This window comes from Halomonas sp. BMC6 (assembly GCF_964204995.1).
In the GTDB taxonomy this organism is placed as follows: domain Bacteria; phylum Pseudomonadota; class Gammaproteobacteria; order Pseudomonadales; family Halomonadaceae; genus Vreelandella.
Genome location: NZ_CAXNSH010000001.1, coordinates 115,343 through 569,032, shown reverse-complemented (window position 1 = coordinate 569,032; position 453,690 = coordinate 115,343). Strand labels below are relative to the sequence as shown.

Genomic DNA, 453,690 nt, shown 5'->3' with positions numbered 1-453,690 from the left:
GTAGGCTTCCCAGTCGGTGGCCATGTGGAACGTGCCGCCGGGCTTGAGGCGTGTGCGAATCAGCTCCACGAACGCAGGCTGCACGATGCGCCGCTTATGGTGCTTCTTCTTCGGCCACGGGTCGGGGAAGAACAGCTGCAGCGTGGTCAGCGAGCCTTCGGGCAGGCACTGCTCCAGTACCGCTAGGGCGTCTTCACGGTAAACGCGCAGGTTGGTCAGGCCGCGTTTATCCACTTCATCGAGCAGTTTACCAACGCCGGGGGCGTGCACCTCAATACCGATAAAATCGGTATCGGGATAAGTTTCAGCCTGCTCAATCAGCGAGTTACCCATGCCAAAGCCAATTTCCACCACGCGGGGGGCGTGGCGGCCAAACAGGGCGTCTAAATCCTGGCGACCATCGGCAATGGTCAGCCCCAGGCGCGGCCATACGTCTTCCAGGCCGCGTTGTTGGGCTTGGGTCATGCGCCCGGCGCGAATCACGTAGCTTTTAATGCCGCGGCGGTGCAGCGGCGCATCGGCACTTTCGGGGCCAGTGGTGTTGCTCTCGGGCGCGGTGTCGTTCGTATCGGTCATGGTGTCTCTGTATCAGCCGTTGATTCGGCCTGCAAAAGGCGAAGAGGGGTCGGCGCTTTGGCGGCGCGGCATGCGGCCTGCCAAGAACGCATCGCGGCCAGCCTCGACGGCGAGCTTCATGGCGTTGGCCATGCGCAGCGGGTCGCGGGCGTGGGCAATGGCGCTGTTGAGCAGCACGCCGTCGCAGCCAAGCTCCATGGCCATGGCGGCATCGGAGGCCGTGCCAATGCCTGCATCCACCAGCACCGGCACGCTGCTCTGTTCTACGATGAGGCGAACGTTATGCGGGTTTTGAATGCCGTGGCCCGAGCCAATCAATGAGCCCAGCGGCATGATGGCGCAGCAGCCCATGGCTTCCAGCTCGCGTGCCACAATCGGGTCATCGCTGGTGTACACCATCACGTCGAAACCGTCGGCCAGCAGTGTCTCGGCCGCTTTTAGCGTCTCGACCACGTTGGGGTAGAGCGTATGGTCATCGCCGAGCACTTCCAGCTTGACGAGGTTGTGGCCGTCCAGCAGTTCGCGGGCCAAGCGGCAGGTGCGCACGGCATCTTTGGCGTTGTAGCAGCCAGCGGTATTGGGCAGCAGGGTGTACTGCTTGGGCGAGATAACGTCGAGCAGGTTCGGCGCATCGGCATCTTGGCCAAGGTTGGTACGGCGCACGGCAAAGGTGACGATTTCGGCACCGCTCTGGGCAATGGCCGCACCGGTTTCGGTAAAGTCTTTGTACTTGCCGGTACCCACTAACAGGCGGGAGCTAAAATCACGTCCGGCAATGGTGAACGGTGTATCAGTCAGTTGCGTCATAGCGATTCCTTGAAAAAGCACCGGCAGCTAGCCGCCGCCAATGGCGTGGACCACTTCGATCTGGTCGCCTGCGGCCAGCGGGGTCGCGGCCAGTTGGCTCTTGGGCACAATCTGTTCGTTGATTTCGACAGCGATACGACGCCCGCCCAGGCCAAGTTGCTCGACCAAGTCGGCAGCGGTGAGGCCAGCGGTCATGGCGTAGGGTTCGCCGTTGAGCGTAAGCTGTATCGACTCATTGGGGGTAGACATAAACAGTAAGCACCCTGGTGGATGAGGCAAAACGGCCTCTATTGTAGCGGTTTCGATCCGTGCAAGGTATGCAGCGGAGTGAATATCTCAATGATTAACGGGGTGGCGATGCGCCGCCAACATGGGTGAAAAGGAGTCAGGCGTGCAGCGAATCGACAAGCTGTGGTGGTGTGTGGTGGCGCTTTTAGGAGCAACCATGGTGATGCTGGGGGCTTACGCCGCCCACGGGTTAGCGGCACGCACCAGCGCTGCGATAGTGGATATCGTGGAAACCGGCGTGCGCTACCAAGCGTGGCACACGCTGGCTATGCTGGCGGTACTGGCTTGGCGCAGCCACCGTCCGCTCCCTGGTCAGCAGGTCGTACTCGCCTTATGGGCGTTAGGTGTGCTGGCCTTTGCCGGTTCGCTCTACCTGATGGCGCTGGCCGGGTTGAGCGTAGGTATCGTGACACCGATCGGCGGGCTTCTACTGATGGCCGGTTGGCTGGCCCTGGGCGTCACGGCGCTGCTAAGCCGCTCTTAATCGACGCTAGCCCAGTAGCATGCGCAGCGGCATCCACAGGCCCATGCCGATCATCACCAGGTTTTCGGTGAGCGACACAAAGCCGAGGGGTACGTTGCTGTTGCCACCCACGCAGGCGCACTTGAGTTCGCGCTTGTCGATGTATACCGCTTTAAACACCGATACTGCGCCCACGGTGCCGACGAACAGCGCCAGCGGCGCGGCCACCCAAATCAGCGTGCCCGCCAGCATCAACAGCCCGGCGGCGGTTTCGGCGTAGGGGTAAGCGTAGCTATAGGGCACGTAGCGTTGGGCGAGCAGGTCGTAGTTGAGAAACATGGTGCTGAAGCTTTCGATGTCTTGCAGCTTCTGCAGGCCCAGCAGCACCATCGCGGTCGCTACGGCAAACTCTGGCATGCGCGCCGTGAGCAGCGTGCCCTGGGTCGCCCAGCTCATCGCCAGGCCTATCAATAGCGCGACGGCAAAAATGGCCAGCACCGGGCGGTAGGTAGTCTCATTGGCATTGGGAACGCTCATACCCAAGTGTTCGCGCACGTCTTCGTAGCCGCCAATCCGCTCGCCATCGATATATACCTGCGGCGTGGTATCGACATCTTCCTGTGCCTTGAATGCGTCGACGTCGTCACGGCTGGTGAGAGTATGGTCATCCACCGCGTAGCCTTTGCGTTTGAGCAAGTCGACGGTCTTCAAGCCGAACGGGCACATGTGCTCGGCGGTTTTCATCCGATACACCTGTGCGGTGTGGTGGGTCGTTGCTGCCATGGTTAGCCTCCTTGTCGTCTTGGGGTCAACGTCCACCCTTTAGCGTAGAACCCAGTGCCGCCCATAGGTCAAACGAGAGTGAGAGGCTGTTGTTTGGGTCTTGACCTATAGGTAGCCCCTAGGTTGTAAGCTTTGTAAAAGACGTTGTCATAGGAGAGCGATATGAAACGACATGCCACGGCGCTGCTGGTATCTGGTGCCTTGATGTTCGGCGCTGCGACTGCCCACGCTGCGCTGCCCGATGAGGCGACGCTGTATAAAAACCCGCAATGCGGCTGCTGCGATGAGTACGCGCGTCATCTTGAAGCGCTGGGCGTAGACGTCACCATTATTGATGATGTCGAGCTGGGTGATATCAAACAGCAGGCGGGCGTGCCTTACGGCATGGGCTCGTGCCACACCATCGAGATAGGCAACTACTGGATCGAAGGGCACGTGCCGATGGAGTCGGTTGAGGCACTGTTTGACCAGCAGCCTGAGGTCGATGGCATCGGCTTAGCCGGTATGCCGATTGGCACACCGGGCATGCCTGGGCCCCAGAGCGAGCCTTATCACGTGTATATGTTCAGCAATCAAGACGCCCAGCCGTTCATGACGCTGTAGGAGAAGAGGCACCATTGCGTCGCGTAAACGCTGCTGCGGGTGCTGGCTTGCCAAAGAAGTAGCCCTGATACACATGGCACCCTAAGCGCGCCAGCACCGTACACTGATCGTTGGTTTCCACGCCCTCGGCAATCACGTCTAGCCCCAGGCTCTCTGCCAGGGCGATGATGGTGGCGGCGATCGGCGTTGCCTGCATGTCCAGAGTCAAATCCCTGACGAAAGCGATGTCGATTTTGAGCGTGTCCAGCGGCAGCGATTTGAGATATGCCAGCGACGAGTAGCCGGTGCCAAAATCATCCAGCGCAAAGCGAATGCCCAGTTGCCGCAGTCGGCGCATCTTGTCGATGGTGCCTTCCGGGTCGCTCATCAGCAGCGATTCGGTCAGCTCCAGCGTCAAACGCTCAGGCGGGGCGCCGGTCGCGCGCAGCGTGGTGGTGACCTGCTCGACAAAATCGGGCTGCTGGAACTGACGCACGCTCACGTTAAGCGAGAGCTTTAAATGGCGCAGGCGTGGGTCGTGCTGCCACTCGCCGAGCAGACGGCAGCCCTCTTTTAACACCCAAGCACCCAGGGGCAAAATGAGTCCGGTTTGCTCGGCGATGGGAATAAAGCGCCCCGGTGAGATCATCCCCTGATGTGGGTGGTGCCAGCGTACCAGGGCTTCGGCACCGATGACGTCGTGGTGCGTATCTACCTGGGCTTGAAGATGCAGGCTAAGCGCACCGCTATCGATCGCCAGGCGCAGCTCACGCTCCAGCGTAATATCTTCTTCGAGTTTCTGCTCCAGCTCCGAACAGAAGCGCTTGGGCACGCCGTCTCGCTGGCGCTTGGCTTCCAACAGTGCCAGCCCGGCGCGTTTGAACAGCTGCCCGACGCTCTCAATCTCACGAGGGCAGAAAATCAGCATGCCCACGTTGATGTTGCAAGGGTAGGTGTGCCCGTGAAGCTGATAATCGGCCACCAGCGTCGCCAGTACCTGCTCGATATGCTGGTACGCCCGCCGTTCGGCGGTGGCTTGATCCGTGGCGGTGAACGTGGACAACAGCGCAAATTCATTACCATCCAAGCGGGCTGCCATCACCTCCTGTCCGGGCTGCTGCTGCAAGCGGCTGCCGAGCTGTCGTAACAGCTCGTCGCCGATATCCTGGCCCATACTGTCGTTCAGCACTTTGAAACGGTTGACGTCCAACAGCGCTAGCACCGAGTAGTGGCCCTGATGACGGCTATCCTGCAGGTGTGTCGTCAAATACTCCTGAAGTGCCAAGCGGTTTGGCAAGCCGGTGAGCATGTCATGGTAAGCCAGATAGCGAATCCGCTGCTGCGCGTTTTGCTCGTCGGTGCGGTCGCTGATCAGGGCCACGTAATCCCGATCTTTACTGTGGGCATAGTTCACGCGGCTGATGCTGAGCCATGCCGGGTACTCATCGCCATTCGTGCGCAGCGCCGTGATCATGCCGCTCCACTCCCCTTCTGCCACCAGTGCGTGGTGAATGGTGGGGGTGAGCGTCTGGCTATCTTTGGCGTAGGGCACTTGGGTGATATCGGCATCGACGAGCTGCGCGTGGGTCATGCCCGTCAGTTTCTCAAAGGCGCCGTTACACAGCCGAATGCGGGCGCTATCATCGAACAGCACCACGCCATCCTGAAGAGCGGCAATCACTTCCAGTAGACGCCGTTGCGTCATATGGCCGTGGCGCTCGCTGTCTTCCAGGCGGCGCTGGATTTTAATCGCCAGCACCGTCAGCAGCGCGGCAAAAACGGCTGCCCCGCTGATCACAAAAATAAGCCACTGGGAGCCCTCTATGTGGGCGTGCTCGGCGGCATCGCTCATGGGCACGAACCAGGCAGCCTGCATGGCCACGTAGTGCATGCCACTGACGGCGAGCGAAATACACAGCGCAGATATGAACGCGTACCGCTGATAGCGCGCTTTGCCGTTTTCAAGACGGCATAAGCGGTAAGCATAGGCACTCAAAATGCCCAGCCCAACGGCAACGACCAACGAGGCTAAAAATAGATCCAGCGCATAGTAGAGCGTGGCGGGCATACGCATGGCGGCCATGCCGCTATAGTGCATCACGCCAATCCCCAGCCCCAGGCTCGTGCCCGCGAGAGTCAGCGTGCGGTGCGAGAGCTTCTCGCGACAGAGCAGCGTCATGGCCACCAAGATACCGACGATGGCGGGCACAACGGAAAGCAGTGTTAATAGATGGCCGTGGCTAACGTGAAACGCCAGCCGGTAGGCGTGCATGCCGACGAAATGCATGCTCCAGACGCCCGCGCCCATTACGCTGGCCCCCGCGGCGAGCCAAGTGCTGCGCCAGAGCGACGACGAGGTGCTCCCGACGAGACGAATAATTTCCAAGCTGGCATAAGATGCCGCCAGAGCAACTAGCCAGGAGAGTATCACCAGGAGAACATCGTGCTTTCCTTGCAAAGCACTCAGCGCCTGCGGATCCAGTAATAGGTTGGGCAGTAACATTCATCGATCGCTGTGTGGCAGTGGCATGCACACACTACTCTATAATGTTTATTAAATGGTTTCTTTGATAATCGAATGAGCGCTTAAACGCTAAAAGCAGGCAAGCGCGTCTGGCGTATCGATATCGAACAGAGTGCCCGCGTCGTCGACGTCATGCGTATGGTAGTGGGATGGGTGGCGCTGAATCAGCGACTTAGCGCCCGTTTCGCCTCGTAAATGCGCTAGTTCCGGCCAAAAAGCCCGGCCAAACAGCACCGGGTGGCCGGGCTGCCCGCCGTAGCGCGGCCGCCAGATGGTATCGCGGGTGGCCTGCTGCTGCAGTGCCCGCAGCGTCGCGGGGTGAATACGCGGCATATCGCCTAGCAGTACCGCCACCGCCTTACTGTCGTTCAGGCGGCAATCACCGCCTAGCGCCGCCACCGCTTCGGCCAAACTGGCGCCCAACCCCAGGTGCGGTTGGCGCAGCCGAATCAGCGGCGTGCTGGCAGCCAAGCCAAGCTGAAACGCGTCGTCCTCCTCACGAATCGCGACCCGTACCTGGCTAAACGCCTGCTCGGTGCGCGCAACGGTGGTGGCCAACAGCGTTCGACCATCGGCAAGACGCTCCTGGCGCTTATCGGCCTCGCCATAGCGCCGCGAGTAGCCTGCCGCCATTATCAGGGCGACGACGTGGTTAGCGCTCATGGCGATTAAAGCTCATCCACGGCCTTACCGTGCTGCACCCGTACGATATCCGCCATGACCGCCAGGGCGATCTCTGCCGGTGTTTTACTGCCCAGCGCCAGGCCAATGGGCATATGCAGGCGCTTCACCTGCGCTTGGGTGAGCCCGCCGGAGCGTATCAGCCGCTCTGCTCGGGCGGTGGAGGTGCGTTGAGAGCCCATCACGCCAATGTAGAACGCGGGGGTACGTACGGCTTCCATCATGGCCAAGTCATCGATGCGCGGGTCATGAGTGAGCGCCACCACTGCCGTCGCCCCATGGCAAGCGCCGGAGGCGATGTGTTGGGACGGCAGCTGTGCCTTAACCAACGCGCCGGGCACGGAGAACTGCGCACAGGCGGTGGCGTCCGGGTCGCAGACGATCACCTCGAACCCGAGCGTGACGGCAAAGGCCGCACAGGGGGCGGTAATGGCGGAGATACCCGCAATAATTAACCGCCTGGCGGGGGCAACGCGCAGGTAGATGCGCTCGGATTCCCCCTGCACCTGCTCACGGTAAACTCGCGGGCCAAGCGAGGCATCCTCGTGAAAGCCAACGCGCCCGCTGGGGAGGTCGACATGGCGCACCAGCGGCTGCTGGCCGTCTAGCGTCGCCAGCAGCGTAGTAAGATGCGCTTCGGTGGCTTGGGTGGCGGGCAGGCGCTCAATCAGTACTTCTAGGATACCGCCGCAGGGCAGCGTCACGTTAGCCCCTTGAACGTCGTACGGGTCGCCATAGCGGATGACCGTCACCGGGCGCTCAAACGCCCCCTCTTTGACGCGCTGGAGAAAGTCCTCCTCTACACAGCCCCCGGACAGCGAACCAATGGCTTCTCCTGCTTCGTTCACTGCCATCCAGGAGCCCGGCTCGCGAGGAGAGGAGCCAAAGGTAGCCAGCACCGTGCAGAGCCAAAAAGAGCTGCCCTGCTGGCACCACGCCAGGGCGTTTTCAATCACCTGTCGATCCAAGTGTTGCATCAATGTCGCGTCCTTTCGTGAGTCACCCTGCCCGCTTAGCGCGGGTCGTTGCGCTAAGCGTAGCGCAGCCGCTTGGTACGCGTCAGGTCGCTGCCGCCGATTTATGTCTATGCTGAAGGGGCGAGACCGTCGATAAGCAACAGCAATGAGCAGGGAAGGCACCGATTTATGAACGCTTCAAATAGCGCTGAGCAGCGCCGCGATCAGGCACCGCAAGAAGTGCCTCGCTCAACCGTGACGCTGGTGGTGAATGGCACCCAGCACACCTTAACGCTCGATAACCGCACCACGCTGCTGGATACCCTGCGGGAACATCTAGCGCTCACCGGCTCCAAAAAAGGCTGTGACCACGGCCAGTGTGGCGCCTGCACCGTGTCGGTGAATGGCGAACGCATCAACGCGTGTCTCACCCTGGCAGTGATGCACGAAGGTGACGAGATCACCACCATCGAAGGCCTGGGCACGGTAGAGCAGCTAGACCCTATGCAGCAGGCGTTCGTGGATAACGATGCCTTTCAATGCGGCTACTGCACGCCGGGGCAGATCTGTTCGGCCAACGCCGTACTGCAGGAGATCGCCGCCAATATTCCCAGCCATGTCACGGCGGATCTCACCGCGCCTATCGAGATCACCGATGCCGAGATTCGCGAGCGGATGTCGGGCAACCTCTGCCGCTGCGGCGCTTACGCCAACATCCTCAAGGCCATTACCCAGGTTGCCAAGGAGCGCGCATGAGAGCCTTTTCCTACGAGCGGGCGGCTAGCCCCGCCGAAGCAGCGGCCCGCGCGGCCGAGGTGCCGGGCGCTAAATTCATTGCTGGCGGCACCAACCTGCTGGATTTAATGAAGCACGAGATCGAAACCCCGCTGCACCTGATCGATGTGCGCGGCACGGGGTTGAACGCCATTACGGCTACGGAAGAAGGCGGCCTGCGCGTGGGGGCGATGGTCAGCAATAGCACCCTGGCGGCCGACCCACGCGTGCGCGAAGCCTATGGCGTGTTGAGCCGGGCGCTGGTGGCGGGGGCGTCTGGCCAGCTGCGCAACAAAGCCACCACCGGCGGTAACCTGCTGCAGCGCACGCGCTGCCCCTACTTTTACGATACAGCCATGCCGTGCAATAAGCGCTCACCGGGCGCTGGCTGCGCGGCGCTGGGAAAAGGCGCGACCACTCGGCAGCTCGGCGTGATTGGTACCTCTGATGCGTGCATTGCCACGCACCCCTCCGATATGGCGGTGGCGCTACAAGCGCTGGATGCCCGCGTGGAAACCGTTACCCCCGAGGGCGAGACCCGCAGCCTGACACTAGATGCGTTCTACCAGCTGCCCGGCGATACCCCCGAGGTAGAAAACGTCCTGGCCAAGGGCGAGATGATTACCGGGGTGGTGCTGCCCGCGCCGATGGAAGGGCGCCATGCCTACTTCAAGGTGCGCGACCGCTCTTCGTACGCCTTTGCGCTGGTCTCAGTGGCGCTGATTCACGCCCCGGACGGCACGGGGCGCGTGGCGCTGGGCGGTATGGCCCCCCGGCCCTGGCGGCGCGATGCGGCGGATGCAGCGCTGCCCCAAGGCGCAGCCGCAGTGATGGCTGAGCTGCTGGACGGTGCCCGCCCGACTGAAGAGAACGCCTACAAGCTGACCCTGGCAGAGCGAACGCTCGCCGCGCTGCTGGCCGAGGAGTAACCGATGGATTTCAATCAATCGACCGACGATAACCTGTTTGACCGCGCCCGTATTGTCGGCAAGCCCCATGTGCGCATCGATGGCGCGCTCAAAGTGACCGGCCAAGCCCCCTACGCCTACGAGCGCCATGACGTAGCGGCCCACCAGCTGGTGGGCTACCCGCTATGTGCCACCATCGCCAAAGGGCGCATTATCCACATGGATGCCACGGCCGCCCGCGCCGCGCCTGGGGTGGCCGCGGTGGTCACCACTCTAGAAATAGAACCGCTGGCGCAGGCCAAAAGCAACGTGGCGCGCCTGTTTGGTGGCGATACCGTTGCCCACTACCATCAAGCCATTGCCGTGGTGGTGGCCGACACTTTAGAGCAGGCGCGAAGTGCTGCCGCGCTGATTGAAGTGCGCTACCAAGAAGAGCAAGGCGTGTTTGATTTAGACGCCGCCTGGGAGCAGCAAACACCCGACGAGCCGCTCTCTGATGTGGGCGATGTGGACGGAGCCTTTAAAAGCGCAGCGGTAACGCTGGATGAAGTCTACCGCACGGCCTCCCAAAGCCACGCGATGATGGAGCCTCATGCTTCCATCGTTGATTGGTCGGATGGCGGGAAAATGACGGTTTGGACCTCCAACCAGATGATAGCCTGGACCCGCAAAGCGCTGGCCACCACCTTTGCGATTGACCTCGAGACCATTCGTCTAGAGAGCCCCTATGTGGGCGGCGGCTTTGGCGGCAAGCTCTGGCTGCGGGCAGATACCGTGCTGGCCGCGCTCGGCTCTAGGGCGGCTGGGCGGCCGGTTAAGCTCGCGCTACCGCGCCCTCTGGTGTTCAACAACGCCACCCACCGCTCCGGCACTGTTCAGCGCCTGCGTATCGCCGCCGATGCCGAGGGCAGGATTACCGCCTTCGACCACTCAGCGTTCTCCCATACACTGCCCGGCGGCAGCGGTGAGAATCCGGTCAACCAAACCCGCGCCTTTTACGCCGGTGCAAGCCGCCGCGTGGCCCACACGGCTATCGAGATGGACCTGCCTGAGTCGGCGGATATGCGCGCCCCCGGCGAAGCCTCCGGCCTTGCCGCGTTAGAAATCGCCATGGACGAAATGGCCGAGAAACTGGGCATGGACCCGGTGGAATTCCGCATCCTCAACGATACCCAGGTCGACCCGGAAGACCCCAGCAAGCCGTTTAGCGACCGCCACTACGTAGAGTGCCTGCAAAAAGGGGCCGAGGCGTTTGGCTGGGAGGCGCGTAACCGCACCCCAGGCGGCCAGCGGGAAGGGCAGTGGCTGATCGGCCACGGCATGGCCGGGGCTTATCGCGGCGCGCCCACCATGGATTCCGGTGCCCGGGTACGCTTGCAGGCTGGGCGTTTGGTAGTGGAAACCGATATGACCGATATCGGCACCGGCTCGTACACGATTATTGCCCAAACCGCCGCGGAAGCCATGGGGTTGACGCTAGAGGACGTGGAGGTACGGCTGGGCAACAGCGACTACCCGGTCTCGTCGGGTTCCGGCGGGCAGTTCGGTGCCGCCAGCGCCACCGCCGGTGTTTACGCGGCCTGCCTGAAGCTACAAGAGGAGATTGCCCAGCGCCTTGGTATGAACTCGCCGAGGTTTGAACAGGGCCGAGTGATCGCAGGCACCACCGAGGTGGCGCTTGCGGAGGTGGCTGATGGCGAAGAGCTGGTGGCAGAAGACACCATCCACTTTGGCGACTTCAAAGACACGCTGCAAATCGGCACCTTCGCGGCGCACTTTGTTGAAGTGGCCGTACACGCCCATACCGGCGAAACCCGTGTGCGCCGTATGCTGGCGGTGTGCGACGCAGGGCGGATCCTCAACCCGGTCACGGCGCGCAGCCAAGTGATTGGGGGGATGACCATGGGCGTGGGCAGTGCCTTGATGGAGGGGCTCACCCCCGATGTGGAGCGCGGCTTTTTCGTCAACCACGACCTCGCCAGTTACGAGGTGGCGGTGCATGCGGACATTCCCGAGCAGGAGGTGATTTTTTTGGATACCACCGACGCCGCCTCGACGCCGCTTAAAGCCAAGGGCGTGGGGGAGCTGGGCATCTGTGGCGTCGCGGCGGCCGTGGCCAACGCGATCTATAACGCCACCGGCATTCGCGTACGGGACTACCCGATGACGCTGGATCGACTGATTGACCAGCTCCCCAAAGTGAGTTGAGCGCGTTAAGGCGTGAACGACGGCGCTATTTGGCAGCTTAGGTGTTATCCGGCAGCGCATAGCTAGCGGTGACATGCACCACGGGGCGCGTGTCATCGCTGGCGGAAAAGATTTGCACTTCGCCCACCGCCAAGCGTCGGCCCAGCTTGATTAGCTTGGCGTGGGCGATGATGTCGTGGTCACCGGAGGCTGCGCGTAAAAAGTGGCAGTTTAAATCGCTGGTCACGGCCATCGCTTCGGGGCCTATTTGGGCGAGTATCGCCACGTACAGCGCTACATCGGCAAAGCCCATCATGGTAGGGCCGGAAACGCGAGGGCCAGGGCGCAGGTGCTCATGGCCAATGCTTAGGCGCATGGTGGCGCGCATCTCTCCAACGCTCACTATCTTGCCCATCCGCTGGGGAAAGACCTCATCCAGGAAGTGCTCAATCTGCTCGGCGGTCATCACGGTCATTGTTGTTATTCCTCGCTATTTTTTTTATAGGCACGGGCCGGATGCTGCAGGCAGGTCTTAGATAGGTGGCTGCCCGCAGTACCACCTTGCTTTTACGTTAACGTAAGCCAGCATAAATAAAAAAGCCCCAAGGCGCGAGCCTTGGGGCTGTGGGCTATTAAGCGATAGGGCTTACTTAGCCTTGTGTACCTGACGCCATGCGTGCAGGAGCGGCTCGGTGTAGCCAGACGGCTGTACGCGGCCCTTGAACACCAGGTCAGAGGCAGCTTTGAACGCGGTAGAGCCTTCAAAGTCGGCGCTCATGGCGGTGTACGTGGGGTCGCCAGCGTTCTGCTCATCAACCACTTTCGCCATGCGCTTGAGGGTTTCCTCAACGCGGGGCGCATCGACGATGCCATGGTGCAGCCAGTTGGCAATGTGCTGGCTGGAGATACGCAGCGTGGCGCGGTCTTCCATCAGGCCGACGTTGTGAATATCCGGCACTTTCGAGCAGCCGACACCGTGTTCCACCCAGCGCACCACGTAACCCAGAATGCCCTGGCAGTTGTTATCCAGCTCTTGCTGAATCTCTTCCTCTGACCAGTTGGCGTTTTCCGCTACCGGCACGGTGAGCAGGTCGTCTAGGAAGTCCGGCTCGCCCTGGGCTTCCAGCTCGCGCTGAACATCGGCCACGTTCACCTGATGGTAGTGCAGGGCGTGCAGGGCAGCAGCGGTGGGGGAAGGTACCCACGCAGTGTTGGCACCGGCTTTCGGGTGGCCAATCTTCTGCTCCAGCATGTTGTGCATCAGGTCTGGCATGGCCCACATGCCTTTACCAATCTGGGCGCGGCCGCGCAGGCCACAGGCCAACCCAACCTGCACGTTGTTTTTCTCGTAGGCAGTGATCCACGCGGCGCTCTTCATATCGCCTTTGCGAACCATCGGGCCTGCTTCCATGGCGGTGTGCATCTCATCGCCGGTACGATCCAGGAAGCCGGTGTTGATGAAGACTACGCGCGAGGTCGCTTCGGCAATACACGCTTTGAGGTTGACCGTGGTGCGACGCTCTTCGTCCATGATGCCCATTTTCAGGGTGTCACGGCTCATGCCCAGGATGTCTTCGACGCGGCCAAACAGCTCATTGGCGAAGGCGACTTCTTTCGGGCCGTGCATCTTCGGCTTGACGATATACACCGAGCCTGCGCGGGAGTTGCGCGGCTGGTCGGCGTCTTTCTTTAGGTCGTGCAGGGCCAGCAGCGAGGTGACCACCGCGTCCAGAATGCCTTCCGGCAGTTCGTTGCCGTTTTCGTCCAGCACCGCAGGCGTGGTCATCAGGTGGCCCACGTTGCGCACGAACATCAGCGAGCGGCCCGGCAGTGTGACGGTGTTGCCGTCAGTGGTTTGCCAAGTGCGGTCGGCGTGCAGCTTACGGGTGAAGGTTTTGCCGCCTTTTTCGATGTTCTCTTCCAGGTCGCCCTTCATCAGGCCGAGCCAGTTGCTGTACACACCGACTTTATCTTCAGAATCCACCGCCGCGACGGAGTCTTCGCAGTCCATGATGGCGGTCAGCGCGGCTTCAACCACGACGTCTTTGACGTGCGCCGGATCGGTCTTGCCGATGGGGTGGTTGGCATCGACCTGGATCTCCAGGTGCAGACCGTTGTTGGCCAGCAGAATCGATTCGGGAGCGGAGGCGTCGCCGTTAAAGCCAATCAGTTTGCCAGCGTCTTTCAGACCGGTTTCACGACCGCCTTCCAGGCTGACGACCAAGTGGCCGTCGCGGATGGCGTACTTCACCGCATCCCGGTGAGAACCAGTGGCCAGCGGGGCGGCACGGTCCAGCACGCCACGGGCGTAAGCGATGACTTTTTCGCCGCGTTTCGGGTTGAAGCTGGTGCCTTTTTCCGCGTCGTCCTCTTCGGAGATGGCGTCGGTGCCATACAGCGCGTCGTACAGGCTGCCCCAGCGGGCGTTGGCCGCGTTCAGGGCGTAGCGGGCGTTGCTCACCGGTACCACCAACTGCGGGCCTGCTTGCGTGGCGACTTCGCGGTCAACATTGGCCGTGGTGGCTTTCACGCTATTCGGCGCGTCTACCAAATAGCCCGCTTCTTTCAGGAAGCTGCGGTAGGCGGGCATGTCGCTGACCGGGCCGGGGTTTTCACGGTGCCAAGCGTCCAGCTTCTCTTGCAGCGTGTCGCGCTCTTCGAGCAGCTGGCGGTTTTTCGGGGTCAAATCGTGAAACAGAGCATCGACACCGGCCCAGAAGGCGCTTTCGTCGACGCCGGTGCCTGGCAGAGCCTGCTCGTTGATGAAACGATCTAGGTCGGCTGCCACCTGTAAACGGTGACGCGTGATACGCTCGTTCATGGGGTTCTCCTGTGAAGGTGCCCGTGGTTGATTAGAGTGCCACGGTCAGGGTAAATGGTGATTTATGGAAAATACTTCCACACCTGCGCGGGCATGTAAACAGCGTAGACCCTAAAGCGGTAAAATGCTCGACCAAATGATAAGAGCGGGCGCCACCGCCGCTGTTATTTTGTGCTGTTACTCAGCCCATGGAAGTGTGGTGTTCACGGAGAGACGTTGATGCATAATTTCCAACACTTGGAAGGTCTGTTTCGGCAGGCGCAAGGTGAGACATCGCTCTCCCGTTTGACCCCGGGCGATGCGCTCACGGAAGCTGTGCATGACTACTTTCGCCACTACGGCTTAGAGGCGCTGCTCAACGACACCCGCGACGTGCACGCCGGGTTTATCGATACCGGACGGTTCGCGCTGTGGTGCCAAGTGTGGAGCCCGCCCGCACCCACCGGCACGGCCTTCGTCATCCACGGCTATTTTGATCATCTAGGCTTGTACCGCCACCTGCTTCGATGCCTGCTGGCGAAAGGCTGGCGCGTGGTGCTCTGGGATTTGCCGGGTCACGGGCTCTCCAGCGGCCCTCGGGCGGAAATCGAAGATTTCGACGATTACCAGCACTGCCTGGCACACCTCCAGGAGACGCTGCAAACTTTAGACATGGCACCAACACCGTGGCTGGGCGTGGGCCAAAGCACTGGCGCGGCGATTCTCGCCACCGATGCGCTCACCCGCCGCGACACGGCCGGCTGGGCAGGCATTGTGCTGTTGGCACCGCTGGTACGCCCCTGGCGCTGGAGCCAGGCCAGCTGGCTGCATTTAATCGCCAGCCCCTTTGTAAAAGAGCTGCCGCGCAAGTATCGCCCCAACTCCACCGACGAGCAGTTCACCGCCTTTCTACGCGACCAGGACCCGCTACAGCCAGAACGCTTAAGCGTGGCCTGGATCACCGCCATGCGCCGCTGGATGCCGCGCCTATTGGCGCTTGCGCCCAACCCGCTGCCCACGCTCATTCTGCAAGGCGAGCAGGACCTGACCGTGGACTGGGAGTGGAACCTTGCCATTCTGGCGGAAAAATTCCCCAATGCGGAGATTCACCGTCACCCGGAAGCGCGCCACCACTTGGTGAACGAAGCCGAGCCGATTCGCCAAGTGCTGTTCGAAGCGCTCGACCACTTTGTCGACAACGTGCATGAAACCCCATCAAAGGAGAAGCCATGACCACCCCCACATCCCCAAAAGTCCTGGTGTTTGCGGGTAGCGCCCGGGAAGGTTCGCTCAATAAACGCCTCGCAAAATACGCCGCCCAGCGCATCGAGGCGTTAGGCGGCAAGGCCACGTTTATCGATTTAAAAGAGTATCCCTGTCCGCTGTTCGATGAAGATATCGAAGCGCAGGGGATGCCGGAGAACGTGCTGAAACTGCGTGAGATCTTGGCGGACCACCAGGCGCTAATGATCGCTTCGCCGGAGTACAACGGCTTTATCACGCCGCTGCTGAAAAATACCCTGGACTGGCTTTCGCGCCCCTACGGGGACACGCCGGGCTTGGGGCTCTTTGCCGGTAAGTGGGCGGCGCTCGTCGCCGCTTCCCCCGGTGGCTTGGGCGGCATTCGCGCGCTACCGCTGGGCCAGCAGTTACTGGCTAACTTGAGCCTCACCGTGCTGCCCCAGCCGCTGTCGCTCCCCAAAGCAGGCAGCGCTTTTAACGACAGCGGCGCGCTGCACGACGAGGCCACAGGCCAAAAGCTGGATGCGCTGTGCCAACGCTTAGTCGATTCTCTCACGGCGACACACGCCAAATGACGAAGGGGGCTTATGCCCCCTTCAACAGCCGATCCAACTGCCGGTAGCCGATGGCTTCGATAAAGTGCGGCTGGGAGGGTTTGGGCTCGCCCTGCAGGTCGGCCAGCGTGAGGGCAACGCGTAGCACGCGGTGGTAGGCGCGGGCGGAGAGCTTGAGCTTTTCTAGCACGCCTGCCAGCCAGGCGCGCTCTTCATCATTGAGGGCGCAGGCGGCTTCCAGCGCTTTACCGCTGAGCTGGCTGTTGAGCGCGCCCCGGGTCATTTGCCGCTCCCGAGCCGCCATCACCCGCTCACGCACCGCGCTGGAGGGTTCGCCCTGAGTTTGTGCGGTGAGCTGCTCTGGTGGCAGCGCGGGCACTTCCACTTGCAGGTCAATACGATCCAACAGCGGGCCAGAGAGACGTGCTTGATAGCGCTGAATTTGGCTGGCGCTGCACTGGCAGCGCTGGCGTGGGTCGCCCAGATGCCCGCAGGGGCAAGGGTTCATCGCGGCAACGAGCTGAAATTGAGCAGGGTACCGCCGCTCATGGCTAGCGCGAGACAGATGTATTTCCCCTGTTTCCAGCGGTTGGCGTAATACTTCCAAAACGTTGCGGGAAAACTCCGGCAGCTCATCCAAAAAAAGCACGCCGTGGTGCGCTAATGAAATTTCACCCGGTTTGGGTTTTGAGCCGCCGCCGACCAGCGCGGCGGCGCTAGCACTGTGGTGGGGTTGGCGGAAGGGCCGCTGGCCCCAGTCGGCTTCCAGTGCCAAGCCACATACCGAGCGCACTGCCGCCACCTGTAGCGCATCATCCTCTGACAGCGGCGGCAAAATGCCGGGTAAGCGGCTGGCGAGCATGGTTTTGCCGGTGCCGGGTGGGCCTGCGAGCAATAGGTTATGGCCTCCTGCAGCAGCGACCTCTAACGCCCGGCGGGCCTGATGCTGGCCGCGCACGTCGGCTAAGTCCGCCATGGGGGCGGTGGATTTGACGGAGGCTGAGAGCTGGTGGGGCGGAATTTTCTCCTGGCCCAGCAAGTGAGCCACCACTTGCCAGAGAGAGTCGGCGGGCAGCACCGGTAAATCGCCTGCCAGAGCCGCTTCATCGGCGCAGGCGCGGGGCACAATCAGCGCTTTGTTGGCGCGCCGAGTGGCCAGCGCAAACGGCAATACGCCGGGTACCGCGCGCAGTTTGCCATCCAGGGCCAGTTCGCCCGCGCACTCCATACCTTCCAGCGCATCCACCGGGATTTGACCCGAGGCCGCGAGAATGCCCAGCGCAATGGGTAAATCAAAGCGGCCACCCTCTTTGGGAAGATCCGCCGGGGCGAGGTTGAGGGTGATGCGTTTGGTGTTGGGGAAATCAAAACCCGCGTTGATCAAGGCACTGCGCACCCGTTCGCGGCTCTCTTTCACGGCGGTTTCCGGCAACCCCACCAGGGTTAACCCCGGCAAACCGTTGGCTAAGTGAACCTCTACATGTACCGCCGGTGCTTCCAACCCCACGCCTGCCCGCGTGGCCACAATCGCTAGTGTCATGGCGCTCCCTCGCAACGTCTATCAATCGGCTCACTCAGTTTAATGAGCTATCTCGTTGGCTAAGCCTACTTTATGTCAGGCCTTGTGCGCTACTCAGGTGGTCAGGCTGATGGCGGGCTAGTCAGCGTGATGGGCATTCAACGCGCTGGTGAGTTCGCGGGCAAAGCGCTGAGCGGAGGGCAGTGCACCAAAGCTCCAAACTGGCGGCAGGCGCAGCAGTCGGCCGTTCTGCACGTTGGGTAAGTGCTGCCAGAGGCCGCTCCCTTCCAACTGCTCTTCCACGCCTGCGGGGAGTGGGTCAACGATGACCAGCGTGGCATCGGGGTAGCGTGCCAGCGCTTCGATACCGGCCAGTGAAAACCCCCAGGCGTTGGTGGGTTGGTCCCAGGCATTGGGCAGCTCAAGCTGCTCTAGCACGGCGTTATAGAGGCTGTTCTCGCCAAACACCCGTACATGCCGGGCATCCATAAACTGCACCATCAGCAGTGGGGGCGAGTCGTTGTGCTGGCGGCGCAGCTCGGCCATCAGCTGTTCGGTGCTCTCAATCAGCGCCTCGGCCTCGGCGTTGCGGTCGGTGAGCTCGCCCAGTTGGCGGGTGAGGCTCTGCATCTCCTGCCACGTGTCAGTGCCCGGTGAGTAGAGGGCGAAGGTACCCACCGGGGCGATTTTCTCCAGTCGGGGAATTAGCCCGGTAAACATAGGCGAGAGCAGTGTTTGTTCGGGGGGCGATTGGGCCAGCAGCTCGAAGTTGGGCTGGGTGCGCAGGCCAATATCCATCACATGCTCGGGAATGCGCGGCTCGCCCACCCAGTCGTGGTAGGCCGGTTGCTGTGCGATACCGCTGACCGGCGCGTCAATGGCGAGCAGCGTTTCGGCAATGGTCCAGTCGATGGTGGCCCACTGGGCGTGGCTGGCGGTAGACAACAGCAGGCCAGCCGCAAGCAGGCTGCGGCGAGCCAGGATAAGCAGTCGGGGGAAACAGCGCATGAGGTTAGTACCTAGCAATAAGCGCCTTATTTAAACGAGTCTGTTTATCAATTGCAAATAGAAACACCCAGGCATGCACCGGGCGCGTGCGCCTGGGTGTGGTCGCTGCTTAGAATCGGTAATGAACGCTGGCGGTGACGCCGCGTTCGGCACCGAAATAGCAGTACTCCAGTGAGTTACACGACGCCACATACTCTTTATCCAGAGCGTTGTGCACATTCAGGCGTGTTTCGACGCCATTGAGGCCTGCTTGGCTCCAGTCGTAGCCCAGCGTGGCGTCAACGAGGGTGTAGTCCGGCACGGTGGCGGTGTTGGCGCGGTCAGCGGCAATGTCAGCGTAGTGGCGCACGCCCACGCCGATATCCACACCGCTTAGCCAACCCTTCTGCACGGCATAGTGGCCCCACAGCTGTACTTGATGACGGGGGGAGTAAATGGCGTTATTGCCCTGGTTACCGTCGTCGCTCTTGGCGTAAGTAATGTCGGTAAAGCTGTAACCTGCCTGAAGTGAGAGCGCCTTGGTGAGCTGCGTTTGGGCTTCCAGTTCGATGCCTTGCGACTCAATCTCGCCTACGGCACGGTAAGGGTCGGTAGGCTGCTCTTTGGTGGCCACGTTCTCCTGGCTAATGTGGAACAGCGCTGCGCTGTACTGCTGCTGTTCGTTGGGCTGGTATTTCACGCCGGTTTCCCACTGTGCGCCCTCCATGGGAGCGAGCAGGTCGCCGTTGGCATCGACGAAGCTGGTGGGGGTAAAGGCCGTCGAGTAGCTGACGTAGGGGGCAATGCCGTTATCGAACAGGTACACCACCCCAGCGCGGCCGCTAAATTGGGTGTCACTCAACGCGCTGGTAGCGCCGCTGTCGCGATTGGTGTTGTCGATATTTACCCAGTCAAAGCGCCCGCCTAGCGTCACGCGCCAGTTATTGACGGTGATCTGATCCTGAAGGTAGACGCCGGTTTGCTCCAGCTCGTGGTTCTCCCGGATGGGCGCGTAGAACGCCAGCGGCTCGCTGCCGTAAACCGGGTTGAAGGCATCCAACGAGGGGAACGCGCCGGAAGGCCAGGCAACCTCGTTCTCGCGTTGCTGGTAATCCGCTCCCAGCAGCAGGGTGTGCTCCATGAAGCCGTTGGTCAGGCGGGCTTCTAACTGATTATCCACCGTTAAGGCCTGAAGCGATTCCTCGCTGCCGGAGTAGTAGCGGGCCAGTGCGTTTGAGGTCGGCGATGCCCAGCCAAAGCCGTACACCTGATTCAGCGTGACGTCTGAATTGAGATAGCGCAGCAGTTGGCGGGCGGATACGCGGTCGTTAAAGCGGTGCTCAAGGGTATAGCCGAGCATGCGCTGGGTGCGCTTATAGGCGTCGTAATCGGCTTCGCCATCGAAGAAGTTATTGCTTATTTGGCGACCATTGCGAGCGATCACCGCGCCTTCATAAGGCACGCCGGAGTGGTAGCCGCCTTCTGGCTCATCCTGAAGATACGCTTCGACGGTCAGGCTGGTGGCGTCGGTCATGTCCCAGGTCAGCCGTGGCGCAATGGCGTAGCGCTCCTCTTCGGCTGGGCCAAACTGGGTATCGGCGGCGCTGGCGATGCCGGTGAGGCGAAACGCAACGCGCTGCTCTTCCCCCAGCGGGCCAGTGAGATCAAACGCAGCGCTGCGCTGATCATTATTACCGACCCTAACGCGCAGCTCGCCGCCCGGCTCGAATTCAGGACGTTTGCTGTTGAGGGCCACCACGCCGCCCGGTGAGGCGCGGCCATACAGCACGGATGCAGGGCCGCGCACCACTTCGATGCTGTCTAAAAACCAGGGGTCGATGCGCATGCTGCTATGGGAGTTGGCGTCGCCCATCACCTTCAAGCCATCTAAAAAAGTGTTGCTCAAGCTGCCATCGGAGAAGCCTCTTAAGACCAAGTAATCAAAACGGTTGGAAGCTCCTATTTGATTGCTGTACACGCCGGGGGTGTAGTCGGTGGCGCGCTGTACGGTACTGACGCCGCGTTGCGACATCTGCGTTTCGGTGATGGTCGAAATACTCTGTGGGGTTTCGATAAAGGGCGTGGCCACTTTGGTGGCTGCCTGCTGGGCAGTCACGGTGACGGTGGCTAAGTCAGTGTTTGGCTGTGCCGCCGCAGGCGTTGCCAACGCAACGAGCAGCGCGCTGCTCAAAGGCGCCCATAAGAAGGAGCGATGGGTAGAGGCCATAAGTGATCCTGGGAGGAAGTGGAATCAGTATTATTAAGCAATGATAATTATTGCTTTTTATGGCGTCGTAAAGGTATGCGCCGTGCCAAGCCTGCTATGCGCGCTGACATGTTTGTACACGCGAAAGGAACTCAAGCGCGGGCTATACGCTGGAGCGATTCCACTCGTGAGGGGAAAAACCGAAGTGGCGTTTGAAGGCGCTGGAGAAGTTGCTGGCATGCCGATACCCACAGTGATGGGCCGCTTGTTGCACGCTCTCACCTCGCTGCAGTGCCTCGTACCCCTGCTGTAATCGCACTTGGCGAATATAGTCGAACAGCGTGCAGCCGTAGCAGGCGCGAAACTTCTGGCGCAGGCTGCTGGGGCTCATAGCGGCTTCTTTGGCTAATGCGGTGAGGCTATAAGGCTCGGCGGGATGCTGAGCAATGCGCGAGTGCAGTGCCGTGAGGCAATGACGATCACGGGTAGAAAGGCGGTTATGCTCGGGCAGCGTTGTCGGGCGTTCGGGCAAACCTAATCCAATCAGTTGCAGTGCTAACCCCTGCCAAACGAGCGCCTGTCGCCAGAGCGAGGGCGGTTGCTCGCTAATGGTGCAAAGCGTTTCGCAGAGGGCCTTGGGGAGCTTCCAGCAATTTAAACATGAAGCATCAGGCGGGGTGGGTAGGCCTAAGGGTGCAGTGGTCAGAACCGCAATATTCACAGTACGAAGGCGTTTTTGAATAGGCTGATGCACCGTGAGTGGGTGTCGGGCATCAAAGTGGCTGCATACGCCATCTCCTGCAGAGAGCTGCATCTGCTGCTTGCCCATTTGGAGATGAATGGTGCCTTCCAAGATAACGCTCAAGAACCATGGCACGCTTTGGTAAGACGTGGAGGTATAGCTACGCTCTACCTGCAAATCAGAAAGCGTTAAGTGAATCCCGTGGCGCAGGCTAACGTCATGTACATGACCAGTGGCGACCGGCTGGCGCGGAGAAGTAGGGCCTTCAATGCGGTAGTGAATGCCGAAGCGCTGGCCAAGCTGGGCCAACGAAAAGGGGGTGATTTCAGGCGTTGCTAAGCGTTCCTGCTGAGGCATTGGGGCAGTCGCTATCGTGGGTGGAGCGTAGTGCCTGCGCCGTATTGGTGCTTAACGGCACGCGTGAGGCTGCAGATAAGCGCACGATAGCACTATCACTAGGGTTGTCAATGATAGTGATTCTTGTTCACTGGTATAAGATTTTGAATTAAGTGCAGGGGAGAGTGTGGGAGAGAGGTAGGGGCAAGAAGTGGGGCAGCCGAACCTGCCCCATGCCGTGCAAAACGGCGTACTTACTCAGCGCCGTCAGCGGTTGGCTTAGTTGTGCTGGAAGGTTGCACAGGGGCGGGCGGTACTTCAGCTTCTACAGGCGTGGCGGCGGCGGTGCTAGAGGCTTCTACCGCTGCTTCCAGGCTGGCCACTTGACGCTCTAGGGCTTCTACCCGGGAGCGGGTGCGCTGCAGCACATCCATCAAAATATCGAAATCTTCCCGCGATACCAGCTCCAGGCGATCGAACGCGCCGCGTACCACCTGCTGGACACCTTTCTGAATATCTTCCGGGGCTTGCGAGGCATTCTGCAAACGGTCGCCGATCTGCTGGGCTAAGCGGCTAATGCGGTCTTGGGGCGCCATGGCTCTCTCCTTAAACGATCACGCATAAATGTGAACTGCTTGTGAGTAAGGATACGCAACCCGCCGTGGATTCGCATGTGCCGTTTGTTAATTAAGCGCAATGGATAGTGAGCAGATGGGGAGCGGACAAATGCATCGAAATGGAGCGGCTAGCTTTTTTGAATGCTCATTAATGGTGCAAGGCCCGAGGGGAGGAGAGTGAGCAAGGCCATAAAGCTACCGTCAGTTGCTTATATGAATAGATTAAGTGTCTGAAATATAAAAATAAAAAAGTGGGTGGCACGGTATGCGCATTAGCAGGGCAAGCACTAAATTCGGGCGGCCATGCCGCTTTCCACCGAGTGGGACTGATCCAGCAGGGGAGATCCGGGATGAAACTCATCACCGCTATCATCAAGCCATTCAAGCTTGACGACGTTCGTGAAGCACTCGCCGACAACGGCGTTCAGGGGATTACGGTCACTGAAGTAAAGGGCTTTGGCCGCCAGAAAGGGCATACCGAACTCTACCGCGGCGCGGAATACGTGGTCGATTTTCTGCCCAAGGTGAAAGTGGAAGTCGCCGTGGACGATGCGCGCCTGGAAAGCGTGCTGGACGCCATCTGCAACGCAGCGAATAGCGGCAAGATCGGCGATGGCAAAGTGTTCGTCACGCCGTTGGAAGATGTGATCCGTATTCGTACTGGTGAGCGCGGTGCCGACGCCGTTTAAGCGTCGCCCATCGATCTGCTGATGACGTATAACTTCGCTTAGTATAACGGGGAACACCTCATGAATGAGTTAGCTGATTTGAGCTATGCGCTCGATACGTTTTACTTCTTGATCTGCGGCGTGCTGGTCATGTGGATGGCCGCTGGCTTCGCCATGCTGGAAGCGGGCTTGGTTCGCTCCAAGAATACCGCCGAAATCCTGACGAAAAACATCGCGCTGTTCGCGATTGCCTGCACCATGTACCTGCTGGTGGGCTACTACATCATGTACTCCAGCAGCGCAGGCGGCTTCCTGCCGAACCTGGGCTTCTTGATCGGCACTGAAAACAGCGCCGATGCGGTGCTGGCCGGTGGCGACGATGCGCCTTACTACTCCATGCGCTCTGACTTCTTCTTCCAGGTGGTGTTTGTGGCCACCGCCATGTCGATTGTTTCAGGTGCGGTTGCTGAGCGTATGAAGCTGTGGGCGTTCCTGGCCTTTGCCGTGGTGATGACGGCATTCATCTACCCGGTGTCTGGCTACTGGACCTGGGGCGGCGGCTGGCTGTCTGAAGTCGGCTACTCCGACTACGCCGGTTCCGGCATCGTGCACCTGGCCGGTGCGGCTGCAGCGCTCGCCGGTGTGCTGGTACTGGGCCCGCGTAAAGGCAAGTACGGTAAAGATGGCTCTATCCATGCGATTCCCGGTGCCAACATGCCGCTGGCAACGCTGGGTACCTTCATCCTGTGGATGGGCTGGTTCGGTTTCAACGGCGGCTCCGAGCTGAAAATGTCCGATATCGGTTCAGCCAACAACGTTGCACAGGTGTTCGTGAACACCAACGCAGCGGCTGCCGGTGGCGTGATTGCCGCGCTGGTGCTAGCCAAGCTGTGGTTCCGTAAAGCGGATCTCACCATGGCCCTGAACGGTGCGCTGGCTGGCCTGGTCGCCATCACCGCTGACCCGCTCTCTCCGTCAGCACTGGGCGCTGCCATGATTGGTGCGGTGGGCGGCCTGATTGTGGTGGGCGCTATCGTGACCCTCGACAAGCTGAAGCTGGATGACCCGGTCGGTGCGATCTCCGTACACGGTGTGGTTGGTATATGGGGTGTGCTGGCAGTGCCGCTCACCAACGGTGACGCCTCTTTCGGTGCACAGCTAATCGGTATCGTGGGCATCTTTGGCTGGGTCTTCATCGCAAGCTTAGTGGTGTGGCTGGTGCTGAAAGCGGTCATGGGTATCCGCGTTAGCGAAGAAGAAGAGTATGAAGGCGTCGATATCGCTGAGTGCGGTTTGGAAGCCTACCCCGAGTTTAGCGTCAAGAAATAAGCTTGCGCTAATCATGTGAGCTGGCGTGCTCCTTGTGGCCTCCCCGAGTGGGAGGCCTTTTTGTCGTTGAGGGATACGCGTTACGCCGCTGGTTATGAGCTAGGTACGTACGGGTTTTTTATTCTCCGCCCTGGGCGGTGTATGCTTAACCCACTGGGTAACGGGCTTGGCTATGCGAGCGCCCCGCCAACCTTGATGGGTTATGACAACCGTTCAATAACGCTGTTTTGATACAGTGGGCCACCAAGCTAGAGGATGTCGCAATGAAATTGATCTCAGCCATTATCAAGCCGTTCAAGCTTGATGACGTACGCGAATCGCTCTCTGATATCGGCGTGCAGGGCATTACGGTAACGGAAGTGAAAGGCTTTGGCCGTCAGAAAGGCCACACGGAACTCTACCGTGGTGCGGAGTACGTGGTGGATTTCCTGCCCAAGGTGAAGCTGGAAGTCGCCGTTGACGACGATATGGCCGAGCAGGTGATCGACGCGATTACCCAGGTCGCCAATACCGGTAAGATCGGTGACGGTAAAATCTTTGTGATGCCCCTTGAGCAGGTCATCCGTATCCGTACTGGTGAAACCGGTAAAGACGCGGTTTAACGGTGAAGCGTCAGTAGTGAAGGGTAAGGCGTGAACAGTGAGTTGCGCTGAATAGACAAAGCCCCTGTGGATAGCATCCACAGGGGCTTTGTGCATAAGGCGACGATGACACGGGCTACGATTTTCTATTCACCATTCACCATTCAAACAGCACTTACTTCTCAACGAACGCACGCTCGATGACGTAGTCGCCCGGCTCGCCCATGCGCGGGGAAATATTCAGGCCCAGTTCGTCCAATAGCGCGCTGGTGTCGTCCAGCATCGCCGGGCTGCCGCAGATCATCGCGCGGTCTTGGCGCGGGTCAATCGGCGGTAGGCCAGTGTCTTCAAAAAGCTTGCCGCTGCGAATGTGGTCGGTCAGGCGGCCCATGGTGTGAAACTCTTCACGGGTCACCGTGGGGTAGTACACCAGTTTTTCGGCGACTTCTTCGCCCAGGTACTCGTGGGCGGGCAGCTCTTTGGTGATGAAGTCGGCGTAGGCCAGCTCGGAGACTTCACGCACGCCGTGGATCAGCACTACTTTTTCGAAGCGCTCGTAAACTTCCGGGTCTTGAATCAGGCTCATAAACGGCGCCAAGCCGGTACCGGTCGAGAGCATATACAGGTTGCGGCCCGGCAGCAGGTCGTCGCACACCAGCGTGCCAGTCGGCTTGCGGCTGACCATGATTTGGTCGCCTACTTTCAGGTGCTGTAGGCGCGAGGTGAGCGGGCCATCGGGCACTTTGATGCTGAAGAATTCCAGGTGGTCTTCGTAGTTGGGGCTGGCGATGGAGTACGCGCGCATCAGCGGCTTGCCGTCCACTTCGAGACCGATCATGACGAATTGGCCGTTTTTGAAGCGCAGGCTGCGCTCGCGGGTGGTGCGGAAGCTGAACAGGGTATCGTTCCAGTGGTGAACGCTTAGCACTTCTTCCAGGGCAAACTTGCTCATGCTCACTCCTCCAGAGGCGGCGCGGTCTAAGCCTTGCTCGCCATATTCCAAAAAAGAATAAAAAATAGCTCTATAGGTTGCTCTCAATTCTAAATAAGGGTGGTATATCTGTTAAGCAAATTATCTTGATAACGCTTATCTTTAAAATCGATATAGCCCTTCGCCGATCACTCGACAGATAGGTTTTGGTCATGCACTACACCCTGCGTCAGCTAGAAGTCTTCGTAGCCGTTGCTCAGCACGAGAGCGTTTCCCACGCGGCGCGCGCGCTGGCCATGTCGCAATCGGCTACCAGCACGGCGCTGGCCGAGCTGGAGCGCCAGTTCGACTGCCAACTGCTTGATCGCATCGGGAAACGGCTGAAACTCAACGCGCTCGGCTTCCAGCTACTGCCCAAGGCGGTGGCCCTGCTCGACCGCGCCGAGGAGGTCGAAGAGCTGCTGCGGGGTCAGCAGGGCGTGGGCGCATTGGACGTAGGGGCAACGCTCACCATCGGTAACTATCTCGCCACGCTGCTGATCAGCGATTTTATGCAGCGCTATCCCGGCAGCCGGGTGCGGCTGGCGGTGCGCAATACGCGGCATATCATCGAGGGCGTGCGCCAGCACTCGCTCGATTTAGGGCTGATTGAGGGGCAGTGCGATGACGACATGATCATCAGTCAGCCCTGGGTCGAGGATGAGCTGTGCGTGTTCTGCTCGCCGCGCCACCCGCTGGCAGGGCGGGAGCACCTGGAGCTGGATCAGCTGCTGCGGGAGGATTGGATTATGCGCGAGGAGGGCTCCGGTACGCGTATGACGCTGGAGCATGCCGCCCGCCACCGCCGCAGCCGGTTCAATACGCTATTGGAACTGGAACATACCGAGGGCATTAAACGCGCGGTGGAGTCGGGCTTGGGCATTGGCTGCGTTTCGCGGCTGGCGCTGCGCGATGCCTTCCGGCGCGGCAGCTTGGTGCCGCTGCCTACGCCGGAGTTGGATCTAAAGCGCCAGTTCACCTTTATCTGGCATCGCCACAAGTACCTGACCACCGGCGTTCGGGAGTTTTTAAGGCTCTGCCGCGAAATGACCGCCGGGGCCAAGCGCAGTGACGATATCCCGCTGCCACCGATTCCCTAGCGGTTACACCTTGGCCTTTTCAGGGCTTGGCAGCGCCTGAGCCTGATGCTGCGACGCCTCTAGCGTAAAGCCACCCACTAGCGCGGCCAGCCTGTCCGCTTGGTCTTTAAGCTGCTCGGCCGCGGTGGTGGACTCTTGCACCAGGGCGGCGTTTTGCTGGGTCATCTGATCCAGGTCGGTCACCGCGACGCTGACTTGGTTAATGCCGTCGTTCTGCTCACCGGCTGCCGTACTGATATCGCCCAGCATTTGGGTGACGCGCGTCACGCTATCGGCCAGCTCGTGCATGGCGGCTTCGGCGTCGCGTACCATTTGCGTGCCGCTTTCGACCTTATCGGCAGACGCATCGATGCGCTGGCGGATATCCTTAGCGGCGTCGCTGCTGCGCGAGGCCAGCTTGCGCACTTCATCGGCCACCACGGCAAAGCCGCGCCCGTGCTCGCCAGCCCGCGCTGCCTCTACTGAGGCGTTGAGCGCCAGCAGGTTGGTTTGAAAGGCAATGCCGTCGATCACGCTGACGATGCTCTGAATTTCTGCCGAGGTCGCTCGGATGTCATCCATGGTCGAGACCACCTGCACAAACGCCTTGTCGGTACGGGAAGCCAGCTGCGAGGCGGTGTTGGACAGCCCGCTGGCCTCTTGGGAGGCGTGGGTGGTGTGGCTGACGGTGCTGCTGATCTCTTCCATCGCTGCCGAGGTTTCTTGCAGGCTGGCAGCGGCTTGCTCGGTACGCCGTGACAGGTCATGGCCGCCTTGGGTGATCTCGTTGGCTGCGTGGTTCACGGCCTCGCTGCTGCGCCGTACGTCCAGCAGAATTGCCTGAATTTTTTCGGCAAAGGCGTTGAACTGCTCGGCCACGGCGGCGCTCTCATCGCGGCCATGCACAGGCAGGCGCTGAGTGAGATCGCCGTTTCCAGAGGCGATCTCTTCCATTCTGTTCGCTAAGCGTTTGAGCGGACTCGCAATACGCCCACCAATCCACCACAGGGCAGCGATGCCGATGGCCGCCAGCAGCAGCCCCACCAGCGTCATCCCTAGGGTGTTTTGCTGGCGCTGATCGCTCAAAACGTTCTGCAGCGCGTTGAGTTCGGCGAGCACGACGGACTCGGGCAGCTGTAGCACTAGTACCCACGGCTGCTCCGTATCGCCAATGGTCAGTGGCTGATAGCGCTGAAACATGCCGTTGGCCATGCTGCTGTAGAGGCTGCCTTGTGATGTGGCTTCGGCAATGCCGTCAAGCGCCGTGTCGCTCAGCGCGTTGCTGGCAGGCAGGCCCAGGGCCTCTTCGCCATTGGTGTCCGCCACCAAGCCGCCGCGCCCGGCGACCAGCGCCATACGGCCTGCGCCGTCATACAGCGCGGCGTTGGCGTCGCGCAGCAGCGTTTGAATGAAGTTCAGCGAGAGGTCGACCCCGGCCACACCGCGAAATTCGCCGTTCACCAAAATCGGTGCGTTGAACGAGGTGACCAGCTGCGTTTCGCCGTCGTAATCGTAGGCGGCGGGGTCGATCACACAGGGGGCGAGCGTTTCGCGTGGGCAGAGGTAGTACTCCCCCTCACGCACGCCGCTGGCGAGGCGGGTTTCGCTCTCCATAGTGTCGCCTAGTGGTAAGACCTCGAGCGAGCCATCCCCAGTGCGGTACCACCAGGGCATGAAGCGGCCACTGCCATCGTGGCCGTAGCGCTCGTCGCCAGCAAAGCGGGCGTCGTCTCCAAAGGCGTTGGGCTCCCAGCCGATGAACGCATCCAGCAGCGCCGGGTTGTCGGCAACCGTCTGCCGTACCAAGTTGGAAAGCTGACGGCGGCTCAGGTAGAGCGCACGCTGACCTTCGGCATCTTCCACGCCCATGAGGGCGTTGGTGGTGGCGAGCTGGCTGGCCAGGGTCATGGCCTTGTCCAGCTCGCGCTGAATCCGTTCACCCTCTGCTTCGGCAATGGCATCGAGCCGCGCGTCCAGTGCGCTTTGCATGAGCGTCTGGGTATGCTCTTCAACGGTTTGTTGGGTGCGGGCGGCCGCGATCAGGTTATACACCACTAGCGCGGCAACGACGGCAAGCAGGCAAGGGCCTGCCAACGCCAAAACGAGAGAGCGAAGGGAACGAAAGTGCATAGAGGAGCGGTCCTGTTTCAGCAAGAGGCGAAAGAGCGTATCGAGTGCCATCCTTGAACCAGTAGAACAAAGATTCATGGCTAACGCGTGACATGGCCACCACCGCAGGCAAGAGGGCGGAGGCGGCCAGGGAGGCGCTGCCGGTTAGAAACTCTCCAACGTGCGCGGTAAACGGTCCTGTGGCGCCTGTAGCGCGGGCGATGCCGTGTGAGAGAGTTTGAAGCTGCTGATCGTCCCGGTCAGGTGATCCGCCTGCTCTTTCAACTGCTCGGCGGCGGTGGTGGACTCTTCGACCATCGCAGCGTTTTCTTGGGTCATCCGGTCCAGTTCTGCCACCGCAATATTGACCTGCTTGATACCGTCGCTCTGTTCGCTCGTCGCGGCGTTGATCTCTTCTAGAACATCGGTCACGCGGGTGATGTGCTCGACGATATCCTGCATGGTACTCCCCGCGTTACGCACCAACGAGGTGCCGTTATTCACCTTGGCTTGCGAGTCCTCGATCAGTTTCTGGATATCGTTGGCCGCGTCGCTGCTACGGCCAGCCAGTTTGCGTACTTCCTCTGCCACGACGGCAAAGCCACGGCCGTGTTCACCCGCGCGGGCAGCCTCGACCGAGGCGTTCAGTGCCAGCAGATTGGTTTGAAAAGCGATGCTGTTCATCAACGTGACGATATCGCCAATCTTGTTGGAAGCGTCGGAGATGTCTTCCATGGTGGTGACCACGTTCGATACCACCTGACCGCCCTCTTTCGCGACTTCGGTGGCCGCGTGGGAGAGCTTGTTGGCTTCCTGGGCTGAGGCCGCCGTGTGCTGTACGGTGCTGGTGATCTCTTCGACCGAGGCCGAGGTTTGCTGCAGGCTCGAGGCGGCGTTATCCGTACGGCGCGAGAGATCCTGGCCACCCATGGCAATCTCGTTAGCGGCGTGGTGCACCGATTCGCTGCTGGTGCGCACGTCGATCAAGACGTCTTCCATTTTGCCTACGAAGCGATTGAAGGCGCTGGCAATTTGAGCCACTTCGTCGGTGCCCTCCTCGGGAAGGCGCTGGGTCAAGTCGCCTTCGCCCGAGGCGATGTTATCCATCGCATTGCAGACGCCCAGCAGGCGACGCAGCAGCAGCGACAGCAATATGCCAAAGACCACGGCGGTAATGGCCGCGACGATCAGCAGGGTCACGATGGACGTGGTGGCAATGGCGCGCAGGCCTGCGGTGGCCTCTGCTTCGTCTAACGCGACGACCAACTGCCAACCGCTGTTGCCGCCTACAGCACTGCCCATTAGCAGTTTATCGCTGCCTTGCAGAGCTAGCGGCTGTGGGGAGTCTGCCTGCACGATGCGAGTGAGGTCCGAAGGCGTGAGCGCATCGCTTAATACACTTGAAGGCTCCAGCGTCAGCGACTCATCCGGATGGGCAACCAGCGTGCCATCGTTGGTGGTTAGAAAGCCAAAGCTAGACGGTGTGGGGGAAATGCTGGCAACAATATCGATAACGTCAGCAATCGTAATATCGGCCCCAACCACAGCGGCTAGTTCGCCGTTTTGATAGAAGGGGCGGGCGAAGGTAACGATCAGGCCGCCCGTTTGAGCATCGACATACGGGGCGGTGATGATAGTGTCTTGCGCGTTCACCGCGCCTTGATACCAGGGACGCTGGCGTGGGTCATAATCACTAGGGGGTTGCCAGCCGTCTGAGAAAATTCCCTCTGATGTGGACGGGTAAGCAATGTAAGCGGTCATAAAGTCGCCAGAATCGGCTAATTGTCGCAAGGCTTGTAGCGGCTCTTCGCTACCTGCAGTGTGTTCCATGCTGGCTAACATCGTGTAGCGCGCATTGAACCACTCATCGATAGCCTGTGTGTTTCCATTCACAACAGCGCTTAGGTTGCGATTAACCTGCTCACTATTGTGATGCTTTACAGTCGTGTAACTAGCAATGCCATTCACCGTTAAAGCCAACACAATAGCGATAAGGGCCGCTAGCAAGATACGTAAACGTAGGGAAGAAAACATAGTCGCTCTCGGGATCATCAGGGTTCATGATGGGTATCGGCGAGAGCGACTACGCCTTTAGTAAAAAGCAGGAAAAAAGTTAGTAAGCGCTAACTGTAGTGTTAACGAAGATCGCTGACCGCGTTCTGAATATCAGCCATGGACGCTTTGCTGAGGTCTTTTGAAAGCGTGTGCGTGACCAGCTTCTGCGTGGGGTTGTCGAGCTTCTCTTTGAGCAGCCCCAAGAACTTGGGAGGCGCGACCATGATCAGCTTGTCCATGCTGTTGTCCACCCGCGCAGTGTAGAGTCGCTGGGCGACTTCTTTGGCAAACAGCTCGTTTTCATGTTGGGAGGCCGCGCCCTCCTCGCCGGATGAGCGCGATGACGTTGACGTAGACTCATGAACATCGGCACCGCGGCGGTCCGTGATTAAGTCGCCTTCATGCAGCCTGCCTGCGGCGTGTACCAAGCTCTCCTGCTCGGCGAGGTGAAGTGCATCACGGGTGAAGATACGTGCCCGAGCGGCGTCGGCTACCACGATATAGGTGGTCATTGTCATACGTCCTCCATGTCATTGATTACCCTTTAACCATGGCAACCGTTCCGTGTTTGGTCAAACACGGTTTTCATAGAGAAAAGAGCATGGATATAGACGACTCACGTCATCATTGGCGAAACCGCTATCTGCTGATGCGCCACGGCCATAGCCAGGCTAACGCACAAGGCACCATCATCAGCTCCCCCGAGCGAGGGCTGTTGGCGTATGGGCTGTCGCCGCAGGGCGAGCAGCAGCTGGCAGATACCGTCGCACGGTGGCACTGGCCGATACCCACACAGGTCGTGCATTCGGACTTTTTACGCACCACGCACACCGCCGCCCGAGTGGCCGCCGCGTTTGGGTTGGAGATGCAAAAAGAGGAGCGCTTGAGGGAGCGCCACTTTGGCGAACTGGATGGCCAGGCGGATAGCCACTACCCGGAGGTGTGGGCCTTTGATGCCAAGAGTGCCGAACACACCCCGTGGCAGGTGGAGCCGGTCAAGCGTGTCGCGGCGCGCATGGTTGCTGCGCTGGAAGCGTTGGAGCAACGCTTTGAGGGTGAAACGGTGCTGGTGGTCAGCCACGGCGACCCCCTGCAAATTCTGCTCACGGCGCTGGCGGGCAAGCCGCTGACGCAGCATCGGGAGCAGCCTGCGCTACTGCCTGCCAGCATTACGCTCGTGGGTGGTTAAGCGCCCGCTTTGGGAGGAATCCAGGCGATCATATCGACTTCGACATCCGCGCCGCCCGCAAGCCCGGTCACGCCAATGCAGGTGCGGGTGGGCAGCGGTTGTTGGAAGTAGCTGGCGTAGACCTGATTCACTTCATCGAAGTGGCCCATATTGGTGATGAAGACCCGCGACTGCACCACGTACTCGAAGCTACTGCCGACCTCTTCCAGCACGATGGCCAGATTCTGCATCACCCGGTGGGTTTGCTCGGTAAACGTGCCCAGCAGCATCTCGTTGGTTTCCGGCACCGTGGGCATTTGGCCGGTGATGAAGACTAGGTCGCCCACCCGGCAGGCGTGTGAGAACGGGGCAATGGGCTGCGGTGCGCGGTCAATGAAGAGCTTTTCCATGATGACTCACTTGTTGTGATGTTGTGGCGTAGAGGGTCCATGAAAATGGGCCTCATAGGAGGCCCACGTTCAGCACACCGTGGCACTGGAGATAGGATTAGTGCCCCAGAATCTGGCTTAAGAAGAGCTGGGTACGCTCGGACTGCGGGTTATTGAAGAACGGTTCCGGCGCGTTCTCTTCGATGATTTGCCCTTGGTCCATGAAGATGACGCGGTCGGCCACAGTCTTGGCGAAGCCCATCTCGTGGGTAACGCACAGCATGGTCATACCCTCTTCGGCCAGCTCGATCATGACGTCAAGTACTTCCTTGATCATTTCCGGGTCGAGGGCCGAGGTCGGTTCGTCAAACAGCATGACGTCCGGGTGCATGCACAGCGAGCGGGCAATGGCGACCCGCTGCTGCTGACCACCGGAGAGTTGGCCAGGATACTTCTTGGCCTGCTCGGCAATGCGCACACGCTCCAGGTACTGCATGGCCATGGCTTCGGCCTCTTTGCGGGGCTTCTTCTGCACCCACATCGGTGCGATACAGCAGTTCTCCAGCACCGTGAGGTGAGGGAACAGGTTGAAGTGCTGGAACACCATGCCGACGCTGCGGCGAATCTGCTCGATGCGTTTGACGTCCTGAGTGAGCGGTACGCCGCCTACCACGATCTCGCCTTTCTGATGCTCTTCAAGATGATTAATGCAGCGGATCATGGTGGATTTGCCGGAGCCTGAAGGCCCGCAAATAACAATCCGTTCGCCGCGTTTTACTTCCAGGTAGATATCGCGCAGCACGTGGAAATCGCCGTACCACTTGTTCACGCCGCGCATTTCAACCATCAGGTCAGAAGTACTGGTACCAGGGTTGTTGGTGGCTGCTTGAGTCATGTCACTATCCTGCTAAAAATCGTTAATGAAAGCGGCGTTAGCGCTTGTGGCCGGTATGCAGCTTGCGTTCTAGGTACTGGCTGTAGCGCGACATGCTGAAACAGAAGATCCAGAACATGAAGGCGGCAAACACGTAGCCTTCCAACGAGAAGCCGAGCCAGCGTGAGTCGGCCAGTGCCGCTTGCACGATCCCCAAAAGATCGAAAAGCCCGATGATCATGACCAGAGTGGTGTCTTTGAACAGCGAAATGAAGGTGTTCACGATACCTGGGATCATCATCTTCAGCGCCTGGGGAAGAATGATCAGCCCCATGCGCTTCCAGTAGGTCATGCCGAGGGCAGCCGCCGCCTCCTCTTGGCCCTTGGGAATGGCTTGCAACCCACCGCGGATGACCTCGGCCATGTAGGCGCTTTGGAACAGCGTCAAACCGATCAGCGCCCGCACCAGGCGGTCTACGTTCATCTCGGAAGGCAGGAACAGCGGCAGCATTACCGAGGCCATGAACAGCACGGTGATCAGCGGCACTCCTCGCCAGAACTCGATAAACACCACGCAGAAACTTTTGACGATCGGCATGTTGGAGCGTCGCCCCAAGGCCAGCACAATACCGATCGGCAGCGCGCCTACCATGCCCACCGTGGCCAGCAGCAGTGTCAGCATCAGGCCACCCCAGCGGTGCGTCGGCACCTGGGGAAGGTCGAAGTAGCCGCCGTAGAGCAGTATGAACGACAACACCGGGAAAACGATCAGCGCAAAAATGGCCACCCAGCGTTTGAAAGGCAGTTTGGGAATCGCCAGCCAGCCGATCAGGGTAAAGAACATGGCGAACACGATATTGGCGCGCCAGATCTCTTCGCTGGGGTAGAGGCCATAGATGAACTGGGTCAAACGGGCGTTGATAAAGACCCAGCAGGCCCCTTCCCGTGAGCAGTCGTCGCGGGTGGTGCCGACCCAGTCGGCGTTAATGAACGCCCACTGCACGGTGGGTACCACCAGCAGATAGAGAATGTAGAGGCCAATCAACGTGAAGATCGTATTGATCGGGCCGTTGAACAAGTTGGTGCGCAGCCAAGCAATGGCGCCTACGGAGCTGCTGGGCGCCGGTCGCTGCTCGATCATGGTTTGATTATGAATCATGTGTGGCTCCTCGCCTCAGCCTAGCGTTCAACCAGCGCCACACGGGCGTTGAACCAGTTCATGAACATGGACACCAGCAGGCTGATCGTCAGGTAGACCGCCATGGTCATGGCAATGACCTCGATGGCTTGGCCTGTCTGGTTCAGCGTGGTCCCTGCAAACACCGATACGAGGTCCGGGTAGCCAATGGCCGTAGCCAGCGACGAGTTTTTGATCAGGTTCAAATATTGGCTGGTGAGCGGGGGAATGATGACCCGTAGCGCCTGAGGAATGACCACCAGTCGCAGCACTAGGTTACGCGGCAGGCTTAGGGCTTGAGCCGCTTCGGTTTGGCCATGAGAAATGGCCTGAATGCCGGAGCGCACGATCTCGGCAATGAACGACGCCGTGTAGATCGATAGCGCAAACCATAGCGCCAGGAACTCGGGAATCACCGTGATGCCGCCGCGGAAGTTAAAGCCGCGCAGCTCGGGCATTTCCCAGGTGATAGGCACGCCAGTGACGAACATGACCAAGAGCGGCAGGCCAAAAATCAACGCAAAGGAGATCCAGTACGCGGGAATGCGCTGCCCCGTGGCCTCCTGACGGCGCTTCGCCCAAATCACCAGCGCGATACTGGCCGCGATGGCGACCACGAAGGTGACAGGAATCAGCCCAAAGCCTGATTCGAACAGCGGCTCAGGCAGGTAAAGCCCGCGCACGTTAAGGAACACGGCTTCGCCAAACGCCAGGCTTTCCCTCGCGCTGGGGAGCGCCCGCAGCACGGCAAAGTACCAAAAGAAGATCTGCAGCAGCAGCGGGATATTACGAAACGTTTCGATATACGCCGCCGCCAGTTTGGCGATCAGCCAGTTGGGCGATAAACGGGCGATACCGACAATGAAGCCAATAAGGGTGGCGGCAATCACGCCTAGCCCGCCCACCAGCAGCGTATTCAATAGGCCAACGAAAAAGGTGCGGCCATAGGTGCTTTGGGAGGAGTAGTCGATCAGACTCTGTACGATCCCAAAGCCGGCGGTATTACTCAGGAAGCCAAAGCCTGTGGTGATACCCCGAGAGGAGAGGTTGTCTTGCACGTTGCCGACGATATAGAACAAAAAGGCGATGACAGCGGCGATGAGCAGACATTGGAAGATGAGCGCACGTTTGGCGCGGTCTCGCCAGAACGGTGGCTTTTGGCCAACGGGGCGAGCGTTAGGTCTTACGGACATGGGTGGCGTCTCCGCGATACGGAAGGTCAATCAAATGGCCCGCCAGGACCCAAAGGGGTGGCGGGCCGGGGTCAAGCGAGACGCTTAGCGAATCGGCGGTGCGTACTGGAAGCCGCCTTGGTTCCACAGGGCGTTGACACCGCGTTCGATTTCCAGCGGTGAACCCATACCTACGTTGCGCTCGAAGCTTTCACCGTAGTTACCCACTTGGCTCAGGATGTTGTAAGCCCAGTCGGCTTCGAGACCCATGCCTTCACCGTAGTTACCGTCCTGGCCGAGCAGACGCGCCACGTCCGGGTTCTCGGAGCTGAGCATCTCTTCAGCGTTTTCGCTGGTGACGCCGTACTCTTCACCGTTGATCATAGCGAACAGCGACCACTTCACGATGTTGAACCACAGATCGTCACCCTGACGCACGACCGGACCCAGCGGCTCTTTCGAGATGACATCCGGCAGAATCATGGCGCCCGCCGGGTCGTCGAGCTGAATACGCAGTGCCGCCAGCTGAGAAGTGTCAGATGTCAGAACGTCACAGCGGCCTGCCTGGAAGCCACCGACGGTTTGCTCAGAGGTATCGAAAACGATCGGGTCGAACTCCATGCCGTTGGCACGGAAGTAGTCCGCTAGGTTCAGCTCGGTGGTGGTACCGGATTGGATACAGATCGCTGCGCCATCCAGCTCGGCCGCGCTGGTAATACCGAGGTCGCGAGACACCATGAAGCCCTGGCCGTCGTAGAAGTTAACGCCGGTGAAGTTCAGGCCCAGGGTAGTGTCACGGGTGGTGGTCCAAGTGGTGTTACGAGAAAGAATATCCACTTCGCCAGACTGCAGCGCGGTGAAACGCTCGACGGCGTTCAACGAGATGTAGTTGACGGCATCCGCGTCGCCCAGTACTGCAGCGGCGACGGCGCGACAGACGTCAACGTCCAGGCCCTGCCAGTTGCCGTTATCGTCCGGGGCGGAAAAACCTGGTAAGCCGTCGCTCACGCCACACTGAACGGCACCACGCTCGCGGGTATCTTCCAGCGTATCGGCTTGGGCGGTGGCAACGCCCGCAAGAGTGATCGCGCCTGCAGAGGCCAGAAGTACCAGGTGTTTCTTATTGATCATGTTGTGTTCCCCTTCCTCGATTTTAGTGTCGTTATGCATGGTGATGCATCACTAAAAGCTAGCAAGGAAGGTGCCAAAAAAGATATGTCGGCAAATTCAGCGCTTTTCAACGTAAAATCAGCGAATTTAACGAAGGTCTTGGTGCAAAAAAGTGCGCCAGCGGCTACGCATTGCGCCTTTTTGGTGCGCAGCCGCTGGCGAGTGACCGAGCGCGCTAGCGAATGGGCGGCGCGTACTGAATCCCACCATCCTTCCACAGGGCATTCAGACCACGGGCAATGTTGAAATCAGAGTCCGCGCCCACGTTGCGGTCATAGATGTCCGCGTAGTTACCGACCTGTTTGACGATTTGGTAAGCCCAATCTGATTGTAGGCCCATGGCTTCGCCAAAGTCGCCATCTTGCCCAAGCAGGCGCATCACATCTGGATTGTCTGAGTTTAGTTGTTCATCCACATTAGCTTGGCTAACGCCCAGCTCTTCGGCGTTCAGCATGGCAAACAGCGACCACTTCACGATGTTGAACCACTGGTCATCCCCTTGGCGCACGGCGGGGCCTAGCGGCTCTTTGGAGATAATTTCGGGCAATACTACGGCCATATTGGGGTCGGCCAGTTGAATGCGCTGGGCATAGAGCTGCGAGGCATCCGAGCTCAATACGTCGCAGCGGCCGGCTTCGAAGCCCGCAATCGACTGCTCGGGTGAATCGAACACCACCGCATCGTAGGTCATGTCGTTGATACGGAAGTAGTCGGAAAGATTGAGTTCACTGGTAGTGCCTGACTGGGTGCATACCGCTGCCCCATCCAGCTCTTTGGCGCTCTGTACGCCGAGGTCGCTGGCCACCATAAACGCCTGGCCGTCGTAATAGCTGACACCAGTGAAGTTCATCCCCAGCGTGGTGTCGCGGCTAGAGGTCCAGGTAGTGGTGCGGGAGAGTACGTCCACCTCGCCAGACTGCAGCGCGGCAAAGCGCTCCACCGAGTCTAACGGCACGAAATTTACCTTGCTAGCATCGCCCAGCGCAGCGGCGGCAATAGCGCGACACACGTCGGTGTCCAGGCCGCGGTATTGGTCATTATCGTCTAACGATGAAAAGCCGGGCTGGGCCGCATTAACACCGCAGCGCACGCTGTCGCGCTCTTGAATGGCCTCAAGGGTATCGGCCATGGCCGTGGCAGGTACCCAGAGAGCGGGTGCTAATAGAGTGATTCCCAATCCTAACCAACGCGTGGTGTTCATTTGTTATTCCTTAACGTCGAGCGCAGCAACACTTGCGCATAAAAAAGGCCGGGCAGAGCCCGGCCTGATGCATAACGTCACCGCAAACTTATGCGAACGCTTTACGCATAAAGGGCGGCAGCGCCAGGGCACCCCGGTGGGCATCTACTGTGTAGTACTGTAGCGGCATTTCGTGGCTGGCGGCAGCCTCTTCACGGAAGCTTTCAACGTTGGTGCTTTTGCCTGCCAGCGTCACGCTCCACCAGCCGGAAGGGTACACCGGCTGGGGGAAGGGCAGGGTGGCCACGCTATCAAAGCCAGCTTCGCGCATGTCGTTACGCAGCTCGCGGATAATCGAGCCGCTGTGATACAGCGGTGACTCACTCTGCTGAACCATGACGCCGCCGCTTTTCAGAATGCGGTGGCAGCGCTTTAAGAAGTCGGTTTTGAACAAGCCTTCTGCAGGGCCTACCGGGTCAGTGGAGTCGATGATCAGCACGTCGATGCTCTCGTCGGCGGCGTCATCTACCCATTTCACGCCGTCAGCAAACAGCAGCTCGGCGCGGGGGTCGCCGTTGGCTTCCACCAGCGACGGGAAAAAGCGCTCGGAGGCTTTGGTCACTTCTTCATCGATGTCGATCTGAGTGACTTTTTCAACGCCCGGGTGGCGCAGCACTTCTTTCAGCGTGCCGCAGTCGCCGCCGCCAATGATCACCACCCGCTTGGGGTCTGGGTGGGTGAACAGCGCCGGGTGAGCAATCATCTCGTGGTAGAGGAAGTTGTCGCGATCGGTCAGCATCACGCAGCCATCCAGCACCATCAGGTTGCCGTAAGTTTCGGTGGCGTACACTTCCAGGTGCTGGTAAGGGCTCTGCACATCAAGCAGTTTTTCGGTGATTTTCAGCGAGAAAGCGCTGCCGTGGCTATCAAAGACTTCGGTAAACCACTGGTCGTCGCGTAAGTCGCTCATTGCTTGGCTCCTGGGCACTGGTCGTTCGTTTGGGTCGGAATGCCCTGATGGTACTGCGGGCTTAAGTCGTGCAGCGCCTCCATGAAGGCGGTGACGTGGTCGGGATTGGTGAACTGGCTGATGCCGTGGCCCAAGTTGAACACGTGGCCCGGGCCGTTGCCGTAACTCTCCAGCACGCGGGCCACTTCGGCGCGAATGGCCGAAGGGCGAGCAAACAGCACGTTGGGGTCTAAATTACCCTGCAGGGCAACTTTATGGCCTACGCGGGCGCGGGCGTCGGAAAGCTCGGTCGACCAATCGATACCCAGCGCGTCGGCACCGGCGCAGGCGATATGCTCAAGCCACTGGCCGCCGTTTTTGGTGAACAGAATCACCGGTACGCGGCGACCGTCGTGTTCGCGGATCAGCCCGGAAACGATCTGCTCCATATAGCGCAGCGAGAACTCTAGGTAAGCAGGCGTGGAGAGTGCGCCGCCCCAGGTATCGAAAATCTGTACCGCCTGAGCACCGGCCCGAATCTGCGCGTTCAGGTAGTCAGTGACCGACTGCGCCAGCGTGTCCAGCAGCTGGTGCATGGTGTCCGGCGTGTCGTACAGCATGGTTTTTAGGTGGCGGAAATCCTTGCTGGAACCGCCTTCGACCATGTACGTCGCCAGCGTCCAGGGGCTGCCGGAGAAGCCGATCAGCGGCATGCGGCCGTTCAGCTCGCGGCGGATGGTCGAGACCGCCCGCATCACGTAGTCCAGGTCGCGTTCGGCGTTTGGCACCGTCAGCGCGGCGACTTCTTCCGGCGTGCGGACGGTTTTTCTGAATTTGGGGCCTTCGCCGGTTTCGAAGTAGAGGCCCAGCCCCATGGCATCGGGGATGGTCAAAATATCCGAAAACAGAATCGCGGCGTCGAGCGGGTAGCGCTCCAGGGGCTGCAGGGTCACTTCGCAAGCCAGGTCATGATTGCGGCACAGGTCCATAAAGCTGCCTGCGTCGGCGCGGCTGGCGCGGTACTCCGGCAGGTAGCGGCCTGCTTGGCGCATCATCCACACCGGAGTGCGGTCAACGGGCTGGCGAGCCAGCGCGCGAAGAAAACGGTCGTTTTGCAAAGGTGTGGTGGTCATAAACACTTGCTCTTGAGAAATTTGCCCGCATTGTAAGGGAGTCATCGTACCTGAAGATAGGAATTGTACGTGAAGATCGCCGGGGGTGGCGGCGTAAGCCGTGGCAAAAATCGTCGCACCCCGCTAAGACCGTGAGGCCAGCGTGGCTTCCTGGTAAACTGTTCGTCCACTTCGCCAACACTGGTATGGTTAACTGGTTTGGTTAATCAGCGAGGAACCCTGTGACCATTCGCTTCATTGCTGCCTCTCGGCTGCCCACTCCCTGGGCCACATTCACCATGCATGGCTTCGAAGACGACGCCACGGGTAAAGACCATATCGCCTTGACGTTGGGGGATGTGAGCGGCGGCGAGCCGGTGCTAGGGCGCGTGCACTCCGAGTGTTTGACCGGCGATGCGCTATTCTCGATGCGCTGCGACTGCGGCTACCAGCTGCAAGAAGCGCTGAAGCGCATTGCGGAAGAGGGGCGCGGCGTGCTGCTCTATTTACGCCAGGAAGGGCGTGGCATTGGCCTGCTCAACAAAATCCGCGCCTATCATCTGCAAGACCAGGGGGCCGATACCGTCGAAGCCAACGAGCAGCTCGGCTTTGGTGCTGATATGCGCCGCTACGACCTCTGCGTACCCATGCTCAACCAGCTGGGCATCACGGCGCTCAAGCTGATGACCAATAACCCTCGCAAGGTCGATGCGCTGACCCGCGACGGCGTGAACGTGGTCGAGCGGCTGCCGATCACCACCGGTTTAAACCCTCATAACGAGCAGTACCTCTCCACCAAAGCGGGCAAACTCGGCCACATGATGGCGCTGGATGATTTCACCCAGGCCAGCGATGTGGATATCGAGCGTAAGGGGTAGGTAGGTTACGCCGGAGAACCATTTTTAACTTAAATTTCTCGATAAAGGCGTTAACGTCGCCGAACGCCTGTAAAAAAGCTTTTTCTTAACTTTGGTTGCCGTATGTCTGAGCTATGGTGATACATGGCAGGACGCTATGCGCACCGATGTAAGGAGAAGCAGCCATGAAAGCACTTTGCTGGCACGGCAAGAACGATGTCCGTTACGACACCGTGCCCGACCCCACGATCGAACACCCCCGCGACGCCATTATCAACGTCAGTAGCTGCGCTATTTGCGGCTCTGATCTGCACCTTTACGACCACTATATGCCCGGTATGACCTGTGGCGATGTCCTTGGCCATGAGTTTATGGGCGAAGTGATGGAGGTGGGCAGCGAGACGCACAACCTCAAGGTAGGCGACCGGGTAGTGGTGCCCTTCACCATTTTTTGCGGCGAATGCGAGCAGTGTCAGCGTGGCAACTACTCGGTTTGCGAGCGCTCCAACCGTAATAAATCGCTGGCAGATAAAGTCTTTGGCCATGGCGGCGCCGGGCTGTTTGGCTACTCCCAACTGACGGGCGGCTATGCGGGGGGCCAGGCCGAGTTTGTGCGCGTGCCTTTTGCCGACACCACGCATATTAAAGTGCCCGATACGCTCACCGATGAGCAGGTGCTGTTTCTGGGGGATATTTTCCCCACTGGCTGGCAGGCCGCCGTGCAGTGTGACATTCAACCTACCGATACCGTCGTGATCTGGGGCGCAGGTCCGGTTGGCCAGTTCTGCGTGCGTAGCGCGGTGCTGCTGGGCGCCAAACAGGTCGTGGTGATCGATAACGTACCCGAACGGCTCTCGATGGCCGCAGCAGGTGGCGCGATCACCATTAACTTTGCCCACGAAAGCGTGTTGGGCAGGCTGCAGGAGCTAACCCACGGTAAAGGGCCGGAGAAGTGTATCGATGCAGTGGGGCTCGAAGCCCACGCCACGCGCTCGTTGGACTCGGTGTATGACCGGGTAAAACAGGCCATGTGGCTGGAAACCGATCGTGCCCACGTGCTGCGAGAAATGATCTATGTCTGCCGCCCGGCGGGTATTTTGTCGATTCCTGGGGTGTATGGCGGGCTGGTCGATAAAATTCCGATGGGAGCGCTGATGAACAAAGGGCTCACCGTGCGCACCGGGCAAACCCACGTCAACCGCTGGACGGATGATCTGCTGCGGCGCATCGACGAAGGCCAGATCGACCCTTCGTTTGTGATTACCCACTCGGTGGATTTAGCTCATGGGCCCGAGATGTATCAAACCTTTCGGGATAAACAGGATGGCTGCGTCAAAGTCATACTGAAGCCGTGATACTGCACAGGGAGGAGAGTATGACAACATCGATGAAGCACCATTCTCACGCGTCAAAACGCTCGATGTCACCAGCGGATAAGTTAGCCAGAGGCTTGGGTTGGCTAAGCTTGGGGATGGGGTTGTATCAGCTAGTGGCCCCGCGTCGGCTGGGCCGAGCGCTGGGGATGCCTCACCGTGCCAACAGCATTCGCGCTTGCGGGGCACGGGAGATTGCCAGCGGTATCGGCGCGCTGTCGGATAACCCGACGAATGCAATTTGGAGTCGAGTTGGCGGAGATGTGCTGGATTTTGCCGCGCTCACCTTTGCGTTAAAGCGCCACCCATCGCACAAAGAGAAGCTCTATTTAGCACTCACTGCGGTGGGCGTGCTGACGGTAGTGGATGTTAGCTGCGCCAAAGCGTTGAGTCAGCGCCATGCCTACCAGGGCGGCGCCACGCCCGATTACCGCCAGCGCAGCGGCTTCCCTAACGGGCTAGAAAGCGCCTGGGGAGCCGCTCGTACCGAAGGTAGCAACGCTTCAGGGCCGCCCCAACGCCCTTCGCCTACCACGGTGTAATCAGGTGGCTTGCGCCGCCGCCTGCTCTTTTTCGGCGGCACGGGCAAGCGCTGGGCGGTTCGCGTGACGGGCGCGGTAAGCCACCAGGGGCTCCGGCAGGCGATGTTTCATGCTGGCCGCCCAGGTCAGCGTATGGGTGAGGAAAAGATCTGCCAGGGTGAAGGTGTCGCCGACCAGCGTTTCCTGGCCGCGATAGCGGCGCTCCAGTGCGAGCAGCGCCCGCTGGAATTCCCAAGCGGCGGTGGGGAGTACCGACGGCACGCGTTTGTCTTGAGGCAGGGCGAATTTGTGCTTGGCCTGTAGCCACAGCGGCTGCTCGATCTCGGTGACGATGAAGCTGAGCCACTGGTCGACCTGGGCGCGCTCGGCCACGCTTTGTGGCAGCAGGCTGCCATCGCCATACTGCTCGGCGAGATAGCGGCAGATAGGCGCAGACTCGAACAGCATGAGTTCGCCATCTTCCAGCACCGGCACTTTGCCATCCGGGTGGCGAGCAAGATGCTCGGTACTTTGCCCCTCGCCTTTATCCAGCGCCACGTGGTGGCACTGGTACTCTAGGCCCAGCTCTGCAAGCGTCCAAGCAGCGCGTAGCGAGCGGGAATTGGGAAAGCTGTATAGCGTGATCATTCGGCGGCTCCAGGCAGTACCGTGAAGCTTTCACTGTAGCACTCCCTGGAAGCCTGTCACGGGCTACTGGCCGCGTGCTGCCCTGATACGCTCGTAGGCGTTGCCGATTTCGCTGGTACGGGCTTGGGCCACCTCTCGCATGCTCTCAGGTAGCCCTTTACCGGCCAGTTTGTCCGGGTGGTTTTGGCTCATCAGGCGGCGGTAGGCTTTTTTGATCTCAGCATCGCTGGCATCTTCCGATACCCCTAGCACGCGGTAAGCGTCTTTCAACGCCTCTTCGCTGGCCCCTTGAGAGTTCGCGGCAGCGCCGTGGAGCATCGCTTCGATTTGCTGCACTTCGGCATCGCTGCAGCCAACGCCGCGGGCAACGCGCAGAATCATCTCGTGCTCGGCAGGGTGCAGCACGCCATCGGCGGCAATCGCACTCAATTGAACCTGTAAAAAGACTTGGCGCAGTACCGGCTGGCGCTGGGTGAGGCGGTTGACCTTGGCCAGTTCGGCTTCCAGGTCGAAGTCATCGGCGCGGCCACGCTCGAAGGCAGCGCGCGCCTTGGCGCGGTGCTCGCCCTGCAGGCGCATTTGATCGAAGAGCTTTTCGGCAACGCCAAGCTCTCCCTCGGTGACCTTGCCGTCGGCCTGGCAGAGGCAGCCCATGACCGAGAAGATCGACTCCAAAAAGCCTTCTTGAATTTGAACGCGGGCAGCGTTCAAGCGACGGCTGATGCGCCGACCCAGCCACCAGCCAAGGCCGCCACCTACGAGTAAACCAATGGGGCCACCGACGGCAAGGCCAATCAAACCAAACACAATAATTAGAAATAACATAAACGTCCCAATAGGTTAAAAACGCGTGGGCCACACGCAAAGGTTACGGCAGCCGGGCGCGAATGGCGCGCTCGATGCCTTCAGCGTCCAGGCCGCAGTCGCGCAATAGCTCGGCGGGGGTGCCGTGTTCCACAAAGGCGTCCGGCAAGCCTAAGTTCAGCACTTCCACCTGAACGCCTTCGGCGTTGAGCAGCTCGTTCACCGCGCTACCCGCACCGCCCGCGATCACGTTCTCTTCCAGGGTGACCAGCAGTTCATGTTCGTCTGCGGCGTGGAGCACGGCGTCGCGATCCAGCGGTTTCACTGAGCGCATGTTGATATGAGTGGCGTTGAGCTTTTCCGCCACTTCGGCGGCGGCGCTATTGACGCTGCCAAACGCCAGCAGCGCAATGCGCACACCGTCGCTGGTGCTCTCGCGGCGCACCTGGGCTTCGCCGATGGTCAGCGGCTCCAGATGCTCTGGAATCACCGCGCCGGGGCCGGTGCCACGGGGGTAGCGCACGGCAGCCGGGCCAGGATGGTGGTAAGCGGCGCTGAGCATGGCGCGGCATTCGGCTTCATCGGCAGGCGCCAGAATCACCATTCCTGGTACACAGCGCAGGAATGAAAGATCCATACTGCCGTGATGGGTGGGGCCGTCTTCACCCACAAGGCCTGCCCGGTCGATAGCAAACGTCACGTCGAGATCTTGCACCGCCACGTCGTGAATCAGCTGGTCGTAGCCGCGCTGGAGGAAAGTGGAGTAGATCGCCACCACCGGCTTCATGCCTTCGCAGGCCATGCCAGCGGCCAGGGTGACCGCGTGCTGCTCGGCGATGGCGACGTCGAAGTAGCGCTCGGGATAGGTTTGCGAGAAGCGAATCAGATCCGAGCCTTCCCCCATGGCGGGGGTAATGCCCATGAGGCGTGAGTCGGCGGCGGCCATGTCGCATAGCCAGTCGCCAAATACGTTGCAGTATTTTTTCTTCGCAGCGCTTTTGGGGGCCGTTGCTTGCTTCACCAGCGGAGCGCTGACCGTCGTGGTGGTTTTTTCCAGCTTAGTAATCGCGTGGTAGCCAATCTGGTCGGCTTCGGCGGGTAGGAAGCCTTTCCCTTTGACCGTTTTGATATGCAGGAACTGCGGGCCTTTCTGGTCGCGCAGGTTACGCAGCGTTTGGGTCAGCGCCTCGAGGTCGTGGCCGTCGATGGGGCCAACGTAGTGAAAGCCCATCTCCTCGAACAGCGTGGCGGGGCTGACCATGCCCTTCATGTGCTCTTCGGTGCGTTTGGCAAGTTCCAGCGCGCCGGGCAGATGGGAGAGTACTTTTTTACCCTCTTCGCGCATTTTGAGGTAAGGCTTGCTGGAGAGCACCCGGGCGAGGTACGTGGCAATTCCGCCGACGTTTTCTGAAATCGACATTTCGTTGTCGTTCAGTATCACCAGCATGTTGGCGTTGACGTGGCCGGCGTGGGCCAAGGCTTCGAACGCCATCCCAGCGGTGAGCGCGCCGTCGCCAATGATGGCGCAGACCTTACGCGGGTCGTTCTGCGCCTGAGCGGCCAGGGCCATGCCCAGGGCGGCAGAAATCGAGGTGCTGGAGTGGCCCACGCCAAAGGTGTCGTATTCGGACTCAGCCCGGCGGGGAAATGCCGCCAGGCCGCCGTGCTGGCGGATGCTCAGCATGGCATCGCGACGCCCAGTGAGGATTTTATGCGGGTAGGCTTGATGGCCCACGTCCCACACCAAGCGGTCTTTCGGCGTGTGGAAGGCGTGGTGCAGTGCGACGCTGAGCTCGACAACGCCCAAGCCTGCGCCAAAGTGGCCGCCAGTGACGCCCACGCTGTAGAGCAAGTAGGCGCGCAGCTCATCCGCTAGCTGGGCGAGCTGTTTGGCGTTCATGGCCCGCAGCGCGGCGGGATGATCAAAAGAGTCGAGCAGTGGCGTCGCCGGGCGCTCGCGGGGTATCTCGTCGAACAGCTTCATAGGCATGTGTTAGTGGTCGCGCTCGATCATATAGTGGGCAAGATCGGCCAGAGGTGCGGCCTGCTCGCCTAGCGGGGCGAGGGCGGCAATGGCCTCGTCAATAAGCGTGTTCGCTTTGCGCTGCGCCCCCGAAAGCCCTAGCAAACTTGGGTAAGTTGGCTTGGCACGGGCGGCGTCAGCGCCGGAAATTTTGCCCAGCGTGGCGGTGTCACCCGTCACATCCAGGATGTCGTCATGAATTTGGAAGGCTAGACCAATGGCGCGGGCGTAGCGAATCAGCGCGGCCAGACGCGGGTCGTCCTCTTCCACCGCGACCAGGCCGCCCAAACGCACGGCCGCCACGATCAGCGCGCCGGTTTTATGGGCGTGCATGTGCGCCATGGCGTCGGCATCCGGATGGCCGCCCACGGCGGCTAAATCCAGCGCCTGGCCAGCCACCATGCCGTCGCGGCCAGAGGCGACCGCCAGCGTGGTGACTAGCTGGCCCAAGCGAGGATAAGGGCGCCTGGCCAGCACTTCGAACGCCAGCGCCTGCAGGGCGTCGCCCGCCAAAATGGCGGTGGCCTCGTCGAAAGCTTTGTGCACCGTGGGTTGGCCGCGCCGCAGGTCGTCGTCGTCCATGGCGGGTAGGTCGTCGTGAATCAGCGAGTAGGCGTGAATCAGCTCGATGGCCGCCGCGGGAGCATCTAGGTCTTCGTCACTCGCCCCGAGGGCTTGGCCCGCTAAATAGACCAGCAGTGGGCGCAGGCGTTTGCCGCCTACCAAAAGCCCGTGGCGCATGGCCGCTTCCAAACGCTCATCGACCGCTGGGCGAGCATCGAACAGCGCGGCCAGCGTGGCATCCACACGCGTGCTGCTGGCTTGGCGCAGCGTGGTCAGTCGAGAGGCGTGAGCGGTTACCATGGCGGCGTCTCCTCGCTGTCGTCGCCAGCCTCCTGGGTGCCTGCGAACGGGGCAACGTTTGGTTTGCCGTCGGCATCTTCGCTCAGCGCGCGCACGGTCAGTTCGGCGCTGTCGAGGCGCTGCTGGGCGTCGCGGGTGAGCCGCACGCCCTGCTCGAAGGCGGTCAGCGCGTCTTCCAATGAGAGTTCGCCGGACTCCAGGCGTTCCACAATGGTTTCGAGCTGGGCAACCGTTGCGGCAAAATCTTGTGGGGGTGTGGTGTCGCTCATCGGGCAGTGCCTACCGTTTTCCGGGCGCCCTAGTGTCCGCCAGGGCGACGAGTGTGGCTGCGGATGCTGTCAAATAAACGCACAGTATACACCGAGGCGAGGGGGTGGCGTCTGCCCTCGCTATCGGTTGATTCGTCGACTTGCGCTTCGTTCATCTTGAAAGCGCACACTTTTCATCGTGGCAAGCCACCGGGAGCGCAAGCGGCTGTGCTACCATACGGGCCTCCCGTGAACCGATACACGGCGCATGCCGCCGACCATAGAGGTTGATTCAGCCATGGCCAAAACGTCCCTGGAAAAGAGCAAGATCAAGATCCTGCTACTCGAGGGCGTCCACCAAAGCGCGGTGGACAATTTTCACAACGCCGGTTACGAGAACATCGAGCATCTGCCGACCTCGCTGGATGAAGAGGCGCTGATCGAGAAGATTCGCGATGTTCACTTTATCGGTATTCGCTCCCGCACGCAGCTGACCGAGCGCGTGTTCGAGGCGGCCGAGAAGCTGGTGAGTGTTGGCTGTTTCTGTATCGGTACTAACCAGGTCGATCTGGATGCGGCGCTCAAGCGCGGTATCGCGGTCTTCAACGCGCCCTACTCCAACACCCGCTCGGTGGCCGAGCTGGTGCTGGCAGAGGCGATCATGCTGCTGCGTGGTATTCCCGAAAAGAACGCCCGCGCCCACCAGGGTGGCTGGCTGAAGTCGGCGAAGAACTCCCACGAAGCGCGCGGTAAAACCCTCGGTATCGTGGGTTACGGCAGCATCGGCGCACAGCTCTCCGTCTTGGCGGAATCGCTCGGCTTCAACGTGATTTACTACGATGTGATCACCAAGTTGGGCATGGGCAACGCTAGCCAGGTCGGCAGTTTGGAAGAGCTGCTCGGTCGCTCTGACGTGGTCAGCCTGCACGTGCCGGATCTGGCCTCTACCCGCTGGATGATCGGCGCGAAAGAGATTGCGGCCATGAAAGATGGAGCGATTTTGATCAACGCTGCCCGGGGCAGCGTGGTAGAAATCGAGCCGCTGGCCGAAGCGATCAAAGCGGGTAAACTCAATGGGGCGGCCATCGACGTCTTCCCGGTCGAGCCGAAAGGCAACGACGAAGAGTTCCAAAGCCCGCTGCGCGGCCTGGATAACGTGATTCTGACGCCGCATATCGGTGGTTCTACCCTGGAAGCCCAGGAGAACATCGGTATCGAGGTCTCCGAAAAACTGATCACGTACTCGGACAACGGCACCACGGTCACCTCGGTCAACTTCCCCGAAGTGGCGCTGCCCGCGCATCCGGACAAACACCGTTTGCTGCACATTCACGACAACGTGCCCGGCGTGCTTTCTCAGATCAACCGCGTGCTGTCAGAAAACGGCATCAACATTTCGGGCCAGTATCTGCAGACCAACGATAAGGTCGGCTACGTGGTGATCGATGTCGACAAGGCTTACGGCCCGCAGGCGCTGGAAGCGCTGAAGCAAGTAGAGCACACGCTGAAGATTCGCGTGCTCTACTCGGCGCAGAATAGCTAAGCAAATAGCTAGCCAGCGCTTGTTACCAAAACGGCCCCAACGGGGCCGTTTTGCGTTATATCACTTGCTAGTTAGGTGCTGTTAGGCCAAATCAAACAGCAGCACTTCGCTGGCGTCGTGGCTAGTCAGCTCAACGTGCTCGTCCGGCGTAAAAGCGGCGGCATCGCCGGTGGTGAGTCGCTCGCCGTTCACGTCGACGGCCCCTCTCACCACGTGCAGCCATGCGTAGCGTGAGGGCGGGGGCGTGACGTGGTCTCCGGCGCTCAGCAGGCTGGCATACAGATTGACATCCTGATTCACGCTCACCGAGCCATCGCGACCATCTGGGGAGAGCACCAAGCGCCACTGGCCCAGCCGCTCGGCGGTGGGGAAGTGCTTCTGCTCGTAGCTGGGCTGAATGCCACGCTGGGCGGTTTCGATCCAGATTTGCAGAAAGTGCAGGCCGTTCTCTTTGGAGTGGTTGAACTCGCTGTGCAGTACGCCCGTGCCTGCCGACATGCGCTGCACATCGCCGGGGCGCATCACTTCGCCATTGCCCATGTTGTCCTTGTGCTCCATCTCGCCATCGAGCACGTAGGAGATGATCTCCATATCCCGGTGGGGGTGGGCGCCAAAGCCGTGGCCGGGGGCCACACGGTCTTCGTTGATCACCCGCAGCGCGCGGAAGCCCATGTGGTTGGGATCCATGTAATTGGCGAACGAAAACGTGTGGTAAGAGCGCAGCCAGCCGTGGTCTGCGTAGCCCCGCTCGTTGGAACGACGAATCTTCATGAAAAGCACCTCATCACTGAGTTAAGTTGCCGCCTACTATACGACCGAGTGCGCGTGACGTGGGGTGAAGCTTTCTCAATGATGTCGTCGAAATAATCGACGATTGGCGCCCCTTTGATCTGCGTCAAACACGCCGAGATGCACCCACGGCGCGCTTTTTGTTATCATGCGCGCCTTTATTGACCCGGTCCGCCCTTTGCGAGGGCGACTACCAGGAGCACTCCATGACCCCGACCCCAACACCGCCCATCGTGGTGGCGGCGCTGTACAAATTTGTCACCCTGAACGATTTCGAAGCGCTGCGCGAGCCGCTGCGCCAAACCATGCTGGATAACGGCGTGAAAGGCACGCTGCTGCTGGCCAAAGAGGGCATCAACGGCACCGTGGCCGGTAGCCGCGAAGGTATCGACGCGCTGCTGGCTTGGCTCACCGCCGACCCGCGTTTGGCCGATATCGACCACAAAGAGTCATTTTGCGACGAGCCGCCGTTCTACCGCACCAAGGTCAAACTGAAAAAAGAGATCGTCACCCTCGGCGTGCCGGGCATCGACCCCAACGACACCGTGGGCACCTACGTAGAGCCAGAGGACTGGAACGACGTCATCTCCGATCCCGAAGTGCTGGTGATTGATACTCGCAACGACTACGAAGTGGCGATTGGCAGCTTCGAAGGCGCGGTGGACCCGAAAACCACCACCTTCCGCGAGTTTCCGGAGTACGTGCGCGAGCACTACAATCCGGAGCAGCATAAAAAGGTCGCCATGTTCTGTACCGGCGGTATCCGCTGCGAGAAAGCCTCCAGCTTCATGCTGAAAGAGGGCTTCGAAGAGGTGTACCACCTGAAAGGCGGCGTGCTGAACTACCTGGAAAAGGTACCGGAAGAGAAGTCGCTGTGGCGCGGCGAATGCTTCGTGTTCGATAACCGAGTCACCGTGCGCCACGACCTTACCGAAGGCGAGCACGAGCAGTGCCACGCCTGTCGGATGCCGATCTCCCAGGAAGATATGCAGTCGTCGGCCTATGAGCCGGGCATTAGCTGCCCCCACTGCATCGACTCGCTGCCTGAGAAAACCCGCGCCGCCGCCCGTGAGCGTCAGCGTCAGATCGAGCTGGCCAAGGCGCGCGGCGAACCCCACCCGCTGGGTTACAACCCTCGCCAGGACGCCCGCGAGAAGGCGTAATCCAAAGGTGGCCTTCCGCCGAGCGGGAGGCCACCTTTGGTCGTAGCGCGCCCTCGGCGGCCCAAGCAAGCGCTAGACTGGGTAGCAACGTCTGCTCAGGAGCCTGCCATGTCGTCCCCTCATGCGTCCCCTTCCCACGACTGCCTGCTGCGCACCGCGCAGGGGGGCGTCGTGACGCTTACTCTCAATCAGCCCGAGCGCTTCAATGCGCTGTCGGAAACGATGTTGGAAGCGCTGCAAGCTGCGTTGGATGACATTATCCAAGATGAGCACGTGCGCTGCGTGGTTTTGGCAGCCAACGGTAAAGCCTTCTGCGCAGGCCACGACTTAAAGCAGATGCGCGCGAACCCGGATAAAGCCTACTACCAAGCGCTGTTCGCGCGCTGCGGCAAGGTGATGCAAAGCCTCGTCCATTTTCCCGTGCCGGTGATTGCCAAGGTGCAGGGCATTGCCACCGCTGCGGGCTGCCAGCTCGTCGCTAGCTGCGATTTGGCCGTGGCCGCCAGCAGCGCCCGCTTTGCGGTCTCTGGTATTAACGTGGGCCTGTTTTGCTCGACCCCGGCCGTGGCGCTTTCGCGCAACGTGCCCCGAAAGCGGGCCATGGAGATGCTGTTGACCGGCGAGTTTATCAGCGCAGACACCGCCGCCGAGTGGGGGCTGATCAATCGTGTCGCCGCAGAAGGCGAGCTTGATGCCGAGGTTGAAGCGCTCACCGCGAGCCTCTGCGCGAAAAGCGCGGTGGCCGTGCGTACCGGCAAAGCCATGTTTGCCCGTCAGTTGGCGATGCCACTGGATGAGGCCTACGTCTTTGCCGGCGACACCATGGCGTGCAACATGCTGGCCGACGACGTGGCCGAAGGGATCGATGCGTTTATCGAGAAACGCCCGCCCCAGTGGCAACACCGCTAGCCATCCAATGGTGGAATTTGTTTCCGTAAACGCGACAGCGCCCGCGCAGCGCGTTATCCTGCTGGCTTTTTACGTCATTCAGCGCCGTCAGGAGAGTGTCAGGTGAGTGAAGCCAAGCGCAGGTCAGTCGGACGTCCGGCAGGAGCCACCAAAGCCAGCGGTGGGCATAGCCAATCGTTAGTACGCGGCCTCACGCTACTCGAGTATTTGTCCGCCAGCCCCTTGGGTCTTGCGCTCTCGGAACTGGCGGAGATGGCCGACCTTGCCCCTTCCACCACCCACCGCCTGCTGCAGGCGCTGCAAAGCCAGGGCTTTGTCACCCAGGAGAGCGAGCAGGGCCTGTGGCGCATCGACGTCAAAACCTTCCGCATTGGTAACAGCTTTTTAGAAGCTCGCGACGTGGTGGCCAAAAGCCGCCCGTTTTTACGTCGTTTAACCGCAGAAACCGGCGAAACGGCGAACCTGGGTATCCGCGATGGCGCCACGGCGGTCTTCCTGGCGCAAAACGAATCCCCGCAGATGATGCGTATGATTACGCGGCTGGGCTCCCGTGCGCCGCTGCACGCCTCCGGCGTGGGCAAGGCGCTGCTGGCGTGGATGAGCGAGGAGGAGCGCAGCGCGCTGTTAGAAGGCGGCTACGAGCTGGCCCGTGTCACTGAAAATACCCTCTATCAAACGGAGGCGCTCCAGGCGGAAATGGCCGCCATTCGCGCCCAAGGCTTTGCCTGCGACCGGGAAGAGCATGCCATTGGCCTGCACTGCGTGGCGGCCTGTATTTTCGATGAGCATGCCACACCGTTGGCGGCCATCTCCGTCTCGGGCCCTATGGCGCGCATTCCCGAAGAGCGCCTGCTGGTGCTGGGGGCGCTGGTGCGTCAAATCGCGGCGGAGATCACCCAGCAGCTCGGTGGTCAACTGCCCCGTTAAACGTTAGAGGGCGCGTGACGTGTTTAGCCTGTTTTGGGTGGCGCTGGCCAGCGCCACGCTGCTGCCCGGCGGCTCGGAAGTATGGTTAGCGCGGCTTTGGTGCATGGGCGAACCTGCCGTTGGTGTGTGGCTTGTCGCCACTGCGGGCAATACGCTGGGCAGTTTGATCAACGTGGCGCTGGGTCGTTACGCTCGCCACTATCAACATCGGCGCTGGTTTCCAGTGTCGCCTCAAGGGCTTGCCCGCGCTGAGCGCTGGTATCACCGCTTTGGCGAAGCGAGCCTGCTGCTCTCCTGGGTGCCCGTGATTGGCGACCCGCTCACCGTGTTGGCGGGCGTCATGCGTCTTTCCTGGTGGCGGGCACTGCTCTGGATCGTGCTGGCCAAAGGGGCGCGCTACGGCCTGCTGATCGTCATGGCGCAGCAGTGGCTGGCACCCCATTGTCAATGACGGGGTCGGGTTTCATTGGCGCGCAAAAAACGGGCGCGTTAACGTCTCTGGCATAGAGGCATGTTACCCTAGCCCCTTCAATCAAAGCGTTATACAACGCTGGCATTCTTAGCGGATGCACTATCCTGTGTTTAACATTAATAGGCTGAAACTTAACGAGTGCAGGATGGCAAATACTCACCCAAAGGGAGGTTATGGTGTGACGTCACTACGTTTACTACCCTGGCTAGGCGTCTGGATGCTGACGCTATTCGCCATGCTGGCCGGGCCAGCCATGGCGCAAACCACGCTAGGCGCCGAGAGCGACGCGCCTGCCGCTGAAGAGCAACCCTCTTATGCGGCGCTGGCCGACCTGCTGGAAGACGAGCAGGCCCGCCAGGAGCTGATCGAACTGCTACGCAATCAAGCCTCCGAGCTGCCCGCCGGTGTGGCGGCCGAGCTGTCGCCAGAAGCGGCCGCAGCAGGGGGCAATGTGGCGCCTGAAGACGTGTCGCTGCCCCGCCAGTTGGCGGAACTGACCAGCCGCGTGGTGGGCGATGTCGGTGGGCAGATCGAGCAAGCCGTGGCCATCGTCGGCAACATGTTCTCCGGCCAGGGTACGGGCAGCAGCTTCGATATGGCGGCGTTCATCAGTGCCGCGATCAATCTAGGCATCGTGATCGTGGCGACCTTCGCCATTTTCATGGTGTTTCGCCGCCTGGCAAAGTCGCTGTTTACCAAGATCAGCGCTTGGTCGCAGCAGGGCACTGGCCTGACCCCGGTACTGCGTTTGGTGCTCTGCGTGGCGATTGCCGCCGTGCTGGACGTGCTGCTGGTAGCGCTGGCGTACGTAGGCGGTAACCTGATTGCGACCTTTGCGGTGGGGGAAACCGGTGAGCTCTCTACCCGTGCCTCACTCTTCTTGAACGCTTTCCTGATCATCGAGCTGCTGAAGGCTGGTGTGCGGATGCTGTTCTCCTCGCGCTACGAAGGCCTCCGCCTGCTGCCGATTTCCGCCAAAGAGGCATCCTACTGGAATCGCTGGCTGGCGCGTCTAATCGGCATGGTGGGGTATGGCTTGATGGTCGTCGTGCCGCTGGTCAACTTCTATATCGCGGCCTCTCTGGGGCAGGCGGTCGGCACGCTGATCATGCTGCTGGCGTTCATCTATGCGGTGGGCGTGGTGCTCAAAAACCGCGTGCGTCTGCGCGATAACCTGAATCAAATGGGCGCTCGCTCGACGCTGACGGCCAGCCGCGTGTCGCTGCAGCTCTTTGCCCGGACATGGCATTTGTTCGCGCTGATCTATTTCCTGATGGTGTTCGTGCTGACCCTGACCCGTCCTGGCGATGCGCTGCCCTTCGTCCTCTTCGCGACGTTGAAGACGCTCGGCGCCGTGGTCGTGGGCCTGCTGCTGTCTGCGTTCCTGACACAGACCATTGGTCGTCGTATTCAACTCTCTGATGACCTGCGCCGTAAGCTGCCGCTGCTGGAAGTCCGGTTGAACAGCTACGTGCCCAACGCGTTGCGCGTGCTGCGCACGGTGATCGTCGTTGCGGTGATCATGGTGGTGCTGGATGCCTGGGGGGCCTTTGACCTCGCCGCCTGGTACGCCTCCGAGCGCGGTGCCAACCTGGTGGGTAACCTGATCAGCGTGGCGGTCATTCTGGTGGTGTCGCTGGGCGTATGGCTGGGTCTGGCGAGCCTGATCGAGCACAAGCTCAACCCGGAAACCGGGCATGGCGAACCCTCTGCCCGTGCCAAAACGCTGCTAAGCCTGTTCCGTAATGCGCTGGCGATCGCTATGGTGACCATCACCGGCATGATCGTGCTCTCGGAAATCGGCATTAACATCGGGCCGCTGATTGCCGGTGCTGGTGTGCTGGGTCTGGCGATTGGTTTTGGTGCGCAGAAGCTGGTGCAGGATGTGATCACCGGGGTGTTCATTCAGGTCGAGAACGCCATGAATACCGGCGACGTGGTGACCGTGGGTGGCATTACCGGCACGGCGGAGCGTCTGAGCATTCGTTCGGTGGGGATTCGCGACCTATCCGGTACGTACCATATCGTACCGTTCTCCAGCGTCGATACCGTCTCCAACTACATGCGTGAGTACGGCAACCATGTGGGCGAATACGGCATTGGCTATAACGAGAGCATCGACGAAGCCATCGAGCAGCTCCAGCTTGCCTTCGAAGATCTCAAGGCCAGCGACGAGCATGGCAACAAGCTGTTGGCCGACCTGACCGTGGCCGGTGTGACGGCCCTGGCGGATAGCTCGGTGAACATCCGCGTGGTGATCAAAACCACGCCGGGCGACCAGTGGGCCGTCGGCCGTGCTTACAACCGCTTGGTCAAGCTGCGCTTCGATGCGGCGGGCATCGAAATTCCGTTCCCGCATACCACGCTCTACTTTGGTGAAACCAAAGGTGGCAAGACACCGCCTGCCAACGTGCGCATTCTGGAAGCAAAAGCCGAACGGAAGCGTACCGACACGGCACCGTTGTCAGAGCGTAGCGAAGACGCGTTACAGCATGAGCCGGAGCACCATAAGCCGGACCATGACGATGTCGACGAAACCTAAGCGTTGAGATCGTGACGTGCATGAGGCCGCCTTCGGGCGGCCTCATTGCGTTGGGTCAGCGCTGGCCAGGGTAGTTCTCGGAGTGACGACCTTCCAGGTTGATCGACTCGCCGCCATCCACGAAGAGGATCTGCCCTGCGACGAACGCGTTATCCAGCAAGTAATGCAAAGCTTGTACAAGATGGGCCGGGTCACCCTGGTGATCCACAGGAATACCCTCGATACGCCACTGAATGTAGTCGCTCGTGCGTTGTGAGGCCGGTAACACCACACCCGGCGCAATACCGTTGATTCGTAGGCGTGGCGCAAACTCCAGCGCGGCCATTCGGGTCATGTCGGCCAGACTTTTCTTGGAAAGCAGGTACGCCGCATACGGGTACTGGTGGTAGGCCACTTTGTTGTCGATGATGTTGATCACCTGACCGTGTTCTACCGCATCGGCAAAATGGCGTGTGAGGAGCAGTGGGGTGAACATGTTGACCCGAAACTGGGTCTCCAGCATGGCCAGCTCGGTCTGTGCGATGGGGGCAGGTTCGTAGGCCGAGGCGCTATTTAGCAGCACGTTCAAGCCGGGAAAACGTGTTTTCGCCTGTTGAATCAGCGTTTCCAGCGAGTCGCTCAGAAAGTTGCAGGGAAGTATCTCGCATGCCCTTCCTTTGCCACGAATCACCGTGGCGACTTCTTCGGCCTCCCCTCGGGAGCTGTTGACATGCAGGGCGATATCGAAGCCCTTGTCGGCCAATGCTTCCGCAAAATGGCGGCCAAGGCGTGTGGCGCCGCCGGTAACAAGTGCCGCAGATGTTGGCATGACGAATCCCTCGCTGTGTTGTGAATGACGCGCGTTGATACCCCAGACTTTCTGCGTGAGCGCAGCGTTTGTCAATAACTTGTACAGAGCTTGAACAAAATGGCCAACGGTCTACTCTGTGGAAGCGCGGTTCGATGCTGTGCATCAGCGCTTTACATCAGCCCGTCGAACCATGACGGCGCGGTGAACGTCGCGGCTGTTGGAAAGCATCTTGTCAGCGTCTTTGTCTCGTTACTCCATCATCGGCTTTTATCTGGGATGTCGCTATGCCAACAACGTCGTCACATGCAACACCTAGCACCCGGTACCACGAGTGCGTGATTTCAGTGGGGTCCAATATTGAACCAGAGCACCACTTCGCCCAGGCGCTAGAGATATTGAGCAGTGAATGCGAACTGGTGGCTCGCTCCGAAGCCGTCCGCACGGCACCGGTCGGCTTTCAGCAGCAGCCCGATTTTCTCAATGCCGCGCTGGTGGTGCGCACCACGCTAGAGCGTGATGCCTTCAAAGCCTATTTGAAAGAGGTCGAGCACCGCCTGGGGCGAGTGCGTGGGCCGATCAAATCCGGGCCGCGAACCATGGACTTGGATATCGTGGCCTGGGACGGTGACGTCGTGGACGACGGCTACTTCCAGCATGATTACGTGCGTGGTCCAGTCGATGACGTGCTGGCGGCCAGCGGGCGCTCGCTCAGCGCAAGCCCGGCTTCGTAACTCTGTACGCGCATGCGCGATATTATTGAGGTATAGGCCTCACGCTTCGTGGTTATCGGTCGATAATGATGCTAACCACGCATGTCGCGCTCATTTCGAGGTCACGCCCGTGATCAGCCTTGCGACTAATATCACGTCGCTACTGGTGATGAACCATCTACGCAGTAGCCAGCAGGCGATGCAGACCTCCATGGAGCGTCTGTCGTCGGGGCTGCGTATTAATAGCGCCAAGGATGACCCGGCAGGTCAGGCGATTGCCAATCGCATGGGCGCACAACTTCGCGGGATGAACCAGGCGATTCGCAATACCAACGACGGCATTTCGATGGTGCAAACCGCCGAAGGCGCGTTGGACCTGATCAACGATAGCCTGCAGCGCATCCGCGAACTCAGCGTGCAGGCGCTCAACGGCACCAATTCATCAGCGGATCGGGCGTCTATCCAGTTAGAAATCGACCAACGGTTGGAAGAGATCGATCGCATTGCCGAGCAGAGCAACTTTAACGGCATTCGGCTGATCGAGAGCGATAAAACGCTCAATATTCAGGTAGGGGCCAACGCCGGGGATGTGATTGGCGTGCGCTTTTCTCCCATGGGGCGTCAGGCGCTGGGGTTGGATAATTTCAGCGTATTAGATAATGGCTCGGCCACGCCCAAACCGATGGATGTCGTGGATGAGGCCATGAAGCAGGTGGACCGCCAGCGCAGCTATTTAGGCGCGGTGCAGAACCGCTTCGAGAGCGTAATTGACGGGCTCAACACCAACATCATTAACACCTCCGCCGCACAGTCGCGTATTCAAGATGCCGACTACGCGCAAGAAATTTCCAACCTTATTCGTGCCCAACTGCTTCAGCAGGTGGGTATTGCCATGCTGACCCGGGTGAACCAACAGCCGCAGATGATTCTGCGGCTGCTGGAAGGGCTGTAGTTAGAAGCCGCCCATCACCGTTAGTCGATGATGCCCTGTTCCCGCGCCATGGCGTAGGCCGCCTGTGGGCCGTTCCATAGTGAAGGCAGCAGAATCAGCGACACCGGGATCGCGGTGATTACGATGAACTGCTGCAGCGCGCTAATTTGGCCTGCGCCCATGTACAACAGCACGGCTGCCATCAGTGCCATGGCGATTCCCCAGAAAGCGCGCATGTAAGGGCTGGGGTCATCATGGCCTGCGCCGACGACGGCGATCGCGTAGCTCATGGAGTCGCCGGTGGTGGCCACGAAAATCGTGGTGAGCAGCAGAATCGCCAGCGCCATCCAGGTGCCACCGGGCAGCGCTTGCGCCACCGTGAGGGTCGCGACGTCGAACTGGAAGTTATTGAGCGCTTCGGTCAGATCGATCACACCCGTCAACTGGTAGTAAATGCCGGAACCGCCCAGTAGCGTAAACCACACGGTGGTGGCAATCGGAGCGAGTACGGCCACCGCCAGAATCATTTCACGAATGCTGCGGCCCCGTGAAATGCGCGCCACGAAAATCGCCATCAGCGGTGCATAGCCAATAAACCAAGCGAAGAAGAACACCGTCCACCACTGCATCCACCACGCCGGGGCGGTTTCTGCGGTCATGGTGGCCATGGTGAAAAACTCGCTGACATACGCGCCCATGCTGGAAACGTAGGTGTTCACCAAAAACAGCGTGGGGCCAAACACCACAATGATGGCGCCAATGGCTAAGGCCAGCAGCACGTTGAAGCGGCTCAGCAGTTGGATGCCTTTATGCACCCCGCTCATGGAAGAGAGCACATAGATGGCCCCTAACACGGCCAGGATGATGAGCTGGCCCGTGTAGCCTTCCGGCAGGCCAAACAGCTCATGCAGGCCAAAACTCACCTGCGTGGCCAAAAAGCCGATAGGGCCTACCGTGCCCGCCACTAAGGCAATCACGCAGCAGGCATCCACTAAGCTGCCCAGCGGGCCACGCATCAGGCGTTCCCCAAAAATCGGGTAGAGCAGCGTGCGCGGCTGCAGCGGTTGGCCTTTCACGTAGTGGGCGTGGGCCAGTACCACGGCGGTGAGCGATCCCAGCACTGCCCAAGCCATAAAGCCCCAGTGCATGAACGACTGCGCCAGCGCGCCGGAGACCGCTTCAGCGGTGCCCGCCTCGGTATCAAAGGCGGGTGGGGTGACCACGAAGTGGTACACCGGCTCGCCCGCGGCAAAAAACACCCCGCCACCGGCTAACAGCGTACACAGAATGATCGAGAGCCACTTAAAGGTGCTCATTTCTGGTGCATCGAGATTGCCGATTTTGGCTTTCGCTGCCGGCGTTAACGCCACGCCAATCGCAATGAAAAACGTCAGTAGAAGCAGCAGCTGAAAATAGCTACCCAGCACCAGCGCCGTCCAGGCAAAGCCTGCGCTGATAGAGCTGGCGACCCGGTCGATGTCGTAAAACGAGAGCCCGAGGAACGCCACGATGAAGCCGATGCTGAGCACCAGCACAATAGGATCACCGAGGGAAAACCGCGAGGGCCCCTCGGTATGTTGGGGAGGTTGGTTCATGTCGAACACCTATGAATGGGAGTTGGCAGGAAAGAGCGGGGAACGCGTTAGCTTAACAAACCAAAGCGTGAGCCGACTTAACGGCGCAAGAGCGCTAAGCGAGACGCTAGTCGTCTAGACCCGTTTTCAGAACAAAAAAAAGCGCCATTCAATGAATGGCGCGAGGACAGGAAACTGAACACAGTATACCGTCGGATTAGACCAAAGTCTAACGATCTGGCGAGAAATGTTTGAAAATGGTGCACGCTGCGGATTGATCGCACCATGTTGGACGTTTGATGCGTGTTATCTGCTAATGGAAGGCGTATAACGTCATGAATAAATTGTAAAAAACAAAAAATGGCAACATTGCTGCAACGGTCAGGGCAATCATTGTATACAAGGTGCCTTACGCTATGACACAACGCCCCGGCTTTGCCACACCCACTTTTCTCTCTAGCGTGCTCGGCGGCGCGGCACTGTCGCTACTGCCGATGAGCGCACTGGCAGACATGACGCCCATCCGTTTCCAGCTCGACTGGCGTTTCGAAGGCCCCGCCGCCCCCTTCTTGATGGCGGCTGAAAAAGGCTACTTCGCTGAAGAGGGCTTGGACGTGCAGATTGATTCCGGCAGCGGCTCGGCGGGGGCGGTGAACCGGGTCGCCTCTGGGGCGTATGAGATGGGCTTTGGCGACCTGAACGCGCTGGTCGAATTCCTGGCGGAAAACCCTGAAGGTCCTGGTATTCAGGGCGTGTATATCGTCTATGACGGCACGCCTGCCGCGGTATTTGCCCGTAAGGAGAGCGGGATCGAAAGCCCCGCCGACCTAGCGGGCAAAACCATTGCCGCCCCGGCCTTCGATACCGGCTACCGCGCGTGGGGCATCTTCGCCGCTGCCAACGGCCTGGAAGCCGATGCGGTGGAGTGGCAGAACGTCGACCCTACGCTGCGTGAGACGCTGCTGACCCGTGGCGACGTGGATGCCATCACCGGGTTCTACTTCACCAGCCTGCTGAACCTGGAAGAGCGCGGGATGAGTGAAGATGACCTGACCATCATGCCGTTCCCGGATTATGGCGTGCCGCTCTACGGCAACGCGATTTTGGCTAGCGAAGCCTTCGCGGAAGCCAATCCCGAAGCGGTTCAGGGATTCTTACGCGCCTTTAACCGCGCACTGGGTGAGACGCTGGACGACCCGGAAGCCGCCATCGAGTACGTAAAAAACCGCGATGGCTTGATTGATGTGGAGATGGAAACCCGCCGTTTGAAGCTGGCGCTGGAGAGCGTGGTGGATACCCCCGATGCCCGCGAGTTTGGCGTGGGCGGCGTGGATGACGAGCGGTTAATGCAGGCGATTCAACTGGTGGCGGATGCCTATGAACTGCCCACGCTGCCGTCGCCCGACCAAGTGTTTGATTCCCGCTACCTACCGCCGGTAGAAGAGCGCATGCTGCTGCCGGAGGCCGAGTAATGTCGGCAGCGTTTGTCCGCTTTGATGACGTAAGCCTGGCCTACGACGGCACCGGCAATGCCATTGAGGATATTAATCTCGATATCCACGAAGGCGAGTTTGTCGCCTTCGTGGGGCCTTCCGGGTGCGGTAAATCCACCTTTATGAAGCTGTGCACTGGGCTGCACGCGCCGACCCAGGGCAGCGTGCGCGTGGATGATGCACCTGTGACCGGACCGCTAAAAATCTCCGGTATGGCGTTTCAGAACGCCAACCTGCTGCCCTGGCGCACCACCCTGGATAACGTGCTGCTGCCGCTGGAAATCGTCGAGCCCTACCGGAAGCAGTTCCGCCAGCGCCGGGAGGAGTTTGTGGGCTGGGCGCGGGATTTGCTTGCCACGGTGGGCTTGGCCGAGCACGAAGATAAATACCCCTGGCAGCTCTCGGGTGGTATGCAGCAGCGGGCCTCGATTTGCCGCGCACTGATTCATCGGCCGCGCCTGCTAATGTTGGATGAGCCCTTTGGCGCGCTGGATGCCTTCACCCGCGAAGAGCTTTGGTGCGTGCTGCGGGATTTATGGGAAGCCCAGCGGTTTACCGTGGTGCTGGTAACCCACGACCTGCGTGAAGCCGCGTTCCTGGCCGATACGGTCTACGTGATGAGCCGCCGCCCTGGTCGTGTGATCGAGCGCCGCGCCATTGAGCTGCCCCGGCCTCGGGCGCTGGAAACCACCTATGAAAAGCCTTTTATCGATCTGGTGCAGGAACTACGCGCCCAGATTGGCGAAGTGCGCAGTACCTAACGGACATGAATATGACCCATAACAGCAAGCTGATTGAACGGCTAGCGCCCTGGATCGCCGTGGCTGTCCTGGTGGTCGTGTGGGAAGCCTCGGTGAGGCTCTTCAACGTACCCAGCTTTATCTTCCCAAGCGCGTTAGACACCCTACAGGCGCTGGTGACGTATTCAGGGCCGATTGCCATGCACTCCTGGCAAACGTTTTGGACCACGCTGATTGGTTTTGGCTTGGGCGTCGTGGTGGGGCTAGTGCTGGGCTTTATCGTCGGCTCGTCGCGCTTTCTCTATAACGCCTGCTACCCGCTATTAGTGGGGTTTAACGCCATCCCGAAAGTGGCCTTTGTGCCCATTCTAGTGGTCTGGTTTGGGATCGGCTCAGTGCCCGCCATCCTCACCGCGTTTTTGATCTGCTTTTTCCCCATCGTGGTGAATGTGGCCACGGGGCTAGCGACGCTGGAGCCCGAGATGGAGGACGTGCTGCGCGTGTTGGGTGCGCGGCGTATCGATGTGCTGCTCAAGGTAGGCCTGCCTCGCTCGCTGCCGTACTTTTTTGCCTCGCTCAAAATTGCCATCACCCTGGCATTCGTAGGCACCGTGGTATCGGAAACCGTGGCCTCCAATCAAGGCATTGGCTACCTGATGATGAGCGCAGGCTCACAGATGCGTATGGGCTTGGTATTCGCCGGGTTACTGGTGATTAGCGCCATGGCCATGGTGATGTATGAGCTGTTCGCTTTGTTGGAAAAACGCATGACCGGGTGGGCCCACCGGGGGCAACACCGCTAGCGTCCACCGCGCTTACCAGCTATACAGCAGCGAGGCGCTGGTGGTGGTGTCGGTGCGCTCGGTGGCGTCTTCCGGGGGCTGGGAGTTGTGCTTCACTTCATAAGAGAGGCGCAGCGACAGCTTGGCATTGAGCCGAGCAGTCAACGCCGTCAGCGAGCGGGCAGTGGTATTTTCATCCGTGTACTCCACCGACATCTCTTGGGAAATATCCGCGTACTCGGAAAACCGGTAGCGATAGTCCAGAGCGGTATAGGCCACGGGCAGCTGCTGATTGTCTTCGTCTCGCAGGCGATCATTGCGATACCCCGGCCCCGCTTCCAATGAGAGCGTATGTTGCTTATTTTCCAGCAGCTGCCGCCCATAGCCGCCAATCACTGAGAGCTGCTGGTCGTAACCGGCAAAGCGGTCTTTCTCCCAGCGGGCAAAGCCGAAGAGATAGTGTGGCCCGCTAAAATCATAGCGCTCCCGACCGGCCAATAAGTACTGCTCCGCGCTGGTTTCACCCTCCTTGCTGACGTTGCGCACCTCCCCCCGTAGCGAATGAGTCAATTGCCCCGTGAGCCAAGTCAGGCGCGTTTTGCCGATCAGGGTTTGGCTATCGGTGTTGCCTGACAGGTGGGTAAAGCCCAGCTCCGCGTCGCCGCTGAACACGGGCGTGTCCTCTTTAGGTGGTGGTGGGGCATAGAACGGATAGGCCATGGCCCCCGTGGACCACAATGCCGTACCGCTGAAAACCAGAGAACGTAATAGGTGTCGCACGACACTCCTCCTTGAGCGTAGGATCGGTAAGGGGCTGTTATCAAAGCACAGCGAGGTGGCAGCGCAACGACTAACGACCATTAGGCGCTGCGTGCCATAATGACGCGGTCGCGCAGAGTGAGTTCCGTTATGACCGCCCCTCGCCCTAGAACACTGGCCGAATTACAGCGCTGGCGCCGTACCCGTGCCAAGCGCCGCTGGTATAAGCGCAGCTTCCGCCTGCAAGTCATGCTGCTGGTGGGGCTACTGCTGGCGGGCATGCTGCTGGCCCAGGGCACCTATCTCAACCATCGCAAAGCCGAGATCATCACTCACCAAATGGGCGAGCGGGCGCTGGCCGTGGCCAAAACCGTGGCCGGGATGCCGCAGATTGTAAACGCTTTTACCACTGCTGACCCCTCTGCCATCATTCAGCCGCTAGCCGAGCGAGTGCGCCAGGAAACCGGCGCACGCTACGTGGTGGTGGGCAATGCCCAATCGATCCGCTACTCCCACCCCGTGCCCGAGCGCATTGGTCAGCCCATGGTGGGCGGCGATAATGACCAAGCGCTGATCTATGGACAGTCCTATGTCTCTGAAGCCACCGGCACGCTGGGCACCGCCATGCGCGGTAAAACGCCGGTATGGGACGAGGAGGGCAACATCATTGGGGTGGTCTCGGTGGGCTTTATGCTCGACCGCGTCGATATGGATGTGGCCCGCTACACCAGCCTCGGCTGGGCGCTGGTGGCGCTCATGATTGTGCTGGGGTTTGCGGGCGCTTACTGGCTATCGCAGCACCTTAAAAAGATCATCCTAGGCTTAGAGCCTTACGAAATTGCCCGCTTGGCAATGGAGAAAGAGGCCATTCTGCAGTCGATTCACGAAGGCATTCTCGCCGTGAATCGCGATGGTCATATCACCTTGGTGAACCAGCAGGCACGGCGCTTTTTAGAGCTGCCGGATGAGCACGTGCTGCTGGGGCAGCCGATCCGCGAGGTGGTGCCCAATTCGCGGCTGCTGGAAGTCTTGAAGCATGGCGAGCAGGAGTTTGACCAGGAGATGTGGCTAGGAGATCACCCGGTGGTGGTCAACCGGGTGCCGATTCTCCATGAAGGCGAGATAGAGGGCGCCGTGGCCACCTTCCGTAGCCGCCGGGAAATTATCGACCTCTCCCAGGCGCTCACCCAGGCCAGCCGCGATGTGGATATGCTGCGCGCCCAGGCCCACGAGTTCTCCAACAAGCTCTACACCATCTCCGGGCTGTTGCAGCTCCAGCGCATCGACGAAGCGCTGGCGCTGATTCATCAGGAAACCGAGCGCGCCCAGGCGCAAATGAGCTTTTTGATGCGCCACGTAGCGGATGCAGTCCTGAGCGGCACGCTGCTGGGCAAACTCACCCGCGCCCGCGAGCTGGGCGTTGCCCTGGAGATCGACGAGCAGAGCTCGCTCTCCTGCCCACTGACGCCTACCGGCCAAGAGGTGATGATGAGCGTGGTGGGCAACCTGCTGGATAACGCCTGCCACGCCGCGCTCAACGGCCCCCACGGTGACCAGCCCCAGGTGCGGCTGTTTTTCACCGACCTCGGCGAGCAGCTGCTTATCGAAGTAGAAGATAACGGCGCTGGGGTGCCCGCCGAGCATGCCGAATCGATTTTTGCCGACGGGTTTTCCACCAAAACCGGCAAGCATCGGGGGATTGGGCTCGCCCTGGTGGATAGGCTTTGCCGCCAGCACGGGGGCGCGATAACGCTGGAAGAGAGCGAGCTGGGGGGCGCGTGTTTTACGGCCGTGCTGGATCGCTCACTATGCGCCGATCCCGCCACTCAGCCCCCGACCTCATAACGAGTGAAGAGCACACGACGATAATAAGAGGACACCGCATGTCTGCGACGCAATACGGCATTTTGGTCGTCGAAGACGATTTTCGCATCGCCGATATCCACCGCGCCTTTATCGAGCAGAGCGAGGGCTTTTACGTGGTGGGCATGGCACGCAACGGCAGCGAAGCCAAAGCGCTGATGGCTCTGCACGCTGCAGAGATTCAACTGATTTTGCTGGATGCCTACCTGCCGGATGTTGAAGGACTTGAGCTCCTGTGGGCCATTCGCCGCGACTACGTGCATGTGGATATCGTGATGGTCACCGCTGCCAAAGAGGTGGAGACCATTAGTGAGGCGCTGCGTGGCGGGGTGTTTGACTATCTGATCAAACCCATAGAAGCGGCCCGCATGAATCAGATGCTGACCCGCTTTCGCCGCGAGCGTGAAGCGCTGGCGAACCGCGCTGAAATGAGCCAAGACGAGTTGGATCATGTGCTGGCAAGAGTGACGCCTAGCGAGCCCGCACGCACGGGTAGCCGTACGCTGCCCAAGGGCATCGACCGCTTGACGCTTCGCCGGGTCGTGGATGCGCTGGCCGCCGAATCCGAGTCGCTTACCGCGATGCAGGTGGCTCGCACCATGGGCGCCAGCCGCTCGACCGCACGACGCTACCTGGAGTTTTTGGTGGCGGAACAAGCGTTGAGCGCTGAACTCGGGTATGGCGATGTGGGCCGCCCCGAGCGGCGTTATCGGTTGTTGAGCGCCGCCAAAGGGTGGTTGGAAACGTTGTGAGCGCCGCTGTGTGAACAAAATGAACAAAACGCACAAAAAGAACAATTTGTCGTTAATGGTCACAAGCTTGTCGATGGGGATGGCACTCCTCTAACGTTCACGGCGTAACCACACAAAGCTGATCTCCGCGCGCGAAGCGTGATGCAGATTAGCCGTGCTTTTGGTTCATGACTCGGCGCACACAACAAGCCGCGCCCACCAAAACACCGTATGAATAATAACGCCTGAACAATAATGTGGAGAACGCCAATGACTACGCTTTCCTTGAAGCGCATCGCCGTGCTTGCCCTGCCGATGGCTGCCCTGGCCATGACGACCTCTGCCCAAGCGCAAGAGTGGACCCCAAGCCGTTCTATCGAATTTGTTGCCCCGGCGAACCCCGGTGGCGGCTGGGATACGCTGGTGCGCACCATGTCCCGCGTGATTCAACAAGAGTCCTTGGCGGATGAAAGTTTTGCGGCCATCAACGTACCCGGCGGCGGCGGTGCGGTAGCGTGGGCCCAGGTCGCCCGTGATAGCGGCAACCCCCATAAACTGTTTGCCACTAGCCCGCCGATGATCCTGGTACCGCTGGCAGGCGCTTCGCGCTACGACCACACCGATTTCACGCCGATTGCGCGGATCAACACCGACTACTCCATCATCCTGGTCGCTGCAGATTCTGAGTACCAAAACCTGGAAGACCTGTTCGAAGCGCTCAAAGCCAACCCCGGCCTGAGTGTGGGCGGCGGCAGTGCGCCGGGCTCTATGGACCATATCTCGGTGGCGGGCTTGGCCTCGGCGGCGGGAATGGAAGCCTCTGCGGTGAACTACATTCCGTTCTCCGGTGGCGGCGATGCCATGACCAACCTGATGGGTGGCCATATCGAAGCGGTGATCGGCGGAGCCGGTGAAGCCGTGGGCCAACTGGGCGAAGGCAGCCAGCTGCGCGCATTGGGCGTCTCTTCCGAAGAGCGTCTGGGCGGCGGCTTGGCCGACGTGCCGACCTATAAAGAGCAGGGCTTCGATTACACCTTCGATATTTGGCGCGGTGTGATGGGCGCCCCGGACATGCCGGAAGAAGCGGTCGAGTACTACGAGACTTTGTTCGCTGAAATGCTCGAAACCGACGCATGGCGCGAAGCCAGCGACCAGTTGGGCTGGATCGATGCCTACCAGGATAGCGACGCGTTCGGCACCTTCCTGGATGAGCAGCAAGAGCAGTTCAGCAGCGTGCTGACCGACCTGGGCCTGCTGCGCCAGTAAGCGCCAGCGCCCGTTAGAGATACGCCGGCGGCTCTGCGCCGCCGGATGCTTCTATCTGTTACCGCGAGGGCTAACGCAACTGCGTTGGCATCTTCGGAGAAATTCCAATGACTCGATTAAATGTTAACCAGTGGCTAGCGCTCGTACTGGCACTGGTAGCGGCTGCTTATCTGGCCATGGCCTGGCAAATTCCAACGTTTCCTCTGCCGCGTCCGGTGGATTCAGACCTCTTCCCCAAAGTGCTGGGTGTATCGCTGCTGCTACTGGCCGCGCTGCTGTTTTTTGAGAAGCCGAGCGCCATTGCTGGGGCTGATGAAATCGACCATGAGGCCACTAACGGGCCGCTGCTGTTCACTCCCTGGGCGCGTGTCATCGTGACCGCGCTGGCCATTGCCGCCTATGCGTTCCTGCTGGTGCCGCTGGGTTTCGTACTGGCCTCCACGCTACTAAGTGTGGGTTTAACCGCCTATTACGGCTATCGCCGCCATGGCGTCAACCTAGCGGTATCGCTGGGTGTGGTACTGGCCCTTTACCTGACCATGACGCGGGTAATGGATGTTTACCTACCCACCGGCGTACTGCCGTTCTAAGCATGGCGTGCGGATGCACCTATAGCGGGTTTTAACGAGAGACACTCCCATGGATGCCTTAAACAATCTGATGTACGGCTTTGGCATCGCGCTTGAGCCAATCAATATCGCCTACGTATTCGCCGGTGTGTTTGCGGGTACTATTATCGGCATGCTGCCCGGCCTGGGGCCGATCAGCGCGCTGGCCCTGATGATTCCAATCACCTTTGCCATGGAGCCCTCCTCTGGGTTGATTCTGATGGCCGGGGTCTATTACGGCGCTATCTTCGGCGGATCGACGTCGTCCATTCTGCTCAACGCCCCCGGCGTGGCGGGCACGGTAGCGACCTCCTTCGATGGTTACCCGATGGCCAAGCAGGGCATGGCGGGTAAGGCGCTGGCCATTGCCGCCTACGCCTCCTTCATTGGCGGTACGGTCTCGGTGGTCTTTTTGATGCTGGTGGCCCCGCTGCTCTCCAAGGTGGCGGTGAGCTTTGGCCCCGCAGAGTACTTTGCACTGATGGTACTGGGCCTGACGGCGGTGGTGTCGTTGTCAGATAAGTCGCTGGTGAAAGGCCTGATTGCGGCGGTTATTGGCGTGATGATCTCGATTGTGGGGATCGACACGCAAACCGGCACCGAACGCTTTACCTTCAACTCGATTCAACTGCTCGACGGCATCGACTTCCTGGTGGTGGCGCTGGGTATCTTCGCCTTGGCGGAAGTGTTCTACATGCTGCTGCGTGGTGGCGGTGGTAAAGAGGTGCCGCGCAACGTGATTGGCTCGCTGAAGCTGAGCCGCGGTGAAGTGAAGAAAATTGCGGGCCCCATTAGCCGCAGTTCCGTACTGGGCTTCTTTACCGGCGTACTGCCGGGGGCGGGCGCCACCATTGGCTCCTTTCTGGGCTACAGCATGGAGAAGCGCCTGGCGAAAGATGGCGACACCTTTGGTCAGGGCAACATCAAGGGCGTAGCCGCTCCGGAAGCGGCCAACAACGCCGCCTGTACCGGCTCTTTCGTGCCGTTGTTAACTCTGGGTGTGCCGGGCTCTGGTACCACGGCGGTCCTGTTGGGCGCGCTGCTGGTGATGGGTGTGACGCCTGGCCCGATGATGTTGGAGCAGCGTCCGGATGTGTTTTGGGGCGTGATTGCCAGTATGTACATCGGCAACATCTTCCTGCTGGTACTGAACCTGCCGCTGATCCCGCTGATCGCTAAAATCCTCGACCTGCCGCGCCCGCTGCTGCTGTCGATGATTCTGATCTTCTGCATGATCGGCGTTTACGGCATGAGCTTCAGCGTCTTCGACCTGCTGCTGCTGCTGGGCTTTGGTCTGCTGGGCTTGGGCATGCGCCTGTTTGGCTTCCCCACCGCGCCGCTGATCCTTGCGCTGATTCTCGGTAACATCATGGAAGAGTCCATGCGCCGGGCGCTGCAGATCTCCGGTGGCGACTGGACTACCTTTATCGACAAGCCGATTTCGCTGTCGCTCCTGGTCATCGCCGTGCTGTCGCTTGGCCTGCCGCTGCTCAAAAAACGTCGCACGAAAGCCGCTGCTGCTGTGAACTAACACTATTGGCGGACCCCGAAAGCGCCCTCGCGTCTGCGAGGGCGCTTTTTTTATGGTGCACCTTCGCCCGTGGTGCAAAGCGTCGTGGTGGTGCATAACAATCGTGCATGGGCGCCGCCGCGTTGCGTCATCTTGGTGCTAAGTGGTCTGAGCGGTATTTTTTGTACACAGCTAAGTGTTTGATTGTATTTTTAATCGTGGCCTTTGTTCCACATTGGCGCACCCCTTGCAGTGTGTATAGCGACGTGTGAATACGAGTTGTAACTCGCGACCCACGAGTGGACGCACCAAGTGCCCCGTCGCCTCAATAACGACAACGCTTGGTCGCGGTACCCCAAACACGAGCCCCAACCATAAGGGGCGCAAGGAGGTTCAAGTGACCACACTGCAGCGCAAGACACACCCACGCACCCTTAGCCGTTTCGCCACTGCCCTGATCACCGCCGCTGTGATGGGCACCAGCGCGCAAGCGGTGGCCCAAGACGACGACCCGATCAAAGTCGGTATTTTGCACTCGCTCTCTGGCACCATGGCTATCAGTGAATCCACCCTGAAAGACACCGTGGAAATGCTTATTGAGCAGCAGAACGAAGCCGGTGGCTTGCTGGGCCGTCAGCTAGAAGCCGTGGTGGTCGACCCCGCGTCTAACTGGCCGCTGTTTGCCGAGCGCGCCCGCGAGCTGCTGGCCCAGGAAGAAGTGGATGTGATCTTCGGCAACTGGACCTCCGTTTCCCGTAAAGCGGTGCTGCCGGTGGTAGAAGAGCTCAACGGCCTGCTGTTCTACCCGGTGCAGTACGAAGGCGAAGAGTCCTCTGAGAACGTTTTCTACACCGGTGCCGCGCCCAACCAGCAGGCCATCCCTGCCGTTGAGTATTTGATCAACGAAGTCGGTATCGAACGTTTTGCGCTGATCGGCACCGACTACGTCTACCCGCGCACCACCAACCGCATCTTGGAAGCGTTCCTGAAAGATGAGCACGGTGTGGCGGAAGAAGACATCATGGTCAACTACACGCCGTTTGGTCACTCGGACTGGCAGAACATCGTCTCCGAAATCCGCCGCTTTGGTGAAGAGGGCAAGCCTACTGCCGTGATCTCCACCATTAACGGCGACGCCAACGTGCCGTTCTACCGCGAGCTGGCTAACCAGGGCATTGATGCCGCCGACATTCCGGTCATCGCCTTCTCGGTGGGTGAGCAGGAGCTTTCCGGTATCGACACCGCGCCGCTGGTGGGCCACCTAGCCGCCTGGAACTATTTCATGAGCGTTGATACCGACGCCAACTACGACTTTATCGACGCCTGGATTGAGCACACTGGTGACGAGATGTCGGTGACCAACGACCCCATGGAAGCTCACTACATTGGCTTCAACATGTGGGCCGAAGCCGTGCGTAAAGCGGGCACCACCGATGTGGATACGGTGAAAGACGCGATTATCGGCGTGACCGTACCGAACCTCTCCGGCGGTTACGCGGCGATGATGCCTAACCATCACATCACCAAGCCGGTGCTGATTGGTGAAGTTCAGGATAACGGCCAGTTCGATATCGTCTGGCAAACGCCCTCTACCGTGGCCGGTGATGCGTGGTCGGATTACCTGCCGGGCTCCCGTGACCTGATCTCTGATTGGCGCAAGCCCATGGAGTGCGGCAACTTTAACGTTGTGAACGGTTCCTGTGGTGGCAGCACCGCAGCAGAAGAAGCCGAAGCAGCGCTCGCCGAGTAACTTCCGTCCCCTACTGCGCCAGCGCAATGGCGCAGTAGGGGAGCACGCTATCTCCCCCATTTGATCACCAAAGGAAGAACCCCATGAGGCGTTTCCTTTCCTTGGGGCTGCTGTGCTTGATGCTACTCGGCACCGCCGTGTCGGCGCAGGCACAAAGCAGCTCCTCGACCCCCGATGACCAAGCCGCACTCGCGCTTTTGACCGCGCTGGATGTGGACTCCTACCGCGATAAAGGCGAAGCCATTACCACTATTTTGCAAAGCGACGACGAGCGCGCCCGCGACTGGTTGCAGGCGCTGCTGGATGGCCGCCTACAGCGCACCGACGATGGCCGCTTCGTGCTGGTGCTCGAGAACCGTGGCCGTGACTGGCCGGTGGCGGATGCGCTGACCAACGAGCCGCTGGGCGAAATGTCCCGCCGCGACCTGGACCGCATCGGTATCAACAACGCGCTGCGTAACCAGCTGCGCAGCGCCATTGCCGTGGTGGACCTCTACTCGCCTAACGTCGAGCGCCGCCGCACTTCCGCCGACCGCTTGCTGGGCGAAGTGGACGGCGAGCTGGCCGAGACGCTGGAACCGGTGATTGCCGACGCGGAAGATGAGTACGTTCGCACGCGCTTGGCCCAGGCGGTGGCGATTTATCGCGCCGAGCAGGGCGAGATGGCGGGTGTCGAGGCGCTCACCGGCAGCCTTCACCCGCGTGCTCGCGTGGCGTTAGGCCGTGCCGCGAACAGCGACGACCCCATGGTTGCCGAGGCAGCAGCGACGGCGCTGGCAGGCATTGAGCAGCAGCTCAAGATTAACCGGGGCCTGGAGACGCTCTATTTCGGCTTGAGCCTGGGCTCGGTGCTGGTGCTGGCAGCGATTGGCCTGGCGATTACCTTTGGCGTGATGGGCGTGATCAACATGGCCCATGGTGAGCTGATGATGTTAGGCGCCTACACCACCTGGATGATGCAGCAGCTGCTGCCGGGCCAGCCCGGGCTGGCCCTGATTCTGTCTATCCCCGCAGGCTTTATGGTGGCTGCGTTGGTGGGCATTGCCATTGAGCGGGGTGTGATCCAGTTCCTCAAAGGCCGCCCGCTGGAAACCCTATTAGCGACCTTCGGTATCAGCCTGATTCTGCAGCAGTTGGTGCGCACGGTGATTTCTCCGCTCAACCGCACCGTGGTGACGCCGGAGTGGATGAGCGGCTCGCTGGTCATCAACGACGCGCTTTCGCTCACCCTCAACCGTATGTACGTGCTTGGCTTTGCGCTGGTGGTGTTTGCCGCGCTGATGCTGATTATGCGCCGCACCCGCTTAGGGCTAGAAGTGCGTGCCGTGACCCAAAACCGCGCCATGGCGCGCTCCATGGGCATCCGCGCCACCCGCGTGGATATCATGACCTTTGCGCTGGGTTCCGGCGTGGCGGGCTTGGCGGGCGTGGCGCTCTCCCAGCTCACCAACGTAGGCCCCAACCTGGGCCAGAACTACATCATCGACTCGTTCATGGTGGTGGTGTTCGGCGGCGTGGGTAACCTGTGGGGCACGCTGGTGGCAGGGCTCTCGCTGGGGGTGATCAACCAGGTGCTGGAACCCTGGGCGGGCGCGGTGCTGGCCAAGATTATCGTGCTGGTCTTCATCATTCTGTTTATTCAAAAACGCCCGCGTGGACTCTTCCCGCAGAAGGGCCGGGCTGCGGAGGGCTAACCCATGATGACGCAAGCAACATCCAGCCAGTTTTGGTTGACGCGCCCGTTCGGTGAGCGGGCCACTCAGACCTTCCTCGGCGTGCTGTTTGCCGCGCTGCTGCTGGTCACCGTGCTGCATCTGGCGGTGCCCCAGGGGCACCCGCTGCATGTGAACGCTTACACCGTCAACCTGTTCGGTAAGTACCTGAGCTACGCGCTGCTCGCGGTCGCGGTAGATTTAGTATGGGGCTACCTGGGCATCTTGAGCCTGGGCCATGGGGCGTTTTTTGCCATTGGCGGCTACGCCATGGGAATGTACCTGATGCGCCAAATCGGTGACCGTGGCACCTATGGCCACCCGGTACTGCCGGACTTTATGGTGTTTCTGAACTGGGACAGCCTGCCCTGGTACTGGCACGGTTTCGATATGGCCTGGTTCGCCTTTGCCATGGTGCTACTGGCACCGGGGCTGCTGGCGCTGGTGTTCGGCTTTTTAGCCTTCCGCTCACGGGTGACGGGGGTGTATCTCTCGATTATTACCCAGGCGCTCACGTTTGCCTTGATGCTGGCCTTCTTCCGTAACGAGATGGGTTTTGGTGGCAATAACGGCCTGACCGACTTCCGCGAGCTGCTGGGCTTTAACCTGCGTAGCGATGCCACGCGCTTGGGGCTGTTTATTGCCACCGGCGTAGCGCTGGCGCTGGGCTATATCCTCTGCCGGGCAATCGTCACCAGCAAACTGGGCCGGGTATGTGTGGCCACGCGGGACGCCGAAGCGCGCACGCGCTTTATTGGCTACCGCGTCGAGCGCTTCCAGCTGTTTGTGTTTGTGGTCTCGGCCATGCTGGCGGGCCTTGCCGGGGCGCTCTATGTGCCGCAAGTGGGCATTATTAACCCCAGCGAATTCTCGCCGCTGTTCTCGATTGAAATTGTATTGTGGGTCGCGCTGGGCGGCCGGGCCACGCTGTACGGCGCGGTAATCGGCGCGATTTTGGTCAACTACGCCAAAACTATCTTCACCGGCATTATGCCCGACGCCTGGCTATTCGCTCTGGGCGCGCTTTTCGTGCTGGTCACGGTGCTACTGCCGAAAGGTGTAGCGGGGCTGTTAAACCACCTCAAGCGCCGCAAAGAGGATGATCACCCACCCAAGGAGGCCACCGCATGAGCCTATTACAATCGCTAAAAGCGCGGGATCGGGTGTTTGATTTTATGGCCACCGAGGCCTCGCCGGTCGACGTGCGCCACGGGCCGATTCTGTATATGGAAGATGTCACCGTCAGCTTTGATGGCTTCAAGGCGATCAACAACCTGAACCTGACCATCGACGACGGCGAGCTGCGCTGCATTATCGGCCCTAACGGGGCCGGTAAAACCACCATGATGGATATCATCACCGGCAAAACCCGCCCCACCGAAGGCAGCGTGTGGTTCGGCAGCCGCCATAACCTGCTGCAGATGAACGAGCCGGAAATCGCCAGCCTCGGCATTGGCCGCAAGTTCCAGAAGCCCACGGTGTTCGAAGCGCTCAGCGTATTCGAGAATCTGGAATTGGCGATGGCTGCCGACAAGCGCATCTTCCCCACGCTAACCGCCCGCATGACCGGGGAGATTAAAGACCGCATTGACGACGTGCTGGAAACCATCGGCCTGACTGCGCTGCGCTTTCAGCCCGCCGGGATTCTCTCCCACGGCCAAAAACAGTGGCTGGAGATTGGCATGCTGCTGATGCAGCGCCCGCGCCTGCTGCTGGTAGATGAACCAGTGGCAGGGATGACCGAGCAGGAGATGGAGCGCACCGCCGAGCTGCTCACCGGCCTTGCTGGCAAGCAGTCGGTGGTGGTGGTAGAGCACGACATGGGCTTTGTACGCTCGATTGCGCGCAAAGTAACCGTGCTGCACCAGGGCAGCGTGCTGGCCGAAGGCAGCATGGATCAGGTCTCCAACGACCCCAAAGTGGTCGAGGTGTATCTAGGGTCGGATGAAGAGGAGAGCGCCTGATGTTAGCCATTGAAAAGCTCAACCAGTTCTACGGTGAGAGCCATACGCTGTGGGACTTAGACCTAGACGTGCCCGCCGGGCAGTGCACCTGCGTGATGGGCCGCAACGGGGTGGGTAAAACCACCCTGATGAAAGCCATCATGGGAGAAGTCGCGGTGAAAAGCGGCCAGCTGCGCTACCAGGGCGATGGCAGTGAGATCGAACTCACCAAAAAAGCCGTGGAAGCGCGCTCGCGCATGGGCATCGGCTTTGTGCCCCAGGGGCGGCAGATCTTCCCGCTGCTCACGGTGGAGGAGAATTTGCGCACTGGGCTTGCCGCCCGGGGCGACGGGCTGAAAAAAATCCCGGAGCGTATCTACGAGCTGTTTCCGGTGCTCAAAGAGATGAAGCACCGCCGGGGCGGCGACTTATCCGGCGGGCAACAGCAGCAGCTCGCCATCGGCCGCGCGCTGGTGATCGAACCTAAGCTGCTGATTCTTGATGAACCCGGCGAGGGCATTCAGCCCAATATCGTCGCCCAAATCGGCCAGGTGATTCGCCAACTGATCAAAGAGGATGGTTTAACGGTGCTGCTGGTCGAGCAAAAGCTACCCTTCGCCCGCAAATACGCCGACCGCTTCGTGATCATGGATCGCGGCCGCCCAGTCGCCAAAGGCGAGATCAGTGAACTCTCTAATGAGCTGATTAAGCAGCATTTGACGGTTTAAGTTATCCACACCCGGTTTACAGCCGTGGATCGGGTGGTGGTTGCCGCTGTCACTGAGTAATATCGCGTTAAGCGCTAGGTTTTGGCGATGTTACCCACGGAGAACACTATGTTGATGCGCCGTTTTACGCTGTTAACCGCACTGCTTTTGCTGAGCACGCCGCTGATGGCGGCTCATCATGGCAGCGACCACTCGGATGCCATGGAAGGCCACTCCTCTATTGAAGTGGCGCAACCCTGGACCCGTGCAACGCCGCCGGGGGCCGGAGCGGGCAGTGGCTTTGTCACCCTCACCAATCATGGCGATGGCGATGGCGATGACATGCTGCTGGGGGCGACCAGCCCGCTCACCGAGCGTGTCGAGATTCATATTATGGAGATGGACGGCGATGTGATGCGCATGGCACCTCTGCCCGGTGGCATCGAGCTACCGGCGGGCGAGAGCGTGACGCTAGCGCCGGGCGGTTTACACTTGATGTTGATGGAACTGGGCTCACCCATCGTGGAGGGTGAGCCCGTCCCTTTGACGCTGAAATTCCAGCACGCCGAGCCGATGGAGATCGAACTTCAGGTGCTGCCAGTGGGTGCCTCTCCGGAAGGGAGCCACCATGAAGGTAGTCACCATGAAGGTGCCCATGATCATGGGCACGCGGCGCACTAAGTCGGCCTACCGCCCTGTTCGCCTTGGCGAGCGGGGCGGCGTTCCTGAAGTGGCCGCACGATCAGCCAGTCGATGATCAGCATGACGATCAAAGACGCCCCAACGAGCGGAAACAGCACGCCGCCAATGACGAGAAGGGCGATCAGCCCACGAAACACGGGTTTATCGGTGGGCAAGGGCGGCACGCCCATGGCCCCTGATGGGCGACGCTTCCACCACATCACGCCTGCGGCCACGCACATCACGATGATGGCGATGCATACCGCCAGCAGGAAAAGCTGATTGATAAGCCCAAACTCCTGCCCCAAGTGAACGTTAATCCCAAACTCCAGCCAGCGGCCTAGCGGGCCATAGTCGGCGTAGCTCATATCGAGCAGCGGCTCACCGCTATATTGATCAAGGTGAATCACCCGCTGCTGGGTTAAGTCATCGGGATAAATCGAACCGGTATACACCCCGGCAGCCGTGTTGGGCAGATTGACCGTGTAGCCCTGCTGTAGGCCCAGCGCATCTAACCGAGCTACGGCGTTGTTCAACCCAATGCGCGGGGCAGGCACGGCAGGCTGTATGGATTCAGGCACGCGCGCCTGCTCCAGCGACCAGCTGGTGCTGCCTTGGTCGCTTAAATAGGCGTTGGACATCGGTACGTCCACCCGAACGCCAGCCGGGTAGCCAAAGTTATTGCCGTTGGCCCACTCGTTTACCTGTGCGCCCCAAACGCCCGACCACGGCATGCCGGTAAGGGCCAAAAACACAATGAACCCACCAATAAAGATACCCAGCACCGCGTGCAGGTCGCGCCAGAACACTCGGCTTTTGGGTTTGCCACGCACGCTCACCACGCCGCCCCTACCGTTGCGCGGCCACCAGAGATAAATGCCGGTGGCGACCAACAAAATCGACCAGCCCGCAGCAATCTCAATCAGCTTGCGCGGGGTTTGCCCGAAGAACTTGAAGCTATGCAGGTAGCGAACGGTCCACATCACCGTTCCCCGGTCATCCAGAGCGCCCAGCACTTCCGCCGTATAGGGATTGACGTACACGGCCAGCCGTTCGCCAGTTAGTGAGTTAACGGTTACTTCCGCTGAGCTTCCCGGGGTGGCGGGCGAGGTGTATTTCACCGCCGTGCCGGGGTAATCCCGCAGCGCCGAACTCACGAGTGAGGCGGCAGGCTGTGTGGCTTGCTGAACTTCCACGCGCTTGAGATCTGAATGAATGAGCGCATCCAGCTCGTCATCGAATAAATACAGCGCCCCGGTCAGCGAGAGCGCGATTAAAAAAGGCAGGACTAATAGGCCTGCATAAAAATGCCAGCGCCAAACGGCGCGATACAGATCAAGCGACGCTTTGCGCGTTGTCTGTGTGGAACTCATTGTCGTCATGCACACGCTCCAAGCGCTCAAAGCACCGTGTTGTCCGCACGTAGCGGCGCTAACACGGCGTTCAAGACGCGATATTTATTTGCCAGCCAAGCCCGTTTTTAGCTGGCCAGTTAGGTAAACCCTTTGAGTTAAATGACCTTTAACGTGGGCGGAGCGCGAGGATAGGCGTGGGGGTAGGCTTGTACCGCAGCAGCGCGCTGGGCAAAGGCCTCTGGCAGCGGCGTACGTGTGATAAAGGCCACACTGCCAATGGCGGGTAAATGATGGGGAGCGGTAGGCGTTTTTTGCCATATACCGCAATAGTCACACGGGTGATACCAGTGATGCAGCGGGTCATCGTGATGAGATGACGGACCCGCCGATGTGCCATGCGACGCGGCATCATATCCGTGTGCATGTTCTGAAGAGTGGTCTAACGCCTGCCATTGAGACTGCAATTGCGAGAACAGCGGCCCAGCAAAGAGCAGGTAGATCGCCACGAACGCTAAATAGAGCGCTGTGCGATACCAAAAAGAGTTGGCTGAGCGGAAAGATCGCATCTCAAACTACGCTTTGTGAGCTGCCTGAATGACGGCTAAGCAGTTTACAGCGTCATACCGATGCAAAGTACCCGATGCCTGCGATTAACGCTGTGGTGTATTGCCGCGAAAGAGGGTGCTGCATCCGCACTTATTTGGTGCGTTTGAAGGTATTTTTGCTCGTTTATGGTGCTTTTTGCCCTGATTGAACAGCATAAAGAGAGCCGCTTCAGGCTATAAAAGCGTTTTGGCGCTGCCTGAATCGCACTTTCACCATTTTGGCGCACTCCTTGCATTTGTAAGGTAATGATTTATCCACAAGGAAGCGACAGCGCCCCATGATGTTGAGCGAACTCGCCCCACCCGCTGCTGGTTCCGGTCACCGCTTTGATGCCGAGCGCCGTTGGGCCGCCTCGCTGGCTCTGCGTTTTGCCAACCGCGATGGCGTGACTCGGTTAGTGCAAGCGCGTCACCAAGGGCCGTTACGGGTACAGCGCCCCTTCTACCCAGAAGGCCGCCAGGAAGCGTGCCACGTTTACGTATTGCACCCGCCTGGCGGGCTCGTGAGCGGTGATGCGCTGACCATCCGTGCTCATATCGAGCGCGAAGCCCATGCGCTGCTCACCACACCCGCCGCCAATAAGCTCTACAAAGCCGACAGCCAAGGCGTGGCCTGGACACAGCACACCGAGCTGACGGTAGAGGAGGGCGGCACCTTAGAGTGGCTGCCCCAGGAAACCATCGCGTTTAATGGTTCAAAGGGCACTCAACGCACCCATATTGCGCTGCAGGGCAATGCTCGCTGCCTAGGCTGGGAAGTGATGGCACTCGGCCGCCCGGCCAGTGATCTGCCCTATGTCACGGGGCGCATCGAACAGCACTTTCGCTTAACCCTGGATGGCAAGCCGCTATGGCTTGAACGCCAGCCGCTGGACCCCGCACACCCACGCTTTGCGGGCCGCTGGGGGCAGGGCGGCGCCACGGTGCAGGCCACGCTCTGGGCGGTGGGTATTGACGATGCCGCTGCGGCTATTGAAGCACTGCGCGAAGCGCTGCCGGATAACCCCCGCTGGGCGGTAACCGTGCGCCACGGCGTACTGCTGATGCGCTATCTAGGCACTTCTCGTAACGAAGCCTGGGCGCTGTGTGAGCAGGCCTGGCACCTGCTACGGCCGCGCTGGATCGAGCGCGAAGCGCATACGCCGCGCATTTGGCTAACTTAATTGGCAACACGCTGATAACGCTGGAGACACTCCATGGAACTGACCCCACGAGACAAAGACAAGCTGATGCTGTTTACCGCCGCCCAGCTTGCCGAGCGCCGCAAAGCGCGTGGTTTAAAACTGAACTACCCCGAAGCGGTAGCGCTGATCAGCTTTGAGATTATGGAAGGCGCGCGAGATGGCCGCAGCGTGGCGGATTTAATGAGCTACGGCCGCGAAATCCTCACCCGAGACGACGTGATGGAAGGCGTGGCGGAGATGGTCGATGAAGTACAGGTGGAAGCCACCTTCCCAGATGGCACCAAGCTGGTCACCGTTCACACGCCGATCAACTAATCATCCACCGTTAGGAGAGCGCCATGATTCCAGGACAGTATCAGTTACAAGAGGGTGATATCGAGCTGTGCGCGGGTCGCGAGCGTATCACCGTGGAGGTGGCCAACACCGGCGACCGGCCCATTCAGCTTGGCTCCCACTACCACTTTGCTGAAGCCAACCCCGCGCTGGTGTTTGACCGCGATAAAACCCGTGGCTACCGCCTGGACGTCGCCGCCGGCACCGCCATCCGCTTCGAACCCGGCCAAACCCGCGAAGTCACGCTGATTCCGTTTGTCGGCAAGCGGGAAATCTATGGCTTCCGTGGCGATGTGATGGGGCCGCTCGATTAGCCAACGGATTAATAAAGAACAACCGACGGTAGGGCGGGCATCGGCTGGGTGACTGTCTGCGCCATGGATGGCGCAGTCAAGCGTACAAGGACGTATTCACAGCGTGTCACACAGACGATGGCCGCCCAGCACTGGACTCAACGCTTGAGGCAGAGGCAAATATGAAACCGGTAAACAAGATCAGTCGGCAAGCCTACGCCGATATGTACGGCCCCACCGTAGGCGACCGCGTGCGCCTGGGTGACACCGAGCTATGGATCCAAGTCGAAAAAGACGCCACCCACTACGGTGAAGAAGTAAAGTTCGGCGGCGGCAAAGTTATCCGCGATGGCATGGGCCAAAGTCAGCGCCAGGACGCCTCGGTGATGGACACCGTGATCACCAACGCGCTGATTTTAGACTGGTGGGGCATCGTCAAAGCCGATGTAGGGCTGCAAAACGGCCGCATCGCCGCCATCGGCAAAGCAGGCAACCCCGATACCCAGCCTGATGTGGAAATCGTGATTGGCCCCGGCACCGAAGTGATTGCGGGCGAAGGCAAAATCCTCACCGCAGGCGGCATCGACGCCCACATCCACTTCATCTGCCCCCAGCAGGTGGAAGAAGCGCTGATGAGCGGTGTTACCACCATGCTGGGCGGCGGCACCGGCCCCGCTACCGGTTCCAACGCCACCACCTGCACCCCCGGCGAGTGGCACATTGGCAAAATGCTTCAAGCGGTAGATGACCTGCCCATGAACATCGGCCTGCTCGGCAAAGGCAACGCCAGCCTGCCGGAAGGGCTCGAAGCGCAGTTGGAAGCCGGTGCCATGGGCCTCAAGCTGCATGAAGACTGGGGCACCACCCCCGCCTCGATTGATACCTGCTTAAGCGTGGCGGAAAAGTACGATGTGCAGATCGCCATTCACACCGATACGCTTAACGAATCCGGCTTCGTGGAAGACACCCTAGCGGCGTTTAAAGAGCGCGGCATTCACACCTACCACACCGAAGGCGCAGGCGGTGGCCACGCCCCGGATATCCTCACTGCCTGCTCCAAAGAGTACGTGCTGCCGTCCTCCACCAACCCCACGCGGCCCTACACGGTGAACACCATCGATGAGCATCTCGACATGCTCATGGTCTGCCACCATCTGGACCCCAATATCCCCGAAGATGTCGCCTTTGCGGATTCACGCATTCGCCGCGAAACCATCGCCGCCGAGGATATCCTCCACGACCTGGGCGTGATCTCGATGATCGCCTCCGACTCCCAGGCCATGGGCCGCGTGGGTGAAGTGGTCTGCCGCACCTGGCAAACCGCCCATAAGATGAAAGTGCAGCGCGGCCTGTTGCCGGAAGATGAAGCGTTAGGGGCCGACAACCTGCGCGCCAAGCGCTATATCGCCAAATACACCATCAACCCCGCCATTACCCACGGCATTGCCCATGAAGTCGGCTCGATTGAAGTCGGTAAGCTGGCGGATTTGGTGCTGTGGAAGCCTGCTTTCTTTGGCGTCAAACCCGCGCTGATTCTGAAAGGCGGCATGATTGCCGGTGCGCCGATGGGCGACCCCAACGCCTCCATCCCCACGCCGCAGCCTGTGCATTACCGCCCCATGTTCGGCACCTTTGGCCGCGCCGCCAGCCAGACCCGGCTCAACTTTGTCAGCCAAGCGGCGATTGACGCAGGCATCAAAGAGCGCCTTGGCTTACAAAGCACGCTTTCCGCCTGTAAAAACGTGCGCGGCGTGCGTAAAAAAGATATGAAGCTCAACGACGCCTGCCCAGAACTCACCGTCGACCCGCAAACCTACGAAGTGCGCTGCGACGGCGAACTGCTCACCTGCGAACCCGCGACCGAGCTACCGCTGGCGCAGCGGTATCACTTGTTTTGAATGTAGGGTATACCCCACGTGACATGAGAGCCGGGAGCAGCCCGTAGAGAGGGTCTTTTGCCATGGATGGCAAAAGTAGCGTACAGGGGTGTATTCACAGCGCCCTCTCGTAGGGCTGCTCCCGGCGAGCCTCAAAGGCTATACCAGGACGATATCGATGCTGAAACTGATTGAACGCCTCGGCCCCATAGATGAGGGCACCGCCAGCGACACGCTGACACTGCCCTTTGAGCTACGCATTCGCGGCCGCTTAAAAGCTGAGAGCGACAGCGGCCAGCCTCTTGGGCTGTTTCTGGATCGCGGCCCCGTGCTGCGCGATGGCGAAGGCCTGAAAGCCGAAAACGGCGAGATCGTGCGCATTTGCGCCGCGATCGAACCCGTGGTGACCGCGCGAGTGAGTACTGGCTTACCGCTGGCACGGCTTGCTTACCACCTCGGCAACCGCCATGTGCAGCTGGCGCTGGGTGAAGACGAGCAGGGCGGCTGGGTACGCTTCCCACCCGACCATGTCCTCGAAGAGCTGGCCGAGCTGCTGGGTGCCACGCTTGAGCACCATAACGCCACCTTCGACCCCGAGCCGGGCGCTTACAACCAAGTGGGCGGTGGGCATTCGCACAGCCATTCTCACGGTCATGGCCACGCTCATTCCCACGACCACGACCACGACCACGACCACGACCACGACCACGACCACGCGCATGAGCACCACCATGCCCACTGAACAGCCCTCAGACCTCGCCCTGCTAGGTCTGATGCAGCTCGTCAGCCCCGCGCTGCCCATTGGTGCCTTCGCCTTTTCCCAAGGGCTGGAGAGCGCTTTTGAACTGGGCTGGGTGAGTGATGAGTCAAGCCTGTCTCATTGGCTATCCGGCGTGCTGGAAGATGGCATAAGCTGCTGTGAGCTGCCGCTGATTGAGCGGCTATATCGCGCTTTCGAGCACCAAGATGGCACTGCGGTGGCCGAGTGGGACGACTGGCTGGCCGCCACCCGTGAAACTGCGGAATTGGCCGCTGAAGACAGCCGCCTGGGCGCCTCGCTGAAGCGGCTACTGGGCAGTCTCGACCTATTACCAAAAAATGCAGGGCTGCCTAGTGAAGACTCACTCACGCCCTTGCTACCGGTGCAGGCTGGCTATGTGACCCTGTTTGCCTGGGCGGCTTACCAGCGCGGCATCCCCGTGCGCCAAGCGCAGCTCGGCTTTGGCTGGGCGTGGCTGGAAAACCAGCTCGCGGTAGCCTGTAAAGCGCTGCCGCTGGGCCACACCGCTGCCCAGCGCATTATCGAGCAGTTACGTGGCGAGCTGGTGAATGCCGTCGAGAAGGCCCAGCGGCTAAACGATGACGAGCTTGGCCCCGCGCTGCCCGGCGTGGCGCTGGCCAGCGCCCTACACGAAACCCAATATTCCCGCTTGTTTAGAAGCTAACGAGCGTTGTTATTTAGGAGAAAACCATGACTCACTGTTTACGCGTTGGCGTAGGTGGCCCGGTCGGTTCAGGTAAAACCGCCCTGCTCAAGCAGCTCTGTACCGCGCTGCGGGACCACTATGATATCGCCGTCGTCACCAACGATATCTATACCCGTGAAGATGCCGACTTCCTGCTTAAGCACGATGCGCTGCCAGCGGATCGCATCTTGGGTGTTGAAACCGGCGGCTGCCCGCACACAGCGATTCGGGAAGATGCCTCCATGAACCTAGCGGCGATTGACGAGCTACACGCCCGTCATCCCAAGCTGGAACTGGTGCTGGTCGAGTCTGGCGGCGATAACCTTTCCGCCACGTTTAGCCCCGAGCTTTCTGATCTGACGCTCTACGTGATCGACGTGTCGGCAGGCGACAAAATTCCCCGCAAAGGCGGGCCTGGTATCACCAAATCGGACCTGCTGATTATCAACAAAATCGACATTGCCGAGCAGGTCCACGCCTCACTGGAGGTGATGGAGCGCGACTCGAAAAAGATGCGCGGTGAGCGGCCCTTCGTCTTCACCAACCTCTACGATGGCGTGGGGCTTGAAGAGATCATTCGCTTTATTCTCGATAAAGGCATGTTGGACGAGCGTCGCCCGCAGGCGGCCACCGCATAGCCCCCGGCGGTTTCTGCGCATAAAAAAGCTGCCCAGCCCCGGTAGATCCGGCGCTGGGCAGCGTTGTTTTGTGGTTGGCGTCGTGCCAAAACGGGCCGTCCCTGGCCACCACATCGCTACAGTGAACTGATAAGCGGCTGAAAACCTTAACGTATGTTATGAAAATCGCGTTCGTGCCTTAATTTGCTGCTTATAAAGAAGAAAATCGCGGAAGAGGGTTAAAGTTGAAGTACGTTAAGTCGATAATAAACACATAAAAATCCAATAATATAACCATGACTTAACCGGAAGATACACAATGGCAAGCCTCTCCGAGACGAAGCAACAACGTGGCCTCAGCCTTCAAACGAAGGTGCTGATGCTGATTCTGATTCCACTGTTATTGGTGACCCTGGTCTTAGTGGCCTACAAAGCCTACGACCGGATAGGAGATACCAACGATACGCTTGCCGAGCAGCGTGAGATGCTGATCGAAGAGCGCCGCAACTCCGTACGCGATATCGTTCAGATGGCGACGACCGCCATCGCGCCTATTTATGATCGGGCGGGTGCCAATGACGCCGATGCCAAGGCGCAAGCAGCGGAAATGTTGCGGGCCATGCGCTTTGAGGGCAATAACTACATTTTCGTGTACGAGTATGACGGTACCAATATCGTCTTGCCGCACTCGCCTGATCGTCAGGGCACCAACCTCATCGATCTGCAGACGCCCGACGGCGACTATCTGATCCGCGACATGATTCAAATTGCCCAGGATGGCGGCGGCTTTTACGAGTATCCCTGGGAGTATCCCGGTACCGACGAGCCACAGCCCAAGCACTCCTATGTGGACCGCTTAGAGAAATGGGGCTGGATGCTGGGCGCTGGCGTTTACGTCACGGATGTCGATGAGGCGCTGGCGGAGCTGGAAGCGGCGGCCAATGCCGACCTGCGGGACGCGATCGTGTTTGCGACCCTGCTTGCAGCGATCCTGTTCGTCGTGGTTGCGCTGGTGACGTTTGGCGTGGTGCGCCGTATCGTCGGCCCGATCAAGCGCACGGCCGATGCCATGGGCGACATTGCTCAAGGCCGTGGCGACCTGACCCGCCGTCTCTCGGTCGAGAGCAACGATGAAGTGGGCAACTTGGCTGTGCAGTTCAACGCCTTTGTCAGCCGCATGCAGGATACTCTGCGCGACGTACGCCGCAGCACGGTCAGCGTTTATCACTCCGCTGGTGAAATCTCGCGTAGCTCCGAGGAGCTGTCTACTCGCACCGAGCAGGCGGCGGCCAATCTGCAAGAGACATCGGCCTCCATGGAGGAGATTACCTCCACCGTGAACCACAGTGCCGACAATGCTCAGCAGGCCAACAAGCTGGTGCAGTCCACCGCCGAAGTGGCCCACCAGGGCGAAGAGGCCATGGGGCAGGTGGAAAGCACCATGCGCGATATCAACGATTCCGCCACCCGCATCAGTGAAATCATTACGATGATTGATGCGATTGCTTTCCAAACCAATATTCTGGCGCTGAATGCATCGGTCGAAGCCGCCCGCGCGGGCGAGCATGGCCGTGGGTTTGCGGTCGTGGCGCAGGAAGTTCGCACGCTGGCGAGCCGTTCCAGCAACGCGTCGAAAGAGATCCGCGCGCTGATCGATGCGTCCGTGCAGCATACCCACACCGGCGCGGAGCTGGTACGCAATGCGGGCGCCACCATGCGTGAAATCGTGGAAAGCGTATCGAAGGTCACCGATGTGATCGGTGAAATCAGCGCCGGCGCCAAGGAGCAGAGCAGCGGTATTGGGCAGATCAACACCGCCGTGGCCGAAATGGACACCATGACGCAGCAGAACGCGGCCATGGTGCAAGAGTCCACCACCGCCGCAGCGGATATGCGCCGTCATGCCGAGCATCTGAACGAGCTGATCAACTCGTTTGTGCTTGGCGAGGATGGCCCGCAAACGTCATCGCGCTCATCGGCCAGCGCCGCACGGCAAGCCTTGCCTGCCAGCAGCGCCAAGCCCCAGCCAGAGCTCAAACGCCCGACGCTCTCCTCCAAACCAGCGCCTGCCAAAGGCAGCGAAGAGGACTGGGAAGAGTTTTAAGCATGACGTTGGCGCAGGTGGTTGATGACACCACCTTGCGCTATCAGCTCTCGTTGGCGAGGGCTGAGACCATGATGCAGACGTAGCTCGCCTTTACCGGGGATATGCGCTTTTAGCGTATCCCCACTTTCTAGCTGTGAATATAACTCCTCAATGACCAAGTGATCCCCTTCCTTTAGCTGTGCGCGATCCTCTGCGTGTGTAAACGTTAACGGTAGCGCACCAAAGCAGATTAAATTTTGCCAGTGGATACGCGCAAAACTGTCAGCCACGACGACCTGTAAACCTAGATAACGCGGTACTAGCGCGGCATTCTCACGGCTAGACCCCTGTCCATAGTTGGCGCCACCGACAATGGCGTGTCCGCCTTGGGTACGTGTTTGCTCGGCGCGTTCGGCGTAGTGGGGATCAACGGCCTCGAAGGTAAACGGTGCAGATGCATACACACTGCTCCAGTAGGGCAGCACCCGTTGCCCAGCGGGCATGATGTCGTCGGTGGAGATATTGTCGCCTGTGACCAACAGCACGGGGATGTCGAGACGGTTAGGCAGTGAGTTGAGCTCTGGCAGTGCGGGCGTGTTGTTGGTTTTTTGCAGTGCTTTCAAACGTGCTTCTTCGAGGGGCAGCGGAGCCTTGAACATGCCCCTATCTACTTTGATGTGGGCCGGTTCGTGAATACGCGGGTAAGGCATCTCTAGGGTTCGCGGGTCGGTGATCACACCTTTCATGGCTGAGGCTGCCGCCGTTTCCGGGCTACATAGGAACACGCTATCTTCCCGTGTGCCTGAGCGTCCTGGAAAGTTGCGTGGAACGGTACGGAGGCTATTCAATCCCACGGCGGGAGCTTGGCCCATACCAATACAGCCGTTACAGCCCGCTTGGTGCAAACGGGCACCGCTGGCCACCAAGTCAGCGAGATAACCCTGCTCGATCAGCGAGGCCAACACTTGGCGTGAAGAGGGGTTGATGTCCAGTGAAACCCCATCGGCCACCTGCTTGCCCCGCACTATCTCGGCCACCACGGCAAAGTCACGAAACCCCGGGTTGCCTGACGAACCGATGTACGCCTGATGCAGCGGCTGGCCCGCTGCTTCCCGAACAGTGACGACGTTATCGGGGCTGGAAGGCAGCGCAATCATGGGCTCTAGCTTGCTGAGATCGAGCGTTTCGTGCAGGTCGTAGTGGCAGCCGGGCTCGGCGGCCAGCGCGACCCAGTCGGCTTCCCGACCCCGGGAGGCCAGAAAGCGCCGGGTCTCGTCGTCACTGGGGAAGACCGTGGCCGTTGCCCCCATTTCAGTGCCCATGTTGGCGAGCACATGGCGGTCCATGGCAGAAAGGTGCTTTAGCCCCGGCCCGTAATACTCAATCATGGTGTTTTTGCCACCTGCCACGCCGTGGCGGCGCAAAAGTTCCAGCACAACATCTTTCGCTGAGACCCAGTCAGGCAGTTGCCCTTCGAGCTTAATGCCCCAGATTTTTGGCATGGTGATATACAGCGGCTCGCCCGCCATCGCCATCGCCACTTCAATACCGCCTGCGCCAATCGCCAGCATGCCGAGCGCGCCTGCTGCTGTGGTGTGACTATCGCAACCCACAATGGATTGACCGGGCACGCCAAAGTTTTCCATATGCACCGGGTGGCTAATACCGTTGCCGGGGCCGGAGTACCACACCCCAAAGCGCTCGCAGGCGCTTTTTAAAAACAGGTAGGTTTCGGCATTTAGGTTATCGGCCTGTACAAGGCCATGGTCGATGTACTGCACGCTGGGCTCGGTGTGTACCCGGTCAAGCCCCATGGCTTCTAGCTCTAACATCACCAGCGTCCCTAACACGTCTTGCAGCAGGGCTTGGTTAATGCGCAAGGCGATTTCACTGCCAGGGGTTAGCTCGCCGCTGACCAAATGGCGCTGAATTAACTGCTGGGCAAGGTTTAACGGTGGAACAGGGGAAGAGTTAGTCATTGTTAATCACCAGATTATCGTTGTTATGGATCACACGGTTATGCAGGGATGCGGGAAACACGTTTTTAGGGAAGGGCGTAACAGCGGTCCGCGCTGCCCGCTTTCACTACTTGGCCGGGCGTCTCATGGCCGATGAGATCTGGCAGAGTGGCAGAAATGTCCAGCAGCGCGGGCAGGTTTACGCCGGTGGCAACGTCCATTTGTTCGAACATATGCACTAAGTCTTCAGTGCACACATTGCCCGTGGCACCGGGGGCAAACGGGCAGCCGCCTAAGCCACCTAGCGAAGCATCAAACCGCGTAATGCCCGCTTGCCACGCCGCTAGGGCATTTGCCAAGCCCATGCCTCGGGTATTGTGGAAATGCAGCGTAAACGGCACGCCAGGAAAGCGTTCCAGCACTTGGCGGCACAGTGCCGCTACCTGGGCGGGGTTCGCCACGCCGGTGGTATCGCACAGCGTGATGCCTTCTACCCCCAGCGCCAGCTGCTGCTCAATAAGAGTGAACACGCGCGCCTCTGGCACCTGTCCTTCAAACGGGCAGCCAAAGGCGGTGGAGAGTGAGGCATTGATGAAGACACCGCTACCGCGCACCGCCTGAATAATGGCGGCAAACTGTGTCAGCGACTCCTCCGGCGTCATACGCAGATTCGCGCGGCCGTGGGCGTTGCTGGCCGACATCACCAGATTGATCTCATCAACGCCGCAGGCCAGCGCCCGCTCGGCACCTTTTAGGTTGGGTACCAGCACTGTGACGTCCACACCTTCGCGGCGCTGGATGGTACTCACCACATCGGCGGCGTCGCGCAGGTTGGGAATGGCTTTGGGAGAGACAAATGAGGTCGCTTCGATACGGGCAATGCCGGTGGTCGTTAACGCATCGATCAGCGCGATTTTCTGCTCGGTGGGGATAAAGCGCTCCTCGCTCTGAAAGCCATCGCGTGGTGCTACTTCGTTAATTTGTAACGTCGTCATGGGGTTCTCCACTTAAATAATGCCTGCCTGACGCAGCTTGTCCCGCGTAGCGGCATCAATGCCCAGCTCCTCAAGCACGTCATCGGTGTGCGCGCCCAGCTTTGGCCCGCCTTGCCCCAGCCTGCCGGGGGTGGCGCTCAGTTTGGGCAGCACGCCCGGCACCTTGAGCGGGCGACCATCGGCGCGGGTAACGGTTTGAATCATCTCGCGGGCGAGGTAGTGGGGGTCATTGGCAATATCGGCGGCGGTGTAGGGGTAACCTGCCGGTACGCGGGCATCATCTAAAGCGCTAAGAATATCGTCCCGGTGGCGAGTTTGGGTCCAGGCCTCTATAGCAGCGTCGATCTCACTGGCGTGTTGGCTGCGGCCATCGTTGTGGGCCATGGCGGGGTGGTTGGCTAAATCCTCCCGGCCAATCACGCCCATGAGGCGCTTGAAGATGCTGTCGCCGTTACCGGCAATCAGCACGTACTCGCCTTCGCGGGTGCGGTAAGCGTTAGAGGGCGTGATACCTGGCAGCGCGCTGCCGCTGGGTTCGCGCACGTGGCCGGTAGCATCAAACTCCGGAAGTAGGCTCTCCATCATGGCGAACACGGATTCATACAGGGCGACATCAATCTCTTGCCCTAAGCCGCTGCGCTGGCGCTCTTGCAGGGCCAGTAGCGTGCCAATCACCGCGTAGAGTGCCGAGAGCGAATCGCCAATGCTGACCCCTACGCGCACTGAAGGCTCGCCCGCGTGGCCAGTTAAATAGCGCAGTCCACCCATGGCTTCACCAATCACCCCAAACCCTGGTTTGTTGCGATAAGGGCCGGTTTGGCCAAAGCCTGACACGTGCACCATGATCAGCTTGGGGTTAATCGCCGCCAGCGCCTCATAGCCCAGCCCCCAGTTTTCCAGAGTGCCAGGGCGGAAATTTTCGACCACCACATCGGCTTCGGCGGCCAAGCGGCGCACCACGTCTTGGCCCTCCTGGCTGCGAAGATCAAGTGTCACCGAGCGTTTCGTGCGACTTTGCACATGCCACCACAGCGACGTGCCCTCTTCGAGAATACGCCACTTGCGAAGCGGGTCACCGGTGCCGGGTGGCTCCACTTTAATCACGTCGGCTCCAAATTCGCCCAGTAGTTTGGTGGCAAACGGACCTGCAATGAGCTGGCCAAGCTCTACGACTTTAAGTCCATCGAGGGGAAGCTGGCGGGTGGTCATAATAAACGCTCCTGGTAACGCTTAGCAGCCAAGCGCGTGCTGGCGTAGCGAGTCTTGATGTCTTGTTGTCGTTTAAGCATCTGTGAGCCTGCTGTGCATCACAATTAGGCAATCAGGAACCAGGCGTTCGCCAGCGACGAACCCTACAACCGGCGACCTAGGCGGCCCATCCAATAACAACGTGGTAAACGTGATGCTGCGATTTGATTTTGTAACGCTGAGACTGTTTGTGGCGATTGCCGATGAGGGGCGTTTAACCGCCGCTGCCGAGCGTGAGCATTTGGCGCTGGCAGCGGTGAGCAAGCGGGTGAGCGATTTAGAAACACTGGTGGGCACCGAGCTTTTGTATCGGCGGCCGCGCGGCGTAGAGCTAACCCCGGCGGGCCGCGCTTTTTTGCACCATGCCCGGCGCATTCTGGAAGACGTGGCGCGGCTACAGGCGGAGCTCAGCGAGTATGGCGAAGGGGTGCGCGGGCATGTGCGAATTCACTCCAATACCTCGGCCATTATTGCGTTTTTGCCCCAGGATTTAAGCGCCTTTGCCATCGAGTACCCGCAAATCAAAATCGATTTGCAGGAGCGCACCAGCAGCGAAGCGATCACCGCTGTGCGCGATGGCGTGGCAGATATCGGCATCTTTGCCAGCCACGTTGCCGCCGATGATTTAGAAGTACGCCCCTACCGGCGCGACCAGTTGGTATTGGTCACGCCGCAAGATCACCCGCTGGCAGCGCATGACAAGCTCTATTTGCATCAGGCGGCCGAGTACGACTTTGTCGGTTTACAGCAGGATGCCTCGCTGCAATCACTGCTCCATGAGCAGGCAAGCCAAGCGGGCCGGACCCTGCGTATGCGCATTCAAGTGCGTAGTTTCGACGCCATTTGCCGCATGATTCATTACGGTATGGGCATCGGTGTGCTGCCCCAGCGCACGCTGTACCGCGACCTTAACGACCTAAAACTACGCATGATTCCGCTCGCTGATGAGTGGGCCACTCGTGAACTGGTGATTGGGATGCGCCACTACGCGGCACTGCCCGTGGTGGCCCGCCACTTGGTCGACCACTTGCTAACCCCCTCAGGCCCAACAGGAGAGACCCCATGACAACAGGCATCGCCCACGAAATAAAAGCGCTCACCTTTGATGTGTTTGGCACGGTAGTAGACTGGCGCAGCAGCGTGATTCGCGAAGGCGAACAGCTGAACCAGGCTAGAGGGCTGTGCGTCGACTGGGCACGGTTTGCCGACGAGTGGCGGGCAGGCTATGCCCCAGCGATGAACCGCGTGCGCCAGGGGGAGCTGCCCTGGACCAGGCTGGATGACTTGCACCGGATGACCCTTGATCGGCTGCTGATTGCCTTTGATATTGCCGACCAGCTAGATGAGGATGAAACAGCGCACCTGAACCGCGTGTGGCACCGCTTAACGCCCTGGTCAGACAGTGTGGAAGGTCTATTGCAGCTAAAACAGCGCTTTATATTGGCCACGCTCTCCAACGGTAACGTCTCGCTGCTAGTGAACATGGCGCGCCATGCCGGGCTGCCCTGGGACTGCGTGCTCTCCTCTGAGCTTGCTGGGCACTACAAGCGCGACCCGGAGGTGTACCACATGGCGGCCAATCTCCTCGACCTAAACCCCTCGCAAATCCTGATGGTGGCCGCTCATCAAGATGATTTACAGGCTGCCCACCGGGAAGGCATGCGCACCGCCTTCGTGAAGCGCCCGCTGGAATTTGGGCCATCTTCTCCACCGGACTTAAGCGTCGATCCCTGCTTTGATCTCGTCGCAGACGACTTCCTCGACTTGGCGCGGCAGCTCTCATGAAACTCGACCCGACCTCTCTCAAGCTGTTCGTGAAAGTGGCTGAGCTGGGTACTATTACCGGGGCAGCCGACGCCTCTTTTATGGCCACATCGGCCGTGAGTAAACGCCTCAGCGAGCTGGAGGCATATTTCAATACGCCGTTGCTGAAGCGCAATAATCGAGGCATCGAACTGACGCCTGCGGGGAGTGCGCTGCTGAATCTCTCTCGAGGTGTGCTGCACAATTTAGAAGATCTCGACCTGCAAATGCGCGACTACGCCAGCGGCCAGCGGGGCATTGTGCGGGTGTTTGCCAATATGTCGGCGATTACCCAATACCTACCCCAGGAGATGCGCGCTTTTTTTGAGCTGCACCCGGATATCGGTGTGCAGCTTGAAGAGAAGGTCAGCCCGATCATTACCCGCGAAGTGATGAACAATAACGCCGACATCGGCGTGTGCGCGCAGATGCTGCACGGCTATGACCTGATCGAGTTCCCGTACCACGTGGATGACCTAGTGTTGGTGGTGCCACAGCAGCACCCGCTGGCCCAACGGGAGAAGGTGCTTTTCCGCGAGTGTTTGGACTATCCCCATGTAGGATTGCACACCGCCAGCGCGATTAACTTAGAGATTATGCGGGCGGCCAGCATGGCCAACAAAACCCTGCGGATTCGTATTCAGGTGACCAGCTACGATGCCCTGTGCTTGATGGTCCAGGCAGGGCTGGGCGTGGGGGTGCTGCCCCGTGGGGCAATTCGTCAGTACGTGGATGGGCTCAACGTGAATGTGCTGTCGATACAAGACGACTGGGCGCGGCGCAAACTGAGTATTTATGTCAGAGATTTAGACCGGCTTTCCATGGCGGCAAGGGTGCTGGTGGAGCATTTTATTCAGGCCGCCAGCGGCGCTTCTTCACCGCCTTAAAGGGAAATCGACGGCGCTGCTTTCGCGGTTGGAGAAGGCAGGTTCATCAATGACCAATATACAGCTCTCCGGTTTGGCGTTATCACTTTAGAGACCGCTAAGCGAACTCCCCTTGCTTACTCGGTTATCGGGAGAGGTGCAGGTAAGGCCTCCCACAGCACACAACATCACAACATGCTTCCCGACGCTTTGAGGACATAACAATGATGACGCTAAAACTACGCCACGTACTTCCTGCTTCTTTGTTGGCCGTCAGCGCATTGACCGCTGCCACGTCCGCCCACGCCCAAACCGCACTCAACTTGGGCTCCGTACCCACCGGCACCGGCTGGTTTTTCGGTATTTCTGAAGGGGCACGCGTGATTAGCGCCAATACGCCCTACGAGATTACCGTGCGCGAAACGGGCGGCACCCGCGAAAACGCCATCCGCCTCAATAACGGCGAACTCGATCTAGCCTTCACCGAAGCCTTGGTGGGCTACGAGCTGTATAACGGCGAGGGTCGTTTTGCCGACATGGCCAACCCAGACGTGCGCTTGGTGTATTGGATTGCTCCCTCCACCATGCACTGGGCGGTACGTCAGGATAGCGATATTGAGACCTTCGAAGACCTAAACGGTGAACGCTTCAACCCCAGCAGCATCGGCGGTGGCGGCGAGTACATTACAGAGCAAGTGTTTGGTATTTTGGGTATCGAGCCCGACTTCCAGCGCATGCGAGTCAACGATGCCGCTGAGGGTGTGACCGATGGCCGCTTGGTCGGCTTCAGCTATAACGGCGTACCGCCTATTCCTCTGTTTACCGAAGTGCACTCTTCACGGCCCTTGCAATTGCTATCGCTGACGGACGATCAGGTGGAGACCGTCACTGCCGAATTACCGTTCCTCTCTCCCACCATCATTCCTGCCGATACTTACACCGGTATGAGCGAAGCACAGTCGCTAGGCATCTATATGGGGGTGGCAACCACCACGGATCTCGATGCCGATACCGTGTACGAGTTGACGAAAGCCTACTGGGAAAACCATGACCAAGTGGCCGCCTCCTTCAAACCTGCGGGCAGTGTCGACCCGCAAACCGTGGTCGATACCGCTACCTTCCCGCTGCATGCTGGCGCACTGCGCTACTACCAGGAATTAGGGCTGGAGATCCCCGCCGACATTATTCCGCCTGAAGCGCAGTAACCTGACCGTGCGCTCCGCCGACGCGTTCGGCGGGGCAATTTGCTATTAGCCTGACGCGCTGCCTAGCCTCCCCTTTGTTCGGCGGCGCGGGAGTTCCCTCATGGAAACCGCAAAAGAGTCAGTTGTTGAAAAATACCAGGAGGATGCAGGCAAGCGGCAGCTTACCGGCTTCTGGTTTATGGTGGCCCGCACAGCGGCGGTGGCGATGGCTATTTTCCATCTTTATACCGCTGTGACGGGACCGGTGAACACACAAAACGCGGTGCACCTGCTATTTGCGCTGCCGTTGATCTTCCTGGCGTATCATTGCCGTGTACGGGATACCCACCGTATTCCGTGGTTCGATATCGTTCCCATCCTGTTGAGCGTCGTCATAAGTGGATATTACGTTTATCACTTTGACCGCATCATTTACCAACTGGGGTATTTGATGCCCACCACACTGGATCTCGTGTTCGGTGTGAGCGCGATTTTATTATTGCTAGAGGCCTGCCGACGGGCCATTGGCTTGGCGTTTCCCATCCTAGTGCTCATTGCCTTGGCTTATGCTGCCTTTGGGCAGCATTTACCCGGTGTATGGGGGCACGGCGGTTTCCGTTGGGATGACCTGGTCGCCACGTTCTATTTAGGGCCGACTGGCATTTTTGGCAGCCTCATGCGAACCTCATCGACCGTCATTGTGGTGTTCATCATGTTTGGTGCGCTGCTGGTGACCACGGGTGGTGGCGACACGTTCATGCGTCTCTCTAACGCCGCTACGGGGGGGATGGCGGGGGGGCCTGCAAAAGCCGCCACGCTGTGTAGCGCCATGTTTGGCAGTATCAGTGGCAGCACGGCTGCGAACGTTGCCACCACCGGCGTGTTTACCATTCCTTTAATGAAGAAAAATGGATATAGCCCGCGATTTGCGGCGGCGACAGAGGCTTCTGCTTCGACCGGTGGGCAAATTCTGCCGCCGATCATGGGGGCTGCGGCGTTTGTGATGGCTGACGTCATCTCCACAAGTTATCTAGATATCATCAGTGCTGCGCTGATTCCTGCGCTGCTGTTTTACCTCGCCATTTGGATGAGCGTTCATTTCGAAGCGAAGCGCCTGGGGTTGAACCCGATCCCGAAAGACCAGCGCCCGACGCTGCGTGAAGGGCTCTTCAATGTCGAAACCCTGCTGCTACCGCTGGTGGTGCTGATCACCATGCTCGTGCTGCGCTACACGCCGACCACGGCAGCCGTAGCGGCGTATTTTACCGCGATGGTGCTGTACCTGGTGTCACCGCGTAGCCAAGGTACGCTCTGGGAGCGGGTGAAATCACTACCCGCCGCGCTGGAAGCAGGGGCAATGACCGCCGCGATGATTGCGGTCATCATTGGCAGCGTGGCGATCATTGCCGCGGTGATCAGCTTGACCGGCTTGGGGCTCAAAGTCTCCTCACTCATTGTCATGGTGAGCGGCGGCGATGTGCTGGTGACGCTACTGTTGGCGATGGTGGTGGCGATTATTCTGGGAATGGGCTTACCGACCGTGGCGGCGTATATGCTGGCGGCATCGGTGGTCGCAGCAGCCTTTATCGAGGCGGGTCTGCCGAGTCTTTCTGCTCACCTGTTTATTCTTTACTTTGCGATCCTTTCGGGGGTAACGCCTCCGGTGGCACTGGCGGCCTATATCGGCGGCGCGATTGCGGGCTCCCACTGGTTCCGTACCGCACTGACAGCGACGAAAATTTCCTTGGGCGGCTTCCTGATTCCGTTTATGTTTGTCTATCATCCGCCGCTGCTCGGGCAGGGCACCACGCTGGAAATCGCCATGGCGGTGGCTTCTGGCGTGCTGGGTATCATTGCTTTGGCGGCCTCTACGATAGGCTACTTTGCTCGCCCCTGCTCCTGGGTGGAGCGCGGACTGCTGCTGTTTGCCGCGTTGATGTTGATTAACGGCCAAGCCATTACAGACGTGGTGGGCATCGCCGTGATCGTCGGGATCTTCGCCTGGCAGCGGTATTTCAGCCACGCTGCTAAAGGGGAGCGCCCTTTAGCGCGCTCACCGAGCAAGGAGCCGCTTTGATGCATATTGTCATCCCCGATGATTACCAGGACTGCGTGCGTGAACTCGATGCCTTCGCCAAGCTGGCGGGGCACCACGTCACGATTTACACCGACACCGTGAGCGATGAAGACGAGTTGGTTGAACGCTTCAAAGACGCCGATGCGCTGGTGCTGATTCGTGAGCGCACGCCGATTACCGCGTCGTTGCTGGTGCGGCTGCCCAAGCTCAAGCTGATCAGCCAAACCGGTGGCGGCGCGGCGCATGTGGACATGGCCGCCTGCCGCGAGCACGGCGTGGTGGTACTGGCAGGCACTGGCTCGCCCTATGCGGCGGCCGAGCTGACCTGGGGGCTGGTGCTCTCTGCCATGCGGCGCATTCCTGAAGAGGTGGAAAACCTCAAGGCAGGCCGCTGGCAGCGCACCCTGGGCACCGGTCTGAAAGGGCGCACGCTGGGCGTATTTGGCTATGGAAAAATAGGCCAGTTAGTGGCCCGCTACGGCCAAGCGTTTGAAATGAACGTACTGGTATGGGGCCGCGAAGGCACCCGCCAGCGGGCCGCAGCGGCAGGGCTAGAGGTCGCGGTTTCGCAAGAGGAGTTTTTCGAACGCAGTGACGTGCTGAGCCTGCACCTGCGCTTAAACCCGGAAACCCGCGGCATCGTCACAGCGGCGAATTTGGCCAGCATGAAGCCCACGGCGGTGCTGGTGAATACCAGCCGCGCGCCGTTAGTGGAGGCGGGCGCGTTAGAGGCTGCGCTAAAAGCCGGGCGGCCCGGCATGGCCGCTGTGGACGTATTCGATGAAGAGCCAGTGATCGAACATACACTGCTGGCGCTGCCCAACTTCCTGGCCACGCCGCACCTGGGCTACGTGGAGAAAGACAGCTACGAGCTCTACTTTGGCGATGCGTTCGATAACGTGCTGGCGTTTGATGCCGGCACGCCAGGGCGTAACTTGGCCGAGGAGAGCTAAGTCATGACGTCAAACAGTGATGCTTCAGCAGAGCGCTCTTTGCAGAGCAAGCGGGATGCGCTCAACCCCGATGGGTTAGCCACCCGCCGCGAAGTGTTAGGGGATGAGTACGTCGACGCCGCGTTGGCTCAAGCCGATGAGTTTGGCTGGCCGATGCAGGAGCTAGTGACGCAGCAGTGTTGGAACGATATCTGGAACCGTCCTGGCCTAGAGCGGCACACCCGCAGCCTGATTAACATTGCCATGCTGGTGGCCTTGAACAGACCCCACGAACTCAAAGTACACGTACGTGGTGCGCTGAATAACGGCTGTAGCGAAGAGCAAATCCGCGAGGTGCTGTTGCAGTGCGTGCCCTATTGCGGCTTCCCTGCCGCGATAGATGGGCTACGCACGGCCCGCGAGGTGATTAACGCGGCGCCTCAGCCCGACCAGCCCAGCAGTATGGGCACGTAAACCACCAGTAGCAGCACGCCAATCAGCCCTAGTAGGTAAGGGATAATGGCGCGGGTAATCCGCTCTAGCGGCAGTTGGGTAACGGACGACGCCACGTACAAGTTGATGGCGACGGGTGGGGTAATCATGCCAATCGATAGCCCCACCACAATGATCAGCCCGAAGTGGATCGGGTCGATGCCCAACTGCAGCACCAGCGGCAGCAGCACCGGGGTCAGAATGATCAAGGCGCTGGCCGTTTCGATAAACACCCCGGTCAGCAGGATCACCGCCACCACCAGCAGCATAATCACGTAGGGGTTGGTGGAGAGCGACAGTACCGCCTGGGCAATCGCGCCGGGCACCTGCCAGCTTGAGAGCGTCCAGCTCAGCACCGCCGACATAGCAATCACCAGCATAATCACCGCCGTGGTCATCGCCGAGCGAATCAGCAGCTTATACACTTGGGGCAGGGTTAGGTCCCGATACACAAACAGCGACACCAGCAGCGCGTAGTTCACCGCCACCACGGCGGCTTCCGACGGCGTGAAAATCCCCGAGAAGATCCCCCCCAGAATAATCACCGGCGTCATCAGCCCCCAGCTGGCCGCTTTTAACGTGCGCCAAATAGTGGCCAACGAGAGCGGCGTACCTTTCGGGTACTTGCGTTTATACGCCTGGGTAATTGCAATGGCCATGAGTGCTATACCCATCGCCAGCCCCGGCAAAAAGCCGTTCAAGAACAGCGACGACACCGACTGCTGGGCAATGACCGCGTAGATAATCATCGGCACCGACGGGGGAATCACCACGCCAATGGTACCACTAGCGGCAATTAAGCTAGCCGCTGAGGCGGGGTCGTAGCCTTTGCGCTTAAGCTCCGGCACTAGGCTTGAACCCACCGCCGCCGTGGTGGCCGCGCCGGAGCCGGAAATAGCCGCAAAGAACATGCCCGCCATGACCGACACCACCGACAGCCCGCCGCGCATAAAGCCCACCAGGGAATCGGCAAAGCTCACCAGCCGCTCGCTTACTTTGCCCTGGGCCATTAAATCCCCGGCCAGGATAAACATCGGAATAGCCACCAAGGCAAAGGAGTTAATGCCCTGGAACATCTGCTGGGTGACCACCATCAGCGGCACGCCGGATTGATACAGCGCGTACAGCGAGCTGGCCCCAATCGCGAAGGCAATCGGCACGCCCAGCAGCATAAACAGAAAGAACAGCCCAAAGAGTACCAGCGTCATAGCGGCTCCTCCTGGTCGGCGGCGGTGGGTTCACCGTTCACCAGTACCTCGATCATATCCACCAGGGCGTACCACGCCATGATGCCCGCCGCGAGCGGAATCACTGCGTACACATAGGTCATCGAGAGTCGCAGCGAGGCGGATTTCTGGAAGCTCTGTACCTGCATATAGCGGTAGCCAATCACCACCAGCGTGATCATAAAGGCCACCACAATCGCCAGCGCCGCAAGCCTGGCCAGCTTACGCAGCGGCAGCGGTAGGGCATCCACCGCAAAAGTAACCGCGATATGCCGCCCGCGCTGAAACGCCAGCGTGCCCGCTAAAAAGGTGATCCACACCAGCAGAAACCGCGCGACCTCTTCGGTCCAGCCTACGGCGCTGAACAGCACCCGCGAGACGATCTGTAGCGTGATTACGCCAATTAAAGCCGCCATGCCCGCAAACACCACGGGCTGGATGATGGCATCCAGCCCGCGTTCAATGCGTTGCAGCAGCGTCAAAAGAGGCTGTGCAAACGACATCACTGTTGCAGCGCCTCCTGGATACGCGGCAGGTAATCACCGAACTGCTCGCCGTACTTCTCGTATACCGGCGCAACGGCGGCTTGGAAGGCTTCCATATCGGGGGTGTCGTTAATTTCCATACCCGCTTCGCGCAGTGCTGCCAGCTGCTCGGCTTCCATATCCGCGTTCACCTGGCGCTCATGCTCGGCGGCTTCCTGGGCGGCTTCTTCCAATACCGCTTGGGCGGCTTCGGGGAGCTGGTTCCAGGCGGGCATACCCATCACAAAAATCGCCGGCGCATAGGTGTGGCGAGAGAGCGTCATATAGTTCTGGGTTTCATCCAGCTTGAACGAGTGAATCACGTTCACCGGGTTTTCCTGGCCGTCGATGGTGCCCTGCTGCATGGCGGTGAGCGCTTCGGTCCACGCCATCGGAATCGCGTTGGCACCCAGCTCGCGGAAGGTATCGGTGTACACCGGATTTTCCATCACGCGAATGCGCAGGCCATCCAGATCTTCTGGGGAGTTCACCGCCCGCTCGCTGTTGGTCAGGTTACGGAAACCGCGTTCGGCGTATGCCAAGCCTTTCAGGTTCACGTCCGCCAGCTTATCTAACAGCTCCTGGCCGATGGGGCCATCCAGCACGCTATAAGCGGCTTCCGGAGAGGGGAACAGGAACGGCAGTTCAAACACCGCCATCTCTTCCACAAAGTTGGCCACCGGCCCGTTGGTAATCACGCCCATATCCACGGTGCCGATCTGCATGCCTTCCAGCAGCGTGCGCTCATCGCCCAGCGAGGCGTTGGGGAAGATCTCGATATTCACCTTGCCATCGGTGCGCTCTTCCACCAGCTCTTCAAACTTGGTGGCGGCAATATGGAAGCCATCCTGCTCGTTGACCACGTGGGCCAAACGCAGCGTGACCGGGTCCATATCCGAAAAATCGTTGGCATTCGCGGCGCTAACCAGCGTCAGTGAGATGCCCAGTGCCAGCGTACTACGTGCAAATGTTTTCATTTATTATATTCCCAATCGAACCAAGGGTGGTTAAGAGGTGCAAAAGTGCCCCCAGAGCATGCACCACCGCAGGGAAAACGGTCAATCACAAGGCGGCCTAAAACCGCCCCGCCGCTAGACACAGCCCGCCCACACGGGTACGATACGCACCCAAAGCGCCCGTAGCTCAGTTGGATAGAGTGTCGGCCTCCGAAGCCGAAGGTCGCAGGTTCAATTCCTGCCGGGCGCGCCAGAATTTCTTAAAAAGCCCACGATGTTGATCGTGGGCTTTTTGGTTTTTGAGCGTTCGTCTTAGTAATAGGCATTCAGTAACTTCAATAATGAAATATATTTCATCTTCCCCGATCCCGTAAAAGGCACGACTTCAAGCTAGCTACGTTTCAGCGATAATGTTTAATGGGATCCCTCATGGGAACGCTCAAACTCACGTTCCCAGCGTGCCATGAAAGCACGGCGACGTTGAGGATCGACGAAGGCAAGCACCGAAGCATTAAGCGGTATGGGGTAGAGGCGGTCGCCGACTTGGTCGCGGAGTCGCTGTGCCGTATAGGGGCCTATGATGTCGGAGCGGACGCTGAACAGTGGGGTTTGCGCTGCGAGTACACGTTGACCATCTCGACTGAGCAGAAAGTTCATGAAGGCTTGCGCCGCTCGAGGATGGGGCGCATCACGGTGGATGAAGCCGGTTCGCATCACGACCAGGGCGTAATCCTGGGGAACCTGGACGACCACCTCGGGATGTTCTTGGGCCCACACCATGGCATAGGAGCCCAGCAGGTTATAGCCCAGCCAGTAGCGTTCTTCCGATAACCCCTCAAGCATCTTTCGGGTATTGGGTTCGAGGTTCGTATCGTTCGCGCCTAGTGCGGTGACCAGATCCCAAAATCGGTCGGTATAGCGGGCATCTTGCTGAAAGAGCGTGTAGCCGATCCCGCTTTCTGACGGCGAATAGGTGGTGACCCTGCCTTGCAACGTATCGCTTTGGGTATCCAGTAGACGCTGTAAATCCGCATGGGTTTGTGGCGGCAGCATATGGCGCGCTAAATCGAGCCGGTAGGCCATGACGATCGGCTCGAAGGTAAACCCAAACACCTCATTACGCCATTTCGCCCATTCGGGCCATTCGTTGGCCAGCTCGGAGTCCAATCGTTGGGCGTAGCCTTGATTGATGCGGTTCATCTGCCAAGGCATGGCGGAGCTGATCACCACATCGGGCGGCGGGTCGGCCGCCACGACTAAGCGATCCACTTCCAAAGTGCTCCGGTCACGGTAGCTCAACTCGATGCCCGGGTGGGCCTGCTCGAAAGCGGCCAGCAGCGGTGCGACTATCTGGCGGTCCAAGGCGGCTTCGACCACGAGTGGCGTGGCGGCCTGACTGGGTATGGACGCAAGCGAGCCCCACGCCAGTAGGGCCAGTACCCATACGCGCTGCATTACACTTGCTCCTCTGCCTTTTGAAAGTGCACTTCGATGCGTAGTCCGTGGGGGAGGCGCTCTTTGATCTTGAGCGTGGCCGCGTGACGTTGAACAATGTTATCCACAATGGCAAGGCCCAGCCCTGAGCCGTGAGTATCTTGACGCCCGCCGCGTTCGAAAGGCTGCAGTAATCGGTGCCGCACCTCCTGCGCGACTCCAGGGCCATTATCGTCGATGTACAGCACGAGCCAATCGCCGTTGGCGTAAAGGCCTAGCGTTATTTCGCTACCCGGTGGCGTATAGCGCAGCGCATTATCGATGAGATTACCCAACAGCTCGCGCAGTGCCCAGGCTTGCCCCTGCACGATCATTGGCTCACGGGGCAGCTCGGCGAGCCCCAAATCATGCCGAACGGCCATTTCGCGCTGGGCCCACTCGAGCACACTGTCGCGGAGTAGTGCGCAGAGGTTGATCGGTTGGAACTCGTCTGCCTCTTCCATGTGGCGAAGCCGCGCAAGGCTAAGCAATTGACCGGCTAATCGGCTTGTACGCTTTGCGCCGTCATGCACGTCAGAAAGTGCGCGATACCATACGTCGGGATCACGACTTTGCAACGCCAGTTCGCTGGTACTTTGCAGACCCGCCAGCGGCGTTTTGAGCTGATGACTAGCGTCGGCTGTAAAGCGTAGTAAGTTTTCGCGGCTTTTGCGCTGTCGGCTAAACAGGGTATCCAGTGCTTCGACCATCTCGCGCAACTCTTCTGGCACTTTAATATTGAGGGGGCGCATATCGTCGGCTTGGCGCATCCTCAAGCGATGACGCAACTGCCGCATCGGTTTTAATGCCACCCGCATCGCCAGCAGCATTAAGATAGCGGCCAGCAGTACCATCGCGACGAATCGAAGGATCGCGCGCTCGAAGAGTTCGTGGGTCAAGACGCGTCGCCCTTCAGTCGTATGACCGACCCATATCTGTACCGGGTCTTGAATGTCCCAACCAGCCGAGTCGTACTCACGCCCATGCAGCCGCCACCGCGTGCCAGCCTGCGTCGTATTCCGCCAGATCGGGGCGGTTGCCGCCGCGGCTTGATCGGCCTTGGGAATGACGATGTCGAGGTTATCTGAAATACGTCGACCGTCGTGATCGAGCACGGTGTAAAAGACCCGCTCTTGATGGGAGGTGGCGAGTATCTGCAGCGCGGCGAGGGGAATCCGGACGATAGGAACGCGGCCTTCCCATTGAACCGCGTCGGCTACTGTTAGCGCGGCCGCGGCAAGCTGGCTATCGTAAGCGCGTTCGGCGGCGCGCTGTGAAGAGCGATAAGCTTCCATCAGCAGTAACGTACCCAGCCCGGTCACCATCACCAATAGCCAGACAGCCAAATGTGCCTTTAACGTGCCAGCCACTTGGGTCACGTTAACGTTTCCTCAAGCCGATAACCCAGACCACGAAACGTGCGGATATGTAAACTGCTGCCCTGAAGACGCTTGCGTAACCGGCTAACGTATACCTCAAGTGCATTAGAGCCGACATCACCAAAACTGAATACCCGGCTTTCTAGCATTTCGCGTGGGGCGATACTGCCAGCGTGCAGCAAAAGACCTTCTAGTAAGCGTCGTTCGCGTCGGGGTAATTCAAGCATCACCCCATTGAGCGTCGCCGTTCCCGCCATTGGATCAAGGCACAAAGGGCCTAATATTAGCCGATTATCGCTACGCTGTTGGCTGCGGCGTAGCAATGCGCGTACGCGGGCCTCAAGCTCCGCTACCGAAAACGGCTTGGCAAGATAGTCATCTGCGCCTAAATCCAACCCTTTGACACGATCTTCAATGCTGTCTCGTGCCGTCAGGATCAGGATGGGCGTTCTATCACCCCGTTCACGCAACTCACCCAACAGCTCAAGACCGTTGCCATCAGGCATGCCGAGGTCGAGCAATAGCAAATCGAAATGGTCATTGCGTAGCGCCGTGCGTGCGTCCTTGAGCTTGGAAAAGACGTCGACGCTATTACCCAGCGGCGTTAGCGCATTATCCAGCGAGCGGGCGATCATCGGGTCGTCTTCGACGATGATTAGACGCATATGACTAAAGTCTCAAAAGATGATCAGGTAAATGACAGGTTGATGAAAGGTTGTCTGCCTAACATGGCGAGGGTCGTTCCAGTATGACCGGGTTCAGGCTTTCCTGCTCCCGCATACAATAAAACAACAGGAGTTCGTCATGAAGCTCAACTCAACCTTACGTTACGCCTCTGGCCTCGCTTTGATGAGTAGTGCCTTGTGGGTAGGGCAAGTACAAGCGCAAGCCATTCCTGACTCCACCGAGTGCATCGCACCCGCTAAACCTGGCGGTGGCTACGACTTGACGTGTCGCCTAGCGACTAACGGCCTTCAAGAGACGGCATTAGTCAGTCGGCCCATGATGGTGAGCTACATGCCAGGCGGTATCGGCGCAGTGGCTTATAACCATGTCAACGGCGTGCGTACGGATGACCCCGGCCTTATCGTGGCGGCCAGCACCGGTGCTGCGGTGAACCTTGCGCTGGGCAAGTTTGGCGAGTACGACGCTGATGAGGTTCGCTGGCTAGGGGCTTTGGGGGTGGATTATGGCGCGATTGTCGTCAGTGCCGATGCGCCTTGGCAGAGCCTGGGCGAGCTAATGACGGACCTGAAAGAGAATCCGAACGAAATCGCTTTCGGTGCCGGTGGCACCGTCGGCAGCCAGGACTGGATGAAGGCGGCCCTGATTGCGAAATCGGGTGACATGTCACCCAGAGACCTCCGTTACGTGGCCTTCGAAGGCGGTGGTGAAGCATTGGCGGCCCTGTTAGGCAACCACATACAGGTATTCACCGGCGACCTGTCCGAACTGAGATCACAGCTCGAAGGCGGGACCATCCGCGTTTTGGCAGCGCTTTCCGAAGAGCGCATGGATGGCCCTTACGCAGAAATTCCGACCGCGGCCGAACAGGGCTACGACGTGGAGTGGCCGATCTGGCGGGGATACTACATGGGGCCGGAAGTCAGTGATGAAGCGTACCAGGCGTGGGTCGAACGCATGCAGCAATTGGCGGAGGACCCCGTCTTCGCCGAACTACGTGAAGCGCGAGGCTTGTTCCCCATGGCGCGGTTCGGTGACGACTTCGATCGGTACGTACAAGAGCAAGTTGCCGAGTTTAAAGGTTTAGCCGAAGAGGTAGGTCTGACCCAATGAAAATCGCCGCCGACCGAATGCTGGGTATTGCGCTCATCGGTCTGGCGGCGTTCATCGCCGTCCAGGCCATGCAGCTAAAAACCACCTTTAGCTACGAACCCGTGGGCCCCAAGGCCTTCCCGATAGTACTCGCCATCGTGTTGGCGCTGCTTTCATTGGTCATGGTCTTTAGACCGGGCCCGAATGGTGAATGGCCTCATAAGGCGCTGGCCCTTCGGCTACTACTGGTCCTGGCGTTGCTGTTGGCCTATGCCGTGCTATTCACACAACTGGGATTCATCGTCTCATCGCTACTGACAGTCACCGCGCTGGCAAGGCTATTTGGTGCCTCCTGGGTGAAAGCACTGATGACCGGCGCTCTCATGTCGGTAGTCGGTTATTTTCTGTTTACCACTGCCCTCGGGATCAGCTTGCCCTCTGGCTACTGGTTCGCCTCCTTTCTTTAAAGGGTTGCTACGATGTTCGATTTCCTTATCGACGGGTTTGGTGTTGCGCTAACCCCGCTCAATCTAGGCTTGGCGTTGCTGGGTGCGCTGCTAGGCACGCTGTTTGGCGCGTTGCCAGGCATTGGCCCCATCAACGGCATTGCGATTCTCATGCCGCTTGCCTATACGCTAGGGTTGCCCGCTGAGTCGTCGCTCATTTTGTTGGCCGCGGTCTACACCGGCGCCGAATATGGTGGCCGCATGTCGAGCATTTTGCTCAATGTCCCGGGCGACGCCGGAGCGGTCATGACGACCTTGGATGGCTACCCATTGGCGCAGCGAGGTCTTGCAGGCCCTGCGCTTGGGCTATCAGCCGTGAGCTCCTTCATTGGTGCGACCATTGCGATTCTAGGTTTGACGCTATTTGCGCCGCTGCTTGCCAAGGTGGCAGTGCTGTTCGGCCCGGCAGAGTTTTTTGCCCTCATGGTGTTCGCGTTTTCGTCCATGTCGGTGATGATGGGTAAAGACCCCATCAAAACGGCGATTGGCGCCGTCCTCGGGATTTTGATTGGTACTGTCGGCATTGACTCGGGCAGCGGTGTATTGCGTTACACCTTCGGCATGCCCGAGCTTTACGACGGGATTGATTTCGTCGTAATGATCATCGGTTTATTTGCCATTAGTGAAATTCTGTTGATGCTGGAGCATGCCCAGCGTCAAGATAACGACGGGGAGCTACCGGTTCTCGGGCGTGTCTTCGTGCGCCTCAAGGAGGTGTTGTTCTGTAAGGGGGCCATCATCCGCTCGGGACTGATCGGTTTTATCATCGGAGTGCTGCCGGGGACAGGTGCTTCTGTTGCTGGGGCCGTCTCTTACACGACTGAAAAGCGACTCTCCGATAAGGACAATACCTTTGGCACGGGTGATATGCGCGGGTTAGCTGCGCCGGAGTCGGCCAACAATGCAGCGGCGGTGGGCTCTTTTGTACCCATGCTCACCTTAGGTATTCCAGGCTCGGGTACGACGGCAGTACTGCTGGGTGCCTTAATGCTCTATAACATCACGCCTGGCCCAATGATGTTCACCGAGCGCCCTGAGGTTGCCGGTGGTCTTATCGCTTCCCTGTACATTGGCAATATCGTTTTGTTGATGCTCAACTTGCCGCTGGCTGGTGTCTTTGCTCGCGTCCTGACTATTCCTCGTTGGGTGCTGGTGCCCGCCATTGCGATCCTGGCATTCGTGGGCGTTTATCAACTTCACTCCGATCTGTTTGCTATTTACTTGATGCTGGTCATTGGCGTATTTGGCTATTTATTGCGCAAACTGGGCTTCTCTTTAGCACCCGTCATCCTTGGTTATGTATTGGGTGGCTTGATGGAGCAGAACCTGCGTCGCGCACTCTCCATCAGTGGGGGGGATGTAGGCATCCTCTGGCAGTCGGGAATCTCATTGGGGTTGTGGGTGGCGGCGGTACTGCTTTTGGTACTTCCCTGGTGGATACCCAAGCTGCTGGCAACCCGTCAACCTAGTACCCACTAACGACATTGCTTGTTCGACAATATCACCCTTCTCGCCCTGGGCCGTGTCACGGCGCCAGGGCGCTTGTCGTTGTAAACAAATAAGATGACAAACGATGCAACCACGATACTTGGAACGATGTAGACGTTTTCTACCCACACTAACCCTTGGATTGGCCGGCGGTGGGCTGGCTTATTGGTGTCAATTACCGCTTCCCTGGCTGTTGGGTGCCATGGTCGCTACTACGGTAGCCGCGTTAGCGGGTGTGCCGTTGCAGTCGCCAGGCAAAGGTCGCCAGGGGGTGCTGGTCGTCATAGGGGTCATGCTCGGTTCTGCGTTCACTGCTGACATGACCGGAGAGGTGGCCGCGTGGGGCATCAGTCTGGTGATCATGCTGGCAGCGACGGCCGTCATGATGATCTTCTCAGTATGGTTCTCGCGGAGGATAGCGGGGCACTCCTGGGAAACGGCGCTTTATGCAGGTGTGCCTGGTGGCGTGTCTGCCGTGACCGGGATGGCACTCTCGTCGGGCGCAGATTTGAGAATCATTGGCATAACCCACGCCGTGCGTATTTTGGTCCTGCTAGTGGCTATTCCACCTGTTTTACAGTTTATCGGTCATATCGACATCAGTAACGCCTCGGTTGCCGCTTCGCAGTGGCTTTGGATGCCGGCTTTTTCTGACATCGTGTGGCTGTTGCTGGCGGGCGTCATCGGTGTGTGGTTGGGCAAACGTCTTCATCTACCGAGTCCCCTGCTGTTTGGTCCGGCGCTCGTCTCCGCCGCACTACACTTCTCAGGCATCACGCATGCTGCTGTTCCCCCTTTGGTCATTGCGTTTGCACAGGCTGTCATCGGTATTTCGGTAGGGGTGCGTTTTGCGGGTGCCCCGGTTAGCGAGGTAGGCGTTGCGATGCTTATGGCGTTCATTCAGGCTCTGGTGTTATTGATGCTGGCAATTTTCGCTGCCTGGGCAGGGCATTGGCTGACTGGTTACTCTGCGGCGGCGGCACTGCTCGCTTATATGCCGGGTGGTGCCCCCGAACTCAGCTTGGTTGCATTAACTCTCGGTATCGAGCCTGCCTTTGTAACCACTCACCATCTCCTGCGCATCACGCTGCTGGTACTGTTACTGCCTTTACTGCTGCGCCGTTTGGTGTCTAATGCTTAGTGCTTGGAAGTACTAAGAGCAGACAGTGCCTTCTGTGATGTTATAGGCGTCTATCTCTATCACGCTAAGCGACTTGGTGGGCAGGAACGAGTGCTTAAACCGGCGAGTTTGTTGCTTTCAAAGCAACGGTGGCCAGGCATCGCGTGGGGGCGGTTGACGTGCTGCGTTGAGAAGCGCAGACTGGCTCTCGTTGGTTAGCAAGTTGCACGTTGTCAGCTGTATCGAAGCATTTAGCGTTTGAGCCTGGTGAAAGTTTCTTGTTGTACCCAATGTAACTCGGGTATTTCCCGGCATTTATTTCGCTAAATCGAGGATTTCGATCATGGCAACTGGTACCGTAAAGTGGTTTAACGACGCAAAAGGCTTCGGCTTTATCTCTCCTGAAGCGGGCGGCGACGATCTGTTTGCTCACTTCTCCGAAATTAAGGCTGATGGCTTTAAATCCCTGCAAGATGGTCAAAAGGTGGCTTTTGATGTCACGCAAGGGCAAAAAGGCCTTCAGGCATCGAACATTCAAGTGATGGATTAATCACATAGATTGAATGTTAGCAGCCGGCTTAGCCGGTCAGCTTTAAAAACCCCGCTTATAGCGGGGTTTTTTGCGTTTGCGGTACCGACGATGACCGCCAAGGCTTACCTTCACAGGTAGGGTAGTGGTGGCAGTTTGCTAGGCAGCCTCGGCAGGGTAGGCGGTTCGCAGCGGGCGGCGCAGTAGAAGGCGTCGGGGTGGTCATGGTCATCGGTCTCTCGTATGAGTGTTGCTATGCGTCGCCAGTCAGACATCTGTATCAGTAAAAACCCTGATCGACGTTGGTGGTAGAAGAGGATGAAGGAGGTGCGGCCTAGTCGGTATAAGCTTAGCGCTAAACGAGAACGAGGGTATAAATATTCTAAAATTCCGCTAACGTATTGATTTTCAAGGTAATAGCGATAATATCAAGAGGGTTTTATATTGCTTTTTAATATAAGTATTTTGTTTATTAGATGATTTTTATCGTTTTTCTTGTCGAAGAATATACATAGTAACCACAATTGACCTCTTGGGGTCTAAGTAAAATAATAATACTTATAACGTATAAAAAATAGGACCAAAGTATGCCTTTCGTCCTTCCCCGTGTTCTCAATCAAAAAGAATATTCTCTGAGCGTCCATTGGCGTTAAGCCAATGAGTGCCTCTGCTTAAAAAACATGTCTCTTCAAAGCGCAGGCGCGCTTGTCTATTGCCATAAACCTATGAAAGGGATCAGGGTGATGAGAAACATACGTATCCAGCACAGTTTAACGGCTGCCATGACACTATTGATTATTATGGTAATAGTCATTAGCGCGCTTGCGATTAACGCCTCGCGTAATAGTTTGAGTGACATTAATCAAATGGCTGAATTGAGTGCTGATCAAGTCAATTCGGCCAACCGTATGGAAGTCAACCTCATGGAGATGCGACTACGGCTGTCGCGCTTCGTGGATTACAGCACTGAGGGAAACCCTGAGGCCGCCACGGCGCTCGAACAAACCCGCGAGAGCCTGGAGCGGGCCGAGCAGCGGTTTGACGAGCTGACGGCCTACGAGATTACCGAAGCGCAGCGTCGCTATCCTTACTTCACGGACGTCGTGGAAAGTTTCAATGAACTGGTGACTACCTCGCTTAAAAATGCCGTGGCTGCTGGCAACGTCGCGCAACTGGCAGAAGAAGAGCGTCGCTTGGAAGCAGGCGCGGGTGCCATGACCGAAGCCACCCGTGCGTTTGCCCGTTTTGCAGAGCAGTTAGCCGAAGAGATGCAGAGTGAGGCTTCCACCGCGAGTCAACACATCATCTGGACCGTCGTTGCGGTGTTAGTGCTGTCTCTGCTGCTGTTCGTGGGGCTGCAGGTGGGCTTGCGTCGTTTGATCGTTTCACCGCTACGTCGCGCCGTGACGATCTGTGAGCATATTTCTCAGGGTGACCTGACCAGCACGATTCATGACGAAGGTAATAACGAAGTAGGTCAGCTGTATCGCGCCATGAGTGCCATGCAGACCAAGCTCACCGATATGATGGTGACGCTGACACACACCAGCCAAATGGTGGCGAACAGCGCCCGCGAAATTGCCAGCGGTAGCGAAGATTTGGCTTCGCGTACCGAAGAACAGGCCAGCGCTCTCCAGGAAACCGCTTCCAGCATGGAGCAGATGTCCTCCACCGTTACCCATAACAACCAGACGGCTAGCTCGGCCAGCGAGCTCACCATGACGGCCTCACAGCGGGCAAGCCACGCCCGTGAAGAGGTGCTGCAAACCACGGCCCTCATGAGCGAAATGGAGCAACACTCCAAGCACGTGCAGGACATCATTCAAGTCATCGAAGGCATTGCCTTTCAAACCAATATTCTGGCGCTGAATGCTTCAGTAGAGGCGGCCCGCGCGGGCGAGCATGGCCGTGGGTTCGCGGTCGTGGCAGGCGAGGTGCGCAAGCTGGCCACCAAGACCTCGGAGTCGTCTGGGCAAATTCGCGGCATCATCGATGATATCGCCACGCGTATCAAAGAGGGCGCACAGCAATCTGCGCAGAGCGGCGAGGGAATCGAGAGCACCGTGGCCGCCGTGAAGCAGGTCAATGACCTTATGAAAGAGATCGCGCTGGCGGTGAATGAACAAGAAAGCGGCATTAATCAGGTCAGTACCGCCATTACCCAGATGGACTCTGCCACCCAGCAGAACGTATCGCTGGTGGAAGAGACCAGCACATCGGCGGCATCGTTACAGGAGGAAGCCGATCGGCTAGCGGCGTTGATCGCCACCTTCAAGCTCAGCACGACCGCGACTCAGCCGCGCCAGCAAGCGATGGCTCCTGCGGTTGCGTCAACGTCTGCACCGTCATCGGTACCCGCTGCTCGCCGGGCTGCGGCCACGGATGATTGGGAAACGTTCTAACACCCCAGACGCCGACATGACCTCTACGACGGCATGGCCGTCGTAGAGGCGTGGCGTATGGCTCGCCGTTCATTGCTGTCTGTTGTGAATGCCTTTTGTGATTTAGCGCCGTGGATACGTTTGTGAAAATACCGTTCTTGGCCAGTACCAAGGAAAAATCTCTCACCTTTCGCACGCAGGCGGTGTCGTTGTACGCGAAGGCGCGCTATCACTCGCTGTTTACCTATCACCCAGATGGGATTTGCGAGCTGGACCGTGATGGCCGCATCGTACACAGCAATTTGGCGGCATCCCGCATCACCGGGAAAGCGGCGGACGAGTTGGCGGGGATGGCGTATCGTCGGCTGCTGCATCCAGAGTCCTTCGCGGTCGCGCAAGCGGCCTTTGAAGCCACGCTAAACGGCGAGCATCAGTATTACCAAGCGCTTTGCGTGGGTTGCCAAGAACCCGTGCAGCTCGACATTAGCCACGTGCCCATCATCGCGGACGACCAGTTGATAGGGGTGTACGCGATCTTTCGCGACATTACCCAGCGCAAAAAAGATGAGAGCGAGCTGCGCCTGCTCAAGCGTGGGATTGAGGCAAGCCCTAACGGGGTGGTGATGGCCGATGCGACGCAGCCGCACTTGCCACTGGTGTACGTAAATAGCGCGTTTACCGAGATTACCGACTATACCGCTGACGAGGCGCTGGGGCGCAATTGCCGGTTTTTACAAGGCGAGGATACCAATAGAGAGGCCATCGAGACGATGCGGCGTGGCATCGCGCAGCATCAGGACGTTCAGGTGCTGCTACGTAACTACCGCCGGGATGGCAGCCTGTTTTGGAACCAGCTATCGGTCAGCCCGGTGTTCGACGAGCACGGCCTGTGCACACACTTCATCGGTATCCAGCAAGACATTACCCAGCAGCGCGATCAAGAAGCGCGGCTGGCCTATCAAGCCTCCCACGACCCGTTGACCGGGCTGCCGAACCTTGGGGCGCTACAGGCACGCTTGGAGAACGGTTTTCAGCAGTGCCTCCAGCAGGCGCAGTCGATGGCGGTCCTGCATCTCGACCTCGACGATTTCAAACCGGTGAACGATGCCTTAGGGCACGGGATGGGAGATCTGCTGCTGAAAACGGTCGCGCAGCGCTTGCTGGATACCGTGCCAGCCGGAGCCCACGTGGCCCGCTTGTCCAGCGATGAGTTCGTCGTGCTAGTGGCTCCTTTCCAAAACGAGCACGACGTCATTGCGCTCGCGGGGCGGCTATTGACGGTCATTGCGCAGCCTTTCACGCTCTATCAGCACTGCTTGCACATCAGCGCCAGTATCGGCATTGCGTCGAACAAAGGTAGCGTGACGAAACCCCACGACCTGTTGCACCACGCCAGCCTTGCCATGGAAGACGCCAAACGTCAGGGGCGCAATACCTGGCAGTGGTACTGCGGTGACTCCATCGACAATATCGCCGAGCACGTCACCATTCGCCGTGAGCTACAGGAGGCGATACAACAGCAGCAGTTCGAAGCGCACTACCAGCCCATCGTCGATGCGAACAGCGGCTGTGTGCGCAGCGTAGAGACGTTGATTCGCTGGCACCATCCCACCAAGGGGCTAGTCTCGCCTGCGCTGTTCATGCCCATCGCCGAGCAAACCGGGCAGATCATCGCCATCGGCCGTTGGGTGTTGGAGCGTGCCTGCCACGATATTGCACAGCTGAATGCCACGCGAGAAACGCCGCTGGCCGTGGCGGTGAATATCTCCCCCATGCAGTTTCGCCGCAGCGGCTTTATGGACGAGATCAAAGCCGCCCTGGCTAACAGCGGTCTGCCGCCCGCCTTGCTGGAGCTGGAAGTGACCGAGGGGACGCTGATGTCGAATACCGAACAGGCGGTGGCGCTGTTGAACGATGTCCGCGACTTGGGCATCAGCGTGGCGTTGGATGACTTTGGAACGGGCTTCTCCAGTTTGAGCTACCTGCGTGATTTGCCGATCAGCAAAGTCAAGCTCGACCGGCTGTTCGTCAGTGGAATTGCCCAAAATGCTAAGAATGCCGCGATCGTTCAGGGGGTGGTCACTATGGCGCATCACCTGGAGCTGGCCGTGGTCGCCGAAGGCATCGAAACCAAAGAGGAGCAGCGCGACCTTCAGCAGCGCCAGTGCAACTTGCTGCAAGGGTACTACTTCTCCAAGCCGGTGCCGTTTGATGTATTGACCCAGCTACCGCCGGTGCTCAACCCGCCCTCACAACCCTAACGATTGCGCCAGTGCGCTGCTAAATGATATCGGCAGTGCGATATGACCTCCTAATAACAGTAATGAGAGCCCGCGTTTGCGACAGGCTCCAAGACAGGAAATACGCCAGTGTCACTGCGCCGCTTAACTACTCGCTTGCTGTTGGCCGTGAGCGTTCCGCTTATTCTAGTAACGGCCATGCTGTTGCCCGTGCTCCATGTGCACATGGAGACACGTGTCGAGAGCCTTCATACCGAGGCGCGAGCCGTGTTGAAGGCAGGCCAGGAAGCGTTGACGCGCGACATCAATGAAAGTCTGAACTCCGTGCTGGCCATTGCGGAAATGCCCGCGCTGCGGCACTACCTTGCCACACACAATGCGCCGCCACTGCTCGAACCGGGCTATCCGCCAGGCGATCTGACCCAGCTCTCCCGTTTTCTGGATACCATCATCAGCCACCACCCGCGCTATACCAAACTGGTGCTGATCGACAATCAGGGCCATGAGGTGTTGCGCGCGCCACAGAGCGTGGCGCCCGGTGCCCATGTCAGCGGCCGCCGTCACCAGGAGATGGATTACTTTCAAGAAGCCAGCCAACTGCTGCCTAGAGATCTGTATCTCACCCCTCTCGGGCGAGACCTTCACTACGAACTGCTCGATGGCGAGATCATCCCCGTCGTGAACGTCTCGACCCCGGTGTTTGACGCGGCTGGGCGCCGTCAAGGAGTGGTGCTGCTCAGTCTCAACTGGCGGTATCTCACCAGCGGCCTGCAGCAGGCGATGCGGTTGGGGCACGAAGGTCATAGTCTTCTGGTGAATGCCCAGGGACAGTGGCTATTAAACAAAGCAGCGCTGCCCCAGGGGACGGCGCACTTTGGCGAGACGCTGGCGACATTGGCGCCCGACTACTGGCAGGCGATGGCACAACGCAGCGAAGGGTTCGTCAATGCGGATCGACAACTGCTCTATTTTCAGACAGAAGATATTCGCACCCAGCGCTATCGTAGCTTGGCAGGCAATATCTATAGCGAGCATGCGTACTACCCCTGGAAACTGGGGGTGCTGCTGCCCACCCCCTCTTGGACGTCGCTGATCGACGAAGAGACGACCGTGCTGTGGTTCTTACTGTTGATCTACGCGGTGGCGGTGGCGTTTGGCATGCTGTGGGCCATCAGCAGCCAGCGGCAGCGAACGCTGCGCCGGGCGGCTCAGCGGCACGCCATTGAAGTGAGCGATTTGTACGAAAACGCCCCCTGCGGCTACCACTCGTTGGATGATGCTGGGCGCGTGGTCAAGATGAATCGCACCGAGCTGGCCTGGCTAGGTTACTCGGCCGATGAGGTTCTACAGCGCATGGCGTATCGTGAGCTCATCACACCCGAGACACGACCGGCATTCGATAAAGCGTTTCAAGACGTGCTGGAGCATCAGTCCGGTAGTGCAGAGTGCAGCCTGCTGACCCGCAGCGGTGAACAGCGCCATGTGATGATTCAAGCCTCTGCCTATCGTCGTGGTGGGCGGTTCGTGCACTCCCGGGCGACCGTGTTCGATCTGACCGAGCGTAAAAAGCTGGAAGAGAAGCTGCGCGAACAGGCCATGACCGACCCGCTCACCGGGGTGTTCAACCGTCGCTATCTTCAGGCCCAGGCAGCCATTGAGATCGCCCGTTCGCGTCGCCAGGACTATGCCATTGCGCTAGTGACGATTGATCTCGACCATTTCAAGCACATCAACGATGAGTATGGGCACGATGCCGGTGACGACGTACTGCAGGCGTTTACCCGCATCGTTTCCCGGTTACTGCGTCAAGAGGATCTGCTGTGCCGCGTGGGGGGCGAGGAGTTTGCCATCTTGCTGCCCACGACGCCGCTCTCTCAGGCCGTACAGGTGGCGGAACGTATTCGGCACACCGTGCAAATCACGCCCTTCTCCGTGCATGAAGGAGCGCTCGAGCGAACGCTATGGCTCACCGCCTCGCTAGGAGTAACGTCGGTATCGGTCGAGGAAACCTCGCTCAAAACCGCGCTAAAGCGTGCCGATGTGGGGCTTTACCGAGCCAAAGAGTCGGGGCGCAATCGGGTCGAGGTCAACGATGACTGAGCGCGAGCGTTGAAAGTAGGCTGGTGTGCGAATAGTTCCCTGATGAAATAAAGCCTACACCGTCTTATGTTCCACTAAACTGCTCTTAACTTAAGTCTAAATCTCGGCGTGTCTTCGCTCATGCTTTAAACTCTAAGCGTATTTAAGGGCTGATCAGTCAGCCGTGTTTTTAACGTCGACTCAGGGTTTTTATGTAGAGAATGACCTGATCCAATGTCGATAACGGTTAACCCAGCCAACTTACGCTCATGAACAATAAAAGCGGGCCAAGATATTCACTTTAGCAAGTACAGGGAGCGTTCTAACCGGCAGGGCGCGCCGCAAGATAGTCAGGTTTTGGGAGAAGTGCGCAATGAGTTCGCACAGCAGTGCTGGGGCAACGATTAGGGGCGTCGTCGTCAATGAAAGCGGCTTTATACGAGAAGGGCTGTGCCGTGTCCTCGAGCGTTTCCCACAGGTCGATGTCGTGGCCAGCGTGCCCTGCCCGCATCTGTTGGATGCCATTACGGCGGCATTACCGGTCGATGTGGCCCTGATCGATGCCCAGTTTCCCAGTCAAACCAGCGTCGAGGTCATCAAGCGGCTGCGTAACGTTGGTTTGGATACGCGGGTGGTGATCATTTCCGTCAACCCAAGCGTTGACGAGGTCAAGCGCGTCTTTCAGTCAGGGGCTCACGGTTTTTTGCTGCGGGAGGCGGGCGTTGACGAGCTGGAAGTCGCCCTTCACGCTGCGGCTAAGGAGGAGATGTTTTTGTATCCTACCATTTTGAAGCGGCTGTTTGGTCGCCCAGATGTCGGCACGCTGTCGCATAGAACCAGCGATCGGCAAACGCTCCACAAACCCTTGATGCGCTCCACGACATGCTTGAAAAAGCGCTGCGCCTGGGCATCCTGGAATCGGAACGATAATCAGGGTTTTTGCTTATACTGCTTTGCAGGTCAGTGAGTTAACGTGCGGGTCAAATAAGCTTAGTGAGTTGCTTGTGGCGGGTTTTCCTTACGTTTGTGTGACGAGGTGTGCCGACGTTCGACCGGTACCAAGATAACAATGGACCCGTGCTTGCGAGGGGGGTTCCACAGCAGGTTTTTACCTTGTCAAGGTTTTGGCATATTCCATGAAACGTTCAGATAATACGACTCGGATATTACTGGCCGATGAGCATCGGCTTGTGCGTTCCGCGATCAGTTCCTTGATTGAAACCTTCGACAAGATGACCGTGGTGGCAGAGGTCGGGTCTGAGCAACAATTGATAAGCGAAGTCGCCAACCAAGACATGGACGTGGCGCTCATCGACGCAGCCGTTGTGTCCTTGAAAGGGGTTGAACTGCTGGCACAGCTCACATCGCTGTGTCCCACGCTGCGCATCGTTATTCTCTCCAGCTACTCCAGCGATAGCTACATACACCGTCTTTTCGAAGCGGGCATATGCGGCCTCCTGCATAAGAACGCCGACGTGGCGGCGTTAGAGGCCGCCATTCAAAAGGCTGCCCGGGGCGAGCAGTTCATGCTGACGGCCATGGAGCCTGAGCATTTCGTTAGTGTGGCGTCATGGCTGGGCGTGAAGGCGCCCCATGACAACCCGCTCACCGCGCGCCAGTGTGAGGTGCTGCAGCTGGTGGCCCAAGGGTTTCGCAGCAAAGCGATTGCCGACCAGCTCAATGTCAGCATTAAAACCATCGAAGCACATCGCGCCGACATCATGCGTCGCCTGGGCGTCCGTCACATGGCGGGCCTGGTGCACGAAGCCATTCGTTTGGGATTACTGGCGTCTCCTCACGATACCGGTGAGTCCGTCTAGGCGCGGGCAGTCACGTTTTCATGTAGGCCCTGCAGAAACGCCTGATGCCTGCTATGGTCAACGGCTGTTTCCTGCTGCCGAGTCCTCCCCATGAGTCACTCTTCTCGTCCGCGTGTTCTTCTTCGGCTGCTGCATTTTCTTCGCCCCTATCGCCTGCGCGTAGCGCTGGCGGGGGGCGCGCTATTGGTCGCGTCTGGCAGCGTGCTGTTGCTGGGCCATGGCCTGAGACGCGTCATCGATCAAGGCTTTCTCGCGGCCGATGCCCATGCGCTTGCCACGACGTTGGGGGTCCTGCTTGGCATCGTGGCGCTATTGGCGGCCGCCTCGGCGCTGCGTTACTACCAAGTCACTTGGATTGGGGAGCGATTAGCGGCGGATCTACGCCAGCGGGTGTTCGAGCATCTGCTCTCATTGGAGCCCAGCTTTTTCGAAAGCGCGAGCGACGGACGCGCCGCCGGAGAGATCGCCTCGCGCCTGACGGCGGATACCAGTGTGCTGCAGAGCCTGTTTGGTTCGTCGATCTCCTTGGCGTTGCGCAATGGCGTCATGCTGGTTGGTGCCGTGGTGCTCATGTTGCTGACCCAGCCCTGGCTCTCTGCGCTGGTGCTGGTGGGCATTCCCGCGACGCTGCTGCCCATCGTGTGGTATGGGCGGCGGGTGCGACGGCTCTCGCGCACCAGCCAGAACCACGTGGCGGAAGTAGGCCGCTACGCCGAAGAGGCGCTCAGCGGCTTGCCGACCGTGCAAGCGTTCACTCAGGAAGCCGGTGAGCGCCACCGCTACGGCCAGCGGGTCGAACAGGCGTTTGGCAGCGCCGTGGCGCGTACCCGCCAGCGGGCATGGCTGACCGGTGTGGCCATGCTGGTGGTATTCAGTGCCGTGGGGGTGATGCTGTGGCAGGGTGGTCTTGCGGTGCTGGAAGGCAGTATGAGCCCCGGTGAACTCTCCGCGTTCATCTTCTACGCCGTGCTAGCCGCTGGCGCGGTTGCGACGCTGGCCGAAGTGGCGGGCGATGTGCAGCGCGCCGCTGGCGCTGCCGAGCGTCTGCTTGAGCTGCTCGAGACGCCACCTACCATTCAGTCACCGGCGCAGCCGGTCACGCTGGCTCAGCCACTTCGAGGAGCGCTGACGCTTGCGCAGGTGCGCTTCACGTATCCTGGACGCTCTACGCCCGCGCTGGACGCGATCGATCTTCATATTCGACCTGGTGAGCGGGTCGCGGTGGTGGGCCCCTCCGGTGCGGGTAAAAGCACGTTGCTGGCACTGCTACTGCGCTTTTACGATCCTGATCAGGGGCACGTCATGCTGGATGGCGTGGATATTCGCACCTTGGCGCTGTCCGAGCTACGCGGTGCGCTGGGCTTGGTCGCTCAGTCGCCGGTACTGTTCAGTGGCACCGTGGCGGAGAACCTGCGCTACGGCTGCCCAGAAGCCACTGAAGCGCAGCTTCGCCTGGCCGCCCAAGACGCCAACGCGCTCGCGTTCATTGAGGCGCTGCCGCAAGGGTTCGATACGCCGCTGGGGCCGGGCGGGGTGCAGCTCTCGGGCGGTCAGCGTCAGCGGTTGGCCATTGCCCGTGCGCTGCTGAAAAACCCAGCGGTGCTGCTGTTGGATGAAGCCACCAGCGCGCTGGATGCAGAGAGCGAGCGATTGGTGCAGCGCGCGTTAGACCGGCTGATGCAGGGGCGAACCAGCATCGTGATTGCGCACCGTTTGGCAACGGTGGTGCATGCAGACCGTTTACTGGTCGTTCAAGAGGGGCGGCTGGTGGCGTCCGGCACGCACGCCTCGCTCATGGAGCGCAGTGATCTCTATCGTCACCTCGCAGCGCTGCAGTTCGGACAACACACATGAGCGACACGCGACTGGCCATCATGACAGGCCAGCGGCCACGCACGGTACCTGATAGGGCAGTTGGATAGGGTAAGGAGAGGCGAGAAAATGCCATCAAGATATCGTCAACGAGGTGTTTGGCTGGGGCTGTGCTTAGGCCTACTGGGGTTGCTCGTCATTGGTAGTATGTGGACAAGCGGCGCGGCGGCGCTGCCGCATGTGCTGGCAGCGCTGACCGTTTTGATTCCGCTCACCCTGTTTGGCGTCGTGCTGAAAAGTCCTTGGCCGGCCGTCGGGGCACTGGCGCTGCTACTGGTCATTGACCTGACCCTACGCTGAGCGCTTCCGCAAGGTGAGCGGCGAAACGCCTACGCCTTTTTGGAGGCCGCGAGGGTGTAAAGGAACTCCAATCCCAGCGTGGCTGCCGCCAGCGAAGTAATATCGCCGTGGTCGTAGGCCGGGTTCACTTCTACTAGGTCCATACCCACCAGTTCCATCCCCACCATGCCGCGCATCACTTTCAGCATCAGGTCGGTGGACATGCCGCCGCATACCGGCGTGCCGGTGCCCGGTGCGAAGGCGGGGTCCAGGCCATCAATATCCAGCGTGACATACGCGGGGTGGTGACCCACTCGCGCACGAATCCGCTCCAGCACCGCCGCCGGGCCGTGGTCGTTCACCCAATCGGCATCCAGTACTTCGTAGGGATGGTTGCTCCGGTCATAGCTGGTGCGAATACCGATTTGCAGCGAATGCTCCGGCACGACCAAGCCTTCCTGTAAGGCATGGTGGAAAATGGTGCCGTGGTCAAAGCGCGTGCCTTGCTCATAGGTATCGGTATGGGCATCGAAATGAATCAGTGCCAACGGGCCGTGCTCACGGGCGTGAGCGCGTAGCAGCGGTAGGCTGATGTAGTGGTCACCGCCCAGCGTCAGCATCTTCTTACCCGCTTTCAGCCAGCGCATGGCGTGGGTTTCCAGGTTATCCACCAGGCTTTCAGGCTCGCCATAGGCGTAATCCAGGTTGCCGGCATCACACACCCGTAGGCGATCTTCCAGAGCAAAATCCCACGGCCAGCGCTTGCCTTCCCAAATCAGGTTGGCGGTGCTTTGGCGAATCGCGTTCGGCCCCATCCGCGTGCCAGAACGGCCAGAGCACGCCAAGTCGAACGGCACGCCGCTGACCACGACGTCGGCATCGGTGGCGTTGGGGTCGGTGGCTTTGGGCACGCCCATAAACGTGGAGATAACGTCACCAAACAGGCTGGGCATGATCTGTGATGGGGTCACCTAGCGTGTGCTCCTATGGTTGACCGGCAAACGGGCGTTGAGTGGAAAGCGAGCGGATGGCTCGACGCAGCGCGACGATAAGGAATTTTTCGCGATGAATGAAATGAATGTTTAGAATGAAATCATTCATTGTATGAATAGTGAGGCGCTATGCGGTCGCTCCGCCACTTTGATCTGAATTTGCTGCTGGTCTTCGAGATGCTCATGCGTGAGCGACACGTCACTCGCGCTGCCGAAAAGCTTCACTTGAGCCAGCCAGCGCTCAGTCATTCGCTCAAACGCCTGCGTGACGCGCTAGACGACCCGCTATTGGTACGCACCGAGCAGGGCCTGCAGCCCACGCCCCGCGCCATGGCGCTGCTCCCCGTAGTGCAACAGGCATTGACGTCGTTACAGGCGGGGTTGGCACCGCCAGCCACCTTTGCCCCCGCGACCAGCACTCGGCACTTTACCCTGGCGACCACCGACTACTTCGAAGAGGTCATGTACCCGGCGTTTCTGAGCCAACTGTTGAGCTATGCCCCCGGGATTAGTTTTTCCATCGAGCTGATTACTCCCGACGTCCTGAGCGACGCGTTAGAACAGCGCCAAGTAGACATGGTAGTAGGGCTGGATCGCCAGTCATCGCTCCCTAGCGGCGTGGTGCAAACGCCCTGGATGCACGAAGAGCTGGTGTGTCTGGCGGCCCAGCACAATCCGCATGTGGGGGAAGCGCTGGAACTTGAGGCATTTGCCCGCCAGCTCCACGTAGAACTCGCCGATATCAGCGGTCTGCTGCCCAGCCGTATCGAGAGCTGTCTCGCCCAGCACGGATTGAGCCGCCGGGTGATCTCGAAAAACCTCAACTACATCGCCGCCGCACGGGTCGTGGCGCTGACCGACGCGATCATTACCTTACCTCGCCAAATGGCCGAGCGCTTCGTTGCCATGCTGCCCGTACGCATGGTGGCCCCACCGGGTGAACTTCCCGAATTGACCATGACGCTGATCCAGCACAGCCTCTACGCCAATGCGCCTGCCAACGTATGGCTGTACGAAGAACTCACCGCCTTTGCCAACACCGTGCGCCGTTAAAGCACTCCCTTTTCCAGATCAACGTGTTGTAGATAAACAACGCAGTTGAAGCAAAGGTTGAATGGTCACTGGCAGGCTCGGCGTTAGATCCTAAACTGCTAGCTGGCGCGTTGTTTGGCGCCGCAGTGAATGAACAGCGCTCAACGACGCTAGCGATGACACGCTGGCGGTGAGGGGGCGGCGCTGTTGGCGGGACAAACCAAGGGAGAAAGCGTGTGAAAATAGGCGCACCAAAAGAGAGTGCCCGGGGAGAAGCGCGGGTCGCGCTGACCCCCGAGAGCGCAAAGCATCTTCAAAAGCTGGGCCATGAGTGCCTCATCGAAACGGGGGCGGGCTTGGCCGCCGGGTTCAATGACGACACCTATCGCGATGCTGGCGTCACCGTGATCGAGAGCGCCGACGCGCTGTGGCGCGACGCTGAGGTGGTCATCAAAGTTCGCGAGCCCTCTGATGAAGAGGCCAAGCGGCTGCGCGAAGGCCAAACGCTGATTGCCTTCTTCTGGCCAGCCCAAAACGAAGCGCTGCTGGAAACCTGCAAAGCCCAGGGTGCCACCGTCATCGCGATGGACATGGTGCCGCGTATTTCTCGGGCGCAGAAGATGGATGCGCTTTCCTCCATGGCCAACATTGCGGGCTACCGCGCAGTGATCGAGGCGGGAAATAACTTCGGCCGTTTCTTTACCGGCCAAGTGACCGCCGCAGGCAAAGTACCGCCTGCCAAGGTATTGGTGATCGGTGCTGGGGTGGCAGGTTTGGCGGCGATTGGCACTGCGACCAGCTTAGGGGCAGTAGTGCGCGCTTTTGACGTGCGCCCTGAGGTTTCTGAGCAGATCGAATCCATGGGCGCCGAGTTCCTGTTCCTCGATTTCGAGGATAGCCAGGACGGCTCCGAGAGCGGTGGCTACGCGGCCCCTTCGAGCCCTGAGTTCCGCGAAAAGCAGCTCGCGTGCTTCCGTGAACAGGCTCCGGACGTGGATATCGTGATTACCACGGCACTGATTCCCGGCAAGCCCGCGCCCAAGCTCTGGCTGGAAGACATGGTCGCCGCCATGAAACCCGGTTCGGTGATCGTAGATTTGGCCGCCGAGAAGGGCGGTAACTGCGACCTGACGCAGCCCGACGAGCGCGTGGTGAGCGATAACGGCGTGGTGGTGATTGGCTACACCGACTTCCCCTCGCGCATGGCGACGCAAGCGTCACTGCTTTACGCCACCAATATTCGCCACATGCTCACCGACCTTACCCCTGAGAAAGACGGCGTGATCCATCACAACATGGATGACGATGTGATTCGCGGCGCGACGGTGACGCACCAAGGGGAAGTCACCTTCCCACCGCCGCCGCCGAAGGTGAAAGCCATTGGCGCGGCCAAGCCGAAGAAAAAAGAGAAAGAGCCCACGCCCGAAGAGAAGAAAGCCGCCGAACTGGCCACCTTCAAGGCGCAAACCAAGCGCCAGGTCACCATGCTGGCCGTAGGGGGCGCGCTCATGCTGTTGTTGGGACTTGTGGCGCCTGCTTCGTTCATGCAGCACTTTATCGTCTTCGTATTGGCCTGCTTCATTGGCTTCCAGGTGATTTGGAAAGTGAGCCATTCACTGCACACCCCGCTGATGGCGGTAACCAACGCCATTTCCGGCATCATTATTCTGGGAGCGATACTACAAATTGGCTCGGGCAGCGCGGTGGTGAGCGTGCTGGCGGGTATTTCCGTACTGATCGCGTCTATCAATATCGTGGGTGGCTTCCTGGTGACACGCCGGATGCTGGCCATGTTCCAAAAATCCTAAGCGGCGGAGAGACGATATGTTAGAGCAAGGATTCGTATCTGCCGCGGCGATTGCGGCAAGCGTGCTGTTTATTCTGTCGCTGGGCGGGCTGAGTAATCAGGAAAAGGCCAAGCGAGCCGTGTGGTACGGCATCGTCGGGATGGGGTTGGCGGTGTTTTTCACCTCCTTCGGCCCCGGTATTGGCGCCTACTGGTGGCTGATTCCCATGATGCTGATTGGCGCAGGCATCGGGGCCTACGTGGCGGGCAAGGTCGAAATGACTGAAATGCCTCAGCTCGTGGCCGCGCTGCACAGCTTTGTGGGCCTAGCGGCGGTATTCGTTGCCTGGAGCGCGGACCTAGAGCGTCGCCGGGTGATGGCAGCTCGTGCCGCTGAGGCATCGCTGGACCAGTTCTCCGCCTTTGCGGCGCTGGTGGCGACCAAAGCCCCCGATGAGCTGATGTTCCTGCAAATCGAGGTGGTGCTAGGCATCTTTATCGGCGCGGTGACGTTCACCGGCTCGGTGATAGCCTTCGGCAAGCTCGCTGGCAAAGTGGATGGCAAGCCAAAGCAGTTGCCCGGCGGCCACATGCTGAATGCCGGTGCGGCTGTGCTTTCGCTGCTGCTGGCGATTATGTACCTCAACGGCGCAGGCTTCTGGACGCTGCTGGTGATTGCGGCGCTGGCGTTCTTTATCGGTTACCACCTGATCATGGGCATCGGCGGGGCGGACATGCCGGTAGTGGTCTCGATGCTGAACAGCTACTCCGGCTGGGCGGCGGCGGCGATTGGTTTCACGCTCTCCAACGACCTACTGATCGTGACCGGGGCGCTGGTGGGCTCCTCCGGGGCGATTCTCTCTTACATCATGTGTAAGGCGATGAACCGCAACTTCGTCAGCGTGATTTTGGGAGGCTTTGGAGGCTCCCAAGGGCCTGCTGCCGAGATCGAAGGCGAGCAGGTGTCCATCGATGCCAACGGCGTTGCCACGGCGCTCAACGATGCCGACAGCATCATCATCGTGCCGGGTTACGGCATGGCGGTGGCGCAAGCGCAAACGGCGGTCAGCGATCTCGTGCGTAAGCTGCGCGCGGCTGGCAAAACCGTACGCTTCGGCATTCACCCGGTGGCCGGGCGCTTACCAGGACATATGAACGTGCTGCTGGCAGAAGCCAAGGTGCCCTACGATATCGTGCTGGAGATGGATGAGATTAACGACGACTTCGCCACGACCGACGTGGTTATCGTTATCGGTTCCAACGACATCGTGAACCCTGCGGCCGAAGAGGACCCCAACAGCCCCATCGCGGGGATGCCGGTGCTCAAAGTGTGGGAAGCGAAGCAGGTGTTCGTCAGTAAGCGTGGTCAGGGTACCGGCTACTCGGGTATCGAGAATCCGCTGTTCTTCAAAGAGAACACGCGCATGTTCTACGGCGATGCCCGCGATAGTCTGAATGCGCTGCTACCGCTGGTGGAGTAAGTCCGTGTCGCAGTAGACTGCTAAGGAACGGGACGCGTGGCGCCCGTTCCTTACTGATTGGGAATAGCTATTAGCGTGTTGGTTAAATGCAAATTGTGACTATTGCGAAGGTGCTTTAAAACTGTGACACGTGAATAACGCATTCCTGCGCTAGCGACGGTGGGCGTCGGTACCTCATCTAGCGTGAAGATGCACAGCATTTGTTCCCTTGGTATCACCAAGGCTAAGAGCAATAAGGGAGAGAGCAATGAGCGGTAAATGTCCTGTCATGCATGGTGGTAACACCTCGACCGGTACGTCCAACAAGGATTGGTGGCCGGAAGGGTTGAACCTGGATATTTTGCATCAGCAAGATCGCAAATCAGACCCGATGGACCCGGATTTCAACTACCGTGATGAAGTTCGTAAGCTCGATTTCGACGCGCTGAAAAAAGACGTTCACGCGCTGATGACCGATAGCCAAGAGTGGTGGCCCGCTGACTGGGGGCACTATGGCGGTTTGATGATCCGTATGGCTTGGCACTCTGCTGGCACCTACCGTATTGCTGATGGCCGTGGGGGCGGTGGTACCGGTGCGCAGCGCTTTGCACCGCTCAACTCCTGGCCGGACAACGTCAGCCTGGATAAAGCACGTCGCTTGCTGTGGCCGATCAAGAAGAAGTACGGCAACAAAATCAGCTGGGCTGATCTGATGATTTTGGCCGGTACCGTGGCGTATGAGTCCATGGGCCTGCCCTCTTACGGCTTCTCCTTCGGTCGCGCCGATATTTGGGAGCCCGAGAAAGACATTTACTGGGGCAACGAAAAAGAGTGGCTCGCGCCCTCTGACGAGCGCTACGACGACGTCAACAAACCCGAAACCATGGAAAACCCGCTGGCCGCCGTCCAGATGGGGCTCATCTATGTAAACCCGGAAGGCGTCAACGGTCAGCCGGACCCGCTGAAAACCGCACAGCAGGTGCGTGAAACCTTCGCCCGTATGGCGATGAACGACGAAGAGACGGCGGCTCTGACCGCTGGTGGCCACACCGTCGGTAAGTGTCACGGTAACGGTGATGCCTCTGCGTTGGCCGCTGAGCCAGAAGCCTCTGACGTTGAAAACCAGGGCTTTGGCTGGGGCAACCCCAACATGCAGGGCAAGGCGAGCAACGCCGTGACCTCGGGCATTGAAGGGGCATGGACCACCAACCCTACGAAGTTCGACATGGGCTACTTCGACCTGCTGTTCGGCTACGAGTGGGAACTGAGAAAGAGTCCTGCCGGTGCCCATCAGTGGGAGCCGATCAACATTAAGGAAGAAGACAAGCCGGTCGACGCCAGCGACCCCTCGATTCGCCACAACCCGATCATGACTGATGCGGATATGGCGATGAAGATGGATCCGACCTATCGCGCCATCTGCGAAAAATTCATGGCCGATCCGGAGTACTTCAAGAAGACTTTCGCGAAAGCTTGGTTCAAGCTGACGCACCGTGACCTGGGCCCGAAATCACGTTACATCGGCCCGGAAGTGCCGGCAGAAGACCTGATTTGGCAAGACCCGATTCCGGCAGGTAACACCGACTACTGCGAAGAAGTGGTCAAACAGAAAATCGCGGAAAGCGGTCTCAGCATCAGCGACATGGTCGCCACCGCTTGGGACAGCGCCCGTACCTATCGTGGCTCCGACATGCGCGGTGGTGCCAACGGTGCCCGGATCCGTCTGGCTCCGCAGAATACATGGCAGGGCAACGAGCCGGAGCGTTTGGCGAAAGTGCTGAGCGTCTACGAGCAGATCTCGGCAGACACCGGCGCTAGCGTGGCCGACGTGATCGTACTGGCCGGTAGCGTCGGTATCGAGAAAGCCGCGAAAGCAGCAGGTTACGAAGTACGCGTGCCCTTCCTGAAAGGCCGTGGCGATGCGACCGCCGAGATGACCGACGCAGACTCCTTCGCACCGCTGGAGCCGCTGGCCGATGGTTTCCGCAACTGGCAGAAGAAAGAGTACGTGGTGAAGCCGGAAGAGATGCTGTTGGATCGTGCGCAGCTGATGGGCTTGACCGGCCCGGAAATGACCGTGCTGCTGGGCGGTATGCGCGTATTGGGCACCAACTATGGTGGCACCAAACACGGCGTTTTCACCGACCGCGAAGGCCAGTTGACCAACGACTTCTTCGTGAACCTGACCGATATGGGGAACACTTGGAAGCCAGTGGGTAGCAACGCCTACGAGATCCGTGATCGCAAGACCGGTGCCGTGAAATGGACTGCCTCGCGGGTGGATCTGGTGTTTGGTTCCAACTCGCTGCTTCGCTCATACGCAGAAGTGTATGCCCAGGACGATAACGGTGAGAAGTTCGTCAAAGACTTCGTCGCCGCCTGGACCAAAGTGATGAACGCTGACCGTTTCGACGTCGCGTCGTAAGTCAGCAACGGTTCGTCGTACTATCTAAGGCACCCCTAGTGGGTGCCTTTTTTGTATGCGTGTCTGGGCATCGCTGGTTCGTCAGCTTTGCTACAGTAGCGCGTGCTTTTCCACCGACGTAACAATACGAGATCGACGATGAAACGCAGTAAATGGATATGGCTCGTATGGGCCGTTGTCTTGTTGAGCTATTTAGTGCCTTACACGCTGTTGAGCGACGTGTCGCGGTGGTACGGCAGCTTTTTGTTCTGGACCGTGGCCGGACTGGTCATCATTGCGCTGAACGTGTTCATCACCTTAGATTTTAAGGAACATGGCGATGACTGAGTCGCTCATTGGGTGGTCCATCGCTATCTATGTGGTCGTCGCGATTGGCATCGCTATGTTGTCGCGCCAACGCTCGGCGAAAGGCGGCTCAGACAGCATGTCGGGGTACTTTTTGGGTAACCGCCAAATGAACGGCTTGGTCTCGGCGCTGAGCTACAGTGCCACAACGTATAGCGCCTTCATGATGGTGGGCTTGGCTGGCCTGACCTATGCGGGTGGCGTGGGCGCGCTCGGTTTTGAAATCATCTACTTTGCCGGTGTCTCACTGGTGGCGGTTTTCGGCCCTAAATTCTGGGCGGTCGGCAAGAAGTTCGGCTACGTGACGCCCAGCGAGATGCTGGGGCATCGTTACCATAGCAAGCCGGTGGCCATGGCCGTGTCGATAGCGAGCTGTATCTTCCTGATTCCTTATTCTGCCGTCCAGCTCGCCGGGGTGGGTTATCTGCTTCAGGGGATGACGGATGGCACCATCACGTTTACCACTGGGGTCGTGCTGGCCACGGTGATCGCCATTTTCTTCTCCTATATCGCGGGGATTCGTTCGGTCATGTGGACCGACTCGCTCCAGGCCATCATGATGATCGTGGCGTCCACGTTGGTCGCGCTCTTGGTGATCCAACACCTGGGCGGTTTTGGCGTACTCTTCGATACGTTGGCAACGGAGCACCCTCAGTCCCTGACGGTACCCGGCCCAGGGCTATTCAGCTTTGTGACCTTCCTAGGGCTCACCATTCCCTGGTTCTTCTTTAGCCTGTCGAATCCACAGGTCAGTCAGCGTCTTTTTATGCCCTCGTCGCTGCGCTCGATGCGCCACATGCTGATTGGCTTTTTGGTGTTCGGGTTTATTTACACTCTGGTCTCCGTGCTGTGGGGCTTCTCGGCGTTGGCTGCTTTCCCTAGCCTAGAGCGCGCCGATTTAGCCACGCCCACGCTACTGGCCTCCGAGTTCGTGCCGCCCGTATTAGGTGTGATAGTGATGATCGGCATCATGGCGGCGGCCGTTTCCACCATCGACTCGATCATGCTGACCCTGGCATCCATGGTCTCCCGCGACGTCTATGCCAACCTCAAACCCAGCGTTAGTGAAAAGCGTCAACTGCTGGTGGGTAAGTGTGTGGTGCCAGTGATTGCACTGATAGCGCTGGCGTTCGCCGAGCTACAGCTCGATCTGATTGCGGTGCTGTCGGTGGCCGCCTCGTCGGGCTTGGTGGCTATGGTGCCTGCGCTGATCGGTGCTTTCTATTGGAAGCGCGGCACGGCTGCCGGTGCACTGACCAGCGTGGTGGGTACCAGCGCCTTTGTACTGCTGATGTATGCCACCGGCAATTCACTACTGGGTCTGCCTGCCGGTGTATGGGGCATTGTGGTCGCGAGTGTGCTGTTTGTTGGCGTTAGTCTTGTGACCAAGCCTCATCAAGCCTCTACCGATGCTTTCTTTGCCGCCATCGCGGAAGAGTTGGGTACACAGCGTCGCACTGCCAATGACCCGGCGAAGAAGCAAGCGGCTCATTAGGCACTCCTAGCGATAAAAGCCCCTGATGAGGGGCTTTTTAGCCTTACTGCCACTTCAATAACTGCGCTCTGTAGGCCGCCTGCGCCTGCGTCGCACTGATGGGCTGCAAACGCACCTTGGTGCCCGGCAAGCACTGGGCGAGGCGGGCGCAGGCCATGGGCGTCAAAGCACCCAGGCGCGGGTAGCCACCGATGGTTTGGCGATCGTTCATCAGAATGATCGGCTGGCCATCGGGAGGAATCTGCACGGCCCCTAACGGAATCCCCTCAGAGACGATGCCGCCCAGGCGGCTGTTCAGCGCTTTGCCGGTCAGTCGAATGCCCATGCGGTCAGCGCGTTGGTCCACGGTCCAGGGCTGGTTGAAGGCATCGAACAGGCTGCGCCCGGCAAAGTGCGCGGCTTGGGAGCCCAGCACCATGTCCAGCACGGTTTCTTCTGAGTCGGGCAGGGGAAGCAGGGTGCCTTGGGGTAACTGTCGCGGCGTGGCGCTGCTGCCTTTCCAGGTGAGCTGATCGCCGGTTTTAAGCGGTTTGCCATCTTCGTGCAGGCCGCCGATGTGCTCTCTTGCCGTGCAGGCTTGGCTGCCCAGCACTGTTGGCGCATCAAGCCCGCCAGGAAAGGCAAGGTACGCGCGCAGGCCTTTTCGCGGCTGACGAAAGACCAGCGTTTGGCCCGCTTGCATCATAAAGCTGTCGTTGGGCGTCAGCGGTTGGCCCTCCAGCGTGGCGGCAAGGTCGGCTCCGGTGAGGGCAAGGCGCACGTCGCTATTGGCCACCAGCGTCAGGTTGCCGCCCATGACGATTTCCAGCGCGGCGCTCTCCAGCGGGTTGCCCAGCAGCCAGTTGGCCCAGCGGAAGGCGATCCAGTCGGCGGCACCGCCTTGAGTCACGCCTAAGTGGCCGACGCCGAAGCGGCCCGCGTCTTGGATCAGCGCCAGCGGACCGGCTTGCTTGACGGTCAACATGGGTTGGCTCATGACCGCTCCTCCAGCGGGGTCGTATCGCCCCCAGCCGCTTCAAATTCTGATTGGGATATCGCCTTAAAGCGCACTTTATCGCCCGGTCGCAGCAGCGGCTCGCCACGTTTGGCGTGCTCGAAAAGCGGCACGGCTGTTCTGCCAAGAATGTTCCAGCCACCCGGCGAAAGCAGGGGGTAAATCGCGGTTTGCCGGTCGGCAATGCCTACGCTTCCTGCCGCCACGCGGCGGCGGGGCGTTTTCAAACGCGGCGTGGCAATGGCTTCATCCACCAGGCCCATAAAGCCGTAGCCAGGGGCAAAGCCCAGTGCAAACACGCAGTAGTCGTGACTGCAGTGGCGCTCAATCAGCGCCTCGACGCTGAGGCCGGCGCGCTGGGCAACGATGGGCAGTTCCGGGCCAACGCGCTCGTCGTACCATACGGGGATTTCGTGGAGCTGGCCCTGTTGGGCATCGGCGGGCGTTAAATTGCGCAGCGCACTGCGCGCGAGCGTCGAGGCTTGGGCAAAGGTGAGCTTTTGGCAGTCGTAGTGCACCAGCAGGGTGGTGTACGACGGAATGAGATCAATCAGCGCGTGATCGAAGGCGCGCCGTAGCGCCTCGTCGGCGGCCATGATCCACGCCATATTGCTTTCATCAATGGCATCGAACAGACGCACCGTCAGGGCGTCCATCGCTGCCGTTTCTAAGCGCAGTTTCACGCGGACTCCAGCGCCGTAAAGGCCTCACGAATGGCGCGCACGGCGGCCACGGATTCGGGGTTATCGCCATGCACGCAGAGCGTGTCGCAGGGCAACTGCAAGGCGCTGCCATCCCGGGCGGTGAGGGGTTCCCCTTTCGCAAGCGCGACGGCTTGGGCGACGATGGTGGCTTGGTCGTGGTGCACGGCCCCCGGCAGGCGGCGAGAGGCTAAGTGCCCAGTGGCCTCATACGCGCGGTCTGCGAAGGTTTCAAACCACAGCGTCACGCCCATTTTTTCCGCTAACTGACGATGCGGCGCTGGGTTGGCGGTGGCCATCACCATGAGCGGCAGGCGGGCATCGAATGCCTTCACGGCGCGCATGGCACCTTCCAGCAATGCCAGATTGGCAGCCATGTCGTTGTACATCGCCCCGTGGGGTTTGACGTAGCTCAGCGCGGTGCCTTCCGCTTGGCAAATGCCCGCTAGTGCGCCGATTTGGTAGAGCATCATGTCTTCCACTTCGGCAGGCGAGCAGGCCATGGAGCGGCGGCCAAAGCCCATTAAATCCGGGTAGCCAGGGTGCGCACCAATTTTTACGCCGTGCTGAACGGCAAGCTTTACTGTCTTGCGCATCACGTGGGGGTCGGATGCGTGGTAACCGCAGGCAATGTTGGCACAGTCAACGTAGGGCATGACATCGGCGTCCAAACCAATCGACCAGTTGCCGAAACTTTCGCCCATATCGCAGTTAAGCAGCGGAATCGCCATAACGTCTCCTGCAGGATTGCGTGTTGTTAGTAATTGATATCGCAATTAATTAGCTAAATGAGGAAACCATTTGCTAATCATGATGACTCGTTAGTCAGTATGTTTATGGTTGTGTTAACGCAAAAATAATATATGGAGCCTGTGTCTCAAGTGCCAATCGTTTTTAGCGATATTAAGTATCGGTGGTTCCTATCATGCTGTTATTTAGTAGAAAAATAGTTGACGCTAGGGCGTGATACGATTATCAACTAAAGAAAGCGACTCAAAAAAGATTACAAAAGAGACGCCCTGATCCGCCGTATGTCGCGCGTTTGCGACACTTATAACAATGGTTAGGGAAGGGTGATTTCCGAGGAGTACCACATGCGGTTGCCAGCCCCGCGACAGCTTGCCCGTGCCCAGCACGGCAGGTTGCACACACATTTGCATAGCGACGCTTCACCAGGGTTACCCGCGGTGGGCGGCGTGGTGAAAGCGCCTGATGCGGTGCTTTCCATGAATGCGCTTTTGATAGGCTGGTGAAGACGATGCTGGATTTTAAGGAACTCGACGCCTTCGTATGGGCCGTCAGGCTTGGCTCGTTTCGTAAAGCGGCGGTGCGCTTACACATCACGCAACCCTCCGTCTCCGAGCGTATCTCACGGCTAGAGAGCACGGTGGGCGAGCTGCTGTTAGAGCGCTCGGCGCGGCCTATTCAGCCCACGATGCGCGGTCGAGAGTTCTTTCTCCACGCCGAGCGTATGCTGGCTCAGCGCGATGAAGCCTTGAAGCTGTTCGACAGCGAAGAGGATTTCTCGGCACCGTTGCGGCTCGGCACGATCGAGACGATTGCCCATAGCTGGTTTCCTCGCTTCATGCAGCGCCTCACCGAGCGCTACCCCAAGCTGATCATCGAACTGACCGTCGACTACTCTCCCGCGCTTAACGAGCGGTTGATGAGCAACGAGCTGGATATTCTCTTGGCCATGAACGGCTACCTGCCCCCCGAGCAGATCGACCAAGAGACGCTAAGCCCCTACGAAATGGGCATGTTCGTCTCGCCACGCCATGCCCAAATGCTGAGCGCACGCCCCCACGCGTGGTGCACCACGCTGCCGTTCATCTCCTTTGGCAAGCTGGCGCGCCCTTACGAAGAGCTGGTGAGCTATCTCGCCGCGCAAGGGGTGCCGCAGCCGCGTATTCATAGCGTCAGTACGCTGATGACCATTGTGCGTTTGACCACCGAAGGCCTAGGGATTGGCGCGCTACCGGTCGCTACCGTGTTGGATGAGTGGCGACGTGGCGAGCTCTACCGCTTGGCCCTCCCCGCGCCGTTACCCGCCATGCACTATGATGTGATTTGGCGTAGCGCCAATCATCCGCGCTTCTGCCGCGGCGTTGGGCGCTTAGCGCAGGAGTGCGCGCTGGCGTATGCCGCCGAAAAGCATACCGAGATCACGAACACGTGTTTTACCGGACGCTGGGTCACACCTAGCGCTCCTTCCTCCACCCCCGTGCAGCACCTCCATCAATATGAATAAGAGGACTTTTCCTATGCGTACCCGCTTGGCTACCCCCCTGCTTCTTGCCACGGCTTGCAGCCTTGCCGCCGCCGCGACCGCTCAGGCCGCTGAATGGACCATGGCGACGCCCTACGGCGATGCCAGCTTCCATACCCAAAACACCAAGCAGTTCGCGGAAGACGTGGCAGAAGCCACGGATGGCGAGCTCACCATTACCGTCCATAGCGGCGGTTCACTGGTGTCCCACGGGGAGATCAAACCGTCGGTGCGTCGCGGCACCATCGATGCCGGTGAGGTGTTCCTGTCGATCCTTTCCAACGACGACCCGATTTTCGAAGTCGATACGCTGCCCGGTGTGGCCGGTAGCTACGACGATGCTTACGCGCTGTGGGAAGCCACCAAGCCAATGATCACCGAGCTGTTCGCCTATGAAGGGCTGATTCCGCTCTACGCCGTCGCCTGGCCTGCGCAGGGTATTTATACCGCCGAGCCGCTGACGGATCCGGCCCAGTTCGAAGGGCTGCGCGTGCGTGCGCCGAACATCAACACCCAGCGCTTCGTCGATAACCTGGGCGGCAGCCCCACCGAAACTGAAGAGTCCGATATTCCCACGGCCTTCAGCACGGGCCGTGTGGACGCCATGATTACCTCCAGCTCTACCGGTAACTCGATGGCCGCGTGGGATTACGTGACCGATTACACCGATGCCAACCTGTGGCTGCCGAAGAACATCGTCTTCATCAGCCAGCGCAGCTTTGACCGCTTAGACGAAGCGACTCAAGACGCGCTGATGGAAGCAGCGGCGCGTGCCGAAGAGCGCGGTTGGCAGATGAGCCGTGAGAACAACGAGGAAAGCCTGGCGGCGCTACAAGAGAATGGCATTAGCGTATCGACGCCCAATGCTGACGTAGCGGCTGCACTGCAGGCGGCCGGTGACGAGCTATTCGCCGATTGGCAGTCTCGTGCAGACGATGAAGCCAAAGCGGCACTGGAAACCTACCGCTCGCAGCGTGGCAACTAAAGCCTCGTTGCTTCGGTAACGCCTGGGGCAGCTCGCGGGCTGCCCCTTCCCCTACGCGCTCTGTGAGACTGCGAACATGACGTTTAAATTCGACAAACTCTATCGCCTGGGTGCCTGGGGCGCAGCAGCGTGCATGGTGGCCATTTGTGCGCTGATCGCGCTCCAAGTCACTTTCCGTTTAGTGGATGCCCTACTGGTGCTGGTGGGCGTTAACCGACTCGGTATCAGTATTACGGGGGTGTCGGAAATGGCCTCCTATTTATTGGTGGGCGCCACGTTTCTGGGGCTGGCTTACACCTTTGTTCATCATGCCCATATCCGAGTGACCTTACTGATTTCACGTCTGCCGTCAGCCGTGCGCGTGTGGTTTGAGGTCTTCGGACTGTTGATCGCGTTGGTCATCAGCGTTTTGCTGGCCTACGGCCTGATCGGTTTGGCGAGGGAAAGCCTGCAGTACAACGATGTGTCATCGGGCTTTATGTCGATTCCTCTATGGATTCCCCAGGTGGTGCTCGCCGTTGGGGTAGGGCTTTTGGCCTTGGCGCTATTAGAAGCACTATGGATGGCTGGGCGCATTGCCATACGCGACCCGGCAAGCTTTCGGGAAGCCATGTCCATCGACGATAACGACGCGCATTAAGCAGCGACTCGGGAGAGACCCTCGTGCTACTACTAAGTTTAGCGACTATGTTGACCCTGGTGCTGCTGTTGGGCAGCGGGGTGTGGATTGCCTTTGCCTTGATAGGCACCGCATGGATTGCGCTGCAGTTTTTCAGCCCGTTTGACCCCGGCCCCATTCTGGCCTCCGATTTTTGGGGGGCAAGCTACGGCTGGGATTTGACGGCGCTGCCGATGTTTATCTGGATGGGCGAGATTCTGTTTCGCTCGGGGTTGGCGGACAACATGTTCCGTGGACTGTCCCCCTGGTTGAATCGCCTGCCGGGCCGTTTGCTGCATACCAATATCATTGGTAGCGGGATGTTTGCAGCGGTGTGCGGCTCATCGGCAGCAACGTGTGCCACGGTGGGCAAAATGACCCTGCCAGAGCTTGAGCGTCGTGGCTACGACAGCAATATGGCGATTGGTACGCTGGCCAGTGCGTCCACGCTGGGTCTGCTGATTCCGCCCTCGATCGTGCTGATCGTTTACGGTGTGGTCACGGAGCAGTCGATCTCGCGGCTCTTTATGGCGGGCATTGGTCCCGGCTTAATGATCTTGGCGCTGTTCATGGCGTATTTGGTGCTGTGGGCGCTGCTCAAAGGCAACCGTGCTGGCCTGACCGGTGCCGATGAATCCGATATGAGCTTCGCCGAAAAGCTGCGCAATACCTGGGCGCTGGTGCCTATTTTGCTGCTGATCGGCGGCATCATCGTCTCGATTTACGGCGGATTGGCCTCGCCGACGGAAGCGGCTGCGGTGGGCGTGGTGCTGTCGATGATCATTGCCCGGTTCAATGGCCACTTCAATCGAGGGATTTTTACCGACTCGCTGTTTGCGGCGGTGCGTACGGCGTGCATGATCGCCTTCATCATTGCCGGTGCGTCGTTCCTCACTTCGGCCATGGGCTTTACTCAGGTTCCCATGAAGCTGGCGCAGGCGATTGGTGAGATGGGGCTCTCGCCTACGATGCTGCTCATTGCGCTGACGCTGCTGCTGCTCATCATGGGCTGCTTTTTGGACGGTATTTCGCTGATCCTGCTGGTGACGGCGATTATCATGCCGGTCATCAGCGCTGCGGGCTTCGATCTGATCTGGTTCGGCATTTACCTGGTGATCGTGGTCGAGATGTCGCAAATCACGCCGCCGGTTGGCTTTAACCTGTTCGTCATCCAAGGGTTGACCGGTAAGGATATTTTGACCATCACCAAAGCGACGCTGCCGTTCTTTTTGCTGATGCTGCTGGCCATTGCGCTCATGCATCTCTTCCCCAGCATCGCACTCTACCTGCCCTATGCCATGACGAGCTGACGGCCAGGGTTAGTGACCATACACCGACACCCCGCCCCGGCCAGAGCGTTTGATGAAGTACATGCTCTGGTCGGCGGCATCGATCAGTTCTCGCTCGTTGCCAAAGCCGCCGTCGGTCAGGCAAGCCACGCCAATCGACACGGAGACGTAAAGCGCCTCTTGCTCGATCCGTGCCATGGGGCGCTCCTGCAAGCGTCGAGTAATGCGTTCGGCAAAACGTCTCGCGCCCTCGGCATCCTCGTCCGGCAGAATCACCAGAAACTCTTCGCCCCCGTAGCGGCCCGCCAGGTCGCCCACGCGAATCAGCGAAGCGAGCATTTTGCCAAAACGGGTGAGCACTTCATCGCCCGCCTGATGGCCGAAGCGATCGTTGAGCACTTTGAAGTGGTCCAGGTCGATGAACACCACCGACATGGTGCGTTTGGTCGATAGGCAGAGGTGAAAGCGCGCGCGTAGCTGCTCCTCCAGCCAAGCGCGATTGGCCAGTTGGGTCAGCGGGTCGATCCGGCTGCGCTGCTCTAGCATGGCGTAATCGTTGAGCAGCGTTTTGCGTGCTTTTTGCTGGGCGTCCAAGCGAGCGCTAAGCATCAATGTGTGCTCGAAGAGCAGCTGCTGAGCCTCCTGCAGTAGCGCTACGCTGTCGACCGGGACGGGCTGACTCAGTCCGAGGGTGTCCATCAAGGGGGGAAGGGACTGCTCCAGGTGTGCCAGCAGCCCAGACATGGCCCACTCGCTCGCAGGCGCTAACGCCTGGAGCTGGCGTATCACGCCCGCTAATGCTTGAGCGGGATTGGCCGATAACCAAGCATCGGCCACCGAGCCGGAGACCCGTAGGCAGAGCGCAGCGTTATCCTCGGTATCGAGCCCGTCGTGGCTGCCGTGGATCGCCTGCACTAACGCGTCATGGGCGCCCCATTTTGCCAGCAACCAAGCGCCCACCAGAGCGTGGTCGCAGCCGAAATAGCGCCTTTCCACCTGAAGGGTATGTAGGTGGGAGGTGTGCTCGGTGCCATACAGCAGGTCAGCGTCGGTGGGGTAGGCGGTTTGCAGGGCCAACATGCCAATGTCTTGCAATAGCGCCGAGGTAAACACGCTCCCGGACTGGTGGGGGCAGAGCTGCTGCGCGAGGTAGCTCGCGGCGACGGCCGCCGTGACGGCGCGCTGCCAAAAGTGCTGGCGACTGCGGGCGGTGTGGCCATGTTCAAACAGGCAAAAGCTCAGTACCGTGGCCAGGGTGACATCCAGCCCCAGGCGCTGGGTCGCCTCGAAACAGGTATGAGGCGGCTGAGCCGCGCGCAGGTAGTGCACGCTATTGGCCACGCTCATGACCCGGGCCGTCAGGGCAGGGTCGTGTTCGATGGCGCGGGCGTAATCGCTCAAAGTGGCGTCGCCACTGCGCGAGATGTCTAGCACCTTGAGCGCTACGGCGGGTAGGGTCGGTAGTCGCTTGCATTGCAGCAAGGCGCTGCTGAGAAAGCTGGGAAGCTGGTTAGCCAGCGAGGTGTAGAGTGTTTCGCTGACGGCGGTAGGCCCCGTCATAGTGTCTCCTCAAATGCCGTGCAGCGAAGCGGGCAGTCAACTGAATAGCGATAGATGTTTTTATCATAATGCCAAGGCCACCGATACGCTTGGGCATTTTCGACATCTTCCATAAGGTAGCTGTTTATGGTGCAAACGTCGCCGTGCTTTGTTAAAACAGTGGCAAAGCTTAGCTGCTCTATAACGACATAAGCGAGTGCAACGATGCACACAAGGAAAGAAGCAGCAGAGATTTTTCGCCAGTTGGCAGAAGGGGTCGGACTCAGTGGTCAGCCCTGTTTCTTTGCTACCCTGGTGGAACAGCTTGCTCATCTACTGGCCGTCGACCATGCGCTGGTGGCGGTCGTCACTGATGCCAATATAGCGGAAACCCTGGCCGTTTGGTCAAGAGGGGGCTTGCAAGCCAATCTCTCCTATCCGCTGGCGGGCACCCCTTGTGAAACCGTGGTAGGTCGTGAGCCCTGTCTGTACGCCTGCGATGTGCAGTCCCGCTTTCCAGAAGACGATCTCCTGAGCCAGCTCGGTGCCGATAGCTACATGGGCTTGCCGCTGTTTGGACCCGATGGCTCGGCCATTGGCCTACTGGCCGTGCTCAACAATCGTGCCATGGCATTCGATGGGTTAGAGAACGAAATTCTGCGTATTGCCGCCGCACAAGCGGGTGCCGAGCTGGGTCGTCGGCAGGCAGAAGCCGCGCTGCGCAAAAGCGAGGCCGCCGCCAAAGAGAGCGAGCGGCGGCTGAACACCCTGCTCAATCACTTGCCCGGCATGGCCTACCGCTGCCTGAATGACCACGACTGGACCATGCAGTTAGTGAGTCAAGGTGCCGAAGCGCTGACCGGTTATCGGCCGGAGGAGTTGGAACACAGCCGAGTGACGAGTTTTGCCAGTCTCGTGCACAAGGAGGATCAAGAGCGGCTGTTCCAGGAGGTGCAGGCGGCGATTCGCCAGCGCCGCCCTTATCGGGTGACGTTTCGTATCCGGCATCGCGACGGCAGCGAGCGCTGGATGTGGGAACAGGGGCAGGCCATTTTCTCCGACGAAGGGGACGTGCTCTGTTTGGAAGGCTTCATTACCGACGTGACCGACCAGCAAGAGGCGCAGCGAGTGCAGCAGGCGGTCGTACAAGTCGCCTCGACCGTGACCTCCCGGGTAGGCGATGACTACTTTCAGCAGCTGATCGCCACGCTGACCACGCTATTGGAAGCCGATGCAGGGTTCATTGCCCTACTGGATCAGCCCGTACCGCCGCCCCAGGGAGCGTCACCCCACCCCAATAATGTGCTACCCGCCACCACGGGTCATACCGTGAGCTTGGTCGTCGCCGGTCAGCCTCGCAAGAATCACACCTTTTTGCTGCGCGATACGCCGGTCGAACGCGTCGTACTCGAACAAGAGAGTGTCGTCCATCATGGCCAGCGCTTCACCTTGCCGGGCGCTACGCTGAGCGCACAAGCCTGGATTGGTCGACGGCTGGATAACGCAAAAGGCGAAGCCATTGGGGCGATGATGGTGTTTTACCAAGCGCCGTTAACCACCAATGCCTTTGCTACGTCGGTGCTACAGATTCTCTCCACGGGAGCGGCAGCGGAGCTAGAGCGACGCCGTGACCATCGCCATATGCATCAGCTGGCCTACACCGATAGCACGACCGGTTTGCCCAACCGGGTGCAGTTCATGGAGTATCTGCGCGACATGGGCCAGCTTGCCCATGAGCAGACGTCGCCGCTGGCGCTGCTGCTGTTGGATTTGCGCCGCTTCAAAGAGATCAACGACCTGCACGGCCATCACATTGGTGATCAGTTATTGGCCACCGTGGCGGGACGTTTGCGTCACCTGGACCTGCCGAACGTGCACTGCGCGCGACTGTCGGGGGACGAGTTCGCGCTGCTGTTGCCTCACATCGATCGCGCGAGCGTGGATGACGTGGTCAAACAGCTGTGCAGCTTGGTCAAGCGGCCGATTCGTTTGGATCATCGTGTCTTCAATTTGGACGTGAGCATTGGCTTTGCGCGCTACCCTGGCGATGTTGCCAAGGCCAGCGAGCTGTTCAATGCGGCTAGCATCGCGCTACACCACGCCAAAAAGCGCGACACCAACATCTCTCCTTATACGCAAACCATGCGTCATACCCTGGAGCGCCGCCAATGGATGACCGAGCGGCTGCACGTGGCGATCTTGGAGCGGCGGCTGGAACTCTACTTCCAGCCTCAGGTGGATTTACACACTCAAGCGTTGACCGGGGCAGAGGCGCTGTGCCGCTGGCACGATCCCGAATGGGGCTGGGTAAGCCCGGGCGAGTTCATCCCCCTGGCAGAGGAGCGCGGGCTGATTCGTTTACTCGGCGACTGGGTGCTGGAAGAGGCCGCTCGCCAGCTGAGCGAGTGGCAGGCGGCGGGTACACCGCTCCCTGGACGGCTATCGATCAACATCTCCGCGCAGCAGTTTGCCGACCCGCGCTTGACCACCCATATTGCCACGCTCACCTCCAGCGTCTCGCCCAGTGCGATTGCCATCGAGCTGACCGAAAGTGACTTCATGCGCGACCCCGATCAGGCGGTCATCATCACCCAGGCCATGCGCCAAGCAGGCTATGCGCTGTTCATCGACGATTTTGGCACCGGCTACTCTTCGCTCTCTTACCTGCGTCGTTTCGCAGCCGATGCGCTCAAAATCGACATCTCGTTCGTGCGCGATATGTTGGATAACCACCACGATCGCGCCATCGTGCAAACGATCATCGCCATGGCCAACACGCTGGATATGAAAACCCTCGCCGAAGGCGTCGAGAGTGCCGCCCAGGCAGCGCTACTGGCCGAGATGGGGTGCAATCAGGCGCAAGGTTACTGGTTTGGCAAACCGCTGTCGGCCGACAGTTTTGCCCGTACCTGGCTGAGCCGTTAGGCGCGCGTTCGTCATCTTACTGTCATCATGCTTGGCATACCCTACGCGCGCCAAACCGCGACGATAGGAGTTTCCCATGCGCCTGGCCCTGTTTGACCTTGATGACACCCTCCTGGATGGAGACTGCAGCGACCGCTGGAATTTATGGATGATTGAGCAAGGGTGGATCAGCGACGCGGAGCGCTTCATGGCGCGTGCGGAGCAGATGCAGCAGGCCTATCACGCGGGCAAGCTCAAGTTGGAAGAGTACCTCGCCATGACGTTGGCTCCCTTGAAAGGGCGGCGAGTGTCCGACGTCGAAAAAGAGGTGGAGCGCTTTGTCGCCACCCATCTACAGCCGCGTATTTTTGATCAGGCGTGGCGCTGCCTAGAAAGCCATCGAAAGGCGGGCGATATCCTGGTGCTGATCTCTGCCTCATCCCACCATTTGGTGGCCCCCATTGCGGCGGCGTTGGGCATCGAGCACGTGCTCGCGGTGGAGCTGGAAGTCGCCACTTCGGAGGAGGGGCGTGTGTATACCGGCGCTAGCCAAGGCGTGCTCTCGTACCGAGGCGGCAAGGTGATCCGCTTTCAGCAGTGGCTAGCAGAACACGCCATCACCCCAAGCCATACCACCTTCTACTCCGACTCCCGCAATGACCTGCCGCTGCTGCAGTACGTGGATTGCGCCGTAGCGGTCAACCCCGACCCGGTATTGGTCGAGGTAGCTAGCGTAGAAGGGTGGCGACGCTTAGACTGGCGGGCATCCGCACTTGCCCAAGTTGCTAAGGCAATTTAAGCGCATGGCGAGAGTTGCCAGTCGCGCCATAACATCTCTTTGAAGGGCTCTGCTGGCAGAGCCCGTTAGACGACCAGGCTATGAGGCTGGACAGGGAGCGCCGACGTGCAGGGCTGCCGCAGACATGGCAGGAACGCTCAACGTCAGTTGACCATCCTCTACCACGATACACTGTCCCTCAGCCGTCACGTTTTGATAGCGGCCATCTGCCATATCGGTTTGAAAAGTGTGGGTGAGCGCTTGCGGCTCCCGGTTAATCGCAATAAAGCCCTGGGCTTCGCGGCTGAAGGCGATTTGATGATGGCCATTATCCCACCAGTGGGTGACCTCTGAGCCGTCGGCTTGTTGGCGAAACGCGACCATATTGGCAATCTCGGGCCAGCGGTGTTCGCATACCCAGGCTTCCCCACATTGGGCCTCGCCCTGCTGGTAGACGGCGACTTGTGGCGGGCCCTGGTCGCTGTCGGAAAAGGCGTAGCTCGACATGACTTTCGGGTATCCATACGGCCATGCCAGCATGAACACGTTGGCTAAGCGATAAAGCGCATCATCTCGATGCGTCAGAATATTGCTGCCGCCCGCCCCGTGGCCACGCTGATTATCATGGTTATCGGTAAATACGACGGCTTGATCGCTCGGCAGCAGGGCAGGTGATTCGCCAAACTGCTGAAGGTTGGCCAGGGCTCGATTGTTGAAAATATCACCAAGAGACGCGCCGTAGCGAAACTCAGTGATATCCGCCGTACCTTGATACTCCGTGGCACTGATCGCCTCGCCGCCTAGGTCGATGACTTCCTGAAAGGCGTAAAGCGGCGCATCTACCTGCGCCAGAATAGCCGCAATATCGCTGGGGGCCATATGCTTGGCTGCATCGACCCGAATACCTCTCACACCCAGTGCTGCCAAGGTATCCAAGTAATCCGCAATATGGCTCTGCACGGTGGGGTCGCTCGTGTTCAGATCGGGTAGGCCGACTAGCTGACATTGCCGAACGCGCTCAGCATTTTGCGTATAGTCGCTCTGTTCGATGCTGCAGGGTTCGTGGAAGTCATCGCGCTGATAATGGGGATAGTTCAGTGCTTCATTGTCATAAGACGAGCCTGCAATGCCCTGGCCCTTGCCGTGGGCCACATGGTTAATCACCGCATCCGCGTACACATCGACCCCCGCTGCATTGCAGCGCTGCACCATATCAGCAAAGGCGTCGCTGGAGCCGCTGCGGCTTTCCAGCTGATAGCTGACCGGCTGGTAGCGAGTCCACCAAGCATCCCCCTGAATGTGCTCTTGTGGGGGCGAGACCTGTACGGCTTTAAATCCTTTTGGTCCTAGCCAATTTTCGCACTCCTGGGCAACATCTTCCCACTGCCATTCAAATAAGTGCACGAACGTATCAGCGCTAGCAGGTTGCGCGGAAAGCCCTATGCTCAGTGCCGCGCTGGCAGCCAGGGCAACGGAGTATTTCGCAAACATGAGATCACCTTTGTTGTCATTGTGGCGAATAACATGACGGTATACAAAGTGACTCAAACCCTCCTTACGAGAGCGCCGAGGGGCGTAGACAAGAGGAGGAGGGCGCCTGCTTGTCCGCACCATCGGCCCCGGTGACTAACGCACGGCTTGCCATACCAAATTAAGGCCCACCAGGAACATGGCCAGAATGACCAGGCGGTAAAACAGCTTTTCATTGACGCGACTCTGTAGCCAAAGACCGTTACGTACCCCGATCCACGCCACGGGTACCAGCAGCAGCGAGGCCCAGGCACTGGTCATGTTGACTTCGCCTAGCCACATATACGGGCCGAGTTTGATGGTGTTCACCACGGCGTAGGTCACTGTGCAGGTAGCAATGAAGGTCTCTTTGGCGAGCTTGCGCGGCATCAGGTACATGTTCATCGGCGGTGCGCCCGCATGGGCAATGAAGCTGGTAAAACCGCACACGCTTGCGGCGGGCAGCGCCCAGTAGGTGGAGATGGGTTTTTTCGCCACGGGTTTGAGCAGCATATAGGCCGCAAACACGACCGATAGAACACCCAGCACCAGCCGCACGCCCTGCTCGCTCAGGCTGCCAAACAGCAGCGTTCCCACCGTCACGCCAATGAACAGCCCCGGCACAAAGCGCCATACCTCCGCGCGATCATGCTTGCCCCACCACGCTTTGACGGCAAAGACGTCCATCACCAGCAGTAACGGCAGCAGCAGCCCAGCTGCCTGGGTGGGGCTAATCGCCACTGCCATCAGCGGCACTGAGAGCGTGCCAAAGCCACCCGCAAAGCCCCCCTTGGAGACTCCGGTGAGATACACCGAAAAAACGATCAACAGCCAGGCGATAAGGGAGTAATCCGGGAGCATGGAGGCCTCAAAGGGTGATGAAAATAGGATGATTGAAAACAGCTGTCACAAAAAAGCCCCGCAGAAGCGGGGCAACACAGGATAGCATTAGATAAATGTTAGCGGGCAAAGCACTAGCGCATCATGTGTTCATCAACCACTCGTGATCGGGATCGTTATGAAACTTCCAGACGCGCTTGGGGCCCGCCATGACATTCAGATAGTAGAGCGAGTAGCCATGGGAAGCGCCCACCGGATGGTAGCCTTTAGGCACCAGCACGCAGCAGCCGTTTTCCACCGCCATGGTTTCATCAAGGCTGCGGTCATCGGTGTAAACGCGCTGGAAGGCGAACCCTTGTTCAGGGTTAATGCGGTGGTAGTAGGTCTCTTCCAGCAGCGACTCGTGGGGTAAGTTATCCACATCGTGTTTGTGCGGCGGGTAACTCGACCAGTTGCCTGCGGGTGTGAATACTTCGACCACCAGCAGGCTATCGGCGGGTTCGGTTTCCGGCAGGATGTCGTGTACATGGCGGGTGTTGGTGCCCTGGCCGCGGGTGCTCTGCTTGATGTTTCCAGGCGTAATGAGCCGTGGGGCATGGTTACCATGCCCAGGGGCGGCGCACACCGCTAGCTCTAAGTCCGTTGTCGCTTCCACCGCGTAGCTAACCCCATTGGGCAGGTAAACCGCGTAGGGCGGGATTTGCTCAAAGATATCCATGCGCTCGCCGATATCTTCAAAGCGGTGCTCGCCGCTGGTCACCGTGGCACGCCCAGTGAGCAACACCAGGCACACTTCCTGGTAATCGCTGCTGGCCTCCAGGCACTGACCTTTGGCGAGTTTATGCACCCGGAAGCCAACGTGCGTCCAGCCAGCCGATGTTGGGGTAACGTCGATCACGATGCCTTGGGCATCTGGGGCGGTGGGGCGTACTAGTAGAGAAGCCATACGTTGCTCCTTTATTTATCAAGGTTGGCATCAGCCTGAAGCAGGATTTTGCGGCCTTCGCGCAGCGAGCGCTCCGCTGCATCGGCTAATCGCAAGGCTTCCAAGCCATCCTGGGCGCCTGCTAGAGGAGCACGCTTTTCGCGCCAAGCATCGACAAAGTCACCAATCTCTAACCGATAAGCCTCGGCATAGCGCTCCAAGAAAAACCACTTGGGTTTCTCCTCCACTTGCCCCGCCTCGCCGGTAAAGCGTAACCGTGTATCGCTCTCGTTTTGGGCTTGCAGCATGCCTTGGCTGCCGAAGGCTTCGATACGCTGATCGTAGCCGTAGTTGGCGCGTCGTGAGTTGCTGATTTGGCAAAGCTTTCCGCTGGTCGTGGTAAGGGTCACCATGGCGGTATCCACATCCCCCGCTTCGCCGATCGCTGGGTCGATGATGCTACTGCCGACGGCAAAGACGCTTTCGATGGGTTCATCGAGTAGCCAGCGTGCCATGTCCAGATCGTGGATCATCATGTCCCGAAACAGGCCGCCGGATTCGGCCACGTACTCGGCAGGCGGGGGAGAGGGGTCGCGGCTAATGATGGTCAGCGTTTCCAACGCGCCAATACGGCCTTCGGTAATCGCTTTTTTCAGTGCCGAAAACTGAGGGTCGTGGCGGCGGTTAAAGCCTAGCGCACAGGTCACTGGATGCTCACTGAGTACCTGCAGAGCGTCTCGCGTGCGGGCTAAATCCAGGGCGATGGGTTTTTCGCACAGAATTGCCTTGCCCGCGCGTGCGGCACGCTCCAGATACTCCGCATGGGTGGGCGTGCTTGAAGCAATCAGTACGGCGTCAATGGCGTCGTCCGCGAAGATTTCATCCATAGAGACCGCTCGGCTGGCGTAATGCTCGGCCAACGCTTCTGCGGCAGGCTGATGAAAATCGGCCACGGCGGCCAGGGTGACGTTTGGGTGCGAGTGAATGGCCTGGGCATGCACCTTGCCGATGCGACCTGCGCCGATGAGTGCGATTTTCATAAGCTCTCCTGTTTTGTTTTTACTGTTGGCTTGCTTTTGGTGTTTAGGCCTTATGTTGTTTGTCCTGGCCCTTTTCTTTGTCGCGTGTTTTGTCTTGCCGCACCCCCAGGGCAATTGCCAAGGTCTGGGTCAAGCAGAGCGACGCGGTCAAGCTACGAAAACTTTTTACTTCGGCTTCGCTGACCACGAAGACGACATCCGCGAAACGGGCCAGCGGGCTCAGGTTCGAATCGGTGATCACCACAATGGGGAGGCCGCGCTGATGGGCGTCTTCGCAGGCTTTCTGGCTCTCTTCGGCGTAGGGGGAGAAGCTAATCGTCAATAGGGCGTCGTGTGGGCCCATGGCGCGTAGCTGCTCGCCGTACATACCCCCTAACCCACTGACCAGTAAAGCGGGCTTCTCAACATGCGCCAAGGCATAGGTCATATAACTGGCGACCATGAAACTTCGCCGGGCGCCCATCACATGAATTGCGCGGGCCTGCTCAAAAATATCCAGCGCCTTCTCCAGGCTCTCTGGATTGATGCGGCTGGGAAGCTGCTCTAAAACGGCGCGATTGGCATCGGCGAACTCCCACAATAGCTGGGTGCTATCTGGGGTTTCTCCGGTAGCGCTGCGCACCGCGCGAATGCGCTCGGTGTAGTTGGGCAACTCATCGACCAGGCGGCTGCGAAACAGCTGCTGCATTTCAGAAAAGCCCTTAAAGCCCAGGCTATTGGCCAAGCGAATCAAGGTGGAGGGTGTGACATCCGCCTGCTCGGCAATTTTAGCGACGGTCGCTAAAGCAACTTCTTGAGGGTGATCGAGCATAAAACGCGCGGTTTGCTGCAAACGTTTGCTTAAAGTGGCGTACTCGGCGGTGATCAGCGTTTCCAGCTCACGGTAGCTTTGTGGTGGCTGCGGCATACGAATTCCTTAGCGTTAACTCATGTACCCCTCATTCACTCAGGCGCGACGGGCCGAGCAAAATGGCTGGTTGTCATGCAGTCTAGTTGATTGGAATAAATGTTCCATTTATACCAAAGTATAGAATAAATAATTTGCAAGGGTTTGTATTTGGAACCTATATTCCATTGCGTCAAGGCATCGAATGCCACCTCCCTACCAACAACGATAACGTTAAGAGGAATGACTCATGGCACGTCTATCTCAATGGCTACTCGCGTCTGCTGCGGCGACGGCATTAGTAACCGGTGCTGCTCAGGCACAAGAACAGGAAAGCAGTCGTTTCGTGATGGTGACGCATGGCGTCCCCTCTGACCCCTTTTGGTCAGTGGTGAAAAACGGCGCTGAAGCGGCGGCTGAAACCGTTGGGGCGAGTTTGGAGTATCGCGCACCCTCCACATTCGATATGGCCCAAATGCAACAGCTCGTTCAGGCGGCGGTAGCCTCTAACCCCGACGGTTTGATTCTCTCCTTCACCGATGAAAATGCGCTGGGTAGCGTGGTTCAGAATGCCGTCGATAACGGCATTCCGGTCATTACCATCAACTCGGGTGGTGATGTGGCCAGGGATTATGGTGCCCGTTTGCACGTGGGACAGAGCGAGTACGAAGCGGGCCGGCAGGCTGCTGAGCGAATGCAGGAAATGGGCGTTGAGAAAGGTGTCTGCGTCAACCATGAGCAAGGCAATCAAGGGTTGGATCAACGTTGTGACGGCTTTGTAGACGGTTTCGATGGCAACGCCGAACAGCTAGCCACCACTTATGACCCCACGGCGATTCGCAATGCCATCGTGGCCTATCTCAACCAGAACAGTGACGTGCGGGGTATTTTAACGCTGGGTGCTCTGACGGCAGACCCCATGATTCGTGCCCTGCGAGAGCAGGGGGCCACCGAGATGTTCACGCTTGGCACCTTCGACCTTTCCCCCGGCATTTTGGAAGCTTTGAATGCGGGAGAGCTCGATTTTGCGATCGACCAGCAGCAGTACCTGCAAGGCTACTTGCCCGTCATGTTCCTAGGTCAGTTCGTCAAGAATGGTCTGCTGCCTGCGGGAGACGTTGCCACTGGCCCAGGATTTGTCACTCAGGAAAACGCCGCTCAGGTGATTGAGCTGAGTAGCCAGGGTATCCGTTGATAACGAGCTAATCGGAAAGGGCTCGGCGGTGCCGGGCCTTGGGAGTCGATCGCCATGAGTTCCACTGAAACGAAACAATCGGTTGCACCAGCCGCGGCGGATCAAGATGAACGTATCCAGCGCGTCTCTTTTTGGAAGAAGGCCCTCAATCGCCCAGAGCTGGGGGCGTTAGCCGGTGCGGTATTGGTGCTTGCTTTCTTCATCGTGGCCTCTAGTGGCACGGGAATGTTTACCCCCGCAGGCATCATCAATTTTCTCGAAGTGTCGGCCCAGCTAGGCATTATCGCCACGGCGGCTGCGCTGCTAATGATTGGAGGGGAGTTCGATCTCTCGATTGGGTCGATGATCGGCTTGGCCGGCATCCTGATCGCCATACCCGCCGTCGAGTATGGCTGGCCACTGTGGGCGGCCATCTTGCTAGCGTTTTCATGTGCCGCTTTCGTGGGATGGATCAATGGTAATCTGGTGAACCGCACGGGGTTGCCTTCGTTCATCGTCACGCTGGGATTTCTCTTCATTCTGCGTGGCTTGGCGATCGGTATCAGTCGCTTACTGACAGGGCGTACTCAGGTGGGGGGCGTTAAGGATCATATCCCCGGTGATTGGTTCGCGGCGCTCTTCTCGGGCGAAGTCGCGACGGGGCTCTTTAGTTGGATGGCGGCCAATGGCTGGATCGCCACCAACTTTGCGGGCAACCCTGTCGTCTCAGGCATTCCGGTCTCCATCGTCTGGTGGTTCGGTTTAACCGCTGTAGCCACTTGGGTGCTGCTCTGTACGCCTTACGGTAACTGGATATTCGCCAGTGGCGGCGATGCCAATGCGGCGCGCAACTCGGGGGTGCCCGTCCATCGCGTCAAAATCTCACTATTCATGTTCACCGCGTTCTCCGCCACCATTTTCGCCTGCATTCAGGTCATGGATACCGGCTCGGCGGATACCATTCGCGGCTTGTTGAAAGAGCTAGAGGCCATCATCGCCGTGGTCATTGGCGGCGCTTTGCTGACTGGCGGCTATGGATCTGCCATTGGCGCGGCGCTGGGCGCACTGATCTTCGGCATGGTGCAAATGGGCATTTTTTACACCGGTGTCAATACTGACTGGTTCCAGGTCTTCCTGGGCGTGATGTTGCTGGTGGCGGTGCTTTTCAACAATTACATGCGCAAAAAGGCGATGGAGGCCAAATAAGATGACCACTCGTACGCCCATGATCGAAATGCGCAGTGTCAGCAAACACTTCGGCAGTGTGATCGCTTTGAGCGATATCTCGATGCAGGTCTATTCCGGTGAGGTAATGTGCCTTTTGGGGGACAACGGCGCTGGCAAGTCGACGCTGATCAAAACCCTCTCCGGTGTTCACCAGCCTACCCACGGCGAGATGCTGCTGGATGGCAAGCCCGCCCGTTTCAAGTCTCCGGCTTATGCACTCGACGCCGGTATCGCCACCGTTTTTCAGGATTTGGCGATGGTGCCATTAATGTCGATTACCCGTAATTTCTTCATGGGCCGTGAACCAACGGTAGGTTGGGGGCCCTTGAAGCGTATCGATTGGAAATATGCCGATCGGATCGCCAAGGAAGAAATGGCCAAAATCGGTATTGACGTACGCGACCCAAGCCAGCCGGTGGGCACGCTTTCCGGTGGCGAACGCCAGTGTGTGGCCATTGCCCGAGCCGTCTACTTTGGCGCCAAAGTGCTGATTTTGGATGAGCCAACATCCGCCCTTGGGGTCAAGCAGGCCTCCGTGGTGCTGCGCTACATCGCCAAAGCGCGCGCCGACGGCTTGGCGGTTATCTTCATTACCCACAACGTCCACCACGCTTATCCCGTGGCGGATGCCTTCACCCTACTGTCACGCGGCGGCAGTTTGGGCTCCTTCCGCAAAGAAGATATCACCCGCGAAGAGGTACTCAACATGATGGCGGGGGGCGCCGAGCTTGAGAGTCTGGACGCGGAGCTTGCGGAATTCCAGCGAGAAGATAGCGCCAAGAAGACCAGCGTGGCCGGTCAAGTTGCTCATGAGGAGGCACCCCGTGCTGGGCAGCCTTCACCACGTATTGCTGGCGGTTACTAATCCGTTACGGCCATTCACGTATATCGCGATGACCCCATACCACGGGGAGTAACGTGGGGAGACGTTTATGCTGGACAACACTATGCAACACCGACCGCTTGATCTTATTTGTCTAGGCCGCGTGGCGGTTGACCTCTACGCCGAACAGCTTGGCAGTCGTTTGGAGGACGTAGCGAGCTTTGCCAAGTACTTGGGGGGGAGCTCGGGCAATATGGCCTACGGCACTGCACGGCTTGGGCTGACGTCTGCCATGCTTTCGCGGGTGGGCAACGAACAGATGGGCAACTTCGTGCGCGAAGAGCTGGAGCGGGTGGGCGTGGATACCAGCGCGCTACAAACCGACCCAGAGCGCCATACCGGCTTGGTGCTGCTGGCGTTAAAAGACCGCGAGAGCTTCCCGCTGCTGTTTTACCGCCGCGACTGTGCCGATATGGCGATCGATGCCGAGGCCATCGACCCTGAATTCATTGCCCGGGCCAAAGCGTTGGCGATTACCGGTACGCATCTGTCTACCGATACCACTCGCAGGGCCTGCCGCAAAGCACTAGACGCCGCCGCCCATTATGGTGTGAAGCGAGTGCTGGATATCGACTACCGTCCCGTGCTGTGGGGGCTGACCAATCCCGGCGACGGTGAAACCCGCTTTATCGCCGATGACACCGTCACCACCGACCTGCAGCATTGGCTGCCGGATTTCGACCTGATCGTGGGCACCGAAGAGGAGTTCCACATTGCTGGAGGCAGTACGGACACCTTGGCGGCCCTGCGCGCGGTGCGCGACGTGAGCGACGCCACCCTGGTATGCAAGCTGGGGCCCATGGGGTGCGTGGTGTTTGAAGGCGCGATACCTGAGCGCATCGACGACGGCATTTTGGTCAAGGGCGTACAGGTCGAGGTGCTCAACGTGCTGGGTGCCGGTGATGCCTTTATGAGCGGACTTCTGCGGGGCTGGCTGCGAGGCGAATCTTGGCAAACCAGCGCTGCCTATGCCAACGCCTGCGGTGCGCTGGTGGTCTCTCGCCACGGCTGCGCGCCCGCCATGCCCACCGAGGCCGAGTTATTCGATTATCTAACTAGGCGTGATGAGGTGCCCCGTCCGGATATCGATCAACGACTGAATCATCTGCACCGCGTTACTACCCGAGTGCCAACCCAGTGGCCCGAAGTACTGGGACTGGCCTTTGACCATCGCCGCCAGCTCACCGATATGGCCCGCACCGAGCATGCGGATAGCGCGCGACTCCCCGCGCTGAAAAAACTCTTAGTCACCGCCGCCGAGCAGGGAGCCAAGCGAGGCGGTGTTTCCACGCCTGCGATTCTGGTCGACGATGTGTTGGGCCAGGACGCACTCAATCACGCCAGCGGCAAAGGCTGGTGGATCGGTCGCCCGGTGGAGCTCCCCGGCTCACGTCCGCTGCGTTTCCAGCATGGCGATGACTTGGGTGCCTGCCTGCGACACTGGCCGCGGGAACACATCATCAAATGTCTGGTGTTCTACCATCCAGACGATGAGATTGCCCTGCGCCTGGAGCAAGAAGAACGTTTGCGCCAGCTCTATCAGGCGGCATGCGCTTATGGGCTTGAGCTGTTGGTTGAGGTCATTCCTCCCGCCGATATGCCCAGCGATGACACCACGCTGCCGCGCAGCCTGCAGCGGCTCTACAACCTGGGCATTCGCCCCGATTGGTGGAAGCTTCCCGCCATGTCAGATGCGGCGTGGCAGGCGGTGAGCGAGACGATTGAGCGTGAGGATGCTCATTGCCGTGGGGTCGTACTGCTTGGTCTAGATGCTCCCATGGCCGACATGAAACGAGGCTTTGAAGCGGCAGCCAATCATGCTTGCTGTAAAGGCTTCACCGTTGGGCGCACTCTATTTTCCAGTGCTAGCCGCGATTGGCTTGCGGGACGTATCGACGACGATAGCTTGATAGAGAGGGTCGCCCAGAACTATGCCGAACTGATAAAGGCGTGGCGGCAATTAAAGCAGGCGCGACCGCAAACCCTGGCTCACACAGAGGAGGTGTAAGATGGGCACCATTCGACTCACCATGGCCCAGGCGCTGGTCAAGTATCTCTCCGCTCAGCGTATTGAGATAAATGGCCAGGAAGTGGCGCTGTTTGAAGGCGTATTTGCTATTTTTGGCCATGGCAATGTGGCGGGAATGGGTGAAGCGCTCTACCACGTGCAAGACACGCTGCCCACCTTCCGCGCCCATAACGAACAGTCCATGGCCCACGCTGCGATTGCCTTTGCCAAAGCTAATGGCCGTCAGCGCTTAATGGCGGCGACCAGTTCCATTGGCCCAGGGGCGACTAATATGGTCACCGCTGCGGCGCTCGCTCACGCCAACCGTTTGCCGATCTTGCTGCTGCCGGGGGACACCTTTGCCACCCGCGAACCGGATCCGGTACTGCAGCAGGTGGAACATTTCGGTGATCCGACCATTACCGTCAATGACTGTTTTCGCCCGGTATCGCGCTACTTCGACCGTATTAATCGCCCCGAGCAGTTGCTGACCAGCCTGCCCCAGGCGATTGCCACCCTGCTTGATCCCGAGCACTGTGGCCCCGCGACCCTGGCACTGCCCCAGGATGTGCAAACCTTTGCCTACGATTACCCAGAGGCCTTTTTTGCCCCCAAGGTACATCGCATTCGCCGCTCGCCGCCGGATGCTGTCGAGCTTCGCCAAGCCATCGCCGCACTGCAACAGGCTAAACGCCCGCTGATCATTGCCGGTGGCGGCGTGCATTATGCCGCCGCCTGCGACGCCTTGGCCGAGTTTGCCAAAATACGGGGCATCCCGGTGGCTGAAACCCAGGCGGGAAAAGGCGCACTGGCGGATAGCCATCCTTGCGCGGTGGGTGCCATTGGGGTGACCGGCAGCGCAGCCGCTAACCAGTTAGCGGAGCAGGCGGATGTCATTCTGGCAGTAGGGACGCGGCTGCAGGACTTTACCACCGGCTCCCGGGCGCTGTTTGACGGCAGCGAAAAAACGCTTATCGCCCTCAACGTTGGCCGTTTCGACAGCCTCAAGCATCAAGCGCTGCCGCTTAGCTGCGACGCCTTGATCGGGCTTGGCCAACTCAATGCGGCGCTGGGCGAGTGGCGCGGCGGCGATGAATGGCGCGAACGAATCGGAACACTCAAGCGCGAATGGGCCGAAATCGTACGCAAAGTGACCGCCGACCAAGGGTTGGTGCTGCCCACTGATGCTCAAGTGATCGGTGCAGTCAATCGCCAGGCTAGCAACGATACCACCGTGGTATGCGCCGCCGGTGGCTTGCCCGGCGAGCTGCATAAGCTCTGGCAATGTTCGGGCCCCGGCAGCTACCACGTCGAGTACGGTTTCTCCTGCATGGGCTATGAAATAGCAGGCGGGCTGGGCGTCAAGATGGCCAAGCCAGAACGGGAAGTAGTGGTGATGGTGGGTGATGGCAGCTACCTGATGCACAATTCAGAGCTGGCGACCTCGGTGATGCTGGGCCACAAGCTGATCGTCGTGGTGTTGGATAACCGCGGCTATGGCTGTATCAACCGCTTACAGCACGCCACCGGCGGTGCCGGATTCAACAACCTGCTGCAGGATTGCCGCACTATCGAGGCGGGCGCCCCCAAAACCGACTTTGCCGCCCACGCCAAAGCTCTGGGCTGTGAGGGTGAGTCAGTGAGCGGCATTGCCGAGCTGGAGCAAGCGCTGGTGCGCGCCCGCAGCGCCACCACGACGTACGTGATCGCTCTGGACACCGACCCGTTACCCAGCACCGAGGAAGGCGGGGCTTGGTGGGACGTCGCCGTGCCCGAGGTCTCCGAGCGTGAGCAGGTCAATGACGCCTATCAGGGTTATCGCGAGGCCAAGCAGCGCCAAGCCCGCTAATCGAATGCCATACAGCAGAGAGTCGGCGATAGGGTAAAGCGCTCTAACGCCGAGAATGCTCAAACACTCATAAGGAATGTTCTATGCCAACGGTGACTTTAGGCATCAATCCCCTCACCTGGACGAACGACGACTTGCCCAGTTTGGGCGGCGCAACACCGCTGGAAACTTGCTTGCAAGAGGGCCGCGAAGCAGGCTTTAGCGGCTTTGAATTAGGTAATAAATTTCCCCGAACGCCCGACGCCTTGAATCAGGTGCTTACCGCCCACGACTTGGCGCTTGTGTCTGGCTGGTACTCCGCACGCTTGCTGGAGCGCACGCCTGAAGAGGAGATTGACGCCATTCAGGATCATATGAACCTGCTCAAAGAGTGCGGCGCGAAGGTGATGGTGCTGTGTGAAGTCACCCACTGTGTGCATGGCGATCAGGAGCGCCCGCTCTCACAGCGTCCGCATCTATCCGAGCAAGAGTGGCAGCGCCTGCTGAGTGGTTTAGAGGTGGTGGGCGACTACCTGACATCCCAGGGCATTCAGTTGGTGTATCACCACCACCTGGGCACGGTGATCGAAAGCCAGACCGACGTTGAACGCTTAATGGACAACACCGGCGAAGGCGTAGGGCTGCTGCTTGATTTTGGTCATTTGCGCGGGGCTGGCGGCGATCCGCTTGCCATTGCCAAACGCTATAGCCAGCGGATTCATCATGTGCACTGCAAAGACCTGCGCTTCCCAGTGCTGGATGCGGTACGCAACCGCGATAAAAGCTTTTTAAACGGCGTGCTAGACGGCCTGTTTACGGTGCCAGGGGATGGCGATGTGGATTTCCTGCCTGCCTTAACCCACCTGTGCGAACAGGGCTACCAGGGCTGGTTAGTGGTTGAAGCCGAACAAGACCCGGAAGTCGCCCACCCGCTGACTTACGCCCGCCTGGGTTATCGCAACCTACGTCAACTTGCCGAGCAGGCAGGCTTCGACATTGCCAGCTAAACAGCGCCAGCGCCGCCTTTTAATCAGGAGCCTATATGCAAACGTTATCCCACTATCTTAATGGTCAGCTCTCCGCCGGTCAGAGCCAGCGCACTTCCCCGGTTTATAACCCGTCCACCGGTGAGCAGAGCGCCCAGGTGGCGCTGGCCACCGCTGACGAAACCAGCGAAGCGGTGCGCATCGCCGACGAGGCCTTTGTCGCCTGGTCAAAAACCTCGCCGCTGAAGCGCTCGCGCATCCTGTTTAAGTTTAAAGCGCTGGTCGAGGAACACACCGATGAGCTGGCGCGAATGATTTCCAGTGAACACGGCAAGGTGTTCTCTGACGCCAAAGGTGAAGTGACCCGGGGCTTGGAAGTGGTCGAGTTTGCTTGCGGCATTCCCCACTTGCAGAAGGGCGAGCACTCCATGAACGTCGGCACCGGCGTGGATAGCTACTCGATGATGCAGCCGCTGGGTGTATGCGCCGGTATCTCGCCGTTCAACTTCCCTGCCATGGTACCCATGTGGATGTTCCCCATCGCCCTGGCCTGCGGCAACACCTTCGTTATGAAGCCTTCTGAAAAAGACCCCTCCACACCCCTGCGCCTAGCCGAGCTGCTTAAAGAAGCGGGTCTGCCAGATGGCGTCTTCAATGTCGTCAATGGCGATAAAGAAGCGGTGGATGTACTGCTTACTGATGAGCGTGTTCAGGCAGTGAGCTTTGTGGGTTCCACGCCCATCGCCGAGTACATCTATGCTACCGCATCAGCCCATGGCAAGCGCGTTCAGGCCCTGGGCGGTGCCAAAAACCATATGGTGATCATGCCCGATGCGGATCTCGATCAAGCTGTGGGTGCCCTGATGGGCGCGGCCTATGGCTCGGCAGGCGAGCGCTGCATGGCGATTTCGGTAGCCGTACCCGTGGGCGAAGAGACCGCCAATCGTTTGCGCGAAAAACTGGTGGCCGAACTGGATAAGCTGACGGTTGGGCCAGGGCTGGTCGATGGCCCAGATAACGATATGGGGCCGCTGATCACCCGCGAGCACCGCGATAAAGTGGCGGGCTATATCCAGTCCGGGGTGGATGAGGGCGCAGAACTCGTAGTCGATGGTCGCCAAACAACGATTGATGGCGCGGGCGATGGCTACTTTATCGGCGGCACGCTGTTCGATCATGTAACGCCAGACATGCGAATTCACTCTGAAGAAATATTCGGCCCGGTGCTGGCGATTGCTCGCGTGGCTAGCTTCGACGAAGCGGTCAGCATGATCAATGCCCATGAATACGGCAATGGCACGGCAATCTTTACCCGCGATGGCGATGCCGCACGTCAGTATTGCGAGCAAATCCAGGTCGGCATGGTCGGCGTTAATGTACCGATCCCGGTACCCATGGCGTTCCACAGCTTCGGCGGTTGGAAGCGCTCGCTGTTTGGCCCGCTGCATATGCACGGTCCGGACGGTGTGCGTTTTTACACCCGCATGAAGACCATCACCCAGCGCTGGCCTTGCGGCATTCGTGAAGAGACCAACCATTTCACCATGCCGACCATGTAAACAGGCTACGGGGCATGACACCAACCAACGCCGGGCTCAGCTCGGCGTTATTGTTTTATAACAACAGGGATAATCACAATGAAAACCCTCAAGATTGGCCTCATCGGTACCGGTTTTATGGGCAAAGCCCACGCCATTGCCTTTAACGCAGCGCCCAGCGTTTTTGAGCTGCCCGCCAAACCTGTTTGCGAACTGCTGGCGGACGTTAATCTTACCATTGCGGAGAACCGAGCACTTGCCTGGGGATTTGCTCGCGCCACCGACGATTGGCGCGCTTTGGTAGAAGATAGTGCGGTGGACGTAGTGGATATTTGCGCGCCCAACTTCCTACATAAAGAGATGGCCCTGGCCGCCATTGCCGCTGGCAAGCATGTTTATGCTGAAAAGCCGCTGGCGCTGAGCACGGCAGACGCTGACGAGATGGTCGCCGCGGCTGAAAAGGCGGGTGTCAAAACCTTGGTGGGCTTTAACTATATTCGCAATTCCGCCACCCAGCTTGCCCGCCAGATTGTCGCCAGCGGTGAAATTGGTGAGCTGATTCATTTTCGTGGGCGGCACAACGAGGATTATCTGCTTGACCCGCAAAAGCCCCACGATTGGCATACACAGCGTGCGACCGCAGGCACCGGTGCGTTAGGCGATGTTGGCTCACATATTCTCAACATGGCTGAGTTTTTAACTGGGCAGCGCATTAAAGAGGTATGCGGACAACTGCAGACCGTTATCCCAATGCGACCGAAGGCTGACGGGAGTGGAATGGCCGCAGTTGAAAATGACGATCACGCTCAGGCCATGCTGCGGTTTGACCAGGGGTTAATTGGCAATATCGAAACTTCACGGGTGGCGGCTGGCCGTAAAATGGGCTTGGCCTACACACTCACGGGCACCAAAGGCGCCATTGTGTTTGACCAGGAGCGCATGAGCGAACTGCAGCTATATCGTCATGTTGATGCTAACGGTAGGCGCGGGTTCACCACTCTGTTAGCAGGCCCAGAACATCCCGATTATGCTGCTTTCAGCCCTGCGGCCGGACACGGCTTGGGCTATAACGATCAGAAAATTATTGAGGTGCGCGACCTGGTCGAAGGCATTATCAATGATCGCCCCCTTTACCCCGACTTTCGTGAAGCAGCACGCGTTAACCGATTGATTGATGCCATCGAAAGGTCAGATCAGTCGGGGCAGTGGGTGATGATATAGCCGTTGCTACGGCACATAGCGCTTGGGCCTTCACATTAAGGCCCAAACGCCTTTCCATCGCGTTGATCACAAAATAATCAGCGTCGCCAGCCCTAAGAACGAGAGAAAGCCCACCACGTCGGTGACCGTGGTGAGGATGACCGCGCCGGAGAGGGCGGGGTCGATTTGTAAGCGTTTCAGTACCAAAGGAATGAGAACGCCGGAAAGGTTGGCGAGGCTCATGTTGATGAAGATCGCCAACGTAATCACCAGGGTGATGAGCGGGTCGCTAAACCACAGGTAGGAAATGCCGCCTACTACCAGGGCCCAGACCAAGCCATTACTCATGCCGACCCACATCTCTTTGTTGTAGAGCCACTGCTTGTTGTTACCGGCAATTTGCCCCAATGCCAAGCCGCGGATGACCACTGTGAGCGTTTGGCTGCCTGCAATCCCGCCCATGCTGGCGACTACCGGCATCAGGATGGCGAGGGCGACGATTTGATCCAGCACCGCTTCGAACTGCCCAATCACAAAGGCGGCTAAGAACGCGGTTAATAGGTTGATACCAAGCCAAATGCCACGGCTCTTGGCGCTGCGCAGAATCGGGGTGAACACCTCTTCTTCGTCGCTGACGCCGGACATGTGCTTCAACGTCATGTCGGCATCGTCTTGGGTAATTTCCAGTACGTCGGCGGCGTTCAGCTGGCCTACCAGTAGCCCGTCGCTGTTACACACCGGCACGAAGGGCAGCTCCTTGGAGCGCAGCAGGGCGGCGGCGTCGCTTACTTTCATCTGGTCATTCAGCGTGTAAGGCGCATCGTCCATAAACTCGTCGACGGTGCTCTCCTGAGGCTGCTTGACCAAGTCGATCAGTGTCAGGGTGCCCAGCAGACGCTTGTCTTTGTCGGTGATCATGACCTGCTGGGAATCGTCGTCCAACAGGTGGTGAATGCGGATATAGCGCTGTACCGCTTCCAGTGATACCCCCTGTTTTACATTGACCGTTTCGGGGTCCATGTAACGGCCGACCATGTCCTCTTCGTAGGTATAGAGGTTCTCGACCTGGGCGCGAATTTCCTGATCTAGGCTGGCGTAGACGGTGGTTTTGATCTCTTCGTCGGCGACATCGAGAACTTCCGCGACTTCTTGCGCGTCCAGCCCCTTGACGATCTGTTCAACATCGCTGGCGCTTAGGTCTTCGATGTAATCGGCGCGAATGTCCTCGTCGACCTCGGCGAGCACCTCGCCAAGCAGCGTCTCTGGAATGTACTCCCACAGCAGGTCACGCGTTTTGGCAGGAAAAGACTCAAGGGTGCGCGCAATCGCTAAGATATCGAGCTCGTTGAATAGCTCGTTCAGGGCAGCCGTATCTTCCTCGTCGAGCAACTTTTGAAGATAGAGCAACTGCTCCTCGGTATTGGTGTACTTCTCTTCATCGCGCATAGAGTCCATCCTTTGATCATTAATTTTTGACACAACTACTTGAAAGCGCTTGATGGCTCGTTATGAATCTTATCGACAGGCGGGGTTGAAAGCCATGAAGGCTTTTTTACCATCATGGCGAGTCATGCCGCATCGCGGAGGTAAGACCGAGACGTGTTAATGCCGAGTTGCAAAGGCCACGCGGACGCCATGCTCAAGCCGCTGCTGGGCGGAGACTGGTGGGGTCGGGTTGCCAATCATCTCATCGGCGGCATCGGCCCAGGTGAGGATGCCGTGGGTAAAGCCCAGCGGTGCCAGCGCGCGGCTGACCCACTGAGTGCCGCTGAACCGTTTCGTTTCGCCCTGTGGGTTGACCAGTACGCTGACCGACGCGCCCCTATGCAGGCGCACGATGTACCAGCCCATATCGATGCCATGCAGCTCGACGTCAGGCAGCGGTGCGGTCAGTTGGGAAAGCTCTTCCAGGGTCAAACGAGGGGGAAGTGGTGAAGACATAGCGGCACCTCATTGGCTCAACTGTGTTTATGTAGAGTCTAATGAGTGTGATGGATTTGTATAGCTTTGTTGCGTGTTGGTGGGTAAGGGTCAACCGTTTGCGCACGGATCGTCATATAACGGTCGTGAATGCGTCATGGTTAATTCATCTTTGCCTAATAGTCTCCTCCCAAACGCAGACGTCCGTTCTGACCAGCGATGACGAGGAGAGCACCATGAGCAAGGAAATCGAAGATCACCGCCTGTTTAACCACAGCCATAACCAGCCGTTTGCCGAGGTGTTGGCTCAGCACGTCTCTCGGCGCGACGTAATGCGAGGCGGCCTGGGGTTGGCGGCAGCGTCCATGTTGGGGTTTGGCGGGGCTGCGCAGGCGCTCGCAGGCGAGCAGGCGAAAACGCCGCTCACACTGGCCTTTGAGGCCGTACGCGGTTCCCGCACCGATGCCGTGGTCGTGCCGGAGGGCTACGTAGCCCAGGTGTTAGTGCCCTGGGGTACGCCGCTGCAGGCAGGCCAGGAGTGGCAGGCCGACCAGCCCATGACACCCGAGCGTCAGGCGATGAGTGTGGGCATGCACCACGACGGCATGGCTGGTTTCGCCCTGGATGCGGATAACGCCTCGCGCCGTTTTGTGCTGGCGCTGAACAACGAGTACATCGATCAAGACGCGCTGTGGGCACCCCAAGGTGGGCCGACCAATGCCGAAGCGGGCGCGCGCCCCGCAGACGAATCACGCACCGAAATCAATGCCCACGGCGTCACGCTGGTTGAAGTTGAGAAAGACGCTAACGGCCAGTGGTCTCACGTTGCCAATTCGCCCTATAACCGCCGCTTCACCAGCGCCACGGTGATGGATCTAGCGGGCCCCGTGGCGGGTAGCGACTACGTAAAAACCCAGTTCTCCCCTGACGGCACGCAAACCCGCGGCACCAACAACAACTGCGGTAACGGCGTGACTCCCTGGGGCACCTATATCGCCTGTGAAGAGAACTGGCCCGATATCTTCGTCAACCGTGGCGAGCGCTTCCAGGATGATGCGCGCATCGGTATTCCTACGGATAAAAGCCGCTATGGCTGGGATACCTCGGCAGGCGACGCCACCGAGCAAAACGGTGAGTTTGCGCGCTTTGACATCACTCCACGCGGTGAGCGTGCCGAAGATGACTACCGCAACGAGGCACGTACCTTCGGCTACCAAGTAGAAGTCGACCCCTACAGCGGTGCTCGCGCGGTGAAGCGTACGGCGCTGGGACGTTTTCGTCATGAAGGGTGCTGGCTGGGCAAATTAGAAGCGGGCAAGCCCATCGTTTACTATTCAGGCCACGATGCCCGTAACGAGTATGTCTACAAGTACGTCTCTGATGCCGCCTGGGATCCCGCCGATGCCAACCGCCCCGGCGCTGATTACGACCGCCTCGCCATCGGCAATAAATACATGGATAACGGTACGCTCTACGTGGCGCGCTTCCATGCCGATGGCAGCGGCGAGTGGCTGCCACTCACACCAAGCGCCAAGACCCAGGATGGCCGCACGCTGGCCGCCGCACTTGGCCTAGCCGAGAACGATTTGGCAGGCATCATCATCAACACCTGCGATGCCGCCGACCTGCTGGGCGCCACGCCGATGGACCGTCCCGAGTGGGCCACGGTAGACCCGGCCTCGGGTGAGGTGTATCTCACGTTGACGAACAACACCCAGCGCAGTGACGAGGGCAGCGATGCCACCTTCACTAATGACGGCAGCGAGCTTAGCCAGCCTGGTGTCGGGTTCGCTACCGCCCCGGCGAACGCCGCGAACCCCCGCGCCAATAACGAGGCCGGGCACGTGATTCGCTGGCGGGAGAGCCGCTTGCCCAACGCCTTCACCTGGGAAGTATTTGTGTTCGGCGCAGCAGCCGACGACGCCGATAACCACTCCGGGCTAAACGAGATGAACCAGTTCGCCAGCCCCGATGGCCTGTGGTTCGATGAACGTGAAGATGGCCAAGGCATTCTCTGGATTCAGACCGACAACGGCTATGAAGGCGTTACCGAGCACACCAACGACCAGCTACTGGCCGTGGTGCCCCAAGGATTAGAGGATATTCGCGGTACGGGTCCGGTGATCAACAGCAGCAACCAGCAGCAGCTCAAACGCTTTGCGGTGGGGCCGAACGGCTGTGAAGTCACCGGCATCTTTGCCACGCCGGATAAAACTGCACTGTTTATCAACATCCAGCACCCCGGCAACTGGCCAGCGGATGGCAGTGCCCTAGTGCAAGACGCCACTGCGGCGGCGAGTGGGCAAGTACGCCCGCGTGCCGCCACCGTGGTGATTCAGAAGCGCGATGGTGGGCCGGTGGGGGTGTGAACCACGAACACGCGATCAACGGTTTAAACCATGCTCCAAGCCCCGCGAAGGCGGGGCTTTTTAATGCGCATCAGCGCCGCCCATACGCTGCCAAAAAAACATCGACGGCGCTGGTGATTTGCCGCTGAATTTCCTCCTCGGTGGGCGTGGGGCGCACGCCCATGCGCACCTCTTTGATCAACATACCCTGCCACATGCTGCAGAGCTGGTCGGCGGCGCGTGCCGGGTCGGGTAGGCTCAGGTGGCCAGCGCTGGCCAATCCTTCCAGTTTTTCGCGCAGCCACTGGCTGATGGCCCAAGGGCCCGCGTCGAAAAAGGCCCTCAGCAGCTTGGGGTGCTGCTCGCCCTGGTGGCTCATGACTCGCTCTACCGCCAGAACGTGGGGTTCCAGCAAAAAACGCAGCATGCAGACCCCTACCTCGATCAGTGACTGGCGCACGGCGTCGTGGGTATCGGGAAGTTGGGCCAGCCCTTGACGGATCGTCGCGGTTTCGCGGCGGATGACGCTGCCAAACAGTGTCTCTTTCGTCGCGAAATGCCCGTACACCGTCACTTTCGACACGCCGGCTTCCCGCGCGACGGCTTCCATGGTGACGGCCTCCAAACCGTTGCGAAAAAAGAGGCAGGCCGCAGCGTCCAGCATCGCATCGCGTTTTGCCATGTCTTTGGGGCGGCCTGCGCTGCGTTTTTGGTCAGGCGACGTTGGTCGAGCGTCTGTCATGCAAGAAATCCATGCCCATACGTAAATAGTTATTGAACGGTAATGTACACATATTATAGTGAACGCTATCGTTCAAGAATAAACCATTTCGAGGCCAACATGGGTACGTTGAAGACTTCTTGGGGGTACCGCCTTCGCGGTGCGCTGGCGGCGTTGCTAATGATCGGTGTGACGCTGATCGTGGTGGCGCTGGTGTCCAGTCAGCGTAGTAGCGCTCAGCAGGCGCGTCAGGAGGGCGCGGATAACGCCCTGCTCCAGGTCGTGGCGCAGCCGCTGGCGCAGGCTGACACGCTGACGCGAGAAGTGCGTTTAACCGGCCGAGTGGTGGCGCGCCAGTCGGTATCGTTGGCCTTCGAACCGGCCGGGCGAGTGGAGACTCTGCAGGCCGACCGAGGCGATGCAGTTGAGCAGGGCGAAGTGTTGGCCACCCTCGATACCCGCCGGCTAGAGAGCCGCCTAGCCGAAGTGGCAGCACGCAGCGAAGAGGCCCGCGCGAGCCTCGCTCTGGCCCAGCGTCAGGAAGAGCGCGAAGCGCAGTTGAACCAGAGCAACTTTGCGAGCCGTACGGCGTTGGATCAGGCCCGCACCGACCGGTTGACCCTGCAAGCGCGACTCTCTGCGTTGGCCGCCGAGCGCGATAGCCTTACGGCCGATCTAGAAGACAGCACGCTCAAAGCGCCGTTTGCGGGCCGAGTGGTCGAGCGCTACATCGATGTAGGAAGCCTCGTGACGAGCGGCACGGCGGCGTTCGATGTCATCGATACGCGCCAGTTGGAGGCGCACCTTGGCTTGCCCGCGCGGCTGGCGGCGACGTTTGCCGTCGGGGAGGCCGTGATGCTGCAGGTGAACGACCAAACGATCGAGGGCAGCGTGCGTGCCCGGTTGCCCCAAGTGGATGGCGACAGCCGTACACAAACCTTGGTCGTGGCGATGACGGGCGACCATGCTGCCGTGCCTGGCGATTTGGCCGAGTTGAGCTACTCGATGACCGAACCCGCGAGCGGTTATTGGGTACCGCTAGCGGCGCTGCGTGCTGCCGACCGGGGTCTGTGGAACGTATTGATTGCCGAGCCAGACGAGGACGACCGCTACCGCGTTGCGCAAGCTAGCGTCGAGCTACTGCACACCGAAGGGGATGACGCCTTCGTGCGCGGCACCTTGGCCCCGGGTATGCGTTTGATTCGCAGTGGCACTCACCGCATTACGCCTGGGCAGCAGGTCACGCTGAGCGAGGACGTGGCCCATGCGCATTGAGTGGTTGTTCAATCGCCGCCTGCTGGCCCTCTCGCTGGGCCTGCTCATCGCCGCCGGGCTGTCGGCTGTCCAAACGCTGCCGCGCGCAGAAGATCCCTACCTCATCGCGCGCAATGCCACGGTACTGGCGCCGTACCCAGGCGCCACCCCAGAGCAGATCGAAGCGCTGGTGGCCAGGCCGATCGAGCAAGAACTGCGCACCATTTCCGAGATCAGCGTGCTGGAATCCACGTCTCGCCAAGGCATCGCGCTGCTGAGTCTCGAACTGGGTGACGACGTCACCAACGTGGCGCCGGTATGGAGCCGCGTGCGCGATAAGCTGGGCGATGTGGCACCGTCGTTGCCGGAAGGGGTAGACACTCCAGAGTTGTTGGATGATCGCGGCTACGCCTTCAGCCTCGTGGCCGCGCTGCGTTGGACGCTGGATACGCCGCCCAACCCACAGCTCATGGAGCGTTACGCCGAACGCTTGGAAGATGCGTTTCGGCAGGTGGCCGGCACCGAATATACCCACCGCTTTGGCGTAGCCGGCGAGCAGGTCGAGGTGATGGTCGATCCGTTGGAGCTCAATGCCCTCGGACTTTCCGTGGGCCAACTGGCTGCCGCCATCGACGCCAGCGATGGGCGACGCACCGCTGGCGAGGTGGTCACCCAAGGGTACCGTCTCACGGTGGGGCTGAGCGGGGAATTCGACGCGCTGGATCGCCTGCGGGAGATCAACGTGACGACTCGGCAGGGGCAAAGCGTCAAATTGGGCGAAATTGCCGAACTGCACCGCGGTGTACAAGACCCACCCAGCGCCGTGGCGCTGCTCAACGGTGAGCGAGCGGTGTTCGTGGGCGCGCGCATGGCGCCTGGTCAGCGGATCGATCTCTGGGTGGCACGGGCGCAGGAGCGACTCGCGGCCTTCGCCGATGAGCTGCCGGTGGGGCTCGCCGTCGAGGAAGTGTTCGAGCAGGCCAGCTACACCAATCAGCGGTTGAGCGACGTGGCGCTTAGCTTGCTGATGGGGTTAGTCCTGGTGGTGGGTATTCTGTTTCTGACTATGGGGTGGCGTTCGGCGCTCACCGTGGGGTTGGCCATTCCCGCCACCGCCCTGCTGACGTTGGCGCTGTTCCGGCCGTTGGGCATGGAAATCCACCAGATGAGTATTATCGGCATCATCGTCGCGCTGGGTCTGATGGTGGACAACGCGATCGTGATGACCAACGCCCTGCGGGAGCGCTTTCTGCAGGGGGATTCCGCGCTGGTCGCGACTCGGGATGCGCTGCGCCATTTGGCGGTGCCGCTGCTTGCCAGCACGCTGACGACTGTGCTGGCCTTCATGCCCATCGTGCTCATGCCGGGCCCGGCGGGCGAGTTCGTCGGGCCGCTCGCCATGGCGGTGATGGTGGCCCTGGTCAGCTCCTACCTGATCTCCCTGTTTCTGGTGCCCGCGCTATCGCCCATGTTGCTGGCCAAAGTGGCGGCCAAACCGCCCGCCCCGCGGGATAATGCGCTCAAGCGTGCCTTCCGAGGTACGGTGCGCAGCGCACTGCGCCACCCAGTGGCCGCCATGGTGATCACGCTCTGCGTGCCGGTGGGGGGCATGGCGCTGATGCCCACGCTGGACGTGGCGTTCTTCCCGCCCGCCGACCGCGATCAGTTCCACGTGGAAGTACGCCTGCCTCCTGCCAGCAGCATGGCGCAAACGGAATCGCTGGCCCACGACGTCGAGCGTATGGTGCGCGAGCTGCCGGGCGTGGTGCGTGTGTCTGCGTTCGTCGGTGAAAGCGCGCCGATGATGTATTACAACGTGCTAACGAACGAGGACAACAACCCGGCGTTTTTACACCTCATCGTCGATACGGCATCGCTGGACGTCACTCGCCAGCAAGTGCCCCAACTGCAGCAAGCGCTTGACCAACGCTTTCCCCAAGCCCAGAGCGTCGTGCGCAAGTACGAGCAGGGGCCGCCGTTCCAAGCCCCTATCGAACTCCGGGTGTACGGTGACGATCTCGACATACTCTCTTCTCTGGGGTTAGAGCTGGCGGGCCTGATGCACCAGCTTCCCCAGGTGACCCACGTGCGTGCCGGGATGCAACAGGACCTGCCACGCCTGATGCTGGAGATCGACCAAACGGCGCTGAGCGATGCCGGGCTGTCGCCCCAGACCCTAGCCGAGCAGGTGGGGGCCGCACTCTCTGGTCAGCCTGCAGGTGTTTTACTGGAAGATACCCAGCAGTTGCCGGTACGCGTGCGCTATGCCGATGCGTGGCGCACCGATGCCGAGCAGCTGGCTGCCTTGCGCCTGGTCAGCGACCAGGTCAGCGAGGGGTTACCGCTGGCCGCCGTGGCCGAGAGCTATCTGGCGCCGTCGTGGAGCGTCATTACCCGCCGTAACGCCGAGCGCGTGCAGCTCGTGCAGGGCTATTTGGTGGCCGATGCGCTGCCGGCCGTCTCCATGGCGCAGCTCGATGCCAAGCTGCAAGCAGCCATCGATGCGGGTGAGATACGCCTGCCTCCCGGTTATCGGATCGAGACCGGTGGGGAAGCCGCCGAGCGTGACGAAGCGGTTAGCCAACTGCTCGCCTCGGTCGTGCTGCTAGTGATTGCCATGGTGGCCACGGTCGTACTGGCCTTTAATTCCTTCCGCCGCGCCGCCATTGTGTTCATTGCCGGTGCCCAGGCGATGGGCATGGGGATCGTAGCACTGCTGCTGAGCGGCCACGCCTTCGGCTTCGTGATCATCGTCGGCATCATGGGGTTGGTGGGGGTGGCGATCAACGCAACGATCATCATCATTGCCGCGTTCGATGATGATCCTGCGGCTCGGCAAGGCGATAGGGAAGCCATGCTGGCGGTCATTAGCGGGCCGACCAGTCGGCACATCGTCTCGACCACCATCACGACCTTTGCCGGGCTCATTCCACTCATGGTGGCCGCCGGTGGGCTTTGGCCACCTTTCGCGCAAACCGTGGGCTTTGGACTACTCTTGGCCACACTGGTGTCGTTTTTCTTCACGCCAGCGCTTTACCGGCTGTGGGTCGCTAGGGCCGAGTAACGGTCAGCCCTTTTCGCTTATTCATAACGTGGACTATATTGCTATTTAGTAAACGAGCGTATCCTTTGTGTAATGGCGACGTGGTCGGCGCAGAAAGGGTACGTATTGTCGAGAGACATATCGCGCTTGGATCACGGCTCGTTTCTGGGACGAAACGGCCCAGGCGCCGACTTTCATTGGATGAACTATGGTAGAAACCCCGCAAAATCAAACGCAAGGAGCGCCGCTGTCCATCAGCGAACCCAGCAGTCAGGCCGTCGCGGTACTCGGCGGACGGCCTAACGGCCAGGGCATTCGGATACTGGACGTCAGCGAGGAGTACGTGCAGTTTTGGGGAGGAGATCGCGACCACTGGTTGGGCGCGTCGCCTAAAATCGTCCATCAAGAGGCGGCGAACGAGCAGCTCTTGACCCAGCTCCACCACGCCTTGTCGGGTGGCAAGCTGGGCCTGGGATGCTCTCTCTCCGGCTTGGACCACGCTGAGGAAGCGCTGCTCTCCAAGGCGCCGCGGCCGCTCATCGAGTGGCGTGTCACCGCCATGTCGATGCCCGGCTATGCCGATAACGTGTTGGTATTGGTGCAGCGCGACATCACCCAACGGGTGGAAAAAGAGGCCGAGCTCAAGCGTCTCGCCACCACCGATATGCTGACTGGGTTGATGAATCGCGCCCGGTTCGATTACCTGTTAAAACACGAGCTAGGGCGCTTGAACCGCTATGTGCGGCCTTTCTCGCTCATCATGCTCGATATCGACTACTTCAAGGCGATCAACGACAGCCAAGGCCACGATGTGGGCGACCAGGTCCTGCGCGCCTTGGCGGCACTGCTGGAAGACAATCTGCGTAGTGCGGACTACTGCGCCCGCTGGGGAGGGGAGGAATTCATCATTCTGGCCCCGGAAACGTCCCTTGAGCAGGCCGCCAGGCTTGCCGAGAAAATTCGTCAATGTATCGGAAGCGCTGCCTTTCCAGGCGCCGAGCGCGTGACCGTCAGTTTAGGCGTCGCAGAAGCGGCTGCGAACGACACGCCCAAAAGCATGATGAAACGGGTCGATAACGCGCTCTACCAAGCGAAAGAGAGCGGGCGAGACCGCGTCGCGTGTTAGCAATATGGCATGTTAGAAAAAAAGGGGCCCAGCGGCCCCTTTGGTCGTTTTGAGCGATGGCTCTGCCTAGTGCGTCGCGATTAGCGAGGTGGCGGTGGAGTGATCTACGGCGTCGGCGAGCATTTCAGCGGTAATCGCAGATAGCGTCCAGCCCAGGTGGCCGTGGCCCGTGTTGTAGAAAACGGTCGGCAATTTGCCAGGGCCGACTTTAGGCAGCATGTTCGGCAGCATCGGGCGCAGGCCCGCCCAAGGCACCACTCGTTGAGTACTCACGCTGGGGAAGCACTGCTCTACCCAGCGCACCAGCGGCTGAATCCGGTCGTTACGAATGTCGCGGTTTGCGCCATTAAACTCAGCGGTACCGGCCACGCGGAAACGGTCGTTCCCCAGACGGCTGGTCACCAGCTTGGTCTCGTCATCCAGCAAGCTCACCGTCGGTGCGGCCTGCTGTGAGGCCTCGTCGTCCAGCTGTACGGTGATGGAGTAGCCTTTGACCGGGTAGATGTTCACGCGGTCGCCTAGCTTGGCGGCGATGGCACGACTGCCGACCCCGGCACATACCACCACGCTATCAAAGCTTTGGCGTACCTCCTCACCGTCGACGGAAGCGCTGACCCAGGCACTGTTCTCATCCGCACCCAGGTCGGTCACCTGGTGGCCGTAGTTCAGCCGCACGCCGCGTTTGGCCGCGGCCTTTGCGAGGCCGTTGGTGTATTTGTGAATATCCCCGGTAGCGTCGCTTTCGGTGAAGAAACCGCCGTAGTAGCTACCCGCGAGCGTGGGTTCGATGGCGCGCATTTCTTCTGGTGTGACCGCCCGACGCTCGAGCCCGCCTTGGTGCAGAAGCTGTGAGACCTTAGCGGCATGCTCGTAGCCCGCTTTATCGCGGTAGATATGCAGAATGCCTTTTTGTTTCACGTCGAAATCGATCTGCTCGTCTCGCGCCCACTGAAACAGATGTTCCCTGGCGGCAATGGCGAGGCGCGTTGTTTCGGTGGTGTTGTCGGCATAGCGGGGAATGGCGGCGATAAATTCCGCAAACCAGCTCAGCTTGTGCCAGGTGGGGCGAGGGTTGACGAGCAGCGGGGCGTCGTTCTTCAGCATCCAGCGCAGGCCTTTGATGACCGTAGGCCAGTGGTTCCATACCTCAGCGTTTGAAGCGGAAAGCTGGCCACCGTTGGCAAACGAGGTTTCCATCGCGGCGTAGCGATGCTTTTCAAACACAGTGACGTTAAAGCCGCGTTTTACGAGGGCGTAGGCGCTGGTAATACCGGTAATACCACCGCCAATAATTGCAATGCGTTGCATGAGTCTCTCCACAGATTGTATGAGCGTCGGGCGATACCCCCAGCAAACATGTTTGCTAGGCGTACCCCTTCCGTCATGGAACCTGAGAGATTCACGCCGATGATGTGGCGCTTGCTCCTTCGGTGGGCTGAGTGACGCCGTCATCAACCGCTCTTCGGAACGTATTGGTAAAAACGTTAGCCGTTGCGGTCCGTTGGCCTGAGAGTTTCCGGGGTCGTTGCTCCTTCGGCGCTGGTGTCGTGCACCAGTCTCTCCCGCAACTGCGTACTTAACGTTGTAACGCGGCGGTGCTAAAAAGGGAATAGGCGAAAGGTGGAAGCCGCTCAATCGCGTGGCTTTGCCAGGCTGCGTGTTTTCACACACAATGCTTGCTATCTGCAACGAACTATCTGCAACGAACTATCTTCAACGAGCTATTTTCGAGCGATTACCTTCGATCAATCATCTTCAAGCAATGGACAACGCGCATGCAGGCAAACGGATTTTTTGAGGGCATCGGCGAGGCGATAGGCGATGCCATTCGCGTGGTGGTGGAGTTTTTGGTGGGGCTCTTCACCAACTTTTTCGGTGCTTTTGACGACTTTATCGGCGGTCTGACGCGTTCGCTGGGGATCAACGACTCGTTCTTGAGTCTCGCGATACTGCTCATCGGCCTGCTGGTGCTGTGGGGTGGGCTGCGTGCGTTTTTGCGTGGCTCCATTATTGGCGGCATTTTCCGCACGCTGATTGGGCTGTTTATCCTGTCGTGGCTGATGATGTAGTACTAAGACGATAGGGAAAATAAAGCGTTTCCCTCGTGCGTAGTTGGAATCCGTAAAAGGGGTCCTGAGCCTCATTCATGTCACTATGACGCATCGTCATTTGCTTCTTTGGTGCATTTTGTCATCATCTGCACTCTTTTTGTGCAAAGGCGAGTGCGATGAAAACGTATCTTGGCAAGATGCGCGGAGAACGAACCCCGCGCCCCCGGGTGGGCTGGCAGGATGCCTGCTGGTCGTGGCTGGGTGCCTTTACTGGCATGGCGCTGATTTGCTGGCTAAGCGCCGAGTGGCTCTCCCAGCAGCTGTTGATCGTGGGCTCGTTCGGGGCAACCTCGGTGCTGATTTACGCCGCCCCGGAAAGCCCCTTTGCCCAGCCAAGCCATGTGCTGTTTGGCAGCGTGCTCTCTGCCTGTGTGGGCGTGGGCTGCTATCAACTGCTGGGGGCCACGCCGCTGTCGATGGCGTTGGCGGTGTCGCTCTCCATTTTGGTTATGCAGCTCACCCATACCGTTCATCCGCCAGGGGCTGCCGCTGCGCTGATTGCCGTGGCAGGCGGTGCCAGCGTGCATCAGTTGGGCTGGTGGTATCCGCTGATCCCTATTGGCGCAGGCTGCATCGTCATGCTAATGGTGGCGATTCTGGTCAATAACCTGGCGCGCCACCGCCGCTATCCGCGCTACTGGTAGCGCTGTAGCTGCGCTTCCAGGGCAAAAATATGCGCATCCTCGGTGCCCAACTCGCGCAGCGCTTGGGCGAGGTTCAGCAAGTAAGCGCTGTTGGGGCCGCTGGGGCCATGGGCCTGGGCAATTTGCTGGGCGATATCGGCCAGCGGGGCATCGCCTAAAAATGCAGGGTTGTCTTCGCTTGCCAGATAAATCAGCCCCTCGCTAGGCGCTTGGTCGGCGTCAGGGTTACCCGCTTCATCCAAAAACGTCAGCGTGACTTTTTCCCGCAGGTAGCCGTTTTTCTCCCGCACATCCAACGGTGCGAGCACCTCTGGGGTGATGCGGTAGGCCATGCCATGACATACCGCGCCTTCGGCACGAATCAGCGTCGCCACTCGCCCCGGCGCTTCCGGCGTGCCGCGGTGGTCGTGGGAGCCCTGCCAGAAGCGCCGCGCCCAGCCGGTAATCGCCGCAGGCCGGCGCTCTAAATAGTCAAAATCGGCCTTCCAAATCAGCGAACCGTAGCCAAAAAGCCAGATATCCGCATGGCCGTCGAAGAAGTTTCTTTGCTGGTTTAACGTCGTGGTATCAAGCAACATAAGCGATCTATATTTGTGACCAAAGTGGCTGCACGCGCATGGCGTTAACGGTGGTTCATCATCCGGGTTATACGATTGATTTACCAGCCAATCACCCCTTCCCTATGGAAAAGTTTCGGGTGCTTCGGCAGCTATTGGGCGAGCAGACGTTGGCCTGCCCCATTGAGTGGCACACGCCCCAACCGGCCACCCTCGAAAGCCTGCAACGCGTGCATACACCAGAGTACGTGAAGGCATTTTTGCACGGCCAGCTCGATCGTGCCGCTCAGCGACGTAGTGGATTCGTGTGGTCGCAAGCCTTGGTGGAGCGAGTGCGGCTGGAAACCGGCGGCACGCTGCTCACCCTGGAAGCGGCCCTAGCCACCGGGCTTGCCTGCAATTCGGCGGGCGGCACGCACCACGCCCATGCAGATGCCGCTAGCGGCTACTGTTTGATTAACGATTTAGCCGTGGCCGCCGCCCACGCACTGGCGCAGGGCTGGGTAGAGCGGGTGCTGATTGTGGATTGCGACGTGCATCAAGGCGATGGCACCGCGCGGCTCTTTGCCAACGAGCCCGGCGTGTTTACCTTTTCCATGCACGCGGCGCGTAACTTCCCCGCCCGCAAAGCAAAAAGCGACCTGGATATCGACCTGCCCAACGGCATGGAGGATGCGGCTTATCTGGCCGAACTCGCGTCTTGGCTGCCTGGGGTACTCGCCGCTTACCAGCCAGACGTAGTGCTCTATGACGCGGGCGTGGATGTGCATCACGATGACCGTCTGGGCTACTTATCGCTCAGCAGCGATGGGCTCTATGCCCGAGATCACTATGTGCTGAACCTCTGCCGTGAGTCTGACATTCCCGTGGCGGCGGTCATCGGCGGCGGCTACGACCGCGATATTACCGCCCTCGCTACACGCCACGCCCAGTTGCACCGGGCCGCTGCGGAAGTGCTGTCGGCTCATTAACGCTTTGATTGAAAAGGACGAACGCGATGCGCGCTATTTTTCTTGTCGATAACGGCTCCCTGCGCCCCCAGGCGACCCATAATCTGCGCCGGGTGGCGGCCGCGTTGAGCGAGACGCTAGGGGAGGCTGTTCAGGCGGCCTCGCTGCTGCACTCCAATAAAATCCCCGCTGAAGAGGTCGATGGCATTCCCGCCATTACGTTAGGCCCCGCCGCCGAACGCAGCGCCGAGGCAGGCGCCACCGAGATTATCGTGCTGCCGTTTTTCTTCGGCCCCAGTAAAGCGCTAACGGGGTACTTGCCGGAGCGAATGGCCGCGCTACAGGCCCGTTTTCCTAACGTGTCGGTGCGGGTTGCTCAGCCACTGGTAGATGAACTTGGGAGTAACGATCTGCGCTTGGCACAGCTGTTGGCCAATAACGTACGTGCGCAGTTGCCTGAACAAGGCGCTGCCAAGGTCGCGCTGGTGGACCACGGCAGCCCCATTCCCGACGTTACCGCCGTGCGTAACCGCCTGGCTGGGCAATTGAGCGTGCTGCTGGGCGACGACGTGCGCTGCGTGGCGGCGGCTTCCATGGAGCGACGTGACGGCGACGAGTACCGCTTTAACGAGCCGCTATTGGAGCACCTGCTGGATACGCCTGAATTCAGCAGCGGAAACGTGGTGCTGGCGATGCTGTTTCTCTCCCCAGGCCGTCATGCCGGTGAGGGTGGCGATATCGCCGAGATCTGCGCCGCCGCCGAACAGCGCCACAGTGGGTTGACGGTGACGACCACCGCGCTGGTCGGCGAGCACCAGGGGATCGTTGGGATTTTACACTCACGCCTGCGCCAAGCGCTTGACGGAGAACGCTTTCTGCTTGAAATGCCTGCGCAGTAGTCAAGTGCCCGGTTAAGGGAAGCGCGCAAGGGGAGATGTAACGTTGCCCAAAGGCGCGTAGAATCGCGAGCTTTTGCAAGCGTGCTCGTTTCTCCAACAGCGCTTCCTCGTTAACCAGGGCCTCTATCTTGATCGCAACCGCCAACATCACCATGCAGTTTGGGGCCAAGCCCCTGTTCGAAAATGTTTCCGTCAAATTTAATAACGGCAATCGCTACGGTTTGATTGGCGCGAATGGTTGCGGTAAGTCCACCTTCATGAAAATTCTCGGTGGCGAGTTGGAGCCCTCGTCTGGCCAAGTGATGCTGGATAGCAGTACCCGGCTGGGTAAGCTGCGCCAGGACCAGTTTGCCTACGAAAACGAACGGGTCATCGACACCGTCATCATGGGCAACGCCGAGCTGTGGCAAGTGGCCGCCGAGCGCGAGCGCATTTACTCGCTGCCTGAAATGAGCGAAGAAGACGGTATGGCCGTAGCGGATTTAGAAGTGCGCTACGCCGAGCTGGATGGCTACACCGCCGAGTCCCGCGCGGGCGAGCTGCTGCTGGGCCTGGGCATTCCTATCGAACAGCACACCGGCCCCATGAGTGAAGTCGCGCCTGGCTGGAAGCTGCGCGTGCTGCTGGCCCAGGCGCTGTTCTCCGACCCGGACGTGCTGCTGCTGGACGAACCTACCAACCACCTGGATATCAATACTATCCGCTGGCTGGAAGAGATTCTAAAAGCGCGCAGCAGCACCATGGTGATCATTTCCCACGATCGTCACTTCCTGAACAGTGTGTGTACCCACATGGCGGATCTGGATTACGGCGAAATCACCCTGTTCCCCGGCAACTACGATGACTACATGACGGCGGCCACTGCGGCCCGTGAACGTCAGCATGCGGACAACGCCAAGAAGAAGGCGCAAATTGCCGAGCTGCAGCAGTTCGTCAGCCGCTTCTCGGCCAACGCCTCCAAAGCGAAGCAGGCCACCTCGCGGGCGCGCCAGATCGACAAGATCAAACTGGAAGACATCAAACCCTCTAGCCGGGTGAGCCCGTTTATCCGCTTTGATCAAAACAAGAAGATCCACCGTAACGCGGTGAACGTGGAGGCGATTACCAAAGGCTACGACGGCGAGCCGCTGTTCAAGCGTTTCTCCATGACCGTGGAAGCAGGTGAGCGCATTGCCATCATCGGCCCTAACGGCATTGGCAAAACCACCCTGCTGAAAACGCTGGCGGGGGATCTTCGCCCAGATGCCGGTGAAGTGAAGTGGACCGATGCCGCCGAGCTTGGCGTATTCGCCCAAGACCACGCCGATGACTTTGCCAATGACGCCACGCTGTTCGAGTGGATGGGCCAGTGGACCAAAGGCGGTGAGCAAGTGGTACGCGGCGCGTTGGGCCGCATGCTGTTCTCCAGCGACGACATCAATAAATCGGTGAAGGTGATCTCGGGCGGCGAGCAGGGGCGGATGCTGTTCGGTAAGCTAACGCTCACCAACCCCAACGTGCTGCTGATGGACGAGCCCACCAACCACCTGGATATGGAGTCCATCGAGGCGCTCAACCTGGCGTTGGAGAACTACCCCGGCACGCTGCTGTTCGTTAGCCACGACCGGGAGTTCGTCTCCAGCCTCGCCACGCGCATCATTGATATGCAGCCGGATGGCATCGTCGATTTCAGCGGCAGCTACGACGACTACCTGCGCAGCCAGGGCGTGGTGTAGCGCTTAACCAATGATTTGAGCGTAGGTGGCCTCGGTGGCTGGCTCTCGGTCGGCATCCAGCATGTCGCCGCTGAAAGTCTCGTTCATCTCTTTGGCGAGTTCCACATACACGTGCATCTGCTGATTGCGGCGTTTGTGCAGCGGCGGCTTCACCAGCAGGCTAACCCCCCGAATGGGCTCGTGGGTTTCCCCGCGCAGCAGGTCGGGCATTTCCCCAGGCGGGAAGGCGTTGGCCACGGTAATCGGGTTAGATGCCTGCTGGCCGTCGATCAAAAACACCTTCTTGATGGCGTCGTAATGGGCGCCCTTGCCACGCAGCCACTCGGTCAATCGCTCATCGGTGGTGACATCCGGCTGGTTGAAAATGACGAACAGCGAGTGCTGTTTGACCTTCCCCGTGCGCTTGGCGGGAGCGGGCGGCGGCTCTTCCGCTGGCGGCGGCGTAGGCGCGGCGACCGGTGCCTCTGCTGCTTCGGCCTTGGCCTTGGCGCGACGTCGTTTGGGCACTACGACGTAAGCGAAAATCACTACGGCCAGCACCCCTAACAGCAGCGAGGCAAAGGCCAGTAGAACGGGCAGTGACGTTGTATCCATGGGGTAACACCCTTTTGTTAGTTAACCCTTAGGCGCTATTTAATCGCAAAATGGTGGCGTTGAGTGCCAGCGCGAGAGCGACCCACAGCCAGTAAGGCACCATTAGCCACGCGGCGAGGCTATTCACCTGGGCAAACAGGCCAATGGCCAGCGTAATCAGCCCCAACAGCAGCACGATATCCACCAGCGCGGCGGCCATCTGTTTGCGCCCAAAAAACAGCCATGACCACGCCGCATTGGCCAACAGCTGCACGCCATACACAGCAAGGCCCGCGCTACGCAGTGGCGAGTCGTCCGCCATATAAATCCGCCAAGCCGCAATCGCCATCAAGAGATAGAGAATCCCCCAGGCGATGGGGAACGCGAGATCGGGCGGCGTCCAGCGAGGTTTGCGCAGCGCCCGGTACCAACCATCGGGACGAAAGCGTGCGCCCGTGGCGGCAGCGGCACCCACCAGTAGCAATGAGACCAGCAGCGCCAACAGCGAAGCGAGCATAAACCACCTGTTCGTGAGTAAAGAAACGCGCGTTAAAACGAGAGAATCAATAGCCTAGCAGCGTTTTAAAACACGTAGGCATAAAAAAAGCACCACCTAAGTGATGCTTTTCGTCCATAAGGGTTCCCCCAAAAGGGGAAACCCAGCCCTGCGCATCGCGAAGAGGCTTAGCTCATGCGGTCATAGCCGTTATCCATGAACGGATAATCGGTGTAGCCCTTCTCATCGCCGCCATAGAACGTTTCATGATTCGGCTCGGTGAGCGGGGCGTTCACGCGGAAGCGCTCCGGAAGATCCGGGTTGGCAATGTAGGGGCGGCCAAAGGCCACGGCATCGGCAGTATGTTCGCTGATGCGTGCTTCAGCGCGCTCGGCGTCGTAGTTGCCGCAGTAGATCAGGCTGCCGCTAAAGCGTTCGCGCATCTGCTCACGGAAACCGGCAGGGAAGGTGATGTCGCCGCCCGCCCAGTTCGGCTCGTTGAGGTGCAGGTAGGCGAGGCCGCGCTTGGAGAGCTGCTCTGCCATGTAGAACGCCATCGCTTCCGGCTCGTCGTCGGTCAAGCCGAACAGCTCGATGAACGGCGTCATACGAATGCCGACACGCTCAGCACCAAACACTTCCACGACCGCATCGACCACTTCCAGCGGGAAGCGGGCACGGTTTTCCAGCGAACCTCCGTACTGGTCGGTGCGCTTATTGGTGCCGGTGGCCAGGAACTGGTTCAACAGGTAAGCGTTGGCAGCATGGACTTCGACCATATCGAACCCGGCGCGCTTGGCACGGATGGCCGCTTGGCGGTAATCATCCACGATGCCAGGAATCTCGTCGGTTTCCAGCGCACGTGGCGTGCTGGTGGGGTGCTGACCAGCGGTGCCGTCTTCGAATTCAACAAAGCACTGAGCGCCTTCACCTTTCAGCGCGCTAGGGGCTACCGGCTGCTGGCCGTTCGGCTGCACCATCTCATGGGAAACGCGACCTACGTGCCACAGCTGCAGGGCCATGCGGCCACCTTTGGCGTGAACGGCATTCACGACGCCTTTCCAACCTGCTTCCTGCTCGTCGGTCCAGATGCCGGGCGTGTACACATAGCCACGGGCAGTGGGAGAGATGTTAGTGGCTTCGCTGATGATCAGGCCCGCACCGGCGCGCTGGCCGTAATAGGCTTCCTGCATTTTGCCCGGCACGCTATCCGGCGTGCGCGAACGGGTCAGCGGCGCCATGATGACGCGGTTAGGAATGGTCAAGCTACCTAGCGTGGTGGGGGTAAACAGCGTCTCGTAAGCCATCAAGCAAGCTCCTTTTGAAATGCTTCAATGAAATAGTACGCCAAACAATAGACCAGTTTACTAGCTAATGCCACCCAGATGCCCTCTGACCTATCGTATAGTAGGTAACTTTGATAGAGGCGTCTAAATAGAAAGCCTCTCTGGTATCCTTACAGATTATTTGTCAGGAACTTCTCGACAGCATGTTAAAAAACGCATCGCAGCGACGTCCTTATCAGGTGGCGGAAACCATAAAGTGCTGGATTGTGGACAGGCAGTTAAAGCCAGGGGATCGGCTTCCGAGCGAGTCTGAGTTAATGGACACGTTACAGGTATCGAAAGGCACGGTACGTGAGAGTACGCGAGTACTCGAGGCTCAGGGTCTTGTCGAAACTCGCACGGGTCCTGGCGGAGGTGCTTTTGTGCGCGAAATGAGCGATGCGAAAGCGATATCCCTGCTGAGTAATTATTTGTTTTTTAAAGATATTTCCATCAAGGATATTTATCAAATTCGACTGGCATTAGAGCCTGAACTGGCTGCCTCGTTGGCAGGAAAAGTAAGTACTGACGATATGGCGCGTTTGCGTGAAAGCCTGCATAGCTATTCAGGTCCGGCAAACGATAGCGAGACGGAGCGCCAGCAACACCTCGATTCGCTGCATTTTCACTTGATGCTTGCTGAGTTGGCAGGCGGCAATCAGTTGCTGACCTTTATCATTCGTTTCACGATTCAAGTGCTCTCGGATCTGACGATATATCATCGACTGTATGAGCCAGCCACCTATGACTTTGGCCAAGTGGGATGTCGCTATCATGCGCAAATACTGGATGCAATCGAGCTAGGGGATGCGGAAAGCGCCTATAGCATCATGCGCGAGCATATGCTGGATGCCCAGCGGGTAATGAATCAACAGGAGGCCCAGGTACGCCGAGGCTTTTTACCTGAGCCACTGAAGTAAACGCGGTCAATGCGCTATGGTGTTCCCAGCTGTTGTAAAAACGCCATGACCACTCTCGTTGCCGCTTCACCATCTTCGACGGTAATCGCTTCGTCGGGATGGTGGCTTAGCCCATCCTTGCAGCGCACAAACAACATTCCGATATCCGTTAATGCCTGCATGGCCAAGCCATCGTGCCCAGCACCACTGAATAGTCGCTCTGCAGGCTGGCCAACATCGGCACAGGCCTTTTCTAGGGCAGTCATGATCCAATCGGCACACGCAACGGCATCGGCGCTGTACGTGCTTTCCATCTCTAGCAATAGCCCTCGGCGAGTCGCCACTTCTTCCATAGCGGAGTAGACAGCGTCGCGACCTTGTTGCCGGATATTGCGCTCAGGTGAGCGTAGCTCAACAGTGAAAGTGACCTGGGCAGGAATGACATTGACGGCATTTGGGTGGACATCTAGCTTGCCCACCACGCCGACCAACTGGTCGGTGCTCTGCAGCACGCTATCGACGGCCAAAACCATCTCTGCCGCGCCAACGAGTGCATCATGTCGTATGGGCATCGGTGTGGTGCCTGCGTGTCCGGCCTTGCCGCGCAGCGTGACACGGTGGCGTTCAATGCCGGTCAATGCCGTGACAATGCCCACCGCATGATGCCGTTGCTCAAGAATAGGCCCCTGTTCGATATGGACCTCTAAAAACCCCAGCGTGTTGGCAGGGTCGCGGGCGATTGCGGGGATCTCACCTGGCTGGCAGCCGAAGGCGGTCAAGGCCTCTTCAAGTGACACACCCTGTTCATCCCGAACGGCAAGCTGATCGGGCGTTACGTTACCCGCTAGCGCTTTACTGCCAACCAATGTGGTAGGAAATCGCACTCCCTCTTCGTCACCAAACGCGATAACCTCGATGCCAAAGGGGAGTGTCACTCCTTCGCGCTGAAGCGCTTCCAGTGCCAGAATGGGCAGCGCAACGCCCAGCATCCCGTCGTACTTGCCTCCTTCGATCACCGAATCCTGATGAGATCCCATGATGAGGGTTTTTTCTCCTGCCCGTGCCTTGGAGCAGCGCCCCACGAGGTTTCCAGCAGCGTCCAGTTGTGGTGCAAGTCCGGCTTGCTCCATCCAGCCGCTGATGAGTGGCAGTACATCTCTGTGCTCCTGAGAGCAAAACAGTCGGGTAACACCGGCGCCGGGAGCCGAGCAGCGAGCGGCTTCATCAAGGCGCTTGATTAATACTTGTCCCAACTCATCTTGGGCAAATGGAGCATTCACAGCGGCTTTGGTCATAAACTCTCCGTTAGGCGATGGGGGCCAACAACCCAGCAGCGTGGAAGCGCGTCTAGCGTAGCGGCAGCTGGCGCCAAAAGGCTTGGAAATCGTCGCTCATGAACTGGCCAGCTAGCAGCCTTAGGGCTGCTACAACGTCTTCCGACCAGTCAACGCGTAAATCAATGGGAGCTTGCTGGAACGACTCGATACGCAGTGCAGCCGAGCGGGTGCCACGCTTATCGCCACCCGTATCCAGCGCGGCATCGAGAGCGTCAATGAGGTTCGCCAGCAAGTGCTGGTCGTGATGGTTTGGGTAGCGGGGCGCTTCGCTTCGTTTAATGGCAGCGCCGCTGTTGGTGGTGCTAACGCTTAGAAACCGCTCGGCCAAAACCTTCACGACATCGCGGCTTTGCAGCATGTTGCCGACCGCAGCGACGCCGGGAAAGCAAACGGCCTCCACTTCAGCGATGTTCTCGCTTCCGGAATGTACCGATGAGCGGCCATGGGCATCCATCACCAAGCATTGGCGTAGCGCGGCGTCGCTATCTTGGCTGACTGCTACGTCAAGGGCCTGCTTAGCGGTGGCGCCATCGCGCAGTGCGTCAAGCACACGAGCCGAGTACCAGGGGTTGGTAAATCGCCCTTGGGTGACGCACGCGCCAATGCCGCGCCAGCAGTGATGCACATAGCCGCCTACCGCCACTCCACCGGTGGCAGTGATGGTGGCGACAGTGCCTGTGGCCGGGTGGCAGTGAACCAGTGAAAGCGTCATGGTGTTAATGCGGGCTTAATAGCCCACCAAGTGACCAATCACCAGCCCAATCCAGGACAAGACATAGACCAGCACCATAAAGGGCAGAATGGCCTTGAGCCACTGGGCATAGGAGACGCGACCAAGTGCCAGCATGGCCAGCGTACCGCCTGAGGTTGGTACAATCAGGTTGGTCAAACCGTCGCCCACCTGGAACGCTGTGATCATGAGTTGGCGACTCATGCCGACAAGGTCTGCCACGGGAATAAGAATCGGCATGGTCACCAATGCCTGGCCGGAGCCAGAAGGAATGAACAGGTTGATGATACCCTGCACCACACTGGCCATGATGGCAGAGAATATCGACGGTATACCGTCAATCAGCGCGCTCAGAGAATTGACGATGGTGTCGATAATGACGGCCTGTTCAAGGATGACCTGAATAGAGGCCGCTACCCCAATCACCAGCGCGCCGGCGGTGACGCTGGCAGCACCTTCCATCATCTGTTTGACGATGCCGTTTGCCGATAGGCCGTTCAAAGCACCAATGACGATCGCCAGCAGTAGAAAGGTGCCTGCGATCTCGTTGATGTACCAGCCGCGGGTAAAGACACCGATCAACATGGCGATTAGCCCGCCTACAAATACCACCATGGTCAGAATATTGCGCTTGGTCAGGCGATATTCACTTAATGGCTTACTCAATGACTCGGCGTTGTCGGGCTCTTCAAACTCCATTTTGACGACGCGCTTGCAGATATACAGCGAGAGCAAGGCCAGTGATGAAAGTACCAGCAGCGTGCGCAGCCAGGCGCCGGAGAAGGTCGGTAGCTCGGCGATACCTTGGGCAACGCCCACGGTGTAAGGGTTGATAGGCGAAAGAGCAAAGCCGATCCCGATGCCGCCGACGGCCATGGCGGTGCCCACCAAACTCGAACAGCCGATGGCACTAGCGATGAGCACTGCAATTGGCACCAGCGCGATATTGTTTTCAAACCCCACCGCCACGCCAAAAAAGCCGTAGATAAAGGTGCCAACGACGATGATCATATTGCGTCGGGCAACGCCAACGCGGTTAACCGCCACGCCTATCGCGTTTTCCAGCGCGCCGGTCTTTTGCAGAATGTGAAACAGCCCCCCGGCGATAAAGACGATAAACAGGTATTGCGAGGCGGCAATAAGGCCTTCAGGAATCGCCACGAAAATATTGAACAGAGGAATATTGGCGACATCTTCCAGGTAGGCAAATGAGCCTGGTACGACGACCGTGCGGCCATCTTGAATCACTCTTTCAAATTCACCCGCAGGAATAATAAAGGTCAGAAAATACGTCGCGACCAGGATGAGAAAGATGAGCACCATGGGGTCGGGAACCGCCTGATACCATTTTTTAGGCGAGCCAGAGGCTGCCGCGTTTTGTTGTTCAGCCATGAGGATACCCTTGCTTGTGATGTGTCTCAGCGTGGACGCTCGTTGGCGTCTTACACTGAATTTATCATGATAAATAGAAGGGTCAAGCAAGGCCTTTAACGATACTGATCTCTAAACCGCCCCAATCCTCTGGGTACTGAACGGGATTTAGAAAAACACTAGTGCCGCTGCCAAGGCCAGCGACGCTTAACCGGCGTATCGATTTGGCTAATGGCGCTGGTGAGCGGCAGCATGATCGCGCTGAGTTGGCGGTGGCAGACGGCGCTGCTGAGTACGCCGGGGCACTGTTTGAGCAGCAGGTCGCACTGTTGGGAGGCGATGAATAGCTGCTCCACGACCGCAGGCGCGAACAGCGGCTTGGCCTGCTGGCAGCAGCGGGTCAGCTCGCGTGAGAGCATGGAGAGCATGCTGGTGTCTAGCCAGCAGGGCAGCGGGTCTTCCAGCCGTCCGGCAATCGAGTGCTGAATGGCTTCAAACGATGTGCGTAAAAACAGCAGGGTTTGACGAAGCTGGCGCTGTTCACTGGTCATGTGACGTCCCTTTACCTCAACGGCCCTTTCTCTAACAAAGTGCTGGCTAAAAAGAGAGTGTTTCTCATTTGCATCTTTCGGAGAAGATAGCCTTACTCAATCGCGGTGTCAATTACAGGCTATGAACGAATGAGGAGTGGCGGTACCGTCCACGCCTAGCGGCTGAGCAGGTACACCCCCTGCAGGAAGTAAAACACCCCAATGCCGGTCACGATCCAGCGGGTCCAGGTGCGGAAATTGGCGTCGGTCAGGCGGTGCAGAATCCGTGTGCCGGTTTGCGTGCCCAGCATGGCAAACGGGGCGGCCAGTAGCACGATGCTCCACTCACCCACGCTGAGCGCAAGGGCGGCACCTAAGTAGAAGAGGATTTTGATGGAGTGGGCGACCACTTGAATCATGGCCTTGGTAGCGACGACTTGGCGACGGTCCATCTGCGAGCGCACAAAGAAGATATCGATCAGTGGGCCGGATACCCCGGCGGCAATCGTGAGGCCACCTGAGGCGATGCCGCAGCAAAACGCGTGGCTGGCGCGATGAGCATCAAGCTGGAACCAGTGCTTGGGCGTCCAGACCAAGATGGGCAGCAGCCCGATCAATAAAGAAACAGTGGCCGCATTGGGCGAGTAGTTAAACAGCAACAGAAGCCCTGCCGCGCTGAGTACGCCCAGCGCCATCAGTGCCACAATGCGCCAAACAATAAAGCGCCGCGAAAGCCACGCCCGAGAGGCATTAGACGTTAACTGAATCACCCCATGCACGGCCATGGCAGTACTGGCGGGGAATATCACCAGCAGGAACCACAGCAACACCAGCCCGCCCGCCATACCAAATACGCCGGAGAGCATGGAAGTGAAAAACACCACGCCGACAAAGGCGAATCCCATTAACAGTGTCATGAAAGACGCCCTCAGCTACGACAGAATGGCCACACCTGATAGAACTTGCGGCACTGGAACTCTGCCTGGCAGCTGTTGAGCTGGGCCTGGTAGCGGTTGGAAAGGCTCGCCACTTGGCGGCCTGCGTTGAGCACCTGGGGTTTACTGCGATAAGTGCCTCGCTGATAGCCGCCTGCACCCTCGTGGTAGGCGTAATATAGGTGCTCAGGATTGTTGAGCGAAATGCCCGTTTGAGCGCGAGTGCGGGCGTTGTACCAGCCAATGAAATCGGTGGCGTGTTTCATATGCGTGCGCCGGGCAAATAGGCTGCCCGCTTGGTCTTCGTACTCACCCCATACCGGGTCTTGAGCTTGGGCGTAGCCTTTGGCGGAAGAGGGGCGCGGGCCGGGAATAAAGCCAAGGTAGTATTTGCGGTCTGGGCGCACGTGGCTGCGAAACGAGGACTCCCGCTGAATAAACGCCATTTGAGTCGCGATGGGCGTTCCCCACTTCTCTTCAGACTCTTGCGCGTAGTCGTACCAGCTAGGCTGTTCGCGGAAAATCTCGCAGATATTGGTCTGATCCTCCGGCGGGCTGGGTGCAAAGGTGGCGCACCCAGAGAGCAGCAGTAGGGCAGCGACGGCCAGCCACCCGCGTAGCTGGGCGGTGGAAGAGGAGGCAGCGGAAGAGAGCGTAGAGACCCAAAAGCTATCAACAGGGCGATGCATAGGACGGTCCTTGTGGATAAGTCGTGTTACTCACGTTTTGTGTAGTGTACTGGCGTATAAAGCGCGTTGGCCGCTTAGCGCAGCAGCGGCTCCAAGCAGCGGCGCAGGCGCTGAGCCTCGCGTACCAACGTTTCCCCAGAGAGCATGCCCACCCCCATCACCAAGCCCACGCGGGGGTCTGATGAAGCACACACCGGGCTTAACGGCCGCACGATTAAGTGCTCTTTCAGCAACGATTGCGCGATGGCCACATCGTTAATGCCCGGCTCGAACTCCACGCACAGGCTGATGGCACTGCTGGGAGCCGACACCGAGCGCACCTGGGGCAGCGAGCGCAGCTGGTCGTGCAGCACCTGCTGGCGGCCTAAATAGTCCCGCTGAATGCGCCGACACCAGGCATCCAAATCACCATCAAAAATAAACTGGGCCAGTACGGCTTGGTCCAGCATACGGCCCTCGCGAAACAGCTCGCTGCGCAGGCGGTTCATGGGCCCTGCCAAATGCCGCGGCACCACCAAGTAGCCCAGCCGCAGGCCGGGAAACATCATCTTAGAGAAAGAGCCTACCAGCAAATGGCGCTCAGAGTGGGCATCAAACAGCAGGTTGGGGTGGTCGTCGCGGTTAAATTCATAGTCATCTTCCACCACGTAGGTGGGCGATAACGCCTCACACAGCCGCTGTTTATGCTCGGCGCTGGTCGGCACGCTGAGCGGATAGTGGTGCGAGCCGGTGAGGTAAGCCAGCGCCACGGGGCCGGGAGTGGCGGGCAAGGCATGACCCGCTTCCGGCCGCCACGGCAGCATGTCGATGTTAAGCCCGGCGGCGGTAAACACGTTGCGCGCACCCCAGTAGCAGGGCGACTCCATAGCCACCGTATCGCCCACATCCGCCAGGGCGACGGCACACAGCTCGATGCCGTTGTGGGTGCCATCGGTAATGATGATCTGCTCGGTATCGCAATGGATATCCCGCCAGCGGGCCAGGAAATCACGAATCGCCCGTTTCAGCGGGCCGTAGCCGCCGGTGGAGTAGGAGAGCAGCAGCGCATTTTGCGGCACCGTCACGCTGGCGTAGAGCTGACGCCACTTGCGCATGGGGAATTGAGCGATATCCGGAATGCCGGGCACGAAGGCCCCGCTCTGAATCATGCTGGCCCCAGGGCCTTGCAGCACCCGCTGGGCGCGCTGTGATAGCTGCACATTGGCAGGGGCATCGGGTGGGAGCGTTACCGGCTTGCAGGTCCAGGTGCCTTGGCCGTGGGCGGTGGTCAGCAACTGTTCTTCCAACAGCGTGCCAATCGCCAGGGCCAGGGTTTGGCGCGCCACCTGAATGGCATCCGCCAACACCCGATGAGAAGGTAAACGCAGCCCGCTGGGCCACTGCTGCGTAATGGCTTGGCGCAGCGCCTGCTCAATGCGCACCTGCTTACTCAGCCGCTCCGGTTGGAGTGCATAAAGTTGCATAAATTGGTGCAAGACCTGCTGGCGATCCATATCAACGCCCCCTTTCCCGCGTGAAGCCCGCTGCTGTCAGGCGTTTAGACGAAAGCATTATGTCAGCTATGCACTTATTTGGTGCGTTGAAAAAGTGGTCTAGTCGAACGCCAAAGTGGTGCATTCGCGTTCTGACCGCCGCCTGCTAGCGTGTAACTATTCCGTCACTGGAATCAGGATACTGCGCCACAGAGCGCCAACGACAACATCCAATAACCTGCAGGATACTGTGCGATGACCACTCCCTCTTCTGAACAGGATAAGCTCGTCCGGGTACTGGCCCGCGGCGACGTATTAGCCCTCGCCTTCGGCGCGATGATTGGCTGGGGCTGGATTGTATTAACCGGCACTGCGATTCAATCCGCTGGCAGCGTAGGCGCTATTTTAGCGTTTATCGTCGGCGGTTTAGCGATCATCATGGTGGGCCTGACCTACGCCGAGCTGGCCTCCGCCATGCCCAAAGTAGGCGGCGAGCATGTCTACAGCTACCGCGCCCTGGGTCACTTACCCTCTTTCTTATGCACCTGGGCGATTATTTTAGGCTATTTAAGCGTGGTGGCCTTTGAAGCCGTGGCGCTGCCCACCGTCATTGAGCACCTAGCGCCGAACTATGCGGTTGGCCACTTATGGACCATCGCGGGCTGGGAAGTAAAAGCGACGTGGGTGGCCGTCGGTGTTGGCGGCTCGCTCGCCATGATGATTATCAACTACTTCGGTGTGACCACCGCCGCGCTAATCCAGAAAGTCGTGACCGGTATGATTTTGCTGGTTGGCGTGCTGTTTGTCACGGGCGCGCTGTTCGAAGGCGAAACCATCAACATGATGCCGCTGTTCACCCAGGCCGATACCGGCGTGGTGGCGGGCATTGTCGCGGTGCTGGTCATGGTGCCGTTCCTGTTCGTGGGCTTTGACGTCATTCCCCAAGCCGCCGAAGAGATTAACCTGCCTTACAAAGCCATCGGCAAAGTGCTGATGATGTCGGTCATTCTGGCAGTGGTGTGGTACGCGCTGATTATTCTGGCCACCAGCCTTGCCCTGAATAGCACCGAGCTGGCGGCAAGTTCCCTGAGCGTGCCGGATGCCATGGGCAGCCTGTTCAACGCCCCCTGGGCCAGCAACTTAATGATACTGGCCGGTATTGCGGGCATCATCACCAGCTGGAACGCCTTCTACATCGGCGGTTCGCGGGCCATTTACGCCCTGGCCCGTGCGGGCATGCTGCCTGCGCCGTTTGCCAAGCTGCACCCGCGCTATAAAACGCCCACTAACGCCATCTTCCTGATGGGCTTACTCTCCTGTATCGCCCCGTTCTTCGGCCGCCCCGCGCTGGTGTGGATCGTCAACGCCGGTGGCCTGGGCATCGTGATTGCCTACCTGTTTGTGGCCATCTCCTTTGTGGTGCTTCGGGTTCGTGAGCCGGATATGCCGCGTCCGTTCCGCATTCGCCACGGCAAGCTGTGCGGCACCTTGGCGGTTGTGCTCTCCTTCGGTATGGCCTGCCTTTACCTGCCCGGTAGCCCGGCGGCACTGAGCGGCGCTGAGTGGAGCATTTTCGCGGGCTGGTCGCTGCTAGGGGTGGGGCTGTACATCCACGCCCTGCGCACCTACGGCCGCGCCTACAGCGACCAACACATGATGGCTGACCTGTAAGCCGTTCCAACACTTTAAAAGAGCACGCTATGAGCTTTATAGAACAGTGGTTGCACGATGCCGTACCGGCCCTGGTGGGTGGGCAGTGGCGCAAAGGCCAGCAGACCTTTGCCGTCGATAACCCCGCCACCGGCGAAACCATTGCCCACGTGGCGGATTTAAGCGCCGACGACACACGCGACGCCGTGGCTGCCGCTTACGAAGCCGGTGCCGCGTGGCGCGCCACCCCGGTGAAACAGCGCTCCGCGCTGCTGCGCCGCTGGTTTGAGCTGATCAATGAGCACGCCGACGACCTAGCCCGCCTGATGACCCTAGAGCAGGGCAAGCCGCTGGCGGAAGCCAAAGGCGAAGTGACCTACGGCGCATCGTTCATCGAGTTTTTTGCTGAAGAAGCCAAGCGCATGGCGGGGGAAACCCTGCCCAGCCACGGTGCGGACAAGCGCCTGCTGGTACTGCGCGAGCCGGTGGGCGTGGTGGCCGCGATTACCCCGTGGAACTTCCCGCTAGCAATGATTACACGCAAGTGCGCCCCGGCCCTGGCCGCTGGCTGCACCGTGGTGATTAAACCCGCCGAAGCCACGCCGCTGACTGCGCTGGCTGCCGCCTATTTAGCGCTGGAAGCGGGCCTGCCCGCAGGCACCATCAACGTGGTTACTGCTTCCAAACCCGCCGCCGTGGGCGAGGTACTCACTACCGACCCTCGGGTGCGCAAGGTGTCGTTTACCGGTTCTACCCCGGTGGGCAAACACCTGCTGGCTCAGTGTGCCAGCACGGTGAAGAAAACCGCCATGGAGCTGGGCGGCAACGCGCCGTTCATCGTGTTTGACGACGCCGATGTGGACGCCGCCGTGAACGGAGCCATCGCCTCCAAGTTCCGCAACGCCGGGCAAACCTGCGTGTGCACCAACCGCTTCCTGGTACAGGACGGCATTTACGATGCCTTCGTCGCGAAGCTCACCGAGCGTGTGAACGCGCTCAACGTGGGTGACGGCTTGGCAGAAGGCAGCATCATCGGCCCGCTGATCAACCAAGCCGCCGTGGATAAAGTGCAGCGCCACGTCGACGACGCGGTGAACAAAGGTGCGCGCCTGCTGTGCGGCGGCCAGCCCCACGCGGCGGGCGAGCGCTTCTTCACCCCCACGGTGTTGGCGGATGTGACTACTGAAATGGCCGTCGCCGACGAAGAGACCTTCGGCCCGGTCGCGCCGGTGTTCCGCTTCCAACGCGATGAAGAAGCCATCGCTATGGCCAACGACACCCCGTTTGGCTTGGCCGCCTACTTCTACGCCACGGATTACCGCCGCATCTGGCGCACCATGGAGCAGTTGGAGTACGGCATGGTAGGCGTGAACGAAGGCTTGATCTCTACCGAGCTTGCGCCGTTTGGCGGTGTGAAAGAGTCCGGGCTGGGCCGCGAAGGTTCCCACCACGGGTTGGATGAATTTACTGAACTGAAATACGTCTGCGTTGGCGGTTTATAAAGAGAACGATGATGACTAACCAAGAATTGAACGACCTGAAAAACCGCTTCGTGGCCAACGGTGCCGCCACGCCGACGACCCAGTTTGCCGAGCGCGCTGAAAACGCCGAACTGTGGGACGCCGACGGCAAACGCTGGATCGACTTCGCGGGCGGCATTGGCGTGCTCAACCTGGGCCACCGCCACCCGAAAATCGTCGCGGCGGTCGAAGCGCAGCTCAAGAAAGTCATGCACACCAGCGCGGCGGTCATCTCCTACGCGCCCTACGTGCAGCTGTGCCAAAAGCTCTGCGAACTCACTCCGGTACGCGGCCCCGAGCGCAAAGCGATGCTGGTGAACACCGGTGCCGAAGCGCTGGAAAACGCCGTGAAGATCGCCCGCGCCGCCACTGGCCGCACCGGCATCATCACGTTCGACGGTGCCTTCCACGGCCGCACCATGATGACCCTGGCGATGACCGGCAAGGTGCTGCCCTACAAGAACGACTTCGGCCCGATGCCGGGCGACGTGTTCCGCGCACCGTTCCCCAACCCGCTGCACGGCATCAGCGAAGAAGCCTCGCTGAACGCCATTCGCACGCTGTTCAAAACCGATATCGCCCCGCACCGCACGGCGGCCATCGTGATCGAGCCGGTCCAGGGCGAAGGCGGCTTCTACATCGCCTCCCCGGATTACCTAAAAGCGCTGCGCGCCCTGTGCGACGAGCACGGCATTCTGCTGATCGCCGACGAAGTGCAGTCTGGCTTTGCCCGTACCGGCAAGCTGTTTGCGCTGGAACACAGCGGTATCGAAGCGGACATTCTCACCAACGCCAAGAGCCTCGCCAACGGCATGCCGCTTTCTGCTGTAGTCGGCACCGCTAAGGTGATGGACGCCTCCGGCCCCAACTCCCTAGGCGGCACCTACAGCGGCAACCCGCTCTCCTGCGCAGCGGCCCTGGCGGTAATCGAGGCCATCGAAGAAGAGAACATCCTGGCCCGCAGCGAGCAGATGGGCAAGATGCTGGCCGAGCGTTTCGCGGTATGGGAGGAGCGCTTCCCCGCCGTCGCCCACGGCCGCCAGCTCGGCGCCATGGCCGCGTTCGAACTGCTCAACGGTGAAGGCAAGCCCGACCCGCAAATGACCGCCGCGCTCTGCGCCAAAGCCCGCGAGAAAGGCCTGATCCTGCTTTCGTGTGGCTTCTACGGCAACAGCATCCGCATTCTGGTGCCGCTGACGGTTTCTTCTGCGGTGTTGGAGGAGGGCTTAAGCATTATCGAGCAGTCCCTGGAAGCGCTTAGCTAATAGCGTTGAGGCAGGACTAAGCCCGCCCATCGTCAGGTAGCGCATGCTGTTGGCGGTGGGCGGGTTTTTTTATAGGTGTTGAAAGCCTGATGCTGAGATTGACAGTCGCTCTCAGTGGCTTGTGCTAAGCTGGGTTTGGTAGGTTGTTTGAGAAAATAGCAAGACAGATACCTCCTAACATGGAGGTACTGGTAAATGCAGCAGAAGCGCGTGTTTTGGATATGCAACCTGTAAATAATTAGAAAAAATTATAGATTTGGAAGCGTCTTGCAGGCTGCATTTTTGGGGAATCATATCGGCGCGTTCATCCAGTCATAAGACTCGCTGTCCAATACCTGTTAGCTGATAGAGGTATACCATGAATCGAAAACCTCCAGTAGATGTAAAAAGAAAACTTAGAGAGGAAGTTGGATTTGGTTGCCCAGTTCCAGATTGCGGGCTGCCTTATCTTGAATGGCATCACTTTGATCCGCCATGGCATATAGAGAATCATCACGATCCATGCGGGATGATTGCGTTATGCAGAGAACACCATATTCAGGCAGATAATGGTGCATTTACAAAAGCGCAGCTCCATGATTTTAAGAAAAATGGAAAAGAGAATTGGTCACAGGTGTGCGGCAAGTTCAATTGGATGCGAAATCGTCTGCTTGCCGTTGTTGGTAGCAACTTCTACTACGAGACACCAGTAATTTTTGAGTTCAAGGAGCAACCTATAATTTGGTTTGAGAGAGATGAAAACGACTACTTGCTTCTTAATCTTCATATGCTCTCTACAAGTGGAGAAGCTAGGGCTTTCATAAAAAACAATGAATGGTTTAATGTTGGTGGCGAAGAGGATATTGACTGCCCACCATCTGCTAAAAAAGTGAAGATAAGCTATCCGAATGGAGATTTGGTTTCCGTTGAGTTTTTTGAATTAAACACAATTGAAGAAGCCCAGAAACGTTATCCTGAAGCCCGGGTTTCCGGGTGGCCCATTGAGTTGCCTGTTACAGCAGTAGAAGTAACGAACATAGTTGCGAATTCAGGGCTCGAGTTTAATGCAAAAGAAACAAGATTTGGCATGGGTAACGTCATTAAAAATAGCTTTGCATCGAACTGCAGAGTCGGAATATCAATCAGCTAACCTTTAGCGCAAGCGAACCGTTTTTTTCTGGAGCGGTTACGCCACGAGATCGGCTGTTTGCATGAAGTTACTTGGGAAATGGGAGCTAAGTGCATGGCTTATGCCGATTATGTGCCGAAAAAAGTTTGGGATGAAAGGTATGAGTGGTTGCGCCAAGTGGAGGAAGAGAGCCAGCACCCATTGGCCTCGTATCTCCTAAGTTCACAAGGTGTCTTTATCGCATATGATATTGAAGCGGCTTTTTGTGCTGGCGCTTGGGTTTCTGTAATTATTTTGGCACATGCTGCCATAGACGCAACAATGCGAGATACGGAGGCTTTGGACTATCGTTCTAACTCGAAAGTTATATTTGATGATGATCCTGATTTAGAGTGGCTTAGGAAGACCAGAAACGCACTGGTGCATGTTTCCGAGAGGGGGCAGTCTAAGTTTCTGCCAGAAGGTGACATGGACAATGTTGCTGAATATCACGATTCGCTAAGAGAAGCAGCAGAGAAATCAATTCGGCTATTGTTTAAGGCCATTTATGCAAATCCAGGCACATAACCAAAAGTAACCGCTACCTATCCCCCTCCCCGCCTTCATCAAACAACGAAAGCTGCTGACGATTGTCGGGTTGTGCTTTTTTAGTGTGCTGTTTTGAAGGCCGCCGCTGACTCGCCAGCTTATCCACAATCGCTTGGCTGGCATCTCTAGCCTCCGGCGTGCGACGCAGTTCATAAAGCAGCTTCTTCCAGTGGCGCGCTTCGGCTTCGAAATCGTTGGGGGTGGGGTAGTCGATGCCGGGCTGAAAGCCGAAGCGTTTCTGCAGGCTTTCCGGCAGTGCCCAGGGTTTGGCGCGCCATTCCTGAGGCAGGGGCGAAAGCTCGGGCACCCAGCGGGCGATGAATTCGCCGGTGGGGTCGTTATCTTCTGCTTGCTTGATGGGGTTGTAGACCCGCATGGCATTGGTGCCCGTGGCGCCTGCTTGCATCTGCACTTGGGGGTAGTGAATGCCGGGTTCGAAGTCGGTGAACAGCCGTGCCAAATGCAATGCAGGTTCGTACCAGTGCAGCCCAAGGCCAAAGGTGGCGTGGGAGAGCAGCATGGCGCGCATGCGGAAGTTGATCCAACCGGTGGCGGTCAGGCTGCGCATGCAGGCATCCACCAGCGGCACGCCGGTTTGGCCGCGCTTCCAGGCGATCAGGTGCGGGTGTTCTGGGTCGCGCTCCCGCAGGCCGCGCAGCGCCGGGTGTAGGGTTTGATGCTCGATGCTGGGTTCGCTTTCCAGCTTTTGAATAAAGTGGCAGTGCCAGTAGAGCCGTGAGGTAAAGGCGCGCAGCGAGCGAGCCCAGGCGGTGTCGTCGGCGTGTTTTTGCCGCTGGCGGCGCAAGGATTGCACCACTTCGCGCATGGAGAGCGTGCCCCAGGCCAAGTGCGGGGAGAGCCGCGAACCAAACTCCCAGGCCAGTAACGGTTTAGAGAGCGAGCCGCGATAGCGCCGCCCGCGCTGGGTAATAAAACTCAGCCACAGCGCACGCCCTTCACTGCGCCCGCCGCGCTGACGTTGGGGGCAGGGCGTGGTATCGAACCCCAAGGTGAGCGAGGGCAGTTGCGTTACGTCCACGTGATGAAACGCTTCCCAACCGGGAGCTGCCACCGCTGTTGGCGGGGCGGGGTAGGTGGGGGCGGCCATCAGCGCTTCCCAGTGGCTTTCCCAGCGGGATTGATGCCCCGTGCGGCTGCTCAGCCCGCGAATCACGCCCTGCTGGCGGGCTTCTTGCCAGGGCAATTGGTGGGCGTGGCACCATGCCTGAACGCGCTGGTCGCGCTCAAAACTCCAGGCATTGCCGGTCTCTTGGTGGGAGTGCAGCACCAGTTCGCCGTAGTGGGCTTTGAGCGCGGCTAGGCACTCCACTATATCGCCCTGCCACAGGCAGAGCGGCAAGCCCAGCGTGTTGAGCGCTTGGGCAAGGTCAACCAGTGAATCAGCGGCAAACTGCCAGTGGCGTAGGGCGCTGTCGGGTGCTTGCCACTGCCCAGGCTCGATGGCAAATAGCGGCAGCACCGGGCCCGCCGCTGCGGCGTTGGCCAGCGGTGCGTGATCGTGAATACGTAAATCGCGTTTGAACCAAACGACCTGAAGGGGTGCCTGAGCCATTAGCCGTAACGCCTGTTCGTCACTTATCTATTCGTGATGCAGTGATGACGTTACCATCAAGCGATTGTTTGCGTAACCAACTGAGTCACACCCGCCCCACAGGAGAACCACTATGTATATCGCCATGAACCGTTTTCGGATTGCCCCAGGCCGCGAAGAGGATTTTCTAGAGGTATGGCGCAACCGCGATTCCCACCTGGACGAAGTGCCGGGCTTCAAGCAGTTCCAAATGCTGCAGGGCGAAAGCCAGGAAGACCACACCGTGTTTATCTCCCACAGCGTGTGGGAGTCCGAAGAGGCCTTCCGCGCCTGGACGAAGTCAGACGCCTTCCGCAAGGCCCACGCCAACGCCAAAGCGCCGGAAGGTATCTACCTTGGCCCGCCTAAGTTTGAGGGGTTTGAGGTGGTGTTGTAGGCGGAGTTAACGGCGGCAAATAGCGTTCAAGTAACTGGGCCGCATGCAGTACCTTGAGGTCTTGATATTTACCCGCCACTAAGTGCAAACCTACCGGCAGCCCCTGGTTGTCTAACCCGCAGGGAAGGGAGGCCGCGGGCTGTTGGGTCAGGTTGAAGGGATAACTGAACGGCGTCCAATCCATCCAATCTCGATAGTGTTTGCCCGGTGGTACGTTGTGGCCCGCTGCAAAGGGCGCAATGGGCATCGTAGGCGTTACTAGCAAATCATAGCGTTCATGAAAGGCGGCCATGTGAGCGGTCAATTCGCTGCGCTCACGCCGAGCGGCGAGGTAGGCGGAAAGCGATACATCTTGCCCGCGTCGTGCAATCTCCAGAAAGCCAGGATCAAGCGCTGCTTGCTGCTGTTCGTTCAGTTTTTCGAGTGCCTGCGTGGCCCCCGCAAACCAGAGTGTATTAAACGTTTTAAGCGGATCGCTAAAGCCTGGGTCAATGCGTTCTACGGTGGCCCCCAATGCTTCTAAATAAGCGATGGCTTCCTCAACTCGCTGGGCAATATCTGGCGCTACCTCTACATAGCCAAGATTGGCGCTAAAAGCGATGCGCCAGCCACTGAGGCTCGCTGGGGGCGGCGTGAGCCAGTCTGGCCCGGTGGGGTTCCCAACGTAACCATCCCGAGCATCGGGCTGGGCCATGACGCTGAGCATGAGGGCGCTATCACGTGCAGTGCGCGTCATAGGCCCTAAATGAGACAGCGTACTCATGGTGCTGGCAGGCCACTGAGGCACCCAGCCGAAAGTGGGTTTAATACCAAACGTGCCGGTAAAGCTGCACGGAATACGGATGGAGCCGCCCGCGTCGCTGCCTTGATGAAGTAGGCCCAGGTTAAGCGCCGCGGCTGCCCCCGCGCCGCCGGATGACCCTCCTGGCGTTAGCTCAGTGTTCCAAGGGTTGCGGGTAATGCCGTGCAGCGGGTTATCGGTGACGCCTTTCCAACCAAATTCAGGCGAGGTGGTTTTACCGACCACAATGGCCCCGGCATTGCGTAGGTGACGGCTAATGGGCGCATCTACCTCCCAGGGGCCATCCTGAGTCGTGGTGGTGGAACCCAGCCGTGTAGGTAGGCCTTTGGTAAGGGTTAAATCTTTGATCGTCACTGGAACCCCGTCTAGCGGGCCGCAGGGGGTGCCTGCTTGCCAGCGTCGAGCGGATTCTGCCGCTAAACGGCGTGCCTCTTCCCCGTTAATACAGGTGAAGGCATTCACCTTGGGGTTATCTCGCTCAATACGCGTTAAGCAGTCCTCCACCAGCGTTTCTGGCGAAAGCGAGCCCTCGCTGAAACGTGCCAATGCATCAGTTGCCGTCAGGGTTTCAAAGGTATCCGCCATGATTACTCCCCGCTTTTCACACCGGCCGCATTGAGCATGGCGTGCAGTAAAACGTTACAGCCTGCGTGGACGTGCTCGGGGGTGGCGCTTTCAATCTCGTTATGGCTAATGCCATCTTTGCAGGGAATAAAAATCATGGCAGCGGGGGCGGCACGGCCAACAAACATCGCATCGTGCCCGGCTCCGCTGATGATATCCATGTGTGACAGCTGCAGCTTTTCAGCGGCTTGTCGCACGCTATCCACACATGCTTTATTGAAATGCTCTGGCGCAAAATCTGCGGTGGGGGTGAGCTCGTATTCCAGCCCGTGACGTTGGCAAATGTCTTCAACGGCGGTAGCCACCGCTTGGCCCATAGCGATTAGGGCGTCGGGTTCCCAGTGGCGCATATCCAGGGTCATTTTGACTTGGCCGGGAATGACATTGCGCGAACCTGGGTGTAGCGTCATACAGCCTACCGTGCCGCGCCCGTGGGGTTGGTGCTCATGGGCAATTCGGTTGAGCGCTTGAGTAACTTCTGCGGCCCCCATCATGGCATCCCGACGAAGATTCATTGGGGTGGGGCCTGCATGGGCTTCAAGCCCTGTGAGGGTTAAGTCGAACCACTTCTGCCCAAGCCCACCGATGACAACGCCAATAGTGGTGTCGGTATCTTCGAGAATAGGGCCTTGCTCGATGTGTGGCTCAAAATAGGCTTTGATCTCGCTGGGGGAGACCTCATCACTACCGCGATAGTGAATCGCGTCTAAGGCATCGCTGACCGTGACACCATCGGCGTCGGTGCGCGCCATCATGGCGTCAAACGCCAGCTCACCAGTGAATACCCCGGAGCCCATCATACAAGGGGGAAATCGGCAGCCTTCTTCGTTGGTCCACGCGACCACTTCAATCGGCGATTGCGTGGTGATGTTGTGCTGGTTTAGGGTGCGAATCACTTCAAGGCCAGACATGACACCAAAGCAGCCGTCGTATTTACCGCCGGTGGGTTGGGTATCTAAGTGACTGCCGGCCATAACTGTTTTGGCGCTGGGGTCGCTGCCTTCCCGGCGGGCAAAAATGTTGCCGATATTATCAATGCGAATCGTACAGCCTTCAGCACGACACCACTGAATAAACAGGTCGCGGCCTTGGCGCTCTAAGTCGGTCAGTGCCTGGCGGTTCACGCCGCCCTTAGGCGTGGCCCCTAGCTTGGCCATCTCCATGAGCGACGCCCACAGGCGGTCGCTGTCAGTGAGTAGGTTGGACTCTTTGATGGGGGTAACGTAGGTATTCATCTCACTCTCCTCGCAAAGTTAACCGGATGTGTTTTCCGTTAGTAAGTCGTGCAGCTTGGAACGGTGATTCTGATGATTGGGTGAGTCGTTGCTGACCAGCATCTGTACTGCCATTTCTGCTTCCAGTGCGCTCATGTGATGTTCAGCATCGGCCATGTGCTCGGCCATGATCTGTCGCACACGCGGGGCATCTTCAGCGCGGTAGGCATCCACTAGCTGCCGGTGGTAATCCTGGTTGGCGTGGTCGAATTGCTTTCGCTCCGGGACGTACGCTTTTTTGATCACCACCAAATCGCGCAGCATGTCGTTTAAGAACTGGCACATAAACGCGAGCAACGGATTCGGGCAGGCACGGGCCAGCAACTGGTGAAACTCCAGCTCTAGAAAACGTTGGTGTCGATGATCCTCTTCATGACTCGCACAGCAGGCGCAGGCCGACATATTGGCTTCCAACTGTTGGAAGTCCTGTTCGTTGAGCTTACCCACCACGGAGGCCGCCAGTTCTACTTCCAGCAGTCTGCGTAACTGGTACACCTGCTTGCCATCCAATTGTTGGAAGTGCAGGAAGTTACGCAGCATTCGGCTGGCGGGCTCCATGCTGGGCTGATTAATGACCGCGCCTCCTTTAGGCCCAGTTTTTAACGTGATGAGCCCCTCAACCTCTAAGATCTTGAGCGCTTCGCGCACGGTGCCCTTAGCGCTACCGTAAAGCTCCATCAGCGCTTTTTCGTTGGGCAGCCGGTCGCCTTCTCCCAGTGACTCTGCGGCTATCCAGCGCTTGATGTCGTCGCTAATCAGCTCGGCAAGCTTGGGTCTGCGCGGCAAGGTTGAAACAGGGGCTTGAGTCATCAACCCACTCCTTATTGGTGGTTAGCGCTATTGGTGATTTCTTGTGTATAGGCGGGTAAGCGCTCTGGGTGGTACTCGGCATCATAGTCATAGCGTGCTTGAGTAAAGCGTTCCACGACCGCTGTGTCGCGTCGATGCAGCGCGTGGCTGAGCCCAACAAACAGCGCAGCATTCAGCAATAAACCCCAGAAACCCGCATGGTAGCCAAACGGTGCGCTGAGCGGGCCAAAGGTCATGAGGAGCACGCAGGCAACGCCCGCCCACAAACCCGCCAGTGCAGCGGTGGGGTGCGCTTTTTTCCAGGTGATGGCCCCTATGGTGGGAATGATCAACTGCGCGGTGCCCGCCAGTGCCGCAATACCAATCGTGACCAGTACGCCAGGTACGGTAAGCGCCATGATATAAGCGGCCAATGAGAAGCCCACCAGCGATAAACGACCGATATACACAATGCGCGCTTGGCTTGCGTCACGATTTACATAGCGTTTGTAAATATCCATCGTCACCACGGTAGACACCGCGTGGATCTGCGAATTAGCGGTAGACATAGCGGCTGAAGCACCGGCTGCCATGATCAGTGAAGCGAGTAGGTAAGGCGCATACTCCATCAGCATAATGGGCAGGATCTGGTCCGGGTTCTCTACGTTGGGTTCAAGCAGCACGCCTGAATAGCCAGACAGCACCGAGCCTACATAGGCAAAGGCCGCCAACCCCAGCAAGAACGGCATCAAGTTAAACAGCTTGCCGTGTTTCACCGAGTACATACGCAGCCAGATTTGCGGGCCCATAAAGGCACCAATGGCGGTAATGGCAAATAGCGAGAACCACATGGGGTAGCCCATCGTGCCGTTAGGCCCAGGCATGGTGAGATGGTCAGGAGAGGTTTGCTGAAGCTGACTAAATAGCGCTGTTGGGCCACCTACTTGGCTGGAAATGTAGTAACCGGCATACAGCATGCCGAAGAATAGCAGCGCACCGTAAATAACGTCGGTCCAGGCGATAGCGCGGATACCGCCAATCCATACGTAGATGATAATAATGAAGTAAAACAGCAGGGCGGCGAGCCAGAAAGGAATTAATCCGCCCGAGGCGACCTCGATTAAATAAGCGCCGCCAGTGAGCTGGATCTGCAGATAAGGTACGGTAAAAATCAGCGTAATAGCGGCAACGGTAATGCGTAGTGCCTCGCTATTATAAAAATCACCAATTAAATCTGAAGGTGTTAAATAATTGAATCGTTTACCTAAAAACCAAACCCGTTTGCCTATCCAGTAATACATAAAGCCAAATAGGAGATTCCAGGCTAACGCCGTCAGAAATACCGGCCCGTTGGTATAAAACGTGGCATTAGAGCCGAGGAACGCAAACGCACTCCACCAGGTTGCCGCGACGGTGAAGAAGACCGCGATACTCCCCATGGCACGGCCTTGAACAAAAAAGTCCTCGCTAGTTTCTTGCGATTGACGAGCGGATAAAACCCCCACCATCAAGGGGATTATCATAAAAGCTGCAATAATTAATAAGCTACCGGTCATGGTGAACCCCTTTTTTTACAGCTGTTTAGTTGCGTGGACAGAGGATGGTTCGGGGCTGCCCCAATTGGTGAAATAAGCCACCAAAAACAGTGCCGTTAATGCAAACCACCAGAACAAGTTCCACACCAGCAGAAAAGGGAGTCCCATCACCATGGGTTCTATGCGGTTAGCCAGCATAATGAGGGGGCTTTCCAGCATAAAAAAGCTGAAGAGCATGCCGCCATAAATAGACAGCTTTAAGGGTGTTAAGTATTTCATAGCAAGTTAGCCCTTTGTTTATATTGAAATTGTGAGCAATGTTCATAGTGCACGCAGGCAACAACAGCGCTGTTTGGCGCATTGTCTGTGCGGGTGCTACTTAGGCGTGTTCCACTGATTTGTTGTATTTATTCGTATAAATATAAGAATTAGGCGCTTTGAATCGCTACGTCAAGGTGAGTAGGCAACGTTTGGCGCTGTATTGCGTATGGATTCTCTAACGTGAACTCAAGAAAAGCATAATTTTATAAACGTAGTGGGTGGCGCATGCTGTGGGCATGTCTCAAAGCGACGGAGCTGGACACTATGTTTGGTTTAAAAAGTAAAACAACCGCACAGTCAGCGGAAAAAACGGCTGAGCAGTCTGCATCAGGCACCGCCCTCAACCAGCACTTCTGGATGCCGTTCAGCGCGAACCGCGATTTCCGCGCGAATCCGCGCATGATTGCGGGGGCGGAAGGGCGTTATTACATCGATGACCAGGGGCACAAGCTGTTTGATTCGCTCTCTGGCCTATGGACCTGCGGGGCAGGCCATAACCGTGAAGAGATCCAAAAAGCCGTGGCGGCGCAGCTCGGTACGCTGGATTTTGCCCCCGGTTTTCAGATTGCCCACCCGTTGGCGTTCAAGCTGGCGGAAAAGGTCGCGAGCTTAACGCCTGCCGGGCTGGATCACGTGTTTTTCACCAACTCCGGTTCTGAAGCCGCCGATACCTCGGTCAAGATGGCCAAGGCCTACTGGCGGTTAAAAGGTAAGCCGGAAAAAACCCGCATGATCGGCCGCGCCAAGGGCTACCACGGCGTGAATATTGGTGGCACCAGCCTGGGCGGTATTGGCGGTAACCGTAAGCACTACGGCCAGTTGATGGACGTGACGCACCTGCCCCACACCCTGCAGGCGGGCCATGCGTACACCCGTGGCCAAGCGGAAACCGGCGCAGAGCTGGCCGATGCGCTGCTGGATCAAATCGCCCTTCACGATGCCTCTACCATTGCAGCGGTGATTGTGGAGCCGATGTCGGGTTCGGCGGGTGTGATTGTGCCGCCAAAAGGCTATTTGGATCGGCTGCGGGAGATCTGCACCGCCCACGATATTCTGCTGATTTTTGATGAAGTCATTACCGCCTTTGGCCGCAGTGGGGCGACCACCGGGGCCGAAGCGTTTGGCGTCACGCCGGATATCATGAACGTGGCTAAACAGATCACCAATGGCGCGATCCCCATGGGCGCAGTGATCGCCTCTGGTGAGATTTTCGACACCTTTATGCATGCAGGCGGTGCCCAACACGCTATTGAATTCCCCCACGGCTACACCTACAGCGCCCACCCCGTGGCCTGCGCGGCGGGGCTGGCGGCGCTGGAGATGATGGAGCGTGAAAACTTCCCCGCTCAGGTGAATGCCATCGCTCCGGTATTCGAGCAAAAGCTGCACGCCTTAAAAGGCCACAACCACATTGTCGATATTCGCAACTACGGTTTGGCCGGTGCTCTTCAGTTAGCGCCGCGCAACGGCGACCCCACCATTCGCCCCCGCGATGCGCATATGGCGCTGTGGGAAGCAGGCTTTTACGTGCGCTACGGTGGCGACACCCTGCAGTTCGGCCCTCCCTTTGGCACCACGGAAGCCGAGCTTGAGCGTTTGTTCGATGCCGTTGCGACCACCCTGGATTCACTGGCGTAACCCTGGCCAACCCTGTTTTGGAGTTTCATGATGAGTGTTGTTTCCCACCTGATTAACGGTGAGCTAGTGGAAAGCCAGCGCACGCTGGACGTCACCAACCCTTCTACGGGAAAAGTGATCCGCCACGTGGCGGATGCCAGCGCGGCGGATGTGGAGCGTGCCATTGCCGCAGCCCAGGCTGCTTTTCCTACCTGGCGCGATACGCCGCCCGCCAAGCGCGCCCAGGTGATGTACCGCTTTAAGCAGCTGCTGGAAGAGCACGCGGACCGCCTCGTGCAACTAGTCAGCGAAGAGCATGGCAAAACGGTCGAAGACGCCATGGGCGAGCTGAAGCGTGGCATTGAGAATGTCGAGTACGCCTGCGGCGTGCCGGAGCTGTTAAAAGGCGAGTACTCCCACAACGTGGGGCCAGGCATTGATGCCTGGTCTAACTTCCAGCCGCTGGGCGTGGTCGCGGGCATTACCCCGTTTAACTTCCCCGCCATGGTGCCGCTGTGGATGTACCCGATGGCGATTGCCTGCGGTAACACCTTCATTCTTAAGCCTTCCGAAAAAGACCCATCAGCGGCTATGGCCGTGGCCGAACTGCTGCAAGAAGCGGGGCTGCCCAAAGGCGTGATGAACGTGATTCACGGCGGTCGCGAAGCGGTAGAAACACTCTTGGATGCCAAAGCCGTGAAAGCCATTTCGTTTGTGGGTTCCACGCCCGTGGCGGAAGCGATTTATTCCCGAGGTTCGGCAGCGGGCAAGCGCGTTCAGGCCCTGGGCGGGGCTAAGAACCACGCGGTGATTCTGCCAGATGCCGACCTAGAAAACGCCGCCAACACGCTGATGGGCGCTGCCTACGGCAGCTGCGGCGAGCGCTGCATGGCGATCTCGGTAGCGGTGTGCGTGGGCGATGAAACCGCCGACCGGTTAGTGGAAACCATGCTGCCCAAAATCGCTAAGCTGAAGGTGGGGCCGGGTACCGATAAAGTCCTGGATATGGGCCCGCTGGTCACCGCAGAGCATCGCGATAAAGTGCTTGGCTTTATTGAAGATGGTGTGAATGCTGGCGCTTCGCTGGTAGCGGATGGCCGTGGCCTGACCGTGGCTGGCCATGAGGAGGGCTACTTTGTGGGTGGCTGCCTGTTCGATAACGTCACCGCTGAGATGCGCATTTACCAGGAAGAGATCTTTGGGCCAGTGCTCTGCGTAGTGCGGGTCGGCAGCCTGGACGATGCCATGCAGCTGATTAACGACCACGAATACGGCAACGGCACCTGCCTGTTTACCCGCGATGGCGAAGCCGCCCGCCGCTTCACCGACGGTATCGAAGTGGGCATGGTGGGGGTGAACGTACCGCTGCCTGTGCCGGTGGCCTACCACAGCTTTGGTGGCTGGAAGCGCTCGCTGTTTGGCGACCTTCACGCCTACGGCCCAGACTCGGTTCGCTTCTACACGCGCCGCAAGGCGGTTTCCCAGCGCTGGCCTTCCGTCAGCGAAGCCACACGGGCGGAGTTCTCGTTTCCTACTAACCAGCGTTGACGCGATGCGCTAACTGCGCCATCTTCACTGCACCACCGCCTGCATCATTGCTGGGCGGTGGTGTATTTTTTGGTGCGTATTATGAGCGGTCAGGGTTGCAAAGGGATACCAGCGTGGCGAGAACACAGGACGAAATTCGGCAAACGAACGTCAAAAAGATCCTTCAGGCGGCGGAGCAGCTGTTTGCCGAGAAAGGCTACGCCGGGGCCTCCATGGGCGATATTGCCCAGTTAGCCGACCTGCCAAAGTCCAACGTGCACTACTATTTCGCCACTAAGAAAGTACTCTATCAAGAGGTATTGCTGGCGCTATTAGAGTTATGGAAGCAGGACGCGCTCTGTTTCGAGCTGTACGACGACCCTCGAGTGGTGCTCTCCACCTACATACGCGCCAAGATGAACCACTCCCGCAACCGCGCCCACGGCTCCAAAGTGTGGGCCGCCGAAGTGATGCAAGGTGCCCCGATGCTCAAAGAGCGCCTGCGCGATAACCTCTATGAATGGGCCAAACTGAAAGAGTCGAAAATCCGCGAATGGGTCGATTCCGGGCAAATCAACCCCGTCGAACCTTCCTACCTGCTCTATATGATCTGGGCCTCTACCCAGCACTACGCCGACTTCGACTACCAAATTTCACTGCTGAACGACGACAAACCGCTGGACGACCTACAGTTTGAAAAAGCCGTGCAGTCGGTGACCTCGGTGATTTTAAGAGGCATTGGGCTGACGGCTTAGTGGGCGCTAGTGTCCTAAGCATTTAATCGCGGCGCTGCGTTGTTAATGCTCTCTTATCTTGGTGCTTTGGTTTCCAAAACGTTTGTTTTCCCTCCTGGTAGGCCTGTTCACGGGTGAGGCCAATATCTTTCAGTAAGTGGTCATCTAGCGTGAGCAGTTGCCGACGGCTGCGGCGGCGCTGCTGGTAGTGGCTTAGCTGGTAACGAAGCTGAGTGAGGCTGAAGCGTGGCATGGCGGCTCTCCGAACGGTGGGGTGCCTGTTTAGGTTACGCAGCCTGTTGGTGGCAATACAGATATAGGTTTTTTTATTTTCACGATACAGATGGGCGTGTTATACCTCTGTATGGAGAAACGAGATGCCTTCTGTATGGCAGATGAACCGAGCGGGGTGGGCGTGATGACGCGTTATGAAGAGGTGGCGGCAACGTTGCGGGAGCGGATCGAGCATGGGATTTATCGCGTGGGCGACCGGCTACCTTCCATTCGCGCGGTCTGCCAAGAGCTGAACGTCAGTATCTCAACGGCGCAAGAAGCGTATCGCCAATTGATGGACGCCGCACTGATTGAGTCGCGGCCAAAGTCGGGCTACTTCGTGCTGCCGTGTCGTATTCCCTCCGTGCTGCCTTCTGTCTCGCGACCAGCCCAGTGCCCGCTGGATGTCTCCCAGTGGGACCAAGTGCTAGAGCTGGTAGCTACCCAGCGAGACGACAAACGGCTGCTGCTTGGGCGCGGTGTGCCCAATCTTGAGGTGGCGTCGTTAAAGCCATTGTCGAAAATCCTCGCCGGGCTGCACCGTAGTAACGATCTGCACGGCTTTAATTACGACAAACTCAGCGGCAGCCCTGAACTGCGCCAACAGGTGGCGCGTTTGGCGGTGGCGTCTGGTTGCCTGCTGCATCCGGATGATGTGTTGATTACCACCGGCTGCCAGGAGGCACTCTCCATTGCGCTGCGTACGCTTACCCAGCCTGGCGATGTGGTGGCGGTAGATTCGCCCAGTTTCTACGGCACCATGCAGATACTGAAAGCCAACGGTTTAAAGGCGCTGGAGATTCCCACCGACCCGCAAACCGGCATCAGCCTGGAAGCGTTAGAGCTGGCGCTAGAGCAGTGGCCTATTCGCGCTATTCAGGTAACGCCCACCTATAACAACCCCTTGGGCTACACCATGCCGGAAGCGCGCAAGCGGGCGCTCTATCAGCTTGCCCAACGGTTTGATGTGGCCATTATTGAAGATGATATTTATGGGGATTTGGCCTACACCCAACCCAGGCCGCTCACGATTAAATCCTTTGATACCGACGGGCGCGTGCTGCTATGTAGCGGTTTCTCGAAAACCTTAGGGCCGGGCCTGCGCGTGGGCTGGCTGGCACCTGGCTGCTACCGAGAAAAGGCGCTGCATATGAAGTACGTCTCCACCGGCGCTTCTGCCACGTTGCTGCAATTGGCCGTGGCGGAGTTTGTCGCCAAGGGCCATTTTGAGCGTCATCTACGCACTGTTTCCCGCCAGTATCAACGCCAGCGGGATGTGATGATTAGCTGGGTGCAGCGCTACTTTCCGAAAGGGTCAGGCATTAGCTACCCGCAAGGGGGCTTTTTACTCTGGGTAGAGCTACCGGCGGATGTCGACTGCGTGCGCCTTAACGAGCGCTTAGCGCAACACGCCATCCATGTGGCGCCGGGGGCGCTGTTCTCTGCATCGGGTAAGTTTCGCCAGTGCTTGCGGTTGAACTACGCGTTTACCTTAACGCCTGCGATGGAGAAAGCGGTGCGCACGGTAGGCGAGTTAGCGAGTGATATGCTCAGCGAGGTACGCGAGTCCTCACTGGCGATGAAGTAAGAGCAACGAGGTGTTCATTCAAGAAGGCCGCTGAAACGCTGCGCGCGCCTGTTCAACGCGTTCGCGCGTGACGCAGTTCAACGAGTGATCATTGATCAGCCCGATGGCCTGCATAAACGCAAACGCGGTCGTCGGGCCAAAAAACTTCCATCCGCGCTTTTTAAGATCTTTTGCTAGCGCGATAGATTCTGGCGATGTGGTTTGGGTTTGTGGGGCAGGCAGAGAAGCGCTGTCCGGTTCATAGCGCCAGAAAAACGCCGCTAAAGAGCCTTCTTGAACCACCATTTCCTGCGCACAGCGCGCGTTATTGATGGTGGCTTCGATCTTACCGCGATGACGAATAATGCCCGCATCTTGCAGTAAGCGCTGCACATCCTCTTCGTTAAAACCGGCGACTTTATGGAAATCGAAGTGGTGGAAAGCCGCGCGGAAATTCTCACGCTTGTTCAAAATCGTTCGCCAGCTCAAGCCTGATTGAAAACTCTCCAAGCAGAGCTTTTCAAACAGCCGCTGGTCATCGGCAACGGGAAAGCCCCACTCGTGGTCGTGGTAGGGCAGAAACTCCGCTGCTCCGCCACACCACTGGCAGCGTGGGTGGCCATCGGGGGCGATAAAGTTGGAGGCCATTTAACGTACCATCTGCCCGCCGAACCACTCTTGAGCCGTGCGCCAAAAGCACATGCCAGCGAAGTAAAGTGAGGTCACGCCTAAGCCCCACAGTGCCCAGGCGGCATGATCAGAGTTTGAGAGGATTAACGAGGTTGCGCACACGCACCAAAGCAGCGTCACAGCGATATTGAGCGGCATAAATAGGCGCACTCGAAACGGGTGCAAAAACTTCATTTTCGTCACGGTCAGCATCGCCAGGACGAGGATCGCCGCAAACGTGACGAAGGGAGGTAAATCAAGAATATAAAAATAGGCCGCGGCAATATTCCAGGCGGCAGGAAAGCCCACGAAGTAATTATCCTGGCTTTTCATATCGACGTTACAGAAACAAAACATCGATGACAGTAGAATGATAAAGACCGATAGCAGCCCTAAATAGGGCGGCAATTCAATGAAGTAGTAAATAAACAGCGCAGGAATAAACGCCCAGGTGAGGTAATCAATCACCATATCCAGCGTCGATCCATCGAAGTGGGGCAGGATGGTCTTCACTTCATATTTGCGTGCCAAGGTGCCATCAATACCGTCGATCATCATCGCCGCCCCCAGCCAGAGCAGGCAGGCCACCGGGTTATTGTCGACCAGCGCCAGGAGCGCCATCGTGCCAAGCAGCACGCCGCTGGCGGTAAAGATATGGACACTCCAAGCTTTATATATCGAAGCGCGGGATTCGGTATGCGAAGAGAGCGATTGGACCACGGTAACCCCAGTGGGAACGCGTCGTCCCCTTGCTGTTAGATGGATTAATAAGCGTTCAAAAGACGATACACTACTATAAGAAAACCGTCAGGAAATACGCAGCGTATACGCTAAGTGCCTTTTCACTCCATTGCCACGGTGAGTTAGTACACCCACTAGGGAGATAACGCATGACCCACGTTCGCTCTGCCACGATTCATGATCTCGATGCTTTAACCGAGCTGTTAGATGGCTATCGGCAGTTTTATCAACAGCCAAGTGATACTCCAGCAGCGCGTGATTTTTTGCGCCAGCGCTTTGGGCAGGCGGACTCCCGAATTTTGGTGAGCGAAGGCGTTGATGGCGCAATAACAGGCTTCGTTCAGCTCTACCCTGGCGTCTCCACCGTGGGTTTAAATTCACGCTGGACGCTAAACGACCTCTTTGTGCTGCCAGAGTGCCGTGAGAAAGGAACGGGCCGAGCGCTGATGGAAGCCGCCACCCAGCTTGCCCGTGAACATGGCGTCGCGCGTTTGGTATTGATGACGCAGGTCGAAAATGAGCGCGCCCAGCGCTTATATGAATCGCTGGGCTGGCAGCGCAATACGGCGTTTTACGGCTATTTACTCGATATTGAGTAAGACACGTGAGCTAGACATCTATCTCACCTGAACCCGTAGGATTTAGGGGGTGCTCTCCACTAACAATCCCCGCATTAACGTTTCGACCATACCCTCGTACTCGTCTGCCAATGAAAATTGCAGCGGGTCTTGTAGCCAGTCAAAACAAATGCCGATTAAGAAGCCATGAAAGTGAAGTCGGGCACTGGCAGGGCTAAGTCCCCGGCGTAGCTGGCCATTAAGTTTCGCCTGCTCGAACAGCTGCTCGACGCGCGCTTTTGAGTACTCTGACAGCTGAGTGATCATACTGATACGCGGGTGATCATCCTCTAGCTTTTCGCAGCGGTGTAGCACGATGGTCGCGGCGCGTTGCAAGGGCAGGTTATAGCAAATAGCGCTGAGCGCGCTGTGAGCAATGGCTTGCAAGCAGTGTGTGGGGGCGTGGCCTAAACGGCGCGCTGCCTCATCAACAATTTCATCGAGCGGCACACGAACCCGCTCTAGCAGGGCATTGAATACTGCCGCTTTATCTTCAAAATGCCAGTAAATAGCACCGCGGGTTACGCCAGCTGCTGCCGCAATGTGGGCTAGCGTGGTGCGCGACACGCCTTGAGCGAGAAACTGGATTTCTGCGGCATCTAGAATCGCCTCGCGGGTGCGTTCAGCCTCGGCTTTGCGGCGTGACATAGCAGCTCCTAAGAAAAATGACCATATTTGACATGACTGAATGGCAAAGTCGTCAGTAGGCGATTAGTATACACGTTCACTGACATTTATGAATGTCAGTGAAACCCTTATGATTGCGTAATGACAATACCGCCGAGGAGTCTGCTGTGCGTAACCCTGTGATTCGATTGCTTCCAGCGCTGCTGGCCTTGCTGCTGGCAGCAGGTAATGCTTATGCCGGCCAGAATGAACCGCCTCCTCGGCCGGTGAAACTGATGACACTAGAGGCGTCAGGTGCCTCGCTGCAGCGCCAATTCCCTGCGCGGGTTGAAGCCACCACGCGTAGCAACCTCTCGTTTCGCATGGCAGGCGAGCTGTTAGAACTTAACGTGAGCCCAGGCCAGCGGGTAACAGAAGGCACCTTAATCGCGCGTATTGATGATCGGGCGATGCGTAGTGAATTAGATAGCGCCCGTTCGCGGTTAGATTTGGCGCAGGCAACTCACGAACGCATGCGTTATACCCTCGAGCGTGGGGCAATCAGCCAGGCGCGGTTTGATGAATCAGAAGCGGAGCTGCGTGCTGCTCGGGCGACCTTTGAGCAGGCTGAAGAGCAGCTGGAAAATACCCAACTGCGCGCCCCTTATGATGGTGTCATTGCCCAGGTGCCGGTCGATAACCGGCAGATTGTTCAGGTGCAGGAGACCGTGGCGGTGATTCAGCAGCCAGGGCAGCTTGATGTGATCTTCCATCTACCCCAGCAGATTGTTCAGCAAATACCGCGCAATGACGAGGTGACACCGTTTGAAACGGCGATGGCCTTTGAGGTGCGGTTTGGCAATAGTGAAAAACCTTACTTGGCGCAGCTAGCGTCTTATACCACCCAGGCCAGCGCGCAAAGCCTTGCTTATGAGGTAACGCTTCGGCTGCCGCAACCCGACGACATCACGCTGCTGGATGGCATGAGCGCCACCGTGCGGCTTGATTTAGGCCAACTGTTACCAGCGTCCGAAAGTCTCGTTTGGCATTTGCCGCCTGATGCCATTGGCTACCTTGGTGAGAATCCAGAACAGGCCGTGGTGTGGCGTTTTCAGGCGCCTGATCGTTTAGAGGCAGTGCCGGTCGAAGTGGGGCGTTTAACCTCTAAGGGGCTAGAAGTAAGCGGTGAGCTGGCCGCGAATGATCGCGTGGTGGCAGCGGGTGCCCATCGTGTCAGCGCGGATATGCGCGTCACGCCATGGGAAAAGGAACAGGGGCTATAAGATGGTTGACTACTTCTTACGCCACCGGGCCGCGAGCTATTTAATGACCGTGGTACTGCTTATTGGTGGATCGCTCGCATTCACCGGCATGGGGCAGCTGGAGTTCCCCGAATTTACTATTCGTAATGCGCTGGTCACGACCCAATATCCTGGTGCCACGCCCGAAGAGGTGGAGCAGGAAGTCACCTCGACGCTGGAAGAAGCCATTCAAGAAATGCCCGCCATTAAACGCATCAGCTCGGTAAGTTCTGATGGGTTTTCGCAAATCACCGTTGAGCTGCAAAGCACGGTGCAAAACGAAGAGCTACAACAGCTGTGGGATTCATTGCGCCGTAAAGTGGGGGATGCTCAGGCGGCCTTGCCGCCAGGGGCGAGCCGGTCACGGGTTAACGATGATTTTGGCGATGTGTTCGGGCTGATGATTAACCTCACGGGCGACGGCTACGCCATGCCGGACCTAAAAGGCCATGCCGAGTTTCTAAAGCGTGAGCTTGCGCTGGTAGATGGCGTTGAAAAGGTATCCCTGGCGGGGGTAAGGGAAGAGCGCATTTTTATAGAAGTGGACCGAGAACAGCTGCGTGCGCTAAACATCCCGTTAAGTTCTCTTCAGCAACTGCTGGATACGCAAAATGCCGTAGCGGACTCGGGTCACTTGAAACAGGGAGGTCAGCGTTTCCGAATAACGCCGTCGGGTAGTTCCGCCAATATTGATGATTTGCGTGCGCTAATCGTCAGTGAAGGTAATGGCGAGCTGGTCAGGCTGAGCGATATTGCGGAGATTTCTCGTGGCTTAACCGAGCAACCCCAGCAGCTTTACCGCGATATGGGGCGGCCTGCCATCTCGCTCGGTATCTCGTTTGAAAGCGGCGTTAACGTTGTTGAGGTAGGTGCCCGCCTTGATCAACGGCTAGAGGAGTTAGACGCGCGTACCCCCTTAGGTATGGAACTCAATGTGGTCTATGACCAGCCGAGCGTGGTGGATGAGGCGGTATCCGGCTTCCTCGTTAGCCTAATTCAGGCGGTGGCCATTGTGATTGTGGTGCTCATGCTGTTTATGGGCTGGCGCAGCGGCCTGCTGATGGGCTTTATTCTGCTGATTACGATTATTGGCACTTTTATGCTGATGCGCATCCACGGCTTGCAGCTGGAGAAAATCTCGCTGGGAGCGCTGATTATCGCGCTGGGCATGCTGGTCGATAACGCCATTGTGGTGACGGAAGGCATGCTGGTGGGCCTGAAACGTGGCCAAAGCATACGAGAGTCGGCACATCAGGTGGTTCGGCAAAACGCATGGCCACTGTTGGCCGCTACGCTGATTGCGGTGGCTGCCTTTGCACCGATTGGGCTATCGCCGGATACCACCGGTGAATTTATCGGCTCGCTGTTCTATGTGTTGCTCTATTCGCTGCTGCTGAGCTGGCTGACGGCCCTGACGCTCACGCCGTTCTATTTCAAACTGCTGTTTCGCAATGTGGCTCCAAGCAGCACGGATGAAGATCCTTACAAAGGTGCGGTGTATCGCCTGTTTAGCCGTGTGATTGTGGCCGGTATCCGGCTGCGTTGGCTAACGCTTGGCCTGGTGATGGCCATACTGGCGGGCGCCGTGTTTGGCTTCGGGTCAGTCAAAAATGCCTTTTTTCCGGCCTCGAATACGCCCATTTTCTTTGTCGATTATCGCACGCCGGAAGGCACCGATATCCTGGAAACCCAGCGGCGGGTAGCAGAGTTAGAAGAGGTGGTGATGGAGATGGAAGGCGTTCACCACCTCACCACGGTTGTCGGCGGTGGTGCCCAGCGCTTTACCTTGACCTATGCGCCGGAAGACCGCTTTGCCAGCTACTCACAGCTAATTGTCGAGACCCATGATAAAGCGACGCAGCAAGCGCGCATGGCGGATGTCGAAGCCGTGCTGGAGCGCGATCATAGCGATATCGACTATAAAATTGCCCCGCTGGAAGTGGGGCCCGCGCCCAAAGCCAAGATTGAAGCCAGGCTTTATGGCAGCGACCCTGCCGTGTTGCGCCAGCTTGGTGATCAAGTTGAGGCCCTGTTTAGCGATACGTCCAATATGGTCAGCGTGCGCACCAACTGGCGTAACCGCGTTCAGGCTGTGGTGCCTATTTTTGCCGAAGATACCGCGCGACGGCTGGGCGTTACGCGTGAGAATTTAGCGGCAACGCTGGCGCTGAGTACCAGTGGTAGCCAAGTGGGTCTCTATCGTGACGGCAGCGACCTGATTCCGATTGTTGCCAGAGCGATACCGGAGCAGCGCAACGATATCGACAACCTAGGATCGTTGAACGTATGGAGCGCTGAACAGGGGCGTTACATTACGGCGGATCAAGTGATGCGCGATGTAACGACCCAGGTCGCTGATCCGCTGATAATGCGCCGCGACCGCGAGCGTATGCTGGCGGTATATGGCGAGCCTGACCCGCTCAGCGGGGTGACGGCAGCAAGCGTATTGGCCCAAGTGCGGCCTCAGGTAGAGGCGCTGGAATTACCACCCGGTTACCGGCTGGAGTGGGGCGGTGAATTTGAGACCGCCGGTGAGGCGCAGAGCGGCCTGTTTTCGTCGCTGCCGCTTGGCTTGGTGATGATGTTTATTATTACGGTGGTGCTGTTTAACAACTTCCGTCAGCCGCTGGCGATCTGGTTTTTGGTACCGCTGACTATCGTCGGGGTCGTTGCGGCTCTTCTCGTAACGGGAATGCCTTTCTCGTTTATGGCGCTGCTGGGTACGTTGAGCTTGATCGGGATGGTGATTAAGAATGCCATCGTTCTGGTAGAAGAGATCAATGTGCAGCTGCCGCTGCACAAAGATCGCTATCACGCCGTGGTGCGCGCTGCCATTAGCCGTGTTCGGCCCGTATCCATGGCCGCCCTGACGACCATGCTAGGGCTGATTCCACTGATCAGTGATGCCTTCTTTGCCAGCATGGCGGTCGCGCTGATAGGTGGGCTTGGGGTGGCCACACTGCTCACCCTTATCGTGCTGCCGGTGATTTACTGCGTGCTTTATCAGATCAAGATTCATGAGGATTAAGGCAGTCTTTGCCGATCATGAGTGACACTATTTGAAGGCATAATGACAGCCGCCCTCACTAAAGAGGGCGGTGCCATATCGAGCATTGGATGGGGGAGAACGGTTTACGAGGCAACGCGGAAGGGATTGCGTGGGTCGTTGTCCCAAGCGAGGAACGGTTTGCCGGTCTCTTGCGGCACCATGGTGATGCAGTTCTCTACCGGGCAGGTGATCTGGCAGAGGTTACAGCCAACGCACTCCTCTTCAATGACCTCATAGCGGCGGGCGCCGTCCTGCTCGGTAAGCTTGGCAATCGACTGGTGGGAGGTATCTTCGCAGGCGATATAGCAGCGGCCACACTCAATACACAAATCCTGATCGATGTGGGCGATGGTCTTGAAGTTGATGTCCAGATGCTTCCAGTCGGTGGTGTGTGGCACCGCCTTGCGGGAAAACGCCTCGATGGAGTCGTAGCCTTTTTCCGCCATCCAGCGGGAGAGGCCGTCTTTCATCTCCTCTACAATCCTAAAACCGTTGAGCATGGCAGCGGTGCACACCTGCACGCTGCCTGCGCCCAGGGCGATAAATTCCGCCGCATCCCGCCAGGTGGAAATCCCGCCGATGCCTGAAATAGGTAGCGTAGGTGTGGCTGGGTCACGGGCAATTTCTGCCACCATGTTCAGGGCGATGGGTTTGACGGCGCTGCCGCAGTAGCCGCCGTGGGTGCTCTGATGGCCTACGGTGGGTTTGGCGACCATGTTGTCCAGGTCGATACTGGTGATTGAGTTGATGGTGTTGATTAGCGAGACCGCATCCGCGCCGCCACGTAGCGCCGCCTGGGCACCCACGCGAATATCGGTAATGTTGGGGGTGAGTTTGACGATCACCGGCTTGGAGTAGTGCTTCTTACACCAGTAGGTGACTTTCTCGATCAGGTCGGGGTTTTGGCCCACCGCCGCGCCCATGCCGCGTTCCGGCATGCCGTGAGGGCAGCCCAGGTTGAGCTCAATGCCATCTGCACCGGTGGCTTCTACCAGTGGCAAAATATATGCCCAGGCTTCCTCGTTGCAAGGCACCATGATGGAGACGATTAGTGCACGGTCGGGCCAATCCTTCTTCACCTGGGTGATCTCTTTAAGGTTGATCTCCAGCGAGCGGTCGGTAATCAGCTCGATATTGTTAAAGCCGATGACTTCGCGGTTCTTGCCGTAGTGGGCGGAGTAGCGGGAGGAGACGTTGACCGCCGCAGGCTCTTCGCCGAGGGTTTTCCACACTACGCCGCCCCAGCCCGCTTCATAGGCGCGCACGACGTTGTAGGCTTTGTCGGTGGGCGGGGCAGAGGCCAGCCAGAACGGGTTCGGAGCTTTGATACCGGCAAAATTCACCGACAGATCAACGCCATTGACGACGCTGTCGCCACTGTTTTTTTTGCCTGGAAAAGAGAGCGTGTTGAAAGGCGTCGTGTTCATGCGGCCTCCTGCTGGGCGGCGAGCGCTTGATGAATGGCGTGGGCCGCCAGTTTGCCGTGCTGCACGGCTTGTACGGTGAGATCCTGGCCGGATTTCAAACAGTCGCCCCCGGCGTAAACGTTGGGCAGAGAGGTTTGGAGCATCTCATTGACGTGAATGCGCTCGCCGTCGCGGGCAAGCTCCGCGGCAGTGGCGTCGTGTAGGCTTTCGCCAGCGAAGCCTTGGCCGATGGCGGTGAAAACGGCATCCGCCGGAATCTCAAAGGATTCGCCGGTGGGTGTTAATCGCCCCTCTTGATCGCGGGTGTTAGCAAAGCGCATGCCTGCCACCTGCCCTTGCTCATTCAGCAGAATCTCGTCCGGCTGCGCCCAGGTGATCATGCGCACGCCGTTGGCCTTGGCGATCTCCTGTTCGTGGTCGGTGGCGGACATCGCCTCAACGCCACGGCGATACACCAGCGTGACCTCGGCAGCGCCCAGTCGCGCCATTTGCGTGGCCATATCGATCGCGGTATTGCCTGCGCCAATCACGATGCAGCGCTTGGCCAGGGCCAGGCTGCCCAGATCATCGGTCTGGCGCAGGGTTTTGATGTAGTCCACCGCAGGCATCAGGCCCGGTGCATCCTCGCCGGTTAGCCCCAGCGTACGGCTGGCCCCCAGCCCCAAACCCAGGAATACGCTGTCGTACTGCTGGCGCAGGATGTCGAGAGTAAGGTTGTCGCCCAGGCGCTGGCCGTACTGAAGGTCGATGCCGCCGACTTCCAGTAAGAACTCGACTTCTTTACGGGCAAAGTCATCGGTCATTTTGTAGCGGGCGATACCGTACTCGTTAAGCCCGCCGGGCTTTTGTTCGGCCTCAAAAATCGTCACCTGATGGCCCAGCATTGCCAAGCGATGCGCGCAGGAGAGTCCCGCAGGCCCGGCACCCACCACGGCGATGTGTCGGCCAGTGCTGGCGGCGCGCTTAAAGGGGTGGCTCTCAAACTGCATATGATCGGTGGCGTGGCGCTGGAGCAGGCCAATCAGCACCGGCTGGCATTCCGCGTCGTGGTTACGCACGCAGCTACGCTCGCAGAGAATTTCGGTGGGGCATACGCGGGCACAGCTGCCGCCAAGGATATTGGCTTCCAGAATGGTTTCCGCTGCGCCATTAATGTTGTTTTCACTGATTTGGCGGATGAAGCTCGGTATATCAATATCCGACGGGCAAGCCTCGACGCAGGGCGCGTCGAAGCAGTAGAGGCAGCGCTGGCTTTCAATGATGGCTTGGCGTGGCGTCAGCGGCGGGTGAAGGTCGCTGAAATTATGCGCCAACGTCGCTGGGTCATAGGTGTCGACCTCTTTTGCGCTGGGCAGATGATCAAGTGAATGGGTCACGGTCGTTTCTCCATTGCTCTGTTCTTCGTAGGGGCCGGGATTAGCGAGTTACCGCCACGGGTGCATTCAGCTCGGCGCGTTTTGCGAGCAGCTCGAACACGCCGGGGTAGGCGGGGCGTTCTAAGTAGCGCCCTGCGCCGCGTTCGGCATGTAGCTCGCCATCACGCCATGTCCACTTGCCCTGGCTAATGGTGTGACGAGCAATGCCGAGCACCGTTTTGCCCTCGAAGATGTTGAAGTCGACGTTCTGATGGTGAGTTTTCGCGGAGATCGTGCGCGTACCGTTCGGGTCCCACACCACGATGTCAGCATCGGAGCCCACTTGGATCGCCCCCTTGCGCGGATAGAGGTTGAAGATTTTGGCGGTGTTGGTGGAGGTGACCGCGACAAACTCTTGGGGCGATAGCTTGCCGGTATTCACGCCTTCGTCCCACAGCACGGCCAAGCGGTCTTCCACGCCTGCGGTGCCGTTGGGGATCTTGGTGAAGTCATCTTTACCAGCAGCCTTTTGCTCTTCGCAGAAGCAGCAGTGGTCGGTGGCGGTGGTTTGCAGGTTGCCGGATTGAAGGCCGTGCCACAGCGCTTCCTGATGGCCTTTAGGGCGGAAGGGCGGGCTCATGACGTGGGCGGCGGCAGTTGCCCAGTCCGGGTTTTGATAAACGCTGTCGTCGATTACCAGTTGGCCCGCTAAGCACTCGCCAAATACCGGGTGGCCCTGCTGGCGGGCGTAGGCGATTTCGTCCACCGCGTCCTTGGTGGAAACGTGCACCAAATAAACCGGTGCACCGAGGGTGCTGGCAATACGAATCGCCCGGCTGGCGGCTTCGCCTTCCACCTGAGGCGGTCGGGAAAGCGGATGCGCTTCTGGCCCGGTCATCCCCTGGGCGAGCAGCTTTTGCTGCATGTGGTAGACCAGCTCGCCGTTTTCCGCGTGTACCGTGGGGATCGCCCCAAGCTCTAAACACCGCGAGAAACTCTCCACCAGGATATCGTCGGTGGCCATGATCGCGCCCTTGTAGGCCATAAAGTGCTTGAAGCTGTTAACGCCGTGCTCCCGCACCAGCGTCCCCATCTCTTCTTTGACGCTCTCGTCCCACCAAGTAATCGCCACGTGGAAGGCGAAATCGGTGGCGGCTTTTTCTGCCCAGCCTTGCCAGGTGTTAAACGCTTCCAGCAACGACTGGCCGGGGCTCGGTATCACAAAGTCGATAATGGTCGTGGTACCCCCTGCCATGGCCGCGGCGGTGCCGGTGTAGAAATCTTCGCTGGCCACCGCGCCCATAAACGGCATCTGCATATGGGTGTGGGGGTCGATACCGCCGGGCATCACCAATTGGTGGCTGGCATCGACAATCTCGCAGCCTTCCGGCACGTCTAAATCGGTGCCAATGGCGTGGATTTTTCCATCGACGCAGAGCACGTCAGCGTGGTAGGTGTCGGCGTGGGTGACGACGGTGCCGCCCTTGATCAATAAACTCATGGTTCACTCCTGGGATAATTGACTGAGGGGCTTATTCGCCGTCGGTTAAGCGGGTGTAGGTTTCCGGGCGGCGGTCACGGAAGAACTGCCAGTTGTTGCGCACCTCGCGCACCATGTCTAAGTCGATCTCGTGTACCAGCAGCTCGTCTTCGGTTTCGCTGGCCTGGGCTTCGATCTTGCCGCGTGGGTTGACGATGTAGCTGGAGCCGTAAAAGTCGCCGATATTCCAAGGCGCTTCGCTGCCTACGCGGTTGATGGCAGCGATGAAGCAGCCGTTAGCGGCAGCCGAGGCGGGTTGTTCAAGCTCCCATAAATATTGAGATAGCCCGGCCACAGTCGCGGAGGGGTTAAAGATGACTTCGGCACCGTTAAGGGCCAGTGCTCGCCAGCCTTCAGGGAAGTGGCGGTCGTAGCAGATGTACACGCCGATCTTGCCGTAGGCGGTATCGAACACCGGCCAGTTGGATTGGCCCGGCTTAAAGAAGAATTTTTCCCAAAAGCCAGCCACTTGGGGAATGTGTGTTTTGTGGTATTTGCCCAGATAGCTACCGTCAGCGTCGAATACCGCTGCCGTGTTGTAGTAAACGCCGGTCTCAGTCTCTTCATAGATAGGGACGATGATCACCATGCGGTGTTCGGCGGCGAGCTTCTGCATCATCTGGCAGGTGGGGCCTTCCGGCACCCGCTCGGCAGCGGCGTACCATTTGCTGTCCTGGCTGGGGCAAAAGTAGGGTTGATTAAACACTTCCTGGAAGCACAGCACCTGCACGCCTTGTTCAGCGGCTTGTTTTATCAGCGGCAGATGCGCTTCGTTCATCGCGTCTCGAATAGCGGCGGGTTCCAGGTCGGTACTGGTTTTTAGGCCCATTTGAATCAGGCCGATTTTCATCTTTTGCATACAAAGCCCTCTCGTGTCATACGCGCTCACCGCATTGGCTAGCGCATCACGGCAAGTTAAAAACACTAATCGCTAATATTTATGAGTGTGATGACGGTCACTTGGCGTGTGGTGACACCGGCATAAAGCCGAGTGTTTATTGTTTTTTTAAAAGTTGTCATATTTGACAGCTTTTTGAACATAGACCTTTGTGTGGTCACTTTTCAAGATTTTTTTATCTAATGATGAGTGTGCTTTCAAGTTATTGATTTTATATGTTTTTGTTTTTTGTTAAGCCTGTTTTTCCTGATTTGGTGAATGCATGCACATGTTTGGTGATTTTTTTATACTTTTAAAAATCAATGGTTTGATATTTTTTTATAGGGTTTTAAACGATTTTTTTGTATCTTTTTGGTGCGTTATTTTTTTAACCAACTAAGGTTTTTAGTGGTCTTACGTCGCATTCAAAAAAACACAACAACAAGTGAGAGTGCGGTGACTGCCTATCTGTCGATTAAGTCAGCTTTTTGCTCAATAAGTTAACTGTCATGCGGTGTGTTTAGGCATGTTTATTGCTGCAACAAAAGCTGAAGCCGTGAATGCGGTCGGCAATGTCGCTGCTGAGGAGAATAAAATGACAGGCTCAAGAACCCAGATGGTAGACAGAGAGGGGCTGATTGAACTCCACGTTGAGGACGATGTTCGTTCGAGTCCTCGTTTCAATGAAGATATTGCGCCTACTCAGGCAAGTGAGCGCACGTGGAGCAAGTGGAACATTGCAGCGCTGTGGGTAGGAATGTCGATTTGTGTACCCACCTATACGCTGGGCGGGGTGTTAACCGCTTATTTTGGCTTAAGCGTGGGGGAGGCGCTCTTTGCCATCTTGCTAGCCAACGTGATCGTACTGATTCCACTGACGCTGAATGCTTTTCCCGGTACTAAGTTCGGTATTCCTTTTCCGGTGGTATTGCGCTCATCCTTCGGTATTTTGGGCTCGAATGTGCCGTGCCTAGTACGTGCGCTGGTGGGCTGCGGCTGGTTCGGTATTCAAACCATGTTTGGCGGCTTGGCCATTCACCTGCTGTTGTCGGAGCTGATTCCCGCCTGGGCAGCCCTAGGGGGCGTGGGGGAAGTGATTGGCTTTTTTGTTTTCGGCGCTATGAACCTCTATGTAGTGATCCGGGGCGCGGAGTCGATTAAGTGGCTGGAGACGCTGGCGGCTCCTTTGCTCTTAGCCGTGGGTATTGGGCTTATGATGTGGGCATGGCCGAATATGTCGATGACCGAGCTATTGGCACAGCCGCCGTCGCGCCCTGAAGGGGCCTCGGTGTACGGCTATTTTTTTGCAGGTTTAACGGCCATGGTGGGATTTTGGGCCACGCTATCTCTGAACATTCCCGATTTTAGCCGCTTTGCCAAAAGCCAAAAAGATCAAATTGTAGGGCAAATTATTGGCCTGCCGCTCACGATGTTTTTCTTTGCTGCGTTGGGGGTGGTGCTTACCGCTGCGTCGGAAAATCTCGTAGGGCAAACGGTTGCCGACCCCGTACGTTTGATTGGCTACATCGATAGCCCCTTCTGGGTCATCATGGCCATGCTGCTGATTATCATCGCGACTATTTCCACCAACACTGCTTCCAATATCGTGTCGCCAACGAATGACTTCCAAAATATTGCGCCGAAGTTGATTAACCAAACGCGTGGCGTGCTCATGACCGGTGCGGTCGGTGTGCTGCTGATGGGTTATGACTTGTTGCAAAAAGCCGGCGTCATCGCCCCCGGCGTTTCCCTTGAACAAATGTACTCCAACTGGCTATTAGGCTACTCCAGCCTGTTGGGTCCTATCGCTGGCATTATGGCGGTGGATTACTTCCTGATTAAAAAGCAGCGTTTGGATGTGCCGAGCCTGTATATGGACCACCATGCTTATCCCGCCGTCAATATGGCCGGTTTTATCGCCTTTGGGGTTCCGGTTGCGTTAACGCTGCTTTCGCTGCTAACCGGCACCATGAACTGGTTTTATGACTACGGCTGGTTTACGGGCTCCGCGTTGGGAGCAGTCGTCTATTACCTCGCCAGCCAAGCGCTCGCGACGTCGCCCCAGGCAGGGCCTGTGCCTCTGGCGGCAAGTGAGATCGTTAAGTAGGCCGTCATCCTATTAACGGCTGACCCACACCGTAACGCCCGGCGCTCCGCCGGGCGTTACGCTTTATGGCTCGCGCTGTTTAATAAACCCCAAAAATGCATCCACCACGCGATTCGGTCGACGGTCGTGGCGGGTGACTAATACAAAGGGAATACGGTAGTGCTGAGCGGCCGCGTGCAGGGCGCGCATCTTGCCTGCTGCCACCCACTGCTCGGCAACATGCTCGGGTAGAAAACCGATAAATCTGCCGGTGAGGATGAGAAACGCCGCGCCCTCTCGGTCGGACGCAGAGGCCTGTAGGCTGAGTGCTTCGTGGGCCTGGCGTGCGGTGTCTGGAAGCGGGTAGCGCGGCCGAATGGCCGGGTGGCTTGCGATTTGGGGCAGGCTCAACGCTTCATCAGGCAGGCTGAACAGCGGATGTTCGGCGGAGCAGTATAAGTAAGAGGGTTCGTCGTACAACAGCCGCGTTTCGAGACTGGTCGGCAGGTTCACTGCGGGCACCACGCCCACATGCAGGTGGCCATCCATCACGCCGCGAATCACCGCGTCCGATGGCTCCATATGAATATGGACCGTTACCTCGTGATGAGGGGCGGTGAGTGCTGCCAGCGCATGGGTCACATCCATGGCGGGTAGCGTGACGAGGTTATCGGTAATACCGATATTCAATTCGCCTTTGATGGTGTGATGCAGCGCGTTGACATCGCTTTTAAACGTCTCGAGCGCCGTAAGCAGCGTAAGCCCCGCCTGGTAAATCTCTTTGCCTTCTTCTGTCAGGCTAAAACCACCACGCCCTCGCTGACATAATGAGAAGCCGAGCCTGCTCTCCAGGTCGCTCATGTGTTGGCTAATGGCTGAGCGGCTAATGCCGAGCGTGGTCTCCGCTGCGGTAAAACCACCGCACTCCACCACCGTTTTAAAAATACGCACTAAGCGTATTTCGTAGTCGCTCATTTGGCCTAACGATGCCATAACTGCCTCTTCTTGATAAAAAGGGCGCTTATTGCGGTATCAAATTTGCTAAAAATTGATATACATCAAAAAAGCGACGCGCCACTATTTAGTAATGCCATCTTGAAGTCGCGGTGGTGTATCTTTCGCTGTTCTTTTTTATACTGTATCAGGTGCGCCTGCGGGATGCCTGAATAAGGTCTATGTGTAATGTTTCCTTCTCGCAGTGACTCAACGGCCCGCGATGTGCCCGTGTTACCCAGGTATCGACGTTTGCAGCGTCGCGCCATAGCCCTCTTCCTGGTAGCGCTGTGCGTGATGGTGTCGCTGTTCGGCTGGCTGCTGACCGGCCAGTACCAGCAGGAGATCCGTGCAGCAGAAGCGCGGGCAACGGCTCGCTCCAATGTGATGACCGAATGGGCGAAAGGGATCTTTGGCCAGAGCGGTCAAGCGCTCTTTACCTTGGCTCAGCATGTCGAGACCCGAGGGTTCGAGAGTGCTGAAGGGATGGCCGATATCCAGCGCTCCGTCGAAGCCTTGACCCGCTACATGCCGCTGATTAACGAGCTGGGCATTCTCAACGCTCAGGGGCGTGTTTGGATCAGCAGCAGTGATAATCGCCATGCCGGTATCGATATCAGCCATACTGCCTTTTTTCGCTCGTTTCAGCAGGGGGAGCAGCGCGAACTCGTGACCCCGCTCTACTGGTCGGAGGAGGACGCGCAGTTTTATCTTTATCACGCCCGCCGGATCAGCGGTGAGAACGACCGCTTCGAAGGCATTGTGGTCGCGCGCTTGGTACCGCAAACCCTTATGGACGCCCTCCAGCAAATGCGCGTTTACGATGGCGAAAGCATGAGCTTGGTAGATGGCACCTTGAAACTGATTGCCCGTCATCCGGCGCCTGCGAAGCCCGCCGTGGTGGGAACGCAGATAAACGATCCGGCCACTCAGCAGTGGCTGACCACCCAGCAAGCCTCCCAAACCTTTACCGCCCGCTCGCCGCTGGACGGGCGCGAGCGCCTGTTCCATATGCAGCGGGTGGGCCGTTATCCCGTGCTAGTGGTGGTCGGGGTCGATGTGCAGCGCCAGCTGGCCGGATGGCGTCAGCGTGGCCTGGTATTGACGGTGGTAATGGCCGTCATGGTGCTACTGGGCGCTTGGGGTGGGCGCCACTACTTGAACCGGCTGGGGCTGTCGTATCGGCTGCAATCCCGAGAAGCGCGTCTGGACGCGTTGATTAACTCGCTGCAGGATTTGATTTTCGTCTTTGATGGCAAGGGGCGGTTTCGCTTTATCCATGCCATCGAGAAAGACAAACTGCTGTTGGGAAGCCAGCAAGCGCTGGGTCGTCACTACCAAGAAGTGCTGCCTGCCGCATTGGCCGCGACGTTCGACACCGTGTTTCATCAAGTCCAGCGCTCGGGCCAAGTGGCGACGTTCGAGTACCCGCTGATGCTCGGCCAACAGCAGCGCTATTTTCACGCGACGGTGAGCCCGTTAGCTAGCAATACTCATCACGTTGAAGGAGTCCTATCCGTGACCCGCGATATTACCGAGGCGAAGCAAGCCGAAGTCGAGCTGCAAATTGCTGCTGCTGCCTTTCAGGCGCACTTGGGCATTATGGTGACCGACGCGCGGGGTAATATTTTGAAAGTGAACGATACCTTCAAGCGCATTACCGGTTACAGCGATGAGGAAGTGGTGGGTAAAAACCCGCGCATGTTTAGTTCGGGCCATCACAACGCCGCGTTTTATCGTCGGTTATGGCGTAGCGTATTGGCCACGGGGAACTGGGAAGGGGAGATCTGGAATCAGCGCAAGAACGGCGAGCTGTTTCCCGAGTGGCTGACCATCAGCGCGGTGTACGGTGCGACGGGTGAACTGACCCACTATGTGGCCACCATGAGCGATATCAGCGAGCGTAAGGCCGCCGAGCAGGAGATTCACCAGCTCGCGTTCTACGACCCGCTCACCGGTTTTGCCAACCGGCGGCTGTTCATGGACCGTGTGGGCACGGCGCTCAAAGAGCTGAATCGCCACCAACGCTGCGGTGCGCTCCTGCTGATCGATATCGATAACTTCAACCATGTGAACGATACTCTGGGACACCATGCGGGCGACCAGCTGCTGCAGTGTGTGGCGCGTCGATTCGGCCAGATGCTACGCGACACCGATACCCTGGCCCGGCTGGGCAGCGATGAGTTTGCCGTGTTGATCGAAGGTGTGGATGGCAGCCCTCGTCAGACTCAAACGCTGGCGGAACACATTGCCCGGAAGCTATTGGCAGCACTGGATGAACCCGTGGCCATTGGCGAAGAGAGCGCCGTGGTGACCGCCAGTGTGGGCATTACCATCGTCTCGGATAGCCAGCGTAGTGCCGATGACTACCTGCAACAGGTGGATATGGCACTTTCTCAGGCCAAGATGAGCGGTCGTCACGCGCTGCGCTTCTTCGATCCCTCCATGCAGGCATCGCTGCTGGCCAAAGTGAAGCTGGAAGCGGAGCTGCGCCAGGCGCTGGAGAACGACCAGTGGCGGCTCCACTATCAGCCTCAGGTAGATCGTCACGGCACGTTGACGGGTGTGGAAGCGCTGCTGCGGTGGCAGCACCCCGAGCGCGGCATGGTCTCTCCGGGTGAGTTTATTCCGCTCCTGGAGAGCACCGGGCTCATCAACGACGTGGGCGAATGGGTATTGGAAGAGGCCTGCCAGCAGCTTGCCCGCTGGGCACCTTCCCCGCTGCTCAGCCAGCTAACGATCTCGGTCAATATCAGCCCGCTGCAGTTTCGTGAAGCGGACTTTCTGGCCCGTCTTGAGCAGGTGTTTCAGCGCACCCAAGCGCCGCTGGCCCAGCTCAAGCTCGAAGTCACCGAGTCGCTGTTCGTGGAAGCCCGCGACGATGCTCGGGATAAGATGCTCAGCTTGAAAGCGCTGGGCGTGCGCTTCTCATTGGATGACTTCGGCACCGGCTACTCGTCGCTGGCGTACTTGGCGCAGCTGCCGCTGGATCAGCTGAAAATTGACCAGTCCTTCGTGCAGCAGGTGCTCGAGAGCAAGGCCAACGCTGCTATCGTAGAGAGTACCATTGCCCTCGCGAAAAGCTTGAACCTGGATATCATTGCCGAAGGCGTCGAAGCGCCGGCCCAGCAGGCGTGGCTGATGGCCCACGGCTGCCACGCCTTTCAGGGCTATCTGTTTGGCCGTCCGGCCCCGGTCGGCGAGATCGAGGCGATGGTGTCATCGCATTCCCGCTCGTGAACGGGCCAGCTGCGCGTGCAGTGACGCGATAAGTGGCTGATGCTCGATGGCGTCGGGGGTAATGATCTCGAGCCGTGAGTCCTGCCGCCAGGCGCTGCTCGTCACGCTGAGCGCGCCGTCTGCGCGGTTGAGCCGCTTCCAGCCGTCGGTGGTGTGGAACACCCCTTTCACTCGCGCCGTAGCGGGTAGCTCGCCAACACAATGGGCGAGATGGTCGAGGTCGAATCGCTCGGTAGGATGCCAACGCAGGCCCGTACTGGTGTAACCCAAGGCGCTGGCGGTGTGTTGCTCCGGCTCGCCGGGAGGCGGCGGAAAATCAAAAAAAGCGCCTTCCAGACTAGGCGCTGCGGCCAGGGCTCGGTGCGCTTCAGGCATCTCGGGTTGGTCGTGTTGACGCGCTTTGCCGCTGCCCAATAGCAGTGCCACGGGGAGCCCGCCCTGATCGACCGTATGCACCCACTTTGGGGTTGGCCATAGCGCGCCGACAAATTGCTGCGCTCGTTGATGCTGCGCCGTACTTGCCTGGTCGCCCATGGTGATGGCGATGGCATCGGCCATGTGGAGCTGGTCCTGAAACGTGTCGTGCTCGCGCACGCGGGCGTCATCCAATCGGCGTGGGTCGAGCGTGGCGATGATATCCTGCACCGCCACCACGTCTTGAAACGCCTCACCGCGCAATAAATCTAATAACCCCGCCGGATGGCCAAGGCCCGATGGCTCGATAATCACCCGGTCGGGCTTGCTGCGCGCCAATAAATTGACCAGCGCCGCCTGAAGCACGAACGCAAGCTGGCAGCATAAGCAGCCGCCGGGCAGGCCTTTCACCACCACGTCATCGCGGGTATCGAACATGGCCTGATCAATGCCGATCTGGCCAAACTCATTGACCAGAATGGCCCATTTCTCATCCACAGGCTTTTGCTCGATCAGGCTGTGGATAAGCGTGGTTTTGCCGCTACCTAAAAAGCCGGTGACGATGTGAACGGGAACGCGTGAAGCGGCTGCCAACGGTCAACCTCCGGTCATGTTCATAAAGCGCACCACCTGCACGTCGCCATCGGTGGTGAAGTGGTGGCGTTCGGGCTTAAGCGGCAGCGCATTGATAATGGCGGTTTTGAGCGCCTGCATATCGCCAGGATGGCGGCGCAATACGGCGCGCAGGTCCACCGAGTGTTCATTCCCTAGGCAGAGCAGCAGGCGACCTTCCACGGTGACCCGCACGCGGTTGCAGCTATCGCAGAAGTTGTGGCTGTGGGGCGAGATAAAGCCCACCCGACTGTCGCTGTCGGCCATTTTGAAGTAGCGCGACGGCCCTGGTGTGCTCTCCGTCGTGGGCGTCAGCGGGTAGCGTGTTTCGATCAATGCCTGAACGTCGTCGCTGGAGTAGAAGGTCTCTGCTCGGGAGTGGTCGGACACATCGCCCAGGGGCATCTCCTCGATAAAGCTGATATCGAGGCCCTCCTGGCGGGCAAAGGTGACCAAGTCGAGCACTTCGTCTTCGTTACGCCCTTTCAAGATCACCGCGTTCAGCTTGATGCGCTTGAAGCCCGCTTCTTTGGCGGCGTGGATACCGTCGATCACTTTGGCTAAGTCGCCGGTGCGCGTCAGCTGCTTAAAGCGCTCGGGGTCGAGGGAGTCCAGGCTAATGTTGAGCCTACGTAGGCCGCCTTCGTACAGCCGCTTGGCGTGCTTGCGCAGGCTAGCGCCGTTGGTGGTCATGGTGAAGTCGTCCAGCCCCGGCAGTGCGCCGATCTCGTCCACGAGCTGCTCGATGCCTTTACGCACCAGCGGCTCACCGCCGGTCAGGCGGATCTTCTCGACGCCAAGCTCGGTGAAGGCGCGCGCCACCATGGCGAGCTCTTCCAGCGTGAGTACCTGCGCACGGGGGATAAACGTCATCTCCTCGCTCATGCAGTACACGCAGCGGAAGTCGCAGCGGTCCGTTACGGAGATGCGCACGTAGCGTACCCGGCGGCCAAAATCGTCAATCAGTTGTTCGGTCATTGCCAGCTCGTTATCGGTTGAATGCAGACCGCCTCGCCTGGCTGTGCGTCTGCCTGGTCATCGCCAAGTTCGATCAAACAGTTGGCCATCACCATGGAAGTCAAAATACCCGAGCCCTGGGCACCGGTGCTGCGTACATGCAGCACTCCCTGGTCATCGCATGTGTAAATGCCGCGCAGAAAATCAGTGCGATTCAGGCGGCTTTTTAGCGGCGTTTGGGCAATCGCTGTCAGCCGTGTTGGCGCAGCCGGGACCTGGCCTTGCAGCCGTTGCAACAGTGGCACCACAAACTGGCTAAAGGTCACCATGACGGCCACCGGGTTGCCGGGCAGACCCACGAACGGCGTGCGCGACTCGCCCAACTGGCCGCAGGCCATCGGGCGGCCAGGGCGCAGCGCCACCCGCCAAAAGGCCAGCCGCCCGAGAGCTTCCAGCGCGTCGCGAGTGTAATCCGCGTGGCCCACAGACACGCCGCCGCTGGTAATGACTAAGTCACACTGCGCCGCTGCTTCCGCAAGCGCTTGCTCAATAGCGCGCGGGTCGTCGGGTAGAATGCCTAGATCCACTACCTCAACCCCTTGCTCGCTCAGCATGCCCATCAGGGTAAAGCGGTTGGTGTCGTAGATCCCAGCGCTGGGGAGCGGCTCTCCCGGCGGGGTGACTTCGTTGCCGGTAGAAAAAATCGCAACCTTAGGGCGCCGGTATACGTCGACCTCGGCATAGCCCAGGGACGCCACCAGCCCCATGCTGGCTGCATCCAAGCGTGTTCCCGCCGTCAATGCAACGGCCCCTTGGGCAATATCTTCCCCGGCTTGGCGTACGTGCTGCCCAACACTGACCCGCTCTGGCGCATCGATAGTGACGCTGTCGTCACCTTCAATGAGCTGCTCACGCATAATCACCGTATCGGTGCCGCTGGGCAGCGGCGCGCCGGTGGTGATGCGAACGCACTGGCCTAAAGGCACCTCACCCTCAAACGCTTGCCCGGCGAAGGCATCGCCCGCCACGGGCCAGTGGGTTTGAAAGGGCGGCTGCTTTGGCCAGGCCAGGGCAACACCATCCATCGCCGCGTTGGTATTCTGTGGCACGTTAATGGGCGCGGTGATATTGGTCGCCAGTCGGCGTCCGTAGGCGTTGCCGAGGGTGACACGCTCGACCGCAACCGGTGTTTCGACCAGCGTCATCAGCGCATCGCGAGCGGCATCGACGCTGAGCATTTGCTCGCCCAGTTCAAAACACGACAGGCTCATGGCGTCTCCTGGGAAGGCGTTGTCAGTGCCAGCTCCAAGCGGGCTTTCTCCTCTTCGGTATTGAGGTTGGCGAACGCTTCAGGGCAGTCAGACATATCCACCCGGCACCAGGCGTGGCGCGCGTACCAGCGATCGATTTTACGCTCGCCTGCTGCCAGGGTGGCCGCTAAATCGTCAGCCAGCGACGTACGTAGCAGCGCGACGACGGGGTGCAGGCGCTCGCCATCAAACGCCACGGCGATATCGTGCTCGACACCCTCCTGGGTAATACCTGCGACCATGCGCGCCACCAAATCGTGGGGCAGCGCAGGGGAATCGCAGGGTGCGACCAGCAGCCACGGCGTTCGAGCGGCGCGCAGGCCGCTGTAAATACCCATCAGCGGGCCTTTGAAGCCACCTTCGGCATCCTCGATAACGCGGTCGGCAAACAGCGCATACGCATCGCCATTGCGGTTGGCATTGATCACCAGCTCATGCACCTGGCCATCGAAGCGCTTAACGGTATGCGCCACTAGCGGGAGGCCTGCAAAGGGCTCCAGGCCCTTATCTCGCCCGCCCATACGGCGGCCTTCACCGCCCGCGAGAATCATGCCAGTCAGATCGTGCTTGGCGATCATACGCCTGCCTCCTTGGACGAGCGTGCGCTCGGCGGCTTGGGGGGAATCGCGTCCAGTGTTAAGCGGCCAGCGGCGTTAATGGCTTGGAAGCCTTTCCCTTTAGCGCGGGCAATCAGCATTACGCCGAAACGCTCGGCCAGCTCTACGCCTTTTTGGGTGACGCCTGAGCGCGATACCAGCACGCTAATGCCCATTTGCGCGACTTTCAGCACCATTTCCGATGTTAACCGGCCCGTGGTATAGAAAATATCGGCACTGTGGCTGTCGGCTTGGTTGAGCCACTGACGCCCCGCTAGCGTGTCTACGGCGTTGTGGCGGCCTACGTCTTCGACGAAATCCAGCACCTGCGACTGATGACACAGCGCGCAGCCGTGTACCGCGCCCGCGCTGCGGTAGGTCTCGTTGTAGGTGTTCAAATTGGTCAGTAATTCATAAAGTGTTGATTGCGCCAGCGGTGTTTTAGGCAGCGCAGTGAGCGAGGTTTGTTCCAACAGTTTACCAAACACGGTGCCCTGCCCGCAGCCGGTGGTGACCGTACGCGTGCTTAGACGTGCCTCTAGATCCTCGGGCAGGTGGCGAGTCACGATCACCGCTGCTTCTACTTCCCAGTCCACCTGGACGGCGGTCAAATCCTCGGCACTCTTCAATAGCCCCTGATTGCGCAGGTACCCCACCACCAGCGCTTCGGGATCGTCGCCCAGCGTCATCAGAGTGACGATTTCGCGCTTATTGAGGTACACCGTAAGCGCACGCTCGGCGGCAATGGCCTGAGGGCGGGTGTCGCCGTAGGCATCCATGACATCGATGGTGGTCGTGGCCGGTAAGCGGGCTCGGCTTAGCTGAAGGGCGGGCATCCGCAATCCTCACTGATACCAAAACGCGGCGTGGCTGACGCACACACGGCGCACAAGATCATAATAGTTGAGTAAAATAGTCTGAGTTGACGATGATGGCGCTCAAAAGGCTTACTTGTCTACCCATTCAAGGTCTAAGGTGGTGAAACCCATGAGTGATAATCTGCGCGCGCTGAGCGTTACCTTAGTGGCGGAGCCCAAGCAGGTGCGAAGTTTCACGCTGACCCAGTGGCGCATTGCCGAGCTCGTGCCCGGGGATCAAGGGGAGTGCGTACTCCACTTGCAGCTCTACATGACCGAGCGAGCGGCTTACCGTTTCAATCTCACCTCGCCAACGCCACGCCTGTTCGTCCGTGCCGGGTTTACCGGGCAGCCCCCGAAGCCCGATGCCATCACCGCCAGCCAGGATGTGGCGGCGGGCTGGCTGGATGGCGAGCAGCAAGTGCTGGAGGCACCGATGCCGATGGCGATTCAAGTGTGGATAGAGCATTATCTCGCGCGTCATGGCGAAGCGCCGGTGGAAACCCGCAAGAAAAAACGCAAAGGGGCCGGGCGCGGCAAAGAGACCCCGACCAAGGAGCAGCCACAGTGAGCCGTTTAGAGCGCTGGTCGCGTAAAAAGCGCGGCATCGAGCAGAACGATCCCGAGCCGGCGAGCACCGAACCCACGGAAGGTGCCGCGCCGCCGTTGGAAGCACAGGCGCTCGCTGCAGAGGCAGACGACGACGCCACGCCCGCGGTGGAGCAAGCGGCCGACGCGCCACCGCCCCCCGGCAGCCTGGACCACACGCTGCCCGACCCGGACACCCTGCCTGCAGGCAGTGATTTCAGCGCCTTTATGGTGCCCGGAGTGAGCGCCGCTCTTCGACGTCGCGCCCTGCGCAGGCTCTGGGCTACCGGTAACTACAACGTGCGCGACGGTCTGGATGATTACGACGCCGACTACACCCAGCAATTGAAGCCCATGGCAAGCGAGCTGGCGGGCAAGCTGCGGCGCTGGGCCAATAAAGCAGAAGAGACCCTCGATAAGCTGGACGAGGCCGCGCAAAACGACGCAGAACGCGCGAGCTATGACGAGGATGAGAAGGGGGCTGGACAGGGGAGCGCTTGCACAAGTGATGACAGTTTTGTACAAAGTGCCTCACTAGACGACCAGTCTGATTATTCTGATCACGCTCAGGGAGAGCGTCAAAAAGATGGTTAGCCTTTTGAATCAGTAGGTTATGGCAAGCCTGGCGGGCTTGCGTTGACAGCGATACGACCAATGGAAGTGGCATAAATGCTGTTTGCGCCATACGCTGATACCAGAAGCTATGTCGATATAACGCCGAAAGTCATCTGCCAGATGACAAAATCTAAACGCCCATAATAACAAAAACGACCTCTTGACCGTGAGAATGCATGAACCAACGAATCCAACTGGCGTCGATCGACGACCAGCGCAACGCCGCCGCTCGTGAAGCGGTGCGTCGGCGTATCTCATGGCCGGTGAATTTAACGCCTGCCAACGTCACCTACCACAGCCGCGGGCACGTGCTGCTGTTCGGCCGTGCGTCGTCCGTCAGCCAGGCGGCGCGTGCGCTGCAGGGGCGCGGTTTAGCGTCTCTTACGCTGCTCACGACGGATGTGGACGTTGACCTTCCTGCCACCAGCGAGCCGATCACCACGCAAGTGCTGAGCACGCACCAGCAGGCACAGCTCCGTGTTGCAGGGCATTTGGGCGGTTTTCGTGCCACTCTGGCCCAAGACGATGGCGATGCGCTCAATTTGGCGCAAGCATTGATCGAACGCGACGTGTTCGACATCGTGCTGGACCTTACCGACGGCGCATTGACGGTTGCCGCGTGGGAGTTGCCGCCGCCGGGCTACCTGCGCCTCGCGTGGGAGCGCCAGGAAGCCGAGCGTGCCGACGTGCTGGAGAACGTGACCGAGCTGATCGGCGAGTTCGACAAGCCCCGCTATTTCCAGGTCAATACCGATCTTTGTGCCCACTCTTCCAGTGGTAACGTCGGCTGCACCCGCTGCCTCGACGTCTGCCCGGCGGATGCGATTTCTAGCATCCAAGGCCGCATCGAGTCGCGCATCGAGATCGACCCGTTTCTGTGCCAAGGCGTGGGGAGCTGTACCAGCGCCTGCCCGACCGGTGCCATCGAGTTTCGCCTACCGGAAACCCGCCGTCAGCAGGATACGTTAGCCACTTGGCTCGCCGCTTACCGGGACGCCGGTGGCGAGGTGCCGGTGCTGCGCTTCATTACCCATGACTCCCTAGACGCCGAGCGCACTTCAGGCATTACCACGCCCGGCCACATCATCGATGCGCCCCTGGAAGATCTGGGTGCGGCGGGCCACGATCAGTGGCTAACAGCGCTTGCCAGCGGTGCCTCCGAAGTGCGCATTCAGCTTCACGACGACATGCCGAATCGGCTCAGCGCGTTTTTAGAACAGCAGATCGCCCAGGCGCACGCGCTACTCAGCGCACTGGGCCACGACAAGGCGCGTATCAAGCTGCTGTCCGTTGGGGCCGAGAGCGAGCGCGATGCGCTGCCAAGCCTCACCCCGCTCACCGAGTCGCCGTTGAGCTTCAATGAGCCTAACAAGCGCGCCCGCCTGAACGTGGTACTGGCGCGATTGGCCGAGCTGGGGGCGCCCAGCGGTGACCGTCACGCCATGCCACCAGGCGCGGCGTACGGCGGCATCAACGTTGATAGCGCTGCCTGTACGCTCTGCCACGCCTGTGTCAGCAACTGCCCCACGCCAGCGCTGAAATCGGGGGGTAACGCGCCTGCGTTAAGTTTCCTGGAAGCCGATTGCGTACAGTGCGGCCTTTGCGAACAGGCCTGCCCCGAGGATGCCATCACGCTGGCCCCGGGCTTCCTCGCCGCACCGGCCCGTGAAACGCGGCATATTTGCCATGAAGAGGCAGCGTTCGAGTGCATTGGCTGCGGCAAGCCGTTCGCCACGGCCAGCACCGTGGCTACCATCAAAGCCAAGCTGGCCAACCACCCTTACTTTGCCGGGGATGCCATGGCGCGTTTGGAAATGTGCGAAGACTGCCGGGTAAAAGACGTCTGGAAAACCATGGCTCGTGATCCTAACGCGCAACTAAAGGTGTAATGCAATGAGCGATGCAATGCCGACATTGAGCGAAACCGATGCGCTGCGTATGGATATCTACCAGCTGCTCGCCAGTCTGCTGCGCCAAGCGCCGGACAGCGAGCTGCTGACGTGGTTGGCAAGCCTGGACAGCGAGCAAGATGGCAGCCGGATTGCCGAGTGCTGGGCGGCGCTGTCGCTGGCCGCGGGCGAGAGCAGTGTCGATAGTCTCAAGCGAGCGCATTTTCGCCACCTCGTGGGCGTGATTCAGGGCGACGTGGTGCCCTACGCCTCCTGGTACCGCAATGGCGAATTGATGGAAGCCGCGCTGGTCGCGCTGCGCCAAGACCTCCGGGCATTGGGTTTCGAGCGTAGCGAGCATACCCGGGATCCAGAAGACCACCTGGTGGCGATGTGCGAAGTGATGGCCATGCTCATCGCGGCACAAAATGGCGAGCAGTTTACTTTTTTCCAACGGCATCTTGCCCCTTGGGCCAGCCGCTGTTGGGAGGACCTTGCCAAGGTAGACACCGCTTTCTATGCAGCGCTGGGGCAGTTGGGTAGCGCTTTCATGGAGAGCGAACAGGCACGTTTGAGCGATCAAGCGGCCTATCAACCGGTGCGCATAGTGGAGCCTGCTTCCTATGACGCCGGTGCAGCGCGCAAAGCCACACCGTGACGTGACCGTGCGCAGCGGTAAGCGAACAACAGGGCCTACGGGCCACGCATAAAAAAGGGCATGAAAGAGGAGAACCCCATGCACCAGTCACATAACCCTGAGCGCCGCCGGTTTATGAAAACCGTTGGTTTAGGCACCGCCGCTGCGGGCGCAGCCGTTGCGGTAGGCCACGTCACGCTGGCACAGGCGGATGATAAAAGCCCGGTTGAGCGCGACAAGCAGGCGGTGAACTACCGCGAGACCGACCATATTCGTGCTTATTACGCGTCGCTGCGTGACTGACGGCGAACTGCCAGGAGATTTGCCATGCGTCTAACTCGCAAAACCAACACCCCCGCTACCACTGGGTTGGGTATTTCCCGCCGTCAGTTCTTGAAGCGCACGGGCGTGGCTACCGGTGGTGTGGCTGCGGCAGGCTTCATGGGCGCGCCGATGATGCAGCGCACCGAAGCGGCCGACAAAACCCCGGTGCTCGACTCCCCGGTGGAAACCAAGCGCACCATTTGTTCCCACTGCTCGGTGGGCTGCGGTGTGTATGCCGAGGTGCAAGAGGGTATCTGGACCAAGCAAGAGCCCGCTTTCGACCACCCGATCAACCGTGGTGCTCACTGCGCCAAGGGCGCGTCGCTTCGTCAGCATGGCCACTCCACTCGCCGCCTGAAATACCCGATGAAACTGGTCGCGGGTGAATGGCAGCGCATGAGCTGGGACGATGCAGTCAACGAGATCGGCGACAAGCTGCTCGAGCTGCGCGACGCCCACGGCCCCGACAGCGTTTACTGGCTGGGCTCGGCGAAGTTCAACAACGAGCAGGCGTACCTGATGCGCAAGCTCGCTTCCATGTGGGGCACCAACAACACCGATCACCAGGCGCGTATTTGCCACTCCACCACCGTGGCGGGCGTTGCGAATACCTGGGGTTACGGAGCGATGACCAACTCGCTCAACGATATGCATAACAGCAAATCGATGCTCTTCATTGGCTCCAACCCCAGTGAAGCGCACCCGGTGGCCATGCAGCACATTTTGATCGCCAAAGAGCGCAACAACTGCGACATCATCGTCGCGGACCCGCGCTTTACGCGTACGGCGGCGAAAGCCAACAAGTACGTGCGCATTCGCCCCGGTTCTGACGTGGCCTACATCTGGGGCTTGCTGTGGCACATCTTCGAAAACGGCTGGGAAGATAGCGAGTACATCAACCAGCGCGTGTACGGCATGGACGACGTGCGGGCCGAAGTCGCCCAGTTCCCGCCCAGCGTCGTCGAAGACATTACCGGCGTGCCCGAAGCAGAGATGTTCGACGTGGCCAAGCGCCTGGCCGACAATCGTCCTGGCTGCGTGGTGTGGTGTATGGGCGGTACCCAGCACACCACCGGTAACAACAACACCCGCGCCTACTGCATTCTGGAACTGGCGTTGGGTAACATCGGTAAATCCGGTGGCGGTGCCAACATTCTGCGTGGCCACGACAACGTACAGGGTGCCACCGACTTGGGGCTAGGCTGTGACTCCCTCCCGGGTTACTACGGCTTAGCAGAAGGCGCTTGGCAGCACTGGGCCAAAGTGTGGGACGTGGATTACGAGTGGCTAAAAGGCCGCTTCGACGACACCGAGTACGCTGACGGCAAACCCATGTACTCCAGCGGTATTACCGTCTCCCGTTGGGTAGATGGCGTGCTGGAAGAGGACGAAAACATCTCCCAGCGCACCGCGTTGAAAGCGATGTTCTACTGGGGCCACGCGGTCAACTCGCAAACCCGCGGCGTCGAAATGCAAAAGGCGATGCAGAAGCTGGAGATGATGGTCATCGTCGACCCGTATCCCACCGTGGCCGCCGTCATGCACGACCGCACCGATGGCGTGTACCTGCTGCCTGCCGCCACGCAGTTCGAGACCTCGGGTAGCGTCACCGCCACCAACCGCTCGATCCAGTGGCGCGATCAGGTCATCGAACCGCTGTTCGAATCGAAGCCCGACCACGAAATCATGACCCTGTTCGCCAACAAGCTTGGCTTTGGCAACGAGTTCGTGAAGAACTTCGCAATGGACGGCAACCGTCCGGTGATCGAAGACGTACTGCGTGAAATCAACAGCGGCATGTGGACCGTTGGCTACACCGGTCAAAGCCCGGAGCGCTTGAAAGAGCACCAGCAAAACTGGCACACCTTCAGCTTTGAAAACCTGCGTGCCCAAGGCGGCCCCGCCGATGGCGACTACTACGGTCTGCCGTGGCCCTGCTGGGGAACGCCGGAGTTCAAACACCCTGGCTCGCCCAACCTCTATGATACCAGCATTCCGGTCATGGAAGGCGGCATGGGCTTCCGCGCCCGCTTCGGTATCGAGCGCGATGGTGTGAACCTGCTGGCGGAAGGCTCCGCTCCTGTGGGTGGCGATATCGATGACGGTTACCCCGAGTTCACCGACCAGCTGCTCAAAGACTTGGGCTGGTGGGACGATCTCACCGCTGAAGAGAAAGCGGCGGCCGAAGGCCAGAACTGGAAGACCGACTTCTCCGGCGGTATCCAGCGCGTGGCCATCGAGCACGGCTGCGCGCCGTACGGTAACGCCAAAGCCCGCGCCGTGGTGTGGACCTTCCCGGATGCGGTGCCGAAGCACCGCGAACCGCTCTACACCACCCGTCGTGACCTGGTTGAACGCTACCCCACGTGGGACGACTTTGACTCCATCATGCGTCTTCCCACGATGTACAAAACCATCCAGGACCGTGATAACAGCGCGGACTACCCGATCATTCTGACCTCGGGTCGCTTGGTCGAGTACGAAGGCGGCGGTGAAGAGACGCGCTCTATGTCGTGGCTGGCTGAGCTGCAGCAGGAGATGTTCGTCGAGATCAACCCGGCCGATGCCAACGACATTGGTATCCGCGACGGCGACCAAGTATGGGTCGAAGGCGCCGAAGGCGGTCGGGTCAAGGTGAAAGCGCTGGTCACGCCCCGCGTGGATCGTAAAGTGGCGTTCATGCCGTTCCACTTCGGCGGTGTGTTCCAGGGCGAAAGCCTGCACGACCGCTACCCGGAAGGCACCGTTCCTTACGTGATTGGTGAAGCGGCCAACACCGCCACCACCTACGGCTACGACCCGGTGACACTGATGCAAGAGACCAAGTGCACCATCTGCCGTATCGAACGCGCCAGCTAACACGACCTGACCTGACAGCATGCCGGTGCGGCCACGCCCGCACCGGCAAGAGGAGAACACCATGGCTCAAATGAAATTTATGTGTGACGCCGAGCGCTGCATCGAGTGCAACGGCTGCGTCACCGCCTGTAAGAACGCCAACGACGTCGAGTGGGGCATCCAGCGCCGCCGCGTAGTGACCCTGAACGACGGCGAAGCGGATGAAATGTCCATTTCCGTCGCCTGCATGCACTGTGACGACGCCCCGTGTATGGCGGTGTGTCCCACCGACTGCTTCTACAAAACCGACGACGGCATCGTGCTGCACGATAAAGACCTGTGTATCGGTTGTGGCTACTGCCTGTACGCCTGCCCCTTCGGCGCGCCGCAGTTCCCGCAACAGGATGCCTTCGGCGAGCGCGGCAAGATGGACAAGTGCACCTTCTGTGCCGGTGGCCCCGCCGAAACCAAGGAAGAGGAGTACCAGAAGTACGGCTCCAACCGCATCGCGGAAGGCAAACTGCCGCTGTGTGCTGAAATGTGCTCTACCAAAGCGCTACTGGCCGGTGATGCGCAGGATGTGGCCGATATCTTCCGCCAGCGCGTGGTACACCGTGGCCATAAAGATGGTGCGTGGTCGAACAATCCTCAGGCTAGCACTGACAACCTTGCCTATGATGCTGCCCGCAAAGGGTAAGGAGGCGTGTCATGACAACGTTGACCATGACAAAGGTGCCCTCACGGGCACCTAGCGGCACCGCTAGCTGGCTACAGCGTGGCTGGCGTCTATGCCTAATGCTGGTGCTGTTGGTTGCGAGTTTGGGGGTCACCCACATGGCCGTGGCGCAAGCCGACCCGGATCGCGAAATGACCACCGCCGCCCCCGGCATCACGGCGGATCAGTGGCGCCAAGTACGCAGTGGCGAGACGGGACCGAACTACCGTGACTCCCGGCACGAGAGTAACTACAACCTGATCAACGCCAGCGGCGAAACGTGGCGGATACTGCGCAATCGCTGGGTATCGCCGTTTGGCTTGATCGCCATCGGCGGCATGGCCGCGATGATTGCGCTGTTTTACTTCATCGTTGGCCGTAAATACCTGGAAGAGCCGCGCACGGGCCGCAAGCTCTTGCGCTGGTCGCTGCTAATGCGCGCGCTGCACTGGACCGTGGCGACGCTGTTCATCACGCTGGCGCTGACCGGGCTGAACCTGCTGCTGGGCAAGTTCGTGTTCCGTACGCTGTTCGGCGATGCCGTCTGGGGCTGGATGGTCGCGGCGTCCAAGGTGTTACACAACTACTTGGGGCCGATTTTTGGCGTGCTGCTGGTCATCATGCTGATTAGCCTGATCAAAGAGAACATTCCCAAAAAGCACGACTGGGTATGGTTCAAGAAAGGCGGCGGTATGATCGGCAAAGGCCACGTCGATGCGGGCTTCTGCAACGGTGGTGAAAAAGCCTGGTACTGGCTGCTGGCATCGGTAGGCATTTTGGTGGTGGCGAGTGGCTTCGTGCTCGACTTCCCCAACTTCGACCAGGGCCGCGACACCATGCAGTGGGCCAACATCATCCACGCCGTGGGCGCGCTCGGCCTGACCGCCGTTTCGCTGGGTCACATCTACATCGGCACGCTGGGCACGGAAGGCGCGCTGGAAGGCATGACCACCGGCTACGTGGATGAAACCTGGGCCAAAGAGCATCACAATCTGTGGTACGAAGAGGTCAAGGATCAAACCATCAGCGAAGAGGAGCTGGCGGCGCGTAAAGCGGGCGACAGCGGCACCCCTTCGCCCGCCAAGCCAAGCTGAGTCACGCCATCGAGATAGGTGAACGTGAACGCCCTTCGACACCGCCTTCGGGCGGTGTCTTTTGTTATGCTGCACTTCAACGAATTGGGAAAGAGGAATCACCATGGCGACATTTGACGAACTGGATGCCACCACTCGTACCGAGCTGGAAGCCGCTGCCTTTCGGCGCTTGCTCAAGCATCTGGACGACAATAAAGACGTGCAGAACATCGACCTGATGATTCTGGCGGACTTCTGTCGGAACTGCCTCTCGAAGTGGCTGGTGACCGCCGCCGATGAGCGCGGCACCGCGCTCGATCTGGATGCCGCCCGCGAGTACGTCTACGGCATGCCCTACAGCGAGTGGAAAGCCCATCACCAGGGCGAGGCGACACCGGAACAGCTGGCCGCCCTCGACGCGCGCCAAGCCAAGAAAAAGGCCAACGCCTCCTCCAACGATCACAAGGAGTAGCGCCATGGATGCTATGGAAGCGCTGAACATTGCGGTGCTGACCGTCTCCGATACGCGCACGGAAGAGACCGACCGCTCGGGCCAGTCGCTGGTGCAGCGGCTAACCGAGGCGGGCCACCGTTTGGCGGATAAGCGCATCGTACCGGATGACGTGTACCAAATCCGTGCGGTGGTCGCTCAGTGGATTGCCGACCCCAGCGTGCAGGTGGTGCTGACCACGGGCGGCACAGGGTTTACCGGGCGCGACTCCACTCCCGAAGCGGTCGCCGTGCTGCTGGACAAGCGTATCGAAGGCTTTGGCGAGCGCTTTCGCCAGCTCAGCGGCAATGAGATCGGTAGCTCCACGATTCAGAGCCGCGCGTTGGGCGGCTTCGCGAATGCCACGGTGGTGTTCTGCCTGCCAGGCTCTACCGGTGCGTGCCGTACCGGTTGGGATGGCATTCTTGCCGAACAGCTCGATAGCCGCCATAAGCCCTGCAACTTTGCCAACCTGGTGATTCCCGGTCGGGGGCAGCATGGCTGATCTGCAGCCGATTGAAACGGCGCTGGAAGCGCTGCTGGCCGACGTGACGCCGCTCGATGCCGAACGGGTCGCGTTGAGCGACGCCGCTGGCCGCGTGCTGGCCGAACCGGTCACGGCTACGCTGGACGTGCCGCCGTTCGATAACAGCGCAATGGATGGCTATGCGCTGCGTGCTATGGATGCGGGTAAGCGGCTGCCGGTGAGCCAGCGCATTGCCGCGGGCAGTACGGCACGGCCATTGGCGGCGGGCACCTGCGCGCGGATCTTTACCGGCGGGCAGATCCCCCCTGGTGCTGACTGCGTGGTGATGCAGGAGCGGGTGACTGAAGAGAACGGCGAGGCGCTCATTCCCGCGGACGTACCGGAAGGAGACAACGTTCGCTTGCAGGGCCGCGACGTGCGTCAAGGCGATGTGCTGCTCACTGCAGGCGAGCGCCTGGAGGCCGCCGCGCTGGGACATTTAGCGGGGCAGGGCATCACCGAGGTCAACGTACGCTGTCGCCCCCGGGTGGCGCTACTCTCTACCGGCGATGAGATCGTCGACCCCGGCACGCCGTTACAACCGGGCCAGCTGTACAACTCCAACCGGCCCATGCTCAAGCGGCTGCTGGAGACGTTCGGCGCCGAGGTAGTGCAGTTGGTGAGCGTGCCCGATGACTACGCCCAGACCGTGGCGCTGTTGAACCACGCCGCTGCCGAGGCCGATGTGGTGGTGAGCACTGGCGGTGTCAGCGTCGGGGAGGAGGACCACGTCAAAGCGGCGCTGGCGTCGCTTGGACAGCTCGATATGTGGAAGCTGGCGATTCGTCCTGGCAAGCCATTAGCGCTAGGCCGCTTGCCCCGCGACGATGGCAGCCAAGCGCGGTTTGTGGGGCTACCGGGTAATCCGGTGTCAGGCTTCGTGGGCGCGTGGCTGTTTCTACGCCCGCTGATGGGGGCGCTACTGGACTGCCCTGCGCTGGCGGAGCTTCCGTGCCTAACGGCCACCGCGACCTTTGCCACCGAGACCGGCCCGCGCCAGCACTACATGCGGGTAGCGCTGCGCTTTACGCCCGAGGGTATCGAGGCCGATGCCTTTGATGATCAAAACTCAGCGGTGCTCTCTTCCTGCATTGCGGCCGATGCGCTGGCGGTGATTGATCCCAATCGCCAGCTGGAAAAAGGCAGCCCGGTGCGTTGCCTATGGCTCGCCCACTGAACCTGAGGTGGCGGGTAGCCTGAGTTGCGCACCGTTCAGAAGGAGCGTGAGCGACTGCGCGACGACAGCGATGCCGCACAGCGCCGGATGCCGAACACGTGCGGCCAAGAGAGGCGGCAATGGGTGGAGGGCCGCACTGGGCAAGGGCAAAAGTACGCTATCGCTTGGAAGACCCAACTGCCAGGGGCCCTGCCGATCCACCAGCGTGAGCCAGCGGGTCGGCTGGCCGGGCGAGTCACATAGCAGCGTCTCGAACGCCGCATGGCGCGCTAAGGAGAGGGTGCTGTCGATACGTCTGACATGGCGGGCTTCCAGCGCCCATCGGTAGCCACAGGCGTCGAAGCACACGCAGGTCACGCTACCCACGGTTAGCCAAGCCCTTGCTGATACGCTTGGAACAGCGCATCAGGGTCCAGTAACGCCGTGGCGGGCTGCCCATCGCTGGGCTGCCACAGCGCGCTCACGTAGGGGCGCAGCGTGCTCGCCAGGGTGTCGGGAGGTGTCTTCAAGGCGCTCACGGGCAGCTCGCACACATCCTCCAACTGGTCGATGCGCACGGCGCTGCGGATGCCCGCGCCCTTCACGATGAGCAGCATGCCGTCGGCTGGGGTCGTGGGAAGCCCCAGCAGCGGCTGTAGCGTAATCAGCGACTCGATCTGGCCTCGCAGGTGAATCACGCCCTCCGTGGAGTCCGGTAGGCCAGGGACGAAATAGACCGGCGTATCCCCTTTGAGAATTTCACTCACCGCATGGCCGGGCAGCGCAAACGGCTGGCCGGAGAGCTGGAACAGCACCACCTGCTGGCTGGGTTCGTTTACATCGACGATGGCCGTATCGTCGCTGTGCTCGCTGAACGCCTGGGCAAACGTGTCGCCGGCCTCAGGATCAGGCTGTCGGGAATCCGTCATCGTCCTGCTCCGTACTGGTGATCACCTGGTTGCGCCCCTGGTGCTTGGCGCGGTAGAGCGCTTGGTCGGCGCTTAAGCGCAGCGACTCGGTGGAGGGGTGAGTCGGGAAGCTGCTAACGCCAGCGCTGAACGTGCAGCGAAAGCGCGCGCCGCCTGCATGAAAATCCACCTGGGCGAAGTCGTGGCGCAGAGCATCGATCAGCTCGCTGGCGCGCGCGTCGCTGACCCCTTTGAGCAGCACCACGAACTCTTCGCCGCCGTAACGGCCAATGATATCCGACATGCGTAGGCGGGTTTTCAACAGTCTCGCCAGGGTGATGATGACCTGGTCGCCAGCGAGGTGGCCGTGAGTATCGTTCACTGCTTTGAAGTGGTCGATATCGATCATGGCCATGGCATGCTGGGTGTTGTCCCGGTGGGCCTGGGCCAGCGCTTTGCTGATGAGGTCGGTGGTGGTGCTGTGGTTATACAGCCCGGTCATGCTGTCACGGGTCATCAGCGAGCGCAGCAGGCGCAGCCGCTCGGCGCGCAGCTTTACGGCAGAGACCAGCTCGTCAGGCACCACGGGTTTGGTGATGAACGCTTCGACACCCGCCGTCATGGCAGAGAGCTGCTTCTGGCTGTCGGTTTCGCTCGAGAGATAGATGATCGGCAGACCCACGTGCTCGGGCTGTTGGCGAATGATGTTCGCCAGCTCCTCGCCCGAACAGACGGGCATATAGACATCCACCAGCAGCAGGTCTGGGCTAAAGCGCTCCAGGGCATTCAGCGCATCGGCGGGGTGGTTGACCTGCTGCACGGCCATGCCCGCCTGTTCCAGCAACAGGGCATGATACGCCGCTACCTCGGGCTCATCGTCCACGATCAAGATACGCAGCGGCTCGTCGTCGATGGGAGTGGTCAGCTCATCCACTGCCAGCATGAGATCCAGCGGTTTCACCGGCTTCGTAAAGTAGCCGTTGCAGCCCGCCCGCACGGCGCTCAGCCGAGAGTGAAAATCGCCATGGGCAGAAAGCACGATCGAGGGCAGGCGCTCGCCGGTGAGCTTGTTGAGACTGGCGAGCGTTTCGGTGCCTGCGGTATGCCCCTGGGGGAACTGCACGTCCATGATGATGGCATCGGGACGCCGGGTGATCACCGCATTAAAAAAGGCGTCCGTATCTTCGAAATGCACCACCTCGTGGCCGAAGCAGCGCAGGTGGTGCAGCAGTTGGCCCACCTGATCCGGCTCGTCGTCGCACAGGTAGATCAGCCGTTGGCGCTTGCTGCGGGTTTGTACTGGCTTGGGCGAGAACTCGACGCTATTCATCGCCGCCAGCGCCCGCTGCTGCCCCGGCAGCGACTGCAGCCGCTGCTGCTCTTCGGCGAGCTGGACAAATACGCGTTCGACCACGTCGCCTGCGGGAGGCTGCTCATGGAGGGCGGTCTCGCCCTGGTCGGCCAGTAGCGCAATCCGCTCGAAGCCCAATGAACGTCCCGTTCCCTTCAAGCTGTGGAAAAACCGATGCAGTTCTGGCCCCAGGCGCGCGTGCGCTTCGGAAGACGCTTGGCTCTGTTGCCACTGGTCGACCGTGTGCTGTAAGCGCGCGGGTAACTGGTCGATGAAACGTTGGCGCAGTTGATTGAGTTTGTCGTGCAACGAAGGAGCAGAGGGGGACATCAGGCTACCTGTGCGGGTGGGCGAGCGGTGCATGGCGTAGGTAACGGCATGGCTACTCACCCAGCGCGTGGGCGACAGCGTGCTCGAGCGAAGTGTCCAGCGCTGCATCTTTCTGCAGGCAAGCGCTAAGACCCGGTGTTTGACGCAGCGACTCATCTGGCGTATCGCCCGTGAGCAGGATGAACGGCAGCATGACCCCCTGCTCACGCAGCATGTGTAACAGCTCGATACCGTTGATCAGCGGCATGTGCATATCGCTGACGATCATCGCGATATCGTCATGGGCATCCAACTGGCTGGTAGCCTCCATAGCGTCGTTGGCGAGTAGGACATCGTGGCCCTGAAACTCTAGCAGTGCCCCGGTCATCTCCCCCGCTAGGGGGTCGTCGTCTACGACCAATATTCGCATGGTAATCCTCTTGGCGGGAGACTTAGCCCAGCAGGGCTTTGAGCGTCTCCACTAAGTTGTTTTGATCGAAGCTGCCTTTCACGATGTAGGCATCGGCGCCGACTTCCATTCCCCGCTGACGGTCGCTCTCTTTTTCGCGGGAAGTGATGATGATAATCGGCTTGTGACGATAAAGATCATTTTCGCGCAGTCTGGCGGTCAGCGCAAAGCCATCCATCACGGGCATCTCGACGTCGGTGAGCACGGCGTCGAAGGGCTCGGCCAGGGCTTTGTTCAACCCATCGCGGCCGTTTTCCGCCAAGGTGACGTGATAGCCCCACGCTTCTAGCACGTCCTTCTCGATTTCTCGGGTATTCAGAGAGTCGTCCACGATCAGCACGCGGTGAGGGGTATCGTTCGGCGCTTCGCTACGCGTCACGGCAGGCGAGTGGCGCTTGGCGCGCTCTAGCAGCGCCGGAACGTGCAGTAGACTGACCAGCGCATTACGCCCCTGGGACACCATGCCCGATACCAAAGGCAGGTAGCGCAGGTGGTCGGGCAGCGGTTTGATCACCATGTCACGCTCGTCGACCAGTGAGTCGACGATGAGCGCCAGTTTCTGCTGGCGCTGATGCACGACCAGCAGCAGGAACTTGGTGGGCAGCGCTGCGGGGACGGGCAGCCCTAGCAGCTCCGCGAGGGGCACCACGGGAACGAACTCATTGCGCAAGATCAGCGTGGGCTGGCCTGCCGCATCGATGAACTGCTCCGGCGAACACTCGACCAGCTCGGCGACTTGGGGCGCGGTGACGCCGAGCGTTACGTTGCCGACCTGGACGAGCAGCACCCGCATCATCGCCAGCGAGAGCGGCAGGCGAAGCGTAAACCGTGTGCCCTTGCCGTGCTCGCTGGCGAGCTGCAGATCGCCGCTCAGCTCATCCATCATGGTCCGCTTCACCACATCCATGCCCACGCCGCGCCCCGAAAAATCGGTAATCATGGGCTTGGTCGAAAAGCCGGGCAGAAAGATCAGTTCGAGCGTCTCTTGATCGCTCAAGACGGCCAGCTGCTCCTCGGTGAGCAGCTGCTTGGCGATGGCCTTTTGGCGAACCGCTGCCAGGGAAATGCCGGCGCCGTCGTCGCGCATTTCGACCACCACCCAGTTACCATCTTGCCACGCTGCCAGTTCGAGCTGCCCTCTGGGCGGCTTGCCGGCGGCTTGGCGCTGTTCCGGCGTCTCCAAGCCGTGATCCAGCGCGTTACGCAGCAGGTGGATCAGCGGGTCGGACAGGCGATCGATCAGTTGGCGGTCCAGCTCGATTTCACTGCCCCGCACCCGGCAATCCACGCGCTTCCCCAGCGACTGGGCAAGTTCCCTGGCCATTTGCGCCAGCGGGTCGAACACCACGCCAAGGGGCAGCATACGCATTTGCAGGGCGCGCTCATGCAGGTCGCTCATCAGCGCATCGTGGCTTAGCACGCTGTCTTTCAATTCGCGGTTGAAGGCATGGACGGCGCTGCGCTGATCGCTGGGCAGGGTGGCTTCCAGCGCCTGGGCTTGTTCGACCAAGGTGTGGAGGTGGTGATGCCCCGAGAGCACCTCGCCCATCAAGCGGATCACGTCGTCCAAACGATCCAGGCGTACACGTACCGTGTCGCTGAGCGCCAGTGTCGTACTGCCTATGGGAGAGGGCTGCGGCAGGGTGTCCGGAGGTGCTGACGGCGGCGGTACAGGCGGGGCAGCCGCTGCCGATGCTTGGAGCGGTGATGCGGGGTCTGCTGCCCCTTGGGCGGCGGCTTCCAGCGCTTGGCAGAGCGTGGGGTCGGCCTCGGCGAGGGTCTCGGGAGCGGCCCCCTGGGCGAGCTGGGCCACGTAGTCGGCCAGCGCATCGATGGCTTGATTCAACAGGCTGATACTGTCGGGGCCGGGCGCTTGGCTACCGTCGCGAAACGCGCTCAAAAGCTCTTCTGCGCTGTGCGCCACTGCGGTGATAGGAGCCAGCTTGAGCATACGGGACGAGCCTTTGAGCGTATGCGCGGAGCGAAACAGCTCGTTGATACGCTCTTTATCGGCGGCTCCCTGCTCCAAGGCGCTGACCCCCTCGCGTAAGCGGGGTAGGTGGTCAGCGGCCTCTTCGACGAACCGCTGGATGAAGCGTCGAATATCCAGCGCCATTACCCCACTCCCTGTGTGGCGGTGTGTTCAGATAGGTAGCGTTTTGCCAAGAAGCAGGCATCGCCGGGCGGTAGGGGCGGTGCAATGACGGTCAGCCCACCGCTGGCCAGGGGCGATGCTTCGAGCAGCCGCACTACGGCGGCGTAACCGCGCTGCCGCTGTGTCGGATGGTCGGGTAGCTCCCCCTGGCGCAGCAGCTCGGCTTGGTAGAAATGGGCCGGCCAGCACTCGGGGGCGACGTACAGCGCGCGCTTGAAGTAGTCGAACGCTCGCTGGGGCTGCTGCTGCCAGCGGGCAACGAGACCCGCTAACAGCAGCGCATCCACGTTCCAAGGGTCGTCAGCCAGCAGCGGTGCCAGCAAGGCATCGGCCTCGCTGAAGCGGTTCTGGTTCAGCGCATCGTGAGCGTGCTGTAGCTCGGCTTGGGCCGCCGTGGGCGCCGATGACGAGGGTGGCGTCTGGCGTGGTGGTTCTTGGGCGGGTAGTGCTGTAGGGGCGTCAGGCTCGTTGACCACGGAGATATGATTCGTCAGCGGTATGGTCGGTGCGCCACTGTCTTCCTCAGACGCGGGCGTATCGGCTTGAAAGTAGAAGACGCCCTGCTCCTCTTTGAGGGAGAGCACGCCCAGGTCGTTACCCAGGGTTTCGGTAACGCCGCACAGCAGAATGCCGTTAGGTGTCAGCAACCGTTTGAGCTTGCGCTGGATGGTGCGGCGCGTGGCTTCGTCGAAGTAGATCGAGACGTTGCGAAACAGGATGACATCGAACGGGCCGCCAATGGCTCGTTCATCCGGCGCCAACAGATTCAGCGAGCGAAACGCCACCCACTGGCGCAGCGAGGCACTCAGTTGAAAGCTGCGCCCCACCGGCGTGAAAAATCGCGCTTTCAGCGAGGGGTGAAGCGCACGAAACGCCATACCGGCGTAGAGACCCGCCTGCGCTTTGGTCAGCACTTGGTGGTCGACGTCGCCCCCGATAATGCCGAACAGCGCTTGGGCGCGATCACCGTAGCGCTCCTGTAACGCCATGGCGACGCTGTAGGGTTCTTCCCCCGAGGAGCAGCCCGCGCTGAGCAGGCGCAGCGGGCCGCCTTGCTCGGCGAGCCGACGGGGCAGGTACGTATCGACCAGCCATTGAATCGTTTCCGGTTCGCGGAAAAAGTACGTTTCGTTGACCGTTAGCTGACTGACAAAGCGGTCGAACAGATCGTTGTCTTGACGCAGATGCGCCAGCAGCACGTCGCTGTTTTGGGTGCCTAGCTCGACCTGCAAGGCGTCGATGGCGCGGGTCAGGCGCGCCTCGGCGAGACCTTCCAAGTGCAGCCCGCAGCGCTGATGAACCCACTGTTTGAACGGATCAAGGGCGCTCATTGCGGCTCCCGCCAAGGCGATGGGGTAAAGCGGACTTCCCGCAGCAGGCGCGCTGGCAGCTCGTCTAGCCCCAGCACGTGCTGCACCACGCCAGCGTTGACGGCTTCTTGGTTCATGCCGTAGATCACCGAGCTGGCTTCGTCCTGTGCCAGGGTCGTGCCGCCCGCGAGGAGGATGGCTCTTAGGCCGCTGACGCCATCGCGCCCCATGCCCGTTAAGATCACACCGATGCTGTCGGCGCCATAAACGCTGGCCACGCTGTGCAGCATGGCATCGCAGCTGGGGTGGTAGAGCGTCTGGGCGGGGCTGGGGGTGAGCTGCAAGCGATGCTGGCCTGTGACGCTGAGCTGGCTTTCGGGGGGGCAGAGGTAAATATGGCCGGGGCACAGCCGCTCGCCGCTTTGCGCCACGCTCACCGGCAGCGCGCAAAGCGATCCAAGCCAGGTGGCCATACCGTCGATGAACCCGGGGCTGATGTGCTGGGCAATCACTATGGGAGAGGGAAATCCTTTGGGCAGCTTGCTCAAGAGGCGGGCCAGCGCCTGGGGGCCACCGGTGGAGCAGGCAATGGCCACCACCCGCTGAAAACCGCGGGAGGCGACCGGGCAAGGGCCGGGAGCGGGCAGCCTGACCGGCGTGGGGATTCGTGCGGCCGATGCGCGACGCCGCAGTCGGGTAATCACCGACACGCCTGACAACAACCGCACCCGCGACAGCAGCCGCTGCGCGTCCTCCTCGTCGAGGCCGGGCTTGGGCAGGACTTCCAGGGCGCCGACCTCCAGCGCCTGATACGCCGTCTGGGCGTCTGCGCTGTCACTGATCACGACGATGGGCACCCCTTTGGTGTGCATGATCTCCTCGATGGCGCTGAGCCCGTCCATCACCGGCATGGTCAAATCCATAGTGATGAGCTGCGGACTCAGCCGCCGCGCCAGCTCGACGGCTTCTTGGCCGTTGGCGGCTTCACCGACGATCTCGATATCGCCATCACGGGTGAGGATGTCGCGCAACACCTCGCGCGCCAACTGACTGTCATCCGCTATCACGACCCGAATTGGACTCATGGGGACGTCCTCAGGAGGGGCGTTGCTGATGGGGCGGGGCAGTGCCGTGCTCTTCGAGAGTAAACTCCTGAACGAGCGCATTCAGCTCTGCAGACATCTGTACCATGTCTTGGCTGATCTCCGTGATGCTGCGCACGGAGTGGGCATTACGGGCACTGGCTGTGTCGATATCCCGCAGGGCGATCACCACCTGGTTGCTGGCCGTTTTTTGCTGCTGTGTGGAGAGCGAAATTTGCTGGGCAGCGCTGCTGGTTTGGCTCGCGGCTTTGAGCAGCGCTTCCAAATCTTGAGCGGTGCTGATACTGGCCTCGACCCCCTGCTCGATGGAGGTCGCGCCCTTTTCAGAGGCCACCACCAAGCGGTTGATCGCTTGCTGAATATCGTCGGTGTGCCCCTCGATCTCCTGGGTGGAGTCGGTCACGCTGTCGGCCAAACGGCGGATCTCGTTGGCGACCACGGAGAAACGGCGGCCGGACTCTCCCGCGCTGGAGGCTTCCAGGGCGGCATTGAAGGCGATCAGCTTGGTTTGGGCGGCCAGCGTGTTGATCAGCTCCATCACCTTGCTGATCTGCTTGGACTTCGCCCCTAGGGTCATGATCTCAGCAAGACTCTGCTCGCTGTCGCTGCGGATATCCTGCATTTTGGCCTGCAGTAACTGCATGGCGGTGCTGCCTTTACGGCTGCGCTCTAGGGTTTGGTTCGCTACGTCCACCACGGATTGGGAGTGATCGGCAATTTGTGTGGACGACGTGGAGAGCTCTTCCATGGTGGACGTGATTTCTGCGACAGAAGAGGCCATCTCTTCCACCGCGGCGGCCATCGTCTGGTTGGCTTCATGATGAATGTCGCCCCCCTGAATGCCGGATAGCCCGGCCGTCTGTGCTAAACGGTCGGCTACTTGGGTCAGCGCCAACGCGTTGGATGACACGGCCGCAATTGCGCGGGAGAGGCGCTCCAGCAGTTGGTTGGTTTGGTCGGCCAAGTCGCCAAGCTCGGCGCGGTCGTCCGTTTCTACCCGGCGGGAGAGGTCCAGACTATGGGTGATCTCTTTTAGCTGGCGTTGAAAACGGTTGAGCGGTCGAATCAGGCTCCCCGTTAGGGGGTAGAGCAGCGCCAGTCCGGCCACCAGCAGCAGCAAGCCAAGCTCGATCGAACTCAAAAAGCGCTGGCGAATGCTGGTGGTGTACTCCTCTTTGGAGACCTCCACCATGAGATAACGCTGTAATTCCGGCAGCCAGCGGGTCGTGACGTAATAGTGATCGCCATCGCGCTCGATGTCGGTCACGTGAAGCTCGTTATCCTGGCGCAGCAGGGTATCGGTTTCTTGGGCTTGCAGTTCCGAGATATTGGTTTCGTTGCTGGTAATCAAGAACGCCCCTTCGGCACTCAAGATCGACGCTCGACCCGTCTCGCCCAAACGGTAGTCACGAATGAGCTGCGCCATGCGCGATAGGTCGAGCCCCGCGCCCGCCACGACACTGGGGCGCCCGTTGGCGGCGGTGCCACTGCTGCGGAAGTTAAGGAATACGAAGGCTTCTTCGGGAGAGAAGGTATCACTGTCTAAATTCAGATTGTAAGACGCGCGGCTGTCGGTGAACTGATAGTACCAGTCGTCGTCTCCGCCAGGAGATTGGAGCGGACGCTGCAGGAACTCGCCGTCACGGTACTGGAAGTAGACGCCGCGCCCTTGGGTTTGCGCGGCGATGAAGAGCAGCTCGGTATCCAACTGGTCCATGAGGCGCGACAGGTAGCGCTCGATGTCTGGCTGCTGTGCCTCGGGTAGCCCGTCGGCGACCCACTGTTCGATGAAATAGCTGTTGGCCAAACTCTCAGACACCGCGAGCGCCGGACTCAAGCGGAGGTTGATACGCGTGGCTAATCCTTCCACCTGGGCAGGCAGTTCGACGTTCAGCAGGTTATCCAGACGGGCTTGGCTGTGCGTACGCGCCTGCAAATAGAGAGCCAGAAACATGGCAATGGCCAGCACCGTGCCAAACGAGATAAACAAACGTAGCCGTAATGGCAGGGTTTTCCAGCGCGCTGTCATTATCGCGATTGCTCCAAGTGGGACGAAGACGCTCATGAAAAGGCAGAGGGCCACGGCGCGTTTCATGGGTAGATCATTAGCAGGGTCACGCCATGCCCGTCAGGCATGATAACAACGATTTCAGCGGCTTTTGGGAGGAGTGTCTACTATTTACACCAACGGTTTGCCTATGTAGGTGATTTATTTATACAAAGATTATCCATTGCGTTTGACGTAGGTTAAAATTTTGACAAAAGTGATACATGAACGTAGCCTGTTAATCAAATGGAACGATGATTTGCTAAGGAAGCAACATGTTGTCACTCACCCCACCTACCCTGCTGGCCGTCTTGCGGAGCATGTTGCCGCGCAATAGCCGCCACCAAAGCGGTATGTTGCCCGCCGCTGGGACGCCAGAACGCGAACGCTTGGTGCTCGCGGTCAAACGCTGTTTCGGCTTGACCGATACAGATCTTCTGTCGGCCTCTTCCATCACATTGGAGGAGTGGGCCGATGCGCTTAGCGAGCGTGGCGACATTTCCCACCTACGCCTGTTCGATAGTGCCACTGGCGGGGCGTTTAGCCATCAATTGCAGCGCCAGCACCTATACAGCGCAGCATCGTTACGGCAAGAGGCCGAAGCGCTCAGGACGCTGTTGGCCCACGAAAGCCAAGCCAGCCGCAGCGTGGTGAGCTGGCTATCTATGCAAACGGCGGCGGGGTTCATGCTAGGGGCGCTGCTGCCACAGCAGGCGGGTTGGTCGTCGCGTTCGCTGTTCGATCACGCCAACGCGCTATGGGAACTCAACGCGGGCGATATCATGGTCACCAGCGCCGATCGGTGGGGCCAGTTGGCGCAGCGGCTTCCTTCGCTGCCCATGAACATCACGGCGGTGTCGACCTCTGCATTGGACAAACACACCTACCGTTCCCTGCTGGCGAAAGGGGTTGCGCATATCATCGAACTCCACTGTCAGCCCGGGTTGGGTGTGCTGGCCGCGCGTCGTTCACGTCAGGCGCCGTTCGAGCTGCTGGCCCACTGGCACCCCACCGAGAGCGATGACTACCTGTTGCGAATGATACAAGGTGGTATGCCCGACGAGGTGCAGCTGGCCGAACCTCTGCGCTGGGTAGGCGCGCGTCACTTTTTACCCGTCATCGGCGAAGAGGGTTGGGTGGCGGAGGAGAGTGGCTCGTTGGGCGTATCGCCCGCTTGGCAAGTGCCTATCCAAGGCGATCGCCCGGGCGCCAGCGCCGCCTGAACCGTCCATCGCTAAAGAATGGCGTGGGGAATGAAGCATGACGTATCTTTGGTGATACGCCCCACGTCTTCTCGAATGCCCATGCCACAGGCGCGATCGCCCACTACCCAACTGCCAATCAGCGCGTGCTTGTCGCCAAAGCGCGGCAGCGGGTGATACGCCTGGCGTATCCACGGGTTATCAGTGTAAGGTCCGCCCACGCTCTCTTGCTGGCCGCTGGGCGTTATCAAACTAATATTGCTCCCTTCCCGTGAGAAAAACGGCTTGCGCACCCAGCCTGCCTCCAGCGGCGAGTGACTATCTTTTTCAAAATACGCCGGTAGCAGATTCGGGTGCCCTTCAAACTCTTCCCACAGCAGCGGCAGAATCCCTTTATTGGAGAGCACGGCTTTCCAGGGCGGTTCGAACCAGTGGGTGTTGAGTTGCGTGACCGCCTCGCCAAATGCTTCTACCGCCATCTCTTCCCACGGATAGAGCTTGAACAGCGCGGTAATTGGCTGCTCGTTCAAATCGACAAAGTGCTCGGCTCCTGGGGCCACGCCAATGTCTTCGATGTAGATAAACGGCGCCTGTAAGCCTGCTTGTAGGGCGATATCCTGCAAGTAGCTGACGGTGGCGCGCTCCTCGTCGCTGCCTTTGACACAGGAGAAGTAGAGGGTGCGGTTTTCCAAGCGGTCGCCCAGATGCGCCATAGCATTAAGCAGGCGCTCTTGAATCGAGTTGTACTGGTCGGCATGGCGGGGCAAGATGCCTTGCTCGATCGCCTGCTCCAGCCACACCCACTGGAAAAAGCCCGCTTCATAGAGTGAAGTGGGCGTGTCGTAATTGAGCTCTAAAAGCTTCGCGGGACCGTTGCCTGAATAGGCAAAGTCCATGCGCCCATACAGCGGCGGCTGCCCGCTACGCCAGGAGTGGTGGATGATGTCCCACATATGCTCGGGAATCGCGAGGCGCTGCATTAAAGCATTGGAGTGGCAGACCTTATCAACCAGCGCCATACACATTTCGTGCAGGGCTTCGGTGGGCGCTTCAATCTCTTGCTCTACCTGTTCCAGGGTAAACTGGTAGTAGGCGTCCTCTTTCCAGTAAGGCTCGCCATCGATGGTGTGGAAATGAAACCCCAGCTCTTTGGCCAGGGTTTTCCACTGCGGGCGTTCAGAAACGTTGATGCGCAGCATAGTGGCTCCCAAGGGGGTGGCTAAGAGCCCCAAGAGGCCGAGCGGGTGCCCAGGCCGCGCCGCGTCGTGGCTTGGCGGTTTTCCACCACCGAGCTACGCAGGGCCTCGTTACGCTGATTGACCCGCTGGGAAGCTTGGCTGGCAGCGGCATTCCAGTTGCCCTGGTTTTGGCGGTTGCGGTAGACCGGCTCTTGATACACGCGCTCAAACGAGCGCCCTCGGCTGGTATTCGCCAGCATGTTACCGACCATATAGCCCATCATGGCAGGCATGAACCAGCTGCCGCCGCCCGCAGCCTGGGTCTGCTCGTCGGTGGGGGCAGCGCAGGCGCCTTCGCCGTGTTCGGCTTCGCAGGCTTCTAGGGTGTCGAAGCGCGGCACGGACTCTAGAGAGGCCTCGTAAGCGTCTTCGCAGGCGCTGCGGGTGTACACGTTGGCGGCTACGCACTCTTCGACGCCTTGATAGCTTTTGGGCTCGTCGAAGCGTACATCGGTCAGGTGCTCGTCCTCTGCGGGCTGGGTGCAGGCGGTCAAACCGAAGGCGCTCGCTCCCATCATCGCCAAAGAGAGGCGCGCGCTGCGCTTACGGCGGGGCAGGTGGGTAGGTTGGGTCTGCTTTTCCATGAGAGCGCTCCGTTACCAGGTCATTGAGGCCGCGTTGATCAAGCCCACGGCAATCGAGATGCTGCCCACCAGCGTGCCGTAGGCCTGGTGGCCTTCGGTGATGTGCTGAGACAAACTCTCGCCCTGGCGGCGCAGGAACAGTTTCAGGCCAAAGAACGTTGCGATCTGCACGCCGAAGGCCACCACGCCCCACAGAATGAAGTCGATATAGCTAATGGAGTGGGCCATGGCGCTGTAGAGCGGGAGGGTGAAACCCAGGATAGAGCCGCCGTAAGCGGTGGCGGCCGCCGCATTGCCCGCTCGAATCAGTGCCCACTCGTGGTGTGGAGTTAGGCGGCTATAGCAGTACATAAAGGCCACCAGCAGCGCGAGCGCGCCGAGCAGGTAGGCAAAGAAAGACGGTAATCCCTGTAAATAGTGCAACATGGCAGTGTCATCCTTGTGTTCAATGACGGTGGGTCAGTCAACGTGGGCATTGTGACATAGCTTCGCCTGGGATCGGCAATCGTCTTTTGGCTTTCGTTGCGCGATGGATTTGGTAGTAAAAAAACCTATTGTTTGCCTTTTGTTACGACTAAAGGCTAATAGATGAAACGTGTCACCTGCTTAGAATCCCGCGATGCTTGGTATTTTTACCTAAATTCACCGTGTCGTATCGCTTGATACCGCTCTTCGTGCCCGTGTTGGGCACCGCTTCAGACGCGACCGCATCGAAGGACTTTCCCCCATGCATGCCCTAACCCTGGCATCGTTTCTGTTCTTTACGGGCCTGGTGGCCTTTGTCACCTGGCGCATCACGCGACGTGATGACCACCGTAGCACCAGCGGCTATTTTCTGGCAGGCCGCACGCTGACCTTTCCGCTGATCGCGGCGTCCATGCTGATGACCAACCTCTCCACCGAGCAGATGGTGGGGCTAAACGGGTCCGCGTTTACCGATGGTTTGAGCGTCATGGCGTGGGAAGTGATCGCCGTGATTGCCCTGGTGGCGCTGGCGCTATTTTTCCTGCCGCGCTTTCTGAAAAGCGGCATTGCCACGCTGCCGCAGCTGCTGGCGATCCGTTTTGATACAGGCACTCAGCTGATTGCCAACGTTATCTTCCTGATTGCTTACGCGGTGGTGTTACTGCCGATCATCCTCTACTCCGGTGCCATCGGCCTTCAGGGCATGCTGGACTTACAGGGCCTGACCGGCATTGAATCCAACACTGCGCTGCTCTGGGCAACGGTATGGGCGGTGGGCCTGATTGGTGCGGTCTACGCGCTGTTTGGCGGCCTGCGTACGGTGGCGGTATCGGATACCCTCAACGGGGTAGGCCTGCTGATTGGCGGCTTCGTGATCGTTTACTTTGGCCTACAGGCGGTGAGCGGTGGCACCGGTGTGATGGAGGGCTGGAATATCCTGAAAGAGAGCGACCCCAGCAAATTCAACTCCATGGGCGGCCCGGAACAGCAGGTACCGTTCTCGACCATCTTTACCGGCGTGCTACTGCTTCACCTCTTTTACTGGACCACCAACCAGCAAATCATCCAGCGCACCTTTGCCGCCAAGAACCTGGCTGAAGGCCAGAAGGGCGTCTTGCTCACAGGGTTTCTAAAGCTGCTGGGGCCGCTGTACCTGGTGCTGCCCGGCATCATCGCCTACCACCTGTATGCCGACCAGGGCATCCGCGCGGACGAGGCATATGGCCACCTGGTATTCAACGTACTTCCGCCTTACCTGACCGGCTTCTTTGCGGCGGTGATGGTCGGGGCGATTCTCTCCTCGTTTAACTCCGCGCTGAACAGCACCACGACGATCTTCAGCCTGGGGATCTACAAAGGCGTGCTGAAAAAGGACGCCACGGAAGAGCAGGTGGTGAAATCCGGCAAGGTGTTTGGCTGGATCATGGCGATTACCACCATGATTATTGCGCCGCTGCTGGCGGGCCAGGACAGCCTGTTCGGCTACCTGCAGAAGATGAACGCGATCTACTTCATACCGATTCTTGCCGTGGTGTTGGTGGGCCTGCTGACAAAACGCGTACCGCCCATGGCCGCGAAAGTAGCGCTGGTCGGCGGCTGTTTGCTGATTGCGGCGGGCTACTTCGTGCCGCCGTTCAACAAGCTGCCCATGGTGATGCACGAGTTCCACTTCGTCGCTGCCGTATTCGTGCTGCTGGTGGCGGTCATGCTGGTGATCGGTAAGCTGCGCCCCCGCGCAACGGACTGGGTGCAGGAAGACTCCGGCGATGTCGATCTCACCCCGTGGAAAGGTGCGGTGCCTACCGGTATCGTGCTGGTGATTCTGGTGGTGATTATGTACGCCTCCTTTGCAGGCGGCTAGGCTCTGTCTGAAAACTGGCTACGCTCGACCATACGGCGTTAAAAATCGGCTCAAAGTACTCATTTACAACATGTAAACTCCGTCTTTTCGCCGATTTTTGCCTTGTCTGGTCTTCGCTCGCCGACTTTTCCGGCAGAGCCTAATCACGCCAGCGTTTAAAAGCAGCATTCGAGAAAAAACACCCACGCCCCGTTTTGCGGGGCGTGGGTGTTTTGGGTGGGGCATTTTTAACGAATTGGCTAAGCGGCGTGGTAGGTGGTGTCGAAGCGTTTGCGCAGCTCGTTCTTTTGCACTTTGCCCATGGTGTTGCGCGGCAGTGAGTCGACAAAAAATACCCGCTTCGGCTGTTTGTATTTAGCCAGCCGCCCCGCTAAATGAGTCAGAATGGCGGCTTCATCCACCTGCTCCCCTGGCTGGGGTACCACTACAGCAGTGACGCCTTCGCCGAAGTCGGGGTGGGGCAGGCCAATCACGGCAGACTCCGCCACCTGGGGCAGCTCATCGATCACCTGCTCGACCTCTTTGGGGTAGACGTTATACCCGCCGGAAATCACCAGATCTTTATCCCGACCGACGATATGCACGTAGCCTTGCTCATCCACCATGGCGAGATCGCCGGTGATGAAAAAACCATCCTCCAGCAGCTCTTCACGGGTCTTTTCCGGCATGCGCCAGTAACCAATGAAGACGTTGGGGCCGCGAATTTGCAGCATGCCAATCTCGCCCTGCGGCACTTCTTCACCGGTGTCCCGGTTGGTAATGCGCATCTCGACGCCCGGCAGCGGCATGCCCACGGTGCCCGCTCGGCGTGCGCCGGTGTAGGGGTTGGAGATGTTCATATTGGTTTCGGTCATGCCATAGCGCTCAAGAATGGCGTGGCCGGTTTTGGCCTCGAAGGCTTCGTGGGTTTCTGCGGTGAGCGGTGCCGAGCCCGAGACGAACAGCCGCATATGGGCGGTGACCTCGGGGGTCAGGCGCGGGTCTTGAACCAGTCGGGTATAGAACGTCGGTACGCCCATCATCACGCTGCCGTTGGGCAGCTCATCGAAAATCACATCGGCATCGAATTTAGGCAGAAAACACATGCTGGCGCCTGCCATCAGCGTGACGTTGCACGCCACGAACAGCCCGTGGGTATGAAAAATAGGCAGCGCGTGGATCAGCCGATCTTCAGCGCTAAAGTGCCAAGACGAGACCAGCGTTTCCGCGTTAGAGGCGAGATTGCGATGGGTCAGCATCGCGCCTTTTGAGCGGCCTGTCGTGCCCGAAGTGTATAGAATCGCCGCTAAATCTCGCTCGCCCAGCGTGACGATGTCGTTTCTGGGGTCACTTTGCTGCGCTTTCTCCATCAGGCTGCCATCGGCATCGGTGCCTAAGGTTTCGACCGCCGGGCAGCCGGTATCGCGGGCAATGGCGCGGGCGGTGTCGATGTCTGAAGGCCTGCACACGAACAGCGCGGGCTCGGCGTCTTTCAAGAAATAGCGGATCTCATCGCCGGTGTAGCCGGTATTGAGCGGTAAATAGACGCCGCCGATACGCAGGCAGGCGAGGTAGAGCAAAATGGCTTCCGGACTTTTATCGACCTGCACCGCCACGCGGTCGCCTACGTTCACGCCTAGCGCGGTCAGTGCCCCGGCAAGCTGGGCGCTTTCATTAAGCGCATCTTGGTAGCTGTAGTGGCGGCCCTCGCGGGTGGTGATAAAGGGGGCGTTGCCACGCTCGCGCATGCGCGCGGCAAAGGTATCAAATAAGTTGTGATTCATTTGGTGGTCTCTCCCTTGGCCAGCTTGCGGGCGCGGCGAGCCAGGTCGCGCACCTCGCTTGAACAGGCAACGGTGGCCTTTGCGGTATAGTTTTCGTGATTGCGTTCGATATCGTCGAGCACGTAGAGGTAGTTCACCATCAGCCCAGCCGCTTGCTTCATCCCTTTGGCAGACACATCCCCCAGCCAGTTGATGCGATGCAGCTCGGCACCGTTGCCCAAGTGGAAGCGGGCCACCGGGTTCAGCGGTAGGCCATGGCGGTTCTTCTGATCGACCAAATAGTGGGCAGCGAGCGGGCGAATGGCGGTTTTGAGGCGCTCTTCGCGGGCTTTATCCTGCTGCCAGTTGGGCGTTGCTAGCGCGTCGAGCGCCTCACGGATGCTATCGGGCCACTGGGCTTCCTGCTGCTGTTCGGCAAGCCACTGGGCGAAGCCGGGCACCGGCGAGAGGGTAACGAAGTACTTGAGCTGGGGCAGTTCCTGGCTGAGCTCCTGCACTACCTGCTTGATGAGGAAGTTGCCAAATGAAATGCCGCGCAGCCCGGTTTGGCAGTTGCTGATACCGAAGAAGGCGGCGGTATCGGCATCATCGGGGTCCGCCAAGCCATCCTCAACGCCTGCCAAAATGGGTTGAATACGGCTGGGTAGCCCTTTGTGGAGTGCGACCTCCACAAAAATCAGCGGTTCGTCGCCAATCGCGGGGTGAAAAAACGCGAAACAGCGGCGGTCTCGGGCATCCAAGCGCCGCCGCAGGTCGTTCCAGTCCTGAATTTCATGCACCGCTTCATAGCGGATGATTTTTTCCAGGATAGAAGCAGGCGTATTCCAGTCGATCCGCTTGAGCATCAAAAAGCCGCGATTGAACCAGGAGCCAAACAGGTGTGCAAAGTCATCATCGATGGGCGCTAAGTTAGGCTCCTCGCGCAGCAGCTGCAGCAGATCTTCACGCATTTTGACGAGGTCGTAAGTACCGTCGGTGGCGAGGTTCAAGCGCCTAAACAGCTCCTGGCGACGCGGCTCACAGGCTTCAAACAGCGCCTGCAGCGTGTGGTTGTCGCGGGCCCGTTGATAGGCCTGGTAGGCGCTATCAATCTGCTGGGGCTCAGCGGCAAAGTCGTCGGCTAGGCGCTTAAAAAACTGGCGCTTTTCCCCTTCCGACAGCCGCTGGTAAATCGCCAGTGCGCGGCTGGCCAGCGCAATGCTGGAGGCTTCGCCGTCACTGGCCAGCAGCGCTTGGCAGGCTTTGACCAGCTGATGATGGTCGGGCGTCAGCGTTTCCGGGTGTTTACGCCGTAACAGCGCGTCCCGCTGGGTGATGCTGTTAAACATCTCTTGGAGAAAGGTCATGTTCATGATGCGTCCCCCTTTAACCCATGATCAGGTTCGGTAGCCATAGCGCAATCCCCGGAAACAGGCAGAGCAGCAGAATGCCCAGCACCATGCACAGCGCATAGGGCAAGCTGCCCATCAGAATATCCCGCAGTGAGATATCGGGGGCGATGCCTTTGATGATGAACAGGTTAAGCCCCACCGGCGGCGTGATCAGGCCGATTTCCAAGTTGATGGTCAAAATGACCGCGAACCAGTAGGGGTCGAAGTCCGCCGCCAAAATGATCGGCAGCAGAATCGGCGCGGTCATCACGATGACCGCCACGGGGGGTAGGAAGAACCCTGCCACTAACAAGAACAGGTTGATAATGCCCATCAGCACCCAGCGATTGACTTCTAAATCGGCAATGGCAGCGGCCACGGTTTGGGTGATGAACATTGACGAAAGTGCGTAGGCGAACACTTCAGCAGTAGCAATGACCAGCATGATCATCACGCTTTCCCGCAGCGAGTCGCGCATGATCAGCTTGATGGGGCCAAGCTGCCACATGCGGTAAATCACAATCGCCAGCGCCAAGCAGAGAAATGCCCCCACGCCTGCGGCTTCCGACGGAGTCGCCACGCCGCCGTAAAGGGCAAATAGAATACCCGCGACCACACCCAAGAAGGGCAGCACCCGCACCAGCGCCTTCATGTTGCTATCGACGTTCTGCTTGATGTTCTCCTTCAGCTTTTCAGCAGAGGCCGTCAGCGGGTTGTTGTAACCCCCGGCCATCTTGCAGGCGATCATGGTCCAGATCATAAACAGGCCCGCGAGCATAAAGCCCGGCACCACCCCAGCAATAAACAGCCGGCCAATTGAGGTTTCGGTGGAGATACCGTAGATAATCATGGTGACCGAGGGGGGAATCAAAATCCCCAGCGTGCCGCCCGCCGCGATACAGCCTGCCGCCACGCCATCTGGGTAGCCACGGGTGCGCATTTCAGGAATGCCCATTTTGCCGATGGCGGCGCAGGTGGCCGGGGAGGAACCCGAGAGCGCAGCGAAAATAGAGCAGGCGCCGATATTAGAGACCGCGAGACCCCCGGGCAGGCGGCCCATCCACAGGTCTAGCGAGCGGTAAAGATCGCGCCCGGTTGGGGAGGAGGCCACTGCCGCGCCCATCAAAATAAACATCGGGATGGCCACAAAGCCAAACTCCGCGATGCGATCAAAAAACGTTTCGCCAAAGTAGGTAAGTTCCGGCAGGCCCCGGTCGTACAGCAGCGCCAGCAGTGACACACCGCCGAGTGCGAACGCAATCGGGGTACCAATCGCCATCAGCACGATTAAACCAATGGCCACGATAATGCCAAGCGTAATGGGATCCATGATTAGCCCTCCCCGCGCATAATTTCAGCCACGTACTGCAGCGAGAGCAGCGTGGCCCCCACGGCCATGGGCAGAATGGCGGGCCAGAGCGGTGGGTTCCACACCGAGCCAGTGGTCCATTCGCCGTGCAGCGCTTCAAAGACGTATACCCAAGAGGCGTAGGCCAGCGCCGCGCAAAAGAGCAGGCCAAACAGCGATGCCACCAAGTACATGGCTTTTTTGGCCAGGCCACCGAGAGCATCTGGCACGATGGTGATCGCCACATGGCCACCGGTCATCAGTACGTAGGGGCTGCCCATCAGCATGGCCCCGGTCACGGAGAAAATCGTGAATTCGGTCTGCCAGCTTGTGCTCATGCCCAAGGCGTAGCGGATAAAGACCATTTGGCAGATCACCAGAACGCCTGCCACAAACATGGCGCAGGCGAGGTATGCCGACGCGCGCGACAGCGTATCCATCAAGCGGATATAGCCGCCAATAACCCCGCTGCGTACGGCAGGGGGGTGAGTGGTTGAAGTTGCCATAGTTCCCTCGTCAAGCTCAGCAAGCAGCGGACAAACGTGGCCACTCAGTGAGTGGCCAGCACGGTCAGTGGAGGCGCGCCTTACTCGACGGCAAGCGCCGCGTCGATGATGGCCTGACCGTTGGGAACGTTATCGGCAAAGTTTTTGTAGGAGGTTTCGCGGGCAATCTCAAGCCAGGCGTTGTAGTCATCCTCGCTCATACTGACCACCTCGACGCCGTTCTCCTCGTACACGTCGACCATCTGCTGGTCGATGGCGGCCGCTTCTTCCGCGAAATAGACCTCGGCGGCCTCACCGGCTTCCATGAGCGCGGCTTGCTGCTCTTCGGTCAAGCCTTGCCACACCTGCTCAGAGATCAGGATGGGCTCGTACATAAACCAGAGGGCGTAATCGCCGGGTTCCGTCAAGCACTCCACCTGTTCGTAGAGGCGGAAGGAGATGAACGACATAGAAGAGGTGTTGGCGGCTTCCAGCACGCCGGTTTGCATGGCGGTGTAGACCTCTGACGAGGGCATGGAGGAGATCGACGCACCGGCCGCTTCCAGCATCTCTTCAAACGCAGGGCCAGCGGCGCGGATGTTCTGCCCATTCACCGTTTCTGGGGAGGTAATGCACTGCTCGCTAGAGGCGAAACCACCCGATAGCCAAGCATCCGCTAGCACGCGTGCCCCGCCTTCGATGATGACGTCTTTAATCATCGTCATGTACTCGGAGTCGTTCAGCCGCTGGGCGTGGGCCTGGTTACGCACCAAGCCCGGCATCAGCGTGGCCGAAAATTCCGGGTGGCGACCGCTGGCATAATCCAGCGGCAGCGAGGTGATATCCAGGCGGCCGCGGGCGATGGCGCCCCACTGCTCACGAGCCTTGAATAGCGACTGGCCTGGGTAAACTTCGATGGTCAAGCCGACATCCGCATCGGCGACGTGGCGTGCCATCATCTGCACCATTTCATCGCGAATATCGCCTTGGCCCCCTGGGAACTGGTGCGAAGCGCGTAGGACGGTGTCCGCATTGGCGTGGGAGGCTGCAATAGCGAGGCCCAGGGCCGCAGCGGTGGGCAGTAAGAAGCGTTTCATATGGCGTCTCCAACAGTTGTTGTTGTGTGTTTGGATTAGCGTTGTGTGTTTATCAGGCGAGCTGATATATATTTCAATAGCGGTTATGTATGCTAATGTCAAATTTATGCCATATTTATGTCATAGCCTGCGGCGTTACCGAAGGAGGTCAGTCATGGCGGATACGAAGCGTTCCAACGCACAGCGGCTAAGGGATTCTTTAGAGGATGACATCATCAACGGGCGGCGCGCCCCCGGCGAGCGGCTAGACCCGGAAGCCCTTGGCCAAGAGTTCAATGTATCGCGCACCCCAGTGCGTGAGGCGTTTCAACAATTGGTGGCCAGCGGGCTGGTCACGGTCTCGCCGAAGAAAGGCACGTTCGTTGCGAAGGTGGGTATCGATCAGTTAATCGAAATGTTTGAAGTGATGGCAGAGCTTGAAGGCATGTGTGGCCGTTTGGCCGCGCGGCGCATCAGCGAGCCAGAGCTGGCGGCGCTCAAGGCCGCACACAAGCGCTGCGAAGCCGCCGCTCTGGCGGGCGATACCGATGAGTACTACTACGAGAACGAAGCGTTCCATGACTGTATCTACACCGCCAGCCACAACACGTTTTTAGCCAGCGAAGCCCGCCAGCTCAAGCAGCGCTTAAAACCTTACCGCCGCTTACAGCTGCAGGTCCGCCAGCGCATGCACAACTCGCTCCATGAGCACCAAACGATCGTCGACGCCATCGAGCAGGGCGACGCCGCCCAGGCCCAACAGGCGCTCTGCGACCACGTGTTGATTCAAGGCGAGCGCTTTAGCGACTTCGTTGCCAGCGTGCGCCGTATGGAAGCGCCGATGGAGAGAACGGGCTAGTGTGAGCGTTAATCACAGCGGCTAAGCGATATCTGCTGGCGATCACGATCCAGATAAGTAAGGGACAGCGTATTATCGCTTTCCAGGATGAGCTGAAGACGCTCTTCGCTGGTCATTCCCTCCCCTTGGCAGCTGAGTGTTGCTTGCCAAGTATGTGGTTCATCGCTCTCCTCCAATGCCATATCGCAACGGTTTTCACGTCCCTCAAACCTTCCTTGCGCTAACGTGATGGGGGCACCTTCTTGCCCCTCTTGGCACCATGTGGGCTCTGCCGCCCAACGCCCATACAGCATGTCTTGCGAGATGGATGTTTCATTGGAGCCGCTACTTGCATCGCTACTTGTATCAGTACTGGCGTCGTTTCCACAGGCAGCTAACAGCACAAGCGTAGGTGCCCACATTAGTCGGTGTAAGCGCATGCAACATACTCCTTATGTTTTGGTTCATCCGTGAAATGTGTATTCGCGCAAAGACTTTATCGCTGAGTGGCAACAAGCGCTATATACGGCTTTAAAAATCCCCCGGTGCGCACTGTAGGCAGGTCAGCCCGAGTGCGCGCCACTGGGCGACGACGGCGTCGCGGTCGTCCAGCACAAGCCAGGGGGCGAAGCCGTCGCTGTGCATTTGGTTCAGTAGCGCTGATTTCACCTCTTCGTCATCCACATGGTCATCGCCTTCCGGGCGTAAGTACATGGCATCGAAAGGAATATCATGGCGGGTGAGCCATGCCTGGGTGTGCTCCCGGTGGCTGTCTGGACGGCCGCTGCAGATGACGATCTGCTGGCCTTGGGCTTTTAGCAGTTTGACCAGTCGGGCGACGGGCTCAATCACCGGCGCGTTCGCCATATGGGCAAAGAAAGGATCCCACTGTTTGGCGGGGCCAAGTACCCACTCGTGGACATCGGCAGGGTGAAACTCGGCCAGCGTGCCGTCGACATCAACAATGACTGCGTTCATAGACGTTTCCTAATGCGTTAACAGAAGTGAAGAGAGCGGGCGCGCCGCTGATGGGGCGTTTAGCGAAGGCTGCGTAATGAACCGTTCGCCCAGCAGGGCACGCCAAGCGGCCTCAGCATTGGCATGGAGCGGCGTAAACAGCGGTGCCACTTGGGTGGCCTGGAGCTGGTTGGCCAGGGCCACCAAGTGCGAGGCGCGCAAATGAACGTTCCAGCGCTGCCAAAGCACCTCGCCAGCGGCGAGCTGTTGGCGACGCTGTGGCGTTAAGTAGCCAGTGTGGAGCAGGCGGTGATGCGGCCAGTCGGCAGGGTTATCGCCACGGTCGCTGACCAGCCAAAGCGCCGGGTCGCGGGCATTAGGGCGTTTTAAAAGCGCTTGGATAGCCTCGTCTAACCCTTCACGGCGAAGGTCATTAGGCAACGCGAGTAGGGCGGCCAGGTTATCGCGAATGACCGGGTCAATCGCCAAGGGCAGGTGGCGTTGGTCCGCCTCTTCCGCCAGCCATAGCGCCATTTCCAGGGCGCGCCCTGTTTCTGGTACCGGCAGCACCAACGGGTGGTCTAACGCTTTGCCAATGGCGTGGATGCACTGCGCTTGGGGCTGGTCGTAGCGGCCGTAGGAGGCATCCAGCAGCGCCGTGTGTGCGGGTGGGGGCGCATCAAACGGAAACAGGCGCGACTCAAAACAGGCATCGCCGCTGTAAAAAATACCGCCTGCAACGTCGAGATGCAGCCAGACACCGCCTAGCGAATGGCCCGCTTGCCCGGTGGTCACCGTTATCCCTCCGACGTTAATACGACCCCGGTAGGGCAGTGGCTGCCACGCCCGTTGTGGGGGCAGCGCCTTGGCGACTAACGGCGTGCAGTAAAGCGGAATCTGCGCGGGCAGTTCCGCAACGCCGCCAATGTGGTCCACGTGGTCATGGCTGATCAATACGGCGTCCACGTCCAGCTCACTTGACCAGGTAATCGGCTCGCCGGGGTGCAGTGCGCCTCCGGCATCCAGCAGCAGGCGTTTGCCTTGCGCTTCCACCACGATAGCCGCTGGCCCTTTGCCGCCCAGCCCACTGAGGATCTGAATCGTGGCGCTCATTGGTCAGGCTCCAGGCACCAGCCTTCCAACAAGCGCACCGCGACGTGCTGGCCCTCGTTGAGTGCGGTGTGATGATAGGCCAGCAGCGCTTCTCCCGTGGATAAGCGCAGGTGTAGCTCATAGCGTTCACCGCGAAAGGTGAGCCGCTCCACGCGTCCGGTTAAGTCGTGAGAGTTAGGCGATTGTGCGGACGACAGTGCAGGGGAGTGTGCCTCAATACGGATATGTTCAGGACGTACCAAAACGGGCTGAGTGCGGGCCTCGAGCGGCGCGGCCAAGCCTTGCATCAGCGCTGATTCACTTAGTCGCTGGCCCGGTGCGCCGCCTGCGACCTTTAGTTGGCTACCTTGGCCGATAAACCGTGCGACCCATTCGCTACGCGGCTCTCGGTAGAGCGTTTCAGGCGTTGCCCACTGTACCAGCGCGCCGTCACGCATCACCGCAATGCGATCCGCCATCGCCATGGCTTCGCTTTGATCATGGGTCACGTACACCATGGTGGCTTGGGTGCGGCGGTGGAAGTCGACAAAGCTGTGCTCCATAGAGGCGCGCAGGTTGCGGTCCAGGTTGGCGAGCGGCTCATCGAGCAGCACCACGTCTGGGTCGGTGACTAGGCAGCGCGCTAACGCTACCCGCTGGCGCTGGCCACCGCTGAGTTCCTGTGGAGCGCGCTGGGCGTAGGGGGTAAGCGCAACCTGCTCCAGCGCGTGGGCGACTCGGCGCTGATACTCGCTGCCCTGAACGCGGCGCAGTTTCAGCGGGTAGCCCACGTTATCGGCCACGCTCATGTGCGGCCAGAGGGCGTACGACTGAAATACCATCGCCATGTTGCGCTGTTCAGGGGGCACATGGTGCTGGTCGCTGGCGAGTAGCGTGCCGTTGAGCGTGAGGGTGCCGCTGCTGATCTGCTCAAACCCCGCCAACATGCGCAGCATGGTGGTTTTGCCGCAGCCGCTGGGACCGAGTAGGGCCACAAACTCGCCGGGGGCAATCTCCAGTGACAGATCATCAACCGCCCGGTGATCGCCAAACTGTTTAGTCACACGATGAATAGCTAGCCCTGCCACGGCACGACTCCTTTAGGTAGACGCGGGGCTAGCAGGCTGAGCGATAGCATCAGCGAGGCGACCATGATCACTACCAGCACGGAAACTGCTGATGCCAGCACGCTCTCACCGCCCTCGTCCAAGTTGAAAATCAGTACGCCCAGGGTTTCATTCCCGGCGCTCCAGAGCAGCGCGGAGACGGTCAGTTCATTCACTGCCAGCAAAAATACCAGCAGCCCGCCAGCAAACAGCGAGGGCGCAATCAGCGGTAAAAGAATGGTGATGAGCCGACGCCAGGGGCCTGCGCCCGCCAGCTGAGCGGCTTCTTCCAGTGAGGGATCTAGCTGGGCCAAGCTGGCACTTACGGGTTTCAGGCAGACCACCAAAAAGCGCGCCAGATAGGCCACAAAGATCAATCCGAGCGTGCCGTAAAGCGCTAGGTTGATGAGCGGTAACGGGCGGACAAACAGTAAAATACAGGCAATCGCCAGTACTACGCCGGGCAGCGCGTACGGCAGCTCAATGGCGCTAAGGGTGAGCTGCTGCAGACGCGGTGGAAGGCGCTGTAGGCGGTAAGCGAGCGGCAGGCTGCATAGCATCAGTACCAGCGCGGCACCGCCCGCCAGCCAAAGACTGTTACGCACTGCCCGCCAAGTGGCTCCTTGACGGCCAATCACTTCGTGATAGGCATTGAGCGTGATGGACTCAACGCTCAGTGGCACGCCCATGGCAGGTACCAAGGAGCTCACCACCAGCGCGGCCAGCGGCGCGACCAGAATCACCAGCAGGACGCCGACCAGCAAAGCCGTCACGAGGGGGCGATAGCGGCCTAGCGAAAAATCGTGGGCGCGGCCGCTATGGCCGCCTAACCCAAACCGGCTGCGGTTCATCCAACGCTGCTGCAAGGCCACGCCTGCCAGCGCCAGGATGCCGATCAACAGAGAAAGCGCCGCCATCTCTGCCAGTACGCCGGTGCCAAAGCTGGCCATGCGCTGGTAAATCAGCGTGGGCAGCACGTAATAACCGGCGGGAATTCCCAGCATCGCGGGAATACCAAAGTTACCCAGGCTAGAGATAAACGCCATGGCGGCCCCGGCAATCAGGCCGTGGCGGGTGATGGGTAAGACAATATGGCCCCACACCTGAGTTTGGCGCGCGCCGCTGATGCGTGCGGCTTCAATCAATTCACGTGGCAGGGACAGCAGAGACGTGCGTAGCGCCAAAAAGACTAGGGGCGCACTCTGAATGCCCAGCAGCAGCGCAATACCCTCTGCGGAGTAGAGCGGCTGCGGGCTGCCTAGTGGCGGGGCCATGCCGATGCTTTTTAACAAGGGGCTGGCGGGGCCAAACAGCTGTAGCCAGCTCAGAGCGGTGACTTGGGGCGGGATCATCATGGGCAGCATAAAGCAGAACACTAGCCACGCTTTGCCGCGAATGTCCGTCAATGTGATCACAAACGCGAACAGGCTACCCAGCACCAGCGCAATCAGCATACCGAGGCCCGAGGTATACACACTGTGCCACAGCGCACGCCACGTGCTGGCAGCGTTGAGCACCTTCCACAGCGGCGCTTGGCTACCCTGGCCAAGGTCGCTCAATGCCTCGATGAGTAGTCGCAAACTGGGCGCGAGGCTGAGCAGTACGATGAGTAGGGTGATCAGGCTAAGCAGCCAGCGATGCTGGCTGCCAAGGTTGAGCGAAGGGGTCATGGTTAGCCGCCGAACAGATCGCTAAAGCGCTGCTTGAGCGTCTCTTCCTGTTCGAGCGCCTGCTCAATATCCACCGGCATGAGGTTGATCGTGCTGCGCTCAGGGAAGCCTTCTGGCGGCGTCACATCCGGGTGAGCAGGCAGGTAGCCCTGCTGGCTCACCAATTCTTGCCCCGGTTGGGAGAGCACGAAGTCGACAAATTTCTGAGCGGCGTCTAGGTTCTCAGCCTCTTGCATAATGGCAACGGGCTCGGTGACGGCGCTCACGCCCTCTTCAGGGAACACAAACGCCACGGGCGAGCCTTTCGCGGCTTCGCGGATGGGCAGAAAATCCACCACGATGCCGTAGGGCTTGGTGCCTGCGGCCACCGCATTGAACACGCCGCCGTTACCGCCCTGTGCTTCCGTGCGGTTGGCCTGTAGTGCCTCGTAGTACTCAAGCCCTAATGCCGGGTTTTCACCGATGGCTGCCATATGAATTAGCGCCGCGCCGGAGTACAACGGGCTAGGCATGGTGACGAGGCCTGCGTACTCAGGGCCGGTCAGATCTTCCCAACGTTGGGGCTGCTGCTCGGCGCCGGTGTTGTAAACGATACCGGTGGTGATGAGCTTGGTGCCGTAGAAGTAGCCTTCTGGGTCGTAAAGCGCTTCGTCGTAGGCATCGCGCTCAGGGCTAAGGTAGGGCTGCAGATGGCCCTCTTGTTTCAGCGAGGTCATGGTCATGCTATCGGCAATCAGCAGCACGTCAGGGTTGCTGACACCGGCAGCCAGCTCCGAACGCAAGCGTGTCATCAGGCGGGTGGTGCCATCGCGCACCCACTCCACTTCAATCTCTGGGTAGGCGGCTTGGAACGCATCGACCGTTTGCTGGGCATCGCTATTGGGCTGGCTGGTGTAGAGCACCAGCTTGTCATCAGCGAGCAACGACGTGGAGAGGGCAATGCTTGCGAGAGTCACGGCGGAACACAACGAGCGCTTCAACATCGGGAAAACCTCCAGTAGGTGAACAGCCACCACACTACTGTCATCGGCTTACAACATCGTGACACTACACTTTCGTTTGATAGCGGTTGGCTTTCGCTGACGGGAAAGTTTTTTTCGTTTTTCCAGCAAGTACGATAAAGAGAAAGGTAGATACAGCATGAACGTGACAGAAAGGCGGCGTGCCGTGTTGGCGCGCGTGCGGGGAGAGGGGCGGCAAACGCTGGTAGCACTTGCCTATCACTTTGGCGTCTCCGTGCAAACCCTGCGGGGGGATATTCGCGTCTTGGCTGAACAGGGGCTGATTCTGCGCCGCCACGGCGAGGTGATGCCCTTTCCCGACCAAGAGAATGTGGGCTACGATCAGCGCCAAATCGTCAATCAGGAAGGCAAACGACATATTGCGCGGCAGGCGGCGTCGTTGATTTCCAATCACCAGTCGCTCTTTTTGGGGACGGGGACGACGGTAGAGCAGCTAGCCGACGCGCTGCGGGACAAGCAGGGGCTGCAGATTATGACCAATAACCTGCACGCTTTGATTAAGTTATGCGCGCTGGAGTGTGAGCTGGTGGTGGCCGGAGGCCGCGTACGTCGCCGTGATCAAGATGTGATTGGTGGCGACGCTTGGCGCTTTTTTCAGCGTTATCGAGTGGATATTGGCATTGTCTCTGTGGGCGGTATGGATAGCCACGGCCAGCTCTACGACTACAACGACGACGAAGTCATGGCCCGCGAGGCGCTGCTGGCCCACGCGGCGTACCGAATTCTAGTGCTGGATAAGACCAAGTTCGACCTACCGCTGCGCTGCGCCGCCGGTTCGCTGGCAGACTATCACGCGGTGATTACCGACAGCCCGCTGCCCGATCGTTTAAGAAGCCCGTTAGCTGCCCAAGGCGTGCGCTTTATGAGCGGAGGTTAGGCATCGTGCTGCTCATCTGGCAGCCGCTTGAAATAGATGTAGCGGTGCAGGCGGATGGCTGGGCGCATCAGCAGTTGTAGGCTGCCAATCACAAATAGCCAGACGCCGATGGTTTTGACGGTGCCGTCATAAAAGAAGCAGACGCTGCCAATGGCAAACCACAGTCCCAGCATGAAATCGTTGAGAATACTGAGCACTTCGTAGCGGCGGTGAATCACCAGCTCCTCATGCCCCATGGTGAAGGTCAGGTCGTGATGAGAGGCGGTGGTGGGACGCGTCATAGGGTCTCCGTTACGGGTCAGGTGAAAGAAATAGCGCGAAGAAAGCGTTGATCGTTCTGACGGTTGTGTGTCACAAAGAGGCTAGCCTAACCGCGTTAAGCGCAGTAAGCGTTTACCTACTCGTCAGTGCGCGTTTCGTCTCTTCGTCACGTTGTTCCGTCAGGATAGTCGAGAGACGCCGGGACTCAACGAGGTATGCATGACCAGTGACTCCTTTCACAACGCCATTGAGCGTGAGCTGGTGCGGCCCAGCTGGCAACTGCGTTTTGCCGATGAGTTAGAGGCGCGCTTCGAGAGCGACACCCAGCCCCAACGAAACCGCAACATGGTGGCGGCGGGTCTGATCGCCGCGCTGATTTACAGTCTGTTCCTCATCAATGACTATAGCTTTCGGCCTAATGAATTTTGGCTCTCTGTGCTAATAAGAGGGTTGGTGGTCATTCCCTTTGGTTTACCCATCTTGTGGGCCATTTACAAAGGCGTCTCAGGGGGCGCACGGGAAACCCTAATGGCGAGCACCGTTGTGGTGGCCATGGTGGCCTCTTGCGTGATCTTTATATCCTCTCGGTCGCCATACTCCTATTTGGATATTTTCTCGTTCGGCCTGATTTTGGTCGTTGGCAATGTGCTTTACTCCCTGCGCTTTCAGTATGCGTTGGTGTCGTCACTTCTGAGCGTCGCCATCATGGTGTACTTCGTTGCGGGGTATGAGCCGATGCCGGTCGAGGTCAAACGGCTCGCGATTTTTACACTATGTGCCAAAGCGATCTTCACACTGATCGCCAACTATCGGTTAGAAGCCAGCGAACGCAAGGCCTACCTGCTGTTGCTGCGCGAAACCCATCGAGCCGGACACGCGCTGCGCAGTAACGCGGAGCTGTCCAAACTGTCGTTAACGGACCCACTGACGGAGTTAGCCAATCGCCGCCAGTTCGATACCCTGTTTAACCTCTATTGGCAGCAGGCCGTGGAAGCGCGCGCCACGGTGGGCCTGATGGTCATCGATATCGACTGTTTCAAAGCCTATAACGACCACTACGGCCATTTGCAGGGCGATCACTGCCTCAAGCAAGTCGCCAGCGCGCTGCGTGTCCACGCGGACAACGCCTGCGTCGTGGCGCGCTTCGGCGGAGAGGAGTTTGTAGTGTTAAGCATGGGGCAGTCACATCAGACGGTGCTGGCCCAAGCCGAGCAGTTACGTCACGCGGTGGAGGCGCTGCAGTTGCCCCACCATGGCGGTGCAGTGCCTGCCAACGTCACCATTAGCGTAGGAGGCGCGGTGCTGCAGCCAACAGAGGATGTGAGCGCTTCGCAGCTATTCAGAGCCGCCGATCAGGCGCTTTACGAGGCCAAGCGCCAAGGGCGAAACCGGGTGGTGATGATCAACTCGCGGGATGCACTGAGCGGCGATGGCTTAGGTAGATCAATACAATAGCCAACAGCAAGAGCGCCATCGCCACGTAGCGCGAACTATCCAACGCACGTTCGGCGTTATTGAGCCAGCCAAAGTGATCAATTAATAAGCTCATCAACAGCTGGCCGGAAATCACCGAGACCGTCGCTGCCGCCGTACCAACACGGGGCACTGCAAATACAATCGCGAGCATATATACCACGCCAAACAGCGCACCAGTCAGCTGCCACTTGGGCACGCTAAACAGAGTCGCGCCGTGGGACGGCTCAAAAAACAGCACCAGTAAAAAGGTCAGCACGGCACCCACGGCAAAGGTCAGCCAAGCGCTTTCCAGTACGCCGGTATGCGCGCCTAAGCGGCCATTGATCGATGATTGAGCGGCCAAGACCGCGCCGCCTGCTAGCAGTAGGGCAAATACGATGGGTAAAAGCATGGTGTCTCTCCTGTTACATCAACCAAAGCGCGGCAAGGATCATGGCAAGAGCCCCTAAACGGTAGCCATCCACTTGGCGGCGTTCGCTACCGAGCCAGCCAAAATGGTCAATGGCTAAGCTGGCCGCTACCTGGCCGCACAAAATGCCGACCATGGTCATGCCAACGCCCACTAGCGGCGTCGCCAAGGTCAAGACGATGACGTAGACCGGCCCCAGCACGCCGCCGGTCAACAGCCAGCGCGGCTGCTTGAACAGCGCGCCCAACTGGCGCTTGGGCGAAAACAGCAGCGCCAGTGACAGCAGCAGCGCACCCACCATAAAAATGGAGAGCGTGGCGGAAAGGTGACCTACCTGCTCGCCAAGCGGCCCCAACAGCCCCGCTTCAACGGATAACCCCATACCGGCGATCAGTACGCCCAGCAGAATCAGTGCGTGTTGCATGTGTTGCTCCCCTCTTATGAAGAGTCAGCACTCTAAAGAGGAAGCCTTATTGCTACAATGCGCTAAAAAGGCAAAGGACTATTGCACTTTGGACAACTCGGTTCGACTCCTAGCGCTGCGCCTGTTTGTGCGCGTGGCCGCCAGCGGCAGCTTTTCGGAAGCGGCGCGTTACTACGGGCTGCCTACCTCTTCGGCCTCTCGACACATCGCTAGCCTGGAGCGGGCGCTGGGGCAACGCTTGCTCTATCGCCATACCCGTGCGGTCAAGCTCACCGAGGCAGGGGAGCGCTATTTTCACGAAGTGCGCGATGCGCTGATGCGGTTGGAGCTAGCCACTGAGCAGGTGATGGGCGGCGCGCAGCATCCTCAAGGCGTGCTGCGCATCAACGCGCCCGTGGCCTTCGGGCGACGCCATATCGCCCCGCACTTGGCGCGGTTTCAGCAGCAATACCCGGACATTCAGGTGGATTTAACGCTGGAAGATCGTTTTATCGATCCGGTGCAAGAGGGGGCTGATGTAGTGATTCGCGTGGGGACGCTCGCGGATTCAAGCTTGGTGGCCCGCAGCATCGCCCGGCAGCGTTTTATCGTCTGCGCGTCGCCGGATTATCTGGCAACACACGGCGCGCCTGCGTCGCCAGAGGAACTCAGCCAGCATAATTGCCTGCTGTATAAAGGCAGCAAGGGAACGCAGCTATGGTACTTCCAGGAACGCCACGCACCACGGGCGGTGCGTTACGCGCTATCGGGCAATTTGGTCGCGAACAATGCCGAAAGCCTGGTGGAAGCGGCGATGGCAGGTCAGGGCGTGGTGATGTTTCCCTCGTGGCTACTCTTCGAGCCACTGCGCCAGCAAACGTTAGTGCCGTTACTGACGCAATGGGAAGCGTCTGAGGATGGCTATCTGGACAACATCTACGCTATTTATCCTGAAAACCGCCTGCGCTCATCGAAGGTGTCGGTATTCATGGCCTATCTAGAGAGCACGATTGGCGATGTTCCCTACTGGGATGGCGCTTGAGATGGATCGCAGCGGGTGGCAAAAGCCACCCGCTGCGTAGGGTTACACCGCTTTCGCTCTGGGGAAGGCGCGCGCTTTTTCAGCCACGGGGAGTCGGTACACATTGTTGGCGGGTTGAGGAAGCGCGGGTGTCGGAGCCATCGCATTCGTGACCGGCATAAAGGCATGGGCACTGTGCGCCAGGTGATTGACCTCGCGAGAGAGAACGTCGACGGCGTTCAGATACGCGTCCATGCTGGCCGCACTCTCTTGGGTGCCCCGGTCAATCTGCGAAATGGCCTGACTGATCTGCGCGATGCCCTCGCTCTGCTCCCGAGCGGCCGCACGAATCTCTTCCATCAAGTCGTTCACGTTATGGCTGGCTTGGCGAATGCGCCCCATGGCATCGCCTGCTGAACCGGCTTTATGCTGTCCGGCTTCAATACGCTGGCGAGCGGTCTCGATCAGCGTTTGTACTTGATGGGCGGCCTCAGCAGATTGGCGTGCCAAGCGGCGCACCTCTTCAGCGACCACCGCAAAGCCTCGACCATGCTCACCGGCTCGGGCCGCTTCTACGGAAGCATTCAGCGCCAAGATGTTGGTTTGGAAGGCAATGTTATCGATCGTTTTGACAATGCCCGCCATGTCTTGAGAAGTCGCGGTGATGCCCTCCATCGCATCGGCCAGTTCACGCATAATCGCCACCGCGTTGTCGACTTCGCTGACGTTCCCCACCGAGGCCTGGCTGGCAAGCTGGGCGTTATCTGAACTTTGGCGCACGGTAGAGGCGATTTGCTCCGCGCTGGCGGCGGTTTGCTGCACGGCAGATGCTTGCTGGTCGACTCGGTTGCCCATGGCTTGGTTATGGCGGGAAAGCTCTTCCACCGAGGGCATGACTTGCGCGATGCGCTGATCCAGGTCGCCAATCAGCGCGTCCAGCGAGCGGCGCATGAAGTTCATGGTTGCCAGCGTGTTATCCATGGCGGCATTGCCCACGGTGGGCACCTGCGCATTCAAGTCACCGGCGGCGATTTGCAGTGCGAAGTCGTTGGCTTTGTGCAGGAAACGACGCAGTCGGCGCGCCTGACGCCACTGGTAGACGCTGAGCAGTAAGCCCGTGGCAAGTATCATTGCGAGCAGCGGGGCGAGCACACCGCTTGTGACCTGGCTGCCCAGCCACCAGGCGCTAGCCAGCATTAACGCGCCAGTGGCCGCCAAGGTAAACAGCACGCCAGCGACGTTGGCGAGCCGAGGGGCCCACCAAGTGGCGCTGACCAGCCGTTTGAGCGGGTTGCGGGCCATGACTTCGCCATGCTTGACCGTAAAGCGCCCCTGGTTTTCACGGATATCGCGGTAGATATGCTCGGCGTTGTCGACTTCTGCCTGGGAGGGTTTGACGCGGATCGATACAAAGCCGGTCACTTGGTTATTTTCCCGAATGGGCACCACGTTCGCCCTTACCCAATAATGGTCGCCGTTTTTTCGACGGTTTTTGACCAATCCGCTCCAGTACTGGCCCGCTTTTAAGTCGCTCCACATATCGGCAAAGACGGGCGCGGGCATGTCCGGGTGGCGCACCATATTGTGGGGTGAACCCACCAGTTCTTCATACTCGAAGCCGCTGATCTCGACAAAGCGATGGTTCGCGTAGGCGATGTAGCTGCTGTTATCGGTTTTAGAAATCAGCACATCATCTTCGCGCAGCGGGTGTTCCACCTGGGTCACTGGGCCGTTGTTTTTCATGATGGAGTACCTGATTGGGTTAGTCAGGTATTTACTATAAAACTCATACCAAAGTTGTCCACGGGACTTTTTTCTGTTTAACATTTCTTTGCAACTGCCGCCGTGGTTGACCGTTCTTCCGGTCACGAATTGACAACGTTGCCGGGGTATGACAAACACACATCCATTTTGTGTGAGGAATCATCGGTGGCAAACGAGCAGACTTATCAAGCGTTAGAAGTGGATACCCTTGGCCAGCGGCTAGGCGGTGTGGAGGCCGTCGCCAGCCGAGTGGGCGGCAACCCCGCCGAGTGGCACATCCGTGAAGTGGGCGATGGCAACCTCAACTTGGTATTCATCGTGACGGGCAGCATTGGCAGCGTGGTGGTCAAGCAGGCGCTGCCCTATGTGCGCATGGTGGGCGAGAGCTGGCCGCTGCCGCTCTATCGCGCCCATTTCGAATATTACGCCTTAGTGCGTCAAGCCAAGCGCGCGCCGGGCGTGGCCCCCGAGGTGTACTACTTCGATAAGCCCCAGGCATTGATCGTGATGGAGTATCTGCATCCCCATGTGATTTTGCGGCGCAAGCTGATCAGCGGCGAACGCGTGGCGGAGCTGGGCACTACTCTGGGTGAGTTCTGTGCGCGCACGGCGTTTCGCGGCTCTGAACTCTCCATGGCAAGCCCGGATAAGAAAGCCGATGTCGGGCTGTTCTCTGGCAACGTGGCGATTCCGGCGATCACCGAATCGCTGGTGTTTACCGACCCCTACTACGGCGCGGAGATGAACCGCCACACGCCCGAGCTATCTCCCGTGGTGGACGAGCTGCGCCGCAACGCGCGCCTGAAAGCCAAGGTGCAGCGGCTGCTGATGAAGTTCACCGCCAACACCGAGACCATGCTGCACGGCGATTTGCACTCCGGCTCCATCATGGCCACCGACACCAGCGTGCGCGTCATCGACCCTGAATTTTCCCAGTACGGCCCCATGGCGTTCGACTTGGGCATGGCGGTAGCCAACTTCTTCATGGCCTACTTTAGCCAGCCCGCCCACCGTAAAGAAGGTGACCTGGAGGAGTATCAAGCGTGGATTTTAGAAGTGATCACCGATTGCTTTACCCGTTTCGATGAGGAGTTTCGCCACCTCTGGCAAACCGAGCGCACCGGCATTCTGTTCCCTAGAGCGTTGTTTGAAGAGCAGGGCAACAGCGCCGACGACGCCTGCGACGCGCTGCTGGAAGAAATCCGTGAAGATGCGCTGGCCTACTGCGGCATCGAAATGCACCGCCGCGTACTATCGCTGGCCCACAACGCTGACTTCGAAGAGATCGAAGACACCGCCCTGCGCGCCAAGCTGGAAGCACGCAACGTGCTGATGGGCCAAGCGCTAATCATGGAGCCGCAAGCTTACTGTGATCTCAAGGCGCTGGTAGAGCTGGCCAAAACGTTCAATCAGAAAGCGGTGTTGTAGGAAGAAGTTATTAACGACAGAACGGCGATGTGAGAAGGCCGGGACAGACCGTAGCGGGGGTCTTTCGCCATGGATGGCGAAAGTAGCGCCCATGGATGGGTTCACAGCGCCCCCGCGTAGGTGTGTACCGGCCTGGGATCAGTCTTTTTTATTCAAAGCTGATCCAAACGATCAAACTTCCCGGCGATGTCGCTTTCGGTCCAGTGGGGCACCCAGCCTTCTACGTTATCGAAGAAGCGCAGCGCGGTGAATTCCGGTTCCGGGCCCATATCGAACCAGTGCGGGGTATTGGCAGGCACGCTGATCAGGTCATTACGGGTGCAGAGCACCTGATACACCTTGTCGTCGATGTGCAGGCAGAACAGCCCCTGGCCCTTCACGAAAAAGCGCACTTCGTCTTCATGGTGGCGGTGCTCGTTTAAGAACTTCTGACGCATCGCTTCTTTGTCCGGGTGGGTGGGCACCATGTGCAGCACGTCGACGGTTTGGTAGCCGCCCTTGGCTTTGACCCGGTCGATGTCCTCCTGATAGAGCGCCAGAATCTCCTCCTGGGTGGCATCGTCGGCAATCTCGCCCGGCGCTGACCAGCGCTCAAATAGAACGCCTACCCGGTTCAGCTCAGCGGCAATTTGTTCGCCGTCCGTGGTGTCCAGCAGCGCATCATTAGGATGTTGATCGGCAAAGACTTTCAGTTGGGACATAAAGACGCTCCTAAGAGGTAAGGGGTAAACGTAGCCGTTAAAAGGCAATGTCGGCAAAGCTGTCGACACAGGTGTGTACAGTGCCTGCCTGAGTACCTTCGCGCACGAGCTGTAAGGTTTGCATACCCGCCTGCTTGGCCGCATCCAGCTCTTCGACCACATCCGACAGGAACAGTATCGACTCTGCAGGTAGATCGAGCGCCTCGACAATGCGCTGATAGGCCACGGCCTCGCGCTTATGGCCAATGTGCGTGTCGAAGTAGCCGCTGAACAGCGGGTTCAAATCACCCTCGTCACTGTAGCCAAACAGCAGCTTCTGCGCCTGCACCGAGCCTGACGAGTACACATACAGCGCCACGCCTGCGGCCTGCCACTGGCGCAGCGCTGGAGCAACATCCGCGTATAAATGGCCGGTGAAGTCGCCGCGCTGGTAGCCGTCGGCCCACACCATGCCCTGCAGGGCTTTGAGTGGCGTCACTTTCTGGTCGGTGTCGATCCAATGCAACAGCGTAGCAATGACCGCTTCCAGCGTGGCGTCGGCGTCCTGCATGTTATGGCGCACGGCGTCGATCTGCTCGGCCACCGCGGGTGCATCTGCGTTTTCGCGCAGAAAGTCAGGCAGCTTGGCGTAGGCGTAGGGGAACAGCACTTTGTGAACGAAGTTGATATCGGTGGTGGTACCTTCGATATCGGTCACGATGGCGCGAACAGTTGATTGACTCATTGGGTCCACCGGCTCTCTTCCAGTACACAGGCAAGTAAGAATTCGATTGCTTCCAGGTGACGACGGCAACTGGCAATGCTGTCGCCCACGGCGTAAATACCGTGGCCCGCGACCAGAAAGCCCCAGGGCATCGGCCAGCCCTGGCGAACGTGCTCGGCTAACTCCTCCATATCCTGGGAGTTGGGCACCACCGGCAAAAGAATCGTCGCATCATGCGTCACATTACCCGCCAACGCTTTTTGCATTTCGAAGCCGCTCAGCTCAACACCTTCGGGAAAGCGCCGCGATAGCACGGTGCTGGCGACGGTATGGGTGTGCAGCACGCAGTGAATGCTTGGGTCTAGCCGGTACAGCGCGGCGTGTAGGTCACTTTCGGCGCTGGGTTTGCCGTTGCCTTCCAGCACGCTGCCTTCCAGGTCGCACAGCAGCAGGTCATCCGCCTGGATACGGGTTTTATTCCGCCCGGAGGCGGTGACTAAATAGCCCGCCTCGGTACGCGCGGAAAAGTTGCCGCCAGTGGCGGGCGTCCAGCCTTGCTGCGCCGCCCAGGAGATGGCGTCCAGCAGTTCGGTGTGTAAGGTGTTCATCGGGTCAGCATCGCCTCGTCTAGTGGCGGCCATTCTATATGATAAGCTTCGCGCCTGATAAGCCGTGCCGCTGTTCTGCTTGCCCCATTATCAAGGAGCCCCTCATGGTCAATTTACAGTCACGCAGTTTACGGGTGTATGCCGACTCGCTTGAGTATTTGGACCAAACCCGGCTACCCCAAGCCGAAGAGTGGGTGCGCTGCGACTCCCCCGACGCATGGCAGCACGCGGTTAAACATCTCGCTATTCGCGGCGCGCCGCTGATTGGTTTGAGCGCTGCTTTCGTGCTGGCCCAGTACGCCGCTCGCCATCCCGAATCCGAGTGGCAAGCCGTCAGCGACCGCTTACGGGCGACGCGCCCCACGGCGGTGAACCTGATGTACTGCCTGGACGCCATGGAAGCCTGTTTTGCCCAGGGCGCTGACGCCCTGGCCGAACGAGCCAAAGCGCTGTTTGAAGAGGACCGCGCGCTGTGCCAACGCATGGCCGAGCGGGGCGCTGACTTGCTGGCATCCGGCGACCGCGTGCTGACCCACTGCAACACCGGTGCGCTGGCCACGGCCGGTGTGGGCACCGCGATTGGCGCGTTGGCCATCGCCAAACAGCGCGGCATCGACCTGCATGTCTACGTGGATGAAACCCGTCCGCTACTCCAGGGCGGCCGCTTGACTGCATGGGAAATGGCCGATTTGGGCATTCCTTACCAGCTAATCACCGACAGCATGGCGGCCAGCTTAATGGCAGCGGGCAAGGTGGATAAGGTGATGGTCGGCGCGGACCGCATCTGCGCCAACGGTGACTTTGCCAACAAAGTGGGCACCTACATGCTGGCGGTGGCGGCACACTACCATCAGGTGCCGTTCTACGTGGTCGCCCCTTACACCACGGTCGACTCCGCCTGCGCGACCGGCGCGGCGATTCCCATCGAACAGCGCGATGGCGCGGAGGTGCGCGGAGCCGCAGGCGCGTTTGGCGAGGTGGTGTGGGCACCGAGCGATGCCCCGGTGTGGAACCCAGCCTTCGACGTGACGCCCGCCAAGCTAGTCACCGCCTGGATTCTGGATACCGGCGTGTTTGACTCAGCGGCGATTGCACGGGGCGAGCATCTGCGGGGATGGCGCTAGGCTTTTACGAAAACTGCCTACGCTCGCCGACTTTTCGTAAAAAGCCTAACCCTTAGCAGCCATGGACGCCCGCACGCAGTGCAGAACCGGGTAATCAATACGGCCTTCCAGCGCTTCGAACACCACTTTCAGCCCCTGGCCGGGAAACTGCTCAAAAGCCGCGCGAATCTGCGCCAGGGTCGCTGGGTCCAGGTTGACCACCTCTTCCAGGTCCAGCTCGCCGCCTTGAATGGCATCGCTCAAATGGCGGTACACGGTATTGGCGGCCAGCCCGCGCTGCTCGGCGACCTGTTCCGGCGTTAGCCCTTGGCGCAGTAGCGCGGCAGATTCAAGAGCGCTGCTGCCTACAGGGGCGCTAGCGGCAGGTTCATCAGGATGCGCCAGAACCACCGCTAGAAAGCCTTCGCCATAATCCTCCAGCTTGCGTGCGCCAATGCCCGAGATGGTGCCCAGCGCCTGCAGTGTCTGCGGTTTTTGCGCTACCAGCTCGGCCAGGGTGGCGTCGTTGAAAATCACGTAGGCGGGTACGCCCTGGGCGTCGGCAAGCGCCTTGCGATGCTGGCGCAGTGCTTCCCACAAGGCGCCGTGGCCCTTGACGGCAGACGCCCCTTTGGCACCGCGCCGCGCGGGCTTGCTGGGTTTGCGCAGGGTGAGACTCTGCTCGCCGCGCAATATGGGCTTGGCGTTGGCGGTGAGCTTGATGCCGCCATGGCCCTCCATATCCACGCTTAAAAAACCGCTGGCGATCAGCTGGCGGAACAGCGCTTTCCACTCGCTGGCGGTGAGCTCTTTGCCAATGCCGAACGTACTCAAACTGTCATGACCGAAGCGGCTGATACGCTCGTTGCGTTTGCCCAGCAGTACATCCACCAAATACGTGACGCCGAAGCGCTGTTCGGTGCGGTAGACACACGACAGCGCCTTCTGAGCAGCCACCGTGGCCTCCCAGGTGTCAGGCGGAGTGAGGCAGTTATCGCAGTTGCCGCAGGGTTCGTCTAGCGAATCGCCGAAGTAGTGGAGCAGCGCCTGGCGGCGGCAGCTAATGATCTCGCAAAGCCCCAACATGGCGTCGAGCTTCTGCTGCTCGATGCGCTTTTGCTGGTCGGCGGCACCGGAGTCCTGCTGCATCTGGCGCAGAGTGATTATGTCCTGAAGCCCGTAGGCCATCCAGGCGTCGGCGGGCAGCCCATCGCGTCCGGCGCGGCCGGTCTCCTGATAGTAGGCTTCGATGCTTTTGGGTAGGTTGAGGTGCGCCACAAAGCGCACGTCCGGTTTGTCGATGCCCATGCCAAAAGCGATGGTGGCGACGATCACCACGCCGTCTTCGCGCAGAAAGCGGGCTTGGTGCTGCTGGCGCTGCCCGGCGGGCAGCCCGGCGTGGTAGGGCAGCGCGGTCAACCCCTGGCGTGCCAGCCAAGCGGCGGTCTCCTCTACTTTGCGCCGTGAGAGGCAGTAGACGATGCCCGCCTCGCCGTCGTGATGCTCACGGATGAAACTCAGCAGCTGCTCTTTGGCATTGCCCTGATTTTCAGCGATATGGTAACGAATGTTGGGTCGGTCAAAGCCGTTGTTGTAGAGCGCGGCGTCCTGAAGCTGCAGGTGCTCCATGATGTCGTGCCGGGTAGGCACATCGGCGGTGGCGGTGAGCGCGATGCGTGGTACGTCAGGAAATCGCTGGTGCAGGTGGGAGAGCTGGCGATATTCGGGGCGGAAATCGTGGCCCCACTGGGAAACGCAGTGAGCTTCATCGATGGCGAACAGCGCAATGTGGGTCTGCTCCAGCAGCATCTGCATGCGCGCCGTGGCCAGCCGCTCGGGCGCGACGTAGAGAAGATCCAGCTCGCCCGCCCGTAGGCGGTTCTCCACATCCATCGCCTCATGCATCTCGAGGCTGGAGTTTAGGTAGGCGGCGCGCACCCCGTTCTGAATCAGCGCGGCCACCTGATCCTGCATCAACGCAATGAGCGGCGAGACCACAATCGCGGTGCCTTCACGTAGCAGCGCAGGGATCTGATAGCACAGCGATTTACCGCCGCCGGTGGGCATCAGCACCAACGCATCGCCTCCGGCCATCACATGCTCAATGATGGCCTGCTGCGGGCCACGAAAGTGGTCGTAGCCAAAGACCTCCTGCAGTACCTTGAGGGCTGCCGAGTCGCCGTGCATCGCTGCTCTCCTTGTCGTGTGCGTGAAGGAGAATTGTCGCACGAAAACTCACGTGAGTTTGGCTAGCGAAGGCCTGTAATCGTCATGACCAACTCAATGTTGGAACGAACCCACCCTTGGCGGTCGGGGAATGCGTCGATCAGTGGCGGAAAGCGCAAAGGCCAACAGCGTATCTTGGCGGGCTCCCTGCGCATCAAAGAGCTGAGCAAGCGCAGGTGCCCACGTAAGCTTGCACGTTTGGTTGTCGATAGGCTGATGACCGTTCAAACGAACGCGCACCACATGAGGTCCAACGGCCACATGCGCCATCGTATCGTCGTCCTCCCAACGCTCGGTGCGGAGCACTTTAGCGGGCATGCCCGTTGCCGATACTGGGTGTAATTCAATAGCGCCGGGGCGCAAGCCTAGATACCCACCGGCTGCCTCTTTGGGCGCGACGGGAAGGGAGGAGGTTTCACCCTCAATCACCGCGCCGTGTTCGCCCTCTATCAGAGGTAGAAAGTTCATGGCCATACTGCTGGTAGCGTTAGCAGTATCTACGCTGTCAGTCTGGTCGCTAAGTGTGCCTTCCTGCACGATGTTTCCCTGCTGCATCAAGATGACATGATCTCTCATGCTCAAGGCCTCTGTCTGGTCGTGAGTGGCGTTCGTCGACGCCTTTTAGCGTCGTGTAATGGGATCATGTGATGGCGATGTTGCGGTTGAATGACGCTTATGTGGCAGGCGGGTGACGTGTGGGAGCGTTAATGGGTGATTTTAATGTCATAACGCTGTAACCGCCGCACCACGCTGGACTGGCTGATACCCAGCCGTTTGGCGATGGCATAGGTGCTGGGCAGCGTGTGACACAACGTTTGTAGCGCGTCCCGCTCTAACCGCTCTAGGTACTCTTTCAAGCTTTCGCCTGAGGCGAGCGGTGCCGCCAAAGGTGAGGCAGATACATTCGCCAAGCTGTGGGTATGCTGTTCGCTATAGGCTTGCGTTGCAGGCACTTCGATTTGATCCGTTGGGCTTGAAAGCCAAGCTCTCTCCAGCCAGTTTTCCAGCTCCCTAACATTACCCGGCCAGTCGCTGCCCATGAGCGTCGACCATACTTGATTACCGAGGATTTTCTGCCGCCCATAGCGCTGGTTCAGCCGTTGTAGGCACGCTTCCACTAGGTCGGGAATATCCTCACGTCGTTCGCGCAAAGGTGGCAGGGTGACGGGAATGACGTTGAGGCGGTAATAAAGATCCAGGCGGAAAAGCCCCGCTTCCACCTGCTTGCCCAAATCCTGATTGGTCGCGACCACCAAGCGGAAATCGACCCGACGAGAGCGCGTATCCCCAAGGCGGGTCAGGCTGCCATCCTGAATGACCTTGAGCAGCTTGGTTTGCATTAACAGCGGCAGCTCGCCGATTTCATCCAGAAATAGCGTGCCCCCTTCGGCCTGCTCTAACAGCCCTGCTTTGCCTTGTCGGGCTGCACCGCTGAAGGCGCCGGGCTGATAGCCAAACATTTCGGACTCAAACAGATTTTCCGGGATTGCCGCGCAGTTCACTTCAATAAAGGGGCCGTCGCAGCGCTGGCTCCAGCGGTGAAGCTGCTTGGCAAACGCGGTCTTGCCGACGCCGGATTCGCCGAGCATCAGGACGTTGGCATCCGACGGCGCAACACGCTTGAGCAGTAGGGCAATTTCGCGCATCACATGGCTTCTGACCTGTAGGTTATCCAGCGCGTCATCCAGCGCTTGCTCTTCTGCATCAGGCGCGGCTTGGCTGCGCTTTAAGTGTTCGCTAAAGCGTTTTTGCAGCAGGGCATACTCGTCCTGCAGAAGCTGCAAGTCGGTGAGGTCTCTCGAGCGGCTGATAATGCGCTCTAGCGTGCCGTTGACGAACACCGGGTAGGCTTCTGCTATAACGCGGCGGCCTGTGCCGGTGATTTGCATTAGCTGAGCGGGCTGGCGGGTGCGCATCACTTCTACGGTAATGGAGGGCTTTAAAACGCCGGCCGCCTGCAGTTGCTGAACACTGCTTGAAAGAAGCTCTTCTCGCGATACGCCGTACACCGCCTCAGCACCGGGGCTAATATCCAAGATCTGTCCATCGCCACTGACAATGAAGAAGTGGTCGTTGGCGGTTTCTATGATGGTTTGCAGTACACGCCTGTCGATTTCGCTCATACGTCCTCCTTATCTACCGCAGCCGCTTTTATATCGTTGGATGAACGGAGTGATGCAAAAGTGACTCAGTGATTCACTATTGCATCATTTCATTGGTTGATTGATTCATTTTTGCATCGATAAGCCGGTAAACCTACCTATTTATCAGCGCAGGTGACTTGGCATGGTCTGTGCAGTACCTGTGTATGAGCGGTATGAGCTAGATAAATCAGCCGTCAGGCTGGCCACAATAAATCCAAGGAGAAAATGATGTCGGACTTTAATCAGCCGCTGGGCGGCAACACCATGCCGCGCTTTGCGGGGCCTGCCACCATGATGCGCCTGCCCACGCAAGAGAGTGCCGAAGGGCTGGATGCGGCGTTTATCGGTATACCCATGGATATCGGTACGTCGAATCGCCCGGGTACGCGCCTAGGGCCACGGCAGATTCGCGATGAGTCGCGCATGTTGCGCCCTTACAACATGGCGACAGGCGCTGCGCCGTTCGAGCGTCTTCAGGTAGCCGATATTGGCGATGTGCCCATCAATACCTTTCACCTGCCGAAAAGCGTCGACATCATCACTGCCTTCTATGACGACGTGCTCAAGCACGACTGCATTCCGTTAACCCTGGGCGGCGAGCATACGCTGACGCTACCCATTCTGCGTGCCATGGCGAAAAAGCATGGTCCGGTGGGGTTGATTCATATCGATGCCCACGCGGATGTGAACGAGCACATGTTTGGCGAACCCATTGCGCACGGCACGCCGTTCCGCCGTGCCCAGGAGGAAGGGTTACTCGCCCATAACAAGGTCGTGCAAATTGGCCTGCGCGGGACCGGTTATGCCCCTGAAGATTTCGACTGGTGCCGCGAGCAGGGCTTCCGTGTGGTGCAGGCTGAGGAGTGCTGGCACCGCTCGCTGGCGCCATTGATGGCGGAAGTGCGCGAACAAATGGGCGATATCCCCGTGTATATCAGCTTTGATATCGATGGCTTAGACCCCTCCGTTGCCCCCGGTACCGGCACCGTGGAAATGGGCGGCCTAACCTCTGCCCAAGGCTTGGAAATTGTGCGGGGCACCGCTGGCTTGAACATCGTCGGTGGTGACTTAGTAGAGGTATCACCGCCTTATGACCCCAGCGGTAATACGGCGCTGATGGGGGCCACGCTGCTGTATGAAATGCTCTGCGTACTGCCGGGCGTTAAGCATAACGCCTAAACCTAGCACACACGTGTTCATAAAAAGCGCCGACCTAACAAGGCGCAGATGACAAAACATAAGAAGGGGAGCCGCGCTTCCCTTCAGGACGCCGCCAGCCCACCTCCAATAATCACATCCAATAGGTGAACCGTATGTCTTATTCTCAAGCGAAGTCGGAAGAACCCACTTCGTCCTCATTGATCCCCCGAGCACATCTTCTAAAGTTTTTGCTGCCTTCGCTGATGGGCGTACTGCTTTTTCTAGTGCCGTTTCAAGTCGGTGATTCGATCAATATCGGCATGGGGTTAATGGCCGATGGCCTGCAGTCGCTTTTGGGAGCTGCACTGCCCGCGATTGCACTATGTGTGCTGTGTCTATCCGTCATCGTGACGCTCTATGTGAAGCTCGCAAAGCCTAGCTGGGCACAGCAAGGCCACTTTAAAGAGATGTTCGACGTGGGGGCTATTTGGGTAGCGCTGCGGATACTCGGTGCGATCTTCGTCATCATGACGTTTTTCCAGTTCGGCCCCGAAGTTGTCACAGCGTCTTACACGGGCGGAGTGATGCTTAATGATCTGGCACCCGTGCTACTGACGTTCTTTTTCTTTGCCGCGCTGCTACTGCCTTTTCTGGTCGAGTTCGGCTTTATGGAGTTTATTGGCACCATGGTGCGTAAGCCGTTCCGGGTCATCTTTAACCTGCCGGGGCGCAGCGCGATTGATGCCACTGCGTCATGGATGGGCTCCGGTACGGTAGGCGTTTTGATTACCGCACAGCAGTACGAGCAGGGCTACTATAACGGCCGCGAGGCTTCGGTGATCGCGACCAACTTCTCCGTTGCTTCCATCGCTTTCAGCTTGCTGGTAACAAACTTTGTCGAGATCAACCACCTCTTCGTACAGTTTTATTTCACGGTAGTGGTTTCTGGGTTGATGGCAGCTGTCATCGTCTCGCGGATTCCGCCGCTGTCGCGTAAATCCGATGACTATTACGAGCCGGTCGGCTGCCAGTTAAGCGAAGAGCGCACCGAAAACGTGGGCCTGTTCCGCTACAGCCTGCTGCAAGCAACCCGCCGCGCGGCGGGCGCACCAGGACCAAAAGAGCTGGCCCGGTTGGCGCTGCTTAACGTTATCGATATCTTCCTGACGCTGCTGCCGCTGGTGTTTGCGATTGGCACCGTAGCGCTGATTTTGGCCGAGTTCACGCCGCTGTTTACCTGGCTCTCTTACCCCATGGTGCCGGTGCTGGAGCTGCTGCGAATTCCTGAAGCCCAGGCGGCCGCCCCTGCGACACTCGTCGGTTTTGCCGACATGTTCTTGCCAGCGGTGCTGGCCACCAACATTGAAAGCGAGCTGACCCGCTTCGTGATTGCCTGCCTCTCCATGACGCAGCTGGTCTATATGTCGGAGATTGGTGCGCTGCTGCTCAAGTCGAAGATTCCCATCAAGTTCTGGGAGCTGGCCGTGGTATTCCTGCTGCGTACCGCGATTACGCTGCCGATCATCGCCTTTATGGCCCACACGTTTTTCTTCTAAGGGGCCTGGTATGAACGAGTCAACGACAATGACCTGCGCCGACCTGTTGATCCACCTGCTGCGCGATACTTACGGCGTGCGCGCGCTGTTCGGCATTCCCGGTGTGCACACGGTGGAGCTGTACCGTGGCCTGGAAGGCTGTGAGATAGCGCACATCACTCCGCGCCATGAGCAGGGGGCGGGGTTTATGGCCGATGGCTATGCCCGTGCCAGCGGTCAGCCGGGGGTGTGTTTAATTATCACCGGGCCGGGGATGACCAATATTGCCACCGCCATGGGCCAAGCCCTGGCGGACTCCATTCCCATGCTGGTGATCTCCAGCGTTAATCGCCGCGATACCTTGGGCTTAGGCCAGGGGCGGTTGCACGAACTGCCCAGCCAGCAGCAGATGATCAGCGGCGTGGCGCGGTTTAGCCACACGTTGCTGGATGCCAGCACGCTACCCGAGGTGTTGGCCCGTGCCTTTGCAGTTTTCAACGGCGCGCGCCCAGGCCCGGTGCATATTGAAATACCCATTGATCTGTTCAATGCGCCCGTCAGTGTTCCGACTAGCTGGCAAGCGCCCACGCTGTACCGCGCGGCTCCCGACCCGGAAGGGCTGGCCGAGGCGGCTCGGCTACTCACGGCGGCGAAGCAGCCTCTGGTGCTGTTGGGCGGTGGCTGTGTCTCAGCGCCAGACGCCGCACGAGCACTGGTAGAGCAGTTGGATGCGCCTACGGTGACAACCATCAACGCCAAGGGGCTGCTGGGTCGTGATCACCCGCTGGACTTAGGCGCCAATGCCGCACTGCCCGCCGTGAGGGAGCTAGCCGCTAAGGCGGATGTGATTCTGGCAGTAGGAACCGAGTTGGGCGAAACCGACTATGACGTCGTTTTTGACGACGGTTTTCACCTCAACGGTACGCTGATTCGTATTGATCTGGACCCTGAGCAGCTGGTGCGCAATCAGCGCACCACGCTTGGTTTGGTGGGCGATGCCGGGCGCAGTTTGGAGCTTCTGCTAACGCATTTTTCTGAGCCGCTGAAGCGTCAGGGCGGCGAACAGACCACCACTGCTCTGAACGCTTTAGATTTGGCCAACGATCCCGCGTTTAGCGATTTCGTTCCGTTCTATAAAACGCTGGCCGACCACTTACCTGACGCCATTCTAGTGGGCGACTCCACCGCCCCGGTATACGCCGGAAACCACCTCGTCAGCCAGCCTGCGCCTCGCCGCTATTTCAATGCATCCACCGGTTACGGCACCTTGGGTTATGGGCTGCCTGCGGCATTAGGGGCGCAGCTAGCCCGGCCAGATCTACTCGTAGTAGCGCTGGTGGGAGACGGCGGGGTGATGTTTACGCTCTCGGAACTCGCCACCGCCGTGGAAGCCCGCCTGCCCGTGGTCATCGTGCTATGGCATAACGCGGGCTACGAAGAGATCCGCCGCTATATGGATGCCAACGGCGTGGCGCGATTGGGGGTCGATATTCAAGCACCCAACTTCCTGACTCTGGCTGAAGGCTTTGGCTGCCCCGGCATGTTGGTAGAGAGCCCCGCTGAGCTTTCCCAGGCACTCGCCAACCGCGTTCCCACCGGGCCGCTACTGATCGAAATTGACGCCGCTGCTTGGCAAAAGAGCTTGCTCTAAACAGGAGATAACAATGAAAACTAAACGTGTTTTTGGTCAAGATACGCTGTCGGCTGACGATGTGGAGCACAGCTTGGGCTTGCCCGGTACTTTTGCGCTTTGGCTAGGTGCGAATGTCGTGGTCACCACCATATTGACCGGTATGTTCTTAGTGCCGGATCTCACCTTTCAGCACGCGATGTGGCTGATTTTGATAGGCTCAGCGATCGGTATTATTCCGCTAGTGCTAATCGGTGTCATGGGGCAGCAAACCGGTATGACCACCATGGTGCTAGCGCGAGGTACGTTTGGTCGCAAGGGCGCTAACTTCCCCGCCTGGGTAAATTTATTAGCCCTGATTGCTTGGAGTTGGATTCAGGCGCTGCTAGCGGGTATGAGTCTTGATTATGCCGTCGAGAGCCTGACGGGCTACTCCAACGTAGCGCTCTTTACGGTTATTTGTGAGACTCTGGTCGTCCTGATTGCTCTACGCGGTCATTTAGGGATCGAGAAAGTTGAGAAGATAGCGGCGCTACTGATGTTGGGGTTATCCGCCGTGGTGCTCTTCGCGCTCAATCGGCATTACGACCTGCCTAGCATTACCCAGTTGGAACCCGAGGGAGTATTGGGTGGCGGCGTGGTGTTCGATATTGTCGTCGCTACAGCCTTCTCGTGGATTCCCTTGGCGGCCGATTACAACCGCCATTGCCGTTCGCTCAAAGCCGCCGTTGTGGGCACTTGGGGCGGCTATGTGGTCGCTACACTTATTGCCATGGGTTTAGGCGCTACCGTATCAGCGCTGTCGATCAGTATTGGTAGAGAACCCACCTATGACCCGACGGCTCTGCTCAGCGGTTTTGGTTTTGGCTTACCGGCTGCATTGGTTATTTTCTTTTCAGTGCTCACCACCAACGTTATGTGTGTCTACAGCGCGACGCTTTCATTTATGAGCGTGCGCCCTACCGTGCCGTTTTGGAAACCAGCGCTAATCATTGGTGTGGTTTCGGTCATCGGTGCGCTCATTCCGGGCATCCTTGATCAATTCCAGACCTTTCTATTAATTATCGGCAGTGTCTTTATTCCCGCCTTTTCACTCATGATCGTCGATTACTACCTATTGGGCCGGGAGCGCTATACACCGTCACAGCTCATCCAAGCTGAGCATAACCTGCCAGCCTTTAACTGGCTGGCACTGGGAAGTTATGGCGTAGGCGCATTGCTGGCCTATTACTGGAACTGGGTGGCTCCTCTCTCGTTTGGTGCATCGCTGCCCGTGTTCGTCATCACTGGCGCGCTCTATTTTGTGGTGAGTAAATCGGTGGTTGGAAAGCGGGTGGCTGTATGAATCTGCAACGTATCAGCGAAAAGCAGTGGTATCGAACTACCGCCAAGGCAAACGGCATCACTCTAATCGATGAACCGTGGATCAAACCGTTTTATCGCTGCAACATCTGGCATGTTCAGGGCAGTCAGCGCGGTATGGTCGTCGATTTTGGTCTGGGCGCGGTGCCGCTGCGTAAACAGGTGGCGCTGTTGAGTGAGCGGGATCTTCTAGCAGTCGCTAGTCATACCCATTTCGATCATATCGGTGCGGCTCATGAATTTGGTTGCTGTCATGTTCATGCGTCAGAAGCGAATATTCTTACCTCACCTGATAACACGCGAACACTAGCGGATCAGTTTCTTAGTGACGATATGTTCGAGGCGCTTCCTCCCCAGCCCTATTCCCATGATCGCTACCGTATTAAGGCACCTCAAATGGTTGCCCCGTTAGAAGATCGCGAGATATTGGATTTGGGTAACCGGCAGTGGGAGGTGATTCATACACCGGGTCACTCACCTGGTGGTATCGCGCTGTGGGAAGCGAACACCCAAACGCTCATTTCGGGTGATCTCGTCTATGACGGCCCGCTCATTGAAGATCTATGGCACAGCGACCTCGCCGACTATGCCGCTAGTATGCGTCGGCTACGCCAGTTGCCGGTTCGTACTGTTCATGGGGGGCATTTTCCCAGCTTTAGCGGCCAGCACTTACGCCAACTCATTGATGATTGGCTTCGCCAACACGAGCTTTAAGGAGCTTTGATCGTGTCTACGACATCTAAAACGGAGCAAGCCTCTCTGCTAGATAAGCAGTTCATCAACAACCAGTGGGTTGCATCGAAGGGCACCCAATTGCTCGACGTGATGAACCCTTACCGCGAAGAGCGTATTGCTCAGGTCACCGCGGGAGATGCGGCAGACGTAGATGCTGCCGTCAACGCCGCCCAACAGGCACAGCCTAAGTGGCAGGCGTTGGGAGGGACCGCACGTGCCAACTACCTCGATGGATTTGCTGATGCACTTGAGTCTCGCCGAGAGGCATTGATCACACTGTCGGCCACCAATAACGGTAAGCCACTGGTGGAAGCAGGTATTGACCTAGACGATGCAATTGCCTGCTACCGCTACTACGCCAAGCAGGCCCAAGCGCTGGATGCCCGGCAAGGGGAGCGGGTCAGTGTCGACATGGAAGGCGTTGAAGCGCGGACGTATCATGACCCGGTTGGGGTAGTGGGGCTGATTGCGCCATGGAACTTCCCTTTAGTGACCAGTGCTTGGAAGCTGGCACCTGCCCTAGCGGCGGGCTGCACTGCGGTATTTAAACCTTCAGAAGTGACGCCGCTGCCTGAACAAGTGCTGGCGGAGATCGCGCTGGAAATCGGCTTGCCTGCAGGCGTGCTAAATCTGCTCAATGGTGACGGCGAGGGCATCGGTGCGCCGCTGACTAACCACCCTGGCGTGGATAAAATCTCCTTTACTGGCAGTAACCGCGTTGGCGAAGCGGTGATGCAGGCTGCCAGCGCCCGTACTGCGAGTGTGTCGCTGGAGCTGGGCGGTAAATCACCCATTTTAGTGATGGAAGATGCGGACCCTGCCCAAGCCGCTGATTGGGTAATGGCGGGTATTTACTTCAACGCCGGTCAGATCTGCTCTGCTACCTCGCGTCTGTTGGTTCACGAAGACATAGCTGAAGCACTCTACGCTGCGCTTGCTGAGCGGATGGATGCGCTGACGCTAGGCGACCCGCTAGCTGAAAGCACCGATTTAGGGCCACTGACCAGCGCCAAGCAGCGCGATGCAGTACAGCGCTACATGGATATTGCCGAACAGGAAGGGCTCACGGTAGTACGCGATGGGAAGCACCGCACGCTGCCCGCTCAAGGCTACTTCCTAGCGCCCACGCTTTACCGCGATGTGCCGATAGAGAGCCGTTTGTGGAAAGAAGAGATCTTCGGACCCGTACTTTGTGGTCGTAGCGTCGCAAGCGAAGCCGAAGCGATTCAGCTTGCCAATGACAGTGATTATGGCCTTGCCGCCACGGTGATCAGCGGCGACCCGGAGCGGGCCAAGCGCATTGGCCGTCAGTTGAAGGCAGGCAGCATTTGGTACAACAGCGAGCAGCTCGTGCTACCCGAAACTGCCTGGGGTGGCTTCAAGCGCAGCGGTATCGGGCGTGAGCTTGGTCCTTGGGGGCTGAGTGCGTACTTGGAAGTGAAGCATGTGGTTGGCGCTGAGTAGCCTGCGTTAACTAAGTAGAGTGGCCGCCAGTAGCGGCCACTCTACTTATGACAGATAAGTACCCGTTTTACCCATCCGCATTAATCTTCTCAACAATCTCCGCCAACGCGCTCTCCGCCTGATCATTATCAACTTGGCAGGTGCCCGCATTTAGGTGGCCGCCGCCACCGTAGCTTAAGCACAGCTCGCCTACGTTGGTGTCACTGGAGCGGTTGAGGATCGATTTACCAATCGCCAGCACGGTGTTCTGCTGCTTGAGCCCCCACATCACGTGAATTGAGATATTGCAGTCGGGGTACATGGCGTAGATCACGAAGCGGTTGGTGGCGTAGATGGTCTCTTCGTTGCGTAGATCCAGTACTACCACATTGCCGTGCACAGTTGCGCAGCGCTCAATTTGCTCCTTTGCTAACTGCTCATGCTCACGGTAAAGCGTGGTGCGCTCGTGCACATCGTCAAGGGCGAGGATTTCATCGATGGTGTGCTCGCGGCAGTAATCGATCAGCTTCATCATCAACTGATAGTTGGAGATGCGGAAGTCGCGGAAGCGGCCAAGGCCCGTGCGGGCGTCCATGATGAAGTTGAGCAGTACCCAGCCCTGCGGGTTGAGAATTTCGTCTTTGTTGAATTGGGCAGAGTCGCCTTTATCGACGGCTTCCATCATATCGTCCCAGCGTGCGGGGAAGGCCTCGTGGCCGCCGTAGTACTCCCACACCACGCGGGCAGCGGAAGGGGCGTCTGCATTAATGATGTGGTTGTCGGCACGCTCAACGTTGCGCACGGTCTCGCTGAGATGGTGGTCGAACGCTAGGTGGCAGCCGGGCACGTAGGGCAGGTTGGTGGTGATGTCGTTGGCATCAATAGCAATCTTGCCATCCTGCATGTCCTTCGGGTGAACGAAGGTGATGTCGTCAATAAGGCCTAAGTGCTTGAGCAGGGCACCGCATACCAAACCATCAAAATCGCTGCGGGTAACTAAACGAAACGTGGATGCTTGTTGCGTAGGCATTTGTTTTCTCGTAACGGTGAACGGTGATGAAAAGATACCAGCAGTTATGTTGGGTTAAAATAAGCCTTTCTAGCCTTGCAACCTATCTCACCAACGCTTTCGCCTTATGTACCTATTTATTATGCCAAGTTAGCCGCGGTGCGGGGTGGCATGAATCGCTGGGGCTCATGTGCCAAACGTAAACAAGATTTTGCTAATTAAAAATCGCTATTCACCTTGTCTCAGTTAATGAATTTTTTATTAAGTGGTTGAAAAATGGTGTTTATATTTATTTTTGGCATGCCCTGGTATGGCGTCTGCAGTAGTTGGGTAAGAGCGAAAGGTTAGGATGACTCGCCGCTCTTATCGATCGTGAATCTATCGTGAAGACATAACGTTGTTAAATGTTTAACGCTGAATTGAACGAAAGAGTTGCCATTAGGAGGCACGACCATGAAAAAGGAAGCTCTCAAGAAGTTAGGTATCCTGGGTGTATCATTTGGTCTGGTAGCGAGCCCGCTCGCGTTTGCGATGGAAGAGCCCGAAGAGCAGCCCGCAACGCCGCAAGAAGAGACCATGCAGGATGATCAAGGCACCTACAACTCCTACGACACCGAGCAGGAGCAGGGGTCGACTACTGAAGGCGTGACTACCGAGTACGAAGAGGAAGAGCAAGAATTTACTTACGAAGAGGAGGAGGAAGAGCAAGAACAGTGGGAAACGGAAAAGGATGACACATCCGGCCAGTAAACCCATTTTAGCGAAAGGAAGTCCTTCCCCTCACGCTCACGGATGAGCAGCACAGTGCCCCGCCCATTGCGGGGCACTGTTGTGTTGGATGAGTGGCAACGTTTAATAAAGCGCAATAGCACACTAGGTGAATAGGCTATGGTAAAAGCAATGTTTCCCTAAAACGAACACCCTACAAGGACGTTGCTAACGTGTTTACCTGGCAAGAAGTGCCATGCCTGCCTCGTGCGGAAGGGCGTATAGATGCGATTGATCTCGCCCGTGGTATAGCGATTGGGCTGATGATTCTCAGCCATACGGTGAGTGGGCTGATTGGAATACGCAACGTGCCCGATTGGGGCATGGTGCCCGTCCACTTTCTCACTAAGTTCTCTTCTTCCCTGTTCATTCTGGTCTTCGGAATTGCGCTAGCCGTGGCCTTTTTAGCGTCTACCCAAACAGAGGCGTGGCCAAAACGGCGGCTAAAACTATGGGTGCGCGCGGTTGAAGTGTGGTTTTGGTACAAGGCGTTGACGGTCGTCGAGATGCTGCCGTATTACGCCCCAGGCGATATTGTTGATGCGCTGCTTTATCAGCGCTTTGCGATTTGGGTAGAAATCCTCGGTTTTTACGCCATCGCCCTGCTGTGGGTGCCGCTGGTACTTCCATTATGGGCACGTACACCGCTGTGGGGGCGGTGTGCGCTTATTGTTGGCTTAACCGCGCTCTCCGCTTGGCTGCAGGGGCTGAGCTTTGGCGGTAACGACACCTTAAAAGCCCTGCTGGTGGACCATGAAGACCATTACACCTGGGGCCAGCTCAGCCGCGCGCCGTTGATCTTGGCGGGCCTGCTGATCGGTGAAGCCTTGCTGCGCTGCTATTTTGATACGGCGTTGCGGCGAAAGTTGGTGCTGGCACTGGTGGGCATGGGGGCTGTCATGGTCGCCGCGTTCTATGGATTAGCCTTTGCCGAAGGCAATGTTTCCGCTGCGATGCTGGCGGTAGCCAATAACGATGGCAAGCACCCGCCCGGGCTGAAATTCACGCTGTACAGTGTGGGCGGTGCGCTGGTTATTTTAGGCGCTGCACTCGCTGGTGGAGCTACGGCATCCAAGGCGCTACGGCCATTAACCATGGTGGGTAGCGACGCGCTCAACGCGTTTATTTTCCACATTGTGATGATTTTTTTGGTGCTGCGTTTTCTGCTGGGAGGCGAAGGCATGTACACCTATTCACAGGCGCTTGGCGTGGGTGGGCTGTTAATTCTTGGGGCCGCGCTGTGGATTTGGCTAACGCGCTGGATCGCCCGTTACAAATAACCCGCCACCAGCCGCGGTAGGAGGTAAAGTTGCGACATCTTCAACGCTGGCTAGCCGCAGCGCTGCTGTGCGCTTTATTGCCAGCCAGCACCGCCATTTTGGCAAGTACGAACTGGTACTACGAGGTCGATAAACAGAGCCTTTGGCAAGGCGATGTAGATGCGCGAATAAGCGCCATTGAAGAGGTGTTTGGCGGCGCGCTAGGTGTTTACGTTCAGAACCTCGCAACAGGCGAGACGTACTCCTGGCAGGCAGACGACCCCTGGTATTTGGCCTCGCTGATTAAAGTGCCCGTAGCGGCTCAGGTGCTGGCTGAACGCCAAGCTGGCTCCCTCTCTCTGGATGAGCGCCTTACATTGGCACGCAGCGACTTTGTCGATGGCGCCGGGCCGGTCAACTGGCACGACCCCGGCACGCCAATCTCGGTTCGTTATTTGCTGGAGCAGATGCTCACCGTCAGCGATAACACCGCCACGGATATGCTGATTGACCGTGTTGGCTTGGACGCCGTGAATGCCCGCGCCCGCCGCATGGTCGCTGCCAGCAACGGCCAGCCGGAGGACCTTGGCCCCATCAGCAAGCTGGTGGAAGTGCGCCAGGGTGTATATGGCCAGTTACATCCCGAGGCTCGCCAGCTGGGCGGGTTAGATTTTATCGCCCTGCGCCAACACCGTGTGAACCAGCGCCCGGCCGCCTTAGCGCGCACATTGGGCATGGGTGAAGGGAGCTTCGAACAGCCCGACTACGACCACGCTTTTGATGCCTACGAAGCCACCGGTGAAAACGTGGGCACGCTGCGCGCCTATGGCGACCTGCTGGCCAGCCTGCATCACGGTGGTATGGAGGATGTGAATGCCGAACAGCGCCAAACGCTGCTGGCGATCATGCAGCGAACTAAATCTGGCGAGCGGCGCTTGAAACAAGGCATGGGCAGCGAGTTCACCTTTGCGCACAAAACAGGCACGCAGCACCGGCGAAGCTGCGATGCCGGTATTGCATCGCGTGCCTCTCAAGCAGGTGACGCCGCCAATGGCCCCTGGGTCATCGTGGCGTGTACCCGTGGACCGCTCTCGGTTCAGGCCCATGAGCGTGCCCTGGCGAGTGTGGGCGAAGCGCTGCGTTATAGCGGTGCCTTGGGTCACGACTAGCAGCGAGCGTGATAAACTGGCCTACCGCATTGGGTTTTTTTATTGAGGAGTTCGTTATGGCACGTGCCAGCGCCCGTCATATTTTGGTAAGCAGTGAAGAGCAGTGCAACGCACTGAAACAAGAGATCGAAAACGGCCGCGATTTCGCGGACGTAGCCAAGCAGCACTCCAGCTGCCCTTCTGGCCGCCAGGGCGGCGACCTGGGCAGCTTTGGCCCTGGCCAAATGGTGCCGGAATTCGACAAAGTCGTCTTCAGCGGTGAGCTCAACAAGGTTCACGGGCCGGTACAGACTCAGTTTGGCTATCACTTGCTCGAAATCACCAGCCGCACTTAATACCTTTTAAAGGCCGTCATGCACCGCGGCAGCCATGTCGCGGTGCCATTGGCATCGCGCTGCGCTGGCCCGCGATGTAAGGAGCACGCCTTGAACGACCCCATCATTACCATCGATGGCCTGAATAAAACCTACGAAGGTGGCTTTCAGGCGCTCACCCGCGTGGATTTAACCATCCAGCGCGGCGAAATTTTTGCACTGCTCGGCCCGAACGGGGCGGGTAAAACTACCTTGATCAGCTTGGTATGTGGCTTGGTCAATCCCAGCGAAGGCCATGTCATTGTCGACGGCTTCGACAGCGTGCGCGATTACCGCCAAGCCCGCGAGCGGATTGGCCTTGTGCCGCAAGAACTCACCAATGAAGCGTTCGAAACGGTCTGGAACACGGTGAGCTTTAGCCGTGGCCTGTTTGGCAAGTCCCCCCACCCCGCCCATATCGAAAAAGTGCTCAAGTCGCTCTCGCTGTGGGATAAACGCCACAATCGCCTGATGACCCTCTCCGGCGGCATGAAGCGGCGGGTGCTGATTGCCAAGGCGCTCTCCCACGAGCCACGCATTCTGTTTTTGGATGAGCCGACCGCCGGGGTGGACGTCGAGCTGCGGCGGGATATGTGGAACGTGGTGCGCGGGCTGCGGGACGATGGGGTGACGATCATTCTCACCACCCACTACATCGAAGAAGCCGAAGAGATGGCCGACCGCATAGGCGTCATCAATCGCGGCGAGATCGTGCTGGTGGAAGAGAAAGCCGCGCTAATGAAAAAGCTGGGCAGCAAGCAGCTCACCCTGCAGCTACACAGCCCGTTAACGGAGTTGCCGCCTGCGCTGGCGCAGGAAGAACTCAGCTTGGCCGCCGACGGCTATGAGCTGGTCTACACCTACGATGGCCGCCAGGAAGAGGAGGGGCGAGGGATCTCTACCCTGTTAACGCAGCTAGAGCAGGCGGGGATCAGCTTTAAAGATCTACACACCCGGCAGAGCTCGCTGGAAGATATCTTCGTGGACCTGGTGAAGGAGCGCTCATGAACCTCTATCCCGTTCGTGCGATTTACATGGCGGAAATGGCCCGCACTCGCCGCACGCTGCTACAGAGCGTGGTCTCGCCGGTGATCTCTACCTCGCTCTACTTTGTGGTGTTTGGCGCGGCGATTGGCTCGCGGATTACCGAAATTGGCGGGGTGAGCTACGGTGCGTTTATCGTTCCTGGTTTGATTATGCTGATGCTGCTGACCCAGAGCGTCTCGAACGCCTCGTTTGGCATCTTTTTTCCCAAGTTCTCCGGCAGCATCTATGAGATTTTGTCGGCGCCGATCTCCTATTTAGAGATTGTCGTGGGCTACGTAGGCGCGGCGGCCTCGAAATCGATACTGCTGGGGCTGATCATTCTCGGTACGTCCAGCTTCTTTGTGCCGCTTGAGATCGCCCACCCGTTCTGGATGCTGACGTTTTTGGTACTGACTGCCGTCACCTTCAGCCTGTTGGGCTTTATCATCGGCATCTGGGCGGATGGCTTCGACAAGCTGCAGCTGGTACCGCTGCTGGTGATTACCCCACTCACGTTCTTGGGCGGCAGCTTCTACTCCATCGATATGCTGCCTCCGTTTTGGCAGAGCGTGACCTTGGCGAATCCGGTGGTGTATCTCGTTAGCGGTTTCCGTTGGAGCTTCTACGGCATTAGCGATGTCAGCTTAGGCGCTAGCGTGGCGATGATTTTGCTGTTTTTGGCGGCAAGCCTTGCCACCATTGCCTGGATTTTCCGCACCGGTTACCGCTTAAAGCCCTGATGCTGAAGTGACCTCTTCGACGTTTTTATAAAGGTAATGCCTGTTTATGCCGCTACTGCAAAGTACTGTCTACCGCCTTGAGCCATCCCTCGACGGCGAGCGCTTAAGTGTGACGGCCCCGCCTGCCGAGGCCGCCGCCAGTGACGACACGGTGATGGCCAGCCTAGTGAATGCGCTAAACGACACCTACAACACCAAAGCGAAGGGCTGGGGGCGCTTTGCCGAGCAGGGCGAGCAGGCCGGGCCGCTGGTGGCGTGGCTCACGGCGTATCAAGCCGACGAGCAAACTTTTGCCCAACTGGCGAACGCGATGGCCGAGCGACTGGCCCAAACGCTGCAGGGGCAGCTCTCCGTTGGCGGTTACTTGGTCATTGCCCATCTACAACAGGGCGATACGGAAACGCTGCTGATGGCCCTCATTCACCAACGGGAAGGTATCGGCTTTAACGACGCGCACCAAGCGGTGCCTGCCGCCCAACTGAACACGAGCCAACTCACCCTGGCAGCCCGCATCAACCTGACCCAGTGGCAGAGCGGTGCGGAAAGCACGCAGTACGTCTCGTTTCTAAAAGATCGGGGCGGTAAAAAGCTCGCCGAGGGCGTAGCGGCGCTGCTGGGCATGGAGGAGGGCATTGATGCGCCCGCCGAAACCCGCACGCTGCTGAAAGCCTTTAGCGACTACGTCGAAAAAGAGGACCTGGACGACGACGCCAGCCGGGAAAAAACCGATACTCTGGTTGATTACGCCAACGAGCAGCTGCGCCGTGGCGAACCTATGACGCTGGAAGAGCTCTCCGGGCTCGTGGATGAGAAACAGCCCAAGGCGTTTTATGACCATATTCGCAACGCCGACTACGGCCTCTCGCCGGAAATTCCGCCGGACAAACGTACTATCAGCCAGTTTCGCCGCTTCACCGGGCGCTCTGGAGGCGTCTCGATCAGCTTTGATTCACATCTGCTGGGTTCCAGCATTGAGTATGACGAAACCCAGGATCGGCTGATCATCAAGCAAGTGCCCAAACAGCTCAAAGAGCAGCTTGCCAAGCGGAAAGAGTAAACGGTGAGGCCTAGGGCGGCACTCTTAAGGTGTCGTGTAGTCCTAGGTTAGCCACTGAGATGAGGAGACCGCCGTGCTGGATGCCATTCACTCTTTCTTCCAACAGGTGCTTTCCGCGCCTGAACAACGTGATAACCAAACGCTCACCCTAGAGCTGGCGTCGGCAGCGCTGCTGTGTGAAGTGATGCGCGCCGATTACGACAACAGTGATGAAGAGCGCGCGGCGCTGAAGCACATGCTGATGGCGCGCTATCGGCTCAACGAGCAGGATGTCAGCGAGTTAATGGCGCTGGCAGAGGCGGAGGTCGATGACGCGGTGGATCACTATCAGTTCGTCAGCCTGATCAAACAGCACTACGGCTACGAACAGCGCTTGGAGCTGGTCAATTTAATGTGGCAGCTGGCCTGGGCCGACGGCTCGCTCGACCCTCTTGAAGAGCATCGGATTCGTCGGCTGGCTGATCTGCTGTATGTCAGCCATAGCGACTTTATTCGCAGCAAGCTTAACCAGTCACCGGAAGAACCCTCTTTCCATCACGATACCCACGGCAAAGGAGCGCCGAAACGCCCATGAGTAACACGCAGGATGCGACGAACTTAACCGAGCTGATCCACACCATGGAGCAGATGGAGCGGGAAAAAGAGCAGGTCAGCGTGGACGACGTGGTGCATGCGGTGGGGCGGCGCTCGTTTGGGCCGCTGCTGCTGTTGGCAGGCTTGATTACGCTGGCGCCGATTATTGGCGATATTCCCGGTATGCCAACGCTGATGGCTGCTCTGGTGCTACTGACGTCAGTGCAGCTCTTGATTGGCCGAGAAACGTTCTGGCTGCCTGGCTGGTTGCTGAACCGCTCCCTCTCCCGGCATAAGTTCGATAAAGCGCTACGCTACATGAAAAAGCCCGCTAAGTGGGTAGATAGCTTGTTGGGTGTGCGCTTGGCTTGGATGACCGGCTACATCGGCATCCGTGTCACCGCCTTCATTTGTCTGCTGGTCGCCTTGGCCATGCCGCCCATGGAGTTCATTCCTTTTAGCGCTAACGGTGCCGGGCTTGCGCTCACGCTGTTTGGATTGGGGCTGGTGGCTAGAGATGGCCTCATGCTGGCGCTAGGGTTCTTGCTGACCGGTGTGACCTTCACGGTAGTAGTGATGAACCTCGTCTAATGCTTTACTAGGCACTCTCGCGATTGGTCTAAAAGCAAGAAGGAGCTATGTGCCTACGATGAGTAACTCGCCCCATTTACCACCTCCACCCAAGCCTCCTCACCAGCAGTCGGCGTGGGAGCGGCGGATTGAAACCGCGCTGTGGAACTCGCGCTTTTTGGTCATGCTAGCGGTGGTGCCAAGCCTATTAGGCTCGCTGATGCTGTTTATCGTGGGCACGCTGGATATCTTCAAAGTGGTGGGCGATGTGCTGCACTACTACTTGGTGGATGACACCCGCAACATTCACGACACCTTGGTGCCCGATATTATTATTGCGGTGGATATCTATCTGATCGCCATCGTACTGCTGATTTTCGGGCTTGGCGTGTATCGGCTGTTCGTTTCGCGTATCGACCAAGCTGAGGTGCGTTACCCCGCACACCCCTTCAACGTTGCCTCGCTGGATCAGTTGAAAGACAAAATCGCCCGTGTGGTGATTCTGGCCGTGATTATCGAGTTTTTCCGAGCCGTCGTGGATATTCGATTCGCGACACCCTTGGATGCGATCTACCTGGCACTCTCCGTTCTGGCGCTGGCCGCCGCGCTCTACTTGATGAGTTTGGCGCATAAAGGAGAGTAGTCATTAACAAATAGTTATTAACAAGTAGTGATTGACAGGAGCAGTGGCGTACGTCGTTAATCCTCTTCCAATAAGCCAGTCACCAGCGCGTTGAGCTGCTGCTGAAACTGGCCACCGGGCGATGGCGGGGTTGGGTCTGAGGTAATCACCACCGTCATCTCCCGCTCGGGAATCACATATAGCGCCTGCCCGCCGTATCCTCTTCCGTAAGCGACGTGTTCATCCGCTAACGTCGTGATAAACCAGCCAAAGCCGTAGCCATCCCCTGTCCAGGGTGATTGGCCTCTGGACGTCCATGAATCTTCTACCCAGCCTTCAGGCAGCACGCGCTGGCCATTGGCCACGCCGTCGTTGCGGTACAGCTCCCCAATCGCAATGAGCGCGCGAGGGGAAAGTTGCATATCGTTACCGCCAAAGTAGATCCCTTGAGGGTCCTGCGGCCACGGGGGAATCGCAATACCGAGCGGTTCGCCTAACAAGCGCTGGGCAAGCGCGAGGGTGCTTTCACCGCTGGCCTGAGTGAGTGCTGCTGACAGCAAATGGCTGGTGCCGGTGGAGTAGAGCATGCGCCCGCCGGGGCGGTCGACGAACGGGCGAGTGAGTGCATCGTTTACCCAATGGGCGCTGGCCACCCAAGCGCCATAGTTGCTGCCCGAAGTACGCTCTAATCCCGCTTGTTGCGCCAGTAAATGCGCTACTGTGATGTCGTTCACTTGTGGGGCAGCAGCGCTGGGCACACTATCTAGTAGCGCCACCAGCGGCTGGTCAACGGACTCAATGACGCCCGCCTTGATCGCCGCCCCGGTGATGGCGGCTAACACCGTTTTAGACAGCGATTTGACGTTGGCAGGTGCTGCAACGCCTGGGCCCCCTTGGTGATGTTCATGAATGATGTTGCCGTCATGAGCGACCACCACGGTGTGTAGGCGATCGAGTGCCCGAGCTTGCTGTTCGAGTGCTTGCAGTGAATTGGGAGAGGGCATTTGGGCGACCACGTGGGTGGTTGTCACAGCACTCAGCACGCATGTCAGCGCAAGAGCAATGGTTTTCATGGCAGCACCTAAGAAAGGAAAAGTAAGGTTCTGAAAACCGTGATGAAGCAAGGTTCCCGCAAAGAGGCAATCATGGCGATTACGCAAATCGTTAAAAAGCCTGCTACGCTAAAAGCGCCTATTGAAGGGAAGCAACCCTTTGATTTCCATGAAACGCTAAAGCAAGGAGTGCCGTTATGCGTAACATTATCTATATCATCGGCCTGATCGTTGTTGTTCTGTTTATTCTTTCGCTGTTAGGCCTGCGTTAAGTTGCACCATGAATGACACGCATTGCGTGATGCGATATTAGCGCTTCAAAACGCCCGCTCCCCCAGCGGGCGTTTTTTTATACGTGCTTCACTCCCACGTTAGGCGCAATCTGCTGCCCCCTGGCCAAACATGTCGAACATCAGTTCGCGGCCTAACGTGGTTAGGACGAAGCGGCCATACTCGTTAAATGTAGCTGCATCACTCTCTTCTAATACTCGCTGGCAAAGCGACCAGCGTGAATGCTGATGGCTCAATGACGCCAACTCTTGACGCGATAAACCACGCTGCGCCAGGGTAAGGGTTTCAAGCACGTGTCCACTCTCGTACATCAATTCCGCCACGCTAGACAAACAATGGCGCAGGCTGCGTTGTACGTGGAAGGAAGCAGTAGAGGCGGGGGATAACGTTTCGGCGGGCATAGGGGAATGCTCCTACAGTCACAGCAAAATGGGTGTGCTGCAATGCATTATAAAGCAGGAGCGGGCGTTAGACCAAGGTCTATATTCGACTTGAAGGCAATGGGCCTTTAATTCAAACTTATAGTAAATGGGGAGCAAAGACTGGCTGTCAACATATTGTAGCGTTGTGCTCGTATGATATAGACAAGTACTGACTAATAGGCAATGTGATTGTCTGAGCTGGAAATGTATTTTTTTGTAGCGGCTTCTTACGTATAGATACGTAATAAAAGCGCAGAATGCTCAAGTTTTGGCTTCAATTGCCGATAATTTCAACTATGTTACAAAAATGTACTGCGCATTGCTTCATTAGAGTGAGTCATTACGAGTAATTCGCGTAGTTAAACCATTCAAAAAGGCGCATACGCATGGCAACTATTTCAGCATTAGGCGTTGGTTCTGGGCTGGAGCTCACTGGGTTGTTGGATCAGCTTGAGGCGGCAGAACGCGGTAAACTGCAGCCCATACAGCAGCAGATTCGTACGCAAGAGACCAAGATATCAGGCTACGGTCAGTTTCAGAGTGCATTATCACAGTTTCAAGACGCTGCTAATGCGCTAAATGATCGAGACACATTCGACAGCCTGTCTTCTGATGTTCAAGGAAGCGGAGTGTTAGTAGCTGCAGATGCCTCTGCTAGCCCTGGACGTTATGATATAGAAGTCACCCAGTTGGCCACGGTCGCTAACCTGGCTTCTCAGCGGGTACCAGACCCAACGTCTGCACTGAGTGCAGAAAGCTTTACCGCGACGCTCAGCTTTTCAGGCCGCGATGATGTCAATATTGACCTGGAGGCTAATAGCACGCTGGAGGATGTGCGTGATGCTATTAACGCACGCACAGACGCAGGCGTTTCTGCCTCCATCATATTTGACGGTACTGACTATCGCTTAGCGATTAGCTCAAACGAAACGGGCTCAGCGGCTTCCATTACTGAGTTTAGTGTTGACGGTATCTTGGAGGGGGAGATAGCGAACGCTGGACAAGATGCGATGTTTAATGTCAACGGTATACCCATTACCAGTGCCAGTAACCAAGTTGAAGATGCAATTGAGGGTGTTACTCTCAGCTTACAAGAGGGAGGTGGTGCCACAAGCACCGTCACTATTCAGCGGGATGAAGAAAGCATTCGTGAAGCGGTGATAAACTTTGTAGATGCTTACAATGAGCTAAAGTCGACCATTGGCTCATTAACGGCCTTCGACACCGCGAGCGGAACGTCGGGTGCTTTGAATGGTGAATCGACGGTGCGAAGTGTGGAAAATACGCTGCGTAGCGTGCTTTCAGCAGGCAATGAGTCGGGTGAGCTATCTACGTTAGCCGATTTAGGAATTTCCCTGACTCGCACAGGAACGCTAAGCATCGACGACGAGAAGCTAAATGATGTGATTGCGAATGATCAAGGCGCGATGGCGCAGTTTTTTGCAGGGGTGGAAGAACAGCCAGGGCTTGGCGGTAACATTAATAGCACCATTGAGCAGATGTTAGATACGAATGGCATTATTACGACGGCAGTAAGCAGCGCGGAAAACCGCATCGAAAGCCTAAATGATCGTTTTTTGCGTGTAGAAGCATCTATTGATGGGACGATTTCACGCTACAGAACCCAGTTTGGGCAGCTAGACACTATGATTTCTCAAATGAACCAAATGTCCGACTACCTCTCGCAACAATTCAATATGTTGAACGCCCAAACGCAAGGGTAGCGCAATGCGGATGATGCTGATGCGTTTTGGGCGATAAAAAGCTAAAGGTAGGGTGCCCTCAGCCGATATACTAAATCATCACGTTGTTTGGTTTAGCCTTATTTGCTGAGGAAGCACCCAGTTATGGCGACGATAACCTCCCTGGGCGTAGGCTCAGGTCTTGATCTGAACGGGTTGGTGGAGCAGCTCCGCACAGCGGAACAGCAAAAACTTATTCCCATTACCCAGCAGAGAAATGCACAGCAAACTAAGATCTCTGCGTTTGGCCGATTAGAGTCTGCGCTAGGGCGTTTTCAAGACGCGGTAGCTGCTCTTAATGATGCAAAGCGCTTTTCTAGCCAAAAAAGCACATCCAGTTCTACCAATATCAGTGTCACGACTGCCGCTAATGCCACGTCTGGCCGCTACGACGTTAGTGTGACTCAGTTGGCAAAAGCGGGAAGTGTTGCAACCGCTGGCGTAGCCAAAGATGCTGTGCTGACAACAGAGACTGCACAGCTGATACTCAACTTTGGTGCTGTTTACCAAGATGGCGTGCTACAGCCGAATGCTGAGCCCCTCAGTACTTATACACTGGATATTGCTGCGGGTAGCACGCTGGAAAGCGTTCGCGATCAAATCAATGCAGATCAGAATGCCGGCGTAAGTGCTTCAATCGTTAACGATGGCACTGACTTCCGGCTGGCGCTCATCAGTAAAGAGACGGGAGCAAATGCCTCTATTACGGGGTTTTCTGGCGTTCCTGGGTTATCTGTTGATACCTCGACTTATCGAGCGGGAGCAAACGCCGCTCTGCAAGTGAACGGTATTGCGATTACCAGTGCGTCAAACCGAGTGGAAGGGGCCATCCAAGGTGTCAGTTTGGAGCTGAATGCCACAGGTGAGAGCTCGGTCACTATTGAGCGCGATAACGACGCGCTTAAAGAAGCGATTCAAGGCTTTGTGAGTGGCTATAACGAGCTTAAGTCCACGCTGGGCAGGCTCACGCTCTCTACGGGTGACCGAGAGACAGCAGGAGACCTAGTCGGTGACAGTACAGTGCGTAGCATCGAAAACCGGTTGCGCCGAGATTTGGTCACCGGAGTGGAAGGCAGTGATCTGGGCGTGCTTTCACAGCTAGGTATCGCGCTTGATCGCACCGGGCGACTAGCAATAGATGAAGCAAAAATCGATGCGCTAATTGCCAACGACCCCCAAGCGCTGCAGGCTTTTTTTGCTGGAGCGACCGCCCAAGAGGGGTTGGCAGGACGCATAACAAACACCGTGGACGACATGCTGGGCACTAGAGGGCCTATTAAAAACGCCATTGAAGGCGCAGAGAATCGTATAGATTCATTGAATGATCGATTCACGCGCACAGAAGCCATCATTGAGCGCACCATTGGCCGGTACCGTACCCAGTTTGCGCAGTTAGATGTGATGGTCAACCAAATGACGCAGATGAGCGCCTACCTAAGCCAGCAGTTTGATGCACTCTCAGCCCAGTCGGGTAGCCGCCGCTAATCTGTTACTAATACTTACAATTTTTTTTGCTAAAAGATCTAAAGAAAATAGGCATGTGGCCGTTAATCAATATACCGGCGCACGAAACGCCGCCAAGCAGGCCGCATGGCCAACCCTACGTCGAGGAGTAAGAACATGTCAGTCATCAATACCAACATCACTGCCCTGATTGGCCAGAACAACCTGAACAAGGCACAGTCTGCCCAACAGACATCTATGGAGCGTTTGTCTTCTGGTCTTCGCATTAACAGTGCCAAGGATGATGCGGCCGGTCAGGCCATCGCCAACCGCATGACTGCTCAAATTACTGGTCTGGCACAAGCGCAGCGCAATGCCAATGACGGTATTTCACTGGCGCAGACTGCTGAAGGAGCTTTGAACAGCATCAATGACAACCTGCAACGTATGCGTGAGCTTTCTGTTCAGGCAGCTAACGGCACAAACTCTGCAACCGACCTGACTTCAATCCAAGAAGAAATTACGGCGCGTTCCCAAGAAATTCAGCGTGTTGCTGAATCTACCAAATTCAACGGTACGTCACTACTTGATGGCACCGTAACTGATCCTATTAGTATTCAAGTTGGTACTGGTACTGATGCTTTCGACAAGCTTGAACTTACACTGACTGATGCTACAGCTGCTACTCTCGGTGTTGACGCGCTGGATGTTACTGCTGCTGGTGGTGCTGATGCAGCTTTGACTGCGCTTGATACCGCTATTGCAAATATTGACACTGCACGTAGCGGTCTAGGTTCCTTCCAAAACCGTTTAGGATCAGCGCTGGATAACATTTCTTCTACTTCAATTAATCTATCTGACGCTCGGTCGCGTATCGAAGACGCTGACTATGCAGTAGAAGTATCCAACATGACTCGTGCCAACATCCTGCAGCAGGCAGGTACTTCTGTACTGGCTCAGGCTAACCAGACGCCTCAGTCTGTACTGTCTCTGCTGGGTTAATCTGGCGCTTAGCCTTTAAGGCAAGCACAGATACCATCGACGGGGCCGAAAGGCTCCGTTTTTATTTGTCATTCCTATAGTCCTGTAATTTTATGTCCAGATTATCCCCTCTAGCCGCCTTTGGCTTTTGTTCTGCACTGCTAGGCACTGTCTATTTTGTCTACTTTTTCCATGTGATCGGTAGGCCCGATTTGGTGATGAGCTTTCTTTCGAATGATATCAATGCATTTTATATTTTCTTTGCACTCCTATTGGCAGGTTTTTTAGCAACCGGCTTGCAGCTTATGCCCTCTGTATTGGTGGGCTTCGCTTTTGGAGTGGCCAGATGGAATGGGATTGAAGCAAAGAAAGCAGCAAGATTTAGTTTTTTGTTGCTGGCGTGTGGCGTTGTGTTGGTGCCACTGATAGGTGTGGTGGGGTTTTGGTTTGAAAACACTGCTTTTTATACACGGGCGATATTGTTCGCTTTTTTTATTGCGATATTGTTGTGGAGTTTGATTTTTTTCTATAAAAACCGGAACGCTTATAACGGCCATGAAAGCTTCTTTGTGAGGATGCTTTTCTCCTCATGCGCTATGGTAGGTGTTGGGTTGGGCAGTATACTGTTTTTTACTGCCATTATGCTGAATATACTCAGATATGGTGCAGCGGGCGATGAGTGGTTTGACTATTTTTTTGTGCTTTTGATAGGGGCTTCTATTTTGCTTGCCTCGACTTTTCCTGGGATGGTATGGATCTCGTTAGTTGAAGAGGATGTGAAAAAGAAGGTTAAATTCAGCGTTTCTATTGCGTTTTCTGTGCTTTTTACAATCTTAATGATGGCGCCAGATCTACCCAAAGTGGTTGTCTTCAATGCAGGGAAAATAGTAGGCCTTCACTCTAATGATGCCCGCTATTATGCCTTGAATGGGGGGGAGGAGGAGATTGCTCGCCACCGCTTGATTTGGCCTAAAGGAGCTGTTGATGAGGACGGTATGATGGCGGGGAAACAACTGTTCAGCCTCGGAGGTAATCAATTAATCTGCCCATCACATATAGCGCTCACCGTTGAAGAAATGTTGGATAGAGAGAGTGGTTTAGGAGCGGATTGCAAGATGTTTAGCAGTGCTCAGCTTGAGAAAGGCGAACTTATATTGAAGAGCTCTGACGGCTAAAGGGTCTTCAGTCATAAGGTGTAAATGTGAGCTGATATTTGCTATCTATTATTCGTTGTCAAAAGTAGATTTTTTGAGCTGGCCTAGAGCTTACGTTCGTGGCCAGTGTTTTATTTAATTTTTTGCTGCGAGGGGTAAGATGCTAGAAGTAGTGGTTACAGCCGTGGTGGCAATTTTTTCAGCCGCATGCGGCTGGTTGTTAAGTCATAGGTGGAACGCTAAGGCTTACCGTCTCGCCGTCGATAATGAGCGAGCGCAATGGAATGCCAGCGTTGAGCAGTGGGCTTGTCGTGTGATAGATGTGATGGTTCACCTTCATTATACATTTGATAAATTTGAACACGTTAAAGCAATTGAAGAGTCGCGCACATTGGCCATAGAACTCTCAATATTGGTAGATCAAGGTAGGCTTTATTTCCCAAATGTGATGCGTGACCAGCATGGTGTTGAAAAACAAGTATCACGTCAGGGGTATCGAAGCGCGTTGCTTGATCCTTTGGTCGCTGCCGTTAAGATAGCAGAAGGGACAAAGCCAAGCTTTGATGCGCTGGGCCTTAAAGAAAAATATGGCACTAATTAGTACTCTAAAACATTAAAGCTGTACCAAAATGCTTTTTTGTCGTTGATTGAGAGTGTACTTTTAGTCAAAAAGACACACGAGAGTTTGATAGAGCGACTTTATGAGACGGGTGATCAGGTCAATGCGAAAAAATTGAAACGTTTGCTTTCGCCAGAAAGTGGTAACGGCCCCATTCCACCTGGGGAAAGATATTGGTTGGGGCAGGATGCCTGCATACCTGACGAGAGCGTGATCTTTGAAAGGGAATAGTTAGTACTTGGGTATATGTGCCTAATGTTATCGATCTGCTCTTTATCAGGAGAGACTTGTATGATGACCACAATACGATCAAGGCTTGCTGCAGCCCTTTCCTTGGTGTGGTAGTGCCATTTTTGAGCAGGTATTTCATCGCTGGCTAAACCTAACTTAAAGCGTCTCCACGTCAAACGCGACAATCTGCCGTTGAACGCTTGAAAACTCGACGCCCACCAGGTGGATCGGCTTGCCGCTGGCGCGGTGTTTGTCGGCGTAGCCTTTGGCTTTGATCTGCTCTAGCGCTTTACCTTCGGGTAGCTGCTCGACCACTTTGAATTCAAACAGGTAGATATGACCGTTAAAGTCGACGCTCATATCCACTTTGCCATGGTGGCTAGCATCTTCCACCGTCACCTTCACACCCAACGCGGTGAAATGGCTGTAAAACACGCTGGCATAGTGGCCCTCATACTGGGCAATAGGATTGTTGCGATACCAGTCGTGGGGTAAACCGGCATACAGTGCTTTGAGGTGGATGCCTAGGCCCGCGAGATCATGAACCTGTAGTAGGCGGAACAGCGTTAGTCGTTCCCGGGGTGGTTCTTGAAGGCCTAGTAGTGGCAAAAGCGCTTGGTTAAGGCTGGTTTCTACTTCGCGGTTTGGGTAACCCAGTGTGTAAAGGCGGTAGCCTGTCATGGGTTCTTCGGTGGCGTGTACCGTTAGGTAACCCGTTTGGAATAGCAGCGCTTCTGTGGCGATATGGTCAACATCGAAGCGCCCCAGTAGCTCTGCTTCCGTCTGTAGTTGGCTGAGCGTGGGCGTAAACACTCCGCGTTGCGTCAGTACATTGACCAGGAAAGTAGGAGTAGCGCTCTCAAACCAGTAGGGGCTAAAAATACGCTTTTGTAGTAATAGCAGTACGTCAAAGGGGTTGTATACGCTGGGCACATCCTGCCCACCCCACCGGTAGCCGTTGTACCAGCGGCGGATCTCGTCACGCTCAAGGCCGGGAAGCTCAGGGGCAAATACGGTATCAATATCGCGGTCGGTATAGCCGCAAATATCCGCATATGGGGCATCTAGCGTAATGTCGTTGAGGTTATTTAACCCTGAAAACAGGCTGACCTTGCTGAACTTGGAAACGCCGGTAAGCAACACGAAATGCAAATGGGGGTCAGCATCTTTCAGCACGCTATAGAGATTTTTAAGCCCTTCACGCAGTTCGCGGGCTAATGCGGGGTTAAGTAAATTATCTAAAATAGGTTTGTCGTATTCGTCAATGAGTACGACAACGCGTTGGCCATGAGCATGCCGCGCACTTTCCAGCAAACTGGCAAAATCGTCAGCAACTCTTGTAGGAGCAGGGGTGTCAATATTCAGCTTGTTTCGCTGCTGCTGCAGTTGGTAACGAATGTTGACGTCTAGATCTTCACGGCTATTCGCTACCCCGCTCCCAAAGCTTAAGCGTACCACGGGGTAATGCTGCTGCCAGTCCCACTTATCGTGAATATATAGGCCTTCAAACAGTGCCTTGCGGCCTTCAAACAGGCAGCCTAACGTATCCAGCAAGAGGCTTTTGCCAAACCGGCGCGGGCGAGAGAGGAAGTAGTATTTATTTTGGTTGGCCAGCTTCTCAATGAACGGTGTTTTATCGACATAGTAGTAGCCGCCTTCGCGAATATCGGAAAAGGTCTGAATCCCTATGGGCAGTTTACGGCGATGAGTAGCTGGCATGCTGGCCTCCAAGGCTGAACCGATCAAGCACTGGGCAGTTTAGCACGTCCCTTATAGGCCATCGCGATGTGCGGTGACACCAAGCCGAGTGCTTACATCAGCCCTTTGCTCAACTTGGTGGTGCCATTTTTGAGCAGGTGGTCGTAAAAGCAGGCGGCTTCATGTGATTCTCTCTGCCTGCCCATCACTTTCCTGCTAAATTCTCACTTGGGCATCGGGCCCGATGGCGGAGAGACAAGGATGGGCAAGGTTCACTTTATTGGCGGCGAGAAGGGCGGTGTCGGCAAGTCGATGACGGCGCGGGTGTTGGCGCAGTACTACATCGATCACGAGCGGCCATTTTTAGGCTTTGATTGCGACGCTTCCCACGGCACGTTTTCACGATTTTATCAGGAGTACGCCTCTTCGGTAGTGGTGGGCGATGACGATAGCCTTGATGGCATGCTATCGGCCGTAGAAGAGGCGCCAGACCGGGATTTGATTATCGACTTGGCCGCACAGTCCGCCCAGCCCATCAATCGCTGGATTGAGGAAACCGATGTGTTTGGGCTGCTCGAGGAGCTGGGCATGCAGGTCGTGTGGTGGCACGTGATGGATGATGGTGCTGACTCTGTGACGCTACTGTCTCAGGTGCTAACCCGTTACGCGTCGCAGCCGGTGGATGTCGTGGTCGTTCAGAACCTTGGGCGTGGCGAAAGCTTTGAGCGCTTTACGCAGTCAGAGGCGTATCAGCAGGCCCGTGTGCAAGGGACTACTCTCATAGAGCTGCCTCGTTTGCATGCCAAGCTCACCCAAAAAATCGATTTCAATGACAGCAGTTTCTGGGCGGTGGCCAACGACCGGCGCATGATGAACATCGCCGAACGCCAGAGGATGAAAGTGTGGTTGCGTCACGCCTATGCACAGTTGGATCAGGTCCCGGGGCTTGACCGCTAAATGATGGTATAGAAACGACGCTGGGCTAGTTCCAAAAAATAATAAGCAGGCGGTTTATTATTTCTTTTTTGCTGGTATCTTGTCGGCATTGCGCTGGTGATGACGGAGTCAAAGCCAGCGCCATCCGTATAAGCTGTGGGTTGTATGACCCAATGAGGAAATCCGTATGGCAAATTTGAACCGTTTGAAGAAGATCGCCGCTGCTCTCGCCTTAGGCGTGGCAGGGGTAGTCTCCGTGGCTGCCCAGGCCGACACACTGCGGGTGGGCATGTCCGGTGGCTACTTCCCGTTTACTTATGTCGAGCAGGATGAGCTGAAAGGCTTCGAAGTCGATGTGATGAATGCGGTAGGGGAGATCACCGGCGACGAGATTGAGTTCGTGACCGCGAGCTTCTCGGGCTTGGCAGGTATGTTGGAATCTGGCCGCATTGATACCATTGCCAACCAAATCACTATTACCGATGAGCGCAAAGCCAAATATGCCTTTACCGCGCCTTATGTGTACGACGGTGCCCAAGTGGTCGTGCGTGAAGGTAACGACACCATCAACGGCGTTGAGGATTTGTCCGGCAAAAGCGTGGCAGTGAACTTAGGGTCTAACTACGAGCAGCTGCTGCGTGAGCAGCCGAATGCCGACGAGATCGATATCCGCACTTACGAATCCAACGTCGAGCAGGATGTGGCGCTGGGCCGTGTCGATGCGTTCGTGATGGACCGGGTGAGCGCTAGCCAAGTGATCAGCGAGCGCGGTTTGCCGCTGGCGTTGGCGGGGCAGCCGTTTACCACTATCGAAAACGCGCTACCGTTCCGTGACGATGAAGAGGGACGAGCGCTGCGCGACCGTGTCGACGCCGCGCTTGAGGAACTGCGCGACAACGGCACCTTGGGTGAAATATCTCAGAAGTGGTTCGATACTGACATCACGCAGCCATAAGTACGGCTAACCTCTGATGATGGCGGCCGTGGCATTGCCACGGCCGTTTTGCTTATAAGCGATACGACGATGCTAAACGTGGAGTATATGTGGGGCCTGTTGCCGGTCCTGCTCAGTTATTTACCGCTGACGCTGCAGATGGCGAGCATCGCCATGGTGTTTGCGCTGATCATTGCCTGCTTGTTAGCGGTCGTGCGGGTATCGAAAATCCCCGTCTTGAACGGCACGGCGCTACTGTTTATCTCGTTTTTTCGCGGTACGCCGCTGCTGGTGCAGCTGTTTCTGTTTTACTACGGTCTGCCGCAATTGATTGATGCGCTGATTTCCATCAATGGCGTCACCGCGGCGGTACTGGGCCTGACGCTGCACTTTTCGGCGTATATGGCGGAATCCATTCGTGCGGCAATTGTCGGTATCGACCGTAGCCAAACCGAAGCGGCGCTCTCGATTGGTATGACCCAGTCGCAGCTGATGCGGCGGATTATCCTGCCCCAGGCCACCCGCGTAGCCACGCCCACGCTGATGAACTACTTCATCGATATGATCAAGGCGACCTCGCTGGCTTTCACGCTGGGCGTGACGGAGTTGATGGGCGCGACCCAAAAAGAGGCATCGGGCAGCTTTTTATACTTAGAAGCTTTCTTGCTGGTGGCGATTATCTATTGGGTGGTGGTGGAAGCGCTCTCTTGGGGCCAGCGCCGCTTAGAAACGTATCTGAATAAGGCGTACCAGCGATGATCACGCTTGAATCCGTCAGTAAGCAGTTTGGTCAGCAGCCGGTCTTTACCAATGTCGATTTACACCTTGAGCAGGGCGAAATCATCGTCATTATCGGCCCATCGGGCACCGGTAAGTCCACCTTGCTGCGCTGTATCAATTTTCTAGAGCGCCCAGAGGCAGGGTGTATCACCGTCGGTGATTTGCGTGTCGATGCGCGTAAAGCCAGCCGGGCGGATATTTTGGCGCTGCGCCGCCGCACTGCCTTTGTGTTTCAGAACTACGGCCTGTTCGCCAACAAAACGGCGCTTGAGAACATTAGCGAAGGCATGATTGTGGTGGATAAGCTGCCCAAGGCGCAGGCCCATGCCCGAGCAAGGGAGATTCTGGAGCGCATTGGCTTGGCGGATAAAGCGGATGCCTACCCCGCATCGCTTTCCGGCGGCCAGCAGCAGCGGGTAGGCATTGGTCGTGCCATGGCGGCGAATGCCGATGTCATTTTGTTTGATGAGCCGACCTCGTCACTTGACCCTCAGTGGGTGGAAGAAGTGCTTGGCCTCATGAAACAGTTGGCTGCCGAGCAGCAAACCATGATTGTGGTCACCCACGAGATGCAGTTTGCTAGAGACGTTGCCGACCGAGTGGTGTTTATGGATGAAGGCCAGATTGTCGAGCAGGCGCCTCCCGAGCAGCTGTTCACGAACCCGCAGGATGAGCGCACTCGGCGCTTTTTGCGCAAGATTTTGGCGCCCACTGGGCAGGCATTGCCTTAGCGGCGAGCTTGAAAAGGATTGACAGCGGCTAGTAAGCCCGCTCTACGCGTGATAGACTACGCCATCCTCTCAGACAAGACCCGTGAGCGGGCAGCCATAAGACTGCTCGTTACACTATTTGGCAGAGTTAGAAACGCTGCTGAATCAATTGGTTGTTAAGGAAATGTCGTGACTTGGCAATGCCAGCCGACAAACACATAGTAAATTCGTTGCCGTTTTTAGGCAGCCCTTATTCTCCAAGGAGATACCTGTGGCGAACAGCAAGCAAGCACGCAAGCGCGCCCGCCAGGCCGAGACTCGTCGCGTCCTGAAAGCCAGCCAGCGCAGCATGGTCCGCACCTACATCAAGCGTGTGATCAAAGCGATCAACACTGGCGACCATGGCAAAGCGATGGAAGAGTTCAAGGCAATGCAGCCGGTCGTTGACCGTATTGCTGATAAAGACGTTCTTTCTAAGAAGAAAGCTGCACGTCTGAAAAGCCGCTTGAACAAGCGCATTAAGGCTCTGGCGGCGTAAGCCGGCAGGCGCCATAAAAAAACCGGCTGCGGCCGGTTTTTTTGTGCCTGAACGTCGCCTACCGGGCGATATGTGCATCTCTATTTAGCCTGTAGGGAATAACCTGATGAGCGCCGATACACCACAGCATGCCAATATGCCGCCGCCGCGCCGCGGGCTCATGCGTTCGGGGTTGGTGGTCAGCGCGATGACCATGCTCTCCCGGGTGATGGGGTTGGTGCGCGATGTGGTCGTGGCAACGTTTCTGGGCGCGGGCAACGGCTCAGACGCCTTTTTCGTGGCGTTTAAAATTCCCAATTTTCTGCGCCGTTTATTTGCAGAAGGGGCGTTTAACCAGGCATTTGTGCCGGTGCTCTCGGAGTACTCCACCCAGCGCACCAAGCAGGAAATCCGTGAGCTGCTAAATGCGGTGGCGGGGAGCTTAACCGCGCTGCTGGCGTTAATCACCGCGTTGGCGATGCTGGGCGCACCCTGGCTGGTATGGCTGTTTGCTCCTGGATTTGGCCGCGACCCTGAAAAGCTGGCGCTGACCGCTGATATGCTGCGGCTCACCTTTCCCTACCTGCTGCTGATTTCGTTAACCGCCTTCTCCGGCAGCGTTCTAAACACTTGGAACCGCTTTGCAGTGCCCGCATTTACCCCGGTGCTGCTGAATATTTCGCTGATCGGCGCGGCGCTGTTGTTAATGCCGCTCATGGAAGAGCCTGCCATGGCGCTGGCCTGGGGCGTGCTGATTGCCGGGGCCGCTCAGCTCGCCTTCCAAGTACCGTTTTTGATGCGCTTGGGGCTGCTGCCGACGCCGTGGCCTAACTTCGCCCACGATGGCGTGAAGCGCATTTTGAAGCTGATGGTGCCAGCTTTGTTTGGGGTCTCGGTATCGCAGATCAACCTGCTGTTGGATACGGTGCTGGCATCGCTGTTGGCCGCGGGCAGCGTCTCATGGCTTTACTACTCTGACCGTTTGGTAGAGCTGCCGCTTGGCGTGTTTGGCGTGGCGATTGGCACCATTATTCTGCCTGCGCTTTCCAAACGTCATGCGGAGCAGTCCACCGAGCACTTTTCCGCCATGTTGGATTGGGCGATTCGTGTGGTGCTGCTGTTGGGCGTGCCCGCAGCCCTAGCGCTGGCGGTACTGGCGGAGCCGTTTTTGATTACCCTGTTCCACTACGGGGCGATGACCGATAACGATATTCAGATGGCGGCCATGAGCCTGCGCGCCTATGCCTTCGGGCTGGTGGCCTTTATGCTGATTAAGGTGCTAGCGCCTGGTTTCTTCGCCCGTCAGGACACCAAAACACCGGTGAAGGTAGGCATTATCGCCATGGTCGCGAACATGGTATTCAACCTACTGCTGATTTGGCCGTTGGCCCACGCGGGCTTGGCGTTGGCCACTGCGCTATCTGCATTTTTAAACGCGGGGCTGCTGGGGTATCTGCTTTATCGACAGCAGGTGCTGGTGTTTCAGCCGGGTTGGGGGCGTTACGCGGTGCAGTTAGTCGGCGGCAGCGTGCTGATGAGCGTGGCGCTTATGTTAGTCTCACCTGATTGGCAGGTGTGGTTAGAGTTTGGGCTATGGCAGCGCGTTCGCTGGGTAGCCGGGCTAGTAGTGCTCGGAAGCGGGCTCTACTTTATCTGGTTAACGGCGCTTGGCCTGCGGCTTCGCCACTTTAAAATGAACGGCTAGGCAAGGGGCAGGCGCGTGAGCGCTATTATCTTCTTCTGCACCAGAGCAGCGCGTTCGTTATAATCAAACGCTTTGAAAACGGCTAGCGGCCTTAAAACGGAAAACGCTTTTAAAACAAGCTTTTAAAAAAGAGGTGCCATGCACGTCATTCGAGGTCTGCACAATCTGACAGCATCCCATCGTGGCTGCGTGGCGACCATTGGTAATTTCGATGGCGTGCATCGCGGCCATCAGGCGATTCTACAGCAGTGCCGCGAGCACGCTGCGCGCCTGAACGTACCGCTGACCGTGGTGGTGTTCGAGCCTCAGCCCCGCGAGTTTTTTGCCGGAGACCAGGCGCCGCCGCGCTTAACGCGCCTGCGGGAAAAAGTGCGCCTGCTGCGCGACCACGGTGCCGAGCAAGTGCTTTGCCTGCCGTTCAACGATGCCTTGCGCAGCCTCACCGGGCGGGAGTTTATCGATCAGGTACTGATTGATGGGCTGGGCGTTAAGCATCTAGTGGTGGGCGACGACTTCCGCTTTGGCTGTGATCGCCGTGGCGACTTCAGTTTGTTAGAAGCCGTGGGGCGCACTCATGGCTTTGGCGTAGAGCATACTCGCACCTTCAAAGTCGATGACGAGCGGGTATCAAGCACTCGAGTGCGTACGCTGCTGGCCAGCGGTAACTTTGAAGTGGCCGCCCGCCTGTTGGGCAGGCCTTATTCGCTGCATGGCCGCGTGGTGCGCGACCAGCAGTTGGGTCGCACCATTGGCGTACCAACCGCGAACCTACCGCTATTGCCCCAGCCGCTGACGCTACGGGGGGTGTTTGCGGTGGTGGCCGAATTGGCGAATGGCGAGCGCCACCCCGCCGTAGCGAACGTCGGGTTTCGGCCTACGGTGGGGTCTAAACGCCCTACGCTGGAAGTGCACCTGCTGGATTTTTCTGGCGATCTGTATGGCCAGCGGCTGACGGTTTATCCCTGCACACGGCTGCGGGGAGAAGTGAAGTTTGTCGATTTTGACGCGCTAAAAGCACAGATTCACCAGGACCAAGCCAAGGCGCGCCGCTACTTTGCGACCGCCGACGCTGATCTAACAACCTCTCTTCCGCTGGCCTCGGCCCCGCTTGGGCGTGAGACCGCTTCTTCTGATTTCACTTCGGCGGATGACGCCGCCGATACTAACGACGGCTGACCGGACTATGGACTATAAGCACACGCTAAACCTGCCAGAAACCGACTTCCCCATGCGCGGCATGCTGCCGAAGCAGGAGCCTGGGCGTGTTTCCCAGTGGCAGGATATGAACCTATACCAGCGCCTGCGCGAAGCCCGTGCGGGTGCGCCGCTGTTTGTACTGCACGATGGCCCTCCCTACGCCAACGGCAGTATCCATATCGGTCACGCCGTTAATAAAATTCTTAAAGATATTATCGTTAAGTCCAAAAACCTGGCGGGCTTTGATGCGCCCTACGTGCCGGGTTGGGACTGCCACGGCCTGCCCATTGAGCATAAGGTCGAAACCACCCACGGCAAGCACCTTCCGGCGGATAAAGCCCGTGAGCTGTGCCGTGAGTACGCCGGTGCCCAAATCGAAACCCAACTGGTGGACTTTGTGCGCCTGGGCATCATCGGTGACTGGGATCACCCGTACCGCTCCATGGATTACGCCAACGAAGCGGGCGAGATCCGCGCGCTGGCGGATATGGTCGATGCGGGCTACGTCTTTAAAGGCCTGAAGCCGGTGAACTGGTGTTTCGACTGTGGCTCGGCGCTGGCCGAGGCGGAAGTCGAGTACGCCGATAAAAAATCCGATGCCATCGACGTTGCCTTCCCCGTGGAAGACGCCGACAAGCTGGCGGCAGCGTTTGGCTTAAGCGAGCTGTCAAAGCCCGCCGCCGTGGTGATCTGGACCACCACGCCGTGGACCATTCCTGCCAACCAGGCGCTGAACGTTCACCCGGACTTTACCTACGCGCTGGTGGATACCGGCGAGCGCCTACTGCTGTTGGCCGAAGAGCTGGTCGAGAGCTGCTTAGAGCGCTTTGGTTTACAAGGTGAGGTGGTCGCGACGACCCAAGGTAAAAACCTTGACCTGATCAATTTCCGCCACCCGTTCTACGACCGCCTCTCGCCGGTTTATCTGGCGGATTACGTGGAGTCTGAGGTGGGCAGTACCGGTATCGTTCACTCTGCTCCGTCTTACGGTATGGATGACTTTGTTACCTGCCGCGAGCACGGCATGAGCTTTGACGACATGCTGAACCCGGTGCAGGGCAACGGCGTTTACGTGGATGACCTGCCGTTCTTCGGCGGCCAGATGATCTGGAAAGCCAACCCGAACATCATCGAGAAGCTGCGTGACGTCAACGCGCTGATGGCACATACGCCTATTAAGCACAGCTACATGCACTGCTGGCGCCACAAAACGCCGGTGATCTACCGCGCAACGGCCCAGTGGTTCGTCGGTATGGATATTCAGGGTAAAGATGGCAAAACCCTGCGCGAGCGGGCGTTAGCCGGTATCGAAGCGACGGAATTCACTCCTGCCTGGGGGCAAGCGCGCCTGCACAGCATGATTGCTAACCGCCCGGACTGGTGTATCTCTCGCCAGCGTAACTGGGGCGTGCCGATTCCGTTCTTCCTGCATAAGCAAACCGGTGAGCTTCACCCCAACACCGTGTCGCTGATGGAAGAAGCCGCCAAGCGCGTGGAACAAGAGGGCATTGAGGCATGGTTCAAGCTCGAACCTTCCGAGCTGCTTGGTGCGGAAGCCGCTGACTACGAAAAAGTCACCGACACGCTGGACGTGTGGTTCGACTCAGGCACTACCCACCGCCACGTGCTGCGCGGCTCTCACCCCCACGGTCATGAAAGCGGCCCGCGCGCTGACTTGTACCTGGAAGGTTCTGATCAGCACCGCGGCTGGTTCCACTCATCGCTGCTCACCGGCGCGGCGATTGATGGCCATGCCCCGTATCGCCAACTGCTGACCCACGGCTTCACGGTGGATGCTCAGGGCCGCAAGATGTCCAAGTCCATCGGTAACGTGGTCGCACCGCAAAGCGTGATGGATAAGCTGGGCGCCGATATCCTGCGCCTGTGGGTAGCGTCTACCGACTACTCCGGTGAAATGGCCGTCTCGGATGAAATCCTCAAGCGCACTGCGGATGTGTACCGTCGTATCCGCAACACCGCGCGCTTCCTGCTTTCCAACCTGAACGGCTTTGATCCCAAGCGGGACCAAGTGGCGTTTGGCGATATGCTGGCGCTGGATCAGTGGGTCGTGGATCGCGCCGCACAGCTTCAAGGCCGCATCGAGACCGCCTACGAGGAGTACCGTTTCCTGGATGTGTACCAGCAGGTACACGGCTTCTGCGCGCGGGAATTGGGCGGCTTCTACCTGGACGTGATCAAGGATCGTCAGTACACCACCCAAACCGACTCGCTGGCCCGCCGCAGCGCGCAAACCGCGCTTTATCACGTAGTCGAAGCACTGAGCCGCTGGGTGGCGCCAATTCTGTCGTTCACCGCCGAGGAGATCTTTGAACATATCCCCGGCGAGCGGGGCGATAGCGTGCTGCTGGAAACCTACTATACCGGGCTTTCCACACTGGAAGAGGGCGCTGATATGGGCCGCGCGTTCTGGGAACAGGTGCTGGAAGTGAAGCATTCGGTGAACAAATGTCTGGAAGACGCCCGTAACGCCAAAGTGATCAAGGGTAGCCTCGCGGCAGAAGTGACGCTGTTCGTCAATGACGAGCTGCACGCGACGCTAGCGAAGCTCGGTGACGAGTTGCGCTTTGTGATGCTCACCAGTGAAGTGCACCTAGCGCCGCTGGCGGATGCCGCCAATGCCGAAAGCACCGAGCTTGAAGGCTTGAAGGTTGCGGTGAGCGCCAGTGGGCATGCCAAGTGCGAGCGCTGCTGGCACCACCGGGCGGACGTGGGCAGCGTTGCCGAGCACCCCGACCTGTGCGGCCGCTGTGTGAGCAACTTACCCGAAGGCAGCGGTGAGATTCGTTACTATGCCTAACTCTTCTCCTGCTTCTAAAGCACCTCAGTGGCCGCCCATGCGGCGGCCACTGCGCTGGTTATGGCTAGCCGTCGCCGTCATCGTGCTAGATCTCGCCACAAAATACTTGGCAAGCCACTATTTAAGTTATGCACAGCCGGTTGAGGTGTTGCCGTTTTTCAACCTCACGCTGCTGCACAACACCGGCGCGGCGTTTAGCTTTTTAGCCGAGCACCCCGGCTGGCAGCGCTGGTTTTTTGCTGCGATTGCCATTGGTGCCAGCATTGGCCTCACCGTTTGGTTATCTCGGGTACGTGCGGATGAGAAGCTGCTCGCTATCGCCTTGCCGCTGATTATCGGTGGGGCGCTGGGTAACCTATACGACCGCTTGATTCATGGCTATGTGGTGGATTTTCTCTCCTTCCATGCGGCGGGCTGGTACTACCCCGCCTTTAACGTGGCGGATATCGGCATTACCCTGGGGGCCGTGGGCTTAATTTGGGAGTCGATTATGGGTGAGCGGCGGCGTAAGAAAGCTGCGCAGTCATCATCTTCTTAGTATCAATGAGCGAGGCACCATGGATTACCTAATTGATGAGGGTATGGAAATTACCCTGCACTTCACGCTGAAGTTGGAAGATGGCACGGTCGTCGACTCCACTAAAGAGAAGGCGCCGGCCACGTTTCAGTATGGCGACGGTAACCTGCCGCCGGGGTTTGAGCATCCGATCAAAGGCATGGCAGCTGGCCAGAGCGGGACGTTTCATATCACCCCAGAGCACGCCTTTGGTCAGCACAACCCGCAGAATATTCAGACATTGAAGCGGGCCGACTTTGGTGATGAAGCGCCTGAAATCGGTATGGTGATGTCGTTTGCTGATAAAGCAGGAACGGAATTGCCGGGCGTGGTCAAAACCATTGACGGTGACCGCGTAGAAGTTGACTTCAACCATCCGCTGGCAGGGCGTACATTGACGTTTGAGGTTGAAGTGCTCAACGTCACGCCGATCACCACACACTAATTTCCTGAGCGATGCAGGTTGCATCAAGGCGCTTTTATGCAGTCATCAGAGTCATCTCAGCCCGTGCAGATCAAGCTAGCCAACCCGCGCGGGTTTTGTGCGGGGGTCGACCGCGCGATCGATATCGTCAACCGCGCGCTGGATGTCTTCGGCCCGCCGATTTACGTTCGCCATGAAGTGGTGCACAACCGTTTTGTAGTAGAAACCCTGCGCGAACGCGGCGCGGTCTTCGTGGAAGAGCTCCACGAAGTGCCCGACGATGTGATCGTCATCTTCTCTGCCCACGGCGTTTCCCGTGCGGTGCAGCAAGATGCCGAGCAGCGTGGCCTGAAAGTGTTCGATGCCACCTGCCCGCTGGTCACCAAAGTGCATATGGAAGTGCTTCGCTACGCAAAGCGTGGGCAAGAGTGCATTCTGATTGGCCACGAAGGCCACCCAGAAGTAGAAGGCACCATGGGGCGCTACGACACCTCCCACGGCGGCAAGATTTATTTGGTGGAAGATGAGCAGGACGTTGCCAATCTGGTCGTCAATGATCCCTCGGCGTTGGCGTTCGTCACCCAAACCACGCTCTCCATGGATGACACCGCCAAAGTGATCGACGCGTTGCGAGAGAAATTCCCTGAGATTCAGGGGCCACGCAAAGACGATATTTGCTACGCCACTCAAAACCGCCAGGATGCGGTGCGTGAATTGGCAGCAGATAGCGACTTGGTGCTGGTGGTCGGTAGCCCCAACAGCTCGAACTCTAACCGTCTACGTGAGCTTTCGGAACGGATGGGCACCCCCGCGTACTTGATCGATAACGCCGAGCAAATCGAGCCTTCGTGGTTGGAAGGCGTGAAACGCATTGGCGTCACCGCTGGCGCGAGCGCCCCCGAGGTGCTGGTAAAAGGCGTCATCGACCAACTGCAAGCGCTGGGTGCCGAAGCGCCGGTCGAACTGCAAGGACGTGAAGAGACGATTACGTTCTCGATGCCGAAAGAGCTTCGCGAGCGGGTGATCGTCAGCGAGTAATGCAAACCTTGTCGGTTTAAGACATACTCAAAGTATGAGTAAACCGATATGGGAGCATCGCTCAGTGACTTATGGTTTTGATCGCCGTGCGGGTGACGTCAGTAAGCACCAGCGCGGTTTTACCCTCATCGAATTACTGATTGCATTAGTCATTATTGGGCTCATCGCAACCATTGCTTACCCCAGTTACACTCGTTACGTCGAACGCTCTGTTCGCTCTGATGGTCAGACAGCGCTTCTTCAAGCAGCTTCAGAGATGGAGCGCTGCTACTCCCGTGAGTATAGCTACGAAGAATGCGAGCTAGAGATGACTGTTTCCCCAAGCGGTCATTACGACATTTCATTCACCAGTGGTCGTCAAAGCGATGGCGGCTATTTATTGACGGCTGCTACCCAGCGTGCAGACGGCTGTGAAGGAGATCTTACTCTAAGTGCGAAAGGTGAGCGTGCTCCTGAGGCGTGCTGGTAATGAAGCGGCAGCAAGGGTTCTCACTTATTGAGGTATTAATAGCATTAGTCGTGCTTGCCTTTGGCTTGATGGGGGTAGCTGCTATGCAGTTGAAATCTCTTCAAAGTGCTACTGAAGGGTACCAGCGCTCCGTTGCTGTGGTGGCAGCGGTCGATGCACAAGAGAGAGTTTGGAATTTATTAGCCAACTATCCTAACTGTGAGAACATCGATGCAGATGCGGTGAGAGCCCTTGAGAGTGACTGGATTGATCATTGGTCTGAAGATGCAAGTGTTAACCCATTACGAGATGCCAACTGGGACAATAGTAGTGTAACGCTTTCTGATAGTTGTGAGTTTACGATTGTCATTTCCCTAAAGAGTATGTCTAGCAATGGCGAAGATGAGTATCGCTATCGTTTTACGCTCCCTAATACGGGAGTAGCCTCATGACCGCTCGTAGACAGGTGGGGGCGGGCCTAGTGGAGTTAATGGTCGCTATGGCCATTGGTACAGTGATTGCGCTAGGTGCAGGACAGCTTTTTTTGTCGACGTTTTCTACATTCAGTGCTGTCGATGAGCTAAGCCGAAAGCAAGAGGTGGTAGTTTTTTTGTCACAAATCTTGGCAGAGGAACTAAGAGATAGCGGTGATACTGGTCGCTATACACTTTCGTGTTCTCTATCAGGGGCGCAATGTCGTTGCACAATTAGTGACACTGAGGAAGAGAATCAACCGGTTATCGATTTTGATAAAGCCTTTGAAGAAGGTTATTCGATTAGCGATGCTGAGTGCAGTGAAGATCAAGAGCCTCTCGCCTCGGTGGCCCAACATAGCATCTATCAATATGTTGTGAATGTTCCTTTAATGGCTGGCGGAGCGTTGCTAACGTTTCATGTTACTGATCGTGATGTTGTCACGGCCAACAACCCATTGAGCGAGTGAAGTAGCAATGAAGAAACAGCAACAAGGCGCCGCACTCTTTGTTGTCATGGTCTTATTATCTGCCTCAATGGTCGTGGGTATGACCGCTATGCAGTCCTCACTGGTCGATGAGCGATTGGCAGGGAATTTTCGCTCTTCCGTTCAAGCGCAAATGACCGCTGAAAATACCTTGTCGTCGTTAGTGAACCCTGTCAATACCACAAATCGCAACGATTTTTTAGGGCAGTTAGTGGCCAATCCGCAGCTGCTTGAAGAGACGGGGGGAAAGCTAACGGGGGATGCCATTGCTCAGCTACTCCAAGCCGGTACGTTAGACGAATTTATTGAGGATCTGCTGCCTGCCAATTTTGATGAACTGGAGGAGGAAGACCAGCGCCAAATAAAAGAAGCGTTACTGGCGAATCTTGAGCTGCAATTTGAAGTGAATACTGAGGAGCAAACGGTCACGATCACCTCCTGGGATCGCGGGTTACGTAATAGTGCTGCGCGTGATTCGGCTATTATATACAGTTATTCTCGTAGGGAAACGGATAGCGCTTCATGGCGTCAGTATCAAAGGGGGTTCATTGCGTGTGAAGGTATGCGAGTTGGAGGAATGCGGGGAGGTGGAAGTGCTGAATTTAATAGTTTTAACTCTCAGGTAGAGGGCGGCATTAATCAAAAGACAGGAAATGCTTACTTATCTACAAGAGAAGAGGGAGCAGATGTTTTTCTTACAGGTAATGGCAGAATTAATGGGAAAGTCTATTCTACTGGAGACCTGGTTTTTTCAAGCTCGTCTATAGTTAGTGGTGATGCATATATTAACGGCCTTGCAGATTTTAGTGGCAACTATAATGCTTTGGTAAATGGTGATGTGGTTGCAGAAGCAGCTGTAGGAAATAGAAGAAAAGTTAGAGATCATGTGGGCGGAGAGCTGCTCTTAAGAAGTGGGGGGGCTGGCCTAGAAGAGCTAGAGGCCACAGCCTCTTGTGACGAGCAAGGTGTAGTCGGCTTGTACGAAAAATACTTAAATGAAACAGGTGTTTCATCTTCCGGTGATATTTCAATTACTGATTGGAATATTTCTGAGGCTACGGTTTTAAGTTCAGAGGGACTTTATGATCCGCATCCTGAGCACTCTGGTGATTATGTGGAGGTTGAGGGCTTAAACGGTGAAAGTGTTGTGCGTGTTGATAACTTCAAACTTGCTGGAAGTAGGGTTTTTCAGGTGGGAACCAAAGAAAGCCCAGCTAATATAGTAATGCTGGTAGAGCAAGATTTTGAGATCTCAGGCGGTTCTAAATTTATAATTGAAGATGGAAGTAGCCTAACAGTTATTGTAAAGGGTAAGTTTTTATTAAAAGGCGGAAGAAAAATAGAGGTTGAAGGAAATGGTCTTGTCGTTGATGATGAGAAAGAGCCTAGGGCGGCTTTTTCACTGGTCTCGCTTTATGATGACTCGTTAAATGAAGAGGGTGAAAATGCTGGTGTCTATGTTAGTGGAGAGTCTACTTACTATGGGGAGATCTTAGCGCCATACTCGCATGTAAACTTTGTGGGGTCGAGTCATCTTTATGGTTCTGTATATTCACGAAAACTTTCTGTAGAGGGTAATAATAAGTTTTATCATGATGAGGCATTGGGAGTGTTTGGCGTTGGTTTGAAAGAGGATGCATGGTGTTCGTTTGATGATTTATCCCCTTTAACCATCGCAAGCCCTGTCGACCGCTTGTCTCTTCCAAATTCTCAAGCAGAGTTTAACGGTAAAGGCAGTGTTCCTGATATTACGGTAACCCAAGGCGATCTTGAAAGGTTCTCCAGCGCTAACGCCGCCAACGATAATATCCAGGGGGGTATTCCTGATGGCTTGTTTAGCCGGGGTGAGAGTGCTGAAAAATTCCATGCGTTTATCGAAATGATCCGTACACGAAGTGATACCGTTCAAGTGCAGGGCGGAAGTGTTAGAAATAATACATCTTTTGGAAGTAAAGGCAACGAGCAGATCACTTTTGTAAATGGTACCATCAATGCAAATAATATATCCGGTGCGGGTGTGTTAGTGGTTAAAGGTAATTATGATGCTGGGGGGAACCCTGAATTTGATGGTTTGATTATTGTGTTGGGTAACTATTCACAAAAGGGCGGCGGAGGAAGAGACTTAAATGGGGCTTTGCTAGTCGCGCCTTATAATGCCAGTAACCTAACATTTGCTTCCGCAAATATTGAGTTTAGCGGCGGTGGAAGCAACGATTTTAACTATGATGAAGCGGCGCTGCGTACTGCCTTTAATCTCCTGAATGACGAAGAACAGGCCAGTTGGGGGAGCTGTAATGCCCCGCCAGCGTCTGGTAACGGGGAGTTGACCTGGTCTCTAAGCGGTTGGCGTTGAAGCTGTTAGCCACTCGTCTGGTGAAACGTTATGATAGGGCTATTTGTCCGAGAGCTAAAATATCATGAGCCAGACAGCCAAAACCCGTGTGCTGACCGGGATTACCACGACCGGAACGCCGCACCTTGGTAACTACGTGGGCGCCATCAAGCCCGCTATCGAAGCAAGCCAAGATTCGAATGTGCAGTCGTTCTACTTTCTTGCTGACTACCACGCGCTGATCAAGTGCCAAGACCCCAAGCGTGTGCAAGCTTCTCGTTTGGAGATCGCGGCAACGTGGCTGGCACTTGGCCTGGATACCGACAATGCCATCTTCTACCGTCAGTCGGATATTCATGAGATCCCCGAGCTGATGTGGATGCTCTCCTGCGTATGCGCAAAAGGGTTGATGAATCGGGCTCACGCTTATAAAGCCGCCGTCGCCGAGAATGAAGAAGCCGGCGACCAGGATCCCGATAAAGGCATCACCATGGGGCTGTTTGGCTACCCGGTGCTGATGGCTGCCGACATACTGATGTTCAACGCCAATAAAGTACCCGTGGGTCGTGATCAGATTCAGCATATCGAAATGGCACGGGACATCGCTGGCCGCTTCAATCATCTGTTCAAAGGCCAGTACTTCACACCGCCTGAAGCGGTGGTGAGTGAAAAGGGCGAAGTGCTCAAAGGCTTGGATGGCCGCAAGATGTCCAAGAGCTATAACAACACGATTCCGCTGTTTGTAAGCGACAAAAAGCTGCAAAAGCTAGTGAGAAAAATTAAAACCAACTCGCTCGAGCCAGGGGAACCGAAAGATCCCGACACCTGTACGCTGTTTCAAATTTTCTCAGCGTTCGCGATCGACTCAGAAGCGGCGGCCATGCGTCAGCAATACGCTGAAGGCATCGGTTGGGGCGAGGCGAAGGATCGCGTATTTGAATATCTTAATGCCCATCTGAGTGCTCCTCGTGAACGCTATAACGCGCTGATGGAAGACCCCGGCCATATCGAAGCCGTGCTCCAGAAAGGAGCCGAACGTGCCAGAGAGGAGGCAGCGACCACCATGGACCGTTTACGCTCTGCGGTAGGTCTGGGGCGGTTTGTGTAATATTCGTTAAAAGCATAAGAACTGCTAAATAAAGCATTTTCAGCATTCTACATCCGACGTTAGGCTTATAACTATTGTCCAAATTAGCCAAGCGCCTCGCTATTGCAGGCGCTTTTGGCGTGACTAATAGGTGAACTATGGCAACAACCTCAACGGTGGCACCGATCAACTATCGTGTGCCTCTTCTAGCGACGGCGGCCATTGTGCTGAGTTCGCTCATCATTGGCGTGCTGTTCAGCGCCAACATCGGCTTGCTGATGATCGTGGGCGGCTTGCTGGGCATGGTGCTTTATCATGCGGCGTTTGGCTTTACGGCGGCGTGGCGGGTCTTTATCACCGAACGCCGTGGGCGCGGGCTGCGGGCGCAAATGGTGATGCTGGCGATTGCGGTGGTGCTGTTCTTCCCGGCGCTAGGGGCGGGCAGTTTGTTTGGTACTGAAGTGCGCGGTTTCGTTTCTCCCATCGGTATTTCTGTGCTGGTGGGCGCGTTTATCTTCGGAGTAGGCATGCAGCTAGGCGGTGGCTGTGCGTCGGGTACGCTGTTTACGGCGGGCGGCGGCAATGCTCGCATGCTGATTACGCTGGTGTTCTTTATTGTGGGTTCGGTCATTGGCACCGCACACTTTACTTGGTGGCAAAGCCTGCCTGCTTTCCAGCCGGTATCGCTGGTCAATGTGGCGGGTGTGGGAGGAGGCATTGGCATTAGCTTGTTGCTGTTTGCCGCGATTGCTGCGTTTACGGTGATTATGGAGAAGCGCCGCCATGGCCATTTAGAGCAGGCTCCGATGGTGGATAAACCGGGCACCGAGCGCTGGTTGTCGGGCCCATGGCCGCTGGTAGCCGGTGCGGTGGCGTTGGCGCTGCTGAACTTTGCCACGCTGGCATTGGCAGGCCGCCCGTGGGGAATCACCTCGGCGTTTGCGCTGTGGGGTGCCAAAAGCTTTGAACTGGTAGGTGGCGATGTGAGCCAGTGGGGCTACTGGCAAGCGCCTGGCAACGCCGCCGCGCTGGAAGCCAGCGTATGGAGCGATATTACTACGGTGATGAACGTCGGCATTATGCTTGGCGCCCTGGCCGCCGCGAGCTTGGCAGGACGTTTTGCACCTAACTTTCGCATTCCATTGAAATCGGTATTGGCAGCGGTGATCGGTGGCATCATGCTAGGTTATGGCGCCCGCTTGGCCTTTGGTTGTAACATCGGCGCTTACTTTAGCGGTATTGCCTCTGGCAGCCTGCACGGCTGGGTGTGGATGGTGGCGGCGTTCGCTGGCAACATGGCGGGCGTTAAGCTGCGGCCGTTCTTCTTTGATGGGGAAGCGGGGCGTCGACCCGTTGCCAAAAGCTGTTAGAAGACTCACGTTAGTGGCTTCCAGAAAACGTCTCGGCAATGCCGAGGCGTTTTTTTTATGCCCTTTATTTATGTCTCTTCCACCTTTGTCGTACTAGCATGTTACATTACGCTCAAACGCCGCCAACGCCCAGCGTTGCTGCATTGCAACAGCAATTGACATAAAAAGAGAGTGCCTATGTCTACGATGAGTAAACGCCCTTTATACATTCCTTACGCCGGTCCTTCTTTGCTTGAAATGCCGCTATTGAACAAAGGCAGCGCGTTTACTCAAGAGGAGCGGCTGGCGTTTAACTTGATAGGGTTACTACCCCAAAAAGTCGAAACCATCGAAGACCAGCTAGAGCGGGTGTACCGTCAGTACCAGCAGTGCCACAGCGATCTCGAGCGCCATATTCATCTACGCGCCATTCAAGACGATAACGAAACGCTCTATTTTCGCCTCGTCTCTGAGCACCTAGAGGAAATGCTGCCGATCATCTATACGCCTACGGTTGGGCAGGCGTGCCAGGAGTTCTCCAACATTTATCGCAACCACCGGGGGCTGTTCATTAGCTACCCGGATCGCGAGCACATGGACGACATCCTGCGCAGTGCTACCAAAGATAACGTCAAAGTGATCGTCGTCACCGATGGCGAGCGTATTTTGGGCCTGGGGGATCAGGGCATTGGTGGCATGGGCATTCCGATTGGGAAGCTCGCGCTTTATACGGCCTGTGGCGGTATCAGTCCAGCCTATACGCTGCCCATCATGATCGATGTAGGCACCAATAATCAGGCGTTGCTGGACGATCCGATGTACATGGGCTGGCGTCATGAGCGGGTGAGCCAGGAGGAGTACGATGCCTTCATGGCGGAGTTCATTTGTGCCGTGAAACGTCGCTGGCCAAACGTGCTGCTACAGTTCGAGGACTTTGCTCAGGCCAATGCCGTGCCGCTGTTGGAGCGCTACCGTAACGAGCTGTGCTGTTTCAACGATGACGTGCAAGGGACGGCCTCGGTTGTGGTGGGCACGCTCATGGCCGCTTGCCAAGCCCGCGAGGAGACGATTGCCCAACAGCGTGTGGTGTTCGTCGGGGGCGGTTCTGCTGGGTGTGGTATTGCCGAGCAGGTTGTCGTTGCGATGGAGGCCGAGGGGCTGACCGAAGCGGAAGCGCGTGCGCGCATCTTCATCGTCGACCGTGAAGGTCTAATGACCACGGATCAAGCGTGGCAACGTGACTTTCAGCGCCGTTTGGCCCATGACCCTGCCTTGGTTGCTGAGTGGAATGGCCAAGGGTTGGAAGAGACCATCGCGCAGATCAAACCCACGATTCTGATTGGCGTGTGCGGCCAACGCGGTATCTTTACCGAGCAAGTCGTTCGCACCATGCATGCAGGCTGCGAGCACCCGGTGATCATGCCGCTCTCCAACCCGACCTCGCAGGCTGAAGCGGTGCCAGAGGACGTGATTCGCTGGACCGATGGCCAAGCGTTGGTGGCTACCGGTAGCCCGTTCGCACCGGTGGTGTACAACGGCCGTACCTACCCGATTGCCCAGTGCAACAACGCCTATATCTTCCCCGGTATTGGGCTGGGTGTGATTGCGGCAAATGCCAACCGCGTCACCGATGAGATGCTGATGAGTGCCTCTCGGGCGCTGGCGCGTGAAGCGCCGCTGGTGAAAGAGGGCAAAGGTGCGCTCTTGCCGCCACTGTCGCGAATTCGTGATATCAGCAAATCGATTGCTTTTGAGGTGGCAGCGCAAGCGCAGCAAAACGGCGTTGCGTTGAAAACCAGCGGCACCGTGCTGCGTGAGCGTATCGAGTCTGCCTGCTGGTCGCCTGAATACCGTTTCTACCGTCGTCGCGCTTTCTAAGAGCGCGTCACGCAGGCAAAAAAAGCCCCCACCGAGGTGGGGGCGATGCAAGCATTGGTAGGTCGTACCTTTAGGCTGCGCCGATCATCTTGCGCAGCACGTAGTGAAGGATACCACCGTGGCGGTAGTACGCCAGCTCATTGACGGTATCAATTCGGCACTTGGCATCAACGGTACGTTCGCCGTCGCTATTTTTGATCACGACTTGCACGGTACCGCCAGGGCTCAAATCGCTCAAACCGGCAATCGAGATCTCTTCATCCCCAGTTAACCCCAGACTTTCACGACTTTCGCCTTCCGGAAATTGCAGCGGTACCACGCCCATTCCGATCAGGTTAGAACGGTGGATGCGCTCGAAGGATTCGGCAATCACCGCGCGTACGCCTAGCAAGCGCGTGCCTTTGGCGGCCCAGTCCCGCGAGGAGCCGGTGCCATACTCTTTACCCGCAATCACCACCAGCGGCGTGCCTTCCTCTTTGTATTTCATGGCGGCATCGTAGATGGCCATCTGCTCGCCGCTCGGTACGTGGCGTGTTTCGCCGCCAACCACGCCGTCGAGCATTTCGTTTTTGATGCGTACGTTGGCGAAGGTGCCACGCATCATCACTTCATGATTGCCTCGGCGCGAACCGTAAGAGTTGAAGTCGACCGGCTTCACGCCGTGCTCTTGCAGGTAGCGACCAGCAGGGCTATCGGGTTTGATGGAGCCCGCAGGCGAGATGTGGTCGGTAGTGACAGAGTCGCCGAGCATTGCCAGGACGCGCGCATTTTTCACGTCCTCGATGGCGTCTGGCTCCCGCTGCATGCCTTCAAAGAAGGGCGGGTGTTGAATATAGGTCGACTCCGGCCACTCGTAAACTTTGCCCTCTGGCACTTTGATGGCTTTCCACGTCTCATCGCCTTCGAAGACGGCTCCGTACTCCTTACGGAACATCTCGGTATTCACCTTCTCGACGGCGCTGGCGATATCTGCCTGCGAAGGCCAGATGTCTTTCAGGTACACCGGATTGCCGTCGCTGTCCTGGCCGAGCGGGTCGGTGGTCAAGTTGCACTGCACGTTACCCGCCAGTGCATAGGCAACGACCAAGGGCGGTGATGCCAACCAGTTGGTTTTGACCAGCGGGTGCACACGGCCCTCAAAGTTACGGTTGCCCGACAGCACCGATGCCACGGTAAGGTCGCCATTATTGATGGCTTTTTCGATCTCTTCCGGCAAGGGGCCAGAGTTACCGATACAGGTGGTGCAGCCGTAGCCTACGAGGTTGAAGCCCAGTGCATCCAGGTCATCATCGAGATTGGCCGCGGCGAGATAGTCAGTGACGACTTTGGAGCCAGGCGCCAGCGATGTTTTCACCCAGGGCTTGGTGCTCAAGCCTTTCTCACGGGCGTTACGCGCCAGCAAACCAGCTGCCATCATTACGCTGGGGTTCGAGGTGTTGGTGCACGATGTAATCGCTGCGATCACCACCGCGCCGGGATCGAGACTGAAGTCCTGCTCACCCATCGTGACGGTTTGGCTGTCACTGTGTTTGAAGTCATGCTCGTAGCTGCGGTCGATGCCGACGGCGGTTTGGCCGCCTTCGGAGGCCAGCTTGCCCTTTTCGGTGCTGGGCAGCGCTTTACCATCCTCTTCCATGACTTTGCTAAAGGCGCTGGCCATGTCTTTGAGGGCCACACGATCTTGCGGGCGTTTGGGGCCTGCCAGGCTGGCTTCTACATCGTTCATGTCCAGGCTGAGCGTGTCCGTGAAGATGGGCTCGTCACCCGGCTCGCGCCACAGGCCTTGGGCCTTGCTGTACGCTTCGACCAGCGCGATCTGGCTATCTTCACGGCCAGTCAGGCGCAGATAGTTGAGCGTTTCGTCATCCACAGGGAAGAAGCCGCAGGTGGCGCCGTATTCTGGGGCCATGTTGGCGATGGTGGCACGATCCGCCAGGGGCAGGTCTTTCAGTCCGTCGCCATAAAATTCGACGAACTTGCCGACCACGCCTTTCTTACGCAGCATTTCGGTCACAGTAAGCACGAGGTCGGTGGCGGTAATGCCTTCCCGCAGCTTGCCGGTGAGTTTGAAACCAATCACTTCGGGAATCAGCATGGAGACCGGTTGGCCCAGCATGGCGGCTTCTGCTTCGATGCCGCCCACGCCCCAGCCCAGCACACCCAAGCCGTTGATCATGGTGGTATGAGAGTCAGTACCTACCAGGGTATCGGGGTAGGCAACGGTGTTGCCATCTTCCTCTTTGGTCCATACCGTGCGGCCCAGGTACTCCAGGTTTACCTGGTGACAGATACCGGTGCCGGGCGGCACGACGCTGAAGTTGTCGAACGCTTTCTGGCCCCAGCGCAGGAACTCGTAACGCTCGCCGTTGCGCTGCATTTCGATATCGACGTTTTCTTGGAACGCCGCTGGGTTGCCAAACTTATCGACCATGACCGAGTGGTCGATCACCAAGTCCACTGGAGAAAGGGGGTTGATGCGGGCGGGGTCTTCGCCCAGCTTTTCTACCGCCGCGCGCATGGAGGCGAGATCCACGACGCCGGGCACACCGGTAAAGTCCTGCATCAACACGCGAGCAGGGCGGTAGCCAATTTCACGGCTGGATTTGCCCTCTTGTTGCCAGTCGACCAGCGCCTGCATGTCTGCTTGCTCGACGCTCTCATCGTCTGCAAAGCGCAGCTGGTTTTCGAGCAGGACTTTGAGTGTTTTGGGCAGCCGGTCAATGTTGCCTAGCGTCTCAGCCGCCTTGGGCAGGCTGTAGTAGTGATACTCTTGGCTTCCTGCCGTTAAGGTATGAAGCGTATTGGGTATCTTGCTCATTCCATTCTCCTCTGATTGCTTGGCGTTGCGCGACGGTCACTGCTTGTCTGGGTATGGCGGTCTCATCGTAGGATGTAACAGTATGGCTTATTAATAACACATGGGTGTATTACCCTCGCCTTTCAAGCCATCTTCGCCTAATAGCATAGGCTAACCCTTGTAATAGCTTGTACTTGACGCCATTTCAGGCAGACTCTCTTGCAACGTTATCTGCTCAATTGTGACTAAGGTGGTGTCATGGAAACGCGTCATGAACGTTTGATTATTCTTGGGTCCGGCCCGGCTGGCTATACGGCTGCCGTGTATGCCGCTCGGGCCAACCTCAACCCCCTGCTCATTACCGGTATGCAGGCTGGTGGCCAATTGACCACCACGACCGACGTGGATAACTGGCCGGGCGATGCCGAAGGCGTCCAGGGTCCTGAGCTAATGGAGCGCATGAAGCAGCACGCCGAGCGTTTCAATACCGAGGTGCTGTTCGATCATATCAATGAAGTCAGCTTAGCGGAAAAGCCCTATACCCTGAAAGGCGACAGCGGCACCTATACCTGTGACGCGCTGATCATCGCCACCGGTGCCAGCGCGCGCTACTTGGGGCTACCCACCGAACAGCAGTTCATGGGCCAGGGCGTGTCGGCCTGTGCGACTTGCGATGGGTTTTTCTACCGTAACCAAGAGGTCGTGGTCGTTGGCGGGGGTAACACCGCAGTGGAAGAGGCGCTCTACTTGTCTAACATCGCGTCCAAGGTCACGCTGGTTCATCGTCGTGATACTTTGCGCGCGGAAAAAATCCTGCAGGACAAGCTCTTCGAGAAAGCCGAGGCGGGTAAAATTGCCCTGGAGTGGTTCTACGAAGTCGAGGAAGTGCTGGGGGATAACACCGGCGTGACCGGCGTGCGTGTGAAGTCTACCCAGGATGGCAGCACGAAAGAGATACACGCGCCGGGGCTGTTCATTGCCATTGGCCATAGCCCCAATACGGGCATCTTCGAAGGGCAGTTGGAGATGAACGGTGGCTATATCAAAGTGCAATCGGGCAGTGAAGGCAATGCCACGGCCACGAGCGTGCCGGGCGTGTTTGCCTGCGGCGACGTGATGGATCATATCTACCGCCAAGCGATCACCTCGGCAGGCAGCGGCTGTATGGCAGCGCTGGATGCCGAGCGTTACCTGGACGGTATTGCCTGATCCCTCATCTCTTTGAGAAAAGGAGATCCTATCAGTTCGTACAGCTGATGGGATCTTCTCCTACTCTCGAACGCCCCAATCGACTGACCACCAGTGTCTTTCCTGTTAGTGACGTTTCGTCACTGCTGGGACAAACAGTGTAGGTGCTGTTAAACCCTCCCGCATGGCCTACTGAGTTGTACTTTATTCTTGATTGGCCATTTTTAGTGACGCGAGTGCCTTTTGTGGGTGCGAAAATGCGCACGATGTCTGCATCACTGATGTTGGTTGTTTGATCTCCTTTGACTACAACGACGGAGTTGTTCCAATCATTCGTGCAGGCCTCCCGACTATCATTGGTGGGGCAAACGGTGATATCACTTTGTTGAGTAATGGCTGTATTTCTTGCCAGGGTGAGAATGGCTTGCAGCCGATTAATCTCACTGGTGACTGCTGAGCGCTCTCCTAATGCTTGGAAGCTCGGTAGCCCCCAGGCCGCCAATATACCCATCAAGGCGAGTGCCACGAGCAGCTCAAGCAGCGTAAAGCCCTTAATATTGCGCTTAGCAGTGTAGTGAGGCTGTGCCATAGTCTCTCTCAATAGCTTGACCTGTGGAAACGCATCCCTATGCTCATTTTCCTCATACCGCCAAGGCGCTGGTACTCTATTAGCGACTCTATTAGCAATAGTGGGCAATATTTGTGAGCAATTTTTTAATTATAGGCGGTGGTGTCATCGGCATGATGACCGCCCTGCAACTGGCGGATGCTGGTCAGAATATCACGCTGATAGAGCGTGGGACATGCGGAAAAGAGGCGTCCTGGGCCGGTGGCGGAATCGTTTCGCCGCTCTACCCATGGCGCTATGGCGAACCCGTGTCTCAGCTTTCGCGCTGGTCCGAAGGGGTATACCCCACGCTGGCCCTGCGCCTGTTGGAAGAGACCGGCATTGACCCGGAGTACCGCCAAAAGGGCTTGCTCTACTTGAACGTGGACGATGACGAGGCGGCCTTGCATTGGGCCCGACAGCTAGGCAAGCCGCTGGAACGAGTCGATGCCGAATTCGTTCGCCATAAAGAGCCTGAAGCTGCCGCTCCGCAGGGCAGTGCGCTCTGGATGCCCACCCTCGGCAGCGTGCGTAATCCGCGCTTGGGCCAAGCGCTACGCGCGCGCCTGGCCGCCATGCCCAACGTGACGCTGATGGAGCACTGCAGCGTACAAGGCATGATTCAGCGCCAAGGCCGTGTGGTGGGCGTCGCAACGAGTCGTGGAGAGCAGTGGGCAGAGCAGTTCATTGTCTGTGGTGGGGCCTGGACGGCCCAGCTATTGGAGGAGGTGAACGTGCGCCTACCGGTTCGGCCAGTCAAAGGTCAGATGATCGCTTATCAAGCGCCGCCAGGGCTGGTTCAGCGTGTGGTACTCAAAGATGGCCGCTACGTGATTCCACGCAGCGATGGGCTACTGCTTGTGGGGTCGACGTTGGAAGAGGCGGGCTTCGATACGACCACCGATGAAGAGGCGTTGGCATCGCTCAAGCGCAGTGCGGAGAACATAATCCCCGCGTTAGCCAACTACCCCGTCGCGCACCATTGGGCGGGATTGCGTCCCGGTTCACCGGCGGGCATTCCGTTCATCGGCGCGCTGCCCGACCATCCGAACGTGTTCGTCAATGCCGGGCACTACCGTAATGGATTGGTGCTGGCGCCCGCGTCGACCCATCTTCTGGTCGATCTAGTGCTAGGGCGCAAGCCGCTGATGGACCCGACGCCTTATCGGCTAACGGCCGAGCGTTTAGCGTGACGATTAACGTTGGCTGTCTTCCTGCTCCTGCAGGAAACGATCACGGTGGGCGCTACAGCAGAACCACTGCTCTGCGTCGCGCAGCGCCTCGCTCTCCGGTACGTGAACATCACACCAGCGGCAGCGCACCATTCGGCCACCCTCATGGCGTGATGGCGTTTGTTGCTGGTGAGCCAGCTTACGTTGGCGGTACATACCGTAAAGCTTCAGGCCTGCGTAAAACAGCGCGGCGAAAATAATCAGCCGAATGATCAATAGGTTCATCCTCAATGGCTCCCCATGTGGGAAAGGGCGGTGACATCGCATTCGTGGCCGCTTGGCCTTTGCCACTGGGCACGCCTTGCGGGACAATGCAGCAACGAGGTAGATGCCACCGTATTCCGAAGATTCTCAAGAGATTTTGACGCCCATGCAAGACTTAACGCTGGTAATGGCCCAACTCGACCCTCTGGTAGGAGATATTCCCGGCAATGCCGCGCGTGCCATTGAAGCGGTGCGTGAAGCGAGGATCGAGCATGGGGCGGATATTGTTGTCTTCCCTGAGCTTTTTTTATCCGGTTACCCGCCGGAAGATCTGCTGCTGCGCCCTTCCATGGAAACTCGTCTGCGGGAAGCGCGGGCAAAAATGGCGGAAAAGATCTCCCGCGATGTGCTGGTGATCATCGGCTATCCCGGCGTCCGTGAAGGCAAGTGCTACAACTTGGCGGGGGTGCTGTACAACGGCCAATGGGAAGCGGAATACGCCAAGCAAGCGCTGCCCAACTACCAAGTGTTTGATGAGCAGCGCTACTTCACCCCGGGCACCGAACCGCTGGTATACGAGCACAAAGGAGCCAAGCTGGGCCTGCTGATTTGCGAAGACCTGTGGGAAGGCGCGCCGGTGAAGGCCGCTCGCGAGGCGGGTGCTGAAGTGCTGATCAGTTTGAACGCGTCACCCTATCATCAGGACAAGCCCGCCGAGCGTCTGCGTCTGTTGGAACGGCGCGCCCAAGACGTGCAGCGTCCTATCGTTTACGTTAATACCATTGGCGGTCAGGACGAGCTGGTGTTCGACGGGGGATCGAGCTGTGTCGATGCCAGTGGCCAACTCAAGGTGCTGGCGCCCTACTGGCAGGCAGGGCTGATGCCCATTCAGTTGCTACAAACCAGCGCGGATGCCTGGGAGCCTCAAGCCGGGGAGATTGAGCCCGACGTTGAGCCGGAAGAGAGTCTCTACTGTGCGCTGGTGACCGGCCTACGTGACTACGTCAACAAGAGCGGTTTCAAAGGCGTGGTGCTGGGACTGTCTGGCGGCATCGATTCCGCGCTCTCGCTGGCCATTGCAGTGGATGCGCTAGGGCCGCAGCGGGTGCAAGCCGTCATGATGCCTTACCACTACACGGCGGATATCTCCAAACAGGATGCCGCCGAGCAGGCGAACCTGCTGGGCGTGCACTATGACGTCTTGCCCATCGAGCCGATGGTGGAAGCGTTCATGGGGACCCTAGCTGAGAGCTTTGCCGGTACCGAGCGCGACACGACCGAGGAGAACCTGCAATCGCGCTGCCGTGGTGTGCTGCTCATGGCGATTTCCAACAAGAAAGGGCTGATGGTATTGACCACGGGTAACAAGAGCGAAATGGCCGTGGGATACGCCACGTTGTATGGCGATATGGTAGGCGGCTACAACGCCATCAAGGATGTGTATAAAACCTGGGTATACCGCTTGGCCCGCTGGCGCAATACGCAGTCTCCGGCGATTCCCGAGCGGGTGATTGAGCGTGCGCCTAGTGCGGAACTCGCCCCTGACCAGCAGGATTGCGACTCACTCCCTGACTACGATGTACTGGATGCCATTCTGGTTCGCTACATTGAGGGAGATATGAGCGCCGAGGCGATTATTGCCGCCGGCTTTGAGGGAGAGGATGTCTACAAGGTCGTTAAGCTGGTGGATCGCTGTGAATACAAGCGTCGCCAGGCGCCGGTGGGCGTGCGGGTCACGCCCCGTGGTTTCGGGCGTGACCGTCGCTACCCCATCGTGAACGGCTGGCAGCCTGGGGACTAAGGGCTCAAGCGCGCACTGGCTTAAGTCAGTACCGGAGGAGGGGCCAGACAGTGTTTGGCCATCTCTTCCGCGGCTACTGGCTTGCAGAAGTAGTAACCCTGGTAAGCGTGGCACTGGTGTTCGTTCAAGTAGCGCCAGTGCTCCATGGTTTCTACCCCCTCGGCAATCACGTTCAGTCCCAGCGAATGCCCCATGGCAATGATCGTTTCGACGATGGCCATGTCATCTTCGTCCTGATGAAGATCACGCACGAAGGATTGATCGATTTTGATCTGATCCAACGGCAGGCGCTTCAGATACTGTAGCGATGAGTATCCAGTGCCAAAATCGTCCATCGCGAAACTGATCCCCAGCGCCTTCAGCTGATGCATACGGGCGATCGTATCTTCTACTTTGCCAATCACGGTACTCTCAGTTAGCTCGAGCTTCAGCTTGTGCGGCGAAGCGCCGCTAAGTTCCAGGGCGTTGGCCACCTCTTCAACAAAGTTCGGCTGTTGGAACTGTTTGGCGCTGACGTTAACGGCCAGGACCAAGTCCTTGGTGTGTGCCGCCGTTTCCCACATGACGAGCTGTTCGCAGGCAGCGTGCAGTACCCAGGTGCCAATAGGCACGATGAGTCCAGTCTCCTCGGCCAGCGGAATGAAGGTGCCTGGCGAGACGAAACCTCGGGTAGCGTGCTGCCAACGGATGAGCGCTTCCGCGCCGATGGCTCGCCCTTGGCTGTCCACCTGCATTTGATACACCAGTACGAACTCTTCCCGCTCGATGGCGAGACGCAGATCCCGCTCGAGCTCGGTGCGCGTTTCCAGCTGTGCTTGCACCGCCGGGTCATAAAAGCGGATCGTATTTTGACCATCGCGCTTGGCGAGGTGAACCGCTGAGTTGGCGTACTGGAAAAGCTGGTCGACGCTATCATCGACACCTTTGAACAAGACGAGCCCCTGGCTGACATTGAGATACTGGTAATGCCCATCCAAGCAGTAAGACTGGGTCAGCGCGTGATTGATCTGCTGCGCCAAGAACTCGGCTTTCTCAGCGGCCTTCAGCTTGTCGGCATCCAAACCGTCTACGATCAGCACGAATTCATCGCCGCTCAGGCGGCCGATGGTGCAGCCCTGTTGCTCCAACGTTTTTAGCCGCGAGGCCATCTGCTTGAGCAGGTCGTCGCCCGCCCGATGGCCGATGCCGTCGTTGATGTGCTTGAATTCGTCCACATCCACGTACACCAGCGCCCCGTAGGTATTGGTTTGGCTATTGGTTTCCAACGAGTGCTGCAAGTGCTCTTTCATCAACCGCCAGTTAGGTAGATCGGTGAGCGTATCGTAGTACGCTAGTTGATGGACCTGGCGCTCTGCTTCGCGACGCTGCTGTTCGGTATCGCGAAAAGAGAGCAGCGAAAGCGCAATGCGCTGAAGCGGGCCGCTGTGCTGTTTGCTTAGGCGTTCGACGGCCTGCATGTCGGGCAGGGCTTGGTGGTTGTCGGATAGGGCTAGAATCGCGTCGCCCACCGTGACGAGCCGCTGATTGATGCGCCACGCGGCCAAAAAGGCGGCACTGATCAGCAGGGCAAAGAGTCCCAGACCTAGCCATAGCGTGGAGTTGCGCGATTGGATGAGGTCGGTGTACGACTCCCGGTGACGGTCGCTGGCACGCTGGGTCAGCGCCTCGAAAATCTGCTGAGAAAAGAGGCTGAAGGTCGAGAAGTGGCGCTGGGCTTCTTGTAGGTAATACCCTGGGTCTCCCTGGTTCAGGGTGGCCGCTTCGTTCGCCATGCTGACAAACCGGCGATATTCACGAAAGGCGCGCTGTAAGGTGTCGGCGCTCTCCTGACTCAGGTCGAAAATCAGTGGCGAGGCGGCCAACTGATCGATGCTGTCACCAATGCGCGATAGCTCTTGGTTAATCAGGCCGTATTCGGAGTAACGCTGCATGGCGCCCAGATCGGTCGCTTCCGCGCGGCTAAACACTTCACTCATGCGTTGATGAAGATCGCCTAGTTGACGATCAAACGTCGCCATCTGCACAAGGGTATCCAGGTCGTTGGACTGAAGCTGATAGCTCTGCAGCGACTGCTCTTTGATCGTATAGGTGGCTAGCCCCAATAGCAGTGCCACGGGAAGTACGACCATCAGAATGGGGAGCAAAAACACCATGAACAGGCTTTGCGAAGGTTTCATAGTAACCTCAAGGGAAAGCAGTGGACCGTGGCGCATCACGCCACGGCCTCTCTAAATAATTAACGGCAGGTCAGGCGTTTTATTTAGAAGCTTTCCCACTCAGGTTCCGCAGAAGCGCTGGAGTTGGCTGCAGGCAGCGCCGGCGCTTTCTGGGGCGCGGGGGAGGACGGTGGGGTGGCTTGGCTCACGCGACGTGGTGTGCTCGACGCCGTCGACGGCAGTTTGAATGCGCCCATGGCATGCAGCAGCTGGTGGGCATTTTGACGCAAGTTGTTGGCGGCAGTCGCACTTTCGTGTACCAACGATGCGTTTTGTTGCGTGACCTGATCCATTTCGGTGACCGCTTGGCCCACTTCCTGAACGCCAGCGCTCTGTTCGGCGCTGGCATTGCTGATCTCTTGCATGATGGTGGTCACACGCTGGATGGCTTCGACGATCTCTTCGGTGGATTTGCTGGCTTCTTCCGCCCGCTCGTTACCATGGTTGACGCGCTCGAGATTGCTGCTGATGAGGTTGTTGATTTCCCGCGCAGCATCGGCACTGCGCTGGGCCAGCTTACGCACCTCTTCGGCAACGACGGCAAACCCGCGGCCATGCTCGCCTGCTCGGGCTGCCTCGACCGAGGCGTTCAAGGCCAAGATGTTGGTTTGGAAGGCGATCGAATCAATGGTCGAAATGATGCCAGCGATCTCTTGAGAGCTTTTATTGAGATCGTTCATGGTGGCGACGACCTGATGCACCGCTTCACCGCCCCGGGTGGCCGTTGTCGAAGCGCTGGCGGCTTCTTGGCTGGCCTGTTCGGAGTTATCGGCGTTCTGCTTCACCGTGCTGTTGAGCTCCTCCATGGCGGAGGCCGTTTCGGCCAGGGCGCTGGCCTGCTCCTCAGTGCGAGAGGCAAGATCGTTGTTGCCTTCCGCAATCTGCTCGCTGTTGGAGGCGACGGCCTCCGCCGAGGCGCGCACTTGCGCCACGATGTCTTGGAGGTGCTTCGCCATCTCGACCTGCGACGCCATGATGCTGCGGGTATCGCCTTTCTTAAGCCGTCCTTTGGTGGCGAGTTCGCCACGACCGATGGCTTGAGCAAAGGCTTTCACCTCAAAGGGTTCGGCACCCAGTTCCCGCAATAGCTGACGCGACAGGAAGACGGCAATCAGGCCACCGATCAGTAGGGCAAAGAGCGTTAAGCCAAGCATCTGTAGCTGAAAACCCGAAGCCGTGGCACGGGCATCGGCGGTGGTCACGTTGTTGATCTGTTCTTGCAGGTCGATGAACTGATTGATGCGGTTGAGCCATTCCGTGTAGGCAGGGCCTGCCTGCTCTAACAGAATGGCTTGGGCTTGCTGATTGTTACCCGTCTCTCGAGCGGCCAAGACTTGCGCCGTCAAGCGCTTCGTCGCATCGGCTTGCTCACCGATGTTCGCCAGCATTCGCTGCTCGTCTGCCGAGGCCGTCGAGGTTTGATTGACCTGTGCCATTCCGGCCATGGCGGCTTGGTAGGCCTCCTCGAGTTGGCGCATCTCGGCCTGCAGTTCTGTCAACATGCCATCACCTGCAGTGATGACGATGTCACGCAAGACGATGGCGCGATCATGAACACTGCCTCGCATATCGACGGCGTAACCTTGTTTTTCGCCGTGAACATCGTTGATCTGGGTTAAGCCACGGTCAATTTGGTTGACTTGAAGGATGCCTGCCACGGTGAGCAGCACCAGTAATGCCAGAAGGATAGAAAATCCGACGGCGAGTCGGGTGCTTATTTTCGTACCCGAAAGTCGTTTCATCAGGGAGGTCATGCAAGGGGCTCCTTAGGCGCCGTGAAGGCGCTTTATTATGTTCGGCAAAGGGGATAATAGTGCTGGCAGCATAATTTGTACAACATCTGTATGACTATTTATGTTTTTCGAATTGATTAAGTTTTTGTTAATTAAGTTTTAATTAGGTAAGAATAAAAAAACCACGCCGAAGCGTGGTTTTATTAGTGCGCAAATTGTACAGCCAAATCGTGGCAGCCGCTAGCGGCATGATTCAACGCTCAATCGCTGTTGCCATGCTTTGGTGTGAAGCGACCACCTTGTAGTTGCTCGTGATCCGGTGCGTTTTCCCGCAGCACAGCGAGGACTTCACTGGCACGGTCATCCATGCCCAGCCCCTGGTAGCCTTCGACCATCGTCGCCAGCGCATCGCGAGTCGCGTTGGATTCCGGATAGTTCTCGATCACCCAGCGACCCCGCTCGACGGCGGCCAGGAAGGCGCCGCGACGCAGGTAGTAATCGGCTACGTGCAACTCATGGCGCGCCAAGAGCTCGCGCAGGTAGACGATGCGCTGCTGGGCATCCGGGGCGTACTGGCTCTGCGGGAAGCGCTGAATCAGTTCGCGGAAGTCGTTGTAAGCATCGCGCGATGCCCCTAGATCACGCTTGGAGATGTCGATCAGGCGCAGGCGCTCGAGGCTGAAACGTCCCGCCTGCCAGGCAGAAAGTCCGCGCAGGTAGTAAGCGTAATCCACCTGGGGATGATCCGGATGTAAGCGGATGAAGCGGCTAGCGGCAGCGCGCGCCTCTTCCCAGTTGCTGTTTTCGTAATAGGCATAAATCAGTTCGAGCTGGGCCTGCTCAGCGTGAGGACCGAACGGGTAGCGGGTATCCAGCGCTTCAAGGCGCTCGATAGCAATCGGAAAACGGTTGCTATCGAGCGCGGTGCGTGCCAGCTCGTACAGCTCGCGCTCCTGGACACCCGCAAACTCGTCTTCCTCTTCCGGGGTCGTGTCGTTGCTGGCGCAGCCTGCGAGAAGGGCAAGGCTCAAGGCTAGGGCGCCAAAGCGGTGGGCAGCGGAAAAAACGCGCATCATCATCCTCGTTGCAAACAAGCCTCAATCACCGAAAAGCGACGATGGCCATAAGTAGAAATGGTAGAATAGGTCGCAGTGAGCCCACTATAAAACACCTAGACGCAAAACGCAGGCTTAGCGACACGTCGCAACGGCAAGTTGTACATCTTGGGTGGTTTGTTTGGGCGGTTAGCGTCTTAGAGAGGTTATTCATGTCTCGTATTGTTGAAGCCACGCAGCGGGTGCCCGCCACGTTAGCTGGCGCACGTTTGGACCAAGCGGCAGCGGAGTTGTTCAGTGATTACTCCCGCGAGCGTTTGAAAGCGTGGATCAACGCCGGTGAGCTCACCGTCGATGGTGCCAAGGTCAAGCCGAAAGCCAAACTGCACGGCCATGAAGTGCTGACGCTCAATGCGACCATCGAAGAGGACACGCGTTTCGAGCCCCAGGACATTGCGCTGGACATCGTCTACGAAGACGATGACGTCATCGTCATCAACAAGGCAGCGGGCATGGTCGTGCATCCGGCGGCGGGCAACCCGGATGGCACTTTGCTCAATGCGCTACTGCATCATCACCCCACACTGGCGGAAGTGCCCCGTGCGGGCATCGTCCACCGCCTGGATAAAGACACCACTGGCCTGATGATGGTCGCCAAAACCTTGCCCGCCCAAACCGTGCTGGTGGAGCAGCTTCAGGCGCGTACCGTGTCGCGTCAGTACGACGCCATCGTGATCGGTAAGCCCGTGGCGGGGAGCACCATCGATGCGCCGATTGGCAGGCACCCTAAAGACCGTAAGCGTCAGGCAGTGACGGCTTCCGGCAAGCCAGCCGTGACGCATTACCGCGTGGTCGAGCGCTTTCGTGCCCACACCCACGTGCGCTGCCAGCTAGAAACCGGCCGTACCCACCAAATCCGTGTGCATATGGCCCATGCCCGCTATCCGCTGATTGGCGACCCGCTCTACAGTGGCCGTGCCAAGCTTCCGCCGGGGGCAGCCGGGCCGTTGAAAGAGATTTTGCGCGAGTTTCCTCGCCAAGCGCTGCATGCTCGCAAGTTGAGCTTCGTACACCCCGTCAGTGGCGAAACCCTCACTTTTCAAGCCGATCTGCCCGATGATCTACTAATGTTGTTGGACTACCTGCGCGAAGATAGCGAGACCATGCGATGAGCGATGCCATAGACCTGCGCCCGACGCTACTGCTACCGGACTGGCCCGCGCCCGCCAACGTGCGGGCCTTTGTGACCACGCGTGAAACGGGGCCGAGCCAGAACGACTTCGCGGCCTTCAATCCGGCTGCTCACGTGGGCGATAACGCCGACCATGTGGCGCTGTGTCGACGATTGCTTCAAAAAGAGATTGGCGATGACCGCCCGCTGCTGTGGCTTAACCAAACCCACGGTGCGCGGGTGCAGCAGGAGTACCAAAACGATGCACCCGACGCCGATGCAGCGCTTGCCAACAGCCGCGAGTACGCTTGTGTCGTGCTCACCGCCGACTGTTTGCCAGTGCTGTTTTGTAATCGCCAAGGAACGCAGGTAGCGGTGGCCCACGCGGGTTGGCGCGGGCTGGCAGGCGGCGTGCTGGAAGCCACGGTAGCTGCCATGAACTGCGATCCCGACGATGTTCTGGTGTGGTTAGGCCCTGCGATCTCCAATGCCCAGTTCGAGGTAGGGCCAGAAGTGTACGGCGCTTTCGTCGCAATACACCCAGATACGGCCGACGCGTTCGACCACAGCCCGTACCGGCTTGGGCACTATATGGCCGATTTGTATCGGCTCGCGCGCTTTCGCCTGGAAGCTTTGGGCATTCATCATATTAGCGGCGGGCACTTCTGCACCGCCTGCGAGTCGCGCTTCTACTCCTATCGCCGTGATAACGGCAATACCGGCCGCATGGCAAGCGTGATCTGGATCAACTAATCGCCACTTGAAATGCGTGGATATGACGCCATTTAACTTGTCAAGCTAATCGTCTTTAGCACGTTCAACGACAGGTTATTGGGAAACGCCGTGGGTCCAAACGCACGGCACTCCCCAGGAGGCACGTTATGCGATTCGATAAATTCACTGCCAAATTACAGGCCGCCATTGCCGAGGCGCAGTCTCTCGCCGTGGGCCAAGGCCATAACCAGCTCGATCCCGCGCACCTGCTGCTGGCACTGATCGATACCAAAGAAACCGGCATCAAAGCGCTGATCGAGAAAGCCGACGGCAGCAGTTCACGCCTGCGCGACGGTTTGCAGCGTCAAATGGACGATTTGCCCAAAGTCGGCCAGTTCGATGGCGACGTTCAGCCCTCTCGTGATTTCGTCAAGCTGATCAATCTCACCGACCGTGAAGCCCAGAAGCGCGGCGATCAATTCATCGCCTCGGAACTCGTGCTGCTGGCCGCGTTGGAAATGAACAGCGCCATCACCAAACTGATGAAAGAGGCGGGATTAAGCCGTAAAGGCCTAGAGGCGTCCATTGACAACCTGCGCGGCGGTGCCAAGGTCGACGACCCCAATGCGGAAGAGCAGCGTGAAGCGCTCAATAAGTACACGCTGGACCTGACCCAGCGCGCGCTAGATGGCAAGCTCGACCCAGTGATTGGCCGCGACGACGAAATTCGCCGCACGATCCAAGTGCTACAGCGTCGCACCAAAAATAACCCGGTACTGATTGGCGAGCCCGGCGTGGGTAAGACCGCCATTGTCGAAGGCTTGGCTCAGCGTATCGTCAATGGCGAGGTGCCCGAAGGTCTGAAAGAGAAGCGTGTGCTCTCATTGGATATGGGCGCGCTGCTCGCCGGGGCCAAGTTTCGCGGCGAGTTCGAAGAGCGCCTGAAAGCCGTGCTGAAAGAGCTCTCCCAAGAAGAGGGGCGAGTGATTCTGTTCATTGACGAGCTGCATACCATGGTGGGGGCTGGGAAAGCCGAAGGCGCGATGGATGCGGGCAATATGCTCAAACCGGCGCTGGCGCGAGGCGAGCTGCACTGCGTAGGTGCCACCACGCTGGATGAGTACCGCAAGTACATCGAAAAAGACGCCGCGTTAGAGCGCCGTTTCCAGAAAGTGCTGGTGGACGAGCCTACCGAGGCCGATACCATCGCCATTCTGCGCGGCCTGAAAGAGCGCTATGAGGTCCACCACGGCGTCGATATTACCGACTCGGCAATCATTGCTGCCGCCAAGCTCTCTACGCGCTATATCACCGACCGTCAGCTGCCGGACAAAGCCATCGATCTGATCGATGAAGCCGCCTCGCGGATTCGCATGGAGCTGGACTCCAAGCCTGAAGAGATGGATCGTCTCGACCGTCGCCTCATTCAGCTCAAAATGGAGCGTGAAGCGCTTAAGAAAGAGACCGACGAAGCCACCAAGAAACGCTTAGAAGCACTCAATCAGCAGATTCATGAGCTGGAGCGTGAATACGCTGATTTGGATGAGATTTGGAAGGCGGAAAAGGCCAGTATCCAAGGTGCGGCTCAGTTTAAGGCGGAGCTTGAGCAAGCGCGTATCGACCTTGAGCAAGCGCGCCGCCAGGGCGATTTAGGTCGTATGTCGGAAATCCAGTACGGCAAAATTCCCGCGCTGGAGAAGAAGATCAGCGAAGCGGGCGAAGGTGAAGCAGACACCGCCAGCCATCAGCTGCTGCGCTCCAACGTCACGGAAGAAGAGATTGCGGAAGTGGTTTCTCGCTGGACAGGCATTCCTGTCTCTAAAATGCTGGAAGGCGAGCGGGACAAGCTGCTGCGCATGGAAGACGCCCTGCACGAGCGCGTCATTGGTCAAAACGAGGCGGTCGAGGCCGTCGCCAACGCGGTGCGCCGCTCTCGGGCGGGCCTTGCCGACCCCAACCGTCCCAACGGTTCGTTCCTATTCCTCGGCCCGACCGGGGTGGGGAAAACCGAGCTGTGTAAGTCGCTGGCCAATTTCCTGTTCGATACGGAAGAGGCCATGGTACGCATTGATATGTCGGAGTTTATGGAGAAGCACTCCGTGGCCCGCTTGATTGGCGCACCTCCCGGCTATGTCGGTTACGAAGAAGGTGGCTACTTGACCGAAGCCGTGCGCCGCAAGCCCTACTCGGTGCTGCTGCTGGATGAGGTGGAAAAAGCGCACCCGGATGTGTTCAACATTCTGCTGCAAGTGCTGGAAGATGGCCGCTTAACCGATGGTCAGGGTCGTACCGTCGACTTCCGTAACACCGTGATTGTGATGACCTCCAACATGGGCTCAGACATCATTCAACGCATGGGCGGGGATGATAACGACTACGAGCTGATGAAAAACGCGGTGATGGAGGTTGTGGGTAACCACTTCCGCCCTGAGTTGATCAACCGGATCGATGAAGTGGTCGTGTTCCACGCCCTCGGCCAAGAGCAGATTCAGGCCATTGCTGGCATTCAGTTGGAGCGCTTGAAGGCACGGCTTGCGGAACACGATCTGCGCCTGGAGTTGAGCGACGATGCCATGGCGCAGCTCGCGGTGGTGGGCTTCGATCCGGTCTTTGGGGCACGGCCGCTCAAGCGCGCTATCCAAAGCCGCGTCGAAAACCCGCTGGCGCAGAATCTGCTGGCAGGTAAGTACCTTCCCGGTACGACCATTCACATCAGCGCGGAAGAGGGTAAGCTGGTGTTTCACTAATCATGCCGTCTCGTAGAGCCGGACTTGGCGCAATACCGTGCGGGGATTGCGCAATGATATAGGGCAAATGCCCCGTCAGCGCCGCTGTCGGGGCATTTTTTTGTGCTGACTGCGACCTTTGTTGCGTTTGGCTGGATCGGAGGTTGACAGGCTAAGGGTGCTAATGGAATCTTGTGGGTTCCTGATTTGCGGGCGCGGAACCAACGGGCAACCCCTCATCCCCGCGCGAAGGGTAGGCTCACGCCTCTACCCGCCGAAGGACTTCCGGGCTTGGGCTAACCGCCTGACCTGGCCAACGCCCCGACACGGTAAACCGCCGTGTAAGGGAGACGCTCTTTATGGTCGACATAGATGAGCGTTCCCGATGAGAGTGCAGGCCCTAACCGGGCCATATTGCCAGGGTTTGGCATCAGGTGCCGGCATGGGCCGGCAGCGGCATACCGCCGCACTCGACCCCGCAGGATGTCCTGCGGATCGCACTCGAGACCTCCAGGGGAGAAACACAGTGGAACTGCTTTCCGGCGCAGACATGATCGCCCGCTTCTTGCAAGATGAGGGCGTCGAATACATTTATGGTTATCCCGGTGGTGCGGCGCTGCATATTTACGACGCGCTGTTCCGCCAAGACAAAGTGAAGCACATTCTCGTGCGGCACGAACAGGCAGCCACCCACGCTGCCGACGGCTATGCCCGTGCCTCCGGCAAGCCCGGCGTGGTACTGGTGACGTCTGGGCCCGGTGCCACCAATGCGGTGACCGGTATTGCGACCGCCTACATGGACTCCATTCCCATGGTCGTGCTATGCGGCCAGGTCATGAGCCACTTGATTGGTGACGACGCTTTCCAGGAAACCGATATCGTCGGCGTGACGCGCCCCATCGTGAAGCACAGTTTCTCGATTCGTCACCCGTCCGAGATTCCTGAAGTATTGAAAAAAGCCTTCTATCTGGCATCGACCGGTCGTCCTGGCCCGGTGGTGGTGGATATTCCTAAGGACATGACGGCCCCCACCGAGCGCTATGAGTACGTGTACCCGAAAAAGGTCAAACTGCGCTCGTACAATCCGGTTACCCGTGGCCATACCGGGCAGATCAAAAAAGCCGTCGAAATGATGCTGAAGGCCAAGCGCCCAGTGTTCTATACCGGCGGTGGCGTGGTGACCGGCAAAGCAAGCGAAGGCTTGACCGATTTGGTGAAGCAGCTTGGTTTCCCGATTACCACTACGCTGATGGGCATTGGTGCGTACCCACAAAGCGACCGCCAGTGTCTGGGGTGGCTGGGCATGCACGGCTCGTATGAATCCAACATGGCCATGCACCATGCTGACTTGATCATTGCCATTGGCGCGCGCTTCGACGACCGAGTGACCAATAACACGTCGAAGTTCTGCCCAACAGCGAAAATCATTCATGTCGATGTCGACCCAAGCTCGGTATCCAAGACCGTACGTGCTGATGTGCCGATCGTAGGGCCAGCCGCCAGCGTCATCAACGAGATGATTAGCCTGGTGCAGGGGAACGCCATCGCGCACCCCGACGCGCTGACCGAGTGGTGGCAGAAGATCGACGGCTGGCGCGCCGAGCGTGAAGGAAAGCTCTACGAGCCTTCCAAGCCCGGCGAAGTGCTGAAACCGCAAGAAGTCATCGAAGCGCTGTGCCGAGTGACCCGTGGCGAAGCGTACGTCACCACGGACGTGGGGCAGCACCAGATGTTTGCGGCGCAGTACTACAAGTTCGACAAGCCGAATCGTCTGATCACGTCAGGCGGGCTAGGCACCATGGGCTTTGGCTTCCCTGCTGCCATGGGCATCAAGCAAAACTTCCCGGACGACGATGTGGTGTGTGTCACCGGTGAAGGTAGCTTCCAGATGATGATGCAAGAACTCTCCACCTGTAAGCAGTACGGCGTGGGCGTCAAGATCGTCAACCTGAACAACGCATCGCTCGGCATGGTGCGCCAGTGGCAGGATTTGAACTACAAATCTCGCCATGCGCACTCCTATATGGAGTCGCTGCCCGACTTCCATATGCTGATCGAAGCGTACGGGTTCACCGCGATCACCGTGACGACGCTAGACGAGTTGGAACCGGCGCTGGAGCGTGCGTTTGCCAACAAGCATGAGTTGGTCTTCCTGGACGTGAAGGTCGACCCCCATGAACACGTCTATCCGATGCAGGTACCGCTGGGTGCTATGCGTGACATGCTGCTGTCTAAAACGGAGCGTACCTGATGCGTCATATCATCTCGATTCTGATGGAAAACGAACCGGGTGCGCTGTCACGTGTGGTCGGGCTCTTCTCCCAGCGTAACTTCAACATCGAAACGCTGAACGTGGCACCGACGGAAGACCCGTCGCTGTCCCGCTTAACGGTCACTACGGTGGGCGACGACCGGGTGATTGAACAGATTACCAAGCACCTCAACAAGCTAATTGATGTGGTCAAGCTGGTGGATCTCACTGAAGGTAACCACATCGAGCGTGAATTGATGCTGGTGAAAGTGAAAGCGCTTGGCGCTGCTCGCGACGAAGTAAAGCGCACGGTGGATATCTTCCGCGCGCAGATCGTCGACGTGACGCCAAGCCTCTACACCGTGCAGATTACCGGCGACGCGTCGAAGTTGGATGCTTTCCTACAGGCCATGGCGCCGGTGGGCATTCTCGAAGTGGCGCGTACCGGAGTATCCGGTATTGCCCGTGGTGATAAGGTGCTGTCGCTGTAGCCTTCGCCGAGTCGCTGGAAGGTGTCGACGAAAAACCGCCCCTTGCTGGGCGGTTTTTTTGTGCGTGCCTCGTCATGGATGGTCAGCACATCAACGCGGAGTCACTGCCGCCCAAAACGCGTCGATCATCGGGTTTTTGAGCCGTCGGTTCAGCACGCAGAGGCCAACGTCGTAGTGGGGCAGCTCAGGCTTGACGTTGAGTACCTGCACGCGCTCTGCCAGCGGGCTATTGTCCAGCACGATCTTGGGAACCACGCCCACGCCAAACCCCAGCCCCACCATGCTCACAATGGCTTCATGCCCAGCGACCTGGGCATAAATACGCGGTGCAATGCCCATGGCTTTAAACCACGTATTGGCATACTCCCTGGAAAGACCCGCTTCCGACAAAATCATTGGCACGTGCTGCCATTGCTCGGCGGTGGAGCTTTCCGGCTTCTGCGGTAGCCACGTATGCGGTTCGGTCGGTGCAATGAACAGCAGTGGCGAGCGGGTCAGGGACTTGAAGGCCAGCGCGCTAGGTGGCATACGCGGCCGCGGCGTGATGGCCATGTCATCAGCACCTTCCAGTACCCGCGACATCGCATCGGCAGGGTCGCCAGTATGCAGCTTGAGCTCGATGCCAGGGTGACGGGTACGTACATCGCTGAGCAATTCATACAGAAAGCTGTAGCTCGCCGTGACGGAGCAGTAAATGCTGATTTCGCCGCTGAGCTGCGCCGTGGTGGCGGCCAAGGTGCGTTTTTGAGTTTCCCACTGCTCCAGGGTCTCTTTGGCATAGCATTGGAACGTGGTGCCTTGAGGGGTGAGCGTCACGTGGCGGTTGTCCCGTTCAAACAGGCGCGTGCCTAGCTCGCTCTCAACCTGTTGAATAGAGCGGCTCAGCGTCGATGGGCTGATATGACAAAGCTCGCTGGCGCGGCCAAAGTGCAGCGTATCGGCCAGGGTGACGACGTGTTTGAGTAGACGAAAATCCATAAAGGCCGACATCCTAAGCGTGATTTCATAATATGAAATAGTATGTTGCAAACATAGCGTTTTACGCAATGGGTGCGCTGTCGTAGAGTGACCCCAACGCCGAATCCTAGTGCTGCAAAAGACGGCACGGGTGGCCATCAACGCTGACCTATACGCAAAAAAAGTTTTGGTTTCATCGACTTCTGGAGTTTCGCCATGCACGTTTATTACGATAAAGATTGCGACCTGTCCCTTATTCAGGCTAAGAAAGTCACCATCGTTGGTTACGGCTCGCAGGGCCATGCACACGCTAACAACCTGAAAGAGTCGGGCGTCGACGTGACCGTTGCCCTGCGCAAAGGCTCCTCTTCTGCAGCGAAAGCAGAAGCGGCTGGCTTGAAAGTGGCGAGCGTGCCGGAAGCGTGCAAGACCGCTGACGTGGTCATGATCCTGGCGCCGGACGAAAACCAAAAAGCCATCTACGAGCAGGAAGTCGAGCCGAACCTGAAAGAGGGCGCGACGCTGGCGTTCGCCCACGGCTTCAACATTCACTACAACCAGATCGAGCCGCGTAAAGATCTCGACGTGATCATGATCGCGCCGAAAGCGCCGGGCCACACCGTTCGTTCCGAATTCGTCAAAGGCGGCGGTATTCCGGACCTGATCGCGATTCACCAAGATGCGTCTGGCAGTGCGAAAGAGCTGGCGCTCTCCTACGCAGCCGGTGTTGGCGGTGGCCGCAGCGGTATTATCGAAACCACCTTCAAAGACGAAACCGAAACCGATCTGTTCGGCGAGCAAGCGGTCCTGTGTGGCGGCGCCGTCGAGCTGGTAAAAGCGGGCTTCGAAACGCTGACGGAAGCCGGTTACGCCCCGGAAATGGCTTACTTTGAGTGTCTGCACGAGCTCAAACTGATCGTCGATCTGATGTACGAAGGCGGCATTGCCAACATGAACTACTCCATCTCTAACAACGCAGAGTATGGCGAGTACGTAACGGGGCCTGAAGTGATCAACGACCAGTCTCGTGCGGCGATGCGTAACGCACTGAAGCGTATCCAGACCGGTGAATACGCCAAGATGTTCATTCAGGAAGGTAACACCAACTACCCGTCCATGACGGCACGCCGTCGCCTGAACGCGGAACACGAAATCGAGCAGGTAGGTGCCAAACTGCGCGGTATGATGCCGTGGATTGCTGCCAACCAGCTAGTCGACAAGTCCAAAAACTAATCGACGCATCGAGTTACCTACGCCCCGACGCGCTGCTTCGGGGCGTTTTTCGTTGTCTATGGCAATTGGCTGGTCGCCTGGGCGTCACCGTGTAGAATGAAAAGAGATCACTTTTCGTGTGACTTCACTTTAAATGGATGACACTTATGACCCAGGATGCTCGCGATCAAGAGCACGGCAACACGCAGCCTTCCGAGACGTCGGCCAGCGGTGACTCCCCACAACCCGCAACGACAAAGGACGATACCGTCGGTAATGAAGATCTCGCCGCGGCGTTCCTGCGGGAAACCGAGGTCGTGGAAGAGGCCGTCGAAGACGGTAAGAAGATTCGCCGTAAAGGGATCTATCTACTGCCCAATCTGTTCACGACCTCCGCGCTTTTCTCCGGTTTTTTTGCCGTCGTCGCCGGTATCAACGGTGAGTTCACCTCGGCGGCCGTGGCCATTTTCATTGCTATGGTGCTGGATGGTCTGGATGGCCGTGTGGCGCGCATGACCAACACCCAAAGCGAGTTCGGCGCTGAGTACGACAGTCTTGCCGATATGATCTCGTTCGGGATGGCACCGGCATTGGTCGCCTTTACCTGGATTCTCCAAGATATTGGCAAAACAGGCTGGGTGGTGGCGTTCCTTTACGTTGCCTGTGCTGCGCTGCGCTTGGCACGCTTCAACGTGCAAATTGGTAGCGTCGATAAAAAATGGTTTATCGGTTTGCCTAGCCCTTCTGCAGCGGCGCTGGTAGCTGCTAGCGTGTGGACGTTTCACAGTTTCGATGCCGATGCGTTTGGCTTCAAACTGCTGATGCTCGTCGTCGTCGGTGCGGCCGGTATTTTGATGGTGAGTAACATCCGCTACTACAGCTTCAAGGACCTTGATTTCAAAAAGCCGGTGCCTTTCGTAGTGCTGTTGGCCGTCGTGCTGGGCTTTGTGATGATCTCCGTCGAGCCGTCGGTCATGCTGTTGCTGCTGTTTGCAGCTTATGTGTGTTCAGGCCCTATCTTGGCCGTCATGCGCAAAGCCAAACCCAAGCGCTAAACTTTTTGAAAACTTTTTCACATTAGCCCTTGCCAACCCGGCTTCGAATCCGTAAAGTACGCATCCGCTGCCGGGGACGCCAAGCGTTACCAGCGGTGAATGAGGTTGAAAACCTCTGGTTTGTCAGGAAGTTAGCATCGTCTCGTTATTGATTGGATCGCTCGCTTTACTCGCTGAAAACAGCGGTTGACAAACACCACGGAATGCGTAGAATACGCCTTCCTCGCTAAGGCAACACGGTTCAGGTCATCGAGCCGGCACAGCGAAACAGCTCTTTAACAATTTGATCAGGTAATTCATGTGGGCGCTTGCCGATGAGGGTGAATCATCACCTATTATCAAGGCAAGCGACTCGTCAAACAGGCTTCGGCCTAATGAATGAATTCGTTTGACCCTTGAGCCAAGTTTGGTTCGCTTCTGTGACCTCGGTCACAGGCAAGAACCGCATTGATCTTAAACTGAAGAGTTTGATCATGGCTCAGATTGAACGCTGGCGGCAGGCCTAACACATGCAAGTCGAGCGGTAACAGATCCAGCTTGCTGGATGCTGACGAGCGGCGGACGGGTGAGTAATGCATAGGAATCTGCCCGATAGTGGGGGATAACCTGGGGAAACCCAGGCTAATACCGCATACGTCCTACGGGAGAAAGGGGGCTTCGGCTCCCGCTATCGGATGAGCCTATGTCGGATTAGCTAGTTGGTGAGGTAAAGGCTCACCAAGGCAACGATCCGTAGCTGGTCTGAGAGGATGATCAGCCACATCGGGACTGAGACACGGCCCGAACTCCTACGGGAGGCAGCAGTGGGGAATATTGGACAATGGGGGCAACCCTGATCCAGCCATGCCGCGTGTGTGAAGAAGGCCCTCGGGTTGTAAAGCACTTTCAGCGAGGAAGAACGCCTAGCGGTTAATACCCGCTAGGAAAGACATCACTCGCAGAAGAAGCACCGGCTAACTCCGTGCCAGCAGCCGCGGTAATACGGAGGGTGCAAGCGTTAATCGGAATTACTGGGCGTAAAGCGCGCGTAGGTGGCTTGATAAGCCGGTTGTGAAAGCCCCGGGCTCAACCTGGGAACGGCATCCGGAACTGTCAAGCTAGAGTGCAGGAGAGGAAGGTAGAATTCCCGGTGTAGCGGTGAAATGCGTAGAGATCGGGAGGAATACCAGTGGCGAAGGCGGCCTTCTGGACTGACACTGACACTGAGGTGCGAAAGCGTGGGTAGCAAACAGGATTAGATACCCTGGTAGTCCACGCCGTAAACGATGTCGACCAGCCGTTGGGTGCCTAGCGCACTTTGTGGCGAAGTTAACGCGATAAGTCGACCGCCTGGGGAGTACGGCCGCAAGGTTAAAACTCAAATGAATTGACGGGGGCCCGCACAAGCGGTGGAGCATGTGGTTTAATTCGATGCAACGCGAAGAACCTTACCTACTCTTGACATCCTGCGAATTCGGTAGAGATACCTTAGTGCCTTCGGGAACGCAGAGACAGGTGCTGCATGGCTGTCGTCAGCTCGTGTTGTGAAATGTTGGGTTAAGTCCCGTAACGAGCGCAACCCTTGTCCTTATTTGCCAGCGCGTAATGGCGGGAACTCTAAGGAGACTGCCGGTGACAAACCGGAGGAAGGTGGGGACGACGTCAAGTCATCATGGCCCTTACGAGTAGGGCTACACACGTGCTACAATGGTCGGTACAAAGGGTTGCGAGCTCGCGAGAGTCAGCCAATCCCGAAAAGCCGATCTCAGTCCGGATCGGAGTCTGCAACTCGACTCCGTGAAGTCGGAATCGCTAGTAATCGTAGATCAGAATGCTACGGTGAATACGTTCCCGGGCCTTGTACACACCGCCCGTCACACCATGGGAGTGGACTGCACCAGAAGTGGTTAGCCTAACGCAAGAGGGCGATCACCACGGTGTGGTTCATGACTGGGGTGAAGTCGTAACAAGGTAGCCGTAGGGGAACCTGCGGCTGGATCACCTCCTTAAACGATGTCTTCCCCTCGCGGTAAGCGCTCACAATGAATTACCTGATCAGAATGCTGTTGTTACGCAGTGATAAGCGCTGTTTTCACGTTAAAAAAAGAAAAGGTCTTTCTTTTCCTTTTAAAGTGAAAAAAGCATCCGCTTATCACTGCGCATAGCAGTCGCTCTTTAACAATGTATATCATGCTGACATGAACGTTTATTGAAATGTTCATACGTAATTGTTAAGTGATACGTCTCAAGCGTATCCGGCAATCGTTGTCATTGCGAGATACCAGACCCCTTCGGGTTATAGGGTCAAGCAATGAAGCGCACACGGTGGATGCCTAGGCAGCCAGAGGCGATGAAAGACGTGGTAGCCTGCGATAAGGTTCGGTGAGGTGGCAAACGACCTGTGACCCGGACATCTCTGAATGGGGAAACCCACTCAGCATCAGCTGAGTATCCTACGCTGAATACATAGGTGTAGGAGGCGAACCAGGGGAACTGAAACATCTAAGTACCCTGAGGAAAAGAAATCAACCGAGATTCCCCTAGTAGCGGCGAGCGAACGGGGACCAGCCCTTAAGCATGTGACTGATTAGGCGAATACGCTGGGAAGCGTGGCCATAGTGGGTGATAGCCCCGTAGCCGAAAATCTGATCATGTGAAATCGAGTAGGTCGGGGCACGAGAAACCTTGACTGAAGACGGGGGGACCATCCTCCAAGGCTAAATACTCCTGGCTGACCGATAGTGAACCAGTACCGTGAGGGAAAGGCGAAAAGAACCCCGGAGAGGGGAGTGAAATAGATCCTGAAACCGTGTGCGTACAAGCAGTAGGAGCGGACTCGTTCCGTGACTGCGTACCTTTTGTATAATGGGTCAGCGACTTATATTCAGTGGCGAGGTTAACCGTATAGGGGAGCCGTAGGGAAACCGAGTCTTAACTGGGCGACACAGTCGCTGGATATAGACCCGAAACCGAGCGATCTATCCATGAGCAGGGTGAAGATTGAGTAACATCAATTGGAGGCCCGAACCAGGATCTGTTGAAAAAGATTTGGATGACTTGTGGATCGGAGTGAAAGGCTAATCAAGCTCGGAGATAGCTGGTTCTCCTCGAAAGCTATTTAGGTAGCGCCTCACGTATCACCGCCGGGGGTAGAGCACTGTTTCGGCTAGGGGGTCATCCCGACTTACCAACCCGAGGCAAACTCCGAATACCGGTGAGTGCGAGCGTGGGAGACACACGGCGGGTGCTAACGTCCGTCGTGAAAAGGGAAACAACCCAGACCGTCAGCTAAGGTCCCCAAATCCTGGTTAAGTGGGAAACGATGTGGGAAGGCTCAGACAGCTAGGAGGTTGGCTTAGAAGCAGCCATCCTTTAAAGAAAGCGTAATAGCTCACTAGTCGAGTCGGCCTGCGCGGAAGATGTAACGGGGCTAAACCAGGTACCGAAGCTACGGGTTCATCCTCTGGATGAGCGGTAGAGGAGCGTCGTGTAAGCCAATGAAGGTGTGTTGAGAAGCATGCTGGAGGTATCACGAGTGCGAATGCTGACATGAGTAACGATAAAGGGAGTGAAAAACTCCCTCGCCGGAAGACCAAGGGTTTCTGTTCGACGCTAATCGGAGCAGAGTGAGTCGGCCCCTAAGGCGAGGCCGAAAGGCGTAGTCGATGGGAAACGGGTCAATATTCCCGTACCGGACATGATTGCGATGGGGGGACGGAGAAGGCTAGGTGAGCCAGGCGTTGGTTGTCCTGGTGAAAGTGAGTAGGCTGGTGTCTTAGGTAAATCCGGGACGCTAAGGCCGAGACACGAAACGAACGGACCACGGTCCGGAAGTCATTGATGCCACGCTTCCAGGAAAAGCCTCTAAGCTTCAGATCATGTGCGACCGTACCCCAAACCGACACAGGTGGTCAGGGTGAGAATCCCAAGGCGCTTGAGAGAACTCGGGTGAAGGAACTAGGCAAAATGGTGCCGTAACTTCGGGAGAAGGCACGCCGGCGTAGGGTAATGGGACTTGCTCCCCGAGCCCGAACCGGTCGAAGATACCAGGTGGCTGCAACTGTTTAGTAAAAACACAGCACTCTGCTAACGCGCAAGCGGACGTATAGGGTGTGACGCCTGCCCGGTGCCGGAAGGTTAAGTGATGGTGTTAGGCCTCGGCCGAAGCTCTTGATCGAAGCCCCGGTAAACGGCGGCCGTAACTATAACGGTCCTAAGGTAGCGAAATTCCTTGTCGGGTAAGTTCCGACCTGCACGAATGGCGTAATGATGGCCACGCTGTCTCCACCCGAGACTCAGTGAAATTGAAATCGCCGTGAAGATGCGGTGTACCCGCGGCTAGACGGAAAGACCCCGTGAACCTTTACTATAGCTTCACACTGGACGCTGATGTTGCCTGTGTAGGATAGCTGGGAGGCTTTGAAACCCGGACGCCAGTTCGGGTGGAGCCAACCTTGAAATACCAGCCTGGCATCATTGGCGTTCTCACTCAGGTCCGTTATCCGGATCGAGGACAGTGTGTGGTGGGTAGTTTGACTGGGGCGGTCTCCTCCCAAAGCGTAACGGAGGAGCACGAAGGTACCCTCAGCACGGTCGGACATCGTGCAATGAGTGCAAGAGCATAAGGGTGCTTGACTGCGAGACAGACACGTCGAGCAGGTGCGAAAGCAGGTTCTAGTGATCCGGTGGTTCTGTATGGAAGGGCCATCGCTCAACGGATAAAAGGTACTCCGGGGATAACAGGCTGATACCGCCCAAGAGTTCACATCGACGGCGGTGTTTGGCACCTCGATGTCGGCTCATCACATCCTGGGGCTGAAGTCGGTCCCAAGGGTATGGCTGTTCGCCATTTAAAGTGGTACGCGAGCTGGGTTTAGAACGTCGTGAGACAGTTCGGTCCCTATCTGCCGTGGGCGTTGGATGTTTGAGAAGAGCTGCTCCTAGTACGAGAGGACCGGAGTGGACGACCCTCTGGTGTTCCGGTTGTCACGCCAGTGGCATTGCCGGGTAGCTATGGTCGGACGGGATAACCGCTGAAAGCATCTAAGCGGGAAGCCCCCTTCAAGATGAGACATCCCTGAGACCTAGAGTCTCCTAAAGGGCCCAGCGAGACCAGCTGGTTGATAGGCACGGTGTGGAAGCGCTGCAAGGCGTTGAGCTAACGTGTACTAATGGCCCGTGAGGCTTGACCCTATAACACCCAAGGGGTCTGGTCGCGATGATAACGATCGAGTGGATTGCCACTCAGAGAACCGGATACGCATCCGCCAGCCAAGGCGCTGACGGACAAGAGACGATCACACAATACTCAGCATGATATGCATTACCTGTTACGCCTGACGACCATAGCACGCGTGAACCACCTGATCCCTTGCCGAACTCAGAAGTGAAACCGCTTAGCGCCGATGGTAGTGTGGGGTCTCCCCATGCGAGAGTAGGTCATCGTCAGGCACTTATATCACAAAGAACCCAGCCAAACGGCTGGGTTTTTTGTTGCGCGCTCGAAAACGCACCATGACCAGCCCCGGGCACCCTGTGCTCGGGGCTTTTGGGTTGTGTGAATGCCGCGTCAAACAGAAAATGTGCACCGCTCAATAAAAACCCAGCCACTTGGCTGGGTTTTTGCGTTCAAGCACTCAGTGCTCCAGTAGTATGGTGAGCTATTAACCGCAAAGAGCTTCAAGCGCTTCGATAAAGCTATCCATCTCGTCATCGGTGCCGATAGAGATGCGCAGGAAGTTGTTGAGTAGCTCGGTATTGAAGTGGCGTACCAAAATACCTCGCTCACGAAGCCCTGCAAACAGCTGCGCTCCGGCAACATCGGGGTGTTGGGCCAGCAGGAAGTTAGCCTTAGAGGGGAGTACTTCGAACCCAAGGGCTTCCAAGCGCTGACGTGTGCGCTCCCGGGTGGTGATTACGTTGTTTCGGCAGGCGTCGAAGTGTTGGGTATCCTTTAGTGCTTCGATACCTACGATGCTGGCCAGACTGTCGACCGGGTAGGAGTTGAACGAGTCCTTCACTCGCTGTAAGCCCTCGATCAGCTCTGGCGAGCCAATTGCGTAGCCCAGGCGAAGCCCGGCCAAGCTGCGTGACTTTGAAAACGTACCGGTGACCAGCAGGTTGGGATAACGCTCGACCAGTGCCACCGCGCTCTCTGCGCCAAAATCGACGTAAGCTTCGTCGACCAGCACCACGCGATCCGTCACGCGTTTCAGCAGCGCTTCGATATTGGCGAGGGGGTGGGCGTGCCCGGTCGGTGCATTAGGGTTAGCAAAAATCACTCCGGCACGCTCGGAGGCGCTTGCCAAAGCTTCTAAGTCGACTTCCCACTGGTCGTTGAGGGCGTGCTTACGCAACGCCACGCCGTACAGATTGGCATAAACCGGGTAGAAGCTGTAAGTGATCGACGGCACATCCAGCGGAGCGCCTTGGCAGAAAAAAGCCTGAAAAGCGAAGGCCAACACCTCGTCGGAGCCATTCCCGACGAAGGTTTCCGCTACGCTGACGCCATACGTCTCTGCCAACGTTTCTCGCAACGCCAGCGAGGTGGGATCAGGGTAAAGGCGCAGATGATCGGTGGCATAATGGCGCAGCGCATCACTTACCCCGGGAGCGGGCGGGTAAGGGTTTTCGTTGGTGTTGAGTTTGATAACGCGTTCGCGGGGCTGTTCACCCGGCACGTAAGGCGTCAGTTCCCTAACGGCAGGGCTCCAATATTGGCTCATGAGCGTAACCTGATTATCCTAACGGTAATCGCACCATGGTCGCCTGATGGCCGCAAGAGCGCAAGCATTCCCATGAGCTAGACGATAACTGTTTGCGTAGGGGTGGGCGTCGCACCTTGTAGCGGTTATGCTGTCATAAGCGCGCGAAAGAAATGTATGTCCAACACGATAAGGAGACACCCAATGCAATTCAGGAGTTTGCTAGCCGGTTCGGCTATGTTGGCACTGTTGGCGGGCTGTGCAGCTGGACCAACGGATCAGCGCGAAGATGCAGGTATGACCGCATCACAGGCTAACTATCAAGGCACACTGCCTTGCCGTAACTGTGACGGCATTGACCTGGATGTCACGTTGGTAGGCGAAGAGATGAGTGCTCCAGAAGAGCGTACGTTCACCCTGGATGCCACCTACCGTAATCACCCCCAGACACCGCCGGACGAGAACTATGCCGGTAACTGGGAAGTGTTGACCGGTACGCCCTCTGACCCCGATGCGACGGTCTACGAGCTGACGCCGAACGGCGACGGCCAAATCTACTACTTCCAGCGTATCGATGAGCGTACCTTGGAGCTGATCGACCCTGAGCGCCGCCGTTTCGAAAATGGCGAGATGCTGCAGCTACAGCGTCAGTAAGACCTTACGCGACGCTCGAAGGCGGCCACTGGCCGCCTTTTGCATTTCTGAGCACTCTTCTAGCCTTTAGTACGTGACGCAAGAGAAGGAGCAAACAGGCAGTGGCAAAAGCGAAAAGTGCCTTTGTCTGCACCGAATGCGGTGCAGAGTACCGTAAATGGCAGGGCCAGTGTACGAGCTGCCAAGAGTGGAATACGCTGACGGAGGTCAAGCTGACAAGCGCCCGGCCGGGTAGCGGCACCTCGACGGCAGGAAGAGCCGGTTACGCAGGCGACCTTTCCCGAGACGTGGTGGATCTTAGCAATGTCGATTTAAGCGAAGTTCCCAGGCTGACCTCCACCTTTGCTGAGTTCGACCGAGTACTAGGCGGTGGTTTGGTGCCTGGGTCTGCGGTACTTCTGGGCGGCAACCCAGGGGCTGGTAAGTCGACACTGCTGCTGCAAACCGCCTGTAAGCTTGCCCAGCAGCGGCGTATTCTCTACGTCACGGGGGAGGAATCGCTTTCCCAGGTGGCCATGCGGGCCCACCGCCTGCAGCTACCCACCAACGGCCTGAAGATGCTAGCGGAAACCAGCGTAGAGACGATCCTCGCGGTGGCCGAGCGGGAGAAACCGGAAATACTGGTGATTGATTCCATCCAAACCATGCATTTGGAGGATATCAGCTCTGCCCCTGGTGGCGTTGCCCAGGTACGCGAATCTGCCGCCGCGCTCACCCGCTTTGCCAAGCAGACCAATACCGTGCTGCTACTGGTGGGCCACGTCACCAAAGACGGCACGTTGGCGGGCCCCAAAGTATTAGAGCATATGATTGATGCTTCTCTGCTGCTGGAAGGCGGCGCCGACTCCCGCTTTCGCACCCTGCGCGGCCAGAAAAACCGCTTCGGCGCGGTTAACGAACTGGGCGTGTTCGCCATGCTGGAGCAGGGGCTGAAAGAGGTAAAAAACCCCAGCGCGATCTTCCTTTCGCGCCAAGAGGAGCAAGCGCCGGGCAGCCTCGTCATGGTGGTGTGGGAGGGTACGCGCCCCATTCTCGTAGAGGTCCAGGCGCTGGTGGATGAATCAGCGCTGGGCAACCCGCGCCGCGTGGCCGTGGGGGTCGATCAGAACCGCTTAGCGATGCTGCTTGCCGTCTTGAACCGTCACGGTGGGCTGTTTACCGGTGACCAGGATGTGTTCCTCAATGTCGTGGGCGGTGTCAAAGTGCTGGAGACCAGTGCTGATCTTGCCGTGCTCTTGGCGGTCGTGTCGAGTCTGCAAAACCGCGCTTTACCGAAAGAGCTCGTGGTGTTTGGGGAAGTGGGTTTATCCGGCGAGATTCGCCCGGTACCCAGCGGCCAAGAGCGGATTGCGGAAGCGGCCAAACACGGTTTTCTTCGCGCCATCGTACCGCGTGCCAACGCTCCCAAGCAGGCACCCAAAGGCATGGAAGTGATACCCGTGGACAAATTGAGCGATGCGCTAGAAGCGCTGTAACTTCGGCTATGCTTATCTAAAAAGGAGAGGGATGATGAGTTCGATTCGATTGACCCAATATAGCCACGGAGCGGGCTGCGGCTGCAAGATCGCCCCGGATATTCTCGATGGCATTCTCGCCAAAGCCGGACCGGCAGCCGGGCACCAGCGGCTGATCGTGGGCAATCAAGGCCGTGAAGATGCCGCCGTCTATGACTTGGGCGATGGTCGCGGCATGATTGCGACCACCGACTTCTTCATGCCCATCGTCGACGACCCCTTTGATTTTGGCCGCATCGCCGCGACCAATGCCATTAGCGATGTGTACGCCATGGGAGGCACGCCGGTCATGGCGCTCGGCATTTTGGGCTGGCCGCTGGATAAACTTGGCCCAGAAATCGCCGGTGATGTGGTAGCGGGTGCCCAAGCCGTCTGCCGCGAGCTGGGTATTGCCTTGGCCGGCGGTCACTCCATCGATGCCCCAGAGCCGATGTTTGGCTTAGCCGTGAACGGGTTAGTGGATCTCGGGCATTTGAAGCTCAACAGCCAAGCCAAGCCCGGCGATCTGCTGTTTCTCACCAAGCCGCTTGGTGTCGGGATGCTCACTACGGCCGAAAAGCGCGGCTTGCTGGACGCCGGGCACCATGGTCTCGCCCGGGAAACCATGCTCAAACCCAACGCCATCGGGGTTGCACTCGCGAAAGTGAAGGGCGTCAACGCCATGACGGATGTTACCGGCTTTGGTTTGGCCGGGCATCTCACCGAAATGTGCAGCGCCAGCGGCGTGATGGCCGAGATTGACTTCCGCCGTTTGCCAAGGCTCGCCGAAGCGGAGGGTTATCGTCGCCAAGGGGCCGTGCCCGGCGGCACCGTACGCAATCGCGACGCCCTGGGTAGCGCGTTGCCCGTCATGGATGAAGCCCACTGGCAGTGGCTGTGCGACCCGCAAACGTCGGGCGGCCTGTTGATCAGTGTCGACCCTGCCTGGGAAGATGACGTGGAACGCATTGGCCGTGAACATGGGCTGACGCTGGAGCCGTTCGGCACCCTGAAAGCGCCCCAGGGTGACGCTAAAATCGAGGTGGTTGGATGACCTTGCCGACCACGCCGGCTTCTCTTGAGATCATTGCGGCCAACACGCCGCTGATCGATGTCCGCGCCCCGGTCGAGTTTGCCCAAGGCAGTTTACCAGGAGCGGTCAATTTGCCGTTGATGGTGGATGAAGAGCGTCATCAGGTCGGCATTGCCTACAAGCAGCAGGGCCAGCAGGCGGCCATCGCGTTAGGTGAACGGTTGGTCAGCGGGGACGTGAAGCAAGCCCGTGTCTCGGCTTGGCAGAGCTACTTGGCTCAGCACCCAAATGCGATTATTTACTGCTTTCGTGGCGGTCTGCGCTCGCAAATCGCTCAGCGGTGGCTGGCCGACGCTGGGCTGCACCGCCCGCGTATCGAAGGGGGGTGGAAGGCGTTGCGCCAACGGCTCTGCCAGCGCATCGATGATGCCGCCCACCAACCCATACTCGTGATCGCTGGGCTTACCGGCTGCGCTAAGACGACGCTGATTAACCAACTGCCCAACGGCATTGATTTGGAAGCCTGCGCGAATCATAAAGGCTCCGCGTTTGGGCGGCAGCCTGACGAGCCCACGACGCAAATCGACTTCGAGCACGCGCTGGCCCAGCGCTTGATTGGGCAGCCGGGTAAGCTTGTGTTGGAAGATGAGTCCCGACAGATTGGCAATGCCAATCTCCCACTCGATTTTTGGCACGCCCTGCAGCGGGCCCCGCGTATTCGCATCGAAATGCCGCTCGATTGGCGGCTAGACCAACTGCGTCGCGACTATATCGAAGCGCTGGAGCAAGGTTATACCGCGCGTTTTGGCCCAGAAGAGGGATGGCAGCGTATGCAGCGTCAGTTGGCAAGCGCGTTAGAGCGGCTGGCCAAGCGCCTGGGCAATGCCCGGCTACAGCGTTTGCAGCGTATGCAGGCCATGGCTTTCCGTGCCCATGCCGCCGGGGATATCCAAGCCCATGAGGCGTGGCTCGCCCCGCTGCTGACCGAGTATTATGACCCGCTTTACCGCTACCATCTAGAGAAGCAGCAGGGCAGTCGACCAGCGGAACTGCACGTTGGCGATTGGGAAAGCTGTCTTGCTGCCGCTAAACAGTGGAGTGCTTAGCGGCCGCCGAAGGTGGGGATTAAGCGCGTTTGAGCCACTGGGTCATGACGCGATCCAACAGCGGTGCCAAGCGCTGAAAACGCGTGGGATCTTCTAGAATCTGCTCATCGGTTTGCACAAAGCGCCCCGTGGCGGGGCTTTTGGCTGTGGGCCGACCGGAGGCGTTGAGCAGCAGCGCGAGACTCGCTTGAGTCGTCTCGATGTGGCATAGCAGGCCCACCACGCGGCCTGCGTCCCAGCTAAACCCTTGCAGCGGGGACGCGGCACTGCCGCCTAATGGTAGCGCGCCGTCGGGTAGGCTAAATACCAGGCGGTGCCACATAAAGGCCTCAAACTGCTCGGGCAGGTCGAAGGTGCTTTCCGGGGCTAGAGTGACGGTATGCCAGCCGGTTTCGGGGTAGGTGCCAGGGGCGACGACCGCCTCAAGCGCTTCCGCGATCCATAACGCTCCGAGGCCAATGCCCAGAATAGGTTTTTGACCGTCCAAGTAGCGATTGATTAGTTTGCGCTCCGCTTTATGCCAAGCGGGAGGGGCACTAAACAGGGCATCCGAGCCATCTAGCACGATGAGCGCATCGCTCTCCCCTGGGCGGGGCGTGAGTTCCCCCGCGTAAAGATGAAAAACGGTGTAACTATGGCCCATACTCTCAAGCCAGTCGGTCAGACGGGCGGGGCCATGGTCAGGGCCGTGCTGTAGCAGATGAATATGCATGGTAATCTCCTCGCCGGCCGAGCACATCAAGCGTTGCGGGGGTCGCCCGCCGCGTGGGTGCGACGATAACGCATCGTGTTCGATTCACCAACTCAGTTTCGCCAACTCAGTTTCATCCACTTACTTTCACCAACAGAGTGACTCAGGACATCAGCATGGTGGCTAAACCCCAAGGATTCTATCAGCGGCTGCAACTGCTGCCGCTGCCCGCCCAACAAGCATTCATGGCAGCGCTGTGTGAGCGTCTACTGCCGAATTACGCCCTGTACGAGCAAACCAGTGGCCATGGCGATGGGCATACCCTGCGCACCGTGCTGAACCTGGTATGGGAGCGCCTTAGCGTACCCAACGCCAGCATCGATTTTGCCCGCCAAGCGGAAAAGCTGGCCGAATGCGAACCGCCAGAGGGTGATGAGAGTTTCGGCGCACGTCGGGCGCTGGATGCGGTGGTGTCCATCTCTGCGCTACTCGATACGCTGCAAGGCGAATCCCCCGAAGCGGTGCTGGATGTCAGCCGCACCTCGCGGGCTGGCGTGCGGGCGTTCATCGAACTCACCGAAGGGGAAGTGGATGCTCAAGCATTGGCATTGATCATTCGCGACCATCCGCTGATGGAAGACGAAAACGACTTCCAAGACGCGGTGCTGGAAGCGGTCAGCGGTCCGATCAATAAAACGACGCTCAAAGAGATTCGCACGCTTGGGCGCAATAACGGCATCAGCAATTTGGGGCTAACACTGGATGAGGAAGCCGGGGCAGAGTAACCGCCCCAGCCTAAGTGCCGCGCGGCTTATAAACGCATGTCGATGCCGCGCTCGGCCATGTAGCGTTTTGCTTCTGGAATGGTGTACTCGCCAAAGTGGAAGATACTCGCGGCCAATACCGCATCGGCACCGCCTTTGAGCACGCCATCGACCAAGTGATCTAAGTTGCCGACGCCGCCGGAAGCAATCACCGGCACGCTGACCGCTTCAGAAATAGCGTGGGTAACGCCCAAGTCAAAACCAATCTTGGTGCCGTCGCGATCCATGCTGGTGAGTAGCAGCTCGCCTGCGCCAAACTCGACCATTTTCTTGGCCCACTCCACCGCATCCAGACCGGTGGGGCGGCGGCCGCCGTGGGTGAAAATCTCCCAGCGGTCGGGCTCGCCTTCCTTAGACACTTTTTTGGCGTCAATCGCCACCACAATGCACTGGCTGCCAAAACGCTCGGCGGCTTCACGCACGAACTCAGGGTTCGTCACTGCCGCGGTGTTGATCGAGACCTTGTCCGCCCCGGCATTCAGCATGGTGCGGATATCGTCGCAGGTACGGATGCCGCCGCCCACGGTCAAAGGAATGAACACCTCACCCGCAATGCGCTCGACCATATCCACCGTGGTGGCGCGGTCTTCGTGGCTGGCGGTGATATCGAGAAAGGTGATCTCGTCGGCACCCTGCTGGTTGTAGCGCTGAGCGATCTCTACCGGGTCGCCCGCGTCACGTATACCCACGAAGTTGACACCTTTCACCACACGCCCGGCGTCTACGTCCAGGCAGGGGATAATCCGCTTGGCTAGGCTCATGCGTGACCTCCGCTGAGTTGGTCGCTCAAACGCTGGGCTTCAGCCACGTCCAGGCTGCCTTCATAAATGGCACGGCCGGTAATGGCACCCAGAATACCGCTGTCGGCGACGTCGCACAGTGCACGAATGTCGTCCAAATTAGTGACGCCACCAGAAGCGATCACCGGCAGGCCACCTTCACGAGCCAGTTCGGCGGTGGCGTCCACGTTGACCCCCTGCATCATGCCATCGCGGGCAATATCGGTGTACACAATGCTGGAAACACCATCGTTAGCGAAGCGCTTGGCAAGCTCGGTAGCTTTGACGGTGGAGACTTCTGCCCAGCCGTCGGTGGCGACGTAACCATCTTTGGCATCCAGGCCAACAATAATATGGCCGGGGAAGGCGCGGCACATCTCACTCACAAACTCAGGCTCTTTGACCGCTTTGGTGCCGATGATCACGTAGGAAACACCAGCGCTCAAATAGTGTTCAATGGTCTCTGCCGAGCGGATGCCGCCGCCAATTTGGATCGGCAGGTTAGGGTAAGCGCGGGCAATGGCGGTGACCGCCTCACCGTTCACCGGCTTGCCTTCAAAGGCACCGTTCAAATCCACTAGGTGCAAACGGCGCGCGCCGGCTTCTACCCAGCGCGCGGCCATGGCGACCGGGTCGTCGCCGTAGGAGGTCGCATCGTCCATGCGGCCCTGCTTCAAGCGCACACACTGGCCGTCCTTGAGATCAATCGCGGGAATTACCAACATAGTGAAACCTCTCAGGGCGTCCAGGTGACAAAATTTTCCAGCAGGCGCAGGCCCGCACGGGAGCTTTTTTCCGGGTGGAACTGCACGGCAAAGGTGGCGTCGCGGCCAATCGCTACGTGAGCACTCACACTGCCGTACTGGGTGGTGCCAAACACATGGGCGTCGTCGTTGGCATTCACGTAATAGCTGTGCACGAAATAGAAGTGCTCATTATTATCGATGCCTGACCAGAGCGGGTGGTCGTGGTGTTGATTCACTAGGTTCCAACCCATATGCGGTACTTTCAGGCGCTGCTCTTGGGCATCGCGCATATTGGCCGGAAAGCGGTCAACGCTGCCTTGGAAAAAGCCCAAGCAGTCCACGCCGCCATTCTCTTCGCTGCGCTCCATTAGCATCTGCTGGCCCACACAAATGCCCAGTAGCGGTTTAGCTTGGCGGGTCAAAATATCGTCCACCAGCTCGCGCAGTTCAGTACGCTCAAGTTCGCCTACGCAGTCACGAATCGCGCCCTGGCCGGGCAGTACTAGGCGGGTAGCGCCCAGAATACGCCGTGGGTCGCGAGTGATAATCACATTCTCATGGGTGACGTGCTCAAGCGCCTTAGCCACAGAGTGTAGGTTGCCCATTCCATAATCGATTACCGCAATGGTCATGAAGCGCTCCTTAAGGTCGTGGGCGATAGATTCGTAGGCGAGAGGCGTGCCACTGCGCCGCTAATCGCAACGATCGGCATTATAAGCTGCCTTTGGTAGAGGGCATTTGCCCAGCCATGCGCGGGTCTTCCGCCACGGCCATGCGCAGTGCGCGGCCAAAGGCTTTGAAAATGGTTTCGGCCTGATGGTGAGCATTAAAGCCTTTCACGTTGTCGATATGCAGCGTCACGCGAGCGTGATTCACGAAGCCTTGGAAGAACTCCCAGAATAGCTGCGTGTCCATACGGCCGATGGTATCGCGGGTGAACTCGACGTTCATATACAGGCCGGGTCGACCCGAAAAATCGATCACCACGCGAGACAGTGCTTCATCCAGCGGTACGTAGGCATGGCCGTAGCGGTAGATGCCGCGCTTATCGCCAATGGCCTCGTTGAATGCCTGGCCCAGGGTGATGCCCAAGTCTTCGACGGTGTGGTGATCATCGATATGCAGGTCGCCTTTAGCATGAATATCGAGGTCTACCATTCCATGCCGAGCCACCTGATCCAGCATGTGGTCGAGAAACGGAACGCCAGTGTCGCAGTTCAAGCGGCCTTCGCCGTCAAGGTTGACGCTGACCGTAATCTGCGTTTCGTTGGTGTCACGGCTTACCGTGGCAATACGCGCTGACATGTTGCATCTCCTGCGCCGTGGCGCACTCTGAGGAATAATCGGCGGGCGGCAACTGCGGCCAAAACAACCATTATAGAGAATCGGCGCCCCCATCCGCTACAATGCGGGGAATGTCGCCGCCGTTTGCGGCGCAAACATAGCAGCCTAGCTGCGTTGGCAACGAGGATTTCACCATGCCGGTGACACTGCAATATGTCGACCAGGCCCGTTGGGAAGCAGACGAGCAGGTGCGCATCGACCTGGTGCGCATCTATGAAGATGCGCCACAAGAGCGCATGCCCACCCCCACGGTTTTACCTTTTATCGAACAGCATTTGAGCGGGCCGCACTTTTTTGCCTGCGCGCATTTCAATGACCGCCTGTTAGGCGCAGTGGCCGTGCAAGCAGCCGACGACCGGGCGTGGTGGCTCTCCGAGCTATGCGTGCGTAAAACCACTCGCCGTCGCGGTGTGGGGTCACGTCTAATGGCGTTATTGGGTGAACAGGCCAAGCAAGAAGGCCGCGTGCTGCGCATTGCCACGACGACACTGCCACTAGCGGATCGTGTGTTGCTATCGAAACTCGGGTATCGGCCCATGGCCGATGAGTCCTCTGAGCCGGATTTACCGGCGACCAGTGAGTTTGTTGAGCTAGACCCACAAGGGAAAGGGTAAATGAAACAGCTATTACGCATTTTGCTGGCGGCAGTGGGCATTCTCGCCATTGTGGGCGTGGCCGCCGTGGTGTACGTCACCACCTTTTTGGATCCCGAAGATTTCAAGCCACGCTTGACCGCCGTGGTCGAAGAGCAAACCGGCCTGAATCTTGCCCTGGAAGGCCCTATCACGTGGTCGTTCTACCCGCGCATCGGCGTGAGCGTCGAACAGGCCCGTGCCTGGCTGCCCGAGCAGTCCCAAGACGATACCGCGTTTGCCGCCATCAATCGTGCGGAAGTGAGCGTCGCGTTCGCGCCGCTGCTACGCGGCGAAATTGCCGTGGATGGTCTGACACTGGATGGCATGCGCCTGAACCTTGAAAGAAATGCCGACGGGGCTGGCAATTGGCAGCCGCTGTTGGAGCGTCTTTCCGAGCACAACAACGAATCTGCCGAGACCGTTTTGGCTCCGGCCAGTGCAGGCCCGAATGCCGATGCGGGCAGCTTGTCCGTGGTGCTTAGCATTGCCAGTGTCGAAGTCAAAGACGCCGACATTCGCTACCGTGACGAGCAGAATCAAGCGCTCTGGCGGGTACAGCCGCTGAATATTTCCGGCACCAATGTCAACCCGGTACGCTCTTTCCCGCTCAAAGCGATGTTTACGGTGACCAAACACGACCGCTTGGATGCCGAAATGTTGGAGCGCGCGCCGGATCTGTCCAGCGAGGTCAATCTGGAGACACGCCTGCGTCTGGGCCTGGAAGATGAGCAAATCATTTTTGAGAACACCCAGCTCACCACGCACACTCGCCAAGGCGGTGCCAGCGAGCCGCAGCAACTCAGCTTGAAAGCGGCTGAAGTCGTCGCCCGTTTGGCGGATCAACAGCTCAGCGTGACGGAAGGTGTACTGGAAGCCGGGCTGCGCCACCCTGAAAATTGGCAGGGTAGCCTCGCGCTGGCGCTGGCGTTCGGGCTGGAGACCGACTTTGCCGCTCAAACCGCCCAGTTGAAAGATGTGCAGCTCACCGGGCCGGATGGCCTGCGTGTGAGCGGCCATCTGAACGTCGAACAACTGCTCGATGCTCCCCAGTACAGTGGGCAACTCACCGCTGCCCCGTTTACGCTTCGGCCCTGGATGGCACGCACAGGCGTCACACTCAACACGGCTAGCGAAGCGGCACTCAGTGACGTGGCACTCACCAGCCCCGTCGAGGGCAGCCTGGCGCGCATTGCGCTGCCGCGCCTCTCGCTGGTGGTCGATGACAGTACCTTTACCGGGGATATTAGCGCTGCACTGGATGGGACGCAGCTCACCTTCAACCTAGAAGGCGATACGCTGAACCTGGATCACTACCTGCCTGGCCCGGCCACCGCCCAGCAGGCTAGCCGTGGCCTCCTGCGTAAAGCCTTTGCCCAAAGTGACGAAGCGCTGCTGCCGCAAGCTTGGTTGAGCACGCTGACGCTGCAGGGCGATTTGAGCGTCGACCAACTGCTGCTCGCCGGGTTGACCTTTGACGATACCCAGCTTGCGTTGCGCGGCGAGAATGGACGTCACCGCCTCACGGCATTCGAGTCCCGTTTCTATGAAGGAGAACTGAGTGCCACCGGCCAACTGGACGCCACAGGGAGCGTGCTCGAGTGGCAGCTTGCGCCTAACGTAAGCAACGTACAGGTGGCACCGCTGATCGAAACTTTCAGTGAAGAGGAAGCCCCACTGCGCGGTCGCTTCAACTTGGAGGGTGCACTGACGACCCAAGGCAACCGCCGCGACGTGCTGGTCAGCAATCTCAACGGCGAGCTGAACGCCCGCCTAAACGACGGGGCGATTTTGCGCACCAACGTCTCCCGTGAGATGTGTGAACTGGTGGCGCAGCTAGAAGGTCAGCAGGTAGATCGCGAATGGCATCCCGATACTCGCTTCGAGCGTTTCGACGCGACGTTTCAAGTACGCAACGGCGTCGTCGAGAGTGACGACCTGCTGATTACCCTGCCGGGGATCGACGTTCAGGGGGAGGGCGATTTCAACCTCAACAGCCTTAACTTCACCACCCAAGCCAACGCCCGCTTGGTGGATACCGCCGATGCCGCTTGCCAGATCAACCCACGGCTTCAGCAGCTACCACTGCCGGTACGCTGTGAAGGCCATGTAGGCGATGACAAAACCCAGTGGTGCCGTTTCGACCGCACCGCCTTTGAAACATCGGTGGTCGATCTGCTGCGTAACGAAGCCGGGAGCCGTGTAGAAGAAGAGCTAGAAGAGCGGATTGATGAATCCATCGACCGTATTGATGAGCGCTTAGGCGAAGGCGCAGGCCAAGAGCTGCGTGACGGTATTCGTCGCCTGTTTAACTAATCAAAGACTGCTTAACGCCTAACCGCGTTAACACAACACGCACCGCACGCGCCGGCCTCACCGCCGGCGCTGTCGTTCATAGCGAGTGTTTTAAGGAATTACGATGGCCGATATGCCCACGCCGTGCCTACCGGCGCAAGAGTTTCAACAGCGGCTGCTTACCTGGTTCGACAAGCATGGCCGCCACGACCTGCCCTGGCAGTCGCCCCGCAGCGCCTATCGCGTGTGGGTGTCTGAAATCATGCTGCAGCAAACCCAAGTGGCTACAGTGATTCCCTACTTCGAGCGCTTTATGGCCCGCTTCCCCACGCTGGAAGCCCTGGCCACCGCGCCCCAGGATGACGTGCTGCACCACTGGACGGGCCTTGGCTACTACGCTCGTGCTCGCAACCTGCACAAAGCGGCTCAGCTCGCCATGGACGCGTATGGCGGCGCGCTACCCACCGATAGCGTCGAAACGCTGATGGCGCTACCCGGTATTGGCCGCTCCACCGCTGGCGCCATCATCGCCCAAAGCACCGGGCAGCAGGCGGCAATTCTAGATGGCAACGTCAAACGCTCGCTCACCCGCCTGCACGCGGTGGCAGGCTGGCCGGGCAAGCCTGCAGTAGAACGCTCGCTGTGGGCGCTGGCCGACTACTTTACGCCCACCACGCGGCTGGCGGATTACACCCAAGCGGTGATGGATTTCGGCGCGACACTGTGTAAGCGCAGCAAACCCGACTGCCTGATCTGCCCGTTCAATGACGTATGCCGCGCCTACGCCCAAGGCGAGCCGCAGCGCTACCCGGAATCCAAACCCAAAAAAGCCACCCCCACCCGCGACACCATCATGCTGTTGCTGCGCGACCCCCAAGGTCGCGTGTGGCTAGAGCAGCGCCCACCTAGCGGACTGTGGGGCGGTTTATGGAGCCTGCCGCAGTTTGAGCGGCACAGTGAACTCAACGACTGGCTAGAAGACAACACCGAAGCCCCCGAGCGCCACGCTGCGCTGCCCAGCTTCACCCACACCTTCAGCCACTTTAAGCTGATGATTACGCCGCAACCTGTTACCTGCGAACGAATCAGCGGCGTTCGCGAAAGCGGCGTATGGTATGACGTTAATCATCCGCCTGCGTTAGGCTTAGCGGCACCGGTCAAATCGCTGTTAAGCCAGTTGGCACCATTTACCCTAGACCCGACCCCTGGGCCTTAGCCGTTAAGCACACGCTGGCCTTCACAGACACACGCCATAGGAGCACACCATGAGCAACACGGTTTTCTGCCGCAAGTACCAACAAGAGCTACCCGCGCTGCCGTTCCCGCCACTGCCGGGCAAGCAGGGCCAAGAAATTCAGGCCACGGTATCGAAACAAGCCTGGGAAGAGTGGCAGGCACTACAAACCCGCCTAATCAACGAGAAGCATCTCAACATGTTAGAGCCAGAAGCACGCGCGTATCTGATGGACCAGATGCAGCGCTTCCTCGATAACGAAACCACCGACCAAGCCGAAGGATACGTGCCGCCCAGCCAGGCATAAACCTAGAAACGCAGCGCAAAGCCACGAATGGCGTGGCCTTTGCCGCTTTTGGTTCAACACCGGATGTGCCCTAAGCACGTGACTAGAAAGAAAGTTTCACAAAGGTGTTGACGAAAAGAGGAGCTTTTGGTTTAATACGCACCGTTGGCAAGGGCCAGATAGCTCAGTTGGTAGAGCAGGGGATTGAAAATCCCCGTGTCGGCGGTTCGATTCCGTCTCTGGCCACCACAACGTTGGGGTATCGCCAAGTGGTAAGGCACCGGTTTTTGGTATCGGCATTCCCAGGTTCGAATCCTGGTACCCCAGCCATTGCCAACAAGATTTCTTGTTGATTGGCTAGTCTAACGGCAACCCAATCAAGTTCTCAAGAAAATGCGAAGCGCCGACATAGCTCAGTTGGTAGAGCAACTGACTTGTAATCAGTAGGTCCCGGGTTCGACTCCTGGTGTCGGCACCACTTAAGTGGTTGATAAGCAAAGCATTTGAGACAATGATGAAGCCGCCTTTCGAGGCGGCTTTTTCGTATGTGTCCATAAAGTGTCCAACGGTTGGACACTTTTACCCGGTAGCTTTCATCCCTGCATGGCGAGGGGATTGAGCTTGGCCGCTTCCTCCAGGTGATCCGGTGCAAAGTGTGCATAGCGCATGGTCATGGTGATCGACTGATGACCGAGTATTTGCTGCAGCACCAGGATGTTTCCCCCGTTCATCATAAAGTGACTCGTGCACATGTGACGTAGTACGTGGGTTAACTGTCCTTCCGGTAGTTCTATCTTGAGTTTCTTTATGCCTCTATCCCCCTCAGACAGCGAGCAAGGCGTGTGGGGTCTGCACAAAATAAAATATAGGGAGCTATAGAAAGCTATGACAAGCGCGGCTTGTAATAAAGAGTGATTACGAATCCCACTTCACCAGCCACGTCTCAACGGGTAGCGAGCACGCGTCTTAACTCGACTATTACGAAGTTCCAGAGCCGTTTGATGTTGATTTCTGTACGGCACAGCAATGCGTGGGAAGGCGGGAGCATTTGCGGATAGGGAAGCCGCAGGGCGAGACGATACCGCAGGCACGGAAATAATTGTGAGGTTGTTGGTATTCACCGTTTCAGAGTTGCCGCCCGCACAGGGGGAGTCCTGAAAGGTGGTGTGGCCGTTGTCGACGCATTTATAAATTTCAGCGTGGGCCGCCAATGGCATCAGTACCAACAGAGCAATCAGCGCGGGTGTTTTCATCGTCCATGAACCCTAAGAAAATATCGGTAACGGAATGTTATCAAGAATAGTTAGGTGTAGGTATCCCGTTATGACAATAAACGCCTGGAAGTGATTGCGCTTATCAACCTCTATCAAGTTGCCAAGCGATATTCAAAGTAGCGGCGTTCAAGACACTTTCTTGCCTTACTTAATGCCTACTAATAAAGATGCACAGCCTTCAGCACCGCCAGCGGTTCTCCAAGGGCGTTAGTTAACTCAAGGAGGCTGCCGTTAATGTTCCAACGCCTGGTTTGCTTAAGGGCAATTAACATGGCCTGCTCGCTGCGCATTTGTGCAGTAGGGCAAGCCATTTTCGTGGTGGCGATGGGATGGAAGGTGAGCTGCTGGCCGGTGTGTTGGTAGCGTCCGCTGAGCGTGTTGCAGCCGGTGGAACCTGCCAAGCGGGTGCGTTCCACGTGCAGCACTATATGCGCTTCGCGAACGTTATCTGCGGCCACCTCGGGCTCGTCGTTTACGGTCAGTAGCTTCCAGTAGGTATTGATGAGCGATTCATCTGGGGCGGTATGTGCGTACTGGGCTACGTGGCGTTGGCAGCCGCCTAGCCATAGGCAGAGGGTAACGGTAATCGCGAGAGAGATACGCATGGCGGTAGCCTTTTACTCTGGGTGGTGATGTTTTAAAGAAGTGTGTTGGCAATAGATGGAGTTAGTCAATTATTTTATCTTTCGTTATCCAATCACCAATGAAAAGTTATTTGATACATATCTGATTACGCCGTTATAAAGATTAAAGATGCTTCTTTGTGTTTCTGTTGGCTTGATAAGAGAGTGAGGTTGGCTAATCTCAAGTTACTCGAGTGACACACCGAGTACGAGTAAATGAGTTGGTTTTGCCGAATTCATGAAAAGGAGATTTATCATGGCGAATAACCGCAACGATAATGGAATGAGTCGCGAAGAGGCAGGACAAAAGGGTGGTGAAACGACCGCCAAAACCCACGATAAAGAGTTTTATCAAGATATCGGTCAAAAAGGCGGGGAAGCCACTGCTGAAAGCCATGGCAAAGAGTTTTACGAGGATATTGGCCAGAAAGGCGGTGAAAACAGCGGTGGTAACTTTGCCAACGACCCCAAGCGTGCCTCGGAAGCCGGTAAGAAAGGCGGCGAAAACAGTCACAGTGGCGGTGGTAACAACCGCTAACGCGCGCACCCGACACTGTTTTGTCTTTACACGTTCAAGTGTGCCTTGCGTCGTTTAGACGGAAGGCACAAGGAGACAAGGATGAATCGTCCGGTGAACGATAAGAACTTCGATATGGTGAGCACGCTATATCATGCCTCTCAAGGTGTTCAGCTAAGCCAGCAGTTTTCTCAAGATGCGAAAGAGAAGTCGGATCAAGATGCGCAAGCGTTCTTTGATCGCGTCGCTCAGCATTACGAGGACATTGCCGATGAAGCACGGAAGCTGTTAAAGCAAACGCTTTAAATGCGTTGCCAGGGAGTGCGCTCCCTGGCAATTAATGAAGGAGAGTCGCGCTATGTTCCACCACTCTGGAAAGCTACAGTATCCCGTGAAGGTCGATACACCCAACCCTGAATTTGCCATGTTGCTGCAGCAGGCCATTGGCGGCATCGAAGGTGAAATCCGTGTAGCCATGCAGTACTTCTTCCAGGCGATGGGCGCCCGCGGAGATGATCGTATTCGCGATATGCTGATGTCCACCGCCACCGAAGAGCTATCCCACATTGAAATGCTGGGCCACGCAGTGGCGCTTAATCTAGAAGGCGCACCGGTCTCCTACCAAGAGGCCACGGCCAAAGACCCGGTCATGAATGCCATTCTGGGCGGTGCTAACCCGCGCCACCTGCTCTCATCAGGCCTTTCAGCCATGCCGGTAAACTCAAACGGCGTGCCGTTTGATATGAGCCACGTGTACGCCACGGGCAATATTGCCGCCGACATGCTGGCCAACGCCACGGCCGAAGCCGGTGGCCGCGTATTGGCATCGCGCCTGTACAACTGGACCGATGATCACGGTATGAAGGATTTTCTCTCCTTCTTGATTGCTCGCGATACGTACCATCAGCAGCAGTGGTTGGCGGTGATCGAAGAGCTGGGCGGCTTCGAGAAGCAGCTGCCGATTCCCAACGCTACGCCGGAAGATAACGAGGCGATGCAGCACTCTTACTACTACCTCAACACGCTGTTGGATAAAGAGGCGCCGAAAGGCCGCTGGTCGGAAGGCATATCGCTGGATGGTCGCAGCCAGTACAGCGTGCGCAATCAGCCTGCGCCCGAAGGCCAAGAGCCGAGCCTGGGCAGTGCCAAAGAGAAGTCGGGGGCGCAGAAAGAGCAGATCGACCCCAACAAGTAAGAGCGATTTACCCACGCCGTGAATGAACAAGGAGAGCGCACGATGGAAGCCAAGTATTTGGAAGATTGGTTACGCGATGCTCATGCGATGGAAAAGCAGGCGGAAGAGATGTTGAAAGCGCAGGCGAAACGAATCGAGCACTACCCGACGCTGCGCGCCCGCATTGATCAGCATCTTCATGAGACCGAGCATCAGGCTGAAAAGCTGGAGCGGTTGATGAATGAGCTGGGGATCGACACCTCTGCCGTCAAAGACATGGGCGGTAAGCTGACGGCCTTTGGCCAGTCGCTGGGTGGCATGATGGCAGGCGATGAGGTGGTCAAGGGCGGTATTGCGAGCTATGCCTTCGAATGCTTTGAGATTGCCAACTACAAGGCGCTGATTGCGGCGGCCGAGCAGGCCAATCAGCCAGAGGTGGTGCGTGTGTGCCGTGAGATTCTGCAAGAGGAGCAGGCCATGGCGGACTGGTTGGATCAGCATCTGGACGATACTACCCGCACCTTCCTGGCACGCGCGGACGACAACGACGTGCAGGCCAAGAAGTAACCACGAGCGTCGCTATACGGAGCGCGTCACCTAGCCACGCCCTTTTCCCCGGTAGCCCTGACCGGGGTTTTTTGCGCCCATTAAACACCGCCCCTGACGTATCGCAACGTGGGGCGGTGATGGTGCGTGTAGCCCTCGGGCTGGCGGGGATGATTACAGATGATCGCGAGGAATCTTCGACGACCAGTTCTTGGAAAAGACCCGGTAGGCGTTTTCGTAGGCGTCTAGCTGGGCGTGGACCAGAAAGTGACACGCGGTGCAGGTCAGCACCGTGCGGGTATACACTTCAGTGTCCCAACGGCCGCGCTTGAAGTGGCTCTCGGTGAGCGTCTCGCCACGGGCGGAGGTGAAGTCATCGGTCACGGTGCTGTAGTACTCCCGTGCGCTGCGGTGAATCTCGGTGCCCGTATCGTCGATGCGAAAGCATCCTTGGTCGTTGATGACTTCTAGCGTAGAGCGTTTGGTGGCCAAGTCGCGGTGCAACAACCAGTTATGCTGGCTGGGCGCAAGCGTGGTGATGGACAGCGGTTTGGCCGCTTGGGGTGGTTCAAAGGTAACGGTGTTGTCATCATCGGTGGCGGTGCGCACGGGTAGGTGGAGCGTGCAGTCGTCCAGGGTGAGATCGACCTGGGCGGGCGCGGGCGACAGCCACGCCAATGGCCAGTAGGACGTCGAGATCGACAGGCGAAGCTGATGCCCCTTGGGAAAGCGTTGGGCAATGCCGTTCATGGAGATCTGCACTGTGTACTGTTGGCCTGGCACTAGGTCGCTGGGGTACTCATCGCTCTCTCGATGGGTGAGGTTGAGTAGCCCGTAGGTGACACGGGTGGCTTTTCCATCCGGCGCTACGTCAGAAAGGCGCACCGCTAGCATCGCCTGAGGTTGATCGCAGGAAACCGTTAGCGACAGTGTCGCCACGCCGAAGATGTCCAGCGCTTCCTCTAGGGGGGCGCTGCTGAATACCAGCGAGCCGCCATCCTCTTCACGCTGGTCGCCGGGAAGGTCGGGCGTCGCAGCATAAGAGCACCATTTGCCCGCCGACATGCCCACGCTGATGGGCGATTGCAGGCCGAGGGTGGGCGGCGCGGTATGACGGGAGCGTGGCTCGAGGGTCAAGCGGTTGGGCTGAAGGTAGTAGCGCTGCGTTTGAATCCGTGGCGAAGGCCACTGAGCTTCACTCAGCCAGCGCCCTGGCCGGTCGGCGTAGCTGTTATCCGGTGGGACGCTATCCTGCTGCCAGACGCGCAGCATCGGCTCCTCCATGATGCCGTTCTCCTTACCTTTCAGCCAGTAATCCCACCAGCGCAGCGCCTCCTGTAAAAAACCGATGGCCGGGCCGGGAATCCCTTGGTGGGGATATTTATGCCCCCAAGGGCCAATCAGCCCTTTTCGCGGTACCGCCAGATGCTCCATCAAGCGCAACACGGTATTGGTGAACCCATCGGCCCAACCGCCGATGGCATACACGGGGCACTGAATCGCCCCGTAGTGTTCGCCCACCGAGCTAGTGGACCAGTAGGCATCGCGGCGCTGGTGACGCAGCCACTGGTCGATCCATAGTCCACTGTGCTCCATACGGTCGAACCACATCTCCCGCCAGCGCTCCCCTACGATCTCTGGATCGGGAGGAAGCGCATTGAACGCGAACATCACGGTCGCCTCGGACAGGTTGTCTCCCAAAAGGCAGCCGCCCATGTAGTGCATGTTGTCGGCATAGAGGTCGTCGCTCGAGCACAGGCTGATGATCGCCTTGAGGGCAGGAGGCTGTTTGGCCGCCACTTGCAGGCTATTAAAGCCGCCCCAGGAAATCCCCATCATACCGACGTGGCCATCGCACCAGGGCTGCTCGGCCAGCCAAGCGATGGCATCCACGGCATCCTGCTGCTCTTGTTGGGTATACTCGTCGGTGAGCACACCGTCGGAATCGCCGCTGCCGCGCATATCCACCCGCACACACACATAGCCGTGGCCTGCTAGGTAGGGGTGGTTGCTGGCATCACGGCCCCGTGTTACGTCGCGCTTACGATAAGGAATGTACTCCATGATGGCGGGGAACGGCGTGGCGTCAGGGGTGACGGGGAGCCACATCCTGGCCGCTAGCTGTTGTCCATCGCGCATGGGGATGAACAGATTTTCGATCTCACGGATGGGGTAGGGGAAATCGTCAACGATCTCCATGTTGGTCTCCTTACGCATCGATGGGCTCGATGTCGAAGTTGAGAACATCGAGGCAGTACTGGTAGTTCTGCTCGATCTCCTCGTGGGTGTTGCCGGTGATGTAGAGTGTGCCTAGGCGATAGCAGAAACTATCTTGGTGCATCAGGTGGCTGAGCTGCTGGCCAGGTTCGACATCGATCACGACATCGGTATGTGGCAAGCGCGCCTTGAGCGCGGCGATCTCTGCCTGGCTGGGAATGCGTTTGACCACGCCATCGCGGTGGGCAAAGGGGATGAAGCACTTGGCAGCAATGGGCGCGACCCCCTGACGGTTGAGCAGCGATGGCCGCTGACCCAGGGCAATATCCACGGCGATTTCATGATTCGACATGCCATCGACCAAGACGAAAATCTCACTATGAGATTGCGAAATGCGCGTATTGACTTCGATGAGCCAGAGCTTTTCTCGCGCCTCGTCCCACATGAATTCCACGTTGAAACAGCCGTTGTTGTAGCCAATATGGGCCAGGAAGGTTTTGGCGGTTTCCACCATTTTGTGGTGAACGTGCTCAGGCAGGTTGCTGGGATACTCCAGGCGATCAAAGAGGGCAATGGAGTTCTCGGCTTTAGGTTGGGAAATAATGCCGTGAATATTAAATTCGCCATTAAACACCGAGCCTTCCGGGGCGCCTTGCACGCCGCTAATGATCTCTTCGGCGATACACGCATTGCCATCTAAGTGAATAATCTCCTCGGGCACGTCTATATAAGCAAGTGCTTCATTAAAGGCATCGCCAAGTTGATGGATGCCCGCGCGTATTTCCTTAATGGCCTGTTCGAAGTGTAAGGACGACTCAATCTTGAACCCTAAATGAGAAGAGAACGCCTTCACTGGTTTCAGCCAAAATGGATAATCGAGCGTTACCTGGGAGAGTGGGTCCTCCGCAAAAGGGTCGATGCCGCAAAACTTGGGGACCACGTCGGGCACGACCTTTTGCTGCTCTAAACGGCTCCAATACTTATGTTCGCATTTTAAAACGCTGGTGATTGAGGGGGAGGGGAGGTGGTGCTGCTGACAGAGAATCGGCACGATGACGCTCGTGGGAAAGTCCCACTGTGCAATGATCGCATCGACGGTGCCGGGGTAAGCGGTGAGTTGTTCGTTGGCTAGTGACAGCAGATGATTAAAAGAGACGTTATCTGACTCTACGGCAGTGCTGACGTCTAGTAATCCATGTATCTCCAAGTCCTTGCGCTCTCTCAGTGTTTGCATGGCGCGTGTTTGCTTATCTTCTAAAGCAATGACGAAAACGTTGCGTTTCATGTGCGACTCCCTGAATGGTTGAGTGGGCTATCGATCCCTATAACCCCAGACTGGAGCCTATGAAAGACGTTTTTTACTTTCCAGTATTTAGGTGTTTAAAGTGGCGATAATTAATGTATATCACGAGAATACTTGATAAGATTCACCCATGAATGTGTCTCTAGGTTTTTTTGTTCTTTATTTTGTTATGGTCGATAGTTGATATAAGTTTAGCGTCAAGCGGCCGACGAGAATGAGGTGTCGATAGTTTAACAAATGTTAATAATCAATGTTTTGTTGGCTTTTATGGTGGCGTGCTATAGAAACTGTCTTGTTTAGTTATTTGCATTTGTCTATATTTCTGTCGCGTTATCTTCCTTTCTATATATCAGTATTATAACTGGTTCCTGGTGAGTATAGCGTTTGTCTAACTACAAAGGAGTGTAGAGATGAATAAGATTACTGCAGAAGAGTATAAGCAAGTGGAAGATGGAAATCGCAAAGGTTTACACGGCATCGACGGTGATGACAGCTCTTGTATAGATATTGTCGGTGTCTTGAATCTATATGGTGAATTAGGGGTCGAGGCTCGGGAGTCGTTGGCCCATATCAAGCACAAACCGGTGGAGCTGCGGCGCAATCAAAAGGTGTTTTCGCTCTGCGAAGGGCGCGCTGACATCTTTGTCGTGAAAGAGGGATGGTTGAGCCTGTCTCACGCCACCAGTACCCGCGGTCAAGACATCTGCAATGTCTTCATGCCAGGTGATATTATCGGCATGCGAGAGAGCTTTTTCGAAAGTCACGATATCGTGATCGTTTCATTGACGCACTGCAAACTCGAAAAAGTATCGGTGGATGATTTGCACGACCTGTTTAAACACCATGAGGAAATACGAAATGCGATTACGTCGTATGTCATGGTGAACGATAATATTACTATCGAGCGGTTAAGAAGTTGTACGCATCATCGGTCGGAAGAGCGCGTGGCACACTTTCTTCTTGAAGTGTATGCGCGCTTTGACTTTAAAGGTCTGCTAACCAGTAATGTGTTTTCGTTCCCGGTAACGCAAGATGTCGTAGGAGAGTTATTAGGAATGACGAGTGTGCATGTCAGCCGTTGTATGACTGCGTTAGAGCAGAAAAAGCTGATACGCAAAACACGCAATAGTGTGAAGTTGTTAAAGCCTGAAGAGATGGTGCGCAATACCGGATTTGATCGGGATTTTATTTACGGGCATTTGTGCCTTGGTTAGCACACTGTAGAGTTAAAATAACCAGAGTGGCGCTTGAAAAGGCTATTCTGGTTTTTTTAGGTCGACTGTTTGATGGCGGCTGCCAAGATAGGTGTATTTAGTAAGTGTTAAAGTTATAAGAAATAGCGATAATTTATAAGCGTATTTTGCAGCAGCGACTGGGCGCATTGTAAGATGCCCACGAATAAATGTCATAACCCACGTTATGAAAGGAGACATCCTAGGTTGCAATCGCAGAGGGGTTGGCTACCCTATCTACTGCGCTGTGTTTCTAAATGAGACACGTTTTAACTGAAGTTTAATCATACAAGGAGTGGATTAGATGACAGTCAGCAATACACCGCTAAAGAACGTAACCGCCCACAAACAGTACAGCGAGATGGCCGATGTGCCCACGGCGGGCAATGCCAAGGTGGCGGATGCCTATCCCACACGCCTTGCCCAAGCGCCTGAATCACTCACCCAGCCCCGCCAGGATGGTGTCGTAAAAGGGCGTACGTTGCCGGGGCCATTGAGTCAAGCTCAGCTCGACGAGTTCGAACGCAACGGGTATCTGTTCATCCCCAATCTGATCGAGGGCGAGGAGCTGGAAGCGCTGCGCCAGGAGATGAACGCGCTGTTGAGTAACGACGCCTACCGGGACAAGGCGTTCAGCATCACCGAGCCCGAAAGCCATGAAATTCGCTCGCTGTTTGCCGTGCATCAGCTCTCTGAACGCTTGGGGGCATTGGCCAGCGACGAACGCGTGGCCGGCGCGGCCCGGCAGATCATCGGCGACGATCCCTACGTGCATCAGTCGCGTATCAACTACAAGCCGGGCTTTGCCGGTAAAGGCTTCAACTGGCACTCGGACTTCGAGACGTGGCACGCCGAAGACGGCATGCCGAACATGCACGCCGTCAGCGCTTCGCTGATCTTGACCGACAATCACGAGTTCAATGGCCCGCTAATGCTGATCCCTGGCTCGCATATGGAATTCGTGCCCTGCCTGGGAGAAACCCCGGAGGATAACCATAAGCACTCGTTGAAAGCCCAGGAGGTGGGCGTTCCTAGCCCGGAAGCGTTGACCCATCTGGTCGACAAGTACGGGATCGAGGCCCCGAAGGGCAAGGCGGGCGGGCTGCTACTGTTCGACTGCAACACGTTGCATGCCTCCAACGCGAACCTGTCGCCAGACCCGCGCAGCAACGTGTTCTTTGTGTTCAACCGGCCCGATAACCGCTGCGTCGCGCCGTTTGCCGCGCCGAAACAGCGTCCCTCGTTCTTGGCGCATGGCCCCGAGGAGCGCGGGTACCCCGAGGCTTAAGCGTCTCAAACGTCGACGCCGAGTGGAAATGCGCGGATGACACTGTGGAACATGGGCATGGCTGGGGTAGACTAATGCGCCTGTCGTTGCGAATGCGGCACGCATAATGAGAAGGAGAAGACCCGCCATGCGTTTTGTTCCACAGTTTACCGATGGTCAGGAGTTTCCCCACGCGCTGGGCAAGGTCGTCTGTGTCGGCCGCAACTATGCCGACCATGCCAAAGAGTTGGATAACCCGGTTCCCAGCGAGCCGCTGCTGTTCATCAAACCCGGCACTAGCGTCGTGGATTTAACCAAGCCGCTCGACCCGCCGTTTTCGCGGGGAGATGTGCATTACGAAGTCGAGCTGGCGCTGCTGGTGGGGGAGCGTCTGACCCACGCCACGCAGGATGAAGCCGAGCGTGCCATCGCCGGTATTGGCTTGGCAATGGATCTCACCCTGCGCGATGTGCAAACCAAGCTAAAAGAGAAAGGTCACCCTTGGGAAATTGCCAAGGCCTTTGATGGCGCTTGCCCGCTGTCGCCTTTTTTGCCGCTGAGCCGCGTGCCTAACTGGAACGCGCTGGCTTTCACCTTGGAAATCGACGGTGAAGAGCGTCAGCACGGCGAAGGGGCGGACATGATTTTTGCCATTCCCACGCTGGTGGCGGAGATGAGTCGTCACTTTACCCTGGAGCCGGGCGACGTGATTTTGACCGGAACGCCAGCCGGCGTTGGCGAGCTGCCCCGTGGGGCCTCGCTGCGTTTGACACTCACTGGCGGCCTGGAGATCGTCACCAGCGTCGTCGAGTAAGGCAGCTGAGCTGCTCGCTAGTGACGCAAAAGCCACCGAGATACTCGGTGGCTTTTTTTATCGCCGGACGTGCCGGTGGGGTTACTCCAGGTAGGTGTAGCCCTCGAGGCCCTCGGTCAGGCTGGCGGCAAAGTGCGCCTGCTCTTCAGGGGAGAAGCCGCTGGTGACCAACTGCTCGGTGAGTTTCTGTTTCAACACGCGGGCGTCGAAGTTCACGTACGCCAGCACGTTAGCTACCGTGTCCCCCGCCTGCGGGTTAGAGAGCACCCACTCGCCGTCCGCGCCGAGCGCCGCATCGACGGAATCGGTGTCGCCGAACAAGTTGTGCAGGTCACCCAGGATCTCTTGGTACGCCCCCACCAGGAAGAAGCCCAGCCAGCGCTCGTCCTCGTTGGCCCACTCGGGCAGCGGTAGGGTGCTTTCCACCCCTTGGCCATCCACGTAGCTATCGATCCGGCCATCGGAGTCGCAGGTGATGTCTTGAATCACCGCGCGACGGGTCGGCGCTTTGTCCAGCCCGGTGAGCGGGAGCACCGGGAAAATCTGTTCGATGCCCCACACGTCCGGCACCGACTGGAACAGCGAGAAGTTGACGAACAGCTTATCCGCCAGCTTTTCGGCCAACTCGTCCATGATTTCCCGGTGGGCGCGGTTGCGGGTATCCAACTGACCACGCAGGCGCGTGCAGGCGGCCATGTAGAGCCGCTCGCCCTCGGCGCGGGCATTGATGTTGCTCAGCCCCAGAACGAAACGGTCGTGTAACTCGCTGACCGCTTGCAACAGGTCGTGCCACGCCTCGACCAGCACTCGGGGTTCTTGGGTATCGGCCAACTGCTCGAACACCCGCCACAGCTCTTCTACCTGCGGGTCTTCTTCTTGGGGCGCGCGCTTGGGGGGCGTATCGTTGACACGCTCTTCACCAATCACGTTGGTGATCAGCACCGCGTGGTGAGCGGTCAGCGAGCGGCCGGATTCGCTGATCAGGTGCGGCTGGGGCAGGTCGGCTTCTTGGCAGAGCTGGGAGAAGGCGCTGACGACGTTGCGGGCGTACTCCTGCATGGAGTAGTTGGCCGAACAGTAGCTGCGCGAGCGAGTGCCTTCGTAGTCGATGCCCAAGCCGCCACCTACGTCGACGGTGTCGATGGGCGCGCCCAGGCTCATCAGATTTTGATAGAAGCGCGCGCACTCCCGCAGGCCGCGCTGAATGTCGCGGATATTGGCGATTTGCGACCCCAGGTGGAAGTGCACCAGCTGCAGGCTGGCCAGGGCATCTTCGGCGCGCAGGGTGTCGACCACTTCCAAAATCTGGCTAGCGGTGAGACCGAATTTCGACTTCTCACCGCCGGTGTTCTGCCACTTCCCTTTACCCACCGAGGCCAGCCGTGCCCGCAGGCCAATGCGCGGCGTCACGTCCAGCTCGCGGGCCTCTTCGAGAATCAGCGCCAGCTCGGAGAGTTTCTCCACCACCAGATACACTTTGTGGCCGAGCTTCTCGCCCAGAAGTGCTAGGCGCACGTACTCGCGATCTTTATAGCCATTGCACACGATCAGTGACGAGCCGCCATCCGACAGCGCCAGCACCGCCAGCAGCTCCGGCTTGCTACCGGCTTCCAGGCCGACGCGGCCATTACCGCGCTCGGAGGTCGCCAGAATCTCTTCCACGACGCGGCGCTGCTGGTTCACTTTGATGGGGTAAACGGCGGTATAGCCGCCCTGATAGTCCACGTCCTGCATGGCGGCATCGAAGGCACCGCAGAGCTGCTCGACGCGGTCGTGGAGAATATCGCTAAAGCGCACCAGTACCGGCAAGCGCAACCCGGCAGTTTGCAGCTGGCGAACCAGCGCGCTGATAGGCAGCGCCGGGCCTTCTGCATCGCTGCCTAGCGGACGCACCAGGGCTTGGCCGTGGTCGTCGACGTCAAAGTAGCCGCTGCCCCACTGGTCCATGTTCCAAGTGCGGCGGGCACGTACGGCGGGGCTGCTGGTCGTTGCCATGTCACTCATGAAGATGCCTCTGGAATGGGAAGTGCGCCCCACGCGATGCGTGCCTTGAGAATCACGCGGAAGCGTTCGGGGTCATGGGGGGTTAAGTCGTGGGCCGGCGGGTCGACATACACCACCAAAAGCCGCGACAGCCAGTAACGCAGTGCCGTCATCCGCAGCATGGTCGGCCAAAGGGTGCGCTCGGTCTCGGTGAGCGGACGACGCGCCTGGTAGGCGCTCAAGATCGCATGGTAGCGCTCGGCATTCAGCGAGCCATCCTCGTTGGAGGCCCAGTCGTTGATCACGATGGCGAGATCGAACAGCAGGTCGCCGGTGCAGCCGTTGTAAAAATCGATGATGCCGCCGAGGCTGTCGCCTTCGTACAGCGTGTTGTCACGGAACAGGTCGCCGTGCAGCGCCCCCTGGGGCAGCGCGCCATGCTGGTTGAAGGCGCTTTCGTAGTCGTCCACTTCGTTTTTCATCAGCGTTTGATCATCCGGGCTGATGTAAGTGAGCACTTTGTGGTGGACCGCCCGAAGCCAGTGCAGGTCGCGGGGATTGGGGCGGTGTCCAGGGAAGCGTTGCGACACCTTATGCAGCCGCCCCAGCGTCGTGCCCAGCGCTTGGCACTGAGCTAGATTGGGCGCGCTGGGGTGTTTGCCCGGTAGGCGCGGGAACAGCAGGGCGGGCTTGCCCGCCAAACTGTGCAGGGCAACGCCTTCACGGTCGTGAATGGTGCCCGGCACCGGCAGGCGGTGCTCGTCTAGGTAGTCGAGCAGTTCCACGAAAAACGGCAGCTCTTCGTGCTCGCCCTGTTCGAACAGGGTCAGCACCAGCTCGCGGCGGTCGGTGGTCACGAAAAACGTCGAATTCTCCGTACCGCCTGCCACACCCTGAAGCGCGACAAAGCTGCCAACATCAAATTTTTCCAAAAACGCGGCGACCTGTGCGTCGCTAAGCGGGGTGAATACTGCCATGAGGATCTCGCCCAGGTTGCTAAGCCCATTATTGTAGCGGCTTGCCGCGCGAGTTGGCAGCGTTGTGTGGCGATGCGCCTCGTGTTTTACGGCTCTTTTCTGCAGCCCCGGCGCTGAACGCGTATCATAGAGAACAGACATCCTTACCGTTTTGCTGACTATGGAATTTGGTTATGGCCCGTGCCCCAATCGTGCTCGTCGATGGCTCTTCGTACCTCTACCGCGCGTTTCATGCGCTGCCGCCGCTAACGACCTCTAACGGTCAGCCGACCGGGGCCGTGAAGGGCGTACTGAACATGCTCAAACGGCTGATGAAAGACTACCCCGATAGCCCCATGGCGGTGGTGTTCGACGCGCCGGGTAAAACCTTCCGCGATGAGCTGTACAGCGACTACAAGGCCCATCGTCCGCCCATGCCAGACGACCTGCGCAGCCAAATCAAACCGCTGCACGCCTGTGTCAAAGCCCTCGGCCTGCCGCTGCTATGCATCGAAGGGGTCGAAGCGGATGACGTGATTGGCACGTTGGCGCACCACGCCACTCAGGCTGGCCGTGACGCGGTGATCTCCACCGGCGATAAAGACATGGCCCAACTGGTGAACGGCCACATCACGCTGGTCAACACCATGAAAGAGGAAACCCTCGATGAAGCGGGCGTGGAGGAGAAGTTTGGCCTGCCGCCGGCGTTGATCATCGACTTTCTCGCGCTGATGGGCGACAAGGTGGATAACATCCCCGGCGTGCCGGGGGTGGGCGAAAAAACCGCCATCGGTCTGCTGCAAGGTATGGGCGGCGGTTTGGACACGATTTATGGCGATTTAGAACGCGTGACCACCCTTGGTTTTCGTGGCGCGAAAACGCTACCCAAAAAACTGGAAGAGCACCGGGAGCAGGCGTTTCTCTCTTATCAGCTGGCCACCATCAAAACCGACTGCGACCTGCCGGTGGGATTGGATGATTTGGACATTGCCCACCCAGACCGCGAAGCGCTGGTCGAGCTGTACAAAGAGATGGAGTTCAAGCAGTGGCTCGCCGAGCTGCTGGAAGGTAACGACGAAGGCGTGGACGATGTAGCAGGCGGCGAGCCCGTCTCGGAAGCAGCCGACAGCGCGACGGAGACGGCGCCGACCGAGCGCCATGATCATGTGATTACCGAGCAGGCCGAGCTGGAGGCGTGGCTCGCACGGCTCAACGAGGCCGAACGCTTCTGCTTCGATCTGGAAACCACCAGCCTGAACTATATGGATGCCGATATCGTCGGCGTTGGGATTGCCCTAGAGGCAGGCGAGGCCGCCTATATTCCGTTGGCTCATGATTATCTGGACGCCCCGACCCAGCTGGACCGCCATACGGTTCTTCAGGCGTTGAAGCCGCTACTGGAAGACCCCACCAAGACCAAGATTGGCCAGAACCTAAAGTACGATATCTCCGTGCTCGCCAACGTGGACATTCATGTCGTGGGGCCGCTTGCGGACACCATGCTGGCCTCCTACGTGCTCAACTCCACCGCCACGCGTCACGACATGGATTCGCTGGCGTTGAAGTACCTGGGCGAGAAAACCATTTCCTTCGAAGAGATCGCAGGCAAAGGAACCAAGCAGCTCACCTTCAACCAGATCGCCCTGGAGCAGGCGGCGCCTTACGCCTGCGAGGATGTGGACATCACCCTGCGTCTGCAAGATACCCTGCGCCCGCAGGTCGAACGGGAAGGGCGGTTGGCCGAGGTGCTCGACCGCCTTGAGCTGCCGCTGATCAACGTGCTGTCACGCATCGAGCGCAACGGCGTCGCCCTCGATGCCGAGCGCCTTCACGAACAGAGTCAGCAGCTCGAACAGCGTATCCGTGAGTTAGAGAGCAACGCTTTCGAACTGGCGGGCCGCGAGTTCAACCTGGGCTCGCCCAAGCAGTTAGGGCAAATTCTGTTCGACGAGCAGAAAATCCCGGTCATCAAGAAAACTCCGAAAGGCGCGCCGTCGACAGCGGAAGCGGTACTCGAAGAGCTGGCGCTGGACTACCCGCTGCCTAAAGTCATCATGCAGCACCGTGGGCTAGCCAAGCTGAAATCCACCTACACCGATAAGCTGCCACGCCTGCTTAACAAGACGACTGGGCGGGTTCACACCAGCTACCATCAGGCGGTCACGGCGACCGGGCGGCTGTCGTCGTCGGATCCCAATCTGCAGAACATTCCCATCCGCACCGAGGAGGGGCGCAAGATTCGCCAGGCGTTCGTGGCGCGCCCTGGCTACCGCATCGTCGCGGCGGACTACTCGCAGATCGAGCTGCGCATCATGGCGCATCTATCGGAGGACAAAGGACTGCTGGAGGCGTTTGCCGAAGGGCGCGATATTCACACCGCGACGGCGGCGGAAGTCTTTGGCACCTCGCTGGACAAGGTCTCTGCCGACCAGCGCCGCAGTGCGAAAGCCATCAACTTTGGCTTGATCTACGGCATGAGCGCCTGGGGGCTTTCCCGCCAGCTGCACATCGACCGCAACCAGGCGCAGACCTACATTGATCGCTACTTCGACCGCTACCCCGGGGTGGCTCGCTACATGGACCGTATTCGTACCCAGGCGGCGGAGGATGGCTTTGTCGAAACCGTGATGGGGCGGCGGCTCTACCTGCCGGAGATCCACTCGCAAAACCGCAACCGCCGACAAGGCGCCGAGCGTACGGCCATCAATGCGCCCATGCAGGGCACGGCGGCGGATATCATCAAGCAGGCCATGATCGATGTAGATGCGTGGCTAGCGGAGGAGGAGTTCGACGCGCTGATGGTCATGCAGGTGCATGATGAATTGGTGTTCGAAGTGGCCGAGGCCCAGGTGGATAGTTTTATCGAGCAGGTGCAGACACGCATGCAGGCGGCGGCATCGCTCAACGTCCCGCTGATCGTAGAAGCGCAAAGCGGCGCGAATTGGGATGAGGCTCACTAACGAACGAGAGAGCACTCGCCCATAACACACAACCCCCACAGCGGTCGCTGCGGGGGTTGTGTTTAGGGCGTTACTTAAGCACCGGCTTCAAAAGCGTGTGCCCAAGCCGCGCTTAACGCCAGCTAACGCGGTCGAAGATACGTACCGCTTCCGGGTTGTTCTCACCCAGAATGCTGATGTTGATGTCGTCTTTGGCGAAATCGCCCCAAGACTCCAGCACCGGGTTTTTCTTCACGCCTTCGACCACCGGGAACTCGTAGTTGCGCTCGGCCAGCACTTCTTGCGCTTGGTCAGAGGCCAGGAACTCCAGGAAGCGAATGCCGTTTTCCGGGTTTTGCGCGTTGGCGACCAAGCCAGCACCGCCGACGTTCACGTGGGTACCGCGGTCATCCTGGTTGGGGAAGATCACGCCCACTTTACGCGCGGCTTCACGCTCGGCGGCATCGTCAGAGTGCAGCAGACGCACGTAGTAGTAGTGGTTACCGACCGCGAGGTTACACTCACCGCTAGCAACGCCCAGAATCTGGTCGGTGTCACCGCCTTCCGGGTCGCGAGCCATGTTGTTCACGACGCCCTGGGCCCACTCTTGCGCGCCCTCTTCACCGTGGTGCTCGATCATCGACGCCAGCAGGGACTGGTTGTAGATGTTGTTGGAAGAGCGGATGCACACTTGGCCTTCGAACTGCGGATCGGCCAGGTCTTCGTAGGTGGCGATCTGACTCGGGTCGAAGTTTTCGCGGTTGTAGTAGATCACACGGGCGCGCTGGCTAAAGCCAAACCACATGCCTTCCGGGTGACGCATGGACTCCGGCAGGCGCTCGTTGAGCACGTCAGAGTCTACGCTTTGAAAAATGCCGTCTTGCTCCGCGCGCCACAGGTTGCCTGCATCCACGGTCAGCATGACGTCGGCAGGGCTCGCGACGCCTTCACGCTGCATACGCTCCATCAGCTGGTTGGCGTCGCCTTCCAGTACGTTCACTTCAATACCCGTCTCGTCGGTGAACGCTTGGTAGAGAATCTCGTCAGAGTCGTAGTGACGAGCAGAGTAGATGTTGACTTCGTTAGCGAGTGCGCTGGTGGCAAACGCGGAACCGGCCATGATGGCGGCAACGGAAGCCGAAAGACGTGCCTTTTTCATAAAAAATACCCTGAATGTTTATGATAATAAGTTGCATTAGCGCCGTAGCGTATTGAAACGCCTTGGTCGGAACGCGTCAAGTGAAATGATAATGACACGCATCTATTTTGTAACGCGGCGCATTGCCGGGCAAACGTGCATCTCTTGCCAATAGAAAATAGAATGCAAATACCTTTCAACCGTGTTTGCAACGGCTGCGTCCCTGCGTACTCGTTGTGAACAAACCATGGGTGAACGAATGACGGCAACAGTCTCCCTTTCTGACGTGGCCGCTCCCGCATCGGCGCTGTCGCTGCGCGGTGTGCAACACACATTTGCAGCCAATCACGTCGTCAAAGGCATCGACCTCGACATTGCCCAGGGCGAGGTGGTCTGCCTGCTTGGCCCGTCTGGCTGTGGTAAAACCACGCTACTGCGCATCGCCGCAGGGCTCGAAGTGGTTCAAGAGGGCACCGTCAGCTTAGAAGGGCAGGCCATCGCAGCCCCGGGCAAGCGTCATGTGCCGCCGGAGAAGCGCAATGTCGGGCTGGCGTTTCAAGACTCTGCCCTTTTTCCGCACTTGAGCGTGCTGGAAAACGTCACCTTTGGTTTGAAACATCTGCCCTCTGGTCAGCGCCGCGCCCGGGCACTGGAGCTATTAGCGCAGCTGGGCATGGCCGATTACGCCGAGACCTATCCTCACATGCTCTCGGGCGGCCAGCAGCAGCGGGTGGCGCTCGCCCGCGCCCTGGCGCCTACCCCCAAACTGATGCTGCTGGATGAGCCCTTCTCTAGCCTGGATGCCCGTCTACGTGACCGGATTCGTGACGATACGCTGCACGTGCTGAAAAAGCTGGGGTCTGCGACGCTGCTGGTCACCCACGACCCTGAAGAGGCGATGTTCATGGCTGACCGCATTGCCTTGATGCGCGATGGTAAGATCGTCCAAACGGGCACGCCGCGGGAGCTTTACTGCGCGCCGGTCGATCCATTCGTCGTGACCTTTTTTGGGGAGGTAAACGAGTTGGACGGCGTGGTTCAGGAAGGTGTGGTACACACCCCGGTAGGAGACGTGGATGCGAGCTGGCTGCCCGAAGGCAGCGCCGCGCAGGTGATGATTCGCCCGGAGGCGCTGCGCATCAAAGAGCGCGACCTGCCGGCCGATGCCCATAGCCACAGCCACGTGGTGATGGCGAAACTGCTTGGCCGCACGAGCTTGATACACCTCTGCGCCCATGGCGTGGATGGCCAGGAGGCACACCTCCACGCCCGTGTGCCGGGTGTCTTCCTCCCCCAGGAGGGTCAGCCGATCGATATCGATCTCGACCACTCCCAGGTGTTCATCTTCCCGCGTTAAGCGCCTGGTGTTGTAAGGCGTCTACTTACTCGGCTTGGCTGCCTGGGCGCGCCCGGCGCATCGCCAAGCTGAGTAGAATTACCGGCAAAATACCCACTACCACGATGGTCAACGAGGCCGTGGAGGCCTCCGCCAGACGTTCATCGGATGCCAGGCTATGGGCGCGCACCGCCAGGGTATCGAAGTTGAACGGGCGAAGGATGATCGTGGCGGGCAGCTCCTTCATTACGTCCACGAAGACCAGAATGCCGGCAGCCAATAGGCTGCTGCGCATCAGTGGCGTATGAATGCGCCGCAGCGTCCCCCCAGCGGTTTGCCCCAGCGTGCGTGAGGCGGCGTCCATGCTCGGGGTGACCTTCCCCAGGCTTGCCTCGACCGCGTTGAACGACACCGCCAAAAAACGCACCACGTAAGCGTAAATCAGGATGAATGCCGTGCCGCTGAAGACCAGCCCGATGATGATGTCGTAATGAGTATGCAGCCAGGTATTGAGCGCGTTATCCAGCCAGGCGAATGGAATCAAAATGCCCACGGCCACCACCGACCCCGGAATGGCGTACCCCATCGCCGCGATGCGGGTAAACAGCCGTGCACTGGGGGAGTCGTGTAGCCGCACGCCGTAACTCAGCAGCACCGCTAGCCCCACGGCAATCAGCGCTGCTACCGTCGCGAGGCTCAGGCTGTTCATGGCAAAGCCGATGAAGCGCGTCCCAAACAGGCTGTCGCCGGTGGTGATCGCCATCTCCAACAGAATGCCGCTGGGCAGTAAAAAGCCAACAGTAATGGGCAGCAGGCAAGCCAGCGTCGCCCCGGCGGCGTGCCAGCCGTGCAACCGATATTCGGGTAACTGCTGATAGCGGTTGGTGGTGTGGAAGTAGCGACGCTTACCTCGCGACCAGCGCTCCAGCAGCACAAAGGCAATCACAAAAGTAAGCAAGCAGGCGGCCAGCTGGGCCGCGGCAATCGGCTCGCCCAAGCCAAACCACGTGCGGTAAATACCGGTGGTAAATGTGTCCACACCAAAGAACTGGACCGCGCCGAACTCATTGAGGGTTTCCATCAACACCAACGAGACGCCGCCCACCAGCGCCGGGCGCGCCAGCGGCAGCGCCACACTGCTGAATAGCCGCCAGGGCCCGCGTCCTAGTGTGCGCCCGACATCCAGTACGCACACCGACTGCTCTAAAAACGACGCCCGGGCCAGCAGGTAGACATACGGGTAGAGCACGAAGGTGATCAGCGTAGCGGCACCGCCCAGCGAACGCACGTTGGGGAAGTAGTAATCGCCCACCTGCCAGTCGAACCACTCCCGCAGCAGGCTTTGTAGCGGCCCGGCCACTTGCAGAAAGTCGGTATAGGCGTAGGCGATCACGTACGTCGGCACGGCCAGCGGCAGCAAAAGCGCCCACTCGAACAGGCGCTTACCAGGAAAGCGACACATGACGACCAGCCAGGCGGTGCCGGTGCCGATCACGAGCGTCCCTAGCCCTACCCACAGCGCTAACCAGAAGGTGTTGGAGAGGTAGCGGGGTAGGACCGTGCTGGCCAAATGCTGCCAAACACCCTCGGTGGGCATCACGATATGCGCCAATACGACCAAGATGGGGAGCGCCACGATCAGCGCGATCAAGAACAGCGCAACGGACCACGGGCTGAGCGACAGCGTAAAGCGTGAAGCGAAACCTGACAGCAGAGCCGAGGGTGAGCGGCGAGCAGGCGTAGACACGTCGTGGACTCCTTGGACGAGAGGCAGCGTGGCTCGTCAATGCGAAAAAATAGCGGCTGCAAATAGTATCACCTGGGCTAGAAGGGTGCAGCCAGCATTCCTACAGGCAAAAAAAATCCCTCCGCGGTGCGGAGGGATGCGTAGCGTCCGAGGATGACGCGATCAGTAACCGACCATCAGGCTTGGCAGCCCGGTGATCAGGCCAGGGAAGATCGACATCAAAATACACGCCAAGATGATGATGATCACGAAGGGCACCACCGCTTTGTAGAGATCGACGATCTCGACGCCAGGCGGCGCCACGCCTTTCAGGTAGAACAGCGCATAGCCGAACGGTGGGGTCAGGAAGGAGGTTTGCAGGACCACGGCCACCATCACCACGAACCACAGCACGTCCACGCCCATCTGAGAGATGATGGGGAGCATGATCGGGAAGCTCAGCAGCACGATACCGGTCCAATCCAGGAACATGCCCAAAATGAAGACCAGGAACAGCATCAGCAGCAGCGCGCCAAAGGTGCCTCCCGGCATGGCCAGCACGAAGTCGCTGATCACCGTCATGCCGCCACCAATCGAGAACACGCCGGTAAACGCCGTGGCGCCTACCAGGACCAGCATCACCATAGTGGTGGTTTTGCCCGCTTCGATCAGCGTGTTGTAGCAGGTCGAGAGCTTGCGGTCACCGAAGATCAGGAACAGCAGGAAAGCGATGAACACACCAATCGCCGAGGCTTCGGTCGCGGTGGCGATCCCGGTGAACAGGGCGCCGAGTACGCCCAGAATCAGCGACATCGGCGGTACGACGTATTTACCCAGCATGATCAGCAGCTCTCTGGTGCTGACCTCGGCGCGCTCCTCTTTCGGCACTTTGGGGCCATAGCTGGGTTTCAGCCAGCAAATCAGCACCACGTAGAGCGCGTACATCACCCCCAAGAGCAGCCCAGGAATCAGCGCCCCGGCAAACAGCGCGCCCACTGACACCGGCGAGTAGCTGGCCATCAAGATCAGCATGATGCTGGGCGGAATCAGAATGCCCAGACAGCCGCTCGCCATGATCACGCCCGCGCTGAGCTCTTTGTTGTAGCCATACTTGAGCATCGGCACCAGCGCGATCATCCCCATGACCGCAATGGACGCCCCAACGATGCCGGTAGTGGCCGCCAGTAGTACCGACACCACCACCACGGTCAGCGCCAGGCCGCCGCGCACGTTGGCCAACAGCAGACGCATGGCGTCGAACATCTTCTCCGTCACGCCGGAGTCGTTGAGAAAGCGTGCCATCAAAATGAACAGCGGAATAGCGACCAGCACATAGTTGTCCATGGCGTTGCCATAGACGTTGTTGATAATGATGCCGAGAGTGTTGATACCGGGGCCTAGATACGCGCCGATGACCGCCATACCGCCTAGCACAAAGGCGAGCGGATGGCCCATAAACAGCCCCACCAGCAGTCCGCCAAACATCACTAGCGTTAGTAGTTCTGCACTCATGCGGACTTCTCCTCACGCAGTTGCATGATGGCGCGTAGGACGATGGCAATCGCCTGCAGCAAAATCAGCGCGGCGGCCACGACGATCACCCCTTTCACCGGGTAAACGGGAATCGAGACCATGCCGTAAGTCGTTTCACCACGGCTGAAGGAGCGCTCGAAGAAGCGCCAGCCGTAGGTCAGCAGCAGCCAAATGAACGGCACGAAAAAGACCAGGTAGCCAATGAGATCCAATACGGCCTGTTTCTTGCGGGATAGCAGCCGTTTCACCACGTCGACTTCCACGTGGGCATGATGGCGCAGCCCGTAGGCGGCCATGAGCATGAAGTGGGCGCCAAACAGCATTTTCGTCACATCGAACGCCCAGTCGCTGGGGCGGCCAAAGAAAAAGCGCGACACGATGTCGTAAAGCACGATAAGGGTAATGATGGCAATTAACGGCGCAATGATGCGGCCAAACAGCTCGTTAATCGCATCGATCGCCTTGGCAATCGCATTCATGGAAGATCTCCGCAACTGAGCTAAGGCCGCCCCGACAAGGGGAGGGGCGGCCGTGTTACGCTTTTATAGTGAGTGCCTTACAGGCAGGCTTCGATCTCTTCCAGTGAGGGCAGGTTGTCCATGGTACGGCTCATGTTGAACGGGGCCGTCACATCACGCCATGCGGCGTACTCTTGCAGGTAGGTGATCATGGAGTGGTAGACCTTGGCGTGGTCTGGGTTTTCACAGGCACCGCGTACGATGACCTCGTTGGTGATCTCTTGGATACGCGCCAGGTCCTCTTCCGAGAACTGATTGATGGTCACGCCCGCGTCGATGAATTTCTGGGTCGCTTCGGTGGACTCGCGCTCAGACCAGGAGAGTGACCACGCCATGGTGGCTTCGGCAGCGATACGCAGTTTGGCCTGGGTCTCTTCGGAGAGTGCGTCCCACGCGTCTTTGTTGATCATGACGCCGAACACGCTCGCCGACTGGTGCCAGCCGGGGGTGGCCCAGTAGTCGGCGACTTCGGCAAAACCTGCATTGAAGTCAACGCCAGGGGTGGAGAACTCACCTGCGTCGATCACCCCACGCTCGATGGCTTGGTACACTTCGCCACCGGCCAGCGTGACCTGGGAGCCGCCCAGCTCTTCGAGCACGCGGCCCTGGTCACGGCCGGAAAGACGCAGACGCTTGCCTTCCAGGTCGGCGATGCTCTCGATGGGCGTGCGGCCCATGAAACCCGATTCGTTGTTGGTGATGCCGTAGGGCAGGTACACCATGTTGTACTGGCCGTAGATCTCCTGGTAGAGCTCGAAGCCACCCCACTGTTGGATCCAGTTCAGATAATCGACACCGTTGAACAAACTGGTGGTGGTGGCTAGCGGCGAAAACGCCGGATTCAGGCCCGCCCAGTAGCCGGGCCAGTCGCCTGCGGCTTGAATGGCACCGGTTTCGGTCGCATCGAAGACCTCGGTACCAGGCATCAAGGTGCCGCCTGCGCGGAAATTGATTTGGACTTCATCGCCCGCCAGTTGATTGACCAGCTCGGCCCAATGCTGATCGATCTTGATCAGGTCGAGGTTCTCCGGCCACGTGGTGGTCATGGTCCACTGCTCCTGCGCTTGAGCGGTAGACGTGAGGGCGGCGAAGGCGACGCCAGCGGCAAGGCTGGTGAGTGCGAATTTTGTGGTCTTTTTCATTGTATGTTTCCTGGTACTTTGGCGGTTAGCGTTATTAGTGTTGGAGACCTGAAAGCAGGAAAGTACAGCGAGCAGGCTGACGTTTACGTAAAGTAAAACAACGCTGCGCTGCATCGCTAAGCTAGCACACTCCACCCGCTGCAACGCAATATCAGTAAATCAAGGAAGTTAACGCGGCGGCCATCGCAGAGAAAATGTGAAAAAAGCCGTTAAAACATTGCTTTAAAAGGTACTTCTACGCTCTTTACTCTGTCTTGAAGGGTGAGAAAACGTTGAAAAGCCCGGGTTTGTTCAACCAAAGTTGTAAGAGAATTCTTGCCTAAGGAGCCGCTATGGGCGGGTCACGCCACGCCGACCCCACCTCACCCCGCAAACACGTCGACAGGGAGGCTGCCACGCTCGTTTGTCATGCCCGCCGTTTAAAGCAGCGGGGCTGGCGCGGGCTGGTGTGGTTAAGCGGTGCACCAGCGCAGGCCCGTCAGCAGGCACTGGCGCTGTGGCAGGCCGCCGACTGGCAGGCACCCCTTTGGGTGGGCGATGCCCAACAGTCCCCCGTCGCTACCAGTTTACCTAGCCGTAAAGCGCGTACCCGGCTGGGTGTCGAGCACCAGCTAGTGATCCTCGATGCCAGTGGCCACGAAGGGCTAGACCCCGATGCGCTGGGTGCGCTGGCGGGGACGGTGAGCGCAGGCGGCTTACTGGTACTCGTCACGCCATCGTCATGGGGCTGCCAGCCCGATCCCAACTACGCTCGCTTTGCCGATTACCCCTGGCCTTGGGAGCACCTCAGTGCCCACTACCTCACGCGTATGGCCCGCTTGCTGGGGGCGTCGACCGAGGTAGTGCGCTGGCCGGTGGGAGGAGCGCTGCGATTGCCGACCTTGGCCAAACGGCCGAGCGCCCCTGAGTCCTGTGAAGACACCGACTGTCTTACTGCGGACCAAGCTTTGGCGGTGAGCGCGCTGGTCAAGCTCAAGCGCCGTCGACCGCTGGTGGTGACCGCCGACCGGGGGCGGGGCAAGAGCGCTGCCCTGGGCATTGCCTGCGCACGGCTACTGCAACAAAGCGACGGTGGCGAGTGGCTGCTCACCGCGCCTCGGCTGAGCGCCGTGGAGAGCGTCTTTAGCCGTGTGGCGGCGCTGTGCCCGGCGCTACAGCGCCACGGCCCTGCCGAGGTGTCGCTTGCCAACGGCAGTCGGCTGCGCTTTTTGCCGCCGGATGTACTGACAGAACAGATCGAGCAGGGCGCGCTAGGGGGCAGCGGCAGTACGCTGCTGGTGGATGAAGCTGCCGCCATTCCAGCGTCGTTGCTGGCCCGCTGGCTGGCGGCTTTTCCGCGTATTGCCTTTGCCACCACGGTGCATGGCTATGAAGGCTCTGGGCGCGGTTTTGCCCTGCGTTTTCGCGACGTGCTGGATCGCCAAGCGCCCCAGTGGCGAGAGCTAACGCTGCAAACGCCAATACGCTGGTCCGTCGGGGACCCGCTGGAGTCGCTCATCCAACGGTTGCTCTTGTTGAATGCGCCGCTACCTAACGCACTCCCCTCACAAGACGAGTTGCCACATAGCATCGTGCTCAGCCAAGCGCAGCTCGCCGCGCAGGACGCACGATTAGAAAAGCTGTTTGGCCTGCTGGTGCAGTCCCACTACCGCACCACGCCGAGCGATTTACGCCAGCTACTGGATGGCCCCGGCACGGGACTACGCATGATACTCCGCCGTGACGGGGAAGACCCGCAAGCCGTCCTGGTCACCCGCGAAGAGGGGGGATTCGGGGCCGAGCTTGCCGACCAAGTGGCCAGGGGTGAGCGCAGGCCCCAGGGGCATTTGCTGGCGCAGTCGCTCGCAGCCCATGGCGGCAGTCGCGAGGCATTGACCGCCCGCTGGCGACGGGTGGCGCGTATTGCCACGCACCCCCAACGTCGCCGAGAAGGACTAGGAAGGCAGCTCCTAGAAGAGGATATCGATAGCGCCACCCAGCAAGGGGTGTCCCTGTATGGCGCCACCTTCGGGGCGGAAGCGTCGCTGCTGCGCTTCTGGCGGGCGCTAGGGTTCGTGCCAGTGCGCTTAGGTATGACCCGCGAAGCGGCGACCGGCGAATACGCCGTGATGGTCGCCAGGGCGCTCAACCCGGAGGGGCACGCGGTGCTGGACACCTTGAGGAGCGGCTTTGCCGCCTCGCTGCCTAGCCTGCTGGCCTTCGAGCTGGCCGCATTGCCTGCATCGGTCGTGGCGCTGCTGCTCGCTGCACTGCCCGCTCAGCCGCTCGGCACGGCCGAGCGCCAAGCCATTCATGACGTGGCTTATGCCCGTCGCGACCCCGCTCTGGCCCGACCCGCGCTACAGGCGCTGGCGAGAGAAGCCAGCCGTCAGCCGCTGGGCGAGGCGCAGCAGGCACACCAGCAGCTCGCCGCTTGGGCCTACCAAAATCAACCACTGGCCAAGGCGCAGAACGACGCCGTGCAGCGCTTGCGCGATGTAGCCCGACAGGTGATCGCCGCGTGCGCGCTTTTCCCCAGTGAGCCAGAGCGGTAAAGTAAGTCGGTTATCGATAATGAAGAGTTTCCATGAACGCACATCTAGCAGCGCTCGAGCCACGCCTTGTATGGCAGCACTTTCGTACTCTGTGTAACACGCCGCGCCCCTCCGGTCATGAGGCCGCGTTGGTCGCTACCTTGGAAGCCTGGGCGGAGGCGCAAGGGCTTGCCCACGACCAGGATGCCTTCGGCAACCTGCGTATCCGCAAGCCTGCCACCCCTGGCTGTGAAGGCGCGCCGGGAATCGTGCTGCAAGGGCACCTGGATATGGTGGCCCAGGCCAATGCGGGGCATGAGCACGACTTTACCCGTGACCCCATTCGCACCGTGGTCAAAGAGGGATGGCTTCACGCTGAAGGCACTACTCTAGGAGCGGATAATGGCATGGGCGTGGCGGCCATTTTGGCCGTGCTGGAAGACCCCGAGCTGACCCATGGCCCGCTGGAAGCGCTGTTCACCCTGGAGGAAGAGACCTCCATGGGCGGTGCGCTGAATCTTGCCGAAAACTGGTTGGAAGGCTCGCTGCTGCTGAATTTGGATAGCGAAGACCGCGGCGAGGTGTATATCGGCTGTGCGGGCGGCGCGGATGTGGTGGTCGATGCGCAGCTGCCCAGCGCCGCGCTGCGAGACGATGAGCAGCTGCTTTCCCTCTCGCTCACCGGCCTGAAAGGCGGCCACTCGGGCATGGATATCCATCAGCCGTTGGGGAACGCTAACCGCCTGCTGGTCCGCGTACTGTGGGCGCTGGAGGCGTACGATGCCCGCCTGGTGAGCTACCAGGGCGGCACGCTGCGTAACGCTATTCCCCGCGAAGCCTTTGCCCAGGTGGCACTGCCCGCCGACGACATGGACGCCGCTCTGGCAACTGTCGAGAAGTTGGCCGCTACTCTCAAAGCCGAGCTAGGCAGTGGCGACAGCGGCTTGGTATTGACCGCCGCCCGTGCCGAACAGGCCGACGCTGAGCCGCTGACCCTGGACGCTAGCGCCATGCTGCTGGCCGCGCTTCATGCCGCCCCCTGCGGCGTAGAGCGTATGAGCGCAGACGTGCCCGGCGTGGTCGAAACCTCCAATAACCTGGGCGTGTTAAGCGTCGAGCAGGGGCGCTTCCACCTCTGCGCCCTGGTGCGTTCGTTGCACGATAGCGCCGCCCAGGCAATGGCCGGGCGCTTTCAGGCGCTGTTTGGGCTAATGGGTGCACGGGTGAAAGTCGAGAACGGCTACCCCGGCTGGGCACCCAACCCGGATAGCCCGCTGCTGGCCACTTTCAAGGCGCGCCATGCGGCGCTGATGGGCCACGCACCCGAGGTGAAAGTGATTCACGCAGGCCTTGAGTGCGGCATTTTAGGCAGCAAATACCCCCACCTGGATATGATTTCCTTTGGCCCGCTGATTCGCGGCGCGCATTCACCGGATGAGCGAGTGGAAATCGCGTCCGTGGCGGAGTTTTGGGCCATGCTGCGCGATCTGGTGGAAACGCTGGCGAAGTAGCGCCGCGCTCAATCAGCAAAAACGCAATAAAAACGGCACCGCAAAGGTGCCGTTTTATAGGTATCTACAGTCCCAGACTTCATCGAGGCTATTGAACTCGCTTATTTTCCCAAATAGGCGTTAAGCATCCACACGGTTTTTTCCTGCTCGCGGATGTAGTCGCCCGCCTGGGCGGCGGTGCCTTCGTCGTCGGCGTCAGACGCCAGTGCCAGCAATTCGCGCTGCAGTTCGATCAGCGTTTGATAGCCGGTGAGCACACCCTGCACGCAGGTTTTACCGTCGTGAACGTCTTTGTCTTCCTGAATGCGCGACAGCTTGGCGTAATCACTGTACGCATGAACCGGCTTGTGGCCCAGGGTCAGAATACGCTCTGCGACTTCGTCCACTTTGGTGAGCAGGTCGGTGTAGAACTCTTCGAATTTGGCGTGCAGTTCGAAGAAGTCATTGCCTTTCACGTTCCAGTGATAGCCACGCACGTTCATGTAAAAAATCTGGTAGTTGGCCAGCAGGTGGTTGAGTTTCTCGGCCAGCTGGCTGGCACTGCCTTCGTGTAGGCCAATGCTGTTCATATCGTCCATTGTGTGCTCCTCCATGGTTGGAGCCGCGCTGAAAAAGTACGGCCATCAAATCGTTTGATGTAGCTTAGAGCGCTGTGGTGGCGCTGCAAAACAGGTTTTTTGCATCGCAGCCATAGTGCCCTACCATTAGAGCGGTGAGCTGGCGACGGCTGGCTCATCGCTGATGAATAAACAGATGTAGGCGCAGGCGCGTCATTTCAAGGGGCTTGTCTTCAAGGCTCGTTCCAAGGCCCACGCAAAGGCGCGCTCAGCGGCTTGCAAGCCACAGGCGTGCGATGCTTTCGCAGCGGTCTGCCAGAAGCTCTGCCGTGCGGGGTAGCGCCTGTTCTAATGTCATAAGGCCATCGGCCAGCGCAAAGGCGGCGGTGACGCCCTCTTCCTTGCAGGCTTGCCAGCCGTCGCCCAGGCTACCCGCGAGTACAATCACCGGCTTGCCCTGGCGTTTAGCGGCGCGGGAGACGCCAATCGGCGTTTTGCCCGCCAAGCTCTGGCCATCTAAGCGGCCCTCGCCGGTAATCACTACATCTGCATCGTTCAGTAATTGGGCAAAATTCGCCTGCTGCATGATCATTTCAATGCCCGCCGTTAGCGTCGCGTTCAAAAAGCAGTGCGCCGCAAACCCCATGCCGCCTGCTGCCCCTGCTCCCGGCAGTGCTCTGTCATCTTTGCCGAGCGCTTTGGCTGTTAGGTCAGCAAAGTGGCCGAGCGCGCGATCTAGCGTTGCCACATCGGCGTCTGTCGCGCCCTTTTGTGGGCCGAAGACGGCACTGGCACCGCGTTCGCCTAGCAGTGGGTTATCCACATCCACGGCGGCCTCTACGCGTAAGTCGGCCAAGCGCGGGTCTAACGTCGAAAGATCCAGGGTCGCAAGCTGCTGGAGTGCGCCGCCGCCTGGGGACAGTGGCTGGCCCTGGGCATCCAGTAGCGTGGCGCCCAGCGCCTGGAGCATACCGGCACCGGCGTCGTTGGTGGCGCTACCACCGAGCAGCAGCAGGGCATGGGTGGCGCCTGCATCTAGGGCAGCGAGAAACAGCTCGCCCACGCCGAAGGTGGTGGTATGCAGGGCGTTGCGCTCTGCGCGGGTCAGGTGCTGCAGGCCGCTGGCTTCTGCCAGCTCGATAAAAGCGGTACGCTGCTCGCTTAGCCAGCCCCAGGCGGCTTGGCGTGGCCGCCCAAGGGCGTCTTGCACCGTGAGCGTACGGCGCTCGGCATGGGTAGCGGCAATTAAGGCGTCCAGGCTGCCTTCGCCGCCATCCGCCAGGGGGCAGAGCTGTGTGATGGCGTTGGGCGCTGCCCGTTGAATACCTTGTGCCATGGCCTTGGCGGCCTCTTCGGCACTCAGGGCATCCTTAAAACTATCAGGACAAAGCAGTACATTCATCGCACAACCTCCTTAAAACGTTGTCTCAGCGTGTTGTCGTTCTTTTTAATGTCTGTTGGCGAGCTTAGCGCGCTGCTTGGTGACACACCAGCCATGACGGTAGCGAGAGGATTTTTCATGAAGGCCATACCCCTTAGCATTACCTGCCTGTTGGCACTGGCGGGTTGTCAGACGCTTCCTGACCGGCTGCCCCAAGCGGAGCCTGCGCCAGCGGCGGCTTGCTACTTCCCCACCGGCCAGTCTTCGCCAGATGAAACGCTGAGCGTTTTGACGGAAAGCATCGACGTGCTGGAAGCCTGGGGATTTTCGTTAGAGACCACTGATACGGAGCTTGGGCTAGTGAGTGCCTCCCGAGAGCGCGAGCTGATCGGCTACTACGACCGCTATGACTACGACTATGGCTACGGCAGCGGCTTCCGCCTGTTTGGCGGGTTTGGTATTGGTCGCAGTGTAGGGATTGGCGTGGGAGGCGCCTTCGGCCCAGGTTTTGGCCAGCAGCCCGTTGAAGTAGAGCGGGTATCGCTGCTTGCCCGCGATGGCCATCTGCGCATCTCACGGGACATTCGCCGCTTTGATCACCTGGGCGACCTGCGAGAGTCCTATAGTGCCAGTAACGATGACTTCTGTGGCCGTTTCCAGAAAGCTTTTTCGTCATCCGTCACACCGCAGGGGGCATCATGACACCATTCCGCCATACCTCATGGGTAGCGCTCACGCTGTGCGCCGCGTTATGGCTGGCAGGCTGTGCCACCACGCAACCCCTTGAACCGCGCGAGCTGCGCTATAGCGCGCCAATGGAGCACACCTTCCGCGAGGCGGTGGCACTGATGATGGAGCAGGGCTATGTGATACGCCACGCTGACTTGACCTTAGGGCGCGCCGAGGCAAGCCTGGCACGCTGGCCCGGATATCGGATTCAGCTTCAAGTAAGCGAAGCTCAAGGGGGAAGTCTGGTCAGCGTGTCAGCACTGCGCGGTAGCCAGCCGATACCGCCTTATGTGCTAGATCCCTGGCTCGTGGAGTTACAGCGCAAATTAGGAGAATTGCCGTGATGAATGCATGGTCACCTGCCACGCTGCGTCGTACCGGCCAAGCGCTGCTGGTGGGCAGCCTGTTGATCAGTTCGATGGCACAGGCCCACCCTCACGGCTGGATCGACATGAGCGTGCGTGTCATTACCAACGATGACGGTGCTGTCACCGGGCTTCATCAAACATGGCGGATGGACCCCTTCTATAGCCTGGTAGTGATGGAGGAGTTGCAGCAGGTGCCAGGCGCTAGCCTGGAGCAGGGGCTGGATCAGTTGGGCAGTGAGATTCGCGATAACTTGACTCCTCAGCACTACTTTACCGAGGTGCGGGTCGGCGACGAGCCGCAGACGTTTGGCGAGGTCACCGAGTACACCGCGATGGAGCGGGACGGCCGTTTGACGTTTATGTTCATTCTGCCGCTGGCCACGCCTCAACCCCTCAGCGGGCAGGTGCTGGAGTATCAAGTCTTCGACCCCACGTACTACATCGAGATGGTACACGAGGAGGAGGGCGACGAGCCCTCTCCACAAGCGCTGATTCTCAACGGCGAACCCGACTGCGCGCTCAGCGTACTACCCGCCGACCCCGACCCTGAGTTGGTCATGCAGGCAGCGCTGCTGGATACGGACGAAGAGGGCGAACCAGGGTTAGGCCGTCACTTTGCGGAAACGGGCCGCGTGGATTGTCGCTAGCCGCCCGTCGGTCGAGTCGTGTATAAAGTGTTACTTTATATCTTTTCTGGAGGTGGCATGCCGTTAACGCGACGACAACTCACCATCGGCGCTGTGGCGCTCATGGGCGTGGCGCTGCTGGTGTGGGCCATGCAGGTGAATTTACAGGGGGTGAGCCTGCAGCTATTGACGTGGCAGCGAGAGCTACACCGCAGTTTGACTCTGGCGATTACCGAGCTGTCACGAACGCCCACCACCGCCACATGGATCACGCTGCTCGGCGTCAGTTTTGCGTACGGCGTGTTTCATGCCGCAGGGCCGGGACACGGTAAAGCAGTATTGGCCACCTATTTGGCGTCTCATGGCGGTGCGACTCGCCGGGCGCTAGGGCTCTCGTTTGCTGCCTCGCTACTACAGGGCGTGACGGCCATTGCGATGGTGGCGGTATTGGTACACGGATTAGGCTGGGTGACGCGTCAAGCCATGGGCAGCGTGGCTTGGGTGGAGCAGGCCAGCTTTCTGCTGGTAGCGCTATTAGGGGCTTGGCTCTGCTGGCGGGCGGTGAAACAGCTGCGCCATGCCTATGCCGTTCAGAGTGAGCCGGTCATGGAGCACGTACATGCGCATGATCACAGCCACGACCACAGCCACTGCTGTGGCGGTGCCCATCATATTGAACCCGCGCAGGCGCTGGATTGGCGTACGGCCTTGATGACCGTCGGGGCGATTGGTATGCGCCCCTGCAGCGGAGCGATTTTGATGCTAGGTGCCGCAAGCCTTTTAGGCCAATTTTACGTGGGGGTCGCATCGGTGGTAGCGATGTCGCTGGGCACGGGCATTACCGTGTCGATACTGGCCCTGGCAAGTATTGTGGCCCGAGGGTGGGCCACCAAGCGGCTACAAAAGCAGAGCCAGCAGCGGGTCGAAAAAGCCGCTGGCTGGGCGGCGCTCACCGGTGGGGCGGTGATTGTTGCGCTGGGGGTTTCCTTGGCGCTGGCCGGTGCGGCACAGCCCGCCAGCGGCCCGTTACTCAACGAGCCGCCAGCACGAGGATCGCTTTTGGGCGGTTGAGCTTAAAGCGACAGCCCCTCAATGTGCGCTAGCAGCTGTTCCCGGCGCTCCCCCTGCTGGGCGAGCTCATAAGGCGTGGGAGCGCCATTGCCCCACACCGGCGCGGGCCAGCTAGCGTCATCGGTATAGCGCACCACTAAATGGATATGTAGCTGGCTGACCACGTTGCCCAACGTGGCGATATTGAGCTTATCGCCTTGAAAACCCTCTTTCATGGCCGCGCCCAGTTGAGTGGCTTCCTGCCAAAGCTGGGCTTGCTCTGCTTGGCTCAGCTCGAACACTTCGCTGACCGAGGGCACTCTGGGCACGAGCACGACCCAAGGATAGCGGGCATCGTTCATCAACAGCGCGCGGCAGAGCGGAAGATCCGCTAAGGGTAAGGTATCTGCTTCTAAGCGTGGGTCGAGTTCAAAGGTTGCCAAGCGGAGTGCTCCTGAGCCAAACGGGTTGGCGAGTATCATAGCAGGCAGCGGATAACTCAGGGAAAACAGGCGAAATTATTAAAATCTGTTACGCTAAAAACACTCCCAGGCGGTAAGGCTACCGCCGGAGCTTCCCGATGTTGAATGACTTGTTAAGGAGAACACGATGAAAAAACTACTGGCGACGAGCTTTATTCTGCTCATCACTGCGGGTGCTCTAGCGGGCTGCAACACCATTGCAGGCGCAGGACAAGACGTTGAAGAGGGCGGTCAAGCCGTTCAGGACGCCGCAAGTTAAGGTTCGATCTAACAGCTTGTTGTGCAACGTGCGGGCTAGGCAGCAATGTCTGGCCCGCACTGCGTATGAAGACAGCGAAACAAGTGATCAGACAAACGTCATCGAGGGAGAGCGATCATGATGCCCGTCAATCGTAGGATGACCACCCCGCCACGCCATCTAAAACGCGTGGGCAGCGTGCTGGCCGTGTTACTGCTCGCCGGATGTAGCAGCACACCCAGTGAAACCGCCGCGCCGAAGCCGCCGACGGTCGATCCCACCGCGCCGACCAACCAAACATGCGATGCCAGCGCCGTGCAGTACGCCATTGGTGCGCCCTTTGATGAGGCCAACGTGGCGACGCTCGAAGAGCAGAGCGGCGCCCGTCAGGTGCGTGTGCTGCGCCCCGGCAGCGCCGCGACCATGGACTACCGCGACGATCGGCTTAATATTCATTTAGAAAGCAACGACATGATCGAGGCGCTGCGCTGCGGCTAACGCAAAATCAGCCATACGCAGGCGGCGGTGAGTACACCCATGGTGATGTTAAACCCGCGCCATGCTCGATCGCTTTTGATCCACTGCCCGATGGCGCTGCCAAACGCGGCCCACAGGGCAATGCAGGGCAGCGCCACCAGCTCCGCAAACCCGGCCAGCACCAAGGCATTAATGACCGGCTGGCCGCTTTCCGGTAGAAAGCCCGCCATGAGCGCCAGCCCCATCACCCACGCTTTTGGGTTAGCGAATTGGAACATGGCCGCCTGCCAAAACGTCAGCGGCACCCCGTGCTGGCTACCGTGTAAATTGGGCGGCGGTGCGGTGGCGATTTTCCAAGCAAGGTAGAGCAAATAAGCACTCCCTATCCAGCGCAGCGTGGTTTGCACCACAGGGAAGCGTTCGAACAGCACGCCTAGCCCCAGGGCAATGCTGGCAAACAGTAAGAAACAGCCTCCTAAAATTCCCCACATATGCGGCATCGTACGTCGAAAGCCAAAGTTGGCCCCAGAAGCGGTAAGCATGATGTTGTTGGGCCCCGGAGTGAGCGTCATCGACATCATGTAGAGCGCTGCTGGGCCAAGGATTAGCCATTCACTGTTCATTTTTTTGTATCCATACAATTTTGATGATTGAGTTGTTAATGGGCGTTTTTGTTAGCATAATGGGGCTAATTTTTACGTCAAAGGTTTTATTGTCACCATGACAATTTGGGTGCCTTCCATTGAACACATGAGCGGCCCACGCTATCGGGCGATTGCCCAGGCGATAGGCGATGCCATTACCAGCGGTGAATTAGCGCCAGATGACAAGCTGCCGCCTCAGCGACGATTGGCGGATGCGTTAGGCGTCACCGTGGGCACCGTCACCCGTGGCTACGCTGAAGCAGAGCAACGCGGCTGGGTGAGCGCTCGGGTAGGCAGCGGCACCTACGTGAAACAGCGCGGACCAGCCCGTGTGTTTGGCGGTCAGCCCGCCACGCAAGCCGATGACGACACGATTGATTTAAGCCTCAGCCTACCGCCGCCCCACCCCCTGCGAGAGCAGGCGATGAGCACGGCACTGAGTGCTCTCAGCGCCTCTGTGGAGGTGCTCAGACGCAGCGTTGCTTACTCAAGCTCCCAGGGTAGCGACCACCACCGCGCCGCTCTCTCTCAGTGGCTCACACGATTAGGCATGCCCCTGAACGCGGAGGAACTGCTGATTACTCAAGGCGGGCAGCACGGCATTAGCCTAACGCTCGGCACACTTTTGCGCCCGGGGGAGCTGGTCGCTGCGGATGCGCTGACGTACCCAGGAGCCATCAGTGCCGCCCAGCAGGCGCATCTCAAGGTGGTCGCCATCCCCTTTGATCAAGATGGGATGTGCATGGAGGCGCTGGAAGCACAGTGCGCTCGCCAGCCGCCCCGCTTGATTTACCTCACTCCCGATCAAAACAACCCCACCGGCCTCTGCTTGAGCGAAGCGCGCCGGGGGCAGCTCGTGGCGATAGCAAGGCGCTACGATATATGGCTGCTGGAGGATGGCGTGCAGTACCTACCCGTTGAACAGCGCGGCACGCCGCTGTATCAGCTCGCGCCAGAGCGCACGCTGTTTGTGTTTAGCACGGCGAAAGTGCTGGCAGGCGGGCTGCGTATGGGCGTGCTGCGCGCGCCGCCTGCGCTGTTGGAGCGGCTGGCGGCGGCATTGAGGGCGCAAAGTTGGATGGTGCCACCGCTGATGGTGGATGTGGTCTGCCACTGGGTGAGCCAGCCCTCCGCACACGAGCTGCTGGCGTGGCAAACCCATGAGCTGGCGGCGCGGCAGCAGATCGTGACGGATCATCTGGCGGGCTATTCGCTGAGCCGCCAGCCAAACGGCAGCAACGTATGGCTAACGCTGCCCGATGGTGTACGGGCGCTAGAGCTGTGCGAACGGCTCCATCAGCAGGGCGTTAAAGTGACCAGCGCGGAACCCTTCTGCGTGGGCAGCGCCCCCGCCCCCCAGGCGGTCCGGATTTGCATCGGTGCCGCCGCCGACCAAACGGCGCTCAAGCGTGCGCTTGCGATCCTTCGAGCGAGCCTTGAGCAGCCGCCCTTGGCAACCGCAACGGTCTAGTTAGTCGTAGCGGTCTTTCCAGCCTTGGTGGCGTACCTGCTCTTTAAGCATTTCGAGCACATCGTAAAGCACCTGCTCGGTCACTTTTGCGCTGGAGTCGTCGACGGTTAGCCAGCTGTCAAAGCCATTTTCAGCCGTGCGCTCAACGAGCTGGCGGAAGGCGGGGGAATGCATGCCCTGGGCCATTTCATCCACCAAACGCTGGGCCACGTTGCTAATGGATGCCTGCATCGCACTGGACGCGGTCTGCCCCATGGGTAAGCGGTGCAGCCGTCGAATTTCCGGGCTCTCCCGCAGCGTGCGGCTCACCAGATCATCAATGGCCGCCATAATGGCGGTGCGATTTTGCTGATAGGCTCGGCCTGCCGTGGCCTCTAAGCGCTCGGCAATTTCATGGATGAGCTGGGTTTTACGCGGCATGATCACCCGCTCGATGACGCGCTCGGTGAGCGAGTCGCTGGCAACGATCTGCTCCTGAACATTGCCCAGCAGGCGTAGCGCAATACGGTCAGAGAGTTCTTCCAGCAGAATATCGTAGTACTTGGCAAAAAACCGATAGACCGACCAGCGCGTCACGTCGATCAAGCGCAGCCGATGTAGCCGGTGCAGGAGCGAGATGACGCGAAACACGCGCAGCAGGCGGAACCCGCTGAGCGGAATACAGCCCAGCACGTCGTACCAGTGCACGAAGGGGTAGAAGAACCAGCGGTGATAGCGCCGCTCGGCAATCGCCACGGCCCAGCCCAGCAGCACATCGACAATAAAGAAGCTAACAAAGACCAGATCGATGGCGATAAAGCGGCTATGGATCGCCGTATCGTAAAAACGGTGAAAACCGGGCGCGATAGCGGCAATCGCCTGGTTAATCGGCCCAATCAGAAACAGCGAGTCAAACAGCAGCAGGCTAAGGTTAATAATAACGGCGGCAAGGATCAGAAAATCCCAGCCGATGTGCGCATACTCAACGGCCTTGGGCAGGTGGGGATAGCGCTGCCTGATGGGCATGATGACTCCTTGTCGTCGCGGGTAGAGCAGCGCTTAGCGCTGCTGGTGATGCTGCTGGGTCAGCTCCTCTTCACGCTCTGCCTGTTTGCGTAGCTTCTTGCGCAGCGCGGCTTTTTCGAAGCGCAGCTTCTGCAGCGGGGTCTCCAGCGGCAGGGGTGGCACCCGGGCGGGTTTGCCGTCGGCGTCCACGGCCACCATGGTGAGGTAACAGCTATTGGTATGGCGAATCAGCTTCTGGCGAATATCCTCGGCCACTACCTTGATACCAATCTCCATGGAGGAGCGACCCACGTGATTCACGCTGGCGAGAAACGTCACCAGCTCGCCTACATGGATTGGCTGTTTGAACAGTACCTGATCCACCGAGAGCGTCACCACGTAGTGGCCGGAGTAGCGGCTGGCGCAGGCGTAGGCGACTTCATCGAGCTTTTTAAGAATAGCACCGCCGTGCACTTTTCCGCTGAAGTTCGCCATGTCCGGCGTCATCAAGACCGTCATGGAGAGCTCGTGCTGGCCCGGTAAGGCGCTGTGTTCAAGGCTCTGGTCTGGGGCGTTGGGTACAGCAGAGGCGTCGGACATAAAGGCCACCTTACGATTAAAAATGCCCGCCCCCAGGCGATACCAAAGGGGCGGGCGTTGACGTCGTGCTTAGCCGCTTAGAACCAGACCAAGCCCACGGAAATGATAATACCGGTAATGAACAGCTGGATCAGGCAGAAGCCCATGATGTCCTTCGCTTTCAAGCCTGCAATCGCCAGTACTGGCAGTGCCCAGAAAGGTTGCAGCAGGTTAGTCCAGGCGTCTCCCCAGGCCACCGCCATGGCCACGCGGGCAATGTCGGCCCCCAGCGCTTCTGCGGCAGGCAGCATGACCGGCGCTTGTACCGCCCACTGACCACCGCCGGAAGGCACGAACAGGTTCACGATACCGGCGCTAATGAACGACCAGAACGGCAGCGAGTTCGCGGTTGCAAACGAGACCAGCCATTCGGACATGCTCTGTGCAAGGCCCGACTGCACCATGATCGCCATGATGCCCGCATAAAAGGGGAACTGAATCACGATACCCGCGCCGCCTTTAATGGCCTCGTTCAGGCTAGTGAGCAGGTTGCGGGGCGTGCGATGCAGCACGATCGCCAGGAACAGGAACATGAAATTCACCACGTTCAGGTTCAGGCCGCCGCCGCGCAGAATGAAGTGGTCGAGCAGGAACAGTAGGCCCGGCACGCCCACCAGCAGCGCCAGCGGCATGCTGTTTTCGAGCTTTTCGGCAGGTCGCGTGATACGGACTACGGGCTCTGGCTCGTCGTCGAGCAGTTTGGGGTCGACGTAGACGCTGTCTTTCTCATCGGGCAGCATCATGCGGTTAACCAGCGGCACGGCGATGAATAAGCAGATGACGATGGCCAGGTTGAAGAAGGCGAAAATGGTCGAGCCTGTGCCAATCACGCCGATCTGGTCCGCAGAGAAGTGGCCTTCGGTGGCAATCGTCAGCGGCACCGAACCGGCCAAACCGCCGTGCCACACCACGAAGCCCGAGTAGGCGCTGGCCACCAGCAGGCGGTAATCAACCTTGATCACACGCGCCAGCTCTTTGGCGAACAGCGCGCCGACCACCAGGCCAAAGCCCCAGTTGATCCAGCTAGCCGCCAGTGACACCAGCGTGACGAGAATGATCGCGCCGCCGGGTGATTTCGCGGTACCGGCAATTTTTTGCAGAATGCGTTTTACCGGTGGCGAGCTTGCCAGCATAAAGCCGGTGACCAGCACGAGCAGCATCTGCATCGAGAAGGTCAGCAAGCCCCAGAAGCCGTCACCCCACATACGCAGCACGGCCAAGGGCGTTTGACGCTCTACCGCAATGGCGGCGATGGCGGCAATGAGGGTTAGCAAGAGGACGAAGATATACGGGTCTGGCAAATAACGCTCGACCAGCTTAACCGCTGGTTTTGATATGAGTTTTAGCATGGAGTGCTCACTTTATTCGTTATTAGGAAGTGCGCGGCTAATATACGGCGGTGCGGCACAATTTTCATCCCTCAACGGCCAATGCGCAGGGCGCTTAGCATTGTCGCATCACACTACGGTAGCGCAGTTAGCTAGCCCTGCCCGTTGTGGCGTTCAACGCTGCTGATCAAAGGTGAGACACGCGGGGGGGCGCACGCCAGCGGGTCAGCCGGTAGCGGCGGTAGTAACCAATGAGCACGGCCGAGCGAGTCAGGGTGAAGAGCGTAAACGCCAGCCAGAGGCCGTGATTGCCCAGTCCCTGGCAGAACCACCAAGTAGGTAGGTAAACGGCGAGGCCTGCAAAAATGCTGTTGCGCATTTCCCTCACCGCCGTAGTGCCGATAAACACGCCGTCGAATAGATAGCTCCAGACGGCGATGAGCGGCATGACCACCATCCACGGTAGATAGATGGCAGCGGTGGCGCGTACGTCATCGAGTCCGGTGAGCAGGGCAATGAGCTGATTACCCCCCACTGCAAACAGCAGTGCCGCCGCGGCAGAGGTCCAGAACGAGAAGTGCGCCGTGGCACGCACCGTAGCGGCAAACTCCCGCCAGTCGCGGCGGCCGTAAGCGCGCCCTACTAGCGATTCTGCGGCGTGGGCAAAGCCATCCAAGGCGTAGCTGGTGAGCATGATGAACTGCAGCAGCACGGCATTGGCGGCAAGCACGGTATCGCCCTGGCGGGCACCTTGCGCCGTAAAAAATGCCATGGCAAACAGCAGCCCCAGGGTACGCACGAACAGGTTGGCGTTGACGTTGAACAGTGCCGAGTACGCCTTCAGTGCCAGCAGCCGCTGGCGCTGAAAGCGGCCTTCCAAATGCCCCAGCTGGCGCAGCACCAAATAGCCGCCAAACGCCAGCGCGCTGTAGTCCGCAAACACGCTGGCCAGCGCGACGCCGTTGCTGGTCATCCCTAGACCGACGACGAACCACAGATCGAGCAGGATGTTCACGCTGTTGGTCAGCAGCAGAATCATCAGCGTGACGCGGGAGTTCTGCTGCCCTAAGAACCACCCCAGAATGGCGTAGTTGGCCAGTACGACAGGGGCCGACCAGAGGCGAATCTCGGCATACTCGCGGGCCAGCGGCGTGGCCTCGGCGCTGCCATCCAGTAACCACAGGCCAAGAGAGATCAGCGGCGAGCCAAACACGATCAATAGGGTGCCGATGACGAGCGCCATGATGAGCGACTGGCCGAGCAGGTTGCGAACATCGCTCGACGCCTCACGCCCAATGGCCTGGGCCACCAGCCCGGTGGTGCCCATGCGCAAAAAGCCAAAGCCCCAATAAAGGAAGCTGAATAGGGTGGCACCGAGGGTAACGCCGGCTAAATAGCGGGAATCGGGCAAGTGCCCGACCACGGCCGTGTCCACCAGCCCCAGCAGAGGCACGGTGATGTTGGAGAGTATGATGGGCCAAGCGAGGATCCAAATACGCATTCAGAGTGACCTTCGCTTGCAGACGTTCAGGCGCATCTTGAGTGGGAGAGTTAAGCGGCAGTAATGATGCGGTACTTCTCCATCAACTGCTCTTGGGTCTCGGGGCGCTCTGGGTCGAGGGGAATACAGTCCACCGGGCACACCTGCTGGCACTGAGGCTCGTCGAAGTGGCCGACACACTCGGTGCACAAATTGGGATTGATCACGTAAATCTCCTCACCAGGAGAGATCGCGTCATTAGGGCATTCCGGTTCGCAGACGTCGCAGTTAATGCATTCGTCGGTGATCATCAGGGCCATGGGCATACCTCACGAATGGCGTATCACTCGGGCAATCAGATACCCGAGTGTTTTACTCAACAATATCGATAGCTAGGTAGTGTAGTGCTTACGCAGCGCCTCTGCGACCTGCGGATGCACCAGCGGCGAAATATCGCCGCCCAGCTTGGCGATTTCCCGCACGATGGTCGAGGAGATATAAGAGTTTTCCACCGCCGGGGTGAGAAACACGCTCTCGAGCTCCGGGTTTTGAGCACGATTCATGTTGGCCAGCTGCAGCTCGTACTCGAAATCGGAGACCGCACGCAGGCCGCGCAGAATGATGGTTGCGCCCTGTTCGTGCATCATGGTGGTGAGCAGCGTCGAGAAACCAATGACGCTGACATTGGGCAGCGATGCGCACACCGACTCCGCCAGCGCAATGCGCGTCTCTAAATCCAGGCTGGGGCGTTTGCCAGGGCTGGCCGCCACGGCAATCACCACTTTGTCGAACATGCGCGCGCCGCGCTCGATCAGGTCGTAATGACCGTTGGTGATCGGATCGAACGTCCCTGGGTAGACGGCGATATTTTCGCGGCGGGTGGTCATGTCGGCGTCTCCTCGTCCAGCGAACCAAACGGGTTGTCGGCGGCCAGTGACACCGCCTGATCGTAGCCGGGAATGTGGATGCGGTCTGCGTGTATCTCAAGCTCTGGGCCTTCCAGCACCGCTTCGCCAAACTGATAGCGAGGTGCATAGTGTCCCCGGTCGGCGTCGGCAAGATAAGCCGTGGCGTTGGCGCGGACGGCTTCGCGGCGGCCTTTCCAGGCATCGATGGCCGCACGGCCGTGGCGCTTGACCAGCAGGCGCTCGGTGACGTCGGGCGAGAGCACGACACCCGTGGCGTTATTGCCGCCAAAGCCTTTGGCGTTGATAAAGGCGGCATCGGCAGTAAACGCTTGCGGCGTCGTGAAAAAGCGCAGCCGCTCGGCATACACGTCATCGGCCACTGCATCCAACGTCGGGATGCCCGGCAGCAAGCCGTGGGCAAAGCTGCCCAGGGCGCTGGCCATCTGGTCGCCCGCCGCAGAGCCTTGCGAGTGGCCGATGAACGCTTTGATCGCCACCACCGGCCACTGCTCGATGCCGTTCGCACGGGCGATTTCATCGAACACGTGGGATTCGGTGGTGCGGTTTTTCGGCGTGCTGGTGCCGTGGGCATGAAGGAAAGTGCGCTCTTTCAGCGCGGTCTCCCCCAGCATGTCTTTGACCAGCGCGGCCGCTTTGCCCAGAGTGATGTAGTTGCCGATGCCGGGCGCAGAGATAGAGCGCTTGTAGCCGTCAGCGTTGACGAAGACCTCGGGCACCGCACCCAGAATGTCGGCGCCTAGCGTGAGGGCGAGGCTGTCGTCCATCAGCAGCAGGAACTGGCTCGCTTCGGCCATGGTGAACCCGCAATTGCGGGCAAACGGGCGGCAGGCGCGCTGGTAATCAGCATCGGTGAGCAGCTCCAAGGCATCCAGCGCTTTCAGGCTGGCGTCATCGGCCAGCGCGCCCATGGCGCGGAAACCTTCGATGATCTCCGGTGTGATTGGCGCATCGGCCGTGCCCACCATGACCACTCGGCGGCGGCCAGCGCGGATATCCTCGATGCCCAGACGCAGGTTGTAGAGGAAGCTCGCGCACGCACCCAGCGCTGCACCGGTGCCGCCTACGCTGCCGAGGACATAGGCATTGAGAAAGTCTGCGGGCATTTGCCCATAGCCGAGTGGCATCTGCTTGGAGGTGGCGCGCTGGCCGGTCACCAAGCTTTTCAGCAAGCCGCCCCACCCCTGGTCATCGAGCTGGCCAATGGAGTTGCCCGCATAGACGGCAATGTGATCGGGGTTGAGCTGCTGGCGTAGGGTTTCCCAAGAGAGGCCGCTGGCACCCAGGCAGTCGCTGGCACCGAAGACCGCCATCGAGAGTCCGCGCGGATGGTGGACGCTGCGGTACAGGCTGGCGGGGTCGAAGCCGCTGGGCAGCTGGGCCGCGGCCCGGACCTTGGGTTCCTGTGCATCAGGCAGCAGCACGTCGAAAGCACCGGCAGGAAGGGTGACTTCGACCTGCCGCGCGTCGATCTCACGCACCTGCCACCCGTCGGGTAGCTGTTCCGGCAGTTGGCGGCGGCGCAGCGTCACGCGCAGCGGCTCGGCCAGGGCCAAGTCGGCTCGTCGGTTCGCGGGTAGGCCGGGGGCGAGAAAGCGCGGGTCTTCGTTGCGGCGAATCAGCGTGTGGTTAAGCACCTGATCACGCAGCCGTTGGGCCGGGGCGTCAATGGGCTGCCCTGCGCTGTCGTGCCATCCGTTGTCGGAGTGCTCGGCAAGGCGCATGAGTGCCGCCAAGCCTTCCAGGGTTTGGCGCTGCTGGTCGGCGGGTAGAGCATCAAGCACGGTGCGGCGGAAGGCCTGATGGCCCGAGGTTCTGCCGGCGGGATTGATGCCGCCCATGCCGACAATCACCGGTAAGTGTGACAAGCCGGGTTCCTCGTGGTGCGGTGGTTTTTAATAACAGTTATTGTCGGACCAGGCCGAAAACGGTGACCGATCCGAGCTTAATAGTGAGCTGAACAAATGGCTCGGGCGTGATCATAGCACCGGGCGTACAACGGCGTCATGCCGAGCGCGCGGGAGACTGATAGAATCACGCTTTTTTTAACCCAGGGGATGGCATGCAGCACACTTCACGGCCAGTGACGTCCAATCAACCCGGTCCGCATCACGATGTGGCGCGCCGAGTCGCGCGCGCCCTCGCGCATCCGCTGCGCAAACCCATTGCCGACCACACGCGTCGTGCGTTCGAGCAGGCCGATGCGTGGCGGCAACAGCACACGGCACCCTTGATTCTCGACGCTGGCTGCGGGGTCGGGTTATCGACCCGGCGACTCGCCATACAGTTCCCAGAACATCGTGTGATTGGCGTTGATCGCAGCGAAGATCGGCTGGGACGCGAGCACGGCGAGCCGCCGGACAATGCGCTGCTGGTGCGTGCCGATTTGGTCGATTTTTGGCGTCTGGCCCTGGAAGCCGGCTGGGCGCCCGAGCGTCACTATTTGCTGTACCCCAACCCGTATCCCAAGTCGGCCCACTTGAAAATGCGCTGGCATGGCCATCCGGTTTTCCCCACACTGTTAGCTTTGGGCGGGCGGCTGGAGCTGCGCTCGAACTGGCAGCTCTATGTGGAAGAGTTTGCCCAGGCCGTCGAAGTCGTCACCGGTCAGACGGCCAGCGTCACCTCCCTGCAACCTAACGGTGATTATCTCACCCCGTTTGAAGCCAAATATGACCAAAGTGGCCAAACGCTCTGGCGTTTGTGCATCGACTTGGAGCGCCCATGACGTTTGTGTATCTGATTCTAGCGATTGTGGCGGAAGTGATCGCCACCAGTGCGCTAAAAGCCTCGGCGGGGTTTACCCGGCCGCTGCCAAGTCTCTTGGTGGTGGGGGGCTATGCCGTTGCGTTCTATTTATTGAGCCTGGTGCTGCGCACCCTGCCGGTAGGGGTGACCTACGCCATTTGGGCAGGGTTGGGTATCGTGCTGGTCACGCTGGTAGGCATCGTGGTGTTTGGCGAAAAGCCCGACCTGCCCGCCGTGCTGGGCATTACCCTGATCGTGGCGGGCGTGGTGACGCTACAGGTCTTTTCCAAAATGAATGTGCATTGAGGTAGCTCAACGTGACGTGTTTACTCCATTTTTCCGCACGCTGGCTGCGTAACGGTGTCGTCGCAGGGCTCACGACCGCGGCACTCTGCGCCAGTTCTGCGCTTTGGGCCGACTTCACCCGATTGAGCCAGCTCGAGGCAAAAGGGTTTTCGATCAGTGCCGAAGCGCGCCTTCTGGATGCCGATAGCGGCAGCAACCCGTTGCTGGGCAGCCTGAACCCTGAGCGTCAGCTCTCGCCCGCCTCGGTCACCAAAGCGTACATGTCGGCGGCCTTGCTGAATCGCTTTGGCCCCCAGCACCGCTTCACTAGCCAACTCGTCAGTACCGGCGCGGTGCAGGATGGCGTGCTGAGGGGCGATCTCGTTTTCGAAGGTGGCGGTGACCCAGGTCTGACCACCGAAGATCTATGGCGGCTCGTTCAACGCTTGCGGCTGGCGGGCGTTGACCGCGTTGACGGCGCGCTGGTGGTTAGCCAGTGGCGCTTCGGGCCGGTGGAGTGCATCACCACGGACCGCTGCAATGCCCGCACCCGGGTGACCAATGCCTACAGCGCGCCGCTCACCTCGGCAGGCGTCAACTTTGGCACTTGGTGTGTCAATGTCGCGCCGGCCGCCCAGCCAGGGGCACCTGCCCGGGTAGGCCTGTGCGACAGCCAAGACCCGCTGATCGTGATCGATAATCAGGTCGTCACGCGTCCGGCCAATAGCGGTACCGAGATCAGCGCAGAGCGGCTAACCGACGAGCGCGGTGATGTCATGCGATTGACGGGGCAGATTTCTACCAACGCAGTGGCGCGGGATGTCTACCGTGGTGCGGGGGATGCCGCAGAGAAGACGGCTCAGGTACTGCTCAGTATGCTCAACCAGTCGGGCGTCAGCGTTCGTGATCCGTGGCGCGTCAGCGCCAGCCAGCCGCCGAGCAACGCCCAGCGTCTGGCCGCCGTGGATAGCCAGCCGCTACAAGAGCTGCTGTTGCGCACCATGAACTACTCCAACAACTACATGGCCGACGTGCTGGCGCTGAACTTGGTGGAAACGCCCCAGGCGCAGCTGCGTCAGGCAGGGCAGGCCATCGAAACCTACGTCCAGCGCCTGCCTGGGCATGGCCCAATCACGCTACACAGCGGCAGCGGGCTCACCACCGATAACCGCACCTCGGCCCACGGTGTCAACGTCATGCTGGAGGACATGTTCCGTCAAAGCGCGCTGTTCCCCAGTTTCGTAGCCTCTTTTCAATCGCCCGCCAATGGGGTGATGCGCTTTATTCGTCGCGGTTCATCCACGTTCCAACATAACGTCATGCTGAAAACCGGCACGCTCAACCAGCCGTTTGCCGTGCGCGCTGCGGCAGGCTATTTCCGTACGGCCCAAGGGCGCTGGGGCGTGTTCAGCGTGCTGGTGAACGGGAGCGGCAGCACACCTTATCTCAGCTGGCCCGAGGTGCTCGACCCGCTGTCGTTAGATCTAGATGCAATGATATTGGCCAATTAATGAAACGCTTAGCTGAGGCACAACGGGCATGAAGCCAAGTCACACGGGGTTAACCCATTTACTGCACTCCACACGCTACTCCTGGAAGGGGCTAAAAGCGGCGTTTCGCAACGAATCTGCCTTTCGCCAGGAGCTGGCGATTACCGCCGTGCTGCTGCCGTTCGCCTGGTGGATTGGCGAAGGCCCGGTCAGCTGGCTGCTGCTGGTCGGCAGCCTGTTTCTCGTGCTGATCGTCGAGCTGCTCAATAGCGCCATCGAAAACGTGGTCGATCGTATCGGTACCGAGCACCACGAACTGTCGGGACGCGCCAAGGACATCGGCTCGGCCGCCGTGATGCTCTCGCTGATGATGGCGGGGCTGACCTGGGGGCTGTTAGGCTGGGAAAAATGGATGGGCTAATCGGCCCAGAATGTCGTTAATAATCATAACAACCGCTTGGCAAAGAGGTGCTCATGCAGACCCACGATGCGTTATTTCCCACGGCCACGCTTCCTAAAGCACTCGCACCTGCCGCCGCTGGAGCACACCAACGCCTGAGCGAGGCGTTGAGCCAAGCGGACAACATCGCCTCGATGACCAAGCAGCCGCTACCCTCCAGCAGTTGGGAGTCGCTCTCTCCGGCCCGCCGGGAAGCGCTCGCCCGAGTGGTGACGATTTCCACCTTTGCTCTCGATACGCTGGCGCGCTTTCCCCTCTGGCTGGCCGAGCTGGACGCTGCCGGAGAGTTGGATAGCGCCCCCAGTAAGGAAGCGCTGACTCAGTGGTTGGATGATGCCCTGGAGAGCGCCGAGGACGAAGAGGCGCTGCACCGTATCCTGCGCCGTTTTCGCCGCGCGCGCATGCTGGGCATTGTTTGGCGCGACCTAAACCGCCCCGACGGTGCCACCATGTGGGACACCGCTCGGTCGGTCTCTTGGCTGGCGGAAGTGTGCACCGACGCGGCGCTTGGCTGGCTGGAGCGTTTTTATGCCCCCCGCTGGGGCACGCCTGCGGCTCGACGACAGGGTGAGTCTCAACGGCTGGTGGTGCTGGGAATGGGTAAGTTGGGCGCCGGGGAGCTCAACCTCTCCTCGGACATCGATCTGATTTTTGCCTTCCCTGAAAAGGGCGAGACCGAAGGCGGTCGTAAGCCACTCGAGCATCAAGAGTACTTCACCAAGCTTGGTCAGCGTTTGATCGCTGCCCTGGATGCCATGACGGCGGATGGCTTCGTGTTCCGCGTGGATATGCGCCTGCGGCCGCTGGGCGACGGTGGCCCACTGGTGGGCAGCTTCTCGATGCTCTCCAGCTACTATCAAGACCAAGGCCGAGAGTGGGAGCGCTACGCAATGCTCAAAGCGCGGCCCATTGCTGGGGACCTCGACGCCGGGCATGAGTTGCTGGCGAGCCTGCGGCCGTTCGTGTATCGCCGCTACCTGGATTTCGGGGCCATCGAATCGCTGCGCGAGCTGAAGGCAATGATCAACCGGGAAGTGAAGCGTAAAGGCATGCAGAGCAATATCAAGCTGGGGCCGGGAGGCATTCGCGAGGTGGAGTTCGTGGTGCAGGCGTTTCAGCTGATTCGCGGCGGCCGTGATACCGAGCTGCAGGTCACCTCGCTGCAAACAGCGCTCAAGCGCTTACCCGACCTTGGGCTGCTGCCCCCAGCCGTGGTAGACGAGCTGCTGCCGGATTACGCCTTCCTGCGCGATCTGGAACACGCCCTTCAGGCGTTGGAAGATCGCCAAACTCAGATGCTGCCCAACGACGATGAGGACCGCGAGCGCGTCGCTTTCGCCATGGGGCACGAGGATTGGCCCGGGCTTATCGCCCAGCTAGATGAGGTCCGCGAGCGGGTGCGTCAGCACTTCGACGCGGTGATCGCGGATCCTGAAGAAGAGGCCGATGAAGAGCAAAGCGACGCCAGCCTCCACCAGTGGCGGCTTTTGTGGCGCGGTGAGCTTGAAGAGGATGAGGCTCAGGCCCTTCTCAGCGAAGCGGGCTTTAACGAATCGGAAAAAGCGCTCAAGCGCGTGCAGAGCCTCTCCAGCTCCCGGGCCGTGCAAAGCATGCAGCGCATTGGCTTTGAGCGTTTGGATGCGCTCATGCCGCTCCTGCTGAGTGCCGTTGCCGAGAGCGAGACCCCGGACACCGCGCTGACGCGGGTGCAGCCGCTGATCGAGGCCGTGTTGCGCCGTACCGCGTACCTGGCGCTGCTGCGGGAAAACCCTCAAGCGCTGGAGCATCTCATGCGACTCTGCTCGGCGAGCCCTTGGATTGCCGAGCAGCTAGCACGCTACCCGATCCTGCTGGACGAGTTATTGACCCCCGATACGCTCTACACGCCCGCAGACAAGGCGCGTTTGGCCGATGAGCTGCGCCAAACGCTCAACCGCATACCCGAAGAGGACGAGGAAGCACAGCTAGAGGCGCTGCGGGTTTTCAAGCACGCCCAAATGCTCCACGTGGCGGCCTCCGATATTGCCGGTACGCGCCACCTGATGAAAGTAAGCGATTACTTAACCTACATCGCCGAAGTGATCTTGGATGCGGTGCTGGCCATGGCGTGGAAACACGTAACGCGCAAGCACGGCGCTCCCGCCGGGTGTCATCACCAAGAGCCGGCGTTCTTGGTGATTGGTTACGGCAAGCTGGGCGGCATCGAGTTGGGCTATGGCTCCGATCTGGATCTGGTGTTCCTGCACGATAACGACGGCAAAGGCAGTACCGACGGTCCACGTCCTCTGGATACACCGGTGTTTTTCACCCGCCTGGGCCAGCGCATCATCCACTTGCTCACCGCCGTGACCCCCGCAGGCAGCCTGTACGAAGTGGACATGCGCCTGCGACCCTCAGGAAATGCGGGGCTGCTGGTTACTTCCCTCGATGCCTTCGCCGACTACCAGCACCAAAACGCCTGGACCTGGGAGCATCAGGCACTGGTGCGCGCGCGCGTGGTGGCAGGCAACGAGTCGCTGGCCAAAAAGTTCGATGCCCTGCGTGGCGAGATTTTACGCCGTCAGCGTGACCCAGCATCGCTGCGTGATGACGTGGTCAGCATGCGCCACAAAATGCGTGACCACCTGGGTACCAAAGGACAGGTGGAGAGTGGCCCCGACGCGACCTTTAACTTGAAACACGACGCCGGTGGCATGGTGGATATCGAGTTTCTGTGTCAGTACGCCGTGCTGGCGCTTTCCCACCAAACGCCAGCGCTGATCACCTATAGCGACAATATTCGCATTCTGGAGACCCTGGCGGAGAGTGGGCACATCACCCAGGAGGAGGCCGAGCAACTTCGCGACGCGTATTTGGCCTACCGTAGCCGAACGCATCGCGCGGCGTTGACGGGAGACAAGGCGTTGGGGCAAGTCAGCGAGTTTGCAGAACATCGTCAGGTGGTGACCAGGTTGTGGCAGCGTTTTCTGGAGCCCTGATTGGCGCGCCAGGCATTTTTCAGTAGCATCGGTAAAAAGCTAGCCTGATAACGACCTCCCCAGGGCGGCGACTCCAATAAGAACAAGGACGAACCTATGTGCACTCACCCGTCTGCACGGCCTCAGAATGAGGCGTCTTACCAATGATCGGTCACATTCTAGCCACGCTGCTGCCGGTATTTTTGATTGCCGGCAGCGGTGCCGCCTATGGACGTTTCCGCACGCCCGATATACGCAGTCTGAACACCCTCAATATGGAGCTGTTCGTTCCTCTGCTGGTATTTGCGGTACTGGCCGACCGCCAAGCGCCGCTGGCGGAGTACGCGTGGCTCGCCAGCGCGGCCGCGCTGGTGGTGCTGGGGTCAGGGGTCGTGCTATGGCCCGTGGTGAAGTGGCTGGGGTTGGACAAAAAGGTCTTCTTGCCACCGATGATGTTCAATAACTCCGGCAACATGGGGGTGCCGCTGCTGGTGCTGGCCTTTGGGCCGGAAGCGCTGCCAGCGGCGGTGGTGGTCTTCATCGTGGAGATGCTGCTGCACTTTTCGGTGGGGCTTTACATGCTCGACCCGCGCACGTCGCTGTGGCGAATGTTGAAGATGCCTATCGTCGCGGCCAGCGTGGCGGGGCTTTTGGTCAATGTTGGGGGCGTGCCGCTGCCGGGCTGGCTGCTGGAAGCCATGCATATGCTGGGGGGCGTGTGTATTCCGCTCATGCTGTTTGCCCTGGGCGTGCGCCTGCTGGAGATCGACTTTAGTGATTGGCGGACGGGCTTGTTGGGAGCCGTGCTTTGCCCACTCTCCGGGCTCATCGTGGCGCTCCCGCTCATGTGGCTGATGCCGCTGACGCCGCTGCAGACGGCCACGCTGCTCGTGTTTGCCGCACTGCCGCCAGCCGTATTGAATTACTTGGTCGCGGAGCAGTACCAGCTGGCACCGCACAAGGTGGCGTCGCTGGTGTTGATTGGCAACTTAGGCAGCCTGATCGTCATGCCGCTAACGTTGGCCGCGGCATTTGCCTGGATCCAGCCGCCCCCGTAGCGGCAGCTGGCGGTGTTTTGGGCGACACACTAGTGGCGAGATGAGCGGCGAGGCTCCTCTTTAACTTCGTAGCTCCCTTCGAGCGCATCCTGCTGCCCGGTGGGCCGTTCACTTGCATAGCCGCCGCCAATGTCTTGCGCCTGATCGGCGCGCATCTGCTCCATGCGTTTTTTCATCTTATGGCGAACAAACGGCATCATCGCCCAGCCAACGAGTAGGAAAAACAGGCCAAGTACGACGCCAACGATCATCAGCGCGCCAAACGCAAGCCACGTCAGCAGCAGTTTGAGACTGCCCATGAGACCGTTGGGCTGTGTCTGAGCAGCGCGGGCGCGCCACTGGTGGGCAGCCTGCCAAGCGGCATTACGTTGTTCGCGATTCATCTGTGGCATGAAAGCCTCCGTCGTTCGTTTGCTTTCTTTGGAACCTCGCACCACGAGCAAGTTCACTGTTTCTTCGGTCTTCTATTCAAAGGGCCGTCATAAGAATCAATTAGGATTGACTAATTTGCTGACTTAATGACTTAACATGCGATCGTTAGCATTGAATGTTAAGGTTTAAACGAGTGCACTAACATTATGCGTCATGTTGTTATGAGCTAATGTTTTATGAGCTGCTATCGATGAGCGTTAATAAGCGATGACTTTTATGAACGTATGTTGTTCATTAACCAGGGTGGTGCTATGACAAACCATGGAGGTAAGTCGGTGTTTATCGCATCGGCTGTGATTATTTTCGGTTTAGTGGTGGTGGGGGCCTCTTTTCCAGAAGCGTTTGGTAACGCAGCGGAGTCGGCGCTGACATCCATCACCGAACTGTTTGGCTGGTTTTATCTTTTTTCAGTGTTTGGCTTTGTCGTTTTTCTGATTGGCCTGGCACTGAGTAAATACGGCAAAGTGCGCCTGGGCCCACAGGACAGTACGCCGAGCTACGGGTTCTTCTCCTGGATCAGCATGCTGCTGGCGGCAGGTTTTGGGGTAGGCTTGGTGTTTTACGGCATGGCGGAACCCATGACGCACTACCTCAATCCGCCTTACGGAGATGTGCCCGGCGAGAGCGAAGCGGCTGCTCGCTACGCCATCCAGTACAGCTACTTCAACTGGGGGATTCACCAGTGGGCAGCGTTCTCTGTCGTCGGGCTGATCATTGCGTACTTTCAGTTCCGTAAAGGGCAGGCGGGTCTGGTGTCGTCAGTGTTGTCGTCGGTCACGGCCAAGCATCCTCGTATTCGTCCTTATGCGTCTTGGTTGGATGTCTTTGCCGTAGTGGCCACCGTCATGGGAGTGGCGACGTCGCTGGGGCTTGGCGTCTTACAAATGAACGGCGGTCTCAACGCGGTCTTTGGCCTGCCGGAGAACGGGTTTTGGCAGTTCGTCATTCTCTTCGTGATGTTTTGTGCGTACATGGCGTCAACCTGGTCAGGACTCGATAAAGGCATTAAACGGCTCTCCAACCTGAACATGGCGCTGTGTATTGGCCTGATGCTTTACGTACTGTTCACTGGCCCGACCATTGCTATTCTCGAGACCATCACGCTCGGGATCGGTGACTATCTTCAGAACTTCATTGGCATGAGCCTGCGAATTTCGCCCTACAGCGACAATCAGTGGGCCAGTAGCTGGACCATCTTCTATTGGGCATGGGTCATTGCTTGGTCGCCTTTCGTTGGCACCTTCGTTGCGCGGGTTTCCCGTGGCCGTACCATCAAAGAGTACGTCTTCGGGGTGCTGTTCGTGCCGCCGCTCTTGGCGTGCCTGTGGATCGGCGTATTTGGCGGTGCCGCGCTCAACCTGGAAATGAGCGGTGCCGATGTCGGCTTGGCGGCCGCGACCGAGGCCAACATCACCGTTGCCCTGTTCGAGATGTTCGATCTCATGCCGTTCTCCGGGGTGCTGTCCGTCGTGGCCATGCTGCTGATTTTCATCTTCTTGGTGACGTCAGCCGACTCCGCTTCGTATATTGTGGCGCAGATGACCGACAACGGCTCCATCAATCCGCCGCTCTACAAGCGGGTAGTGTGGGGGGTACTTATTGCGGCGATCTGTCTGACGCTCATCGTGGCTGGGGGGCTGTCTGGATTGCAGTCGGCCGCCGTGCTCTCAGCGCTACCGTTTACCTTCATTCTGTATATGATGGTCATCGTGCTGGTGCGCGAACTGCGCGCAGACCGCAAAGCCATGCTGACCCAGCTCTACCGTCGCCACGGTGAAACCCCGGTAGGGGCCGATGCGTTTGAAGCCGAGCAGCTTGGTGAAGAGGAGCGGCTGCGCCGTGCGCCCAGCGTGGTCAACCGGCGCATCAATAGTTAAACAACGGCTTCAATAGAGGAAGCACCCATGGAAACAGCGTGCTAATGGCTCGACAGGGACGTCACGGGGCAACGCGAAGGCAGCCCAAAGGGGTTGCCTTCGACCGCTGGCTAGATCGCATCGTCACCATCGCGGTGGTCACTGCCATGGTAGTAGGGATCTCAGCGGTGATTGCCCACTGGCTGTTGTGACGACGTGCCCATGGAGAGCAAAAAAACGCCCGGCTACGCCGGGCGTTCGTGTATCTCGACACGGTTACGCCCGCGCCGTTTGGCCAGATAGAGCTGCTGGTCGGCAAGACCGAGTAGGTCGTCGGTGCTGAGCGGCTGCTCGGGCGTCATGGTGGCCACGCCCATGCTGGCCGTCAGGTGGGAGTGGGTGCTGGAGTAGGCGTGAGGAATGGCAAGAGAGAGAACCGCCTGGCGCAGACAGTTGGCGACGCACTTTGCCTCGCCGCTGGCTTTGCCAGGCAGCACACAAATGAACTCTTCGCCGCCGTAGCGTGCCAGCAGGTCGCGGCTGGGGTCGATGCATTGGTTCAGCGCCGTTGCCACCGCCCGCAACGTATCGTCGCCCATGGCGTGGCCGTAGTGGTCGTTAAACTCTTTGAAATTGTCGATATCGATGAAGATCACCGAGAGCGGCCGTTTGGCGCGGTGTGCCCACTGCCACTGCTGAGCAATGAACATATCGAAGTGGCGACGGTTGGCCACCCCCGTCAATCCGTCGTACTGGGAGAGCTGGTGAAGATGGTCGCGCTGCTCCAGCCCTGACTGAAAGGCATTGAGTAGGTGGTCCAAGCTCTCGACCAAATGGCCCAACTCGTCGTCATGGTGGCCTTTTAGCGTGGGTTTGGGCCACTGGCCTGGGCGCGCCGGGTCGGTTTGGGTGATGGCGGCATGTACCTTCAACAGCGGGCGCGTGATGAAAATATGAAATAGCGCAATGACCAAGCTGCTCAGTAAAAAGGCTTCCAGCACGCTCCTACCGACGACGGTGTAGCCCCGCGCTAAAAATTCCTGGGTGAGGTAGGTGGCATCCAGGGTCAACGAGATATGGCCGACCGTCGCTTCGGGCATGTCGCTGCCCATGTAGTAGCGCAGCGGCATCTCATGGTCGACGATATCGCCAAACAGCCGCTGGCCGAGCAAGCTGGTGGTCGTGGGTTGAGAGGGGTAGAACTCCGCCAGCGCCCGGCCAAAATCGTCGCGAATCGCCACTTGAGCGATGTCGCTATTGCTGAACAAGCCAAAGGCGATTTGATGCGCTAAATCGGGATTGAGCTGAAAGGCTGCCTCGGCCGCCGCGCCGTTGACGATGGCCAGTTGTTGCAGGGTGCGCTTTTGCACGTCTTCGCGCATGCTGCTGGCGTGCCCAAGCAGCTCGATGCTTCCAGATACCAAACTGATCATTATAGCGATCATCAGCGTCAGCAGTGCCTGCTTGAGCGTCAAGCGACCGCTGGCGAGAGAGGGCTTGGCGACACTCAAGGCAGAGGCTCCATACGGGGGGTGGGGGGTGTGTCTAAGTGGCGCTGCAGTTGCTCGATCACGCTGCGCTCGACGCTAGGGTGGCAGGCGAGGTAGAGCGGCGCGTAATAGAAGGTGAACAAGTGTTCGATGGCGATGTTTGCTTCTTCCGCCAGCTGTTCAGCGGTGGCCCGTCCGGTGACGATGACATCCACGAGCCCGGCGCCCAGCCGAGCCATGTTCTCCCGTTCGGTGGGCGCGCGCAGCACGTCGACCCCTTGGCTGGCGACGTAATCACCAACGGCATCTTCGCGAAAGCTGCCGACGCGCCACTCGTGTAAGTGGGTAAGCGCGGCTAGGTCCAGTTGACGCTCCACCAAGCCGAAAGCCGACCACTCGTTGATCACCAGCGGCCCTACCCAATGAAATAGCGGTTCCCGGGCGGGAGTGCGGGTGGTGGAGTAGACGCAGTGATACTCCCTCAACCTTGCTTCGGTGTAGGCGCGTGCCCAGGGTAGCAGGCGAAAGCGAGCCTCGATCCCGGCGCTCTCCAACGCATGGCGTAGCTGCCGGGTGGCGGTGCCATCGACCTCGCCTTGGGCATTTTGAAAATTAAACGGCGGGTACTCTTCGGTATTGATCGTGAGAAACGGGAGTTGCGCGCGGCTGGCGTGGCTCATGCCCATCAGCAGCGCGCCAAACGCAATGACCAGCCAGTAGGGCTTGGCGGGAAAGATCGATCGATTAACCATCGCTACCTGCCTGTGTGGCCAGCGAGAGCGACGTGACGCGCTCGAAGGCCTGCTGCAACTGAGCAACGAGACGCGGGTCCGTCTCAGGGTTCAGCGCAAAGTATAGGTAAGATTCGCTCAGCGTGTAGAGCGGCACCACGATCTCTGCAGGGTAGCCGGCTTGTTCGGCAATCCACTGGGCGACATCGGTACTGTACGCCCACAAATCGACGCGCTCATGAAGCAACATATGCAGCGCGCTGCGATTATCCATGGCCGGTCGCACCAGCGCGTCTGGGTAGCCCGCTTCGATCAGTGCCTGGGCACCAATGTCTTCGCGAATGACCGCCACGCTCAGCCCCTGTTCGACGGCATCGTCCACCGAGGTCACGCGAATGTTCGCTCCCTGGCGTGCAAGCAGTACCACATGGTCCTGGGCAATGGGGCCTACCCAGTGAAAGCGCGACTCTCGGCTCGGCGTACGAGTGGTGGAAAACAGCACCGTATTTGGCCGCTGCAAGGCGAGTTCGTAGCCGCGTACCCAGGGGTAATAGCGTATCTCCCTCTTATCCAGGGAGGTGCCCATTTGGGCCAGCATGGCCTGAAGTAGCTCGACGGAGGTGCCCGCGATGCGGTCACCGTCTAAATAGTTGTAAGGCGGGTACTCTTCGGTGATAAACGTCAGAGATGACAGCGATGCCGTTGAGTCGTCAGCCAAAACACGGTCGGCAAACAGAGTGGCGGTGACCCCAGCACACCCTAACAGCAGCGAAAGGGTGGCGAGTAAACGCTTTTTTATAACGTTGCCATGCGCCATCTAACTGCGTCCCTGTTATTAAATGAATCTAGCAAAGTTAGAGTAACTTTGTGTGTCTGTCACCTCTAATCTGTTAACGACCTTGATAGCGGTGCGATACTGCTAACTGATACTCTTATGACTCTTTTTAAGAGAGCGCTGATATGCCGTCCGCACCCGCCATGCCTAATGCCACTACCTATGCTACCCGGCGCGAAATTTTCGGCTGGGCCATGTTTGACTTTGCTAATCAGGCCTACACGCTGCTCATTATTACCGTGGTGTTTGGCGAACTATTTACCACGGTCATCGTGGGGGATCGTAATGATGGTTATCGACTCGCCAACTTTTTGTGGAGTCTTGCCCTCGCCATCAGTTATTTGATGGTGGTGATCAGTGCGCCACTATGCGGCGCTATCATGGATTACCGTGCTGAAAAGAAACGCTTTCTGCTATTTAGCTATATGGCAACGGTGGCGACGACGGCGATGCTCTATTTTGTCGAGCCGGGTTACGTGGTGTTGGGGCTCTTGTTGATCGTGCTCTCCAACTACGCTTACTCCATGGGGGAGTCGTTTATCGCAGCCTTCTTACCCGAATTGGGGCCGCCGGATGCGCTAGGCAAAATTTCCGGCTTTGGCTGGGCGTTGGGTTATATCGGTGGTTTGGTGGCGGCTGGGTTTACCCTCGTCGTGTTGGGTGAGGCCACGGCCGAGAACTACGAGCGCATTCGCTGGGTGGGGCCGTTTGCGGCGGGCTTCTTCTTGGTGGCCGCCATTCCCACGTTCTTATGGCTTAAAGAGCGCGGCGTGCCCAAACCCCACGGTGTCTCCTATCGTCACATTGCCCAGCAGCGGTTATGGGGCACGTTCCAAGAGCTCCGTTACTTCAAAGATTTAAGTATCTTTTTAGTCTCTCTGCTGTTCTCCATGGCGGGGGTCTACATCATTATCGCCTTTGCCTTTATCTATGGCGCGCAAGTGATCGGGTGGGATGAGAGCGTGCGCAACATCATGTTCATCATCGTACAAATCACGGCAGCGGCTGGGGCCATCGGGTTTGGCTTTCTGCAGGATAAACTCGGGGCCAAGCACACCTACCAAATAACCCTGGCTCTGTGGGTGGCCGCGATCGTGGCCATCTGGGCGACTCCCGCATTGACCGCATGGCTCAATCAGCAGTGGGGGTGGCAGTGGCAAGCACAGCACGTGTTCTTGATCGTAGGCTGTTTGGCCGGGTTGAGTTTGGGGTCCAGCCAGTCGGCGAGCCGTGCGCTGGTGGGGGTCTTCTCGCCGTTGGAAAAGTCGGCGGAATTTTTCGGTTTCTGGGGGCTGGCGAACAAACTCGCCGGGGTGTTAGGGATCGTCATGCTCGGCGTATTGCAAACGCTGATCGGCCTGCAAGCGTCTATTCTTTTATGTGTGGGGCTGTTCATAACGGCCATGCTGATTTGCGTAGGCGTCAACGAGCACCGTGGCCGTGAGGCAGCGGTGGCCTGGAAAAGCGCCTGATGCGTCGAGGTGAGCGATGGTGACACACCGGCCACAGCGCGGCGGCATCGTGATGATGCTGCTATTTTGGGTACTGCTCATGGCAGTGGGCACTTGGTGGATTCAAGACGGCCTGGAGCAGATGTGGCAGCCGAATGTGCACCTGATGAACACCGCCCCGGATAACGCCCCGGTGACGCTCAAACGAAACCGAGCGGGGCATTTTGAAGCACCAGGTCGCATCAACGGAGAGCCCGTCACGTTTTTGCTGGATACCGGGGCCACCTACGTGGCGGTGCCTGCCGAGCTGGCCAAGCGTCTGGGCTTGGCGCCTGGACGGCGCGCTTGGTTCAACACGGCCAATGGTCGCGTGGAGGGCAACCTGACCCAGCTAGACGAAGTGGCGTTGGGTGGCATACGTATGCGCAATGTGCAGGGTTCCATCAGCCCTGGTATGGAGCGCGACACGGTCCTATTGGGCATGAGCTTTTTGAATCAGTTAGCCATCGAAATACGCGGGGGAGAGATGGTGCTCAAGCTGCCAGAACCTTAGTGTCCGTTTGTGTTTAGCCCACGCATGTGCTTAGCTGAAGGCTCATGGACGTTAACACGCAAGGAGAGACACATGGGTATCGAAGTCGGCGGTTTATTAGGTTTGATCTGGCTCGTCATTGTCGTATGGGCCATCGTAAAAGTCGCCAAGAGTTCGGCCGGTGGGCTGGCCAAACTGCTTTGGATTATCGCGCTGCTGGTATTTCCCCTCGTTGGGCTGATTGCTTGGTTCTTGTTTGGCCCGAAAGGGTAGCGAACGTCATGGCAGTATGCGTATAAAAAAGGCAGGCCCTAGTGGCCTGCCTTTTTCTATATAGACCGCGGTGAACAGCGGCTAATCATCCATTGCGCCATTGGCATCGCTAGGCGGTGCCTTGTAGTGCCCGGGGATCTTTAGCTTCTCTCCGTTGGGCAGGTCACGTACTTGCGTGGGTACATAGACACGTTTAATGACACTTTTGGCTTTGCCATCTCCCATGGGGATCTCCTCCTGCCAGATTGTCGACAGTTTGCCACTTCACATTAGCGCCTGATGTTTGAAGAATCAAGCTGGCGCAGGGCGCCCAGAAAGGTAAGCCCGGCGAACGTTGATCAAGGGGCAGGCGTTAGCGAGGTTTTAAGGTATCCTGGGAGCTATCACAACCTGCTTTTGCAACGGGTGAGCGGGTGATAATACAAACTGCCTAAGCGGAGTGAAGAAAAAGGATGGTAGATCACTTGGAACAGCAATTTCAAGCACTTGGGGCACAGGATTCGGTCACCCCCGACTACCCCGACCAGGACCACGTGCTGATCATCGAAGACGATCAGCGCTTGGCGGAGCTCACCCGCGACTACCTGGAGGCGAATGGCTTTCAAGTCACTTTGGAAGCGGATGGGGCCAAGGGGGTCGATCGCATTTTAACGCTGCAGCCCGATCTGGTGATCTTGGATCTCATGCTGCCGGGGGAAGATGGCTTGGCGATTTGCCGCCGCGTGCGACCCAATTTTGCGGGGCCTATCATGATGCTGACCGCCCGCACGGACGATCTCGATCAAGTGCTGGGGCTGGAAATGGGGGCAGACGACTACGTGCCCAAGCCCGTACAGCCGCGTGTGCTGTTGGCGCGTATGCGCGCGCTGCTGCGGCGTGCCGATGGCCCCGCCCCTGATGGTGAGATGCGCCTGAAGTTCGAAAACCTGGAAATCGACAACGCCACCCGTGAAGCGTGGCTCTCCGGCGAGCGTATCGATCTCACCAGCGCCGAGTTCGATCTGCTGTGGCTGTTGGCGCGTAACGCAGGGCGCGTGTTGACCCGCGAGGAGATCTTCAGCGACCTACGCGGCATCAAGTACGACGGTCAGGACCGCTCCATCGACGTGCGCGTTTCGCGTATACGACCCAAGATCGGCGATGATCCCAATCAGCCGCACCGCATCAAAACCGTGCGCAGCAAAGGTTATCTGTTCGTCAAGGACAGCTAAGAGAGGTTGTCGCATGCGGCGAGTGCTTGGTCACGGCACGTTTTTGCGCTTCTACCTGCTGCTGGGGTTGGCGCTCTGCGTTGTGTTTTTCATCGCGCTGGGCGGGCGCTCCTTCATCGAGCAGGTGCGCCGTGAAGATTATCGGGAGCAGCTCGCCGCGCTGCCCATGTCCTTGATGACCCAACAGCTTGCCGACGTGCCCATGGAGGAGCGTGAAGTCCTGCTTGGGGAGTTTTCGGAGCAGTTGGGCATGCAACTGGCGCTACGCAGTCTCAGCGAGGCACCGCTTGGCTATTTCGAGCGAGCGCGCATCGAGCGGGGAACGGTGTTGGTGTCAGAAGACCCGTGGCAACTGCGCCAGCGCCTGCCGACGTCCAGCAGCGGTGAGCAGTGGATGCTGGAGGCCACGTTTGGGTCCTGGAGCGAGCGTCAGTGGCAGGGCAGCATGGTGCTGTTGGGCGAATGGCTGGCCGAGATGCCCGCCGAGGAGCGGCTCACGGCGCTCACACGGCTGCGTCCTGGCAGCTGGCCGCTGAGTCTGCTCAATGCGTTGCCCGACGACCTGACCACCGAACAGCAGTTTCAACTCACCCTGGGCGGGGTGATTACCCGCCTCGTGTCGGACAAACTCTCCATTACCTTACTGTATCAGTTACCGAACGACGCCGACGACGCGGAGCAGTGGCTTCAAGCAGGCCCGATTTCCCGAGGAGACACGCTGCCACTGAACTTGCACTTGCCACTGCTGGTGGCGTTGATGGTCGTGCTTAGCCTGATTGTTTACCTGATCATGCGCAGCATCGAATCGCGCATGGCACGTTTGGAGCTAGCCGCCACGCGCATCGCCAGCGGGCGCTTGGAAACCCGTGTCAAAGTGGAGAGCGGGGACTTTCTAGGCCGCTTGGGAATGGCCTTCAACGGCATGGCGAACCAGGTGCAGAGCTTGTTACGTGGCCAGCAGGAGATGATTCGCGCGGTGTCTCACGAATTGCGCACCCCGGTGGCACGTATTCGCTTTGCCGTGCAGATGGTCGAAGACATGACCGACCAGCCCGCCATTCAGCGCCAGCTACAGGGCATCGATGCCGATATCGCCGAGCTGGATGAGCTGGTGGACGAAATTTTGACTTACGCCCGCTTGGGTGGCGAGACGGTCAACGGTGCCGAGCTCGAAATGGCCCTGGTCGACTGTCGGGCCATGGCCGAGCGAGTGATCGACACGCTGGCGCCGCTACACAGCGGCCAGCAGCTGACCCTCGTGCCGGGGCCTGATATCGAGCTGCTGGCCGAACCTCGCTATCTACAGCGCGCGCTACAGAACCTGGTGGGCAATGCGTGTCGCTATGGCAAATCTCAGGTGGTGATTCGCCTGTGGGATGAGCCGCACCTGGTACGTATCGATGTGGAAGACGACGGGCCGGGGATTCCTTTCGAAGCGCGGGCCGATATCTTCAAACCCTTTGCGCGGCTGGATGATAGCCGTGCCCGCAGCTCCGGCGGCTATGGTCTGGGCCTTTCGATCGTACAGAAAATCATGGCTGGCCACGGCGGTAGCGTCACCGTGGACAGCAGCCCTGCCTTGGGCGGCGCGCGCTTTACGCTGCTGATTCCTCGTCGCGACTCGCCGGTTTAATCCCCGAAAGCACTGCGAAAGAGGTCTCTTTCGCAGTGCGCAAAAAGTCCTGCATCCATGGCGCGTCGGCGCTCTCTTCCCTTATGGCCGCATAGAGCGTGCTCCAAATGCCCTGGTCGCCGAGCTTCACGGCGCTGACGTAGTCGCGCTCCAAATATTCGGTGAGCGCCCAGTTGGGGAGCGCACACACACCGCGGCCACTGGCGACCAGCTGCATCATCATGATGGTGAGTTCTGCCGTGCGGATCTCTTTGGGGCGCACGTTGGCCGGGGCCAGAAATTGCGTGAACACGTCTAGCCGCGACTGCTCCACCGGGTAAGTAATGAGCGTTTCATCGGCCAGGGCGTCCGGGGTGATATAGGGCTGCCCTGCGAAGCGGTGCTGGCGGGCAACGGCAAGCAGGCCCTCGTAGCGAAACAGCGGCACGTAATGCACCCCTTCCAGCGGTTGCGGGTCGGCGGTAATGACCAGATCCAACTGCTCTCGGGAAAGCGCAGGCAGCGGGTCGAAGTGGTGCCCGCTGGGAATATCGATCTCTACTTCCGGCCAGTGGTCGCGAAAGTAATCCACCGTGGGCATGAGCCACTGAAAGCAGCTATGGCACTCGATGGCCATGTGGAGCCGCCCCTGCTCGGTGCCCGCCAATCGAGCCAGGTCCCGCTCGGCTTTACGGACTTCCGGCAGAATCTCATCGGCCAGTGCCAGCAGCCGTAACCCTGCCCGCGTGAACTCCACTGGCCGGGTTTTGCGCACGAAGAGCGCGCTATCCACACGGCTTTCCAGATCTTTCAATTGGTGCGAAAGAGCCGACTGCGTCAAATGCACCCGCTCGGCGGCTTCCACGAGCGAGCCGGTTTCGCGCAGGGCCAGCAGGGTGCGCAGATGGCGTAATTCAATCATTGTGAGTATTTTTCATGTTTGGTATTAAAATCTTTAGTTTGATTCACGTTGATGCGGCGCTCAAACTGTGTGAAATCATTCACGTTGGAAGGATTCATCATGACAGTTTCTCATATTCTCGGCTATCCTCGCATCGGCGCACAGCGCGAACTGAAAAAAGTCACGGAAGCCTACTGGAAGGGCGACGTCAGCCGTGACGAGCTGGAAGCCGCCGGTCAAGCGCTGCGACTGGCCCACTGGCAAACCCAGCAGGCTGCGGGCTTGGACATGGTCAGCGTGGGTGATTTCGCTTTTTACGATCAGGTGCTGAACGTTTCCGTGATGCTGGGAGCGGTACCCAAGCGCTTTAACGCCCAAGACGAGGTCAATGCAGGCCGTGTCGATCTGGACACCGCCTTTCGCATGGCCCGTGGCCGCGCGCCAAGCGGTACCCCGGCGGCCGCCTGCGAGATGACTAAATATTTTGATACCAATTACCACTACCTCGTGCCGGAGCTTCATCAAGGGCAGACATTTACCTTAGCCTCCACGCGGCTGTTTGACGAGGTAGATGAAGCGCTTAAAGCGGGCTTTACGCCCAAAGTGACGCTGACCGGGCCGCTGACGTGGCTTTGGCTGGGTAAGACCAAGGGCAGTGATTTTAACCGTCTCGAATTGCTCGATAGCGTATTGGATGTGTATAGCGAGGCGCTGTCTCGCCTGGCGACTCAGGGCATTGAGTGGGTGCAGCTAGACGAGCCTGCGCTGGTACAGGATTTACCGCTGGCCTGGCAGCAGGCCTACGAGCGTGCTTACCATCGCCTGCAGTCCGCTCCGCTGAAGCTGCTGGTCGCTACCTACTTCGGCGCGCTGGGCGACAATCTTTCGCTCACCACGCGGCTACCGGTAGAGGGTCTGCACATCGATGCCGTGCGTGCCCCCGAACAGGTGGAGAGCGTGATCGATCGGTTAAGCCCGCATCAGGTGCTCTCGGTAGGTTTAGTGGATGGCCGAAATATCTGGCGGGCCGATTTGGCGGCACTTCGTGAGCGCTTACTGCCGCTGAAAGTGCGACTGGGACAGCGGCTGTGGCTCGCGCCTAGCTGCTCGCTGCTTCACGTGCCGGTCGATCTGCGTCAAGAGACCGAGCTGGACGCCGAGCTGGTGACTTGGCTGGCCTTTGCTCGCCAGAAGCTGGATGAAGTGGTCACGCTGGCGCGACTGATTGATAACCGCGCCACGCCGGAAGACGAGCAGCGTTTGAGCGAAGCAACCCGCGCCTTGGACGCGCGCCGGGAATCGACGCGTATCCACCAACCCGCTGTGAGCGAGCGTTTGGCCGCCGTCACGTCACAAGACAGCCAGCGTCAGTCGCCCTATGCACAGCGTGTGCAGGCCCAGCGCAGGCTGCTGGCACTGCCGCTGTTTCCCACCACCACGATTGGCTCGTTCCCGCAGACGGATGCCATTCGTGCCGCTCGTCGGGCGTTCAAAGCGGGGGAACTCAGTCAGACGGACTACGAAGCGCGGATGCGCGAAGAGATCGCCTATGCGGTGGAACGCCAGGAAGCGCTTGGCTTGGACGTACCGGTGCACGGCGAAGCCGAACGGAACGACATGGTGGAGTACTTTGGCGAGCAGCTCGACGGTTTTGCGTTTACCCGCTTTGGCTGGGTGCAGAGCTACGGCTCCCGCTGTGTGAAGCCACCGATCATCTTTGGCGACGTGACGCGCCCTGCACCGATGACCGTGCGCTGGAGCGAGTACGCCCAATCGCTGACCGAAAAGCCGATGAAAGGCATGCTCACCGGGCCGGTGACGATCTTGCAGTGGTCGTTCGTGCGTGACGACCAGCCCCGCGCCACCACCTGCCGTCAGATCGCCTTGGCGCTGCGCGACGAAGTGTGTGACCTGGAAAAAGCGGGTATCCATGTCATTCAAATCGATGAGCCCGCGCTGCGGGAAGGGCTGCCGTTGCGCCAGAGCGAGTGGCAGCGCTATTTGGATTGGGCCGTCGAGAGCTTCCAACTGAGTGCCGCAGGGGTAGCCGACAGCACCCAGATTCATACCCATATGTGCTATTCGGAGTTCAACGACATCATTGGCGCCATTGCCGCGCTGGATGCCGATGTGATCACCATCGAGACGTCGCGTTCGGATATGCAGCTGTTGGATGCGTTTCAGGACTTCGCTTACCCCAACGAGATCGGGCCGGGTGTCTACGATATCCACACCCCGAATATTCCCGAGGTGGAGTGGATGGTGGCACTGATGGAGAAAGCGCTGGAGAAAATCCCGGCCGAACGTCTATGGGTCAACCCGGACTGCGGATTGAAAACCCGTGGCTGGGCCGAGGTAGAGCCAGCCCTCGCGAATATGGTGGAGGCCGCTGAGCAGCTGCGCCAGCGTTACGCTTAAGCCAAGCGTGTTACTCGGCTTTTATTACCCCGCTGCTAAGTGCAGCGGGGTTTTTGCATTAGCTCTTCGAGGCGTAGGCGTACAGCAGCGTTTCCTGAGCACTGATCGCGTCACCGCTGCCGGGGTCCTGCAGCTGGTAGCTGCCGTCGCTCTGCAAGAGCCAGCTCTGGCAGTTATCCACCAGGTAGGTCTCTAGATCTTTACGTACCCGAGTGGCGAGCTTCTTATCCAGCAGCGGGAAGCACGTCTCGACCCGGTGGAACATATTGCGCGACATGAAATCGGCGCTGGAGCACCAGATTTCCGGCTTGCCGTCGTTATGGAAGTGGAATACCCGGGTGTGCTCAAGGAAGCGGCCAATGATCGAGCGTACGCGAATGTTGTCGGATACACCGGGAATGCCCGGCTTCAGGCAGCACATGCCGCGAATGATCAGATCGCACTCCACGCCCGCTTGAGAGGCGCGGTATAGCGCTTTGATCAACTTGGGTTCTGTCAGCGAGTTGCACTTGATGATGATATGGCCGCGTTTCCCCTTACGTGCCACCTGCGCTTCCCGATCGATCATCTCGACTAAGCGCTCGTGCAGCGTGAAGGGCGCATGCAGCAGCGTATCGATCTTGCGCGCCCTGCCCATGCCCGAGAGCTGCTGAAAGACTTTATGCACATCGGCGCATAGCGCTGTGTTGGCAGTCAGCAGGCTGTAGTCGGTGTAGAGCTTGGCAGTTTTGGAGTGGTAGTTGCCGGTGCCCAGGTGCGCGTAGTGGCGCAGCTCACCCTTCTCACGACGCACGATATGCAGCATCTTGGCGTGGGTCTTATACGCCATGATGCCGTAAATCACGATCGCGCCTGCTTCTTGCAAACGTGATGCTAGCTGCAGGTTATCCGCCTCGTCGAAGCGCGCCCGCAGCTCGATCACTACGGTGACTTCTTTGCCCTGGCTGGCGGCATCCACCAGCGCGGTGACGATGGGCGAGTCCGAGCCGGTGCGGTAGAGCGTCTGCTTGATGGCCAGCACGTCGGGGTCACGGGCGGCTTCCCGCAGTAAGTCTTCGATAGGCGAGAAGGATTGGAAGGGGTGGTGAAGCAGAATGTCGCTTTTCGCGATGGCGCTAAACAGGCTGCTGCCTTTCAGCGCTTTGGGCACGCTGGGAGTGAACGGGCGGTAGAGCAGCTCGGGGCGGTCGACGTCGCCCAGCACGGCCATCATGCGGGTCAGGTTCACGGGCCCCTGTACGCGATAAAGATCACCGCTCTCCAGATCGAACTGACGCAGCAGGAAGTTGGTCAGGTCGTCGGGGCAGTTGTCGGCGACTTCCAAACGCACGCCGCTACCGTAGCGACGGGCCAACAGCTCGCCGCGTAGGGCGGAGGCCAGGTCGGACACTTCTTCCGGGTCGACGGTCATGTCCGCGTTGCGGGTCAGGCGGAACTGATAGCAGCCCCGCACGCGCATGCCGGGGAAAAGCTCTTCGGCGTGGGCATGAATCATCGACGACAGGAAAACGTATTCGGAGAAGCCCTCGGCGCACAGCTCTTTCGGCAGCGCCATCAGGCGTGGCAGTGAGCGGGGGGCGGGTAGAATCGCCATCCCCCCTGCGCGGCCAAAGGCATCTTTCCCCTCGAGCTCGACGATGAAGTTGAGGCTCTTGTTGACCAGCCGTGGGAACGGGTGGGAGGGGTCGAGGCCGATGGGGCTGATGACCGGCATGATTTCGTTGTCGAAGAAATCACGCACCCAGGTTTTTTGCGCGTCGGTCCACTGGTCACGACGGCGAAAACGCAGCCCCTGAGCTTCCAGCGCAGGTAGCAGCGTATCGTTGAGAATCTCGTACTGGCGGGCAATTTGCTGGTGCGCGATCTCGGAAATCTCGGCCAGCACGGCTTTGGGTAAGCGGCCATCGGCGGCAGTGGTGTCGTCACCCAGGGCCATTTGATGCTTGAGCCCGGCGACGCGAATTTCGAAGAACTCATCCATGTTGGAGGAGAAGATCAGAAGAAACATCAGCCGGTTCAGCAGCGGATGCGCGTCGTCTAGCGCCTGCTCCAAAACACGGATATTGAACTGTAAATGGGAGAGCTCACGGTTGAAGTAGAGCTGAGGGTCATCCAGGTCGGCTTCGGTGTGCGACTCTTTGGCTTGGACCCCGGTTGGCGTGCGGTTGATGCGCAGTGGCGCGATATCGACGTCGCTGCTCGACGTCTCACTGGGCTGTAACGTCGACGATAGTGTCGACGTGGAATCTGTTGCGTTGTCGTCCATGGTTGCCCCCCGCAGTAGTGGTTTTTACCCATCATAGCTTCATAACGATAATTAAATCAGTATGCAGGGGGAAGATGACAAACTGGTGTCACCGATTTGTCATCTTAATGGCATAAGCGACGTTCAGCGCTGAAGAAGGCGCGCTGCTTCCAGGGCAAAATAGGTCAAAATGCCGTCGGCTCCCGCCCGCTTGAAACACATCAACGACTCCAAAATCACCGGTTCTGCCTCTAACCAGCCGTTGTCGAATGCCGCCCGATGCATGGCATACTCGCCGCTCACCTGATAGGCAAAGGTGGGCACCTGTAGCTCGCTTTTGACCCGACGCACCACGTCCAGATAGGGCATGCCCGGCTTGACCATCACCATGTCCGCCCCTTCGGCGATGTCCATCGCCACTTCGTGCAGCGCTTCGTCACCGTTGGCCGGGTCCATCTGGTACGTGCGCTTATCCGCTTTGCCCAGGTTGGCCGCCGAACCGACCGCGTCGCGGAAGGGACCGTAGTACTTGGAGGCGTACTTGGCGCTGTAAGCCATGATGCGCACGTTGTGCAGATGCTCCTGCTCCAGCACTTGGCGAATGGCCCCAATGCGGCCATCCATCATATCGGAAGGCGCGACCACGTCGGCACCCGCCTCAGCGTGGGAGAGCGCCTGTTTGAGCAGAGTGTCGACGGTGCGATCGTTTTGGACGTACCCCTGCTCATCGAGAATGCCGTCCTGCCCGTGGCTGGTATAAGGATCGAGGGCCACATCGGTAATGATCCCCAGCTCGGGCAGCGCTTGTTTGAGCGCACGCACGCTGCGCTGTACGAGGCCACTGGCGTTGTACGCCTCTTCGGCCAGCTCGCTTTTCTGCTCAGGGCCAATCACCGGGAATAGCGCCAGCGCGGGGATGCCCAGGGCATACGCTTCGCGGGCCTGCTCGATCAGCAGGTCGATCGACAGACGCTCGACACCGGGCATCGAAGCGACTGCTTCACGCTGATTTTCACCTTCCAGAACAAATACCGGCAGGATGAGATCGTTGGGCGTCAGCGTCGACTCTTGCATCAGGCGGCGCGAAAAATCGTCCCTGCGCATGCGGCGCATTCGGGTGGCGGGGAAGTGGCGTGGGGTTGAGGTAGTCAACGGCTCTCTCCAAGCAATCGCAATGTGGGTGCCCCGTTCAGGGCTTGGTGTGAGTATATCAGTCATGCCATGCAGCGAAAGCCGCCTTGTGGCAGCGATGGAGACTGACTAAAGTGAGCCATTCAGCCACATGGATGGCTTGGATAAGGAGAGAGGTATGACGAAGCAGGTAGCGGTCGTATTAGCGGGGTGTGGCGTCTTTGATGGTTCGGAGATCTACGAGACTACCTTGACGCTGTTGCGCTTGGATCAGTTGGGCATCGGTTATCGCTGCTTTGCCCCGGACGTGGCGCAGCACCATGTGATCAATCACCTGGACCAATCGCCGGTGGAGGGGGAAACCCGCAACGTACTGCAGGAGTCCGCGCGTTTGGCCCGTGGCGATATCAGCCCGATTACCGAGCTGGAGGCCGACGACTTCGATGCGGTCATCGTGCCGGGGGGATTCGGAGTGGCCAAAAACCTCTCTGATTTCGCCCTGCAGAGCGACAACATGCAGGTATTGGAGAGCGTGAAAGAGGCGCTCGCCGGATTCAAAGAGGATGCCAAGCCCATCGGTTTGATGTGTATTGCCCCGGTGATGGTACCGCGCCTGCTGGGCGATGGCATTGCGGTCACCATTGGCCATGATCCGGGCGTGGCGGGTGCGATCAGCGCCATGGGCGGCCTGCACCGTAGCTGTGGCGTGGAAGATATCGTCGTGGATCACGAGCACCGTGTGGTCACGACCCCGGCGTACATGCTCGCCACGCGTATCAGCGAAGCCGCGACGGGGATTTTCAAGCTGGTGGATCGTATCGATGACATGATGGGGTGATGGTCACGCGGACGCGTGCGCGGGGCCACTCGTAGGGAAAAAGCCTCTGTCATCGTGGGATGACAGAGGCTTTTTAGTGGCTCGTCGCAAGGGCGATGACGCTTACTCGTCGGTGTCGGCCTCTGCGCGGCGTTTACGTACCAAGCGGCCAAACAGCAAGCCGACTTCGTAAAGCAAGTACATGGGAATGGCCAGCAGGCTCTGTGAGATAACATCCGGCGGTGTCAGCAGCATCCCGATCACGAAGCACCCCAGGATGATGTAGGGGCGTTTCTTGGAAAGGCTTTCGACGGTGGTCGCACCGGACAAGATCAGCAGAAAGGTCGCGATGGGAATTTCGAACGCCACCCCAAACGCAAAGAACAGCTTCAACACGAAGTTGAGATACTGGTTGATGTCGGTCATCACCGCGACGTTTTCCGGGCCGGTTTGGGTGAAGAACTCAAACAGCAGCGGAAATACCACGTAGTAAGCGAAGGCCGCACCGGCATAAAACAGCGCCACGCTGGAGACCAAAATGGGGATGGCCAGCATTTTCTCGTTGTCGTACAGCCCCGGTGCGACGAACGCCCAGGCCTGATGCAGCACGAACGGGATGGCAATGAAGACCGCCACTACCAGCGTCAGCTTGAAGGGCGCCAAGAAGGGCGAGGCCACTTCGGTGGCGATCATCTGCGAGCCTGCCGGCAGCAGCGACATCAGCGGGTCGGCCACGAAGCTGTAGATGTCGTTCGCAAACGCGTACAGCCCGAGAAATACCACCAGGATCACCACGATGGCCTTCATCAAGCGCGAACGCAGTTCGATCAGGTGCTCAATGAGGGGCGCTTGGCTTTGGTCGTTATGCGGCTCCTGGGAATCGCCAGACATACTCATTGGTGGTTGCTATCCTTTTGATGATCGGCCTGGTCAGTGGCTGGGGCGTCTTCCCGCACCGTTTTCAGAGCGTCGTCTAGACGAGCGCTGGCGCTGGCCACGCGCTGCTCGGTGGCTTGCTGGTTGGCCGTCGTCTCGCGGTGTGGCTCGGCAATGCTTTCGACGTCCTGCTTGGCTTTCTTCAGGCTGTCGTCGAGTTTTTTCTGCTGCTCGTTCAGCTTCTGCCGCAGCTCTTCCGCTTCCAGTTGGGCGCTGATCTCACGCTGCATGCCGGATACCGTACGCTTGATCTTGCCGATCCATAGCCCCGTGGTGCGTGCCGCTTTAGGCAGCCGCTCAGGGCCGAGCACCAGCAGCGCCACGATGCCAATGAGCATGAGTTCAAGAAAGCCGATATCCAGCATGGGTTATTTGCGCTCTTCGTTGCGGTCGGCAGCAGCGCGTTTCTCTTCGGCCTGCACGTCGTAGGTGTTGCCCGCTTCTTCGTGGCTCACCTTGGCGTGAGGCTGATCGGCGTCCTTCTTGTCGCCCTCTTTCTCCTCTTCGTGCATGGCTTTCTTGAAGCCTTTGACGGCACCGCCTAGGTCGGTGCCCACGTTACGCAGTTTTTTGGTGCCGAAAATCAGGATGATAATGCCCAGAACAATCAGCAACTGCCAAATACTGATACCACCTAACATATGCATTTCCTCATCGGAGCAGGGTTAACGTTGTGATCGGGACGCTTTCTCGTCGTGGCCAGAAATACCGAACCGCCGAGCGAGTTCATCAAGTACCCGCTGATGGTCGAGATCTAGGTGCGACAGCATGACAAGGCTATGAAACCACAGGTCGGCCGTTTCGGCGATCAACGCTTCACGGGCCTCGTCACTGCCGTGCTCGGCATCTTTGGCCGCCAGCAGCGTTTCTGTGGCTTCTTCACCCACTTTTTCGAGTATCTTGTTCAAGCCCTTATGATGCAAGGAGGCAACATAAGAATCTTCTGGATTAGCATGGCGCCGCTGCTTTAAAACGTCAGCAAGGGCATCTAAAACGGGTGCGTGGGTAACGTCGGTCATGGTGTTCTCTTTATCAATCGGCGGCGTCGTTTCGTCAAGTGATTGCATCGTATCAGTGCCAGAGCAGCAGTATTAAGCCGGCACCGGCAGCCGCGAGTATCGGCCAATCCTGAGTGGCAGCCCAACTACTGAGTGGCTGCCAAGCCAGCGCAATAGCGACTAGGGCCAAGCCAATGCGCAGCCGATGCTGGCGTTTACCTTGCTGACTCATTTGGCGGCGCATCTGGCTGATCGCCGTCACCTGCTGATGGCGCTGACGATGCTCATGCTCCATGCGGCTAAGTGCCTGATGCGCCAATACGGGCAGTTCAGGCAGCTGATGAGAAAGCTCCGGTGCTTGGCGCTTGAGCGATTCCCACAGCCCGCCAATGCCTGCCCGCTCTTTCATCCACTTCTCTAAATAGGGCTTGGCGGTGCTCCAAAGGTCCAGGTCGGGGTAGAGCTGGCGGCCCAAACCCTCGATATTGAGCAGCGTCTTTTGCAGCAGCACCAGTTGGGGCTGCACTTCCATATTGAAGCGCCGAGCGGTCTGGAACAGCCCGAGCAGTACCTGCCCAAACGAGATGTCTTTGAGCGGCTTCTCTAGAATGGGCTCGCATACCGTGCGAATGGCGGCGGCAAACTCGTTGGCGCGGGTGTTTTCACCGACCCATCCCGACTCGATGTGCAGCGCGGCGACTTCGTAGTAATCCTGGTGAAAGAAAGCCAGCAGATTGCGCGCCAGGTAGTCCTGATCTTCCCGGGTGAGGCTGCCGACGATGCCGCAGTCGATAGCGATATATTGTGGATCGTCCGGGTCGTCACAGTTTACGAAGATGTTGCCGGGGTGCATGTCAGCATGGAAGAAATTATCGCGGAACACCTGGGTGAAGAAAATTTCCACCCCGCGTTCGGCGAGCTTTTTCAAGTTCGTGCCACGGGCAATGAGCGTCTCCAGATCGGCGACCGGCACGCCGCGAATGCGCTCCTGTACCATGACGTGGCGGCGGGTGTAGGGCCAGTAAATGGTCGGCACGAACAGCAGCGGTGAGTCTTTGAAATTGCGCTTGAGCTGGGAGGTATTGGCGGCCTCTTTGTAGAGATCCAACTCGTCGAACAGCGTCGCCTCGTAATCGCGGATCACCTCGACCGGGCGTAAGCGCCGGGCTTCGGGCACTTTGGCCAGCAGCTTGGCCACCTGGTACATCAAGCCCATGTCTTGACGCATGATACGGTCGATGCCGGGACGGATGATTTTGACCACCACGTCTTCGCCGCTGTGCAGCGTGGCGGCGTGGACTTGGGCAATCGAGGCCGACGCCAAGGGGACACGATCAAAGGCGGCAAACGCCTCCGGCAGCGTCATTTCGAGCTCTTTTTCCACCCGCGCAGCGGCCAGCTCGCCAGGGAAGGGCGGCACTTGGTCTTGCAAGCGCTTTAGCTCGTCGGCGATGTTTTCCGGCAGCAGGTCACGGCGGGTCGAGAGCATTTGGCCGAACTTGATGAAGATCGGCCCCAGCGCCTCCAGCGCCAAACGCAAACGCTCGCCACGGCTGCGCTGCCCAACGGGCACCAGTTGAAGCGGTGATAGCTTCAGTAGTAGGCGCATCCAGAGCGGCAGGCGCTCGGCAGGAATCAAGGTGTCCAAGCGATGCCGCGTGACGACCCAGACGATTTTAAACAGCCGCAGGCTCATCCGCGCTGCTCCTTAGGCGTTGATGGTTCCGCTGGCTGCGTAAGTCGCTTATGGAGACGGTTAAGCCGCGCTTCCAGGCGGTCGGTGGCGATCTCTAGCTCGGTCAGGTGGTCGCGCAGCACGTCGCGCTGCTGGCGGCCGGGCAGCAGGCGCGCTTCCTCGAACACGTACTCCGAGACATCCTGCAGCAGCTCGTCTTTGGCACGCAGCCCCCAGCGGGCCGCACGTCGAATACCTTCCGCCAGGGAGTGAGCAGGCATATCGCCCAGCCAGCGCGCCAGTTCGCCCTCCCAGTCGATATCCAGATCGAACAGCAGATCGCGGGTCGCTTCCAGCAGATGGAGTCGGCCGCGTACGGCCAATTTGCCGTCGAACATCAGCCGCTCGATGGAAGCGCCGCTCAGCCATTCGGAGAGCGTCTCGGGGGTGAGTTCCACGACGGCATCGACGTCGGTCTCTTCCACTTCGTCGCCGTGCTGCAGGTCAATGCCTGATGCGTGGTAGCAGAGCAGCAGCGCGAGCTGGGGCTTCTCCAAACGGACCAGCAAGCGGCTACCTGCCAGCGACGCCAAACGGTTTGGCGCCGCCGGGTCGCGGGCGAGCAGGGCATTGATCGTGCGTTCACATCCGGCCAGCAACAGGGTCGGGGTGACTAGCATGCCGACCTCGTGTTCCAAGGGATCATCGCTGTTTGCTGCTGTGTCATAGTTTGATGCCGCGGTGGAGGGCCACGATACCGCCGGTCAGGTTGGTGTACTCCACCCGTTCCAGGCCTGCGTTCTCCATCATGCCCTTCAGCGTCTCTTGATCCGGGTGCATACGAATCGACTCGGCCAAATAGCGGTAGCTCTCGCCATCACCGGCGACCAGCTCACCCATTTTGGGCAGCAGGCGGAAGGAGTACTCGTCATAGGCTTTGGAGAGCAGCGGGTTGTTGGGTTTCGAGAACTCCAGCACCAGCAGGCGTCCGCCGGGCTTCAGTACCCGCGCCATGGAGCGCAGCGCGGCATCTTTATCGGTGACGTTACGCAGGCCAAAGGCAATAGTGATGCAGTCGAAGCTGTTATCCGGGAAGGGCAGGCACTCGGCGTTGGCCTGCACGTACTCGACGTTGCCGCCCACGCCGTTATCCATCAGCTTGTCGCGGCCGACCTTGAGCATGGAGGCGTTGATATCGGCCAGCACCACTTTGCCACGCGGGCCTACCAAGCGGGAAAACTTGAGGGTGAGGTCGCCAGTGCCGCCCGCAATGTCGAGCACTTGGTGCCCTGGGCGGACACCAGCACGTTCGATGGTGAGTCGCTTCCAGACCCGGTGGATGCCCATGGACATCAGGTCGTTCATCACGTCGTAACGAGCGGCCACCGAATGGAAGACGTCGGCCACGCGGGAGGCTTTCTCGTCGACCGGCACTTCTTGGTAGCCAAAATGGGTAGTGCGCTTTTCCGTGGGGCTCATGGGGCTTTAGCTCCCGAATTCGAGGCGGTAGTTGTCGACCGTTAGGTCATCGCAATCAATGGTTGGCAACATTGTAGCCTTCTCGACCCCAATTTGTCTGCGCCTCGCCTGGGGCAGCGCGTCACAGCTGCTTGAATTGAATGCCTGCAGGCTCGCGAGAGGCCCCTGCCGCCTCCAAGCGCTCGAGATAGTTCTGCCAATAAGCGTCTTGGTGGGTGGCGAGGTCGAAAAGATAGTTCCAGCTATACAGGCCGCTATCGTGGCCGTCGTCGAAGTGCAGTTTGAGGGCGTAGTTACCGGCTTGGGTAATGTTCTGTAAGCCAACATCTTTTTTACCCACTTGCAGCACGGCCGTATCACCGCCGTGGCCGCGCACTTCGGCGGAGGGGGAGTAAACCCTCAAAAGTTCGACGGGAAGCCGGTACGTCTCGCCGCTGGCATAGCCAAGTTCCAGCTCACGCGCCTGCTTATGATAGTGAACCCGGGTGGGCGTCGGGGCGTTCATGGGGGGCACCTCATAACGATCAATCGCAAAAGCAGCCTGCCCGCCAATGCGAGCAGGCTGCCGGTGGCTCTACCGAAAGCGGCGCTTACAAAATGTAGCGCGACAGGTCCTCGTCGACCGCCAGCTCGCCTAGCTGAGCATTGACGTAGTCGGCGTCAATGACCAAGGGGCTGTCCATATCTCCCCCTTTGAACGACGCCTCTTCCAGCAAGCGCTCCATGACCGTGTGCAGACGACGAGCGCCGATGTTCTCGGTTCCTTCGTTCACCTGCCAGGAAATCTCGGCAATGCGTTCGATGCCGTCCGGGGTGAACTCGACGTCGAGCCCTTCTGTGGCCAGCAGTGCTTGATACTGCTTGGTGAGCGAAGCAGAAGGCTCGGTGAGGATCCGCTTGAAGTCGCCCGGTGTGAGCGCATCCAGCTCGACGCGAATGGGCAGACGACCCTGCAGTTCCGGAATGAGGTCGGAAGGCCGCGACAGGTGGAAAGCACCGGAAGCAATGAACAGAATGTGGTCGGTTTTGACCATGCCGTATTTGGTCGACACCGTCGAGCCTTCGATCAGCGGCAGCAGGTCGCGCTGCACGCCCTCGCGGGAGACTTCGCCACCGCTGGATTGGCCACTGCCCTTGGCGACCTTGTCGATCTCGTCCAGGAACACGATGCCGTGCTGCTCGACGGCTTCCACGGCGCGGGCTTTGATCTCTTCTTCGTTGACCAGCTTGCCGGCCTCTTCGTCACGCAGTAGCACCAGCGCCTCTTTGACGGTCACGCGGCGCTGCTCGCGCTTCTGCTGGCCCATGTTGGAGAACAGGCTCTGCAGTTGGCTGGTCATCTCTTCCATGCCCGGCGGGGTCATGATATCGATGCCCTGGCCCTGGGAAGAGATTTCGATATCGATCTCTTTATCGTCGAGCTGGCCTTCGCGCAGCTTTTTGCGGAAGGTCTGGCGGGTGCCGCTATCTTCACGGGGCTTATCTTCCTGGCCCCGGGGCGGCGGCAGCAGCGCATCGAGCACGCGGTCTTCGGCGGCGTCTTCGGCGCGGTGGCCCACTTCCTCTTTGGCATGCTCGCGAACCATCTTGATCGCCGCTTCCATCAGATCGCGAATGATCGACTCGACGTCGCGGCCTACGTAGCCCACTTCGGTGAACTTGGTGGCCTCTACCTTGATGAACGGCGCGCGGGCGAGCTTCGCCAAGCGTCGGGCAATTTCGGTTTTACCTACGCCAGTGGGGCCAATCATCAGAATGTTTTTCGGCGTGACTTCGGGGCGCAGCTCGTCGTCGAGCTGCATGCGGCGCCAGCGATTGCGCAGGGCAATGGCCACGGCGCGCTTGGCATCCTGCTGGCCAATGATGTATTGGTCCAGCGCATGAACGATTTCGCGGGGTGTCATCTGGGTCATAAAGGGGCCTCAACGTTCGTTGATGTTCAGCTCTTCGAGCGTCACGTGGTGATTGGTGAATACGCAGATGTCACCAGCGATGGCGAGGGATTTTTCGGTAATTTCGCGAGCGGACAGCTCGGTGTTCTCGAGCAGCGCTCGGGCGCTGGCCTGGGCAAAGTTGCCGCCAGAGCCAATGGCGATGATGCCGCGCTCCGGCTCGACCACGTCACCGTTACCGGTAATGATCAATGAGGCGCTGTGGTCGGCGACGGCCAACAGCGCTTCCAAACGGCGCAGCGCGCGGTCGGTGCGCCAATCTTTGGCGAGTTCGACGGCGGCTTTGGTCAAATGGCCTTGATACTTTTCGAGCTGCGCTTCGAAACGCTCGAACAGGGTAAACGCATCGGCGGTGCCACCGGCGAAACCGGCCAACACCTTGCCGCGATACAGGCGGCGTACTTTGCTGGCATTGCCTTTCATGACGGTGTTGCCGAGGGAAACTTGTCCATCGCCCGCTAGGGCAACTTGATTACCGCGGCGAACGGAAACAATCGTGGTCATGGAGATAACTCCTTGGGGGAGACGCGCTCCCGATGACTGATCGGCCGCAGCGAGCGGCCGTATAAAAAGCGATTCCCAACAAAATGCGGGCGGCTGATAAAAAATCAACCGCCCGCAAACGAAAGCCATCCGATAAAAGGTGGCGGCAGGCGTGTCACGCCGTGGGGATTAATTCTGTAGCTGGATCAGCAGCGGCTCGATGCCTTGGGTACTCATCAGGTCCTGGGCGCGATTGAGCTCGCGGGTGTCGTCGTAAGGGCCAACCTGAACCCGGTGCCAAGTGTCGCCGTTGGCCTGTACCTCGCTGATCTGCGCCAGCAGGCTCAGGTTGCGCAGGCGGCTGCGCAGCTGCTCGGCATCGCTCAGCTCGCGAAACGAGGCTGCTTGCAGCATGTAGCGGTTCGAAGCACTGGCCGGGGCCTGCTGAACGGCGGCTGCCTGATCACTGGGGCGCGTGTTGGCGGCAATGACCTGGGCAATGGGGTCGTCCGCCGCGCTGTCTGAGGCGCTAGCTGTACTCTCTGACGAGTCCGTCGTGGCCCTATCGCGCTCGGTGTCCTCGTCACTGGCTGCCAAGGTGGGCGGTGTGACGTTGGAAGGCACAGCCCCACCTGGAGCGATGACTTCGGTTTCGGGTAGCAGCGTGTAGAACTCGAAGGTGGGCATCGCCTGTTCGGCAGGCGTTTCGGTTTGCCGCGCGGCGCTGCGTTCGTCACTACCGGCCGGCTTGGGCAGCACCGTGGCCTGGGGTGTCTCGCTTTGCTCCTGCCAGGGAGCCGTGCCGTGCTGGTGCTGAGCGAGGAAGAAACCAGCGGCCACCCCGGCAATCCCCCATAGCCAGCCGGGTATGCGCAGCCCGCCGCCGGAGCGGCGGGGCGATTTGCGCTGCGTGGTGGCTCCGCGGCGGGCGGGCTTATTACGCGGGCTGGCCATGAATTACATCTCCTCTGGGGCGCTGACACCCATCAGATCAAGGCCGTTGCGCAGCACTTGGCGCACTGCCAAGCCCAGCGCCAAGCGAGTATTGCGCAGGGTGTCGTCATCGACCATCACTTTGACCGCGTTGTAGCAGGTGTGGAAGTCACCGGCCAAGTCCAGCAGGTACTGGGCGACTTGTTGCGGCTCGCGGTTCTTGGCGGCGTGTTCGACTACCTCCGGATAGCGGGCCAACCGGTTCAGCACCGCTTTCTCCTGATCGCTATCGAGCAGTGCCAAGTGGGCCGTGGCGATGCTGTGATCGAAGGGTTGGCCTGCCTCTTCGGCTTTGCGCAACATGCTGCACACCCGCGCGTGGGCATACTGAATGTAATACACCGGGTTGTCGTTGGACTGCGACCGGGCGAGGTCGATATCAAAGGTCAACTGAGAGTCCGCGCGCCGTGCCGCCAGGAAGAAGCGCGTGGCGTCACGGCCCACTTCGTCGATCAGGTCGCGCACGGTGACGTAGCTGCCTGCGCGCTTGGAGAGCTTCACTTCGACCCCAGAACGGGTGACCATCACCATCTGGTGCAGCACGTAGTCGGGCCAGCCTGTCGGGATGCCCACTTCTAGCGCTTGCAGCCCCGCCCGCACCCGCGTCACGGTGGAGTGGTGATCGGCGCCCTGCTCGTTGATCACGGTGGTGAAGCCGCGCTGCCACTTGTCGAGGTGGTACGCCACGTCGGGTAGGAAGTAGGTGTAGCCCCCTTCGCGCTTGCGCATCACACGGTCTTTGTCATCGCCGAAGTCGGTGGTGCGCAGCCACATGGCACCGTCTTCTTCATAGGTGTGGCCATTGGCGACCAGTTTTTCGACGGTGGCCTCGACCTTGCCGTCCTCGTAGAGCGAGGACTCCAGGAAGTAAACGTCAAACTCGACGCCAAAGGCTTTGAGGTCTAGATCCTGCTCGCGGCGCAGCCAAGCCACGGCGAAGGCCTGAATGGCGTCCAGGTCGTCTGCATCGGCTTTGGCGGTCACTTCCCGATCATCGGCGGTGACGGTTTTACCTGCCATGTAGTCGTTGGCGACATCGATGATGTATTCGCCGCGGTAGCCATCCTCCGGCCAGCTAGCATCGTCGGGGCCGAGGTGTTTGGCGCGGGCTTGAACGGAGAGCGCCAGGTTTTTGATCTGCGCGCCCGCGTCGTTGTAGTAGAACTCGCGGGTAACGTCGTAGCCGGTGGCTTCCAGCAGGCGGCAGAGACAGTCGCCAATCGCCGCGCCGCGGCCGTGACCAACGTGGAGCGGGCCGGTGGGGTTGGCGGAAACGAACTCCACCTGCACTTTTTCACCCTTACCGATTAGGCTGCGGCCGAAGGCATCGCCGCTATCCAGCACTTGGGCGACGATTTGCGCGGCGGCGTCGGCGGCAGCAAAGAAGTTGATGAACCCTGGGCCGGCAATCTCGGTTTTTTGAATGGCGTCGCTGGCGGGCAGGGCAGCGACGAGGGTATCGGCCAGCTCACGGGGCTTCATGCCGGAGGGCTTGGCCAGCATCAGTGCGAGGTTGGTGGCGTAGTCGCCATGGGCCTTGTCTTTGGTGGGATCCACCTTGATGGCGGGCGTTAAATCGTTGGGCAGCACGCCTTGGTGCTTGAGCGCGTCAACCGCGCCTTCGAGCAGAGAAATAATCGTATCTTTCATGTAAATATCCGGATGTCGTCGGTGGCGGCGTGTGCAGTCGCCCAGAGAATGCAGCGGCAAAGCGGCCATTATCGGCAATTGGCGCGCAGTTTCAAAGCCGTATTCCCTTCGGCGCGCCAGCGTTGTGCGCCCCCTGGCGGTCAGGCCAGGGTTTGTGGGTCGATATCCATCGACCAGCGCACTTTGCGCGCCTCGCGGTTGGCTTCTAGCCACTGCACCAGCCAGTTAGCGGCGGCGTGGCGGTGGCTACGTTTGTCAGCGGTGATCATGACGTGAATGTGGTAGCGGTTTTGGCGACGCTCCATGGGGGCGGGCACGGGCCCCAGGCAGCGCACGGGCAGCTGGGCGTCCTTCAACCACTGGCGCAGCGCCTGGGCGGCGTGTTGAGCCAGCGCGAGCGCCGCCTGCTCCTGTGGGCTTTCTACGCGTAGCAGCGCCATAAAGCAAAACGGCGGCAGCTTGGCGATGCGGCGCTCTTCCAGCAGGTTGCGGGCCAGTGCGCCGTAGCCATGTTCGGCCAGCTGGCCTAGATGTGGGTCATCCGGGTGGAGGGTTTGCACCAGCACACGGCCAGGGTGGGCGGCGCGGCCTGCGCGCCCCGCCACTTGCTCCAATAGCTGTGCGCTGTGCTCTAGGGCGCGGAAGTCCGCCGCGTAGAGGCCGCCATCGGCGTTGACCACCACCACCAAGGTGACGTGGGGCAGGTGGTGGCCTTTGGCGAGCATTTGAGTGCCCACCAGCAGGCAGGGTTCGCCGCGATGAATCTCTTTGAGCACCTGCTCGAAGCTCTCTTTTTTGCGCGTGCTGTCGCGGTCGATACGGTGAACGGTGGTGTTAGGGAACAGCCCTTGTAGCGTCTCCTCGGTGCGCTCCGTGCCGCTACCCAGCGCACGCAAATCGCCGCTGCCGCACTCTGGGCAGGCATCGGGCAGCGCTCGGCGGCTATCGCAGTGGTGGCAGGCCAGCAGCGGCGGCTGGCGGTGTAGCGTCATACGCGCATCGCACTGGCCGCACTCGGCCATCCAGCCGCAGCTATGACAAGCCAGACTCGGCGCAAAGCCGCGCCGGTTGATGAATACCAGCGCCTGCTTGCCCGCCGCAAGCGTGCTTTTGATGGCTTTGATGGCCCCCGGCAGCAGCCCACCTTGGCGGCGCTGATGACGCAGGTCGATCAGCTCTAACTTAGCGGGCGGGTGACGGCTAGGCCGCTGGGTCAGCCGCAGGTGGCGGTAAGCGCCCGTAAGCGCCTGCTGCAGGCTTTCAAACGAAGGCGTCGCGCTGCCCAGCAGCAGGGGAATGCCGTGATAGTGCGCTCTGGCAACGGCAAGGTCCCGCGCGTGGTAGCGCAGCCCGTCGTGCTGTTTGTACGAGCCGTCGTGCTCCTCGTCGACGATGATTGCCCCAGGGTTCGCCAGCGGGGTGAAAATAGCCGAGCGGGTGCCGATGATCACCAGCGCACGGCCGTTGGCGGCGGCTTCCCAGACATCCAAGCGCTCTGGGTCGGTAAGCCCGGAGTGCAGCGCCACCACCGGTACGCGAAAGCGGCTTTTGAACCGCGCGAGCGTTTGTGGCGTGAGGCCAATTTCGGGCACGAGCACCAGGGACTGCTTTCCTTTGGCAGCGAGCGCTTCGATGAGCTGTAAGTAAATCTCGGTCTTACCGCTGCCGGTCACGCCTTCCAATAAACAGGGGTGGTAGCCGTCGAGTTTTTCATGCAGCACGGCGAGCGCAGCGGCCTGTTCACGGTTGAGCGGCAGCGACGGCGAGGCGAGTAAGCTTCCGCCGGTGGGTTGAGCGGCAGTCAGGGTGATCTCTTGAGGCTCGGTAAAGCCCTTCTTTTGCAGCGCTAATAGCTGGTCCCGAGTGAAGCCATGGGCGCTCACGGCGCGGCCTGGAAGTCCGTGGGGGTGCTGGCGAAGAAGCGCATAAAGCGCTGCCTGTTTAGGCGCGCGCGCCAGGGCCGTTTCATCGTTGGGGAGAGGAAGCCACAGGGTTTGGGTGCGCCCTGCCATCGGGTGACCCTGACGCAGCCTGGCGGGCATGGCGTGCTGCAGGGTATCGCCCAGGCTGTGCTGGTAGTAACGCGCCGCAAAGTGGCACAGCCACTGCCAGTCGCTGGGCAGGGGGGCGTCATCCAACGCCTCGCTAATAGCGCGTAGCTGCGCGCGGGGGAGCTCGCTGCCGGTGGCGAGGGAGACCACCACGCCCACCACCTCTCGGCGGCCAAACGGAACACGCACCCGGAGCCCCGGCTGCCAGCCACAGGCGGGCGCGCGCGGGGCCGGTAGATAGTCAAACAGGCGGCGCAGCGGCGATGGCAGCGCCACTTTCACTACCTGAAAAGCGCCTTGAGGCTGCCCCTGGGTAGGGGGCGTTGAAGAAACAGGATCGGACAATTGGCCTCCGGCGATTAGTTTGCTAGAATGCGCGGCCGCTCTGAATCTATCGGATGGAGCGGTTAACCGGTTAGCAGTTTTTTCAAACCCGTATGCGGTGCCTGGCAATGGATCAGGTGGCGGCATATAGCTCATGAGGCTCAAGATGAAACAAGGTATCCACCCGAATTACAACACGGTCACCGCCAACTGTTCTTGCGGTGCAAGCTTCCAGGTCGGTTCTACTTCTGGTCAGGACTTCTCTCTGGACGTGTGCTCCAACTGCCACCCGTTCTACACCGGTAAGCAGAAGCAAGCGACCACTGGTGGCCGCGTAGAGCGCTTCAACAAGCGTTTCGGCGCTGCTATCAAGCGCGGCTAATCCTAACGGATTCAGCCTATCGCAGGCACGTCTCGTGCTCTGTGCAAAAGCCCACGCCACGGCGTGGGCTTTTTGTCCCTAAAAGGCTACGCTTTTGGTTAGCCTCGTCGGCCGCTCTCTCCCGCTGCCAATAGCGGACGCATCGATCTCTCCTCGCTGACCAAGCAATCTCTCTTTGTTTCTTGTTAGCTTTTCCACAGGGCGATTGCGCCCAGTGGGTGTGGATAACTCTCTTGTTGTTCTATTGGAATTTATTTCCAAAAATACTGCACTGCATCAATAAGGAAACCTTTATAGCTGATAGCGTGAAGTATAAGTTGCAGCAAATAACGTAGAAAAGTTTCGAAATGGAGGGGAAAGTGGCTAAAACGGTCGTTTCGTAGGTAAGTTTACTACGTGCTTGAGGCGCCTAGGGTTTTTCTATATTCTGATACGACTTTTCTACTTTAGGCTGATGAGACCTTGACCATGACGGATGCAAACAAGCAGGCAGCTTTGGATTATCACGCTAAACCGATCCCCGGTAAGCTTTCCGTGGAGTTGACCAAGCCCACTGCTACCGCTCGGGACTTGGCACTGGCGTATAGCCCAGGCGTTGCCGAGCCGGTTCGCGAAATCGCTCGCGAAGCGGAAAATGCGTACCGTTATACCGGCAAAGGTAATCTGGTCGCGGTCATTTCGGACGGCAGTGCGATTCTGGGCTTGGGCAATCTTGGCCCGCTGGCCAGCAAGCCGGTCATGGAAGGCAAAGGCGTGCTGTTCAAGTGTTTTGCGGGCATTAACTCCGTTGATATCGAAGTAGACGCCGAAAGCCCTCAAGCGTTTATCGACACCGTTGCCCGCATTGCCGATACCTGGGGCGGCATTAACCTGGAAGACATCAAAGCGCCCGAGTGTTTCGAGATCGAAAAAGCCTTGGTCGAGCGCTGTAGTATCCCCGTCTTCCACGATGATCAGCACGGCACGGCAATTGTGACCGCTGCGGGCATGCTCAACGCGCTGGATATCGCGGTCAAGCGCATCGAAGACGTGAAAATCGTCTGCATGGGCGCAGGCGCGGCGGCGATTGCCTGCATGCGTCTGCTGATCTCCTGCGGTGCCAAGAAAGAGAACCTGGTCATGCTGGATCGTCGCGGCGTGATTCACACTGACCGTGACGGTATCAACGAGTACAAGGCGGAGTTTGCCCGCGATACCGACATGCGCACGTTGGACGATGCCATCGACGGGGCAGACGTGTTTATCGGCCTTTCTGGCCCGGGCCTGCTCTCTGCGGAGCAGGTGAAGAAAATGGCCGCTGACCCGGTGATTTTCGCCTGCACCAACCCCGACCCGGAAATTCACCCGGACGTAGCCCGCGAAGCGCGCCCAGATGTGATCATGGCTACTGGCCGTTCGGACTTCCCGAACCAGGTGAACAACGTGCTGGGCTTCCCGTTCATCTTCCG

405 protein-coding genes, 4 tRNA genes, 3 rRNA genes, 1 pseudogene and 2 riboswitches (2 of these 415 only partly in view) are annotated in these 453,690 nt (G+C 58.7%); of the genes and pseudogenes, 229 read left to right on the top strand and 184 right to left on the bottom strand.

Annotation, left to right across the window (positions count from 1 at the left end; all coding sequences use genetic code 11):
- The 3 genes in view from trmB to thiS are tightly spaced (at most 27 nt apart) and all read right to left on the bottom strand, a layout consistent with a single transcriptional unit that may run on beyond the window.
- On the bottom strand, positions 1 to 576 hold the 5' portion of the coding sequence (gene trmB, locus AB6K10_RS02600; protein ID WP_339117943.1) for a tRNA (guanosine(46)-N7)-methyltransferase TrmB. Its footprint begins 174 nt before the window's first position; the window shows 576 of its 750 coding nt (coding positions 1-576); it begins with the start codon at positions 574 to 576; its stop codon lies beyond the left edge, outside the window.
- Between the two features lie 12 nt (positions 577 to 588).
- Positions 589 to 1,383, bottom strand: coding sequence for a thiazole synthase (locus tag AB6K10_RS02595; RefSeq protein WP_044629869.1), 795 nt, complete (start codon positions 1,381 to 1,383; stop codon positions 589 to 591).
- A 27-nt stretch (positions 1,384 to 1,410) separates the two neighbouring features.
- The gene (thiS, locus tag AB6K10_RS02590; RefSeq protein ID WP_153843523.1) at positions 1,411 to 1,632 is read right to left on the bottom strand and encodes a sulfur carrier protein ThiS; all 222 of its coding nucleotides are present in this window, start codon (positions 1,630 to 1,632) and stop codon (positions 1,411 to 1,413) included.
- A 142-nt stretch (positions 1,633 to 1,774) separates the two neighbouring features.
- Between thiS and AB6K10_RS02585 the strand changes: the two genes are divergently transcribed.
- Positions 1,775 to 2,155, top strand: a complete 381-nt coding sequence (locus AB6K10_RS02585) for a DUF423 domain-containing protein (protein ID WP_339117942.1) — start codon at positions 1,775 to 1,777, stop codon at positions 2,153 to 2,155.
- Positions 2,156 to 2,161: 6 nt separating this feature from the next.
- On the opposite strand, the gene AB6K10_RS02580 is transcribed toward AB6K10_RS02585, so the two are convergent.
- Complete coding sequence (locus AB6K10_RS02580; protein WP_339117941.1) at positions 2,162 to 2,917, bottom strand: MauE/DoxX family redox-associated membrane protein; 756 nt, start codon at positions 2,915 to 2,917, stop codon at positions 2,162 to 2,164.
- Positions 2,918 to 3,079: 162 nt separating this feature from the next.
- Here AB6K10_RS02580 and AB6K10_RS02575 point away from each other — a divergent pair, with 162 nt between their 5' ends.
- Positions 3,080 to 3,520: a DUF411 domain-containing protein gene (locus AB6K10_RS02575; RefSeq protein ID WP_339117940.1), complete on the top strand. Its 441-nt coding sequence runs from the start codon at positions 3,080 to 3,082 to the stop codon at positions 3,518 to 3,520.
- Here AB6K10_RS02575 and AB6K10_RS02570 read toward each other — a convergent pair.
- From AB6K10_RS02570 to AB6K10_RS02560, 3 genes are all read right to left on the bottom strand, one after another.
- Complete coding sequence (locus AB6K10_RS02570; RefSeq protein ID WP_339117939.1) at positions 3,507 to 6,002, bottom strand: EAL domain-containing protein; 2,496 nt, start codon at positions 6,000 to 6,002, stop codon at positions 3,507 to 3,509. The two genes, AB6K10_RS02575 and AB6K10_RS02570, sit on opposite strands and share 14 nt — an antisense overlap.
- Before the next feature lie 90 nt (positions 6,003 to 6,092).
- Positions 6,093 to 6,686 carry a nucleotidyltransferase family protein gene (locus tag AB6K10_RS02565; protein WP_339117938.1) on the bottom strand — a complete coding sequence of 198 codons (594 nt, stop codon included), beginning with the start codon at positions 6,684 to 6,686 and terminating at the stop codon, positions 6,093 to 6,095.
- Between the two features lie 5 nt (positions 6,687 to 6,691).
- Positions 6,692 to 7,681: an XdhC family protein gene (locus AB6K10_RS02560; RefSeq protein ID WP_339117937.1), complete on the bottom strand. Its 990-nt coding sequence runs from the start codon at positions 7,679 to 7,681 to the stop codon at positions 6,692 to 6,694.
- 168 nt (positions 7,682 to 7,849) lie between these two features.
- Between AB6K10_RS02560 and AB6K10_RS02555 the strand changes: the two genes are divergently transcribed.
- Genes AB6K10_RS02555 through paoC form a run of 3 tightly spaced genes read left to right on the top strand, consistent with a single transcriptional unit; the run spans position 7,850 to position 11,550 of the window.
- A complete protein-coding gene (locus tag AB6K10_RS02555) occupies positions 7,850 to 8,416 on the top strand; it encodes a 2Fe-2S iron-sulfur cluster-binding protein (RefSeq protein WP_159343518.1) in 567 nt (188 codons plus the stop codon).
- Positions 8,413 to 9,363, top strand: coding sequence for a xanthine dehydrogenase family protein subunit M (locus AB6K10_RS02550; protein ID WP_339117936.1), 951 nt, complete (start codon positions 8,413 to 8,415; stop codon positions 9,361 to 9,363). The genes AB6K10_RS02555 and AB6K10_RS02550 overlap by 4 nt, the downstream gene beginning before the upstream one ends.
- 3 nt (positions 9,364 to 9,366) lie before the next feature.
- Positions 9,367 to 11,550, top strand: a complete 2,184-nt coding sequence (gene paoC, locus AB6K10_RS02545) for an aldehyde oxidoreductase molybdenum-binding subunit PaoC (RefSeq protein ID WP_339117935.1) — start codon at positions 9,367 to 9,369, stop codon at positions 11,548 to 11,550.
- Between the two features lie 37 nt (positions 11,551 to 11,587).
- On the opposite strand, the gene AB6K10_RS02540 is transcribed toward paoC, so the two are convergent.
- The gene (locus AB6K10_RS02540; protein WP_159343515.1) at positions 11,588 to 12,004 is read right to left on the bottom strand and encodes a PaaI family thioesterase; all 417 of its coding nucleotides are present in this window, start codon (positions 12,002 to 12,004) and stop codon (positions 11,588 to 11,590) included.
- A 171-nt stretch (positions 12,005 to 12,175) separates the two neighbouring features.
- Positions 12,176 to 14,350 carry a malate synthase G gene (locus tag AB6K10_RS02535; protein WP_339117934.1) on the bottom strand — a complete coding sequence of 725 codons (2,175 nt, stop codon included), beginning with the start codon at positions 14,348 to 14,350 and terminating at the stop codon, positions 12,176 to 12,178.
- Positions 14,351 to 14,569: 219 nt separating this feature from the next.
- On the opposite strand from AB6K10_RS02535, the gene AB6K10_RS02530 reads away from it, so the two are divergent.
- Together AB6K10_RS02530 and AB6K10_RS02525 are read left to right on the top strand one after the other, a co-directional pair.
- Complete coding sequence (locus tag AB6K10_RS02530) at positions 14,570 to 15,562, top strand: alpha/beta hydrolase (RefSeq protein WP_339117933.1); 993 nt, start codon at positions 14,570 to 14,572, stop codon at positions 15,560 to 15,562.
- A complete protein-coding gene (locus AB6K10_RS02525) occupies positions 15,559 to 16,146 on the top strand; it encodes an NAD(P)H-dependent oxidoreductase (protein WP_339117932.1) in 588 nt (195 codons plus the stop codon). Before AB6K10_RS02530 ends, AB6K10_RS02525 begins: the two co-directional genes overlap by 4 nt.
- 10 nt (positions 16,147 to 16,156) lie before the next feature.
- Here the strand turns inward: AB6K10_RS02525 and AB6K10_RS02520 are convergent, their stop codons facing one another.
- From AB6K10_RS02520 to AB6K10_RS02500, 5 genes are all read right to left on the bottom strand, one after another.
- Positions 16,157 to 17,665 carry a YifB family Mg chelatase-like AAA ATPase gene (locus AB6K10_RS02520; protein WP_159343511.1) on the bottom strand — a complete coding sequence of 503 codons (1,509 nt, stop codon included), beginning with the start codon at positions 17,663 to 17,665 and terminating at the stop codon, positions 16,157 to 16,159.
- A gap of 117 nt (positions 17,666 to 17,782) precedes the next feature.
- Complete coding sequence (locus tag AB6K10_RS02515) at positions 17,783 to 18,652, bottom strand: ABC transporter substrate-binding protein (RefSeq protein WP_339117931.1); 870 nt, start codon at positions 18,650 to 18,652, stop codon at positions 17,783 to 17,785.
- 109 nt (positions 18,653 to 18,761) lie between these two features.
- On the bottom strand, positions 18,762 to 20,858 hold the full coding sequence (locus AB6K10_RS02510; RefSeq protein ID WP_339117930.1) for a TonB-dependent siderophore receptor: 2,097 nt from the start codon (positions 20,856 to 20,858) through the stop codon (positions 18,762 to 18,764).
- Between the two features lie 142 nt (positions 20,859 to 21,000).
- Positions 21,001 to 21,936, bottom strand: a complete 936-nt coding sequence (locus AB6K10_RS02505; protein WP_339117929.1) for an AraC family transcriptional regulator — start codon at positions 21,934 to 21,936, stop codon at positions 21,001 to 21,003.
- A 233-nt stretch (positions 21,937 to 22,169) separates the two neighbouring features.
- Positions 22,170 to 22,511, bottom strand: coding sequence for an accessory factor UbiK family protein (locus tag AB6K10_RS02500; RefSeq protein WP_339117928.1), 342 nt, complete (start codon positions 22,509 to 22,511; stop codon positions 22,170 to 22,172).
- Between the two features lie 371 nt (positions 22,512 to 22,882).
- Here AB6K10_RS02500 and AB6K10_RS02495 point away from each other — a divergent pair, with 371 nt between their 5' ends.
- The 3 genes from AB6K10_RS02495 (at position 22,883) to glnK (ending at position 25,131) form a co-directional block, all read left to right on the top strand.
- Complete coding sequence (locus AB6K10_RS02495; protein WP_058579766.1) at positions 22,883 to 23,221, top strand: P-II family nitrogen regulator; 339 nt, start codon at positions 22,883 to 22,885, stop codon at positions 23,219 to 23,221.
- A 60-nt stretch (positions 23,222 to 23,281) separates the two neighbouring features.
- Complete coding sequence (locus AB6K10_RS02490; RefSeq protein ID WP_159343506.1) at positions 23,282 to 24,529, top strand: ammonium transporter; 1,248 nt, start codon at positions 23,282 to 23,284, stop codon at positions 24,527 to 24,529.
- A 263-nt stretch (positions 24,530 to 24,792) separates the two neighbouring features.
- Entirely contained in the window at positions 24,793 to 25,131 is a 339-nt protein-coding gene (gene glnK, locus AB6K10_RS02485) for a P-II family nitrogen regulator (RefSeq protein WP_009098335.1), read from the top strand.
- Positions 25,132 to 25,285: 154 nt separating this feature from the next.
- Here glnK and AB6K10_RS02480 read toward each other — a convergent pair whose 3' ends face one another.
- Complete coding sequence (locus AB6K10_RS02480; protein ID WP_253505102.1) at positions 25,286 to 26,062, bottom strand: ferredoxin--NADP reductase; 777 nt, start codon at positions 26,060 to 26,062, stop codon at positions 25,286 to 25,288.
- Between the two features lie 191 nt (positions 26,063 to 26,253).
- Here AB6K10_RS02480 and AB6K10_RS02475 point away from each other — a divergent pair, with 191 nt between their 5' ends.
- The gene (locus AB6K10_RS02475; RefSeq protein ID WP_044629892.1) at positions 26,254 to 27,180 is read left to right on the top strand and encodes a LysR family transcriptional regulator; all 927 of its coding nucleotides are present in this window, start codon (positions 26,254 to 26,256) and stop codon (positions 27,178 to 27,180) included.
- 3 nt (positions 27,181 to 27,183) lie between these two features.
- Here AB6K10_RS02475 and AB6K10_RS02470 read toward each other — a convergent pair whose 3' ends face one another.
- The 3 genes from AB6K10_RS02470 to AB6K10_RS02460 form a co-directional block, all read right to left on the bottom strand.
- Positions 27,184 to 29,289: a methyl-accepting chemotaxis protein gene (locus tag AB6K10_RS02470; protein WP_285263760.1), complete on the bottom strand. Its 2,106-nt coding sequence runs from the start codon at positions 29,287 to 29,289 to the stop codon at positions 27,184 to 27,186.
- Between the two features lie 144 nt (positions 29,290 to 29,433).
- Complete coding sequence (locus AB6K10_RS02465) at positions 29,434 to 31,302, bottom strand: methyl-accepting chemotaxis protein (RefSeq protein WP_339117927.1); 1,869 nt, start codon at positions 31,300 to 31,302, stop codon at positions 29,434 to 29,436.
- A 101-nt stretch (positions 31,303 to 31,403) separates the two neighbouring features.
- Entirely contained in the window at positions 31,404 to 31,835 is a 432-nt protein-coding gene (locus AB6K10_RS02460; RefSeq protein ID WP_044629926.1) for a host attachment protein, read from the bottom strand.
- Positions 31,836 to 31,924: 89 nt separating this feature from the next.
- Between AB6K10_RS02460 and AB6K10_RS02455 the strand changes: the two genes are divergently transcribed.
- On the top strand, positions 31,925 to 32,512 hold the full coding sequence (locus tag AB6K10_RS02455; RefSeq protein ID WP_339117926.1) for a histidine phosphatase family protein: 588 nt from the start codon (positions 31,925 to 31,927) through the stop codon (positions 32,510 to 32,512).
- On the opposite strand, the gene AB6K10_RS02450 is transcribed toward AB6K10_RS02455, so the two are convergent.
- The 8 genes from AB6K10_RS02450 to hemE all read right to left on the bottom strand — a co-directional run bounded on the left by AB6K10_RS02450 (position 32,509) and on the right by hemE (position 40,535).
- Positions 32,509 to 32,901, bottom strand: a complete 393-nt coding sequence (locus AB6K10_RS02450) for a RidA family protein (RefSeq protein WP_083023016.1) — start codon at positions 32,899 to 32,901, stop codon at positions 32,509 to 32,511. The two genes, AB6K10_RS02455 and AB6K10_RS02450, sit on opposite strands and share 4 nt — an antisense overlap.
- 97 nt (positions 32,902 to 32,998) lie before the next feature.
- Entirely contained in the window at positions 32,999 to 33,727 is a 729-nt protein-coding gene (locus AB6K10_RS02445; RefSeq protein ID WP_139526244.1) for an amino acid ABC transporter ATP-binding protein, read from the bottom strand.
- 85 nt (positions 33,728 to 33,812) lie between these two features.
- Positions 33,813 to 34,913: an amino acid ABC transporter permease gene (locus AB6K10_RS02440; protein WP_253018558.1), complete on the bottom strand. Its 1,101-nt coding sequence runs from the start codon at positions 34,911 to 34,913 to the stop codon at positions 33,813 to 33,815.
- A 20-nt stretch (positions 34,914 to 34,933) separates the two neighbouring features.
- Entirely contained in the window at positions 34,934 to 36,124 is a 1,191-nt protein-coding gene (locus AB6K10_RS02435) for an amino acid ABC transporter permease (protein WP_339117925.1), read from the bottom strand.
- Positions 36,125 to 36,208: 84 nt separating this feature from the next.
- A complete protein-coding gene (locus AB6K10_RS02430) occupies positions 36,209 to 37,234 on the bottom strand; it encodes an amino acid ABC transporter substrate-binding protein (RefSeq protein ID WP_159343499.1) in 1,026 nt (341 codons plus the stop codon).
- 214 nt (positions 37,235 to 37,448) lie between these two features.
- Complete coding sequence (locus AB6K10_RS02425; RefSeq protein WP_339117924.1) at positions 37,449 to 38,474, bottom strand: amino acid ABC transporter substrate-binding protein; 1,026 nt, start codon at positions 38,472 to 38,474, stop codon at positions 37,449 to 37,451.
- An 88-nt stretch (positions 38,475 to 38,562) separates the two neighbouring features.
- On the bottom strand, positions 38,563 to 39,423 hold the full coding sequence (gene speE / locus AB6K10_RS02420; RefSeq protein WP_159343497.1) for a polyamine aminopropyltransferase: 861 nt from the start codon (positions 39,421 to 39,423) through the stop codon (positions 38,563 to 38,565).
- Positions 39,420 to 40,535: a uroporphyrinogen decarboxylase gene (gene hemE, locus AB6K10_RS02415; protein ID WP_339117923.1), complete on the bottom strand. Its 1,116-nt coding sequence runs from the start codon at positions 40,533 to 40,535 to the stop codon at positions 39,420 to 39,422. Before hemE ends, speE begins: the two co-directional genes overlap by 4 nt.
- A 221-nt stretch (positions 40,536 to 40,756) precedes the next feature.
- Between hemE and ribA the strand changes: the two genes are divergently transcribed.
- From ribA to AB6K10_RS02400, 3 genes are all read left to right on the top strand, one after another.
- Complete coding sequence (gene ribA / locus AB6K10_RS02410) at positions 40,757 to 41,392, top strand: GTP cyclohydrolase II (protein WP_253018552.1); 636 nt, start codon at positions 40,757 to 40,759, stop codon at positions 41,390 to 41,392.
- A 164-nt stretch (positions 41,393 to 41,556) separates the two neighbouring features.
- On the top strand, positions 41,557 to 42,726 hold the full coding sequence (locus tag AB6K10_RS02405) for a zinc-dependent alcohol dehydrogenase (RefSeq protein WP_253018550.1): 1,170 nt from the start codon (positions 41,557 to 41,559) through the stop codon (positions 42,724 to 42,726).
- Between the two features lie 20 nt (positions 42,727 to 42,746).
- Positions 42,747 to 43,286, top strand: a complete 540-nt coding sequence (locus tag AB6K10_RS02400) for a hypothetical protein (protein WP_339117922.1) — start codon at positions 42,747 to 42,749, stop codon at positions 43,284 to 43,286.
- Here AB6K10_RS02400 and AB6K10_RS02395 read toward each other — a convergent pair whose 3' ends face one another.
- The 5 genes from AB6K10_RS02395 to xseB all read right to left on the bottom strand — a co-directional run bounded on the left by AB6K10_RS02395 (position 43,287) and on the right by xseB (position 47,873).
- Positions 43,287 to 43,913, bottom strand: a complete 627-nt coding sequence (locus tag AB6K10_RS02395) for a glutathione S-transferase family protein (protein WP_339117921.1) — start codon at positions 43,911 to 43,913, stop codon at positions 43,287 to 43,289.
- 63 nt (positions 43,914 to 43,976) lie between these two features.
- Positions 43,977 to 44,738, bottom strand: a complete 762-nt coding sequence (gene djlA, locus AB6K10_RS02390; protein ID WP_159343492.1) for a co-chaperone DjlA — start codon at positions 44,736 to 44,738, stop codon at positions 43,977 to 43,979.
- Positions 44,739 to 44,781: 43 nt separating this feature from the next.
- The gene (dxs, locus tag AB6K10_RS02385; protein WP_339117920.1) at positions 44,782 to 46,707 is read right to left on the bottom strand and encodes a 1-deoxy-D-xylulose-5-phosphate synthase; all 1,926 of its coding nucleotides are present in this window, start codon (positions 46,705 to 46,707) and stop codon (positions 44,782 to 44,784) included.
- 3 nt (positions 46,708 to 46,710) lie between these two features.
- Positions 46,711 to 47,604, bottom strand: coding sequence for a (2E,6E)-farnesyl diphosphate synthase (ispA, locus tag AB6K10_RS02380; protein WP_305947317.1), 894 nt, complete (start codon positions 47,602 to 47,604; stop codon positions 46,711 to 46,713).
- Positions 47,598 to 47,873 carry an exodeoxyribonuclease VII small subunit gene (xseB, locus tag AB6K10_RS02375; protein ID WP_159343489.1) on the bottom strand — a complete coding sequence of 92 codons (276 nt, stop codon included), beginning with the start codon at positions 47,871 to 47,873 and terminating at the stop codon, positions 47,598 to 47,600. The genes ispA and xseB overlap by 7 nt, the downstream gene beginning before the upstream one ends.
- 277 nt (positions 47,874 to 48,150) lie before the next feature.
- On the opposite strand from xseB, the gene serA reads away from it, so the two are divergent.
- Entirely contained in the window at positions 48,151 to 49,395 is a 1,245-nt protein-coding gene (serA, locus tag AB6K10_RS02370; protein WP_159343488.1) for a phosphoglycerate dehydrogenase, read from the top strand.
- An 81-nt stretch (positions 49,396 to 49,476) separates the two neighbouring features.
- Here the strand turns inward: serA and AB6K10_RS02365 are convergent, their stop codons facing one another.
- On the bottom strand, positions 49,477 to 50,166 hold the full coding sequence (locus AB6K10_RS02365; protein ID WP_339117919.1) for a pirin family protein: 690 nt from the start codon (positions 50,164 to 50,166) through the stop codon (positions 49,477 to 49,479).
- Positions 50,167 to 50,390: 224 nt separating this feature from the next.
- Between AB6K10_RS02365 and AB6K10_RS02360 the strand changes: the two genes are divergently transcribed.
- The 5 genes from AB6K10_RS02360 (at position 50,391) to ybiO (ending at position 56,197) form a co-directional block, all read left to right on the top strand.
- Positions 50,391 to 51,347, top strand: a complete 957-nt coding sequence (locus AB6K10_RS02360; RefSeq protein WP_159343486.1) for a rhodanese-related sulfurtransferase — start codon at positions 50,391 to 50,393, stop codon at positions 51,345 to 51,347.
- Positions 51,348 to 51,455: 108 nt separating this feature from the next.
- Complete coding sequence (locus AB6K10_RS02355; RefSeq protein ID WP_159343485.1) at positions 51,456 to 52,256, top strand: enoyl-CoA hydratase; 801 nt, start codon at positions 51,456 to 51,458, stop codon at positions 52,254 to 52,256.
- Between the two features lie 102 nt (positions 52,257 to 52,358).
- Complete coding sequence (locus AB6K10_RS02350; protein WP_159343484.1) at positions 52,359 to 53,183, top strand: IclR family transcriptional regulator C-terminal domain-containing protein; 825 nt, start codon at positions 52,359 to 52,361, stop codon at positions 53,181 to 53,183.
- A 19-nt stretch (positions 53,184 to 53,202) separates the two neighbouring features.
- The gene (locus tag AB6K10_RS02345; protein ID WP_159343483.1) at positions 53,203 to 53,634 is read left to right on the top strand and encodes a YqaA family protein; all 432 of its coding nucleotides are present in this window, start codon (positions 53,203 to 53,205) and stop codon (positions 53,632 to 53,634) included.
- A gap of 199 nt (positions 53,635 to 53,833) precedes the next feature.
- Positions 53,834 to 56,197, top strand: coding sequence for a mechanosensitive channel protein (gene ybiO / locus AB6K10_RS02340; RefSeq protein ID WP_159343482.1), 2,364 nt, complete (start codon positions 53,834 to 53,836; stop codon positions 56,195 to 56,197).
- 55 nt (positions 56,198 to 56,252) lie between these two features.
- Here the strand turns inward: ybiO and AB6K10_RS02335 are convergent, their stop codons facing one another.
- Entirely contained in the window at positions 56,253 to 57,005 is a 753-nt protein-coding gene (locus AB6K10_RS02335) for an SDR family oxidoreductase (protein ID WP_339117918.1), read from the bottom strand.
- 266 nt (positions 57,006 to 57,271) lie between these two features.
- Here AB6K10_RS02335 and folK point away from each other — a divergent pair, with 266 nt between their 5' ends.
- Positions 57,272 to 57,718 carry a 2-amino-4-hydroxy-6-hydroxymethyldihydropteridine diphosphokinase gene (folK, locus tag AB6K10_RS02330; protein ID WP_339117917.1) on the top strand — a complete coding sequence of 149 codons (447 nt, stop codon included), beginning with the start codon at positions 57,272 to 57,274 and terminating at the stop codon, positions 57,716 to 57,718.
- Between the two features lie 109 nt (positions 57,719 to 57,827).
- Complete coding sequence (locus AB6K10_RS02325; RefSeq protein ID WP_339117916.1) at positions 57,828 to 58,649, top strand: flagellin; 822 nt, start codon at positions 57,828 to 57,830, stop codon at positions 58,647 to 58,649.
- A 20-nt stretch (positions 58,650 to 58,669) separates the two neighbouring features.
- Here the strand turns inward: AB6K10_RS02325 and AB6K10_RS02320 are convergent, their stop codons facing one another.
- Positions 58,670 to 60,223 (bottom strand): BCCT family transporter, encoded by a 1,554-nt coding sequence (locus AB6K10_RS02320; RefSeq protein ID WP_305947322.1) that lies wholly within the window; start codon positions 60,221 to 60,223, stop codon positions 58,670 to 58,672.
- Positions 60,224 to 60,618: 395 nt separating this feature from the next.
- On the opposite strand from AB6K10_RS02320, the gene AB6K10_RS02315 reads away from it, so the two are divergent.
- The 3 genes from AB6K10_RS02315 to AB6K10_RS02305 are packed head-to-tail and all read left to right on the top strand — an operon-like array spanning position 60,619 to position 63,238.
- Positions 60,619 to 61,674 (top strand): ABC transporter substrate-binding protein, encoded by a 1,056-nt coding sequence (locus tag AB6K10_RS02315; RefSeq protein WP_339117915.1) that lies wholly within the window; start codon positions 60,619 to 60,621, stop codon positions 61,672 to 61,674.
- Positions 61,674 to 62,456, top strand: coding sequence for an ABC transporter ATP-binding protein (locus tag AB6K10_RS02310; RefSeq protein WP_305947324.1), 783 nt, complete (start codon positions 61,674 to 61,676; stop codon positions 62,454 to 62,456). Before AB6K10_RS02315 ends, AB6K10_RS02310 begins: the two co-directional genes overlap by 1 nt.
- An 11-nt stretch (positions 62,457 to 62,467) precedes the next feature.
- Positions 62,468 to 63,238, top strand: coding sequence for an ABC transporter permease (locus AB6K10_RS02305; RefSeq protein ID WP_159343475.1), 771 nt, complete (start codon positions 62,468 to 62,470; stop codon positions 63,236 to 63,238).
- A 12-nt stretch (positions 63,239 to 63,250) separates the two neighbouring features.
- On the opposite strand, the gene AB6K10_RS02300 is transcribed toward AB6K10_RS02305, so the two are convergent.
- On the bottom strand, positions 63,251 to 63,937 hold the full coding sequence (locus AB6K10_RS02300) for a DUF481 domain-containing protein (protein WP_339119589.1): 687 nt from the start codon (positions 63,935 to 63,937) through the stop codon (positions 63,251 to 63,253).
- Between the two features lie 189 nt (positions 63,938 to 64,126).
- Here AB6K10_RS02300 and AB6K10_RS02295 point away from each other — a divergent pair, with 189 nt between their 5' ends.
- From AB6K10_RS02295 to AB6K10_RS02245, 11 genes are all read left to right on the top strand, one after another.
- Positions 64,127 to 65,821 carry a sensor histidine kinase gene (locus AB6K10_RS02295; protein WP_339117914.1) on the top strand — a complete coding sequence of 565 codons (1,695 nt, stop codon included), beginning with the start codon at positions 64,127 to 64,129 and terminating at the stop codon, positions 65,819 to 65,821.
- A gap of 38 nt (positions 65,822 to 65,859) precedes the next feature.
- Positions 65,860 to 66,591: a response regulator gene (locus tag AB6K10_RS02290; RefSeq protein ID WP_253018529.1), complete on the top strand. Its 732-nt coding sequence runs from the start codon at positions 65,860 to 65,862 to the stop codon at positions 66,589 to 66,591.
- Positions 66,592 to 66,840: 249 nt separating this feature from the next.
- Complete coding sequence (locus tag AB6K10_RS02285; RefSeq protein ID WP_339117913.1) at positions 66,841 to 67,836, top strand: tripartite tricarboxylate transporter substrate binding protein; 996 nt, start codon at positions 66,841 to 66,843, stop codon at positions 67,834 to 67,836.
- 107 nt (positions 67,837 to 67,943) lie between these two features.
- Positions 67,944 to 68,426: a tripartite tricarboxylate transporter TctB family protein gene (locus tag AB6K10_RS02280; protein WP_159343471.1), complete on the top strand. Its 483-nt coding sequence runs from the start codon at positions 67,944 to 67,946 to the stop codon at positions 68,424 to 68,426.
- Between the two features lie 49 nt (positions 68,427 to 68,475).
- Positions 68,476 to 69,975, top strand: coding sequence for a tripartite tricarboxylate transporter permease (locus AB6K10_RS02275; protein ID WP_253018525.1), 1,500 nt, complete (start codon positions 68,476 to 68,478; stop codon positions 69,973 to 69,975).
- A gap of 376 nt (positions 69,976 to 70,351) precedes the next feature.
- The gene (gene urtA, locus AB6K10_RS02270; RefSeq protein ID WP_339117912.1) at positions 70,352 to 71,704 is read left to right on the top strand and encodes an urea ABC transporter substrate-binding protein; all 1,353 of its coding nucleotides are present in this window, start codon (positions 70,352 to 70,354) and stop codon (positions 71,702 to 71,704) included.
- Between the two features lie 83 nt (positions 71,705 to 71,787).
- Entirely contained in the window at positions 71,788 to 73,398 is a 1,611-nt protein-coding gene (gene urtB, locus AB6K10_RS02265) for an urea ABC transporter permease subunit UrtB (RefSeq protein WP_339117911.1), read from the top strand.
- A 3-nt stretch (positions 73,399 to 73,401) separates the two neighbouring features.
- Complete coding sequence (gene urtC, locus AB6K10_RS02260) at positions 73,402 to 74,547, top strand: urea ABC transporter permease subunit UrtC (protein WP_339117910.1); 1,146 nt, start codon at positions 73,402 to 73,404, stop codon at positions 74,545 to 74,547.
- On the top strand, positions 74,544 to 75,380 hold the full coding sequence (urtD, locus tag AB6K10_RS02255) for an urea ABC transporter ATP-binding protein UrtD (RefSeq protein WP_159343467.1): 837 nt from the start codon (positions 74,544 to 74,546) through the stop codon (positions 75,378 to 75,380). Before urtC ends, urtD begins: the two co-directional genes overlap by 4 nt.
- The gene (urtE, locus tag AB6K10_RS02250; RefSeq protein WP_188639728.1) at positions 75,380 to 76,087 is read left to right on the top strand and encodes an urea ABC transporter ATP-binding subunit UrtE; all 708 of its coding nucleotides are present in this window, start codon (positions 75,380 to 75,382) and stop codon (positions 76,085 to 76,087) included. The genes urtD and urtE overlap by 1 nt, the downstream gene beginning before the upstream one ends.
- Before the next feature lie 108 nt (positions 76,088 to 76,195).
- Positions 76,196 to 76,747, top strand: a complete 552-nt coding sequence (locus AB6K10_RS02245; protein WP_339117909.1) for a copper chaperone PCu(A)C — start codon at positions 76,196 to 76,198, stop codon at positions 76,745 to 76,747.
- Here the strand turns inward: AB6K10_RS02245 and AB6K10_RS02240 are convergent.
- Together AB6K10_RS02240 and AB6K10_RS02235 are read right to left on the bottom strand one after the other, a co-directional pair.
- Positions 76,744 to 78,129: a PepSY domain-containing protein gene (locus AB6K10_RS02240; RefSeq protein WP_339117908.1), complete on the bottom strand. Its 1,386-nt coding sequence runs from the start codon at positions 78,127 to 78,129 to the stop codon at positions 76,744 to 76,746. The genes AB6K10_RS02245 and AB6K10_RS02240 overlap by 4 nt on opposite strands.
- Before the next feature lie 128 nt (positions 78,130 to 78,257).
- Positions 78,258 to 78,668 (bottom strand): DUF2946 domain-containing protein, encoded by a 411-nt coding sequence (locus AB6K10_RS02235; protein ID WP_339117907.1) that lies wholly within the window; start codon positions 78,666 to 78,668, stop codon positions 78,258 to 78,260.
- Positions 78,669 to 78,985: 317 nt separating this feature from the next.
- Here AB6K10_RS02235 and AB6K10_RS02230 point away from each other — a divergent pair, with 317 nt between their 5' ends.
- The 8 genes from AB6K10_RS02230 (at position 78,986) to AB6K10_RS02195 (ending at position 86,581) form a co-directional block, all read left to right on the top strand.
- Positions 78,986 to 79,870: an urease accessory protein UreD gene (locus tag AB6K10_RS02230; RefSeq protein ID WP_339117906.1), complete on the top strand. Its 885-nt coding sequence runs from the start codon at positions 78,986 to 78,988 to the stop codon at positions 79,868 to 79,870.
- Between the two features lie 33 nt (positions 79,871 to 79,903).
- Positions 79,904 to 80,206 (top strand): urease subunit gamma, encoded by a 303-nt coding sequence (gene ureA / locus AB6K10_RS02225; RefSeq protein WP_016915359.1) that lies wholly within the window; start codon positions 79,904 to 79,906, stop codon positions 80,204 to 80,206.
- Between the two features lie 23 nt (positions 80,207 to 80,229).
- Positions 80,230 to 80,538 (top strand): urease subunit beta, encoded by a 309-nt coding sequence (locus AB6K10_RS02220; RefSeq protein ID WP_089674735.1) that lies wholly within the window; start codon positions 80,230 to 80,232, stop codon positions 80,536 to 80,538.
- Between the two features lie 161 nt (positions 80,539 to 80,699).
- Complete coding sequence (ureC, locus tag AB6K10_RS02215; protein WP_213262662.1) at positions 80,700 to 82,415, top strand: urease subunit alpha; 1,716 nt, start codon at positions 80,700 to 80,702, stop codon at positions 82,413 to 82,415.
- Between the two features lie 157 nt (positions 82,416 to 82,572).
- Positions 82,573 to 83,136: an urease accessory protein UreE gene (gene ureE / locus AB6K10_RS02210; protein ID WP_339117905.1), complete on the top strand. Its 564-nt coding sequence runs from the start codon at positions 82,573 to 82,575 to the stop codon at positions 83,134 to 83,136.
- Positions 83,126 to 83,839 carry an urease accessory protein UreF gene (locus AB6K10_RS02205; RefSeq protein ID WP_339117904.1) on the top strand — a complete coding sequence of 238 codons (714 nt, stop codon included), beginning with the start codon at positions 83,126 to 83,128 and terminating at the stop codon, positions 83,837 to 83,839. Before ureE ends, AB6K10_RS02205 begins: the two co-directional genes overlap by 11 nt.
- A gap of 26 nt (positions 83,840 to 83,865) precedes the next feature.
- Positions 83,866 to 84,498 carry an urease accessory protein UreG gene (ureG, locus tag AB6K10_RS02200; RefSeq protein WP_159343460.1) on the top strand — a complete coding sequence of 211 codons (633 nt, stop codon included), beginning with the start codon at positions 83,866 to 83,868 and terminating at the stop codon, positions 84,496 to 84,498.
- Between the two features lie 298 nt (positions 84,499 to 84,796).
- Entirely contained in the window at positions 84,797 to 86,581 is a 1,785-nt protein-coding gene (locus AB6K10_RS02195) for a methyl-accepting chemotaxis protein (protein ID WP_339117903.1), read from the top strand.
- On the opposite strand, the gene AB6K10_RS02190 is transcribed toward AB6K10_RS02195, so the two are convergent.
- The 3 genes from AB6K10_RS02190 to AB6K10_RS02180 all read right to left on the bottom strand — a co-directional run bounded on the left by AB6K10_RS02190 (position 86,578) and on the right by AB6K10_RS02180 (position 90,725).
- Complete coding sequence (locus AB6K10_RS02190; protein WP_339117902.1) at positions 86,578 to 88,542, bottom strand: aconitate hydratase; 1,965 nt, start codon at positions 88,540 to 88,542, stop codon at positions 86,578 to 86,580. The genes AB6K10_RS02195 and AB6K10_RS02190 overlap by 4 nt on opposite strands.
- Positions 88,543 to 88,607: 65 nt before the next feature.
- Entirely contained in the window at positions 88,608 to 89,516 is a 909-nt protein-coding gene (locus AB6K10_RS02185) for a hydroxymethylglutaryl-CoA lyase (protein WP_339117901.1), read from the bottom strand.
- Between the two features lie 12 nt (positions 89,517 to 89,528).
- Positions 89,529 to 90,725, bottom strand: a complete 1,197-nt coding sequence (locus AB6K10_RS02180; protein ID WP_159343456.1) for a CaiB/BaiF CoA-transferase family protein — start codon at positions 90,723 to 90,725, stop codon at positions 89,529 to 89,531.
- Between the two features lie 193 nt (positions 90,726 to 90,918).
- On the opposite strand from AB6K10_RS02180, the gene AB6K10_RS02175 reads away from it, so the two are divergent.
- The 7 genes from AB6K10_RS02175 to AB6K10_RS02145 all read left to right on the top strand — a co-directional run bounded on the left by AB6K10_RS02175 (position 90,919) and on the right by AB6K10_RS02145 (position 98,100).
- Positions 90,919 to 91,830: a LysR family transcriptional regulator gene (locus AB6K10_RS02175; protein ID WP_339117900.1), complete on the top strand. Its 912-nt coding sequence runs from the start codon at positions 90,919 to 90,921 to the stop codon at positions 91,828 to 91,830.
- The gene (locus tag AB6K10_RS02170) at positions 91,827 to 92,549 is read left to right on the top strand and encodes a haloacid dehalogenase type II (protein WP_339117899.1); all 723 of its coding nucleotides are present in this window, start codon (positions 91,827 to 91,829) and stop codon (positions 92,547 to 92,549) included. Before AB6K10_RS02175 ends, AB6K10_RS02170 begins: the two co-directional genes overlap by 4 nt.
- Positions 92,546 to 93,454 carry a LysR family transcriptional regulator gene (locus AB6K10_RS02165; protein ID WP_159343453.1) on the top strand — a complete coding sequence of 303 codons (909 nt, stop codon included), beginning with the start codon at positions 92,546 to 92,548 and terminating at the stop codon, positions 93,452 to 93,454. Before AB6K10_RS02170 ends, AB6K10_RS02165 begins: the two co-directional genes overlap by 4 nt.
- A gap of 203 nt (positions 93,455 to 93,657) precedes the next feature.
- Complete coding sequence (locus AB6K10_RS02160; RefSeq protein WP_159343452.1) at positions 93,658 to 94,638, top strand: TAXI family TRAP transporter solute-binding subunit; 981 nt, start codon at positions 93,658 to 93,660, stop codon at positions 94,636 to 94,638.
- Positions 94,639 to 94,738: 100 nt separating this feature from the next.
- Complete coding sequence (locus tag AB6K10_RS02155; protein WP_339117898.1) at positions 94,739 to 96,694, top strand: TRAP transporter fused permease subunit; 1,956 nt, start codon at positions 94,739 to 94,741, stop codon at positions 96,692 to 96,694.
- Positions 96,694 to 97,647 carry a D-2-hydroxyacid dehydrogenase family protein gene (locus tag AB6K10_RS02150; protein WP_339117897.1) on the top strand — a complete coding sequence of 318 codons (954 nt, stop codon included), beginning with the start codon at positions 96,694 to 96,696 and terminating at the stop codon, positions 97,645 to 97,647. Before AB6K10_RS02155 ends, AB6K10_RS02150 begins: the two co-directional genes overlap by 1 nt.
- Before the next feature lie 3 nt (positions 97,648 to 97,650).
- Positions 97,651 to 98,100 carry a carboxymuconolactone decarboxylase family protein gene (locus AB6K10_RS02145; RefSeq protein WP_253018490.1) on the top strand — a complete coding sequence of 150 codons (450 nt, stop codon included), beginning with the start codon at positions 97,651 to 97,653 and terminating at the stop codon, positions 98,098 to 98,100.
- Here the strand turns inward: AB6K10_RS02145 and AB6K10_RS02140 are convergent.
- From AB6K10_RS02140 to AB6K10_RS02130, 3 genes are read right to left on the bottom strand one after another with little or no spacing between them, the layout of a single operon-like run.
- Positions 98,067 to 99,326 carry a TRAP transporter large permease gene (locus AB6K10_RS02140; protein WP_253018488.1) on the bottom strand — a complete coding sequence of 420 codons (1,260 nt, stop codon included), beginning with the start codon at positions 99,324 to 99,326 and terminating at the stop codon, positions 98,067 to 98,069. The genes AB6K10_RS02145 and AB6K10_RS02140 overlap by 34 nt on opposite strands.
- Positions 99,323 to 99,847, bottom strand: a complete 525-nt coding sequence (locus AB6K10_RS02135; RefSeq protein ID WP_159343850.1) for a TRAP transporter small permease — start codon at positions 99,845 to 99,847, stop codon at positions 99,323 to 99,325. Before AB6K10_RS02135 ends, AB6K10_RS02140 begins: the two co-directional genes overlap by 4 nt.
- Positions 99,847 to 100,845, bottom strand: coding sequence for a TRAP transporter substrate-binding protein (locus tag AB6K10_RS02130; RefSeq protein ID WP_339117896.1), 999 nt, complete (start codon positions 100,843 to 100,845; stop codon positions 99,847 to 99,849). Before AB6K10_RS02130 ends, AB6K10_RS02135 begins: the two co-directional genes overlap by 1 nt.
- A gap of 155 nt (positions 100,846 to 101,000) precedes the next feature.
- Between AB6K10_RS02130 and AB6K10_RS02125 the strand changes: the two genes are divergently transcribed.
- Positions 101,001 to 101,077, top strand: a tRNA-Arg gene (locus AB6K10_RS02125).
- Between the two features lie 161 nt (positions 101,078 to 101,238).
- Here AB6K10_RS02125 and AB6K10_RS02120 read toward each other — a convergent pair.
- Genes AB6K10_RS02120 through AB6K10_RS02110 form a run of 3 tightly spaced genes read right to left on the bottom strand, consistent with a single transcriptional unit; the run spans position 101,239 to position 104,341 of the window.
- On the bottom strand, positions 101,239 to 102,279 hold the full coding sequence (locus tag AB6K10_RS02120; protein ID WP_339117895.1) for an ABC transporter substrate-binding protein: 1,041 nt from the start codon (positions 102,277 to 102,279) through the stop codon (positions 101,239 to 101,241).
- Complete coding sequence (locus tag AB6K10_RS02115; RefSeq protein WP_339117894.1) at positions 102,279 to 103,676, bottom strand: sensor histidine kinase N-terminal domain-containing protein; 1,398 nt, start codon at positions 103,674 to 103,676, stop codon at positions 102,279 to 102,281. Before AB6K10_RS02115 ends, AB6K10_RS02120 begins: the two co-directional genes overlap by 1 nt.
- Positions 103,673 to 104,341 (bottom strand): response regulator, encoded by a 669-nt coding sequence (locus AB6K10_RS02110; RefSeq protein ID WP_159343406.1) that lies wholly within the window; start codon positions 104,339 to 104,341, stop codon positions 103,673 to 103,675. The genes AB6K10_RS02115 and AB6K10_RS02110 overlap by 4 nt, the downstream gene beginning before the upstream one ends.
- Positions 104,342 to 104,480: 139 nt before the next feature.
- Here AB6K10_RS02110 and AB6K10_RS02105 point away from each other — a divergent pair, with 139 nt between their 5' ends.
- The 12 genes from AB6K10_RS02105 (at position 104,481) to AB6K10_RS02050 (ending at position 119,787) form a co-directional block, all read left to right on the top strand.
- Positions 104,481 to 105,473, top strand: a complete 993-nt coding sequence (locus tag AB6K10_RS02105) for a tripartite tricarboxylate transporter substrate-binding protein (protein WP_339117893.1) — start codon at positions 104,481 to 104,483, stop codon at positions 105,471 to 105,473.
- Positions 105,470 to 105,919 carry a tripartite tricarboxylate transporter TctB family protein gene (locus AB6K10_RS02100; RefSeq protein ID WP_159343404.1) on the top strand — a complete coding sequence of 150 codons (450 nt, stop codon included), beginning with the start codon at positions 105,470 to 105,472 and terminating at the stop codon, positions 105,917 to 105,919. Before AB6K10_RS02105 ends, AB6K10_RS02100 begins: the two co-directional genes overlap by 4 nt.
- A 12-nt stretch (positions 105,920 to 105,931) precedes the next feature.
- A complete protein-coding gene (locus AB6K10_RS02095; RefSeq protein WP_305948036.1) occupies positions 105,932 to 107,437 on the top strand; it encodes a tripartite tricarboxylate transporter permease in 1,506 nt (501 codons plus the stop codon).
- Between the two features lie 94 nt (positions 107,438 to 107,531).
- Complete coding sequence (locus AB6K10_RS02090; RefSeq protein WP_339117892.1) at positions 107,532 to 108,587, top strand: AbrB family transcriptional regulator; 1,056 nt, start codon at positions 107,532 to 107,534, stop codon at positions 108,585 to 108,587.
- Between the two features lie 322 nt (positions 108,588 to 108,909).
- Positions 108,910 to 109,116 carry a cold-shock protein gene (locus AB6K10_RS02085; RefSeq protein ID WP_159343401.1) on the top strand — a complete coding sequence of 69 codons (207 nt, stop codon included), beginning with the start codon at positions 108,910 to 108,912 and terminating at the stop codon, positions 109,114 to 109,116.
- A gap of 659 nt (positions 109,117 to 109,775) precedes the next feature.
- Positions 109,776 to 111,497, top strand: a complete 1,722-nt coding sequence (locus AB6K10_RS02080; RefSeq protein ID WP_339117891.1) for a methyl-accepting chemotaxis protein — start codon at positions 109,776 to 109,778, stop codon at positions 111,495 to 111,497.
- A 122-nt stretch (positions 111,498 to 111,619) separates the two neighbouring features.
- Positions 111,620 to 113,737 carry an EAL domain-containing protein gene (locus AB6K10_RS02075; protein ID WP_339117890.1) on the top strand — a complete coding sequence of 706 codons (2,118 nt, stop codon included), beginning with the start codon at positions 111,620 to 111,622 and terminating at the stop codon, positions 113,735 to 113,737.
- 108 nt (positions 113,738 to 113,845) lie between these two features.
- On the top strand, positions 113,846 to 115,816 hold the full coding sequence (locus tag AB6K10_RS02070; RefSeq protein ID WP_305948032.1) for a diguanylate cyclase: 1,971 nt from the start codon (positions 113,846 to 113,848) through the stop codon (positions 115,814 to 115,816).
- A gap of 352 nt (positions 115,817 to 116,168) precedes the next feature.
- On the top strand, positions 116,169 to 116,762 hold the full coding sequence (locus AB6K10_RS02065; RefSeq protein ID WP_305948031.1) for a response regulator transcription factor: 594 nt from the start codon (positions 116,169 to 116,171) through the stop codon (positions 116,760 to 116,762).
- 169 nt (positions 116,763 to 116,931) lie between these two features.
- Positions 116,932 to 117,615, top strand: a complete 684-nt coding sequence (locus AB6K10_RS02060; RefSeq protein ID WP_305948030.1) for a response regulator transcription factor — start codon at positions 116,932 to 116,934, stop codon at positions 117,613 to 117,615.
- 90 nt (positions 117,616 to 117,705) lie between these two features.
- Positions 117,706 to 119,469: an ABC transporter transmembrane domain-containing protein gene (locus tag AB6K10_RS02055; protein ID WP_339117889.1), complete on the top strand. Its 1,764-nt coding sequence runs from the start codon at positions 117,706 to 117,708 to the stop codon at positions 119,467 to 119,469.
- An 87-nt stretch (positions 119,470 to 119,556) separates the two neighbouring features.
- Entirely contained in the window at positions 119,557 to 119,787 is a 231-nt protein-coding gene (locus AB6K10_RS02050) for a hypothetical protein (protein ID WP_159343394.1), read from the top strand.
- Between the two features lie 29 nt (positions 119,788 to 119,816).
- Here AB6K10_RS02050 and speB (AB6K10_RS02045) read toward each other — a convergent pair whose 3' ends face one another.
- Positions 119,817 to 120,719, bottom strand: coding sequence for an agmatinase (speB, locus tag AB6K10_RS02045; RefSeq protein ID WP_159343847.1), 903 nt, complete (start codon positions 120,717 to 120,719; stop codon positions 119,817 to 119,819).
- 168 nt (positions 120,720 to 120,887) lie between these two features.
- Here speB (AB6K10_RS02045) and AB6K10_RS02040 point away from each other — a divergent pair, with 168 nt between their 5' ends.
- The 6 genes from AB6K10_RS02040 (at position 120,888) to AB6K10_RS02015 (ending at position 129,301) form a co-directional block, all read left to right on the top strand.
- Positions 120,888 to 121,811 (top strand): LysR family transcriptional regulator, encoded by a 924-nt coding sequence (locus AB6K10_RS02040; protein WP_339117888.1) that lies wholly within the window; start codon positions 120,888 to 120,890, stop codon positions 121,809 to 121,811.
- A gap of 215 nt (positions 121,812 to 122,026) precedes the next feature.
- Positions 122,027 to 123,598, top strand: a complete 1,572-nt coding sequence (locus AB6K10_RS02035) for a Re/Si-specific NAD(P)(+) transhydrogenase subunit alpha (protein ID WP_285263705.1) — start codon at positions 122,027 to 122,029, stop codon at positions 123,596 to 123,598.
- Between the two features lie 16 nt (positions 123,599 to 123,614).
- Positions 123,615 to 125,057, top strand: coding sequence for an NAD(P)(+) transhydrogenase (Re/Si-specific) subunit beta (locus AB6K10_RS02030; protein WP_339117887.1), 1,443 nt, complete (start codon positions 123,615 to 123,617; stop codon positions 125,055 to 125,057).
- Positions 125,058 to 125,304: 247 nt separating this feature from the next.
- Positions 125,305 to 127,461: a catalase/peroxidase HPI gene (gene katG, locus AB6K10_RS02025; protein WP_339117886.1), complete on the top strand. Its 2,157-nt coding sequence runs from the start codon at positions 125,305 to 125,307 to the stop codon at positions 127,459 to 127,461.
- Between the two features lie 138 nt (positions 127,462 to 127,599).
- On the top strand, positions 127,600 to 127,788 hold the full coding sequence (locus AB6K10_RS02020; RefSeq protein ID WP_339117885.1) for a hypothetical protein: 189 nt from the start codon (positions 127,600 to 127,602) through the stop codon (positions 127,786 to 127,788).
- Positions 127,781 to 129,301: a sodium:solute symporter family protein gene (locus AB6K10_RS02015; protein WP_339117884.1), complete on the top strand. Its 1,521-nt coding sequence runs from the start codon at positions 127,781 to 127,783 to the stop codon at positions 129,299 to 129,301. The genes AB6K10_RS02020 and AB6K10_RS02015 overlap by 8 nt, the downstream gene beginning before the upstream one ends.
- Positions 129,302 to 129,344: 43 nt before the next feature.
- On the opposite strand, the gene AB6K10_RS02010 is transcribed toward AB6K10_RS02015, so the two are convergent.
- The 3 genes from AB6K10_RS02010 to AB6K10_RS02000 are packed head-to-tail and all read right to left on the bottom strand — an operon-like array spanning position 129,345 to position 131,727.
- Positions 129,345 to 130,277, bottom strand: coding sequence for a biotin-dependent carboxyltransferase family protein (locus tag AB6K10_RS02010; protein WP_339117883.1), 933 nt, complete (start codon positions 130,275 to 130,277; stop codon positions 129,345 to 129,347).
- Positions 130,274 to 130,978 carry a 5-oxoprolinase subunit PxpB gene (pxpB, locus tag AB6K10_RS02005; protein WP_339117882.1) on the bottom strand — a complete coding sequence of 235 codons (705 nt, stop codon included), beginning with the start codon at positions 130,976 to 130,978 and terminating at the stop codon, positions 130,274 to 130,276. Before pxpB ends, AB6K10_RS02010 begins: the two co-directional genes overlap by 4 nt.
- Positions 130,975 to 131,727 (bottom strand): 5-oxoprolinase subunit PxpA, encoded by a 753-nt coding sequence (locus AB6K10_RS02000; RefSeq protein ID WP_339117881.1) that lies wholly within the window; start codon positions 131,725 to 131,727, stop codon positions 130,975 to 130,977. Before AB6K10_RS02000 ends, pxpB begins: the two co-directional genes overlap by 4 nt.
- Before the next feature lie 363 nt (positions 131,728 to 132,090).
- On the opposite strand from AB6K10_RS02000, the gene AB6K10_RS01995 reads away from it, so the two are divergent.
- From AB6K10_RS01995 to AB6K10_RS01975, 5 genes are all read left to right on the top strand, one after another.
- On the top strand, positions 132,091 to 132,249 hold the full coding sequence (locus AB6K10_RS01995; protein ID WP_253018445.1) for a hypothetical protein: 159 nt from the start codon (positions 132,091 to 132,093) through the stop codon (positions 132,247 to 132,249).
- A gap of 5 nt (positions 132,250 to 132,254) precedes the next feature.
- The gene (locus tag AB6K10_RS01990; RefSeq protein ID WP_285263698.1) at positions 132,255 to 133,247 is read left to right on the top strand and encodes a LysR family transcriptional regulator; all 993 of its coding nucleotides are present in this window, start codon (positions 132,255 to 132,257) and stop codon (positions 133,245 to 133,247) included.
- A 13-nt stretch (positions 133,248 to 133,260) separates the two neighbouring features.
- Positions 133,261 to 134,250: a TRAP transporter substrate-binding protein gene (locus tag AB6K10_RS01985; protein WP_253018441.1), complete on the top strand. Its 990-nt coding sequence runs from the start codon at positions 133,261 to 133,263 to the stop codon at positions 134,248 to 134,250.
- A gap of 76 nt (positions 134,251 to 134,326) precedes the next feature.
- Entirely contained in the window at positions 134,327 to 134,890 is a 564-nt protein-coding gene (locus AB6K10_RS01980) for a TRAP transporter small permease (protein WP_305947682.1), read from the top strand.
- Between the two features lie 23 nt (positions 134,891 to 134,913).
- A complete protein-coding gene (locus AB6K10_RS01975) occupies positions 134,914 to 136,218 on the top strand; it encodes a TRAP transporter large permease (protein WP_305947683.1) in 1,305 nt (434 codons plus the stop codon).
- 9 nt (positions 136,219 to 136,227) lie between these two features.
- On the opposite strand, the gene AB6K10_RS01970 is transcribed toward AB6K10_RS01975, so the two are convergent.
- The gene (locus tag AB6K10_RS01970) at positions 136,228 to 137,757 is read right to left on the bottom strand and encodes a diguanylate cyclase (RefSeq protein ID WP_339117880.1); all 1,530 of its coding nucleotides are present in this window, start codon (positions 137,755 to 137,757) and stop codon (positions 136,228 to 136,230) included.
- A 204-nt stretch (positions 137,758 to 137,961) separates the two neighbouring features.
- Here AB6K10_RS01970 and AB6K10_RS01965 point away from each other — a divergent pair, with 204 nt between their 5' ends.
- Together AB6K10_RS01965 and AB6K10_RS01960 are read left to right on the top strand one after the other, a co-directional pair.
- Positions 137,962 to 140,661, top strand: coding sequence for an EAL domain-containing protein (locus AB6K10_RS01965; RefSeq protein ID WP_339117879.1), 2,700 nt, complete (start codon positions 137,962 to 137,964; stop codon positions 140,659 to 140,661).
- A gap of 76 nt (positions 140,662 to 140,737) precedes the next feature.
- Complete coding sequence (locus AB6K10_RS01960; protein WP_339117878.1) at positions 140,738 to 141,439, top strand: HAD-IB family hydrolase; 702 nt, start codon at positions 140,738 to 140,740, stop codon at positions 141,437 to 141,439.
- A gap of 78 nt (positions 141,440 to 141,517) precedes the next feature.
- On the opposite strand, the gene AB6K10_RS01955 is transcribed toward AB6K10_RS01960, so the two are convergent.
- The 5 genes from AB6K10_RS01955 to AB6K10_RS01935 all read right to left on the bottom strand — a co-directional run bounded on the left by AB6K10_RS01955 (position 141,518) and on the right by AB6K10_RS01935 (position 146,639).
- The gene (locus AB6K10_RS01955; protein ID WP_339117877.1) at positions 141,518 to 142,909 is read right to left on the bottom strand and encodes an alpha-amylase family protein; all 1,392 of its coding nucleotides are present in this window, start codon (positions 142,907 to 142,909) and stop codon (positions 141,518 to 141,520) included.
- Positions 142,910 to 143,044: 135 nt separating this feature from the next.
- Positions 143,045 to 143,788: a sulfite exporter TauE/SafE family protein gene (locus tag AB6K10_RS01950; protein WP_339117876.1), complete on the bottom strand. Its 744-nt coding sequence runs from the start codon at positions 143,786 to 143,788 to the stop codon at positions 143,045 to 143,047.
- Between the two features lie 121 nt (positions 143,789 to 143,909).
- The gene (gene iolB / locus AB6K10_RS01945) at positions 143,910 to 144,713 is read right to left on the bottom strand and encodes a 5-deoxy-glucuronate isomerase (RefSeq protein WP_339117875.1); all 804 of its coding nucleotides are present in this window, start codon (positions 144,711 to 144,713) and stop codon (positions 143,910 to 143,912) included.
- An 11-nt stretch (positions 144,714 to 144,724) separates the two neighbouring features.
- The gene (gene iolG / locus AB6K10_RS01940; protein ID WP_339117874.1) at positions 144,725 to 145,732 is read right to left on the bottom strand and encodes an inositol 2-dehydrogenase; all 1,008 of its coding nucleotides are present in this window, start codon (positions 145,730 to 145,732) and stop codon (positions 144,725 to 144,727) included.
- A 43-nt stretch (positions 145,733 to 145,775) separates the two neighbouring features.
- Positions 145,776 to 146,639, bottom strand: coding sequence for a MurR/RpiR family transcriptional regulator (locus AB6K10_RS01935; RefSeq protein ID WP_285263689.1), 864 nt, complete (start codon positions 146,637 to 146,639; stop codon positions 145,776 to 145,778).
- 229 nt (positions 146,640 to 146,868) lie between these two features.
- Between AB6K10_RS01935 and AB6K10_RS01930 the strand changes: the two genes are divergently transcribed.
- The 8 genes from AB6K10_RS01930 (at position 146,869) to AB6K10_RS01895 (ending at position 157,483) form a co-directional block, all read left to right on the top strand.
- A complete protein-coding gene (locus AB6K10_RS01930; protein WP_285263688.1) occupies positions 146,869 to 147,813 on the top strand; it encodes a sugar ABC transporter substrate-binding protein in 945 nt (314 codons plus the stop codon).
- A 54-nt stretch (positions 147,814 to 147,867) separates the two neighbouring features.
- Positions 147,868 to 148,998, top strand: coding sequence for an ABC transporter permease (locus tag AB6K10_RS01925; protein WP_285263687.1), 1,131 nt, complete (start codon positions 147,868 to 147,870; stop codon positions 148,996 to 148,998).
- 1 nt (position 148,999) lies between these two features.
- A complete protein-coding gene (locus AB6K10_RS01920; RefSeq protein ID WP_285263686.1) occupies positions 149,000 to 149,884 on the top strand; it encodes an ATP-binding cassette domain-containing protein in 885 nt (294 codons plus the stop codon).
- A 67-nt stretch (positions 149,885 to 149,951) separates the two neighbouring features.
- Positions 149,952 to 151,910, top strand: coding sequence for a 5-dehydro-2-deoxygluconokinase (gene iolC, locus AB6K10_RS01915; protein WP_285263685.1), 1,959 nt, complete (start codon positions 149,952 to 149,954; stop codon positions 151,908 to 151,910).
- A 1-nt stretch (position 151,911) separates the two neighbouring features.
- Positions 151,912 to 153,759 carry a 3D-(3,5/4)-trihydroxycyclohexane-1,2-dione acylhydrolase (decyclizing) gene (iolD, locus tag AB6K10_RS01910; protein WP_285263684.1) on the top strand — a complete coding sequence of 616 codons (1,848 nt, stop codon included), beginning with the start codon at positions 151,912 to 151,914 and terminating at the stop codon, positions 153,757 to 153,759.
- An 83-nt stretch (positions 153,760 to 153,842) separates the two neighbouring features.
- Positions 153,843 to 154,745 (top strand): myo-inosose-2 dehydratase, encoded by a 903-nt coding sequence (gene iolE / locus AB6K10_RS01905; protein ID WP_285263683.1) that lies wholly within the window; start codon positions 153,843 to 153,845, stop codon positions 154,743 to 154,745.
- Positions 154,746 to 154,780: 35 nt separating this feature from the next.
- On the top strand, positions 154,781 to 156,283 hold the full coding sequence (locus tag AB6K10_RS01900; protein WP_339117873.1) for a CoA-acylating methylmalonate-semialdehyde dehydrogenase: 1,503 nt from the start codon (positions 154,781 to 154,783) through the stop codon (positions 156,281 to 156,283).
- 78 nt (positions 156,284 to 156,361) lie between these two features.
- The gene (locus AB6K10_RS01895; protein WP_285263681.1) at positions 156,362 to 157,483 is read left to right on the top strand and encodes a Gfo/Idh/MocA family protein; all 1,122 of its coding nucleotides are present in this window, start codon (positions 156,362 to 156,364) and stop codon (positions 157,481 to 157,483) included.
- Between the two features lie 66 nt (positions 157,484 to 157,549).
- Here the strand turns inward: AB6K10_RS01895 and mgtE are convergent, their stop codons facing one another.
- A complete protein-coding gene (gene mgtE, locus AB6K10_RS01890; protein WP_159343372.1) occupies positions 157,550 to 158,908 on the bottom strand; it encodes a magnesium transporter in 1,359 nt (452 codons plus the stop codon).
- Between the two features lie 156 nt (positions 158,909 to 159,064).
- On the bottom strand, positions 159,065 to 159,403 hold the full coding sequence (locus AB6K10_RS01885) for a DUF6482 family protein (protein WP_339117872.1): 339 nt from the start codon (positions 159,401 to 159,403) through the stop codon (positions 159,065 to 159,067).
- 215 nt (positions 159,404 to 159,618) lie between these two features.
- Here AB6K10_RS01885 and AB6K10_RS01880 point away from each other — a divergent pair, with 215 nt between their 5' ends.
- Positions 159,619 to 161,751: a PhoX family phosphatase gene (locus tag AB6K10_RS01880; protein ID WP_339117871.1), complete on the top strand. Its 2,133-nt coding sequence runs from the start codon at positions 159,619 to 159,621 to the stop codon at positions 161,749 to 161,751.
- Positions 161,752 to 161,821: 70 nt separating this feature from the next.
- On the opposite strand, the gene AB6K10_RS01875 is transcribed toward AB6K10_RS01880, so the two are convergent.
- Entirely contained in the window at positions 161,822 to 162,472 is a 651-nt protein-coding gene (locus AB6K10_RS01875) for a TetR/AcrR family transcriptional regulator (RefSeq protein ID WP_159343369.1), read from the bottom strand.
- A gap of 99 nt (positions 162,473 to 162,571) precedes the next feature.
- On the opposite strand from AB6K10_RS01875, the gene AB6K10_RS01870 reads away from it, so the two are divergent.
- The 3 genes from AB6K10_RS01870 (at position 162,572) to AB6K10_RS01860 (ending at position 167,874) form a co-directional block, all read left to right on the top strand.
- Positions 162,572 to 163,726, top strand: coding sequence for an efflux RND transporter periplasmic adaptor subunit (locus tag AB6K10_RS01870; protein WP_339117870.1), 1,155 nt, complete (start codon positions 162,572 to 162,574; stop codon positions 163,724 to 163,726).
- Positions 163,716 to 166,769: an efflux RND transporter permease subunit gene (locus tag AB6K10_RS01865; RefSeq protein WP_339117869.1), complete on the top strand. Its 3,054-nt coding sequence runs from the start codon at positions 163,716 to 163,718 to the stop codon at positions 166,767 to 166,769. The genes AB6K10_RS01870 and AB6K10_RS01865 overlap by 11 nt, the downstream gene beginning before the upstream one ends.
- A gap of 187 nt (positions 166,770 to 166,956) precedes the next feature.
- Entirely contained in the window at positions 166,957 to 167,874 is a 918-nt protein-coding gene (locus AB6K10_RS01860; protein WP_285263676.1) for a sensor domain-containing diguanylate cyclase, read from the top strand.
- A 66-nt stretch (positions 167,875 to 167,940) separates the two neighbouring features.
- Here the strand turns inward: AB6K10_RS01860 and AB6K10_RS01855 are convergent, their stop codons facing one another.
- On the bottom strand, positions 167,941 to 169,182 hold the full coding sequence (locus tag AB6K10_RS01855) for a D-amino acid dehydrogenase (protein WP_339117868.1): 1,242 nt from the start codon (positions 169,180 to 169,182) through the stop codon (positions 167,941 to 167,943).
- Positions 169,183 to 169,242: 60 nt separating this feature from the next.
- A riboswitch (glycine riboswitch) is annotated at positions 169,243 to 169,350 on the bottom strand.
- 8 nt (positions 169,351 to 169,358) lie between these two features.
- Positions 169,359 to 169,449, bottom strand: a riboswitch (glycine riboswitch).
- Between the two features lie 200 nt (positions 169,450 to 169,649).
- Here AB6K10_RS01855 and AB6K10_RS01850 point away from each other — a divergent pair.
- Complete coding sequence (locus AB6K10_RS01850; protein ID WP_044630200.1) at positions 169,650 to 169,943, top strand: hypothetical protein; 294 nt, start codon at positions 169,650 to 169,652, stop codon at positions 169,941 to 169,943.
- 158 nt (positions 169,944 to 170,101) lie between these two features.
- Positions 170,102 to 170,629 carry an HPP family protein gene (locus AB6K10_RS01845; RefSeq protein WP_253018415.1) on the top strand — a complete coding sequence of 176 codons (528 nt, stop codon included), beginning with the start codon at positions 170,102 to 170,104 and terminating at the stop codon, positions 170,627 to 170,629.
- Here AB6K10_RS01845 and AB6K10_RS01840 read toward each other — a convergent pair.
- Positions 170,620 to 171,207 (bottom strand): gamma-glutamylcyclotransferase, encoded by a 588-nt coding sequence (locus AB6K10_RS01840; RefSeq protein ID WP_062374154.1) that lies wholly within the window; start codon positions 171,205 to 171,207, stop codon positions 170,620 to 170,622. The genes AB6K10_RS01845 and AB6K10_RS01840 overlap by 10 nt on opposite strands.
- 38 nt (positions 171,208 to 171,245) lie before the next feature.
- On the opposite strand from AB6K10_RS01840, the gene AB6K10_RS01835 reads away from it, so the two are divergent.
- The 3 genes from AB6K10_RS01835 to AB6K10_RS01825 all read left to right on the top strand — a co-directional run bounded on the left by AB6K10_RS01835 (position 171,246) and on the right by AB6K10_RS01825 (position 174,750).
- Positions 171,246 to 172,157: a histone deacetylase gene (locus AB6K10_RS01835; protein WP_339117867.1), complete on the top strand. Its 912-nt coding sequence runs from the start codon at positions 171,246 to 171,248 to the stop codon at positions 172,155 to 172,157.
- Between the two features lie 26 nt (positions 172,158 to 172,183).
- Positions 172,184 to 173,035 carry a CbiX/SirB N-terminal domain-containing protein gene (locus tag AB6K10_RS01830; RefSeq protein WP_339117866.1) on the top strand — a complete coding sequence of 284 codons (852 nt, stop codon included), beginning with the start codon at positions 172,184 to 172,186 and terminating at the stop codon, positions 173,033 to 173,035.
- 128 nt (positions 173,036 to 173,163) lie between these two features.
- Entirely contained in the window at positions 173,164 to 174,750 is a 1,587-nt protein-coding gene (locus AB6K10_RS01825; protein ID WP_339117865.1) for an ABC-F family ATPase, read from the top strand.
- 3 nt (positions 174,751 to 174,753) lie between these two features.
- Here AB6K10_RS01825 and AB6K10_RS01820 read toward each other — a convergent pair whose 3' ends face one another.
- The 3 genes from AB6K10_RS01820 to AB6K10_RS01810 all read right to left on the bottom strand — a co-directional run bounded on the left by AB6K10_RS01820 (position 174,754) and on the right by AB6K10_RS01810 (position 177,126).
- Positions 174,754 to 175,344 (bottom strand): cell division protein ZipA C-terminal FtsZ-binding domain-containing protein, encoded by a 591-nt coding sequence (locus AB6K10_RS01820; protein WP_159343360.1) that lies wholly within the window; start codon positions 175,342 to 175,344, stop codon positions 174,754 to 174,756.
- 28 nt (positions 175,345 to 175,372) lie between these two features.
- Complete coding sequence (locus AB6K10_RS01815) at positions 175,373 to 175,840, bottom strand: TspO/MBR family protein (protein ID WP_159343359.1); 468 nt, start codon at positions 175,838 to 175,840, stop codon at positions 175,373 to 175,375.
- 167 nt (positions 175,841 to 176,007) lie between these two features.
- The gene (locus AB6K10_RS01810; protein ID WP_339117864.1) at positions 176,008 to 177,126 is read right to left on the bottom strand and encodes an alkene reductase; all 1,119 of its coding nucleotides are present in this window, start codon (positions 177,124 to 177,126) and stop codon (positions 176,008 to 176,010) included.
- A 182-nt stretch (positions 177,127 to 177,308) separates the two neighbouring features.
- On the opposite strand from AB6K10_RS01810, the gene AB6K10_RS01805 reads away from it, so the two are divergent.
- Positions 177,309 to 178,064: a FadR/GntR family transcriptional regulator gene (locus tag AB6K10_RS01805; RefSeq protein ID WP_339117863.1), complete on the top strand. Its 756-nt coding sequence runs from the start codon at positions 177,309 to 177,311 to the stop codon at positions 178,062 to 178,064.
- Positions 178,065 to 178,078: 14 nt separating this feature from the next.
- On the opposite strand, the gene AB6K10_RS01800 is transcribed toward AB6K10_RS01805, so the two are convergent.
- The 7 genes from AB6K10_RS01800 to AB6K10_RS01770 all read right to left on the bottom strand — a co-directional run bounded on the left by AB6K10_RS01800 (position 178,079) and on the right by AB6K10_RS01770 (position 185,128).
- Positions 178,079 to 179,338 carry an allantoate amidohydrolase gene (locus tag AB6K10_RS01800; RefSeq protein WP_339117862.1) on the bottom strand — a complete coding sequence of 420 codons (1,260 nt, stop codon included), beginning with the start codon at positions 179,336 to 179,338 and terminating at the stop codon, positions 178,079 to 178,081.
- Positions 179,339 to 179,390: 52 nt separating this feature from the next.
- Entirely contained in the window at positions 179,391 to 180,092 is a 702-nt protein-coding gene (locus AB6K10_RS01795; RefSeq protein ID WP_339117861.1) for a DUF1028 domain-containing protein, read from the bottom strand.
- 15 nt (positions 180,093 to 180,107) lie between these two features.
- Positions 180,108 to 181,502 carry a TIGR00366 family protein gene (locus tag AB6K10_RS01790; protein WP_339117860.1) on the bottom strand — a complete coding sequence of 465 codons (1,395 nt, stop codon included), beginning with the start codon at positions 181,500 to 181,502 and terminating at the stop codon, positions 180,108 to 180,110.
- A gap of 158 nt (positions 181,503 to 181,660) precedes the next feature.
- Complete coding sequence (locus AB6K10_RS01785) at positions 181,661 to 182,032, bottom strand: hypothetical protein (protein WP_054641732.1); 372 nt, start codon at positions 182,030 to 182,032, stop codon at positions 181,661 to 181,663.
- A gap of 155 nt (positions 182,033 to 182,187) precedes the next feature.
- Positions 182,188 to 182,928, bottom strand: a complete 741-nt coding sequence (locus AB6K10_RS01780) for a sulfite exporter TauE/SafE family protein (protein WP_339117859.1) — start codon at positions 182,926 to 182,928, stop codon at positions 182,188 to 182,190.
- 11 nt (positions 182,929 to 182,939) lie between these two features.
- A complete protein-coding gene (locus tag AB6K10_RS01775; protein ID WP_339117858.1) occupies positions 182,940 to 183,635 on the bottom strand; it encodes a lysozyme-like domain containing protein in 696 nt (231 codons plus the stop codon).
- Between the two features lie 74 nt (positions 183,636 to 183,709).
- Positions 183,710 to 185,128, bottom strand: coding sequence for a PLP-dependent aminotransferase family protein (locus tag AB6K10_RS01770; protein WP_339117857.1), 1,419 nt, complete (start codon positions 185,126 to 185,128; stop codon positions 183,710 to 183,712).
- Positions 185,129 to 185,362: 234 nt separating this feature from the next.
- Here AB6K10_RS01770 and AB6K10_RS01765 point away from each other — a divergent pair, with 234 nt between their 5' ends.
- From AB6K10_RS01765 to AB6K10_RS01745, 5 genes are all read left to right on the top strand, one after another.
- Positions 185,363 to 186,778, top strand: coding sequence for an APC family permease (locus AB6K10_RS01765; RefSeq protein WP_339117856.1), 1,416 nt, complete (start codon positions 185,363 to 185,365; stop codon positions 186,776 to 186,778).
- A gap of 29 nt (positions 186,779 to 186,807) precedes the next feature.
- Positions 186,808 to 188,259, top strand: coding sequence for an NAD-dependent succinate-semialdehyde dehydrogenase (locus tag AB6K10_RS01760; protein WP_339117855.1), 1,452 nt, complete (start codon positions 186,808 to 186,810; stop codon positions 188,257 to 188,259).
- Between the two features lie 11 nt (positions 188,260 to 188,270).
- Positions 188,271 to 189,542, top strand: a complete 1,272-nt coding sequence (gene gabT, locus AB6K10_RS01755) for a 4-aminobutyrate--2-oxoglutarate transaminase (protein ID WP_339119588.1) — start codon at positions 188,271 to 188,273, stop codon at positions 189,540 to 189,542.
- A gap of 358 nt (positions 189,543 to 189,900) precedes the next feature.
- The gene (locus tag AB6K10_RS01750; RefSeq protein ID WP_339117854.1) at positions 189,901 to 190,671 is read left to right on the top strand and encodes an HNH endonuclease signature motif containing protein; all 771 of its coding nucleotides are present in this window, start codon (positions 189,901 to 189,903) and stop codon (positions 190,669 to 190,671) included.
- A 93-nt stretch (positions 190,672 to 190,764) separates the two neighbouring features.
- Positions 190,765 to 191,217 (top strand): hypothetical protein, encoded by a 453-nt coding sequence (locus AB6K10_RS01745; protein ID WP_339117853.1) that lies wholly within the window; start codon positions 190,765 to 190,767, stop codon positions 191,215 to 191,217.
- Between the two features lie 13 nt (positions 191,218 to 191,230).
- Here AB6K10_RS01745 and AB6K10_RS01740 read toward each other — a convergent pair whose 3' ends face one another.
- The gene (locus tag AB6K10_RS01740; RefSeq protein ID WP_339117852.1) at positions 191,231 to 192,811 is read right to left on the bottom strand and encodes an FAD-binding domain-containing protein; all 1,581 of its coding nucleotides are present in this window, start codon (positions 192,809 to 192,811) and stop codon (positions 191,231 to 191,233) included.
- Between the two features lie 112 nt (positions 192,812 to 192,923).
- On the opposite strand from AB6K10_RS01740, the gene AB6K10_RS01735 reads away from it, so the two are divergent.
- Complete coding sequence (locus AB6K10_RS01735; RefSeq protein WP_062363117.1) at positions 192,924 to 193,226, top strand: antibiotic biosynthesis monooxygenase; 303 nt, start codon at positions 192,924 to 192,926, stop codon at positions 193,224 to 193,226.
- Here the strand turns inward: AB6K10_RS01735 and AB6K10_RS01730 are convergent.
- The 5 genes from AB6K10_RS01730 to AB6K10_RS01710 form a co-directional block, all read right to left on the bottom strand.
- Complete coding sequence (locus AB6K10_RS01730) at positions 193,195 to 194,613, bottom strand: amidase (RefSeq protein WP_339117851.1); 1,419 nt, start codon at positions 194,611 to 194,613, stop codon at positions 193,195 to 193,197. The genes AB6K10_RS01735 and AB6K10_RS01730 overlap by 32 nt on opposite strands.
- 2 nt (positions 194,614 to 194,615) lie before the next feature.
- Entirely contained in the window at positions 194,616 to 195,887 is a 1,272-nt protein-coding gene (locus AB6K10_RS01725; protein ID WP_339117850.1) for a Zn-dependent hydrolase, read from the bottom strand.
- Between the two features lie 18 nt (positions 195,888 to 195,905).
- Entirely contained in the window at positions 195,906 to 196,736 is an 831-nt protein-coding gene (locus tag AB6K10_RS01720) for an FCD domain-containing protein (protein WP_339117849.1), read from the bottom strand.
- Positions 196,737 to 196,747: 11 nt separating this feature from the next.
- Positions 196,748 to 198,223, bottom strand: a complete 1,476-nt coding sequence (locus AB6K10_RS01715; protein WP_339119587.1) for a sodium:solute symporter family protein — start codon at positions 198,221 to 198,223, stop codon at positions 196,748 to 196,750.
- 63 nt (positions 198,224 to 198,286) lie between these two features.
- The gene (locus AB6K10_RS01710; RefSeq protein ID WP_339117848.1) at positions 198,287 to 198,529 is read right to left on the bottom strand and encodes a hypothetical protein; all 243 of its coding nucleotides are present in this window, start codon (positions 198,527 to 198,529) and stop codon (positions 198,287 to 198,289) included.
- A gap of 306 nt (positions 198,530 to 198,835) precedes the next feature.
- On the opposite strand from AB6K10_RS01710, the gene AB6K10_RS01705 reads away from it, so the two are divergent.
- From AB6K10_RS01705 to AB6K10_RS01695, 3 genes are all read left to right on the top strand, one after another.
- Positions 198,836 to 200,209, top strand: a complete 1,374-nt coding sequence (locus tag AB6K10_RS01705; protein ID WP_339117847.1) for an aspartate aminotransferase family protein — start codon at positions 198,836 to 198,838, stop codon at positions 200,207 to 200,209.
- A 30-nt stretch (positions 200,210 to 200,239) separates the two neighbouring features.
- Complete coding sequence (locus tag AB6K10_RS01700) at positions 200,240 to 201,736, top strand: CoA-acylating methylmalonate-semialdehyde dehydrogenase (protein ID WP_305947780.1); 1,497 nt, start codon at positions 200,240 to 200,242, stop codon at positions 201,734 to 201,736.
- 113 nt (positions 201,737 to 201,849) lie between these two features.
- A complete protein-coding gene (locus AB6K10_RS01695; protein ID WP_159343348.1) occupies positions 201,850 to 202,470 on the top strand; it encodes a TetR/AcrR family transcriptional regulator in 621 nt (206 codons plus the stop codon).
- Between the two features lie 22 nt (positions 202,471 to 202,492).
- On the opposite strand, the gene AB6K10_RS01690 is transcribed toward AB6K10_RS01695, so the two are convergent.
- Positions 202,493 to 202,702, bottom strand: a complete 210-nt coding sequence (locus tag AB6K10_RS01690) for a DUF1127 domain-containing protein (RefSeq protein ID WP_083025026.1) — start codon at positions 202,700 to 202,702, stop codon at positions 202,493 to 202,495.
- A gap of 165 nt (positions 202,703 to 202,867) precedes the next feature.
- Here AB6K10_RS01690 and AB6K10_RS01685 point away from each other — a divergent pair, with 165 nt between their 5' ends.
- Positions 202,868 to 204,310 (top strand): PLP-dependent aminotransferase family protein, encoded by a 1,443-nt coding sequence (locus tag AB6K10_RS01685; RefSeq protein ID WP_305947781.1) that lies wholly within the window; start codon positions 202,868 to 202,870, stop codon positions 204,308 to 204,310.
- Between the two features lie 18 nt (positions 204,311 to 204,328).
- Here the strand turns inward: AB6K10_RS01685 and AB6K10_RS01680 are convergent, their stop codons facing one another.
- Together AB6K10_RS01680 and pcsA are read right to left on the bottom strand one after the other, a co-directional pair.
- On the bottom strand, positions 204,329 to 204,937 hold the full coding sequence (locus AB6K10_RS01680; RefSeq protein ID WP_305947709.1) for a DNA-3-methyladenine glycosylase I: 609 nt from the start codon (positions 204,935 to 204,937) through the stop codon (positions 204,329 to 204,331).
- Positions 204,938 to 205,678: a phosphatidylcholine synthase gene (gene pcsA / locus AB6K10_RS01675; protein ID WP_305947710.1), complete on the bottom strand. Its 741-nt coding sequence runs from the start codon at positions 205,676 to 205,678 to the stop codon at positions 204,938 to 204,940.
- A gap of 170 nt (positions 205,679 to 205,848) precedes the next feature.
- On the opposite strand from pcsA, the gene AB6K10_RS01670 reads away from it, so the two are divergent.
- Positions 205,849 to 206,298 carry a GNAT family N-acetyltransferase gene (locus AB6K10_RS01670; RefSeq protein WP_305947711.1) on the top strand — a complete coding sequence of 150 codons (450 nt, stop codon included), beginning with the start codon at positions 205,849 to 205,851 and terminating at the stop codon, positions 206,296 to 206,298.
- A 42-nt stretch (positions 206,299 to 206,340) separates the two neighbouring features.
- Here AB6K10_RS01670 and AB6K10_RS01665 read toward each other — a convergent pair whose 3' ends face one another.
- Positions 206,341 to 206,964 carry a TetR family transcriptional regulator gene (locus AB6K10_RS01665; protein ID WP_305947712.1) on the bottom strand — a complete coding sequence of 208 codons (624 nt, stop codon included), beginning with the start codon at positions 206,962 to 206,964 and terminating at the stop codon, positions 206,341 to 206,343.
- Positions 206,965 to 207,110: 146 nt separating this feature from the next.
- Here AB6K10_RS01665 and AB6K10_RS01660 point away from each other — a divergent pair, with 146 nt between their 5' ends.
- Positions 207,111 to 208,205, top strand: coding sequence for an efflux RND transporter periplasmic adaptor subunit (locus AB6K10_RS01660; protein WP_305947713.1), 1,095 nt, complete (start codon positions 207,111 to 207,113; stop codon positions 208,203 to 208,205).
- Position 208,206: 1 nt separating this feature from the next.
- On the top strand, positions 208,207 to 211,251 hold the full coding sequence (locus AB6K10_RS01655; protein WP_305947714.1) for an efflux RND transporter permease subunit: 3,045 nt from the start codon (positions 208,207 to 208,209) through the stop codon (positions 211,249 to 211,251).
- A gap of 104 nt (positions 211,252 to 211,355) precedes the next feature.
- Here the strand turns inward: AB6K10_RS01655 and preA are convergent, their stop codons facing one another.
- The 4 genes from preA to AB6K10_RS01635 are packed head-to-tail and all read right to left on the bottom strand — an operon-like array spanning position 211,356 to position 216,453.
- Entirely contained in the window at positions 211,356 to 212,699 is a 1,344-nt protein-coding gene (preA, locus tag AB6K10_RS01650; protein WP_285263650.1) for an NAD-dependent dihydropyrimidine dehydrogenase subunit PreA, read from the bottom strand.
- The gene (locus AB6K10_RS01645) at positions 212,696 to 214,075 is read right to left on the bottom strand and encodes an NAD(P)-dependent oxidoreductase (RefSeq protein WP_285263649.1); all 1,380 of its coding nucleotides are present in this window, start codon (positions 214,073 to 214,075) and stop codon (positions 212,696 to 212,698) included. Before AB6K10_RS01645 ends, preA begins: the two co-directional genes overlap by 4 nt.
- Before the next feature lie 40 nt (positions 214,076 to 214,115).
- On the bottom strand, positions 214,116 to 215,555 hold the full coding sequence (gene hydA / locus AB6K10_RS01640) for a dihydropyrimidinase (RefSeq protein WP_305947715.1): 1,440 nt from the start codon (positions 215,553 to 215,555) through the stop codon (positions 214,116 to 214,118).
- Between the two features lie 31 nt (positions 215,556 to 215,586).
- On the bottom strand, positions 215,587 to 216,453 hold the full coding sequence (locus tag AB6K10_RS01635; protein WP_285263647.1) for a nitrilase-related carbon-nitrogen hydrolase: 867 nt from the start codon (positions 216,451 to 216,453) through the stop codon (positions 215,587 to 215,589).
- A gap of 613 nt (positions 216,454 to 217,066) precedes the next feature.
- Here AB6K10_RS01635 and AB6K10_RS01630 point away from each other — a divergent pair.
- Positions 217,067 to 218,578: an NCS1 family nucleobase:cation symporter-1 gene (locus AB6K10_RS01630; protein WP_285263646.1), complete on the top strand. Its 1,512-nt coding sequence runs from the start codon at positions 217,067 to 217,069 to the stop codon at positions 218,576 to 218,578.
- Between the two features lie 63 nt (positions 218,579 to 218,641).
- On the opposite strand, the gene AB6K10_RS01625 is transcribed toward AB6K10_RS01630, so the two are convergent.
- Positions 218,642 to 219,550: a LysR family transcriptional regulator gene (locus AB6K10_RS01625; RefSeq protein WP_305947716.1), complete on the bottom strand. Its 909-nt coding sequence runs from the start codon at positions 219,548 to 219,550 to the stop codon at positions 218,642 to 218,644.
- Positions 219,551 to 219,739: 189 nt separating this feature from the next.
- On the opposite strand from AB6K10_RS01625, the gene AB6K10_RS01620 reads away from it, so the two are divergent.
- Positions 219,740 to 222,790, top strand: coding sequence for an EAL domain-containing protein (locus AB6K10_RS01620; RefSeq protein WP_339117846.1), 3,051 nt, complete (start codon positions 219,740 to 219,742; stop codon positions 222,788 to 222,790).
- Here the strand turns inward: AB6K10_RS01620 and AB6K10_RS01615 are convergent.
- From AB6K10_RS01615 to AB6K10_RS01595, 5 genes are read right to left on the bottom strand one after another with little or no spacing between them, the layout of a single operon-like run.
- Positions 222,770 to 223,798 carry a CobW family GTP-binding protein gene (locus tag AB6K10_RS01615; RefSeq protein ID WP_339117845.1) on the bottom strand — a complete coding sequence of 343 codons (1,029 nt, stop codon included), beginning with the start codon at positions 223,796 to 223,798 and terminating at the stop codon, positions 222,770 to 222,772. The genes AB6K10_RS01620 and AB6K10_RS01615 overlap by 21 nt on opposite strands.
- Before the next feature lie 3 nt (positions 223,799 to 223,801).
- Complete coding sequence (gene moaA / locus AB6K10_RS01610) at positions 223,802 to 224,794, bottom strand: GTP 3',8-cyclase MoaA (protein ID WP_339117844.1); 993 nt, start codon at positions 224,792 to 224,794, stop codon at positions 223,802 to 223,804.
- Positions 224,791 to 226,044 carry a gephyrin-like molybdotransferase Glp gene (gene glp, locus AB6K10_RS01605; protein ID WP_339117843.1) on the bottom strand — a complete coding sequence of 418 codons (1,254 nt, stop codon included), beginning with the start codon at positions 226,042 to 226,044 and terminating at the stop codon, positions 224,791 to 224,793. Before glp (AB6K10_RS01605) ends, moaA begins: the two co-directional genes overlap by 4 nt.
- Positions 226,041 to 226,661, bottom strand: a complete 621-nt coding sequence (gene mobA / locus AB6K10_RS01600; RefSeq protein ID WP_339117842.1) for a molybdenum cofactor guanylyltransferase MobA — start codon at positions 226,659 to 226,661, stop codon at positions 226,041 to 226,043. The genes glp (AB6K10_RS01605) and mobA overlap by 4 nt, the downstream gene beginning before the upstream one ends.
- Positions 226,658 to 227,515, bottom strand: coding sequence for a formate dehydrogenase accessory sulfurtransferase FdhD (locus AB6K10_RS01595; protein WP_339117841.1), 858 nt, complete (start codon positions 227,513 to 227,515; stop codon positions 226,658 to 226,660). Before AB6K10_RS01595 ends, mobA begins: the two co-directional genes overlap by 4 nt.
- Positions 227,516 to 227,666: 151 nt before the next feature.
- Here AB6K10_RS01595 and AB6K10_RS01590 point away from each other — a divergent pair, with 151 nt between their 5' ends.
- From AB6K10_RS01590 to glp (AB6K10_RS01540), 11 genes are all read left to right on the top strand, one after another.
- Positions 227,667 to 228,107, top strand: a complete 441-nt coding sequence (locus AB6K10_RS01590; protein ID WP_253018350.1) for a DUF3305 domain-containing protein — start codon at positions 227,667 to 227,669, stop codon at positions 228,105 to 228,107.
- Complete coding sequence (locus AB6K10_RS01585; RefSeq protein WP_339117840.1) at positions 228,104 to 228,718, top strand: DUF3306 domain-containing protein; 615 nt, start codon at positions 228,104 to 228,106, stop codon at positions 228,716 to 228,718. The genes AB6K10_RS01590 and AB6K10_RS01585 overlap by 4 nt, the downstream gene beginning before the upstream one ends.
- A 197-nt stretch (positions 228,719 to 228,915) precedes the next feature.
- On the top strand, positions 228,916 to 230,628 hold the full coding sequence (locus AB6K10_RS01580; RefSeq protein ID WP_339117839.1) for a 4Fe-4S dicluster domain-containing protein: 1,713 nt from the start codon (positions 228,916 to 228,918) through the stop codon (positions 230,626 to 230,628).
- Positions 230,629 to 230,632: 4 nt separating this feature from the next.
- The gene (locus tag AB6K10_RS01575) at positions 230,633 to 231,286 is read left to right on the top strand and encodes a molecular chaperone TorD family protein (RefSeq protein WP_339117838.1); all 654 of its coding nucleotides are present in this window, start codon (positions 230,633 to 230,635) and stop codon (positions 231,284 to 231,286) included.
- Between the two features lie 78 nt (positions 231,287 to 231,364).
- On the top strand, positions 231,365 to 231,568 hold the full coding sequence (locus tag AB6K10_RS01570; protein ID WP_052509959.1) for a twin-arginine translocation signal domain-containing protein: 204 nt from the start codon (positions 231,365 to 231,367) through the stop codon (positions 231,566 to 231,568).
- Positions 231,569 to 231,592: 24 nt separating this feature from the next.
- Positions 231,593 to 234,448 (top strand): molybdopterin-dependent oxidoreductase, encoded by a 2,856-nt coding sequence (locus AB6K10_RS01565; RefSeq protein WP_159343328.1) that lies wholly within the window; start codon positions 231,593 to 231,595, stop codon positions 234,446 to 234,448.
- Between the two features lie 61 nt (positions 234,449 to 234,509).
- Entirely contained in the window at positions 234,510 to 235,124 is a 615-nt protein-coding gene (fdh3B, locus tag AB6K10_RS01560; protein WP_139525806.1) for a formate dehydrogenase FDH3 subunit beta, read from the top strand.
- A gap of 11 nt (positions 235,125 to 235,135) precedes the next feature.
- Complete coding sequence (locus AB6K10_RS01555; protein ID WP_174788533.1) at positions 235,136 to 236,236, top strand: formate dehydrogenase subunit gamma; 1,101 nt, start codon at positions 235,136 to 235,138, stop codon at positions 236,234 to 236,236.
- Between the two features lie 103 nt (positions 236,237 to 236,339).
- A complete protein-coding gene (locus AB6K10_RS01550; protein ID WP_159343327.1) occupies positions 236,340 to 236,687 on the top strand; it encodes a DUF1244 domain-containing protein in 348 nt (115 codons plus the stop codon).
- Between the two features lie 4 nt (positions 236,688 to 236,691).
- A complete protein-coding gene (gene moaB / locus AB6K10_RS01545) occupies positions 236,692 to 237,210 on the top strand; it encodes a molybdenum cofactor biosynthesis protein B (RefSeq protein ID WP_339117837.1) in 519 nt (172 codons plus the stop codon).
- The gene (glp, locus tag AB6K10_RS01540; protein WP_339117836.1) at positions 237,203 to 238,408 is read left to right on the top strand and encodes a gephyrin-like molybdotransferase Glp; all 1,206 of its coding nucleotides are present in this window, start codon (positions 237,203 to 237,205) and stop codon (positions 238,406 to 238,408) included. Before moaB ends, glp (AB6K10_RS01540) begins: the two co-directional genes overlap by 8 nt.
- Here glp (AB6K10_RS01540) and AB6K10_RS01535 read toward each other — a convergent pair.
- Genes AB6K10_RS01535 through AB6K10_RS01500 form a run of 8 tightly spaced genes read right to left on the bottom strand, consistent with a single transcriptional unit; the run spans position 238,391 to position 248,021 of the window.
- Positions 238,391 to 238,774 (bottom strand): hypothetical protein, encoded by a 384-nt coding sequence (locus AB6K10_RS01535; RefSeq protein ID WP_339117835.1) that lies wholly within the window; start codon positions 238,772 to 238,774, stop codon positions 238,391 to 238,393. The genes glp (AB6K10_RS01540) and AB6K10_RS01535 overlap by 18 nt on opposite strands.
- A 2-nt stretch (positions 238,775 to 238,776) precedes the next feature.
- Entirely contained in the window at positions 238,777 to 239,316 is a 540-nt protein-coding gene (locus AB6K10_RS01530; protein WP_339117834.1) for a chemotaxis protein CheW, read from the bottom strand.
- On the bottom strand, positions 239,294 to 240,976 hold the full coding sequence (locus tag AB6K10_RS01525) for a diguanylate cyclase (protein WP_339119586.1): 1,683 nt from the start codon (positions 240,974 to 240,976) through the stop codon (positions 239,294 to 239,296). The genes AB6K10_RS01530 and AB6K10_RS01525 overlap by 23 nt, the downstream gene beginning before the upstream one ends.
- 52 nt (positions 240,977 to 241,028) lie before the next feature.
- Positions 241,029 to 241,385: a response regulator gene (locus AB6K10_RS01520; RefSeq protein ID WP_159343322.1), complete on the bottom strand. Its 357-nt coding sequence runs from the start codon at positions 241,383 to 241,385 to the stop codon at positions 241,029 to 241,031.
- A gap of 22 nt (positions 241,386 to 241,407) precedes the next feature.
- Positions 241,408 to 243,540 carry a hybrid sensor histidine kinase/response regulator gene (locus AB6K10_RS01515; RefSeq protein ID WP_339117833.1) on the bottom strand — a complete coding sequence of 711 codons (2,133 nt, stop codon included), beginning with the start codon at positions 243,538 to 243,540 and terminating at the stop codon, positions 241,408 to 241,410.
- On the bottom strand, positions 243,540 to 244,910 hold the full coding sequence (locus AB6K10_RS01510) for a CheR family methyltransferase (RefSeq protein WP_339117832.1): 1,371 nt from the start codon (positions 244,908 to 244,910) through the stop codon (positions 243,540 to 243,542). The genes AB6K10_RS01515 and AB6K10_RS01510 overlap by 1 nt, the downstream gene beginning before the upstream one ends.
- On the bottom strand, positions 244,907 to 245,974 hold the full coding sequence (gene cheB, locus AB6K10_RS01505) for a chemotaxis-specific protein-glutamate methyltransferase CheB (protein WP_339117831.1): 1,068 nt from the start codon (positions 245,972 to 245,974) through the stop codon (positions 244,907 to 244,909). The genes AB6K10_RS01510 and cheB overlap by 4 nt, the downstream gene beginning before the upstream one ends.
- 10 nt (positions 245,975 to 245,984) lie before the next feature.
- On the bottom strand, positions 245,985 to 248,021 hold the full coding sequence (locus AB6K10_RS01500) for a methyl-accepting chemotaxis protein (RefSeq protein ID WP_159343318.1): 2,037 nt from the start codon (positions 248,019 to 248,021) through the stop codon (positions 245,985 to 245,987).
- 293 nt (positions 248,022 to 248,314) lie between these two features.
- Here AB6K10_RS01500 and AB6K10_RS01495 point away from each other — a divergent pair, with 293 nt between their 5' ends.
- Positions 248,315 to 249,262, top strand: a complete 948-nt coding sequence (locus AB6K10_RS01495; protein WP_253018332.1) for a hypothetical protein — start codon at positions 248,315 to 248,317, stop codon at positions 249,260 to 249,262.
- Positions 249,263 to 249,273: 11 nt separating this feature from the next.
- Here the strand turns inward: AB6K10_RS01495 and AB6K10_RS01490 are convergent, their stop codons facing one another.
- From AB6K10_RS01490 to AB6K10_RS01480, 3 genes are read right to left on the bottom strand one after another with little or no spacing between them, the layout of a single operon-like run.
- A complete protein-coding gene (locus AB6K10_RS01490; RefSeq protein ID WP_339117830.1) occupies positions 249,274 to 250,440 on the bottom strand; it encodes a glutathionylspermidine synthase family protein in 1,167 nt (388 codons plus the stop codon).
- A gap of 20 nt (positions 250,441 to 250,460) precedes the next feature.
- Positions 250,461 to 251,063 (bottom strand): DUF1190 domain-containing protein, encoded by a 603-nt coding sequence (locus AB6K10_RS01485; RefSeq protein ID WP_339117829.1) that lies wholly within the window; start codon positions 251,061 to 251,063, stop codon positions 250,461 to 250,463.
- A gap of 12 nt (positions 251,064 to 251,075) precedes the next feature.
- Positions 251,076 to 251,489: a DUF350 domain-containing protein gene (locus AB6K10_RS01480; protein WP_044630035.1), complete on the bottom strand. Its 414-nt coding sequence runs from the start codon at positions 251,487 to 251,489 to the stop codon at positions 251,076 to 251,078.
- Between the two features lie 301 nt (positions 251,490 to 251,790).
- Here AB6K10_RS01480 and AB6K10_RS01475 point away from each other — a divergent pair, with 301 nt between their 5' ends.
- On the top strand, positions 251,791 to 253,389 hold the full coding sequence (locus AB6K10_RS01475; protein WP_305947733.1) for a solute:sodium symporter family transporter: 1,599 nt from the start codon (positions 251,791 to 251,793) through the stop codon (positions 253,387 to 253,389).
- A gap of 239 nt (positions 253,390 to 253,628) precedes the next feature.
- On the opposite strand, the gene AB6K10_RS01470 is transcribed toward AB6K10_RS01475, so the two are convergent.
- The 5 genes from AB6K10_RS01470 to dctP (AB6K10_RS01450) form a co-directional block, all read right to left on the bottom strand.
- Positions 253,629 to 255,152 (bottom strand): malonyl-CoA synthase, encoded by a 1,524-nt coding sequence (locus AB6K10_RS01470; protein WP_339117828.1) that lies wholly within the window; start codon positions 255,150 to 255,152, stop codon positions 253,629 to 253,631.
- Positions 255,149 to 256,504, bottom strand: coding sequence for a malonyl-CoA decarboxylase (locus AB6K10_RS01465; protein WP_339117827.1), 1,356 nt, complete (start codon positions 256,502 to 256,504; stop codon positions 255,149 to 255,151). The genes AB6K10_RS01470 and AB6K10_RS01465 overlap by 4 nt, the downstream gene beginning before the upstream one ends.
- Positions 256,505 to 256,517: 13 nt before the next feature.
- Positions 256,518 to 257,852, bottom strand: a complete 1,335-nt coding sequence (locus tag AB6K10_RS01460; RefSeq protein WP_253018322.1) for a TRAP transporter large permease — start codon at positions 257,850 to 257,852, stop codon at positions 256,518 to 256,520.
- Positions 257,853 to 257,854: 2 nt separating this feature from the next.
- Entirely contained in the window at positions 257,855 to 258,376 is a 522-nt protein-coding gene (locus tag AB6K10_RS01455; RefSeq protein WP_253018320.1) for a TRAP transporter small permease subunit, read from the bottom strand.
- A gap of 80 nt (positions 258,377 to 258,456) precedes the next feature.
- Positions 258,457 to 259,452, bottom strand: a complete 996-nt coding sequence (gene dctP / locus AB6K10_RS01450) for a TRAP transporter substrate-binding protein DctP (RefSeq protein WP_159343310.1) — start codon at positions 259,450 to 259,452, stop codon at positions 258,457 to 258,459.
- Between the two features lie 154 nt (positions 259,453 to 259,606).
- On the opposite strand from dctP (AB6K10_RS01450), the gene AB6K10_RS01445 reads away from it, so the two are divergent.
- Complete coding sequence (locus AB6K10_RS01445) at positions 259,607 to 260,290, top strand: GntR family transcriptional regulator (RefSeq protein WP_159343309.1); 684 nt, start codon at positions 259,607 to 259,609, stop codon at positions 260,288 to 260,290.
- 8 nt (positions 260,291 to 260,298) lie between these two features.
- Here the strand turns inward: AB6K10_RS01445 and AB6K10_RS01440 are convergent, their stop codons facing one another.
- The 6 genes from AB6K10_RS01440 to AB6K10_RS01415 form a co-directional block, all read right to left on the bottom strand.
- Positions 260,299 to 260,709 (bottom strand): hypothetical protein, encoded by a 411-nt coding sequence (locus AB6K10_RS01440; RefSeq protein WP_339117826.1) that lies wholly within the window; start codon positions 260,707 to 260,709, stop codon positions 260,299 to 260,301.
- 91 nt (positions 260,710 to 260,800) lie between these two features.
- Entirely contained in the window at positions 260,801 to 261,247 is a 447-nt protein-coding gene (locus tag AB6K10_RS01435) for an HAD family acid phosphatase (protein ID WP_253501130.1), read from the bottom strand.
- Positions 261,248 to 261,256: 9 nt separating this feature from the next.
- On the bottom strand, positions 261,257 to 262,339 hold the full coding sequence (locus AB6K10_RS01430; protein WP_339117825.1) for an MBL fold metallo-hydrolase: 1,083 nt from the start codon (positions 262,337 to 262,339) through the stop codon (positions 261,257 to 261,259).
- Positions 262,336 to 263,406, bottom strand: coding sequence for an ABC transporter ATP-binding protein (locus AB6K10_RS01425; RefSeq protein ID WP_339117824.1), 1,071 nt, complete (start codon positions 263,404 to 263,406; stop codon positions 262,336 to 262,338). Before AB6K10_RS01425 ends, AB6K10_RS01430 begins: the two co-directional genes overlap by 4 nt.
- Positions 263,394 to 265,094: an iron ABC transporter permease gene (locus tag AB6K10_RS01420; protein WP_339117823.1), complete on the bottom strand. Its 1,701-nt coding sequence runs from the start codon at positions 265,092 to 265,094 to the stop codon at positions 263,394 to 263,396. Before AB6K10_RS01420 ends, AB6K10_RS01425 begins: the two co-directional genes overlap by 13 nt.
- 2 nt (positions 265,095 to 265,096) lie before the next feature.
- On the bottom strand, positions 265,097 to 266,077 hold the full coding sequence (locus tag AB6K10_RS01415) for an ABC transporter substrate-binding protein (RefSeq protein WP_339117822.1): 981 nt from the start codon (positions 266,075 to 266,077) through the stop codon (positions 265,097 to 265,099).
- A 157-nt stretch (positions 266,078 to 266,234) separates the two neighbouring features.
- Between AB6K10_RS01415 and AB6K10_RS01410 the strand changes: the two genes are divergently transcribed.
- Positions 266,235 to 266,993 carry a DeoR/GlpR family DNA-binding transcription regulator gene (locus tag AB6K10_RS01410; protein ID WP_339117821.1) on the top strand — a complete coding sequence of 253 codons (759 nt, stop codon included), beginning with the start codon at positions 266,235 to 266,237 and terminating at the stop codon, positions 266,991 to 266,993.
- Here the strand turns inward: AB6K10_RS01410 and AB6K10_RS01405 are convergent.
- Positions 266,990 to 267,274 (bottom strand): YrhK family protein, encoded by a 285-nt coding sequence (locus AB6K10_RS01405; protein ID WP_159343300.1) that lies wholly within the window; start codon positions 267,272 to 267,274, stop codon positions 266,990 to 266,992. The genes AB6K10_RS01410 and AB6K10_RS01405 overlap by 4 nt on opposite strands.
- A 199-nt stretch (positions 267,275 to 267,473) precedes the next feature.
- Between AB6K10_RS01405 and AB6K10_RS01400 the strand changes: the two genes are divergently transcribed.
- On the top strand, positions 267,474 to 268,709 hold the full coding sequence (locus tag AB6K10_RS01400) for a GGDEF domain-containing protein (protein WP_339117820.1): 1,236 nt from the start codon (positions 267,474 to 267,476) through the stop codon (positions 268,707 to 268,709).
- Here the strand turns inward: AB6K10_RS01400 and AB6K10_RS01395 are convergent.
- Together AB6K10_RS01395 and AB6K10_RS01390 are read right to left on the bottom strand one after the other, a co-directional pair.
- Positions 268,657 to 269,121, bottom strand: a complete 465-nt coding sequence (locus tag AB6K10_RS01395) for a DMT family transporter (protein ID WP_339117819.1) — start codon at positions 269,119 to 269,121, stop codon at positions 268,657 to 268,659. The genes AB6K10_RS01400 and AB6K10_RS01395 overlap by 53 nt on opposite strands.
- A gap of 13 nt (positions 269,122 to 269,134) precedes the next feature.
- Positions 269,135 to 269,563: a DMT family transporter gene (locus AB6K10_RS01390; protein WP_305947748.1), complete on the bottom strand. Its 429-nt coding sequence runs from the start codon at positions 269,561 to 269,563 to the stop codon at positions 269,135 to 269,137.
- 88 nt (positions 269,564 to 269,651) lie between these two features.
- Between AB6K10_RS01390 and AB6K10_RS01385 the strand changes: the two genes are divergently transcribed.
- Positions 269,652 to 270,584, top strand: a complete 933-nt coding sequence (locus AB6K10_RS01385; protein ID WP_253018307.1) for a LysR family transcriptional regulator — start codon at positions 269,652 to 269,654, stop codon at positions 270,582 to 270,584.
- Between the two features lie 42 nt (positions 270,585 to 270,626).
- Here the strand turns inward: AB6K10_RS01385 and AB6K10_RS01380 are convergent, their stop codons facing one another.
- Positions 270,627 to 272,306, bottom strand: coding sequence for a methyl-accepting chemotaxis protein (locus AB6K10_RS01380; RefSeq protein WP_339117818.1), 1,680 nt, complete (start codon positions 272,304 to 272,306; stop codon positions 270,627 to 270,629).
- A gap of 186 nt (positions 272,307 to 272,492) precedes the next feature.
- Between AB6K10_RS01380 and mtnK the strand changes: the two genes are divergently transcribed.
- Positions 272,493 to 273,755, top strand: coding sequence for an S-methyl-5-thioribose kinase (gene mtnK / locus AB6K10_RS01375; protein WP_339117817.1), 1,263 nt, complete (start codon positions 272,493 to 272,495; stop codon positions 273,753 to 273,755).
- Positions 273,756 to 273,907: 152 nt separating this feature from the next.
- Here mtnK and AB6K10_RS01370 read toward each other — a convergent pair whose 3' ends face one another.
- From AB6K10_RS01370 to mtnB, 3 genes are read right to left on the bottom strand one after another with little or no spacing between them, the layout of a single operon-like run.
- The gene (locus AB6K10_RS01370) at positions 273,908 to 274,456 is read right to left on the bottom strand and encodes a cupin (RefSeq protein ID WP_339117816.1); all 549 of its coding nucleotides are present in this window, start codon (positions 274,454 to 274,456) and stop codon (positions 273,908 to 273,910) included.
- Positions 274,457 to 274,493: 37 nt separating this feature from the next.
- Entirely contained in the window at positions 274,494 to 275,180 is a 687-nt protein-coding gene (gene mtnC, locus AB6K10_RS01365; protein WP_339117815.1) for an acireductone synthase, read from the bottom strand.
- Entirely contained in the window at positions 275,177 to 275,767 is a 591-nt protein-coding gene (gene mtnB, locus AB6K10_RS01360; RefSeq protein ID WP_339117814.1) for a methylthioribulose 1-phosphate dehydratase, read from the bottom strand. Before mtnB ends, mtnC begins: the two co-directional genes overlap by 4 nt.
- Positions 275,768 to 275,871: 104 nt before the next feature.
- Here mtnB and mtnA point away from each other — a divergent pair, with 104 nt between their 5' ends.
- On the top strand, positions 275,872 to 276,891 hold the full coding sequence (gene mtnA, locus AB6K10_RS01355) for an S-methyl-5-thioribose-1-phosphate isomerase (RefSeq protein ID WP_285263608.1): 1,020 nt from the start codon (positions 275,872 to 275,874) through the stop codon (positions 276,889 to 276,891).
- 45 nt (positions 276,892 to 276,936) lie between these two features.
- Here the strand turns inward: mtnA and recQ are convergent, their stop codons facing one another.
- The 3 genes from recQ to AB6K10_RS01340 form a co-directional block, all read right to left on the bottom strand.
- The gene (gene recQ / locus AB6K10_RS01350; RefSeq protein WP_339117813.1) at positions 276,937 to 279,057 is read right to left on the bottom strand and encodes a DNA helicase RecQ; all 2,121 of its coding nucleotides are present in this window, start codon (positions 279,055 to 279,057) and stop codon (positions 276,937 to 276,939) included.
- Between the two features lie 93 nt (positions 279,058 to 279,150).
- Entirely contained in the window at positions 279,151 to 279,672 is a 522-nt protein-coding gene (locus AB6K10_RS01345; protein ID WP_285263606.1) for a hypothetical protein, read from the bottom strand.
- Between the two features lie 128 nt (positions 279,673 to 279,800).
- Entirely contained in the window at positions 279,801 to 281,219 is a 1,419-nt protein-coding gene (locus AB6K10_RS01340) for a sigma 54-interacting transcriptional regulator (protein WP_339117812.1), read from the bottom strand.
- A 249-nt stretch (positions 281,220 to 281,468) separates the two neighbouring features.
- On the opposite strand from AB6K10_RS01340, the gene speB (AB6K10_RS01335) reads away from it, so the two are divergent.
- The 6 genes from speB (AB6K10_RS01335) (at position 281,469) to AB6K10_RS01310 (ending at position 289,106) form a co-directional block, all read left to right on the top strand.
- Positions 281,469 to 282,419 carry an agmatinase gene (gene speB, locus AB6K10_RS01335; RefSeq protein WP_253018290.1) on the top strand — a complete coding sequence of 317 codons (951 nt, stop codon included), beginning with the start codon at positions 281,469 to 281,471 and terminating at the stop codon, positions 282,417 to 282,419.
- A 134-nt stretch (positions 282,420 to 282,553) separates the two neighbouring features.
- Positions 282,554 to 283,936: a YjiH family protein gene (locus tag AB6K10_RS01330; RefSeq protein WP_339117811.1), complete on the top strand. Its 1,383-nt coding sequence runs from the start codon at positions 282,554 to 282,556 to the stop codon at positions 283,934 to 283,936.
- A gap of 10 nt (positions 283,937 to 283,946) precedes the next feature.
- Positions 283,947 to 285,566: a 5-guanidino-2-oxopentanoate decarboxylase gene (locus AB6K10_RS01325; protein WP_339117810.1), complete on the top strand. Its 1,620-nt coding sequence runs from the start codon at positions 283,947 to 283,949 to the stop codon at positions 285,564 to 285,566.
- Between the two features lie 13 nt (positions 285,567 to 285,579).
- The gene (locus AB6K10_RS01320; protein ID WP_239285613.1) at positions 285,580 to 286,890 is read left to right on the top strand and encodes a cytosine permease; all 1,311 of its coding nucleotides are present in this window, start codon (positions 285,580 to 285,582) and stop codon (positions 286,888 to 286,890) included.
- Positions 286,887 to 287,621 carry an MBL fold metallo-hydrolase gene (locus tag AB6K10_RS01315; RefSeq protein WP_339117809.1) on the top strand — a complete coding sequence of 245 codons (735 nt, stop codon included), beginning with the start codon at positions 286,887 to 286,889 and terminating at the stop codon, positions 287,619 to 287,621. The genes AB6K10_RS01320 and AB6K10_RS01315 overlap by 4 nt, the downstream gene beginning before the upstream one ends.
- A 12-nt stretch (positions 287,622 to 287,633) precedes the next feature.
- The gene (locus tag AB6K10_RS01310) at positions 287,634 to 289,106 is read left to right on the top strand and encodes an aldehyde dehydrogenase family protein (protein ID WP_339117808.1); all 1,473 of its coding nucleotides are present in this window, start codon (positions 287,634 to 287,636) and stop codon (positions 289,104 to 289,106) included.
- 67 nt (positions 289,107 to 289,173) lie between these two features.
- Here the strand turns inward: AB6K10_RS01310 and AB6K10_RS01305 are convergent, their stop codons facing one another.
- Entirely contained in the window at positions 289,174 to 290,115 is a 942-nt protein-coding gene (locus tag AB6K10_RS01305) for an exopolyphosphatase (RefSeq protein ID WP_339117807.1), read from the bottom strand.
- A 432-nt stretch (positions 290,116 to 290,547) separates the two neighbouring features.
- Here AB6K10_RS01305 and AB6K10_RS01300 point away from each other — a divergent pair, with 432 nt between their 5' ends.
- From AB6K10_RS01300 to AB6K10_RS01255, 10 genes are all read left to right on the top strand, one after another.
- Positions 290,548 to 290,844 (top strand): hypothetical protein, encoded by a 297-nt coding sequence (locus AB6K10_RS01300; RefSeq protein ID WP_054641241.1) that lies wholly within the window; start codon positions 290,548 to 290,550, stop codon positions 290,842 to 290,844.
- A gap of 191 nt (positions 290,845 to 291,035) precedes the next feature.
- On the top strand, positions 291,036 to 292,142 hold the full coding sequence (opgC, locus tag AB6K10_RS01295) for an OpgC domain-containing protein (RefSeq protein WP_339117806.1): 1,107 nt from the start codon (positions 291,036 to 291,038) through the stop codon (positions 292,140 to 292,142).
- Between the two features lie 62 nt (positions 292,143 to 292,204).
- The gene (locus AB6K10_RS01290; RefSeq protein WP_339119585.1) at positions 292,205 to 293,290 is read left to right on the top strand and encodes a serine hydrolase; all 1,086 of its coding nucleotides are present in this window, start codon (positions 292,205 to 292,207) and stop codon (positions 293,288 to 293,290) included.
- A gap of 56 nt (positions 293,291 to 293,346) precedes the next feature.
- Positions 293,347 to 293,625, top strand: coding sequence for a peptidylprolyl isomerase (locus tag AB6K10_RS01285; RefSeq protein ID WP_016915098.1), 279 nt, complete (start codon positions 293,347 to 293,349; stop codon positions 293,623 to 293,625).
- Positions 293,626 to 293,715: 90 nt separating this feature from the next.
- On the top strand, positions 293,716 to 294,651 hold the full coding sequence (locus tag AB6K10_RS01280) for an ABC transporter ATP-binding protein (RefSeq protein ID WP_339117805.1): 936 nt from the start codon (positions 293,716 to 293,718) through the stop codon (positions 294,649 to 294,651).
- Positions 294,648 to 295,409 carry an ABC transporter permease gene (locus tag AB6K10_RS01275; RefSeq protein WP_054641238.1) on the top strand — a complete coding sequence of 254 codons (762 nt, stop codon included), beginning with the start codon at positions 294,648 to 294,650 and terminating at the stop codon, positions 295,407 to 295,409. The genes AB6K10_RS01280 and AB6K10_RS01275 overlap by 4 nt, the downstream gene beginning before the upstream one ends.
- 46 nt (positions 295,410 to 295,455) lie before the next feature.
- Positions 295,456 to 296,466 carry a nucleoid-associated protein gene (locus tag AB6K10_RS01270; protein ID WP_339117804.1) on the top strand — a complete coding sequence of 337 codons (1,011 nt, stop codon included), beginning with the start codon at positions 295,456 to 295,458 and terminating at the stop codon, positions 296,464 to 296,466.
- 73 nt (positions 296,467 to 296,539) lie between these two features.
- Positions 296,540 to 297,040, top strand: coding sequence for a TerB family tellurite resistance protein (locus AB6K10_RS01265; RefSeq protein ID WP_339117803.1), 501 nt, complete (start codon positions 296,540 to 296,542; stop codon positions 297,038 to 297,040).
- Positions 297,037 to 297,630 carry an exopolysaccharide biosynthesis protein gene (locus AB6K10_RS01260; RefSeq protein WP_253018260.1) on the top strand — a complete coding sequence of 198 codons (594 nt, stop codon included), beginning with the start codon at positions 297,037 to 297,039 and terminating at the stop codon, positions 297,628 to 297,630. Before AB6K10_RS01265 ends, AB6K10_RS01260 begins: the two co-directional genes overlap by 4 nt.
- Positions 297,631 to 297,688: 58 nt before the next feature.
- Positions 297,689 to 298,252: a YqhA family protein gene (locus AB6K10_RS01255; RefSeq protein WP_339117802.1), complete on the top strand. Its 564-nt coding sequence runs from the start codon at positions 297,689 to 297,691 to the stop codon at positions 298,250 to 298,252.
- Between the two features lie 56 nt (positions 298,253 to 298,308).
- On the opposite strand, the gene AB6K10_RS01250 is transcribed toward AB6K10_RS01255, so the two are convergent.
- Together AB6K10_RS01250 and AB6K10_RS01245 are read right to left on the bottom strand one after the other, a co-directional pair.
- Entirely contained in the window at positions 298,309 to 299,304 is a 996-nt protein-coding gene (locus tag AB6K10_RS01250) for a serine hydrolase (protein ID WP_339117801.1), read from the bottom strand.
- A gap of 350 nt (positions 299,305 to 299,654) precedes the next feature.
- Positions 299,655 to 299,975 (bottom strand): hypothetical protein, encoded by a 321-nt coding sequence (locus AB6K10_RS01245; RefSeq protein WP_339117800.1) that lies wholly within the window; start codon positions 299,973 to 299,975, stop codon positions 299,655 to 299,657.
- Between the two features lie 407 nt (positions 299,976 to 300,382).
- Between AB6K10_RS01245 and fliD (AB6K10_RS01240) the strand changes: the two genes are divergently transcribed.
- From fliD (AB6K10_RS01240) to AB6K10_RS01220, 5 genes are all read left to right on the top strand, one after another.
- On the top strand, positions 300,383 to 301,720 hold the full coding sequence (fliD, locus tag AB6K10_RS01240; RefSeq protein WP_339117799.1) for a flagellar filament capping protein FliD: 1,338 nt from the start codon (positions 300,383 to 300,385) through the stop codon (positions 301,718 to 301,720).
- Positions 301,721 to 301,843: 123 nt separating this feature from the next.
- Entirely contained in the window at positions 301,844 to 303,223 is a 1,380-nt protein-coding gene (gene fliD, locus AB6K10_RS01235) for a flagellar filament capping protein FliD (RefSeq protein WP_339117798.1), read from the top strand.
- 135 nt (positions 303,224 to 303,358) lie between these two features.
- Positions 303,359 to 304,183 (top strand): flagellin, encoded by an 825-nt coding sequence (locus AB6K10_RS01230; protein ID WP_339117797.1) that lies wholly within the window; start codon positions 303,359 to 303,361, stop codon positions 304,181 to 304,183.
- Between the two features lie 197 nt (positions 304,184 to 304,380).
- Positions 304,381 to 305,337, top strand: coding sequence for a hypothetical protein (locus AB6K10_RS01225; protein ID WP_339117796.1), 957 nt, complete (start codon positions 304,381 to 304,383; stop codon positions 305,335 to 305,337).
- 139 nt (positions 305,338 to 305,476) lie between these two features.
- A complete protein-coding gene (locus tag AB6K10_RS01220; RefSeq protein WP_339117795.1) occupies positions 305,477 to 305,917 on the top strand; it encodes a hypothetical protein in 441 nt (146 codons plus the stop codon).
- A 405-nt stretch (positions 305,918 to 306,322) separates the two neighbouring features.
- Here AB6K10_RS01220 and AB6K10_RS01215 read toward each other — a convergent pair whose 3' ends face one another.
- Complete coding sequence (locus tag AB6K10_RS01215) at positions 306,323 to 307,885, bottom strand: ATP-binding protein (protein WP_339117794.1); 1,563 nt, start codon at positions 307,883 to 307,885, stop codon at positions 306,323 to 306,325.
- Positions 307,886 to 308,125: 240 nt separating this feature from the next.
- Here AB6K10_RS01215 and AB6K10_RS01210 point away from each other — a divergent pair, with 240 nt between their 5' ends.
- The 18 genes from AB6K10_RS01210 to AB6K10_RS01125 all read left to right on the top strand — a co-directional run bounded on the left by AB6K10_RS01210 (position 308,126) and on the right by AB6K10_RS01125 (position 327,534).
- Positions 308,126 to 308,821, top strand: coding sequence for a mobilization protein (locus AB6K10_RS01210; RefSeq protein WP_253018219.1), 696 nt, complete (start codon positions 308,126 to 308,128; stop codon positions 308,819 to 308,821).
- Between the two features lie 166 nt (positions 308,822 to 308,987).
- Entirely contained in the window at positions 308,988 to 309,755 is a 768-nt protein-coding gene (locus tag AB6K10_RS01205; RefSeq protein ID WP_285263578.1) for an amino acid ABC transporter substrate-binding protein, read from the top strand.
- A gap of 69 nt (positions 309,756 to 309,824) precedes the next feature.
- Positions 309,825 to 310,493 (top strand): amino acid ABC transporter permease, encoded by a 669-nt coding sequence (locus AB6K10_RS01200; protein ID WP_339117793.1) that lies wholly within the window; start codon positions 309,825 to 309,827, stop codon positions 310,491 to 310,493.
- A complete protein-coding gene (locus AB6K10_RS01195) occupies positions 310,490 to 311,245 on the top strand; it encodes an amino acid ABC transporter ATP-binding protein (protein ID WP_253018215.1) in 756 nt (251 codons plus the stop codon). The genes AB6K10_RS01200 and AB6K10_RS01195 overlap by 4 nt, the downstream gene beginning before the upstream one ends.
- Before the next feature lie 250 nt (positions 311,246 to 311,495).
- Entirely contained in the window at positions 311,496 to 311,762 is a 267-nt protein-coding gene (rpsT, locus tag AB6K10_RS01190; RefSeq protein ID WP_083024671.1) for a 30S ribosomal protein S20, read from the top strand.
- A gap of 106 nt (positions 311,763 to 311,868) precedes the next feature.
- The gene (gene murJ, locus AB6K10_RS01185; RefSeq protein WP_339117792.1) at positions 311,869 to 313,446 is read left to right on the top strand and encodes a murein biosynthesis integral membrane protein MurJ; all 1,578 of its coding nucleotides are present in this window, start codon (positions 311,869 to 311,871) and stop codon (positions 313,444 to 313,446) included.
- A 138-nt stretch (positions 313,447 to 313,584) separates the two neighbouring features.
- The gene (ribF, locus tag AB6K10_RS01180; RefSeq protein WP_339117791.1) at positions 313,585 to 314,622 is read left to right on the top strand and encodes a bifunctional riboflavin kinase/FAD synthetase; all 1,038 of its coding nucleotides are present in this window, start codon (positions 313,585 to 313,587) and stop codon (positions 314,620 to 314,622) included.
- A gap of 7 nt (positions 314,623 to 314,629) precedes the next feature.
- Positions 314,630 to 317,461: an isoleucine--tRNA ligase gene (gene ileS, locus AB6K10_RS01175; protein WP_339117790.1), complete on the top strand. Its 2,832-nt coding sequence runs from the start codon at positions 314,630 to 314,632 to the stop codon at positions 317,459 to 317,461.
- Positions 317,454 to 317,999: a signal peptidase II gene (lspA, locus tag AB6K10_RS01170; RefSeq protein ID WP_305948127.1), complete on the top strand. Its 546-nt coding sequence runs from the start codon at positions 317,454 to 317,456 to the stop codon at positions 317,997 to 317,999. Before ileS ends, lspA begins: the two co-directional genes overlap by 8 nt.
- Before the next feature lie 19 nt (positions 318,000 to 318,018).
- The gene (fkpB, locus tag AB6K10_RS01165; protein ID WP_159343254.1) at positions 318,019 to 318,462 is read left to right on the top strand and encodes an FKBP-type peptidyl-prolyl cis-trans isomerase; all 444 of its coding nucleotides are present in this window, start codon (positions 318,019 to 318,021) and stop codon (positions 318,460 to 318,462) included.
- Between the two features lie 36 nt (positions 318,463 to 318,498).
- Positions 318,499 to 319,479 (top strand): 4-hydroxy-3-methylbut-2-enyl diphosphate reductase, encoded by a 981-nt coding sequence (gene ispH / locus AB6K10_RS01160; protein ID WP_159343253.1) that lies wholly within the window; start codon positions 318,499 to 318,501, stop codon positions 319,477 to 319,479.
- A gap of 64 nt (positions 319,480 to 319,543) precedes the next feature.
- Positions 319,544 to 319,948 (top strand): type IV pilin protein, encoded by a 405-nt coding sequence (locus AB6K10_RS01155; RefSeq protein WP_285263573.1) that lies wholly within the window; start codon positions 319,544 to 319,546, stop codon positions 319,946 to 319,948.
- The gene (locus tag AB6K10_RS01150; RefSeq protein WP_285263572.1) at positions 319,948 to 320,379 is read left to right on the top strand and encodes a prepilin-type N-terminal cleavage/methylation domain-containing protein; all 432 of its coding nucleotides are present in this window, start codon (positions 319,948 to 319,950) and stop codon (positions 320,377 to 320,379) included. The genes AB6K10_RS01155 and AB6K10_RS01150 overlap by 1 nt, the downstream gene beginning before the upstream one ends.
- Positions 320,376 to 320,870: a prepilin-type N-terminal cleavage/methylation domain-containing protein gene (locus AB6K10_RS01145; RefSeq protein WP_339117789.1), complete on the top strand. Its 495-nt coding sequence runs from the start codon at positions 320,376 to 320,378 to the stop codon at positions 320,868 to 320,870. Before AB6K10_RS01150 ends, AB6K10_RS01145 begins: the two co-directional genes overlap by 4 nt.
- 7 nt (positions 320,871 to 320,877) lie before the next feature.
- A complete protein-coding gene (locus AB6K10_RS01140) occupies positions 320,878 to 323,241 on the top strand; it encodes a pilus assembly PilX N-terminal domain-containing protein (RefSeq protein ID WP_339117788.1) in 2,364 nt (787 codons plus the stop codon).
- Positions 323,242 to 323,305: 64 nt separating this feature from the next.
- A complete protein-coding gene (locus tag AB6K10_RS01135) occupies positions 323,306 to 324,328 on the top strand; it encodes a tryptophan--tRNA ligase (RefSeq protein ID WP_339117787.1) in 1,023 nt (340 codons plus the stop codon).
- Positions 324,329 to 324,465: 137 nt separating this feature from the next.
- Positions 324,466 to 325,677: a YeeE/YedE family protein gene (locus AB6K10_RS01130; protein WP_339117786.1), complete on the top strand. Its 1,212-nt coding sequence runs from the start codon at positions 324,466 to 324,468 to the stop codon at positions 325,675 to 325,677.
- Between the two features lie 177 nt (positions 325,678 to 325,854).
- On the top strand, positions 325,855 to 327,534 hold the full coding sequence (locus tag AB6K10_RS01125) for an NAD-dependent malic enzyme (RefSeq protein ID WP_159343247.1): 1,680 nt from the start codon (positions 325,855 to 325,857) through the stop codon (positions 327,532 to 327,534).
- A gap of 70 nt (positions 327,535 to 327,604) precedes the next feature.
- Here the strand turns inward: AB6K10_RS01125 and acnA are convergent, their stop codons facing one another.
- Positions 327,605 to 330,352, bottom strand: coding sequence for an aconitate hydratase AcnA (gene acnA / locus AB6K10_RS01120; protein ID WP_339117785.1), 2,748 nt, complete (start codon positions 330,350 to 330,352; stop codon positions 327,605 to 327,607).
- 237 nt (positions 330,353 to 330,589) lie between these two features.
- Here acnA and trxB point away from each other — a divergent pair, with 237 nt between their 5' ends.
- The gene (gene trxB / locus AB6K10_RS01115; protein WP_159343245.1) at positions 330,590 to 331,540 is read left to right on the top strand and encodes a thioredoxin-disulfide reductase; all 951 of its coding nucleotides are present in this window, start codon (positions 330,590 to 330,592) and stop codon (positions 331,538 to 331,540) included.
- Between the two features lie 31 nt (positions 331,541 to 331,571).
- Here the strand turns inward: trxB and AB6K10_RS01110 are convergent, their stop codons facing one another.
- Positions 331,572 to 332,108: a GspH/FimT family pseudopilin gene (locus AB6K10_RS01110; RefSeq protein ID WP_285263566.1), complete on the bottom strand. Its 537-nt coding sequence runs from the start codon at positions 332,106 to 332,108 to the stop codon at positions 331,572 to 331,574.
- Between the two features lie 113 nt (positions 332,109 to 332,221).
- On the opposite strand from AB6K10_RS01110, the gene thiO reads away from it, so the two are divergent.
- Complete coding sequence (gene thiO / locus AB6K10_RS01105; RefSeq protein ID WP_339117784.1) at positions 332,222 to 333,319, top strand: glycine oxidase ThiO; 1,098 nt, start codon at positions 332,222 to 332,224, stop codon at positions 333,317 to 333,319.
- Positions 333,320 to 333,322: 3 nt separating this feature from the next.
- Here the strand turns inward: thiO and AB6K10_RS01100 are convergent, their stop codons facing one another.
- Positions 333,323 to 333,583, bottom strand: coding sequence for a PP0621 family protein (locus tag AB6K10_RS01100; RefSeq protein WP_339117783.1), 261 nt, complete (start codon positions 333,581 to 333,583; stop codon positions 333,323 to 333,325).
- A gap of 145 nt (positions 333,584 to 333,728) precedes the next feature.
- Here AB6K10_RS01100 and AB6K10_RS01095 point away from each other — a divergent pair, with 145 nt between their 5' ends.
- Positions 333,729 to 335,363 carry an NAD+ synthase gene (locus tag AB6K10_RS01095; protein WP_339119584.1) on the top strand — a complete coding sequence of 545 codons (1,635 nt, stop codon included), beginning with the start codon at positions 333,729 to 333,731 and terminating at the stop codon, positions 335,361 to 335,363.
- 20 nt (positions 335,364 to 335,383) lie between these two features.
- Here AB6K10_RS01095 and AB6K10_RS01090 read toward each other — a convergent pair whose 3' ends face one another.
- The 3 genes from AB6K10_RS01090 to AB6K10_RS01080 form a co-directional block, all read right to left on the bottom strand.
- Positions 335,384 to 337,540 carry an EAL domain-containing protein gene (locus AB6K10_RS01090; protein ID WP_339117782.1) on the bottom strand — a complete coding sequence of 719 codons (2,157 nt, stop codon included), beginning with the start codon at positions 337,538 to 337,540 and terminating at the stop codon, positions 335,384 to 335,386.
- An 83-nt stretch (positions 337,541 to 337,623) separates the two neighbouring features.
- Positions 337,624 to 339,333, bottom strand: coding sequence for a methyl-accepting chemotaxis protein (locus AB6K10_RS01085; protein ID WP_285263563.1), 1,710 nt, complete (start codon positions 339,331 to 339,333; stop codon positions 337,624 to 337,626).
- Between the two features lie 239 nt (positions 339,334 to 339,572).
- The gene (locus AB6K10_RS01080) at positions 339,573 to 340,385 is read right to left on the bottom strand and encodes an outer membrane protein assembly factor BamD (protein ID WP_159343239.1); all 813 of its coding nucleotides are present in this window, start codon (positions 340,383 to 340,385) and stop codon (positions 339,573 to 339,575) included.
- 194 nt (positions 340,386 to 340,579) lie between these two features.
- On the opposite strand from AB6K10_RS01080, the gene rluD reads away from it, so the two are divergent.
- The 5 genes from rluD (at position 340,580) to ilvN (ending at position 347,720) form a co-directional block, all read left to right on the top strand.
- Positions 340,580 to 341,539 (top strand): 23S rRNA pseudouridine(1911/1915/1917) synthase RluD, encoded by a 960-nt coding sequence (gene rluD, locus AB6K10_RS01075; RefSeq protein ID WP_159343238.1) that lies wholly within the window; start codon positions 340,580 to 340,582, stop codon positions 341,537 to 341,539.
- Complete coding sequence (gene pgeF, locus AB6K10_RS01070; RefSeq protein ID WP_305948135.1) at positions 341,536 to 342,291, top strand: peptidoglycan editing factor PgeF; 756 nt, start codon at positions 341,536 to 341,538, stop codon at positions 342,289 to 342,291. The genes rluD and pgeF overlap by 4 nt, the downstream gene beginning before the upstream one ends.
- Positions 342,292 to 342,419: 128 nt before the next feature.
- Positions 342,420 to 344,999, top strand: coding sequence for an ATP-dependent chaperone ClpB (gene clpB / locus AB6K10_RS01065; protein ID WP_339117781.1), 2,580 nt, complete (start codon positions 342,420 to 342,422; stop codon positions 344,997 to 344,999).
- Positions 345,000 to 345,504: 505 nt separating this feature from the next.
- Complete coding sequence (locus AB6K10_RS01060) at positions 345,505 to 347,229, top strand: acetolactate synthase 3 large subunit (RefSeq protein WP_159343235.1); 1,725 nt, start codon at positions 345,505 to 345,507, stop codon at positions 347,227 to 347,229.
- Entirely contained in the window at positions 347,229 to 347,720 is a 492-nt protein-coding gene (gene ilvN / locus AB6K10_RS01055) for an acetolactate synthase small subunit (RefSeq protein ID WP_030074339.1), read from the top strand. The genes AB6K10_RS01060 and ilvN overlap by 1 nt, the downstream gene beginning before the upstream one ends.
- 90 nt (positions 347,721 to 347,810) lie before the next feature.
- On the opposite strand, the gene ilvY is transcribed toward ilvN, so the two are convergent.
- Positions 347,811 to 348,698, bottom strand: coding sequence for an HTH-type transcriptional activator IlvY (gene ilvY / locus AB6K10_RS01050; protein WP_339117780.1), 888 nt, complete (start codon positions 348,696 to 348,698; stop codon positions 347,811 to 347,813).
- Positions 348,699 to 348,893: 195 nt separating this feature from the next.
- Here ilvY and ilvC point away from each other — a divergent pair, with 195 nt between their 5' ends.
- The 5 genes from ilvC (at position 348,894) to rrf (ending at position 356,374) form a co-directional block, all read left to right on the top strand.
- Entirely contained in the window at positions 348,894 to 349,910 is a 1,017-nt protein-coding gene (gene ilvC / locus AB6K10_RS01045) for a ketol-acid reductoisomerase (RefSeq protein WP_044630358.1), read from the top strand.
- Positions 349,911 to 350,056: 146 nt separating this feature from the next.
- Entirely contained in the window at positions 350,057 to 350,944 is an 888-nt protein-coding gene (gene pssA, locus AB6K10_RS01040) for a CDP-diacylglycerol--serine O-phosphatidyltransferase (protein WP_159343233.1), read from the top strand.
- 455 nt (positions 350,945 to 351,399) lie between these two features.
- Positions 351,400 to 352,932: ribosomal RNA gene (locus AB6K10_RS01035) — 16S ribosomal RNA — on the top strand.
- A 293-nt stretch (positions 352,933 to 353,225) separates the two neighbouring features.
- Positions 353,226 to 356,116 (top strand): 23S ribosomal RNA (locus AB6K10_RS01030).
- A gap of 142 nt (positions 356,117 to 356,258) precedes the next feature.
- Positions 356,259 to 356,374, top strand: a 5S ribosomal RNA gene (gene rrf / locus AB6K10_RS01025).
- The 16S, 23S and 5S rRNA genes sit together here, the layout of an rRNA operon.
- Positions 356,375 to 356,586: 212 nt before the next feature.
- Here rrf and hisC read toward each other — a convergent pair.
- Complete coding sequence (gene hisC, locus AB6K10_RS01020) at positions 356,587 to 357,648, bottom strand: histidinol-phosphate transaminase (protein WP_339117779.1); 1,062 nt, start codon at positions 357,646 to 357,648, stop codon at positions 356,587 to 356,589.
- A gap of 183 nt (positions 357,649 to 357,831) precedes the next feature.
- Here hisC and AB6K10_RS01015 point away from each other — a divergent pair, with 183 nt between their 5' ends.
- The 4 genes from AB6K10_RS01015 to mnmH all read left to right on the top strand — a co-directional run bounded on the left by AB6K10_RS01015 (position 357,832) and on the right by mnmH (position 361,913).
- On the top strand, positions 357,832 to 358,281 hold the full coding sequence (locus AB6K10_RS01015) for a copper resistance protein NlpE N-terminal domain-containing protein (protein WP_044630451.1): 450 nt from the start codon (positions 357,832 to 357,834) through the stop codon (positions 358,279 to 358,281).
- Between the two features lie 101 nt (positions 358,282 to 358,382).
- Entirely contained in the window at positions 358,383 to 359,756 is a 1,374-nt protein-coding gene (gene radA, locus AB6K10_RS01010) for a DNA repair protein RadA (protein WP_339117778.1), read from the top strand.
- 34 nt (positions 359,757 to 359,790) lie between these two features.
- The gene (gene selD / locus AB6K10_RS01005) at positions 359,791 to 360,828 is read left to right on the top strand and encodes a selenide, water dikinase SelD (RefSeq protein ID WP_339119583.1); all 1,038 of its coding nucleotides are present in this window, start codon (positions 359,791 to 359,793) and stop codon (positions 360,826 to 360,828) included.
- Entirely contained in the window at positions 360,825 to 361,913 is a 1,089-nt protein-coding gene (gene mnmH / locus AB6K10_RS01000) for a tRNA 2-selenouridine(34) synthase MnmH (protein WP_339117777.1), read from the top strand. Before selD ends, mnmH begins: the two co-directional genes overlap by 4 nt.
- A gap of 19 nt (positions 361,914 to 361,932) precedes the next feature.
- On the opposite strand, the gene AB6K10_RS00995 is transcribed toward mnmH, so the two are convergent.
- Positions 361,933 to 362,625 carry a type 1 glutamine amidotransferase gene (locus AB6K10_RS00995; RefSeq protein WP_339117776.1) on the bottom strand — a complete coding sequence of 231 codons (693 nt, stop codon included), beginning with the start codon at positions 362,623 to 362,625 and terminating at the stop codon, positions 361,933 to 361,935.
- A gap of 155 nt (positions 362,626 to 362,780) precedes the next feature.
- Here AB6K10_RS00995 and AB6K10_RS00990 point away from each other — a divergent pair, with 155 nt between their 5' ends.
- Entirely contained in the window at positions 362,781 to 363,389 is a 609-nt protein-coding gene (locus AB6K10_RS00990) for a YjaG family protein (protein WP_253017410.1), read from the top strand.
- Between the two features lie 26 nt (positions 363,390 to 363,415).
- Here the strand turns inward: AB6K10_RS00990 and hisF are convergent, their stop codons facing one another.
- The 4 genes from hisF to hisB all read right to left on the bottom strand — a co-directional run bounded on the left by hisF (position 363,416) and on the right by hisB (position 366,258).
- A complete protein-coding gene (hisF, locus tag AB6K10_RS00985; RefSeq protein WP_253017411.1) occupies positions 363,416 to 364,189 on the bottom strand; it encodes an imidazole glycerol phosphate synthase subunit HisF in 774 nt (257 codons plus the stop codon).
- Positions 364,186 to 364,932, bottom strand: a complete 747-nt coding sequence (gene hisA, locus AB6K10_RS00980; protein WP_159343226.1) for a 1-(5-phosphoribosyl)-5-[(5-phosphoribosylamino)methylideneamino]imidazole-4-carboxamide isomerase — start codon at positions 364,930 to 364,932, stop codon at positions 364,186 to 364,188. Before hisA ends, hisF begins: the two co-directional genes overlap by 4 nt.
- 11 nt (positions 364,933 to 364,943) lie before the next feature.
- Positions 364,944 to 365,585 carry an imidazole glycerol phosphate synthase subunit HisH gene (gene hisH, locus AB6K10_RS00975; protein WP_339117775.1) on the bottom strand — a complete coding sequence of 214 codons (642 nt, stop codon included), beginning with the start codon at positions 365,583 to 365,585 and terminating at the stop codon, positions 364,944 to 364,946.
- A gap of 79 nt (positions 365,586 to 365,664) precedes the next feature.
- The gene (gene hisB / locus AB6K10_RS00970) at positions 365,665 to 366,258 is read right to left on the bottom strand and encodes an imidazoleglycerol-phosphate dehydratase HisB (RefSeq protein WP_159343224.1); all 594 of its coding nucleotides are present in this window, start codon (positions 366,256 to 366,258) and stop codon (positions 365,665 to 365,667) included.
- 173 nt (positions 366,259 to 366,431) lie between these two features.
- Here hisB and AB6K10_RS00965 point away from each other — a divergent pair, with 173 nt between their 5' ends.
- From AB6K10_RS00965 to AB6K10_RS00935, 7 genes are all read left to right on the top strand, one after another.
- Positions 366,432 to 366,911, top strand: a complete 480-nt coding sequence (locus AB6K10_RS00965; protein ID WP_159343223.1) for an acetyl-CoA sensor PanZ family protein — start codon at positions 366,432 to 366,434, stop codon at positions 366,909 to 366,911.
- Positions 366,912 to 369,245 (top strand): AsmA family protein, encoded by a 2,334-nt coding sequence (locus AB6K10_RS00960; RefSeq protein WP_339117774.1) that lies wholly within the window; start codon positions 366,912 to 366,914, stop codon positions 369,243 to 369,245.
- A 103-nt stretch (positions 369,246 to 369,348) separates the two neighbouring features.
- A complete protein-coding gene (gene mutY / locus AB6K10_RS00955) occupies positions 369,349 to 370,440 on the top strand; it encodes an A/G-specific adenine glycosylase (protein WP_339117773.1) in 1,092 nt (363 codons plus the stop codon).
- A gap of 49 nt (positions 370,441 to 370,489) precedes the next feature.
- On the top strand, positions 370,490 to 370,765 hold the full coding sequence (locus AB6K10_RS00950; RefSeq protein ID WP_159343220.1) for an oxidative damage protection protein: 276 nt from the start codon (positions 370,490 to 370,492) through the stop codon (positions 370,763 to 370,765).
- 152 nt (positions 370,766 to 370,917) lie between these two features.
- Positions 370,918 to 370,993, top strand: a tRNA-Phe gene (locus AB6K10_RS00945).
- A 6-nt stretch (positions 370,994 to 370,999) separates the two neighbouring features.
- Positions 371,000 to 371,074, top strand: a tRNA-Gln gene (locus tag AB6K10_RS00940).
- Positions 371,075 to 371,146: 72 nt separating this feature from the next.
- Positions 371,147 to 371,222: transfer RNA gene (locus AB6K10_RS00935), tRNA-Thr, on the top strand.
- A 115-nt stretch (positions 371,223 to 371,337) separates the two neighbouring features.
- Here AB6K10_RS00935 and AB6K10_RS00930 read toward each other — a convergent pair.
- The 3 genes and pseudogenes from AB6K10_RS00930 to AB6K10_RS00920 form a co-directional block, all read right to left on the bottom strand.
- Positions 371,338 to 371,559, bottom strand: a pseudogene (locus tag AB6K10_RS00930) (tyrosine-type recombinase/integrase); the annotation flags it as partial.
- Positions 371,560 to 371,673: 114 nt separating this feature from the next.
- Entirely contained in the window at positions 371,674 to 371,997 is a 324-nt protein-coding gene (locus tag AB6K10_RS00925) for a DUF4124 domain-containing protein (RefSeq protein WP_159343219.1), read from the bottom strand.
- Between the two features lie 179 nt (positions 371,998 to 372,176).
- Entirely contained in the window at positions 372,177 to 372,623 is a 447-nt protein-coding gene (locus AB6K10_RS00920) for an META domain-containing protein (protein WP_339117772.1), read from the bottom strand.
- Positions 372,624 to 372,897: 274 nt separating this feature from the next.
- Here AB6K10_RS00920 and AB6K10_RS00915 point away from each other — a divergent pair, with 274 nt between their 5' ends.
- From AB6K10_RS00915 to AB6K10_RS00900, 4 genes are all read left to right on the top strand, one after another.
- A complete protein-coding gene (locus AB6K10_RS00915; RefSeq protein ID WP_159343217.1) occupies positions 372,898 to 373,179 on the top strand; it encodes a general stress protein in 282 nt (93 codons plus the stop codon).
- Between the two features lie 81 nt (positions 373,180 to 373,260).
- Positions 373,261 to 373,464, top strand: a complete 204-nt coding sequence (locus AB6K10_RS00910) for a hypothetical protein (protein ID WP_159343216.1) — start codon at positions 373,261 to 373,263, stop codon at positions 373,462 to 373,464.
- Between the two features lie 52 nt (positions 373,465 to 373,516).
- The gene (locus AB6K10_RS00905; RefSeq protein ID WP_159343215.1) at positions 373,517 to 374,353 is read left to right on the top strand and encodes a manganese catalase family protein; all 837 of its coding nucleotides are present in this window, start codon (positions 373,517 to 373,519) and stop codon (positions 374,351 to 374,353) included.
- A 42-nt stretch (positions 374,354 to 374,395) separates the two neighbouring features.
- Entirely contained in the window at positions 374,396 to 374,899 is a 504-nt protein-coding gene (locus AB6K10_RS00900) for a ferritin-like domain-containing protein (protein WP_159343214.1), read from the top strand.
- Between the two features lie 153 nt (positions 374,900 to 375,052).
- On the opposite strand, the gene AB6K10_RS00895 is transcribed toward AB6K10_RS00900, so the two are convergent.
- Positions 375,053 to 377,077, bottom strand: coding sequence for a CocE/NonD family hydrolase (locus AB6K10_RS00895; protein ID WP_339117771.1), 2,025 nt, complete (start codon positions 377,075 to 377,077; stop codon positions 375,053 to 375,055).
- A gap of 10 nt (positions 377,078 to 377,087) precedes the next feature.
- Entirely contained in the window at positions 377,088 to 378,380 is a 1,293-nt protein-coding gene (locus AB6K10_RS00890) for an ATP-grasp domain-containing protein (RefSeq protein WP_339117770.1), read from the bottom strand.
- Between the two features lie 428 nt (positions 378,381 to 378,808).
- On the opposite strand from AB6K10_RS00890, the gene AB6K10_RS00885 reads away from it, so the two are divergent.
- The 3 genes from AB6K10_RS00885 (at position 378,809) to AB6K10_RS00875 (ending at position 381,711) form a co-directional block, all read left to right on the top strand.
- The gene (locus AB6K10_RS00885) at positions 378,809 to 379,612 is read left to right on the top strand and encodes a Crp/Fnr family transcriptional regulator (protein WP_339117769.1); all 804 of its coding nucleotides are present in this window, start codon (positions 378,809 to 378,811) and stop codon (positions 379,610 to 379,612) included.
- Between the two features lie 322 nt (positions 379,613 to 379,934).
- Positions 379,935 to 380,918, top strand: coding sequence for an ectoine hydroxylase (thpD, locus tag AB6K10_RS00880; protein ID WP_159343210.1), 984 nt, complete (start codon positions 379,935 to 379,937; stop codon positions 380,916 to 380,918).
- Positions 380,919 to 381,045: 127 nt separating this feature from the next.
- Positions 381,046 to 381,711 carry a fumarylacetoacetate hydrolase family protein gene (locus tag AB6K10_RS00875; protein ID WP_253017430.1) on the top strand — a complete coding sequence of 222 codons (666 nt, stop codon included), beginning with the start codon at positions 381,046 to 381,048 and terminating at the stop codon, positions 381,709 to 381,711.
- An 81-nt stretch (positions 381,712 to 381,792) separates the two neighbouring features.
- Here the strand turns inward: AB6K10_RS00875 and speA are convergent, their stop codons facing one another.
- Complete coding sequence (gene speA, locus AB6K10_RS00870) at positions 381,793 to 383,715, bottom strand: biosynthetic arginine decarboxylase (protein ID WP_339117768.1); 1,923 nt, start codon at positions 383,713 to 383,715, stop codon at positions 381,793 to 381,795.
- Positions 383,712 to 384,671, bottom strand: a complete 960-nt coding sequence (locus AB6K10_RS00865; RefSeq protein WP_159343208.1) for a homoserine kinase — start codon at positions 384,669 to 384,671, stop codon at positions 383,712 to 383,714. Before AB6K10_RS00865 ends, speA begins: the two co-directional genes overlap by 4 nt.
- A gap of 173 nt (positions 384,672 to 384,844) precedes the next feature.
- Between AB6K10_RS00865 and polA the strand changes: the two genes are divergently transcribed.
- Positions 384,845 to 387,610, top strand: coding sequence for a DNA polymerase I (gene polA / locus AB6K10_RS00860; protein ID WP_339117767.1), 2,766 nt, complete (start codon positions 384,845 to 384,847; stop codon positions 387,608 to 387,610).
- Positions 387,611 to 387,722: 112 nt separating this feature from the next.
- Here polA and AB6K10_RS00855 read toward each other — a convergent pair whose 3' ends face one another.
- On the bottom strand, positions 387,723 to 388,748 hold the full coding sequence (locus AB6K10_RS00855; protein ID WP_253017436.1) for a Fe(3+) ABC transporter substrate-binding protein: 1,026 nt from the start codon (positions 388,746 to 388,748) through the stop codon (positions 387,723 to 387,725).
- Positions 388,749 to 388,986: 238 nt separating this feature from the next.
- On the opposite strand from AB6K10_RS00855, the gene AB6K10_RS00850 reads away from it, so the two are divergent.
- Entirely contained in the window at positions 388,987 to 390,084 is a 1,098-nt protein-coding gene (locus tag AB6K10_RS00850; protein WP_339117766.1) for an ABC transporter ATP-binding protein, read from the top strand.
- Between the two features lie 25 nt (positions 390,085 to 390,109).
- On the opposite strand, the gene AB6K10_RS00845 is transcribed toward AB6K10_RS00850, so the two are convergent.
- The 4 genes from AB6K10_RS00845 to dctP (AB6K10_RS00830) form a co-directional block, all read right to left on the bottom strand.
- The gene (locus AB6K10_RS00845; protein WP_339117765.1) at positions 390,110 to 391,810 is read right to left on the bottom strand and encodes an iron ABC transporter permease; all 1,701 of its coding nucleotides are present in this window, start codon (positions 391,808 to 391,810) and stop codon (positions 390,110 to 390,112) included.
- 162 nt (positions 391,811 to 391,972) lie between these two features.
- Complete coding sequence (locus AB6K10_RS00840) at positions 391,973 to 393,301, bottom strand: TRAP transporter large permease subunit (RefSeq protein ID WP_159343203.1); 1,329 nt, start codon at positions 393,299 to 393,301, stop codon at positions 391,973 to 391,975.
- Positions 393,298 to 393,801: a TRAP transporter small permease subunit gene (locus AB6K10_RS00835; RefSeq protein WP_159343202.1), complete on the bottom strand. Its 504-nt coding sequence runs from the start codon at positions 393,799 to 393,801 to the stop codon at positions 393,298 to 393,300. Before AB6K10_RS00835 ends, AB6K10_RS00840 begins: the two co-directional genes overlap by 4 nt.
- 77 nt (positions 393,802 to 393,878) lie before the next feature.
- Positions 393,879 to 394,982: a TRAP transporter substrate-binding protein DctP gene (dctP, locus tag AB6K10_RS00830; protein ID WP_139526297.1), complete on the bottom strand. Its 1,104-nt coding sequence runs from the start codon at positions 394,980 to 394,982 to the stop codon at positions 393,879 to 393,881.
- A 332-nt stretch (positions 394,983 to 395,314) separates the two neighbouring features.
- On the opposite strand from dctP (AB6K10_RS00830), the gene AB6K10_RS00825 reads away from it, so the two are divergent.
- Together AB6K10_RS00825 and AB6K10_RS00820 are read left to right on the top strand one after the other, a co-directional pair.
- Positions 395,315 to 397,516, top strand: coding sequence for a GNAT family N-acetyltransferase (locus AB6K10_RS00825; protein ID WP_339117764.1), 2,202 nt, complete (start codon positions 395,315 to 395,317; stop codon positions 397,514 to 397,516).
- 32 nt (positions 397,517 to 397,548) lie between these two features.
- On the top strand, positions 397,549 to 399,006 hold the full coding sequence (locus AB6K10_RS00820; RefSeq protein ID WP_339117763.1) for an aminoacyl-histidine dipeptidase: 1,458 nt from the start codon (positions 397,549 to 397,551) through the stop codon (positions 399,004 to 399,006).
- A gap of 101 nt (positions 399,007 to 399,107) precedes the next feature.
- Here AB6K10_RS00820 and AB6K10_RS00815 read toward each other — a convergent pair whose 3' ends face one another.
- Both AB6K10_RS00815 and AB6K10_RS00810 read right to left on the bottom strand, forming a co-directional pair.
- Positions 399,108 to 399,584, bottom strand: coding sequence for a Dps family protein (locus tag AB6K10_RS00815; RefSeq protein WP_159343198.1), 477 nt, complete (start codon positions 399,582 to 399,584; stop codon positions 399,108 to 399,110).
- Positions 399,585 to 399,831: 247 nt separating this feature from the next.
- Complete coding sequence (locus AB6K10_RS00810) at positions 399,832 to 400,965, bottom strand: glycerate kinase (protein WP_339117762.1); 1,134 nt, start codon at positions 400,963 to 400,965, stop codon at positions 399,832 to 399,834.
- A 117-nt stretch (positions 400,966 to 401,082) separates the two neighbouring features.
- Here AB6K10_RS00810 and AB6K10_RS00805 point away from each other — a divergent pair, with 117 nt between their 5' ends.
- From AB6K10_RS00805 to AB6K10_RS00790, 4 genes are read left to right on the top strand one after another with little or no spacing between them, the layout of a single operon-like run.
- Positions 401,083 to 401,646 (top strand): hypothetical protein, encoded by a 564-nt coding sequence (locus AB6K10_RS00805; RefSeq protein ID WP_159343196.1) that lies wholly within the window; start codon positions 401,083 to 401,085, stop codon positions 401,644 to 401,646.
- Positions 401,643 to 402,017, top strand: a complete 375-nt coding sequence (locus AB6K10_RS00800; RefSeq protein ID WP_159343195.1) for a hypothetical protein — start codon at positions 401,643 to 401,645, stop codon at positions 402,015 to 402,017. Before AB6K10_RS00805 ends, AB6K10_RS00800 begins: the two co-directional genes overlap by 4 nt.
- On the top strand, positions 402,017 to 402,688 hold the full coding sequence (locus AB6K10_RS00795; RefSeq protein ID WP_159343194.1) for a DUF1007 family protein: 672 nt from the start codon (positions 402,017 to 402,019) through the stop codon (positions 402,686 to 402,688). Before AB6K10_RS00800 ends, AB6K10_RS00795 begins: the two co-directional genes overlap by 1 nt.
- A 57-nt stretch (positions 402,689 to 402,745) precedes the next feature.
- Positions 402,746 to 403,738, top strand: coding sequence for a nickel/cobalt transporter (locus AB6K10_RS00790; RefSeq protein WP_339117761.1), 993 nt, complete (start codon positions 402,746 to 402,748; stop codon positions 403,736 to 403,738).
- 2 nt (positions 403,739 to 403,740) lie between these two features.
- Here the strand turns inward: AB6K10_RS00790 and AB6K10_RS00785 are convergent, their stop codons facing one another.
- Positions 403,741 to 404,199, bottom strand: coding sequence for an HIT domain-containing protein (locus AB6K10_RS00785; protein WP_368473611.1), 459 nt, complete (start codon positions 404,197 to 404,199; stop codon positions 403,741 to 403,743).
- A gap of 127 nt (positions 404,200 to 404,326) precedes the next feature.
- Here AB6K10_RS00785 and AB6K10_RS00780 point away from each other — a divergent pair, with 127 nt between their 5' ends.
- Positions 404,327 to 404,458: an entericidin A/B family lipoprotein gene (locus tag AB6K10_RS00780; RefSeq protein ID WP_044630151.1), complete on the top strand. Its 132-nt coding sequence runs from the start codon at positions 404,327 to 404,329 to the stop codon at positions 404,456 to 404,458.
- Positions 404,459 to 404,575: 117 nt separating this feature from the next.
- Positions 404,576 to 404,935: an I78 family peptidase inhibitor gene (locus AB6K10_RS00775; protein ID WP_339117759.1), complete on the top strand. Its 360-nt coding sequence runs from the start codon at positions 404,576 to 404,578 to the stop codon at positions 404,933 to 404,935.
- On the opposite strand, the gene AB6K10_RS00770 is transcribed toward AB6K10_RS00775, so the two are convergent.
- On the bottom strand, positions 404,932 to 405,537 hold the full coding sequence (locus tag AB6K10_RS00770; protein WP_339117758.1) for a LysE family translocator: 606 nt from the start codon (positions 405,535 to 405,537) through the stop codon (positions 404,932 to 404,934). The genes AB6K10_RS00775 and AB6K10_RS00770 overlap by 4 nt on opposite strands.
- A gap of 97 nt (positions 405,538 to 405,634) precedes the next feature.
- Between AB6K10_RS00770 and AB6K10_RS00765 the strand changes: the two genes are divergently transcribed.
- On the top strand, positions 405,635 to 407,029 hold the full coding sequence (locus tag AB6K10_RS00765) for a PLP-dependent aminotransferase family protein (protein ID WP_339117757.1): 1,395 nt from the start codon (positions 405,635 to 405,637) through the stop codon (positions 407,027 to 407,029).
- Here AB6K10_RS00765 and AB6K10_RS00760 read toward each other — a convergent pair whose 3' ends face one another.
- The 7 genes from AB6K10_RS00760 to AB6K10_RS00730 form a co-directional block, all read right to left on the bottom strand.
- A complete protein-coding gene (locus tag AB6K10_RS00760) occupies positions 407,030 to 408,034 on the bottom strand; it encodes an ion transporter (protein WP_339117756.1) in 1,005 nt (334 codons plus the stop codon).
- Positions 408,035 to 408,067: 33 nt separating this feature from the next.
- Positions 408,068 to 408,613 (bottom strand): acyl-CoA thioesterase, encoded by a 546-nt coding sequence (locus AB6K10_RS00755; protein WP_159343188.1) that lies wholly within the window; start codon positions 408,611 to 408,613, stop codon positions 408,068 to 408,070.
- A 77-nt stretch (positions 408,614 to 408,690) separates the two neighbouring features.
- Positions 408,691 to 410,001: a short-chain fatty acid transporter gene (locus AB6K10_RS00750; RefSeq protein WP_339117755.1), complete on the bottom strand. Its 1,311-nt coding sequence runs from the start codon at positions 409,999 to 410,001 to the stop codon at positions 408,691 to 408,693.
- Between the two features lie 166 nt (positions 410,002 to 410,167).
- Complete coding sequence (locus AB6K10_RS00745; RefSeq protein ID WP_339117754.1) at positions 410,168 to 411,481, bottom strand: MATE family efflux transporter; 1,314 nt, start codon at positions 411,479 to 411,481, stop codon at positions 410,168 to 410,170.
- Positions 411,482 to 411,531: 50 nt separating this feature from the next.
- A complete protein-coding gene (locus AB6K10_RS00740; RefSeq protein ID WP_039182874.1) occupies positions 411,532 to 411,780 on the bottom strand; it encodes a YfhL family 4Fe-4S dicluster ferredoxin in 249 nt (82 codons plus the stop codon).
- Positions 411,781 to 411,852: 72 nt separating this feature from the next.
- A complete protein-coding gene (coaD, locus tag AB6K10_RS00735; RefSeq protein WP_285262868.1) occupies positions 411,853 to 412,347 on the bottom strand; it encodes a pantetheine-phosphate adenylyltransferase in 495 nt (164 codons plus the stop codon).
- The gene (locus AB6K10_RS00730) at positions 412,344 to 414,227 is read right to left on the bottom strand and encodes a beta-ketoacyl synthase (RefSeq protein WP_339119582.1); all 1,884 of its coding nucleotides are present in this window, start codon (positions 414,225 to 414,227) and stop codon (positions 412,344 to 412,346) included. Before AB6K10_RS00730 ends, coaD begins: the two co-directional genes overlap by 4 nt.
- Positions 414,228 to 414,448: 221 nt before the next feature.
- Here AB6K10_RS00730 and AB6K10_RS00725 point away from each other — a divergent pair, with 221 nt between their 5' ends.
- The 6 genes from AB6K10_RS00725 to AB6K10_RS00700 all read left to right on the top strand — a co-directional run bounded on the left by AB6K10_RS00725 (position 414,449) and on the right by AB6K10_RS00700 (position 421,384).
- Positions 414,449 to 415,114: a tRNA (guanosine(46)-N(7))-methyltransferase TrmB gene (locus AB6K10_RS00725; RefSeq protein WP_253017464.1), complete on the top strand. Its 666-nt coding sequence runs from the start codon at positions 414,449 to 414,451 to the stop codon at positions 415,112 to 415,114.
- On the top strand, positions 415,111 to 415,440 hold the full coding sequence (locus AB6K10_RS00720; protein WP_159343183.1) for a multidrug efflux SMR transporter: 330 nt from the start codon (positions 415,111 to 415,113) through the stop codon (positions 415,438 to 415,440). The genes AB6K10_RS00725 and AB6K10_RS00720 overlap by 4 nt, the downstream gene beginning before the upstream one ends.
- An 11-nt stretch (positions 415,441 to 415,451) precedes the next feature.
- Positions 415,452 to 416,930 carry a D-alanyl-D-alanine carboxypeptidase/D-alanyl-D-alanine-endopeptidase gene (dacB, locus tag AB6K10_RS00715; protein ID WP_285262870.1) on the top strand — a complete coding sequence of 493 codons (1,479 nt, stop codon included), beginning with the start codon at positions 415,452 to 415,454 and terminating at the stop codon, positions 416,928 to 416,930.
- A gap of 28 nt (positions 416,931 to 416,958) precedes the next feature.
- Positions 416,959 to 417,330: a diacylglycerol kinase gene (locus tag AB6K10_RS00710; RefSeq protein WP_159343181.1), complete on the top strand. Its 372-nt coding sequence runs from the start codon at positions 416,959 to 416,961 to the stop codon at positions 417,328 to 417,330.
- A gap of 53 nt (positions 417,331 to 417,383) precedes the next feature.
- Positions 417,384 to 420,347 carry a bifunctional [glutamate--ammonia ligase]-adenylyl-L-tyrosine phosphorylase/[glutamate--ammonia-ligase] adenylyltransferase gene (gene glnE / locus AB6K10_RS00705; RefSeq protein WP_339117753.1) on the top strand — a complete coding sequence of 988 codons (2,964 nt, stop codon included), beginning with the start codon at positions 417,384 to 417,386 and terminating at the stop codon, positions 420,345 to 420,347.
- 143 nt (positions 420,348 to 420,490) lie between these two features.
- Positions 420,491 to 421,384: an AEC family transporter gene (locus AB6K10_RS00700; RefSeq protein ID WP_285262872.1), complete on the top strand. Its 894-nt coding sequence runs from the start codon at positions 420,491 to 420,493 to the stop codon at positions 421,382 to 421,384.
- 29 nt (positions 421,385 to 421,413) lie between these two features.
- Here the strand turns inward: AB6K10_RS00700 and AB6K10_RS00695 are convergent, their stop codons facing one another.
- Positions 421,414 to 421,776 carry a hypothetical protein gene (locus AB6K10_RS00695; RefSeq protein ID WP_253017468.1) on the bottom strand — a complete coding sequence of 121 codons (363 nt, stop codon included), beginning with the start codon at positions 421,774 to 421,776 and terminating at the stop codon, positions 421,414 to 421,416.
- 291 nt (positions 421,777 to 422,067) lie between these two features.
- Between AB6K10_RS00695 and AB6K10_RS00690 the strand changes: the two genes are divergently transcribed.
- Together AB6K10_RS00690 and AB6K10_RS00685 are read left to right on the top strand one after the other, a co-directional pair.
- Positions 422,068 to 423,693: a BCCT family transporter gene (locus AB6K10_RS00690; RefSeq protein ID WP_159343177.1), complete on the top strand. Its 1,626-nt coding sequence runs from the start codon at positions 422,068 to 422,070 to the stop codon at positions 423,691 to 423,693.
- 44 nt (positions 423,694 to 423,737) lie between these two features.
- Positions 423,738 to 423,884, top strand: a complete 147-nt coding sequence (locus AB6K10_RS00685) for a hypothetical protein (protein ID WP_167520885.1) — start codon at positions 423,738 to 423,740, stop codon at positions 423,882 to 423,884.
- Positions 423,885 to 423,917: 33 nt separating this feature from the next.
- On the opposite strand, the gene AB6K10_RS00680 is transcribed toward AB6K10_RS00685, so the two are convergent.
- The 3 genes from AB6K10_RS00680 to AB6K10_RS00670 are packed head-to-tail and all read right to left on the bottom strand — an operon-like array spanning position 423,918 to position 426,710.
- Positions 423,918 to 425,183, bottom strand: a complete 1,266-nt coding sequence (locus AB6K10_RS00680) for a diguanylate cyclase (protein ID WP_339117752.1) — start codon at positions 425,181 to 425,183, stop codon at positions 423,918 to 423,920.
- Positions 425,180 to 425,914 carry an ABC transporter substrate-binding protein gene (locus AB6K10_RS00675; RefSeq protein ID WP_159343176.1) on the bottom strand — a complete coding sequence of 245 codons (735 nt, stop codon included), beginning with the start codon at positions 425,912 to 425,914 and terminating at the stop codon, positions 425,180 to 425,182. The genes AB6K10_RS00680 and AB6K10_RS00675 overlap by 4 nt, the downstream gene beginning before the upstream one ends.
- Positions 425,907 to 426,710 (bottom strand): ABC transporter substrate-binding protein, encoded by an 804-nt coding sequence (locus tag AB6K10_RS00670; protein ID WP_253017476.1) that lies wholly within the window; start codon positions 426,708 to 426,710, stop codon positions 425,907 to 425,909. Before AB6K10_RS00670 ends, AB6K10_RS00675 begins: the two co-directional genes overlap by 8 nt.
- 143 nt (positions 426,711 to 426,853) lie before the next feature.
- Between AB6K10_RS00670 and AB6K10_RS00665 the strand changes: the two genes are divergently transcribed.
- The 3 genes from AB6K10_RS00665 (at position 426,854) to AB6K10_RS00655 (ending at position 428,984) form a co-directional block, all read left to right on the top strand.
- Positions 426,854 to 428,200 carry an MFS transporter gene (locus AB6K10_RS00665; protein ID WP_339117751.1) on the top strand — a complete coding sequence of 449 codons (1,347 nt, stop codon included), beginning with the start codon at positions 426,854 to 426,856 and terminating at the stop codon, positions 428,198 to 428,200.
- Between the two features lie 16 nt (positions 428,201 to 428,216).
- Complete coding sequence (locus AB6K10_RS00660) at positions 428,217 to 428,732, top strand: TIGR02281 family clan AA aspartic protease (protein ID WP_339117750.1); 516 nt, start codon at positions 428,217 to 428,219, stop codon at positions 428,730 to 428,732.
- 72 nt (positions 428,733 to 428,804) lie between these two features.
- Positions 428,805 to 428,984, top strand: coding sequence for a PLDc N-terminal domain-containing protein (locus AB6K10_RS00655; protein ID WP_139526324.1), 180 nt, complete (start codon positions 428,805 to 428,807; stop codon positions 428,982 to 428,984).
- An 81-nt stretch (positions 428,985 to 429,065) separates the two neighbouring features.
- On the opposite strand, the gene AB6K10_RS00650 is transcribed toward AB6K10_RS00655, so the two are convergent.
- The gene (locus AB6K10_RS00650) at positions 429,066 to 429,209 is read right to left on the bottom strand and encodes a hypothetical protein (RefSeq protein WP_167520884.1); all 144 of its coding nucleotides are present in this window, start codon (positions 429,207 to 429,209) and stop codon (positions 429,066 to 429,068) included.
- Between the two features lie 227 nt (positions 429,210 to 429,436).
- On the opposite strand from AB6K10_RS00650, the gene AB6K10_RS00645 reads away from it, so the two are divergent.
- Positions 429,437 to 430,195 carry a winged helix-turn-helix domain-containing protein gene (locus AB6K10_RS00645; protein WP_285262877.1) on the top strand — a complete coding sequence of 253 codons (759 nt, stop codon included), beginning with the start codon at positions 429,437 to 429,439 and terminating at the stop codon, positions 430,193 to 430,195.
- Between the two features lie 13 nt (positions 430,196 to 430,208).
- A complete protein-coding gene (locus tag AB6K10_RS00640) occupies positions 430,209 to 431,828 on the top strand; it encodes an ATP-binding protein (RefSeq protein WP_339117749.1) in 1,620 nt (539 codons plus the stop codon).
- Here the strand turns inward: AB6K10_RS00640 and AB6K10_RS00635 are convergent.
- Entirely contained in the window at positions 431,791 to 432,729 is a 939-nt protein-coding gene (locus AB6K10_RS00635; protein WP_159343171.1) for a LysR family transcriptional regulator, read from the bottom strand. The two genes, AB6K10_RS00640 and AB6K10_RS00635, sit on opposite strands and share 38 nt — an antisense overlap.
- Positions 432,730 to 432,828: 99 nt before the next feature.
- Between AB6K10_RS00635 and metE the strand changes: the two genes are divergently transcribed.
- Positions 432,829 to 435,126, top strand: a complete 2,298-nt coding sequence (gene metE, locus AB6K10_RS00630) for a 5-methyltetrahydropteroyltriglutamate--homocysteine S-methyltransferase (RefSeq protein WP_285262879.1) — start codon at positions 432,829 to 432,831, stop codon at positions 435,124 to 435,126.
- Between the two features lie 58 nt (positions 435,127 to 435,184).
- On the opposite strand, the gene ppk1 is transcribed toward metE, so the two are convergent.
- Together ppk1 and hemB are read right to left on the bottom strand one after the other, a co-directional pair.
- Positions 435,185 to 437,392: a polyphosphate kinase 1 gene (gene ppk1, locus AB6K10_RS00625; RefSeq protein ID WP_253017486.1), complete on the bottom strand. Its 2,208-nt coding sequence runs from the start codon at positions 437,390 to 437,392 to the stop codon at positions 435,185 to 435,187.
- A 123-nt stretch (positions 437,393 to 437,515) separates the two neighbouring features.
- Positions 437,516 to 438,523: a porphobilinogen synthase gene (hemB, locus tag AB6K10_RS00620; protein ID WP_253017488.1), complete on the bottom strand. Its 1,008-nt coding sequence runs from the start codon at positions 438,521 to 438,523 to the stop codon at positions 437,516 to 437,518.
- Positions 438,524 to 438,680: 157 nt separating this feature from the next.
- On the opposite strand from hemB, the gene elbB reads away from it, so the two are divergent.
- Entirely contained in the window at positions 438,681 to 439,340 is a 660-nt protein-coding gene (gene elbB, locus AB6K10_RS00615) for an isoprenoid biosynthesis glyoxalase ElbB (RefSeq protein ID WP_159343168.1), read from the top strand.
- Positions 439,341 to 439,442: 102 nt separating this feature from the next.
- Here elbB and tatC read toward each other — a convergent pair whose 3' ends face one another.
- The 13 genes from tatC to AB6K10_RS00550 form a co-directional block, all read right to left on the bottom strand.
- Positions 439,443 to 440,216: a twin-arginine translocase subunit TatC gene (tatC, locus tag AB6K10_RS00610; RefSeq protein ID WP_159343167.1), complete on the bottom strand. Its 774-nt coding sequence runs from the start codon at positions 440,214 to 440,216 to the stop codon at positions 439,443 to 439,445.
- Complete coding sequence (tatB, locus tag AB6K10_RS00605; protein ID WP_285262882.1) at positions 440,213 to 440,620, bottom strand: Sec-independent protein translocase protein TatB; 408 nt, start codon at positions 440,618 to 440,620, stop codon at positions 440,213 to 440,215. Before tatB ends, tatC begins: the two co-directional genes overlap by 4 nt.
- A 3-nt stretch (positions 440,621 to 440,623) precedes the next feature.
- Positions 440,624 to 440,896 (bottom strand): Sec-independent protein translocase subunit TatA, encoded by a 273-nt coding sequence (gene tatA, locus AB6K10_RS00600; RefSeq protein WP_159343165.1) that lies wholly within the window; start codon positions 440,894 to 440,896, stop codon positions 440,624 to 440,626.
- 24 nt (positions 440,897 to 440,920) lie between these two features.
- A complete protein-coding gene (locus AB6K10_RS00595; RefSeq protein WP_285262883.1) occupies positions 440,921 to 441,274 on the bottom strand; it encodes a phosphoribosyl-ATP diphosphatase in 354 nt (117 codons plus the stop codon).
- A gap of 52 nt (positions 441,275 to 441,326) precedes the next feature.
- A complete protein-coding gene (ubiB, locus tag AB6K10_RS00590) occupies positions 441,327 to 442,949 on the bottom strand; it encodes a ubiquinone biosynthesis regulatory protein kinase UbiB (protein ID WP_339117748.1) in 1,623 nt (540 codons plus the stop codon).
- Complete coding sequence (locus AB6K10_RS00585) at positions 442,946 to 443,608, bottom strand: SCP2 domain-containing protein (RefSeq protein WP_285262885.1); 663 nt, start codon at positions 443,606 to 443,608, stop codon at positions 442,946 to 442,948. Before AB6K10_RS00585 ends, ubiB begins: the two co-directional genes overlap by 4 nt.
- 43 nt (positions 443,609 to 443,651) lie before the next feature.
- Positions 443,652 to 444,407: a bifunctional demethylmenaquinone methyltransferase/2-methoxy-6-polyprenyl-1,4-benzoquinol methylase UbiE gene (gene ubiE / locus AB6K10_RS00580; protein WP_159343162.1), complete on the bottom strand. Its 756-nt coding sequence runs from the start codon at positions 444,405 to 444,407 to the stop codon at positions 443,652 to 443,654.
- Between the two features lie 121 nt (positions 444,408 to 444,528).
- On the bottom strand, positions 444,529 to 444,912 hold the full coding sequence (locus tag AB6K10_RS00575; protein ID WP_153842493.1) for a gamma-butyrobetaine hydroxylase-like domain-containing protein: 384 nt from the start codon (positions 444,910 to 444,912) through the stop codon (positions 444,529 to 444,531).
- An 85-nt stretch (positions 444,913 to 444,997) separates the two neighbouring features.
- On the bottom strand, positions 444,998 to 446,320 hold the full coding sequence (gene hslU / locus AB6K10_RS00570) for an ATP-dependent protease ATPase subunit HslU (RefSeq protein WP_159343161.1): 1,323 nt from the start codon (positions 446,318 to 446,320) through the stop codon (positions 444,998 to 445,000).
- Positions 446,321 to 446,329: 9 nt separating this feature from the next.
- The gene (hslV, locus tag AB6K10_RS00565) at positions 446,330 to 446,863 is read right to left on the bottom strand and encodes an ATP-dependent protease subunit HslV (RefSeq protein ID WP_044630495.1); all 534 of its coding nucleotides are present in this window, start codon (positions 446,861 to 446,863) and stop codon (positions 446,330 to 446,332) included.
- 168 nt (positions 446,864 to 447,031) lie between these two features.
- The gene (locus AB6K10_RS00560) at positions 447,032 to 447,796 is read right to left on the bottom strand and encodes an SPOR domain-containing protein (protein ID WP_159343160.1); all 765 of its coding nucleotides are present in this window, start codon (positions 447,794 to 447,796) and stop codon (positions 447,032 to 447,034) included.
- 3 nt (positions 447,797 to 447,799) lie between these two features.
- On the bottom strand, positions 447,800 to 449,485 hold the full coding sequence (gene argS / locus AB6K10_RS00555; RefSeq protein WP_159343159.1) for an arginine--tRNA ligase: 1,686 nt from the start codon (positions 449,483 to 449,485) through the stop codon (positions 447,800 to 447,802).
- A 140-nt stretch (positions 449,486 to 449,625) separates the two neighbouring features.
- Positions 449,626 to 452,007: a primosomal protein N' gene (locus AB6K10_RS00550; RefSeq protein ID WP_339117747.1), complete on the bottom strand. Its 2,382-nt coding sequence runs from the start codon at positions 452,005 to 452,007 to the stop codon at positions 449,626 to 449,628.
- A 19-nt stretch (positions 452,008 to 452,026) separates the two neighbouring features.
- Between AB6K10_RS00550 and rpmE the strand changes: the two genes are divergently transcribed.
- Both rpmE and AB6K10_RS00540 read left to right on the top strand, forming a co-directional pair.
- Complete coding sequence (gene rpmE, locus AB6K10_RS00545; protein ID WP_044630499.1) at positions 452,027 to 452,242, top strand: 50S ribosomal protein L31; 216 nt, start codon at positions 452,027 to 452,029, stop codon at positions 452,240 to 452,242.
- A 468-nt stretch (positions 452,243 to 452,710) separates the two neighbouring features.
- Positions 452,711 to 453,690: the 5' portion of a malic enzyme-like NAD(P)-binding protein gene (locus AB6K10_RS00540; RefSeq protein WP_339117746.1), read on the top strand. Its footprint extends 292 nt past the window's final position; 980 of the gene's 1,272 nt are visible here — the first part of the coding sequence; the start codon lies at positions 452,711 to 452,713; its stop codon lies off the right edge, out of view.

What these genes read in the sequence shown, in the direction of transcription:
- AB6K10_RS02400 (WP_339117922.1), top strand. Translation starts at nt 42,747, where the DNA reads ATGACAACATCGATGAAGCACCATTCTCACGCGTCAAAACGCTCGATG.
- AB6K10_RS02535 (WP_339117934.1), bottom strand. Translation starts at nt 14,350, where the DNA reads ATGAACGAGCGTATCACGCGTCACCGTTTACAGGTGGCAGCCGACCTA.
- AB6K10_RS01255 (WP_339117802.1), top strand. Translation starts at nt 297,689, where the DNA reads ATGAGTAACTCGCCCCATTTACCACCTCCACCCAAGCCTCCTCACCAG.
- AB6K10_RS01455 (WP_253018320.1), bottom strand. Translation starts at nt 258,376, where the DNA reads ATGGCAACTTCAACCACTCACCCCCCTGCCGTACGCAGCGGGGTTATT.
- AB6K10_RS02290 (WP_253018529.1), top strand. Translation starts at nt 65,860, where the DNA reads ATGTCTGCGACGCAATACGGCATTTTGGTCGTCGAAGACGATTTTCGC.
- ureG (WP_159343460.1), top strand. Translation starts at nt 83,866, where the DNA reads ATGACTCACTGTTTACGCGTTGGCGTAGGTGGCCCGGTCGGTTCAGGT.
- AB6K10_RS01810 (WP_339117864.1), bottom strand. Translation starts at nt 177,126, where the DNA reads ATGGCTTACGAGACGCTGTTTACCCCCACCACGCTAGGTAGCTTGACC.
- AB6K10_RS01435 (WP_253501130.1), bottom strand. Translation starts at nt 261,247, where the DNA reads ATGAACGCAGTCATTGTTGATGTCGACGGCACGCTGGCCGAGTTTCAC.
- AB6K10_RS00675 (WP_159343176.1), bottom strand. Translation starts at nt 425,914, where the DNA reads ATGGTTAATCGATCGATCTTTCCCGCCAAGCCCTACTGGCTGGTCATT.
- AB6K10_RS02435 (WP_339117925.1), bottom strand. Translation starts at nt 36,124, where the DNA reads ATGTCCGTAAGACCTAACGCTCGCCCCGTTGGCCAAAAGCCACCGTTC.
- AB6K10_RS01625 (WP_305947716.1), bottom strand. Translation starts at nt 219,550, where the DNA reads ATGGCATCGTTAGGCCAAATGAGCGACTACGAAATACGCTTAGTGCGT.
- AB6K10_RS02080 (WP_339117891.1), top strand. Translation starts at nt 109,776, where the DNA reads ATGTCTCTTCAAAGCGCAGGCGCGCTTGTCTATTGCCATAAACCTATG.
- AB6K10_RS01750 (WP_339117854.1), top strand. Translation starts at nt 189,901, where the DNA reads ATGAATCGAAAACCTCCAGTAGATGTAAAAAGAAAACTTAGAGAGGAA.
- AB6K10_RS01395 (WP_339117819.1), bottom strand. Translation starts at nt 269,121, where the DNA reads ATGCTTTTACCCATCGTATTTGCCCTACTGCTAGCAGGCGGCGCGGTC.
- AB6K10_RS02195 (WP_339117903.1), top strand. Translation starts at nt 84,797, where the DNA reads ATGGCAAGCCTCTCCGAGACGAAGCAACAACGTGGCCTCAGCCTTCAA.
- AB6K10_RS01830 (WP_339117866.1), top strand. Translation starts at nt 172,184, where the DNA reads ATGCGCGCTATTTTTCTTGTCGATAACGGCTCCCTGCGCCCCCAGGCG.
- AB6K10_RS00990 (WP_253017410.1), top strand. Translation starts at nt 362,781, where the DNA reads ATGGTGGCTAAACCCCAAGGATTCTATCAGCGGCTGCAACTGCTGCCG.
- AB6K10_RS02245 (WP_339117909.1), top strand. Translation starts at nt 76,196, where the DNA reads ATGTTGATGCGCCGTTTTACGCTGTTAACCGCACTGCTTTTGCTGAGC.
- AB6K10_RS02335 (WP_339117918.1), bottom strand. Translation starts at nt 57,005, where the DNA reads ATGCCAACATCTGCGGCACTTGTTACCGGCGGCGCCACACGCCTTGGC.
- AB6K10_RS00640 (WP_339117749.1), top strand. Translation starts at nt 430,209, where the DNA reads ATGCGGCGAGTGCTTGGTCACGGCACGTTTTTGCGCTTCTACCTGCTG.
- AB6K10_RS02020 (WP_339117885.1), top strand. Translation starts at nt 127,600, where the DNA reads ATGAAACGCAGTAAATGGATATGGCTCGTATGGGCCGTTGTCTTGTTG.
- speB (WP_253018290.1), top strand. Translation starts at nt 281,469, where the DNA reads ATGTCGGACTTTAATCAGCCGCTGGGCGGCAACACCATGCCGCGCTTT.
- ureE (WP_339117905.1), top strand. Translation starts at nt 82,573, where the DNA reads ATGCTGAAACTGATTGAACGCCTCGGCCCCATAGATGAGGGCACCGCC.
- glnK (WP_009098335.1), top strand. Translation starts at nt 24,793, where the DNA reads ATGAAATTGATCTCAGCCATTATCAAGCCGTTCAAGCTTGATGACGTA.
- AB6K10_RS01400 (WP_339117820.1), top strand. Translation starts at nt 267,474, where the DNA reads ATGACCAGTGACTCCTTTCACAACGCCATTGAGCGTGAGCTGGTGCGG.
- AB6K10_RS02440 (WP_253018558.1), bottom strand. Translation starts at nt 34,913, where the DNA reads ATGATTCATAATCAAACCATGATCGAGCAGCGACCGGCGCCCAGCAGC.
- urtD (WP_159343467.1), top strand. Translation starts at nt 74,544, where the DNA reads ATGAGCCTATTACAATCGCTAAAAGCGCGGGATCGGGTGTTTGATTTT.
- AB6K10_RS01225 (WP_339117796.1), top strand. Translation starts at nt 304,381, where the DNA reads ATGAGCTTTCTTTCGAATGATATCAATGCATTTTATATTTTCTTTGCA.
- AB6K10_RS01635 (WP_285263647.1), bottom strand. Translation starts at nt 216,453, where the DNA reads ATGCAAAAGATGAAAATCGGCCTGATTCAAATGGGCCTAAAAACCAGT.
- AB6K10_RS00815 (WP_159343198.1), bottom strand. Translation starts at nt 399,584, where the DNA reads ATGGACGATATGAACAGCATTGGCCTACACGAAGGCAGTGCCAGCCAG.
- AB6K10_RS02300 (WP_339119589.1), bottom strand. Translation starts at nt 63,937, where the DNA reads ATGGCCTATCCGTTCTATGCCCCACCACCACCTAAAGAGGACACGCCC.
- elbB (WP_159343168.1), top strand. Translation starts at nt 438,681, where the DNA reads ATGACGAAGCAGGTAGCGGTCGTATTAGCGGGGTGTGGCGTCTTTGAT.
- AB6K10_RS00915 (WP_159343217.1), top strand. Translation starts at nt 372,898, where the DNA reads ATGGCGAATAACCGCAACGATAATGGAATGAGTCGCGAAGAGGCAGGA.
- iolC (WP_285263685.1), top strand. Translation starts at nt 149,952, where the DNA reads ATGCTGGACAACACTATGCAACACCGACCGCTTGATCTTATTTGTCTA.
- AB6K10_RS00895 (WP_339117771.1), bottom strand. Translation starts at nt 377,077, where the DNA reads ATGGAGATCGTTGACGATTTCCCCTACCCCATCCGTGAGATCGAAAAT.
- AB6K10_RS01445 (WP_159343309.1), top strand. Translation starts at nt 259,607, where the DNA reads ATGGCGGATACGAAGCGTTCCAACGCACAGCGGCTAAGGGATTCTTTA.
- AB6K10_RS01270 (WP_339117804.1), top strand. Translation starts at nt 295,456, where the DNA reads ATGCCGCTACTGCAAAGTACTGTCTACCGCCTTGAGCCATCCCTCGAC.
- AB6K10_RS01220 (WP_339117795.1), top strand. Translation starts at nt 305,477, where the DNA reads ATGCTAGAAGTAGTGGTTACAGCCGTGGTGGCAATTTTTTCAGCCGCA.
- AB6K10_RS02060 (WP_305948030.1), top strand. Translation starts at nt 116,932, where the DNA reads ATGAAACGTTCAGATAATACGACTCGGATATTACTGGCCGATGAGCAT.
- fkpB (WP_159343254.1), top strand. Translation starts at nt 318,019, where the DNA reads ATGGATTACCTAATTGATGAGGGTATGGAAATTACCCTGCACTTCACG.
- AB6K10_RS01995 (WP_253018445.1), top strand. Translation starts at nt 132,091, where the DNA reads ATGCGGTTGCCAGCCCCGCGACAGCTTGCCCGTGCCCAGCACGGCAGG.
- iolD (WP_285263684.1), top strand. Translation starts at nt 151,912, where the DNA reads ATGGGCACCATTCGACTCACCATGGCCCAGGCGCTGGTCAAGTATCTC.
- AB6K10_RS00645 (WP_285262877.1), top strand. Translation starts at nt 429,437, where the DNA reads ATGGTAGATCACTTGGAACAGCAATTTCAAGCACTTGGGGCACAGGAT.
- AB6K10_RS02205 (WP_339117904.1), top strand. Translation starts at nt 83,126, where the DNA reads ATGCCCACTGAACAGCCCTCAGACCTCGCCCTGCTAGGTCTGATGCAG.
- AB6K10_RS02065 (WP_305948031.1), top strand. Translation starts at nt 116,169, where the DNA reads ATGAGTTCGCACAGCAGTGCTGGGGCAACGATTAGGGGCGTCGTCGTC.
- AB6K10_RS00835 (WP_159343202.1), bottom strand. Translation starts at nt 393,801, where the DNA reads ATGAATGCGATTGCCAAGGCGATCGATGCGATTAACGAGCTGTTTGGC.
- ribF (WP_339117791.1), top strand. Translation starts at nt 313,585, where the DNA reads ATGCACGTCATTCGAGGTCTGCACAATCTGACAGCATCCCATCGTGGC.
- AB6K10_RS02480 (WP_253505102.1), bottom strand. Translation starts at nt 26,062, where the DNA reads ATGAGCAAGTTTGCCCTGGAAGAAGTGCTAAGCGTTCACCACTGGAAC.
- AB6K10_RS02360 (WP_159343486.1), top strand. Translation starts at nt 50,391, where the DNA reads ATGACCCCGACCCCAACACCGCCCATCGTGGTGGCGGCGCTGTACAAA.
- AB6K10_RS02495 (WP_058579766.1), top strand. Translation starts at nt 22,883, where the DNA reads ATGAAACTCATCACCGCTATCATCAAGCCATTCAAGCTTGACGACGTT.
- AB6K10_RS00775 (WP_339117759.1), top strand. Translation starts at nt 404,576, where the DNA reads ATGATGCCCGTCAATCGTAGGATGACCACCCCGCCACGCCATCTAAAA.
- AB6K10_RS01855 (WP_339117868.1), bottom strand. Translation starts at nt 169,182, where the DNA reads ATGCAACGCATTGCAATTATTGGCGGTGGTATTACCGGTATTACCAGC.
- AB6K10_RS01415 (WP_339117822.1), bottom strand. Translation starts at nt 266,077, where the DNA reads ATGTTGAAGCGCTCGTTGTGTTCCGCCGTGACTCTCGCAAGCATTGCC.
- AB6K10_RS02315 (WP_339117915.1), top strand. Translation starts at nt 60,619, where the DNA reads ATGACACAACGCCCCGGCTTTGCCACACCCACTTTTCTCTCTAGCGTG.
- tatB (WP_285262882.1), bottom strand. Translation starts at nt 440,620, where the DNA reads ATGCTGGATATCGGCTTTCTTGAACTCATGCTCATTGGCATCGTGGCG.
- speA (WP_339117768.1), bottom strand. Translation starts at nt 383,715, where the DNA reads ATGAGTGACATGGCAACGACCAGCAGCCCCGCCGTACGTGCCCGCCGC.
- AB6K10_RS01570 (WP_052509959.1), top strand. Translation starts at nt 231,365, where the DNA reads ATGCACCAGTCACATAACCCTGAGCGCCGCCGGTTTATGAAAACCGTT.
- thpD (WP_159343210.1), top strand. Translation starts at nt 379,935, where the DNA reads ATGACAGTCAGCAATACACCGCTAAAGAACGTAACCGCCCACAAACAG.
- rpmE (WP_044630499.1), top strand. Translation starts at nt 452,027, where the DNA reads ATGAAACAAGGTATCCACCCGAATTACAACACGGTCACCGCCAACTGT.
- dctP (WP_139526297.1), bottom strand. Translation starts at nt 394,982, where the DNA reads ATGAAAAAGACCACAAAATTCGCACTCACCAGCCTTGCCGCTGGCGTC.
- AB6K10_RS01710 (WP_339117848.1), bottom strand. Translation starts at nt 198,529, where the DNA reads ATGAAATACTTAACACCCTTAAAGCTGTCTATTTATGGCGGCATGCTC.
- AB6K10_RS01595 (WP_339117841.1), bottom strand. Translation starts at nt 227,515, where the DNA reads ATGCCCGCCCTTCAGCTAAGCCGAGCCCGCTTACCGGCCACGACCACC.
- AB6K10_RS01725 (WP_339117850.1), bottom strand. Translation starts at nt 195,887, where the DNA reads ATGAATACCTACGTTACCCCCATCAAAGAGTCCAACCTACTCACTGAC.
- AB6K10_RS01785 (WP_054641732.1), bottom strand. Translation starts at nt 182,032, where the DNA reads ATGACCAGTGAACAGCGCCAGCTTCGTCAAACCCTGCTGTTTTTACGC.
- AB6K10_RS02130 (WP_339117896.1), bottom strand. Translation starts at nt 100,845, where the DNA reads ATGAAAACATTTGCACGTAGTACGCTGGCACTGGGCATCTCACTGACG.
- urtE (WP_188639728.1), top strand. Translation starts at nt 75,380, where the DNA reads ATGTTAGCCATTGAAAAGCTCAACCAGTTCTACGGTGAGAGCCATACG.
- AB6K10_RS01835 (WP_339117867.1), top strand. Translation starts at nt 171,246, where the DNA reads ATGGCGTTAACGGTGGTTCATCATCCGGGTTATACGATTGATTTACCA.
- mtnB (WP_339117814.1), bottom strand. Translation starts at nt 275,767, where the DNA reads ATGAACACCTTACACACCGAACTGCTGGACGCCATCTCCTGGGCGGCG.
- AB6K10_RS00890 (WP_339117770.1), bottom strand. Translation starts at nt 378,380, where the DNA reads ATGAAACGCAACGTTTTCGTCATTGCTTTAGAAGATAAGCAAACACGC.
- AB6K10_RS00885 (WP_339117769.1), top strand. Translation starts at nt 378,809, where the DNA reads ATGAATAAGATTACTGCAGAAGAGTATAAGCAAGTGGAAGATGGAAAT.
- AB6K10_RS01520 (WP_159343322.1), bottom strand. Translation starts at nt 241,385, where the DNA reads ATGCGAATATTGGTCGTAGACGACGACCCCCTAGCGGGGGAGATGACC.
- AB6K10_RS01950 (WP_339117876.1), bottom strand. Translation starts at nt 143,788, where the DNA reads ATGCTCCCGGATTACTCCCTTATCGCCTGGCTGTTGATCGTTTTTTCG.
- AB6K10_RS01805 (WP_339117863.1), top strand. Translation starts at nt 177,309, where the DNA reads ATGTTAAAAAACGCATCGCAGCGACGTCCTTATCAGGTGGCGGAAACC.
- AB6K10_RS00770 (WP_339117758.1), bottom strand. Translation starts at nt 405,537, where the DNA reads ATGAACAGTGAATGGCTAATCCTTGGCCCAGCAGCGCTCTACATGATG.
- AB6K10_RS01765 (WP_339117856.1), top strand. Translation starts at nt 185,363, where the DNA reads ATGACCACTCCCTCTTCTGAACAGGATAAGCTCGTCCGGGTACTGGCC.
- AB6K10_RS02095 (WP_305948036.1), top strand. Translation starts at nt 105,932, where the DNA reads ATGTTCGATTTCCTTATCGACGGGTTTGGTGTTGCGCTAACCCCGCTC.
- AB6K10_RS01575 (WP_339117838.1), top strand. Translation starts at nt 230,633, where the DNA reads ATGAGCGATGCAATGCCGACATTGAGCGAAACCGATGCGCTGCGTATG.
- rluD (WP_159343238.1), top strand. Translation starts at nt 340,580, where the DNA reads ATGTCTCGTATTGTTGAAGCCACGCAGCGGGTGCCCGCCACGTTAGCT.
- katG (WP_339117886.1), top strand. Translation starts at nt 125,305, where the DNA reads ATGAGCGGTAAATGTCCTGTCATGCATGGTGGTAACACCTCGACCGGT.
- AB6K10_RS00650 (WP_167520884.1), bottom strand. Translation starts at nt 429,209, where the DNA reads ATGGGAGATGGCAAAGCCAAAAGTGTCATTAAACGTGTCTATGTACCC.
- murJ (WP_339117792.1), top strand. Translation starts at nt 311,869, where the DNA reads ATGAGCGCCGATACACCACAGCATGCCAATATGCCGCCGCCGCGCCGC.
- glp (WP_339117843.1), bottom strand. Translation starts at nt 226,044, where the DNA reads ATGAGCCTGTCGTGTTTTGAACTGGGCGAGCAAATGCTCAGCGTCGAT.
- clpB (WP_339117781.1), top strand. Translation starts at nt 342,420, where the DNA reads ATGCGATTCGATAAATTCACTGCCAAATTACAGGCCGCCATTGCCGAG.
- AB6K10_RS01460 (WP_253018322.1), bottom strand. Translation starts at nt 257,852, where the DNA reads ATGGATCCCATTACGCTTGGCATTATCGTGGCCATTGGTTTAATCGTG.
- AB6K10_RS01490 (WP_339117830.1), bottom strand. Translation starts at nt 250,440, where the DNA reads ATGCTGCGCATCAACGTTTCTGAACGCCCGCAGTGGAAAACCCTGGCC.
- AB6K10_RS00805 (WP_159343196.1), top strand. Translation starts at nt 401,083, where the DNA reads ATGAAGGCCATACCCCTTAGCATTACCTGCCTGTTGGCACTGGCGGGT.
- AB6K10_RS02100 (WP_159343404.1), top strand. Translation starts at nt 105,470, where the DNA reads ATGAAAATCGCCGCCGACCGAATGCTGGGTATTGCGCTCATCGGTCTG.
- AB6K10_RS02320 (WP_305947322.1), bottom strand. Translation starts at nt 60,223, where the DNA reads ATGAACCAACCTCCCCAACATACCGAGGGGCCCTCGCGGTTTTCCCTC.
- AB6K10_RS01735 (WP_062363117.1), top strand. Translation starts at nt 192,924, where the DNA reads ATGTATATCGCCATGAACCGTTTTCGGATTGCCCCAGGCCGCGAAGAG.
- iolB (WP_339117875.1), bottom strand. Translation starts at nt 144,713, where the DNA reads ATGGCTTCTCTACTAGTACGCCCCACCGCCCCAGATGCCCAAGGCATC.
- AB6K10_RS02150 (WP_339117897.1), top strand. Translation starts at nt 96,694, where the DNA reads ATGCATATTGTCATCCCCGATGATTACCAGGACTGCGTGCGTGAACTC.
- AB6K10_RS02235 (WP_339117907.1), bottom strand. Translation starts at nt 78,668, where the DNA reads ATGCGATCTTTCCGCTCAGCCAACTCTTTTTGGTATCGCACAGCGCTC.
- AB6K10_RS02475 (WP_044629892.1), top strand. Translation starts at nt 26,254, where the DNA reads ATGCACTACACCCTGCGTCAGCTAGAAGTCTTCGTAGCCGTTGCTCAG.
- AB6K10_RS02170 (WP_339117899.1), top strand. Translation starts at nt 91,827, where the DNA reads ATGACAACAGGCATCGCCCACGAAATAAAAGCGCTCACCTTTGATGTG.
- ubiB (WP_339117748.1), bottom strand. Translation starts at nt 442,949, where the DNA reads ATGAGCCTGCGGCTGTTTAAAATCGTCTGGGTCGTCACGCGGCATCGC.
- acnA (WP_339117785.1), bottom strand. Translation starts at nt 330,352, where the DNA reads ATGAGCAAGATACCCAATACGCTTCATACCTTAACGGCAGGAAGCCAA.
- AB6K10_RS02470 (WP_285263760.1), bottom strand. Translation starts at nt 29,289, where the DNA reads ATGCACTTTCGTTCCCTTCGCTCTCTCGTTTTGGCGTTGGCAGGCCCT.
- AB6K10_RS01700 (WP_305947780.1), top strand. Translation starts at nt 200,240, where the DNA reads ATGAGTGTTGTTTCCCACCTGATTAACGGTGAGCTAGTGGAAAGCCAG.
- AB6K10_RS01550 (WP_159343327.1), top strand. Translation starts at nt 236,340, where the DNA reads ATGGCGACATTTGACGAACTGGATGCCACCACTCGTACCGAGCTGGAA.
- AB6K10_RS01470 (WP_339117828.1), bottom strand. Translation starts at nt 255,152, where the DNA reads ATGAATCACAACTTATTTGATACCTTTGCCGCGCGCATGCGCGAGCGT.
- AB6K10_RS02465 (WP_339117927.1), bottom strand. Translation starts at nt 31,302, where the DNA reads ATGTTTTCTTCCCTACGTTTACGTATCTTGCTAGCGGCCCTTATCGCT.
- AB6K10_RS01390 (WP_305947748.1), bottom strand. Translation starts at nt 269,563, where the DNA reads ATGCAACACGCACTGATTCTGCTGGGCGTACTGATCGCCGGTATGGGG.
- speE (WP_159343497.1), bottom strand. Translation starts at nt 39,423, where the DNA reads ATGAGCGACTTACGCGACGACCAGTGGTTTACCGAAGTCTTTGATAGC.
- AB6K10_RS01715 (WP_339119587.1), bottom strand. Translation starts at nt 198,223, where the DNA reads ATGGTGGGGGTTTTATCCGCTCGTCAATCGCAAGAAACTAGCGAGGAC.
- AB6K10_RS01475 (WP_305947733.1), top strand. Translation starts at nt 251,791, where the DNA reads ATGCATGCCCTAACCCTGGCATCGTTTCTGTTCTTTACGGGCCTGGTG.
- AB6K10_RS01015 (WP_044630451.1), top strand. Translation starts at nt 357,832, where the DNA reads ATGCAATTCAGGAGTTTGCTAGCCGGTTCGGCTATGTTGGCACTGTTG.
- AB6K10_RS00825 (WP_339117764.1), top strand. Translation starts at nt 395,315, where the DNA reads ATGGGCGGGTCACGCCACGCCGACCCCACCTCACCCCGCAAACACGTC.
- AB6K10_RS01380 (WP_339117818.1), bottom strand. Translation starts at nt 272,306, where the DNA reads ATGAAAAACAACGGCCCAGTGACCCAGGTGGAACACCCGCTGCGCGAA.
- dxs (WP_339117920.1), bottom strand. Translation starts at nt 46,707, where the DNA reads ATGCCTATGAAGCTGTTCGACGAGATACCCCGCGAGCGCCCGGCGACG.
- AB6K10_RS02135 (WP_159343850.1), bottom strand. Translation starts at nt 99,847, where the DNA reads ATGTCGTTTGCACAGCCTCTTTTGACGCTGCTGCAACGCATTGAACGC.
- AB6K10_RS00920 (WP_339117772.1), bottom strand. Translation starts at nt 372,623, where the DNA reads ATGCGTATCTCTCTCGCGATTACCGTTACCCTCTGCCTATGGCTAGGC.
- AB6K10_RS01935 (WP_285263689.1), bottom strand. Translation starts at nt 146,639, where the DNA reads ATGCCGCAGCCACCACAAAGCTACCGTGAGCTGGAAACGCTGATCACC.
- AB6K10_RS00655 (WP_139526324.1), top strand. Translation starts at nt 428,805, where the DNA reads ATGGGTATCGAAGTCGGCGGTTTATTAGGTTTGATCTGGCTCGTCATT.
- AB6K10_RS01880 (WP_339117871.1), top strand. Translation starts at nt 159,619, where the DNA reads ATGAGCAAGGAAATCGAAGATCACCGCCTGTTTAACCACAGCCATAAC.
- AB6K10_RS02000 (WP_339117881.1), bottom strand. Translation starts at nt 131,727, where the DNA reads ATGGCGATTCCGCTGCTTAACTGCGATATGGGCGAAAGTTTCGGCAAC.
- AB6K10_RS02540 (WP_159343515.1), bottom strand. Translation starts at nt 12,004, where the DNA reads ATGACCGTGATGACCGCCGAGCAGATTGAGCACTTCCTGGATGAGGTC.
- AB6K10_RS02190 (WP_339117902.1), bottom strand. Translation starts at nt 88,542, where the DNA reads ATGACTAACTCTTCCCCTGTTCCACCGTTAAACCTTGCCCAGCAGTTA.
- AB6K10_RS02030 (WP_339117887.1), top strand. Translation starts at nt 123,615, where the DNA reads ATGTTAGAGCAAGGATTCGTATCTGCCGCGGCGATTGCGGCAAGCGTG.
- AB6K10_RS02455 (WP_339117926.1), top strand. Translation starts at nt 31,925, where the DNA reads ATGGATATAGACGACTCACGTCATCATTGGCGAAACCGCTATCTGCTG.
- ispH (WP_159343253.1), top strand. Translation starts at nt 318,499, where the DNA reads ATGCAGTCATCAGAGTCATCTCAGCCCGTGCAGATCAAGCTAGCCAAC.
- AB6K10_RS02185 (WP_339117901.1), bottom strand. Translation starts at nt 89,516, where the DNA reads ATGACGACGTTACAAATTAACGAAGTAGCACCACGCGATGGCTTTCAG.
- AB6K10_RS00875 (WP_253017430.1), top strand. Translation starts at nt 381,046, where the DNA reads ATGCGTTTTGTTCCACAGTTTACCGATGGTCAGGAGTTTCCCCACGCG.
- thiS (WP_153843523.1), bottom strand. Translation starts at nt 1,632, where the DNA reads ATGTCTACCCCCAATGAGTCGATACAGCTTACGCTCAACGGCGAACCC.
- AB6K10_RS00575 (WP_153842493.1), bottom strand. Translation starts at nt 444,912, where the DNA reads ATGAACGCCCCGACGCCCACCCGGGTTCACTATCATAAGCAGGCGCGT.
- mtnA (WP_285263608.1), top strand. Translation starts at nt 275,872, where the DNA reads ATGGTCAATTTACAGTCACGCAGTTTACGGGTGTATGCCGACTCGCTT.
- AB6K10_RS02010 (WP_339117883.1), bottom strand. Translation starts at nt 130,277, where the DNA reads ATGAGCCAACCCATGTTGACCGTCAAGCAAGCCGGTCCGCTGGCGCTG.
- AB6K10_RS02575 (WP_339117940.1), top strand. Translation starts at nt 3,080, where the DNA reads ATGAAACGACATGCCACGGCGCTGCTGGTATCTGGTGCCTTGATGTTC.
- urtB (WP_339117911.1), top strand. Translation starts at nt 71,788, where the DNA reads ATGAGGCGTTTCCTTTCCTTGGGGCTGCTGTGCTTGATGCTACTCGGC.
- AB6K10_RS01955 (WP_339117877.1), bottom strand. Translation starts at nt 142,909, where the DNA reads ATGTTTGCGAAATACTCCGTTGCCCTGGCTGCCAGCGCGGCACTGAGC.
- AB6K10_RS00710 (WP_159343181.1), top strand. Translation starts at nt 416,959, where the DNA reads ATGAAGCCAAGTCACACGGGGTTAACCCATTTACTGCACTCCACACGC.
- AB6K10_RS01510 (WP_339117832.1), bottom strand. Translation starts at nt 244,910, where the DNA reads ATGAGCGCCCTTGATCCGTTCAAACAGTGGGTTCATCAGCGCTGCGGG.
- iolG (WP_339117874.1), bottom strand. Translation starts at nt 145,732, where the DNA reads ATGAAAATCGCACTCATCGGCGCAGGTCGCATCGGCAAGGTGCATGCC.
- argS (WP_159343159.1), bottom strand. Translation starts at nt 449,485, where the DNA reads ATGAAAGATACGATTATTTCTCTGCTCGAAGGCGCGGTTGACGCGCTC.
- AB6K10_RS00755 (WP_159343188.1), bottom strand. Translation starts at nt 408,613, where the DNA reads ATGTCCGACGCCTCTGCTGTACCCAACGCCCCAGACCAGAGCCTTGAA.
- AB6K10_RS01770 (WP_339117857.1), bottom strand. Translation starts at nt 185,128, where the DNA reads ATGGATCGCCAGCAGGTCTTGCACCAATTTATGCAACTTTATGCACTC.
- AB6K10_RS01850 (WP_044630200.1), top strand. Translation starts at nt 169,650, where the DNA reads ATGCAGGCAAACGGATTTTTTGAGGGCATCGGCGAGGCGATAGGCGAT.
- AB6K10_RS01305 (WP_339117807.1), bottom strand. Translation starts at nt 290,115, where the DNA reads ATGCCTACGCAACAAGCATCCACGTTTCGTTTAGTTACCCGCAGCGAT.
- hisA (WP_159343226.1), bottom strand. Translation starts at nt 364,932, where the DNA reads ATGTTGGTAATTCCCGCGATTGATCTCAAGGACGGCCAGTGTGTGCGC.
- AB6K10_RS00800 (WP_159343195.1), top strand. Translation starts at nt 401,643, where the DNA reads ATGACACCATTCCGCCATACCTCATGGGTAGCGCTCACGCTGTGCGCC.
- speB (WP_159343847.1), bottom strand. Translation starts at nt 120,719, where the DNA reads ATGCCCAGCCTGTTTGGTGACGTTATCTCCACGTTTATGGGCGTGCCC.
- AB6K10_RS00670 (WP_253017476.1), bottom strand. Translation starts at nt 426,710, where the DNA reads ATGGCGCATGGCAACGTTATAAAAAAGCGTTTACTCGCCACCCTTTCG.
- AB6K10_RS01795 (WP_339117861.1), bottom strand. Translation starts at nt 180,092, where the DNA reads ATGACGCTTTCACTGGTTCACTGCCACCCGGCCACAGGCACTGTCGCC.
- AB6K10_RS01800 (WP_339117862.1), bottom strand. Translation starts at nt 179,338, where the DNA reads ATGACCAAAGCCGCTGTGAATGCTCCATTTGCCCAAGATGAGTTGGGA.
- AB6K10_RS00725 (WP_253017464.1), top strand. Translation starts at nt 414,449, where the DNA reads ATGCAGCACACTTCACGGCCAGTGACGTCCAATCAACCCGGTCCGCAT.
- AB6K10_RS01965 (WP_339117879.1), top strand. Translation starts at nt 137,962, where the DNA reads ATGCACACAAGGAAAGAAGCAGCAGAGATTTTTCGCCAGTTGGCAGAA.
- AB6K10_RS00950 (WP_159343220.1), top strand. Translation starts at nt 370,490, where the DNA reads ATGAGCAACACGGTTTTCTGCCGCAAGTACCAACAAGAGCTACCCGCG.
- AB6K10_RS02405 (WP_253018550.1), top strand. Translation starts at nt 41,557, where the DNA reads ATGAAAGCACTTTGCTGGCACGGCAAGAACGATGTCCGTTACGACACC.
- AB6K10_RS01410 (WP_339117821.1), top strand. Translation starts at nt 266,235, where the DNA reads ATGAACGTGACAGAAAGGCGGCGTGCCGTGTTGGCGCGCGTGCGGGGA.
- AB6K10_RS01145 (WP_339117789.1), top strand. Translation starts at nt 320,376, where the DNA reads ATGACCGCTCGTAGACAGGTGGGGGCGGGCCTAGTGGAGTTAATGGTC.
- AB6K10_RS01685 (WP_305947781.1), top strand. Translation starts at nt 202,868, where the DNA reads ATGACGCGTTATGAAGAGGTGGCGGCAACGTTGCGGGAGCGGATCGAG.
- AB6K10_RS01515 (WP_339117833.1), bottom strand. Translation starts at nt 243,540, where the DNA reads ATGGCGCTGGATATTCGACGCTTCATCCAGCGGTTCGTCGAAGAGGCC.
- AB6K10_RS02040 (WP_339117888.1), top strand. Translation starts at nt 120,888, where the DNA reads ATGCGGTCGCTCCGCCACTTTGATCTGAATTTGCTGCTGGTCTTCGAG.
- AB6K10_RS00810 (WP_339117762.1), bottom strand. Translation starts at nt 400,965, where the DNA reads ATGAATGTACTGCTTTGTCCTGATAGTTTTAAGGATGCCCTGAGTGCC.
- AB6K10_RS01960 (WP_339117878.1), top strand. Translation starts at nt 140,738, where the DNA reads ATGCGCCTGGCCCTGTTTGACCTTGATGACACCCTCCTGGATGGAGAC.
- AB6K10_RS01125 (WP_159343247.1), top strand. Translation starts at nt 325,855, where the DNA reads ATGTCTACGATGAGTAAACGCCCTTTATACATTCCTTACGCCGGTCCT.
- AB6K10_RS02295 (WP_339117914.1), top strand. Translation starts at nt 64,127, where the DNA reads ATGACCGCCCCTCGCCCTAGAACACTGGCCGAATTACAGCGCTGGCGC.
- AB6K10_RS00720 (WP_159343183.1), top strand. Translation starts at nt 415,111, where the DNA reads ATGACGTTTGTGTATCTGATTCTAGCGATTGTGGCGGAAGTGATCGCC.
- hisH (WP_339117775.1), bottom strand. Translation starts at nt 365,585, where the DNA reads ATGACCATTGCGGTAATCGATTATGGAATGGGCAACCTACACTCTGTG.
- AB6K10_RS01260 (WP_253018260.1), top strand. Translation starts at nt 297,037, where the DNA reads ATGAGTAACACGCAGGATGCGACGAACTTAACCGAGCTGATCCACACC.
- AB6K10_RS01315 (WP_339117809.1), top strand. Translation starts at nt 286,887, where the DNA reads ATGAATCTGCAACGTATCAGCGAAAAGCAGTGGTATCGAACTACCGCC.
- mgtE (WP_159343372.1), bottom strand. Translation starts at nt 158,908, where the DNA reads ATGCGCGATGAAGAGAAGTACACCAATACCGAGGAGCAGTTGCTCTAT.
- AB6K10_RS01100 (WP_339117783.1), bottom strand. Translation starts at nt 333,583, where the DNA reads ATGAACCTATTGATCATTCGGCTGATTATTTTCGCCGCGCTGTTTTAC.
- AB6K10_RS01430 (WP_339117825.1), bottom strand. Translation starts at nt 262,339, where the DNA reads ATGAGCGCCACGATTCAGATCCTCAGTGGGCTGGGCGGCAAAGGGCCA.
- AB6K10_RS00740 (WP_039182874.1), bottom strand. Translation starts at nt 411,780, where the DNA reads ATGGCCCTGATGATCACCGACGAATGCATTAACTGCGACGTCTGCGAA.
- gabT (WP_339119588.1), top strand. Translation starts at nt 188,271, where the DNA reads ATGACTAACCAAGAATTGAACGACCTGAAAAACCGCTTCGTGGCCAAC.
- AB6K10_RS01080 (WP_159343239.1), bottom strand. Translation starts at nt 340,385, where the DNA reads ATGCGCGTTTTTTCCGCTGCCCACCGCTTTGGCGCCCTAGCCTTGAGC.
- AB6K10_RS01405 (WP_159343300.1), bottom strand. Translation starts at nt 267,274, where the DNA reads ATGACGCGTCCCACCACCGCCTCTCATCACGACCTGACCTTCACCATG.
- AB6K10_RS02595 (WP_044629869.1), bottom strand. Translation starts at nt 1,383, where the DNA reads ATGACGCAACTGACTGATACACCGTTCACCATTGCCGGACGTGATTTT.
- AB6K10_RS01480 (WP_044630035.1), bottom strand. Translation starts at nt 251,489, where the DNA reads ATGTTGCACTATTTACAGGGATTACCGTCTTTCTTTGCCTACCTGCTC.
- fdh3B (WP_139525806.1), top strand. Translation starts at nt 234,510, where the DNA reads ATGGCTCAAATGAAATTTATGTGTGACGCCGAGCGCTGCATCGAGTGC.
- hisC (WP_339117779.1), bottom strand. Translation starts at nt 357,648, where the DNA reads ATGAGCCAATATTGGAGCCCTGCCGTTAGGGAACTGACGCCTTACGTG.
- AB6K10_RS01925 (WP_285263687.1), top strand. Translation starts at nt 147,868, where the DNA reads ATGAGTTCCACTGAAACGAAACAATCGGTTGCACCAGCCGCGGCGGAT.
- AB6K10_RS01485 (WP_339117829.1), bottom strand. Translation starts at nt 251,063, where the DNA reads ATGGAAAAGCAGACCCAACCTACCCACCTGCCCCGCCGTAAGCGCAGC.
- pgeF (WP_305948135.1), top strand. Translation starts at nt 341,536, where the DNA reads ATGAGCGATGCCATAGACCTGCGCCCGACGCTACTGCTACCGGACTGG.
- AB6K10_RS02140 (WP_253018488.1), bottom strand. Translation starts at nt 99,326, where the DNA reads ATGACGCTGGTACTCTTTGGGCTGTTCTTTCTGTTTATGCTGCTGGGC.
- AB6K10_RS00685 (WP_167520885.1), top strand. Translation starts at nt 423,738, where the DNA reads ATGGCTCGACAGGGACGTCACGGGGCAACGCGAAGGCAGCCCAAAGGG.
- AB6K10_RS02515 (WP_339117931.1), bottom strand. Translation starts at nt 18,652, where the DNA reads ATGCGCTGTTTCCCCCGACTGCTTATCCTGGCTCGCCGCAGCCTGCTT.
- AB6K10_RS01250 (WP_339117801.1), bottom strand. Translation starts at nt 299,304, where the DNA reads ATGAAAACCATTGCTCTTGCGCTGACATGCGTGCTGAGTGCTGTGACA.
- ureC (WP_213262662.1), top strand. Translation starts at nt 80,700, where the DNA reads ATGAAACCGGTAAACAAGATCAGTCGGCAAGCCTACGCCGATATGTAC.
- AB6K10_RS02090 (WP_339117892.1), top strand. Translation starts at nt 107,532, where the DNA reads ATGCAACCACGATACTTGGAACGATGTAGACGTTTTCTACCCACACTA.
- AB6K10_RS01655 (WP_305947714.1), top strand. Translation starts at nt 208,207, where the DNA reads ATGGTTGACTACTTCTTACGCCACCGGGCCGCGAGCTATTTAATGACC.
- AB6K10_RS00785 (WP_368473611.1), bottom strand. Translation starts at nt 404,199, where the DNA reads ATGATACTCGCCAACCCGTTTGGCTCAGGAGCACTCCGCTTGGCAACC.
- AB6K10_RS02550 (WP_339117936.1), top strand. Translation starts at nt 8,413, where the DNA reads ATGAGAGCCTTTTCCTACGAGCGGGCGGCTAGCCCCGCCGAAGCAGCG.
- ppk1 (WP_253017486.1), bottom strand. Translation starts at nt 437,392, where the DNA reads ATGGACGACAACGCAACAGATTCCACGTCGACACTATCGTCGACGTTA.
- ileS (WP_339117790.1), top strand. Translation starts at nt 314,630, where the DNA reads ATGGACTATAAGCACACGCTAAACCTGCCAGAAACCGACTTCCCCATG.
- trxB (WP_159343245.1), top strand. Translation starts at nt 330,590, where the DNA reads ATGGAAACGCGTCATGAACGTTTGATTATTCTTGGGTCCGGCCCGGCT.
- AB6K10_RS02145 (WP_253018490.1), top strand. Translation starts at nt 97,651, where the DNA reads ATGACGTCAAACAGTGATGCTTCAGCAGAGCGCTCTTTGCAGAGCAAG.
- tatA (WP_159343165.1), bottom strand. Translation starts at nt 440,896, where the DNA reads ATGTTAGGTGGTATCAGTATTTGGCAGTTGCTGATTGTTCTGGGCATT.
- AB6K10_RS01980 (WP_305947682.1), top strand. Translation starts at nt 134,327, where the DNA reads ATGACGTTTAAATTCGACAAACTCTATCGCCTGGGTGCCTGGGGCGCA.
- AB6K10_RS02430 (WP_159343499.1), bottom strand. Translation starts at nt 37,234, where the DNA reads ATGATCAATAAGAAACACCTGGTACTTCTGGCCTCTGCAGGCGCGATC.
- AB6K10_RS01150 (WP_285263572.1), top strand. Translation starts at nt 319,948, where the DNA reads ATGAAGCGGCAGCAAGGGTTCTCACTTATTGAGGTATTAATAGCATTA.
- AB6K10_RS01200 (WP_339117793.1), top strand. Translation starts at nt 309,825, where the DNA reads ATGCTAAACGTGGAGTATATGTGGGGCCTGTTGCCGGTCCTGCTCAGT.
- AB6K10_RS01920 (WP_285263686.1), top strand. Translation starts at nt 149,000, where the DNA reads ATGACCACTCGTACGCCCATGATCGAAATGCGCAGTGTCAGCAAACAC.
- AB6K10_RS02460 (WP_044629926.1), bottom strand. Translation starts at nt 31,835, where the DNA reads ATGACCACCTATATCGTGGTAGCCGACGCCGCTCGGGCACGTATCTTC.
- AB6K10_RS00550 (WP_339117747.1), bottom strand. Translation starts at nt 452,007, where the DNA reads ATGCCGCCACCTGATCCATTGCCAGGCACCGCATACGGGTTTGAAAAA.
- ilvC (WP_044630358.1), top strand. Translation starts at nt 348,894, where the DNA reads ATGCACGTTTATTACGATAAAGATTGCGACCTGTCCCTTATTCAGGCT.
- AB6K10_RS00925 (WP_159343219.1), bottom strand. Translation starts at nt 371,997, where the DNA reads ATGAAAACACCCGCGCTGATTGCTCTGTTGGTACTGATGCCATTGGCG.
- AB6K10_RS02015 (WP_339117884.1), top strand. Translation starts at nt 127,781, where the DNA reads ATGACTGAGTCGCTCATTGGGTGGTCCATCGCTATCTATGTGGTCGTC.
- AB6K10_RS00960 (WP_339117774.1), top strand. Translation starts at nt 366,912, where the DNA reads ATGAAACAGCTATTACGCATTTTGCTGGCGGCAGTGGGCATTCTCGCC.
- polA (WP_339117767.1), top strand. Translation starts at nt 384,845, where the DNA reads ATGGCCCGTGCCCCAATCGTGCTCGTCGATGGCTCTTCGTACCTCTAC.
- tatC (WP_159343167.1), bottom strand. Translation starts at nt 440,216, where the DNA reads ATGAGTATGTCTGGCGATTCCCAGGAGCCGCATAACGACCAAAGCCAA.
- ispA (WP_305947317.1), bottom strand. Translation starts at nt 47,604, where the DNA reads ATGGTAACCGCTCACGCCTCTCGACTGACCACGCTGCGCCAAGCCAGC.
- AB6K10_RS01860 (WP_285263676.1), top strand. Translation starts at nt 166,957, where the DNA reads ATGGTAGAAACCCCGCAAAATCAAACGCAAGGAGCGCCGCTGTCCATC.
- AB6K10_RS00855 (WP_253017436.1), bottom strand. Translation starts at nt 388,748, where the DNA reads ATGAAAAAGGCACGTCTTTCGGCTTCCGTTGCCGCCATCATGGCCGGT.
- folK (WP_339117917.1), top strand. Translation starts at nt 57,272, where the DNA reads ATGCCAACAACGTCGTCACATGCAACACCTAGCACCCGGTACCACGAG.
- AB6K10_RS01580 (WP_339117839.1), top strand. Translation starts at nt 228,916, where the DNA reads ATGAACCAACGAATCCAACTGGCGTCGATCGACGACCAGCGCAACGCC.
- AB6K10_RS01195 (WP_253018215.1), top strand. Translation starts at nt 310,490, where the DNA reads ATGATCACGCTTGAATCCGTCAGTAAGCAGTTTGGTCAGCAGCCGGTC.
- AB6K10_RS02565 (WP_339117938.1), bottom strand. Translation starts at nt 6,686, where the DNA reads ATGAGCGCTAACCACGTCGTCGCCCTGATAATGGCGGCAGGCTACTCG.
- AB6K10_RS00840 (WP_159343203.1), bottom strand. Translation starts at nt 393,301, where the DNA reads ATGAGTGCAGAACTACTAACGCTAGTGATGTTTGGCGGACTGCTGGTG.
- AB6K10_RS00780 (WP_044630151.1), top strand. Translation starts at nt 404,327, where the DNA reads ATGAAAAAACTACTGGCGACGAGCTTTATTCTGCTCATCACTGCGGGT.
- AB6K10_RS02395 (WP_339117921.1), bottom strand. Translation starts at nt 43,913, where the DNA reads ATGATCACGCTATACAGCTTTCCCAATTCCCGCTCGCTACGCGCTGCT.
- ilvY (WP_339117780.1), bottom strand. Translation starts at nt 348,698, where the DNA reads ATGGATTTTCGTCTACTCAAACACGTCGTCACCCTGGCCGATACGCTG.
- hisF (WP_253017411.1), bottom strand. Translation starts at nt 364,189, where the DNA reads ATGAGCCTAGCCAAGCGGATTATCCCCTGCCTGGACGTAGACGCCGGG.
- AB6K10_RS01990 (WP_285263698.1), top strand. Translation starts at nt 132,255, where the DNA reads ATGCTGGATTTTAAGGAACTCGACGCCTTCGTATGGGCCGTCAGGCTT.
- AB6K10_RS01230 (WP_339117797.1), top strand. Translation starts at nt 303,359, where the DNA reads ATGTCAGTCATCAATACCAACATCACTGCCCTGATTGGCCAGAACAAC.
- AB6K10_RS02220 (WP_089674735.1), top strand. Translation starts at nt 80,230, where the DNA reads ATGATTCCAGGACAGTATCAGTTACAAGAGGGTGATATCGAGCTGTGC.
- ilvN (WP_030074339.1), top strand. Translation starts at nt 347,229, where the DNA reads ATGCGTCATATCATCTCGATTCTGATGGAAAACGAACCGGGTGCGCTG.
- mutY (WP_339117773.1), top strand. Translation starts at nt 369,349, where the DNA reads ATGGCCGATATGCCCACGCCGTGCCTACCGGCGCAAGAGTTTCAACAG.
- AB6K10_RS02530 (WP_339117933.1), top strand. Translation starts at nt 14,570, where the DNA reads ATGCATAATTTCCAACACTTGGAAGGTCTGTTTCGGCAGGCGCAAGGT.
- AB6K10_RS01705 (WP_339117847.1), top strand. Translation starts at nt 198,836, where the DNA reads ATGTTTGGTTTAAAAAGTAAAACAACCGCACAGTCAGCGGAAAAAACG.
- AB6K10_RS00790 (WP_339117761.1), top strand. Translation starts at nt 402,746, where the DNA reads ATGCCGTTAACGCGACGACAACTCACCATCGGCGCTGTGGCGCTCATG.
- AB6K10_RS02490 (WP_159343506.1), top strand. Translation starts at nt 23,282, where the DNA reads ATGAATGAGTTAGCTGATTTGAGCTATGCGCTCGATACGTTTTACTTC.
- AB6K10_RS01745 (WP_339117853.1), top strand. Translation starts at nt 190,765, where the DNA reads ATGGCTTATGCCGATTATGTGCCGAAAAAAGTTTGGGATGAAAGGTAT.
- AB6K10_RS01620 (WP_339117846.1), top strand. Translation starts at nt 219,740, where the DNA reads ATGTTTCCTTCTCGCAGTGACTCAACGGCCCGCGATGTGCCCGTGTTA.
- AB6K10_RS01095 (WP_339119584.1), top strand. Translation starts at nt 333,729, where the DNA reads ATGCAAGACTTAACGCTGGTAATGGCCCAACTCGACCCTCTGGTAGGA.
- fliD (WP_339117799.1), top strand. Translation starts at nt 300,383, where the DNA reads ATGGCAACTATTTCAGCATTAGGCGTTGGTTCTGGGCTGGAGCTCACT.
- AB6K10_RS02285 (WP_339117913.1), top strand. Translation starts at nt 66,841, where the DNA reads ATGACTACGCTTTCCTTGAAGCGCATCGCCGTGCTTGCCCTGCCGATG.
- AB6K10_RS02180 (WP_159343456.1), bottom strand. Translation starts at nt 90,725, where the DNA reads ATGACCACCCGCCAGCTTCCCCTCGATGGACTTAAAGTCGTAGAGCTT.
- hisB (WP_159343224.1), bottom strand. Translation starts at nt 366,258, where the DNA reads ATGTCAGCGCGTATTGCCACGGTAAGCCGTGACACCAACGAAACGCAG.
- hslU (WP_159343161.1), bottom strand. Translation starts at nt 446,320, where the DNA reads ATGACCCAGATGACACCCCGCGAAATCGTTCATGCGCTGGACCAATAC.
- AB6K10_RS02525 (WP_339117932.1), top strand. Translation starts at nt 15,559, where the DNA reads ATGACCACCCCCACATCCCCAAAAGTCCTGGTGTTTGCGGGTAGCGCC.
- metE (WP_285262879.1), top strand. Translation starts at nt 432,829, where the DNA reads ATGACAGTTTCTCATATTCTCGGCTATCCTCGCATCGGCGCACAGCGC.
- AB6K10_RS02570 (WP_339117939.1), bottom strand. Translation starts at nt 6,002, where the DNA reads ATGTTACTGCCCAACCTATTACTGGATCCGCAGGCGCTGAGTGCTTTG.
- AB6K10_RS01900 (WP_339117873.1), top strand. Translation starts at nt 154,781, where the DNA reads ATGCAAACGTTATCCCACTATCTTAATGGTCAGCTCTCCGCCGGTCAG.
- AB6K10_RS02500 (WP_339117928.1), bottom strand. Translation starts at nt 22,511, where the DNA reads ATGGCGCCCCAAGACCGCATTAGCCGCTTAGCCCAGCAGATCGGCGAC.
- AB6K10_RS02275 (WP_253018525.1), top strand. Translation starts at nt 68,476, where the DNA reads ATGGATGCCTTAAACAATCTGATGTACGGCTTTGGCATCGCGCTTGAG.
- AB6K10_RS01110 (WP_285263566.1), bottom strand. Translation starts at nt 332,108, where the DNA reads ATGGCACAGCCTCACTACACTGCTAAGCGCAATATTAAGGGCTTTACG.
- moaA (WP_339117844.1), bottom strand. Translation starts at nt 224,794, where the DNA reads ATGACCGAACAACTGATTGACGATTTTGGCCGCCGGGTACGCTACGTG.
- AB6K10_RS01670 (WP_305947711.1), top strand. Translation starts at nt 205,849, where the DNA reads ATGACCCACGTTCGCTCTGCCACGATTCATGATCTCGATGCTTTAACC.
- dctP (WP_159343310.1), bottom strand. Translation starts at nt 259,452, where the DNA reads ATGAAACGCTTCTTACTGCCCACCGCTGCGGCCCTGGGCCTCGCTATT.
- AB6K10_RS01285 (WP_016915098.1), top strand. Translation starts at nt 293,347, where the DNA reads ATGGCACGTGCCAGCGCCCGTCATATTTTGGTAAGCAGTGAAGAGCAG.
- AB6K10_RS01325 (WP_339117810.1), top strand. Translation starts at nt 283,947, where the DNA reads ATGAACGAGTCAACGACAATGACCTGCGCCGACCTGTTGATCCACCTG.
- AB6K10_RS01815 (WP_159343359.1), bottom strand. Translation starts at nt 175,840, where the DNA reads ATGCTCGCTTCGCTGTTGGCGCTGCTGGTCTCATTGCTACTGGTGGGT.
- AB6K10_RS01345 (WP_285263606.1), bottom strand. Translation starts at nt 279,672, where the DNA reads ATGAGAGATCATGTCATCTTGATGCAGCAGGGAAACATCGTGCAGGAA.
- AB6K10_RS01665 (WP_305947712.1), bottom strand. Translation starts at nt 206,964, where the DNA reads ATGTCACGCCGCAAAGCCGAGGCTGAACGCACCCGCGAGGCGATTCTA.
- AB6K10_RS01085 (WP_285263563.1), bottom strand. Translation starts at nt 339,333, where the DNA reads ATGACCTCCCTGATGAAACGACTTTCGGGTACGAAAATAAGCACCCGA.
- hslV (WP_044630495.1), bottom strand. Translation starts at nt 446,863, where the DNA reads ATGACCACGATTGTTTCCGTTCGCCGCGGTAATCAAGTTGCCCTAGCG.
- AB6K10_RS01210 (WP_253018219.1), top strand. Translation starts at nt 308,126, where the DNA reads ATGGGCAAGGTTCACTTTATTGGCGGCGAGAAGGGCGGTGTCGGCAAG.
- AB6K10_RS01320 (WP_239285613.1), top strand. Translation starts at nt 285,580, where the DNA reads ATGAAAACTAAACGTGTTTTTGGTCAAGATACGCTGTCGGCTGACGAT.
- AB6K10_RS00665 (WP_339117751.1), top strand. Translation starts at nt 426,854, where the DNA reads ATGCCGTCCGCACCCGCCATGCCTAATGCCACTACCTATGCTACCCGG.
- AB6K10_RS00795 (WP_159343194.1), top strand. Translation starts at nt 402,017, where the DNA reads ATGAATGCATGGTCACCTGCCACGCTGCGTCGTACCGGCCAAGCGCTG.
- AB6K10_RS01440 (WP_339117826.1), bottom strand. Translation starts at nt 260,709, where the DNA reads ATGCGCTTACACCGACTAATGTGGGCACCTACGCTTGTGCTGTTAGCT.
- AB6K10_RS01420 (WP_339117823.1), bottom strand. Translation starts at nt 265,094, where the DNA reads ATGACCCCTTCGCTCAACCTTGGCAGCCAGCATCGCTGGCTGCTTAGC.
- selD (WP_339119583.1), top strand. Translation starts at nt 359,791, where the DNA reads ATGAGTTCGATTCGATTGACCCAATATAGCCACGGAGCGGGCTGCGGC.
- recQ (WP_339117813.1), bottom strand. Translation starts at nt 279,057, where the DNA reads ATGCACGGCGACTCGGCAGCCCTCAAGGTACTGCAGGAGGTCTTTGGC.
- AB6K10_RS02355 (WP_159343485.1), top strand. Translation starts at nt 51,456, where the DNA reads ATGTCGTCCCCTCATGCGTCCCCTTCCCACGACTGCCTGCTGCGCACC.
- AB6K10_RS01730 (WP_339117851.1), bottom strand. Translation starts at nt 194,613, where the DNA reads ATGGCGGATACCTTTGAAACCCTGACGGCAACTGATGCATTGGCACGT.
- moaB (WP_339117837.1), top strand. Translation starts at nt 236,692, where the DNA reads ATGGATGCTATGGAAGCGCTGAACATTGCGGTGCTGACCGTCTCCGAT.
- AB6K10_RS00760 (WP_339117756.1), bottom strand. Translation starts at nt 408,034, where the DNA reads ATGCCCATCAGGCAGCGCTATCCCCACCTGCCCAAGGCCGTTGAGTAT.
- AB6K10_RS00910 (WP_159343216.1), top strand. Translation starts at nt 373,261, where the DNA reads ATGAATCGTCCGGTGAACGATAAGAACTTCGATATGGTGAGCACGCTA.
- AB6K10_RS02305 (WP_159343475.1), top strand. Translation starts at nt 62,468, where the DNA reads ATGACCCATAACAGCAAGCTGATTGAACGGCTAGCGCCCTGGATCGCC.
- AB6K10_RS00660 (WP_339117750.1), top strand. Translation starts at nt 428,217, where the DNA reads ATGGTGACACACCGGCCACAGCGCGGCGGCATCGTGATGATGCTGCTA.
- pssA (WP_159343233.1), top strand. Translation starts at nt 350,057, where the DNA reads ATGACCCAGGATGCTCGCGATCAAGAGCACGGCAACACGCAGCCTTCC.
- serA (WP_159343488.1), top strand. Translation starts at nt 48,151, where the DNA reads ATGGCCAAAACGTCCCTGGAAAAGAGCAAGATCAAGATCCTGCTACTC.
- AB6K10_RS01865 (WP_339117869.1), top strand. Translation starts at nt 163,716, where the DNA reads ATGCGCATTGAGTGGTTGTTCAATCGCCGCCTGCTGGCCCTCTCGCTG.
- AB6K10_RS02165 (WP_159343453.1), top strand. Translation starts at nt 92,546, where the DNA reads ATGAAACTCGACCCGACCTCTCTCAAGCTGTTCGTGAAAGTGGCTGAG.
- AB6K10_RS00730 (WP_339119582.1), bottom strand. Translation starts at nt 414,227, where the DNA reads ATGGGCGGCATCAATCCCGCCGGCAGAACCTCGGGCCATCAGGCCTTC.
- AB6K10_RS01340 (WP_339117812.1), bottom strand. Translation starts at nt 281,219, where the DNA reads ATGAGCGAAATCGACAGGCGTGTACTGCAAACCATCATAGAAACCGCC.
- AB6K10_RS02425 (WP_339117924.1), bottom strand. Translation starts at nt 38,474, where the DNA reads ATGAACACCACGCGTTGGTTAGGATTGGGAATCACTCTATTAGCACCC.
- AB6K10_RS02085 (WP_159343401.1), top strand. Translation starts at nt 108,910, where the DNA reads ATGGCAACTGGTACCGTAAAGTGGTTTAACGACGCAAAAGGCTTCGGC.
- AB6K10_RS00595 (WP_285262883.1), bottom strand. Translation starts at nt 441,274, where the DNA reads ATGACCGACGTTACCCACGCACCCGTTTTAGATGCCCTTGCTGACGTT.
- AB6K10_RS01790 (WP_339117860.1), bottom strand. Translation starts at nt 181,502, where the DNA reads ATGGCTGAACAACAAAACGCGGCAGCCTCTGGCTCGCCTAAAAAATGG.
- AB6K10_RS01985 (WP_253018441.1), top strand. Translation starts at nt 133,261, where the DNA reads ATGCGTACCCGCTTGGCTACCCCCCTGCTTCTTGCCACGGCTTGCAGC.
- AB6K10_RS02120 (WP_339117895.1), bottom strand. Translation starts at nt 102,279, where the DNA reads ATGCAGCGCGTATGGGTACTGGCCCTACTGGCGTGGGGCTCGCTTGCG.
- glnE (WP_339117753.1), top strand. Translation starts at nt 417,384, where the DNA reads ATGCAGACCCACGATGCGTTATTTCCCACGGCCACGCTTCCTAAAGCA.
- urtC (WP_339117910.1), top strand. Translation starts at nt 73,402, where the DNA reads ATGATGACGCAAGCAACATCCAGCCAGTTTTGGTTGACGCGCCCGTTC.
- AB6K10_RS00745 (WP_339117754.1), bottom strand. Translation starts at nt 411,481, where the DNA reads ATGCGTATTTGGATCCTCGCTTGGCCCATCATACTCTCCAACATCACC.
- AB6K10_RS02450 (WP_083023016.1), bottom strand. Translation starts at nt 32,901, where the DNA reads ATGGAAAAGCTCTTCATTGACCGCGCACCGCAGCCCATTGCCCCGTTC.
- AB6K10_RS01140 (WP_339117788.1), top strand. Translation starts at nt 320,878, where the DNA reads ATGAAGAAACAGCAACAAGGCGCCGCACTCTTTGTTGTCATGGTCTTA.
- djlA (WP_159343492.1), bottom strand. Translation starts at nt 44,738, where the DNA reads ATGTTATTTCTAATTATTGTGTTTGGTTTGATTGGCCTTGCCGTCGGT.
- AB6K10_RS01970 (WP_339117880.1), bottom strand. Translation starts at nt 137,757, where the DNA reads ATGACGGGGCCTACCGCCGTCAGCGAAACACTCTACACCTCGCTGGCT.
- AB6K10_RS00560 (WP_159343160.1), bottom strand. Translation starts at nt 447,796, where the DNA reads ATGGCCAGCCCGCGTAATAAGCCCGCCCGCCGCGGAGCCACCACGCAG.
- AB6K10_RS01205 (WP_285263578.1), top strand. Translation starts at nt 308,988, where the DNA reads ATGGCAAATTTGAACCGTTTGAAGAAGATCGCCGCTGCTCTCGCCTTA.
- coaD (WP_285262868.1), bottom strand. Translation starts at nt 412,347, where the DNA reads ATGACCACCCGCCGCGAAAATATCGCCGTCTACCCAGGGACGTTCGAT.
- AB6K10_RS02280 (WP_159343471.1), top strand. Translation starts at nt 67,944, where the DNA reads ATGACTCGATTAAATGTTAACCAGTGGCTAGCGCTCGTACTGGCACTG.
- AB6K10_RS00765 (WP_339117757.1), top strand. Translation starts at nt 405,635, where the DNA reads ATGACAATTTGGGTGCCTTCCATTGAACACATGAGCGGCCCACGCTAT.
- hydA (WP_305947715.1), bottom strand. Translation starts at nt 215,555, where the DNA reads ATGAGTTTATTGATCAAGGGCGGCACCGTCGTCACCCACGCCGACACC.
- glp (WP_339117836.1), top strand. Translation starts at nt 237,203, where the DNA reads ATGGCTGATCTGCAGCCGATTGAAACGGCGCTGGAAGCGCTGCTGGCC.
- AB6K10_RS02155 (WP_339117898.1), top strand. Translation starts at nt 94,739, where the DNA reads ATGGAAACCGCAAAAGAGTCAGTTGTTGAAAAATACCAGGAGGATGCA.
- paoC (WP_339117935.1), top strand. Translation starts at nt 9,367, where the DNA reads ATGGATTTCAATCAATCGACCGACGATAACCTGTTTGACCGCGCCCGT.
- AB6K10_RS02050 (WP_159343394.1), top strand. Translation starts at nt 119,557, where the DNA reads ATGCCATCAAGATATCGTCAACGAGGTGTTTGGCTGGGGCTGTGCTTA.
- AB6K10_RS02580 (WP_339117941.1), bottom strand. Translation starts at nt 2,917, where the DNA reads ATGGCAGCAACGACCCACCACACCGCACAGGTGTATCGGATGAAAACC.
- AB6K10_RS01680 (WP_305947709.1), bottom strand. Translation starts at nt 204,937, where the DNA reads ATGGCCTCCAACTTTATCGCCCCCGATGGCCACCCACGCTGCCAGTGG.
- AB6K10_RS01840 (WP_062374154.1), bottom strand. Translation starts at nt 171,207, where the DNA reads ATGTTGCTTGATACCACGACGTTAAACCAGCAAAGAAACTTCTTCGAC.
- xseB (WP_159343489.1), bottom strand. Translation starts at nt 47,873, where the DNA reads ATGAGCGACACCACACCCCCACAAGATTTTGCCGCAACGGTTGCCCAG.
- preA (WP_285263650.1), bottom strand. Translation starts at nt 212,699, where the DNA reads ATGAACACGACGCCTTTCAACACGCTCTCTTTTCCAGGCAAAAAAAAC.
- AB6K10_RS02555 (WP_159343518.1), top strand. Translation starts at nt 7,850, where the DNA reads ATGAACGCTTCAAATAGCGCTGAGCAGCGCCGCGATCAGGCACCGCAA.
- AB6K10_RS01300 (WP_054641241.1), top strand. Translation starts at nt 290,548, where the DNA reads ATGAAAAAGGAAGCTCTCAAGAAGTTAGGTATCCTGGGTGTATCATTT.
- AB6K10_RS02510 (WP_339117930.1), bottom strand. Translation starts at nt 20,858, where the DNA reads ATGGCCTCTACCCATCGCTCCTTCTTATGGGCGCCTTTGAGCAGCGCG.
- AB6K10_RS01215 (WP_339117794.1), bottom strand. Translation starts at nt 307,885, where the DNA reads ATGCCAGCTACTCATCGCCGTAAACTGCCCATAGGGATTCAGACCTTT.
- AB6K10_RS00695 (WP_253017468.1), bottom strand. Translation starts at nt 421,776, where the DNA reads ATGCCACAGATGAATCGCGAACAACGTAATGCCGCTTGGCAGGCTGCC.
- AB6K10_RS01465 (WP_339117827.1), bottom strand. Translation starts at nt 256,504, where the DNA reads ATGAACATGACCTTTCTCCAAGAGATGTTTAACAGCATCACCCAGCGG.
- AB6K10_RS02445 (WP_139526244.1), bottom strand. Translation starts at nt 33,727, where the DNA reads ATGGTTGAAATGCGCGGCGTGAACAAGTGGTACGGCGATTTCCACGTG.
- AB6K10_RS01590 (WP_253018350.1), top strand. Translation starts at nt 227,667, where the DNA reads ATGAGTGATAATCTGCGCGCGCTGAGCGTTACCTTAGTGGCGGAGCCC.
- AB6K10_RS00900 (WP_159343214.1), top strand. Translation starts at nt 374,396, where the DNA reads ATGGAAGCCAAGTATTTGGAAGATTGGTTACGCGATGCTCATGCGATG.
- AB6K10_RS01090 (WP_339117782.1), bottom strand. Translation starts at nt 337,540, where the DNA reads ATGAAACCTTCGCAAAGCCTGTTCATGGTGTTTTTGCTCCCCATTCTG.
- AB6K10_RS01130 (WP_339117786.1), top strand. Translation starts at nt 324,466, where the DNA reads ATGGCAACAACCTCAACGGTGGCACCGATCAACTATCGTGTGCCTCTT.
- AB6K10_RS01930 (WP_285263688.1), top strand. Translation starts at nt 146,869, where the DNA reads ATGGCACGTCTATCTCAATGGCTACTCGCGTCTGCTGCGGCGACGGCA.
- AB6K10_RS02365 (WP_339117919.1), bottom strand. Translation starts at nt 50,166, where the DNA reads ATGAAGATTCGTCGTTCCAACGAGCGGGGCTACGCAGACCACGGCTGG.
- mtnC (WP_339117815.1), bottom strand. Translation starts at nt 275,180, where the DNA reads ATGAGTCAATCAACTGTTCGCGCCATCGTGACCGATATCGAAGGTACC.
- AB6K10_RS00850 (WP_339117766.1), top strand. Translation starts at nt 388,987, where the DNA reads ATGACGGCAACAGTCTCCCTTTCTGACGTGGCCGCTCCCGCATCGGCG.
- AB6K10_RS01820 (WP_159343360.1), bottom strand. Translation starts at nt 175,344, where the DNA reads ATGGATACAACGTCACTGCCCGTTCTACTGGCCTTTGCCTCGCTGCTG.
- mobA (WP_339117842.1), bottom strand. Translation starts at nt 226,661, where the DNA reads ATGATCGCCAAGCACGATCTGACTGGCATGATTCTCGCGGGCGGTGAA.
- hemE (WP_339117923.1), bottom strand. Translation starts at nt 40,535, where the DNA reads ATGACCACCACACCTTTGCAAAACGACCGTTTTCTTCGCGCGCTGGCT.
- AB6K10_RS02160 (WP_159343452.1), top strand. Translation starts at nt 93,658, where the DNA reads ATGATGACGCTAAAACTACGCCACGTACTTCCTGCTTCTTTGTTGGCC.
- AB6K10_RS01775 (WP_339117858.1), bottom strand. Translation starts at nt 183,635, where the DNA reads ATGCATCGCCCTGTTGATAGCTTTTGGGTCTCTACGCTCTCTTCCGCT.
- mnmH (WP_339117777.1), top strand. Translation starts at nt 360,825, where the DNA reads ATGACCTTGCCGACCACGCCGGCTTCTCTTGAGATCATTGCGGCCAAC.
- AB6K10_RS01565 (WP_159343328.1), top strand. Translation starts at nt 231,593, where the DNA reads ATGCGTCTAACTCGCAAAACCAACACCCCCGCTACCACTGGGTTGGGT.
- AB6K10_RS01530 (WP_339117834.1), bottom strand. Translation starts at nt 239,316, where the DNA reads ATGACGGATTCCCGACAGCCTGATCCTGAGGCCGGCGACACGTTTGCC.
- AB6K10_RS01760 (WP_339117855.1), top strand. Translation starts at nt 186,808, where the DNA reads ATGAGCTTTATAGAACAGTGGTTGCACGATGCCGTACCGGCCCTGGTG.
- AB6K10_RS01330 (WP_339117811.1), top strand. Translation starts at nt 282,554, where the DNA reads ATGTCTTATTCTCAAGCGAAGTCGGAAGAACCCACTTCGTCCTCATTG.
- iolE (WP_285263683.1), top strand. Translation starts at nt 153,843, where the DNA reads ATGCCAACGGTGACTTTAGGCATCAATCCCCTCACCTGGACGAACGAC.
- AB6K10_RS01875 (WP_159343369.1), bottom strand. Translation starts at nt 162,472, where the DNA reads ATGACAGACGCTCGACCAACGTCGCCTGACCAAAAACGCAGCGCAGGC.
- AB6K10_RS02230 (WP_339117906.1), top strand. Translation starts at nt 78,986, where the DNA reads ATGATGTTGAGCGAACTCGCCCCACCCGCTGCTGGTTCCGGTCACCGC.
- AB6K10_RS01885 (WP_339117872.1), bottom strand. Translation starts at nt 159,403, where the DNA reads ATGTCTTCACCACTTCCCCCTCGTTTGACCCTGGAAGAGCTTTCCCAA.
- AB6K10_RS01690 (WP_083025026.1), bottom strand. Translation starts at nt 202,702, where the DNA reads ATGCCACGCTTCAGCCTCACTCAGCTTCGTTACCAGCTAAGCCACTAC.
- AB6K10_RS01275 (WP_054641238.1), top strand. Translation starts at nt 294,648, where the DNA reads ATGAACCTCTATCCCGTTCGTGCGATTTACATGGCGGAAATGGCCCGC.
- AB6K10_RS02175 (WP_339117900.1), top strand. Translation starts at nt 90,919, where the DNA reads ATGCTGCGATTTGATTTTGTAACGCTGAGACTGTTTGTGGCGATTGCC.
- fliD (WP_339117798.1), top strand. Translation starts at nt 301,844, where the DNA reads ATGGCGACGATAACCTCCCTGGGCGTAGGCTCAGGTCTTGATCTGAAC.
- AB6K10_RS00635 (WP_159343171.1), bottom strand. Translation starts at nt 432,729, where the DNA reads ATGATTGAATTACGCCATCTGCGCACCCTGCTGGCCCTGCGCGAAACC.
- AB6K10_RS00905 (WP_159343215.1), top strand. Translation starts at nt 373,517, where the DNA reads ATGTTCCACCACTCTGGAAAGCTACAGTATCCCGTGAAGGTCGATACA.
- AB6K10_RS02560 (WP_339117937.1), bottom strand. Translation starts at nt 7,681, where the DNA reads ATGCAACACTTGGATCGACAGGTGATTGAAAACGCCCTGGCGTGGTGC.
- AB6K10_RS00750 (WP_339117755.1), bottom strand. Translation starts at nt 410,001, where the DNA reads ATGCTAAAACTCATATCAAAACCAGCGGTTAAGCTGGTCGAGCGTTAT.
- AB6K10_RS01780 (WP_339117859.1), bottom strand. Translation starts at nt 182,928, where the DNA reads ATGACACTGTTAATGGGATTCGCCTTTGTCGGCGTGGTGTTTTTCACT.
- AB6K10_RS01720 (WP_339117849.1), bottom strand. Translation starts at nt 196,736, where the DNA reads ATGACTCAAGCCCCTGTTTCAACCTTGCCGCGCAGACCCAAGCTTGCC.
- AB6K10_RS00585 (WP_285262885.1), bottom strand. Translation starts at nt 443,608, where the DNA reads ATGCTAGTCACCCCGACCCTGTTGCTGGCCGGATGTGAACGCACGATC.
- AB6K10_RS01740 (WP_339117852.1), bottom strand. Translation starts at nt 192,811, where the DNA reads ATGGCTCAGGCACCCCTTCAGGTCGTTTGGTTCAAACGCGATTTACGT.
- cheB (WP_339117831.1), bottom strand. Translation starts at nt 245,974, where the DNA reads ATGAGTCCAATTCGGGTCGTGATAGCGGATGACAGTCAGTTGGCGCGC.
- AB6K10_RS01845 (WP_253018415.1), top strand. Translation starts at nt 170,102, where the DNA reads ATGAAAACGTATCTTGGCAAGATGCGCGGAGAACGAACCCCGCGCCCC.
- AB6K10_RS01245 (WP_339117800.1), bottom strand. Translation starts at nt 299,975, where the DNA reads ATGCCCGCCGAAACGTTATCCCCCGCCTCTACTGCTTCCTTCCACGTA.
- AB6K10_RS00965 (WP_159343223.1), top strand. Translation starts at nt 366,432, where the DNA reads ATGCCGGTGACACTGCAATATGTCGACCAGGCCCGTTGGGAAGCAGAC.
- AB6K10_RS02110 (WP_159343406.1), bottom strand. Translation starts at nt 104,341, where the DNA reads ATGCGTCTAATCATCGTCGAAGACGACCCGATGATCGCCCGCTCGCTG.
- AB6K10_RS01495 (WP_253018332.1), top strand. Translation starts at nt 248,315, where the DNA reads ATGTTGTCACTCACCCCACCTACCCTGCTGGCCGTCTTGCGGAGCATG.
- AB6K10_RS01555 (WP_174788533.1), top strand. Translation starts at nt 235,136, where the DNA reads ATGACAACGTTGACCATGACAAAGGTGCCCTCACGGGCACCTAGCGGC.
- AB6K10_RS02520 (WP_159343511.1), bottom strand. Translation starts at nt 17,665, where the DNA reads ATGACACTAGCGATTGTGGCCACGCGGGCAGGCGTGGGGTTGGAAGCA.
- AB6K10_RS00700 (WP_285262872.1), top strand. Translation starts at nt 420,491, where the DNA reads ATGATCGGTCACATTCTAGCCACGCTGCTGCCGGTATTTTTGATTGCC.
- AB6K10_RS01630 (WP_285263646.1), top strand. Translation starts at nt 217,067, where the DNA reads ATGACAGGCTCAAGAACCCAGATGGTAGACAGAGAGGGGCTGATTGAA.
- AB6K10_RS01870 (WP_339117870.1), top strand. Translation starts at nt 162,572, where the DNA reads ATGGGTACGTTGAAGACTTCTTGGGGGTACCGCCTTCGCGGTGCGCTG.
- AB6K10_RS01500 (WP_159343318.1), bottom strand. Translation starts at nt 248,021, where the DNA reads ATGACAGCGCGCTGGAAAACCCTGCCATTACGGCTACGTTTGTTTATC.
- ubiE (WP_159343162.1), bottom strand. Translation starts at nt 444,407, where the DNA reads ATGAGCCCCACGGAAAAGCGCACTACCCATTTTGGCTACCAAGAAGTG.
- AB6K10_RS01370 (WP_339117816.1), bottom strand. Translation starts at nt 274,456, where the DNA reads ATGTCCCAACTGAAAGTCTTTGCCGATCAACATCCTAATGATGCGCTG.
- AB6K10_RS00820 (WP_339117763.1), top strand. Translation starts at nt 397,549, where the DNA reads ATGAACGCACATCTAGCAGCGCTCGAGCCACGCCTTGTATGGCAGCAC.
- AB6K10_RS00865 (WP_159343208.1), bottom strand. Translation starts at nt 384,671, where the DNA reads ATGGCAGTATTCACCCCGCTTAGCGACGCACAGGTCGCCGCGTTTTTG.
- AB6K10_RS01895 (WP_285263681.1), top strand. Translation starts at nt 156,362, where the DNA reads ATGAAAACCCTCAAGATTGGCCTCATCGGTACCGGTTTTATGGGCAAA.
- AB6K10_RS01525 (WP_339119586.1), bottom strand. Translation starts at nt 240,976, where the DNA reads ATGTCCCCCTCTGCTCCTTCGTTGCACGACAAACTCAATCAACTGCGC.
- ureA (WP_016915359.1), top strand. Translation starts at nt 79,904, where the DNA reads ATGGAACTGACCCCACGAGACAAAGACAAGCTGATGCTGTTTACCGCC.
- lspA (WP_305948127.1), top strand. Translation starts at nt 317,454, where the DNA reads ATGCCTAACTCTTCTCCTGCTTCTAAAGCACCTCAGTGGCCGCCCATG.
- AB6K10_RS00995 (WP_339117776.1), bottom strand. Translation starts at nt 362,625, where the DNA reads ATGCATATTCATCTGCTACAGCACGGCCCTGACCATGGCCCCGCCCGT.
- AB6K10_RS02055 (WP_339117889.1), top strand. Translation starts at nt 117,706, where the DNA reads ATGAGTCACTCTTCTCGTCCGCGTGTTCTTCTTCGGCTGCTGCATTTT.
- AB6K10_RS00690 (WP_159343177.1), top strand. Translation starts at nt 422,068, where the DNA reads ATGACAAACCATGGAGGTAAGTCGGTGTTTATCGCATCGGCTGTGATT.
- AB6K10_RS02505 (WP_339117929.1), bottom strand. Translation starts at nt 21,936, where the DNA reads ATGCCTCAGCAGGAACGCTTAGCAACGCCTGAAATCACCCCCTTTTCG.
- AB6K10_RS01135 (WP_339117787.1), top strand. Translation starts at nt 323,306, where the DNA reads ATGAGCCAGACAGCCAAAACCCGTGTGCTGACCGGGATTACCACGACC.
- AB6K10_RS02310 (WP_305947324.1), top strand. Translation starts at nt 61,674, where the DNA reads ATGTCGGCAGCGTTTGTCCGCTTTGATGACGTAAGCCTGGCCTACGAC.
- AB6K10_RS02240 (WP_339117908.1), bottom strand. Translation starts at nt 78,129, where the DNA reads ATGACGACAATGAGTTCCACACAGACAACGCGCAAAGCGTCGCTTGAT.
- AB6K10_RS02105 (WP_339117893.1), top strand. Translation starts at nt 104,481, where the DNA reads ATGAAGCTCAACTCAACCTTACGTTACGCCTCTGGCCTCGCTTTGATG.